This window comes from Martelella sp. K41-7 (genome assembly GCF_055808365.1).
In genome coordinates this window covers 3,258,764-3,720,136 of sequence record NZ_CM147867.1, presented here as the reverse complement: position 1 = coordinate 3,720,136, position 461,373 = coordinate 3,258,764, and the positions used below count along the sequence as shown (strand labels likewise).

General features: G+C 59.6%; 406 protein-coding genes, 5 tRNA genes, 23 pseudogenes and 3 riboswitches (2 of these 437 only partly in view). Of the genes and pseudogenes, 244 read left to right on the top strand and 190 right to left on the bottom strand.

Annotated elements, in window-relative coordinates; genetic code table 11:
- Together AC0L7L_RS17645 and secB are read left to right on the top strand one after the other, a co-directional pair.
- Nucleotides 1-406: the 3' portion of an FxsA family protein gene (locus AC0L7L_RS17645; RefSeq protein ID WP_272213376.1), read on the top strand. 149 nt of this gene lie to the left of the window's left edge; only the last 406 of its 555 coding nucleotides appear in the window; its start codon lies beyond the left edge, outside the window; its stop codon occupies nt 404-406.
- A gap of 136 nt (nt 407-542) precedes the next feature.
- Nucleotides 543-1,025, top strand: a complete 483-nt coding sequence (gene secB / locus AC0L7L_RS17640) for a protein-export chaperone SecB (protein WP_473510403.1) — start codon at nt 543-545, stop codon at nt 1,023-1,025.
- 105 nt (nt 1,026-1,130) lie between these two features.
- Here secB and betA read toward each other — a convergent pair whose 3' ends face one another.
- The 4 genes and pseudogenes from betA to betI form a co-directional block, all read right to left on the bottom strand.
- Nucleotides 1,131-2,795: a choline dehydrogenase gene (betA, locus tag AC0L7L_RS17635; protein ID WP_473510401.1), complete on the bottom strand. Its 1,665-nt coding sequence runs from the start codon at nt 2,793-2,795 to the stop codon at nt 1,131-1,133.
- A 163-nt stretch (nt 2,796-2,958) separates the two neighbouring features.
- Nucleotides 2,959-4,422, bottom strand: coding sequence for a betaine-aldehyde dehydrogenase (gene betB, locus AC0L7L_RS17630; RefSeq protein ID WP_473510399.1), 1,464 nt, complete (start codon nt 4,420-4,422; stop codon nt 2,959-2,961).
- Between the two features lie 50 nt (nt 4,423-4,472).
- A pseudogene (gene betC / locus AC0L7L_RS17625) lies at nt 4,473-5,991 on the bottom strand (choline-sulfatase).
- A complete protein-coding gene (betI, locus tag AC0L7L_RS17620; protein ID WP_272213373.1) occupies nt 5,988-6,578 on the bottom strand; it encodes a transcriptional regulator BetI in 591 nt (196 codons plus the stop codon). Before betI ends, betC begins: the two are co-directional and overlap by 4 nt.
- 193 nt (nt 6,579-6,771) lie before the next feature.
- Between betI and choX the strand changes: the two genes are divergently transcribed.
- The 3 genes from choX (at nt 6,772) to choV (ending at nt 9,721) form a co-directional block, all read left to right on the top strand.
- Entirely contained in the window at nt 6,772-7,710 is a 939-nt protein-coding gene (choX, locus tag AC0L7L_RS17615; protein WP_272213372.1) for a choline ABC transporter substrate-binding protein, read from the top strand.
- A gap of 141 nt (nt 7,711-7,851) precedes the next feature.
- Nucleotides 7,852-8,694 (top strand): choline ABC transporter permease subunit, encoded by an 843-nt coding sequence (gene choW / locus AC0L7L_RS17610; protein WP_272213371.1) that lies wholly within the window; start codon nt 7,852-7,854, stop codon nt 8,692-8,694.
- The gene (gene choV / locus AC0L7L_RS17605) at nt 8,687-9,721 is read left to right on the top strand and encodes a choline ABC transporter ATP-binding protein (protein WP_272213370.1); all 1,035 of its coding nucleotides are present in this window, start codon (nt 8,687-8,689) and stop codon (nt 9,719-9,721) included. The genes choW and choV overlap by 8 nt, the downstream gene beginning before the upstream one ends.
- A gap of 127 nt (nt 9,722-9,848) precedes the next feature.
- Here the strand turns inward: choV and AC0L7L_RS17600 are convergent, their stop codons facing one another.
- The gene (locus tag AC0L7L_RS17600) at nt 9,849-10,796 is read right to left on the bottom strand and encodes a glycosyltransferase family 2 protein (protein ID WP_473510396.1); all 948 of its coding nucleotides are present in this window, start codon (nt 10,794-10,796) and stop codon (nt 9,849-9,851) included.
- A 443-nt stretch (nt 10,797-11,239) separates the two neighbouring features.
- On the opposite strand from AC0L7L_RS17600, the gene AC0L7L_RS17595 reads away from it, so the two are divergent.
- The 26 genes and pseudogenes from AC0L7L_RS17595 (at nt 11,240) to AC0L7L_RS17470 (ending at nt 37,419) form a co-directional block, all read left to right on the top strand.
- Nucleotides 11,240-12,121, top strand: coding sequence for a hypothetical protein (locus AC0L7L_RS17595; protein ID WP_473510394.1), 882 nt, complete (start codon nt 11,240-11,242; stop codon nt 12,119-12,121).
- 311 nt (nt 12,122-12,432) lie between these two features.
- Nucleotides 12,433-13,434: a Gfo/Idh/MocA family protein gene (locus AC0L7L_RS17590; RefSeq protein ID WP_272213366.1), complete on the top strand. Its 1,002-nt coding sequence runs from the start codon at nt 12,433-12,435 to the stop codon at nt 13,432-13,434.
- A 3-nt stretch (nt 13,435-13,437) separates the two neighbouring features.
- The gene (locus AC0L7L_RS17585; RefSeq protein ID WP_473510391.1) at nt 13,438-15,012 is read left to right on the top strand and encodes an acyl CoA:acetate/3-ketoacid CoA transferase; all 1,575 of its coding nucleotides are present in this window, start codon (nt 13,438-13,440) and stop codon (nt 15,010-15,012) included.
- A 16-nt stretch (nt 15,013-15,028) separates the two neighbouring features.
- Nucleotides 15,029-15,796, top strand: coding sequence for an enoyl-CoA hydratase/isomerase family protein (locus AC0L7L_RS17580; RefSeq protein ID WP_473510389.1), 768 nt, complete (start codon nt 15,029-15,031; stop codon nt 15,794-15,796).
- Between the two features lie 2 nt (nt 15,797-15,798).
- The gene (locus AC0L7L_RS17575) at nt 15,799-17,316 is read left to right on the top strand and encodes an aldehyde dehydrogenase family protein (protein ID WP_473510386.1); all 1,518 of its coding nucleotides are present in this window, start codon (nt 15,799-15,801) and stop codon (nt 17,314-17,316) included.
- Nucleotides 17,317-17,422: 106 nt separating this feature from the next.
- Nucleotides 17,423-18,679 (top strand): ABC transporter substrate-binding protein, encoded by a 1,257-nt coding sequence (locus AC0L7L_RS17570; RefSeq protein ID WP_272213361.1) that lies wholly within the window; start codon nt 17,423-17,425, stop codon nt 18,677-18,679.
- A gap of 153 nt (nt 18,680-18,832) precedes the next feature.
- The gene (locus tag AC0L7L_RS17565; protein ID WP_473510384.1) at nt 18,833-19,735 is read left to right on the top strand and encodes a carbohydrate ABC transporter permease; all 903 of its coding nucleotides are present in this window, start codon (nt 18,833-18,835) and stop codon (nt 19,733-19,735) included.
- A complete protein-coding gene (locus tag AC0L7L_RS17560) occupies nt 19,732-20,613 on the top strand; it encodes a carbohydrate ABC transporter permease (RefSeq protein ID WP_272213360.1) in 882 nt (293 codons plus the stop codon). The genes AC0L7L_RS17565 and AC0L7L_RS17560 overlap by 4 nt, the downstream gene beginning before the upstream one ends.
- A 4-nt stretch (nt 20,614-20,617) precedes the next feature.
- The gene (locus AC0L7L_RS17555; protein ID WP_473510381.1) at nt 20,618-21,727 is read left to right on the top strand and encodes an ABC transporter ATP-binding protein; all 1,110 of its coding nucleotides are present in this window, start codon (nt 20,618-20,620) and stop codon (nt 21,725-21,727) included.
- Between the two features lie 3 nt (nt 21,728-21,730).
- Nucleotides 21,731-23,215: a GMC oxidoreductase gene (locus tag AC0L7L_RS17550; protein WP_473510379.1), complete on the top strand. Its 1,485-nt coding sequence runs from the start codon at nt 21,731-21,733 to the stop codon at nt 23,213-23,215.
- Nucleotides 23,212-23,976, top strand: a complete 765-nt coding sequence (locus AC0L7L_RS17545) for a 3-ketoacyl-ACP reductase (protein WP_473510377.1) — start codon at nt 23,212-23,214, stop codon at nt 23,974-23,976. The genes AC0L7L_RS17550 and AC0L7L_RS17545 overlap by 4 nt, the downstream gene beginning before the upstream one ends.
- Nucleotides 23,977-24,129: 153 nt before the next feature.
- A pseudogene (locus AC0L7L_RS17540) lies at nt 24,130-25,759 on the top strand (GMC family oxidoreductase).
- Between the two features lie 12 nt (nt 25,760-25,771).
- A complete protein-coding gene (locus AC0L7L_RS17535) occupies nt 25,772-26,305 on the top strand; it encodes a LacI family DNA-binding transcriptional regulator (RefSeq protein ID WP_272213354.1) in 534 nt (177 codons plus the stop codon).
- Nucleotides 26,229-26,777 (top strand): substrate-binding domain-containing protein, encoded by a 549-nt coding sequence (locus tag AC0L7L_RS17530; protein ID WP_473510375.1) that lies wholly within the window; start codon nt 26,229-26,231, stop codon nt 26,775-26,777. The genes AC0L7L_RS17535 and AC0L7L_RS17530 overlap by 77 nt, the downstream gene beginning before the upstream one ends.
- Before the next feature lie 197 nt (nt 26,778-26,974).
- Nucleotides 26,975-29,032 (top strand): ribonucleoside triphosphate reductase, encoded by a 2,058-nt coding sequence (locus AC0L7L_RS17525; RefSeq protein ID WP_473510373.1) that lies wholly within the window; start codon nt 26,975-26,977, stop codon nt 29,030-29,032.
- Between the two features lie 12 nt (nt 29,033-29,044).
- Nucleotides 29,045-29,251, top strand: coding sequence for an anaerobic ribonucleoside-triphosphate reductase (gene nrdD, locus AC0L7L_RS17520; RefSeq protein WP_272213352.1), 207 nt, complete (start codon nt 29,045-29,047; stop codon nt 29,249-29,251).
- Complete coding sequence (locus tag AC0L7L_RS17515; RefSeq protein ID WP_272213351.1) at nt 29,220-29,894, top strand: anaerobic ribonucleoside-triphosphate reductase activating protein; 675 nt, start codon at nt 29,220-29,222, stop codon at nt 29,892-29,894. Before nrdD ends, AC0L7L_RS17515 begins: the two co-directional genes overlap by 32 nt.
- 162 nt (nt 29,895-30,056) lie before the next feature.
- Complete coding sequence (locus AC0L7L_RS17510) at nt 30,057-30,488, top strand: DUF2852 domain-containing protein (protein WP_272213350.1); 432 nt, start codon at nt 30,057-30,059, stop codon at nt 30,486-30,488.
- 139 nt (nt 30,489-30,627) lie between these two features.
- Nucleotides 30,628-31,377, top strand: coding sequence for a M48 family metallopeptidase (locus tag AC0L7L_RS17505; RefSeq protein ID WP_473510370.1), 750 nt, complete (start codon nt 30,628-30,630; stop codon nt 31,375-31,377).
- 43 nt (nt 31,378-31,420) lie between these two features.
- A complete protein-coding gene (locus AC0L7L_RS17500; RefSeq protein WP_473510368.1) occupies nt 31,421-32,083 on the top strand; it encodes a phosphoribosylanthranilate isomerase in 663 nt (220 codons plus the stop codon).
- 11 nt (nt 32,084-32,094) lie between these two features.
- Nucleotides 32,095-33,315: a tryptophan synthase subunit beta gene (trpB, locus tag AC0L7L_RS17495; protein WP_272213345.1), complete on the top strand. Its 1,221-nt coding sequence runs from the start codon at nt 32,095-32,097 to the stop codon at nt 33,313-33,315.
- A 4-nt stretch (nt 33,316-33,319) separates the two neighbouring features.
- Nucleotides 33,320-33,601 (top strand): hypothetical protein, encoded by a 282-nt coding sequence (locus AC0L7L_RS17490; RefSeq protein ID WP_473510365.1) that lies wholly within the window; start codon nt 33,320-33,322, stop codon nt 33,599-33,601.
- A gap of 38 nt (nt 33,602-33,639) precedes the next feature.
- Nucleotides 33,640-34,101 carry a hypothetical protein gene (locus tag AC0L7L_RS17485; RefSeq protein WP_272213343.1) on the top strand — a complete coding sequence of 154 codons (462 nt, stop codon included), beginning with the start codon at nt 33,640-33,642 and terminating at the stop codon, nt 34,099-34,101.
- On the top strand, nt 34,098-34,937 hold the full coding sequence (gene trpA / locus AC0L7L_RS17480; RefSeq protein ID WP_272213342.1) for a tryptophan synthase subunit alpha: 840 nt from the start codon (nt 34,098-34,100) through the stop codon (nt 34,935-34,937). The genes AC0L7L_RS17485 and trpA overlap by 4 nt, the downstream gene beginning before the upstream one ends.
- Nucleotides 34,938-34,979: 42 nt before the next feature.
- The gene (accD, locus tag AC0L7L_RS17475; protein ID WP_272213341.1) at nt 34,980-35,942 is read left to right on the top strand and encodes an acetyl-CoA carboxylase, carboxyltransferase subunit beta; all 963 of its coding nucleotides are present in this window, start codon (nt 34,980-34,982) and stop codon (nt 35,940-35,942) included.
- 133 nt (nt 35,943-36,075) lie between these two features.
- The gene (locus AC0L7L_RS17470; RefSeq protein WP_473510362.1) at nt 36,076-37,419 is read left to right on the top strand and encodes a bifunctional folylpolyglutamate synthase/dihydrofolate synthase; all 1,344 of its coding nucleotides are present in this window, start codon (nt 36,076-36,078) and stop codon (nt 37,417-37,419) included.
- Between the two features lie 66 nt (nt 37,420-37,485).
- On the opposite strand, the gene ahcY is transcribed toward AC0L7L_RS17470, so the two are convergent.
- Together ahcY and AC0L7L_RS17460 are read right to left on the bottom strand one after the other, a co-directional pair.
- Nucleotides 37,486-38,886: an adenosylhomocysteinase gene (ahcY, locus tag AC0L7L_RS17465; RefSeq protein ID WP_473510360.1), complete on the bottom strand. Its 1,401-nt coding sequence runs from the start codon at nt 38,884-38,886 to the stop codon at nt 37,486-37,488.
- A 150-nt stretch (nt 38,887-39,036) separates the two neighbouring features.
- Nucleotides 39,037-39,852: a transferrin-binding protein-like solute binding protein gene (locus AC0L7L_RS17460; protein WP_473510358.1), complete on the bottom strand. Its 816-nt coding sequence runs from the start codon at nt 39,850-39,852 to the stop codon at nt 39,037-39,039.
- Between the two features lie 188 nt (nt 39,853-40,040).
- On the opposite strand from AC0L7L_RS17460, the gene AC0L7L_RS17455 reads away from it, so the two are divergent.
- Nucleotides 40,041-40,349: a hypothetical protein gene (locus tag AC0L7L_RS17455; RefSeq protein WP_473510356.1), complete on the top strand. Its 309-nt coding sequence runs from the start codon at nt 40,041-40,043 to the stop codon at nt 40,347-40,349.
- Between the two features lie 75 nt (nt 40,350-40,424).
- Here AC0L7L_RS17455 and AC0L7L_RS17450 read toward each other — a convergent pair whose 3' ends face one another.
- The 8 genes from AC0L7L_RS17450 to AC0L7L_RS17415 form a co-directional block, all read right to left on the bottom strand.
- Entirely contained in the window at nt 40,425-41,648 is a 1,224-nt protein-coding gene (locus AC0L7L_RS17450) for a serine hydrolase domain-containing protein (protein WP_272213337.1), read from the bottom strand.
- A 595-nt stretch (nt 41,649-42,243) separates the two neighbouring features.
- Complete coding sequence (locus AC0L7L_RS17445; RefSeq protein WP_473510353.1) at nt 42,244-42,723, bottom strand: PLP-dependent transferase; 480 nt, start codon at nt 42,721-42,723, stop codon at nt 42,244-42,246.
- Nucleotides 42,702-43,400 (bottom strand): trans-sulfuration enzyme family protein, encoded by a 699-nt coding sequence (locus AC0L7L_RS17440; RefSeq protein ID WP_473510351.1) that lies wholly within the window; start codon nt 43,398-43,400, stop codon nt 42,702-42,704. The genes AC0L7L_RS17445 and AC0L7L_RS17440 overlap by 22 nt, the downstream gene beginning before the upstream one ends.
- 131 nt (nt 43,401-43,531) lie before the next feature.
- A complete protein-coding gene (locus tag AC0L7L_RS17435) occupies nt 43,532-44,992 on the bottom strand; it encodes a rhodanese-like domain-containing protein (RefSeq protein ID WP_473510349.1) in 1,461 nt (486 codons plus the stop codon).
- A gap of 13 nt (nt 44,993-45,005) precedes the next feature.
- The gene (locus AC0L7L_RS17430; RefSeq protein ID WP_272213332.1) at nt 45,006-45,611 is read right to left on the bottom strand and encodes a cysteine dioxygenase family protein; all 606 of its coding nucleotides are present in this window, start codon (nt 45,609-45,611) and stop codon (nt 45,006-45,008) included.
- A 40-nt stretch (nt 45,612-45,651) separates the two neighbouring features.
- A complete protein-coding gene (locus tag AC0L7L_RS17425) occupies nt 45,652-47,202 on the bottom strand; it encodes a tripartite tricarboxylate transporter permease (protein WP_473510347.1) in 1,551 nt (516 codons plus the stop codon).
- A gap of 2 nt (nt 47,203-47,204) precedes the next feature.
- Complete coding sequence (locus AC0L7L_RS17420) at nt 47,205-47,690, bottom strand: tripartite tricarboxylate transporter TctB family protein (protein WP_473510344.1); 486 nt, start codon at nt 47,688-47,690, stop codon at nt 47,205-47,207.
- Between the two features lie 160 nt (nt 47,691-47,850).
- Nucleotides 47,851-48,801, bottom strand: a complete 951-nt coding sequence (locus AC0L7L_RS17415; RefSeq protein WP_272213328.1) for a Bug family tripartite tricarboxylate transporter substrate binding protein — start codon at nt 48,799-48,801, stop codon at nt 47,851-47,853.
- A 124-nt stretch (nt 48,802-48,925) separates the two neighbouring features.
- Here AC0L7L_RS17415 and AC0L7L_RS17410 point away from each other — a divergent pair, with 124 nt between their 5' ends.
- Nucleotides 48,926-49,777 carry a LysR family transcriptional regulator gene (locus tag AC0L7L_RS17410; protein WP_272213327.1) on the top strand — a complete coding sequence of 284 codons (852 nt, stop codon included), beginning with the start codon at nt 48,926-48,928 and terminating at the stop codon, nt 49,775-49,777.
- 290 nt (nt 49,778-50,067) lie between these two features.
- On the opposite strand, the gene AC0L7L_RS17405 is transcribed toward AC0L7L_RS17410, so the two are convergent.
- A complete protein-coding gene (locus AC0L7L_RS17405; protein WP_272210312.1) occupies nt 50,068-50,904 on the bottom strand; it encodes an IS5 family transposase in 837 nt (278 codons plus the stop codon).
- 94 nt (nt 50,905-50,998) lie between these two features.
- On the opposite strand from AC0L7L_RS17405, the gene AC0L7L_RS17400 reads away from it, so the two are divergent.
- The 7 genes and pseudogenes from AC0L7L_RS17400 to mprF all read left to right on the top strand — a co-directional run bounded on the left by AC0L7L_RS17400 (nt 50,999) and on the right by mprF (nt 60,262).
- Nucleotides 50,999-53,401: a glucan 1,4-alpha-glucosidase gene (locus AC0L7L_RS17400; RefSeq protein ID WP_473510341.1), complete on the top strand. Its 2,403-nt coding sequence runs from the start codon at nt 50,999-51,001 to the stop codon at nt 53,399-53,401.
- A 31-nt stretch (nt 53,402-53,432) separates the two neighbouring features.
- Nucleotides 53,433-54,434, top strand: a complete 1,002-nt coding sequence (gene gnd, locus AC0L7L_RS17395; protein WP_473510339.1) for a phosphogluconate dehydrogenase (NAD(+)-dependent, decarboxylating) — start codon at nt 53,433-53,435, stop codon at nt 54,432-54,434.
- 19 nt (nt 54,435-54,453) lie between these two features.
- Nucleotides 54,454-55,831: pseudogene (zwf, locus tag AC0L7L_RS17390) on the top strand (glucose-6-phosphate dehydrogenase).
- A gap of 11 nt (nt 55,832-55,842) precedes the next feature.
- Entirely contained in the window at nt 55,843-56,538 is a 696-nt protein-coding gene (locus AC0L7L_RS17385) for an ROK family protein (RefSeq protein ID WP_473510337.1), read from the top strand.
- An 80-nt stretch (nt 56,539-56,618) separates the two neighbouring features.
- Entirely contained in the window at nt 56,619-56,774 is a 156-nt protein-coding gene (locus tag AC0L7L_RS17380; RefSeq protein ID WP_272213321.1) for a DUF3096 domain-containing protein, read from the top strand.
- A gap of 79 nt (nt 56,775-56,853) precedes the next feature.
- A complete protein-coding gene (locus AC0L7L_RS17375) occupies nt 56,854-57,438 on the top strand; it encodes a hypothetical protein (protein WP_272213320.1) in 585 nt (194 codons plus the stop codon).
- 172 nt (nt 57,439-57,610) lie between these two features.
- On the top strand, nt 57,611-60,262 hold the full coding sequence (gene mprF, locus AC0L7L_RS17370) for a bifunctional lysylphosphatidylglycerol flippase/synthetase MprF (RefSeq protein WP_473510334.1): 2,652 nt from the start codon (nt 57,611-57,613) through the stop codon (nt 60,260-60,262).
- A gap of 80 nt (nt 60,263-60,342) precedes the next feature.
- On the opposite strand, the gene AC0L7L_RS17365 is transcribed toward mprF, so the two are convergent.
- From AC0L7L_RS17365 to AC0L7L_RS17340, 6 genes and pseudogenes are all read right to left on the bottom strand, one after another.
- Nucleotides 60,343-61,206 (bottom strand): alpha-amylase family protein, encoded by an 864-nt coding sequence (locus AC0L7L_RS17365; protein WP_272213315.1) that lies wholly within the window; start codon nt 61,204-61,206, stop codon nt 60,343-60,345.
- A gap of 59 nt (nt 61,207-61,265) precedes the next feature.
- Nucleotides 61,266-63,770, bottom strand: coding sequence for an NfrA family protein (locus AC0L7L_RS17360; RefSeq protein ID WP_473510331.1), 2,505 nt, complete (start codon nt 63,768-63,770; stop codon nt 61,266-61,268).
- Entirely contained in the window at nt 63,767-65,950 is a 2,184-nt protein-coding gene (locus tag AC0L7L_RS17355; RefSeq protein WP_272213311.1) for a glycosyl transferase family protein, read from the bottom strand. Before AC0L7L_RS17355 ends, AC0L7L_RS17360 begins: the two co-directional genes overlap by 4 nt.
- Nucleotides 65,951-65,969: 19 nt before the next feature.
- Entirely contained in the window at nt 65,970-68,114 is a 2,145-nt protein-coding gene (locus tag AC0L7L_RS17350; protein ID WP_473510329.1) for a hypothetical protein, read from the bottom strand.
- Between the two features lie 113 nt (nt 68,115-68,227).
- Nucleotides 68,228-69,379: a non-hydrolyzing UDP-N-acetylglucosamine 2-epimerase gene (gene wecB / locus AC0L7L_RS17345; protein WP_473510327.1), complete on the bottom strand. Its 1,152-nt coding sequence runs from the start codon at nt 69,377-69,379 to the stop codon at nt 68,228-68,230.
- 291 nt (nt 69,380-69,670) lie between these two features.
- A pseudogene (locus AC0L7L_RS17340) lies at nt 69,671-69,859 on the bottom strand (IS3 family transposase); the annotation flags it as partial.
- Between the two features lie 219 nt (nt 69,860-70,078).
- Between AC0L7L_RS17340 and AC0L7L_RS17335 the strand changes: the two are divergent.
- A complete protein-coding gene (locus AC0L7L_RS17335) occupies nt 70,079-70,291 on the top strand; it encodes a hypothetical protein (RefSeq protein ID WP_272213307.1) in 213 nt (70 codons plus the stop codon).
- 335 nt (nt 70,292-70,626) lie between these two features.
- Here AC0L7L_RS17335 and AC0L7L_RS17330 read toward each other — a convergent pair whose 3' ends face one another.
- Nucleotides 70,627-71,319: a GntR family transcriptional regulator gene (locus AC0L7L_RS17330; protein ID WP_473510325.1), complete on the bottom strand. Its 693-nt coding sequence runs from the start codon at nt 71,317-71,319 to the stop codon at nt 70,627-70,629.
- Between the two features lie 41 nt (nt 71,320-71,360).
- Nucleotides 71,361-72,101 carry a maleate cis-trans isomerase family protein gene (locus AC0L7L_RS17325; protein WP_272213304.1) on the bottom strand — a complete coding sequence of 247 codons (741 nt, stop codon included), beginning with the start codon at nt 72,099-72,101 and terminating at the stop codon, nt 71,361-71,363.
- Between the two features lie 293 nt (nt 72,102-72,394).
- On the opposite strand from AC0L7L_RS17325, the gene AC0L7L_RS17320 reads away from it, so the two are divergent.
- From AC0L7L_RS17320 to AC0L7L_RS17310, 3 genes are all read left to right on the top strand, one after another.
- Nucleotides 72,395-73,438: a TRAP transporter substrate-binding protein gene (locus tag AC0L7L_RS17320; protein WP_473510323.1), complete on the top strand. Its 1,044-nt coding sequence runs from the start codon at nt 72,395-72,397 to the stop codon at nt 73,436-73,438.
- Between the two features lie 61 nt (nt 73,439-73,499).
- Nucleotides 73,500-75,398 (top strand): TRAP transporter large permease subunit, encoded by a 1,899-nt coding sequence (locus tag AC0L7L_RS17315; RefSeq protein ID WP_473510321.1) that lies wholly within the window; start codon nt 73,500-73,502, stop codon nt 75,396-75,398.
- 1,063 nt (nt 75,399-76,461) lie between these two features.
- A complete protein-coding gene (locus tag AC0L7L_RS17310) occupies nt 76,462-78,858 on the top strand; it encodes an autotransporter outer membrane beta-barrel domain-containing protein (RefSeq protein WP_473510318.1) in 2,397 nt (798 codons plus the stop codon).
- Nucleotides 78,859-79,158: 300 nt separating this feature from the next.
- Here AC0L7L_RS17310 and AC0L7L_RS17305 read toward each other — a convergent pair whose 3' ends face one another.
- Both AC0L7L_RS17305 and AC0L7L_RS17300 read right to left on the bottom strand, forming a co-directional pair.
- The gene (locus AC0L7L_RS17305) at nt 79,159-81,126 is read right to left on the bottom strand and encodes a transglycosylase domain-containing protein (protein WP_473510316.1); all 1,968 of its coding nucleotides are present in this window, start codon (nt 81,124-81,126) and stop codon (nt 79,159-79,161) included.
- Nucleotides 81,127-81,408: 282 nt separating this feature from the next.
- The gene (locus AC0L7L_RS17300) at nt 81,409-82,797 is read right to left on the bottom strand and encodes a M20/M25/M40 family metallo-hydrolase (protein WP_272213298.1); all 1,389 of its coding nucleotides are present in this window, start codon (nt 82,795-82,797) and stop codon (nt 81,409-81,411) included.
- Nucleotides 82,798-83,243: 446 nt separating this feature from the next.
- Here AC0L7L_RS17300 and polA point away from each other — a divergent pair, with 446 nt between their 5' ends.
- Together polA and AC0L7L_RS17290 are read left to right on the top strand one after the other, a co-directional pair.
- A complete protein-coding gene (gene polA, locus AC0L7L_RS17295) occupies nt 83,244-86,195 on the top strand; it encodes a DNA polymerase I (RefSeq protein ID WP_473510313.1) in 2,952 nt (983 codons plus the stop codon).
- 53 nt (nt 86,196-86,248) lie between these two features.
- Entirely contained in the window at nt 86,249-86,581 is a 333-nt protein-coding gene (locus AC0L7L_RS17290; protein ID WP_473513993.1) for a DMT family transporter, read from the top strand.
- A gap of 4 nt (nt 86,582-86,585) precedes the next feature.
- Here AC0L7L_RS17290 and phnN read toward each other — a convergent pair whose 3' ends face one another.
- The 10 genes and pseudogenes from phnN to mepA all read right to left on the bottom strand — a co-directional run bounded on the left by phnN (nt 86,586) and on the right by mepA (nt 95,444).
- A complete protein-coding gene (gene phnN, locus AC0L7L_RS17285; protein WP_272213296.1) occupies nt 86,586-87,149 on the bottom strand; it encodes a phosphonate metabolism protein/1,5-bisphosphokinase (PRPP-forming) PhnN in 564 nt (187 codons plus the stop codon).
- Nucleotides 87,150-87,152: 3 nt separating this feature from the next.
- Entirely contained in the window at nt 87,153-88,295 is a 1,143-nt protein-coding gene (locus AC0L7L_RS17280) for an alpha-D-ribose 1-methylphosphonate 5-triphosphate diphosphatase (RefSeq protein ID WP_272213295.1), read from the bottom strand.
- Nucleotides 88,292-88,996, bottom strand: a complete 705-nt coding sequence (locus AC0L7L_RS17275) for a DUF1045 domain-containing protein (RefSeq protein WP_272213294.1) — start codon at nt 88,994-88,996, stop codon at nt 88,292-88,294. The genes AC0L7L_RS17280 and AC0L7L_RS17275 overlap by 4 nt, the downstream gene beginning before the upstream one ends.
- Nucleotides 88,997-89,127: 131 nt before the next feature.
- Nucleotides 89,128-89,550, bottom strand: a complete 423-nt coding sequence (gene fosX, locus AC0L7L_RS17270; RefSeq protein WP_473513991.1) for a FosX/FosE/FosI family fosfomycin resistance hydrolase — start codon at nt 89,548-89,550, stop codon at nt 89,128-89,130.
- 102 nt (nt 89,551-89,652) lie between these two features.
- Nucleotides 89,653-90,288 (bottom strand): 2,3-bisphosphoglycerate-dependent phosphoglycerate mutase, encoded by a 636-nt coding sequence (locus tag AC0L7L_RS17265; RefSeq protein ID WP_473510310.1) that lies wholly within the window; start codon nt 90,286-90,288, stop codon nt 89,653-89,655.
- A gap of 27 nt (nt 90,289-90,315) precedes the next feature.
- Nucleotides 90,316-91,143: a 4-hydroxy-tetrahydrodipicolinate reductase gene (gene dapB, locus AC0L7L_RS17260; protein WP_272213292.1), complete on the bottom strand. Its 828-nt coding sequence runs from the start codon at nt 91,141-91,143 to the stop codon at nt 90,316-90,318.
- A gap of 196 nt (nt 91,144-91,339) precedes the next feature.
- Nucleotides 91,340-92,200 (bottom strand): SDR family NAD(P)-dependent oxidoreductase, encoded by an 861-nt coding sequence (locus tag AC0L7L_RS17255; RefSeq protein WP_272213291.1) that lies wholly within the window; start codon nt 92,198-92,200, stop codon nt 91,340-91,342.
- Nucleotides 92,201-92,352: 152 nt separating this feature from the next.
- Nucleotides 92,353-92,949, bottom strand: coding sequence for a TetR/AcrR family transcriptional regulator (locus AC0L7L_RS17250; RefSeq protein WP_272213290.1), 597 nt, complete (start codon nt 92,947-92,949; stop codon nt 92,353-92,355).
- Nucleotides 92,950-93,132: 183 nt separating this feature from the next.
- A pseudogene (locus AC0L7L_RS17245) lies at nt 93,133-94,159 on the bottom strand (glucokinase).
- Nucleotides 94,160-94,427: 268 nt separating this feature from the next.
- A complete protein-coding gene (gene mepA, locus AC0L7L_RS17240) occupies nt 94,428-95,444 on the bottom strand; it encodes a penicillin-insensitive murein endopeptidase (protein WP_473510307.1) in 1,017 nt (338 codons plus the stop codon).
- 155 nt (nt 95,445-95,599) lie between these two features.
- Here mepA and AC0L7L_RS17235 point away from each other — a divergent pair, with 155 nt between their 5' ends.
- From AC0L7L_RS17235 to AC0L7L_RS17140, 20 genes and pseudogenes are all read left to right on the top strand, one after another.
- On the top strand, nt 95,600-97,426 hold the full coding sequence (locus tag AC0L7L_RS17235; RefSeq protein WP_473510305.1) for an extracellular solute-binding protein: 1,827 nt from the start codon (nt 95,600-95,602) through the stop codon (nt 97,424-97,426).
- 97 nt (nt 97,427-97,523) lie between these two features.
- Nucleotides 97,524-98,621, top strand: a complete 1,098-nt coding sequence (locus AC0L7L_RS17230; protein WP_473510303.1) for a microcin C ABC transporter permease YejB — start codon at nt 97,524-97,526, stop codon at nt 98,619-98,621.
- A 1-nt stretch (nt 98,622) separates the two neighbouring features.
- Nucleotides 98,623-99,762, top strand: coding sequence for an ABC transporter permease (locus AC0L7L_RS17225; RefSeq protein ID WP_473510301.1), 1,140 nt, complete (start codon nt 98,623-98,625; stop codon nt 99,760-99,762).
- The gene (locus tag AC0L7L_RS17220) at nt 99,759-101,378 is read left to right on the top strand and encodes an ABC transporter ATP-binding protein (RefSeq protein ID WP_272213284.1); all 1,620 of its coding nucleotides are present in this window, start codon (nt 99,759-99,761) and stop codon (nt 101,376-101,378) included. Before AC0L7L_RS17225 ends, AC0L7L_RS17220 begins: the two co-directional genes overlap by 4 nt.
- Nucleotides 101,379-101,426: 48 nt before the next feature.
- Entirely contained in the window at nt 101,427-102,386 is a 960-nt protein-coding gene (locus AC0L7L_RS17215) for a 2-hydroxyacid dehydrogenase (RefSeq protein WP_272213283.1), read from the top strand.
- A gap of 86 nt (nt 102,387-102,472) precedes the next feature.
- Nucleotides 102,473-102,694 carry a hypothetical protein gene (locus AC0L7L_RS17210; RefSeq protein ID WP_272213282.1) on the top strand — a complete coding sequence of 74 codons (222 nt, stop codon included), beginning with the start codon at nt 102,473-102,475 and terminating at the stop codon, nt 102,692-102,694.
- A gap of 24 nt (nt 102,695-102,718) precedes the next feature.
- Entirely contained in the window at nt 102,719-102,949 is a 231-nt protein-coding gene (locus AC0L7L_RS17205) for a hypothetical protein (protein WP_473510298.1), read from the top strand.
- Between the two features lie 144 nt (nt 102,950-103,093).
- Nucleotides 103,094-104,398 carry a nicotinate phosphoribosyltransferase gene (gene pncB / locus AC0L7L_RS17200; protein WP_272213281.1) on the top strand — a complete coding sequence of 435 codons (1,305 nt, stop codon included), beginning with the start codon at nt 103,094-103,096 and terminating at the stop codon, nt 104,396-104,398.
- Nucleotides 104,399-104,487: 89 nt separating this feature from the next.
- Nucleotides 104,488-104,676: riboswitch (cobalamin riboswitch) on the top strand.
- Between the two features lie 164 nt (nt 104,677-104,840).
- A complete protein-coding gene (locus AC0L7L_RS17195) occupies nt 104,841-106,775 on the top strand; it encodes a TonB-dependent receptor plug domain-containing protein (protein WP_473510296.1) in 1,935 nt (644 codons plus the stop codon).
- Nucleotides 106,776-107,660 carry an ABC transporter substrate-binding protein gene (locus AC0L7L_RS17190; protein ID WP_473510294.1) on the top strand — a complete coding sequence of 295 codons (885 nt, stop codon included), beginning with the start codon at nt 106,776-106,778 and terminating at the stop codon, nt 107,658-107,660.
- Complete coding sequence (locus tag AC0L7L_RS17185; RefSeq protein ID WP_473510292.1) at nt 107,653-108,654, top strand: FecCD family ABC transporter permease; 1,002 nt, start codon at nt 107,653-107,655, stop codon at nt 108,652-108,654. The genes AC0L7L_RS17190 and AC0L7L_RS17185 overlap by 8 nt, the downstream gene beginning before the upstream one ends.
- Nucleotides 108,651-109,427, top strand: a complete 777-nt coding sequence (locus AC0L7L_RS17180) for an ABC transporter ATP-binding protein (RefSeq protein WP_473513989.1) — start codon at nt 108,651-108,653, stop codon at nt 109,425-109,427. The genes AC0L7L_RS17185 and AC0L7L_RS17180 overlap by 4 nt, the downstream gene beginning before the upstream one ends.
- 198 nt (nt 109,428-109,625) lie before the next feature.
- Nucleotides 109,626-110,876, top strand: coding sequence for an aspartate kinase (locus AC0L7L_RS17175; protein WP_473510290.1), 1,251 nt, complete (start codon nt 109,626-109,628; stop codon nt 110,874-110,876).
- An 83-nt stretch (nt 110,877-110,959) separates the two neighbouring features.
- A pseudogene (ptsP, locus tag AC0L7L_RS17170) lies at nt 110,960-113,228 on the top strand (phosphoenolpyruvate--protein phosphotransferase).
- A gap of 53 nt (nt 113,229-113,281) precedes the next feature.
- Nucleotides 113,282-114,364 (top strand): peptide chain release factor 1, encoded by a 1,083-nt coding sequence (gene prfA, locus AC0L7L_RS17165; RefSeq protein WP_473510288.1) that lies wholly within the window; start codon nt 113,282-113,284, stop codon nt 114,362-114,364.
- A 13-nt stretch (nt 114,365-114,377) separates the two neighbouring features.
- Nucleotides 114,378-115,241, top strand: a complete 864-nt coding sequence (gene prmC / locus AC0L7L_RS17160) for a peptide chain release factor N(5)-glutamine methyltransferase (RefSeq protein ID WP_473513987.1) — start codon at nt 114,378-114,380, stop codon at nt 115,239-115,241.
- Nucleotides 115,242-115,559: 318 nt separating this feature from the next.
- Entirely contained in the window at nt 115,560-116,348 is a 789-nt protein-coding gene (locus tag AC0L7L_RS17155; RefSeq protein WP_473510286.1) for a DUF4167 domain-containing protein, read from the top strand.
- A 143-nt stretch (nt 116,349-116,491) separates the two neighbouring features.
- The gene (gene cmk / locus AC0L7L_RS17150; RefSeq protein WP_272213271.1) at nt 116,492-117,124 is read left to right on the top strand and encodes a (d)CMP kinase; all 633 of its coding nucleotides are present in this window, start codon (nt 116,492-116,494) and stop codon (nt 117,122-117,124) included.
- 171 nt (nt 117,125-117,295) lie between these two features.
- The gene (gene rpsA, locus AC0L7L_RS17145; protein ID WP_272213270.1) at nt 117,296-118,999 is read left to right on the top strand and encodes a 30S ribosomal protein S1; all 1,704 of its coding nucleotides are present in this window, start codon (nt 117,296-117,298) and stop codon (nt 118,997-118,999) included.
- 136 nt (nt 119,000-119,135) lie between these two features.
- Nucleotides 119,136-119,480, top strand: coding sequence for a DUF6665 family protein (locus AC0L7L_RS17140; RefSeq protein ID WP_272213269.1), 345 nt, complete (start codon nt 119,136-119,138; stop codon nt 119,478-119,480).
- 74 nt (nt 119,481-119,554) lie between these two features.
- On the opposite strand, the gene AC0L7L_RS17135 is transcribed toward AC0L7L_RS17140, so the two are convergent.
- A complete protein-coding gene (locus tag AC0L7L_RS17135) occupies nt 119,555-119,797 on the bottom strand; it encodes a YdcH family protein (protein WP_473510283.1) in 243 nt (80 codons plus the stop codon).
- 202 nt (nt 119,798-119,999) lie between these two features.
- Between AC0L7L_RS17135 and purE the strand changes: the two genes are divergently transcribed.
- The 4 genes from purE to AC0L7L_RS17115 all read left to right on the top strand — a co-directional run bounded on the left by purE (nt 120,000) and on the right by AC0L7L_RS17115 (nt 122,515).
- Complete coding sequence (purE, locus tag AC0L7L_RS17130; protein WP_272213267.1) at nt 120,000-120,503, top strand: 5-(carboxyamino)imidazole ribonucleotide mutase; 504 nt, start codon at nt 120,000-120,002, stop codon at nt 120,501-120,503.
- 4 nt (nt 120,504-120,507) lie between these two features.
- Entirely contained in the window at nt 120,508-121,581 is a 1,074-nt protein-coding gene (locus AC0L7L_RS17125; protein ID WP_473510281.1) for a 5-(carboxyamino)imidazole ribonucleotide synthase, read from the top strand.
- A gap of 127 nt (nt 121,582-121,708) precedes the next feature.
- The gene (gene ykgO, locus AC0L7L_RS17120) at nt 121,709-121,834 is read left to right on the top strand and encodes a type B 50S ribosomal protein L36 (protein WP_018064355.1); all 126 of its coding nucleotides are present in this window, start codon (nt 121,709-121,711) and stop codon (nt 121,832-121,834) included.
- Between the two features lie 81 nt (nt 121,835-121,915).
- Nucleotides 121,916-122,515: a tetratricopeptide repeat protein gene (locus AC0L7L_RS17115; RefSeq protein WP_473510278.1), complete on the top strand. Its 600-nt coding sequence runs from the start codon at nt 121,916-121,918 to the stop codon at nt 122,513-122,515.
- An 81-nt stretch (nt 122,516-122,596) separates the two neighbouring features.
- Here the strand turns inward: AC0L7L_RS17115 and cydX are convergent, their stop codons facing one another.
- The 9 genes and pseudogenes from cydX to AC0L7L_RS17070 all read right to left on the bottom strand — a co-directional run bounded on the left by cydX (nt 122,597) and on the right by AC0L7L_RS17070 (nt 132,402).
- Nucleotides 122,597-122,719: a cytochrome bd-I oxidase subunit CydX gene (gene cydX / locus AC0L7L_RS17110; RefSeq protein ID WP_272213263.1), complete on the bottom strand. Its 123-nt coding sequence runs from the start codon at nt 122,717-122,719 to the stop codon at nt 122,597-122,599.
- A 57-nt stretch (nt 122,720-122,776) separates the two neighbouring features.
- The gene (cydB, locus tag AC0L7L_RS17105; protein WP_272213262.1) at nt 122,777-123,928 is read right to left on the bottom strand and encodes a cytochrome d ubiquinol oxidase subunit II; all 1,152 of its coding nucleotides are present in this window, start codon (nt 123,926-123,928) and stop codon (nt 122,777-122,779) included.
- Between the two features lie 6 nt (nt 123,929-123,934).
- Nucleotides 123,935-125,527 (bottom strand): cytochrome ubiquinol oxidase subunit I, encoded by a 1,593-nt coding sequence (locus AC0L7L_RS17100; protein WP_473510275.1) that lies wholly within the window; start codon nt 125,525-125,527, stop codon nt 123,935-123,937.
- A gap of 90 nt (nt 125,528-125,617) precedes the next feature.
- Nucleotides 125,618-127,318 carry a thiol reductant ABC exporter subunit CydC gene (gene cydC / locus AC0L7L_RS17095; protein WP_272213261.1) on the bottom strand — a complete coding sequence of 567 codons (1,701 nt, stop codon included), beginning with the start codon at nt 127,316-127,318 and terminating at the stop codon, nt 125,618-125,620.
- Nucleotides 127,315-129,102: a thiol reductant ABC exporter subunit CydD gene (gene cydD, locus AC0L7L_RS17090; RefSeq protein WP_473510273.1), complete on the bottom strand. Its 1,788-nt coding sequence runs from the start codon at nt 129,100-129,102 to the stop codon at nt 127,315-127,317. The genes cydC and cydD overlap by 4 nt, the downstream gene beginning before the upstream one ends.
- Nucleotides 129,103-129,105: 3 nt before the next feature.
- Nucleotides 129,106-129,690, bottom strand: coding sequence for a GbsR/MarR family transcriptional regulator (locus AC0L7L_RS17085; RefSeq protein ID WP_272213258.1), 585 nt, complete (start codon nt 129,688-129,690; stop codon nt 129,106-129,108).
- 274 nt (nt 129,691-129,964) lie between these two features.
- Nucleotides 129,965-131,167, bottom strand: coding sequence for an MFS transporter (locus tag AC0L7L_RS17080; protein WP_473510271.1), 1,203 nt, complete (start codon nt 131,165-131,167; stop codon nt 129,965-129,967).
- A gap of 64 nt (nt 131,168-131,231) precedes the next feature.
- Nucleotides 131,232-131,600, bottom strand: a pseudogene (locus AC0L7L_RS17075) (ArsR/SmtB family transcription factor); the annotation flags it as partial.
- A 34-nt stretch (nt 131,601-131,634) separates the two neighbouring features.
- The gene (locus tag AC0L7L_RS17070) at nt 131,635-132,402 is read right to left on the bottom strand and encodes a LamB/YcsF family protein (protein WP_473510268.1); all 768 of its coding nucleotides are present in this window, start codon (nt 132,400-132,402) and stop codon (nt 131,635-131,637) included.
- A gap of 233 nt (nt 132,403-132,635) precedes the next feature.
- Here AC0L7L_RS17070 and pyrC point away from each other — a divergent pair, with 233 nt between their 5' ends.
- Both pyrC and AC0L7L_RS17060 read left to right on the top strand, forming a co-directional pair.
- Nucleotides 132,636-133,685, top strand: a complete 1,050-nt coding sequence (gene pyrC / locus AC0L7L_RS17065; protein WP_473510266.1) for a dihydroorotase — start codon at nt 132,636-132,638, stop codon at nt 133,683-133,685.
- 126 nt (nt 133,686-133,811) lie between these two features.
- Nucleotides 133,812-135,692: a DUF2264 domain-containing protein gene (locus AC0L7L_RS17060; RefSeq protein WP_473510264.1), complete on the top strand. Its 1,881-nt coding sequence runs from the start codon at nt 133,812-133,814 to the stop codon at nt 135,690-135,692.
- A gap of 69 nt (nt 135,693-135,761) precedes the next feature.
- Here the strand turns inward: AC0L7L_RS17060 and AC0L7L_RS17055 are convergent.
- From AC0L7L_RS17055 to AC0L7L_RS17045, 3 genes and pseudogenes are all read right to left on the bottom strand, one after another.
- A pseudogene (locus AC0L7L_RS17055) lies at nt 135,762-136,522 on the bottom strand (FadR/GntR family transcriptional regulator).
- A gap of 160 nt (nt 136,523-136,682) precedes the next feature.
- Entirely contained in the window at nt 136,683-137,477 is a 795-nt protein-coding gene (locus tag AC0L7L_RS17050) for a DUF7402 domain-containing protein (RefSeq protein WP_473510262.1), read from the bottom strand.
- A 12-nt stretch (nt 137,478-137,489) separates the two neighbouring features.
- The gene (locus AC0L7L_RS17045; RefSeq protein WP_473510260.1) at nt 137,490-139,280 is read right to left on the bottom strand and encodes a heparinase II/III domain-containing protein; all 1,791 of its coding nucleotides are present in this window, start codon (nt 139,278-139,280) and stop codon (nt 137,490-137,492) included.
- 304 nt (nt 139,281-139,584) lie between these two features.
- On the opposite strand from AC0L7L_RS17045, the gene AC0L7L_RS17040 reads away from it, so the two are divergent.
- From AC0L7L_RS17040 to galE, 10 genes are all read left to right on the top strand, one after another.
- A complete protein-coding gene (locus AC0L7L_RS17040) occupies nt 139,585-140,526 on the top strand; it encodes a carbohydrate ABC transporter permease (protein WP_473510258.1) in 942 nt (313 codons plus the stop codon).
- Between the two features lie 13 nt (nt 140,527-140,539).
- Nucleotides 140,540-141,376: a carbohydrate ABC transporter permease gene (locus tag AC0L7L_RS17035; protein WP_272213241.1), complete on the top strand. Its 837-nt coding sequence runs from the start codon at nt 140,540-140,542 to the stop codon at nt 141,374-141,376.
- Between the two features lie 9 nt (nt 141,377-141,385).
- The gene (locus AC0L7L_RS17030; protein WP_473513985.1) at nt 141,386-142,555 is read left to right on the top strand and encodes a glycoside hydrolase family 88 protein; all 1,170 of its coding nucleotides are present in this window, start codon (nt 141,386-141,388) and stop codon (nt 142,553-142,555) included.
- A gap of 30 nt (nt 142,556-142,585) precedes the next feature.
- On the top strand, nt 142,586-143,695 hold the full coding sequence (locus AC0L7L_RS17025) for an ABC transporter ATP-binding protein (protein ID WP_473510256.1): 1,110 nt from the start codon (nt 142,586-142,588) through the stop codon (nt 143,693-143,695).
- A 93-nt stretch (nt 143,696-143,788) separates the two neighbouring features.
- On the top strand, nt 143,789-144,523 hold the full coding sequence (locus tag AC0L7L_RS17020; protein WP_272213238.1) for a DUF624 domain-containing protein: 735 nt from the start codon (nt 143,789-143,791) through the stop codon (nt 144,521-144,523).
- Nucleotides 144,524-144,537: 14 nt separating this feature from the next.
- Nucleotides 144,538-145,797, top strand: a complete 1,260-nt coding sequence (locus AC0L7L_RS17015; protein WP_272213237.1) for an ABC transporter substrate-binding protein — start codon at nt 144,538-144,540, stop codon at nt 145,795-145,797.
- A gap of 170 nt (nt 145,798-145,967) precedes the next feature.
- The gene (locus AC0L7L_RS17010; RefSeq protein ID WP_473510253.1) at nt 145,968-147,125 is read left to right on the top strand and encodes a galactokinase; all 1,158 of its coding nucleotides are present in this window, start codon (nt 145,968-145,970) and stop codon (nt 147,123-147,125) included.
- 31 nt (nt 147,126-147,156) lie between these two features.
- Nucleotides 147,157-148,194, top strand: coding sequence for a UDP-glucose--hexose-1-phosphate uridylyltransferase (locus tag AC0L7L_RS17005; protein ID WP_473510251.1), 1,038 nt, complete (start codon nt 147,157-147,159; stop codon nt 148,192-148,194).
- A gap of 83 nt (nt 148,195-148,277) precedes the next feature.
- Nucleotides 148,278-151,310 carry a beta-galactosidase, LacZ type gene (lacZ, locus tag AC0L7L_RS17000; protein WP_473510249.1) on the top strand — a complete coding sequence of 1,011 codons (3,033 nt, stop codon included), beginning with the start codon at nt 148,278-148,280 and terminating at the stop codon, nt 151,308-151,310.
- A 42-nt stretch (nt 151,311-151,352) separates the two neighbouring features.
- Nucleotides 151,353-152,345: a UDP-glucose 4-epimerase GalE gene (gene galE / locus AC0L7L_RS16995; protein ID WP_272213226.1), complete on the top strand. Its 993-nt coding sequence runs from the start codon at nt 151,353-151,355 to the stop codon at nt 152,343-152,345.
- Nucleotides 152,346-152,349: 4 nt separating this feature from the next.
- Here the strand turns inward: galE and AC0L7L_RS16990 are convergent, their stop codons facing one another.
- Complete coding sequence (locus tag AC0L7L_RS16990; RefSeq protein ID WP_272213225.1) at nt 152,350-153,516, bottom strand: pyridoxal phosphate-dependent aminotransferase; 1,167 nt, start codon at nt 153,514-153,516, stop codon at nt 152,350-152,352.
- 163 nt (nt 153,517-153,679) lie between these two features.
- Between AC0L7L_RS16990 and AC0L7L_RS16985 the strand changes: the two are divergent.
- Nucleotides 153,680-157,184, top strand: a pseudogene (locus AC0L7L_RS16985) (PAS domain-containing hybrid sensor histidine kinase/response regulator).
- A gap of 28 nt (nt 157,185-157,212) precedes the next feature.
- On the opposite strand, the gene AC0L7L_RS16980 reads toward AC0L7L_RS16985, so the two are convergent.
- Nucleotides 157,213-158,253: a DUF475 domain-containing protein gene (locus AC0L7L_RS16980; RefSeq protein WP_272213222.1), complete on the bottom strand. Its 1,041-nt coding sequence runs from the start codon at nt 158,251-158,253 to the stop codon at nt 157,213-157,215.
- Between the two features lie 608 nt (nt 158,254-158,861).
- On the opposite strand from AC0L7L_RS16980, the gene AC0L7L_RS16975 reads away from it, so the two are divergent.
- From AC0L7L_RS16975 to istB, 3 genes and pseudogenes are all read left to right on the top strand, one after another.
- Nucleotides 158,862-158,935 (top strand) — tRNA-Gly (locus AC0L7L_RS16975).
- Between the two features lie 206 nt (nt 158,936-159,141).
- Nucleotides 159,142-160,736 (top strand): annotated as a pseudogene (gene istA, locus AC0L7L_RS16970) (IS21 family transposase).
- Nucleotides 160,733-161,491 (top strand): IS21-like element helper ATPase IstB, encoded by a 759-nt coding sequence (gene istB / locus AC0L7L_RS16965; protein WP_272213221.1) that lies wholly within the window; start codon nt 160,733-160,735, stop codon nt 161,489-161,491. Before istA ends, istB begins: the two are co-directional and overlap by 4 nt.
- 330 nt (nt 161,492-161,821) lie before the next feature.
- On the opposite strand, the gene AC0L7L_RS16960 is transcribed toward istB, so the two are convergent.
- A protein-coding gene (locus AC0L7L_RS16960; protein WP_272209663.1) for an IS3 family transposase occupies nt 161,822-162,908 on the bottom strand; the annotation gives its coding sequence in 2 pieces (ribosomal slippage) (nt 161,822-162,653 and nt 162,652-162,908; 1,089 coding nt in all).
- A gap of 631 nt (nt 162,909-163,539) precedes the next feature.
- Between AC0L7L_RS16960 and AC0L7L_RS16955 the strand changes: the two genes are divergently transcribed.
- Genes AC0L7L_RS16955 through AC0L7L_RS16930 form a run of 6 tightly spaced genes read left to right on the top strand, consistent with a single transcriptional unit; the run spans nt 163,540 to nt 170,766 of the window.
- Nucleotides 163,540-165,807, top strand: a complete 2,268-nt coding sequence (locus AC0L7L_RS16955) for an FAD-dependent oxidoreductase (RefSeq protein ID WP_473510246.1) — start codon at nt 163,540-163,542, stop codon at nt 165,805-165,807.
- A 25-nt stretch (nt 165,808-165,832) separates the two neighbouring features.
- Nucleotides 165,833-167,095, top strand: coding sequence for an ABC transporter substrate-binding protein (locus AC0L7L_RS16950; protein WP_473510244.1), 1,263 nt, complete (start codon nt 165,833-165,835; stop codon nt 167,093-167,095).
- A 10-nt stretch (nt 167,096-167,105) separates the two neighbouring features.
- The gene (locus tag AC0L7L_RS16945; protein WP_272213216.1) at nt 167,106-168,038 is read left to right on the top strand and encodes a carbohydrate ABC transporter permease; all 933 of its coding nucleotides are present in this window, start codon (nt 167,106-167,108) and stop codon (nt 168,036-168,038) included.
- A gap of 3 nt (nt 168,039-168,041) precedes the next feature.
- Nucleotides 168,042-168,878, top strand: a complete 837-nt coding sequence (locus tag AC0L7L_RS16940; protein WP_272213215.1) for a carbohydrate ABC transporter permease — start codon at nt 168,042-168,044, stop codon at nt 168,876-168,878.
- Nucleotides 168,875-169,597 (top strand): IclR family transcriptional regulator, encoded by a 723-nt coding sequence (locus AC0L7L_RS16935; RefSeq protein WP_272213214.1) that lies wholly within the window; start codon nt 168,875-168,877, stop codon nt 169,595-169,597. The genes AC0L7L_RS16940 and AC0L7L_RS16935 overlap by 4 nt, the downstream gene beginning before the upstream one ends.
- A gap of 23 nt (nt 169,598-169,620) precedes the next feature.
- Nucleotides 169,621-170,766 carry an ABC transporter ATP-binding protein gene (locus tag AC0L7L_RS16930; RefSeq protein WP_272213213.1) on the top strand — a complete coding sequence of 382 codons (1,146 nt, stop codon included), beginning with the start codon at nt 169,621-169,623 and terminating at the stop codon, nt 170,764-170,766.
- A gap of 90 nt (nt 170,767-170,856) precedes the next feature.
- Here the strand turns inward: AC0L7L_RS16930 and AC0L7L_RS16925 are convergent, their stop codons facing one another.
- Nucleotides 170,857-171,576, bottom strand: coding sequence for a GntR family transcriptional regulator (locus tag AC0L7L_RS16925; RefSeq protein WP_473510240.1), 720 nt, complete (start codon nt 171,574-171,576; stop codon nt 170,857-170,859).
- A 326-nt stretch (nt 171,577-171,902) separates the two neighbouring features.
- On the opposite strand from AC0L7L_RS16925, the gene AC0L7L_RS16920 reads away from it, so the two are divergent.
- From AC0L7L_RS16920 to AC0L7L_RS16840, 17 genes are all read left to right on the top strand, one after another.
- Nucleotides 171,903-173,147 (top strand): ABC transporter substrate-binding protein, encoded by a 1,245-nt coding sequence (locus AC0L7L_RS16920; RefSeq protein WP_272213211.1) that lies wholly within the window; start codon nt 171,903-171,905, stop codon nt 173,145-173,147.
- Nucleotides 173,148-173,228: 81 nt separating this feature from the next.
- Entirely contained in the window at nt 173,229-174,167 is a 939-nt protein-coding gene (locus AC0L7L_RS16915; protein ID WP_473510237.1) for a carbohydrate ABC transporter permease, read from the top strand.
- Between the two features lie 11 nt (nt 174,168-174,178).
- Nucleotides 174,179-175,009 carry a carbohydrate ABC transporter permease gene (locus AC0L7L_RS16910; protein ID WP_272213208.1) on the top strand — a complete coding sequence of 277 codons (831 nt, stop codon included), beginning with the start codon at nt 174,179-174,181 and terminating at the stop codon, nt 175,007-175,009.
- A 39-nt stretch (nt 175,010-175,048) separates the two neighbouring features.
- Nucleotides 175,049-175,975 carry a dihydrodipicolinate synthase family protein gene (locus tag AC0L7L_RS16905; RefSeq protein ID WP_272213207.1) on the top strand — a complete coding sequence of 309 codons (927 nt, stop codon included), beginning with the start codon at nt 175,049-175,051 and terminating at the stop codon, nt 175,973-175,975.
- 53 nt (nt 175,976-176,028) lie between these two features.
- Entirely contained in the window at nt 176,029-177,363 is a 1,335-nt protein-coding gene (locus AC0L7L_RS16900; RefSeq protein ID WP_473510234.1) for a mandelate racemase/muconate lactonizing enzyme family protein, read from the top strand.
- A gap of 162 nt (nt 177,364-177,525) precedes the next feature.
- The gene (locus AC0L7L_RS16895; RefSeq protein ID WP_272213205.1) at nt 177,526-178,587 is read left to right on the top strand and encodes an ABC transporter ATP-binding protein; all 1,062 of its coding nucleotides are present in this window, start codon (nt 177,526-177,528) and stop codon (nt 178,585-178,587) included.
- Nucleotides 178,584-179,558, top strand: coding sequence for a 2-dehydro-3-deoxygalactonokinase (locus AC0L7L_RS16890; protein WP_473510232.1), 975 nt, complete (start codon nt 178,584-178,586; stop codon nt 179,556-179,558). Before AC0L7L_RS16895 ends, AC0L7L_RS16890 begins: the two co-directional genes overlap by 4 nt.
- A 45-nt stretch (nt 179,559-179,603) precedes the next feature.
- Complete coding sequence (locus AC0L7L_RS16885) at nt 179,604-180,395, top strand: TIM barrel protein (RefSeq protein WP_272213203.1); 792 nt, start codon at nt 179,604-179,606, stop codon at nt 180,393-180,395.
- A 242-nt stretch (nt 180,396-180,637) separates the two neighbouring features.
- Nucleotides 180,638-181,786 carry a galactonate dehydratase gene (dgoD, locus tag AC0L7L_RS16880; protein WP_473510230.1) on the top strand — a complete coding sequence of 383 codons (1,149 nt, stop codon included), beginning with the start codon at nt 180,638-180,640 and terminating at the stop codon, nt 181,784-181,786.
- Nucleotides 181,780-182,430 carry a 2-dehydro-3-deoxy-6-phosphogalactonate aldolase gene (locus AC0L7L_RS16875; protein WP_473510228.1) on the top strand — a complete coding sequence of 217 codons (651 nt, stop codon included), beginning with the start codon at nt 181,780-181,782 and terminating at the stop codon, nt 182,428-182,430. Before dgoD ends, AC0L7L_RS16875 begins: the two co-directional genes overlap by 7 nt.
- Nucleotides 182,431-182,569: 139 nt before the next feature.
- Nucleotides 182,570-183,508 (top strand): 2-hydroxyacid dehydrogenase, encoded by a 939-nt coding sequence (locus AC0L7L_RS16870; RefSeq protein WP_473510226.1) that lies wholly within the window; start codon nt 182,570-182,572, stop codon nt 183,506-183,508.
- Nucleotides 183,509-183,698: 190 nt separating this feature from the next.
- Nucleotides 183,699-184,511 carry an IclR family transcriptional regulator gene (locus tag AC0L7L_RS16865; protein WP_272213200.1) on the top strand — a complete coding sequence of 271 codons (813 nt, stop codon included), beginning with the start codon at nt 183,699-183,701 and terminating at the stop codon, nt 184,509-184,511.
- A 5-nt stretch (nt 184,512-184,516) separates the two neighbouring features.
- Nucleotides 184,517-185,500, top strand: a complete 984-nt coding sequence (locus AC0L7L_RS16860; protein ID WP_473510224.1) for a 2-dehydro-3-deoxygalactonokinase — start codon at nt 184,517-184,519, stop codon at nt 185,498-185,500.
- A gap of 150 nt (nt 185,501-185,650) precedes the next feature.
- Nucleotides 185,651-186,061 carry a Bug family tripartite tricarboxylate transporter substrate binding protein gene (locus tag AC0L7L_RS16855; RefSeq protein ID WP_473510222.1) on the top strand — a complete coding sequence of 137 codons (411 nt, stop codon included), beginning with the start codon at nt 185,651-185,653 and terminating at the stop codon, nt 186,059-186,061.
- Nucleotides 186,039-186,611 (top strand): tripartite tricarboxylate transporter substrate binding protein, encoded by a 573-nt coding sequence (locus AC0L7L_RS16850; protein ID WP_473513983.1) that lies wholly within the window; start codon nt 186,039-186,041, stop codon nt 186,609-186,611. The genes AC0L7L_RS16855 and AC0L7L_RS16850 overlap by 23 nt, the downstream gene beginning before the upstream one ends.
- 62 nt (nt 186,612-186,673) lie before the next feature.
- Nucleotides 186,674-187,180: a tripartite tricarboxylate transporter TctB family protein gene (locus tag AC0L7L_RS16845; RefSeq protein ID WP_473510221.1), complete on the top strand. Its 507-nt coding sequence runs from the start codon at nt 186,674-186,676 to the stop codon at nt 187,178-187,180.
- A 26-nt stretch (nt 187,181-187,206) separates the two neighbouring features.
- Nucleotides 187,207-188,721, top strand: coding sequence for a tripartite tricarboxylate transporter permease (locus AC0L7L_RS16840; protein WP_473510219.1), 1,515 nt, complete (start codon nt 187,207-187,209; stop codon nt 188,719-188,721).
- Nucleotides 188,722-188,804: 83 nt separating this feature from the next.
- Here AC0L7L_RS16840 and AC0L7L_RS16835 read toward each other — a convergent pair whose 3' ends face one another.
- From AC0L7L_RS16835 to AC0L7L_RS16800, 8 genes are all read right to left on the bottom strand, one after another.
- On the bottom strand, nt 188,805-189,458 hold the full coding sequence (locus AC0L7L_RS16835) for an ROK family protein (protein ID WP_272213192.1): 654 nt from the start codon (nt 189,456-189,458) through the stop codon (nt 188,805-188,807).
- Nucleotides 189,459-189,825: 367 nt separating this feature from the next.
- Entirely contained in the window at nt 189,826-197,559 is a 7,734-nt protein-coding gene (locus AC0L7L_RS16830) for a GH36-type glycosyl hydrolase domain-containing protein (protein ID WP_473510216.1), read from the bottom strand.
- Nucleotides 197,519-198,319, bottom strand: a complete 801-nt coding sequence (locus AC0L7L_RS16825) for a hypothetical protein (RefSeq protein ID WP_473510214.1) — start codon at nt 198,317-198,319, stop codon at nt 197,519-197,521. Before AC0L7L_RS16825 ends, AC0L7L_RS16830 begins: the two co-directional genes overlap by 41 nt.
- 172 nt (nt 198,320-198,491) lie before the next feature.
- Nucleotides 198,492-198,746 carry a DUF1488 family protein gene (locus AC0L7L_RS16820; protein WP_272213189.1) on the bottom strand — a complete coding sequence of 85 codons (255 nt, stop codon included), beginning with the start codon at nt 198,744-198,746 and terminating at the stop codon, nt 198,492-198,494.
- 322 nt (nt 198,747-199,068) lie between these two features.
- Nucleotides 199,069-199,461: a hypothetical protein gene (locus tag AC0L7L_RS16815; RefSeq protein ID WP_272213188.1), complete on the bottom strand. Its 393-nt coding sequence runs from the start codon at nt 199,459-199,461 to the stop codon at nt 199,069-199,071.
- Between the two features lie 535 nt (nt 199,462-199,996).
- Nucleotides 199,997-200,863 (bottom strand): transglutaminase family protein, encoded by an 867-nt coding sequence (locus AC0L7L_RS16810; protein WP_272213187.1) that lies wholly within the window; start codon nt 200,861-200,863, stop codon nt 199,997-199,999.
- Between the two features lie 129 nt (nt 200,864-200,992).
- Nucleotides 200,993-201,190 (bottom strand): DUF4167 domain-containing protein, encoded by a 198-nt coding sequence (locus AC0L7L_RS16805; RefSeq protein ID WP_272213186.1) that lies wholly within the window; start codon nt 201,188-201,190, stop codon nt 200,993-200,995.
- A 765-nt stretch (nt 201,191-201,955) separates the two neighbouring features.
- Nucleotides 201,956-202,192: a hypothetical protein gene (locus AC0L7L_RS16800; protein WP_272213185.1), complete on the bottom strand. Its 237-nt coding sequence runs from the start codon at nt 202,190-202,192 to the stop codon at nt 201,956-201,958.
- A gap of 160 nt (nt 202,193-202,352) precedes the next feature.
- Here AC0L7L_RS16800 and AC0L7L_RS16795 point away from each other — a divergent pair, with 160 nt between their 5' ends.
- Nucleotides 202,353-203,078: a Crp/Fnr family transcriptional regulator gene (locus AC0L7L_RS16795; RefSeq protein ID WP_272213184.1), complete on the top strand. Its 726-nt coding sequence runs from the start codon at nt 202,353-202,355 to the stop codon at nt 203,076-203,078.
- A gap of 87 nt (nt 203,079-203,165) precedes the next feature.
- On the opposite strand, the gene AC0L7L_RS16790 is transcribed toward AC0L7L_RS16795, so the two are convergent.
- The 13 genes from AC0L7L_RS16790 to AC0L7L_RS16730 all read right to left on the bottom strand — a co-directional run bounded on the left by AC0L7L_RS16790 (nt 203,166) and on the right by AC0L7L_RS16730 (nt 214,064).
- Nucleotides 203,166-204,011 carry a F0F1 ATP synthase subunit gamma gene (locus tag AC0L7L_RS16790; RefSeq protein WP_473510210.1) on the bottom strand — a complete coding sequence of 282 codons (846 nt, stop codon included), beginning with the start codon at nt 204,009-204,011 and terminating at the stop codon, nt 203,166-203,168.
- Nucleotides 204,008-205,585 carry a F0F1 ATP synthase subunit alpha gene (locus tag AC0L7L_RS16785; protein WP_473510208.1) on the bottom strand — a complete coding sequence of 526 codons (1,578 nt, stop codon included), beginning with the start codon at nt 205,583-205,585 and terminating at the stop codon, nt 204,008-204,010. Before AC0L7L_RS16785 ends, AC0L7L_RS16790 begins: the two co-directional genes overlap by 4 nt.
- Nucleotides 205,572-206,312 (bottom strand): F0F1 ATP synthase subunit delta, encoded by a 741-nt coding sequence (locus AC0L7L_RS16780; RefSeq protein WP_473510206.1) that lies wholly within the window; start codon nt 206,310-206,312, stop codon nt 205,572-205,574. The genes AC0L7L_RS16785 and AC0L7L_RS16780 overlap by 14 nt, the downstream gene beginning before the upstream one ends.
- Before the next feature lie 4 nt (nt 206,313-206,316).
- Nucleotides 206,317-206,562: a F0F1 ATP synthase subunit C gene (locus AC0L7L_RS16775; protein WP_272213180.1), complete on the bottom strand. Its 246-nt coding sequence runs from the start codon at nt 206,560-206,562 to the stop codon at nt 206,317-206,319.
- Nucleotides 206,562-207,275 carry a F0F1 ATP synthase subunit A gene (locus AC0L7L_RS16770; protein ID WP_473510204.1) on the bottom strand — a complete coding sequence of 238 codons (714 nt, stop codon included), beginning with the start codon at nt 207,273-207,275 and terminating at the stop codon, nt 206,562-206,564. The genes AC0L7L_RS16775 and AC0L7L_RS16770 overlap by 1 nt, the downstream gene beginning before the upstream one ends.
- On the bottom strand, nt 207,272-207,562 hold the full coding sequence (locus AC0L7L_RS16765; protein WP_473510202.1) for an N-ATPase subunit AtpR: 291 nt from the start codon (nt 207,560-207,562) through the stop codon (nt 207,272-207,274). Before AC0L7L_RS16765 ends, AC0L7L_RS16770 begins: the two co-directional genes overlap by 4 nt.
- Nucleotides 207,559-207,852, bottom strand: a complete 294-nt coding sequence (locus tag AC0L7L_RS16760) for an AtpZ/AtpI family protein (RefSeq protein ID WP_473510200.1) — start codon at nt 207,850-207,852, stop codon at nt 207,559-207,561. Before AC0L7L_RS16760 ends, AC0L7L_RS16765 begins: the two co-directional genes overlap by 4 nt.
- Nucleotides 207,849-208,265 carry a F0F1 ATP synthase subunit epsilon gene (locus AC0L7L_RS16755; RefSeq protein WP_272213176.1) on the bottom strand — a complete coding sequence of 139 codons (417 nt, stop codon included), beginning with the start codon at nt 208,263-208,265 and terminating at the stop codon, nt 207,849-207,851. Before AC0L7L_RS16755 ends, AC0L7L_RS16760 begins: the two co-directional genes overlap by 4 nt.
- Nucleotides 208,262-209,716: a F0F1 ATP synthase subunit beta gene (gene atpD, locus AC0L7L_RS16750; RefSeq protein ID WP_272213175.1), complete on the bottom strand. Its 1,455-nt coding sequence runs from the start codon at nt 209,714-209,716 to the stop codon at nt 208,262-208,264. Before atpD ends, AC0L7L_RS16755 begins: the two co-directional genes overlap by 4 nt.
- 407 nt (nt 209,717-210,123) lie before the next feature.
- On the bottom strand, nt 210,124-212,019 hold the full coding sequence (locus AC0L7L_RS16745) for a glycosyltransferase family 2 protein (RefSeq protein WP_473510197.1): 1,896 nt from the start codon (nt 212,017-212,019) through the stop codon (nt 210,124-210,126).
- Nucleotides 212,020-212,184: 165 nt separating this feature from the next.
- Nucleotides 212,185-212,601 (bottom strand): tellurite resistance TerB family protein, encoded by a 417-nt coding sequence (locus AC0L7L_RS16740; RefSeq protein WP_272213173.1) that lies wholly within the window; start codon nt 212,599-212,601, stop codon nt 212,185-212,187.
- A gap of 35 nt (nt 212,602-212,636) precedes the next feature.
- The gene (locus tag AC0L7L_RS16735; protein ID WP_473510195.1) at nt 212,637-213,314 is read right to left on the bottom strand and encodes a S24 family peptidase; all 678 of its coding nucleotides are present in this window, start codon (nt 213,312-213,314) and stop codon (nt 212,637-212,639) included.
- A gap of 102 nt (nt 213,315-213,416) precedes the next feature.
- Nucleotides 213,417-214,064, bottom strand: coding sequence for a response regulator (locus AC0L7L_RS16730; RefSeq protein WP_272213169.1), 648 nt, complete (start codon nt 214,062-214,064; stop codon nt 213,417-213,419).
- Nucleotides 214,065-214,322: 258 nt separating this feature from the next.
- On the opposite strand from AC0L7L_RS16730, the gene AC0L7L_RS16725 reads away from it, so the two are divergent.
- Nucleotides 214,323-214,670 carry a DUF952 domain-containing protein gene (locus AC0L7L_RS16725; protein WP_272213167.1) on the top strand — a complete coding sequence of 116 codons (348 nt, stop codon included), beginning with the start codon at nt 214,323-214,325 and terminating at the stop codon, nt 214,668-214,670.
- Entirely contained in the window at nt 214,667-215,758 is a 1,092-nt protein-coding gene (locus AC0L7L_RS16720) for a quinone-dependent dihydroorotate dehydrogenase (RefSeq protein WP_473510193.1), read from the top strand. Before AC0L7L_RS16725 ends, AC0L7L_RS16720 begins: the two co-directional genes overlap by 4 nt.
- On the opposite strand, the gene AC0L7L_RS16715 is transcribed toward AC0L7L_RS16720, so the two are convergent.
- Nucleotides 215,748-216,242: a CAP domain-containing protein gene (locus AC0L7L_RS16715; protein WP_473510191.1), complete on the bottom strand. Its 495-nt coding sequence runs from the start codon at nt 216,240-216,242 to the stop codon at nt 215,748-215,750. The two genes, AC0L7L_RS16720 and AC0L7L_RS16715, sit on opposite strands and share 11 nt — an antisense overlap.
- Nucleotides 216,239-216,505 (bottom strand): DUF6460 domain-containing protein, encoded by a 267-nt coding sequence (locus AC0L7L_RS16710; protein WP_272213163.1) that lies wholly within the window; start codon nt 216,503-216,505, stop codon nt 216,239-216,241. The genes AC0L7L_RS16715 and AC0L7L_RS16710 overlap by 4 nt, the downstream gene beginning before the upstream one ends.
- A gap of 162 nt (nt 216,506-216,667) precedes the next feature.
- Between AC0L7L_RS16710 and AC0L7L_RS16705 the strand changes: the two genes are divergently transcribed.
- From AC0L7L_RS16705 to pdeM, 5 genes are all read left to right on the top strand, one after another.
- Nucleotides 216,668-217,603: a class I SAM-dependent DNA methyltransferase gene (locus tag AC0L7L_RS16705; RefSeq protein ID WP_473510189.1), complete on the top strand. Its 936-nt coding sequence runs from the start codon at nt 216,668-216,670 to the stop codon at nt 217,601-217,603.
- Nucleotides 217,604-217,672: 69 nt separating this feature from the next.
- The gene (locus tag AC0L7L_RS16700; RefSeq protein ID WP_272213160.1) at nt 217,673-217,978 is read left to right on the top strand and encodes a helix-turn-helix domain-containing protein; all 306 of its coding nucleotides are present in this window, start codon (nt 217,673-217,675) and stop codon (nt 217,976-217,978) included.
- 131 nt (nt 217,979-218,109) lie between these two features.
- Nucleotides 218,110-218,745: a YitT family protein gene (locus AC0L7L_RS16695; RefSeq protein ID WP_272213159.1), complete on the top strand. Its 636-nt coding sequence runs from the start codon at nt 218,110-218,112 to the stop codon at nt 218,743-218,745.
- A gap of 42 nt (nt 218,746-218,787) precedes the next feature.
- The gene (locus tag AC0L7L_RS16690) at nt 218,788-221,331 is read left to right on the top strand and encodes a ligase-associated DNA damage response DEXH box helicase (RefSeq protein WP_473510186.1); all 2,544 of its coding nucleotides are present in this window, start codon (nt 218,788-218,790) and stop codon (nt 221,329-221,331) included.
- On the top strand, nt 221,328-222,041 hold the full coding sequence (gene pdeM / locus AC0L7L_RS16685) for a ligase-associated DNA damage response endonuclease PdeM (protein WP_272213157.1): 714 nt from the start codon (nt 221,328-221,330) through the stop codon (nt 222,039-222,041). The genes AC0L7L_RS16690 and pdeM overlap by 4 nt, the downstream gene beginning before the upstream one ends.
- Nucleotides 222,042-222,064: 23 nt before the next feature.
- Here the strand turns inward: pdeM and AC0L7L_RS16680 are convergent, their stop codons facing one another.
- From AC0L7L_RS16680 to AC0L7L_RS16660, 5 genes are all read right to left on the bottom strand, one after another.
- Nucleotides 222,065-222,850 carry a TIGR02186 family protein gene (locus tag AC0L7L_RS16680; protein WP_473513981.1) on the bottom strand — a complete coding sequence of 262 codons (786 nt, stop codon included), beginning with the start codon at nt 222,848-222,850 and terminating at the stop codon, nt 222,065-222,067.
- Nucleotides 222,850-223,776 (bottom strand): sulfite exporter TauE/SafE family protein, encoded by a 927-nt coding sequence (locus tag AC0L7L_RS16675; protein WP_473510184.1) that lies wholly within the window; start codon nt 223,774-223,776, stop codon nt 222,850-222,852. Before AC0L7L_RS16675 ends, AC0L7L_RS16680 begins: the two co-directional genes overlap by 1 nt.
- Nucleotides 223,777-223,895: 119 nt before the next feature.
- Entirely contained in the window at nt 223,896-228,248 is a 4,353-nt protein-coding gene (locus tag AC0L7L_RS16670) for a peptidoglycan-binding protein (protein ID WP_473510182.1), read from the bottom strand.
- 198 nt (nt 228,249-228,446) lie between these two features.
- The gene (locus AC0L7L_RS16665; RefSeq protein WP_473510180.1) at nt 228,447-229,184 is read right to left on the bottom strand and encodes a DUF1223 domain-containing protein; all 738 of its coding nucleotides are present in this window, start codon (nt 229,182-229,184) and stop codon (nt 228,447-228,449) included.
- Nucleotides 229,185-229,674: 490 nt separating this feature from the next.
- Nucleotides 229,675-230,760, bottom strand: a complete 1,086-nt coding sequence (locus AC0L7L_RS16660) for a Gfo/Idh/MocA family protein (RefSeq protein WP_272213149.1) — start codon at nt 230,758-230,760, stop codon at nt 229,675-229,677.
- 140 nt (nt 230,761-230,900) lie between these two features.
- Between AC0L7L_RS16660 and AC0L7L_RS16655 the strand changes: the two genes are divergently transcribed.
- Both AC0L7L_RS16655 and AC0L7L_RS16650 read left to right on the top strand, forming a co-directional pair.
- Complete coding sequence (locus AC0L7L_RS16655; RefSeq protein WP_272213148.1) at nt 230,901-231,275, top strand: ArsR/SmtB family transcription factor; 375 nt, start codon at nt 230,901-230,903, stop codon at nt 231,273-231,275.
- On the top strand, nt 231,265-231,795 hold the full coding sequence (locus tag AC0L7L_RS16650; protein WP_473510178.1) for an SRPBCC family protein: 531 nt from the start codon (nt 231,265-231,267) through the stop codon (nt 231,793-231,795). The genes AC0L7L_RS16655 and AC0L7L_RS16650 overlap by 11 nt, the downstream gene beginning before the upstream one ends.
- Nucleotides 231,796-231,904: 109 nt before the next feature.
- On the opposite strand, the gene acnA is transcribed toward AC0L7L_RS16650, so the two are convergent.
- On the bottom strand, nt 231,905-234,598 hold the full coding sequence (gene acnA / locus AC0L7L_RS16645) for an aconitate hydratase AcnA (protein ID WP_473510176.1): 2,694 nt from the start codon (nt 234,596-234,598) through the stop codon (nt 231,905-231,907).
- Between the two features lie 285 nt (nt 234,599-234,883).
- Between acnA and ccmA the strand changes: the two genes are divergently transcribed.
- The 5 genes and pseudogenes from ccmA (at nt 234,884) to AC0L7L_RS16620 (ending at nt 237,729) form a co-directional block, all read left to right on the top strand.
- Nucleotides 234,884-235,543, top strand: coding sequence for a heme ABC exporter ATP-binding protein CcmA (ccmA, locus tag AC0L7L_RS16640; RefSeq protein WP_473513979.1), 660 nt, complete (start codon nt 234,884-234,886; stop codon nt 235,541-235,543).
- Between the two features lie 3 nt (nt 235,544-235,546).
- A pseudogene (gene ccmB, locus AC0L7L_RS16635) lies at nt 235,547-236,205 on the top strand (heme exporter protein CcmB).
- 38 nt (nt 236,206-236,243) lie between these two features.
- On the top strand, nt 236,244-237,011 hold the full coding sequence (locus AC0L7L_RS16630; RefSeq protein ID WP_272213142.1) for a heme ABC transporter permease: 768 nt from the start codon (nt 236,244-236,246) through the stop codon (nt 237,009-237,011).
- Nucleotides 237,008-237,169, top strand: a complete 162-nt coding sequence (ccmD, locus tag AC0L7L_RS16625; protein WP_272213141.1) for a heme exporter protein CcmD — start codon at nt 237,008-237,010, stop codon at nt 237,167-237,169. The genes AC0L7L_RS16630 and ccmD overlap by 4 nt, the downstream gene beginning before the upstream one ends.
- Nucleotides 237,166-237,729, top strand: a complete 564-nt coding sequence (locus AC0L7L_RS16620; RefSeq protein ID WP_272213140.1) for a DsbE family thiol:disulfide interchange protein — start codon at nt 237,166-237,168, stop codon at nt 237,727-237,729. Before ccmD ends, AC0L7L_RS16620 begins: the two co-directional genes overlap by 4 nt.
- 62 nt (nt 237,730-237,791) lie before the next feature.
- Here the strand turns inward: AC0L7L_RS16620 and AC0L7L_RS16615 are convergent, their stop codons facing one another.
- The 4 genes from AC0L7L_RS16615 to dapF all read right to left on the bottom strand — a co-directional run bounded on the left by AC0L7L_RS16615 (nt 237,792) and on the right by dapF (nt 242,204).
- The gene (locus AC0L7L_RS16615) at nt 237,792-238,445 is read right to left on the bottom strand and encodes a septation protein A (RefSeq protein ID WP_272213139.1); all 654 of its coding nucleotides are present in this window, start codon (nt 238,443-238,445) and stop codon (nt 237,792-237,794) included.
- A gap of 99 nt (nt 238,446-238,544) precedes the next feature.
- On the bottom strand, nt 238,545-239,918 hold the full coding sequence (ftsY, locus tag AC0L7L_RS16610; protein WP_473510173.1) for a signal recognition particle-docking protein FtsY: 1,374 nt from the start codon (nt 239,916-239,918) through the stop codon (nt 238,545-238,547).
- A gap of 74 nt (nt 239,919-239,992) precedes the next feature.
- Nucleotides 239,993-241,255, bottom strand: coding sequence for a tRNA (N(6)-L-threonylcarbamoyladenosine(37)-C(2))-methylthiotransferase MtaB (gene mtaB, locus AC0L7L_RS16605; protein WP_473510171.1), 1,263 nt, complete (start codon nt 241,253-241,255; stop codon nt 239,993-239,995).
- Nucleotides 241,256-241,322: 67 nt separating this feature from the next.
- On the bottom strand, nt 241,323-242,204 hold the full coding sequence (gene dapF / locus AC0L7L_RS16600; RefSeq protein ID WP_473513978.1) for a diaminopimelate epimerase: 882 nt from the start codon (nt 242,202-242,204) through the stop codon (nt 241,323-241,325).
- A gap of 373 nt (nt 242,205-242,577) precedes the next feature.
- Here dapF and AC0L7L_RS16595 point away from each other — a divergent pair, with 373 nt between their 5' ends.
- Entirely contained in the window at nt 242,578-243,477 is a 900-nt protein-coding gene (locus AC0L7L_RS16595) for a DMT family transporter (RefSeq protein WP_473510169.1), read from the top strand.
- A 21-nt stretch (nt 243,478-243,498) separates the two neighbouring features.
- Here the strand turns inward: AC0L7L_RS16595 and AC0L7L_RS16590 are convergent, their stop codons facing one another.
- Complete coding sequence (locus AC0L7L_RS16590) at nt 243,499-244,521, bottom strand: MBL fold metallo-hydrolase (protein WP_272213132.1); 1,023 nt, start codon at nt 244,519-244,521, stop codon at nt 243,499-243,501.
- Nucleotides 244,522-244,864: 343 nt separating this feature from the next.
- On the opposite strand from AC0L7L_RS16590, the gene ffh reads away from it, so the two are divergent.
- From ffh to fdhD, 12 genes are all read left to right on the top strand, one after another.
- On the top strand, nt 244,865-246,424 hold the full coding sequence (gene ffh / locus AC0L7L_RS16585) for a signal recognition particle protein (RefSeq protein WP_473510167.1): 1,560 nt from the start codon (nt 244,865-244,867) through the stop codon (nt 246,422-246,424).
- Nucleotides 246,421-246,741, top strand: coding sequence for a chorismate mutase (locus tag AC0L7L_RS16580; protein ID WP_473510165.1), 321 nt, complete (start codon nt 246,421-246,423; stop codon nt 246,739-246,741). Before ffh ends, AC0L7L_RS16580 begins: the two co-directional genes overlap by 4 nt.
- A 43-nt stretch (nt 246,742-246,784) precedes the next feature.
- Complete coding sequence (rpsP, locus tag AC0L7L_RS16575; protein ID WP_473510163.1) at nt 246,785-247,168, top strand: 30S ribosomal protein S16; 384 nt, start codon at nt 246,785-246,787, stop codon at nt 247,166-247,168.
- A gap of 141 nt (nt 247,169-247,309) precedes the next feature.
- A complete protein-coding gene (rimM, locus tag AC0L7L_RS16570) occupies nt 247,310-247,876 on the top strand; it encodes a ribosome maturation factor RimM (protein WP_272213130.1) in 567 nt (188 codons plus the stop codon).
- A gap of 5 nt (nt 247,877-247,881) precedes the next feature.
- Nucleotides 247,882-248,580, top strand: coding sequence for a tRNA (guanosine(37)-N1)-methyltransferase TrmD (gene trmD / locus AC0L7L_RS16565; protein WP_473510161.1), 699 nt, complete (start codon nt 247,882-247,884; stop codon nt 248,578-248,580).
- 291 nt (nt 248,581-248,871) lie between these two features.
- Nucleotides 248,872-249,120, top strand: coding sequence for a GNAT family N-acetyltransferase (locus AC0L7L_RS16560; protein ID WP_272213127.1), 249 nt, complete (start codon nt 248,872-248,874; stop codon nt 249,118-249,120).
- A gap of 171 nt (nt 249,121-249,291) precedes the next feature.
- Nucleotides 249,292-249,756 (top strand): 50S ribosomal protein L19, encoded by a 465-nt coding sequence (rplS, locus tag AC0L7L_RS16555; RefSeq protein ID WP_473510159.1) that lies wholly within the window; start codon nt 249,292-249,294, stop codon nt 249,754-249,756.
- A gap of 174 nt (nt 249,757-249,930) precedes the next feature.
- Nucleotides 249,931-250,122: a hypothetical protein gene (locus AC0L7L_RS16550; protein ID WP_272213126.1), complete on the top strand. Its 192-nt coding sequence runs from the start codon at nt 249,931-249,933 to the stop codon at nt 250,120-250,122.
- 274 nt (nt 250,123-250,396) lie between these two features.
- Nucleotides 250,397-251,806, top strand: coding sequence for a 3-isopropylmalate dehydratase large subunit (leuC, locus tag AC0L7L_RS16545; RefSeq protein WP_473510156.1), 1,410 nt, complete (start codon nt 250,397-250,399; stop codon nt 251,804-251,806).
- Between the two features lie 214 nt (nt 251,807-252,020).
- Nucleotides 252,021-253,073: a 3-carboxy-cis,cis-muconate cycloisomerase gene (locus AC0L7L_RS16540; RefSeq protein WP_272213125.1), complete on the top strand. Its 1,053-nt coding sequence runs from the start codon at nt 252,021-252,023 to the stop codon at nt 253,071-253,073.
- A gap of 180 nt (nt 253,074-253,253) precedes the next feature.
- Complete coding sequence (gene ehuR, locus AC0L7L_RS16535; RefSeq protein WP_473510154.1) at nt 253,254-254,654, top strand: MocR-like ectoine utilization transcription factor EhuR; 1,401 nt, start codon at nt 253,254-253,256, stop codon at nt 254,652-254,654.
- Nucleotides 254,647-255,462 (top strand): formate dehydrogenase accessory sulfurtransferase FdhD, encoded by an 816-nt coding sequence (gene fdhD, locus AC0L7L_RS16530; protein ID WP_272213122.1) that lies wholly within the window; start codon nt 254,647-254,649, stop codon nt 255,460-255,462. Before ehuR ends, fdhD begins: the two co-directional genes overlap by 8 nt.
- A 45-nt stretch (nt 255,463-255,507) precedes the next feature.
- Here fdhD and AC0L7L_RS16525 read toward each other — a convergent pair whose 3' ends face one another.
- A complete protein-coding gene (locus AC0L7L_RS16525; RefSeq protein ID WP_473510152.1) occupies nt 255,508-256,608 on the bottom strand; it encodes a glycerol dehydrogenase in 1,101 nt (366 codons plus the stop codon).
- On the bottom strand, nt 256,605-256,799 hold the full coding sequence (locus tag AC0L7L_RS16520; protein WP_272213120.1) for a hypothetical protein: 195 nt from the start codon (nt 256,797-256,799) through the stop codon (nt 256,605-256,607). Before AC0L7L_RS16520 ends, AC0L7L_RS16525 begins: the two co-directional genes overlap by 4 nt.
- 122 nt (nt 256,800-256,921) lie before the next feature.
- Between AC0L7L_RS16520 and AC0L7L_RS16515 the strand changes: the two genes are divergently transcribed.
- On the top strand, nt 256,922-257,497 hold the full coding sequence (locus AC0L7L_RS16515) for a nucleotidyltransferase family protein (protein ID WP_473510150.1): 576 nt from the start codon (nt 256,922-256,924) through the stop codon (nt 257,495-257,497).
- 6 nt (nt 257,498-257,503) lie between these two features.
- Here AC0L7L_RS16515 and AC0L7L_RS16510 read toward each other — a convergent pair whose 3' ends face one another.
- Nucleotides 257,504-258,355, bottom strand: coding sequence for an IclR family transcriptional regulator (locus AC0L7L_RS16510; RefSeq protein WP_473510148.1), 852 nt, complete (start codon nt 258,353-258,355; stop codon nt 257,504-257,506).
- Nucleotides 258,356-258,430: 75 nt separating this feature from the next.
- Nucleotides 258,431-260,143, bottom strand: coding sequence for a thiamine pyrophosphate-binding protein (locus AC0L7L_RS16505; RefSeq protein WP_272213116.1), 1,713 nt, complete (start codon nt 260,141-260,143; stop codon nt 258,431-258,433).
- A gap of 181 nt (nt 260,144-260,324) precedes the next feature.
- Here AC0L7L_RS16505 and AC0L7L_RS16500 point away from each other — a divergent pair, with 181 nt between their 5' ends.
- Nucleotides 260,325-261,380 carry a lysine-2,3-aminomutase-like protein gene (locus tag AC0L7L_RS16500; protein ID WP_272213115.1) on the top strand — a complete coding sequence of 352 codons (1,056 nt, stop codon included), beginning with the start codon at nt 260,325-260,327 and terminating at the stop codon, nt 261,378-261,380.
- Here AC0L7L_RS16500 and AC0L7L_RS16495 read toward each other — a convergent pair.
- Both AC0L7L_RS16495 and AC0L7L_RS16490 read right to left on the bottom strand, forming a co-directional pair.
- A complete protein-coding gene (locus tag AC0L7L_RS16495) occupies nt 261,362-262,264 on the bottom strand; it encodes an N-acetylglucosamine kinase (protein ID WP_473510146.1) in 903 nt (300 codons plus the stop codon). The genes AC0L7L_RS16500 and AC0L7L_RS16495 overlap by 19 nt on opposite strands.
- Nucleotides 262,265-262,275: 11 nt before the next feature.
- Complete coding sequence (locus tag AC0L7L_RS16490; RefSeq protein ID WP_272213114.1) at nt 262,276-263,343, bottom strand: lipoate--protein ligase family protein; 1,068 nt, start codon at nt 263,341-263,343, stop codon at nt 262,276-262,278.
- A gap of 147 nt (nt 263,344-263,490) precedes the next feature.
- Here AC0L7L_RS16490 and AC0L7L_RS16485 point away from each other — a divergent pair, with 147 nt between their 5' ends.
- A complete protein-coding gene (locus AC0L7L_RS16485) occupies nt 263,491-264,969 on the top strand; it encodes a pyruvate kinase (protein WP_473510144.1) in 1,479 nt (492 codons plus the stop codon).
- 2 nt (nt 264,970-264,971) lie between these two features.
- Here AC0L7L_RS16485 and prpB read toward each other — a convergent pair whose 3' ends face one another.
- The 4 genes from prpB to AC0L7L_RS16465 all read right to left on the bottom strand — a co-directional run bounded on the left by prpB (nt 264,972) and on the right by AC0L7L_RS16465 (nt 270,112).
- On the bottom strand, nt 264,972-265,889 hold the full coding sequence (gene prpB, locus AC0L7L_RS16480; protein ID WP_272213111.1) for a methylisocitrate lyase: 918 nt from the start codon (nt 265,887-265,889) through the stop codon (nt 264,972-264,974).
- A 13-nt stretch (nt 265,890-265,902) separates the two neighbouring features.
- Nucleotides 265,903-267,045: a bifunctional 2-methylcitrate synthase/citrate synthase gene (prpC, locus tag AC0L7L_RS16475; protein WP_272213110.1), complete on the bottom strand. Its 1,143-nt coding sequence runs from the start codon at nt 267,043-267,045 to the stop codon at nt 265,903-265,905.
- Nucleotides 267,046-267,103: 58 nt separating this feature from the next.
- The gene (locus AC0L7L_RS16470) at nt 267,104-268,615 is read right to left on the bottom strand and encodes an MmgE/PrpD family protein (protein ID WP_272213109.1); all 1,512 of its coding nucleotides are present in this window, start codon (nt 268,613-268,615) and stop codon (nt 267,104-267,106) included.
- Nucleotides 268,616-268,780: 165 nt separating this feature from the next.
- The gene (locus AC0L7L_RS16465; RefSeq protein ID WP_473510140.1) at nt 268,781-270,112 is read right to left on the bottom strand and encodes a sugar porter family MFS transporter; all 1,332 of its coding nucleotides are present in this window, start codon (nt 270,110-270,112) and stop codon (nt 268,781-268,783) included.
- Between the two features lie 228 nt (nt 270,113-270,340).
- A riboswitch (TPP riboswitch) is annotated at nt 270,341-270,450 on the top strand.
- A gap of 105 nt (nt 270,451-270,555) precedes the next feature.
- On the opposite strand from AC0L7L_RS16465, the pseudogene AC0L7L_RS16460 reads away from it, so the two are divergent.
- The 3 genes and pseudogenes from AC0L7L_RS16460 (at nt 270,556) to AC0L7L_RS16450 (ending at nt 272,629) form a co-directional block, all read left to right on the top strand.
- Nucleotides 270,556-271,271, top strand: a pseudogene (locus AC0L7L_RS16460) (ABC transporter permease).
- A gap of 31 nt (nt 271,272-271,302) precedes the next feature.
- Nucleotides 271,303-272,243, top strand: a pseudogene (locus AC0L7L_RS16455) (ABC transporter substrate-binding protein).
- 179 nt (nt 272,244-272,422) lie between these two features.
- Nucleotides 272,423-272,629 (top strand): hypothetical protein, encoded by a 207-nt coding sequence (locus AC0L7L_RS16450; protein WP_473510139.1) that lies wholly within the window; start codon nt 272,423-272,425, stop codon nt 272,627-272,629.
- Between the two features lie 46 nt (nt 272,630-272,675).
- On the opposite strand, the gene AC0L7L_RS16445 is transcribed toward AC0L7L_RS16450, so the two are convergent.
- Nucleotides 272,676-274,046, bottom strand: a complete 1,371-nt coding sequence (locus tag AC0L7L_RS16445; protein ID WP_473510137.1) for an aminotransferase — start codon at nt 274,044-274,046, stop codon at nt 272,676-272,678.
- 219 nt (nt 274,047-274,265) lie between these two features.
- Here AC0L7L_RS16445 and AC0L7L_RS16440 point away from each other — a divergent pair, with 219 nt between their 5' ends.
- From AC0L7L_RS16440 to AC0L7L_RS16425, 4 genes are all read left to right on the top strand, one after another.
- The gene (locus AC0L7L_RS16440) at nt 274,266-275,444 is read left to right on the top strand and encodes a M24 family metallopeptidase (protein ID WP_272213100.1); all 1,179 of its coding nucleotides are present in this window, start codon (nt 274,266-274,268) and stop codon (nt 275,442-275,444) included.
- A gap of 7 nt (nt 275,445-275,451) precedes the next feature.
- Nucleotides 275,452-276,609, top strand: coding sequence for an acetylornithine deacetylase (gene argE / locus AC0L7L_RS16435; protein WP_473510135.1), 1,158 nt, complete (start codon nt 275,452-275,454; stop codon nt 276,607-276,609).
- The gene (locus AC0L7L_RS16430; protein ID WP_272213098.1) at nt 276,606-277,274 is read left to right on the top strand and encodes a GntR family transcriptional regulator; all 669 of its coding nucleotides are present in this window, start codon (nt 276,606-276,608) and stop codon (nt 277,272-277,274) included. The genes argE and AC0L7L_RS16430 overlap by 4 nt, the downstream gene beginning before the upstream one ends.
- A gap of 202 nt (nt 277,275-277,476) precedes the next feature.
- Entirely contained in the window at nt 277,477-278,685 is a 1,209-nt protein-coding gene (locus AC0L7L_RS16425; RefSeq protein WP_473513975.1) for a GTP-binding protein, read from the top strand.
- An 11-nt stretch (nt 278,686-278,696) separates the two neighbouring features.
- On the opposite strand, the gene dgcA is transcribed toward AC0L7L_RS16425, so the two are convergent.
- The 4 genes from dgcA to AC0L7L_RS16405 all read right to left on the bottom strand — a co-directional run bounded on the left by dgcA (nt 278,697) and on the right by AC0L7L_RS16405 (nt 283,836).
- Complete coding sequence (gene dgcA, locus AC0L7L_RS16420) at nt 278,697-279,683, bottom strand: N-acetyl-D-Glu racemase DgcA (protein WP_473510133.1); 987 nt, start codon at nt 279,681-279,683, stop codon at nt 278,697-278,699.
- The gene (gene dgcN / locus AC0L7L_RS16415) at nt 279,680-280,681 is read right to left on the bottom strand and encodes an N-acetyltransferase DgcN (RefSeq protein WP_272213094.1); all 1,002 of its coding nucleotides are present in this window, start codon (nt 280,679-280,681) and stop codon (nt 279,680-279,682) included. Before dgcN ends, dgcA begins: the two co-directional genes overlap by 4 nt.
- A 249-nt stretch (nt 280,682-280,930) precedes the next feature.
- A complete protein-coding gene (locus AC0L7L_RS16410) occupies nt 280,931-282,364 on the bottom strand; it encodes a mannose-1-phosphate guanylyltransferase/mannose-6-phosphate isomerase (RefSeq protein ID WP_272213093.1) in 1,434 nt (477 codons plus the stop codon).
- Between the two features lie 53 nt (nt 282,365-282,417).
- The gene (locus AC0L7L_RS16405) at nt 282,418-283,836 is read right to left on the bottom strand and encodes a phosphomannomutase (RefSeq protein WP_473510130.1); all 1,419 of its coding nucleotides are present in this window, start codon (nt 283,834-283,836) and stop codon (nt 282,418-282,420) included.
- Nucleotides 283,837-284,201: 365 nt separating this feature from the next.
- Between AC0L7L_RS16405 and AC0L7L_RS16400 the strand changes: the two genes are divergently transcribed.
- A tRNA-Pro gene (locus tag AC0L7L_RS16400) sits at nt 284,202-284,278 on the top strand.
- Nucleotides 284,279-284,361: 83 nt separating this feature from the next.
- On the opposite strand, the gene AC0L7L_RS16395 is transcribed toward AC0L7L_RS16400, so the two are convergent.
- A complete protein-coding gene (locus AC0L7L_RS16395; RefSeq protein ID WP_473513973.1) occupies nt 284,362-285,057 on the bottom strand; it encodes a ribonuclease HII in 696 nt (231 codons plus the stop codon).
- Between the two features lie 177 nt (nt 285,058-285,234).
- Nucleotides 285,235-286,368 (bottom strand): PA0069 family radical SAM protein, encoded by a 1,134-nt coding sequence (locus AC0L7L_RS16390; protein ID WP_473510128.1) that lies wholly within the window; start codon nt 286,366-286,368, stop codon nt 285,235-285,237.
- A 148-nt stretch (nt 286,369-286,516) separates the two neighbouring features.
- Here AC0L7L_RS16390 and AC0L7L_RS16385 point away from each other — a divergent pair, with 148 nt between their 5' ends.
- Nucleotides 286,517-287,035: a glycosyltransferase family protein gene (locus AC0L7L_RS16385; RefSeq protein ID WP_272213089.1), complete on the top strand. Its 519-nt coding sequence runs from the start codon at nt 286,517-286,519 to the stop codon at nt 287,033-287,035.
- A gap of 11 nt (nt 287,036-287,046) precedes the next feature.
- Here the strand turns inward: AC0L7L_RS16385 and moaB are convergent, their stop codons facing one another.
- The 5 genes and pseudogenes from moaB to AC0L7L_RS16360 form a co-directional block, all read right to left on the bottom strand.
- Entirely contained in the window at nt 287,047-287,577 is a 531-nt protein-coding gene (moaB, locus tag AC0L7L_RS16380; RefSeq protein WP_473510126.1) for a molybdenum cofactor biosynthesis protein B, read from the bottom strand.
- A complete protein-coding gene (locus AC0L7L_RS16375) occupies nt 287,570-288,493 on the bottom strand; it encodes a 4-(cytidine 5'-diphospho)-2-C-methyl-D-erythritol kinase (protein WP_272213087.1) in 924 nt (307 codons plus the stop codon). Before AC0L7L_RS16375 ends, moaB begins: the two co-directional genes overlap by 8 nt.
- Entirely contained in the window at nt 288,490-288,795 is a 306-nt protein-coding gene (locus AC0L7L_RS16370; RefSeq protein ID WP_473513971.1) for a tetratricopeptide repeat protein, read from the bottom strand. Before AC0L7L_RS16370 ends, AC0L7L_RS16375 begins: the two co-directional genes overlap by 4 nt.
- Entirely contained in the window at nt 288,755-290,287 is a 1,533-nt protein-coding gene (locus AC0L7L_RS16365) for a tetratricopeptide repeat protein (protein ID WP_473510123.1), read from the bottom strand. Before AC0L7L_RS16365 ends, AC0L7L_RS16370 begins: the two co-directional genes overlap by 41 nt.
- A gap of 55 nt (nt 290,288-290,342) precedes the next feature.
- Nucleotides 290,343-291,360 (bottom strand): annotated as a pseudogene (locus AC0L7L_RS16360) (polyprenyl synthetase family protein).
- Nucleotides 291,361-291,468: 108 nt separating this feature from the next.
- On the opposite strand from AC0L7L_RS16360, the gene AC0L7L_RS16355 reads away from it, so the two are divergent.
- The 10 genes and pseudogenes from AC0L7L_RS16355 (at nt 291,469) to AC0L7L_RS16310 (ending at nt 301,075) form a co-directional block, all read left to right on the top strand.
- Entirely contained in the window at nt 291,469-291,693 is a 225-nt protein-coding gene (locus tag AC0L7L_RS16355; protein WP_473513969.1) for a putative signal transducing protein, read from the top strand.
- Nucleotides 291,690-292,490: a tRNA1(Val) (adenine(37)-N6)-methyltransferase gene (locus AC0L7L_RS16350; protein ID WP_473510121.1), complete on the top strand. Its 801-nt coding sequence runs from the start codon at nt 291,690-291,692 to the stop codon at nt 292,488-292,490. Before AC0L7L_RS16355 ends, AC0L7L_RS16350 begins: the two co-directional genes overlap by 4 nt.
- A gap of 68 nt (nt 292,491-292,558) precedes the next feature.
- Nucleotides 292,559-293,426, top strand: a pseudogene (locus AC0L7L_RS16345) (S49 family peptidase).
- Between the two features lie 11 nt (nt 293,427-293,437).
- The gene (locus AC0L7L_RS16340) at nt 293,438-293,632 is read left to right on the top strand and encodes a hypothetical protein (RefSeq protein ID WP_272213081.1); all 195 of its coding nucleotides are present in this window, start codon (nt 293,438-293,440) and stop codon (nt 293,630-293,632) included.
- Nucleotides 293,633-293,962: 330 nt separating this feature from the next.
- Nucleotides 293,963-295,456: a sodium/proline symporter PutP gene (gene putP / locus AC0L7L_RS16335; protein WP_272213080.1), complete on the top strand. Its 1,494-nt coding sequence runs from the start codon at nt 293,963-293,965 to the stop codon at nt 295,454-295,456.
- A gap of 158 nt (nt 295,457-295,614) precedes the next feature.
- The gene (locus tag AC0L7L_RS16330; RefSeq protein ID WP_272213079.1) at nt 295,615-296,559 is read left to right on the top strand and encodes a glycine--tRNA ligase subunit alpha; all 945 of its coding nucleotides are present in this window, start codon (nt 295,615-295,617) and stop codon (nt 296,557-296,559) included.
- Nucleotides 296,560-296,611: 52 nt separating this feature from the next.
- Nucleotides 296,612-297,175: a LemA family protein gene (locus AC0L7L_RS16325; RefSeq protein WP_272213078.1), complete on the top strand. Its 564-nt coding sequence runs from the start codon at nt 296,612-296,614 to the stop codon at nt 297,173-297,175.
- A 42-nt stretch (nt 297,176-297,217) separates the two neighbouring features.
- On the top strand, nt 297,218-298,483 hold the full coding sequence (locus AC0L7L_RS16320) for a 3-phosphoshikimate 1-carboxyvinyltransferase (RefSeq protein WP_473510118.1): 1,266 nt from the start codon (nt 297,218-297,220) through the stop codon (nt 298,481-298,483).
- A gap of 11 nt (nt 298,484-298,494) precedes the next feature.
- Nucleotides 298,495-300,441 carry a DUF2207 domain-containing protein gene (locus AC0L7L_RS16315; protein WP_473510117.1) on the top strand — a complete coding sequence of 649 codons (1,947 nt, stop codon included), beginning with the start codon at nt 298,495-298,497 and terminating at the stop codon, nt 300,439-300,441.
- A gap of 73 nt (nt 300,442-300,514) precedes the next feature.
- Entirely contained in the window at nt 300,515-301,075 is a 561-nt protein-coding gene (locus AC0L7L_RS16310; RefSeq protein ID WP_473510115.1) for a hypothetical protein, read from the top strand.
- 60 nt (nt 301,076-301,135) lie between these two features.
- Here the strand turns inward: AC0L7L_RS16310 and AC0L7L_RS16305 are convergent, their stop codons facing one another.
- Nucleotides 301,136-301,717, bottom strand: coding sequence for a hypothetical protein (locus tag AC0L7L_RS16305; RefSeq protein WP_473510113.1), 582 nt, complete (start codon nt 301,715-301,717; stop codon nt 301,136-301,138).
- Nucleotides 301,718-301,893: 176 nt separating this feature from the next.
- On the opposite strand from AC0L7L_RS16305, the gene glyS reads away from it, so the two are divergent.
- Together glyS and AC0L7L_RS16295 are read left to right on the top strand one after the other, a co-directional pair.
- Complete coding sequence (glyS, locus tag AC0L7L_RS16300) at nt 301,894-304,008, top strand: glycine--tRNA ligase subunit beta (protein WP_473510111.1); 2,115 nt, start codon at nt 301,894-301,896, stop codon at nt 304,006-304,008.
- Nucleotides 304,009-304,422: 414 nt separating this feature from the next.
- Nucleotides 304,423-304,983 (top strand): DUF6101 family protein, encoded by a 561-nt coding sequence (locus AC0L7L_RS16295; RefSeq protein WP_473510109.1) that lies wholly within the window; start codon nt 304,423-304,425, stop codon nt 304,981-304,983.
- A gap of 9 nt (nt 304,984-304,992) precedes the next feature.
- Here AC0L7L_RS16295 and ubiA read toward each other — a convergent pair whose 3' ends face one another.
- A complete protein-coding gene (ubiA, locus tag AC0L7L_RS16290; protein WP_473510107.1) occupies nt 304,993-305,946 on the bottom strand; it encodes a 4-hydroxybenzoate octaprenyltransferase in 954 nt (317 codons plus the stop codon).
- A gap of 81 nt (nt 305,947-306,027) precedes the next feature.
- On the bottom strand, nt 306,028-307,290 hold the full coding sequence (locus AC0L7L_RS16285) for a class I SAM-dependent methyltransferase (protein ID WP_473510105.1): 1,263 nt from the start codon (nt 307,288-307,290) through the stop codon (nt 306,028-306,030).
- Nucleotides 307,291-307,505: 215 nt separating this feature from the next.
- Here AC0L7L_RS16285 and AC0L7L_RS16280 point away from each other — a divergent pair, with 215 nt between their 5' ends.
- On the top strand, nt 307,506-308,369 hold the full coding sequence (locus AC0L7L_RS16280) for a hypothetical protein (RefSeq protein WP_473510103.1): 864 nt from the start codon (nt 307,506-307,508) through the stop codon (nt 308,367-308,369).
- Between the two features lie 3 nt (nt 308,370-308,372).
- Here the strand turns inward: AC0L7L_RS16280 and AC0L7L_RS16275 are convergent, their stop codons facing one another.
- The 5 genes from AC0L7L_RS16275 to rplU all read right to left on the bottom strand — a co-directional run bounded on the left by AC0L7L_RS16275 (nt 308,373) and on the right by rplU (nt 312,794).
- A complete protein-coding gene (locus AC0L7L_RS16275) occupies nt 308,373-310,658 on the bottom strand; it encodes a Tex family protein (RefSeq protein WP_473510101.1) in 2,286 nt (761 codons plus the stop codon).
- A 163-nt stretch (nt 310,659-310,821) separates the two neighbouring features.
- Nucleotides 310,822-311,385 (bottom strand): GNAT family N-acetyltransferase, encoded by a 564-nt coding sequence (locus AC0L7L_RS16270; RefSeq protein WP_272213066.1) that lies wholly within the window; start codon nt 311,383-311,385, stop codon nt 310,822-310,824.
- Nucleotides 311,382-312,020, bottom strand: a complete 639-nt coding sequence (locus AC0L7L_RS16265; protein ID WP_473510099.1) for a GNAT family N-acetyltransferase — start codon at nt 312,018-312,020, stop codon at nt 311,382-311,384. Before AC0L7L_RS16265 ends, AC0L7L_RS16270 begins: the two co-directional genes overlap by 4 nt.
- Before the next feature lie 145 nt (nt 312,021-312,165).
- Nucleotides 312,166-312,438 (bottom strand): 50S ribosomal protein L27, encoded by a 273-nt coding sequence (rpmA, locus tag AC0L7L_RS16260; protein ID WP_473510096.1) that lies wholly within the window; start codon nt 312,436-312,438, stop codon nt 312,166-312,168.
- 41 nt (nt 312,439-312,479) lie between these two features.
- Nucleotides 312,480-312,794, bottom strand: coding sequence for a 50S ribosomal protein L21 (gene rplU, locus AC0L7L_RS16255; protein WP_272213064.1), 315 nt, complete (start codon nt 312,792-312,794; stop codon nt 312,480-312,482).
- Nucleotides 312,795-313,103: 309 nt separating this feature from the next.
- On the opposite strand from rplU, the gene AC0L7L_RS16250 reads away from it, so the two are divergent.
- Nucleotides 313,104-313,192, top strand: a tRNA-Ser gene (locus tag AC0L7L_RS16250).
- Nucleotides 313,193-313,357: 165 nt separating this feature from the next.
- Here the strand turns inward: AC0L7L_RS16250 and AC0L7L_RS16245 are convergent.
- Complete coding sequence (locus tag AC0L7L_RS16245) at nt 313,358-313,513, bottom strand: hypothetical protein (protein ID WP_473510095.1); 156 nt, start codon at nt 313,511-313,513, stop codon at nt 313,358-313,360.
- Nucleotides 313,514-313,613: 100 nt separating this feature from the next.
- Nucleotides 313,614-314,315 carry a hypothetical protein gene (locus AC0L7L_RS16240; protein ID WP_473510094.1) on the bottom strand — a complete coding sequence of 234 codons (702 nt, stop codon included), beginning with the start codon at nt 314,313-314,315 and terminating at the stop codon, nt 313,614-313,616.
- Nucleotides 314,316-314,324: 9 nt separating this feature from the next.
- Between AC0L7L_RS16240 and AC0L7L_RS16235 the strand changes: the two genes are divergently transcribed.
- The 4 genes from AC0L7L_RS16235 (at nt 314,325) to AC0L7L_RS16220 (ending at nt 317,341) form a co-directional block, all read left to right on the top strand.
- Nucleotides 314,325-315,230 carry an alpha/beta hydrolase family protein gene (locus AC0L7L_RS16235; RefSeq protein ID WP_473510092.1) on the top strand — a complete coding sequence of 302 codons (906 nt, stop codon included), beginning with the start codon at nt 314,325-314,327 and terminating at the stop codon, nt 315,228-315,230.
- Nucleotides 315,231-315,368: 138 nt separating this feature from the next.
- Entirely contained in the window at nt 315,369-316,175 is an 807-nt protein-coding gene (locus tag AC0L7L_RS16230; RefSeq protein ID WP_473510090.1) for an AraC family transcriptional regulator, read from the top strand.
- 66 nt (nt 316,176-316,241) lie between these two features.
- Entirely contained in the window at nt 316,242-316,643 is a 402-nt protein-coding gene (locus AC0L7L_RS16225) for a DUF2000 domain-containing protein (RefSeq protein ID WP_473510088.1), read from the top strand.
- Nucleotides 316,644-316,840: 197 nt separating this feature from the next.
- Entirely contained in the window at nt 316,841-317,341 is a 501-nt protein-coding gene (locus AC0L7L_RS16220; RefSeq protein WP_272213059.1) for an Lcl C-terminal domain-containing protein, read from the top strand.
- Between the two features lie 85 nt (nt 317,342-317,426).
- On the opposite strand, the gene AC0L7L_RS16215 is transcribed toward AC0L7L_RS16220, so the two are convergent.
- Both AC0L7L_RS16215 and AC0L7L_RS16210 read right to left on the bottom strand, forming a co-directional pair.
- Nucleotides 317,427-317,960, bottom strand: coding sequence for a hypothetical protein (locus tag AC0L7L_RS16215; protein WP_272213058.1), 534 nt, complete (start codon nt 317,958-317,960; stop codon nt 317,427-317,429).
- A gap of 93 nt (nt 317,961-318,053) precedes the next feature.
- Nucleotides 318,054-319,226: an alpha/beta hydrolase family protein gene (locus AC0L7L_RS16210; protein WP_272213057.1), complete on the bottom strand. Its 1,173-nt coding sequence runs from the start codon at nt 319,224-319,226 to the stop codon at nt 318,054-318,056.
- Nucleotides 319,227-319,363: 137 nt separating this feature from the next.
- Between AC0L7L_RS16210 and AC0L7L_RS16205 the strand changes: the two genes are divergently transcribed.
- On the top strand, nt 319,364-320,434 hold the full coding sequence (locus tag AC0L7L_RS16205; protein ID WP_473510085.1) for a helix-turn-helix domain-containing protein: 1,071 nt from the start codon (nt 319,364-319,366) through the stop codon (nt 320,432-320,434).
- Nucleotides 320,435-320,519: 85 nt separating this feature from the next.
- Here the strand turns inward: AC0L7L_RS16205 and AC0L7L_RS16200 are convergent, their stop codons facing one another.
- Nucleotides 320,520-321,188, bottom strand: a complete 669-nt coding sequence (locus AC0L7L_RS16200; RefSeq protein WP_473510083.1) for a hypothetical protein — start codon at nt 321,186-321,188, stop codon at nt 320,520-320,522.
- Nucleotides 321,189-321,713: 525 nt separating this feature from the next.
- Here AC0L7L_RS16200 and AC0L7L_RS16195 point away from each other — a divergent pair.
- Nucleotides 321,714-322,289 (top strand): TetR/AcrR family transcriptional regulator, encoded by a 576-nt coding sequence (locus AC0L7L_RS16195; RefSeq protein ID WP_473510081.1) that lies wholly within the window; start codon nt 321,714-321,716, stop codon nt 322,287-322,289.
- A gap of 211 nt (nt 322,290-322,500) precedes the next feature.
- Here AC0L7L_RS16195 and AC0L7L_RS16190 read toward each other — a convergent pair whose 3' ends face one another.
- The 6 genes and pseudogenes from AC0L7L_RS16190 to AC0L7L_RS16165 form a co-directional block, all read right to left on the bottom strand.
- Complete coding sequence (locus AC0L7L_RS16190; RefSeq protein WP_272213053.1) at nt 322,501-323,616, bottom strand: FAD-dependent oxidoreductase; 1,116 nt, start codon at nt 323,614-323,616, stop codon at nt 322,501-322,503.
- Nucleotides 323,609-324,280: an ATP-binding cassette domain-containing protein gene (locus AC0L7L_RS16185; protein WP_272213052.1), complete on the bottom strand. Its 672-nt coding sequence runs from the start codon at nt 324,278-324,280 to the stop codon at nt 323,609-323,611. Before AC0L7L_RS16185 ends, AC0L7L_RS16190 begins: the two co-directional genes overlap by 8 nt.
- Before the next feature lie 2 nt (nt 324,281-324,282).
- A pseudogene (locus AC0L7L_RS16180) lies at nt 324,283-325,964 on the bottom strand (ABC transporter permease).
- Between the two features lie 45 nt (nt 325,965-326,009).
- Nucleotides 326,010-327,239, bottom strand: a complete 1,230-nt coding sequence (locus AC0L7L_RS16175) for an ABC transporter substrate-binding protein (RefSeq protein ID WP_473510079.1) — start codon at nt 327,237-327,239, stop codon at nt 326,010-326,012.
- 82 nt (nt 327,240-327,321) lie between these two features.
- Nucleotides 327,322-327,567, bottom strand: coding sequence for a zf-HC2 domain-containing protein (locus AC0L7L_RS16170; RefSeq protein WP_272213048.1), 246 nt, complete (start codon nt 327,565-327,567; stop codon nt 327,322-327,324).
- A gap of 110 nt (nt 327,568-327,677) precedes the next feature.
- Nucleotides 327,678-328,445, bottom strand: coding sequence for a TVP38/TMEM64 family protein (locus tag AC0L7L_RS16165; protein ID WP_473510076.1), 768 nt, complete (start codon nt 328,443-328,445; stop codon nt 327,678-327,680).
- A gap of 286 nt (nt 328,446-328,731) precedes the next feature.
- On the opposite strand from AC0L7L_RS16165, the gene AC0L7L_RS16160 reads away from it, so the two are divergent.
- Nucleotides 328,732-329,340, top strand: a complete 609-nt coding sequence (locus AC0L7L_RS16160) for an RNA polymerase sigma factor (protein ID WP_272213045.1) — start codon at nt 328,732-328,734, stop codon at nt 329,338-329,340.
- A 49-nt stretch (nt 329,341-329,389) separates the two neighbouring features.
- Here AC0L7L_RS16160 and AC0L7L_RS16155 read toward each other — a convergent pair whose 3' ends face one another.
- Nucleotides 329,390-330,007, bottom strand: coding sequence for a CDP-alcohol phosphatidyltransferase family protein (locus AC0L7L_RS16155; protein WP_473510074.1), 618 nt, complete (start codon nt 330,005-330,007; stop codon nt 329,390-329,392).
- A complete protein-coding gene (locus AC0L7L_RS16150; RefSeq protein ID WP_334312985.1) occupies nt 330,004-331,515 on the bottom strand; it encodes a dihydrolipoyl dehydrogenase family protein in 1,512 nt (503 codons plus the stop codon). The genes AC0L7L_RS16155 and AC0L7L_RS16150 overlap by 4 nt, the downstream gene beginning before the upstream one ends.
- A 254-nt stretch (nt 331,516-331,769) precedes the next feature.
- Between AC0L7L_RS16150 and AC0L7L_RS16145 the strand changes: the two genes are divergently transcribed.
- Nucleotides 331,770-332,141, top strand: coding sequence for an ArsR/SmtB family transcription factor (locus AC0L7L_RS16145; protein ID WP_272213042.1), 372 nt, complete (start codon nt 331,770-331,772; stop codon nt 332,139-332,141).
- A 96-nt stretch (nt 332,142-332,237) separates the two neighbouring features.
- Here AC0L7L_RS16145 and AC0L7L_RS16140 read toward each other — a convergent pair whose 3' ends face one another.
- Nucleotides 332,238-332,888, bottom strand: a complete 651-nt coding sequence (locus AC0L7L_RS16140) for a TetR/AcrR family transcriptional regulator (protein ID WP_272213041.1) — start codon at nt 332,886-332,888, stop codon at nt 332,238-332,240.
- A gap of 287 nt (nt 332,889-333,175) precedes the next feature.
- On the opposite strand from AC0L7L_RS16140, the gene AC0L7L_RS16135 reads away from it, so the two are divergent.
- From AC0L7L_RS16135 to AC0L7L_RS16100, 8 genes are all read left to right on the top strand, one after another.
- On the top strand, nt 333,176-334,429 hold the full coding sequence (locus AC0L7L_RS16135; protein ID WP_473510070.1) for an ABC transporter substrate-binding protein: 1,254 nt from the start codon (nt 333,176-333,178) through the stop codon (nt 334,427-334,429).
- Between the two features lie 83 nt (nt 334,430-334,512).
- Nucleotides 334,513-335,394 (top strand): branched-chain amino acid ABC transporter permease, encoded by an 882-nt coding sequence (locus AC0L7L_RS16130; RefSeq protein WP_272213039.1) that lies wholly within the window; start codon nt 334,513-334,515, stop codon nt 335,392-335,394.
- Between the two features lie 2 nt (nt 335,395-335,396).
- On the top strand, nt 335,397-336,392 hold the full coding sequence (locus AC0L7L_RS16125; RefSeq protein WP_272213038.1) for a branched-chain amino acid ABC transporter permease: 996 nt from the start codon (nt 335,397-335,399) through the stop codon (nt 336,390-336,392).
- The gene (locus tag AC0L7L_RS16120) at nt 336,376-337,098 is read left to right on the top strand and encodes an ABC transporter ATP-binding protein (protein WP_473510067.1); all 723 of its coding nucleotides are present in this window, start codon (nt 336,376-336,378) and stop codon (nt 337,096-337,098) included. Before AC0L7L_RS16125 ends, AC0L7L_RS16120 begins: the two co-directional genes overlap by 17 nt.
- Nucleotide 337,099: 1 nt before the next feature.
- The gene (locus tag AC0L7L_RS16115; RefSeq protein WP_473513967.1) at nt 337,100-337,804 is read left to right on the top strand and encodes an ABC transporter ATP-binding protein; all 705 of its coding nucleotides are present in this window, start codon (nt 337,100-337,102) and stop codon (nt 337,802-337,804) included.
- A 9-nt stretch (nt 337,805-337,813) separates the two neighbouring features.
- Complete coding sequence (locus AC0L7L_RS16110) at nt 337,814-339,319, top strand: class I adenylate-forming enzyme family protein (protein ID WP_473510065.1); 1,506 nt, start codon at nt 337,814-337,816, stop codon at nt 339,317-339,319.
- A gap of 20 nt (nt 339,320-339,339) precedes the next feature.
- Complete coding sequence (locus tag AC0L7L_RS16105; protein WP_473510063.1) at nt 339,340-340,503, top strand: M24 family metallopeptidase; 1,164 nt, start codon at nt 339,340-339,342, stop codon at nt 340,501-340,503.
- Nucleotides 340,448-341,956: an aldehyde dehydrogenase family protein gene (locus tag AC0L7L_RS16100; RefSeq protein ID WP_473510062.1), complete on the top strand. Its 1,509-nt coding sequence runs from the start codon at nt 340,448-340,450 to the stop codon at nt 341,954-341,956. The genes AC0L7L_RS16105 and AC0L7L_RS16100 overlap by 56 nt, the downstream gene beginning before the upstream one ends.
- A gap of 176 nt (nt 341,957-342,132) precedes the next feature.
- On the opposite strand, the gene AC0L7L_RS16095 is transcribed toward AC0L7L_RS16100, so the two are convergent.
- The 8 genes from AC0L7L_RS16095 to AC0L7L_RS16060 form a co-directional block, all read right to left on the bottom strand.
- Complete coding sequence (locus tag AC0L7L_RS16095) at nt 342,133-342,441, bottom strand: transposase (RefSeq protein WP_473510060.1); 309 nt, start codon at nt 342,439-342,441, stop codon at nt 342,133-342,135.
- Between the two features lie 201 nt (nt 342,442-342,642).
- Nucleotides 342,643-343,209 (bottom strand): inositol monophosphatase family protein, encoded by a 567-nt coding sequence (locus tag AC0L7L_RS16090; RefSeq protein WP_473510058.1) that lies wholly within the window; start codon nt 343,207-343,209, stop codon nt 342,643-342,645.
- Nucleotides 343,116-343,421 (bottom strand): hypothetical protein, encoded by a 306-nt coding sequence (locus AC0L7L_RS16085; RefSeq protein ID WP_272213032.1) that lies wholly within the window; start codon nt 343,419-343,421, stop codon nt 343,116-343,118. The genes AC0L7L_RS16090 and AC0L7L_RS16085 overlap by 94 nt, the downstream gene beginning before the upstream one ends.
- Nucleotides 343,418-344,194: a DeoR/GlpR family DNA-binding transcription regulator gene (locus tag AC0L7L_RS16080; protein WP_473510056.1), complete on the bottom strand. Its 777-nt coding sequence runs from the start codon at nt 344,192-344,194 to the stop codon at nt 343,418-343,420. The genes AC0L7L_RS16085 and AC0L7L_RS16080 overlap by 4 nt, the downstream gene beginning before the upstream one ends.
- 10 nt (nt 344,195-344,204) lie before the next feature.
- Nucleotides 344,205-345,266 (bottom strand): ABC transporter ATP-binding protein, encoded by a 1,062-nt coding sequence (locus tag AC0L7L_RS16075; RefSeq protein WP_272213030.1) that lies wholly within the window; start codon nt 345,264-345,266, stop codon nt 344,205-344,207.
- 22 nt (nt 345,267-345,288) lie between these two features.
- Entirely contained in the window at nt 345,289-346,176 is an 888-nt protein-coding gene (locus AC0L7L_RS16070; protein WP_272213029.1) for a carbohydrate ABC transporter permease, read from the bottom strand.
- Nucleotides 346,176-347,078, bottom strand: coding sequence for a carbohydrate ABC transporter permease (locus tag AC0L7L_RS16065; protein WP_272213028.1), 903 nt, complete (start codon nt 347,076-347,078; stop codon nt 346,176-346,178). The genes AC0L7L_RS16070 and AC0L7L_RS16065 overlap by 1 nt, the downstream gene beginning before the upstream one ends.
- A gap of 70 nt (nt 347,079-347,148) precedes the next feature.
- Nucleotides 347,149-348,456, bottom strand: a complete 1,308-nt coding sequence (locus tag AC0L7L_RS16060; protein WP_473510053.1) for an ABC transporter substrate-binding protein — start codon at nt 348,454-348,456, stop codon at nt 347,149-347,151.
- Between the two features lie 309 nt (nt 348,457-348,765).
- On the opposite strand from AC0L7L_RS16060, the gene AC0L7L_RS16055 reads away from it, so the two are divergent.
- Both AC0L7L_RS16055 and AC0L7L_RS16050 read left to right on the top strand, forming a co-directional pair.
- On the top strand, nt 348,766-349,548 hold the full coding sequence (locus tag AC0L7L_RS16055) for a phosphodiesterase (RefSeq protein ID WP_473510051.1): 783 nt from the start codon (nt 348,766-348,768) through the stop codon (nt 349,546-349,548).
- Between the two features lie 177 nt (nt 349,549-349,725).
- A pseudogene (locus AC0L7L_RS16050) lies at nt 349,726-350,630 on the top strand (ISL3 family transposase); the annotation flags it as partial.
- Nucleotides 350,631-350,901: 271 nt separating this feature from the next.
- Here AC0L7L_RS16050 and AC0L7L_RS16045 read toward each other — a convergent pair.
- The 4 genes from AC0L7L_RS16045 to AC0L7L_RS16030 all read right to left on the bottom strand — a co-directional run bounded on the left by AC0L7L_RS16045 (nt 350,902) and on the right by AC0L7L_RS16030 (nt 355,260).
- Complete coding sequence (locus AC0L7L_RS16045; RefSeq protein WP_272213026.1) at nt 350,902-351,978, bottom strand: ABC transporter ATP-binding protein; 1,077 nt, start codon at nt 351,976-351,978, stop codon at nt 350,902-350,904.
- 22 nt (nt 351,979-352,000) lie between these two features.
- Nucleotides 352,001-352,885: a carbohydrate ABC transporter permease gene (locus AC0L7L_RS16040; RefSeq protein WP_272213025.1), complete on the bottom strand. Its 885-nt coding sequence runs from the start codon at nt 352,883-352,885 to the stop codon at nt 352,001-352,003.
- A complete protein-coding gene (locus AC0L7L_RS16035) occupies nt 352,878-353,810 on the bottom strand; it encodes a carbohydrate ABC transporter permease (protein WP_272213024.1) in 933 nt (310 codons plus the stop codon). Before AC0L7L_RS16035 ends, AC0L7L_RS16040 begins: the two co-directional genes overlap by 8 nt.
- A gap of 157 nt (nt 353,811-353,967) precedes the next feature.
- Nucleotides 353,968-355,260 carry an extracellular solute-binding protein gene (locus AC0L7L_RS16030; RefSeq protein ID WP_272213023.1) on the bottom strand — a complete coding sequence of 431 codons (1,293 nt, stop codon included), beginning with the start codon at nt 355,258-355,260 and terminating at the stop codon, nt 353,968-353,970.
- A gap of 227 nt (nt 355,261-355,487) precedes the next feature.
- Between AC0L7L_RS16030 and AC0L7L_RS16025 the strand changes: the two genes are divergently transcribed.
- From AC0L7L_RS16025 to AC0L7L_RS16005, 5 genes and pseudogenes are all read left to right on the top strand, one after another.
- Nucleotides 355,488-356,687, top strand: a complete 1,200-nt coding sequence (locus AC0L7L_RS16025; protein WP_473510048.1) for an ROK family protein — start codon at nt 355,488-355,490, stop codon at nt 356,685-356,687.
- Nucleotides 356,688-356,728: 41 nt separating this feature from the next.
- Entirely contained in the window at nt 356,729-357,829 is a 1,101-nt protein-coding gene (locus AC0L7L_RS16020; protein ID WP_473510046.1) for a Gfo/Idh/MocA family protein, read from the top strand.
- A 71-nt stretch (nt 357,830-357,900) separates the two neighbouring features.
- The gene (locus AC0L7L_RS16015; protein WP_473510044.1) at nt 357,901-358,542 is read left to right on the top strand and encodes a ThuA domain-containing protein; all 642 of its coding nucleotides are present in this window, start codon (nt 357,901-357,903) and stop codon (nt 358,540-358,542) included.
- A 128-nt stretch (nt 358,543-358,670) separates the two neighbouring features.
- Nucleotides 358,671-359,702, top strand: coding sequence for an aldo/keto reductase (locus AC0L7L_RS16010; protein ID WP_272213020.1), 1,032 nt, complete (start codon nt 358,671-358,673; stop codon nt 359,700-359,702).
- A gap of 261 nt (nt 359,703-359,963) precedes the next feature.
- Nucleotides 359,964-360,107, top strand: a pseudogene (locus tag AC0L7L_RS16005) (IS5/IS1182 family transposase); the annotation flags it as partial.
- A gap of 76 nt (nt 360,108-360,183) precedes the next feature.
- Here the strand turns inward: AC0L7L_RS16005 and AC0L7L_RS16000 are convergent.
- The 3 genes from AC0L7L_RS16000 to AC0L7L_RS15990 form a co-directional block, all read right to left on the bottom strand.
- Nucleotides 360,184-361,587 (bottom strand): DUF6880 family protein, encoded by a 1,404-nt coding sequence (locus AC0L7L_RS16000; protein ID WP_473510041.1) that lies wholly within the window; start codon nt 361,585-361,587, stop codon nt 360,184-360,186.
- Nucleotides 361,588-362,002: 415 nt separating this feature from the next.
- On the bottom strand, nt 362,003-362,863 hold the full coding sequence (locus AC0L7L_RS15995; protein ID WP_473510039.1) for a sensor histidine kinase: 861 nt from the start codon (nt 362,861-362,863) through the stop codon (nt 362,003-362,005).
- 11 nt (nt 362,864-362,874) lie between these two features.
- Complete coding sequence (locus AC0L7L_RS15990) at nt 362,875-363,711, bottom strand: CHASE domain-containing protein (protein ID WP_473510037.1); 837 nt, start codon at nt 363,709-363,711, stop codon at nt 362,875-362,877.
- A 321-nt stretch (nt 363,712-364,032) separates the two neighbouring features.
- Here AC0L7L_RS15990 and AC0L7L_RS15985 point away from each other — a divergent pair, with 321 nt between their 5' ends.
- Nucleotides 364,033-364,233 carry a CsbD family protein gene (locus AC0L7L_RS15985; RefSeq protein WP_272213016.1) on the top strand — a complete coding sequence of 67 codons (201 nt, stop codon included), beginning with the start codon at nt 364,033-364,035 and terminating at the stop codon, nt 364,231-364,233.
- Between the two features lie 157 nt (nt 364,234-364,390).
- Here AC0L7L_RS15985 and AC0L7L_RS15980 read toward each other — a convergent pair whose 3' ends face one another.
- Both AC0L7L_RS15980 and AC0L7L_RS15975 read right to left on the bottom strand, forming a co-directional pair.
- Entirely contained in the window at nt 364,391-364,555 is a 165-nt protein-coding gene (locus tag AC0L7L_RS15980) for a DUF1328 family protein (protein WP_272213015.1), read from the bottom strand.
- Nucleotides 364,556-364,675: 120 nt separating this feature from the next.
- Nucleotides 364,676-365,470 (bottom strand): response regulator, encoded by a 795-nt coding sequence (locus AC0L7L_RS15975; RefSeq protein ID WP_473510034.1) that lies wholly within the window; start codon nt 365,468-365,470, stop codon nt 364,676-364,678.
- A 65-nt stretch (nt 365,471-365,535) separates the two neighbouring features.
- Here AC0L7L_RS15975 and AC0L7L_RS15970 point away from each other — a divergent pair, with 65 nt between their 5' ends.
- The 4 genes from AC0L7L_RS15970 to AC0L7L_RS15955 all read left to right on the top strand — a co-directional run bounded on the left by AC0L7L_RS15970 (nt 365,536) and on the right by AC0L7L_RS15955 (nt 369,433).
- Nucleotides 365,536-365,829, top strand: coding sequence for a NepR family anti-sigma factor (locus tag AC0L7L_RS15970; RefSeq protein ID WP_473510032.1), 294 nt, complete (start codon nt 365,536-365,538; stop codon nt 365,827-365,829).
- Nucleotides 365,826-366,395 (top strand): RNA polymerase sigma factor, encoded by a 570-nt coding sequence (locus AC0L7L_RS15965; RefSeq protein WP_473513965.1) that lies wholly within the window; start codon nt 365,826-365,828, stop codon nt 366,393-366,395. Before AC0L7L_RS15970 ends, AC0L7L_RS15965 begins: the two co-directional genes overlap by 4 nt.
- A gap of 263 nt (nt 366,396-366,658) precedes the next feature.
- Complete coding sequence (locus AC0L7L_RS15960) at nt 366,659-368,164, top strand: sensor histidine kinase (RefSeq protein WP_473510030.1); 1,506 nt, start codon at nt 366,659-366,661, stop codon at nt 368,162-368,164.
- 213 nt (nt 368,165-368,377) lie between these two features.
- On the top strand, nt 368,378-369,433 hold the full coding sequence (locus tag AC0L7L_RS15955; protein WP_473510028.1) for a PRC-barrel domain-containing protein: 1,056 nt from the start codon (nt 368,378-368,380) through the stop codon (nt 369,431-369,433).
- Between the two features lie 76 nt (nt 369,434-369,509).
- Here AC0L7L_RS15955 and AC0L7L_RS15950 read toward each other — a convergent pair.
- Nucleotides 369,510-370,200 (bottom strand): annotated as a pseudogene (locus tag AC0L7L_RS15950) (phosphoribosyltransferase).
- 165 nt (nt 370,201-370,365) lie between these two features.
- Here AC0L7L_RS15950 and AC0L7L_RS15945 point away from each other — a divergent pair.
- From AC0L7L_RS15945 to folD, 7 genes are all read left to right on the top strand, one after another.
- Complete coding sequence (locus tag AC0L7L_RS15945) at nt 370,366-371,343, top strand: magnesium transporter CorA family protein (protein WP_272213005.1); 978 nt, start codon at nt 370,366-370,368, stop codon at nt 371,341-371,343.
- Nucleotides 371,344-371,520: 177 nt separating this feature from the next.
- A complete protein-coding gene (locus AC0L7L_RS15940) occupies nt 371,521-371,865 on the top strand; it encodes an AtpZ/AtpI family protein (protein WP_272213004.1) in 345 nt (114 codons plus the stop codon).
- A 60-nt stretch (nt 371,866-371,925) separates the two neighbouring features.
- On the top strand, nt 371,926-372,678 hold the full coding sequence (locus AC0L7L_RS15935; RefSeq protein ID WP_473510025.1) for a F0F1 ATP synthase subunit A: 753 nt from the start codon (nt 371,926-371,928) through the stop codon (nt 372,676-372,678).
- An 87-nt stretch (nt 372,679-372,765) separates the two neighbouring features.
- A complete protein-coding gene (locus tag AC0L7L_RS15930; RefSeq protein ID WP_272213002.1) occupies nt 372,766-372,993 on the top strand; it encodes a F0F1 ATP synthase subunit C in 228 nt (75 codons plus the stop codon).
- An 81-nt stretch (nt 372,994-373,074) separates the two neighbouring features.
- On the top strand, nt 373,075-373,656 hold the full coding sequence (locus tag AC0L7L_RS15925) for a F0F1 ATP synthase subunit B (protein WP_473510022.1): 582 nt from the start codon (nt 373,075-373,077) through the stop codon (nt 373,654-373,656).
- A gap of 2 nt (nt 373,657-373,658) precedes the next feature.
- Nucleotides 373,659-374,144 carry a F0F1 ATP synthase subunit B gene (locus tag AC0L7L_RS15920; protein WP_272213000.1) on the top strand — a complete coding sequence of 162 codons (486 nt, stop codon included), beginning with the start codon at nt 373,659-373,661 and terminating at the stop codon, nt 374,142-374,144.
- A 113-nt stretch (nt 374,145-374,257) separates the two neighbouring features.
- Entirely contained in the window at nt 374,258-375,157 is a 900-nt protein-coding gene (gene folD, locus AC0L7L_RS15915; protein WP_272212999.1) for a bifunctional methylenetetrahydrofolate dehydrogenase/methenyltetrahydrofolate cyclohydrolase FolD, read from the top strand.
- Between the two features lie 46 nt (nt 375,158-375,203).
- Here folD and AC0L7L_RS15910 read toward each other — a convergent pair whose 3' ends face one another.
- Nucleotides 375,204-375,446, bottom strand: coding sequence for an Lrp/AsnC family transcriptional regulator (locus AC0L7L_RS15910; RefSeq protein WP_272212998.1), 243 nt, complete (start codon nt 375,444-375,446; stop codon nt 375,204-375,206).
- A 319-nt stretch (nt 375,447-375,765) separates the two neighbouring features.
- Here AC0L7L_RS15910 and AC0L7L_RS15905 point away from each other — a divergent pair, with 319 nt between their 5' ends.
- The gene (locus AC0L7L_RS15905; RefSeq protein ID WP_473510018.1) at nt 375,766-377,250 is read left to right on the top strand and encodes an NAD-dependent succinate-semialdehyde dehydrogenase; all 1,485 of its coding nucleotides are present in this window, start codon (nt 375,766-375,768) and stop codon (nt 377,248-377,250) included.
- A 65-nt stretch (nt 377,251-377,315) separates the two neighbouring features.
- Here the strand turns inward: AC0L7L_RS15905 and efp are convergent, their stop codons facing one another.
- Complete coding sequence (gene efp / locus AC0L7L_RS15900; RefSeq protein WP_272212997.1) at nt 377,316-377,885, bottom strand: elongation factor P; 570 nt, start codon at nt 377,883-377,885, stop codon at nt 377,316-377,318.
- A gap of 149 nt (nt 377,886-378,034) precedes the next feature.
- Here efp and epmA point away from each other — a divergent pair, with 149 nt between their 5' ends.
- Nucleotides 378,035-379,099, top strand: a complete 1,065-nt coding sequence (epmA, locus tag AC0L7L_RS15895) for an EF-P lysine aminoacylase EpmA (RefSeq protein WP_473510015.1) — start codon at nt 378,035-378,037, stop codon at nt 379,097-379,099.
- 6 nt (nt 379,100-379,105) lie between these two features.
- Here epmA and AC0L7L_RS15890 read toward each other — a convergent pair whose 3' ends face one another.
- On the bottom strand, nt 379,106-380,215 hold the full coding sequence (locus AC0L7L_RS15890; RefSeq protein WP_473510013.1) for a glycoside hydrolase family 5 protein: 1,110 nt from the start codon (nt 380,213-380,215) through the stop codon (nt 379,106-379,108).
- Between the two features lie 324 nt (nt 380,216-380,539).
- Here AC0L7L_RS15890 and purU point away from each other — a divergent pair, with 324 nt between their 5' ends.
- The 7 genes from purU (at nt 380,540) to AC0L7L_RS15855 (ending at nt 385,394) form a co-directional block, all read left to right on the top strand.
- Nucleotides 380,540-381,424, top strand: a complete 885-nt coding sequence (gene purU, locus AC0L7L_RS15885; RefSeq protein ID WP_473510011.1) for a formyltetrahydrofolate deformylase — start codon at nt 380,540-380,542, stop codon at nt 381,422-381,424.
- A gap of 458 nt (nt 381,425-381,882) precedes the next feature.
- Entirely contained in the window at nt 381,883-382,092 is a 210-nt protein-coding gene (locus AC0L7L_RS15880) for a hypothetical protein (RefSeq protein ID WP_272212994.1), read from the top strand.
- 172 nt (nt 382,093-382,264) lie between these two features.
- Complete coding sequence (locus tag AC0L7L_RS15875; RefSeq protein WP_272212993.1) at nt 382,265-382,600, top strand: ElaB/YgaM/YqjD family protein; 336 nt, start codon at nt 382,265-382,267, stop codon at nt 382,598-382,600.
- Nucleotides 382,601-382,603: 3 nt separating this feature from the next.
- Nucleotides 382,604-383,020 (top strand): hypothetical protein, encoded by a 417-nt coding sequence (locus AC0L7L_RS15870; RefSeq protein WP_272212992.1) that lies wholly within the window; start codon nt 382,604-382,606, stop codon nt 383,018-383,020.
- 111 nt (nt 383,021-383,131) lie between these two features.
- On the top strand, nt 383,132-384,148 hold the full coding sequence (locus AC0L7L_RS15865; RefSeq protein ID WP_272212991.1) for an aldo/keto reductase: 1,017 nt from the start codon (nt 383,132-383,134) through the stop codon (nt 384,146-384,148).
- 24 nt (nt 384,149-384,172) lie between these two features.
- The gene (locus AC0L7L_RS15860; RefSeq protein ID WP_272212990.1) at nt 384,173-384,985 is read left to right on the top strand and encodes an aldo/keto reductase; all 813 of its coding nucleotides are present in this window, start codon (nt 384,173-384,175) and stop codon (nt 384,983-384,985) included.
- Nucleotides 384,986-385,121: 136 nt separating this feature from the next.
- Entirely contained in the window at nt 385,122-385,394 is a 273-nt protein-coding gene (locus AC0L7L_RS15855) for an usg protein (RefSeq protein ID WP_272212989.1), read from the top strand.
- A 15-nt stretch (nt 385,395-385,409) separates the two neighbouring features.
- Here AC0L7L_RS15855 and deoA read toward each other — a convergent pair whose 3' ends face one another.
- From deoA to msrA, 9 genes are all read right to left on the bottom strand, one after another.
- On the bottom strand, nt 385,410-386,726 hold the full coding sequence (gene deoA / locus AC0L7L_RS15850; protein WP_473510006.1) for a thymidine phosphorylase: 1,317 nt from the start codon (nt 386,724-386,726) through the stop codon (nt 385,410-385,412).
- A 7-nt stretch (nt 386,727-386,733) separates the two neighbouring features.
- Nucleotides 386,734-387,507, bottom strand: coding sequence for a deoxyribose-phosphate aldolase (deoC, locus tag AC0L7L_RS15845; RefSeq protein ID WP_473510005.1), 774 nt, complete (start codon nt 387,505-387,507; stop codon nt 386,734-386,736).
- Nucleotides 387,508-387,511: 4 nt separating this feature from the next.
- Nucleotides 387,512-388,306, bottom strand: a complete 795-nt coding sequence (locus AC0L7L_RS15840) for a purine-nucleoside phosphorylase (RefSeq protein ID WP_272212987.1) — start codon at nt 388,304-388,306, stop codon at nt 387,512-387,514.
- The gene (gene cdd, locus AC0L7L_RS15835; RefSeq protein WP_272212986.1) at nt 388,303-388,701 is read right to left on the bottom strand and encodes a cytidine deaminase; all 399 of its coding nucleotides are present in this window, start codon (nt 388,699-388,701) and stop codon (nt 388,303-388,305) included. The genes AC0L7L_RS15840 and cdd overlap by 4 nt, the downstream gene beginning before the upstream one ends.
- 4 nt (nt 388,702-388,705) lie before the next feature.
- Nucleotides 388,706-389,677 carry an ABC transporter permease gene (locus AC0L7L_RS15830; RefSeq protein ID WP_272212985.1) on the bottom strand — a complete coding sequence of 324 codons (972 nt, stop codon included), beginning with the start codon at nt 389,675-389,677 and terminating at the stop codon, nt 388,706-388,708.
- A gap of 3 nt (nt 389,678-389,680) precedes the next feature.
- The gene (locus tag AC0L7L_RS15825) at nt 389,681-390,793 is read right to left on the bottom strand and encodes an ABC transporter permease (RefSeq protein ID WP_272212984.1); all 1,113 of its coding nucleotides are present in this window, start codon (nt 390,791-390,793) and stop codon (nt 389,681-389,683) included.
- Between the two features lie 7 nt (nt 390,794-390,800).
- Nucleotides 390,801-392,312, bottom strand: a complete 1,512-nt coding sequence (locus tag AC0L7L_RS15820) for an ABC transporter ATP-binding protein (RefSeq protein ID WP_473510002.1) — start codon at nt 392,310-392,312, stop codon at nt 390,801-390,803.
- A gap of 136 nt (nt 392,313-392,448) precedes the next feature.
- Nucleotides 392,449-393,438: a BMP family lipoprotein gene (locus AC0L7L_RS15815; RefSeq protein ID WP_473510000.1), complete on the bottom strand. Its 990-nt coding sequence runs from the start codon at nt 393,436-393,438 to the stop codon at nt 392,449-392,451.
- Nucleotides 393,439-393,693: 255 nt separating this feature from the next.
- A complete protein-coding gene (gene msrA / locus AC0L7L_RS15810) occupies nt 393,694-394,344 on the bottom strand; it encodes a peptide-methionine (S)-S-oxide reductase MsrA (RefSeq protein WP_272212982.1) in 651 nt (216 codons plus the stop codon).
- A 320-nt stretch (nt 394,345-394,664) separates the two neighbouring features.
- Here msrA and AC0L7L_RS15805 point away from each other — a divergent pair.
- A tRNA-Ser gene (locus tag AC0L7L_RS15805) sits at nt 394,665-394,754 on the top strand.
- Between the two features lie 160 nt (nt 394,755-394,914).
- On the opposite strand, the gene AC0L7L_RS15800 is transcribed toward AC0L7L_RS15805, so the two are convergent.
- Together AC0L7L_RS15800 and AC0L7L_RS15795 are read right to left on the bottom strand one after the other, a co-directional pair.
- A complete protein-coding gene (locus AC0L7L_RS15800) occupies nt 394,915-395,058 on the bottom strand; it encodes a hypothetical protein (protein ID WP_272212981.1) in 144 nt (47 codons plus the stop codon).
- Nucleotides 395,059-395,106: 48 nt separating this feature from the next.
- Nucleotides 395,107-396,193 (bottom strand): IS3 family transposase gene (locus AC0L7L_RS15795; protein WP_272209663.1). Its coding sequence is split into 2 segments (ribosomal slippage): nt 395,107-395,938 and nt 395,937-396,193, totalling 1,089 coding nucleotides; the frame shifts between segments, so codons are not numbered across the junction.
- Between the two features lie 71 nt (nt 396,194-396,264).
- Between AC0L7L_RS15795 and yut the strand changes: the two genes are divergently transcribed.
- From yut to AC0L7L_RS15780, 3 genes are all read left to right on the top strand, one after another.
- Nucleotides 396,265-397,245: an urea transporter gene (gene yut / locus AC0L7L_RS15790; RefSeq protein ID WP_473509997.1), complete on the top strand. Its 981-nt coding sequence runs from the start codon at nt 396,265-396,267 to the stop codon at nt 397,243-397,245.
- 63 nt (nt 397,246-397,308) lie between these two features.
- The gene (locus tag AC0L7L_RS15785; RefSeq protein WP_473509995.1) at nt 397,309-398,550 is read left to right on the top strand and encodes an ammonium transporter; all 1,242 of its coding nucleotides are present in this window, start codon (nt 397,309-397,311) and stop codon (nt 398,548-398,550) included.
- Between the two features lie 118 nt (nt 398,551-398,668).
- Nucleotides 398,669-399,916 carry an ArsB/NhaD family transporter gene (locus AC0L7L_RS15780; protein ID WP_473509993.1) on the top strand — a complete coding sequence of 416 codons (1,248 nt, stop codon included), beginning with the start codon at nt 398,669-398,671 and terminating at the stop codon, nt 399,914-399,916.
- A gap of 14 nt (nt 399,917-399,930) precedes the next feature.
- Here the strand turns inward: AC0L7L_RS15780 and AC0L7L_RS15775 are convergent, their stop codons facing one another.
- Nucleotides 399,931-400,929, bottom strand: coding sequence for a mechanosensitive ion channel family protein (locus AC0L7L_RS15775; RefSeq protein WP_272212976.1), 999 nt, complete (start codon nt 400,927-400,929; stop codon nt 399,931-399,933).
- 558 nt (nt 400,930-401,487) lie between these two features.
- On the opposite strand from AC0L7L_RS15775, the gene clcA reads away from it, so the two are divergent.
- Nucleotides 401,488-402,837 (top strand): H(+)/Cl(-) exchange transporter ClcA, encoded by a 1,350-nt coding sequence (gene clcA / locus AC0L7L_RS15770; protein ID WP_473509991.1) that lies wholly within the window; start codon nt 401,488-401,490, stop codon nt 402,835-402,837.
- Between the two features lie 33 nt (nt 402,838-402,870).
- On the opposite strand, the gene aspT is transcribed toward clcA, so the two are convergent.
- Nucleotides 402,871-404,559, bottom strand: coding sequence for an aspartate-alanine antiporter (gene aspT, locus AC0L7L_RS15765; RefSeq protein WP_473509989.1), 1,689 nt, complete (start codon nt 404,557-404,559; stop codon nt 402,871-402,873).
- A 302-nt stretch (nt 404,560-404,861) separates the two neighbouring features.
- Between aspT and AC0L7L_RS15760 the strand changes: the two genes are divergently transcribed.
- From AC0L7L_RS15760 to nikR, 6 genes are all read left to right on the top strand, one after another.
- Nucleotides 404,862-406,442: an ABC transporter substrate-binding protein gene (locus AC0L7L_RS15760; RefSeq protein WP_473509987.1), complete on the top strand. Its 1,581-nt coding sequence runs from the start codon at nt 404,862-404,864 to the stop codon at nt 406,440-406,442.
- The gene (locus AC0L7L_RS15755; RefSeq protein ID WP_473509985.1) at nt 406,435-407,454 is read left to right on the top strand and encodes an ABC transporter permease; all 1,020 of its coding nucleotides are present in this window, start codon (nt 406,435-406,437) and stop codon (nt 407,452-407,454) included. Before AC0L7L_RS15760 ends, AC0L7L_RS15755 begins: the two co-directional genes overlap by 8 nt.
- Nucleotides 407,447-408,313, top strand: a complete 867-nt coding sequence (locus AC0L7L_RS15750) for an ABC transporter permease (RefSeq protein WP_272212970.1) — start codon at nt 407,447-407,449, stop codon at nt 408,311-408,313. Before AC0L7L_RS15755 ends, AC0L7L_RS15750 begins: the two co-directional genes overlap by 8 nt.
- Entirely contained in the window at nt 408,310-409,107 is a 798-nt protein-coding gene (locus tag AC0L7L_RS15745) for an ATP-binding cassette domain-containing protein (protein ID WP_272212969.1), read from the top strand. Before AC0L7L_RS15750 ends, AC0L7L_RS15745 begins: the two co-directional genes overlap by 4 nt.
- On the top strand, nt 409,100-409,687 hold the full coding sequence (locus tag AC0L7L_RS15740; protein WP_272212968.1) for an ABC transporter ATP-binding protein: 588 nt from the start codon (nt 409,100-409,102) through the stop codon (nt 409,685-409,687). Before AC0L7L_RS15745 ends, AC0L7L_RS15740 begins: the two co-directional genes overlap by 8 nt.
- A gap of 117 nt (nt 409,688-409,804) precedes the next feature.
- Nucleotides 409,805-410,239 carry a nickel-responsive transcriptional regulator NikR gene (gene nikR, locus AC0L7L_RS15735; RefSeq protein ID WP_473513963.1) on the top strand — a complete coding sequence of 145 codons (435 nt, stop codon included), beginning with the start codon at nt 409,805-409,807 and terminating at the stop codon, nt 410,237-410,239.
- Between the two features lie 91 nt (nt 410,240-410,330).
- Here the strand turns inward: nikR and AC0L7L_RS15730 are convergent, their stop codons facing one another.
- Both AC0L7L_RS15730 and AC0L7L_RS15725 read right to left on the bottom strand, forming a co-directional pair.
- A complete protein-coding gene (locus tag AC0L7L_RS15730; protein ID WP_473509982.1) occupies nt 410,331-412,175 on the bottom strand; it encodes a glycine betaine ABC transporter substrate-binding protein in 1,845 nt (614 codons plus the stop codon).
- Nucleotides 412,172-413,695: a BCCT family transporter gene (locus AC0L7L_RS15725; protein ID WP_272212966.1), complete on the bottom strand. Its 1,524-nt coding sequence runs from the start codon at nt 413,693-413,695 to the stop codon at nt 412,172-412,174. The genes AC0L7L_RS15730 and AC0L7L_RS15725 overlap by 4 nt, the downstream gene beginning before the upstream one ends.
- A 563-nt stretch (nt 413,696-414,258) precedes the next feature.
- On the opposite strand from AC0L7L_RS15725, the pseudogene AC0L7L_RS15720 reads away from it, so the two are divergent.
- The 3 genes and pseudogenes from AC0L7L_RS15720 to AC0L7L_RS15710 form a co-directional block, all read left to right on the top strand.
- Nucleotides 414,259-414,597, top strand: a pseudogene (locus AC0L7L_RS15720) (DDE-type integrase/transposase/recombinase); the annotation flags it as partial.
- 208 nt (nt 414,598-414,805) lie between these two features.
- Nucleotides 414,806-415,033 carry an AbrB/MazE/SpoVT family DNA-binding domain-containing protein gene (locus AC0L7L_RS15715; protein WP_106308240.1) on the top strand — a complete coding sequence of 76 codons (228 nt, stop codon included), beginning with the start codon at nt 414,806-414,808 and terminating at the stop codon, nt 415,031-415,033.
- Between the two features lie 11 nt (nt 415,034-415,044).
- On the top strand, nt 415,045-415,431 hold the full coding sequence (locus AC0L7L_RS15710) for a type II toxin-antitoxin system death-on-curing family toxin (protein ID WP_272214265.1): 387 nt from the start codon (nt 415,045-415,047) through the stop codon (nt 415,429-415,431).
- Nucleotides 415,432-415,498: 67 nt separating this feature from the next.
- Here the strand turns inward: AC0L7L_RS15710 and AC0L7L_RS15705 are convergent, their stop codons facing one another.
- Together AC0L7L_RS15705 and AC0L7L_RS15700 are read right to left on the bottom strand one after the other, a co-directional pair.
- Complete coding sequence (locus tag AC0L7L_RS15705) at nt 415,499-415,840, bottom strand: tyrosine-type recombinase/integrase (RefSeq protein ID WP_473509978.1); 342 nt, start codon at nt 415,838-415,840, stop codon at nt 415,499-415,501.
- Nucleotides 415,841-415,845: 5 nt separating this feature from the next.
- Nucleotides 415,846-416,454, bottom strand: a complete 609-nt coding sequence (locus tag AC0L7L_RS15700; RefSeq protein ID WP_473509976.1) for a tyrosine-type recombinase/integrase — start codon at nt 416,452-416,454, stop codon at nt 415,846-415,848.
- A gap of 267 nt (nt 416,455-416,721) precedes the next feature.
- Here AC0L7L_RS15700 and AC0L7L_RS15695 point away from each other — a divergent pair.
- From AC0L7L_RS15695 to AC0L7L_RS15670, 6 genes and pseudogenes are all read left to right on the top strand, one after another.
- Nucleotides 416,722-417,012: pseudogene (locus AC0L7L_RS15695) on the top strand (IS6 family transposase); the annotation flags it as partial.
- A gap of 161 nt (nt 417,013-417,173) precedes the next feature.
- On the top strand, nt 417,174-417,737 hold the full coding sequence (locus AC0L7L_RS15690) for a phosphatase PAP2 family protein (RefSeq protein WP_272212962.1): 564 nt from the start codon (nt 417,174-417,176) through the stop codon (nt 417,735-417,737).
- 5 nt (nt 417,738-417,742) lie between these two features.
- Nucleotides 417,743-417,991, top strand: coding sequence for a hypothetical protein (locus AC0L7L_RS15685; RefSeq protein WP_473509974.1), 249 nt, complete (start codon nt 417,743-417,745; stop codon nt 417,989-417,991).
- Between the two features lie 26 nt (nt 417,992-418,017).
- Nucleotides 418,018-418,140, top strand: coding sequence for a hypothetical protein (locus AC0L7L_RS15680; RefSeq protein WP_272212960.1), 123 nt, complete (start codon nt 418,018-418,020; stop codon nt 418,138-418,140).
- A gap of 117 nt (nt 418,141-418,257) precedes the next feature.
- On the top strand, nt 418,258-419,289 hold the full coding sequence (locus AC0L7L_RS15675; protein WP_473509972.1) for an aspartate-semialdehyde dehydrogenase: 1,032 nt from the start codon (nt 418,258-418,260) through the stop codon (nt 419,287-419,289).
- A gap of 176 nt (nt 419,290-419,465) precedes the next feature.
- Nucleotides 419,466-419,899: pseudogene (locus tag AC0L7L_RS15670) on the top strand (DNA adenine methylase); the annotation flags it as partial.
- 282 nt (nt 419,900-420,181) lie between these two features.
- Here AC0L7L_RS15670 and AC0L7L_RS15665 read toward each other — a convergent pair.
- A tRNA-Met gene (locus AC0L7L_RS15665) sits at nt 420,182-420,258 on the bottom strand.
- A gap of 341 nt (nt 420,259-420,599) precedes the next feature.
- On the opposite strand from AC0L7L_RS15665, the gene AC0L7L_RS15660 reads away from it, so the two are divergent.
- Nucleotides 420,600-421,037: a metallopeptidase family protein gene (locus AC0L7L_RS15660; RefSeq protein WP_473509969.1), complete on the top strand. Its 438-nt coding sequence runs from the start codon at nt 420,600-420,602 to the stop codon at nt 421,035-421,037.
- A 75-nt stretch (nt 421,038-421,112) separates the two neighbouring features.
- Here the strand turns inward: AC0L7L_RS15660 and AC0L7L_RS15655 are convergent, their stop codons facing one another.
- Together AC0L7L_RS15655 and pdxY are read right to left on the bottom strand one after the other, a co-directional pair.
- Nucleotides 421,113-421,751, bottom strand: a complete 639-nt coding sequence (locus tag AC0L7L_RS15655; protein WP_272212954.1) for a carbonic anhydrase — start codon at nt 421,749-421,751, stop codon at nt 421,113-421,115.
- Between the two features lie 37 nt (nt 421,752-421,788).
- A complete protein-coding gene (pdxY, locus tag AC0L7L_RS15650) occupies nt 421,789-422,670 on the bottom strand; it encodes a pyridoxal kinase (RefSeq protein ID WP_272212953.1) in 882 nt (293 codons plus the stop codon).
- A 223-nt stretch (nt 422,671-422,893) separates the two neighbouring features.
- Between pdxY and AC0L7L_RS15645 the strand changes: the two genes are divergently transcribed.
- Both AC0L7L_RS15645 and AC0L7L_RS15640 read left to right on the top strand, forming a co-directional pair.
- A complete protein-coding gene (locus tag AC0L7L_RS15645) occupies nt 422,894-427,675 on the top strand; it encodes an NAD-glutamate dehydrogenase (RefSeq protein WP_473509966.1) in 4,782 nt (1,593 codons plus the stop codon).
- 137 nt (nt 427,676-427,812) lie between these two features.
- The gene (locus AC0L7L_RS15640; protein WP_473513961.1) at nt 427,813-429,135 is read left to right on the top strand and encodes an MFS transporter; all 1,323 of its coding nucleotides are present in this window, start codon (nt 427,813-427,815) and stop codon (nt 429,133-429,135) included.
- A gap of 19 nt (nt 429,136-429,154) precedes the next feature.
- Here AC0L7L_RS15640 and purH read toward each other — a convergent pair whose 3' ends face one another.
- The 4 genes from purH to htpX all read right to left on the bottom strand — a co-directional run bounded on the left by purH (nt 429,155) and on the right by htpX (nt 435,086).
- A complete protein-coding gene (purH, locus tag AC0L7L_RS15635) occupies nt 429,155-430,771 on the bottom strand; it encodes a bifunctional phosphoribosylaminoimidazolecarboxamide formyltransferase/IMP cyclohydrolase (RefSeq protein WP_272212948.1) in 1,617 nt (538 codons plus the stop codon).
- A gap of 126 nt (nt 430,772-430,897) precedes the next feature.
- Nucleotides 430,898-432,490, bottom strand: coding sequence for a heparinase II/III family protein (locus AC0L7L_RS15630; protein ID WP_473509963.1), 1,593 nt, complete (start codon nt 432,488-432,490; stop codon nt 430,898-430,900).
- Between the two features lie 272 nt (nt 432,491-432,762).
- A complete protein-coding gene (locus AC0L7L_RS15625) occupies nt 432,763-434,142 on the bottom strand; it encodes an RsmB/NOP family class I SAM-dependent RNA methyltransferase (protein ID WP_473513959.1) in 1,380 nt (459 codons plus the stop codon).
- Nucleotides 434,133-435,086, bottom strand: coding sequence for a zinc metalloprotease HtpX (gene htpX, locus AC0L7L_RS15620; protein ID WP_272212945.1), 954 nt, complete (start codon nt 435,084-435,086; stop codon nt 434,133-434,135). The genes AC0L7L_RS15625 and htpX overlap by 10 nt, the downstream gene beginning before the upstream one ends.
- 228 nt (nt 435,087-435,314) lie before the next feature.
- Here htpX and AC0L7L_RS15615 point away from each other — a divergent pair, with 228 nt between their 5' ends.
- From AC0L7L_RS15615 to AC0L7L_RS15605, 3 genes are read left to right on the top strand one after another with little or no spacing between them, the layout of a single operon-like run.
- Nucleotides 435,315-435,530, top strand: a complete 216-nt coding sequence (locus tag AC0L7L_RS15615) for a DUF1674 domain-containing protein (protein ID WP_473513957.1) — start codon at nt 435,315-435,317, stop codon at nt 435,528-435,530.
- A gap of 54 nt (nt 435,531-435,584) precedes the next feature.
- The gene (locus AC0L7L_RS15610) at nt 435,585-436,043 is read left to right on the top strand and encodes a thermonuclease family protein (protein WP_473509960.1); all 459 of its coding nucleotides are present in this window, start codon (nt 435,585-435,587) and stop codon (nt 436,041-436,043) included.
- Nucleotides 436,044-436,085: 42 nt separating this feature from the next.
- Nucleotides 436,086-436,721, top strand: a complete 636-nt coding sequence (locus AC0L7L_RS15605) for a phosphoribosyltransferase family protein (protein ID WP_272212942.1) — start codon at nt 436,086-436,088, stop codon at nt 436,719-436,721.
- 66 nt (nt 436,722-436,787) lie between these two features.
- On the opposite strand, the gene AC0L7L_RS15600 is transcribed toward AC0L7L_RS15605, so the two are convergent.
- From AC0L7L_RS15600 to AC0L7L_RS15585, 4 genes are all read right to left on the bottom strand, one after another.
- Nucleotides 436,788-438,071, bottom strand: coding sequence for a TRAP transporter large permease (locus AC0L7L_RS15600; protein WP_473509956.1), 1,284 nt, complete (start codon nt 438,069-438,071; stop codon nt 436,788-436,790).
- Between the two features lie 4 nt (nt 438,072-438,075).
- On the bottom strand, nt 438,076-438,603 hold the full coding sequence (locus tag AC0L7L_RS15595) for a TRAP transporter small permease (RefSeq protein ID WP_473509954.1): 528 nt from the start codon (nt 438,601-438,603) through the stop codon (nt 438,076-438,078).
- A 222-nt stretch (nt 438,604-438,825) separates the two neighbouring features.
- Complete coding sequence (locus AC0L7L_RS15590; protein WP_272212939.1) at nt 438,826-439,809, bottom strand: C4-dicarboxylate TRAP transporter substrate-binding protein; 984 nt, start codon at nt 439,807-439,809, stop codon at nt 438,826-438,828.
- A 13-nt stretch (nt 439,810-439,822) separates the two neighbouring features.
- Nucleotides 439,823-440,539, bottom strand: coding sequence for a GntR family transcriptional regulator (locus AC0L7L_RS15585; protein ID WP_272212938.1), 717 nt, complete (start codon nt 440,537-440,539; stop codon nt 439,823-439,825).
- A gap of 143 nt (nt 440,540-440,682) precedes the next feature.
- Between AC0L7L_RS15585 and uxuA the strand changes: the two genes are divergently transcribed.
- The 4 genes from uxuA (at nt 440,683) to ribH (ending at nt 445,226) form a co-directional block, all read left to right on the top strand.
- Nucleotides 440,683-441,879, top strand: a complete 1,197-nt coding sequence (gene uxuA / locus AC0L7L_RS15580; RefSeq protein WP_473509951.1) for a mannonate dehydratase — start codon at nt 440,683-440,685, stop codon at nt 441,877-441,879.
- A gap of 347 nt (nt 441,880-442,226) precedes the next feature.
- A riboswitch (FMN riboswitch) is annotated at nt 442,227-442,390 on the top strand.
- 103 nt (nt 442,391-442,493) lie between these two features.
- Nucleotides 442,494-443,525 carry a bifunctional diaminohydroxyphosphoribosylaminopyrimidine deaminase/5-amino-6-(5-phosphoribosylamino)uracil reductase RibD gene (ribD, locus tag AC0L7L_RS15575; protein ID WP_473509949.1) on the top strand — a complete coding sequence of 344 codons (1,032 nt, stop codon included), beginning with the start codon at nt 442,494-442,496 and terminating at the stop codon, nt 443,523-443,525.
- Entirely contained in the window at nt 443,522-444,733 is a 1,212-nt protein-coding gene (gene ribB / locus AC0L7L_RS15570) for a 3,4-dihydroxy-2-butanone-4-phosphate synthase (protein WP_272212935.1), read from the top strand. The genes ribD and ribB overlap by 4 nt, the downstream gene beginning before the upstream one ends.
- 61 nt (nt 444,734-444,794) lie before the next feature.
- Nucleotides 444,795-445,226 carry a 6,7-dimethyl-8-ribityllumazine synthase gene (ribH, locus tag AC0L7L_RS15565; RefSeq protein WP_272212934.1) on the top strand — a complete coding sequence of 144 codons (432 nt, stop codon included), beginning with the start codon at nt 444,795-444,797 and terminating at the stop codon, nt 445,224-445,226.
- A 109-nt stretch (nt 445,227-445,335) separates the two neighbouring features.
- On the opposite strand, the gene AC0L7L_RS15560 is transcribed toward ribH, so the two are convergent.
- The 5 genes and pseudogenes from AC0L7L_RS15560 to AC0L7L_RS15540 form a co-directional block, all read right to left on the bottom strand.
- Nucleotides 445,336-448,659, bottom strand: coding sequence for an error-prone DNA polymerase (locus AC0L7L_RS15560; RefSeq protein ID WP_473509946.1), 3,324 nt, complete (start codon nt 448,657-448,659; stop codon nt 445,336-445,338).
- Between the two features lie 9 nt (nt 448,660-448,668).
- Entirely contained in the window at nt 448,669-448,905 is a 237-nt protein-coding gene (locus AC0L7L_RS15555; RefSeq protein WP_272212931.1) for a hypothetical protein, read from the bottom strand.
- Nucleotides 448,902-450,116 carry a Y-family DNA polymerase gene (locus AC0L7L_RS15550; protein WP_473509944.1) on the bottom strand — a complete coding sequence of 405 codons (1,215 nt, stop codon included), beginning with the start codon at nt 450,114-450,116 and terminating at the stop codon, nt 448,902-448,904. Before AC0L7L_RS15550 ends, AC0L7L_RS15555 begins: the two co-directional genes overlap by 4 nt.
- Entirely contained in the window at nt 450,064-450,645 is a 582-nt protein-coding gene (locus AC0L7L_RS15545; RefSeq protein WP_473509942.1) for an ImuA family protein, read from the bottom strand. The genes AC0L7L_RS15550 and AC0L7L_RS15545 overlap by 53 nt, the downstream gene beginning before the upstream one ends.
- 60 nt (nt 450,646-450,705) lie before the next feature.
- Nucleotides 450,706-451,448: pseudogene (locus AC0L7L_RS15540) on the bottom strand (SDR family oxidoreductase).
- Nucleotides 451,449-451,544: 96 nt separating this feature from the next.
- Here AC0L7L_RS15540 and AC0L7L_RS15535 point away from each other — a divergent pair.
- From AC0L7L_RS15535 to AC0L7L_RS15525, 3 genes are read left to right on the top strand one after another with little or no spacing between them, the layout of a single operon-like run.
- Nucleotides 451,545-452,438 carry an AraC family transcriptional regulator gene (locus tag AC0L7L_RS15535; RefSeq protein ID WP_473509940.1) on the top strand — a complete coding sequence of 298 codons (894 nt, stop codon included), beginning with the start codon at nt 451,545-451,547 and terminating at the stop codon, nt 452,436-452,438.
- Between the two features lie 46 nt (nt 452,439-452,484).
- On the top strand, nt 452,485-453,045 hold the full coding sequence (locus AC0L7L_RS15530) for a bifunctional transcriptional activator/DNA repair enzyme AdaA (RefSeq protein WP_272212924.1): 561 nt from the start codon (nt 452,485-452,487) through the stop codon (nt 453,043-453,045).
- Nucleotides 453,042-453,554, top strand: coding sequence for a methylated-DNA--[protein]-cysteine S-methyltransferase (locus AC0L7L_RS15525; protein WP_272212923.1), 513 nt, complete (start codon nt 453,042-453,044; stop codon nt 453,552-453,554). The genes AC0L7L_RS15530 and AC0L7L_RS15525 overlap by 4 nt, the downstream gene beginning before the upstream one ends.
- Before the next feature lie 11 nt (nt 453,555-453,565).
- Here AC0L7L_RS15525 and AC0L7L_RS15520 read toward each other — a convergent pair whose 3' ends face one another.
- Nucleotides 453,566-454,576: a helix-turn-helix domain-containing protein gene (locus AC0L7L_RS15520; protein ID WP_473509937.1), complete on the bottom strand. Its 1,011-nt coding sequence runs from the start codon at nt 454,574-454,576 to the stop codon at nt 453,566-453,568.
- A gap of 119 nt (nt 454,577-454,695) precedes the next feature.
- On the opposite strand from AC0L7L_RS15520, the gene AC0L7L_RS15515 reads away from it, so the two are divergent.
- Complete coding sequence (locus tag AC0L7L_RS15515) at nt 454,696-455,718, top strand: alpha/beta hydrolase family protein (protein WP_272212920.1); 1,023 nt, start codon at nt 454,696-454,698, stop codon at nt 455,716-455,718.
- Between the two features lie 30 nt (nt 455,719-455,748).
- On the opposite strand, the gene AC0L7L_RS15510 is transcribed toward AC0L7L_RS15515, so the two are convergent.
- From AC0L7L_RS15510 to AC0L7L_RS15495, 4 genes are all read right to left on the bottom strand, one after another.
- A complete protein-coding gene (locus tag AC0L7L_RS15510) occupies nt 455,749-456,582 on the bottom strand; it encodes an ABC transporter permease (protein WP_272212919.1) in 834 nt (277 codons plus the stop codon).
- Entirely contained in the window at nt 456,579-457,289 is a 711-nt protein-coding gene (locus tag AC0L7L_RS15505) for an ABC transporter permease (protein ID WP_272212918.1), read from the bottom strand. The genes AC0L7L_RS15510 and AC0L7L_RS15505 overlap by 4 nt, the downstream gene beginning before the upstream one ends.
- A gap of 181 nt (nt 457,290-457,470) precedes the next feature.
- Nucleotides 457,471-458,247, bottom strand: a complete 777-nt coding sequence (locus tag AC0L7L_RS15500) for a transporter substrate-binding domain-containing protein (RefSeq protein ID WP_272212917.1) — start codon at nt 458,245-458,247, stop codon at nt 457,471-457,473.
- A gap of 68 nt (nt 458,248-458,315) precedes the next feature.
- Nucleotides 458,316-459,113: an ABC transporter ATP-binding protein gene (locus tag AC0L7L_RS15495; RefSeq protein WP_272212916.1), complete on the bottom strand. Its 798-nt coding sequence runs from the start codon at nt 459,111-459,113 to the stop codon at nt 458,316-458,318.
- Nucleotides 459,114-459,297: 184 nt separating this feature from the next.
- On the opposite strand from AC0L7L_RS15495, the gene AC0L7L_RS15490 reads away from it, so the two are divergent.
- The 3 genes in view from AC0L7L_RS15490 to AC0L7L_RS15480 are tightly spaced (at most 6 nt apart) and all read left to right on the top strand, a layout consistent with a single transcriptional unit that may run on beyond the window.
- Nucleotides 459,298-460,146 (top strand): dimethylarginine dimethylaminohydrolase family protein, encoded by an 849-nt coding sequence (locus tag AC0L7L_RS15490; RefSeq protein ID WP_272212915.1) that lies wholly within the window; start codon nt 459,298-459,300, stop codon nt 460,144-460,146.
- Between the two features lies 1 nt (nt 460,147).
- Nucleotides 460,148-460,783 carry a TetR/AcrR family transcriptional regulator gene (locus AC0L7L_RS15485; protein WP_272212914.1) on the top strand — a complete coding sequence of 212 codons (636 nt, stop codon included), beginning with the start codon at nt 460,148-460,150 and terminating at the stop codon, nt 460,781-460,783.
- A 6-nt stretch (nt 460,784-460,789) separates the two neighbouring features.
- A protein-coding gene (locus tag AC0L7L_RS15480; RefSeq protein WP_272212913.1) for a pyridoxal phosphate-dependent aminotransferase crosses the window boundary here: on the top strand, nt 460,790-461,373 show its 5' portion. 613 nt of this gene lie beyond the right edge of the window; only the first 584 of its 1,197 coding nucleotides appear in the window; it begins with the start codon at nt 460,790-460,792; the stop codon falls past the right edge of the window.

The following is a 461,373-nucleotide window of genomic DNA, read 5'->3' as shown; positions in this document are numbered from 1 at the left end:
CGGCGTGATGCAGCGGCTCAACACCGATGTGCGTGACGGTGGCGATCCCGGACGGGAGCTGGTGCATGGCGCGATGATCGTGCTGGCGGGCATCCTGTTGCTGATTCCGGGCTTTGTGACCGACATCCTCGGCTTTCTGCTGTTCATACCGCCGTTCCGGGACTTCGTCTGGCGGCGGATCAGCAAGAATATGGTGGTTGTATCCCAGGGTTCTTCCTTCTTCCGGTCGGGAGCCGGTCCGGGCGGGTCGCGACGGCCGCCGGGCGGCAGGGGCGCAACCGTGGTCGATCTCGATTCCGAAGACTTCTCCTCCGGTTCCCCTGACGCCAATTCGCCTTGGGCCGAGCGCGACCGGCTGGATGATGACCGCTCCGATGACGACAAGCGGAACGACAAGGACCGGTAGCCGTTTCAGTCTCTTCGACATGCGACTGTCGGCGTCTCACCCTGCGCTGCGGGCGTTGCAACACCTGCCAAGGGTTGTGCGCGCGCGCCCTAAGTGCTAACTGGCAATCCAAATTGATCACTCGAAAGGACGCGAAATGGCAGAGGAAAACGGTGCGGAAAAGAAGGAAAGCCCTTCGCTGAGCATTCTCACTCAGTACATCAAGGATCTCTCCTTTGAAAATCCCGGTGCTCCGGCTTCGCTGCAGAAGCGTGATGGCCAGCCGAACATCAACATCAGTGTCAACGTCAACGCCAATCCGCTTGGCGAAGACAATTACGATGTTCTGCTTTCGCTGAAGGCCGAAGCCAAGTCCAAGGACAAGGCTGTGTTCCTGTGCGAACTGGTCTATGGCGGCGTCTTCCGGGTCGCGAACTTCCCCAAGGAACACGTGCTGCCGATGCTGTTCATCGAATGCCCGCGCCTGCTGTTCCCGTTTGCCCGTCAGATCGTGGCCGATGCCACCCGCAATGGCGGCTTCCCGCCGCTTCTGGTGGACCCGATCGATTTTGCGCAGATGTTCCAGAAGCGTATGGCCGAGGAGCAGGCCCGCGCCAAGGTGCAGCAGCCGGCCAACTGAGCCGCACGCTCATTACGTATAAAAAGACCCGGCTTTGCGGCCGGGTTTTTTGTTTCCTGGTGGGCCTGCCCGCTTTAATTCGGGAGCTTTGCATTCGGCGGTGCCTCAGCGGTCGGAGGTTTGCCAGCGCGGATTTGACCACGGAACCGCGTTTTCCGGCGCCAGTGGCTGGTGGCCGAGGATGTGATCGCTGGCCTTTTCGCCAACCATGATAGACGGTGCGTTGAGATTGCCGTTGGTGATGCGTGGAAACACCGAGCTGTCGGCAACCCTGAGGCCCTCGACACCGATCACCCGGCATTCGGGATCGACCACCGCCATCTTGTCATCGGCACGGCCCATCTTCGCGGTGCCGCAAGGATGGTAAGCGCTTTCGGCGTGTTCGCGGATGAAACCGTCGATCTCGTCATCGCTTTCGACATCGCTGCCCGGCTGAATTTCCTTGCCGCGATAGGGATCGAAAGCGGGTTGCGCGAAGATTTCGCGCGTCAGCCGAACGCAATGGCGGAAATCTTCCCAGTCCTTTTCATGGCTCATATAGTTGAACACGATCTTCGGGGCGTCCTTCGGATCATTGCCCGTCAGCGTCACTTCCCCGCGCGAGGGCGAGCGCATCGGCCCGACATGGGCCTGAAAGCCGTGGCCTTCCGCCGGCGCTGTGCCGTCATAGCGCACCGCCATCGGCAGGAAGTGATACTGGATATCGGGATAGTCGACGCCGGGCCGGGAACGCACGAAGGCGGCGCTTTCGAACTGGTTGGACGCGCCGATGCCGTTCTTGAAGAACAGCCACTGCGCGCCCGCCAGCCCTTTACCGAAGATGTTCCAGTGCTTGTAGAGCGTGATCGGCTGGGTGCTCGCCTGCTGGATATAGACCTCCAGATGGTCCTGCAGGTTCTTGCCGACACCGGGGCGATCGGCGACGACGGGAATGTCGTGTTCGGCAAGCTCCGCTGCAGGCCCGATACCGGAGAGAAGCAGAATTTTCGGCGTGTTGATCGAAGAGGCCGCGAGAATGACCTCGCGCCGGGCACGGATGGTCTCGACCACGCCGCCACGCTCCACCTCGACGCCGACCGCGCGGCCATCCTCGATGATCACCTTGCGGGCAAGGCAGCGGATCAGGTCGAGATTTTGTCTTTTCAGCGCTGGTTTGAGATAGGCGTTGGCCGCAGACCAGCGCCGTCCCTTCCACACCGTCTGCTCCATCGGTCCGAAGCCTTCCTGCTTCTCGCCGTTATAATCGCCCGTCGTCTCGAAGCCTGCTTGTTTTCCCGCCTCGACAAAGGCATGGAACAGCGGGTTCTGGCGCGGGCCTCGCGTCACATGCAGCGGGCCGTCCTTGCCGCGCCAGGCCGGGTCGCCGCCATGGCCGCCCTCGTGCCAGTGTTCCATGCGCTTGTAATAGGGCAGCACATCCGCATAACCCCAGCCGGTGGCGCCGCTTTCGGCCCAGTGGTCGTAGTCGCGGGCGTGACCACGGACATAGACCATGCCGTTGATTGATGACGAGCCGCCAATCACCTTGCCGCGCGGGGTTGCCAACCGGCGGTTGCCGAGATGCGGCTCCGGTTCGGAGACAAAACCCCAGTCGTAACGCTTCATGTTCATCGGGTAGGAGAGCGCTGCCGGCATCTGGATGAACGGGCCGATATCGGTTCCGCCGAATTCGAGCACCAGCACGGAGTGCTTTCCGTCTTCCGAGAGGCGCGCGGCCAGTGCCGAGCCTGCCGATCCGGAACCGACGATGACAAAATCTGCTTCAGTCATGGGGTGTCATTCACCTTTTAATCTGTCGGCGAGGCCGGCAATTTTCATTCTCACCCGCCGGGAGATACTCTCCGGCCGGTTGGCCCCACGGGCCTTAATTGTCCTCCTCCAGCGCTTGCCGCACCGTTCCGCCGGGGCAGCGCACCCCGGCGACCGGCGATGCTCAATAGGGACTGTCGACCCTGCCGAGCGCCACCTGAACGGTTTTCGTCTGCGAATAGTATTCCATCGCTGCACGACCGTTTTCGCGGCCGAAGCCGGATTGCTTGACGCCACCGAAGGGGATTTCCACCGGTGTCAGATTATAGGTATTGATCCAGCAGATACCGGCCTGAAGACGGCCTGCAACGCGGTGACCGCGCGCGAGATCACGGGTAAACACGCCGGCGGCCAGCCCGAACGGTGTGCCGTTGGCGCGGTCAATCACCTCGTCCTCACTGTCGAAGGAAAGCACGCTCATCACCGGGCCGAAGATCTCCTCGCGCGCGATCGTCATATCGTCGGTGACATCGGCAAACACGGTGGGCTCGATATAGGCACCGTCGGCAAACGCCGGGCCATCTGGAACACCGCCGCCGGTGACGAGCCGCGCGCCCTCGCTTTTTCCTGAGGCGATATAGGCCAGAACCTTGCCCCGCTGGGCCTCGGAAATCAGCGGCCCAAGATGGGTTTCGGGATCCAGCGGATCGCCCAGGCGGATGGTGGCCGTGCGCTCTGCAAGCCGGGTGAGGAACGCCTCCAGAATGGATTTCTGCACAAAAACCCGTGTGCCGTTTGAGCAGATCTGGCCGGTGGAATAAAAGTTGCCGAGCATGGCGCCGCCGATCGCGTCTTCGATGTCGGCATCCTCGAACACCACCATCGGCGACTTGCCGCCAAGCTCCATGGTGGCGTGGCGCATGCCCGACGCCGCTGCGGCATAGACCTTGCCGCCGGTCGGGACCGAACCGGTCAGCGAAACCTTGGCGGTCTTTTGATGGCTGGCAAGGGCGGCGCCCACGTCTCCGAAGCCCTGGACCACGTTGAAGAGCCCCTTCGGCGCTCCCGCCTCGATAAAAATTTCCGCCAGTTTCAGTGCCGAGAGCGGCGTCATTTCGGACGGCTTGAACACCATGGCATTGCCGCAGGCAAGCGCCGGCGCGGCCTTCCAGGAGGCGATCTGGATCGGATAGTTCCAGGCGCCGATACCGACACAGATGCCGAGCGGTTCACGCAGCGTATAGGCAAAGCCTTCGCCGAGCGGCACGCTCTCGCCGGAAAGGCCGGCGGCCTGCGCGGAAAACCATTCAAGCGCGTCCGCACCCGATGCCGCGTCAGCCACGAGCGTTTCCTGAATGGCCTTGCCTGTGTCCAGCGTTTCGAGTTCCGACAGTGCATCATTGTGCTCACGCATCAGGTCGGATGCCCGGCGCAGCACGCGGGCACGTTCGACCGGAAGGAGGGCAGCCCACTGTTTCTGAGCGCGTTCGGCGGCCGCCATAGCGCGTTCGATGATCGCCGGTGTTGCCGCATGAAGCGTCGCGATCACCTCGCCGGTGGCCGGATAAATGCTTTCAAAGGTCTGGCCGGCCTTGTCCTCGACATAGTCGCCATCGATGAAATGGCTGGCTTTCGGCTGTGCACGCATTGTTGCTCTCCGCTTGGTCCGCATTCGTTGTTTCGGGGTGCGCGAACGCCCTATCTGTCACGGGGCCAGCGCTGGCTGGCTTCGAGAATGTTGAGGTCCATGTGATTGCGCATGAACCGTTCCGAGGCATTTTTGACCGGCTGATAATCCCACGGCTTGTAGTCGCCGTTTCGAAGCGCCTCATAGACGATATGACGGCGCGCCTGGCTTTCGCGGATTTCGGCGTCATAGGCCGCCATGTCCCACATCTGGCGCACCTTTTGCGCAAAACCGGCAACGGTGGCGGCGTGGGCAGGATCTGCAGCAAGGTTGGTAAGCTCGTGCGGATCGGCCTCAAGATCGAAAAGCTGCGGTGGGTCGAGTTCGCAATGATTATACTTGAACCGGCCTTCGCGGATCGAAACCAGCGGCGCCTCGGAGGCTTCGGCCGCATATTCCATGCGCACCGGCATTTTTCGCGCAGCGCCTGCTGCCACGGGGATCAGGCTTTCGCCGTCGGTCCAGGGCGCAATCGTCGCCATGTCGATGCCGGCGAGATCGGCAAGCGTTGCCGCAATATCGACGGTCGAGGCCGGGGTCTTGACCAGGCCCGGTGCCATACCGGGGGCGGCGATCATCAGCGGCACGCGCGACGAGCCCTCATAAAAGCTCATCTTGAACCATAAGCCGCGTTCGCCCAGCATATCGCCATGGTCAGAGAGGAAGACGATCACTGTGTCTTCGGCAAGACCGGTCCCGTCCAGCGCTTCGAGGATTTCGCCGATCTTGTCGTCGATATAGGAGACATTTGCGAAATAGGCGCGCCGCGCCCGGCGGATATCTTCCTTCGCAATATCGAAATTCTGCCAGTCATTGGCATCTAAAATCCGTTTCGAATGGCCGTCCTGCGCATCGTAACCGATCCCGTCGATCTCCGGCTCGAGATGGTCGCAGCCCTCGTAGAGGTCCCAGTATTTCTTCCGGGCCACATAAGGGTCATGCGGATGGGTGAAGGAGACGGTCAGCATGAACGGGCGGTCGTCCTTGCGTCGGCCGAGGTCATAGACCTTGCGCACCGCCTCATAGGCAACCTCGTCGTCATATTCGAGCTGGTTGGTGATCTCGCCGACACCGGCTCCCGTCACCGAACCCATATTGTGATACCACCAGTCGATACGCTCGCCGGGCACTGGCATAGTCGGGGGTCCAGCCGTAATCGGCCGGATAGACATCGGTGGTCAGCCGCTCCTCGAAGCCGTGGAGCTGGTCGGGACCGACGAAGTGCATCTTGCCGGCAAGCGCGGTCTGGTAGCCGGCGCGGCGCAGGTGATGGGCATAGGTCGGGATATCAGGCGAAAACTCGGCGGCATTATCATAAACGCGGGTGCGGCGCGGCAGTTGACCGCTCATGAAAGAGGCGCGCGCCGGCGCGCACAGTGGCGAGCCGGTATAGGCATTTTGAAAACGCGTCGAACGCTGGCTGAGCTTTCTCAGGTTCGGCGTGTGCAGAAAGTCGGCCGGACCGTCGGGAAACAGGGTCCCGGCAAGCTGATCGACCATGAGAACGAGAATGTTCGGCCGCGCGGTCATGAAGACATCTCCTTGGCGAGTGTGAGTTCGAGATATTCCCGGGTCATTTCGATGGCGCCCTGGCGGCTGGTGCCGAAATCCTTCAGCGCCGCGCGCAGGTAAAACCCGTCGATCATTGATCCGAGCCCTTCGGCGATGCGGTTTGCCACCTCCCGGCTGACACGCTGTCTGAGTGCAAAGACAAGATTGGAGCGCAGCCGCGCGTCGTAGATCGCGAGAAGCCGGCTGGCATCGCCCTTGCGCTGGGCCTGAACGTAAAAGGCAAGCCAGGCGGCAACGACGGCGGGATCGAACTGGTCGCGGCCAAAGCTTGCCTCGATCACCGCGAACAGACGTTCCTCCGGTGTGGTCGCCGTCTTGTAGCGGGCCTTGACCGAGGTGCCGAACTCATCAAGGATGCGCCGCATGGCCGCGAACAATATCTTGTCCTTGGAGCCGAAATAATGGTGCGCGAGCGCAGGCGAAACGCCCGCCCGCCGCGCGATCTTGGCGACCGTGACCTCAACCATGCCGACCTTGCCGACTTCCTCGATCGCTGCCCTGACAAGGGCCTCGCGACGAATGGTTTCCATTCCGGTTTTCGGCATCGGCTCAACCCGCTGAAAAAATGCTCAGAGACGTTTAATGGCGAAGAAATATGCAACTCTGCTGGCTTCGCCGTTTACAGGAATTAACATATGTTATATTGATTGACTGATCAATCAAAGAAGCCAACAGTTTTTCGCCGCGCCATTTCAGGCGCAATGGCAATCTTGCAACGGACCCGAAAGGAACGCTGACATGACTGATAACTTCCGAATGATGCTCGCAGCTCTTACCGCCGCCACAACCCTTTCCGTCGGCGCAGCCCAGGCCCAGGAAACGGCCTGCGACAGTGTAAGCTTCTCCGATGTCGGCTGGACGGACATCACCACCACGACGGCAACAGCGAAACATGTGCTTGAAGGCCTCGGTTATGATGTCGACGTCAAGGTTCTCTCGGTTCCGGTGACATTCGCATCGCTGAAGAGCGACGATATCGACGTCTTCCTCGGCAATTGGATGCCGGCCCAGTCCGGCGCGATCACACCCTATACGGATGAGGGCGAAATCGACGTTGTCGCCACCAATCTGGAAGGCACAAAATACACCCTGGCGGTGCCGACCTACACCTATGAAAAGGGTCTGAAGACCTATGGTGATATCGCCAAGTTCGCCGATGAACTTGATGACACGATCTACGGCATTGAGCCGGGCAATGAGGGCAATGCCTATCTCGTCTCGCTGATCGAGGAGAACAAGTTCGGCCTCGAAGGCTTCAAGGTTGCCGAAAGCTCCGAACAGGGCATGCTCGCCATGGTCGGCCGCAAATACCGCAAGGAACAGCCGATCGTGTTCCTCGGCTGGGAACCGCATCCGATGAATGCCACCTATTCGCTGAAATATCTCACCGGCGGTGAAGACTTCTTCGGCGGCGAGGGCATTGTCCGCACCGTGACCCGCAAGGGTTTTGCCGATGAATGCCCGAATGTCGGCAAGCTTCTGGAAAACATGAAGTTCTCGCTGGCCATGGAAAACAAAATCATGGGCCAGATCCTCAATGACGGCGAGAATGAGGGCGATGCCACGGCTGCGTGGATCAAGGCTAATCCAGACGCGCTGGACGCCTGGCTGGACGGTGTGACCACCACGTCCGGCGAGCCGGGCCTGCCGGCGGTCAAGGCCTCGCTCGGCCTTTAAGGACAAAAGGCCCGGACTGGCGAAACGCTTTTCCGGGCCTTTCCTTATCTGCATTGATTGTGATCGAGACGCGGCCGGCAGCACGGCGGCGCGGCCACGGCCCTGTCGTGGCTATCCGGGGGACAAAGAAGGAGCAACCTCTTGCACTGGCTGACAGACTACAAGATCCCGCTGGGACACTGGGCCCAGGACATCTTCGACTGGCTGCAGATCCATGGCGGCTGGTTTTTCGACGGTCTGGCCGAGGTCATGAGCTGGCTCATCGACAGGTTGCTCTGGGTGCTGCAGGCACCCGGCCCGATCGCCGTCGCTATTGTCGTGACCGCGCTTTCCTACTGGCTTCAGCGCAACTGGAAGGTTTCGCTGTTCGTGTTTTTCGGCTTTCTGTTCATCGTCAATCAGGGCTATTGGGAAGAAACCACCGAAAGCCTGGCGCTGGTGATCTCGTCTTGCCTGATCTGCATGGCCGTCGGCGTGCCGATCGGCATCTTCACAGCCCATCGGCCCCGTTTTTATCAGGTGGTGCAACCTGTTCTCGACCTGATGCAGACGCTGCCGCCTTTCGTCTATCTGATCCCGGCGATCATCTTCTTCGGCATCGGCATGGTGCCGGGTCTCCTGGCCACCGTGATCTTCGTGATCCCGGCCTCCATTCGCCTGACCCATCTCGGTATCTCCTCGGTGCCGCAGCCCTTGCTTGAGGCGGCTGATGCCTTTGGCGGAACACCGTGGCAGAAGCTTACCAAGGTCGAGCTGCATCATGCGCTACCGCAGATCATGGCCGGGCTGAACCAGACCATCATGCTGTCGCTGTCGATGGTGGTTGTCGCAGCGCTCGTTGGTGCAGACGGGCTTGGCGTTCCGGTGGTGCGCGCGCTCAATCAGGTCAATCCCGCGCTCGGCTTTGAAAGCGGCTTCGTCATCGTTGTCGTCGCCATCATTCTCGACCGGGTTCTCAAGATCGGAGGGCGTAACAATGGCTGATGCCGTCGTCTTTGAAGATGTGAATATCGTGTTCGGTGACAAGCCGGAAAGCGCCCTTCCGTTGATGGATGCCGGCAAGGACCGCGCGGAAGTTCAGGACGAGACCGGACAGGTGCTCGGCGTGCACAATTGCTCGCTGGCCGTCGGTGAAGGCGAGCTTCTGGTGCTGATGGGGCTTTCGGGGTCGGGGAAATCGACCCTGCTTCGGGCTGTCAATCGCCTCAACCCGGTCTGCCGCGGCCGCGTTCTGGTCAATGACGGCACCCAGATGACTGATGTGACCCAGGCCGACAACAAGACGCTGCGCCATATCCGGCTGTCACGGGTTTCCATGGTGTTCCAGCAGTTTGGGCTGTTGCCGTGGCGCAATGTCCGCGACAATATCGCTCTCGGACTGGAATTTGCGGGCCTGAGCAAACAGGAGCGTCTGAAGAGGGCGGAAGCCCAGCTCGAACTCGTTGGGCTGAAGGACTGGGGCGACCAGCTTGTCGGTGAACTTTCCGGCGGAATGCAGCAGCGCGTCGGTCTTGCCCGCGCCTTTGCCACTGAAGCGCCGATCCTGCTGATGGACGAGCCGTTTTCCGCGCTTGATCCGTTGATCCGCACGCGTCTTCAGGATGAGCTGATTGAATTGCAGCGCAATCTGAAGCGCACCATCATCTTCGTCAGCCACGACCTCGACGAGGCCTTCAAGATCGGCGACCGGATCGCTATCATGGAAGGCGGGCGGATCGTCCAGTGCGGTACGCCGTCCCAGATCGTGCGCAAGCCCGCCGACGCCTATGTCGCCGACTTTGTCGCCAATGTTAACCCGCTGGGTGTTCTGCGCGCCGCCGATGTGATGAGCGACGATCCCGCACCGGAGGATGCCCGTCCTGTCAGCCCTAACATCAAACTGGCGGAAATGATGAATGCCCTTGGTAAGGGCGCGATCCTGCGCGTGGTTGACGACAGCGGCAATACCGTCGGCAGCATCCGGCCTTCCAATGTCGTCACCGCCCTCAATCCGGAAAACAGTCTCAATTAATTGAGATGGGTCTCGGGAAACCTCTGTAAAATCATGCGGCAGCCGGTTGCTGCATGATGAAGTCTGCATAAACGCGTGACGCCCAACACAGATCTCACCGTCAAAACGGTGAATACCGAAACACGGTTCAGTCAGGGTTATTCTTTCTGGCTTTGAATTTTAGCCTCAGTGCATATACGGCCGCTTCAAAGGTGGCCAGGTTGATCCTGTATTGGAAGAATGCCTCAAAAAAACCTTTGGTCAAGAAGGCTTGCTTCTTGTTGACTTTATCAATTCTTCGGTTGAGAAAACGCTTTACAGATTTCTTGAAACCCTCGTCACCATCATAACGATTAATATCAATCAGACGTTGGGTCAGAACTGGTTTCACCTCGCCCATTTTGTCCGCGATTTCTTGTAAATCCATCACGGTTTTTGGCATGATGAACTTGCGTGTCGTGATTCCGCTTCCGACCCTGTAATCCAGCAATTCTTCGTCGATAAAACCGATACGATCCTCGAGATAGGCACGGTAGCCGAATACCAGATCTTCGGGGATAAAGCCCTGGGCTGTTATCAGGCCGTATTTTTCGAACAGGTCGCGGTGCCAGGCGCCTGACGCACCAAGATAAAGCGAACGCGACTTCGATACTAAATATATATTATTCTTCCGGGTGAAAATCGTTTTGGAGTATAATCGTTCGATATCATTGCCTGCCAGGTCTTTGCATTTCGCATGCGAATGTACCAACAGCGCATTTGTTTCCTTGAATTTCTCAACGATTCTGGTTGTTCGCTCCGGGTAGGAAACATCGTCGCCGGGTGCGAACACGATTACCTCGCCGCTTGCCAGCAGAATGGATTGATTCAGATTTCCAACAAAACCAAGGTTTTTCTTGTGTGCGACAAATTTTACTGCGATGTCATCGGGTGCATATCTCAGAATATGTTCAATTAATGAAGCCGTTCCATCTGTCGATGCGTCATCACAGATTAAGATTTCGAGGGGACGATATGTCTGCTTGAATGCCGCATTCAAAGCCTCTTCGATATAATCTTCTTGATTATAGGTTAATATCAGAAATGTGGCTTTCATTCACGGAATATTCCCGGGTTTATCACTATGTAAATTGCTGTATTCTATACATCACTCTGAGTTCTGAATGGCAAGCAATGCAATGTATCACGAGGGACGATAACGCCAAATCCGATTTCCACAGAGCGTTTGTCTATTCCTGATACAGTCAGGTATCCATGCCCAGAAATCGAAAACCGCCTGCAGCAGGCGCTCTCGGTTGTGGAAAAATAGCCTTGCGAGGCCAGCGTGAGTACGGCATAGCATGTGAAAACCCGATTTTTCCGGGCTCGACTGGACCGCAGGTAATGACTAAGAAAATACACTTTCTGTATGAGGGGCCGGTTGACCTTGATGCGGTTAGAAATTGGGACCCTGAAAAGGACCCTATGCGCTTTCCTGACGGAGTCGGCCACGGGTTTTTCCAAAACTTCCTTGCTGTCCGGGGTTTGCATCCGGAAACGGTGATTTCCAAAACAACCGGCAAGGCTGATATCTACGTCGTCTATCAGAAGAAACGGTACAGCTATCGCAATAACCTGGCTGTTTATTGGGAAATGATGCGGCGAAAAAGCCCGCCTCAGATCGTTTCGATTCATTCTGACGCGCCACTCGAGAGCCTGCCGGTATTCTTTGTCAGCCGGTCTGTTGTGCCCAATCTGTTCCGGCTTACCGAAGCGAATGACAGATTTATTCCTCTGTTGCCGCAGAACGGATTGATCAAGTCAAACGGGAACAGAAAAACGGTTGCAGTTTACGGCGGACGAAAAAACCGGCCCGATCATATCATGACGCGGGATTTCATTGCCCGCTGCGAAAAAGCAGGCATCGCATTTCGCTTTTGTGATTTCGACAAAGAAAACCCGAATGAGGCACTCGATTTCAGTAATATTCTGGTTACCCTCTGTCTGCGTAATCCGCAGGAGCGCGAAGTCGGGCGCAAGCCGCCGACAAAGCTGATCAATGCCTGGGCGGCTCATACCATACCGATCATCGACCGGGAGCCCGGATACCTTTCCGTCGGCACGCCTGACAGGGATTGCCTGCTTCTCAGGGCCGACCACCGCTGTAGCCCGCAGGATGCCCAGGAGGAGTTGTTTTCGCTTCTCGTCAAGGTCGTCTCAAACGATCTGAGCCAGCTTCATGCAGAGATCGCCAAGCAGGCAGAACGGTTTACAAAGCCCGCAATCGCGAGTGATCTTTTGACGTTTCTCACAGAAGAAGACGCACCCGAATGGGGCCTCAAGCAGAAAATGGCGATCACGCTTGCTCTGGTGATTTTCCCGATCAAACGCGTCATCCGGAAATGCAACAGGATCGTCAGGCGCGCCGTGAATGATAAGTAGGGCGCGTCGCGTGCTCGGCAGAGATGCGAATGGCCCGAAAAAACGGTTCGCACTCAAAGTCGCTCTTATGGATGTACGGATTCTGGAATATCTCCGTTGCTTCGGATTTTCCCCGGACCGATGCGCAAAGCAGCTGATTTATCCTGTTATCGATGCTTTTTTGGATGATGCCCGATCCGGTGATCGTCGCGGTTCTGGCCGCTTCGACCCGGCCATCTTGGTAAAATCGTAGCTTGACGATTGACGAATGGGAACTGATTCCATAAATATCGGCCAAGGAATTGGAACGTACCAAATCGGGAGGAGATGGTATGAAGTGGGGGCTCATCGGGGCCAGTACGATTGCGTCCGAACACATGATCGGTGCAATCCGGGCGCAGTCTGGTCACACGGTCGAAGCGGTGCTGTCGTCCAATGCCGAACGGGGTCAGGCCTTTGCCGCGCGCAACGCAATCCTGCATGTGTTTACCGATCTTGAAGCCCTTTTGGCGCAACCCGGGATCGACGCCGTTTACATCTCCACCACCAATGAGAAGCATTTTCCCCAAGCGATGGCCGCCATTGCCGCCGGCAAGCACGTTCTGTGCGAAAAACCGCTCGCGCTCAGAGTTGAAGACGCGGCAGCAATGATTGAGGCCGCCCGGGAGGCCGGTGTCGTGTTTGCGACCAATCATCACCTGCGCTGCAGCGGCGCGCATCTGGCCATCCGGCGGTTGATTGCCGAAGGCCGGATCGGCCGCATTTTGTCGATGCGGGTCTTCCATGCCGTCAGTCTGCCGGAACATCTGCGCGGCTGGCGGATCGACGATGCTGCTGCCGGCGGCGGCGTTATTGCGGATATCACGGTCCATGACGCCGATACGGTGCGCTTTCATCTGGGTGAAGACCCGAAGACCGTCGTCGCTCAGGCGGTGTCGTCCGGGCTTGGCCAGGGCGTGGAAGACAGCGTCATGTCGGTCTGGACTATGCCATCCGGGGTCATGGTGCAAAGCCATGAGAGCTTCACCCATCCTTTTGCCGGCTCCGGCATCGAGGTGCACGGCACAAAGGGGTCGGTGTTTGCTCGTAACGTGATGACACAGAACCCGAGCGGCATAATCACGCTCACCGACAAGGACGGCACACTGCAGTTGAACTACGAGCGGCACGAGCTCTACGGCTACGGCCTCCAGGCCTTCAACAGTGCGGTCACAGGCCATGGTGCTCCGGCCGCCGATGGCGTCGATGGCCTGAAATCGTTGGCCGTCGCGCTTGCTGTTGCCCGCTCGGCCCGCGAGGGCCGGGCCGTTGATGTGGACTACAAGGGATACTGAGACATGGAAACCAAAGTCGTCAGCGCGGAAGCCGCCGTCAGCCGGATTTCAGACAACGCCGTTGTTTCGGTGTCTTCCTCCTCCGGGCTCGGTTGCCCGGACAAGGTGCTGGAAGCGCTTGGCGCGCGGTTTGAGGTCACCGGCCATCCCCGGCGCCTGACCACGCTGCATCCGATTGCCGCCGGTGACATGTACGGCATCAAGGGCATCGACCACATCGCCCGGGACGGCCTTCTTGACCGGGTGATTGCCGGTTCATACCCCAGCGGTGCTTCGTCACTGCCGATGCCTGAAATCTGGAAGATGATCGTCGAAAACAGGATCGCGGCCTACAATGTGCCCTCCGGCATCTTGTTCGACATGCATCGGGACGTTGCGGCAAGGCGACCGGGCGTGCTCACACAGGTCGGCCTCGACACCTTCGTCGACCCCGCGCTTCAGGGCTGTGCGATGAACGAAAAGGCGGCTGACGCGCCTATTGTCAGGCGGGTCGCGTTTGCAGGCGATAGCTGGCTGCATTTCGACAATATCGCCCCTGACGTGACGATCCTGCGCGCGACCACGGCCGACGAGCATGGCAATCTCACCTATGAGCACGAAGGCGCCTATCTCGGCGGCCTCGATCAGGCGATTGCCGCACGCAACAATCGCGGCCTCGTGATCGCCCAGGTCAAGCGCCTCACCGCCGCCGGATCGTTGCGCCCGCATGATGTGCGCGTACCGGGCCATCTGGTGGATTGCATCGTTGTCGATCCCGGCCAGTATCAGACCACCGAAACCCTCTACGACCCTGCCATTTCCGGTGAGGTCATCCATCCCCTCGCTGATTTCGAACTGGCGGAATACGGCGTTGAAAAAATCATCGCGCGGCGTGCGGCGATGGAGTTGTCTGCCGGGCAGACCGCCAATCTCGGCTTCGGCATCTGTGCGCTGGTGCCGCGGATCCTGCTGGAAGAAGGCCAGGCCGGCAAGGTCACCTGGGCAATCGAGCAGGGGGCTGTCGGCGGCATGCCGCTCACCGGCTTTGCCTTTGGCTGCGCCTCCAATGCCGATGCCTTCATGCCCTCGCCGAACCAGTTCACCTATTTCCAGGGCGGCGGCTTCGACGTCACCTTCCTGTCTTTTCTGGAAGTCGACCGCAAGGGCAATGTCAATGTCTCCAAACTCGGCAAGAAGCCCTATCTGACAGCCGGCTGCGGTGGTTTCGTCGACATTACCGCCAATGCCCGCAGGATCATGTTCGCCGGGCTGTTCGAGGCCGCTGCCGGACTTAAGCTGACAAGTGAGGGCCTGTTCGTCGAAAAGCCGGGCAAGTTTTCCAAGATGGTCGAGGCGGTCGAGCACGTCACCTTCTCCGGCCGTCGTGCGAAGGAAAACGGCCAGGACGTGCTTTATGTCACCGAACGCTGCGTGATGCGCATTGGCGAGGATGGCCTCGTTGCCACCGAAATCATGCCCGGCATCGATCCGGAACGCGACATCATCGCCGCCTCCGGGGGCCGTGTCACCATCGCTGAAAACGCGACCAGCATGCCGCTTTCTCTGCTGTCGGAACGGCCGATGGGGCTGGCCTTATGAGAAAGGGAGCCACAGCATGAGCGCCATTCACCGCATTCACCACGATGCCATTGCCGAACTGAGGCTTGATAACCCGGCCAAGCTCAATGCGTTCACGCCGGCAATGCTTGACAGTCTCGAGGCCCATCTGGCGGCAATCGAGGCTGATCCGGCAATCCGGTTTGTCATTTTGACAGCGGAAGGCGAGCGCGCCTTTTGTGCCGGCGCCGATATCAATGCCTGGGGCGATCTTTCGCCGGGGGATTTTGCCCGGTTCTGGGTGCGTGACGGCCATCGGCGCTTCGACCGGCTGGCGCGGCTTTCGAAGCCGACCATCGCGGCGCTTTCGGCGCACACATTTGGTGGCGGCCTTGAACTGGCCATTGCCTGCGATATCCGGGTGATGGCACCGAAGGCAACGATCGCGCTGCCCGAGCCCAAGGTCGGCATCGTGCCGGGCTGGTCCGGCACCCAGCGCCTGGCGCGGCTTCTGCCGGAGCCGGTGTTGAAGGAAATGGCACTGTTTGGGCGTCGGATCGATGCCGAGCGTGCCCACGCGCTCGGTTTTGCCGCCGCAGTGGCTGATGACTGCCGCGCTCTGGCCTTCGACATCGCCAAAGATGCGCTCGGTGCTTCCGCCTATTCGACCGAGATCGTCAAATACATGATCCATGCTGGCGCGGGCGAAGACCGCTCCGCCATGGTCGAGACGCTCGGCAGCGGCATGATTGCCGCTTCTTTCGACAAGGCTGAGGGTGTTTCCGCCTTCCGCGAAAAACGCAAACCGTCATTCAAGGGGTGCTAGCCATGACCGACCTCACCATTATCCCCGCTGTCAGCCACGCCGCCGAGCCGGTGTTTCCGGCGCGCCACCTGATCGACGGGCGCTGGCAGGCTTCCGAAACCGGTGAAACCTTCGAGCGCGCGTCGCCCGCCCATGGTCACATTGTCACCAAGGCCGCACGTGGAAGCGTCGCGGAGACGGAAGCGGCGATTGCTGCCGCGCGAAACGCCTTTGACGACGGCCGCTGGTCGCGCATTTCCGGCAAGGAACGCGCCGATACCCTGTTGAAGGTCGCCGATCTTATCGAGCGCGATCTGGAACGTATCGCCATGCGCGACACGCTGGAAAGCGGCAAGCCGATTTCCCAGGCACGGGACGAGATTGCCGGTGCTGCCGATATCTGGCGCTATGCCGCCTCACTGGCGCGCACGCTGTCCGGCGACAGCCACAATTCACTCGGCGATGACATGCTCGGCCTCGTCTTGAAGGAGCCGGTCGGCGTCGCGGCCCTGATCGCGCCGTGGAACTTCCCGTTCCTGATCGTCTCGCAGAAGCTGCCGTTTGCGCTTGCCGCTGGCTGCACGGCGGTGATCAAGCCGTCCGAGATGACCCCGTCCTCGGCGGTCATTCTCGGTGAGCTTCTGATCGAGGCCGGTATTCCCGATGGCGTCGTCAATATCGTGCTCGGCTATGGCGATCCGGTCGGCACCACCATGTGCGAAAGCGCTGATGTCGATATGGTGTCGTTTACCGGGTCAACGGCCGTTGGCAAGGCGATTGTCAGGGCCAGTGCCGGAACGCTGAAGAAGGTTTCGCTCGAACTTGGCGGCAAAAACCCGCAGGTGGTGTTCCCCGATTGCGATCTTGACGAGGCGGCCGACGCCATCGTTTTCGGCGTCTATTTCAACGCCGGCGAATGCTGCAATGCCGGCTCGCGCATCATCGTGCATGAGGATATTGCCGAGGAGTTGACGGAGAAGGTGGTGGCCCTGTCAAGGAACGTGCCCTTCGGCGACCCGCTCGATCCACGCACGAAGGTCGGCGCGATCATTTCTGACGCACATTTCGAAAAAATCGACACTTATGTCGAGGGTGCCAAGGATGCCGGTGCCACGATCCCTTTGGGCGGCGGAGCGCTTGATATCCCGGGCTTGTCAGGCCGGTTCTACACGCCTACAGTCGTGACAAATGTCAGTTCATCCATGGCAGTCGCGCGGGAGGAGGTCTTCGGACCTGTGCTGTCGGTCCTGACTTTTAAAACGATTGAGGAGGCAATCGAACTCGCCAACAGTGCTGCCTACGGGCTGTCTGCCGGGGTTTGGAGCAATGATGTCAGCACCTGCCTGGCATTTGCCCGCCGCGTGCAGGCTGGCACTGTGTGGACCAATACCTGGATGGATGGATTTTCCGAACTGCCTTTCGGCGGTGTCAAGCAATCGGGCCTTGGGCGCGAGCTCGGCCGTTATGGGCTGGAGGAATATCTGGAGGTGAAGACCGTGACCATGCGCATCGGGCGCACACGCGCACCCTGGGTGAAATGAGATCGCTGGCCGCACGATCCGCGGCCTGCGGGAGAGGAAATGACCTTATGGCAGAAACGGGTTGAGGAGCCCGGCTGAAGGTCACAAAACGCAAGAGGAGGAGACTATGCGTTTGAACTTTTCAAGAAGTGCCGCACTGATTGCCATCGTGGCCGCATCGGCATCCGCGACCTCGGTCAAGGCCGAGGATGTGGAGGTCTTGCACTGGTGGACGTCCGGCGGTGAAGCCTCGGCGCTCAACGTCCTGAAGGAAAATCTCGAGGAACAGGGCATCGGCTGGCAGGATATGCCGGTTGCCGGCGGCGGCGGCGAACAGGCCATGACCGTTCTGCGTGCCCGGGTCACCGGTGGCAACCCGCCATCGGCCGTGCAGATGCTCGGCTTCGACATCACCGACTGGGCCAATGAAGGCGCGCTCGCCAACCTCAACGACATCGCGGCGGAAGAAAACTGGGATGCCGTGGTTCCGGCGGCACTCCAGAAATTTTCCAAGCACGACGGCGAATGGGTTGCAGCACCGGTCAACGTCCACTCCACAAACTGGGTCTGGGCCAACAAGTCTATCCTCGATGAACTTGGTATCGAACAGCCAGAAACCTGGGATGAGCTGATCGCCGCCATGGACAAGGTCCAGGCTTCGGGCAAGGTTGCGGTCGCGCATGGTGGACAGGCCTGGCAGGATGCAACGATCTTCGACGCTGTGTTGATGGCAACCGGCGGCCCGGAATTCTATCAGGCATCGATGATCGATCTTGACCCGGAAGCGCTTGGCTCCGACACGATGACGGAAGTCTTCGACCGCATGACCGTGATCCGCGGCTATGTCGATGACAACTTCTCAGGTCGCGACTGGAACCTGGCGTCCGCCATGGTCATCAATAATGATGCCGCCTTCCAGTTCATGGGCGACTGGGCCAAGGGCGAATTTCTGAAGGCGGGGCAGACACCGGGAGAAGACTTCCTGTGCTTCCGCTTCCCCGGCACCCAGGACCAGGTGACGTTCAACTCCGACCAGTTCGCCTTCTTCGAGCAGGGCGACGAGCCGACCGCCGAACAGACAGCGCTGGCCAAGGCGATCCTGTCGCCGGAATTCCAGTCGGCCTTCAACGTGGTCAAGGGCTCGGTTCCCGCGCGAACCGATGTTTCCGACGAGGCCTTTGATGCCTGTGGCAAGCAGGGCATGGCCGATCTCGCGGCAGCATCGGAAAGCGGCAACCTGTTCGGCTCCATGGCCCATGGCCACGCCAATCCGGCATCGGTCAAGAACGCCATGTATGATGTGATCACCGCTCACTTCAACGGTGAGTATGATAGCGAAACGGCAACTCAGGAAATGGTTACTGCCGTGCAGATTGCACAGTAATAGCTGCCATCTTCCGGAGAGGGCTTCGGCCCTCTCCGCTTGGGCCACTTGCCCGGGGGTGACGCAATGTGAGGCCGCGAATATCGCGCGCGCCCGACCCGACACAGCATAATACCGGCGGCACCTGTGTGCCCGCCTTTCCGGAGGATTGGAATGGCTTCGTCTGCAGCAAGACGAGGGACCGCGGGGGATTTTCTGCGCGACGCCCTGCCGAAAATCGTGCTCAGCCCGTCCTTGGCGATGGTGTTGATCTTCGTCTACGGCTTCATCGCCTTCACGCTCTATCTGTCGTTTACCGACAGCCGTATCCTGCCGAGCTATGACCTCGTCGGCTGGAAGAACTACATCAATCTCTTCAGGCTGCGCGCCTGGTCGATCGCGGTCAAGAACGTCGTCATCTTTGGCGGGCTCTATATCGTATTCTGCTGCTTTATTGGCCTGATGCTGGCGATCTTCCTCGACCAGAAGATCCGCGCCGAAGGGTTCATCCGCTCGATCTATCTCTATCCGATGGCGCTGTCCTTCATCGTCACCGGCACGGCCTGGAAATGGTTTCTCGATCCGGGCATCGGGCTTGAGGCGGTTGTGCATTCCTGGGGCTGGACCAGTTTCCAGTTCAACTGGATCAAGTCCAACCAGATGGCGATCTACACCATCGTCATTGCCGCCGTCTGGCAGACCTCTGGCTTCGTCATGGCGATGTTCCTTGCCGGGTTGCGCGGCATTGACGGCGAGGTGCTGAAGGCCGCCCAGATCGATGGCGCCTCCAACTTTTCGCTCTATCGCCGCATCGTCATTCCGCAGCTTCGCCCCGCCTTCATGTCGGCCATCGTGGTGCTCGCCCATATGGCGATCAAATCCTACGACCTCGTGATCGCGCTGACCGGCGGAGGACCCGGACGGGCCACAGAGCTTCCGGCGACCTTCATGTATTCCTACACATTCACCCGCAATCAGATGGGCATTGGTGCTGCTTCCGCCGTGATCATGCTGATGTCGATTGCCGCGATCATGGTACCCTATCTGTGGTCGGAACTGAGGGAGAAGCAGCAATGAGCTCCAACGCTTCGACCCAGGTCGTCTCGACCGGACGTACGGCGCGGTTCCTGATTTATACGGTTCTTCTGCTGTTTTGCCTTTACTACCTGCTGCCGCTTTATGTGATGCTGGTCAATTCGCTCAAACCCTTGCGCGAAATCCAGTCGGGCGGAATGATGAACCTGCCCGACGCGCTGACCTTCGAGCCTTGGAAGAGCGCATGGTCGACGGCACAGATCGGCGTGCAGGCAACCGGTCTCAAACCCTATTTCATGAATTCGATCCAGATGGTGGTGCCGGCGGTGGCGATCTCCACCGTGCTCGGCGCGCTCAACGGCTATGTGCTGACCAAATGGCAGTTCCGCGGTCACAAGATCATCTTCGGCCTGCTTTTGTTTGCCTGCTTCATTCCGTTCCAGATCGTGCTGATCCCGATGGCGCGGATCCTCGGCATCATGGGGATTGCCGGCTCGGTGCCGGGACTGATCTTCGTGCATCTGGTCTATGGTATCGGCTTTTCGACCCTTTATTTCCGCAATTACTACGCCCAGTTCCCCGATGAGTTGGTGCGCGCGGCGATGATTGACGGCGCTGGATTTTTCACCATCTTCCGCCGCATCATGCTGCCGTCATCCGGGCCAATCGCGGTGGTCTGCATCATCTGGCAGTTCACCAATATCTGGAACGACTTCCTGTTCGGTGCATCGTTCTCCGATTTCAACAGCCAGCCGATGACGGTGGCGCTCAACAATCTCGTTCAGTCCTCCACCGGTGTGAAGGAATACAATGTTCATTTCGCCGGCGCGATCATGGCAGCATTGCCGACGCTGCTCGTTTACATCGTCGCCGGACGCTACTTCGTGCGCGGCCTGATGGCCGGTAGCGTGAAAGGGTAAAAGCATGGGTTTTCTCAAGATCGATCACGTCACCAAGAGCTTTGGCGCGCTGACCGTGCTGCATGAGACGAATATCGCCGTCGAGGAAGGCGAGTTTCTCGTGCTTGTCGGTCCGTCCGGCTGCGGCAAGTCGACACTTTTGAACATGATTGCGGGGCTGGAGCCGACCTCTGGCGGTGATATTTCCATCAACGGCCGCTCGATGAACGGCGTGCGGCCCGCTGACCGCAACATCGCCATGGTGTTCCAGTCCTACGCGCTCTATCCGAACATGAATGTTGGCGAGAACATTTCCTTCGGGCTGGAAATGCACGGCGTGCCCAAGCCGGAGCGCGACAAGGCTATCGATCGGGTCGCCGATCTTTTGCAGATCACGCACCTCCTGAAGCGCAAGCCCGGTCAGCTTTCCGGCGGCCAGCGTCAGCGTGTGGCCATGGGCCGGGCGCTGGTGCGCGATCCGGATGTCTTTCTCTTTGACGAACCGCTGTCGAACCTCGATGCCAAGCTGCGTGTCGACATGCGCACCGAGATCAAGAAACTGCACCAGAAACTCGGCACCACGATCGTCTACGTCACCCATGACCAGATCGAGGCGCTGACGCTTTCAACCCGGATTGCAGTGATGTTCGGTGGGCATGTGCAGCAGCTCGGTACGCCCAAGGAGATTTACGACAACCCGGCCAACATCTTCGTTGCCGGCTTCATGGGCTCTCCGTCGATGAACCTGTTTCCGGCAAGGATTGTGGTGGACGACGGCAAGGCGGCGGCCGAATTCGCGCTTACCGATGGTGGGGCCGCACGGTTGCCCTTTCCGGGCGATGCCATGGCACAACATAACGGCCGCGACATCATTCTGGGTATCCGTCCGGAAGCCGTCACCGATGAGCTCGGCGCTGACCGCTCTTCCAATGCCGTGCACACGGTTGACGCCAGGGTCGAGGTTACGGAGCCGGCGGGTTCTGACCTGTTCGTGGTTACCCAGCTTGGCGGCAAGGAGGTCACGGCGCGTTTCCGCGCCGATGTCGAGGTCAAGCCGGGCGATACTTTCCCCTTTGCCGTCAATATGGAAAAGGCGGTGGCCTTCGATCCCGAAACCGAACAGCGCGTTGGTTAAGCCATGAACCGGTCACCCGATGTCGTTATCATCGGCTCCGGCATGGGGGGCGCGACGCTGGCCGCCGCGCTCGCCCCGAGCGGAGCCGAAATCATCATTCTGGAGCGCGGCGAACAGATCCCCGATGATGCCCCGGCGCGCGATCCCGACCGCATCTACAAGAACAGCGCCTTCCGCTCCGAGGAGACCTGGCTGGATGCGGCGGAAAACCGGTTTTCGCCCGGCAACTATTACAATGTCGGCGGTAATTCGAAATTCTACGGTGCGGTGCTGCTGCGCTACCGCAAGCAGGATTTTCAGGCGATGGAACATGAGGGCGGTATCTCGCCCGCATGGCCGTTCCCCTATGAGACCCTTGCGCCCTATTACGCGGCTGCGGAAAAGCTCTACCGGGTGCGGGGCGATGTGACGAGCGATGCCAGCGAGCCACCCCATGAAGATGCCTATCCCTATCCGCCGGTTCCCGACGAGCCGGCGATTGCCGCCGTGCGCCAACGACTTGAAAAGGTCGGCGTTCAGCCGTTCACCCTGCCGCTCGGCGTCGACATCGATACCTGGCTTTCCAACGGTCGCGATGGCTGGGATGGCTATCCCGATATCCGTTCCGGCAAGATGGACGCGGAAACCTGCGGGCTGGCGGCGGCATTGTCTCATGACAATGTGCGGCTGGTGACCGGCGCGCAGGTCACCGGGCTTGATAGAGACCCGGATGGGCGCCGGATTGCCAGCGTCACGTATCGAAAGGGTAGCGAAACCGTGACGCTGACGCCGCGTTTGGTGGCCCTTGCCGCCGGTGCGGTGCAGAGCGCGGCATTGCTGCTCAGAAACGGGCTTGCCAATGCGTCCGGTCAGGTCGGTCGTAATTTCATGAACCACAATGCCTCGGCGCTGATCGCCTATGATCCGCGCTTGGTGAATGACAGCGTCTACCAGAAGACCTTCGGCATCAATGAATGGTATCTGAGCGACGGGCATAACGGACCGCCGCTCGGCAATGTCCAGCTTCTGGGCCGTGTGGTGCCGAAAATCCTGAAGGCCAATGTGCCCGCACTGCCAATGGCCGCCTGCCGCCATATCTCGCGCCACGCCGTCGACTTTTACGCGATTTCAGAAGACCTGCCGGACCCTGAAAGCCGGGTCATGGTGAAGGGCGATGATATCCAGCTGATCTGGCGACGATCCAATATGGCCGCGCACCACAAGCTTGTTGAAAAGATGAAGAAGACGCTGAAGGCTGCCGGCTTCCCGGTCGTTCTCTCGCGGCTCTTCGATGGCCGCGTGCCCTCGCACCAATGCGGCACGGCACATATCGGCAGCGATCCGGCAAAGGCTGTGCTTGATCCCGACTGCCGCAGTTTCGACCATGACAATTTGTTTGTCACCGATGCTTCGGCGCTGCCGACCTCGGCCGCCGTCAACCCGGCGCTGACGGTCGCAGCCCTTGCGATGAAGGCTGCCGATGCGATCAGGAAGGAGCTTGGCGCATGAGCGGAAAGGTTGCGCTGGTCACGGGCGGCCAGCAGGGCATCGGCCTCGGCATTGCCACAGCACTTGCCGAGGCGGGGTTTGCCGTGGCGATCGCCGCCGAGGCCGCTTCCGATGCACCGGCCGTCGTCGCGGCGCTGGCAAGGCTTGGTGATCGCGCACGCTATTTCCGGCACGATATCCGTGACCTCGACGGCATAGCGACGCTTCTCGATGCGGTCGAGGACAGCCTCGGCCTGGTGACCACGCTGGTCTCCAATGCGGGTGTCGGCGCGCCGGTGCGTGGTGACATGCTGGATCTTACACCGGAGAACTTCGATTTTGTGATGTCGGTCAACCTGCGGGGGTCTTTTTTCCTTGCGCAGGAAACCGCACGGCGCATGACCGCGCAAAAACAGGTCTCACTTCCCCGCTCCATCATCTTCATCACCTCCGTCAGCGCGACAATGGTTTCGGTTGAGCGCGCCGAATACTGCATCTCCAAGGCAGGCGCGGCGATGATGGCGCAGCTCTTCGCCACGCGGCTGGCCGCTGACAACATCGGTGTCTTCGATATCCGCCCCGGCATCATCGAGACCGGCATGACGGCGGGCGTGAAGGACAAATACACTGCCCGCATCGAAGACGGCCTGGTGCCCGCCGCTCGCTGGGGTACGCCGGAAGATATTGGCAAGGCCGTCCTGCCGCTCGCTGAAGGGCGCTTCACCTTTGCCACCGGCACGGTGATCGCCGCCGACGGCGGGTTGTCGATCGCGCGGCTGTGAGCATGGGTGGCCGGCATTGAGCCGGCGCTGATCCACCAATCGCACCGCTTGAAGAGGGGATGAGGTGCTCTCTTCACAGAAATTCAGGATACGTCAAAATAGGAATTGGAACGTTCCTAATCTCATGCTAGAACGCCCACGGGAGGAAATTGCATGGCCTATGATTTCATCATTGTCGGCGGTGGTTCGGCGGGTTGCGTTCTGGCGGCAAGGCTGTCGGAAAATCCCGATGTCAACGTGTTGCTGCTGGAGGCAGGTGCGCGCGACAGCCATCCGTTCTACACGCTACCTGCCGGTTTTGCGAAGATGACCAAGGGCATCGGCAGCTGGGGCTGGCACACGGTGCCGCAAAAACATATGAACGGCATGTCGATCCGCTTCACCCAGGCCAAGGTGATCGGCGGCGGCTCGACCATCAACGCCCAGATCTATACCCGCGGTAACCGTCTCGATTATGATGAATGGCGCCAGATGGGCTGCACCGGCTGGGGTTATGACGATGTCCTGCCCTTCTTCAGGAAGGCCGAGGACAATGACACCTATGACAATGAATTTCACGGCAAGGGCGGCCCGCTCGGGGTTTCCAAACCGGCAGCGCCGCTGCCGATCTGCGAGGCCTATTTCAAGGCGGCGCAAGAGCTTGGCATTCCCTTCAACGAAGATATGGCCGGGGCAAAACAGGATGGCGTCGGCTATTACCAGCTCACCCAGAAGAACGCCCGCCGTTCGTCGGCCTCGAAAGCCTATCTCGCCGCGGCGCGCGACCGGGAAAACCTGACCATCCGCACCGGTGTCGAAACCCGCCGCCTGCGTGTTGAAAATGGCCGCGTGACCGGCGTCGAGACGGCCAACGGCGAGGTCCTCACCGCATCATGCGAAGTGCTGCTGTCGGCAGGTGCCATTGGCTCGCCACGGTTGTTGATGCTCTCCGGAATCGGACCCGTAGACCATCTCCGCGATGTCGGCATCGAGGCGGTGTTCGACCATCCGGGTGTCGGCGCTGACCTGCAGGACCATCTCGATCTCTTCACCATTCTCGAATGTGCCGGCGATTTCACCTATGACAAATATGCCAGTGCCCATGTGGTCGGCGGTTGCGGGCCTGCAATATGTCCTGACCCGCAAGGGACCGGTCGCTTCGAGCCTGTTTGAGACCGGCGGGTTCTGGTATGCGGAGGAGGGCGCACGCTCGCCGGATATCCAGTTCCATCTCGGCCTCGGCTCCGGCATCGAGGCAGGCGTGGACAAGATGGAAAATCCGGGCGTGACGCTGAATTCTGCCTATCTGAGGCCCCGTTCGCGCGGCAGCGTGCGGTTGAAATCGGCCAATCCGGCCGATGCGCCGCTGATCGACCCGAATTACTGGGCCGATCCGCATGACCGCGAGATGTCGATCCGCGGGCTGAAGCTGGCGCAGGAAATCATGCACCAGGAGGCACTCGCGCCGTTCATCAAGCGCGAGATGATTCCGGGGCCGGAGGTCAAGACCGACGCCGACTATTTCAACTATGCCTGCCGCCACGCCAAGACCGACCATCACCCGGCCGGCACCTGCCGCATGGGCAGTGATGAGCGCGCCGTGGTCGATCCGGCGTTGAAGTTCAACGGCCTGAAAGGCCTGCGCGTGGTCGATGCCTCGATCATGCCGCAGCTGATTTCCTCCAACACCAATGCAGCGGCCATCATGATCGGTGAAAAGGCCGCCGACATGATCGCTCGCGAATACCGGCTTGGAGGGCTTGCGGAGCAGGGCGAAAACTCTCTATCTGCAACAGCTGACTGAAAAGGGCCGGATATGGCGAGACGACCGACAATCATCGATGTGGCCCGCCATGCAGGGCTTTCCAAATCGACGGTTTCGCTCGTTTTGCAGAATTCACCGCTGGTGAAAAAGGAGACCCGCGCCCGTGTCGAACAATCGATGCAGGCGTTGAACTATGTCTATAACCGCGCTGCGGCCAACCTGCGCGGGGCCGAGGCCGGGCTGATCGGTCTCGTTATCAATGATCTTCGCAATCCGTTCTTCGCCGAGTTTGCAGCCAGCGCCCAGATGACCTTCGCCGAGCACGGTTTTGCCACCGTGATCGCCAATACCGACGAGGATGTCGGGATACAGGATCAGGTGATCGCCTCGATGGTCGAGCACGGGGTTTCGGCGCTGATCATGTCGCCGGCCTATGGCGATGATGGCGCTGTGTTCGAGCGGATCGCGCGCGCAGGCCTGCCGGCGTTGCAGGTGCTGCGCATGGCCAGTGCCGACACCGCACGTTTTCCCTTTGCCTCGCTGGATTACGAGGGGGAGTCTGGAAGCGGCTCGCCATCTCGTTGAAGCGGGTGCTGCAAACATCGCCTTTGTCGGCGGCTTGCCGGACCGGGCCGTGACCCATGAGCGGATGGCTGGATACCGCGCCGTGATCGCCGAGACCGGGGCCGAGGATTTCATCCTGCTGGGCCGCCCGACGCGCGCCTTCGGCCGTGATGCAGCACTGAAGCTTGCGCGCGATCCCCGTAAGCTCGATGCCGTGCTCTGCTTTAACGATCTGGTGGCGCTGGGCATGATGGCAGGCTTTGCGGAGGCCGGGGTCGCTGTCGGCCGCGATATCGCGCTGATCGGTTTCGATGACATCGAGGAATGCGCGCTGGCCTTTCCGAAATTATCCTCCGTCCACTGTGATATCGGCGCCTTTGGCTGCCATGCCGCCGCCACCATGCTGGCCTGGCTGGAAACCGGAGAACGGCCGCCTGAAAAGGCGTTTTCACCGGTGACACTGACGGTGCGCGATACCAGCGGTCGCCATTAGTTTGTTTGCCTGCTCCCGGTGGACGGGAATACGGCAAAATTCTCATGGAAAGTCACCGCGATCTGACGATGTGCAAGGCATCAAGGCGCGAATCGGTTCATCGATAGAGCTGGCCGAAAACACCATATATTGACGCAGTGTCGAAGCGATACACTACATACGGTGCGGCCATGATCTCTAGATGAGGGGAACTGATCATGCCGGAATCGCGTGTCGCGATGGAAAAACTGTCCGCTGCAACAGAAGAAAGACTGCCATCCGTCGTTGTCAAACGAAACGGAACGCGTGTGCCATTTTCGGCGGAAAAGATCGAACGCGCCATCGCCAAGGCAGGCGACGCCACCGAGGCTTTCGGCCTAGGCGAAGCACGCAGGCTGACGGACCAGGTGACCAAGGTCGTGAGCCACAGTGCGCTGAATGACGCAATCGATATCGAGCGCGTGCAGGATATCGTCGAACAGGTGCTGATTTCGGCCAATTTCTTCGAGACCGCGCGCGCCTATATTGTCTACCGTGAGAAACACGCCAAGCTGCGCGAAAGCGGTAAGGTCGCCGTCGATGTGATTTCCTCGATCGACGAATATCTCGACCGCTCCGACTGGCGGGTCAACGCCAATGCCAACCAGGGCTATTCGCTGGGCGGGTTGATCCTCAATGTTTCCGGCAAGGTGGTCGCCAATTACTGGCTTTCCCATGTCTATGCGCCGGAAATCGGCGAAGCCCACCGCGCAGGCGATCTGCATATCCATGACCTCGACATGCTGTCGGGATACTGCGCCGGATGGTCGCTTCGAATGCTTTTGACCGAGGGACTGAATGGCGTGCCCGGCAAGGTCGAGGCCGATCCGCCGAAACACATGTCGTCGGCCGTTGGCCAGATCGTCAATTTCCTCGGCACGCTGCAGAATGAATGGGCTGGTGCACAGGCGTTTTCGTCGTTCGACACCTATATGGCGCCGTTCATCCGCAAGGATAATCTCGCTTACGAAGATGTGCTGCAGTCGATCCAGGAACTGATCTACAATCTGAACGTCCCTTCGCGCTGGGGCACGCAGACACCGTTTACGAACCTGACCTTCGACTGGGTCTGCCCAGATGACCTGAAAGACCAGCATCCGATCATCGGTGGTGAGGAATTGCCGTTTGCCTATGGCGAGCTGCAGGTCGAAATGGACATGATCAACCGTGCTTATATGGAAGTCATGACTAGAGGTGACGCCAAGGGCCGGGTGTTCACCTTCCCGATCCCGACCTACAACATCACACCGGACTTTCCTTGGGAAAGCGAGAATGCCACACGGCTTTTTGAAATGACGGCGAAATACGGCCTGCCCTATTTTCAGAATTTTCTGAATTCGGAACTCTCACCAAACATGGTGCGGTCGATGTGCTGCCGTCTGCAGCTCGACCTGACGGAACTTCTGAAGCGCGGCAACGGGCTTTTCGGCAGTGCCGAACAGACTGGCTCGCTCGGCGTCGTCACCATCAATTGCGCCCGCCTCGGCTTTACCCACAAGGGCGACGAAGCCGGACTTCTGGCGCGTCTGGACGAATTGCTCGACCTTGGCCGCGACAGCCTCGAAATCAAGCGCAAGGTGATCCAGCGGCTGATTGACGAGGGTTTGTTCCCCTATACCAAGCGCTATCTCGGCACGTTGCGCAATCATTTCTCCACGCTCGGCGTCAACGGCGTCAACGAGATGATCCGCAACTTCACCGGCGACCGTGAGGATATCACCACTGAAGAGGGATACGCACTGGCGCTGCGCCTGCTGGATCATGTCCGCGAAAAGATCGTTTCCTACCAGGAAGAAACCGGCCACCTCTATAATCTTGAGGCGACACCGGCTGAAGGCACCGCGCATCGTTTTGCCCGCGAGGACAAAAAGCGCTTCCCCGAGATCATTCAGGCCGGCACCGAGGATCAGGCCTATTACACCAATTCCAGCCAGCTTCCCGCCGGCTTTACCGATGATCCGTTTGAGGCGCTTTCACGACAGGAAGTGCTGCAGAAGAAATATACCGGTGGCACAGTGCTGCATCTCTACATGGGCAGCCGCATGTCTTCCGGCGAGGCCTGCAAGAACCTTGTGCGCCGTTCACTGAGCAATTTCCGCCTGCCCTATATCACCGTTACGCCGACATTCTCCATCTGCCCGACGCATGGTTACATCGAGGGTGAACATGCGTTCTGCCCGAAATGCGATGCCGAAAAGCTGGCGAAGAAACGCGCAACACTCATTGCTGCCGAATGAAAGGAAAGAAACATGTCCCTTATGGAAAATGACATTGCTGCAGACGCCGAAATCACGCTCTCGGACGAAGAGCGCCAGCCCTGCGAAATCTGGACGCGGGTGATGGGCTATCACCGCCCGGTTTCCTCGTTCAACCGCGGCAAGAAGGGCGAATTCACTGAGCGCCGCTATTTCCGGGAAGTGTCGCATGGCCAGGTTACAGCAAATAACGGCCAGTAACCTCAGCGTTGGCGGGCTGGAACCGTTCTCGCTTTGCGACTGGCCCGACAGGATCGTCGCCACGCTCTTCCTTCAGGGATGTCCGTGGCGCTGCCCCTACTGCCATAACCCGTCGCTGCTGGATGCGGCAGCAAAGACGGATTTCAGCTTCGACGCTATTCTCGGTTTTCTTGAAAGCCGGCGCGGTCTTCTGGACGGCGTCGTCTTTTCCGGGGGCGAACCGACCTTGCAAAAGGCATTGTTGCCGGCAATGGAAGCGGTGCGCGCCATGGGCTTCAAAGTCGGCCTGCATTCCGGCGGGGTCTATCCCGAAAGGCTGCGGGATGCGCTTGCCCTGGCTGACTGGATCGGCCTCGACATCAAGGCCCCGACACACGCCTATGACCGGATGACCGGCACGCCGCAAAGTGCAGCCCATGCCTTCGAAAGTCTGGACTATGTGCTTGAAAGCGGAATCGACTATGAGGTCCGCACCACGGTGCATGAACGCCTGCTCTCAGAGGCTGACATCGAAATGCTGCGGCGCCAGCTTGCCGCGCGCGGCGTGACAAACTGGAAACGCCAGACATACCGTACCACCGGCGTCGATACCGAACGGATGAACCGGGCGCTCAAGGATCGTGAAAGTACGATGACCGCCTGATAAAGAGCAGCCGTTGCAAATCCGAACAGGCGCGACCCATTTTTGCCTTGATTGCGAACAATACTCGAAATCGGAACAACAAGTCTTGAAGCCAATAAAGCGCATTTCCATATAGCTTCTAACGGCAGTTTTTATGCCGGTACAAAGCGAGGAAAACTTAAGATGAACGAGACCGCATTGTTGCGTCCGGCGTGGACGCCACTCACGATCGCCCTGATGGTGATCGGCTTTGTCGTCTTCTGGCCGCTGGGCCTTGTCATGCTTGCATACATCATCTGGGGCGACAGGCTGAACATGAACAAGGGTGAGTGGAAACGCTCGGCCGAGCGGGCTTTTGGCTCCTGCAAGCGCAATATGCGCAATGCGGACACCACCATGCATCCGACCGGCAATGCCGCCTTCGATGAGTGGCGCCGCAGCGAAATGGAACGGATTGAGGCAGAGCGTCGCAAGCTTGACGAGATGCACGCCGAATTCGACCGCTATAGTGATGAACTGCGCAAGGCACGCGACCGTGAGGAATTCGACCGGTTCATGCGTGAGCGCGGTGGCAACTTCAATGCTTCCGGATCAAACCCTGCGCCCGGGGCATAACAACCCCGGGGCATAACAACAAAGTGACCTCCGACACTTTCCGGCATTGCCCTTTCCCCCAGGGCGGTGCCGTTTTTTTATGCCCGCTTCTGGTGCGCCGGTGAGAAAAGCGCTACCCCTCTCCAAAACGACCGGAAGAATGAGCGGATACGTGGAAAAGCGCGCGAAAACCACGACGATTGATCTTGGCGGCAGGCTGCTGCCACTCAACCTGAAGACGAACGCGCGCGCCCGCCGGATGACGCTGAAGATCGAGCCAGGCGGCCATGCCATAAGCCTGACCGTGCCGCCCGGCCTTGCCCGCCACGAGGTCGATGGCTTCCTGCGCCGCCATCATGACTGGCTGCTGGAACGCATGACCCGGTTTGAAGGCCGCAGCAACCATATCGCCGACGGCGGCACGGTTTCGGTCTTCGGCATTCCGCACACCATCCGCCACAGCGGCAATCTGCGCGGCGTCACCGAAAGCCGGGATGACGGCGAGGGCCGGGTGTTGCTGGTGTCCGGCCCGGCAGAAAGCATCGGTCGCAGGGTCGCCGATTACCTGAAGAAGGAGGCGCGGCGCGAGATCACCGAACGGGTAAAGTTTCATGCGGCGGCCAGCGGAAAGTCCTATGCGGCGATTTCCTTCAAGGACACGCGCTCGCGCTGGGGGTCGTGCTCTTCGGTCGGCAATCTCAATTTCTCCTGGCGTATCGCCATGGCGCCCTTGTTCGTGGTTGATTATCTCGCCGCCCACGAGGTCGCCCATCTTTCCCAGATGAACCATGGCCCGCACTTCTGGGCGTTGTGCGAGAAACTCTGCCCGCGCACACCGGAGGCGCGGCAATGGCTGAAGACTGAAGGTTCGTTTCTGCATGCGGTCCGCTTCGAGACGCCCGTTCTGTGATGAAGCCTTCGCAGTCCACCCCTGTTTGTGATAGAAAAGACCGATGAAAAGACCGGACATCAAGATCTGCGGGATCAGAGCCAGAGAGACGCTCGACCATGTGATTGCCCGCGGCGCCAGCCATGTTGGCTTCATCTTCTTCGAGAAGAGCCCGCGCCATGTGGATATCGACGTCGCCGCTTCGCTGATCGAGCATGTGCGCGGCCGGGCGAAGACGGTTGCCGTCACCGTCAATGCCGATAATGAGGCGCTTGAGGAAATCGTCTATGGCGCGCGGCCCGATATGCTGCAGCTGCATGGCAAGGAAAGCCCCGACCGGGTGGTGACCGTGAAGGCGCTATACGCGCTGCCGGTGATCAAGGCGTTTTCGGTCCGCAACCCGCAGGACCTTGGCTTCGTGGGCGACTATGAAGATGTCGCCGATCGCATTCTGTTCGATGCCAAGCCGCCTGAAAATGCAGCCCTTCCCGGTGGAAACGGCATCGCCTTTGATTGGCGCTTGCTTGCCGGCTATCAGGCGACTATCCCTTGGTTTCTGTCCGGCGGCCTGAATGCAGATAATGTGGGTGCCGCGCTCAATGAAATCCAAGCGCCGGGCCTGGACGTATCATCGGGTGTGGAAAGCGCGCCCGGCATCAAGGATCCGGCCCGGATCGATGCCTTTTTTGATGCCGTTGAAAAAGCGCTGATGCGCCAGACGGCCTGATGGAGACTGACGTGAACGAGACGCCAAAACCAAACTCCTTCAAATCCGGCCCCGACGAGAGCGGTCTGTTCGGCATTTTCGGCGGACGCTTCGTGGCTGAAACACTTATGCCGCTGATCCTGGACCTGCAGGCGGAGTGGGAAAAGGCCAAGATCGATCCGGCTTTCGAGGCGGAGCTGACGTCGCTCGGCAAGCATTATACCGGCCGCCCGAGCCCGCTCTATTATGCCGAACGGCTCTCCGAGCATCTCGGCGGCGCCAAGATTTACTTCAAGCGCGAGGAGTTGAACCACACCGGCTCGCACAAGATCAACAATTGCCTCGGTCAGATCCTGTTGGCCAAGCGCATGGGCAAGACCCGGATTATCGCGGAGACCGGTGCCGGCCAGCATGGCGTGGCGTCTGCCACCGTTGCCGCCCGCTTCGGTCTGCCCTGCGTGGTCTATATGGGGGCAACCGATGTTGAGCGTCAGGCGCCCAACGTGTTCCGCATGAAGCTTCTCGGTGCCGAGGTGATACCGGTGACGGCCGGCCACGGCACGCTGAAGGACGCGATGAACGAGGCGTTGCGCGACTGGGTCACCAATGTCGATGACACCTATTACCTGATCGGCACGGCTGCAGGCCCGCACCCCTATCCGGAAATGGTCCGCGATTTCCAGTCCGTGATCGGCACGGAAGCGCGCGAACAGATGATGGAGGCCGAAGGCCGGCTTCCCGATCTGGTGATTGCGGCTGTCGGCGGCGGTTCGAATGCCATCGGCATTTTCCACCCCTTCCTCGATGATCCAGATGTCAAGATTGTCGGCGTTGAAGCCGGCGGGCGCGGGCTTGAGGGTGAAGAGCATTGCGCTTCGCTGACGGCGGGCGCACCCGGCGTGCTTCATGGCAACCGCACCTATCTGCTGCAGGATGGCGACGGCCAGATCAAGGAAGGCCATTCGGTCTCCGCCGGGCTTGATTATCCGGGCATCGGGCCGGAGCATTCATGGCTCAATGATATCGGGCGTGTGGATTATGTGCCGATCCTCGACGACGAGGCGCTGGAAGCCTTTCAGCTTATGACCCGGCTTGAGGGCATCATTCCGGCGCTGGAACCCAGCCACGCGATCGCCGAGATCATCAAGCGCGCGCCGAAGATGGGCAAGGACGAGATCATTCTCGCCAACCTCTCCGGTCGCGGCGACAAGGACGTCCACACTGTTAGCAAGATCCTCGGCATGGAGATGTGAGGCGATGACGGTGGCGCGCGCTGCAACCATTGAGGAAATGTCGGACATGGCCGAAGCGCTGTTCGACATTATCGAGGAACAAACCGCAGACGTGCCGGATCTGCGCCGCGCCGTGGTGGAAGCACTCGCACACCAGAACCTTTACAATATCGAGATGGCGGCAGCCCTTTCGGCATTTTCTGAGGGCAGGCCTGCCGATGCCGAACTGGATAGTCTGGTCCTGAACATGAAGGCGGTGCACAAATCGCTGGTAAAGGCGATTTCGGCCTGGAACCAGGCGGAATAGCGTGGATCGACGCCGGGACAGTGCGTGAAAGGGAGGTCATGAAAGCCGAAACGCTGGCTGAACGATATTCCCCGAGGGTTGCAGGTTTTGTGCGCGACGTTCACGCAGATGGCGGTCTGGTCAAGTTGAACGGCATTTCGACGTCGCCGGAACTCGATTTTTCAGACGCCGAGCTTGAAGCAGCGGTTGCCGTTGTGGAGACGGCGAAGACCGACCGGGCGCACCTGAATGCAGGGTTTGCGGTATTGCATCGCGGCGAGGACGGTTTGTGGCTGTTGCTGCACTGGTGGCTTGAGGGCGGTATCGCCTCGCACGCCATGTGGCAGGCTGAACTTGGCGATGGATCGCCACGGTTTTCACCGGTTCCGGCAGGGGTTCTGGCCTGCGTCTGGGAGCTGGGTGTTATTGATTTTGAGCGGAAGGCGTTTATGGATACCGCTTTGTCTGGAGCGCCGCTTACCGACTATTTCGCATCGAGGATGCCACGGAGTACAGTATGACCGAACGTATGGAAAAACGCTTTGCCGCACTGAAGGCCGAGGGCCGGCCGGCGCTGATCACCTATTTCATGGGCGGCGACCCCGATTTCGAAACCTCGCTGGCCATCATGAAGGCGCTGCCGAAGGCGGGCGCCGATGTGATTGAACTCGGCATGCCGTTTTCAGACCCGATGGCTGACGGCCCGGCGATCCAGATGGCAGGGTTGCGCGCGCTCAAGGGCGGTCAGACGCTGGAAAAGACGCTGGAACTGGCTCGCCGGTTCCGTGAAGACGACGCCGATACGCCGATCGTGATGATGGGCTATTACAATCCGATCTATATCTATGGTGTCGAGCGCTTCGTCGAGGTTGCCCTTGACGCTGGCATTGACGGTCTGATCATCGTCGACCTGCCGCCGGAGATGGACAATGAACTCTGCCTGCCGGCGCTTGCGAAAGGGCTCAATTTCATCCGTCTGGCCACACCGACGACCGATGAGAAGCGTCTTCCGGCGGTTTTGAAGAACACATCCGGCTTCGTCTACTACGTCTCGATGAACGGTATTACCGGATCGGCGCTGCCGGATCCTTCGCGTGTTGGGGCTGCGGTGTCGCGCATCAAGGCGCATACCGATCTTCCCGTCTGCGTTGGTTTCGGCGTGAAGACGGCCGAACATGCTCGCCTCATTGGTGCGGCGGCCGATGGCGTCGTGGTCGGCACGGCGGTCGTCAACCAGATCGCCGGCACGCTTGATGCCAATGGCAAGGGCGGCAAGGACACGGTTGACGCGGTTTCGACCTTTGTTCGCGGGCTTTCGAGCGGCGTTCGCGATGCCCGCCTTGCGGCGGCGGAGTAAATCTGGCAAACCGCAGGCAATGCTATTCAGGAGGTTCCTTTGGTGAACTGGATAACCAATTATGTGCGGCCGCGGATCAACTCCATGTTCGGCCGGCGCGAAGTTCCCGAGAATTTGTGGATCAAGTGTCCCGAAACCGGGGCCATGGTGTTTCATACCGATCTGGAAGAAAACAAGTGGGTGATCCCCTCGTCCGGCTTCCACATGAAGATGCCGGCACGCGCTCGCCTTGCCGACCTGTTTGATGAGGGCAAGTTCGAGGACCTGCCGCAGCCGAAGGTGGCGCAGGACCCGCTGAAATTTCGCGATTCCAAGAAATATGCCGACCGCTTGAAGGAAAACCGCACCAAGACTGGCCAGGAAGACACGATTGTCGCCGGTGTCGGCGCGCTTGAGGGCCTGAAGCTGGTTGCCGTGGTTCACGAGTTCAAGTTTCTGGGCGGCTCGCTCGGCATGGCGGCTGGCGAAGCGATCATCCAGGCTTTTGACCGCGCGCTGAAAGAACACTGCCCGCTGGTGATTTTTCCGGCTTCCGGCGGCGCGCGCATGCAGGAAGGCGTGTTGTCGCTGATGCAGATGCCGCGTGTGACCGTGATGGTCGAGTTGATGCGCGAGGCAGGCCTGCCCTATATCGTCGTGCTGACCAACCCGACGACCGGTGGTGTTTCCGCCTCCTATGCGATGCTGGGCGACCTGCACATTGCCGAACCCGGCGCCGAAATCGGCTTTGCCGGGCGTCGCGTGATCGAGCAGACCATTCGCGAGCAGCTTCCCGATGGTTTCCAGACCGCGGAATATCTGCTGGATCACGGAATGGTCGATATGGTGGTCGTTCGTCACGATATTCCCGAAACGCTGGCCCGCATCCTGAAGATCATGACCGGCGCACCGGCAACGGCCAATGCCATGCTGGAGCCGCCGAAGCATCAGGATGCTATCGCTGACGAGACGCCGCATGAAACGCTCGAACGCGACGAGGCACCGGCACCGGCACCGCAGAAATGAAGCGGCAAAAGCCGCTGGCGGTCAGACCCGGCAAGGTGGCGCGGGGAAGCTGTCCCCGGTGCTAGCTACCGGGAACAAGAGTGAAGCAGGGCGCGGCTGAGAGAAGCCCGGCGCCCCGGAAATCGGACCAATCATGGACAAGCATTCCCTCGGCGCTGCCGAGCGTGTGATCGATCACCTGATGCAATTGCATCCCAAGGGCTTCGATCTGTCGCTCGAGCGGATCCGGATCCTTCTCGGAAAGCTCGGCAATCCGCATCTATCGCTGCCGCCGGTGATCCACATCGCCGGTACAAATGGCAAGGGCTCGGCAAGCGCCTTTACCCGGGCGCTGCTGGAAGCCGGGGGCCTTTCTGTTCACGTTCATTCCTCTCCGCATCTGGTGCGCTGGCATGAGCGCTTCCGTATCGGCGGTCCTGGTGGCACCAGCGGCTATGTTGACGACCAATTGCTGGCGGAAACACTGAAACGCGTGGAAGCGGCCAATGCGGGCGCGACTGCCACGGTGTTTGAATTGCTGACAGCGGCGACGTTCGTGCTTTTTGCGGAAATTCCTGCCGATGCAGTGGTGCTGGAGGTTGGTCTTGGCGGGCGTTTCGATGCTACCAACATCATCGACAAACCGGCCGTCAGCGTCATCATGCCGATCTCGCTCGATCATCAGGCCTATCTCGGGGACCGCGTCGAGCTGATTGCCGCTGAAAAGGCCGGGATAATGAAGAAGGGCGTGCCGGTTGTCATTGGCCAGCAGGAAAATGAAGCGGCCGAGGAGGTGTTGATTGCGACCGCCGACAGGCTTGGCTGCCCGCTGCATCTTTACGGCCAGGATTACGGCGCGCATGAGGAACACGGTCGGCTGGTCTATCAGGACGGCGACGGGCTGATGGACCTGCCACTGCCGGCGCTGCCCGGCCGCCACCAGTATGCCAATGCCGCTGCCGCTATCTCGGCGGTGAAGGCCGCAGGTTTCGCTATTGACGAGCGCGCCGTGGAAACGGCCATGCGCAATGTGTTCTGGCCCGCACGCCTGCAACGGCTGACAGAGGGCGATCTGGTAACGGCTGCGCCGGAAGGCAGCGAAATCTGGCTGGATGGCGGGCATAATCCCGGCGCTGGCGAGGTGATTGCCGAAGCGCTCGCCGGTTTCGAAGAGCGCGATCCGCGCCCGCTGTACCTGATCATCGGCATGATCAACACCAAAGACCCATTCGGCTTTTTCGAGCATTTCGCAGGGCTGACAAACTATGTCTATTGCGCGCCGATCAAGGGCACCGAGGCCTTCATCGATCCCGTTGCGCTTGCCTCATCTGCTGCCGATGCCGGTCTGTCTGCAGAACCGGTTTCCTCGATCGGCGAGGCGCTGGCCGCGATTTGTCTGCGGGTGCGCGCCGACCAGCCAGCGCCGCGCATCCTGATCGGTGGATCGCTCTATTTTGCGGGCAATGCGCTTTTTGAAAACGGCACGCCGCCGCTCTGATGCGCCTGAATTTCAAACAGAGCGGCCGCAGTGAAATCGCTTTCGCTGCGGCCGGTTTGTATTTGATCAGTAGCGGTAGTGTTCCGGCTTGAACGGGCCTTCCGGCGTCACGCCGATATAGGCAGCCTGTTCGTCCGACAGAACCGTCAGCTTGGCGCCGAGCTTGTCGAGATGAAGGCGGGCAACCTTCTCATCGAGATGCTTCGGCAGAACATGGACGGTGTTTTCGTATTTGTCGCGATGCAGGAAGATTTCCATCTGTGCCAGAACCTGATTGGTGAACGAGGCTGACATCACGAAGGAGGGGTGACCGGTGGCATTGCCGAGGTTCAGAAGGCGACCTTCGGATAGCAGGATCAACCGCTTGCCGTCAGGAAAGGCGATCATGTCGACCTGCGGCTTGATATTGGTCCATTTGTAATTGCGGAGCGAATTGACCTCGATTTCGTTGTCGAAATGGCCAATATTGCCGACAATCGCCATATCCTTCATCTCGCGCATATGCTCGAGGCGGATAATGTCCTTGTTGCCGGTGGTGGTGACGAAGATATCGGCAGTGGAAACGACGTCTTCCAGAAGCACGACCTCGAAACCGTCCATGGCGGCCTGAAGCGCGCAGATCGGATCGGCTTCCGTCACCTTGACGCGCGCGCCAGCACCGACGAGCGAAGCCGCGCAGCCCTTGCCGACATCGCCATAGCCACAGACGACAGCGACCTTGCCTGCCATCATCACGTCGGTGGCGCGACGGATACCGTCGACCAGCGATTCCTTGCAGCCATACTTGTTGTCGAATTTCGACTTGGTGACCGAGTCATTGACGTTGATGGCCGGGAAGGGGAGCTGGCCGGCGCGTGCAAGCTGATAAAGCCGGTTGACGCCGGTGGTGGTTTCTTCTGTCACACCCAGAAGCGCATCGCGCTGCCTGGTGAAGAAGCCGGGGGTTTCCGCCATGCGCTTCTTGATCTGGGCGAACAGCACTTCCTCTTCTTCAGAACCGGGCTTGGACAGCACATCTTCACCAGCTTCAGCGCGTGCGCCGATCAGGATATACATGGTGGCGTCGCCGCCATCATCGAGGATCAGGTTTGAATGGCCGCCATCGGTCCACTGGAATATCTGGTCGGTATAGGTCCAGTATTCGGCAAGGGTCTCGCCCTTGACCGCATAGACCGGCGTGCCGGTAGCGGCGATCGCGGCGGCGGCATGGTCCTGGGTAGAGAAAATGTTGCACGACGCCCAACGTACATCGGCGCCAAGTGCCTTCAACGTTTCGATCAGCACGCCGGTCTGGATCGTCATATGCAGCGAACCGGAAATCCGCGCGCCCTTCAGCGGTTGGCTTTCGCCGAACTCCTCGCGCGCGGCCATCAGGCCCGGCATTTCGGTTTCGGCGATATCCAGTTCCTTGCGGCCGTAATCGGCCAGCGCGATATCGGCAACGATGAAATCTTCTGTGGCGCTCATTGATAACTCCCGAGGCAAAAGCATGGTGCGGCGTCGGGCCCGGTCATGCGGGCAACGCGCTTTATTCAGTTTGCACCGTTAGTAACAGCCTCGGAAGAAACTGACAAGAAAGACATAAAGAAATCTTTATGTCTTTCTCTCGCCGTTTGCCTACTGGTCGGCCTTAAATCCACCGATGAGGTGGGTTCCTTCCTTCCCGCCCTGACCGTTGATGACATAGGTACCACCCATGGCCTTCGCCGCATCTCCGTAAAATGCCCCGTCAACCTGGGAGGTATTTTGGTCGATAACGCTAGTGTGGTATGCGTACTGACTTCCGTATATTTTGGTAAGAGCGATCTTTCCCGGGTCGGATTTAAATTCGGCTCCGTCGATTGTTCCTCTGAAATCAACAGAGTTCCCGGGTGTAACGCCTATCCTTCCGAAAAGAGTCCCGTGCGCAAAATCGACTTGAGCAGAGAAGGGACCGTCTATCGCTCCGGATGACCCGGCAGCTTGAACCGCAAATCCGGATTGACTTCCGTTATACGAGGCGTACCCCTCAGTCGGCATGTTTTCCGTCAGGCCCTCCGTCGAGCGGAAGGCATAATAGGCGGCATCATTGCCCGGAACATCGTGGGCATCGATGACCGCGACGATCGGATCATCGTCCAGGCTGTAGGTGGTCATATAGGCTGTTGCTTGACCGTTTGATCCGCCATTGCCGCTTCTGGGCGTAAAAGTCCGCTCATCGCCGGCATAGGCGCCTTCAAGAATCTGCACCGTCAGGGTCCCATCGTCATTGCGAGTGAATAGTGCCTTGGAATCCTCTGATTGCCACTGATCAGCGCCTTCATCAAACGTCACGACCGCAGAGTAACCAAGTGCGTTAGGCTCCAGCCCCCCACCGCTGCTGCCGCCTCCGCTGCAGCCTGCAAGCGCTGTCAGCGCCACCGCACCCGCCAGCTTCAGATAAATCGTCGTCATGTCCCTGACCCCCAAAGATCCATGTCAGTCTTAACTACTCGTAAATCATGTTTCGCAACCCTTACGGGCGGGGTCAAGCGAAAGGTGGCGGAAATGTGTCTAAAGCCTGACGAAGCGCAAAACGGGACCGAACATCTAGGTCACGCAACGGACGTGACGATGAGGCAGCAAACCGGGCAGCAAAATCCTTGGCAGACCAGGCGATCAAGGATATCCGCCGTGCCACCGGCAAATCCTATTCGGCTGAAGTGAAAGCGTTGCGCCGGGAGGCTCACGATTTAAAAGAAGGTGCAGCCGAGCAGACACTGGAACTGCGCCTGATCAAAGCCCATGATCTCAAGACTGCAGTCGATCGCCACTTCATCGACATAGCCCCGGACTCAGACGTGCCGGTGCTCAAAGGCGACCGGAACGGAATAATCACCGGATCGCGGTGCGTCCTTGAGACGCACCGCGATCCGACACTTTGGATACGTGTATCGTTCCCGATTTCCTGACCGATGCACGGGTCTTGCAACGCACCAGAGACAGGACCGTCACCCCTTTTGGGTGCTGGCCTGATCACAGGCGCTCTATTGCGCGGCCTTTGCGGCGAGAGCCTCCTTGTAAACCTCGATCAGCATCGGAGTCATCATCTCCTGCCCGCCCGGAGGCTGGGAGTTGGTGGCTCCGGTCACAATCACGTCATGTTCCGGCGAATACAGGAAGGCCGCGCGGTATCCGAGCGTCATCCCGAGATAGAAATATACCGGCTCCATCCCAGGTGCTGTCACCCGCGTCAGACCAAGCGTAAAACCCTGCGGGTCTTCATCTGTCACATCGTCGATAATTTTGCCTGTCACCAGCGAAACCGGCGTCACAAACTCCGCCAACTGCTTCTCGGGCAGTACCTTTCCATGAAAGATAGCACGGATCCATTTCGCCAGATCCTCCGGCGTACTGACGATCCCACCCGCAGGCCCCGCCCAGCTCACCGAATCCGCCTTCACGTCCCGGCCCAGGATTGGAGCCAGCTGGCTGACTTCGCAATCCAGGTCGTAGAGTGTGCAGTCTGGGTTGTTGAAATACCCGGAAGCCATTCGCGACAACACGTCCTCGCCATAGGCATCCGGCTCGTAGTAGGTCTCGGTCAGCTCCGCAGGCTTGAAGAGCATCTCCTCGAGCGCGTTCTTATAGGGCATCCCCGATGCCTTCTCGGCAATCATCCCCGCCAGAACATAATTGGTATTGGAATAGAAAAACCCTTCCGGGATCGGAAGGTCCACGGTTTCGCTGGGGTAGGCCATGGCGATCAGCTCGGGCATGGTGAAATCCCGGTCGGGAGCGTTAACGAAAGCGTCGTTCATCTCCGTCGTCTCGGAATAGGTCGGCAGCCCACTGGTCATATGCAACAATTGCTCAATCGTCACGTCGGACCACGCCGGATATTCCGGCAGCCAGTCGCCCACGGTGTCGTGGATATCGACTTTGCCCTCAGCCTCCAGCGCCAGGATCAACGCACCGGTAAACCCCTTGGTGTTGCTGCCGATCTGGAAGAGCGTGCCTTCGTCCACCGGCACAATGCTATCCTTGCCTATGGTGCCAGAATAGGCGCGATAGTTTGGTCCTTCTGCACCCAGGCTGACATAGGCCGAGATACCGGTTACGGCCTCGGGTGCGCTGCGCTCCGCAATAAAATTGTCCAGCTCGGCTTGCAGGTTCTCCTGCATATCGGCCATCGCCGCCGTAGCCCAGAAAGCACCGGCAACGGCCACTAAACATGCCAGGCTGCCCCGCGAAATAAAGTTCTGACCCATATGTCTCTTCCAGTTTAAATAGCTTATAATTGATCAAATGTTTATATAATCAAGAGACTTTGCAAGTAACCCCAAAAACGACAAATCATGGTACCGGTCGTCAAAACGGAAGTGTTTGGCTGCTGCCGGTTCGATGGACGTGGCGCTCGCAACTGTATTTCTCAAATGATTGCGCGGCCCACTTCTGACGCACTTTGCACAGGGCGTTTACGATTGAAACGTGCGATGACCTTGTACGTATTTCGGTCATCACGAAGACGATCAGCAAAGGCCTTCGAGACTGCGTTTTGATCGCGAGCAACATGGGCAGCGCGTTCGCGTGAGAACAGCGGTAGTGTGAAGCACTGATTGGGCTGGGCGGCGCCCACCGCAGCCGCGCAACCGGCGCTGCGAGTACAGCACCCTACCGCGACATGGCATCAAGCCTGATCGGCAGATGCGCCAAGTCGACGCGCGCCAGACCATATTCTCTCGCGCAGCGCAACGTCCTTACATCTTAGAGCCTTTCCGGGTTTCACGGAAGCGCGAAAAGGCTCTAAGTCTTTGTTTTTAAGAGATTCTAGGTGAACCGGTGTCCACTTCACCTGGAATTGTTTCAGGGTGCAGGCGAAGCGAATGCGGCGTCCAGATCGTCAATCAGGTCGTCAATGTGTTCCAGCCCGGCATGAAACCTGAGGATCGGTGCATTTGCAGGGAGCCCCGCAAGACTTGCCCTGCCACGATCAGGTGAAATCGGCATCACAAGGCTTTCAAAGCCGCCCCAGCTGCTTCCCACATAAAACAGGCGAAGCCGGTCGGCCAGCGCTGTCGTATCGAACGCCGGGATGAACACAACGCTGAACAGACCGTTGGAGCCGGTGCCATCGCGTTCCCAGAGCGCATGGCCGGGATGAGCGTCAAGACCGGGGTGAAGCACACGCATGACCTCGGGTCTGCCCTGAAACCAGTCTGCCAGCCGAAGGGCATTGGTTTCGTGGCGCTCAAGCCGCAGCGAGAGCGTTCGTATCCCCCTGAGCGTTGCGTAGGCCTCATCAGGCGCCAGCGTTTGCCCGGTCAAGATGGCAGCGGAACGCACTTTGGCCGCCGCCGGCCCCTAGCGCTCGCCGCTCCCATCATAACATCGGCATGGCCGCCGAGATATTTTGTACCGGCGATGATCGAGACGTCACATCCAAGAGCGAGAGGCTGATAGAGCCAGCCCGACCCGTAGGTATTGTCCGCCACGACGGTCAGTCCGTGGGTGTGGGCGTTCTCGCAAAGCGCAGGCAGATCCATGACCTCAAAGGTCTGGGAACCCGGTGATTCCACAAAGACGAGTTTGGTGTTTTCCCGCAGATAGGGCGTCAGATCGGTGACACCGGACGGAAACAAGTCGTAGCTGGCACCGAAACTATCGAGCACCTCGTCACAAAAAGTTCTGGTCGCGGCAAAAATCGTATCGACCAGCAGAAAATGGTCGCCGGGCCTCAGCAACGCCATCAGCACCGCCGATATCGCTGCAACGCCTGTGGGATAAAGCCAGGCCCCCTCGCCACCCTCCAGATCGGCGATCGCTTCCATCAATGCATGCGCCGTGGTTGTCCCCCGGCGACCATAAGAGAGAATGCTGTCGTCATTTTCACGCGCGGTCTTGCGCGCCTTGTAGCTTTCAAGTGTGTCGTGCAAGATCGTCGAGGCACGCACGACCGGCGGATTGGCAGGCCCCGGCAGGCCGGGCTGGCCGTAGTGACACAGCTTCGTTTCCCGTTTCATGTCACAAAATCTCCGCTTCCATGGCCGTAAGAGGGTTAAGCGCACCACGCTCCTGCGCGTCAAGCTGGCTTAGAAGGTTTAGCTCCCAGGCAAGATACTGGCGTGCTGCTTCAAGGTTGTCATTGTGACGGTCATGAACGAAGAAAAGGAAATCGATGCAGTCCTTTTCCGAAGGTTCGAAGGGGGTGGTGACGACTGAAAGCCCTCCCTTCTCCCACATGTCCGGACCACCGACGCAGCCCGCCACATTGCTGGCCCCAAATTCGCCAAGGCGCTGTATCACCCCGGCAACCAGTTGCTCTGCACTGGCCGAGAACGATGATGGGCGGGTGGCCGGCATCTTCCCTGGTCAGGCGGGCGCGGGTCACCCAGCGCGCACCTTCGACATGGGCTTTGCGGTACTGCATCCCGCGCGAGGCGTCATAGATCCGGGCACCGGCCTTTTGTGCTGTTGCCACCTCCTCAATGGTCATGGGGCGGAACGGCGGTGACGGCGGCGACGCCGGTTCACCGGTTTCCAATCCCTTTCGGGAATCGGCATCGAGAATAAAAACCTCATGGCCCATACCGGCAAGCCAGATCGCGGTTCCCGCAGCCCGCAGCCCGAAATCGTCGCAAAGCACAATCCGCGCATTGCGGGTCGCCAGATACTCGTCGGTCGCTTGAACCAGCTGTCCTCCGGGTGCATGAACATCCCCCTGAATATGCGCCATGCGATATTCTGTCTCGGTGCGCACATCGAAAACAAAGGTCGTGCGCGCCGGATCAGACCGCATCGTCTCGAGTTCGGCACTGGAGATCACGTTCAGGCCAAACCGGGCAATGAGATCGGCGGCGCGCTGCCTGGCGAGTGTCTCGGACCTTTCACCGAGATCCGGTTGCGGCTTCGGTTCCTCGCCGTGGCGCAGCTCGAAGCCGGCCAGCCGCCACCCCTGGGTGCCGTTGCGAAGGGCATAGACCGGGTTTTTGAGCCCGATATTGCGCAATGACTGGGCGCCGATAATGGAGCGTGTCCGGCCAGCGCAATTAATGACCACCGGTGTGCTTTCATCGGCAACCAGTTCCGGCAGGCGATAAGCCAGTTCCGCATTCGGGCAGGACTTTGCGCCGGGCAACGACATCTTTTTGAATTCGTGGGCCGGGCGGCCATCGAGCATGACCAGCGGAGCGCCCTGCCGTTGCATCTCAAGCAGTTCCTCAGCCGAAACGGACGGCGTGTGGAAGGCTTCCTCCACCAGTTCCCCAAAGCTCTTGGAAACGACATTGACGCCCTTGAAGAGCGTGTAGCCGGCCGCAGCCCACGCAGGCGCGCCACCTTCGAGCACGAGGAGTGCGGTGTATCCCATCTCGGCAAGGCGGCGATGCGCCAGCTCGGCGACACCGTCGCCGTCATCCATCAAAATGCAAAGCGTGTCGCGGCGTGGCACCAGAAGCGGCGCCCTTTCCTCGATGACGCTGTAGGGAAGGTTCACACAGAAAAACGGGTGCCCCTCACCATATTGGCCATGTTCGCGCACATCCAAAAAGGCATACTCGTCCGCTTCTCCGAGCAGCGCCTTCAGCGCCCTCGCGGAGATCATTTCAAAAGGCATTCTCTGTTCCTATTCAGGTGCGCGTCTTCACGCCGACGGCCATGATCTTGTAACTGTTGTTGTCCAGATCGAAGGCCTTGCGTTCGGTCAGGGTTTCAAGCGGCCGGCCGTAGAAATGCAGATGGCGGATAACCGCATCGCCAGGAATTTCCACGCTGTGAATATCGTCCGGCATCAGCGCGACGGAGCGACCGGGAGAAATGTCCACGACCTCACGGACTTCAAGCAGGGCATGGCCCGGCTTGCTGCCGTCATCCTTGCGCTCATAAAGGGTGTTCAGCTCACTGCCTTCCACTGCGGCGACGCAAGCCCAGGTGGTATGATCATGCGGCGGTATCTTCTTTCCGGCGCGCATGACATTGAGATAAAGGGTAATGCCCGACGGACTTTCCGACCCGATCAGATAGCGGGCCTGACGCTCTTCGCCCGCCGGCGGCGCATAGTTCGCGTCGGACCAGAAGGCCGCATTGGCGGCAAGCGCCTGAAGGTCGTTTCGGATGCTGTCGAGCATATTGCGGTCCAGTTCCGCCCCGTCGAGGCGGCCCCGGGTCGTTTCAATGAGCTGACGCACAGCTTCAGCGCGTTCGGCTGAACGTTCTGCAGGGCTTGAAGATGTCATCGAAGATACTCCCTTGGATCGAATTATGGTTGAGCGGCGGTCAGACAGCGGGTGTGATCGCGCGCCGCGCATGCAGGTAGCGGATGCCGTGGACGATGGGTGCCAGCCACATCAGCGCCGCGATCATCAGCATGGCAAGGCTGATCGGATGGGTGACCGGGTCGATGAAGACAAGCCAGTTGCCATGCGAGATCGAAAGCGAATTGGAAAATGCCGCCTCCATCTGCGCCCCCAGAACCAGCCCGAGGATGGCAGGCCCCAGAGGGATATCCGAGACCTTCATAAGATAGGCAACGACACCCGCGCCGACCGCTATCCAGACATTGAAGAGGTTGTTGCCATCGGAATAGGCGCCCAGCAGGCAGAGAAGAATGATGATGCCGACCATGACATTTCTCGGGACGGCAAAAATCGTCCTTGTCACGGTATGGATCACGACAAATGCGGCAGGCGCCATCAACAGATTACATGCCAGAAAGGCCACCATGATCATCCAGGCGATATCGGCATGCTGTGAGAACAGCAGCGGACCGGGAACCAGGCCATGCAGTGCCATGGCACCGATGAACAAAGCCGACGTGGAGTTACCGGGAACGCCGAGCGAAAGCAGCGGCACCATGGAACTTGCCGTGACCGCATTGTTGGCCGCCTCGGGGGCAGCAATGCCCTCAGGCGCGCCCTCGTCCCAGTTCGGCTCGCCGGGGCGGCCTTCAAAATGCTTGCGGAAACGGCGGGCAGCCTGTCCATAGGCGATGTAGATCGCCATCAGCATCCCGGCCCCCGGCAGGACGCCGATGAAATTGCCGATCGCCGCACTGGTCAGCCATGTAGGGATAAGCCGGCGTATCATCTTGCCGCTAAGACGCATCGAGCCGATTTCGGGCAAGGGCTCGCTTTCAATCTGCTCGCGCCGTTCATAAGCATGGTCACGCAGCAGTTCGAACACGGCGGCAACACCAAACAGACCGACCAGTAGAGGCACGAATGGGATGCCCTCGATCAGGTTGAAATTGCCGAACATATAGCGCGGCGTACCGGTTATCTGGCTGTAGCCAATGGTTGCGACCAGCAGACCGATCGTAGCGGACACAAGGCCCTTCAGCACATTGCCTGAGACAAGGCCGACCACACTGGAAAGGCCGAGAACCGTGAGCGCGGCATTTTCGACATAGCCGAAACGAAGCGCCACCTTGGCAAGCGCGGGCGCAAAGATCAGCAGGACGAAGCCACTCAGGACACCGCCGATTACGGATGATGTCATTGCGATGCCCAGTGCCTGCCCGGCCTTGCCCTGACGCGCCATCGCATTGCCGTTTATCGTGGTCAAAAGTGCCGATGCGGTTCCCGGCACCCGGATCATGATGGCGGGAATTGCGCCACCGGCAGCGGCCGCGCAATAGATGCCGACCATCAGTGCAAGTGCCTGTTCGGCTGGAAGGCTGAACGAAAAGGGGATGAACACCGCAAATGCAATATTGTCGTTGACGCCCGGTATAGAGCCCACGACGAGACCGACAAAAACGCCGACCGACAGCATCATCAGAACGGACGGTTGCAGCAGTTGTGAGAAACCAAGAAGGATCTGATCCATGATCAAAAGCCCGGTGCGATGAAGGAAAGGAAGGAGGCCGGTAAATGGACGTTCAGCACCAGAACGAAGATGCCGTAGATGACCAGAGTGATCGCTACGGCAAGACCGAGTGACCGCCCCGGCCGCCGAAGTCCGGCGAGCCGAAAGATCGCCATCAAGAACAACACGGTCGTAATCGCGAAACCCACACCCGCTTTCAGAGCGAGCCCCCACAACACAATCAGAAATGCAGCAAGTGCCACGATGCCGAAATCATGGAATGGCAGCGCCTGACCTTTTCCTGATACCAGCGCCCTCAAGAAGATCATGAGGCCGCAGGATGCCAGGACCAGTGACACGATCAGGGGAAAAGGCCGCGACGCCGTGTCGAACCCGGTTGCCAGCCAAGCGGCACCAGCGCCCAAAAGCGTTAGTACGATCCCCGTCCAAAGATCGGTGTCAGTGCATAAACTGCGGCCGGATGAGAGATTTTTTCCGGATGTCGACATGATAACCTCGAAAAGCTGAAACCGGGTGCCGGATGCGGCCAATAGAGTGGCACGCATCTGAAGGCATGTCTGCATATCGACCGGAGCGCGCGACGGGCCCTCCAGGTTGCCAGACGTTCGGATCAATACCGCCCAAACGTCTGGTACGCAGAGCTTTGTTCTACTTGCCCAGTCCGTTTTCGTCGATGATCGGCACAACCTGGTCGGAATAGGAGGTAATGATCGCCTCGAAATCGGCCGCATCGCGGTAGATCGGGTCGAAACCGGCGTCCTTCATATTCTGCCTGTAGCCTTCATCGTCATAGACATGCTTGAGCAGATCGGAAAGATAGATCACCACCTCGTCCGGCGTGCCGGCAGGCACGGCCCAGCCACGGAAAGTTGCCCAGATCGGAACATTGAGACCGGCTTCTTCAAATGTCGGAACATCGGGGAAGTTCGGGTCGCGTTCGTCAGAGGCAATGGCGAGGATCCGCACGGTACCGGCTTCGGCGTGGCTCATCGCCTCGCCCATCGGCCAGAAGGCGCCATCGGCATGATCACCGGCTACCGCCTGAAGCTGCTCGCCGAACCCCTTGGCAGGAATATAGTTGAATTCGAGACCGGCAGCTGTCGTCAACGCCAGGCCTGCCATATGATGCGAAGTGCCAATGCCGGCGACGGTCATGTTGAGCGGGCTCTTCTTTGTCGCCGCGACGAAGTCATCGATGTTGGCAAAAGGCGAACCGGCCGGGACGGCAATCACTTCGGGGTCGATATTGTACGCTGCTACGGGCTTGAAATCGGTGATCTTGTAGGGCGCGCCCTTGAGCTGGGGATTGGTCACCACGGAGCTGGTCATGGCAAGCACTGTATAGCCATCCGGCTTGGCCTTGGAGACGAAGCTCTGCCCGACAACGCCGCCGCCGCCAGCGCGATTGGCAACGACAACTTCTTTTCCGTCGAGGAATGTGTTGGCGGTTTCGGCGATCAGGCGCGAGGTCACGTCAACGCTGCCACCCGGAGCGAAAGGCACGACAAGCTCGATGTCCTTTGTCGGATAATCCTGCGCGGATGCTGTCGTGGCAATACCGCCGGCGACGAGTACGCCGAGGATGAGAGATTTGAACATGGATTGTTCTCCTGCTGGTTGAGAGATTTTTCTTTTGGTTATTTCTCGACGGTAGGGCAAAAAAAATATTAGGTAAATTTAGAAAAATATGTGAAGTCATTAGTAAATCTAATGTGATTCAGGTGTGGACATCGACTTTCATATCAGCCATTTGCGAACACTGCGGGCCGTTTATGAGACGGGCAGCTTCGAGGGTGCCGCCCGGAAGGTGGGGCGCACGCAATCTGCCGTGACCCAGCAGATGCAGAAGCTGGAGAGCCTCACTGGGGTTCAGCTTTTCCGCCAGGTCGGGCGCAAGCGGGAACTCACGCCCGCGGGGCTGACCCTGGTCAATTATGCCCGAGAAATCCTGTCTTTGTCGCGTTTTGCGATGGCCGCACTGACACAGTCCGATCAGCAGGACGTTGTGCAGCTTGGCGCCCCACAGGAAATAGCGGAGCGGCTTCTCCCCGAGATACTCGCGGAATACAGCAGGGCGTGGCCATCGGTGCGCGCCGTCATCCATGTCGGGCGAAGTCCGGACCTGATGACATTGCTGCAAGACGGCCTGCTCGACATCACGTTGAGCACACGCCGTTCCGGGCTTTTCGGCGGCACGCGTATTGCCAGTATTCCGGCCTGCTGGCTTGCGGCGCCCCATTTCAAACTGGATCGGCAGATGCCGGTGCCGCTCGTTCTCGCCGATGAGCCGAGCATGTTCCGTCAGATCGCGCTCGATGCGCTCGATGTCGATGGTTACTCGTATATCGAACGCGTCACCTCTCCGTCGCTTGCCGGCGTGAGGCTCTCGGTTGCGGCGGGCCTTGGCATAACGGCGCGCACAGAAAGTTCGTTCTTTTCCGCAACCCGGTTGCTGGGGCCTGATGACGGCCTGCCGTCCCTGCCGTTGGTGAATTATTACGCGCATCTGGGCAAACAGGCCGATCAGGATCATGTCCGCTTCCTGTTCGACATGATTCTCGAAAGCCGTAGCTGACACAGGCGCGATTATTTCAGGCCCTGTTGCGGCCCCGCGCTAAAGTGCGGCTTTTCGCGAAAGAAATGTCGGCGCCTCTGCGCTTGAGCATACGAACAATACAAAAAGTTAACCTTCCGGAAACACACAAGACAGTTTGCTCTGCTATCGGTTCTCAACAATAGTTCTCAGGCGGCATCGGGTTGCTGTCCCCAAACCGAATGACCGATGAAACGGCAGTCAAGAAGAACCTTTCTGGTTTTGGGTGCGCAAAACAGACGGCGTCAAACCTTAGAGCCGGATTCAAAAGTTCATGATGGGAAACAATATCGTGCGAGGCGTCTGGTCATCACCCTGATGCTGGCGATGTTGACCCATGCTGTGGCGCTTGCGATGGACTTTTCCCAATCTTTGGCCAACCGACGGCATCGTCCGAACCAGCCGAAGGTGCGCTCCACCACCCATCGGCGGGGCAGAACCTCAAAGCCTTTCGCTATGTCGGAGCGCTTGATGATTTCAAGGTTCCATTGGCCGCATCCGCGCAGCGCTTTTCGCAACTTCTGCCCGGCATAGCCGCCATCTGCGAAGACATGGCGCAACCAGGGGAAACGGTAGCGGATGGCTTTCAGGACATCGGGCGCACCGTCGCGGTCCTGGATATCGGCAGCATGGACAAGCACGAACAGCATCAGCCCGATCGTATCGGTGATGATGTGGCGCTTGCGGCCCTTGATCTTCTTGCCGGCGTCGTAGCCCGAAACCCCGCCGCTTTCGGTGGTCTTGACACTCTGGCTGTCGATGACACCGGCTGTGGGCGAGGCCTCGCGCCCCTCCAGTTCGCGCGTAGCGCAGACGAGCAGATGATTGATGGTCTGCCAAAGGCCGATGTCGCGCCAGCCATAGAAATAGCCTCGCACCGTGGAGACCGGAGGGAAGTCCTTCGGCAGAGCCCGCCATTGACTGCCGCTGCCCGCAATATAAAGGATCGCGTTCACCACTTCCCTCATATTCGTTTTCCGTGGCCGCCCGCCGGGCTTGGCCAGCGGTATCAGTGGAGCAATTACAGCCCACTCACGGTCCGTCAAATCGGTTGGATAGCGAAGGCGATCCCGGTTATGCTGCAGGCGGGTGATATCATTCCAGGGCATGCGATCCTCCACGTTCTTGGCAGAGGTGGTTGAATCACATCCTTCTGATATCACTCAACAACTTTTAAATCGGGCTCTTACGGAGGAAGCAACGATGAGTGACATGATCGATTTTGCTACGGGCGCCCCGGGTATCGGCGCCCGCTGGACGTCGAGCGCAAAGAGCGGGGTTGGCACCGCGCTTTCGAACGCTTCTCCGGTCTGGTTTACGCTGAGCCACGGCATTCTCAACGAGATATACTATCCGCGCGTCGACAGCGCGTGTACGCGCGATTTCGGGTTTGTCGTGACCGGACCTGAAGGCTATTTTTCCGAGGAAAAGCGCGATTGCGAACAGGAAACCGCACCGTTGGAAGGCGGCATTCCGGCATTTTCGATCGTGAATACTGCCATAGACGGCGCCTACCGGATCGAAAAGCAGATCATCAGCGACCCCGCCCGGGCCAGCGTTCTCCAGCGCATTTCGTTTACCGCGCTCAAGGGCAAGGCGGGCGACTATCGGGTGAACGCGCTTCTGGCGCCGCATCTGGTCAATGCCGGAGCATCGAATTCGGCCTGGATCGGCGAGTTCGAGGGCGCGCCGATCCTGTTTGCCAGCGGCCGCTCCCGCTATCTGGCGCTGGCTTCGAGCGCGCCGTGGCGAGCAATGTCCGCCGGTTTCGTCGGGACGTCGGATGGCTGGCAGCAATTGTCCCGGCATGGACGGCTCGTCGAGCAGTACCAGCGCGCCGATGACGGCAACGTCGCCCTCGCCGGCGAGATCGACTTTGCCGACAGCGACGGGACCGTGGTGCTGGCGCTCGGTTTCGGCCAGACCGAACATGAAGCGGCGGCGGCGGCCACGCGGAGCCTGAAGGACGGCTTCGACCATGCTCTGGACAAATATGTCACCGGCTGGCGGAAGTGGCAGGACGGTCTGGCTCCGCTCGATCGCAAGCAGCAAGACGGGATCAACGCCTATCGTGTCTCGACGGCGGTGCTTGCGACCCATCGTGCGTCGGACCGTCCTGGGGCCGCGGTTGCCAGCCTGTCGATCCCCTGGGGGTTTTCCAAGGGCGATGGCGATCTCGGCGGGTACCATCTGGTGTGGCCGCGCGACCTGGTCGAGACGGCTGGCGGCTTTCTGGCTGCCGGTGATGCGAAAGAGGCATTGGCGATCCTCGACTATCTGCGCGAACTGCAGCAGCCCTCCGGTCGCTGGGCGCAAAATTTCTGGCTCGACGGCAAGCCGTACTGGGGTGGCGTCCAGATGGACGAATGCGCCTTCCCGATCCTGCTCGCTGACATGCTGCGCCGGAACGGCCATCTCAACAGCAAGGCCATGCGCCGGTTCTTGCCGATGATACAAAGTGCTGCCGGCTATATCCTCGCCAACGGTCCATCCACCGGAGAAGATCGTTGGGAGGAGGACGGCGGATACAGCCCGTTCACGCTCGCGGTGGAAATCACAGCCCTGCTGGCCGCTGCCGACATGCTAGAGATCGACGGTGAGAAGAAAGCGGCCGATCATCTGCGCGAGACGGCGGATTGCTGGAACGAGCAGATCGAGAAATGGACGTTCGAGGGTGATCCGGAACTGTGCAGGGCGCTGGATATCTCCGGCTATTATGTGCGGATTGCCTCGCCCGGCGCTACGGATACCGCTGGTCCGGCAGGAACCACGCCGATCCGCAACCAGACGTCCGACCACTCGCTTATGGCGAGCGATGCCGTGATCAGTCCAGATGCGCTGGCACTGGTGCGCTTCGGGCTACGCGCGGCGGACGACCCGCGTATCTTGGATACCGTCAAGGCGATCGATCACACTCTGCGCGCGGAACTGCCGCAAGGCGCACTCTGGTATCGATATACAGGCGATGGCTATGGCGAGCATGAGGACGGCCAACCTTTTGATGGTATCGGTCAAGGGCGAGCCTGGCCCTTGCTGGCCGGCGAGCGCGCCCATTACGAGCTTGCCGCTGGCAGGACCGGTGCTGCCGAGGCGTTGCTTTCAACGCTCGAAAAATCCGCCAATGCCGGCGGGTTGCTCCCGGAGCAAAGCTGGGATGGCCCCGATATGCCGGATCGTGAGCTTTATTTCGGCCGCCCCTCGGGTAGCGCGATGCCGCTGGTCTGGGCGCATTCGGAGCATATCAAACTGTTGCGCTCACTCGCCGATGGCGCCGTGTTCGACATGCCGCCGCAGGGCCGGACCCGCTACATCGAGAAGCAGACAGGATCAAAAATACGGATCTGGCGGTTCAACAACAGGTTGACCACAATACCGGCCGGCAAGACGCTGAGGATCGAACTTGCGGATGCGGCAACCATCCACTGGAGTGTCGATGGCTGGGCCACCGTCAAGGACATCAAGACGAAGCCATCGGGGCTCGGGACTCATTTCTCGGATTTGCCGTTGAAGGGCGTGGAACCCGGCCATGCGGTGGTTTTCACTTTCTTCTGGCCCGAAAGCGGACAGTGGGAGAATGTAGATTTCACCGTTCGCGTCGGCGAATAAGGCGAACCAGCACAGGAAACGGAGTTTGGACATGCAGATTGGAATGATGGGGCTCGGGCGGATGGGTGCCAACATGGTGCGGCGTCTCATGAAAGACGGCCATGAATGCGTCGTCTTCGACGTGAACCCCGACAATGTCGCTCAGCTGGTCGCGGAGGGCGCCATCGGCGCCAGCTCCGTCGACGACCTGGTCGCCAAGCTGGAACCGCCCCGCGCTGTGTGGATGATGCTGCCGGCGGCGATCACCCCACGCATTGCGCGCGATCTTTCTGCAAAGCTCGAAAAGGGTGACGCCATCATCAATGGCGGCAACTCCAACTACCGCGATGCGATTGACCTGGCCGCCGAATTCGCGCCCGCCGGCGTAGACTTCATCGATGCCGGTACGTCGGGCGGGGTCTGGGGCCTCGAGCGCGGCTATTCGCTGATGATCGGCGGTCCCGAGGCGGCGGTAAAGCGGCTCGATCCGATCTTCGCCTCGCTTGCGCCGGGACCTGATGCGGATGCCACGCCCGCTGCAGGCGAGGGCACAGCCTCAAAGGGTTACCTGCACTGCGGACCGACCGGGGCGGGCCACTTCGTCAAGATGGTGCATAACGGCATCGAATACGGCGTGATGGCGGCCTATGCCGAAGGGCTGAATGTGCTGAAGGCGGCCAATGCGGGCAAAGGCGATCGCGAGGTCGACGCCGAGACGACACCGCTTTCGAACCCGCAATACTACCAGTTCGACATCGATCTTGCCGCCGTGACCGAGGTCTGGCGCCATGGTTCGGTGATCGGGTCGTGGCTTCTGGACCTGACTGCGGCGGCGTTGAAGGAAAATCCGTCTCTCGAAGGGTTTGATGGTCGGGTGTCGGATTCGGGCGAAGGCCGCTGGACATTGCAGGCGGCGATCGACACCAGTGTGCCGGCGCCAGTGCTGTCATCGGCACTGTTCGACCGGTTCTCCTCACGCGGCGAGGCCGAATTCGCAGGCAAGGTTCTTTCGGCGATGCGCTACGCCTTCGGCGGCCATCTGGAAAAGTCATGACGGTGCGGAGAACAAAACGATGACGGAGCAAAAATCTGACGCGCTGGTCGTGTTTGGTGTGACCGGTGATCTGGCCCACAAGATGATCTTCCCCTCGCTTTACGCCATGGTAAAGCGAGGGGCGCTGACCACGCCGGTGATCGGCGTCGCCTTCGACGACTGGACCCTCGACCAGCTGATTGCCCGCGCCAGAGACGCGGTGGAAACCCATGTCGAGGCGATCGACGAGGCGGTGTTTGCGAAATTCACCGGGCTTCTATCCTATGTTTCCGGCGACTATCGCAGCCAGTCCACCTTCGACACGCTGCGCGAGACGCTCGGCAAGGCCAAAAGCCCGCTCTATTATCTCGCCATCCCGCCATCGCTGTTCGAAACCGTCGCAGGCGGGCTCGACAAGGCGGGGATCGCCAGGGGCGCCCGGCTGATGGTGGAAAAGCCGTTCGGGCGCGATCTTGAATCGGCTGAGGCGCTCAATCAGGTGCTGCATGCGGTGTTCGAGGAAGATGCGATCTTCCGCATCGACCATTTCCTCGGCAAGGAAGCGATCCAGAACCTGCTCTATTTCCGCTTCGCCAATGCCTTTCTGGAGCCGATCTGGAACCGCGACCATATCGACAGTGTCCAGATCACCATGGCCGAGGATTTCGGCGTTGCGGGACGCGGCAAGTTTTATGACGAGGTCGGCTGCATTCGCGACGTGATCCAGAACCATCTGGTCAACGTGCTGCTGCTTTTGGCGATGGAGCCGCCCGTGACCGGTCTCGTCCGACGATCTGGTGGACGAGAAGGTGCAGATTTTGAAGGCCATCCCGCCGCTGACGCACGAAGATGTGGTGCGTGGCCAGTTCGACGGCTATGTCGATGAGCCGGGCGTTGCCGCCGGCTCGACGACGGAGACCTTTGCCGCCGTGCGGTTTCATCTCAATACCTGGCGCTGGAGCGGCGTGCCCTTTTTCATCCGGGCCGGCAAGAACCTCCCCGTTCACGCGACCGAAGTCGTGGTGCGCTTCAAGAGCCCGCCGATTGCGCTTTTCGATACGGTGAAGCATTCCAGTTCCAACTACGTGCGCTTTCGTCTTGGCCCGAATATCGAGATCGGTCTTGGTGCCCGACGCAAATCGCCGGGCGAGGACATGCGCGGCGAGGCGGTGGAGCTTGCCGCCGTTGATGACGGTGTCGGTGATCTGGCGCCCTATGACCGGCTGATCGGCGATGCCATGGCTGGCCGACGCGAACTGTTCACCCGCGAGGATGCGGCCGAACTCGCATGGACGATCTTCGAGCCGATCCTCGACGACAAGTCGCAGCCGGAAAACTACAAGCCCGGCACCTGGGGATCTGAGAAAATGACACGTTTTGCGCCACCCGGCGGCTGGTTCGATCCAGCGCAATCCTGAAGGAGCAAGATATGGACCAGACCAATCAGAAAGGCAGCGAGCGCCGTGTTCTCGCCATCGATATCGGCGGCAGCCACGTCAAGATTCGCTCCAGCGCCGGTGGCCCGGAACGGAAGGCCGATAGCGGAAAGAACATGACCGCAGCCGAGATGGTGGTCGCGGTCAAGGATATGGCAAAAGGCTTCGATTACGATGTCATCGCGATCGGCTATCCGGGACCGGTGGTTCATAACAAGCCGGTCGCAGAGCCGGCGAACCTGGGCGAAGGCTGGGTCGGTTTCAACTACCGTGAGGCATTCGGCTGTCCGGTGCGGATGGTCAATGATGCGCTGCTGCAGGCGCTGGGGTCCTATCAGGGCGACAGCATGCTGTTTCTCGGGCTTGGCACCGGTCTCGGCGCCGCTATGGTCATCGAAAATGTTGCCCAGCCGCTGGAAATCGCCCATCTGCCCTACCGCAAAGGCAAGACCTTCGAGCACTATGTCGGCAAGCAATACCGCAAGAAACACGGCAAGAAGAAGTGGCGGAAACGGGTCCATGACGTCGTCGACAAGCTGACGGCTGCAATGCAGCCCGACTATATCGTCATCGGCGGCGGCGATGTCGACAAGCTGGATGAGCTCCCGCCCAAGTCCCGCCGCGGTGACAACACGCTGGCATTCGACGGCGGCTTCCGCCTTTGGCAGGATGACAGCCTGATTGTCTGACGCATGCAAGCGTGGACATCCGCAAAGCTGCGATCCGCTGCCGTAAAGCAGCGTCCTGAAAAATGAAATCGGAGATTACCATGACGACGACTCTCATGATCCAGCCGCTGATTGCTCTGATTGCCGGACTGGTCATCCTGTTTGTGCCGCGCGTTCTGAATTACGTGGTGGCCGGATACCTGATCCTGGTCGGTTTGATCGGCCTTTACCCACATCTGCTGGGTCCGGCGCTGTAACGCATGCGCCGACCGGCATGTTTGGCCATTGACGAATGAACGCATAAGCCGGACATACACGGCGGACGGGATTGAGAACTTGCCCCTCTACGCAACACTCCGGCGCTTGCGTTTCACGCTGGCGTTTCTGGCGGTCATGCTCATCGCCAATGCCCTGGTCGGTACATTTTCCGGCGAACTGCCGGCGCGCGCGCTGGCAGACTGGGGCATCGGAAAGGATGCTGTGTGGTCCGGAGAAATCTGGCGGTTCGCGACGGCCACTTTTATTTCCCATGACCGGGACATGCTGGTCCGTCAGTTTTTCTTTGCGGCCGCCATTCTCGGCTATACGGAATGGAAATGGGGCAGTGCCTCGACCTTTCACCTGTTCTTCGCCCTCGACTTTGCCGCATCGGGCCTGTTGCTGCTGGGGATCGCCTTGTGGCCGCACACTGCCGGCCTGTCGGCGGCGAATGATGTCGGCATGTCTCTGGGCGGGTTCGGGCTTATAGGGCTTGCCGTGTCCGGCATGCGCTGGCGGTTTCCGCTCTTGGCAGCGTTGCTCCTGATGATCGGACTGAAGATTGCGTTGGCGTTTGATCCGCTTGCCGACATCGGCCACATCATCGCGCTGTGGCTTGGATTTCTGCTGGGATTGGCGCAGCTCAGGATGTCGGCGAGGTAGGACCGGTTGCGACCCGATGCATATGCTCAGGCACGATGAAGCTGCCCAAACGGGAGCACCTCCGGCTACGGATGAAGCGGTCATCGCAAATTGACCATTTGCCAACCGCGCGCTATTTTTCTGAACGGTGAGGCGGCCGGTTGTTCCGGCCGCCCTTTTTGTCGGGTAATCCATGATTTTTCAAGGCGATCAATCCATAGCGGCCAAGCGAGGAGCGATCTCATTTGTCCGGAAGTTCGGACCTCTGCTGGCAACATTCATTCTGTTCGGTCTCGGGGCATTCGCCGTCTACGAGGCATTGCACGGGATATCGATTTCCGACGTCATAGCCCGGATAAAACTGACGCCGACCCATTCATTGCTTCTTGCGGTGCTGGCCACCGCTTGCGGATATGCGGCACTGATCGGTTATGACTGGTCGGCACTGCGCTATGTCGGCAAAGGGGTTCCCCTTCCAACCTTGTCGCTTGGCTCCTTTACCGCCTATGCGCTCAGCAATTCGATCGGGCTTGCCGTCCTGTCAGGCGGCGCCGTTCGGTATCGGTTCTATCGCGGTCTTGGTCTCTCCCTTGCCGACATCACCGTGGTCTCGACCTATTGCGCAATGGCCTTTGGTATCGGCGTCACCGTGATCGGGTTTGCAGCGATTGCCTGGCATCCGGCGGCAATGGAGCACTTCGTTCCATTGTCGGCCGACACGATCAGGGTCGCGGCGCTTGCTGCGTTCGCAGCTGTGACGATTGGCGTTGCCTGGAGTTCGATTGCCCGGCATCCGATCGGTTTTGGCCGTTTCAGATTTGTCATGCCGCCGCCCCGCGATGCGGCGCTTCAGATTCTGTTCTCGCTTCTCGACATCATCTTCGCGGCGGCAACGCTCTATATCCTGTTGCCGTCCGGCGCATCGGCGGTCGTGACCTTCCCGACCTTCGTCGCGGTTTTTGCCGCAGCTGCCGTCGCGGCGGTGCTCAGTCACGTTCCGGGCGGCGTCGGCGTTTTCGAAGCCGTCATCCTTGGCGCATTCGCGACGGTGTCGGATCAGGCGGCAGGCATCGCCGCGGCGCTCCTTGTCTACCGGATCATCTACTACCTTCTGCCGCTCCTGGCAGGCGTCCTCATCCTTGTCGGCGTGGAAATCCGCGAAAGAATGGCGCCGCTTGCAAAGCCGAAAGGAAAGGGACTGAGCGCGCTTTCGGCGCTTTCCTCATTGACCGCTCTGATGCCGTCGGCCGCCGCCGGCTTGACCTTTCTCGCAGGCCTCTTCCTCATTCTGGATGGCATCGTGCCGATCCCGAAGGCCATTCTGGAGGAGCTGCAGCCGGCGGTTCCGGTCGGCCTCTTCGAGTTTTCAAATGTGATCATGGGTGTTACCGGCGGCATTCTCATCGTGCTTGCAAACGGTTTGCGCGCGCGTTCCCGCAGCGCATTCTACATGGCGATTGCCATTCTGGGCCTCGCAGTGATTTCCCTGCTCCTTCAGCGGCTCGATTTCGATCTTGCTTGCGCGCTCGCCTTTCTAGCGGCAGTCCTTTGGGTCTCACGGGATCGTTTCGACCGCAGGACGCCGCTGTCAGCCGGCCAGCACTCCATGACATCGCTTGCCCTCTGGGCCGGGTTTTCCATCTGCGTCATCCTGTTTTTCCTGTTCGCCCATCAGGATGCGGAATATTCCCATTCCCGCTGGTGGCAATTCGCACTCGACGCGAATATGCCACGCGCACTGCGCACCGCCGGCATCAGTGTTTCCGTGTCGCTTGTCGTGCTCCTGTTCCTGGCGCTGAGGCCCGGCGCCGGCGCATCGCCATCAGGCTTTGAAACCGATATTGATCTCGTTCGCTCTGTGATTTCAAAGCAGGATGATCCCGATGCAAACTTTGCTCTGTCGGGAGACAAGCTGTTCCTGTTTTCCGACGATCGGAGTGCCTTTGTCATGTACGGCCGGCATGGCCGCAGCTTCGTGGCTCTGGGGCGACCTTTCGGGCCAAGAGCCTCGATAGCGGAACTGATCGATACGTTCGTTTCAGAAGCGAAGCGGGCTAATTGCCGACCGGCCTTCTATCAGGTCGCGGCAGAAGATCTGGCAACCTTCGTCGATGCCGGTTTCATACCGAGCAAGCTCGGCGAGGAAGCCGTGGTGGATCTCGCCACCTTCGCTCTGGACGGACCGGAGCGGCGCAAGCTCAGGCAGGCACACAACCGTGCGACACGTGATGGCCTCTTGATGGAGATTGCCTCGCCGCCTCATACCGAGGGGCTGATGGCCGAATTAAAGGCGATCTCGGACGAATGGCTCGGCGAGAAACATATGCGGGAAAAGGGGTTTTCCCTTGGCCGTTTCGACGAGGACTATCTCCAGAACTTCCCGCTGGCGCTGGTACGCAAGGAAAGCCGGATTGTCGCCTTCGCCAACATCTTCGAGACATCGACAAGAAAAATCGGGACCATCGATCTGATGCGCCACGCCTCTGACGCTCCCTCGGGCACCATGGATTTCCTTTTTGTCGCGCTGATGCTCGCTCTGAAGCAGGAAGGCTTTCAGCAATTCTCGTTGGGAATGGCGCCGTTGAGCGGACTGGATTTCTCTCGTCACCCGAGGATCTGGGACCATGTGGCTGGCTCCGTTTCCCGGCTTGGCGGCCATTTCTACAATTTCGCGGGCCTGCGCGACTATAAGGACAAGTTCGCGCCCGACTGGCGCTCGCGATATCTCATGACCTGGGGTGGCATTGATCCGCTGCTTGTTGCCAATGATGTGAACGCGCTTGTCAGCGGCGGTCTTCGCGGCGCGATAACGCGCGGCGCAAAAGCCAAAGACGGCGAAGAATGATCTCTCCCTCCTATGCTCAGTACAGAAGGAAGACAGGCGGTCGGGTTTTACTCCGCCCGCGACGAAATTAAGCTGCCAATTCAGTGGAAGAGTTTTACACCGCCGCTCACAGCTGTCGAAGCCGGGCGATACGCGTCAAGCCTTTCCTTGAGCTTTTCAACCAGTTCATCGTTCAGATAATGCGGGCCTTCGAAAAGATAGACCTCATAGCCGTGCATCGCCCTTATCTGCGGCTCCAGTTCATCAGCTGTTGCCGGGCGGAAACGAGCCTGGGCGAGCGGACGGAACGCCTCCGTGATGATGCGCACGCGGGCCCTGCCAAGACGGGCGGAAAGCGCATCGGCGTATTGGCGCGCCACCTCAGGTGAACGCGCTTCGACGCCGACACCGTCCTGGAAGAAAATGCCGATATCATCCGGCAGCCAGCCCGCCAGCCAGTCCGCGAGCACATCACCGCCTATATTGGTGTTGTCATAGACGCTTATCCACAAGGGGCGGGGCAACAATGCCAGCGCTTCGGGCATCACTTCCGGCGCTTCCTGCCAGGTCGGATCGACCTCGACCGGAAAATAGTAACCTTCGATATTGAGCGGCAGGCTTGCCGCAGCGACTTCCGCTGAAGCTTTGGCAAGCTGCATGACATTCGCCCGAGACTTTTTCTCCGAAAAATTGCCGGCGAGACCGAGGATGACATGTTGTGCCCAAGGTTCGGCGCCGATACGCTGCCAATCGGGCATCGGTGCAGCCGACCTGTGGCCGAGGCCCGGCACAAAACCGATACCGTCAATCAGACTCCACTGGACGAGAAGATGGTTTGCGCCGAGGCGCTGCCATTCACCCTCAGGGCGCGCTGTCAATGTATCGAGCTGCCAGACAATACCGGTAACGGGATAGCGCGCCAGCCGGGCTGGCAGAATAAACCGCTGCCTTGCCAACCATGTCATGCCTCCGGCGGCCACCAGGAACAAGATCGCGGGCAAAGCGGAGAGAAAACCGCGCCGGTTCAGAGTATAAGATTGAGGGATCCGAACCATCCTTCTGCCCTGTCGTCTCCGTAAAGCCTTGTCCGGTACTGAAGGTAAAGATCGATATAGGACATCGGCGCCTGGTATTTTGTCTCTCGGAACCAATAGCGCAAGTTCAGTCCCGGTCCTGCGCCTAACGCAAAGGCCTCCGCGTAGGTATCGCCATAGTCCGCCGACACGCCGATAAAGGGCGTGATAATGAACCTGCCTCCATCACCGAAACTGAAACTGCGACCAAAACTGGCATTTGCCGATGCAAAATTCTCGTTGCTTTGAAGATAGCGGCCTGCCTCGGCGTAGTATTGGGCGGCCCACCATTGTTTTGATGCAACCATCAGGTCCGTGTTGATGCCACCGGATATCGCGCCTCGCAGTAGATAGTCATCGCGGCTGTAGCGCCCGATCTTGAAGTAACGCGCAGCCTCGAGCGTGAAATTGGCGTTGGTGAACGGTTTGAGACGAAGGCCGATGGCGCCTTGCGTTGTCGACGTTCCGACCGCGCCGTCAAGAGAATCGGAAAGTGTCGTGAACTGTCGGATGAAAAGGTCGACTGTCCGTCCGTCCCTGTAACCGATGACCGGCGGTCGCCAGTAAAACTCTGCCCCGAGTTGCGCGGTGCGGCCTGCGGAAGAAGGCGGCGTGATGAAACCGTCGGAAATGCCGCTACTGCCGTAAAAAAGGCCGATATTGGCGCCCCAGCGCCGTGACAGGTCGGAAACCGAGCGCCGGAGGGCAAAAAGCTCAGCCGGTGACAATGAAAGCGTGCCGGCATCGGCCTCGTCGATTGCCCGTTTCAGCCAGACAACGGCAACGTCATTTTGATAATTCCTGCGTGCGGCATAGGCGGCGTCAATGTATTGGGCGCCGGTAAGCTGATTTTTTGCATCGGCTTCGCTGAACGCATCATAGGCAAGTGAGCGGTCGCCAACGCGGCCGGCCAGATAGGCGGTTTCCGTAGGACCTAGCGGCGCAAGCACGCCTTCAGCTTCAGCGGTGCGCAACGCCGAACGGGCGGGGCGGTTGCCGTCTTCGGCCAGCACAAGACCCAGCCTGACAACGGCGACATCCGCCCTTTCCCGATCGGTTTTGGCCAGTGCTTCGGCCTGCTGAAGGGCCTCTGTGGCGGCTGGAAAGTCAGCTATTGCGATGAGCGCTTTCCCGCGTGCCAGCCAGACATCGATATCATCGCTGTCGCCCAGCGGGGCAAGCGCCTGACGGGCAAGCTCGGCTTCGTCGGTGGCCAAGGCGGTCGCGGCAAGATTGAGTCGCAGCTGCGTCTCTCCCGCGCTCGGCCCCGGCATGGCCAGCGCTTGTTCGAAGTCCACCTTCGCGCCGATTTGATCGCCCAGAATCTGCTTTAGAACGCCGCGTTCGCTCAACAGGGATCGGTCCGCTCCGAGCCTGGCGATCGCCGCTTCAGCCACGGCAAGCGCTTCCTCCTGCTTTCCGGTGCGATTGAGAATGTCGACCAGCAGAAACTGATAGTCGCGATCGCCCGGCGCGTAACGCGCCGCCTGCTGCGCATAGACCAGAGCCGCGTTCAGATCATTGCGCCTGAGCGCTGCATATGCCTGATCCGCTGCCTTTGTCGCAGGTGCGGCAACAGCCGGTCTGGTCGTCGTTTGCGCAAGCGCGGCTTTGGCATTTTCAACGAGCTGGAGGTAGTCGCTCTTGGAGGGGGCAAGCCGGACTGCCTTCTCCGCTTCAGCAACTGCTTTGCGGTAATCGCCGCGAGCATAGGCACGATAGGCCGCATCCGCAGCCTGATAGGCCGGGTCACTGGTGTTCAGTGGCGCTGTGTCAGGAGATGCTGCCGGAATTGCCTTCGCTTTCGCGGCCATGTCTTCAGCGGCCTCTTCGGTCTCGCTTTCGTCCGCGCGTTCTTGCCTGATAGCATCGGCGCGTTGAGAAAGCTGACCACGAGTTTCGGCATCAAGCGCATTGGCCGGCGCGCCATCGATCGCTGATTGGCCGGTATTCTCATTCGGCATTGCAGGCGCAGCGACCTCTGCCTCCTCCTGAGTAACTGGGGGCTTGTTTTGCGCCGCAAGTTCCTGCCCGATTGCGGCAGCCTGTTCTGAGAGCCGGCGGCGGTCGCCGGTGTAGAGCATAGGATCGTTTGCTGCATCGAGAGCGGCCTTTTCGGCATCTTCATCCCGTCCCGCACGTCTTAGGGCTTCTACAAGTGCGGCCCTCAATTCTCCGGAATCCGGCCTCTGCCGTATCGCTTCATTGAGTGCGTCGATCGCCTCTTGCGTTTCTCCGCGAGACAGCGCCTTGTCTGCTTTGCGCAACAAAAGCAGTGAAGGGCCGGAAAGTGGCAGATAATCGTTCTGGGAGGTGACGGTACCGGCCGCTTGATTGTCGGCCATCGCTGTAAACGGAGCCGCCGCGGACAGGCATAGCGCAACGGCTGAGAGCAGAGATGCGCGACCAATTGGCTTCAACGCGGCGGAACATCTATTTTTCATATAGGTCGTCATGAACGCTCCTCCTGCAGCATTTCCTCGGCATCGGAATTGCCCTCCTGTTTTTCACGCACTGCCTCCATGCGCGCTTGCTGCTCCTTCAGTGCACTTTCCACTGCGTCTTTGAAGACCACATCGCGGGAGACGAGATAGGCGCCGATCAGCCCGTCACGCTCAGGGTGGTAGCCAGAAAGGGCGCTCTGCAGCGCCTCGTTTGAGATCACGCCATTTTCGACCAATATTTCGCCAAGCAGCGGAATATTGCTCTTCATGATGTCCCGCTTGGACAGTTCTCCCTTTCGCGCCGTTGCCGCGAGCAGGCGCAGGCCTCCAGCGATTTCCCGGTCGCGGGCGATGAACTGAAGCGGCTCGTAGCCCAGCCTTTCAGAGATGGCGGACAAAGCTTCCGGGGAAAGCGGGAAAGAAGAAACAAGCGCCAGCCTGTCACTGTCATCTTCGACAATTGCGAGGACGCGATACTCAAAACAGAAATCCGGTTTGAACCGATCGCGCGCAGCCAACACCTCATCTTCGGTCACCGAAATCAGATCGAGACTTGACTGAAATGCCACGGCTTCGGCAAGGACATCTTCCTCGAGCCAGCCTTCATCCAGCAGGATACGGCCAATCGGCACACGACGCGCCTTTTGCATCTCAAGCGAAGTTTCGAGCTGGGAAGCATTGATTGCGTGCCACGAAACAAGAAGCTCGCCAAGTTTTGTCTGACGTTCCACCAGTCCTTCGCCGGTGGGGAAGTCATGCATGGTCTTGTCCCAGACAAGACGGTTGCCGGTGATAAGATGATTAATATACTGCTTCCAGGCGCGCGACATTGCCATGAAATTCACCACATTGGCGACAATCATGCGGGGAATGGCGATAAGCCCGTGCTCCCATCCGAAGGCGCGCGAAGTGAAATAAAATCGCTGCACCACGCGCAGGCAAAGCGCGACGGTATTGAGGAGAAGCACGATGCCGAGCCAGCCATCGATGGACAAGAGCGGCGGGTAGCTTCCCGGCAGAATCCCGATAAGGAATCCGAACTGAAACAGGATATATTGCAACGCCAGAATATAGGCGAGGATGGTCACGAATACGGTGACCATGCTCTTGCGGTCACGCAGCAGGAAGTAGCGGTCGACCAGCGAGCCATACCAGCCGAAATAGGCCCAGCCCTGAAAACAGATGCCGAGTGACCAGCGGGCCTTTTGACGATAGGAGGTTCGAAACGTGTTGGGGAAATACTCCTGGACGCAAAGCGCCATCCGGATCGTCATTTCCTTTTCAGGTCCGAAGCCGAACCATGTTTTGCGCTTGACCTGGTAGTCGACCGGAAAGCGCGCCAGGATGGAGCGCATACCGTGTTCTGAAAGCCTGACGCCGATATCGTAATCTTCAGTCAGCGTCTGGGTGTTGAACGGTTCGTTTTCGTTTTCAGCTGACAGCGTGAGCAGTGCCTTGTGCGAAAAGCAGGTGCCGACGCCGGCTGATGGAACCATGCCGGACAGCGCCTCTCGCACGACGATGTCCTTGCCGTGCCACTCGGCGAATTCATCCATATAGACACCGGCGACAAGGTCGTGCCAGTCACGCTCCAGCGAATTGACAGGGATCTGGATGAGGTCGATGCGCGGAAGAAGATAGTTGAAAAAGCGGAGCTCCAGCGGGTGCAGAACATCCTCACTGTCATGAAGGATGGTGCCCGCAAAAGTGATGTTATACTTTTCCTCGTGGGCGAAAATCGCCTGAACGACCCAGTTCAGGCAGTCCGCCTTGCAGGTTGGCCCATCATGCGGCACCTCGACGCGCACCAGCTGGCGGTAGCGCCGCCGCATGCGTTCGACCTCGTTGATGGTTGCCTGATCGTTGCGATAGGTACCGACGAAGACCGTGTAATTGCGGTAATCGAGTGTGCTCACCATGCCTTCGATCATCGCCGCGATCACATCGCTTTCGAGCCATGCCGGCACCATGATGGCGATATGCTGCTCGGGGCGGCCGAGCAATTGGTCCGGTGTAAGCCGCTTGTAGACCCGTTCCACTGTGAAGCGCCGTTTGATGGCGCGCAGATAGAATACTGCATCAATGAAAAGGTCATCGATGCAGGACACAAGGATGATGACCGCCACGCCTGCTGTCAGATATTCCAGCAAACGGTAGTAGTCAGCGAACAGGAAAGGCCAGTAAAGCGACATGTTTTCTGCCTGACCCCGATCAGCTCTGGTCGTTGCGTTTGCGGCGCTTAGCGGAACGGGCAAAAACCAGGAGCAAAATGAAACCGCCGAGAATGACCGCGGTCAGGATGCCCGGCGCCTGACGGAACCAGAAATCGCGATCGGTTAACATCCGAACGGAGAACCCATGTCCGTCCTGCGTCAGGCGATCAGACTGCTCGATGGTCTCCAGTGGTTTGCCGCTGGTTCTGACCTCGGCCAGCACGCCTTCGCTGCCAATCACCGCGACATCGCCGTGACCGAACCTGAGCGGCTTTTCAATGAGAGGCCCGGGCCCGTCGCTCAGATAGGCAAGGCCCGGCTGTTGGCTGCCGGTCTTGGTCTCGAACACGGCGACGTCGGAAAGACCGGAAGCATCAAAGAGTGTTGTTCCTTTCGCCGTTTCAATCGTGACGCTGCCGCGATCGACCTTTGCGCGGTTGTCGTCGCCAGTAACGTCGACGTCCAGGAGAAGAAAAGGTTTGATGGGTGCGGAAATAACGGCTGCATCGACAACGCTCAAGCTGGCGCGATCGGGCGAAATACCGCTGGAATTTGCAAGGGCAATAGCATTCGGCAGCGTCAAGGATGCATTATCAAGCCAGTTCTTGCGCACGACAACTTGGCTCTCGCCGGAAAGTCTTGCAGCAATCGATGCAAAATCATCTGCCTCCGGGGCTGGTCCGAGTTGCATATAGCTTCCCGGCAGCACCGAAACGGGGAAGGCCTGCGGCACTTCCCGGCATCTGTCGCTGGCGGGCTGGCGCTGGAATCGCACTACGATTGAATTGCGCGGAAGGAGCGCATATGCGGGCACATCGACCGAGATCATCTCCGGCGCGCCATCGGCCACAAGCTGTTTTGCTCCAAGCAGTATGTCGTTGAGGAAAACCGAGGCAACCGGTCTGGTCTCCGTTGCGCCCGGAGCGGCGGAAACGCTGATATAGAGTGCAGTCGGCACTTTTCCTGGTGGAACATCGCTGCTGAGATCTGTCGTCGTAGACCAGTCACCAAGCGCCACAACATCCAGATTTCCGTTGGTATTGACCAGCGATGTCAGCGCCACAATGTCACCATCTGCCATCGGTACGGTTGCGCTTCGCACGACCATATCGCCGGAGACGGCTGTGCGGTGCCACAGCGCGCTGAAGAGACCAGCTGCATCTCTGGCGCCGTCCGGCTCTACCGCGATGACAGGTTGTCCGCCATGAAGGCGCACGCTGAACGATCCGGGCTGAGCCGGCTGGACAAGCGTGTCCCGTGCAGCGACGAGTGACTGAAAAGCATCACGCGCACTAGGTTCGGCAGTGACAACCTGCTGCGCGAGCGCCTTCAGCGCGGTATCTATTTCCAAGGAAAGGCTGCTGCTGACCACAGCCACATCTGCCCGCGCCTGAGGCGCGCCGAGAAGCATGAATGCGCCGGCTTCAGCGGCATTCGAAAGTGTGACGGAGCCTCCGGTTGAAAGGCCTGCGAAAGCCGGGATAGTTTGCAAGGCTTCAGGCACGTCGACGGCTGACGCATCGACTGTATCGCCCGGCCCCGGCAACGCTATCACCGTCACACTCTTGCCGGCCCGCTCCAGTGCCAGGCCAAGTCGCCAGGCGGCGTCATAACTTGCCTGATCAAGCTGATCGCTGGAAACCAGAAGCGTAACGTCCTGAGTCAGTGCCGAAAAGGCTTTGGCGACCGTTGTCAAATCTGCGGTTTTGTAGCTGTATTCCAGGTAGGTATCCGGCTCAACAAAAAGTTGATTGCCGATCGGGCGGGTGTTGTCGCAGTAAAACTTGCCGATCGAAGGCAGCCACTCAATGCCGAGCTTCACAAAACCGTTGTCGCGCGGGGAACCATCAACGCCGATATCGAAGCCGGTTACTCCGCTTTCCTTTTCAGGCGAACGGGCGGCAACGGCATAGCCATCCAGCGAAACAACATATGTCGTCGTGCCACCATCACCCCTGAGATATCGGCCGTCAAAAGAAAGGCTCGGCTTGATGAGGGGAACGCCGGCCGGCACGGGGATATAGATATCACGAGCGATAAAGGAGGAGGTAAGTGCCAGAGGCGTGTCAATGCCAAGCTCGGTGAGTGGAACCTTGCGGGTGACAACATCGGAAGCCGCCAGTGAACGCAATGCATCGCTCACATCACCGGCTTCGGCCGCCTGCAGCCCGGCACATAGAATGACACCTGACAAACCGATGAAAAATCTGAATTTTTGACCCGAGTTTTTTTATTAGTGTTCATATCGTCCGTTTTCTATTGCGGTATCTGAACATTTGGAGTGAAGGGCGAGATCTGACGCCCCGCGATGGCATCGGCGATGCGACTGGCTGCGTGCCCGTCACCATAGGGGTTGATGATGCGGGAAAAACCTGCGTAGTGCGCGTCGTCATCAAGGAGCTTTTCTGTTTCCGCAACAATTGTGTCGGGGTTCGTTCCCACCAGCCGGACTGCGCCGGCAGCCACAGCCTCTGGTCGCTCGGTTACATCGCGCATCACCAGAACTGGTTTTCCAAGTGAGGGGGCCTCCTCCTGGACACCACCGGAATCTGTCAGGATGATATAGGCCCGCTCCATCAGGTAAACGAAATCGAGATAGGCCAACGGTTCTATGAGATGAACGTTGTTTAAATCGCCGAGCAACTCGTGTACGGGCCCGGATACATTCGGATTGAGGTGGACCGGATAGACAATTTCCAGGTCATCACGCTCAGCCAGTCTTGCCAGACCCCTGCATATATTGACGAAACCATCACCGAAACTCTCACGCCGGTGACCGGTGACCAGAAGCAACCGGCGGGAGGGGGCGATGAATGAGAACCGGCTTTCAAGCATGTTGCGCAAGGCTGTATCATCGTGGATACGCCCAACGGTTTCCTTCAGTGCATCGATAACGGTGTTGCCGGTGACAATGACACGGCCGCCAAGATGTTCGCCATGCAGATTACTGGCGCTGGTTGCCGTCGGCGCAAATGCGATTGAGGACACAACGTCGATAACCCGCCGGTTCATTTCTTCCGGCCAGGGTTTGGAAAGGTCATAGGTTCGCAGCCCTGCCTCCACATGCCCGATCTTGATACCCCGGTGAAAAGCAGCCAGGCTCGCCGCCATCGCCGAAGTGGTATCCCCATGGACGAGCACATAATCCGGACGGGCACGGTCGAGAACATCGTCAAGTCCGGTAATAACCCTGCAGGACAGACTGTTCAGCGTCTGGTTCGGGGCCATGACTGCAAGATCGAAATCAGGAACGATACCAAAGAGATCAAGAACCTGATCCAGCATAGCGCGATGCTGTCCGGTGACGCATGTAATCGACGTGATAGCGCTATCGTGAGCGATAGTATTGATAACCGGCGCCATTTTTATGGCCTCAGGCCTGGTTCCGAAAACAGAAAGTACCCTCACACTATGCCCCTGTTTAAAATGCAGCTACGATCGACCACAAATCCCGAAATTCACCTCAACCTCATCCTGAGGTTCTTTGCCATACAGTTAGAATTAAGGCGACCGGGCACGGAAAAATGATTGTTTTACTTCTATCATTTCTAAAACAGACAGGGTTAAATATCGGTTACCGAAGCACGGCCACCAACTGTTCTTTCTGCCATTTTAGCGTTGTTGAGGATTGCATTTTTCACATGCGATCGATGGCAAATCCCACTCGGGCACTCTCGACTTCACACTTTCCCTTGCTGCTCACGGACACCTTGAGCCCATGCTGGCGTTTAGTCCCGGCATTTGATGGTGCGGATTAAGTTTAATCCGTTCTGGCTCTGTTGCCCAAATTTTGCAGATGTATTCGTAGGGCGTAAGGCCACGCAGCGTTTTCAGCCGGCGGCCGTAATTGTAGGCATCAATGAAGTCATGGAGGTGTGCGGTTAACTGGGCTGGCTGCGTTCGGTGGCAACTGATATTCAATGAACAAAGCCGCTTTCAAATAAAGCGGCCAGAAGAAAGACGGATAGAACGAGGAAACTGAACGTGGCCCCTTTGCCTTCGATGAAATCGAAGCCGCACCGAAGACCCGTGAGGCTTTTCTCAAAAGCCTTCCCTATGAAAGCCAGGTCGTGCATGTGCGCTGTTCGGCTGGACCCGGACCGGATCATGGACGTCGACCCGCGCCACTACACTTTTGCGCGCGCCACCCAGCCGCATATCGAAGAAGTCATTCGTGGTGGGCGGACCATCGTGAAGAACCGGAAACTGCCGGGCATTGATCTGGAGGCCGTGCACGAAACGCTGCGCGCCCAAAATATCGCGATTCCATCTGCTCGACTGAACATGTGCGCAGCGCCTTTGAAGCGCTTGAGCCCCTGATTGCTGCGCACTATTGAGGTGGCAGCTGAAGCGCACCGCCTGGCTCGTTGACCACGAAGAACCGGGGCCTTTGCTCGACGCGGCCCGCCATCACAGTCATTTTGCCGAAGGCGGACTGCGTATGTTCGTAAGCATGCTGTAGCGGATCTAGAATTTACTGCCGCTATTGAGATGGCACTTGCGTGTCATCTCCGATAATCGATAGAGGCGCCAATCACACATGGCACCGACCGCGATCTATGCGGGGTTCAATCGCGAAGCATGATCCTGCCTGCGGAACTTCGGCAGCCCTAAAGGCTATCACCCCGATTATGCAGGTTTGAGCAATCAGGCTTTCAACATAAAGCCAGAGACATCGCTTCGGCAGTTCGCTGATTATGGACCTCAAGCCGTTCAGCGAGGTCCAGTGGCGTTCGCGCCTTTAGCGCGATGATGATCCGCTCGTGCTCGGCGAAAGATTCCCGACAGCGTTCTTCATATTCATTGACGATAAAGCGGTATCGCCAGATGCGCTGCTGAACGACATCATAGTTTTGTGCCAGGATGGCGTTCTTGCTCGCACTGGCCAGGTTGTGATGGAACAAGTAGTTCAACTTCGTATATTGCTTGTAATCCCCCTCACGGGCTGCGGTATCCAAGGCAAGATGGATTTCTTCCAGGGCTGCGATTTCCTCATCGGTCGCCCGGTCAGCCGCTGTTAGCCCGATCAGGCGTTCGAGTGCGCCCTTGAACTCGAAAAGTGGTGTGATTTCGGCTGGATCGAGTGGCGCGACAATCGCGCCGCGATTGGGCCTTAGAACCACAAAGCCTTCCGCCGCCAAAACTTTGAGTGCTTCCCTCAGCGGGGTCCGGGATACATTGAATCGGGCGCACAGGTCAGCTTCGGGAATGCGTGTCCCGTCAGCAAGCTCGCCATCGACCAAAATAGTCCTGATACGGGCGACAAGGTTACCATGCAGGCTGGCTTCTCCCGGTGAAAGCTCCAAATGCGCTTGCTGATCCCTCGGTAAGCTGACGTCGTGTCCCATAACCAATTCTCACAATCGCGTTAAATCACGGGTAACCGGAATCATGCAAAAATTTGCCCGAAGCGTTCAAGTCGCTGTGTTGGAATGCCCAGTTCGTGCAGGCATCCCCAAAGTGTAAAGGCGACTGAATCCATAACCGGGATCCCCAACTCTTTTTCCAGGTCGGCAGCAATCATGGGGCCACGCATGTTTGTGCACAGGATCACAATTGCATCCGGCTTCCCATGGGAGACATCACGACACATCTTTGCAATGTCATCTTCACCAACCTCGGAAAATGAGAAATTATCACTACGGTTGCTGTGGGCTTCTGCAACTGTTTCTATTCCGATTTTCCGATAATTATCGATTATTTTTTCCTGAACATCAGCGGTATACGGCGAGACCAACCCCAGCCTGCGCACGCCAAATCTCTCAAGCAGCCGGTTTAGGCTCAAGACTGCACTTGTCGCGCGAACATCAAAGCGCTCCCGCAATATAGTGCATAGTTTTTCGTCTGTTTCGAAACCCAGCCAACTGGCCGACGTTCCGTTCCAGGCGAGAATATCCGGCTTCGCATCCATCAGAAGATCGGCTGCCTGCAGAATAGGCTCCAGAGAAAACTGCCGGTCCGATGCGCCATCGAGGGCGATGCGGCGAACCCTGAACCGCCCGAAATGAATGCTCACGTCCGGGAAAAGCGGCCATGCAAGCGCGCTTGTATAAGGTTCCACCACCGTGTTTGACGAGGGCGTCAACATACCGATGATGGCTGGTGTTGGTTTTTCGTCATTATTTTGCATTCAAAAATTCTCTTCTCAGGCCATTTTTGCATTCACTTACGCAGACGGAAAACGTCGCATCCTCACTAGATCATCTGTCCTGGAAAAAACCTGAAAAGCAATAGTTGAGTCACATAAAGACGATAAAACCTATTTTAAAGCAATACATTGATTGAAAATAAGTCAATTGCCCACCAAATAGGCAATAACGATTTTCGACCATTTTTTCGCCTAAAATTGTGAATCGGCGCTTGGCATTCCAATAATATTTTGCAACAGTCTTGATAGGAATGAATTCAAATAAGGGAAAATGGATGCACACTGTATTTTCGCGAACCATTCTGGCGGCTGGCGCCATCGCACTTGCCGGCCCGGCATTGGCAGAAACACCGCTTCGGATCGCCGGGAACTTCTCTCAAAACAACAACCAGGTCGAAATCGAGCGGTCTTTCTTTGAAGAACTGCCGGCAGCTTCAGGCGTCGATCTGAGCATCAACTACAATCCGATGGACGTTGTCGGCGTCAAAGCACCTGACGCACTGAGAATGCTTCGCGGCGGCACATTCGACATTATGTCTGTTCAGATCGGCATGGCGTCGCGCGACGATCCCTTTTTCGAGGGTATCGACCTGATGGGCGTGGCAACCGACATGGGGTCTCTGCACGAGGTCGTGGATGCCTATCGCGAGGCGTTTGATCAGCGTCTTCAGGAAAAGTTCAACGCCAAGGTGTTGACCCTCTGGCCCTTCGGGCCGCAGGTTTTCTTCTGCAATGAAAAAATCGAGGGCCTGGATGATCTTCAGGGCCTGAAAGTTCGCTCCTTCACACCATCCATGTCTGCGATGCTTGAGAGCTTCGGTGCAACGCCGGTGACCCTGCAATTCTCTGAAGTTTATCCGGCTCTGCAGCGTGGCGTCGCTTCTTGCGGTGTTACCTCGCCGATCTCGGCCAATAGCGGCAACTGGCCCGAAGTCACGTCCTACCTTTTGCCGCTTTCTGTGTCCGGCTCTGTTCAGGGGCATTTCATGAACCTTGATACCTGGAACAGCCTCTCTTCGGATGAGCAGGAAGCTTTGATGGCGCAGTTCACAAAGCTGGAAGACTATATGTGGGATCTGGCCGAGACCGCCAATACTGAGGCAATCGCCTGCAATACCGGCATGGATTCCTGCAAGAACTATAAGAAGTTCGATATGCAGCTGGTCGAAATCACTGAAGAAGACCAGCAGCGCATCAAGGACGTTGCCAGTGAAGTGGTGCTGCCAATCTGGACGGAAACCTGCAACGCTGTAGACCCGACCTGCTCGCAAACCTGGAACGAAACCGCCGGCAAAGCAGCTGGCATCACGATCCAGTAGCAACATAGACGCAAGGGTCGTTGTTCAAGCAGCGACCCTTTAGATTTTTGGATTCCCACCCATGCCTGTCGATGAAAACCCGCTGGCCAAGCACCTTCTGCCCGCTGTCCGCCTTCTGGCGCTGATGGCCGGTTATGCCGTGCTGGGCATATCGCTGATGATCACCCTGGAGGTCATCATGCGCAACGTGTTCAACGTTTCTCTTCAAGGCGCTGACGAATATGGTGGCTACACACTGGCGGTCGTTGCATCATTTGGATTTTCCTTTGCCTTGCTGGAGCGCGCACACACCCGTGTGGAAATCGTGCTTGAGCGCGTCGGGACAGGCACTCAGGCGTTCTTGAACCTTTTTGCGTGCTGGTGTGTGGCGCTGATGGCAATATTCATTGTCTGGCGCGGCTACGGTGCCATGATGGAAAGCATTCAGTACAAATCGCTCTCCGGCACACCTCTGATGACTCCTTTGTGGCGCCCGCAACTGGTCTGGGTTTGCGGCCTCGCCTTTTTCGCCATTTGTTCGTCATGCGTGGCGTTGCATGCGAGCTGGCTAATGCTGCGGGATCGGGCGCGCCTCAATATTTTCTATGGCTGCAAAAGCCTTGAGGACATCATCGAAGAAGAGACCTTTGATAGCTATGACGATCCGAAGGGGGGAATCATGATTGGGGTCTATGAAGCAGGGGTCGGCTTTTTGATCATGCTGGGGCTGATGCTGGCAGGGCTGCCTGTTGCCGTTGCCCTTTTCGGCACCGCTTTTCTGGGCGCTTTCGTTTACCTGGGCTGGCCAACACTGATGGGCTTCGGCAATCAGATGTGGAGCGGCCAGAACGACTTTCTCCTCACCGCCATACCGCTCTTTGTGTTTCTTGGTGAAATACTGGTGCGTTCAGGCGTTGCCGACGCGCTTTATCGGAGCCTTTCTGACTGGATGCGTCGATTGCCGGGTGGTTTGTTGCATTCGAATATTGGTGTCAGCACCATCTTTTCAGCTGTTTCAGGTTCATCTGTGGCAACAGCAGCGACAATCGGAACCGTCGCTTTGCCGATCTTGAAAGAGCGACACTACGATGAGCGCCTCACAACCGGGACAATCGCAGCCGGCGCAACGCTCGGCATCCTGATCCCGCCCTCGATCAACATGATCATCTACGGTTCAATGACCAACACCTCGATTGGGCAACTGTTTGCGGCCGGTCTGGTGCCCGGCTTTTTGCTGACGGCCTGCTTCATGGCACTGATCATCGTTCTTTGCGTACTCAATCCCGGGCTGGCTGGCCCGGCTCTGCCAGCCCGGCCGTTGCGCGATAAGCTGATGAGCCTTTTGGATATTCTGCCACCGCTTGTTATCTTTATCGTGGTTATGGGCAGCATTTATCTCGGCTGGGCCACGCCGACTGAATCAGCCGCCATCGGCGTCGTATGCTCGCTTGTCGTTGCCATTGCCAAACGTCGCCTCACATTCGCACTTCTGCATCAGGCTATGATTTCGACGGTTCGCACATCAGCGATGATCCTGCTGATCATGGTTGGCGCGCTGTTCCTGAACTTTGTGGTCGGGATGCTCGGTATTCCCCAGGCGCTGACCGCCTTCGTTTCGCAATTCGGCGCCACGCCGCTTGAAATTATTCTGCTTCTCGTCGTCTTTTATCTGGTTCTTGGCTGCTTCATGGAAACACTTTCGATGATGATTGCCACCCTGCCGGTCGTATTCCCGTTGATCGCGCATATGGGAATCGATCCGGTGTGGTTCGGCGTGTTCCTTGTCCTGATGATGGAGATTGGCCTGATTACACCGCCGATCGGCATGAACCTTTATATCGTTCAAGGTGTGCGCGAGAGCGGATCGATCATGGATGTTATTCGCGGTGCAACACCCTTCGTTCTATTGATGCTGGGCTTTGTCGGGCTACTGATCGCATGGCCGGAAATGGTGCTTTGGCTGCCTAATATGTTGTTTTGACACCGAAATGACCTGCAGTATGTCAACGCTGGCGGGAAAGTGTACCACTTGGCTGAATCTGGCCGGAGAGAGCTGGCTCGGTTTGTCGGAACCGTTTCGGGCGTTTCGTTAAGTGGAATTCAGCCTCAACTATGCCGCCACCATCATCGGCTGCAAAAACGTAGCCATCTTCGCTCGACTTCTTCCGCCGCTGTCGTTGCCGTCAAACGGTACGTTCTTGCTGGTTATGGACTGAGGGTGGATTGGCGGTTCCAGGAAGTTGGAAACGAGCTCAACGCGGCTATCGATAGCGCAGCACTCAAGGATGGCGCGGGCCCGCGTGGCGATGGCCCGCAAACTGGCGGTCATCCTGTATCGCATGTGGGTTGATGCAACCGACTTCCGCTTTGGAAAGCAGCCTGCCGCACTGGAGGCGTGACCCGCGGCAGATCAAAGGAGCAGGCAACACGGACAAAGCTTTCGCCCGAAAGGGCGGTGCCCGGATCGTTCCGTGGGGACAATGTGCGAGGCGATCTCGTTGAGAGCCCCGAACCTGCCGAACCAAGGTTTGCAAGGTCGTGAAACAGATTGAGACGCTTCGCTCTCCTGACCCCCATCATGCGGCGGCCCCGAACAACGCGTCGGTGCGCCGACCGCGAAGAGAAGCGAGTAGCCCGCGGAACGGTCCCAGAAAAAGTGCAGAGGCACCTTGACCACAACGACCCCAATCAGAGACGACTCTGAGTGTCTGTCCAAAAATTCAACGGAGTCGGAAATTCACAGTGTGTCGATGCAATAAAACCGCGCCGTAAACTGTGGTTTCAGGATCGATCGAGGATGGCGGTCTCCGGAATTCCAGCGTTCTCTCTATTCTTGGACAGACACTAAGGCAAGCCGAGCAGATCCGCCGCCTTGCTATTTCGTGCCGCAATAATTTTTCCAAAATAAAATATATTTATATGAATTGAAAACTATAAATCAAAAATGTAAAATTTTACTTATGAATAAATTGTGATATTATCACGTAATATTGATATATGATATATTTTAGTTCAATCTCTCCTTCAAAGGGAGAGGTGATAAAATGACAATTTTAAATAGAAATGTAAGAAATGGCATGCTGCCATCATTAGCTTTGTTGCGAAACTCCGCATCAGTTGCTGTGATTGCGCTTACGGTCAGCAGTCTGTCTGCAATGAAAGCTCATGCCGAAAATGAATGCGGCCCATCTTCATATCCCATCGTTAATTGCACCGCTAACAGCTACGGAAACATAAGCTATCCGGCAGGTGGACTTGTTGTTCTCGAGAATTCGGACATGACGGTTGACGGCGTTATCACTATCGGCTCAATGGAAAACGAGGTCGAAACAGCAGTCCTAAACACACCTCTATACAAAACAATCACCGGTGAAATCCGCGTATTCTCACCCAAAAACGATGCTGGTATAGGCCTTTATCCTTCGAGCAACAGCGCCACACCGGGCGTTACTGGCATACTCTCCGCGACGGTAGAAGGAGAAGGCAATGCAACAATCAACTTGCTGGAAGGGGCATGGGTCAGCAATCCGAGCTCTGCCGTGGCCGTCAAAGCCCTTCAAAGAGGCACGGGCGACGCAATCGTGCAAATTGAAGGTGCAACCATAGACCAGATAACGCCCGGCATCGCTGTGAATGCAATCAATCGGGGAACGGGCAACTCAAAAATTGTCATGAATTCGGGGACGATCAGCGGGACAGCTGACAATGACCCCAAAACGGAATTTACCGGTCTGGTGGCGCACGGAGTGTCTCCCAATGCAAACGCTGAGATTATCTTTACGGGAGGTACGATAAAGGACACAGATGTCGCCATGACGGCCTATGTCAATGCTTATCCCGGCTCTGCTTCAATCGTCATCAATGAAGATACTGACAAGGCAGACATTCACGGACAAGTTTTGCTGACCGGCACTGAAAGCTATTTCGAACTCAAAGCCGGCGGCCTCTCTATGGCACCGGGTGAAACCTATGATGCTCCGATCAATGTTGAAATTGATGGCAATCAGGCCGACGTCAAGTTGTTGGGAGGAGGTATTGCGACCTATGGTAAAAACGGGCGCGGCGTGGTTCTTTTCAATCAAGGTGGTTACGAGACGATTGCGGCTGTCGAATTGGGTGGAACCGACATCACGATCACCGGAGAGGACGGCGTTGGCCTCTATATGGAGTATATCGCCGATCCTGGGCAGCCATACCAGGTTGATGTCTCCATGTCTGACGGGAACATCCTAAGTTATAGCAATGCCACAGGCGCAACGGCCGTGGGGCTGAATGTCAAGGACCAGGAAGTCGACGCCAGTTTCAACATGAGCGGCGGCACAATCGAGATGTATTCGTCGAACAGCGACGTCATTCAAGCCACGACTTCAGCAGATGGCTTTTATGACTTCCAGTTGACCGCAGGTATAATTCTTGCAGTAGACGGAACAGCAATTAAAATACTTCCAGAGGACGACCTTTCACCAAATGGGCCGATGAAAATTGACGTCACAATCGGCTCGGACATGATCGTCAGCGGTATCAAAGGCGTGTTTCTCAACCAAAATACCGATCCCGGAACGATCACCAGTTTCGAAGTTGCAGGAAGCGCCACTGGCGATATTATCGATGGACCAGGCACGATCAACGTCGTCCTTAACGGGGGGCTGTTAAACGGCGCATTTTACGGCAACGCAGGAAATGACACTGTACAGGTCGATGGCGAGGTTTTCGGAACCGAGCCTGAAGAACTTGCCGATTTCGATGGTGGTGAGACCAATAATGGCAGCCAGTCAGATCAGGACCGTGATGTATTTTCGATCGAAAACCTTGAACGCGGCATCATTGCCACCGACACATTCAAGAACTGGGAAGTTCTCGATATCGACCAGTCTATTCTGGAGTTTGATGGCTCGCTGGTGCTGGATGGAACAACCGGCGATCAAAACGGCAGTGGCCAACTCACCATCAACGAATCCATGGTCTTCGTGTCAACGGGAAATGATAGCACTGTAGCGACGAGCCTTGTTGCCAATATTGCCATGCCCTCCAGCGACACCAAGACTTCATTGCTTGAGGTCGATGGAACCGGCCCGCTGAACATTCAGGGCAATCTTGATATCGGCAATAATTCCCTCGGCATGGCCGACGATGTCATCGGGGATATGATCAACGTTGACGGGGATTTTACCGGTAATGGGGCCACGTTGTTGGTGGACATAGACCTTTCAAACGGTCACAACGACAAGATGTCCATCAACGGTCAGATCAGTGGACATACCACCATCTCTGCCAATCCGTCGGGAACTCCGGGGGGACAAAATATGGCTTCCTGCTGGTGGAAGCTCCGGCGGATTCTCCGCCCGATGCCTTCACAGGCTCGACCACCTACGGAGACACAATATATGAAGTCAGGTTTGTTGCCCCGACCAATGGGGGTGATTCACCAGGTTATTATCTGATGCCGGTAGCTGCAGACTGATCGTGCAACTGGATGTGAGCTTTCAAAAGCTTGTCCAGTCGGAGCGGCTCTGGGAGACTGGCGTTACCACACTTCAGTTTTCCAGGGTTGCTCCGCGGAAAGCGATAATCAACCGGCTCTATCATTTCACGTCAGTCGCGGGCTGTTGGCATCAGCTGTGGCAGCGACATGCTTGCTTCACTCCACTGCCAGAAATGCAGCAAGCAGCATAAATGAGGCCAGACACCACCTAAGGGCGAGAAACAGCCTGTTCAAACAAGCCGAGCCACTTCATATCGTCCTATCCGCCGCCGAGAATTTGCATGATTGTGCGGCGCTTGCGCTCTTCCTGCTGGGCCTCGCCGACATCGGCGGGCGGGGCGGCGTTTCCGTCTTCGCCGAGTCGCCCGAGCAGTTCGACCAGCGTCTTCGGGCTGCCATCATCGGGCGCCGTTGCGCCTCGCGGCTTCGGGTCTATCAGCCGACCGCCGCCGTAGAGCGGTTGCGGCTTGAGGCCATGATGGGCCTCGGCCATGAAATCGTGCCAGATCTTCGCCGGTAACTTGCCGCCGGTGACATTGCGCATCGGCGAATTGTCGTCATTGCCGACCCATACGCCGGTGGTCAGGTTGGCGGTAAAGCCGACAAATAGCGCATCGCGTGAGGATTGCGTCGTGCCGGTTTTGCCAGCCACCTGCCAGCCGGGGATTTGCGCCGCACTGCCCGTGCCTTCGGTCACCACCCGCATCAGCATGCCGTTCATATTGGCGGCGATCTGCGGCGAGAGCACACGGGGCTGGCCAGCATGGTCTGCCTGATAGAGCGTCTGTCCGCCGGTCGACTCGACACGCTCGATGACATAGGGCGCCGCCTTGAAGCCGCCATTCATGAAGGCGGTGTAGGCGCCGGTCAGTTCGATGAGAGAGACTTCCGACGTACCCAGTGCGAGCGAGGCATTGGCGGTGATATCCGAGGTGATGCCGAGCCGGTGGGCGAGGCTGACGACCTGACCGGGGCTTGCCTCCATCACCAGTTGCGCGGCGATCGTATTGACCGAATGGGCCAGCGCCGTTGTCAGTGTCATCGGCCCGGAATAGGTCTTTTCGTAGTTTTCCGGCGTCCAGTTATCGATGGTAATCGGCGCATCATTGCGGACCGAGCTCGGCCGGTCGCCGATTTCCAGTGCGGCCGCATAAACGAATGGCTTGAAAGCCGATCCCGGCTGGCGTTTGGCGGTGACAGCGCGGTTGAACTGGCTTTTTGAATATTCCCGTCCACCGACAAGCGCCCGCACTGCGCCCGTTGCATCCACGGCCACCAGCGCGCCCTGTTCGACACGATCCTTCTCGCCATTGGCAGCGAGCACATCCTGCAGGCTGTCCTCGGCATCGCGCTCAAGGCCGGGGTCGATGGTGGTGTGAACGACGATGTCGGTGGTGATTTTGCCGACAATCGGACCCAGGCGGCCCATGACCATGTCGGCGACATAATGTTCGGCACCCGACCAGTAGCTCGGCGCGCGCGTTGGTTCACGCGCCATCGCGGTCGCCATGTCGCTGTCATCGATCATGTTCTGATCGTGCATGGCGGCAAGCACCACTTGCGCGCGTTCTTCCGCGGCTTCCGGGTCGCGGGCGGGCGAAAGCCGTGACGGCGCCTTCAGCAGGCCGGCCAGGAGGGCCGCTTCGCCGAGCGTCACGTCACGGGCGGATTTGTTGAAATAACGCCGGGATGCGGCTTCCACCCCATAGGCGCCGGAGCCGAAGTAAACGCGGTTCAGATACATCGCAAGGATCTGGTCCTTGGAGTATTTACGCTCCAGCCATAGCGCCATCAGCGCTTCCTGGACCTTGCGCTCCAGAGTTCGGGCGTGGGAGAGTAGCACATTCTTGGCCAGCTGCTGGGTCAGCGTTGAACCGCCCTGCACCATGCTGCCACGGGTGATATTGGTCATCATCGCACGGGTGATGCCGATCGGATCAACCCCGAAGTGAGAATAAAAACGCCGGTCCTCGATGGCGACGACCGCCATTGGGATGAAGGGCGACATTTCATCGATCGAAAGCGCTTCTCCGCCGGTCGCGCCGCGATTGGCGATCAGCGAACCGTCGATGGCGACAATCTTGACGTTGGGCGCACGGTTCGGCACGGCCCATTCATCGACGGGGGGCAGTTTGGCACCGTAATAGATGACAATGCCGGCGACGACGACAGCGCCCCATATGGCGGCGACAAAACCCCAATAGACGACAAAGCGGAAGGACCGCATCAAAAAGCCGCGTCCGGAGGAGCGGGCGCGCCTTGTGTTGCCGCGCGACTTCCGCTTCGCAGGCGTTTTGCGCTTCGCGGCGGAGGGGCCGCGAAGGGACGGATCTGTCCTGTTGCGCTTTTTTTCTTTCCGGCCATGCGGTGGAGCTGCTCACCTTCCGTGTTCGCAATTCAGATTAGCCGCTTGCCGTTAAGGGTCTGTTAAGGCGAGGGCCGGTGCGCTGTCGCTGCGCCAAAGAGCAAAATCAGCATTAACGCAGGCTGAACACCGGCCCTGAGCGCATTATTTGGCAAGTGCGTCGAGAATGCGGATCCAGGAGCGGATGCCCTTGTGGAAAGAGGTCAGCTCGTATTTCTCGTTCGGCGAGTGGATACGGTCATCGTTGAGACCGAAGCCGACGAGCAGCGAATCCATGCCGAGTTTCTTCTGGAAATCGCCGACAATCGGGATCGAGCCGCCCATGCCGATGACAACGGCGGGTTTCGGCCATTCCTCGGAAAGGGCTGCCTGCGCCTTCTTCAAAAACGGCGCGTTGTAGTCCAGTTGGATGGCCGGCGAACCGCCATGGGGATGAAATTCGACGCTGCAGTCTTCCGGAATTTTCGAACTGACGTAATTGTGGAAGCTTTCACGGATTTTCGCCGGATCCTGAGTGCCGACGAGGCGGAAGGACACCTTTGCCGAAGCCCTGGCCGCAATCACGGTCTTGAAGCCTTCGCCGGTGTAACCGCCGGTAATGCCGTTCACCTCCGCCGTCGGACGCGTCCACGTCAGCTCCAGCACCGAGCGACCCTTCTCGCCGGCAGGCTCGGAAAGCCCGATCTCGCCGAGAAAACGCTGATCGGTTTCGCCAAGCTGTTCCCAACTCTTCTTGACGTCTTCCGGCGTCTCTTCGACACCGTTATAAAAGCCCGGCAACGTCACGCGGCCGGTCTCGTCATGAAGACCTGCGAGGATGTCGGCGAGGATATGGATCGGGTTTGCGGCTGCACCACCGAAGAAGCCGGAATGAAGATCGCGGTCGGCGGCGGTGATCACCACCTCGTCCCCGACAAGGCCGCGCAACGTGGCGGCAATCGCCGGCGTCTCGCGATCCCACATGCCGGTATCGCAGACGAGCGCGAAATCGGCCTTGATCAGGTCGCCGTGTTCTTCGATGAAGGCGGGAAGCGAGGGCGAGCCTGATTCTTCCTCGCCTTCGAACATCACGGTGATCTTGACCGGCAGTTCGGCGTTTTCTTCCCGATAGGCACGGCAGGCCTGCAGGAAGGTCATCAACTGGCCCTTGTCATCGCTGGTGCCGCGGCCGGTAATGATCTTGCGGCCGTTGCCGACGTCCTTGATTTCCGGCGCGAAAGGATCGCTCTCCCAAAGCTCCAGAGGGTCGACGGGCTGAACGTCATAATGGCCGTAGAACAGAACATGCGGGGCGCCTTCCGGCGCATTTTCAGATGTGCCGACTACCATAGGATGGCCTTTGGTCTCATAGGCGGTGGCGGAAAAGCCCAGCGTTTTCAACTCACCCACCAGCCAGTCGGCGGCGTCGGCACATTTTTCCCTGTAGGCCGGATCGGTCGAAATCGAGGGAATACGCAGGAGTGCGAACAGCTTGTCGAGGCTGGAAGGCAGGTTGTCGTCAGCACGTTTCAGCAGCGTTTCAAGTTCAGTCATGGGAAAACCTCAGTCGGTGCTTTGCACGAAATAACTCGGCGGACCATAGGCCAAGCCGAGGGGCTTTGGAAACACTCGATTGCAGGATGAGGGGGCCGTCAGGCGGATGTCGGACAATAAAAAAGCCGCCATGGCCTGGAGGGGGAGGCCATGGCGGCTGCTTTTTGGGACAAAGGCCGGAGAGGGGGATGGAGCCTTTGTCCTTTTGTCTGACGAGGCGGGGGACGAGCCTCCATCAGGCATCGGCGCTAACGTGCGCCGTTGAGATGTATTTGTACTTCCAAATGTGTCGATTCAAGGGAAACGACGACGTATTTCGTTACAAATTGGTAATTTGATTAAATTCATGCGTTTTTCTTTCAACCGGCTATGCAGAAGGTTTGGCGAAAGCGTTGAAATCTGGCTTTGCGATGGACCTTTTTTCGGTCCGCGCTATGGCTTTCAGCATGAAAAAAGACGATCACCTCTTCCTCATCGATGGTTCCGGTTTCATTTTCCGGGCCTTTCACGCCCTGCCGCCGCTGACGCGCAAGTCTGATGGTTTGCCGGTTGGCGCCGTATCCGGCTTCTGCAACATGATGTGGAAGCTTTTGACATCGGCGCGCGACACCTCGGTCGGGGTGACGCCAACCCATCTCGCGGTGATCTTCGACTTCTCCTCGCAAACCTTCCGCAAGGAGATCTATCCCGAATACAAGGCCCATCGCCCGCCACCGCCGGAGGATCTGGTGCCGCAGTTCTCGCTGATCCGCGAAGCAACGCGCGCCTTCAACCTGCCCTGCATCGAAATCGAAGGCTATGAGGCCGATGACATCATCGCGACCTATGCCAGGATGGCGGTCGAGGCGGGTGGCGATGCCACCATCATCTCCTCCGACAAGGATCTGATGCAGCTCGTCGGCCCGAATGTCCATATGTATGATGGCATGAAGGATCGCCAGATCGGCGTCGCGGAGGTCATCGCGAAATGGGGTGTGGCGCCTGAAAAGATGATCGACCTGCAGGCGCTGACCGGTGATTCGGTTGACAATGTTCCAGGCGTTCCCGGCATCGGTCCGAAGACGGCGGCAACGCTTCTGGAAGAATTCGGTGATCTCGACAATCTTCTCGCAAATGCCGAAACCATCAAGCAAAACAAGCGCCGCGAAAACATCATCGCAAACAAGGAGCTGGTGCAGGTTTCGCGCCAGCTTGTGACGCTGAAGCGTGATTGCCCGGTGGAGCTGCCGCTCGATGCGCTGGTGCTGGAGGAGCAGGACGGACCGAAGCTTGTCTCGTTCCTTAAGGCGATGGAGTTTAATTCCATGACGCGCCGTGTCGCCGAGGCGACAGGGGCGGAGGCTGCAGAAATCGAACCGATTGCCGTCAATGTGGAATGGGGCAAGACCGCCCACGGTCCCGACCTTGATCCGGGCGAGGCAGCGCCTGCAGAAGACGGGGAAGCTGCTCCCGGTGCCAAGGCATGCGGTCCGGCAGCGCTTGCTTCCGCCCGTGCCGCCCGTTTTGCCACGGCTCCGATTGACCGTTCATCCTACCAGACGATCCGCGATCTTCAGACGCTTGAGGACTGGATTGCGGTGGCGCGCGACCGCGGGCTTTGCGCCTTCGATACCGAAACTACCTCGCTTGATGCGATGCAGGCCGAACTGGTCGGCTTTTCGCTGGCGCTTTATGACGAAGACGAGCCCGATGCCGGCAAGGCCGTACGGGCGGCCTATGTGCCGCTTGCCCACAAGGCCGGTCAGGATGATCTTCTCGGCGGTGGTCTGGCGGAAGGCCAGATCGGTTTTGATAGCGCACTTGCAGCCCTCAAGGCCCTGCTTGAGGACGAGGCTGTGCTCAAGGTCGCCCAGAACCTCAAATATGATTATCTGGTGATGCTGCGCCATGGCGTTACAGTGAAGAATTTCGACGACACCATGCTGCTGTCCTATGCGCTTGATAGCGGCATGGGCAATCACGGCATGGATGCGCTGTCCGATCGGTGGCTTGGTCACCAGCCGATCCCATACAAGGAAGTCGCTGGCTCCGGCCGTAATATGGTGACGTTCGACTTTGTCGATATCGCCAAGGCGACCGCTTATGCGGCGGAAGACGCCGATGTGACGCTGCGGCTCTGGCTGGTGCTCAAACCCCGCCTTGCCGCCGAACATGTCGCCACCGTCTATGAGCGGCTTGAGCGGCCGCTTGTGCCTGTTCTTTCGCGGATGGAAGAGCGTGGCATTTCAGTGGACCGGCAGATCCTGTCGCGGCTTTCGGGCGAACTGGCGCAGAAGGCCGCTGCTCTTGAAGACGAGATCTACGAGCTTGCCGGTGAGACGTTCAACATCGGCTCGCCTAAACAGCTTGGCGACATTTTGTTCGGCAAGATGGGGCTGCCCGGCGGCAAGAAGACCAAGAGCGGGCAATGGTCGACCGCCGTTCAGGTGTTGGACGATCTGGCCGCCCAAGGCATTCCGCTGCCAAGCCGGATCGTCGATTGGCGGCAGATGACCAAGCTGAAGTCGACCTATACCGATGCGCTGCCGGGCTATATCCACCCTGAGACCAAGCGCGTCCACACCTCATATTCGCTGGCCGCAACCACGACCGGCAGGCTCTCGTCGTCGGAACCGAACCTGCAGAATATTCCGGTGCGCACGGTAGAAGGCCGCAAGATCCGCACCGCCTTCATCGCCAACCAAGGCCACAAGCTGCTGTCCGCCGACTACAGCCAGATTGAGCTCAGGGTGCTTGCCCATGTCGCCGATATCGCGCAGTTGAAGCAGGCCTTTGCCGATGGCATCGATATCCACGCGATGACGGCATCGGAAATGTTCGGTGTGCCGGTGGTTGGTATGCCGGGCGAGGTTCGCCGCCGCGCCAAGGCCATTAATTTCGGCATCATCTACGGTATCTCCGCCTTCGGTCTCGCCAACCAGCTTGGAATCGGGCGCTCCGAGGCGAGCGACTATATCAAGCGCTATTTCGAGCGCTTCCCCGGCATTAACGACTATATGGAAGAGACTAAGGCAAAGGCCCGCGACAATGGCTATGTCGAAACGGTCTTCGGCCGGCGTATCCATTATCCGGAAATAAAATCGTCAAATCATCAGGTCAGAAGCTTCAATGAACGCGCGGCCATTAATGCCCCGATACAGGGTTCTGCCGCAGACGTGATCCGCCGCGCGATGATCCGCATCGAGCCGGAGCTCGCCGCTGCCGGTCTGGCAGAGAAGGTGAAAATGCTGCTCCAGGTGCATGACGAACTGATCTTCGAGGTCGAGGATGATGCCGTTGACGGCGCGACGGCGCTGATTGTCGATGTGATGGAAAACGCGGCGATGCCTGCCGTTTCCATGGCTGTGCCGCTGAAGGTCGATGCCCGTGCTGCCCATAACTGGGACGAGGCGCACTGAACCCGGCCGTTCCGGCTCCGTTTTTTAGAAGAGGACATGCAATGAACCCGGCGATGGCTGCCTATGGCGCTCTCGGAATTGCGATCATATGCGAGGTGGTCGGCTCGACGCTTCTGCAAAAATCCTACGGCTTCACCCGGTTGCTGCCGACCATCGGTGTTGCCGTGTTCTACATCATCGCGTTTTTCTGCCTGTCGCAGGCGCTGAAGACCATTCCGCTTGGCGTTGCTTATGCGATCTGGGCCGGGCTGGGTATTGTGTTGACTGCGGCCGTCAGCGTGCTGGTCCTGCGTCAGAACCTCGATATTGCCGCCTGGGTCGGCATTGCCATGATTGTCGGCGGCGTGCTGGTGATGAACCTGTTTTCAAGCGCTGCCGGACATTGAGGGCTTAGCGTTCGGCGAGGCCTTGTCCGATAACCCGCACCAGTGCCTCACCGGCGTCTTCAAGCGCGCCTGAATTGTCGATATTCACAACATCGAAATCGCCGTGAACCTTCATGGTCGAGCGGGCCAGACGTTCCAGAATGTCTTCGCGGGATTCACGCCCGCGCGCCTCAAGCCTTTCGGCGCGGATGTCCGGCCGGGCGGTGACGTTGACGACGGTCATTGCGGCAAAGGCCTTGTCGAACAGCGGCAGAGCCGGGCGCGAGCCGTTGGCAATGGCAATACCGCCTGCTGCCACAAAGGCGCGGTGTTCATCGGGAATGCCGTATTGAAGTCCATGCGCTGCCCAGTGCACGGCAAATCCATTTCTCGCCTGCACGGCGGCAAACGCCTCAGGCGTCATCGGCAGGTGATCTTCCGTGGCGCCGTCCGAGGCCCGCGTGATCACCCGGCGCACGAACCGCACGTTCGGGTGTTGGTGAAAGGCCTTCGCTGCGTAGCCGATCAGACTGTCCTTGCCCGCCCCGCTGGGGCCGACGACCACGATGATCCTGCCGGCTTCATCCATCGCTCAGGCCACACGCTTTCCCGCCCGAAACACGGCGCGCACCACCGGCACGTCATCGGTGTGTTTGACGTGCACGAGGTCGGCGCGAAGGCCTTCGGCAATGCGTCCACGGTCATCAAGACCGGCAGCGCGCGCGGGCGTCGCCGTCACCATCGCGATTGCCTGCGCCAGCGAAACCCCTGCCGCGCCGTCATCGGCAAGGATGAATGGTGCATGCAGCAGGCTGAAGGGCACATAATCCGACGACAGAATGTCGAGAACACCGCCAGCGGCCAGATCGCGCGCGGCGATATTGCCGGAATGCGATTTGCCGCGCACCACATTGGGAGCGCCCATCAGCACCGAAAGTCCGGCTGCATGAGAGGCTTTCGCCGCATCGAAGCTTGTCGGAAACTCTGCAATCCGCACGCCATGGCCAAGCGCCTCATCCACATGGGCGAGCGTCGCGTCGTCATGGCTGGCGATGGCAATGCCGCGCTTCCTGCAATGGTCGGAAATCATCTGTCGGTGCTTGTCGGCATAGGCCTCGGAGGCGGCCTGCCGGCGGGCGATAAAGCGTTCAAAGGCATCATCGTCCAGATCGCGCTTGGGCTTGTAATAGCGCCGGTATTGCTGGAGATCGGCGAACTGGCGCTGGCCCGGCGCATGGTCCATCAGCGAGGCGAGCCGCACATGCGGGTTATCTTCGAACCCGGTAAAATGTTCCATGACATTGGCGGCCGAGACTTCGCAACGCAGATGCAGGAAGTGCTGCGCCCTCAGCCGGTCTTGTTTTTCCGCGTCGATGATCGCGCTTGCCATGTCATGCATTTCGCCAGCCTCGAACCCGTCGCCCTCATCCGCGCCTAGGCGCAGACAGTCGAACACCGTGGTGATGCCCGAGGCGGCGACCTGGGCATCATGGGCCTGGATCGCGGCCGTCTTGTTCCAGCGCACGCCCGGACGCGGTGCATAATGGCCTTCCAGATGGTCGGTATGAAGTTCGACAAGGCCCGGGATCAGCAGATCGCCGCCGAGATCCTCGCCTTGGCTGACATTGCCTTCGGAAATCTCCGCGATCCTTCCATTGCGAACCACAAGTGTGCCGTCAATGGTCCGGTCTTCGGCAATGATCCGGGCATTGGTGAAAACGGTCTCTGTGCTCATGCTTCGGGCTCGTCCGTGCCGGTCAGCGGCTGCCAGCGCCGGATATTGAACGGTGCACCGCGGCGCTCTTCGACGAACAGGCCGAGGCCGGAAATAGCGAGCGGTTTGCCGGTGAAGGGCGCGAAATAATCCTGAACCGCCGTTTCAATGACATGCGCATCGGTACCGGTCACAGGTCCGGTCAGCGTCATATGGAAGCGGAATTCATCAAAGACATAAGGATAGCCCCAATGGATCATGTTGTCGCGTTGGGTCTCGGAGAGCGATTCGGGCTTGCGCCGGGCGATCTCGTCGTTCAGGAGCGGCGCGCGCATCGGCTCGAAATGCGCGACAACATCGGCGGCAAAGGCCTGCAGTGTTTCGTCTTCCACAGCGGGAATGAGCGCATAAAACTTGCCGAGTTGGCCAAGCGTGACCTCGGGGATGGAAAATGGCTTGCGGTTGCGGCAAAAGACATCGAACGTGGCCTCAAGTGCCGAGGGCGAGATGTTCTCTGCCAGCCGGAACGGCGCCTTCATGGTGGCATGAAATCCGTAGCGGGCGGCAGCAGCCGTCACCGCGCTCATGCGACCGGCAGGAAGCGCGATATTATCCGGGTAAGCCCGCTCTTCCCCGGCAAAGGCGTCATAACCCAGCCAATGACTGGCGGCGACGGTCAGCGGATCGTCTGCGGGAGGCGTGAAATAGATGGCGTATCGCAAACCGGTGTCCTTGCACAAAACTCTGTGTGTGAATTCGAACGTGACGGGATTCGCAAGCCTTTGCAAGCGGATCGAACCTTCAAAACAAACAATGCCGGGGCGGGCAGCAGGTTCCCTTCAGGGACCGATTATCATTTCATACCGGCAAGGCCCCCGGAAGCGTAACGCGTCAGCCGTTCAGCCAGCGTTCCGGTATGAAGCTCGAACAGATGGTGGTCATCGTCGTAAAAATACAGCGAGCGGCCTTCGCCTTCAGTGCGCGGCCGTGGTGGCAGAAGGTCAAGGCCGAGAGCCGCGATGCGCGCGCGGTGGCTGTCAAAGTCCTTGTCTGCAATCTTGAAGGCGATGTGGTTGTAGCTGCGTTCCGGAAGCGGATCGCCTTGCATGATCGCCACCCAGATGTTGCCGATCAGGAAGAATTTTTCCGGCGAAAGCGAAAACGTATCCGGCCCGCTTGCATAGACTTCCTCGGCATCGAAAACGCCTTCCAGAATTTGGGTCATGCGTTCCAGATCCGAGACCACAAAGGTCATATGCGAAAGGCCTTCGATCACCGGCATTCTCTCCTCAGGAAATTACATCAGCCCTTCCTGAAAAACAAAAAGGGCGATCCGAAGACCGCCCCGATATTCTTTATGAAATCTCGCCGGAGGTGTTCAGTGCGCGCTAGACATGTCGCCGAGGACTTTCTTGGTGGCGACGGTGGAATCGGCGTTCAGCGTGTAGACGATCGGCACGCCGGTGGCGAGGTTGAGCTTCAGGATCTCTTCCTGGCTCATACCATCGAGCACCATGACAAGCGCGCGCAGGGAATTTCCATGGGCTGCAACCAGCACCTTCTCGCCTCTCAAGACGCGCGGCAGGATTTCCTGCATGTAATACGGCCAGACGCGGGCACCGGTATCTTTCAGGCTTTCGCCGCCGGGCGGGGGCACGTCGTAGGAGCGGCGCCAGATATGGACCTGCTCCTCGCCCCACTTTTCGCGCGCATCATCCTTGTTGAGACCGGCAAGATCACCATAATCGCGCTCGTTGATCGCCTGATCCTTGATGGTTTCGAGATCGCTCTGCCCGACCTGATCGAGGACCAGCTGGCAGGTGTGTTGGGCGCGGGTCAGCGCCGAGGTGAAGGCGATATCGAATTTCATACCCGCTTCGGCGAGCGCCTTGCCGCCGGCGGTGGCTTCCTTGACACCGAGCTCGGTCAGGTCAGGATCCTTCCAGCCGGTGAAAAGGTTCTTCAGATTCCAATCGCTTTGGCCGTGGCGCACAAGAACCAGTGTTCCGCTCATGACAATCTTCCTTCGTCAAATCTTGGGTTAGTGTGTTTTGGAAAGCCCGAGCACGTCGAGCATGGAATAAAGCCCTGGTTTTTCGTTTCTGCCCCAAAGGGCCGCCTGAACGGCGCCGCGGGCGAAAATCGAACGATCGGTCGCCTTGTGGGAAAGGCTGACAGTCTCGCCTTCGCCGGCCAGCAGAACGGAATGTTCGCCGACCACGGAACCGCCGCGCAGCGTGGCAAAGCCGATCGTGCCTTCCTCGCGCGGGCCGGTGTGCCCGTCGCGAACCCTGACGGCATTCTCCTTCAGCGCAATGCCGCGGCCTTCAGCCGCTGCCTCGCCCAAAATAAGGGCCGTACCGGAAGGCGCGTCGACCTTGTGACGGTGGTGCATCTCGAGAACTTCGATATCCCAGCCCTTTGCCGAAAGTGCGGCGGCGGCCTGCTTGACAAGTTCGCCTAGCAGATTGACGCCCAGTGACATGTTTCCGGATTTGATAATACGGGCATGGCGCGCGGCTGCCTTGATCTCGATCTCGTCATCCTCGGAAAAACCTGTAGTGCCGACGACATGGACAATGCGCGCCTGGGCGGCGAGGCCGGCATATTCGACGCTTGCCTTCGGTACGGTGAAATCGAGAACGCCGTCCGCATCGAGAAAGGCCTTCAGCGGGTCGTCGGTAATCGGTATGCCGAGTGTGCCAACGCCGGCAAGCTCTCCGGCATCCCTGCCAAGGAGCGGGCTTTCCGGACGGTCGACAGCGGCATGCAGGACCGCGCCCTCGGTTTCGCTGATCACGCGGACGAGGGTCTGTCCCATCCGTCCGCTGGCGCCCACGACGACGAGTTTCATTGCCGGACTGGTCATGCTTCTTCCTGGTGTTGCTTCGTATCGGTTTTCCGCAGCAGCTGAAGCGCCGCGAAGGCACGCCGACCTTATTGGAAGCGGTACCGGAAGAAAAGGTTGATATTGGCGCACCGGTTCTGAAACCGGATTGATATCAAGGACCAGTGCGTCGCATCAGCTTGTCAGTCTGTTTTTTGCTATTGCATCGCGCCGCGCACTAAATGTGCTTGAGGAAGGAAAGGTCGGCATCCGCGTAATCGGTGGAGCGGCTGATGCTTTCCCACGCTTCGGCTTCCTGCCGGCGGCTGTTTTCTGCTTTCTTCAACAATTCGACGGCGTCGCTGCCGAGCAGCAGATGCTCGGGAACATCGTTTGCATCCGCAAGGTCGAGGATGATCGCGGCGATCTTATCGGGATCGCCCGTCTCGTTGCCGACCACGTGCTCAAGGGCCGCCTGCATCTGCCCCATCGAGGGTTGGTAGGCTTCCATCATTGCGGGTGCATCGCCGCGGGCAATTTGCCCCCATTCGGTACGCATGCCGCCGGGTTCGACCGATATCGTCCTGATGCCGAGGTGGCTGGTTTCTTTTGCAATGATTTCGGAAAAACCACTGACGGCCCATTTTGATGACTGATAGGCAGCCATGCCCGGCCCGGTCATACGCCCGCCGACGGACGAGATGTTGATGATGTGGCCGGATTGCTGTCGCCGCATCACGGGAAGGGCTGCCCGGGTCATGTTGACCACGCCGAAGAAGTTGGTCTCGATCTGCGCGCGGAAATGATCGGGATCGGTCTGTTCGAAAGGGGCGAAATGACCGAAACCGGCGTTGTTGACCAGCACGTCGAGCCTGCCGAAGGTATCGACGGCGAAATCAACTGCGGCCTGCGCGGCGAGCGGATCGGCAACATCGAGCGCGCAACTGGCGATGCGATCGCCGAATCCCTCGACAAGCGGTTGGAGCTGTTCGGGCTTTCGGGCGGTGGCAATCAGAAGGTCACCGGCTTCGAGGGCGGCGCGGGCGATATGAAGGCCGAGCCCTCGGGCGCTTCCTGTGATGAGCCAGACTTTTGACATGATCGTTCTCCTTGTTAATGAGTGAGTAGGCGCTCATTTTTTAGATCGAAATCAGAGACATTTTTGCCTCAGATTGGTTTGGCAGTGCCGAAGCTTATTCCGGACCGAAAGGCCGACTGTCGAAATACGTCATTGCCGTACAACGCATTCCACTAGAGGGTCAGTGACCCTTCCTGCGAAAGACCGGCCATGCCGCCCCAGAACACCGCGAAGCCACGCAGCTTAAGAGTTTCGCGCTGGTTTGGATTGTCGGCGATGGCGTCGAAAGTCGCCTCTGCGATCGCGTTCATGATGATCCCGGCATAGCGGATATTCGCGTCTTCTCCGGCCTGCCGGGCAAGTGCCCGGGCCAGCACGACGGCGGCTTCATCGAACCGGCGTTCGCCCTGAGTGCGGATACTGTCGGGAACCTGGCTGGAGATTTTGAGACGTTTGAGCGTGCGCCACTTGGTCGGGTTCGTCACACCCCAGTCGATCAGCCGGTTCCAGAAATGTTGCATGTCTTCGCGGCCTTCATCGCCGGGGAGCGGGTCCTTCAAAAGGATGTCCGCAAGCTCGCCTTCGAGCTCAAGAAGCAGGGCGCTGAGCAGCGCTTCCTTGGTGGAAAAATAGGTGAACACCGTGCCCTCGGCGACGCCAGCCTTTTTCGCGATCTTGGCGGTGGATGTACCCGTGCCCGCAGCTGCCACGAGTCCGATCGTGGCGTTCATGATGGCGGTGCGTTTTTCTTCACTGGCGGGACGGGCCATTCGGGCTTCCATTATTGATTGAGTAGTCACTCATTTATATGGTTGCGCCAGTCGCGTGCGCAAGAGGCTTCTGCAAAAAAAGCCCGAAAGGACTTGGTGACAGCTTCAGTGGAATGAAAAAAGGCGCGAGGCAGACCCGCGCCTCATCTCGTTGAAGCGACCGCGATGATTGACGATGGTGGCTTAGCCGCGCCAGCGCCGCCCGTCGAGTGCAAGGCCGAAACGCAGCGGTGTGCGGGCATAGGTGGCAAGACCGGCAAGCGCTGCGAGCGGATGGGTGACCACATAGGTCGGGATTGCCTGCAACAGCGCATTGTGCGGCGCCTTGTCTTCGAACGCTGCCCGGAATTCGGGCTTTTTCAACGCGGGCAGGATTTTCTGCGAAATGCCGCCGGCCAGATAGACCCCGCCGCGCGCCATGAACACCATGGCCATGTCACCGGCAATGCGGCCGAGATAGGTCGAAAACAGCGAAAGTGTCTCGACCGCCTGCGGATCGGAACCTTCAAGACCCACATGGCTGACGTCCTTGGGCTCATAGGCCTTCGGCTCGATCCCGTCGGCGGCGCAAATGGCGTTGTAAAGATTGACCATGCCGCGCCCGCAGAGGATCTGCTCGGCCGCGATCCGGCCTTCGATGGTCTTGATATGCGGGAAAATCTGGTAATCGCGATCACTGCGAGGCCCGACATCGATATGGCCGCCTTCGCCGGGCACCGGGATCCAGCGCTCTTCGGCATGAACGAGGCCGGCAACACCGAGGCCCGTTCCCGGGCCGAGCACGACGCGCGAGGCGATCATGGTGTCGGGGCGGTTTGCGATCGGCTCGCGGTATTTATCGGGCATGTTGGCGATCGCCAGCGCCTGTGCCTCGAAATCATTGATGATCACGACATCCTCGAGACCGAGCGCGCTGATCATCTCCTTCGGTTTGATGACCCAGTCGCAATTGGTGAGCGGGATTTCATCGCCGCGAGATCGGACCGGCGACGGCCAGGATGGCGCTGCGCGGCTGCAGCGAGGTCTTGTCCATGACGCCCGCCTGAATGGCGGCATCGACGGTCGGAAAATCCGCCGTGTGCACAATCGGAAATTCCCGCGGCTCGGCATAGGGATCAACAAGCAGCGAAAACCGTGCATTGGTGCCGCCGATATCGCCGATCAGGATGGGAAAGGAGAGGGGGTCCGAAGTGCTGATGGTTTTGGCCATGGTGTTTCCGAAATCTGCCCTGTCCCGGGCGGTGTTGAAGGTTCTCGTCAGTGGCGCAATCTCTGCATCCAGTCCGGCGATTTTGCAACGTCATCGGTCAAATCGAAAGCGTAATCGCAACGCGCGGCAGCCGGAAGCCTTTGCCTGAACCCCGGAATGGAAACGGCATCGGCAAAACGCGCTTTCCTATTACAGCAACCCAAAGCGCTTTGAAAGTCGGTGCTGCTCAAATCTGGTGCCACCTTTCGCCACAGGTGAGTTGCCATTCTCATCCTTGCGGACGCGGTTTGGGCACCGGTCCGATCTCCGGCCAGGGCGCCAGCGGCGGTAGCGGGATCGGTGGGGTCAGCGCCGCCGTCGGCAGTGGCGAGGGGGCGGGCGCTTCCAGCACGCCGGTGCAGGCTTTGGGCAGGTCGGCAAGCGTTGTGTAGCTCGGGCGTGTCGGTTTCGGCGCCGGCTTTTCCGGTTTTTTGGGCGGTGGAGCCGGTTTCGCCGGGGCCCAGGGCTCGTCGGACAGCCACCAGGCGAGATGATCGCCGCAACCGTCATCCTTCATGTTGACCGCATTCTGGGCCTTGCAGCCGGGCGAGCCTTCGCGGCAGAACAGGCGAATGTGGAAATGATAGTGATGCCCGTAATAGGGACGGACCTTGGCGAGGTTGGAGCGGTCGCCCTTCCAGTCTTCGCAGATCGCTTTCTTGATGCCCGGATGGACGAAGATGCGCTGCACTTCCGGGTAGCTCGCCGCCCGCATGATCAGGCGCTCATGGGCGGGGGTGAACTTTTCGGGGTCGACGAACAGTGTGCCGTCATTCTTCAGCACGGATTGAGCGGAAATATCCTCACGTTCGCGCAGCGTCAGGCGCCGGTCGGGCATCGGGTTCAGCCAGATATCGGCATCGAGGCCGACCTGATGGGAGGCGTGGCCGGACAGCATCGGCCCGCCGCGTGGCTGCGAGATATCGCCGACCAGAAGGCCCGGCCAGCCATCATTCTCAGCCGCCTCTTTTGCCAGCCGCTCAATCAGCGCAATCGTGTCGGGATGGCCGAAACGGCGGTTGCGCGAAAGCCGCATCGCCTGCCAGTTCTTCCCGTCGATCGGCAGCGCTTCTGCGCCTGCAATGCAGCCCTTGTTGTAGAAACCGAAGGTTTCAGGTGCACCGCTGCTTGGCGCTGTTTCGGATGCAAACAGGATTTTCGCCGGCGGCGGAAAATCCTGCGCGGTGACCGCCACTGCCAATGTCATCAGTATTGCGATGGTCGAATAGGCCCTGAACCACTGCATCGCATCCTCCCTGAGGTGCTTTTTTTCGCCCGTTCGTCCGGTCGGCCGGAGCGTCACAAGCCTGCCTCACAAAAACGGCACTTGTGCACACGGGTCGATATTTGCTTATTCTTGTTGCATAAGCGAGAAAAGCAAGAACCGGGAAGGCATAAACCATGTGGAAAACAATCTCGGCCGCTGCTTGGGTTGTCGCCGCAGCGGCATTCACCCCCGCGCCGGCGGCGTTCGCGCAGAGCGGCGAAGGCGATGAATGGCAGTATGCTTCAGCGCTGACCGGCACGCCGGAATATGTGCAGGATTTCCCGCATTTCAGCTACGTCAACCCGGATGCGCCCAAGGGCGGCGAACTCAGGTTTTACGCCACCGGCACGTTCGATTCGCTCAACCCCATTCCCTATGGCGGTGCGAAAGCCGCTGGCATCGGTCTGGTGTTTGAAACGCTGATGACCCCTTCAGAAGATGAGATCGACGCCCAGTATGGTCTTCTGGCCGATGGTTTTAAGGTGCCGGAGGATATTTCCTCGGTGACCTACCGCCTCAATCCGGCGGCAACGTTCTCCGATGGCGCGCCGGTAACCGCGGAAGATGTGGTTTTCTCCTTCGAAAGCCTGAAGAATTTCAATGCGCGGTATGCCAATTACTACCGCCATATCGAAAGCGCGGATGTCACGGGCGAGCGTGAGGTGACCTTTTCCTTCGATCAGACAGGCAATCGCGAATTGCCGCAAATCGTTGGCCAGCTATTGGTGTTGCCGAAACACTGGTTCGAGGGCGATACGCCGCGTGATGTCTCGGCCAGTACGCTGGAGAATATCGTTGGCTCCGGGCCCTACGAAGTCGCCGAGGTCAACCCAGGCTCATCGATCACCTATCGGCTGCGCGACGACTATTGGGGCAAGGACCTGTCGGTCAATGTCGGCCGCAACAATTTCGGCTCCGTGAACTATCTGTATTTTTCCGATCTCGATGTAGCCTTCGAGGGCTTTCGCGCAGGGACCTTTGATTTCTGGATCGAAACGCGGGCGAAACGCTGGGCGACCGGCTATAATTTCCCGGCGGTCAAGGATGGCGACGTCAAGCGCGAGGCTGTGCCCAATCCGCTACGCAGCAGGGGCATCATGCAGGCGCTGGTGCCCAACAACCGCCGCGCGCCCTTTGATGACCAGCGCGTGCGCGAAGCGCTGATCTATGCCTTTGATTTCGAGACCATCAACAAGAACCAGCTCAGCAACGCCTATTCGCGTGACAATAGTTTCTGGTTCGGGACAGAGCTTGCTTCAGCCGGCCTGCCGAAGGGCGAGGAATTGCAGATCCTCGACACCGTCCGCGATCTGGTGCCGCTGGCGGTCTTCAACACGGCCAACAAGCTGCCGGTCGGCGGAACCGAGGAAGAAACGCGCGCAAATCTGCAAAAGGCATTTGACCTGCTCAAAGAGGCCGGTTTCGAGCGCCGCGGCAATCAGATGGTCAATACCGAGACCGGCAAGCCTTTCTCCTTCGAGATCCTGCTCGACAATCCATCGCTTCAGGTCGTGGTGCTGCCCTATGTCGAAAACCTGCGCAAGCTCGGCATTGATGCCAGCATTCGCGTGGTCGATACCTCGCAATATCAAAACCGGGTCAATGATTTCGACTATGACATGATCTGGGAGATCTGGGCACAGACGCTCAGCCCCGGCAATGAGCAGTTCAACTATTGGGGTTCGCAGTCTGTCGATCAACCGGGGTCGGAAAACTATGCCGGTATTTCCGATCCGGGCGTTGATGCTTTGATCAAGAAGATCGTGTTTGCCGATGACCGCGACACCTTGGTGGCCGCCACCAAGGCGCTCGATCGCGTGCTGTTGGCCAACGATTTTATCATTCCGCTCTACTATTCCAATGACTATCGCATTGCCTACTGGAACGTGATCACCCATCCGGGTTTTCCGGAATACGGTCTGGATTTTCCGGCTGGTTGGTGGTCTACGGAGGCCGAATGAGCATGCCCTGCGGAGTGCGGGATTCGATCCGGTCCATTGCGGCTGACGGGGCGGATGCTCGCAGACTTCCGCCAGCCAACAGCGAGAGCATTTCCTGATGGGCAGCTATATTTTCCGCCGCCTTCTGCTGATGATTCCGACGTTGATCGGCATCATGACAATTTCCTTCATCATCGTGCAGTTCGCGCCTGGCGGGCCGGTGGAGCAGGTGATTGCCGAACTGAACGGCCAGGGCGGCGGTGCCGAAAGCCGGATTTCCGGCGGCTCGGATGCGGGCATGTCGATGGACGGGTTCGACAGCGCGTCATCGTCAAATTATCGCGGCGCGCAGGGGCTTGACCCTGAGCTGATTGCCGACCTCGAAGCCCAGTTCGGCTTCGACAAACCGCCGCTGACGCGCTTCTTGCTGATGATGCGCGACTATGCGACCTTCGATTTCGGCGAGAGTTTTTTCCGCAATTCTTCCGTCATCGATCTGATCATCGACAAGCTGCCGGTCTCGATCTCACTCGGTATCTGGGTGCTGCTTTTGTCTTATGGCGTGTCCATTCCACTTGGCATCCGCAAGGCGGTGAGGGATGGTTCGCGCTTTGATGTGTGGACCTCGGGCGTGATTGTCGTCGGGTTTGCGGTGCCGGGCTTCCTGCTCGGTATCCTGATGATTATCCTGTTTGCCGGCGGCTCGTTCTTCGACTGGTTTCCGCTGCGCGGCCTGGTCTCGGATAATTTCGCCGAACTGCCCTGGTGGCAGAAACCGCTCGACTATTTCTGGCATCTGACGCTGCCGCTGATCGCGCTTTCGGTCTCGTCTTTCGCCACGACGACGCTTTTGACCAAGAATTCCTTCATCGATGAGATCGGCAAGCAATATGTGGTGACGGCCCGCGCCAAGGGACTTTCCGAACACAAGGTGCTTTATGGTCATGTGTTCCGCAATGCCATGCTGATCGTGATTGCCGGTTTTCCGGGTTCCTTCATTCTCGCCTTTTTTACAGGCTCGCTTCTGATCGAAAACGTGTTCTCGCTCGATGGTCTCGGCCGTCTCGGCTATCTCTCGCTGGTCAACCGCGATTATCCGGTGGTGTTTGCCACGCTCTACATCTTCTCGCTGCTCGGGCTGTTCATCAGTCTCGTCTCCGACCTGATCTACACCTGGATCGATCCGCGCATCGATTTTGAAAAGAGGGATGTGTGACATGAGCGATCTCACATCCGAAGAGATGGTCGCGCGCCCGAAGACCGGCTGGTTGTCGCCGATGAATGCGCGGCGCTGGACGAACTTCAAGGCCAACCGTCGCGGCTACTGGTCGCTGTGGCTTTTTCTGTTTCTGTTCATCATTAGCCTGTTTGCCGAATTCGTCGCTAACGACAAGCCAGTGATCGCGTCCTACAAGGGTGAAATCCTGTTTCCTGTGGTGGTCGATTATCCGGAGGAGAAATTCGGCGGTTTTCTGGCGGTCACTGACTACCGGTCCGGGTTCATTCAAGACGAGATTGCGGAAAATGGCTGGATGATCTGGCCGCCGATCCGCTATTCCTACCGCACCATCAATTCCAATGTGCCCTATTCCGCGCCGACACCGCCGTTCTGGCTGATGAGCAAGGAGGATCGCTGTGCCGGCTATCCTGAAGGCGCTGACGATCCGGGCTGCACGCTGGGCAATATGGACTGGCTCGGAACCGACGATCTTGCCCGAGACGTGCTTGCCCGGGTGATCTATGGCTTCCGCATATCGGTGCTGTTCGGCCTGCTTTTGACCGGATTTTCGGCTGTCATCGGTGTTGCCGCCGGTGCGGTGCAGGGCTATTTCGGCGGCTGGGTCGATCTTTTGATGCAGCGTTTCATCGAAATCTGGTCGTCACTGCCGACGCTTTATATCCTGCTGATCATAGCGGCGATCCTGCCACCCGGATTCTGGGTGCTGCTCGGTGTCATGCTGGTGTTCTCATGGGTCAGTTTCGTCGCCGTGGTGCGGGCTGAATTCCTGCGGGCGCGCAATTTCGAATATGTGCGGGCCGCGCGTGCGCTCGGTGTCGGCAATTTTACCATCATGTTTCGCCACCTCCTGCCCAATGCCATGGTGGCGACGCTGACCTTCGTGCCCTTCATTCTGTCAGGCGCAATCGTGACGCTGACCTCGCTGGATTTCCTGGGCTTCGGCATGCCGCCGGGGTCGCCCTCGCTGGGGGAACTGGTCAATCAGGGCAAGAGCAATCTGCAGGCGCCCTGGCTCGGCATTACCGCCTTCTTCACCCTTTCGATCATGCTATCGCTGCTGGTGTTTGTCGGCGAAGCGGTGCGCGATGCGTTCGACCCGAGGAAGACGTTCCAATGAGTGACACGCCGCTTCTGTCCGTTCGCGATTTGTCCGTCGCCTTCCGCCATGGCGGGGCCGACAATCTCGCCGTCGACCGGATATCCTTTGATATAATGCCGGGCGAGGTGGTGGCGCTGGTTGGTGAATCGGGTTCCGGCAAATCGGCAACGGCGGCGTCCGTGCTGCGGCTTCTGCCCTATCCCGCGGCAAGCCACCCGAGCGGCGAAATTCTGTTTGAGGGCCGTGACTTGCTGAAAGCCGATGACCGGACGCTCCGGCAGGTGCGCGGCGGCGATATCACCCAGATTTTCCAGGAGCCGATGACCTCGCTCAACCCGCTGCATCCGGTGGAAAAGCAGGTGGGTGAAACCCTTGCGCTCCATGCCGGAATGACGGGTGCGGATGCCCGAAAACGCGTGCTTGAACTGTTGCACGAGGTTGGTATCCGCGAGGCTGAACGGCGGCTGGGTGCTTTCCCGCATGAGCTTTCCGGTGGCCAGCGCCAGCGGGTGATGATCGCCATGGCGCTTGCCAACCGGCCGAAACTGCTGATTGCGGATGAACCGACGACTGCGCTCGATGTAACGGTACAGGCGCAGATCCTGAAACTTCTGAAGAGCCTGCAGCGCGACCACGGCATGTCGATGCTGTTCATCACCCACGACCTCGGCATCGTGCGCAAGTTTGCAGACCGGGTTTGTGTCATGACCGAGGGCAGGATCGTCGAGCACGGGCCTGTGGCTGAAATCTTCGATAATCCGCAGCACGCCTATACCAAGCACCTTTTGGCCGCCGAGCCAAAGGGCGAGCCGCCGGCGCATGATCCCAGCCGCGCGGTGATCGTCGAGGCCGACAACGTCAAGGTCTGGTTTCCGGTGAAGGCCGGTCTGCTGCGCAAGACGGTCGATCATGTGAAGGCGGTCAATGGCATCTCGCTCAAACTGCGCGCCGGCGAAACGCTCGGCGTTGTCGGCGAATCGGGCTCGGGCAAGACCACGCTTGGTTTGGCGCTGACACGGATGATCGGATCAAAGGGGCGGATCGCCTTTGTCGGCAAGGATATTGACGCCTATTCCTTCAAACAGATGAAGCCCCTGCGCGAGGCAATGCAGATCGTGTTTCAGGACCCCTATGGCTCGCTGTCGCCGCGCATGTCGGTCGGCGAAATCGTGGCCGAGGGGCTGAAAATCCACGAACCTGGACTTTCCACGGCAGAGCGTGAGGCGCGGGTGGGCGCGGCGCTGGAAGAGGTCGGGCTCGATGCCACGATGCGCTGGCGCTATCCGCATGAGTTTTCCGGCGGTCAGCGCCAGAGGGTCGCGATTGCGCGCGCCATAGTGCTCAAGCCGCGTTTCGTGATGCTCGACGAGCCGACATCGGCGCTCGACATGAGCGTGCAGGCGCAGGTGGTCGATCTTCTGGCCGACCTGCAGAAGAAGCACAATCTCGCCTATCTGTTCATTTCGCATGACCTGAAAGTGGTGCGTGCGCTTGCCAACGAGATCATCGTCATGCGCTTCGGCGAAGTGGTCGAACGCGGCCCGGCGGCTGACGTTTTTGAAAACCCGAAGGCCGATTACACCAAGGCGCTGCTTGCCGCAGCCTTCGATATCGAGCCGGTTGAGGCGGATTGAGCAATTGTCCGCTCGCCTTCAAGTGTCCAGACCATAAAGAAGTCCTGCATGCCCAAAGCCCCCGTCGTCATCGACCTGAAATTCTCCGGCCGCGCCGCCATTGTCGAAGCGCTCGGAGAGGTTTTCCATGACCGGCCGGTGGTCGATCTGGCCGATGCGAAAAACCGGGGCCGGGATCTTTCGGATTGCCGTTATGCCGTGTTGTGGAAGCCGGATGACGACCTGTTCGAGCGCGCACCCAATCTCGAAGTTCTGTTTTCCGGCGGCGCGGGCGTCGATAGTGTGCTGGCGCTGAAAAGCCTGCCGGATGCGCCGCTGGTGCGCTTCGTCGATCCATCTTTGACCCGGCGCATGAGCGAATATGTGGTGCTACAATGCCTGTACCACGCCCGCCGCATTCCCGATTACATTGGCCAGCAGGCCGAAACTCGCTGGCAGCAGCTGCCGCCTGCCGAAGCCCGCGATTTCACCGTCGGCATTATGGGACTTGGCGAACTCGGGCAGGATGCCGCCCGCAAGCTCAAGGTCATCGGCTTCAATGTGATCGGCTGGTCGCGCAGCATGAAAGCGGTCGACGGTGTTGAATGTTTCGACGCTGCGGGGCTTGATGCCTTTCTGGCGAAGACTGACATTCTCGTCGGCCTTCTGCCGCTGACGACGGAAACGACGGGGCTCTTCGACCGCGAACTGTTTGAAAAACTCAGCCGTTCCGGCCCGCTCGGTGGGCCGGTATTCATCAATGCCGGTCGTGGCGGGTCGCAGGTCGAGACCGATATCCTTGCCGCACTGGAAAACGGCGTTCTTTACGCTGCGGCGCTGGATGTGTTCGCGACCGAACCTTTGCCGCAGACGAGCCCGTTGTGGTCGCATGAGCGTGTGCTGGTTACCCCGCATGTTGCCTCCGACACTGATGTGAGCGCGCTGTTTGCGCATGTCGAACGGCAGATCACCCGTTTCGAGGCCGGTGAGCCGCTTCGCCATGTCGTCAACCGGGATGCCGGTTACTGAGCGCGCCGGAACAAAGTGCATCGCCTCCACGTTCTCTCTTTTGAAAGCATCGCCGCAAACCTATCGCGGTGAGCAAGGAGGACGACATGACGACGCATTTCGATCCGAAAGAAGGCCGCCCTGTCAAATATCCGGGCGAGGATGACTACCCGCAGAAAAACCAGGACGACACGCGCATCTCGCCGACCGAAAAGCGCCACCTTAATCGCGGACAGACCGTGATCATGATCCTGATCGCGATCATGGTCGCCGTGGTGCTGATCTGGGGCGGCGCGTCCTGGCTGTTCGGTGCGCCGGGCGCAAGCTGATTTTGACAACCCGGGAGGTAGACAATGGTTGAAAAGAAGAAAACAGGTAGTCGCCCCGAGGACGTCAAGGTTGACGTGACCCCGACCGAAGCTCGGCATTCCGAGCGCGGTCGTCCGGTGCTGGTCATTCTGGCAGTAGGTCTTGTGCTTGCCTTTTTGGTCTGGGCCGCAGTGGAGCTGTTTGCACCGACGGGCGACGATCCGGTGGAAAATACTGTCAACGGGAATGTGGAGCAGGCGGAGCCGTCTCAGTAAAGCTCACTTCGAGCAAAACAATGTCCCACTCTGGACTTCCTATGGTCTTTGCAGCTAAGTCATGTCCCCGGAAGGGCGGCATGGCGGCCTTTTACGCAATTTTGAATGCCGCAATGGCGCTTGAAGGCCGAGGAGCGAACGGCGATGCCGAAGACCGATATTGCAACGCGGGTCTACGACCATAGCTGGAAGCTCGACCCGATCATCCGCAGCCTTCTGGATACCGATTTCTACAAGCTTTTGATGCTGCAGATGATCTGGAAGCTTTATCCGGACGTCAATGCCACCTTCTCGGTGATCAACCGGACGGCCTCGGTGCGCCTCGCCGACGAGATCGATGAGGGTGAACTGCGCGATCAGCTGGATCATGCGCGCGAACTCAAACTGACCAAGAAGGAAATGATCTGGCTCGCCGGGAACTCATTTTACGGCCGCTCGCAGATTTTCGAGCCGGAATTCCTGACCTGGCTCGCCAATTTCCGGCTGCCGGAATATGAACTCACCAAGCGCGACGGCCAGTACCAGCTTGATTTCCACGGGCGTTGGATGGAAACCACGATGTGGGAAATTCCGGCGCTCTGCATCGTCAATGAATTGCGCTCGCGCGCGGCGATGAAAGACATCGGTCTGTTCACCATTGATGTCACCTATGCCCGCGCCAAGGCGAAGATGTGGGCGAAGGTCGAGCGACTGGCAGCCCTTGAGGGCCTGAAAATCTCCGATTTCGGGACACGGCGCCGGCATTCCTTCCTTTGGCAGCGCTGGTGCGTGGAAGCGCTGAAAGAGGGGATCGGTCCGGCCTTTACCGGCACGTCAAATGTGCTTCTGGCCATGGACACGGACCTCGAAGCTGTTGGCACCAATGCCCATGAACTGCCAATGGTGGCCGCAGCCCTTGCCGAAACCGACGAGGCGCTGGCCATCGCGCCCTATAAGGTGATGCAGGACTGGAACAAGCTCTACGGCGGCAATCTGCTGATCGCGCTTCCAGATGCCTATGGCACCACGGCATTCTTGCGCAATGCGCCCGAATGGGTTGCCGACTGGACCGGTTTCCGCCCCGACAGCGCACCGCCGATCGAAGGCGGCGAAAAGATCATCGACTGGTGGAAGAAGATGGGCCGCGATCCGCGCGAAAAGATCCTGATCTTTTCCGACGGGCTCGATGTCGATGCGATCATCGAAGCCTACAAGCATTTCGCGGGGCGGGTGCGCATGAGCTTCGGCTGGGGCACCAATCTCACCAATGATTTCATCGGTTGCTCGCCGCATCGCGTCGGCGGGCTGAAGCCGATTTCGATCGTCTGCAAGGTGTCGGATGCCAATGGCCGCCCGGCGGTCAAGCTTTCCGACAACCCGCAAAAGGCGACCGGTGATCCGAAGGAGGTCGAACGCTATCTGAAGTTCTTCGGCTCCGAGGATATGTATGACCAGCCTGTGCTGGTCTGAAATCCGATCTGTGGCTGAAAAGCAATACCGCTGAATAGTTCGGACAAATCAGAAGATTGGCTTCATTGACACCGTCGTTATCCGCCGCATAGATTGCGCGTGGATCAGGTTCCGTTCGCGAGGACGGATGAAAAGGGAACACGGTGCAAAACCGTGGCTGCCCCCGCAACTGTAGCCGCAGAGCCGTTTCCATGATGTCACTGGGCGAATGCTCGGGAAGACGGAAACAATGGCGATGACGCGGAAGCCAGGAGACCTGCCGGATCCCGTCACCCATGCTGGAACACGGGGTTCTTGTTTTGGCGCGGTCTGCCGTCGCGGTGACATTTCGAAACGATGTTGCCACCGACGGGACAGAACCGCGACCGGGTATCTCCGTGTCCTTTCTTCTCCTCGACGGGCTTTTTCGGCCGGCTTGAAACCGGCCGCCTGAGGATATGGAATGAAAAAATCTCTGCTTGCGGCTTCTGCTGCCATTTTGACCCTGACACCGGCGCATTGGGTGCTGGCCCAGGATGCCACTTCTTTCGAAGAGGGGGTTACCGAGCTTGCGCCGGTTTATGTGACGACGCCGCTCAGGCGTCCTTCAACGATCGTGCAATCGACCTCGACCGTGACAGTGATCACCGAGGCCGATATCGAGAAATCGGCAGCACCCGACCTGCCGTCGCTGCTCAGGAAATATCCGGGCGTGAACGTGTCGACCAATGGTGGTCAGGGCGCTCAGTCCTCGATCACGCTGCGCGGCGCCAGCGCCAGCCAGACGCTCGTGTTGGTGGACGGCATGCGTGTGGCCTCGGCCACGGCCGGCTCTGCCTATCTGTCCAATATTCCGCTTTCTGCCATCGACCGTGTCGAGATCGCCGAGGGCGCGCACTCTGCCCAGTGGGGCGCTGATGCCATCGGCGGCGTTGTCAACATCATCACCAAGGACGGCTCGTCCTGTGTCAATGGTCAGTCGATCTGCACCACTTTGGAAACCGGTGTGACCTGGCCCTGGGGCGGTTTCGGTACCATTGCCACGCGCGGGATCACTGATAATGGCGTGGATTTCAACGTTGGCCTCTCGATCCTCGGAACCGAGGGCTATGACTTCACCACGCCCGAAAATTCGGTCCACGAAGATGGCCGCGACGGCTTTCTGCAGGGCTCGCTTAACTATTCGATCGGCAAGGATTTCAACTGGGGCCGGCTTTATTCCGAAGGTTTTTACGCCCGCTCCAACCCGCATTTCGACAGCGCGCCTTATGCCGACTGGATGACCGGCGACATGGTTTACGGCGCCAATCAGGCGACCCAGACCAATGCCGCTTTCAAGCTCGGTGCCGAGCTTGACCATTCTGATGACTGGTCCTCTGTCTTCGAAGTCTATTCGGCCTTTGATTACCAGAAGAATTTCCGCGACGGGCATCCGGAAGCCGATACCCACTACGATACCAATCGCTATGGTCTTTCGGGATCGACCACCAGGGAAGTGCTGACGGGCGATGCGCTCAACACCTTCACCCTTGGTGGCGAAGCCTATCGCGAGACGGTGGATTCATCCGTCGATTATACCGAAACCTCGCGCAATGTCGGTGCGGTCTACGGCCAGTACGGCCTGGAATACGAGGCGCTCACGCTCAATGCCGGCCTGCGCTACGATGCCGACGAACAGTTCGGCGGGGCTTTGACCTATAATGCCGGGCTCGGCTATGAGCTCGTTGCCGGATTGACGGCACGGGCCTCCTTCTCCACCGGCTTCAACGCGCCCACCTTCAACGATCTCTACTGGGCGTTTGACGGCTCCTATGTCGGCAATCCGAACCTTGATGCCGAAACTTCGAAGAACTGGGAAGCCGGCCTGAACTGGGATTCCGGCTACGGTACTGTCATCGATGTTGTTTACTACGAAAATTATATCGATGACATGATCGCCTATGTCTCCGATCCGGTCACTTTTATCGGTACCATGGAGAACATCGAGAAGGCGAAGATATCCGGTGTGCGTGCGGTCTGGTCGCAGAGCTTGGTCGAAGATCGCTTCGGGCTCGATTTCGGCTTTGAATATCGTCTGCCGAAGGACGAGACGGATGACATCTATATTGCAAACCAAAACCGGCTGAAGCTGACAGCGGCCGCAAGCTGGCAGGCGAGCGAGGCGCTCAACCTCAATGCCGATATCGAATATGTTGGAAGCCGCTGGACCAATAGCGATAGCTACAATCCACAGCTTAGCGATTACACGTTGGTCAATGTTTCGGCGCTCTATGACGTCGATCCGGCAGCACGGGTTAAATTCGCGGTGGATAATCTTTTCGATGAAGAATATGAGAGCGCGTATGGCTACAAGGAGCCGGGAACCACGGTATCGCTTTCCTACCAAAGGACCTTCTGAATGAACTGGTCGGCGCTGACGGCTCGAAACGTTTTATCCGTCAAGACCGTGCGCGCTGGCCTTGTTTTTTCTGTGATTGCTGCCGGGCCGGTGCTGGCCCGGCATGACCTTATCAGCCCCAACCGGGTGGTCTCGATCAATCTGTGTACCGACCAGATGGCAATGCTGCTTGCCGGGGACGATCAGCTCATCTCGGTTTCGGCGCTTGCCGCCGATCCCGCCATATCCGCCATGGCCGAAGATGCGATCGCCTATCCGCTCAACCACGGGCTGGCGGAAGAAGTGTTTCTGATGAAACCGGATCTGGTTCTGGCCGGCAGCTACACCACTCGCGAAACGGTCGACCTTCTGAAACGGCTCGGTATTCCCGTGGCTGAGTTCGCGCCCGAGGCTTCGCTTGAGGATGTGCGCGACAACCTGTTGCGCATGGGGCATCTGCTTGGCCGGGACGATGCGGCAAGGCAGCTCGTCGATGATATGGATGCAAGGCGCGCAGCCCTTCTCGAAGCGCCGGCAAGCGGTAAGACCGCAGCGCTCTACTATGCCAACGGCTACACCTCGGGTGATGGCACACTCGCCGGCGATATCGTCGCCGATGCGGGCCTCGACAATATCGGTGTTTCCGCCGGTGTCGACGGGCTTGGTCGCCTGCCGCTGGAGCGACTGATCATGGCTGCGCCCGAGGTCATCGTCGGCGGTGACAGTGGGTATGACGCTCCGGCATTGGCCGAGGCTCCCTTTGCCCATCCGGCCTTTCGCGCGGTCGCCGAAAACGCGGATTTCATCGACCTTCCCAGCCGTTTGACGATCTGCGGCGGGCCGTTCAGCCTTGATGCGATTGCCCGTGTCAGAGACGGTTTGGCCAGAGGTCGCGGGAATGAGTGAACAGCGACGGTATTTCGTTGTTCTTGCCGGTCTCGGGGCGCTCGTGATCCTGCTGTTTCTGGCGTCACTCACGGTTGGCCCCGCAGGTTTCGGTCTCCGCGCAGCGCTTGCCGGGCTTTTCAGCCGGGATGCCGGCGCGATTGCGCTGATCATGCAGGAGATCAGGCTGCCGCGCGCGCTGCTCGGGCTCACCATTGGGCTAACGCTCGGTCTGTCCGGAGCGGTTCTGCAGGGCTATCTGCGCAACCCACTGGCCGAACCGGGATTGCTCGGTGTCTCGGCCTCCGCATCATTGGGTGCGGTGATTGCGCTCTATACCGGGCTTTCGGCGCTGTTTGCGCTGGCCCTGCCCATCCTTGCACTTGTCTTCGCTTTTGCTTCTGTCGTGCTGGTGCGGTTTCTGGCGGGCGGCGGTGCGCGCAGCCTTTCCATCATCCTTGCCGGTGTTGCCGTCACAAGCTTTGCCGGCGCGATGACCGCGCTGGCGCTCAACCTTTCGCCCAATCCGTTCGCCGCCATGGAAATCATGTTCTGGATGCTTGGCTCGCTTGCCGATCGCTCGATGCTGCAATTCTGGCTGGCCATTCCGTTCATGGCCATTGGCTGGGTGCTGCTGTTGTTCTCCGCGCGCGCACTCGATGCGATGATGCTGGGTCATGATGCGGCGGCCAGTCTCGGGGTTTCGCCGAAAACCACGGAGCGGCTGGTGATCTGGGGGGTTGCGGCAAGCGTCGGCGCGGCAACCGCCGTTTCAGGTACGATCGGCTTTGTCGGGCTTGTGGTGCCGCACCTGCTGCGCCCGCTCGTCGGAGCGGTGCCCTCGAGGTTGCTGCCCGCAAGCGCACTCGGCGGCGCAACGGTGTTGCTTGCGGCAGATGTCGCGGTGCGGTTGATCGCACCGGAACGCGATCTGAAGATTGGGGTGGTGACCGCACTGATCGGCGCGCCATTCTTTTTGTGGCTGATCTACAAGACTCGCCGGGAGCTGATCTGATGCTGTTGAGTGCTGAAAGGATCACGGTCCGTATCGGCGCGCGCACGATTGTCGACGATGTCGGATTTTCGGTTGGCCATGGTGAACTTGTCGGCCTGATCGGGCCGAACGGTGCGGGCAAATCGACGCTGCTGAAGGCCTGCCTCGGCCTGATCCGTGCTTCCGGCGATGTGCACTTGCTCAAGACGCCGCTGGCGCAGATGACACCGCTTGAGCGTGCCCGCGCGGTGGCCTATCTGCCCCAGGATCATGAAATCGCCTGGCCGGTGGCCGTACGTCATGTCGTCGGGCTGGGGCGTCAACCCTGGCGGGAATGCTCCGCCTTCGGCGATTATGCCGGCGGCCAGATCATCGCAAAGGCCATGGCGCGTATGGGGGTAGCCTCGCTTGCCGAGCGCCGCGCCGATACGCTCTCTGGTGGTGAGCGGGCGCGGGTGCTTATTGCCCGGGCACTGGCCCAGGCCACGCCGCTTCTGATTGCCGATGAACCGGTTGCAGGCCTTGATCCCGCCCACCAGATCGCGCTGATGGAGGTGTTCGCCTCGCTCTTGCGTGAGGGCCGCTCTGTGGTCTGCTCTCTGCATGATCTCGGGCTCGCCGCGCGCTGGTGCACGCGGTTGGTGATGCTCAGCGAGGGGGGCATTGTCGCAGACGGGCCGCCGGCCTCGGTGCTGACGCCTGAGAACTTGCGTCGGGTCTATGGCGTGGAGGCATTTTTCGGCCACGCGAATGGCGGACCGGTGGTCATGCCGACGGCCCTTTCTGAAAAATAGCGCGCCCGCGTTGCGCAGCTTCGACAAACTCTCTTCAAGCGCCATTGCGCGCGGGGTCCGATTTCGCTAAGAAACCGCAGCTTTCCGGCTTTGGAGTCCGGTCGCGACCAAAGCTGGCCGCCGACCGGCCCCACAGGAATGCCATGGTGTTGCGTCCGCCATCCGCTTTCGGACGTTTTAGAATTCGAGTGTTGGAAAATGGCCCGCATTGTTATGAAATTCGGCGGCACATCTGTCGCCAATATCGAACGAATCCGCAATGTGGCGCGCCATGTCAAACGCGAGGTCGATGCCGGCCATGAGGTCGCCGTTGTCGTGTCTGCCATGGCCGGCAAGACCAATGAGCTGGTCGGGTGGACCCGCGAAGCCTCGCCGATGCATGATGCGCGCGAATATGATGTGGTCGTCTCTTCAGGCGAGCAGGTAACGTCCGGTCTGCTCTCCATTGTGTTGCAGTCGATGGGCGTCAATGCCCGCTCCTGGCAGGGCTGGCAGTTGCCGATCAAGACCGACAGCACCCATGGCGCTGCCCGGATCGATGGCATTGACGGCTCGGATATCGTCAAGCGCATGGGCGAGGGGCAGGTTGCGGTGTGCGCCGGGTTCCAGGGCATTGGCCCGGATAACCGCATCGCCACGCTCGGGCGTGGTGGTTCCGATACCTCTGCCGTCGCCATCGCTGCTGCAGTTAACGCCGATCGCTGCGATATCTATACCGATGTCGACGGCGTCTACACCACCGATCCGCGCGTCGAGCCGAAGGCCCGGCGCATGAAGAAGGTGGCGTTCGAGGAAATGCTGGAAATGGCCTCGCTCGGCGCCAAGGTGCTGCAGGTGCGCTCCGTCGAGTTGGCCATGGTTCATAAAGTGCGCACATTCGTGCGCTCCAGTTTCGAGGCGCCGGATGCGCCGGGCATGGGCGATTTCGACAATCCGCCCGGAACACTGATTTGCGACGAGGATGAGATTTTGGAACAGGAAGTCGTAACCGGCATCGCGTATGCCAAGGATGAGGCGCAGATCTCGCTGCGCCGTGTGGAAGACCGCCCCGGCGTTGCCGCCGCCATTTTCGGCCCGCTTGCCGAGGCCCATGTCAATGTCGACATGATCGTCCAGAACATTTCCGAGGACGGCACCCATACCGACATGACCTTTACCGTGCCGGCCTCCGACGTGGAAAAGGCCAAGACAGCACTTGCCGCCGGGCATTCCGAGATCGGCTATGACGCGGTTCAAAGCGAGACCGAACTGGCCAAGATTTCGGTGATCGGCATCGGCATGCGTTCGCATTCGGGCGTTGCGGCGTCGGCCTTCAAGGCGCTGTCCGAAAAGGGCATCAACATCAAGGCGATCACCACGTCGGAGATCAAGATCTCGATCCTGATAGACGGTGCCTATGCCGAGCTTGCTGTCAGAACTTTGCATTCCTGCTACGGTCTCGATAAATAAGCCGTAACGGACGGCTCCGGATTTCATGTTTCGGACCGTCCGACTGAAACCGTCAAAGGTTTCTCCACCGGGGACAGACTGCGATGAACCACCAAGCACCGAGCCCGCGTATATTGCTGAAGCGGCTCAGGGAACTGATGGCCGAGCCGCTGGAGCCACAGACCCGCCTTGACCGTATTGTCGGCCAGATCGCCGACAATATGGTCGCCGCCGTGTGTTCGGTCTACGTCTTGAGAGCCGACAGTGTGCTCGAGCTCTATGCGACGCAAGGCCTGAAGCGCGACGCGGTTCACTTGGCGAGCCTTCGCATGGGGCAGGGCCTGGTCGGGACAATTGCGGCCTCCGCGCGCCCCTTGAACCTTTCCGACGCCCAGTCTCACCCCGCTTTTCGCTACCTGCCGGAGACCGGAGAGGAAATCTATCACTCCTTCCTCGGTGTTCCGATTCTGCGCGCCGGGCGCACGCTTGGCGTCCTTGTGGTTCAAAATACCGATGAACACGCGTATAGCGAAGAAGACGTCGAGGCGCTGCAGACGGCGGCAATGCTGCTGGCCGAGCTGATTGCCTCCGGGGATCTCAAGAAAATCACCCGGCCCGGCATGGAGCTCGATCTCACCCGCACGGTTTCGTTCTCAGGCGATGCCTATGGCGAGGGCATCGCGCTCGGGCACGTCGTGCTGCACGAACCGCGAGATCATGATCAGCAACCTCGTTAACGAGGACAGCGATGCCGAGATCGCGCGGCTGCGCGCGGCCATGGAAAAGCTGCGGTTTTCGATCGACGAGCTGTTGCAGCGCAAAGACGTTTCCGCCGAAGGGGAGCATCGCGAGGTCCTGGAAACCTATCGCATGTTTGCACATGATCGTGGCTGGGTGCGGCGTCTGGAAGAAGCGATCACGCTTGGCCTGACTGCCGAGGGTGCGGTTGAAAAGGTTCAGAGCGACACCAAGGCGCGGATGATCCGGCTCACCGATCCTTTCATGCGCGACCGCATGCATGATCTCGATGATCTTGCCAACAGGTTGCTGCGTCAGTTGACCGGCCACACAGTCGACACTGATGGCGAGAGCTTTCCCGAAGACGCTGTCGTCGTGGCCCGTGCGATGGGTGCCGCCGAGCTTCTGGATTATCCGCGTGAAAAACTGCGCGGCCTCGTGCTCGAAGATGGCGCAGCGACCAGCCATGTCATCATTGTAGCGCGGGCGATGGGCATTCCCGTCATCGGCCAGGCGACCGGCGTTGCCGCCCAGGTGGAAAACGGGGATGCGGTCATCGTCGATGGCGACGACGGCGAGGTGCATGTGCGCCCGCTCGATGCGGTCATCACCGCCTATGAGGAAAAGCTGAGGCTGAGAGCGCGCCGGCAGGAACAGTTCCGGGCACTCAGAAATGTCGATCCGGTTTCCGCCGATGGTGTTCGCGTCCGGCTGATGATGAATGCCGGGCTTCTGGTCGACCTGCCGCAGTTTGATGACAGCGGCGCGGAAGGCATTGGCCTGTTTCGCACCGAACTGCAGTTCATGATCGCGTCGCGCATGCCGAAAGCGGCTGAGCAGGAGAGCTTCTACCGGCAGGTTCTGGATCATGCGGGCAATCGTCCCGTCACCTTCCGTACGCTTGATATCGGCTCCGACAAGATGGTCTCCTATTTCCGCTCCCAGGAAGAGGAAAATCCGGCCATGGGCTGGCGGGCGATACGGTTGGCGCTTGACCGGCCTTATCTTCTGCGCATGCAGCTTCGTGCGCTGATGAAGGCCTCGGCGGGCGAGACATTGCGGGTGATGGTGCCGATGGTTTCCGAGGTTGGCGAAATTCGCGAGGCACGGGCGTTGATGGCCAAGGAAGTGCAGCATCTGGGGCGTTTCGGCCACCGGTTGCCGCGCAAGATCGAGCTTGGCGCCATGCTGGAAGTGCCCGCACTTCTCTACGAGATCGATGAACTGATGGCCGAGGTAGATTTCGTCTCGGTTGGCTCCAACGATCTCTACCAGTTCTTCATGGCAATCGACCGTGGCAATGCCCGGGTTTCCGATCGCTACGACACGATCAGCAAACCTTTCCTCAGAATGCTGCGGGATATCATGCGGGCAGGCGAACGCAACAGTGTTCCGGTAACGCTTTGCGGCGAATATGCCAGCAAGCCGATTTCGGCGCTGGCGCTGTTTGCGATCGGCTACCGCTCTGTCTCGATGTCTGCGACGGCGATCGGGCCGGTTAAGGCAATGCTGCTCGGCCTCGACATTTCAGCCGTCAGCGAAGTCGTGAATGCAGCACTCGACGATCCGTCCAATCTGACGCCAGTGCGCGCGCTGCTGGAGCGCTTCGCAAGCGATCACAACATTCCGCTTTAGCGGCGCTGCAAACGAACGGCAACGAAACCCATAACAAGCGGAGATGACCACGCGTGGCGAGGCTACCACAGGAAAAGATGCGGGAACTGGAACGGCGGTTTTCCGAGGTCGAGGCACGCATGTCAGCCGGCCCCGATGCGGAAACCTACGTCAAACTCGCATCGGAATATGCCGAGCTGGACCCGGTCGTCGCCAAGATCCGTGACTATCAGGCCGTCGAAAGCGAGCTTGCCGATCTGAACAGCCTGCTTTCCGATCGCGCCACCGAAAGGGAGATGCGTGAGCTTGCGGAAATGGAAGTGCCGGAGCTGGAAGAGCGTATCGAAGCGTTGACCAGCGAAATCCAGCTTCTGCTTTTGCCGCGCGATGCGGCGGACGAGAAAAGCGCGGTTCTGGAAATTCGCGCCGGAACCGGCGGATCGGAAGCCGCCCTTTTCGCCGGCGATCTGTTTCGCATGTATGAGCGCTACGCCTCTGACAAGGGCTGGAAGGTTGAGGTGTTGTCCGCAAGCGAGGGCGATGCCGGCGGCTACAAGGAAATCATTGCTTCCGTTTCCGGCAAAGGGGTGTTTTCAAGGCTGAAATTTGAATCCGGCGTGCATCGGGTTCAGCGCGTGCCGGAAACCGAAGCCAGCGGGCGCATTCACACCTCCGCCGCGACCGTTGCTGTTTTGCCGGAAGCCGAGGATATCGATATTGAAGTGCGCCAGGACGACATCCGCATCGACACGATGCGCGCCTCGGGGGCGGGTGGCCAGCACGTCAACACAACGGATTCGGCTGTGCGCATCACCCATATCCCGACCGGCATTGTCGTCACCAGCTCGGAAAAATCCCAGCACCAGAACCGGGCCAAGGCGATGCAGGTGTTGCGCGCCAAGCTCTTCGACATGGAACGCCAGCGTGCCGATAGCGAACGCTCCGCCGACCGCAAGAGCCAGGTCGGTTCCGGGGATCGTTCCGAGCGCATCCGCACCTATAATTTTCCGCAAGGGCGGGTCACCGATCACCGCATAAACCTGACGCTGTACAAGCTCGATTCCGTGATTGCCGGCGATCTTGACGAAGTCGTCGACGCGCTGATCTCCGATTATCAGGCCGGTCAACTCGCCCTTCTCGGCGCCCACACAGGATGAGGGCTCAAGCGTGGTGACACTTCACGCGACCTATCGCGAGGCCGTGGCCTCTTTCGAAGCAGCAGGGCTCGAAACGCCCTCAGACGATGCCCGGCATCTTTTGAGCGGTGTGCTCGGCCTTTCTCTCACCGGGATGATCACTGAAGGCACGCGTGCGCTGGATGCCGATGAGCAAGAGACTGTCGCCGCTGCGGTTGCAAGGCGGGTTGCCCGCGAACCGGTCTACCGGATCCTCGGTGCCCGCGAATTCTACGGTCTCGATTTCATGCTGTCCGCCGATACGCTGGAGCCGCGACCGGATACCGAAATCCTGGTCGAGCACTGTCTGCCATGGCTTCGCCAGGCGGTGGAGCGCAAAGGAGCAGCCCGCCTTGTCGATCTTGGTACGGGAACCGGTGCCATTGCGGTCGCGCTTCTCAAGAACTGCGCCAAATCGACAGCGCTGGCGACAGATATTGCAGGCGGAGCCCTTGAAACTGCGCGCGCCAATGCCTTGATCAATGGTGTCGCCGATCGTTTTGATACGGCAAGCGGGCCGTGGTTTTCTGCAGTTCGTGGGCAGTTCGACATGATTGTGTCAAATCCGCCCTATATCGTCTCTGATGACATCGAGGCGCTTGCGCCGGAAGTGCGGGACCATGACCCCGCACTGGCTCTGGACGGGGGCGCTGATGGTCTTGATGCCTATCGGGCAATCGCGGCGGAAGCCGGAAATCATCTTGCCGAAGACGGCGTTGTTGCGCTCGAAATCGGGTTTGATCAGAAGGATATGGTAACCGCGATCTTCTCCGAAGCGGGGCTTATTCGGGTGGAATCACACCGGGATCTGGGCGGAAATGACCGCGTTGTCATTTTTGCAACTGCCCGGAAACGCTGAAAATTGAACCTTGTCCGGCCTTTTTGAAAACAGCTGAAGAAAGGGCTTGGAATTTTAAGGCAAGCACGATAGGTTGCACCCACGCAAAACAGTGACTGAAAGAAACAGCGATTCGTCGCTTGGCAACAGTCCCAAGGTTTCCCGTCCAGTGTTGGTTCATTGTGACATGCCGTTTTTTGCGTGATTCAGGTATTTGAATTCCACGAATGGCAGCCGGTGTTTTGCGCTGCCAGCGGGGCTATGCCGCCGTGTTTCGCCAATGCGGGGACGGCAAATGGCAAGGCTCGACCATTGACAGAAAATTCAGGTGAATACTCCATGAGGCCAGGACAGCAGAATAAGCGCAGCCGGGGGCGCGGCAGCAATAATAATAACTTTAACCGCAAGGGCGCCAACCCGCTGACCCGGACCTATGACAGTACCGGTCCTGATGTGAAAGTGCGGGGCACCGCGCAGCATGTCGCAGAAAAATACATGTCGCTTGCCCGCGACTCTCAGAGTTCTGGCGACCGTGTTATGGCGGAGAATTACCTCCAGCACGCCGAGCATTATATCCGGATCATTGCCGCCGCCCAGTCGCAGATGCAGGAACGTAGCCAGCGTGACGACCGCTCCGACAATAGCGACGACAATGACGACGCTGCGGCAAGCAAGGCCAACAATAATCAGTCGCCGTCCGATGAACGCAACGGGCGCAATGAGCGTAATGAGCGCAGGGAACAGCCCCGCAAGCAGGAACAGCAGGTTGATGGCGACGGGCCGCAGCCGGTGATCGACGGAACGCCCGCCGAGGTTGCTGCCGAGGAGGCCGATGGTCAGCCCGCGCAGAAGTCGCGCCGCCGTTCGCCAGCCGCCAGCCGCCCGCGCCGCACCAAGCGCGCTGCCGGCGCCGAAAATGCTGGCGATGACAGCACTGCCACAGCGGCTGCCGAGAGCGCTGGTGGCGACAGCAATGCCGCACCGGCTGCCGAGAGCGCTGGTGAGGCGGAAGCACCGAAAAAACCGGTGCGCCGCCGTCGCACTCCCAAGTCCGAAGCCGCCGCTGCCGATGCTGCGTCTGGCGAGAAGGACAAGGCGCCGGCGATGGCCGACAGCGCCTCGGAATAACAGAGGCGGATCAAGAAAATCTGGATAGGGCCCGGCCATAGCGGTCGGGCCTTCATCGTTACTGGTCGATGGTGCAGCTGTGCGGTGATATTCGGTTTCGGGGCTGACGCGCGACGGACCGGCAGGTAAACGGGACGACTTCCATGAGCTTTGTGATCGCAATCGATGGACCGGCTGCTGCCGGTAAGGGTACACTGGCGCGCAAGCTTGCCGAACATTTTGGCCTGCCGCACCTCGATACGGGTCTGACCTACCGGGCGACTGCAAAGGCGTTGCTCGATGCGGGAAAGCCGCTTGATGATGAAGCGATTGCGGCACAAACTGCGGCCAGTATCGACCTTGGCAATCTCGATCGCGCGGTTTTGTCCGCTCACGATATCGGTGAGGCCGCTTCGAAGGTTGCGGCGATGCCTTCGGTGCGTGTTGCGCTGGTGGCCGCCCAGCGACGTTTCGCATCCTCGGCGCGCGGCGCGGTGCTTGACGGGCGTGATATCGGTACGGTCGTCTGTCCGGATGCGCCGGTGAAGCTCTATGTCACGGCCGATGCGCAAGTTCGTGCCAAACGCCGGTATGACGAGATCCTGGCCAGAGGTGAGGTCGCGGATTTCGACCGGATTTTGGAAGATGTGCGCCGCCGCGACGCGCGCGATATGGGGCGAAAGGACAGTCCTTTGCGCCCGGCGGACGATGCGCACTTGCTTGATACGTCTAAAATGGGTATAGAGGCCGCGTTTCGGGCTGCTTGTGCTTATGCAGAAAAGCGGCCTGATCTGTAATACATGCGGAGGAGGCTCCGCAATTTATGGTTTTCATTGCATCCATGCGCCGGAATACTCTTTCTGCCCGAAGCCGGGTGAAGAGGGGTGCGATGACAGCCGAAGATCAACACGAACCACCGGCGCTACGCGTGTTCGGCCCTGACAGACCGACACGATCCAGGAGTTTTTATGACTGCACAAACCCCCACGCGCGACGATTTCGCCGCAATGCTCGAAGAATCCTTCGGCGCGAACAATGATCTTGCTGAAGGCTATGTTGCCAAGGGCCTGGTTACGGCCATTGAAAAAGACATGGCCATCATCGATGTCGGCCTCAAGGTCGAAGGTCGCGTTCCGCTTAAGGAATTCGGCGCGCGCGGCAAGGATGGCGAGCTGAAGCCCGGCGACGAAGTCGAAGTCTATGTCGAGCGTATCGAAAATGCTCTGGGCGAAGCGGTTCTTTCGCGCGAGAAGGCTCGCCGCGAAGAATCCTGGGTCAAGCTCGAAGCCAAGTTCGAGGCCGGTGAGCGCGTCGAAGGCCAGATCTTCAACCAGGTCAAGGGTGGCTTCACGGTCGACCTCGACGGTGCGATCGCCTTCCTGCCCCGTTCGCAGGTGGACATCCGTCCGATCCGCGACGTATCTCCGTTGATGCACACGCCGCAGCCGTTCGAAATCCTCAAGATGGACAAGCGCCGCGGCAACATCGTTGTTTCGCGCCGGACCGTTCTTGAAGAAAGCCGTGCGGAACAGCGTTCGGAAATCGTTCAGAACCTCGAAGAAGGTCAGGTCGTTGAAGGTGTTGTCAAGAACATCACCGATTACGGTGCCTTCGTCGATCTCGGCGGTATCGACGGTCTGCTGCATGTCACCGACATGGCATGGCGCCGCGTCAACCACCCGACCGAACTTCTGTCCATCGGCCAGAACGTCAAGGTTCAGATCATCCGCATCAACCAGGAAACGCATCGCATTTCGCTGGGTATGAAGCAGCTTGAAGCTGACCCGTGGGATGGCATCCAGGCCAAGTATCCGGAAGGCAAGAAGATTTCCGGTACGGTTACGAACATCACCGATTACGGTGCGTTCGTCGAGCTGGAGCCGGGCATCGAAGGCCTGATCCACATCTCGGAAATGTCCTGGACCAAGAAGAACGTACATCCCGGCAAGATCCTGTCTACAACACAGGACGTTGAAGTTGTCGTTCTCGAAGTCGACCCCGCAAAGCGTCGTATTTCTCTCGGCCTCAAGCAGACGCTTGAAAATCCGTGGGAAGCTTTCTCCTTCTCGCATCCGTCCGGTACGGAAGTTGAAGGCGAGATCAAGAACAAGACCGAATTCGGCCTGTTCATCGGTCTCGAAGGCGATGTCGACGGCATGGTCCACCTTTCCGATCTCGACTGGAACCGTCCGGGCGAGCAGGTCATCGAAGAGTACAACAAGGGCGATATCGTCAAGGCTGTTGTTCTCGACGTCGACATCGAGAAGGAGCGCATCTCGCTTGGCATCAAGCAGCTTGGCAAGGATTCGCTGACGGAAGCTGCTGCTTCCGGCGATCTGCGCAAGAATGCGATTGTGTCCTGCGAAGTCATCGGCACCAATGACGGTGGCGTTGAAGTCAAGCTCGTCAACCACGAAGACATCACTGCATTCATCCGTCGCTCGGATCTTGCGCGTGACCGTGACGAACAGCGCCCTGAGCGTTTCTCGGCCGGTCAGGTGTTCGACGCTCGTGTCACCAACTTCTCCAAGCGCGACCGCAAGGTCATGCTCTCCATCAAGGCGCTTGAAATCGCCGAGGAGAAAGAAGCTGTTGCACAGTTCGGTTCGTCCGACAGCGGCGCTTCGCTCGGCGACATTCTCGGCGCAGCCCTGAAGGGCCGCGACGAATAGTAAGCTCACCGCTTACACGCACTGAAAAAATGAACCGTCGGGTGGCAACGCCCGGCGGTTTTTCTTTGGCCGTTGAACTTGACGACGGGGGAGCGCTTTCCGATGTTCGGAATGAGACGTGCTCAAGGATAAGGTCATGGCCAGTAAAACACCGATACTTCCCGGAACGAACAGCGTGTCGCTCGACCCCGAGATGGATGCCCTGCAATACGAGATCATGCAGGAGACGGCGCAGGCGCTGGGGCGGATCGGGCGGCGGCTGGAGGAGGCACTGGCGGCGTTGAGACGCCACGATGAGACGCCGGGCTCCAATCAGGATCGTGACGCACTGGTGCAGGAGGCCGCCGACCGCGCCTTCGCGCTGTTCATCCAGCGCGATTATCTGGAGCTCAAGACCGACCACCACCTGACATCGACCTATGACATTCCCCGGGAAGTGATGATCCGCGTCGGCGTGATGAAGAAGACGGAGACAACATAGTCTTTCGACATTTCGCCCGAAAAAAAACGCCCCGGTCTAAGCCGGGGCGTTGCATATCTGGAAAGGGTCTATGATCAGTTCGCTGAGTGCTGAAGACGCTCGATTTCGTCTTTGAGGTATAATTTCTTGCGTTTGAGTTCGATGATTTCCTCGTCATTGCTGGACGGTGCGGACATCACGTTTTGCAATCTTTTTTCCAGCGCGGAATGCTTTTCCTCAAGGGCGGCAAGGTGGGTCTGAACTGTCATTTCACACGTCCTTCCTTTGTCTATCACCGCAGGCTGCGGCTCATCGTCATCAATTTGCAACAAAACCATGCCATGTTTCCGCACGCTTGTCGAAGGCGGAAATGTGATTTTACGGCGGCATTTTCAATGTCTGCGCTATCACCCGTCGACAGCTTGCTTTTCTCCGAAAACGAATGATGCTAAAGGCTTTCCGGATCGGCTTCGGCCGGGTTTGACCGTGGCCGTGCCCCGGTTTCGCCAGAATTGGAACCACGATTGAAACGGAAGGCCGATGAGCCCGATCAAGAACCCACCCGTTGCCATTGTCATGGGGTCCCAGTCAGACTGGGAAACGATGAAGAACACTGCCGATACGCTCGACATTCTCGATGTGGACTATGAGGCGCGGATCGTCTCCGCTCACCGCACGCCGGACCGGCTTTATGAATTTGCCCGTGGTGCGCGTGCTGAAGAGTTTCAGATCATCATTGCCGGTGCCGGCGGTGCGGCGCATCTGCCGGGCATGCTTGCGGCGCTGACGCCGCTGCCGGTCTTCGGCGTCCCCGTTCAGTCACGTGCGCTTTCAGGCCAGGACAGCCTGCTTTCGATCGTGCAGATGCCGGCGGGCGTGCCCGTTGGGACGTTGGCGATTGGCAAGGCGGGTGCGATCAACGCTGCCCTTCTTGCGACGGCCGTGCTGGCGCTGGCGGATCCGGAGCTTGCAGGCAGGCTCGACGATTATCGCGCCCGACAGGCGGCCCATGTTGCAGAATATCCCATCGACAAGGACGAATAGGCCCATGAGAACCATCGGTATCATCGGCGGCGGCCAGCTCGGCCGCATGCTGGCCATGGCCGCCGCCCGGCTTTCGATCCGAACCGTCATTCTGGAGCCTGATCCGTATTGTCCGGCAGCCCAGGTCGCAAACGATCATATCGTGGCTGCCTATGATGATGAGCGCGCACTGGCCGAGCTTGCCAGGCAGTGCAGTGTCATCACCTATGAGTTTGAGAATGTGCCTGAAAAGAGCGCGGCCCTGCTTGCCGCCCAGCGGCCTGTCTATCCGCCGGCCCGCGCGCTTTCGATCTCGCAGGATCGACTGACCGAGAAAGCGTTTCTTAATGAATGCGGTATCCCGACGGCGGGCTTTCACGCCGTCGATATCCGGGCCGATCTTGATGCGGCGCTTGCGCTTTTTGGCGGGCGTGGCGTGCTGAAGACGCGCCGCTTCGGCTATGACGGCAAGGGCCAGTGGGTTTTCAAGGGCGAAGGCGATGACGCCGATGCCGCGTTTGCAGCCCTTGCCGGCGCACCGGCGATCTTCGAGGAGTGGATCGATTTCGAGCGCGAAATCTCGGTGATTGCCGTGCGCGGCATCGATGGCGGCATCGTCTGTTTCGATCCGGCCGAAAACGAGCATCGCGATGGTATTCTCAGGGTTTCGCGTGTGCCTGCGCGCGTCACCGACGACCTGAACGGGAAGGCGAGGATCGCTGCAGAGAAACTTCTCTCCGCTCTTGGATATGTCGGCGTTGCGGGCCTTGAGCTTTTCGTCGCGCGCGACGGGCGCCTGCTTGCCAATGAGTTTGCACCGCGCGTGCACAATTCCGGCCATTGGAGCGAGGCGGCTTGCGTGATCTCGCAGTTCGAGCAGCATATCCGTGCCGTTTGCGGGTTGCCGCTGATTGACCCTGTCCGTCACAGCGACTGCGTGATGCACAATATCATCGGCGACGATATGGATGACATTCCGCGCTGGATGACGACGCCCGGTGCGCTGGTGCATCTCTACGGCAAGGCCGAAACCCGGCCGGGTCGCAAGATGGGCCATGTCACCGTTCTTCAGACTCACGAAAACCTCCGAAACAGTTGACTTTGGGCCAGCCATTCGCTACGAACCGGCCACAGCCAAGCGCGCCCTGTTCCGGCGCGCTTTTGAATGTTGAATCAGACCGCCTTTACTAGTCAGTCGAGCGCGGCACAAACAGCGGATCGAAAACATGAAGATCAAGAATTCGCTCAAGGCGCTCAAGTCCCGTCACCGGGAAAACCGTCTGGTGCGCCGCAAGGGCCGAGTATACATCATCAACAAGCAGAACCCGCGCTTCAAGGCCCGCCAGGGCTGAAGTGTGTCACCGGTCCTTGTCCTTGATCAGGCCGGAGCAATATCTGTTTGAATTTTCGCCATGACGGGATACCATCCCGTCATGCGCTTTTTTATGTCTGCCTTCCTGACCATTCTCTCGCTGTCACCTTTTGCGGTGCAGCCAGCGCTCGCGCAATCAGCCAAGAGGCCGCCGGAACCTGCCGCCGGGATCTCGACCTCTGTTGATCCGCTGGATGCGATGTATCAAAAGCTTGTCCGTGCCCGCGATCCAGACGCGGCGGCTGCCTTTGCCAAGGAAATAGACGACTATCTCGACCGTTCGCCAAGCGCGACGGTGTCCCTGCTGTTCAAATGGTCGGATGAGGCGGCGGCGGACGACCGTACGGCGGCCGCGCTTGATTTCCTGTCGGAGGCAATCGCCCTCAGGCCCGACGAACCTGCAGCCTTCCGCAAACGAGCCGTCATTCACTATGCCCATGGTGACTTCAACAGGGCGATGGATGATATCGGCAATGCGCTTTCATTGGAGCCGCGTGATTTCGGCGGGCTCGGGTTGATGGCGACGATTCTCGACAGGACCGGAAGGCCGGATGCCGCGCTGGAGATCTGGCACCGCTATCTCGATTTCTATCCTGCCGACCGCGATGTCGGATTTTACGTGGATATGACGGAAAACGAACTGGCAGGCGAGCGGCTTTAGAGCTGTCGTCCGAGGACGGAAACACAAAACCCGGGTCTGCCGATCGGCTGACCCGGGTTTTTTGATCGCGGCAGGGGCGTATCAGCCCTGGTTCTGCTGCTGGCGCTCCTTGGCGCGGTCATCCATCATTTCGTACCACATGGCGTTGAGCACTGCGAAAAGTGCGGCCAGCGGCAGACCGAGGATCCATGCGAAATACCACATATATAGCTCCTTTGTTCCGATCGGGACGGGCCTTGCGGAAAGGCCCGTCAATTATGATCAATAGGCGTGACCGCCGCCGTTGATGTCCTTGTCCGTCACCTTGCCCCACATGATATGGTAAACCCATGAGGTGTAGGCGAGGATGATCGGCACGAAGATCAGGGCGCAGATCAGCATGATGAACAGCGTCACGTGGCTGGAGGATGAATCCCAGGCCGTCAGGCTTGCTGCGGGCTGCTCCGAGGACGGCAGAATGAACGGGAACATTGCCACACCCGGCGTTGCGACAACGCCGAACACCGAGATGCCCGAGGACAGCATGGCAAGTGTCGGCTTGCTGCCCTTCAGTCCGATAAAGGCGCCGATCGCCCCGATGAAGCCAAGCGCAGGCGCTAGCATCATCCAGGGATAGCGTCCGTAATTCACGAACCAGGCACCCTGCTCGCGGGCAACGTCGTTCATCAGCGGGTTGGACGGTCCGGAGGCATCGACGGGGCCGATAAAGGCGTAGCCGTCAATACCATAATAGAGCCAGACACCGGCCAGTGCGAACAGCACGATCAGCGCGAGGGCCGAGACCGAACCGTAGGCCCGTGCCCGGTCGTTGATCGGACCTTCCGTCTTGGTCGACAGATAGGCCGCCCCATGCATGACCAGCATGGCGACGCAGACCAGACCGGCCAGCAGTGCGTAGGGGTTCAGCAGGCCGAAGAACGTGCCGTCGTAGAAGATCCGAAGGTCGTCATCGAGCCGGAAGGGAACGCCCTGAAGCACATTGCCGAGTGCCACACCGAAGATCAGCGTCGGCACGAAGCCGCCGATGAACAGCATCCAGTCCCAGGTGGTGCGCCATCTCGCGCTTTCGCGCTTGGAGCGATACTTGAAGCCAACCGGGCGCAGGATGAGTGCGAACAGGATCGCGAACATCGCCAGATAAAAGCCCGAAAACGACACGGCGTAGATCGCCGGCCATGCCGCGAAGATCGCGCCGCCGCCGAGGACGAGCCAGACCTGGTTGCCTTCCCAGACAGGACCAATTGTGTTTACGACGATGCGCCGCTCTGTGTCACCCTTGGCAACGAAGGGCAGAAGTGTTGTCGTGCCAAGGTCGAAGCCGTCCATGATGGCGAAGCCGATCAGCAGGACGCCGAGCAGCAACCACCAGATCACGCGGAGGACTTCGTAGGAAATGAGATCGTGTAGTACCATGATGATTTACTCCGCGGGTGTCATGGTGCCCTGAACGCGGCGGAAGCCGAGGACAGGCATCTCTGGTCCGTTGTCAGGCTGCGGTCCCTTGCGGATCGCGGCGAGCATCAGGCCCATTTCGATGATGAACAGCACCGTATAGAGGGCGACGAAGCCGGTAATGGTCAGAAACAGGGTTCCTGCACCGAGGCTGGAGACGGCAAGTGCCGTCGGCAGAATGCCCTCGATGATCCACGGCTGACGGCCGAGTTCGGCAACGATCCATCCCGCTTCTGCGGCAATCCACGGCAGCGGAATGATCCAGACGGCGACATGCAGCAGCCAGCGATGGCTATCCAGACGACGACGTGTCGACAGGTAGAAGAATGTTGCCATCACCGCGATAAACAGGAAGCCGCAGCCGACCATGATGCGGAACGACCAGAACAGTGTTCCGACTGGCGGAATGAGGCTGTTGGCCGCCTGATCGATCTGTGCCGGTGTGGCCTGGCTCGGATCATCGACAAAGCGCTTCAGAAGATAGGCGTAGCCGAGGTCGTTGCCATACTGTTCGAACGTTGCCTGGTCTGCGGTATCGGGCGTGCCCGTTCCCATGGCCTGGCGTATATTGCCCAGTGCCTCATAGGCCAGAATACCGTTTTCGATACGGGCCTTGCCGCTTTTGACCAGCTCGTTGATGCCTTCGATCGGGGTATCCAGCGAGCGGGTGCCGATCAGGCCCATGACCCAGGGGATGTGGACTGCATAATGCGTCTCGCGGTCCTTCGTGTCCGGGATGCCGAACAGGGTGAAGGAGGCGGGAGCCGGTTCGGTTTCCCACATGGATTCGATCGCCGCCAGCTTCATCTTCTGGTGTTCGGTGGTTAGATAGCCGCTCTCGTCACCGAGTACGACTACCGACAGCGCGGCGGCCAGGCCGAAAGCACAGGCAACCGTCATCGAGCGCTTGGCGAGCTCGACGTGGCGGCCCTTCAGCACGTACCAGGCGCCGACGCCAAGCACAAAGACCGAGGCGGTGACATAACCAGCCGATACCGTATGGACGAATTTGGCCTGGGCAACCGGATTGGTCAGGACCTGGAAGAAGTTCGAGACTTCCATGCGCATCGTGATCGGGTTGAAGGTCGAGCCGACCGGGTTTTGCATCCAGCCATTGGCGATCAGGATCCACAACGCCGAGAGGTTCGAGCCGATGGCAACGCACCAGGTGGTGATCAGGTGGGCAACCCGCGACATGCGGTCCCAGCCGAAGAAGAACAGGCCCACGAAGGTTGCTTCAAGGAAGAAGGCCATCAGACCTTCAATCGCCAGAGGCGCGCCGAAAATGTCACCGACATAATGGCTGTAATAGCTCCAGTTCATGCCGAACTGGAATTCCATCACGAGGCCAGTGGAGACGCCGATGGCAAAGTTGATGCCAAACAGCGTCCCCCAGAATTTTGTCATTTGCCGCCATATTTTGCGGCCAGTCATAACGTAGGTCGTTTCCATGATCGCAACGATCATGGAAAGGCCCAGCGTCAACGGCACAAACAGAAAGTGATATAGTGCCGTCATAGCAAATTGCAGGCGCGATAGCGCCACGATGTCCAGTTCCATTGCGTCTCTCCCGCGTTCAAACCGGGTCTAAGTTTCATCGATTTTGCCGGACCAACGGCAAAACCGCATTTCGTTATTGGAGGACGGGTTTCAGTCCGGCCTCAGTGCGGCGAGCGCGGCGTCAAAGCCGGGTTCGCCCCGTTCTGGGGCGGCGATAATTCGCCCCGAATTGATAACAAGCAGACGGTCTGCGATCTCCGCCTCTCTGCGGATATGCGTCGCGACCAGAAGTGTACGGCCTTCGCCGGCACGCACATTGATCCGTGACAGGACATCCCGTGCGGTTTTGCCGTCGAGGCCCTCGGTGGGCTCGTCAAGCAGAAAAACCGGTGTGTCGCGTAAGAGCAGGCGTGCAAGCGTCAGGCGGCGCGCCTGTCCTCCGGAAAGGCCGATGCCCTGCTCTCCGAGATCGGTATCAAGGCCTTCGGGCAATGCGCGGACGGTTTCACCGAGGCCAGCGGCATCTAGCGCTGCCATCATGGTGTCGTCATCGGCTTTCGGTGCTGCGATCTTTAGGTTTGCGCGCAGCGAATCCTGGAACAATTCGGTGCGTTGGCTGAGGATCGTCGCATCAAGGGCTGCAACACTGCCGGTCTGGGGTGCGATTTCGCCTGCAAAAAGTGACATGATCGAAGATTTTCCGGCGCCGCTGGCGCCGATCAGGGCCACCTTTTCACCGGCTTTGACGGCAAGCGAAAGGCCTTCGACCGCCGCGCGGGCGCGGCCATCGTAGCGCATGGTGACATTGTCGAGTTCGAGTGCGTTGCCGGGTTTCGGTGCTGCGGGCAGAAAACGGCTGGCGGGCTCTGCGTCAAGGCGCGGCGAAAGCCGGCGTGCGGCCAGCAGCGTACGGCCAAGCTCCATCGCACCGCGGCGAAGGCCGGCAAAGGGTTCAAGCGCTGCAAAGGCAATCAGCAGCGCAAGAGCTGCAAGTGGCGCCGTTACCGTGCCTGCTGCAGCAAGCGCTGCGCCGGCCAGAAGCACGCCTGACAGGATCAGGGCCGTCACCACGTCGAAGCCGAATCCGGCATTGGTCTCGATCCGGTTCAACACCAGATCCGAGGCATGCTCGCGGGTGTCTGCCGTTGCAACACGGGCGCGCTGGTCCTGAAGGCCACCGGCGAAGGCGAGTTCGCTCTGGCCGGCGACGAGATCGACAGCACGGGCGCGAAGCGCTTCCTGGGCATGGGCGCGACGGCGCGCGGGCTTTTCTGCAAAGCGTGCTGACAGGACAGGAATGGTAAGACCGGGAATGATGATTGCCGCACCAACGGCAAAGGCGAGTGTCCACGACAGCGCACCGAGCGCGGCAATGGTTATCAGACCGGCGATGACGGCAACGAAACTCGGCACCAGTACGCGCAGGTAAAGCGAATCGAGTGCATCGACATCCGCTGTCAGCCGGAACAGCAGGCGGGCTGGGCGAAGCCCGAGTGCCTTTGCCGCGCCCGGTGCGGCAAAGCCCTTGAACAGGCTGACGCGCAGGCCCGCCAGTACGCGCAGTGTCGCGTCATGGGTTTGCAGTCGCTCGAAGTAACGGGCACCCGTGCGTGACAGCGCCAGAAATCGTATCGCAGCGGACGGCGCGAAGACATCAAAGGCAAGGGCGGTGGCCGTCGTCAACCCAGCGATTGCGGCGGCGGTAACGAACCAGCCGGAGACGCCAAGAAGGGCGATACCGGCCAGAACGGTGGCGGCCGAAAGGGCAGCGCCGGCCAAGAGCCCGCCGCGCCGTTCGCGCCAGAAAAGACGGATGATCGGCCCGAGGTTTGCAAATTTTCCGGCTCTCATCGCACAATCTCCCGGAAATCCTCGTTGAGACAGATGACCCGGTCCATACGTTCGGCAAGACGCGGGTCATGGGTGGCGACGATCAGTGTGCGGCCACTTGCAAGCGTCAGCAGCGCCTCAGTGATATCGCTGGCGGTCCGGTGGTCGAGATGGGCAGTGGGCTCATCGGCGATGATCAGACCTGCCGAACGGTTGGCAGCGGCGCGCGCAAGCGTCAGCCTCAGGGCTTCGCCGCCGGAAAGCCCGGCGCCGTTTTCGCCAATCATGGCATTGCCATGAGCTTCTGCCACATGATCGAGCGCGGCAAGCCTGAGCGCATCGGCCACGGCATCGCGGGAAACGTCGTTGCGATGCAGACGTATATTGCCGGCAATCGATCCGGCGAAAAGATGCGGATTCTGGCCGATCCAGGCCATACGGGTACGTATCTGCGCGGCATTGGCGTCGTCAAGCGTGGTGTCGTCAATCAGGATGCGGCCGTGACGGGTTTCGGCAAGGCCTGCCAGAAGGGCGAGAAGTGTGGACTTGCCGCTGCCCGACGGGCCAAGCAGCGCGACATGTTCGCCGGGTGCAATCGAGAGATTGAAACCCTCGAAAACCGGGTCGCGCGAGCCATGATGGACAAATCCGAGGTCGCGGAATTCGACGCTGACGGGGTGAGCCTTTGTCGAAGCTGCAGCGGGCAGGGCGGCCGCCTGCTCGGAACCGACCATCGGAAGCCCGTCTTCGGCAAGCTTGTCGAGGGCGGAAAGCGCGGCTTCGCCGGAGGCGCGGTCGTGCCAGACCGAGGAGAGCATGCGCAGGGGATCAAAAAAGGCGGGTGCCAGCAGTAGAATAAACAAGCCCTCACTCAGCGTCAGCGTGTCGCCCCAGGCGCCGAAGCCGATCTGGCCGAGCAGATGAAAGCCGATATAGGCGGCGGCCATGGCAACACCGAGCGCGGAGAACAGTTCCAGCACGGCAGAGGTCATGAAGGCGATACGCAGCACAGACATGGTGCGCCGGCGCAGCTTTTCGGCGCGCAGGCGGAGGCGGCGCGAGACCAGATCGACGGCATCATAGGAGCGGATGGTCGACAGACCGCGCAGCCGATCGAGGAGAAAGGCGTTGAGTGTGCCCATATCTGCAAGGTGCTTTTCGCTGGCCGATTGCGCGGTCCAGCCGATCAGCGCCATGAAGACGGGAATGAGTGGTGCGGCGATCAGGAGCACAAGGCCCGCGATCCACGAGAACGGAAAGATCACGGCAAGAATGGCGAGCGGCACGAAGGTGGCCTTGAACCGTGCCGTCTGGAAGCGGGCGAGATAGGGCACGATATGCTCGGCCTGTTCGGCGATCACGCTGGCGGCCTCGCCCGAGGCCACCCGGCTGGTGTCAAGCGGCGAGCGGCGGCTGAGGGCTGCAAGGGCACTCGTGCGTTTTTCGCTGAGGATCGCTCGCGCGGTTCGGTAGGCGAGGCGACTGCCGGTACGTTCGCAAATTGCCTTCACAAGGCCGAGGGCGAGGACGGCGGCAGCGAGCGGCAACACGGCAGAGACGCCCTCGCCACGGGCAATCAGGCCGATGCCATGGGCAAGACAGGCCGCCTGCGGCAGCCACATCAGTTCGGCAAAGGTCTGCAGCCAGGCAGCAACCTTCAACCCGCGCGGCTTGAGGATACGCGCGCGCCGTTCGCTCTTCTTTCTGGAGTGGGCAGGAGGCACGGCAGGGGCGGGCGCGCGGAGGTTTCCATCCGCTGCCTCCACCCTGTTTTCGGCGGCTTTTTCAAAAGTAAGCTCGCTCATGCCTCAATCACCAATCTTCTCGTCCTGATCGCGACCGGTCTTGCGTCCGAGCGATGTCATCCTGTCCGCCGCCTCAAGCAGCCGTGTCACGCGCGCGCCCATGCCGAGCAGCATCAAAAGCCTGTCCGTTTCCAACCCCTTCACATCGTCGTACCAGGACGAGAGCCTTTCGATCAGGTCGTGCATCTGGCCCATCCGCTGCTGGGCGTATTCCTCGTCCGCGTCGCGCGGCGTGCGCGTGGTGACCTCTGCAAGAAGCGCCAGTGTCGGATCGACCTCCCGTTTTTTGCGCTCCTCGGCCAGTGTGCGCAGGATCGTCCAGACATCCTCCGGTGTTGTGTAATAGTCGCGCCGGTCACCCGTTTTGTGCCGCAGCAGTACCAACCCCCAGGATTGCAGTTCTTTCAGACCTGCGGCGACGTTGGAGCGCGACATCTTCAGTTCGTTCACCATGTCGTCAGCGCAAAGCGGTTCGCGCGACGCATAAAGCAGAGCGTAGATCTGTCCGACAGACCGGTTGATGCCCCAGCGGCTGCCCATCTCTCCGAAATGGAGGACAAAATCCTGAACGATGGGCGACATTGCCATTGGCTTTCCTGCTTGGTCTGAATTTTCAGATATTTCTGAAAAATCTGTACAGCGGTTTCTGATATCGTGCAAGATCATCCTCGGAGCGCATCGAAATGCGCAACTGAACCTCCCTCTAATTCAACGGGTTTAGCGGAGAGGCCTCTCGGGCAATTTGATTTATGTCATCTGGATGGAAAAAAGCAGAATACGACCACAAGCTGTATCCCGAAATTTAGGGTGTAGGAGAATTAGCTTTATTCGAGGCTATAAGCTGATGCGATTGAAGGGCCTGTCAGCGATGTGACAGGCCTAAGGCGCGGCTGAAAACAAGCGGCACGAGGACAACCAGAACGGCGGGGAAGACCAGCCAGTTCATCAGGCTCCAGCCATTTTCGATATTGACCAGCGCGCCGGCGAGAAAAGAGGCGGAAGCGACGGTGCCGAAAACCAGGAAGTCGTTCAGTCCCTGCACCTTGCCGCGTTCTTCGGCGGTGTGGCAGTCGGTGATCATCGCCGTGGCGCCGATGAAGCCGAAATTCCAGCCGACACCGAGCAGGATCAGCGCTGCCCAGAAATGGGTGAGGCCGAGACCGGAAAGCGCGATCACCGCGCAGCCCGCGATCAGCACGAGGCCGGTGGCGGCGATACGCTCCTTGCCGAAGCGGGCGATCAGCTTGCCGGTAAAAAAGCTTGGACCGAACATGGCGAGGACGTGCCACTGGATGCCAAGTGTGGCTTGGCCGACGGTGTGGCCGCAGGCGATCATGGCAAGCGGTGTCGCTGTCATGATGAAGGCCATCAGCGCATAGGAGATGACGCCGGTGCCGGCCGCCAGGATAAAACGCGGAGTCCGGGCGATTTCAGACAACGGCCTGCCGCGCGAAAGGTCGACAGCGTCAGCCTTATCGGCGCGCGGAACCTTGAGGCGCGAGACCAGCAGAAGCGTGAGCAGCGCAAGGCCGGAGAGGCTGACGAAGCTTGCGACATAGGGTAGCCCCGGTATCGCGTCGCTGGTCCAGATCACCACCTGCGGACCGATGATGGCTGCGGCAAGGCCGCCAATCATCACGCGCGAAATCGCAACGGCTTTCATGTTGCCCGAAACGGAATCGGCGGCGGCAAAGCGAAAGCTCTGCAGATAGGAGCCGTAAAGCCCGATCAGGATTGTGCCGATGCAGAAGATCAGGAATGCCGAGCCGGCGACACCGGTCGCGGCTACCAGCCCGCCGCAAATACCGATCAGCGCCCCGAAAATGTAGCCGATACGGCGACCGACGCGGCGCATCACCCAGGCGGCCGGCAGCGTGCCTGCGGCAACGCCGAGATTATAGAGGCTGACGGGTAAGGTCGCAAACGCTGGATCGGGCGACAGAAGCTGCCCGACAATGCCGCCAAGCGAGATCACGATCGGCGGCGCAGCGCCGCCAGTGGCCTGCGAAAGGGTGAGGATGCGGATATTGAGGCGGGCTGTATCCGGTCTGTCGTCGGTGGTCATCGGCAGTACAGGAAGCTCCGGGGCCTAAGCCCGTCTGTTGGCGGGCATAATTGCAGAAAAGGTATCAGTCGGCCTGATTGCGGCCTTGGACGCAATAAGCGTCGTAAAGTGTCGTCAGGATCTGCCGGGCCGGTTCGCTTTCGATATGGTACCAGATGGTCTGGCCTTCGCGGCGGCCGGCGATCAGTTTTTCGCGCCTCAAAAGTGCAAGGTGCTGAGAAACGGTGGAATCCCGGATGCCGAGGAAATCCGCGAGTTCGCCGACGGAGCGTTCGCCGTCAACGAGTTGGCAAAGAATGAGGAGCCGGTGGCGATTACCCAGAGCTTTCAAAAGCTCGCAGGCCTCGTCGGCCGATTCGACCATGTTTTCGGATTCAATCTTCATAACTTCGTATATACGTTCTTTTAAATCGAAGTCAAGATAGAATCCTCCGGACCATCGCCGGGCAACCCGTTTCCTTTACAGTCTAGTGAATGAAGTTGGCAATGGCATAACCCTGCTTTTCCAGTCCATTGCGCACGGCCTGGGCAATTTGCAGGGCTTCGGGCGCATCGCCATGCACACAAATCGAACCCATAGGTGTTTCGATGCGCTTGCCTGACAAGGTGATGATCGCACCCTCGCTGACCATTTCCGCAACCCGCGATGCGGCCACATCCGGATCGCGGATCACCGCACCCTTCATGCCGCGCGGCACTAGAACCCCCTCGTCGGTATAGGCTCGGTCGGCGAAAATCTCCGAAACGACGGTCAGTCCCATCTGTTCGGCAATGCGATGTTGCTGCCCGAGTGCGATCGAAAGGCAGATCAGCGAGGAATCGACGGCCTTGATGGCATTGCAGATGGCACGAGCAACGGCCTCGTCATGCTGGGCGAGATTGCCGAGCGCGCCGTGGGGTTTCACATGGGTGATCGGGTGCCCGACATATTGTGACACCGCCTGTGCGGCCCCGATCTGGTAGGCGACCAGCCGCTCCACCTCGCCCACCGAAAACGGGATATGCCGGCGGCCAAAGCCCATCAGGTCCGGAAAGCCGGGATGGGCGCCGACCGCAACATTGCGGTCACGCGCCAGCGCAAAGGTCTTGGCCATGATGTCGGGATCGCCGGCGTGAAAGCCGCAGGCGATATTGGCCGAAGAGACGATCTTCAGCATTGCCGCATCCTCGCCCTTCTCCCAGGCGCCGAAGCTTTCTCCCATGTCGCAATTGATGTCGATCCTATGGCGTGTCATGGCAACGCCTCCCTGTGCTTTTGACGGTTCTTGTCGTCAATGTAGGGGCTCGAGGAATGTGTAAACAATGAGTTTTTTATGGTTAGGCTTGCGTTTTTGTCATGCGTGCTGCGCGCAAGGCGCATATCTGTCCGGTGATTGCCTGCGCAGTCTTTCGGGGCAAGTGGCAGCGAGGCTTTTCTTCCGTGCTGAAATTCTTTATTCCCGAAAGGGCTGACCCATGGAGTGCGATGATGAAGAGCCTGACGATCCGCCGCCCCGACGACTGGCACCTGCATTTGCGCGATGGCGCGATGATGGAAGGCGTGATCGGCGATACCGCCCGGCATTTTGCCCGTGCGATCATCATGCCCAATTTGGTGCCGCCGGTGGTGACCGCAGCCGATGCGCAAGCCTATCGGGAACGGATCATGGCGGCATTGCCCTCGGGCAGCGCCTTTACGCCGCTGATGACGCTTTATCTCACCGAGACAACCGATCCGGACGACGTCGCACGCGCTCATGAAAGCGGGCTGGTCACGGCGGTCAAACTCTATCCCGCAGGCGCCACCACCAATTCGGCCAGCGGCGTGCGCAACTTCGACAACGCCATGCCGGTGCTGGAGAAGATGGCCGAGATCGGTCTCAACCTCTGTGTTCACGGCGAGGTCACGGCGTCCGATGTCGACATTTTCGACCGGGAGGCCGTCTTCATCGAAACCGTTCTTGATCCGCTGCGTTCGCGCCTGCCGGAACTGAAGATCACCATGGAGCATGTGACGACGAAAGACGGTGTCGACTATATTGCCGGGGCCGGGCGCAAACTTGCCGGTTCGATCACCACCCACCACCTGATTATCAACCGCAATGATATTCTGGTCGGCGGCATCCGCCCGCATTATTTCTGCCTGCCGGTCGCCAAACGGGAAGGCCATCGCAAGGCGCTTGTCGCTGCGGCAACCTCCGGCGATCCTCGTTTCTTCCTCGGGACCGATTCCGCACCGCACGCGGACCCGGCCAAGGAATGCGGCTGCGGCTGCGCCGGCATCTATACCGCCCCGAATACAATGAGCTGCCTTGCCCATGTGTTCGAGAATGAAGGCGCGCTCGAAAACCTCGAAGCCTTCTCGTCGCTCAATGGTCCGGCTTGGTACGGGCTTGCGCCCAATGACGAGACGATCACGCTGGTCAGGCGAGAGCATCCGGTCGTCTATCCGGCAAAGCGCGAAACCGGCGCCGGCCCGGTGACGGTTTTCGACCCGAAATTTCCGCTGTATTGGGATGTTGAAGGCCAGAAAGGCTGATCCGGCCCGACGGGCGCAGGAACGTCGTGACTTACATGCTGGTTTCCCTTCCAATTGGTGCTTCATCGCGGTAGATGTGCGGGACTTGCTGGCGCGGGAGCCAGCATTGGAGGAGTTTCTGACGCCATGATTTCCGAACGGTCATTCTCACAATGGGATCGGCAGCCGCTTGTACGCCGGATGGCGGATTGCAACCCGATGGCCGGAAATCCGCTGCAGACCAAAGCGCATCTGCAAACTGCAGTTGCCGATTTTTGCGCACCACTCGTTCCCTGGTATTCGTCCGGCCATGCGCGACTGCGTCTGTCGGCGGGCTCGGCTCATTATGATGACGATGCCGCCGAGATGGAGGCCTTTGTCCGGCCGCTCTGGGGAATCGTTCCGCTGGTTGCCGGTGGTTTTGCGTTTGAGGATATCTGGCGTTTTGCCGAAGGCTTCTCGCACGGCATGGATTCCAACCACGAAGAATTCTGGGGCGAGCCAGAGGATTTCGACCAGAGACTGGTCGAGACCGCCGGCATCGCTCTTGCCCTTCTGGTCGCGCCCGAGACCTTCTGGCGGCCAATGTCCGAGCCGGCCAAGGACAAGGCCGAACGCTGGCTTTTGAAAATCAACGAGCGTGAAGTCCCGGACAATAACTGGCTGTTTTTCCGGGTGCTGGTCAATCTCGGCCTCAGGAATGTCGGACGGCAATGGTCGGAAACGGCCGTGCGCGCCGCACTTGAACGCATCGAGACCTATTATCTGGGCGACGGCTACTATCGCGACGGCAAATGGGGTCACCGTGATTACTACCTGCCGATGGCACTGCATTTCTATGGTTTGATGGTTGCCAAATGCGCCGACGATATCTTTCCCGACTATGCCGAACGTTACCGTGAGCGCGCCCGGCTTTTCGCGCAGGACTTTCAGCACTGGTTTGCCGATGATGGTGCGGCGGTGCCCTTTGGTCGCTCGCTGACCTATCGCTTTGCCGAAGGTGCGTTCTGGGCGGCCTGTGCCTTTGCGGATGAAGAGGTGCTGCCCTGGGGTCGGATAAAAGGCCTGCTTTTGCGGCATCTGCGCTGGTGGTCGAATATGCCGATCACCGACCGGGATGGTGTGCTGACGATCGGTTATGCTTATCCGAACCTGCTGATGTCGGAATCCTACAATGCACCGGGCTCGCCCTATTGGGCGCTGAAGAGTTTCCTTGTGCTCTCGCTGGAGGACGATCATCCTTTTTGGGCGGCTGAGGAAGAGGCGCCGGAAGCGCTGCCCGGCGGTCGCGTCTTGGCAGCTGCTGCCGGATTTGCGCTGCGGCGCGCACCTGGCGATGCGGTGATGTTGACTGGCGGTCAGGATGGCCGCGAACATCGCGCTCACGATGCCAAATATGCCCGTTTCGCCTATTCATCGGCTTTCGGCTTTTCGGTCAAAAGCGATGTGACCCTGCCGGATCGACCCGATCTGAGCGCAGTCGACTGCGGTATTGCTGTGTCGCGTGACGGGCGGAACTATTTTCCCCGCGCCGTGATCACCGAAGAGGGGACCGACCGGGGCATGGTCTGGGGCGTTTTTGAGCCAGGCAACCGGCTCAGGATCGAGAGCTGGCTGGATTTTGCCGGTGAGGGCTGGCATGTGCGCGTGCACCGCATCAGGTCAAAGGACAGGCTGTTTCTGAGCGAAGGCGGTTTTGCCGTGGATCGCACGGGCGAGCGCGATCCGGCTTTTGCCAAGGGCATCTCTTCAGCCGCCGGCCGTGCCTCGATTGCGACCCCGACTCACACAACGGCGATTGTCGATCTTTCAGGCAAGCGGGCTGGCGAGATCATCCGCGCCGCGCCCAATACCAATATCCGTTTTCCAAGAACGCTTTTTCCGCGCCTCTTCGGCGAACTGCCGGCAGGCGAGCATTTTGTCGCTACGGCCGTTTTTGGCGTCGTCGATCATGTGGAAGCTCTGCCGCCGGTTGCAGTGCCGGACAATATCAAGGCGTTGTGTGCTGAAAATGGTCTGAAAATCTAAAGCCCGGCCCTTCAGTTTTGGCGGCCGGTGTGCAGGCTCTTCCGAGGAGCTGTTGTTTCGCTGCCCTGCTCAGACTTCGCTGTCTTTCTGCAGCCGGGCCATGTGTCGCACCCGTTCATCGCGCAACAGGTTGCGATAGCGCCCGAGACTGCCTTTCAAATGTTCGCGCATGGCATCGCGCGCGCCCTGTTCGTCACCATTGGAAATGGCGAAGATGATGCGCTCGTGCTCTTTGATCAGCAGGCTGCGATAGGCGACTTCTCCGCCGCCATCGGTGTCGACGACTTGGCCGGTCTGGGGGATGATCGCTTTGCCCTGCAGCTCGAGAAATGTTGCGAAAAGCGGGTTGTTGGTGGCCTTGGCGATGGCGAGATGAAGCCCGATATCGGCATCGCTCCAGGCTTTACCGTCATTGCGGCCGGCAATACCGGCTGCATGTTTTTCGAAAATCTCTTCTTCCTGCGCGGGGAGCGCCTGAGTGCGGCAAGGCCGGCCGCCTCGATTTCAAGCGGTGTGCGGGCCTCCAGAATTTCCAGTGAGGTGTAGATCCGGTCCTGATCGACCATCGGGTTGGTGCGTTTGAAGGCAAAGGAGATCGGGTCGAGCACGAAAACGCCAGCGCCCTGGCGTGGTTCTACAAGCCCGTCCGATCTGAGTGCCGCCACCGCCTCGCGAACAACCGTGCGGGAAACGCCGTGTTCCTGCGTGAGTTGGGCTTCGCTCGGCAGCTTTTCACCTGGCAGATACGCGCCGTCCAGAATGGATTTCCGCAGCGCTTCGCTGACCTTATAGACCAGAGTTCCGTTGCGGGCGGCGGTTTGCGTTGCCAAAATTCATCCCCTTTGACGTCAGGCTTGTGTTCGGAATGCAACCGGTTACGGTGCTAAGCCGGGTCCGCCGAATAGTCGTTACGCATAAGTCTGGAAAAATTGTATGATAAGTTGTCCAGAAATGCAATACAACGTTGTTTCCACACAAGATGAGTGGTCGTCAGCCTCCGGTTTCGCGCCCCCAGACCTCGATCTGGGTCAGGGCGGGGAATGGTGAGGGGTCATCGGCCTTGATGAGCTTTTCGAGCCGGATCCATTCGGTCTTGCGTTCCGGGAACGCAAGACGCTGGCCGGCCCCGGTTTTTTCAAGCGGAACCTCCATGCTGTGGCCGTCGCTGAAGGCGATGCGGGCCGATGTCCACCAGGCATCATGCGGAAAATCGGCGCGGGTGTAGAGCACCACCGAATGCGCGATGACCACGCGGCCGAAATCGACGGTCATGGTCGCCTCCGGGTCGCAGTTGATGCCCCAGCTTGTATAGGGCCAGAAACCGTGGTCATCGCCTGCAATCTCGCCGTCAATCGCGTTGCGGGCGGCAAAGGCGGCCTCGCCGCGCGTTTCGACGCTGGCGAATGCGTGTGGGAAGGCCGAAGTGCTGCCGCCATGATCTGCCGGATTGAGCGCCAGATTGCGGATGCCGGAAAGCGCGTCTTCGCCGGTGACATGCGCCGAAATCCGGTGACTGTCGCCGAAAAAGGCCGTCGGTGCATAAACGGTCTTTGCGTCATCGAAGGGAACGGGAAAGCTGAAGCTGCGGTCCTTCAGCAAGACAATGGCCGGGGCCAGCGCATTGTCGATGCTGAGTGTCACGAAACGATCGGGCGTGTCGGTCTCGACGGTGATCCGGTCGCCGGCTTCATAGGCCTGTCGGTAAAACAGCGATACGGCCTCGGTGCCGGTCTTGCTGCTGCGCACCTGTCCGGTCTTGTCGACAACGGAAAGCGTGATCTCCATGGGGGTCTCCCGTCAGTTGATTGTCAGCCTGAGCGTTTCGCCGCTCAGGGGGATGAAAATGCGGTAGAGCGTGTCGGGCCAGGCTGCCCGGAGGCGTGAATCGGTGATGGTGATGGCTTCGACCTGAAGCTTTCCGCCGCCGTCCACCGCGATTGCGCCAATGCCTGGAAGCGTGATCCGCCGTTCCGACAAGACCGGTTTTTCGGCAAGCATCAGCGAAAGCGTGGCTGATCGTCCGCCCCGGCATGTGTCTGTGATTTCAATGCCTTTGCCCTTGGTGAAAACCACGGCCCGGCGATAGCTCGTCACGTTTGCTTCTGCCGGATAAGCGCCGGCCAGCTCCATCGTGATCTGTGCTGTATCATCTTCAAGAAATACGACAACGTCGCTGGCGGCAAAGGCCTCGCCATCCTGCTGCATGATGTCGTCAAAGCTGGGCAGGTTGTGGAAGGCGGATTGCATGGTCCAGATTTCGTAGCGGCGTGGGGAGAAGGTCCTGGCGGTATAATTCTCGACCCCGACATCGATCAGGAAGGGCTTGCCGTCCTTGTAGAGCGTGAAACTGCCCGTGTCATTGTGGTTATGGCTGTCGCCATTATCGCCGGCTTTGACGGCAAGCGCCAGGCGTTCATCGCGCGCCACCATCAGGCCGATGCTCGGGAAAAAACGGTCGGCGGCCTTCGGGCGCGGCGCGGCGTGGGCTTCCATTTTCGCAACTGTCATCACGCCCTGCAGGCGGTAGAACAGATTGATTTCGTCCGGCGCGTCAGGTTCGGGTGATGCCTTCCAGTCGGCGGCGGCGAAATCGGTCAGAAGCTTCGAGCCAACGGCTTTTCCGAAAAGGTATTCGCGTGCGCCGCAATAGCCTGCCCGGGCGGAGGAATCGGCGAAATTGAAATAGCGGTCTTCTGTGATGTGCATATGAGCGATGAATTCCGCGATATTGCGGATCTTCTCGTCCTGCCATAATGGAGCGAATGCATCCGGCGCCACTTTCGCGAGGATATTCAAAGCGTTGAACAGGCAGAGACCGGCATGGCGATAATAAAGAACGCCCTCCTCGCAGGCCCCGTCATCACCATAGTCTTTCAGGAAAAAGTCGAGGCTGGCGGCGGCTTTCTCAACCACGCTTCGCCGCGTCTGCCGGTCGAAGGGGCGGGAAAAAACCGCTAGCAGAACATTCTGGGTGCACCAGGCGGTCCAGTTGTTCATCGGCTCGTCGCCCCGGCCCATCCACCAGAAATGCTCCTCGAGATAGGGCCGTATGATGCGGCGGCTGATTTCATGATCGAGCCGGGCGATGATCATCGGCGTGACCGCGTCCATTTGCCTTTCGAAAACGGCTGCGAGGACGGCGAGCTGAGCCCCGGTTTCCGCGGCAAACAGGTCAACCACCGGACGGCGGGGATCGGGCAGTGGCAGCGTTTTTGCATCGCGGATATAGCCATTGTGGGCGGGCAGTTGCCAGCCGCTTTCCTCGGCGATCAGCGTCGCGCCGTCGATGATGCGGTCGAGATAGCGACCGTCGCCGGCAACACATTCGCCGAGCGCCAGCGCGTTCAGCATGCGACGACGCTGCATGTATGGCGTTTCGTAACCGATGCGATCGCCTGTGCGGGAGAAGGCAAGGTAGCCGGTTGCTGTCAGCACCGGCCATTCTGAGGGACAGTTTTCGGCAGCACGGATCAGCCGGTCGGCATAGTCGCTCGGCAGGGATGACCATTTGTCGCGGCTGGCATAGGACCAGGCCGGCGCGAAGTGCGCGAAGGTATCGGGCAGTGCCCGAAGGCGCTCGCGAAACATTTCGTCCTCCCGTATCCGACCGGACCCGTTTGAAAACAGGGTCCAGAGGCAGCATGAACTTGTTCTTTTTCCGTGCATGACAGCGCATCTGATAATGCAGAAGCAGGTGACCTGAGCGCGGGTTTCTCTATGGACTAACATATATGTCAGATAAGTTTTAGCCATAAAAATACATTTTTGACCACTTGTATTATGTATTTTGCGGCGATAGGATCACTCAAAATCACGGACTGTCCGCCATGACGTCCGTAAAAGGCTTTCCGGGACTGCCCGTAAGTGGCGGTCTGTAGGATGGGAGGAAGACGTGGCTGCAACCGGCTTGGATATTGCGACCGGGCAGAAGAGAAAGAAGCGCCGGGTGCTGACCAAGCGTCAGCAGAATCGGCGGGCCAGCCTCGTCGCCTATTCTTTCATCGCGCCGAATTTCCTCGGGTTTGCGGTGTTCACGCTCGGGCCGATCATGTTCGCCTTTGCGCTGGCCTTCATGCACTGGGACGGCTCAAACCCGATCGAGTTTGCCGGCCTGGCCAATTTCTTTGAGCTTTTCCGCGACAGGGCTTTCCAGGCCGCATTCTGGAACACCATCATCTATACGGTTTTCTCCGTGCCGCTGACCATGGCCTGCTCGCTCGGTCTTGCCCTGCTTTTGAACAAGAAGATCTTCGGTCGGGATTTCTTCCGCGCGGCGATGTTCTTTCCCTATGTGGCCTCTTTGGTGGCCGCCGCCGTTGTCTGGAATATGTTGTTCAACCCGGAGATGGGGCCAATCAACATGATCCTCTACACCTTCGGGGTCGATCCGAAGGCGTTGCCCGGCTGGGCGGCCGACAAGGACTGGGCGATGGTCACCATCATCCTGTTCGGTATCTGGAAGCAGGCCGGCTATTTCATGGTGATCTATCTGGCGGGGCTTCAGGGTGTAAACCGCGAGCTTTATGAGGCCGCCGATCTTGACGGTGCCAACTCATGGCAGAAGTTCTGGAACGTTACCCTGCCGCAGCTTGCGCCCACAACTTTCTTCGTTTCGGTGATGCTGACCATCAACTCGTTCAAGGTGTTCGATCAGGTCTACATGATCACGCAAGGCGGGCCGGGAACCTCAACGCTGGTGCTGGTCTATCACATCTATAATGAGGCGTTCATCTCCTGGGATCTCGGTTATTCCAGCATGGTTGCCCTCGTTCTCTTCGTCCTGGTTCTGGCCGTGACCCTGGTTCAGTTCCGCTATTCGCGCAGCCTTGATTGAGGGAGAGGGTGAGATGAGAATTTTCGGTCGCAAGATCAAACTGTCCACCATCGGCCTTTATGCGCTGATCATCGTGATCACGATCATCATGCTGCTGCCGTTTGCCTGGATGCTGTCGGCTTCGCTGAAGTTCAACCGCGAGGTGTTCGAGTTCCCGATCCACTGGATCCCGGACAATCCGCGCTGGGAAAACTATGTGCAGATCTGGACCAAGATCCCGCTCGGCCTGTTCGTGTTCAACACCGCCAAGATCACGATCATGGTGACGCTGCTGCAGCTGTTCACCTCGTCGTTTGCAGCCTATGCCTTCGCCAAGCTGAAGTTCCCCTATCGCGACGTATTGTTCCTCGGCTACATCGCCACCATCGCCATGCCCTGGCAGGTCTACATGGTGCCGCAGTTCATCCTGATGCGGGAATTCGGGCTCTACAATACCCATTGGGCGTTGATCGCGCTTCAGGCCTTCACCGCCTTCGGCGTGTTCCTGATGAAGCAGTTCTACATGTCGATCCCGGATGAACTGTGCGAGGCCGCCCGCGTTGACGGTATGAACGAATATCAGATCTGGTGGAAGATCATGCTGCCGCTGTCGAAGCCTGCGCTGTCGACGCTGACGATCTTCACCTTCGTCTTTGCCTGGAACGACTTTCTCGGTCCGATGATCTACCTGACCAAGACGGACCTGAAGACCATCCAGATCGGCCTCAGAATGTTCATCTCGCAATATTCGGCCGAATACGGGCTGATCATGGCGGCCTCGGTCGTTGCCATCATCCCGGTGCTCATGGTGTTTCTGGCACTCCAGCGCTTCTTCGTCGAAGGCGTCGCCAATGCCGGGATCAAGGGGTAAAGCATGACTATGCATCAAAATGGCTTCACCGTTCAGCCGATCAAGGATGCGGAAATTGCCGATGCGATCGCTGCCGCCGTCGCACAGGTGCGCCACAACCTGCCGGCATTCACCTATCGCCAGCAGAACCATTCCAGTGTCAGCAATTTCTATCCGGCCATCGACAACGACCAGTGGACCTGCGGGTTCTGGCCGGGCGAAATCTGGCTTGCCTTTGAGCTGAGCGGCGACAAGATCTTTCAGCATGCGGCGCAAATCCAGGTGCAGAGTTTTCTGCACCGGATCGAAAACCATATCGAGGTCGATCATCACGATATGGGCTTCCTGTATTCGCCGACCTGCGTTGCCGCCTGGAAACTGGTGGGTGACGAGGACGGCCGCAAGGCGGCAATTCTCGCCGCCGATCAACTGATTGCCCGCTTCCATAAAGTTGGCGGTTTCATTCAGGCCTGGGGCGCAATGGGCGAGCGGGAGAATTACCGCTATATCATCGACTGCCTGTTGAACCTGCCGCTGCTCTATTGGGCAAGCCGCGAGACGGGTGACGAAAAATATCGCGATATCGCCCGCATTCATGCGGCGACGACGCTGGCCAATTCGTTTCGCGAGGACGGTTCGACCTATCATACCTTCTTCATGGATCCCGAAACCGGCGGCCCGGTGAAGGGCGTGACCGTTCAGGGTTACCGCGATGACAGTGACTGGGCGCGCGGGCAGGCGTGGTCTGTCTACGGGCTGGCGCTTTCCTATCGCTACGATCCGAAGCCGGAATATGCGGCGATGTTCAAAAAGGCGCTCGATTTCTTCATGACGCGCCTGCCATCCGACATGGTGCCCTATTGGGACATGATCTTTTCAGATGGCGATGACGAACCGCGCGACAGTTCGTCTGCCGCGATCGTCGCCTGTGGCCTTCTTGAAATGGCCGACATCGTCGGTGGCGAAGAGGCCGTCCAATACCGCGATCTCGCGCGGTGCTTCGTGAAAAGCCTGGCCGATGGCTACGCTGTCAAAGACCCTTCGGTCTCAAACGGTCTCGTGCTTCACGGCACCTATTCGAAAAAGACCCCCTACAACACCTGCACGCCGGAAGGCGTCGATGAGTGTGTCTCCTGGGGCGACTACTACTATCTCGAGGCGTTGACGCGGCTTTCGCGCAACTGGTCCTCATACTGGTAACGCCCGAGGCGGTTTGAAGAGGATACGATTATGTCCGGTATCTCGCTTAGAAAATTGAGAAAAACATACGGCGCGCTGACGGTCGTCCACGATATCGACCTGGAAATCGCCGACAAGGAATTCATCATTCTGGTGGGGCCGTCCGGCTGCGGCAAGTCGACCACGCTGAGGATGATTGCCGGGCTGGAAGAGGTTTCGGGCGGCGAACTCTATATCGGCGACGATCTCGTCAACGATGTGCCGTCGAAGGAACGCGATATCGCCATGGTGTTCCAGAATTATGCGCTCTATCCGCATATGACGGTCTACAAGAACATGGCATTCGGCCTTCAACTGCGAAAGGCGCCGGAAGCCGAGATCGAACAGAAAGTTCGCGAAACGGCGAAAATTCTCGATATCGAGCATCTTCTGAATCGCAAGCCGAAGGCGCTTTCCGGCGGTCAGCGCCAGCGCGTGGCACTCGGCCGCGCCATGGTGCGCAATCCGGAAGTGTTCCTGCTGGATGAACCGCTGTCGAACCTCGATGCAAAGTTGCGCGGATCGATGCGCACGGCAATCACCAAGCTGCATCGCCAGCTCGACAGCACATTCATCTATGTGACCCACGACCAGGTGGAGGCCATGACCATGGCTGACCGCATCGTGGTCATGAAGGATGGCTATATCCAGCAGGTCGACACGCCGCAGATGCTGTACGATCACCCGGTCAACATGTTCGTCGCCGGTTTCATCGGCGCGCCGCAGATGAACATGCTGCCGGTCATCGTCGAGCGAAACGGCGACAACTGGATCGGCCGATTCCATGAGACTGCGTTTCCGCTGGCTCTCGGCGATAAAACGGACAGGCTCGCGCCTTATGAAGGCAAGGAAATCATTCTCGGCCTGCGCCCTGAGAATTTCCACGAGTCACAGCCGCATGACATTGCGCCGGAGGTCACCTGCCCGTTTGCGGCACTTGTTGACCTCGCCGAGCCGATGGGCGCAGAAATCCATCTCAATATGGAAGCGCATGGCCATGACATGATTGCGCGCGTTTCCCCGCGCTGCACGGCAAAAGACGGCGAAACCGTCAATCTGATCGCCGATCTCGTCAATCCGCATCTTTTCGACAAGGAAACGGAGCAATCGATTCTTTATTAGCAATTCCGAGAAAAGTGGAAACCGGTTTTCCGTCCGGAATTGCGCAAAGAGGCAACAGAAAACGGGTTTGAGGGGCGCGGGAGGCGTCTTGATATGAACTGGCTGACCAACTGGATGACGAAGGAAGGACCGGGCATTCTCAAGAATGCGCCGAAGAAGAAAGGGCTTGCCCTTTTTGCCTTTATTCTCGTCCGTGAGGCCTGGGACCTGTTCAGGCTCAACATCCTGATGCTGGTGTTCTCGATCCCCGTGATCACGGCACCTGCGGCCCTTGCCGCCGGCATCAGCGTTACCAATGTGATGATCGATGATGAAAACGTCTGGCTCTGGCGCGATTTCCGGCGTGCGTTTGCCCGCCATTTTGTGAAGGCGACGGTATGGGGGCTGCTTGCCGCACTGGTCCTCGGACTTGCCGGATACGCAGTCTATATTTACGGGCAGCTTGCCCAGCATGCGCTTGTCTATGTGCTGCCGGTCGCCATTGGCGTCTGTGTCATCGCCTTGGTGGCCATGGTCGCGATCTGCCTGTTTTCGGCGATGACGCGGTTTCCGCTTTCCGGCGCAAAATTGCTGCAGGTCGCTCTGCTGGCAGCCATCGCCCGACCGCTGCCGGTTCTGGCCGGTCTTGCCTTCACACTGGCGCTCTGGCTTGTTCACATCGTCTTCTATCCGGTCACCGTGTTCACCCCGGTGGTCTTCAACTTTTCCCTTGGCGCGCTGGCATTGGCATTTTCGGCGCACAAGGCAACCGGTTTCGCGTTTTCCCGCATCAATGGGACGGACAATCCGAACGCGAAAACCACGGCAACGGCGCAAACGCGCGCTTAAACGGAGGAGTGAAAATGAAGAACCTACTCAAGATGACCCTGCTGGCAACGGTCGGCCTGATGCCGCTTGCTGCACAGGCGCAGGACAAGACGACGATCAACTGGGCGCTCTGGGACTGGGATGCAACGGCCTATTACCAGCCGATCATCGACGCCTTCGAGGCCAAATACCCCGACATCACCGTCGAACACACCGACCTCGGCTCGGCCGACTTTTCCACCATGCTGATGACCCAGCTTTCCGGTGGCGGTTCCGACCTTGATGTGGTTCAGGTGAAGGACATTCCGGGCTATGCCAATCTGGTCAAGGCCAACCTTCTGGCCTCGCTCAACGACGATATCGCCGAAAACGGCATCGACACAAAAGCCTATGGCGGCCTGATCGAGGCGCTGACGGTTGACGGCAACGTCTATGCCCTGCCGTTCCGTTCGGACGTCTGGATCCTCTACTATAACAAGGGTCTGTTCGACGAAGCCGGTGTCGAATACCCGACCAACGACATGACCTGGGATGAGTTCGGCGAAAAAGCCCGCGCCCTGACGTCAGGCTTCGGCGCCAGCAAGACCTATGGCGGGTTGTTCCACACATGGCGTTCGACCGTGCAACTGCCCTGCATCATGGACGGCGAGCACACGCTTGACGGCGGCAGCTATGAGTTTCTGACGCCTTGTTACGAGATGGTTCTGGGCCTTCAGGAGGATGGTGCTGTTCCCTCTTATGCCCAGTTGAAGACTTCTGGCACGCATTATTCCGGTCCGTTCTATAACGGTGCGGTTGCCATGCTGCCGATGGGCAGCTGGTTCATCGGCACGCAGATCCAGAAGGTCGAATCCGGCGAATCGCTCGCCACCGAATGGGGCATAGCGCGCTATCCGCATATGGATGGCATTGAAGCCGGCACAACGGCTGCGACAGTCACCTCGATCGGCGTGTCGGCCAATTCCGAACACAAGGATGCCGCCATGAAGTTCGCCAACTTCATCGCCGGTCCCGAAGGCGCCAAGGTGATTGCCGAAACCGGTACGTTCCCGGCGCTGATGACGGATGAGGTTCTGGCTACTATCACCTCCAAGGAGGGGTTCCCGACAGACGAAACCAGCAAGGGCGCGCTGAAGACGGTTCAGAGCTACCTCGAAATGCCGGTCAACCTGAAGGCAGCCGATATCGAGGTTGTTCTCAATCGGGCCCATGACAACATCATGACCGACAATATCTCGGTCAAGGATGGTCTAAAGGAGATGGATGAAGGTGTTCAGCAGGTCCTGAACAAGTAATTCAGCCTTTCGAAATGCGCGCTCCGGTTTTGGTGCCGGGGCGCGCATCATCCATTACGTTTCCTTTTTTGGGCAGTCCTGCTCAAAAAACGCGGTCTTCGTGATAACTCAGGTTGACGATACCGCTCTTTCATCATCACATGCGCGCGTCTTATTTGAGGGAGGGGAACATGTCCGACATCGTTTTACTGCGCGAGGCTTTTGCCGAACGGTTCGATGGGCCCCCGCAGCTTTTCCGCGCGCCCGGGCGGGTGAATCTGATTGGCGAACATACCGATTATAACGACGGTTTCGTTATGCCGGCCGCCCTCGAGTTTGAGGCTCAGGCCGCCGCCGCCGCACGCGAAGACCGCCTCATCCGCATCCATTCGCTGAACAACGGCAAGAGCGCCGAGATCGATCTTTCCGCCGAAACGCATACGCCGCGTGGCGACTGGACGGATTATGCCTTCGGCGTCGCGGTCATGACCGAGGCGGCAGGCAAGCCGCTCAAAGGCGCCGATATTCTGGTGTCATCGACCGTTCCCGTCGGCTCCGGCCTTTCATCGTCGGCAGCGCTTGAAGTGGTTGTCGGTTATGCGCTGCTTTCGCTTTCGGGCCATGATGTGGATACCGTCGAGCTGGCGAAGATCTGCCAGAAGGCGGAGAACGATTATGTCGGCATGCGCTGCGGCATCATGGACCAGTTCATTTCCTGCAACGGCGTGCATGACCACGCACTGATGATCGATTGCCGCTCGCTGGACCGCAAGCCGGTGCCGATCGATCCCAAGGCGCGGATCGTGGTGGCCAATTCCATGGTGCATCATGCGCTCGCCGATGGCGAATACAACAAGCGCCGCCAGTCCTGCGAAGAAGGCGTGCGTCTGCTTAAACCTGCGCTTGGTGATATCACGGCACTGCGTGACGTCAGCTTCGATGCGTTGGAAGAAAACCGCGATTTCCTGCCGGATCTCACCTATCGCCGCTGCCGCCATATCGTGACCGAAAACGAGCGTGTGCTGGCGGCTGCCGATGTGCTGGAGCGTGGCGATCTCGAAGCCTTCGGGCAGTTGATGAACGCCTCCCACGCCTCGATGCGTGATGACTATGAAATCTCCTGCGCCGAGGTCGATACGCTGGTCGCAACCGCACAGCGCCAGCCGGGCGTTTTCGGCGCGCGCATGACCGGCGGCGGTTTCGGCGGCTGCGTGGTCAGCCTTGTTGCCGCCGATGCCGTCGATGGTTTCATCGACGCAGTGCGCGTTGCTTATCGTGAGGCCACGGGCCACACCTCCGATGTTTTTGCCTGCGCACCGCAGGATGGCGCCGGCCCGCTTGCCGGATAAACTGGCCGGATGAACGAGAGGACTTGAACCGATGAACATGTTTTCAGATCACCCGCACCGGCGTTACAATCCGCTTGTCGGTGAATGGGTTCTGGTTTCGCCGCACCGTTCAAAGCGGCCATGGCAGGGCCAGGTCGAGGATGCGGTGGTGCCGGATATGCTGGCCCATGACCCCGAGTGCTATCTCTGCGCCCGCAATACCCGCATCAATGGCGAGATCAACCCGGATTATACCGGTACCTTTGTTTTCGAAAATGATTTTGCCGCGCTCACCGAGGACGCGCCGAAGGAGCGCTTCGAAGACGGGCTGCTGTTGGCCGAGGGCGAAAGCGGTATTTGCCGGGTCATCTGCTTTTCGCCGCGCCATGATCTCACCCTGGCCCGGATGCCGGTGGCCGACATTGCCAAAGTGGTTGATGCCTGGGTTGCACAATACGAGGAACTCGGCATCCATCCCGACATATCCCATGTCCAGATTTTCGAAAATCGCGGTGCGATGATGGGGTGCTCCAACCCCCATCCCCACGGCCAGATCTGGGCGAGCCGCAGCCTGCCGAACGAGCCGGCAAAGGAAACCGAGAACCAGCGCGCCTATTATGAAAAGCACGGGCGCCCGTTGCTGCTGGCCTATCTGGAGCAGGAACTGGCGCTTGGCGAACGCATTCTGTTTGAAAATGATGGCTTCGTCGTTTTGGTGCCCTATTGGGCGGTCTGGCCGTTCGAGACCATGGTGCTGCCGAAGCGCCATATCCGCTCGATGGAGGAAATGACGGAAGGTGAGCGCGACCACCTTGCCGAAGCGCTGTCTAAGGTCACGATACGCTATGACAATCTGTTCAAGACATCCTTCCCTTACTCCATGGGTTTCCACCAGCGCCCGACCGATGGCCACGATCACGATGAATGGGTGATGCATGCACATTTTCTACCGCCGCTGCTACGCTCGGCGACAGTCAGGAAATTCATGGTCGGCTTCGAACTGCTCGGCTCGCCGCAGCGCGACCTGACCCCGGAACAGGCAGCTGACCGGCTGCGTGATCTTCCCGAGACCCACTATCTCGCCGACTGAACGAGCGGCAGAGCCCGAGGATGCCAGACTGGCGGCTCTCGCTGCCGCCGGTGATGCCGCGCGAGAATTGAGAAAGACTGAAAATGCCCTCAGAGCCGAACATTGTCTGGCTTTCCGATCCCGAAATCTTTGCGGTCAACCGTCTCGATCCCGTTTCCGATCACACTGCCTGGCCGAGCGCCGATGCTGCGACCGAGGGCGGGGATAATTCGCTTCGCCAGAACCTGTCGGGTCGTTGGGCGTTCAGTCTGGCGGAGACCGTCAGCGCGCGGCCGGAAGATTTTCATGCGCGCGGTTTTAACTGTTCTGGCTGGGACGAGATCGAAGTGCCCGGCTATATCCAGCTTCAGGGTTTTGCGCCGAACCAGTATGTGAACACGCAATATCCCTGGGACGGTATCGAGGAATTGCGACCGCCCGAAGTGCCGGAAGCCAATCTCGTTGGCTCGTACTTACGCGATTTCACCTTCGAAGAGACAGCCGGAACCGGTCGGGTCGTGCTGACATTCGATGGTGTCGAGACGGCGTTTTTCGTCTGGCTGAACGGCGTTTTCATCGGCTATGGCGAGGACAGTTTCACGCCATCGCGCTTCGATGTCACCGGTGTGATCAAGGATGGCGAAAACCGGCTGGCGGTGCAGGTGTTCCAGCGCTCGTCCGCAAGCTGGATCGAGGATCAGGATTTCTGGCGTCTGACCGGGATTTTCCGCGAGGTCTGGCTGGAAAAACAGCCCACACTCCATCTCGAAGACCTGTTCGTCACCACCGAGCTTTCCGATGATTTCGCGTCGGCAAAGCTCAGGTTGCGGATGAAGCTGGCGCTTGATAATCCCGGCGCCATGGTCGAGGTCGCGCTCAACGGAATTGGCGGTGCGGCGGTGGTTGCACCGCAGCGCTTTGCCGCAGCGCAGGAGATGGACATCGCTTTCGATGTTGCGTCGCCGAGTCTCTGGAGCGCTGAAAATCCCAATCTCTATGATCTTGCCATTACCCTTGTCGATGCAGATGGAAAAATCACGGCGTTCATCCCCGAGCGCGTCGGTTTTCGCCGTTTCGAGATGATCGACAGTATCATGCATCTGAACGGCGCGCGCATCCTCTTCAACGGCATCAACCGGCATGAGTTCAACCCGGTCCGGGGCCGGGCTGTGACCTATGAGGACATGCTCTTCGATGTGAAATTCTTCAAGCGCAACAATATCAACGCGGTGCGCACCAGCCATTATCCCAACCAGTCTGCCTTCTATCGGCTCTGCGATGAATACGGGCTCTATGTCATCGACGAGGCCAATCTGGAAAGCCACGGTTCCTGGCAGAAGGACGGCGCTGTCGAGCCGAGCTGGGTGGTGCCCGGCGACCGGCCGGATTGGCGCGCATGTGTGCTGGACCGCGCCCGCTCCATGCTTGAGCGCGACAAGAACCATGCCTCGATCCTGATCTGGTCCTGTGGCAATGAAAGCTTCGGCGGCAGTGTCATCTTCGACATGTCGAACTGGTTCCGCGACCGCGATCCCTCTCGTCTGGTGCATTATGAGGGCATTTTCCACGACCGGCGTTTCAACGGCACATCCGACATGGAAAGCCGAATGTATGCCCTGCCGCAGGATGTCGAGGACTGGTTGAAGGACGATCCGCAAAAGCCGTTCATTCTCTGCGAATACACCCATGCCATGGGCAATTCCTGCGGTGGCATGCATCTTTACACCGACCTTGCCGACAAATATCCGTTCTATCAGGGTGGTTTCATCTGGGACTATATCGATCAGGCGCTGGCGCTCGGTGATGGGGCGCTTGACCGGCGGCTCGGCCTTGGCGGTGATTTCGATGACCGTCCCTCCGACTATACTTTTTGTACGGATGGCATTGTGACCGCGTGGCGGGAGGAAACGCCCAAGGTTCAGGAAGTCCGCGCGCTTTATCAGCCCTTCGACATCACGCCCGCCCCCGATGCGATCACGATCCGCAACAAGAACCTGTTCGTCTCTGCCGCGGCGTTCTCGCTCAATGTCCATCTGCTGAAAGATGGCCAGCATGTGTTTTCGGCCACGATGGCCCCGGAGGTTGCCGCAGGTGAAACGGTGACGCTGCCGCTCGCGCTGCCGTCGAGGCTTGCGCCCGGCGAATATGCCGTGCAGGCATCGCTCTGCCTGAAACAGCCGTCGCTCTGGGCCGAAGTCGGCCACGAGATCGCCTTCGGGGAACATGTCTTCGGGATCGACGTTGAACCTGACATTGCCGCACCGGTGGGGCTGAAGCTGACGCGCGGCGATCTCCATCTCGGCGTCGAAACGCCGGATTTCTTTGCATTGTTTTCAGAGGCCTTCGGCGGCATGACGTCGTTGAAAACCGGCGGCATCGAATTCATGCATCGACCGCCGCGCCTGACCTTCTGGCGGGCGATGACCGACAATGATCGGGGTCGCAATCATGGTTTCGATCATGCCGTCTGGCAGACGGCAAGCCTCTATTCCAAACGCGGTCCTGTCGCATTCGACCTCGGGGGAGATCAGCCGGTGGTGCGCTACCGTTTCCCGCTGCCCGGCCTGTCCGTGATGCCGGAGGTGACTTATCGGGTCGGGGGCGATGGTCTCATTCATGTTACAGCCGATTTTCCGGGCGGCGAAGACCTGCCGGACTTGCCGATCTTCGGACTGCAGTTCACGCTCGGTTCGGCCTTCGATCGCTTCCGCTATTACGGTCTCGGTCCAGAGGAAAATTATGCCGATCGCGTTTGCGGTGCTCGACTTGGCATTTTCGAGCGCACCGTTGCCGGCAATCTCTCACCCTATTCCGTCCCCCAGGAATGTGGGAACCGGATGGGGACGCGTTTTGCCGAAGTGATCGATGAGAAGGGCAGGGGGCTGCGCTTTACAGCCGAGGGCGTGCCGTTCGAATTCAACGCGCTGCACTATGGCACGATGGAGCTTGAGACGGCAGAACGCCCGGAACACCTGCCGCCGGTGACGAAAACGGTGGTGACGATTGCAGCGCGGCAGATGGGGGTAGGCGGGGATGACAGCTGGGGCTCGCCGGTGCACGAACCTTATCGTGTGCCTTCCAATCAGCCGCTTTCTCTTGCATTCTCTGTCGCGCCTGTTGGCCTGAAGGGCAAGTAACGATTTTAGGGCACGTGTGGGTGCCGAAAGGAGATTGATGAAATGGCAATATTGGTAACCGGAGGCGCTGGCTATGTCGGAAGCCACATGGCGCATGCGCTGGTCGACCGTGGCGAAGAGGTCGTGGTGATCGACGATCTGTCGACCGGTCACTCCGAGCTCATTCCCGAAAAGGCAAAGCTGGTCGAAGGCGATATTGCCGACAGCAAGCTGGTCTCAAAGCTGATTGCGGATGAAAATATCAAAGCAATCGCCCATTTTGCCGGTTCCATCGTGGTCTCGGATTCGGTTTCCGATCCGCTGACCTATTACGAAAACAACACGGTCAAATCGCGCGCACTGATTGAAACCGCCGTCGCTGCCAAGGTCGAGGCCTTCCTGTTTTCTTCCACGGCGGCCGTCTACGGCGAGCCGGGGGTCGATCTTCTCGACGAGGAACAGAACCTGCAGCCGGTCTCGCCTTATGGCTGGTCCAAGCTGATGACCGAGGTGATGTTGCGCGACAGCGCGGCGGCCTACGGGTTGAAATATGCGGCATTGCGCTATTTCAACGTCGCCGGCGCCGATCCTGAAGGGCGCACTGGCGAGACCCGCGAACATGCGACCCACCTGATCGAGATTGCCGCGCAGGCGGCGACCGGACGACGCAACCGTATGCAGATCTTCGGCACGGATTACCCGACGCCTGACGGGACCTGCCTGCGCGACTATATCCACGTCACTGATTTGATCGACGCGCATGTGAAAGCGCTGATGCACCTTTTGAACGGCGGCGAAAACTTCGTCGCCAATTGCGGCTATGGCCACGGGTTTTCGGTGCTTGAGGTGGTTGACGCCATCAAGCGCGTTTCCGGCGTTGATTTCCGCGTGGACCTGGCCGAGCGGCGCCCCGGTGACCCGCCGGCACTGGTGGCTGATTCCGCCCGGGTGCGCGGAATCCTTGGCTGGGAGCCGAAATATGACGATCTCGATACCATCGTCAAACATGCGCTGGCCTGGGAAGATCAGCTCGTGAGCGGCTGCGTCAAACTCTGATCGCTCAAAGCTTGCCGATATAATCCGCCAGCCGTTCGGCGGCATCGGCAAGCTGGCCACCATTGCGCAGGAAACAGGCGCGCAGGAACGGTTCGCCACCCGGCCCGAAGGCGGAGCCAGGGGCGAGCCCGACGCCGGTCTTGTCGACGATGTCGAGCGCGGCCCTGCGGCTGTCGGTCAGGCCGTCTACTTTCAGGAAGGCATAGAGCGCTCCATCGGGCTTCAGCGTTTCCACCCTGTTGGTGGCCAGCAGACGGTCACAGAGGATGTCGCGGCCGGCGCGCGCGCGTTCGAAATTTTCCGCAATCACATGATCGCCGTCGCGGATCGCGGCAAGCGCGCCCTGCTGCATGAACTGAGCAACGCCCGAGGTGGTGTATTGCACAAGGTTTTCGATGGTATCGCCGATTTCCGGCGGTGCCACCAGCCAGCCCACGCGCCAGCCGGTCATCGACCAGTTCTTGGAAAACGAGTTGATGAAGACGATCCGGTCGCCCTCCTCCATGATGTCGAGGAAGGAGGCGGCGCGGCCGCCTGCGAAATGATAAAGCGCGTAGATTTCATCCGCCAGGATCCAGATGCCGTGGCGTCGCGCGATTTCAAGAAGCGCTGAAAGGTCTTCAAGGCTCGCCGTCCAGCCGGTCGGATTGGCCGGCGTGTTGACGAAGATCATCCGTGTTTTCTCGGTGATCGCCGCCTCGACCCGCGCTGGATCGAGGTTCCAGCGCCCATCGGCAAATTCGAGCGGAACACCGACCTGTTTTGCGCCTGAAACGCCCAGTGCGGCGGCAATGTTCGGCCAGGCGGGTGTGAAATAGATCGCCTCGTCGCCGACTTCTGTCATTGCCTCGACCATGATCTTGATCGCGTGCATGCCGGAACCGGTGACATAGATGTGTTCCGGTGACAGGTTCGCGCCGAAATGGCGGGCATAATAGTCGGCGATTGCCGTGCGCAGCGGCGGAATGCCGCGCTGGTGGGTGTAGAAGGTCTCACCATTGTCGAGCGCGGCCTTGGCTGCATCACTGATGAATTGCGGTGTCGGCAGGTCACCTTCGCCAGCCCACAGCGGCAGAAGATTGTTACGGTCGCGACCATAATTGATGATTTCGACGATGCCGCTTTCCGGTGCGTCTGTCGCCCTTCGGCTGAGGCTTTTGTTCAGTGTCATGCGGTTCTCCGTGCTCGCTCTGTTGTAATGCGGAGACCGTGCTTCATTCCATCAAATTCCTGCACGAAATCATTGTTTTTTGTGATGGCATCTGCTGCGACAGTCGCATTTGAAACCGGCAAACGATAGCCTATGGTGAAACCGGTCCGAAGGGAGGCGTTCGATGTTGCCGGGCTGGCTGATATTGTTGGCAGCGCTGCTCTACATCATGCTGTTGTTTGCCGTGGCGAGCTACGGCGACCGGCGGGCAAAGCGCGAGCTTGCGCCACGTTCAGGCCGCAACTTCGTCTATGCGCTGTCGCTGGCGGTCTACTGCACCTCCTGGACCTATTTCGGCGGCGTTGGCCTTGCCGCAACGCGCGGGCTGGAATTTCTCGGCATCTATATCGGCCCGATACTGGTGTTCACCATTGGCATGCCGGTGGTCCGGCGCATCGTCTCGCTGGCCAAATCGGAAAAGCTGACCTCGGCGGCTGATTTTCTCGCCGCCCGTTATGGCAAGAACCCGATGGTCGCAGGACTGGTGGCACTGATCTCGCTTGCCGCCGCCATTCCTTATATCGCATTGCAGTTGAAGGCTGTTTCGGATTCTGTCTCGGTCATGGTCGGCGGTGCGCTGGACCTTTCCTCGGTCGGTGCGGTCTTCGGTGTTGGCCTGCCGCTTGCCGTCACGCTGGCGCTGGCCAGCTTTGCCATCGTGTTCGGTACGCGCCATACGGATGCGACCGAGCATCAGGATGGGCTGATTCTGGCGATTGCCATGGAATCGGTCGTCAAGCTGGTGGCCTTCGGTTCTGTCGGCCTGTTCGTGCTGTTCGTGCTTTTCGACGGTCCGGTCGACCTGCTTTCCGCCGCACGGGAGAATGCCGCGGCGGCGGCGGCTCTCACCTATAAGACGCCGATCAGCCGCTGGGTGCTGCTGACCGTGCTTTCGGCCTTTGCCATCCTGCTTCTGCCGCGCCAGTTTCATGTGACGGTGGTTGAAAACCGCAGCGAGGGCGAACTGAGCCTCGCACGCTTCCTGTTTCCCGCTTATCTGATTGCGATCAACCTTCTGGTGCTTCCGGTCGCCATTGGCGGCGCGATGATGCTCGGTCCGGAGGTTGATCCCGATCTTTACGTGCTGCAATTACCGCTGACGCAAGGCCAGCCGTTGATCTCGCTGGTCACCTTTCTTGGCGGCTTCTCGGCGGCAACGGCGATGGTCATCGTCGCGTCCGTGGCGCTGGCGATCATGCTGTCGAATGATATTGTAAACCCGATCCTGCTGCGGCGACGGATGATTGCCGGCCAGGCCCACCGGCAGGATTTCTATTCGCTGCTTTTGAACATTCGCCGCGCTTCGATTCTGGGAGTCATGCTGCTGGGCTATGGCTATTATCGTCATATCGACAGCGAACGGGGCCTGTTTTCCATCGGCCTTCTGGCATTTGCGGCGATTGCGCAAGTGGCGCCGGCGCTGTTCATCGGGCTCGTCTGGCGCACGGCCAATGCACGCGGTGCGATTATTGGCCTTTCGCTCGGCTTCCTCATCTGGGTTTACCTCCTGTTTGTGCCGAGCCTTGGCGGACCCGATCATTCGGCGATTGCCGGCGAGGTGATGAATTTCATTGTCCCGGGGACGGGTCTGTTCACCGGTCCCGGCTCCGATATTCTGCTGAACGTCACCTGTCTGTCGTTGCTGATCAATGTTGCGGGTCTTGTGCTTGGCTCGCTCAGCCGGCAGGCGCGGCCGCTCGAGCGCATCCAGTCGGGCATTTTCGTCAAGCGCCAGGCTCGCTGGCAGTCGTCGGCGCGCGGCATCGGCACAGGCGTCTCCGTCGGCATGTTGCGTGAAACCCTCAATGGCTATCTCGGCACGGAACGCACCGCACGCTCCTTCGCCACATTCGAGCGCAATGCCGGTCGCCGCATGAGCGATGACGAGCAGGCCGATATGGCGCTGATCCATTTCTCCGAGCAATTGCTCGGCAGCGCCATCGGCCTCGTCCTCGGCGCGGCTTGTGCTGTCGCTGGTGCTGCAGCGCGCGGAAGCAGCCTCGGGTGACGCCGCCTTCCTGCTCGATCAGGCCAGCGAAGCGCTGCAGTATAATCAGGGCTTGTTGCAGACGGCGCTTGCCCAGATTGATCAGGGGATCGCTGTTTTCGATGCCTCGAACCGGCTCACCGTCTGGAACAAACGCTTCCGCGCATTGCTGGACCTGCCGGAAGAGGTTGGGCAGGTTGGCTATCCGTTGATCAACATCATGGGCCGGCTATCGTCGCGCGGGGACCTGACCGGCGATGAGGCGCATGAAGCGCTCAGACGGCTGCGTGCCCATGAAAGTGCCTTTCCGATGGTGCTCGACAGAGGCCGGCGGATCATCGAGGTGCAGTCACGCGCCATGCCCGAGGCCGGTATGGTCGTCACCTTTACCGATATTACGCAGAGGGTGGAGGCCGACCTCGCGCTCAAACAGGCCAATGAAACGCTGGAACAGCGGGTAGCCGCCCGCACCGCGGAACTCACCGAGGTCAACAAGGCGCTGAGGATCGCGCGTGCGGCCGCCGATGAAGCCAATATCGGCAAGACCCGGTTTTTCGCAGCCGCCGGTCATGACATTCTGCAACCGCTCAACGCCGCCCGGCTTTATGCGACGGCGCTGGGCGAGCGCATGCCGGCCGATGGCGAGGATCGCGAATTCTCAGACAAGATCGACTCGGCTTTGCAATCGGTCGAGGATATTCTGGGTGCCGTTCTGGATATTTCGCGGCTTGATGCTGGCGCGATGAAACCGCATTTTGTCGCCGTCAACCTTGGCGATATGCTGAAGCGGGTGGAAACCGACTTCCGGCCGCTTGCCGACGAGCGCGGGCTGAAATTCACGGTCGTCACATCGTCGCTGAAGGTGCGCTCGGATGCGCACGCGCTGAGGCGGCTGGTGCAGAACCTGGTCTCGAACGCAATCAAGTACACGATCACGGGCAAGGTTCTGGTTGGCGTGCGCCGTCAGGGAAATCAGGCCGTGATCGAGGTGCATGATACCGGGATCGGCATTCCAGCCTCCAAGGCTGAAAGCGTCTTCAAGGAATTCACCCGTTTGGACGAGGGGGCGCGCGCTGCCCAGGGGCTTGGCCTTGGTCTTTCGATCGTCGACCGGCTGGCCCGCATGCTCGAGCATCCAGTTGCGCTGGTGTCAGCGCCGGGCGAGGGCACGGTCTTCCGGCTCACGTTGCCGTTGGCCGAAGCCGGCATTGAAACCGCACCTCATGCCGCGAAATCCGCCAGCCGCCCTCCCGGCCAGGCCATAGCGGGTCTCAAGGTTCTCTGCATCGATAACGAGACCACGATTCTGGAGGGCATGCGGGTGTTGCTCGGCGGGTGGGGGGCGGATGTGCATGTCGCCCGCAGTGCCGAGGCTGCAGGCGCGGTCAATGTCGTCCCGGATGTCATCATCGCCGATTATCATCTGGATAATGGCGGAAGCGGTGTGCAGGCGGTCGTCACGCTGCGCGAGCACTACCAGCGGCATATCCCGGCGCTGCTTTTAACCGCCGACCGCACGCAGGATGTGCGTGATCTGGCGGAGGAGGAGGATATCATGGTTCAGCACAAGCCGCTGAAACCTGCACTGCTGCGTGCCTTCCTCAACCAGATTGCGCTTTTTCACAAGGCGGCTGCCGAGTAGAACCGCCGCCTCCCTGTGGCCGTAAAGGCTAAAGTGCCTGCCTTAAACGTTCCAGTTTTCGCCAGCGCAGCGACGACCACAGAGAAAGACCGATCAGTCCGGCGCCGACAAGGCCGGTGATGGCCTCTGGAATATGGAAAAGGGTTTGGACGAACATGATCACCGCCAGAACCAGAATGGCGTAAAACGCGCCGTGCTCAAGAAAGCGGAATTGCGACAGCGCCTTGCGGTCGACCAGCAGGATCGTCAGAGAGCGCACATACATGGCGCCGATGCCGAGCCCGGTGGCGATCACCAGCAGGTTCTTTGTCAGCGCGAAGGCGCCGACCACGCCGTCGAAGGAGAAGCTCGCGTCGAGCACTTCCAGATAGATGAAAGCGCCAAGCCCGCCCTGTGCCGCCGCCTTTGCCTGGCTGGCATCCAGAAACCCGCTCAAGATCTCGACGCCGAGAAAGGTGATAAGGCCGTAAAGCGCCGGATAGAGGAAATCGCCGGATCGTTCCTCCGCCACAAGGCCGGAAAAAACAAGCACGAGAATAAGCGCGATCCCGATCTCGATGCCTTTGATCGAGGCGGAACGCGCCATCGGTTCCTCCAGCCAGGGCAGCCAGTGCACGTCCTTGTCGTGGTCGAAGAAATAGGTCAGTCCGACCATCAGCAGGAAGGTGCCACCGAAGGCGGCGATCGGCAGATGGGCATCGTGCATGATCTCCGCATAGGCGCGCGGCTCTGCAAAGGCGAGGTGGACCGCGGCGATGGGGCCGATTTTCGCGGCAAGTGCCACGATCACCAGCGGAAACACCAGCCGCATGCCGAACACCGCGATCAATATGCCCCAGGTGAGGAAGCGGCGCTGCCACACATGGCTCATCGTCTTCAGCTTGTTGGCATTGACGACCGCGTTATCGAAGGACAGCGAGATCTCGAGAACAGCGAGCACGGCAGTGATGAACAGAAAGGTGAGCGCGCCGCTTATTCCGAAGCTGAAATAGCCGTAAACGGTGCTGCTCACCAGGCCGGCGGCTGTGACGATGAAAGCCCATTTGAAATAGGAAAGTATGGAGTTCATGATCGCGCCTCCTTCGAAAGGCAGACGCGGACGCGGGTGGATACACATGCGCTGTGCGCACGCGATCCGACGAGATGGATCTGAAGCATGATAAACATGTCCGCCGGCTAATTTGCGGGCGGTACCGACATCACGAGAGCGCCGTCAAACTCTCGCCAGAGGGGCCCGGTACCGGGTTCGCCGTCTGCATCCTGCGCGCGCCCTTTGCATACGGGGCAATCCCATGAAGGCGCTTTTGCGGACAGCCGAATTGCCGACTGCCTCAAGATTATGATCGGCGCCCACAGGTTTAGCCACAGCGGGCAGGCCGTCAACCCCCAAGGCAAAAGCGACAGCGCGGAGCGGCCGTTGTTTCGCAGAATAGAGACCCCGAAACCGGTTATAAGCTGGGTTGTGCCTGACGTCCGCGCGGTGTCAGCCAGAGTGTAGACATGCTCGATCTCATCAGCGTGAAGGCTGGTGCGCGCGACCTGCAATGGGTGCGTACCGTCTCATCCGAGCGCTGCGGGCAGTCTCAAGACGGCCGATTGATGTGACGATCGGCTTTTTTCGTCTTGTCCTTTGGCCCTGGCCGGTGGTAATGATCGCCATCCGGCACTTGTCCGTCAGCGGGTATGATGTAATGGTAGCCTGTCAGCTTCCCAAGCTGAACGCGCGGGTTCGATTCCCGCTACCCGCTCCAATAATTTCAAATAGTTAGTCTGAAAACGTTTCACTCGTTATACTGCGTTTCACTTGGCGGCTTTTGGCCGCCGAATGTTCGCTTGAGAACGGCGGTGCAAAAGTCGGCCACGAAAGCGGCGGAATAATCTCGTCCGCGGGCGGAGTAAAATCCGGCCACCTATCTTCCTTCTGCAATGAGCGCAGGAGGGACAGAGGATTTACACCGTGGATCTTTATCTGAAGGTTCGTCTGGCCGTCTCGGAAGGGATGAGCCGGCGTCAGGCAGCCAAACACTTCAACATATCCCGCGACAGCGTAGCGAAGATGCTGTCGTATTCGACGCCACCTGGCTATCAGCGACAATCACCAGTCCGGCGGCCGAAGCTGGACGCGTTCGTTTCGACGATCGACCACTGGTTGGATGAAGACAGACACGTGCCGCGCAAACAGCGCCATACGGCCAAGCGTGTTTTCGACCGGCTTTGTGATGAGTGCGGGTTCACCGGCGGCTATACGATTATCAAGGACTATATCCGGGAGCGGGAACAGCGCCGTCAGGAAGTGTTCGTGCCGCTTTCTCATCCGCCCGGCCATGCGCAGGCGGATTTCGGTGAGGCGACGGTGGTGATCGGCGGTGTCGAGCAGAAAGCCCGGTTTTTCGTGCTCGACCTTCCGCATAGCGACGGCTGCTACGTGCGGGCTTATCCGGCGGCGGTGGCCGAGGCCTGGATTGATGGCCACGTCCATGCGTTCGCCTTCTTCGGGGCCGTGCCGCAATCGATCGTCTATGACAATGATCGCTGCCTTGTGGCGAGGATCCTGCCTGACGGCACGCGTAAGCGGGCAACACTGTTCAGCGGGTTCCTGTCCCACTACCTGATCCGGGATCGCTATGGCCGGCCCGGAAAGGGCAATGACAAGGGTAACGTCGAGGGCCTTGTCGGTTATGCCCGGCGTAACTTCATGGTCCCCATCCCGCAGTTTGCGACCTGGGATGCGTTCAATGCCTTTCTGGAAGAACAGTGCCGGAAGCGCCAATGTGACAGGCTGCGCGGTGAGAGCGAGACGATCGGTGAACGGCTGCAGCGCGATCTGGCTGCCATGCAGTCCTTGCCAGCGTCGCCATTTGACGCCTGCGACCAAGCCAGCGCCAGGGTGACGGCCCAGTCTCTCGTTCGCTACAAAACCCGCGCATCGGCCAGGAGATCGGGAACGATTTCCGTTCGGAACGATGCGCATATTCAAAGTGCCGGATCGTCGCGTGCGCAAAGAGCGCACGGCGATCCGGTGACTATTCCGTGCCTGTCGCCTACGGTCATCAGGACGTTTGGGTTCGAGGCTATGTCGACAAGGTGGTGATTGGTTGCCGCGGCGAGATCATCGCCCGCCATCCCAGGAGCTGGGATCGGGAAGATGTCATCTTCGACCCTGTTCATTACCTGCCGCTGATCGAACAGAAGATCAATGCGCTGGATCAGGCGGCCCCTCTGCAGGGCTGGGCTCTGCCGGAGGAGTTTGCGACACTGTGCCGGCTGATGGAAGGCCGCATGGCAAAGCATGGCCGGCGAGAATACGTGCAGGTTCTTCGACTGCTGGAAAGCTTCGATATGGCTGACCTGCATGCGGCGATCAAGCAAGCCCTGCAACTCGGCGCGATTGGCTTCGACGCCGTCAAACATCTGATTCTTTGCCGGGTGGAGCGCCGGCCGCCGCGACTGGATCTGTCGATCTATCCCTACCTGCCGAGAGCAACCGTCGAGACGACATCGGCGAAGGCGTACATGGGCCTCTTGTCATCGGGGAAGGGAGAAGCGGCATGAGCACCGAAGCACCCGAGATTCTGCTTGCCCACGACCTCAAGACCCTGAAGCTGCCGACCTTCCAGCGGGAGTATCAGAAACTGGCCCGGCTTTGCGCCACCGAGGGCGTCGACCACATCGGGTACCTCAGCCGGCTTGCCGAGCGGGAAATGGTCGAACGGGATCGTCGCAAGGTCGAGCGGCGTATCAAGGCAGCCAAATTCCCGGTCGTCAAAAGCCTCGACAGTTTCGACTTTGCCGCCATCCCGAAGCTCAACAAGATGCAGGTGCTGGAGCTGGCCCGCTGCGAATGGATCGAGCGTCGCGAGAACGTCATCGCTCTCGGCCCCAGCGGAACCGGGAAGACGCACATAGCGCTCGCCCTCGGCCTTTCAGCCTGCCAGAAGGGCCTGTCCGTTGGCTTCACCACAGCCGCCGCCATGGTCAGCGAGATGATGGAGGCCCGTGACGAGCGGCGCCTCTTGCGTTTCCAGAAGCAGATGGCAGGGTACAAGTTGCTGATCATCGACGAACTCGGCTTCGTGCCGCTCTCCAAGACTGGCGCGGAACTGCTGTTCGAGTTGATCTCGCAACGTTATGAGCGGGGCGCCACCCTGATCACCAGCAATTTGCCCTTTGATGAATGGACCGAAATCATGGGATCCGAGCGCCTGACCGGCGCTCTGCTCGACCGCGTCACGCACCATGTCAACATTCTCGAAATGAATGGCGACAGCTATCGTCTCGCCCAAAGCCGTGCCCGAAAGGCCAGCTGAAACCCTTCAGAAAATCGCTACGCAGGTATGAGGCCCCCGCTCGGGCTACGCCCTCCCGCGGGCCTCATACCTGCGCCCGAGGTGGCCGACTTTTGCTCCGCCCCGTGGCCGGTTTTTACGCCGCCGTTGACAGTTAGAAATTAATGGCCGCTAAGCGCAACAGGGCGAGCGCCCTGTCGGACAGCGGATCATCCTCATCGCGCCGAACAGCCAGCCTGACATTCGTCCGTTCGATGGGTTGCTCCAGGTTCCTCAATCGTGGGTGAAAGATGCGCGGAGCTCACATGGGGTGGTAATCCTCCCCTTTTTAACGGGGCTTTTTGGTAGAATTCACGCAGCCATTTTCAGTTTCTGTGCGGGTGTCATTCCGCCGATGCCCATATTGGGTCGCTCGTTGTTATAGCTCCATAACCATTGTGTGGCGAACGCCTGCGCCTCTTCGATACTCTCGATGATGTATTGGTCAAGCCATTCGTGTCGTACTGTCCGGTTGTAGCGTTCGACATAAGCGTTCTGCTGCGGCTTTCCAGGCTGGATGTAATTCAGCGCAATGCCCTGATTTTCAGCCCAGTCCATAAGCCTTCCACTGACATATTCCGGGCCATTGTCAACACGTATTGCCAGCGGTTTGCCGCGCCACTCAATGATCTGGTTCAGGCTACGGATGACACGCTCCGCAGGTAGAGAGAAATCGACCTCAATGCCAAGCCCCTCACGGTTAAAGTCATCCAGAACATTCAAAAGCCGAAACTGCCGGCCATCGGCCAGCCGATCCGCCATAAAGTCCATGGACCAGACCGCGTTCGGCGTTGTCGGGACATTGAGTGTATCCGGTTTTTCCCGTTTCAGCCGCCGGCGTGGCTTGATCCTGAGGTTCAGCTCAAGCGCGCGGTAGATGCGATAAACACGCTTATGATTCCAGCGCCGTCCCTGTACGTTCCGCAGATAGAGAAAACAAAGGCCAAAGCCCCAGTTCTTCTTTGCCTGCGTCAAGCCGGTCAGAAGATCGGCGATCTGTTCATTCTCATCATTGCGTTTGCCTTTGTATCGGTAGCAAGTTTCGCTGACACCGAACGTTCGGCAGGCAAGTGCTATGCTCACCCCACGTATCGCCACGGCTTGCGCGGCCACCTCCCGGCGTAGAGATGGCCGCGTCATTTTTTCCCAAAGCCTCTTTCAGCAGTTCGGTTTGCATGCTCATCTCCGCATACATCTTTTTCAGACGGCGGTTCTCGTCTTCCAGCGCTTTCATCTGGCTGATCATCGACGCATCCATGCCGCCATATTTGGCCCGCCATTTATAAAAACTCGCTGAACTCATCCCGTGCTCCCGGCAAAGTTCAGGCACAGGAACGCCACCTTCTGCCTGACGCAGAATGCCAATAATCTGTGCTTCGCTAAATCTCGTCTTTTTCATCAAAATCTCCTCAGTCATAAAACCCGAGAAAATTCTACTTTTGAAGCCCATTATTTTTCGGGGGGATTACCGGGTCAGCCGCGCGAAACGGCGGCTGATCACCTCAACTTGGGCCGGACCGCTTAACCTATTGGGCGTTCCAGAGCGGTAATACTGTCAAGGCCCTCGGCAACTTGCCCTTTGGGGCCATGCGCTTCGCGAGGGTAATCCGCGATCTCAGGCTTGCATGCCGATGGCGGTGTTCTCGTCTATTGGATTGCTGGCAGTTTCCTCTTTTTGGTGACTTCCAGCGGAGATAGGAGGTCATTCAATGCAGAATCTGGTCTCAAGCTCGATAGGCAGCTCTGAAACACTGCATCTAGGCTTGATGACAACCGTTACCTCGCGATGAACAATATCCTGAAGCGTCATATACGTTATGGCATTACAAAGTCTGATGAACGAGGATCTCGAGCTTTCTAGAGCATATGGATAAGTACTTTGATTTGGCGCTGGATTTGAGGTGTTCGGGCAGCGGTACAGCTCGGATAGAAGCAAGGGCTGCTCGGCGGCATCCGTAGCATGCATTGATTCAGACTTGACATCATGATTTCAATTATAGATATTTCTATTATTGAAATGGGAGAAACGCATGATTGTTGAGAGTGCCAGTGCTCCGCGTGACCTGACGACCGTTGAAATCGAGGCGGATCTGGTCGTTGTGGGAGGCGGTCTTTCCGGTGTTTGCGCCGCAATTTCGGCGGCGCGGGAGGGCTTGGAGGTCGCATTGGTGCAGGACCGGCCGGTTCTGGGCGGCAACGCCTCAAGCGAGGTTCGTCTCTGGATCCTGGGCGCCACCTCCCACGGCGGCAACAACAATCGCTTTGCCCGCGAGGGCGGGATCATCAACGAGCTGCTGCTGGAAAATCAGTTCCGCAATCCGGGCGGCAATCCCGTCATCTTCGACAGCATCGTTCAGGATTGGGTGAGCCGGGAGCAGAACCTGACCGTGCTCGTCAACACCCAGGTTTTTCATGCGGTGACGACGGAGAATCGCGTTCGCGAGATCCATGCCTTTAACTCTCAAAACAGCACCATGTACCGGCTTTTGGGCGCCTTTTTTGCTGATTCGAGCGGTGACGGCATACTCGTTCACATGTCGGGTGCGGCCTATCGCATGGGCGCGGAAAAGGCAGACGAGTTTGATGAACCCATGGCGCCGGGCAATAATTACGGCGAGCTGCTCGGCCATTCGATGTATTTCTACACCAAGGATGTCGGCCATCCCGTCGATTATGTCGCGCCCGATTTCGCGCTGAAAGACGTGCCTAGCCTCATTCCGCGCTACCGCCGGTTCCGCACCACCGAACAGGGTTGCTCGCTGTGGTGGATCGAATGGGGCGGCAGGCTGGACACGATCCATCAGTCGGAAGAGATCAAGGTCGAGCTGCAGAAGATCGTCTATGGCGTCTGGAACTACATCAAGAATTCCGGGGAATTTCCGGAAGCTGCCAATCTGGCGCTCGAATGGGTCGGCACCATTCCGGGCAAGCGCGAAAGCCGGCGGGCGGAAGGCGACTATATACTGAAACAGAAGGACATTGTCCGCCAGATCGTCCATGAAGACGATGTCTGCCATGGCGGTTGGTCAATCGACCTACATCCCGCCGACGGCGTTTATGGCGATGCCGATGGCTGCAATCAGTTTCATGCCAAGGGCGTCTACGGCATTCCCTTTCGCTGCATGTACAGCCGCAATATCGAAAATCTCTTTACCAATGGCAGGCTCCTGTCCGCTTCTCATGTCGCTTTCGGCTCGTCGCGGGTGATGGCCACCTCGTCGACCGTTGGCCAGGCGATCGGCACGGCTGCAGCCCTTTGCGTCAAGGCTGGAATTTTCCCGCGCGATGTGGCGAGGCCGGAATATCTTCCCGCCCTGAAGCGGGCGTTATCTCGTGCCGGCCATTATGTGCCCCATTACGATGCCTTGGCAGACGGCAACTTGGCGCGTGCGGCGGAAATTGCCGTATCCTCGACTTTCGCATTCTCCGGCCTCGCCCATGATCACGGCTACAAGCAGCTGACGGCCAGCTACGCCCAGCTTTTGCCGGGACGCACCGACATCGACAATACGATTCATGTGCCAGTACGCGCGGCGCGGCAGGCGGAGATCAACGTTGAACTGAAGATTGCCGAGAAGCCTGAAAACCATACGCCGGAGACACTGGTCAGCGCGGTTTCGCTGCCGCTTGATGCTGGCGAACAGACGGTCGCGATCCCACTGCCGAAACTTGCGCGGGCACAATATGTCTTTGTCTGTTTTATGGAAAACCCGGATGTCGAGATCGGGCTTTCGAGCGAGTGCATCACCGGTCTTGTCGCGGTCAAGAAAGGCGGCCTCGACAAGGTTTCGACCACGGCTCGACAGGAAGCGCCAAGCGAGCTTGGCGTCGACAACTTCGATTTCTGGGTGCCCGAGCGTCGGCCCGGGGGCGCCAATATCGCCTTTGACGCGGACCATCCCCTGCATGTCTTCGATGCCACCAACCTGACATTCGGACCGCTCAGGCCGACGTCCGCCCCCAATGCCTGGATGGCCGATCGTGAGGACACGGCGCCTGAAGTGAAACTCAGCTTCGAGACGCCGATCCTCGCCCAAAAACTCATTCTCTATCTTGATTGCGATTACGATCATCCGCTGGAAAGCGTGCAATACCGCCACCATGACCGGGTTATGCCGCTTCTTGTTCATGACGCCACGATCAGCGCCAATGGCCGCGTCGTGGCCGAGATCCGAGACAATCGCAATCCTGTCCTTGCTGTCGATCTTTCGGAGGAAAGACAGATCGACAGCCTGAGCCTGCGGCTGGCCAACAGACAGGGCCACGCCGTGTCACTGCTTGGACTGCGTGTAGAATAAACAGATAACTGGAGGAGAAACGATGATGGCTTTCAAAGCGGGCGTTGCAACGCTGGCGCTTTCGGTGAGTGCGTTTGGCGCTCATGCCGCCGATGGCAAGGTGACATTCCTGAACTGGATCACGGCCGAGCCCAGCAATGCGCCGGTCATGACCCAGCTGATCGAAGAAACCGGCGTATCGGTTGATGTGCTGTCGAGCGCCTGGGGGGATATGCAGAAGACGGTCTTTTTGAGGATCCGGACCGGCCAGCCGCTTGATGTTTACCAGGCACAGGAACGCTGGCTACCGACCTTTGCCCAGATGCCCGACGTGGTCGATTTCAACGAACTCTACGGCGAGGAGAAGCTCGCGGCGATGTTCCCGCCGGAAGTGTTGGCCGCGGGTCAGGTCAAAGGCAAGCAGGTTGGTATGCCGTGGAATATCGGCTCGATCAGCCTCGTCTCCAACCGCAACGTGCTGGAGTCGTCCGGGGTTAACGAGCCGCCGGCGACGATCGACGACTTCGTCGTCGATCTTGAAAAGGTCAAGGAGGCCCACCCGAACAGCACACCTTATGCGATGATGACCAAAGGTGACGATCTGGTATCAAGCGATTTCCAGCTCTGGCTCTGGGCCTTTGGCGGCTCGATCTTCGACGAGAACGGCCAGCCGGTCGTCAATTCTGAAGCCACGGTCCAGACCCTGGACTTCATGAAGGATCTGGTCGATCGCGGACTTTCCGCTCTTGATGTCGATCGCGGGGCTGCACGGCGCATGTTCGGACAAGGCGAGAGTGCCTACTATTTCGATGCGCCGGTCGCAAAGGGCTTTGCGGAAGATTTCTCCGGTGAGGGCGAAGCGTTCGTCAAATATGTCTATCCGGTCCCCATGCCGGTGGCCGAGGCCGGCATGACGCCGCATTCCATGGAATGGGGGCATCTTCTGGTGATGCGCGAGACACAAGAAGGCATGGTGGACGGCGGCCTTTCAGCCGAGAGCCCCTCTGCAAAGCTGATTTCGGGCCTGACAATGAATGACGAGATCCAGCTCGAATACTTCCAGAAGCTGGGCGCAATCCCGGTCACCAAGTCGGCGAGGGCGAGCGACATCGTTACCTCCGACCAGTATATTGTCGACTGGAATGTCTCTCTTGGCATGCCGAAGCTCAACGAACTCGCTTCTCTCAAGGATAGCGCCAATTATGTCGCCATTGTTTCGGAGGAGGTTCAATCCGCCGTGCTGGGCAAGAAAGATGCTGCAACGGCTGCGGCCGACATGCAGAGCCGTATCGAAAAACTGATGAACTGAGGACGGTGACATGGACATGGCGACCACGCGCCAGCTGGGGTCGACAAGCCCGGCCCGGCGAAAGCCCGGCTATCTGAGACGTTCAGACAGGCGTTTTGCCTATCTGATCCTCGCCCCGGCGATGATTGCGTTTCTGGTCATGGTGGCCTGGCCCTTTTTGGATGCCATGTCCATGGCCCTCTACCAGTACACGATCTATGATACGGAGCCGATCTTCATTGGTTTCGAGAATTTCAGAACCATCCTCACCGATCCTTACGTGCTTGGATCCTGGGTGACGACGGCGATCTTTGTCGCCGGCACGACGCTTCTGACCATGTTTCTCGGCCTTTCCTGGGCGCTGCTGATGTATCAGGATTTTCGGGGCCGTGCGGTCTTCCGCACCATGACGTTGCTGCCATGGATCCTGCCGTCAACGGTGAGCGCCTTCATCTGGGCCTGGATGCTGAACGGGCGCTACGGCATCGTCAATATGCTGTTGATGGATATCGGGGCCGTCAACGCTCCAATACAGTTTCTCTCCAACGATGTCGGGGCTATGATGGCCGTCATCCTGACGCGAACCTGGATTTCCATTCCGCTGTTCATGTCCTTCTTTCTGGCAGGTCTGCAAAGCATGGACTTCCAGCAAATAGAGGCGGCGCGCATCGATGGCGCCGGTAATCTGAAGATTGTGCGGCGCCTGATCCTGCCGCATCTCAAACCCGTCTTCCTCGTCACCGGTGCGCTTGGCATGATCGGCAATCTGCAGCAGTTCGACATCATTTTCGCGCTGACCGGCGGCGGACCGGTGCGGGCAACCTCGGTCCTGTCGATCGAAGTCTACAAACAGGCCTTCCAGAACTGGAATCTCGGCATGGCGTCTGCCATCGGAGTGCTTTGGGTCTTCACGCTGATGCCGATCGTCATCTTCTATCTTAGAAGCCTGTTCAGGGAGGATTGAGCCATGCTTGAACTGCGCACCTGGCGGGAAAAGGCCGGCTTTATCGTCATTCTCGCCGTCATCGCCTTCTTTCTATTCTTCCCTGTTTACTGGGCGCTGTCGAGCGCCTTCAAGGCCAACGCCGAGCTATACCTTTCAGACCCGACCTTCGTGCCGCACCGGCCTTATCTCGGCCATTTCATCAATGCCATCACGCAGGGTCCGTTGATCCTCCAGCTTGGCAACAGCCTTGTCACGTCTACCGCTTCGGCGCTTTTGAACGCGGTTCTGGCAGCGCTGGCCGGCTACAGCTTCGCCAAATTCGACTATCCGGTGAAACGCCCACTGATGCTGCTGATCCTGTCGGCGCAGATGTTTCCATTTGGCGTTCTGTTGATCAGCATCTACCCAATGTTGCAATCGGTGGGCCTGCTCGACACCCGTATCGGACTGACGGTTTCCTATATCGTCTTCGCGCTGCCGGTCTCGACCTATATGATGTACAGCTATTTCAAGCAGGTGCCGAACGAGCTGATTGAGGCGGCCAAAGTGGATGGCGCTAGCAATATGAAGATCTTCCGGCGCATCGTCATGCCGATCTCGCTGCCTGCCTTCATCACCGTTGCGCTTTATGCTTTCATGTGGTCGTGGAATGATCTGCTCTATTCGATGACGCTGATCACCTCTGATGACAAGCGCACCGTCGGTCCCGGCCTTCTGTTACGCTATATCAACGAAAACAATGCCGATTGGGGCGGGGCCATGGCGGCCTCATTTATCGTCGCCGCGCCGGTTATCCTTGTCTTTTCCGTGCTGCAGAAGCAATTCATCGGCGGCGTGACCTCGGGAGCGGTGAAATGAGCGACAAACCCCAGACATCCCAGCCCAACCAGAGCCTTGTCGATGGTATCCGCTGTTTTCAGGAACTGACGACCAGCGATCATCCGCTTGGCACCAAGGAACTTGCCGAGCGGCTGGGCATCAACATGATCAAGGTGAACCGGCTGCTCAGGACGCTGAAAGCCATCGGCATGGCCGAGCAGAACCAGCAGAAGAAATATCTGCCCGGCCCGGTGGTGCATGTTCTGGCGGCGCAGAGCTTTCATTCCTCCGCGTTGTTTCGCGCTGCGACCCATGTGGCGATCAGCCATGCATACGATGACCGGACGCTGGCGATCGGCATTCTGTGGAAGGATGCGGTGGTCTATATGTATCACTCACTTGCCCATCAGAACCCGGCCGAAGGCCTTGGTGGCTACCATCTCTACCACGCCTCGCAGTCTTCGATCGGCAAGGCGCTTCTGGCCGAGATGGATGACGACGCGCTGGCGCTCTGCATCGCCGACTGGTCGGAGGACGCAAGAGCGGGGCTTGCCGACACCATCGCCGCGATAAGGCGCAACGGCTATGCCTGCCAGCGCGATGCGGCCGGCCGCATCAACAATATCGCCGCCACCTTTTCGGTTGGCGGCGCAAAAGCCGGCATCGCGTTTACCGATATCGCCACCGAAGACAGCGCTCTTGAGAGCTATGTCGGCGAATTGAAGACGCTGATCCGCGAAATTGAAAGCTACGCCTGAAAGGCAGAACCGGGAGGAAAATCATGACCGATGTGAAACTCGATCGCGTGGTCAAGCGCTTCGGAGAACTGGAGACCATCCACGGTGTTAATCTCAATATTGAAGGCGGTTCCTTCGTCGTTTTTGTCGGCCCCTCCGGCTGCGGGAAATCGACGCTCTTGCGGATGATTGCTGGGCTGGAGGAGGTCACCGAAGGTGATGTCTACATTGGCGGCAAATGCGTGACAGAAGCGAAAGCGAGTGCGCGTGGAATTGGCATGGTGTTCCAGTCCTACGCGCTTTATCCGCATATGACGGTGCGGGAAAATATGAGTTTCGGCCTGGAGGTTGCCGGCGAACCGAAGGAGGTGATTGCGGCGCGCGTCAGCGAAGCGGCTGAAATCCTCAAGCTCGGCGAGCTGCTGGACCGCAAGCCGCGCCAGCTTTCCGGCGGCCAGCGTCAGCGTGTTGCCATCGGCCGCACCATTGTGCGCCAGCCCAAGGTGTTCCTGTTTGATGAACCGCTTTCCAATCTCGATGCCGAGTTGCGGGTACAGATGCGCATCGAGATCACCAGGCTGCATGAACGGCTCGGCAACACGATGATCTATGTCACCCACGATCAGGTCGAAGCCATGACCATGGCCGACACGATCGTTGTCCTGCGTGATGGCGCGGTCGAGCAGGTCGGCACCCCGCTTACGCTTTATCACCGGCCGGAAAACCGTTTTGTTGCCGGTTTCATCGGCTCTCCCAAGATGAATTTCCTGCCTGTGCGTGTAAAGTCGGTCGGAAGTGACAGCTTCACAATCACGTTGCCGGATGGTCAGGACATATCGCTCTCCGCGCCTGGCCGGCTGCCTGCAAGCGGCGAAATGCTGGAGCTTGGCATTCGCCCCGAGCATTTCATCGTTGGAAAGGGTGGCGATTTCGAGGTCATGTTGCATTGCGATGTCGTGGAGGAACTTGGCGGTACCACCTATGTCTATGGTGAATATGACGAATGCCAAATCATCGTGGAAGGCGATGGTGATTTGCGGATTCAGCGCGGCAAGGACGGGCTTTTCAGCTTCGATCGAGACCGCTTGCATCTCTTCGATGACAAGGGCAGAGCGGTTATGCTTCAGCGGGACACTGATCCGTCGGCTGGTGGTGGCAACTCAGTTGCGACCGTCGTAACTGCCAACTGAATTCTGTGCGCAAGTGCCTTGGGTTGTGAGCGTAGGTCAGTCCCGGCCAAGGCCCATAAAATCTCGTGTGGCTGCTGGGCTAGCGGAATCTCACTTTCGTTGGCGTTCTTTCTGAAGCTTTTCGAAAGCAGAAAGCACGTCATGAAGCGTTGCCTTGACATGTTCTTCAGCGACCTGCCGCGCTATGGAGGCATCACGTTTGTGGAAGGCGTCAATCATAATGTGGTGTTCGGAGGTGACACGTTCGGCGAAGTCGGCGCTGCGTCCGCTTTGATTCATTAAGCCGAGGCTCAGCCAATAATAGCGGCGCAAGAGCTGGGCGGCTTCGATATTGCCCCCGTAGGAATTGATCAGGTTGTGAAACAGGGTATTGGCGTCATCCATCGCTTGCCAGTCCCGCTCATTCGCCGCCCGATCATGATCAACCTGAATGGATTCCAGCGTCCGGATTGCTGAGAGCGAGGCCTCCTCGGCAAACTGAGCTGCGAGAAACCCTTCCAATGCCTGACCGATCTCATGTGCATAGATTAGGCGGTTTCGATCAATCGCCGAAACCCGGGCACCCTGGTTAGGAACGATCCGGACCAGGCCTTCCCCCTCCAGCTGCTGCAAGGCTTCCCGCACGGGCTGCACACTGACGCCGTACTGCTCTGCCAGAGCCGCCATTGGGAGACGGCTGTCCTGCGGGAGCTCCCCTGCGATAATTGCCTCTCTCAGCTGCTTCGTAACACGCATATAGCTTGTTTCGACCGTTTCGCTATCGCCCGAAAAGCTGAGTTCTGGACCGTTGGTCAAGCGCGAATTTCTCATTTCATCCACCCTGGCGAAATTCCGCGACCGGCCGATCGGCGCAACGCGGTCAGGCTCCCCAATCGGATGCTTTTATCGCACCTGATGGGACAATGCACGAGTTGCATCCTTTACGCCAAGTTTGGTCATCGGCTCAAGGATGATTGCATATGATATTTATTTATTTGATACGATATTGACATGTTTGATACGATAATGCACGTTCCATCGCGAAATCGATGGACGTAAAGCGTGCTTCTGATCGCTTGCTTATCGGTTTCGCGTTTTTGAGGAGCGGGTTGTTGGCGTCGTCAGACGCGGCCCCGAAAAGAATCAGGGAGGAATGAATGCTGAATAAGCTCTTGCTTTCAGCGGTCTTCGGACTCGGTGTTGTGGCCGCTCCGGGACTCGCGACTGCGCAGGTCAATCTTACCTTCGCATCCTGGCAGTTTCAGGAGCCGGGGAATGCGGACTGGTGGAATGCGGTGATTGACGCGTTCGAGGAGGAGAACCCGGATATTTCCATCGAGGAGATCTACATTCCCTTCGCCGACTATCTTCCGCAAATGACGATCCGCTTTGCTTCCGGCCGTGCGCCTGCCGTCATGCAGCTCAACGAGCAGTTGTTCGGCTCGTTTGCCGCCCAGGGCTGGCTGGCGCCGCTTGACGACCGGATTGAAGGCACGGATATCGCGACCGACTGGGCTGCGCCGCAAAAGGCTCTGACATGGGACGGTGCGACCCGCGGTGTTCTCCTGTCCAACAACGCCTACCAGTTCTTCTATAACAAGGACATGCTGGCCGGGGCGGGGCTGCCGGTTCCCGACAGCTGGGAAAGCTTCAAGGAAACCGCAGCTGAAATGACAGATCGCGATGCTGGCATTTTCGGTCTGTCGGCAGTGACCACCGAGCATCCGACCGCCGTGGAAGACGTGCATCGCTACGCCATCTGGGCCGGAGCGAACCTAATCGAGGACGGGCAGTACAATCTGACGTCTCCCGAAGTCATCGACGCGATGAATGCCTATCGTGAAACCGTTGGGCAAAATGCCCCTCTCGGCAACAACTCGTCTGTCGCGCGTCAGCTCTTCATCGACGGCAGGACCTCCATGCTGATCGACGGGCCCTGGGTTTGGTCCTGGCTCGAGCGGGCGACGCCGGAAATGCGTCCGAAGCTTGTCATGGGCCGGCTGCCTTTCGATCCGCAGCTCGCTCCCGGTGGTCTGATCATGAACATCTCAGAGGGGCTTGATGAAGAGGTCGAGGATGCAGCCTGGAAATTCATCGCCTTTGCCAATTCGGAAGAATGGCAGCGCGAGTATCTGCTGACCACCGGTCAACCGCCCGGCCGCGCCGCAAACGTTCTGACACCGGAAGACGAGGAAGCTCATCCCAATCTGGCAATCGCCAGCGCCTCGGCTCTGGACGCTGTGCCGCTGTTTCCCAAGGAACAGCCGATCCAGATGAACTTCACCGAGTATTCCTCGGTCCTGATGGAGGCGGCGCTGCGTCTGCTTTCCACGAAAGATCCGACAGAGGACATCATGGCGGATGCTCAAGGTCAGCTCGAACGGGCGATCCCGCTCAACTGACGCTGACCTTTCGCAGGCCGCCGCATTCTCTCCCGCTGCGGCCTGCGGACTGATATCCAACCTTCAATTCGGGGAAAGCTCATGTCCATGTCGTCGGATGCCGAGCACGCCAGCCATGCCGGAACGCGCTTGAACTTCTATCGCCGGCAGCAAATCCTATCCTACTCCCTTATCCTGCCGGCAGCGCTCGGCGTGCTGACGCTCATTCTCTATCCGCTTTACCAGGTCGTCGACATCTCGCTGCGCGAGGGCCGCGTGATGAATTTCGCGCGCATTCACGATTTGCCTCTGGGCTTCGGAAATTACGTCAGAGTGCTGTCGGATCCGCAGTTCTGGAACAGCGTCTTCGTCTCGGTGGTCTATGTCGGCGGCAGTATCGCGATCGCCTACGCCATCGGGCTTGGGATCGCGCTTCTTTTGAACGAGCGCCTGCCGGGGAACCGGATCCTGCGTACTATCGTGCTTATCCCCTGGGCTGTGCCCGGTATCGTGCTCGGCATCATGTTCCTCTGGATCCTTGATTCTTCCTACGGCGTGTTCAACGCCATGCTGCGTGATCTCGGTATTCTGTCGGCTGACTTCCCGTGGTTCGTCGACCGGCGCACGGCGCTGATCTCGGTCATGGTGCCCACGATCTGGAAATCCTATCCGATGATCACGCTCACCGTGCTCGCAGCGCTGCAGTCGATCCCGCGCGAGCTCTATGAAGCGGCGAATGTCGACGGCGCCACCCATATCCAGAAGTTCCGCTTCATCACCTGGGCGGGTATCCGCGGGCCGTCGATGCTGGTGCTGATGATCAGCGCGCTCGGGATTTTCCGCGACGTCGACATTGTCTTCGGCACCACGGGCGGCGGACCGGCCCATGCGACGGAAACCATGTCGCTCTACGTCTACCGTGAAGCTTTCAATTATTTCCGTATGGGCACGGCCACGGCGGTCGGCACGGTGATGATCATCGTTGCGCTGATGATCGGCGCCATCTTCACCATCTTCGCGCAGCGCTCGAAATTCAAATAGGAGATGCAGTGATGACCTTGAGACGCTTCATCAGTTGGGCCATTCTCGTGCTTGTCGCGATCGTGACGCTGTTTCCGTTCTATTGGATGGTGATGACGGCGATCATGCCGACCGATGCCATCCTGTCGCGCAACCCGTCGCTGTTGCCGGACTTTTCACAGGTCAGCTTTGCAGCCTTCGCGGAAGTCTTCCGTGCTAGGCCATTTCTCAGCTGGACGATCAACAGCCTGATCGTATCAATCGGAAGTTCGGCCATCAGCCTGGTGCTCGCAACGCTCGCTGGTTATTCGCTGTCACGATTTACCAGCCGTCCGCAGCAGGCGCTCGGCGCCAGTCTGCTCATCAGCAAGCTCATTCCGGCGACGCTGATCCTCATTCCGCTGTTCATCATCTACAACAATATCGGGCTATTCGACACCTATATCGGCCTGATCTTCGCCAACATGACCGTCGGTATCCCGCTCGCGACCTGGCTGATGAAGGGCTTTTTCGACCGCATCCCCAGAGAGCTGGAACAGGCCGCGATGATTGACGGCGCCAGCCAGCTTCAGGCGCTGAGGATTGTCATCCTGCCACTGACAAAGCCTGGGCTTGCGGCTTCGGGCGTCTATCTGATCCTCACGAGTTGGTCGGAATTCATCTTCGCGCGCACGCTGATCTCCTCGCCCGAAAAGCAGGTGCTGACTGTCGGTATGCAGTCATTCGTGGGTGAGCAGTCAGTGGACTGGCAATTGCTGATGGCGGCTGGAACGCTCTCCGTCGTGCCGGCCATCATCCTGTTCATCCTGCTCGAACCTTTCCTGGTCAGCGGCATGACCAAGGGTGCGCTTTCGGCCTCGTGAGGCCGCAGCTGGAAACCAACGAAACACAGAGACATTAAGATGGATCGCAATACGTATCGGGGCATCTTCGTCATCGTCACGACGCCCTTTACCGAAGACCTTGCCATTGATGAGGATGGACTGCGTCGAACGCTCAGGTTCTGCCTCGACTGCGGCGTCCAAGGCGTCGTGTCCACCGCTAATGCCAGCGAGGTCGGCTATCTCTCGGATGCCGAGCGCAGGCGGGTGGCCGAAATCGTTGTGAAAGAAGCCAAAGGCAGGGTCCAGACCGTCGTCGGCGTATCGGCCAATCACTGGCGCATGTCGGCAGCCTTCGCCGAGCATGCGACCATGATCGGCGCCGATGCAATCATGGCCATGCCGCCGACCTTTCATCCGGCCACCCGGACGGAAATCAAGGCGCATTACCAGGCAATCAGCGCGGCAAGCGACCTGCCGCTGGTGCTCCAGAACGCGATCGGCCTCGGCGCCACGGTGATGAGCGCCGAACTGCTCGCCGACCTCGTCAACGAACTGCCGAACGCCCGATTCATCAAGGAAGAGACGGCCTACCCTGCGCAGATGACCGGCGACATCAGGGCGCTTGCCGGCGAACGGCTGATCGGTGTCATGGGCGGCCGCGCCGGCAAAACGCTGATGGAGGAACTGCCGCATGGCATCTGCGGCACCATGCCGGCCTGCGAATTCGCGGATGTGCATGTGGCGCTGTGGAACGCTATCGAGGCTGAGGACATGGTGCTCGCCCGGACGATCTTCCGCTGCCTGCTGCCGCTCCTCGATTTCGAGGCGAGCTACGGCATTCCGCTCTGCAAGGAGGTCGAGAAGGCACGCGGCATCATCGCCGGCTCTCACTGGCGCCAAACCGGCTACCGGACGCTCGACGATCATGCCCGTGCGGAAATGCTGACGCTCCTGGACGGTGCCACCGAATACATGAATCCGAAATATCCGCATCGCCCGGCCTGACGGCCGAGACGAAGCAACGATAACACGCATCCCGAACATTCAAGAGGTCAGACATGTCTGCAAATACGAGGGAAAACGAAGAAATCGGCCGCGTCGAGGACGCCGTGAACACCCATTCGCGGCCCACCGACATCAGGATCACCGACATGCGGCTGGCGGTGGTCGCATCGAATTACGACTATCCGATCCTTCGCATTGACACCAATCAGGGCGTCTATGGCATCGGCGAGGTCCGCGACGCTGGCCATGTCGAGAATGCGCTGCAGTTCAAGAGCATGCTGATCGGCCAGAATCCCTGCAATGTCGACATGCTGTTCAATGTGATGAAAAAGTTCGGTAGCTGGGGCCGCGAGGGCGGCGGCGTTTCCGGCATCGAGATCGCGCTTTGGGATCTTATTGGCAAGATCTACGGCGTGCCCTGCTACCAGTTCCTTGGCGGCAAGTACCGCGACCGCGTTCGCCTTTATGGCGACACGCCGACACCGGATAATCCGAGCGTCGAGGATTTTGTCAAGGCCGTCGAGAGCCGCCGTGACATGGGCCTTACCTTCATCAAGTTCGATCTGCGTCCGAGCCTGTTCGAGCGCGACGAGAAGATCCTTATCGGTCATGACGCACCCTATGACTACGACTTCTGGCCGGCCAGCATCTTCAAGGCGCCGGGGGCGGGTCGCGGCGTCAAGTTGACGGAAAAGAGCATCCAGAACGCCGTTGAAGTGGTGGCTGCTGTTCGTAAGGCTGTTGGCCCCGACATTCAGCTCTGCGTCGACCATTTCGGCCAGGGGTACATGATGACCGACGAGGCAATCCGCTTCGGCAAGGCGCTTGAACCCTACGATCTTGTCTGGATCGAGGACCCGGTTCCCTTTTTCGACATGGCCGCGCACAAGCGTGTCGCCGATGCGCTCCTGACCCCGATTGCAGCCGGAGAGGAATTGTTCCTGCGTGCCGGCTTCAAGGAAGCGATCGAAATGCGCGCCTTCGATATCATTCATCCCGATCTCCTCACATCCGGTGGTATGCTCGAGACCAAGCGCATTGCCGACGACGCAGAGGAAGCGGGCATTCCGACAGCCCTGCATTTCGCCGGCTCGCCGATTGCGTTCATGGCCAATGTCCATTGCGCGACGGCGATTTCCAGCTTCCTTGCGCTCGAGCATCACGGGTTGGACCTGCCATTCTGGACATCTCTCGTGACCGGTCTCGACGACGACTACATGGACGGCGGTTTCGTGAAGGTTCCGGAGAAGCCGGGTCTGGGTGTTGATCTGAACTACGAGGCGATCGAGGAAAATCTCAGGACGCCCGGCACCGCCTTCCTGCCGACCGATCAGTGGAACACGCCGAAGCTCGCCTTCTGGCGGCCGGACGATCGCTGGCCGGAATAGGGCCAAGAATGGGGCGGCAGGGGTGCAAGGAGCGCTGCTCCGCTGCCCGGCTGAAAATTAACTCAGGAGCTGTTCCGGTTGAAACGGTTTCGCCGGTGCATTGAAGGACAATGAGCGCCCGGCGGTTTTGACACCGCTCCGCTTATGGGAGGTCGAAAAATCATGGCTTCAATCACGATCGACAAGGTTCGCAAGTCATACGGAGCCCACGAGGTTCTGCATGGCGTGTCCATCGACATTAAGGACGGCGAGTTCGTGACCTTGGTCGGGCCGTCCGGTTGCGGGAAATCGACGCTGTTGCGTATGATTGCCGGCCTGGAATCGATTTCCGGCGGCCAGCTTTTATCCGGCGGCAAGGTCTTGAATGACCTTGCGCCCAAGGAACGCGACATCGCGATGGTGTTCCAGAACTACGCGCTTTATCCGCACATGACAGTGGCCCAGAACATGGGGTTTTCGCTGCGCCTGCGAAAAGCCGGGAAGGCGGAATTCGATGAGAAGGTCAACCGCGCCGCCGACATTCTGGGACTGAACGATTTTCTGGAACGCTATCCTGGGCAACTTTCGGGCGGCCAACGGCAGCGCGTTGCCATGGGGCGTGCGATCGTCCGCGACCCTTCAGTCTTTCTGTTCGATGAACCGCTGTCGAACCTTGATGCCAAACTCCGCGTGCAGATGCGCATCGAGATCAAGGCGCTGCACGAGCGGCTGAAAACCACCACGATCTACGTCACCCATGACCAGGTCGAAGCGATGACCATGGCCGACAAGATCGTCGTCATGCGCGATGGCGTGATCGAGCAGATGGGTTCGCCGCTCGATCTTTATGATGATCCCAATAATCGCTTTGTTGCCGGTTTCCTCGGATCGCCATCGATGAATTTCCTGGAAGCGCGATCGGTGGATCCGGCGTCGGGACGGGTCTCAATAGACGATGAGCTTAGCTTTCCGGCAGCCATGTCGAGGACCCATGCCGGACCGGTGACGGTTGGTATCAGGCCTGAACAGGTACGCATCGAAACGGACGGCCTGCCTGCGCAGGTCGAAGCTGTGGAGCCCATGGGCGCAGATACGCATCTGGTTGTTTCTGTCGCAGGGCAGAGCATGGCGATCGTGCTCCATGAACGCATTAGGGCCGCGATTGGCGAAAAGATCCGGATCAACCTGCCGGAGGATCAGCTTTACTTTTTCGAACCGGCGAACGGGGAGCGTATTCGACCATGACCGACAACGCGATAGGAGAGGCCGCTTCGCTGATCGCACTCGACTGGGGCACGTCTGCCCTTCGTGCCTATCTTATGGATGTTGATGGCGTGGTTCTGGACACGAGATCGAGCGATCGCGGCATTCAGAACCTGGCGCAGCCGGGCCATGCCGGTTTTGAAAAGGCGTTCGCGGAGATCCGCGCAGGCTGGCCGGAGGGTCTCCCGGTGATTGCCGGCGGCATGGTCGGCAGTGCTCAGGGTTGGAAGGAGGCGCCATACATTTCCTGCCCGGTTGACTTTGCCCAGTTGGCGGATGCTTCGGTCCACGTCACAACCGAGACCGGAGACGATGTTTTGATCGCGCCCGGCATGATCTATCGCCCCGACCATGGGCAGCCGGATGTCATGCGGGGGGAGGAGATCCAGATCGCAGGCGCTCTTGCGCAACACCCCAAGTTTGGCGTCAACGCCGAGTTTCTCTTGCCAGGCACACACTCAAAATGGGTCCGGGTTTCGAAAGGCAAGGTTGTCGACTTCACCACCTATATGACCGGTGAGCTGTTTTCGGTGCTTGCGCGCCATTCGATACTGGGGCGTCTGATGTCTGAAACGCCGGCGGAATGGAACGCCGCGGCTGCGGCATTTGCAGAGGGCGTGGCGGCCTCGGCGGCAGAACCGGATCGCCTTCAGCACCTCCTGTTCGGGGTGCGAACGCGCGGGCTGACCGGCGATTTGGCCGGCAATGTCCTCAGAGAATACCTTTCCGGATTGCTGATCGGCAACGAAATGGCGGCAAGTCTGGAGCGGCGGGCAGATGCGGACGCTCCATTGATATTGATTGGTGAGCAAGCGCTTTGCAGACGTTATCAGGACGCCTTGCGGATCCTTGATTGTCCACCCGCCGAATATGTCGACGACGCATCCTCCTCCGGGCTCTATCTGGTTGCCGGCAAAGCAGGACTTCTCAAAGCCGCTTCACTATCCGGCTGAATGCCATACCGATAGCAGCCCGCGCCACACCAAATGAGGACCGTCATGTCGCAACCTGAGTTTTCTGCCTGCCTCGAATGGCTTTTTGCCGAGCCCTCCGATGTTTTTGCCAACCGTATCGCCCACGCGGCAAAAGCGGGTTTCGATGCTTTCGAGTTCTGGCTGTGGTCGAACAAGGACATCGATGCGATCTGCCGAGTGGCCGAAGAACATGACATAGCGGTTGCCGGCTGCGTGGCCGAGCCTCTGATCCCGCTGACCGATCCGGCAAACCACGCGCGATGGTTGGCGGGTCTTGAGCAATCGATGGCGGTTGCTGAACGGTTTGGCGCGCCGGTCCTCATAGCCCAGGCCGGGAATGCGATAGAGGGAGCCGGCCGGCGGGCGCAAGGGGAGGCGCTTATCCTCGCTCTCCGGCAGGCCGCCGACATTCTTTCCGGGTCCGGCGTGCGCCTTGGTCTCGAGCCGCTCAATACGCGTGTCGACCACCCCGGCCATTTCCTCGATTCGACCTCTGAGGCGTTCGCGGTGGTTGAGAAGGTCGGGCGGGCAGAAGTCGGCGTCGTCTATGATCTCTATCACTCTGCTGTCATGGGCGAGCCATTCGAGGAGACGCTTTTTGGACATGTCGACAAGATCGTTCACGTGCATGTCGCGGATCATCCGGGAAGGCACGAACCGGGCAGCGGTAAGGTCGACCTTGTCCGTCGGCTCCGGTGGTTGCTCGACAATCATTACGCAGGACGCGTCGGTTTCGAGTTCAAACCCACGACGACCAGTCACGGGTCTCTGGCTGGCATGCGCGCAGATTTCGCAAGAAGCCTTGCCGCACTCTGACGCCGGCCTCTGGCGATAGGGCGCGTAAGGCGTCGCGCAGATGTTTGGTTCTGACACGAGTTTCATCTGGTAAACGCAATAAATATCTCATTATATGAGATATAAAATCATTATTTGACATACTTCTTGCCTGCGCTTACAACAGCGCCTGCGACCTGATGGCGTCCGGGGTGCAAGGCATGTGTCCTTTGATATCCCGCGCACCGGTCAGGCCGGCATCGTGCGAATAAAAGGACGTGGACATGAAGATCACCGCACTCAAAACCTGGCAGGTGCCCCCGCGCTGGATGTTCCTCAAGATCGAGACAGATGAAGGTATTGTCGGGTGGGGCGAGCCTGTTATCGAAGGCCGTGCCGCCACCGTGCAGGCCGCCATCGAAGAACTCTCCGACTATGTGATCGGCAAGGACCCGCGCAATATCCAGGACATCTGGCAGATGCTTTACCGTGGCGGTTTTTACCGCGGCGGCCCGATCCTGATGAGCGCCATTGCCGGCATCGATCAGGCGCTCTGGGACATCAAGGGCAAGGCGCTCGGCGTGCCTGTGCACCAGTTGCTCGGCGGAGCGGTGCGCGACAAGATGCGCATGTATTGCTGGATTGGCGGTGATCGTCCCGGCGATATCGGCCGTCAGGCGAAGGAAGTCGTCGCCAAGGGTTTTACTGCCTTCAAGATGAACGGCACCCCGGAAATGCAGATCGTTGACAGCCACCGCAAGGTGGACGAAGCGGTCGCTCGTGCCGCTGAGGCTCGCGAAGCCGTCGGTCCCGATGTCGGCATCGCGATTGATTTCCATGGTCGCGTCCATCGCCCGATGGCAAAGACGCTGCTGCGCGAACTGGAGCCGATCCATCCGCTGTTTGTCGAAGAGCCGGTGCTTACCGAGCAGCTCCATTGCCTACCGCAGATCGCCTCCGGACTTTCCTATCCGATTGCCACCGGCGAACGCATGTTCACCCGTTATGATTTCCGCGCCATCATGGAAGCCCGTATGGTCGATATCGTCCAGCCTGACCTCTGCCATTGCGGTGGCATCACCGAGGGTATGAAGATCGCGACGCTGGCGGAAACCTATGATGTCGCGCTTGCGCCGCATTGCCCGCTCGGACCGATCGCGCTTGCCGCCTCGCTGCAGCTCGACTTCATTTCCCCCAATGCCTTCATCCAGGAACAATCGATGGGCATTCATTACAACAAGGGCAATGACGTCCTCGATTATGTGACCGACCCCACGCCGTTGAAGATCGAGAACGGTTATCTACCCGTTCTCGACCAGCCAGGCCTCGGCGTCAGCATCGACGAAGAGAAAATTATCGAACGTTCGCAGGAAGGGCATCGCTGGCGCAACCCGATCTGGCGGCACGAAGATGGGAGCATCGCAGAATGGTAAAAGGTCTCGATATTCTGGACGACGCATTTGCGGCCATGCCGCTGGTCGCCATTCTGCGCGGGGTTACGGTCGAAGAAGTCGATGCTGTCGCCGATGCGGTGATTGCAGCCGGCTTCCGCTTCATCGAAGTGCCACTGAACTCGCCGGATCCGTTCACCTCCATCGTAAGGCTTTCGGCACGGCTGCCGGAAGATGTCCTTGTTGGCGCCGGTACGGTGCTCGATGTTGCCGATGTCGACCGGCTGCATGAGGCCGGCGGTACGCTGATGGTTTCGCCCAATGTCGATCCCGCCGTCATCGGCAAGGCCGTCTCCTACGGAATGGCGACCATGCCCGGTGCGCTGACGCCGACGGAATGCTTCCGGGCGCTGAAGGCCGGTGCGAGCGCAGTGAAGATCTTCCCTGCGGGCCGAATGGGGCCTGACTATCTGCCGGATATCAAGGCCGTGCTTCCCAAGGGCACAAGGCTTCTACCCGTCGGTGGGGTCGACGTCACCAACATGGCGGCCTTCATGGAAAAGGGGGCGGCCGGCTTCGGTTTCGGCTCGACGCTCTACAAGTCCGGAAAGTCCGTCGAGGATATCTTTGCTTCAGCCCAGGCGCTGGTGGCCGAGTATCGCCGGATTACGGGCGCCTCGGGTTAAAGTCCGGCGCATCAAAGCAAGCGCTTCTGCAATGCCACGGCAGGCGGCGAAGCGCTCTCCATCAATATCGTCGCTGGAAACGGGCTCGGAGATGTCTCCCGGTCCGGACGGCGAAGCCTTGCCAAATGAGGAAATCAGAATGTCTATCGATGTGCTTTCCGTCGCGCCGCTGCCGCCCAGGCTCGACCGCCAGATGGAGGAAGCCTACGCCTATCACCGTTACGACGAGGTCGTGGCGCGCGGTGACTTGGAGGCGCTTATTCCCCGCATCCGTGCGCTCGCCGCCAATGGCGAATCGAACGTCACCGCCGACTTTATTGCTCAATTTCCCAATCTCGAAATCCTGTCGGTTTTCGGCGTTGGCTATGACGGCGTCGATGTCGCCGCGGCGCATAAGCATGGGGTTATCGTGACCCACACGCCCGGCGTTTTGACGGATGACGTTTCCGACCATGCCATCGGCCTGATGCTGTCGGTTGCCAGGCGTACGCCCGTTGCCGACCGTTTTGTTCGCAAAGGCAAATGGGTCGATGGCGGCTTCCCGTTTACGAAAAAAGTCAGCGGTTCCCGACTCGGTATTGTCGGCCTCGGACGGATTGGCACAGCCATCGCCAGACGCGCTGAAGCGTTTTCCATGGATATCGCCTATACTGATCGCGCCCCGGTGGACGGCGTGTCCTATCGCTTTCAGGAGACACCGGAAGAGCTGGCGGCCAACGTCGATTTTCTCGTTGCGACCACCTATGGCGGCCCGTCGACCCGTGGTCTCATCGGCGCAAAGGTTCTTTCGGCCCTCGGCCCCGAAGGCTATCTGATCAACGTTGCCCGCGGAACTGTCGTTGACGAAACCGCGCTGATCGCAGCGCTTCGGAATGGAACAATCGCGGGCGCGGGGCTCGATGTATTCGAGAATGAACCGCACGTACCAGAGGCGCTTAAGGCGTTGGATAACGTCGTGCTGACGCCGCATATGGCAAGCGCCACCAACGAAACGCGCAAGGCGATGTCCGATCTCTTTGCTGAAAACCTGGCGGCCCATTTCGCCGGTCGGTCGGTTCCGGCCAGGGTGCCGCAGTAACCGGGCGTCTGGTCGGTTCAAAACGGTTGTCTCAGACAGAATTGCTTGAACCTTATCTTCGCGCCGGGGGGGGGCGAAGGTTGCATTTTCTCTCTTTCCTTTCGCTCTATTGTCTCATATAATGAACAGGTAATATTTTATTTGACACAAATTTTATGTGGCAGTAGGAAAGAAGCAAAGGTACAAACCAATGACGACAACCGAAGACAAAGACCCGATTGATGGCCCGAAAAGCGCTCCTGCCGGCACGCAGACGCTGAGCCGCGGCCTCGCCATTCTCGAATGCGTGGCGGACGGGATTTCCGACGTGAAGGGAATTTCCGCAGCAATCGGGAAGCCCCGCAGCACTGTTCACCGCATGCTCGGGAATCTGGTCGCCGAGGGGTATCTTCATCATGTGCCGTATAGCGGTTATCTGATTGGGCCCAAGCTCATCCGGCTCGGTATGGCGGGGTTGGAACAGCGCCCGCTGGTCGCACTGGCAAAGCCGCATCTCGAAGCGCTGGCGCGCAAGACCAACGACACAGTCCATCTTGCCGAACTTGATGGGGCAACGCTGTTCTATCTCGCCAAGATCCCCGGTCGCCGTGGCCTCGAAATGCGTTCGCGTATCGGAAAGCGCATGCCTGCCGCATCGACCGGTGTCGGCAAGGGGCTGATGCTCGGTCTGCCCAAATCGACCTGGAAGGGCCTCTACGAACAGGCTTGCGCCTTCAGCGCTCAGAGCGACGAGCGACCGCAGTTGGCGCCGTGGAGCGAGTTCGAACAGGGCATGGATGCCTATGTGGCAGACGGCTTCTCACTCGATTTCGAGGAAAACGAACTGGGTATCCGTTGTGTCGGAGCACCGATTCTCGATGTCCGTGGTGAAGCTGTGGCTGGCGTAAGTATCGCGAGTGCCGTGCCGTATATGCCGGAGGAACGTATGCGTTCACTGGGGCCAGTGGTTCGAGCAACGGCAGACGCGATTTCCGCCGAACTTGGCTGGAAACCAAAGGAGTAACAGGAATGGCTGCGCTGATAGCGCTCGATTGGGGTACGTCCAGCCTGAGGGGCTTTCTCATGGATCAGGACGGCAAGGTGCTGGAGACCCGTGCCAGTCGGCATGGAATTCAGAACTTGCCGGCTTCCGGTAGAGAGGGTTTTGAACAGGCCTTCGTCTCTATGTGCGGTGAATGGGTTGAACGGCTTCAGATTCAGGCTGCGGTCGCCTGCGGCATGGTTGGCAGCGCGCAAGGCTGGCGCGAGGCGCCCTATGTGCCATGTCCTGCCGACACACACAGCCTCGCTTCGAAAGCTGTCAGCGTGAAGGCCCCCCTCGGCGTCGAGATCATGATCGCGCCGGGCCTGAGCTATGATCCGGTGAATGGCCGTCCCGATGTCATGCGCGGTGAAGAAATCCAGATCGCCGGTGCGCTCGGCGATGATGCCGATACCGATTCTGAGCGCCTGATCGTGTTGCCCGGCACCCATTCCAAATGGGTGGAAGTGAGGGGCGGCAGCATCGAGGCCTTTCACAGCTACATGACCGGCGAGCTTTTCAGCGCGCTCAGGCGCGCCACGATCCTGGGGCGGCTGATGCCTGACGGTGAAAAGCCTGCCCCGGATGTTGCTGCCGAGGCATTCGCCAAAGGCGTAAAACTGGCGCTGGAAAGCGGTCCCGGCGATCTTGCCCATCAGATATTCTCGGCCCGCACGCTCGGTCTTTTCGGTCGCATCGAGCATGTCGCGCTTGCCGACTATCTCTCCGGCATCGTCATCGGTCACGAGCTTGTCTCTGCCCGCAGCCGATTTGGCACGCGGATAACGGAAAGCGTGTCGTTTCCCGTTATCGGTGATGGTGATCTCTGTGCTCGTTATGTCGAAGGGATCAGGGTTGCCTGCGATTGCGAACCAATCCTTCTCGGAAATACCGCCCCCGCGGGACTTCATCGCTTCGCCGAGGCACTTGGACTGTTTCCATCCACTTCTCTGGCCCACACGTCGGGCTGAAGTGAAGCGAAACCCGGTGAACCGCGCCGGCGATACTGTCGCCTTTTCCGACAATCCGGCGCCGATCGCTTCAACCGCGAAAGCCTTTCTGACTTTCGCAACCCCGCGCCCGTCTGGGCGTATCTAGAAAAGTAACCTTGGGAGGTTCAATTGAAATTTCTTCCTGCATTCGCCGGCGCGCTTCTTGGCGTAGCTTCGCTTGTCACAGCCGCACCTGCGGCAGACTATCCCTCGCGGCCTGTGGAGGTTATTGTGCCGACGGCTGCCGGCGGCGGTACAGATCTGCTGACCCGCGCGTTCGCCGACCATGCCAACAAGGTGTTCCCTAAGGCTCTGGGTGTCGTCAACAAAGCCGGTGGTGGTGGTGCCGTCGGCCTGACCCAGCTGATGGCTGCACGACCCAATGGATACACCATTGCCATGGGCTTTGTTGAAATCACCACGCTGCCGCATCTCGGCCTTGCCGCTTTCAAGGCCGATTCCTTCCAGCCGATCGCACGGCTGAACGCCGAACCGGCGGCCGTCACGGTGCGCGCGGATTCTGCCCTGGCAGTCGCTTGAGGAATTCCTGGCCTCGGCCAAGGAAGAGTCCGGCAAGCTCCGCGTCGGCAATTCCGGCACGGGCGCGATCTACCATCTGGCCGCCGCCGCGTTTGGTGAAGCTGCTGGCGTCGAGTTCAACAACGTGCCCTTTGACGGTGCCAATCCCGCCGTCACGGCTCTGCTTGGCGGGCATATCGAGGCCGTCACGGTCTCGCCTGCGGAAGTCTCGAACTATGTCGATGCCGGGCAGCTGCGTATCCTTGCCGTAATGGATGACCATCGTTCGACACTCTATCCGGACGTCCCGACGCTTGCGGAACTCGGTTATGACGTCAATGTCGGTACATGGCGCGGCCTCTTCGCACCGAAGGGAACGCCGGAAGACGTCGTCAACACGCTGCGTGAACTGGTCAAGACTGTCGTCGAGGAAGAGTCCTTCCAGGAGCAGATGAAGGTCATGAAGATGACATTCGCCTATCTCGACGCACCGGAGTTCGAAGAAGCCATCCAGCGTGACGATGCCTTCTTCGCCGACCTCGTGCCGCGTATTGGCCTCACCCAGAACTGATAAACTGTTTTATGGACCCGGCGCCTTCGCGCCGGGTCTACCAGCAGCCGGGAGGAACGGCAGTGACTGAACCAAACCAACCTACCCCAACACGTCAAACCATAACGCATGGCGAGAGGGTTGCCATTGTCGTTATCGCGATTGTCTTGAGCATCGCCTCTGTTCTCGCCATCCTCGAAACGCGAAACTTCCCACAGATCCGCCTCAGCGCTGATGTCGGCCCTGGACGCTTTCCCGTCATCTTCGCAACCGTGCTGATCGCACTCTGCGTCACCATGGCTATTCAGGCCTTTCGCGCCGAATTGGTAGCGGCTGCGCTTGAAGAGGAGAAGCCGCAATACGCCAATGTTGCGCTCGGCGTGGCGATCACCTGCATCTGCGTGGCGGCGATTAACTTCATCGGCTATCCGATTCCCGCTGCGATCCTACTTTTCTCGCTGATGTGGCTGATGGGGCGCCGCAACGTCTTCGTCAATGCCCTCATCGCGATTGGGTTGACTGCCGTAATCTATGTCGCCTTCGCGCGCGGTTTGATGGTGCCGCTGCCGATGGGCAGCTTCTTCGAATAAGCCGAGCCTGAAGAAGGAAAAACAATATGTATCAGCTCGATATGCTCATGCAGGGCGTTGCCAATCTGGCCGCCAATCCGTTTGCGCTTGTGCTCGCTGTCTGCGGCGTAGCGCTCGGCATCATCATCGGTGCAATGCCTGGCCTGACAGCGGCCATGGGTGTCGCCATCATGCTACCTTTCACTTTCGGAATGGATCCGATCTCCGGTCTCCTGATGATCTGTGGTGTGTTTTTCGGCGCTGTCCATGGCGGGACGGCAACTGCGATCCTGCTGCGTATCCCCGGTACGCCGGCAGCCGCCGCCACAGCACTTGACGGTTATGAACTCACCAAGAAGGGCAAGGCTGGCCTGGCGCTTGGAACCGCAGCCATCTCAGCGTTTATCGGCGGTACAGGCAGTATCATCGTCCTGATCTTTCTCGGGCCGATCATTGCGCGCTTCGCGCTGAATTTCAGCGCGGCGGAATCCTTCGGGCTTGCGGTTTTCGGACTCTCGATCATCTCGGGAATTTCCGGGCGCTCGCCAATCAAGGGATTGATCGCCGGCTTTCTCGGCCTGCTTATTGCAACCGTCGGCATGGATCCAATGGGGGGATTTCCTCGCTTCACCGGCGGCTTTACCGAACTTTACCAGGTGCCTTTCATTCCAGTCATGATCGGGTTGTTTGCGGCTGCCGAGGCATTCTCCACACTGGAGAAAACCGCTGTGAGCCTGAAGACAAAAGCGGCTCTGGGGCGGCTGCTGCCGCCATGGACGGTATATCGGGGGCTATTGCCGACAGTTTTCCGTTCAGCCGGCATGGGTACCATGATCGGTATGATCCCCGGCGCCGGATCGGACATCGCTGCCTATGTAGCCTATAATGAGGCTCGCCGGTTCTCAAAAACACCGGAGAATTACGGAAAGGGTGAGATCACGGCCGTGGCCGCCTGTGAGGCTGGCGCAAACGGCTGTACAGGTGGTGCGCTTCTGACCATGCTGACGCTGGGCATTCCAGGGGATGCCGTGACGGCGATCATGCTCGGTGCCCTTACCCTGCAAGGACTGCAGCCCGGCCCTCTGCTGTTCCAGGAACACGCAAATCTGGTCTTTACTCTCTTTGTCGGCATGCTCTTCTGCTACGCCGTCATGGTGTTTATGTCCTTCGGTGCCATGCGCATTCTCGGTCGCGTGCTCCAGGTTCCGCGCTCCATCCTGACGCCGGCGATACTGGCGCTCTGCATCGTGGGCACCTATGCCCTGAATAATTCGATGTTTGACGTCTACATCATGCTTGCTGCGGGCGTGGTCGGATATTTCATGCAGAAATGGGGGTTCCCTGCCTCGCCGATTGTTCTAGCGTTGATCATGGGACCTATGGCCGAAGCGAACTTTCGCCGGGCGCTCTCGCTTTCAGGCGGCAGCTATGACTTCCTCTACACGCGTCCAATCACCGTTGTACTGCTGACGGCGGCCATATTGACGCTGGCGGTTCCGCTGATCCGTTCCCTGCTTCGGTTTAGGGGGATGACCCCCAATAAGCAGAGTTTGAGCAAATAACTAGGCTTGAATGGGGATGTCCATCAAGGCGAGCCGAATGACCCCGCCCTGCCGGGGTTATTCGGTTTGCTGGATTCTAGTGGCTATTTTTTGTCGAAATCTTCCAAACGCCATTCCTGATATCGCTTCAGCAGGAGTACGGAGCCATCTCTTGTGAACATTTTCTGCTTCAGCAGAATGGCGGCGCCCGTCAGGCACCCGATTTCACTCGTCGACGTGGCTTCGATGATCAGGTTGTTGGTCGCCAGCGGCAGACAGCGTTGATAAACCCGCTCGCGCAGTACCGCGACCAGATATTCCTGTTCTGCGGCCAGCGTGCCGCCGACCCTGATCGTTCTGGGACTGAGAATGCACACGACACCGGCAACCACCTCGCCGATTGCGCGTCCGGCTTCCCGCAGAAGGCCGATCGCTTCCGGAACGTGTTGATCGATCAGGCGGACGACATCGTGCGCATCCTCTGCCTCGAAGCCGTTTGCGCGCAATTCGCGTGCAATCGCCCATCCGGCGGCATGGGCCTCAAGACAGCCAACCTTGCCGCAACGGCAAAGCGGGACCTTTTCCCGGTTGAGCTGGATGTGACCGATATCACCGGACGCGCCTTTGGCACCATGGTAGAGGTGCCCATCGGCAATCAGACCGGAGCCGATGCCCGTGCCGCGAGTTCTACCGTACAGGCATTGTGAATACGAGGAAAACGGATCGGAGCGGGCGACGTTGGACTTGAAACGAAGCATTAATTTTGCTCGTAAATTCGATAGCTTCCCAAGCTGAACGCGCGGGTTCGATTCCCGCTACCCGCTCCAATAATTTCAAAGGCTTAGTCTGAAGATATTTCATGCGGTGGCTTTCGGTAGCCGAGTGTTCGCTCTTGCTTCGGCTCGTTGTCTGGCCTCCTCGAGCCTGTCGCCGCGGCCGTTTTCGAGACGGCTCCGGCGCGTGTATCCATGGGGCAGGCGTTCGACAGCAGTCTGGCATTGCCTTTCACCTTCGCGAACGTCCGAACATAAACATCATCATGGTTTCGTTCGCCCGCACAGGGCCGCTCTGCAATCGTCCGGGGATAGTGACAATGAACACGGCGGGAGGTGGTTCCACATTGGCTTATCCAAGAAGCAGGATATGGTCCACTCCGTCGACAGGTGCGCGCACAGACCCCGCTGAGGGTATATGCACATTGCCATCCAGAACGGCGTTCCAAGCGCCCGAACCCGGTTGCCTTGTGTTATCCACCCGGATGCTGAACCGGGTTTTATCGACTGTCACGACGGCCTCGAAGTCCGGCCATTCAACCGGAATGGAAGGGGCGATAACCAGGAAACTGCCCTCGCGCCGGATTCCGAGAATGCCTTCAATGCCCGCGCGATACATCCAGCCGCCGGAGCCTGTGTACCAGGTCCACCCGCCCCTGCCGACATGCGGTGCGACGGAATAGACGTCGGCAGCAACGACATAGGGTTCGACCTTGTAGCGCTCGGTGTCTGCGGCGGTCAGGGCATGGTTGATCGGGTTCAGAAGTGCGAACAACTCATGCGCCTTGCCGCCGGCGCCGGATTTGGCGAAAGCCATGATCGCCCACATGGCCGCATGGCTGTACTGCCCGCCGTTTTCGCGCAAGCCCGGAGGATAGCCCTTGATATAGCCGGGATCGCGCGGGCCATCGTCGAAGGGCGGCGTGAACAGCAGCGCCAGCTTGTCCTCGCGGCGGATGAGATGCCGTTCAAGCGAGGCCAGGGCGGTGGAAGCGCGCGTCGGATCGCCGGCGCCGGACAGGACGGACCAGGACTGCGCGATGGAATCAATCCGGCACTCCTGATTGTCGCTGGTACCGAGCCATGTGCCGTCATCGAAGGTCGCACGGGCATACCACTCGCCATCCCAGGCATGCGTTTCGATCGCCTCGCGCAGCGCTTCTGCATGGGCGCGCCAGCGATCGCTACGTTGCGGATCGCGGTGTTCGGCGAGCGGAGCACAGAGATCGATGGCGGCCAGCAGCAGCCAGCCGAGCCAGACGCTTTCGCCTTTGCCGTCTTCACCGACACGGTTCATGCCGTCGTTCCAGTCGCCGGTGCCCATCAGTGGCAGGCCATGCGCGCCGGTCAGTTCAATACACTGGTCGAGGCCGCGGGCCATGTGTTCGAAAAGCGAGCCCGTTTCGGCAGCGATCGTTGGATGAAAGAAGGCATCGTGCTGGCCGGGTTCCAGTGGCGGGCCTTCAAGAAAGGGCACGACAACGTCAAGCACGGCCTCGTCACCGGTTGTTTTGACATAGGTTGCGGCCACGAATGCGAGCCAGACCCGGTCATCGGAAATGCGGGTTCTGACCCCCTGGCCGGACTGTGGCAGCCACCAATGCTGGACGTCGCCCTCGGCAAACTGCCGGGAAGCAGCGCGCAAAAGATGGTGCCGGGCCTCTTCGGGCCGGGCAAGGGTCAAGGCCATGCCATCCTGAAGCTGGTCGCGGAAGCCATAGGCGCCGCTCGCCTGATAGAAAGCGGAGCGCGCGCGGATACGGCAGGCGACGGTCTGGTAGAGCAGCCAGCCGTTCAGCATGATATCCATGGCCCGGTCCGGCGTCCTGACCTGAACGGTCTGCAACAGGTCGCTCCAGTGGTCGGTGACGTCCTGCAGGACCGCGTCGAGATCGATTTCGCGATAGAGCGATAGAAGGTTGCGGGCGTCGTCCGCGGTACCGCTCTCGCCAAGGAACGAAACGATTTCGATTGTTTCGCCGGGGTTTATCACGATCGTCCGCTGCAATGCGGCGCAGGGGTCGAGGCCTGCACCGACGGTACCTGAAAGCGGCATGCCCGGGCTGAGTGCCTGCGGCGCGGACAGGTCACCGTGGCGCCCGAGGAATTCGCTCCGATCTGCCGTCCATGACGTCTGTTTGCCGCCGAGATCGGCAAAGGCGATACGACCGGGAAAACCCGCGCTCCATGGATTGCGTGCGAACAGGGCGCCGGTTTCCGGGTCGATCCCGGTGATCAGGAACGGCGCGGTGGTGCTGCGCGCGCCGCCGAGCACAAGCTCGGCATAGCTTGTCACTGTCAAACGGCGTGGCCGGGCGGAGGTGTTGCTGAGCGTCAGGCGCGAAATCTTGATCGGATCGGCAAGGGGTACATATTGAAGAAGATCAGCCGAAATCCCGCTTTCCGCGTGTTCGAACCGGCTATAGCCGAAGCCGTGGCGGGCGACATAAGTGCCGTTGCGCCGGATCGGCTGCGCGGTCGGGCAAAACAGCTCGCCCGTATCCGCGTCTTGGATATAGAGCGTTTCGCTGGCAGGGTCGATGACGGGATCGTTCGACCACGGCGTCAGCTGATTCTCACGGCTGTTTTCGGCCCATGTGTAGCCGTTTCCTTCGGCTGACACCTGAAAGCCGAAACCGGAATTGGCAATCACGTTGATCCAGGGCGCAGGCGTGACCGCGCCCGCCTCGAGAATGGTCACATATTCCCGGCCATCCTTGTCGAAACCGCCAAGTCCGTTGAAGAACTCGAGGTCGGGACGTTGATAAGGCGCCGTATCCGATGCCGGTGTCCGCTTTGGTGTTGATGGGTTTACTGGCACCGGTGGTGATGCCGGCAGTTCCGGATATTGCTCCGCGATCGGGCCGCGCCGGGCATTCAGTTTCACGCGGGCGACCGACTGAAGCTGGGCGTGTGCCTCAGCGCTCATCAGGTCCGCACGAAGCACGAAAACCGAGCCCTGCGCCAGTTCAATTCCAGGGCGCGGCCGCGACTGGCTGCTGCGATGGGCCGCTTCGATGGCGTTCTGCAGATCCTGAGTATAGGAGGAGGCACGTGCATTGATGATGACGAGATCGACGGCCAGACTCTTCATCCGCCAGTATTCATGCGCTCTCAACAGTTGATGAACATGTGCCATATCCTGCGGGTCGTCAATGCTGAGCAGCACGATGGGGAAATCACCGGAGATGCCCAGATGCCACAAGCCGGATTGTGGCCCGGCCCCTTGCGCGATTTCGGTGTCGGATGCGCGGAAACGCGGGTCAGTATAGATGATCGGGGCCGCCAGTCGCTGAAAATCCGCCGCCTCGCCGGATCTGACATCGATGTGGCGGAGCTGAACCTGCGCCTGGGTCCATGCCAGCGTCCGGGCGCGTTCGAATGCGCTGCGGTCGAGATGCCGGTCTATCAGGTCGATGAGCTCTGCCCGGGACGACGCGACGATCGTCCAGTAGGCAATGCGGGCGATCTTGCCGGGTGCAATGGCCACGCGTTGCCGGATCGCAAAAACCGGATCGAGCACCGTGCCGACCGTGTTTGAAAGCGGCGTCTCGGTCTCCATGGCGGCAGCGGTGGCGACCGTGCGGCCGCGCCCGATAAATCTGGCCCTGTCGGTTTCAAATTGCGGATCGGCAGTGATCTTTCCTTCGACCACTGCGAAATGGGCGGCCCATATGCCGGTTTCGCCCGGCGTGCGCGGGCGGCGGGTCGCGATCAGCGCGCCGTATTCGGCGGCGTATTCGGTCTGGACGAACATTTTCGAAAATGCCGGATGCGCGGTGTCCGCGGAAGCCGGGGCGAGAACCAGCTCGGCATAGGAGGTGATCTCGATCTCGCGCGTGCGCCTGCCGCTGTTGGATATGGAAACGCGGCGGACCTCGCAGTCGTCCTCTCCCGAAACCATGACATCCATTGTCGTGGTCAGCCCGCTCTGAACAGATAAGAAACGAGCACGATCCTCATCGAAGACGACAGTGCCGTTTTCGCCGTGTTCACTCAGGGGCCGGGCGCCGGCGGACCAGAAGGCGCCGCTATGGACATCGCGCAGAAAGATGGGTGAACCGTCGCTGTCACGCGTGACGTCTTCGTGCCAGCGTGTGATGGCAAGGCCGCGCCAGCGGCTGTAGCCAGCCCCGTTGGCCGTCAGCATCACCGCATAGCGGCCATTGGAAAGCAGATGCGTCACCGGGGAACCGGCCACAGGCGCTGAAATCCGGCGCGACGTATCAGGGCCGAGTGAGGATTGGACGGGTGAGACAGGCGCTTCCCCGACCCTTTGATGATCAGTCGCCACAGTGCGCGGCGTGCGTTCCTGCAGCAACAGCTCACACGCCATGATCATCGGTTCGCGATGGAAACGCGTGCGCATGATCCCGTCATGGAGCGTGTTGGTGATCGCCACAATCGTCATGCCCTGATGGTGGGCCATACTCGTCCGCACGATTGCGAACTTGTCCTTTTCGGAAAGCCGGTTACGGGTGAAATCCAGCGCTTCGTAAAAACCATAATGGCCAAGCGCGCCCAGAGCGGAAAGTCGGTTGTAGTTTGCGCAGGCGCCGGCCGGATCGACCATCGAGGCAAGACCCGTTGCATAGGGTGCGATCACGGCATTTTCGGAGAGGCCGCGTTTCAGGCCGAGGCCAGGAACGCCGAAATTCGAATACTGGTAGGTCAGCTCCGTGTCGCGGGCGTTGTAGGCGGATTCAGAAATGCCCCATGGCGTGCCGAGTGCGTCCGCATAGGCTTGCTGGCGCCTGACCACCAGTCCGTTGGTCTGCGCGAGCAGGCTGCCTTCGGGGGCACGCATGACAAGGGAGGGCATCAGATATTCAAACATCGAGCCCGACCATGAAATCAGTGCCGAAGCGCCGGAAATCGGCGTTGCCGAGCGCCCGAGAAGGAACCAGTGCCGGGTCTCGATATCGCCCTTGGCGATTGCGAACAGGCTTGCAAGCCGTGCTTCCGATGCGAGAAGGTCGTAACAGTTCGCATCAAGGTTGTTGTCGGCGAGCGAGTAACCGATCGACAGGAGTTTGCGCTCGGGATCGAGAAGGAAAGCGAAGTCCATCGCCATCGCCATCGCCCGCGCTTCGGAAGCAACCACCCCAAGGCGAAGTTCCAGACCGTTATCCTCCAGGCGATCGCGCCTATCCTCGGCAATCCGTTTCTTCAATGCCTCAAGCCAGAAGATGAGGTCGGCACATGCATTCTCCCGGATTCTCGGTACCATCTCCCGCGCTATGGTGGCGGCCTTTTCGGCAAGCCGCATCAGCATGGGTGCAAACGTTTCAAAGGTCTGCGAACCGTTGAGCCGGGCCTCGATGTCGTCAAGCACAGGTGTAAGTTGCTCGTCAGCCTGCTGACCGCTTCCGGCGATTGCGTCCAGCGCCTCCCGAGCGAGTGCCAAGCTGTCTTTCATGCCTGTCCGGACATTCGACACGTCATCTGCCTCAGCCCACGCCTCACAGGCATTGGCGAGGGCGATCAGGTGGCCGGCTAGATTGCCGCTGTCGACCGACGAGACATAGGCGGGATCGAGGACGCGCATGTCATCTGTCGCATACCAGTTGAAAAAGTGGCCTCGGTGTTTTGAGAGTGCCGTCATCGTCTTCAGTGTGGCCTCAAGCCTTTCGACCGTCTCGACCTTTCCGGCCCAGCCGAAATCGTGGGCCGCGACGGCGGAGAGGAGATAGAGCCCGATATTGGTCGGAGATGTCCGTCTGGCGATGACCGGCCTGGGATCCTCCTGAAAGTTGTCGGGCGGCAACATGTTGCTTTGGTGCGTTACGAAGGTCTCGAAGAAGCGCCAGGTTCGGCGGGCGATCAGCCGCAGCTCGTCTGCCTGCTGATCAGAGATGGCGGGGCCAGCCCCTTCTGCCGGGGGCCGGCTGATCCAAAGAGCAATTGCGGGCGCTGAGAGCCATAGAACCGCGAACGGGAGAACGAGCAGGAAGGACGACGGATTCAGCAGACCTGCCGCAAGGGCAATGGCGAGGCCGATCAAAGTGCCTGGCGCCATGCGACGATAGAAGCCGGAAGCATCCAGACGCGGGCTTCCCTGTGACTGGGCGGATGTGGTCCATTCGAGAAGGTGGCGGCGGGTCAGGTAGAGCCGCGCCAGTGTTCTTGCGATAGCATCCGTCATCCGCCACGCCCGATCGGGCAGGAAAACGATATCGAGGCCCGTCCGCAATGCCGCAAGGCGCAGGTCCGCGCCAAGCGTGGCAAGATGGCTGCCGACATGAATGCCGCGGTTTTGTGGTATGACGTTGAAGAGGATTGGGAGAAAGGCGGGGATCGCCATGGCGGCAAGCAGCAGCGCGGTCGCCATCAGCGCAGCGGGCAGCGGCATCAGCCAGGCGAGACCGAAGGCCAGCACCGTCAGCGGTGCTGCCAGCGAGCGCTTGAGGTTGTCAAGCATCATGCCGCGGCCGACGGCGGGAACGGTGCCGTGTTTCCTCTCTTGTCCGGTCAGCCATGGCAGAAGCTGCCAGTCGCCGCGCGTCCAACGGTGCTGGCGCCTGGCGTCGACATCATAACGGGCAGGGAACTCCTCGATGACCTCGACATCGGATGCCAGACCGGCGCGCGCAAAAGCGCCCTCGAAAAGATCGTGGCTGAGCATCGCATTGTCAGCCACGCGGCCGGACAGCGTGCTTTCGAAAGCATCGATATCATAGATGCCCTTACCGGTATAAGCGCCCACACCGAAGAGATCCTGATACACATTCGAGGCCGCTGCCGCATAGGGGTCAATGCCGCCCGGTGCGGAAAAGGCGCGCTGATACAGCGAGCCTTCGTGGCCAACCGGCAGCGAGGGTGTTACGCGCGGCTGCAAAATGCCATATCCATCGACGATCCGCTGTTCCGCTTCGCTGAAGCGCGGGCGGTTGAGCGGATGCGCCATCTTGCCGATGAGACGGTGCGCTGCATCGCGCGGAAGTCGCGTATCGGCATCGAGTGTGATGACATAGCGTACATCTGCGGGCACCTGGATCGGCGATCCCGCGATCGGCGTGAAGCTTGTGTCATCGGCTCCGCGCAGCAGGCGGTTGAGTTCGTGAAGCTTGCCACGCTTGCGTTCCCAGCCCATCCATTTGCCCTCTTTGGCATTGAACAGGCGGCGGCGGTGGAGGAGCAGGAAACGGTTTGTGCCATTGACCGGTTCATGGTGTTTGTTCAATCGGGCGATGGCATCGGACGCCACGGATAGCAACCGTTTGTCTGAATCGATATTCTCCTGATCAGCGTCGCTTCCGTCCGTTACAAGCGCGAAGACGATATCGCCGCCAATGCCGGAGAGATGATGGATTTCAAGGCGTTCGATCTGTTCAAGAATGTCCGCTTCGCTGGTCAGAAGCGTGGGTATGGCGACGAGCGTGCGCAGAGACGGCGGCACGCCCTGCCTGAGCGAGAGACCGGGCAGAATGGTGGCACCAAAACACCAGCTCATCGCCCGGTTTACGACGGCGGTCGCCACCTCGCATGCAGGCAGAAATCCGAGCACCGCGAACATGGCCAGCCAGCCAGCCTCAAGGCCCGTCCGCGACAACAACAATAGTGACAGGGCCATTAGCAGTGCCGTGACGATCAGGCTGGATCCAATATAGCCGGCAATTCCGAGCCGGAGGTTGAGGCGAGCGAGCCAGAGGCGCGCGGGCGGGCGAAAACCGATTGCGCGCTCAAGCGCGGGCCGGCCTTCGGAAATAAGGTGGTAGCCAGGATCGGAGGAGCGTGCGATCTCGATCGCGTCGCTTTGACCCGAAGCTGTTTCACGAGCCGCATCAAGGGCTTGTTCTGTGACCTCCAGCTCGGTCAGCGACGATCCGCGCGCAAGCTGCTCGATCGCCGTTCGGTAGAGATCGCGGGTCGGAAAGTCCATATCCTCGAAAGGGCTGGCCTGGCGCATCCGCGCGTCGACCGGACTGACGCTTTCGAACATTTCCGTCCAGTCGATATCGGAAATCAGCCTTATGCTTGTGATGATGTTGCGCACGGTGACATTTGAGGCACCCTGTCTTTGCTGGGAGTGCTGGACAACCTCGTCAATCGACGAACCTTGCTGTGCCAGTTTTTTTCCAGCCATGCGAGCGCAGGTGTCGTCGAGGGGTCCCGGTTTCGCAGCTGCTTGGCCAGATGCGCGGCAAAGAGCTCGGGAAGGGAGCCTGCGGGCGCGCGGCAATGCTGACAGCGAAGGCGGCCTCTTCGGTCTCCTGATCAAGGAGCTTCTTGCTCAGCGCAGATGCTTCGGCCCGCGCCGCGCCACCTGCGGAGATCTGGTCGGCCAGCCGCCGAAGATTTTCAACGAGCACAAATCGCAACGTGATCGCCACAGCCCATAATTCGCCGATGGTCAGGTGTTGGACCTGTTGATAAGCCATCAGAAAACGTTTCAGCTTGTCACGGTCGAACAGGCTGTCGGTATGCGCGACAAAAGCCCAGGCCAGTTCCAAGACCCTTGGATAGCCGGCAAACGGACCATCTGCCAGTTTTGGCAATTGGCGATAATAACCGGGTGGCAGGTCATCCCTGATTTCCTGGATCTGCTTTTCAACCAGATGATAGTTGTCGAGAAGCCATTCCGCCGCCGGTACCACTTCCCGCCCGTTCTTCAGTTCGGCGATGCTCGCCCGGTATGCAGACAGCAGGACAACGGCATTGTCGCTGAGCCTTTTGTGCAGGGACGTGACGCGGGGTGCTTTGCCTGACACCGGCTGGGCTGCGGCAAGGCTGATCGCGTGCTGTTCCAGCCGTTCGGTGCTGAAAAGCTCCTGTCTGACGGGAGAACGGTCGTTCCAGAGCGGGGAGGCAAAGCGGGCGCCTCTGAAATTGAGGTTGATTTTCAATGCGTGCCTTTCCGGCCCAACGCGAATGGCGTTCATGCGGCGTGCTTATGTTTCGTCGCCAGCGCGCCGCCCGCGTCATCCTATTTCGAAAGCTCAGACTTGACGGAATGATGCGGCTTGGCGACAGCTTCGATAAGCATGTGACTGAACGCGCTTCTGTCGCCCTTGCAGATCAGGCGAAGTCAGCCGCCGTCATTACGTACATGGCCTTGCGGCCCTTGGCGTAGAGTTTGCGGGCGGTGGCGTAGATCGTCGACCGTGCCGCGTCGAAGGCGGCGAGGTAGTTCGCTTCGCCATCTGCAGGATATTTGAGCGCATCTGCCCTGATAAAGAACATTACTTCGAACATGCCGTCATGGCCGGTGAAGCGGATGCGGTGACCGTGTTCGTCGTAGCTGCGGCTTTGATTGGGGAAGTCGAGTGCCATGATCGGATACATCCTTGAAAAGAGGGCAGGTGCGCCGGCTGGCGTCAGCCTTTTGGCTTGCCGCGGGGCTTGATGCCGTTTCCAGCCTCCCTGACCTGAGAGCCGAGAGTGGGTGCCACAGGGGCGGCAACGGTTTTTTCTTTTTGGGCTTTCTGATTTCGCGACTGCTTCGCTTCTGGCTCTTGGCCATTGGGAACTCCATTCAGGAAAAGATTACGCCTCAAACGGCTGACCGGTCGTCTTGGTTGGAGACCCCGGGTAGTGTCTGCGGCAACTGGACCAACCCCGGCCCTTACGTGTGAGGCCGGAGGTAGACGGTCGATCAACTCACCAGCGCGTTGGCACAGGCCGAAGCTGCAGAACGGTTGGCGGTGGTTTCACCCGGCATCGTTGCCCATCCGCCGGCCTCGATGAACTGGCGCTGGTTGTAGGAACTGCCGATGGCCTTCAGGCTGGTCATTTGCTCTGCCGAATCCGGCGCGGACCGGAACCGTTCTAAACAGATGACCGTTGCCAGTTCGGAGCGAGAGAGATCGCCGGCTTCTGCCGCGAGGTCCCTCGACGTGCCGCCGGTGACCCAGCCACCCCAGGTAAAGCCGGCGATCATCGTGACCACCGCGGTCAGGATGCATGCCCATACGAGCGTCGATTTCGCCGGGTGGTAGGCTGCCCATCGCTGGCCGATGGACGGATTTCCGTTTGGTTCTACTGCCATAATGCCGTTTCCTCTCGATTTTGATCGATTTATGTGTTGGACGGCTGCAGTGCCTCGCTGCTGCCCTGACGCAAGTCCGCGCCCATGTCTTGCCATGCGCTCGGAAAAATGCCGCTCTTTCGGATGAAGCAGCGCCATCATCGCTTCAAGCCATGAAGCGAGGGCGGAAATAATATTTACTAAAGGTAATTTAGGTTGGTCGGGTCTAGCCGACAACTAGTAGATATGTATTCATTATTTCGTAAATTATAAGGCCTTTTTGAAAATATTTTTTGTAAAATATATTTATTTGAAATTTGTTTATTAGGGTATTGCTATTTTTTAATTATGAACTCGAAGAGTTGAATATGAAAATTCTGGGTATGTATTTATAATATTTATTTTCGCGCCTCGCTTTCGGGTAAAGCTCGCTGCCGAGAGCCTGCATTGCATGAACCGGGTTCTGTGGGACGATACCACGCGCCGCCTCGGCCCGTTCCGGCAGGCGCGGCGTGATGGCCTGGTGCAAGCCGTGTGACCGGACTGTCGCAACTTTTCAGAGTTCCATGACGTCGACCATAACATTCATCGCCAGGAAGGCATCCGTCGCGCCGATGAAGCCGCCGGAAATCGGCGTGGTCTGGGCGATGTCCCGGGCGACTGCAACGGGTATGAGGTTGGCGCTGCCCATGCTGCGGTTGGTCGGGTCAAAGGAGATCCACCCGGCGCCGGGAAGAAATACATCCACCCATGCATGGGTTGTTCCGCTGTCGCGCGATCCCATCAGTATCTCGGCGGGGTTGTAGAGATAGCCCGACACGATCCGTGCGCCAAATCCCAACAGACGCGCGGCCTCGGCGAACAGTACCGCGAAATCGCGGCAGGTGCCGGATCTGATCCTCAGAGTTTCGACCGGTGTCTGCGTACCTTCCGCGTCCCGGCTCAGATACATATGTTGGTTGGCAATGCCCGCGCTGATATCCTTGAGCATGGACAGCGTGTCGGTCCCGTAGCCGCCGACGAAGCCGCGGACCCAGCGATCAAGCGTTTTGAAGCGATCGGGATATTGCTGATCGCGAAGCGCGCCGAGGTCCTTCCACTCGTTCTGTTCGTACAAGAAGGGATAGTTGATCGCGGAAACGGCGATGTTGAAGACTGGCCAGTTGGCTGCCCTGAGGTCGACGACCGCAGCGCTGTCGATGGCAAGACTTGCCGTCGGACCGGCGAAGCTGGCGGTGGCGACCGAATTTCCGAAAACATCTGTCGACCAGTTCAGCGTGGCCCCCGGAGAGACATCGATGTTGTGGCTGACGAGCAGGAGATCATGGTTTTCGCGCGGACGGATCGTCAGCCTGTGGGGAGCTAGAAGAACCGGATCGCGATAGCTGTAGGTCGTTCGGTGCCTGATGCTGAGTTTGGTCATGTCGCGCTGCGGGCCTCATCCTTTATCGTCATCGGTAGGTTTGCTGGCAGTGCCGCCGGGCAGGGCACTTCATGCGGAAACAAGCGGGCGTGAGGTGATCGTCTGAACGCGGTGGGGCGCTCGTTCGGGTCAACTGGTCTCCGGCTCTTTGACCTCTGCGGCGCTGCGATAGAAATGCTCGGCGTGCTGGTAGTCGTTTTCCGCACCAACGCGGTCTCCTGCGGAGATCTTGAGAGCGGCGAAGGCGAGGTGCTGGCGGTGTTTTTCCATCAGGCACTTTCGCGACGATCCGGAATGCCGGTCTGTCCTTGGTCTGGTATTTTCCATGTACATGCCGAACGCGGGGTTCGCTCCTGATTGGTGAAAATGGGGTTAGTCGATCTGATCGGCGATGATCTTGCGCAGTTCATCTCGGGTGAGAACCTGTCGTCTCGTGGGCCTGGGCGGTGCCGGCCGAATGGCCGGTTGTACCGATGCCGGTGGACTTTTTATAATGGTTTTCATGGGGCCTACACGCAGGAGCACGGGCTCGACTGCGGCCATCGAATGTCACGGATTGAAAGAAAAGATACCCCTGCCGTCAGTCTGACGGGAGGTGGTTATATAGGACGTACGATATAATGCCATTGTGGCTGCATTGCGTTGCGGTGCAATCAATTCGGCAGAACGCGCGTGGTCATTTGATGAGAGCGCGCTCGCAGAGCGCCGCCTGCGTGGCTATCCTTGCATTTTATGGAGACCCGCATGGTGTCGATTTTCGAGCTTACCGCGCTCCTGCTGACGCTTTCGGCTTTCCTTGGCTGGTTGCGCGGTTTTCCGGCCATATGAATGGCTTGTGTTGGGCAAAATTCGCGTCATTGCACTATATCCGGCGGAACGTGCTGTCGCAAATCGCGGGATGCCGGTCATTTGGAGGGCCGGATTGTTGCGGTCTGACACGCGCAGATCGTCTGTGAGCACGTCCAGAAGCTCGTCGTCATTGAACGCTCGTAAACAGAAAAACCTGAAAAGCCCCCGGGGAATACAATTTCGGATGCAGTTTCCGTAAGAATATTCTGCCGACACCCGCAAACAGGGCACGGCTAGGCCCTCTCACGATCTGCGGACCGAATTGCCACCAGCGATGATGCGATTGATCAACGCTGCTGCAGCCTTGTGCATTTCGAGGTTTGCCTTTGTGCCTTCGGCGTTTTCATGTGAGGCCGCAGCATCCTGGAGCACGCCTATGATCTCGCTTTCCGGCAGGACCCGAGCGTCGTTCAGCGCGAGAAGCAGGGACTCGCAAATCGAGAGCGCCGCTACACCTGAATGAATGTCATGATCCGACATGCCGTGCTGACCTCTTCCAAAATTTACACGCTTGCGTTGAAATGCAGGCGGCGTATCAGGCAGTCTTTCAAAAAATCTGCTATGCTGTGCTGATCGACATCAGTCGCCAGTCAGGTTTCGCTGAAAGGATTTCGGCGGGTTTCGAAGATAGGTAGCCATTTTGGAAAATTCCGCGCTCGTCCGTAAGCTTGGTGCATTCGTTGCTCTTTCGGGGGCCGAACTGTCGGTGCTGGAGATGTTGCACAAGCGCCGCCGGGTCTTCGTCGCTGGCCGTGACCTCGTCCATCAAGGGCAGCCCGAACATGCGGCCTATATTCTGGCCTCCGGCTGGGCGTGTTCCTACAAGATCCTGCAGAATGGGCAGCGGCAGATCGTCGATTTTCAGATTCCGGGCGATTTCCTGGGACTGCGTAGCTTGCTGTTGCATGTGTCGGATCACAGCATCGAGCCGGTGACCGACATTGAGGTGACGGAGGTCCTTTCAAGCGACCTTCTGGATGCGTTTGCGCGCACGCACCGTCTGGGTGCGGCTGTGCTCTGGGCCGCGTCGCGAGACGAGGCGATGGTGGTGGAGCATCTGGTGGATGTCGGACGCCGAAACGCGGCCGAACGCATGGCGCATTTCCTGCTGGAACTTGGCGCAAGGCTTTCGCTCGTTGGTCTGGGCAGCAGGGCGGGCTATGCCTGTCCGTTGACGCAGTATCATCTGGGTGATGCTCTTGGGTTGAGTGCTGTCCATGTCAATCGGGTGCTTAGGCAATTGCGTGAAGCCGGAATGGTGACGTTTCGCGATGGGCACGTTGCGTTCCACACCTATGATCGCCTGGCCGACTATGCAGATTTCGATCCGACTTACCTGGATCAGGTCGGGCCGATTCTCGGTTAGCGAAATCCGGGCGTTGCCATCAAGATCAGATGCAATCGAGCCTCATCAGGGCAAACGCGGCTTTATGGTCAGCACACGCTTCGTGTTTTATCTCTCGTCACGTGCCGCAGCGGCACCCGTGCCAAGCTCGATGATCTCCGCCGTAATCGCTTCCTGCCGGACCCGGCGTAGCGTCGCCTCAAACGCTTCCAGTTCGCGTGCAATCTGACTACCTGCTGCGGCCATGGCCTGCAGCCGCGCGTCATTTTCGGCGGCAAAGGCGTGTAGCGCGGTCCGGCACACAAGGGCATGAAAATAGTCTGCACCCAGACTTTCGATCAGGGCGCCGACAGGAAGCTGCATCAGCGGGTTTTCAAACGCGGCTTTCGGAAGCGCGGACAGATCGATCGGGAAAAGGCTGTGCCGCATGACCACCGCCCGCCCGGACACCTGCCCGGTGAAGATGACATCGAGACTGTCGATGCGACCCGCTCCGACTGCGCCGTAGATCGTCCTGGTGATGCTGTCGGCGAGTTTCGGGATGCCGTGTGTGTGTGCTGGCATCGCCGCGTTCCAAGCCGGCACAATGCCGCGGACGGCGGCAATGGAAAGGCCCCGGGTTCCGACCAGAAACAGGGTGCTGGGATCGGGCGTTGCGCCGATACTGTCCAGCACGCGTTCGCTGAAGGCGCCGGCGAACCCCTGTTCGGCGCAGAATACCAGAAGACCGGCGTTTCCCGAAACAGTCCGGGGGCTTCGTGTAGGTATGGCTTCGGCCGCAAGAGCGCTCGCCATAACGGCGGCGATGGTCGCCGCATAGCTGTCGACCGCCTCGACCTGCGTTCGGGCAATATGGGCGCGCGCTGCGGCGATACCTTTCATGGCGTTCACGACCGCCCCCAATTGACCGATACTTTCGATCCGGGCGCTGATATCGGCCAGTCGCTCCGTCATGATGCCGGTGTCTCTGGGGTTGGTGCGTCCATGCCGCCTTTAGACTTGCCATTGTCAGTGCTATCGTCAGACAGGGATGCGGCAAGGCTTGTGACCGCCGCCGTGAGCGTTGCACGCATATCCGCAGTTATCTCGCGTCCTTCGGCGATAGCGCCCAGGATTTCGGTAGCATCCCTGTCGAGTGCTGCGGGCAGTCCGGCGCGAAATGCGGCCACTGCTTTCAGAGACAGGGGATCAAGCAGGCCCGCCTGCACGGCCAGCATCAGCGCAACTTCGTCGGCGAGGCGGAATGGCGCATGCTGGGGCTGGCGAAGGATTGCACGGATCCGTTCTCCGCGTTTGAGCTGGTCGCGAACCCTGCCATCGGGCATGCCACCGAAGCGGGTGAACACCTCCAGCTCCAGAAACTGCGCATAATCGAGCCGCAGCGTACCGGCAGCCGCGCGCAAACTCGGCGCCTGCGTTTTGCCGCCAACACGGCTGACGCTCAGCCCCACATCCATCGCCGGCTTCTGGCCCTGATGGAACAGGCTGGCATCCAGCACGATCTGTCCGTCGGTGATCGAGATCAGGTTGGTTGGGATGTAGGCCGACAGGTTGCCAGAGTCGGTTTCGGCAATCGGCAGGGCGGTCAGCGATCCGCCGCCGCGATCCTTCGACAATTTCGCGGCCCGCTCCAGCAGACGAGCGTGGATATAAAACACATCGCCCGGATAGGCTTCGCGGCCCGGCGATTGCCGGGTCAAGAGCGCGATTTCGCGGTGGGTCGCAGCATGTTTCGACAGATCGTCGATCACGATCAGGGCGTGTTGACCCTTGTCGCGGAAATACTCCGCCATCGTCATCCCGGCATAGGGGGCGATCCACTGCAAGCCGGGCGCTGCGGCCGAGCCGGCCACAAGCACGGTGCAGCGCTCGAAGTTCCCCTGGGCCTTGAGCGCGTCGATCGCGCGGCGCACGCTGGATGTCTTCTGGCCTAAGGCGACATAGATGCAGATCATGTCGCTGTCGCGCTGCGCTATCAGCGCGTCGATAGCAAGGGTTGTCTTGCCTGTTGAATGATCGCCGACGATCAGTTCGCGCTGGCCCCGGCCAAGCGCAAACAGCGTGTCCATGGCAACGATGCCGGTCTGCACCGGTTCGGTCACCAGGTCGCGCTCAATGATCGCGGGGGCAGGGCGTTCGATCGGCAAACGGGTCGTAACCTCGATCGGCCCCTTGCCATCAAGCGGGCGGCCCAGCGGATCGACGATCCGGCCCAGCAACGCTTCACCGACCGGAACCTGCACGACCTCGCCAGAGCCGAATACCGCGTCACCAGCCTCGACATCGGTTGCGGCATCCAGAAGCACGCAGCCGATCAGGTCGGGGCCCAACACCCGGGCGAACCCGACCTGGCCGCCTTCAAAGCGCAGCACCTCGTCCAGCTGCACATTGCGCAGCCCGGAGATCATCGCCACGCCGTCGCCGATTTCCTCGACCTTACCTCTGTGTTCGACCCGTGGCCCGAGCGTGGCACCCCGCAGCGCGCCTTGTGCGTCGGCAAGCCAGTCGGGGGTGTCAGCGGATGGCATCGTTCATCTCCCTAGAGATAGTGGCAAGATCCGCCCGCCAGCTGTTGTGCAGCACGAAATGCGCGCTTCTCAGTTCCAGTCCGGCGATCAGATCGGGATCGGTGACAAATTTCAGTCTAGGCGTCCCGCCCAGCGCGGCGATGACCGCTTTCTTGATTGCAGCCTTTTCTGCCGCGGACAGGGCGGCAGCGGTGATGATCTCTATCTCAGCCGTGGAGGCGACCAGAGCGTCGCGCTCGGATGTCGCCATGCCGTCGATGGCCTTGATCAACAGCGAAAGCCAGGCGTCGCGGACGGCAGATGGCGGCAAACGGCTCAAAAGCTTGCCGGCAATCTCCACCGAAAGCGTTGAGGCTTGCGCGGCGTTGGCTTTGCGAGCGGCCTCGCTATCACGTTTGATGGATGTTTGCGCCGCCGCCAGCACTGTCTCGGCCTTGGCCTGGGCTTCGGCAAGTTTCGCCTTCGTTTCCGCCTCCGCCCTTGACATTGCCTCGGCCAGCAAGGCCTGGCGCTCCGCCGCCAGGCCTGCGCGGTCCTCGCTGACCTTGGCCAGCGCCGCATCGGCCTTGGCCTGCGCCGCCTTTGCTGCGTCTAGCGTTGCCTTTGTCGAGGCCTGTCGCTCGGCAATGGCCGCAGCGACCGGACGCCAGAATAACCGCGACAGCAGCCAGACAAGGATCAGGACATTGACTGCCTGCAGGCCGAGGGTCCACCAATTAATGGTCATGCGATCAGGCCAGCAGCGGGTTTGCAAAGAGCAGCAAAAGCGCGATCACAAGACAGTAGATCGCTGTTGTCTCGATCATCGCGAGACCCACGAAAAGCGTGCGCGAGATTGTGTTGGCCGCCTCGGGTTGGCGCGCTATCGCATCCATCGCGGCTGCGACGGCGCGACCTTCGGCAAGGGCGGGGCCGATTGCGCCAAAGGCTACGGCGAAGGCCGCGCAGATGATGCTGGCAAGTGGGAGGTAGTCCATCAGAGATCCTTTTTCGTTTGGGGCGTGGCCGGTATGGTGTCTTCAGGCTCCGACTGGCCGTCTTCAACCGCAGCCGTGATGAACACCATGGCAAGAACGGCGAAGATGTAGGCCTGGACAAGCCCGGTCAAAAGATCGAGCGCCATCAGCGGGATTGGCACCAGAAGCCCGGCCAGCGAGGCGACAATGCCGATGATGAAAACTCCGCTCATCACGTTGCCGAAGAGGCGAACGAACATGGAAAAGACGCGGGTGACGCTTTCCAGCATGTTCAGCGGGATCATCACCGGATTGGGTGCGGCGAAGGACTTCAGATAGCCGCCCACACCGCCGCCACGCACGCCGAACCAGATCACCGAGAGAAACACGAGGACGGCAAGCGCGGCATCGGTTTCCAGTTGCGCTGTCGGCGGGTCGATCCCCGGCACGAGCGAGGTCCAGTTGGCCACGAGGATGAACAGGAACAATGTGCCGATGAAACCGCGATAGGGGCCGGGTACGGCCCCCGTGGTTTCGCGAATCTGGGTGTCGATCGTGGCGACAATCAATTCCAGCGCGGCTTGCCGCTTCTTTGGAAGCAATGCGAGCCGCCGGGTCAGCAGATAGGCTCCAAGCACCATCACCACCATGATCACCCAGGTGGTAATGACGGCCTGCGTGATCGGAACCGGTCCGATCTGGAACAATGTGACGGATTCGAGCGGGGAGTTCACGGCGATACCCTCCGTGTCCCGCGCAAGATCACTGCCTTGGCGACAAGGACGCCCGCCAGCGCGACCAGAAGCGCCGCCCAGCCCGCCTGAACGGCCAGGTAGAATCCAACGAAAAGCAGTGCCAGACGGCCAAAAGTCAGAGCCAGCGCCAGCACAGGATGCCCCTGGCTGACGATAAGGTCAGCGGTACGGCGCATCGCAAGGAAATAGGCATAGCCCAGCGCAAATCCGCCGAGAAAACCGGCCAGCATGGTGACAGGCAGCGGCAGTGCGGACAGGTCGATCATTGTGCATTCATCCATTTCCAGGCGGTCCAGCCGCCAATGACGAGCCCGATCAGCATGAATGGCGCGCTCCAGAAGATGCCCGTTGAAAGCCGCGCATCGATCCAACGGCCTAAGAACAGGCCCGCAAGCGTCGGCACCACGAAAATCCAGCCCAGCACACCGATCTGTGCCAGACGGCGGCCAACCGACATATCCCCCTCACGCAGCCACCGGTCTCGCCGCTTGCGGCGCAGACGTGTCTCGACGATCAGCGGGTCTTCGTCCGGGTCTGTCGGATGTGCTGGGCTCATTTGAATCTGCCTGCGTTTGCGCCCGGCTGAAGTCGGCTGATCATGCGACGGATGGCGTTCAGTTGCAGGCGAACTGTCTCGACATGTTCCGTCCGCTCCTCGTCTGCGTCCGATTGAAAACGGGCCAGCACCTCGCTATCCAGCGTGGCAAGGTCATCGCCTGCCACCGCCTCGCGCGTGGCGATGTCAATGACCGTCGCCGGCTTGCTGCCTACGGTCATGACCCCGCCGCGCACAGCGCAAAACCGCTCGCTTTCGTCCTTTCGCCAGCTGACGATGGAGATTTTGAGCGCCGTCAGGAATGAGGCGTGGCCGGAAAGGATGCCGAAACTGCCGCTTTCATCCTCGGCGCGCAGACTGTCGATGTCCTCATTCACCACGACCGAAAGGGGCGTCACGATCCTCAGTCTCATGCCGCAGGCTCCTTTTCCGATGCTTTGGCGCTGGCTTCTTTGCTGCGCGCATCCTCAAGCGTGCCAACCATGTAGAGTGAGCTTTCCGACCACTCATCGGCCTCGCCGTTCAGAATGGCGCGGCAACCCGCCAGCGTATCGGCAAGCGCGACACTTGCGCCGGGCGTGCCGGTGAAGGCCTCGGTCACCATGAAGGGTTGGGTCAGGAAACGCTGCAGCCGCCGCGCGCGTTTGACAATCAGCCGGTCGGCGGCACCCAGTTCCTCGACCCCGAGCAGCGAAATGATGTCGGACAGTTCGCGGAACCGTGCCAGCGCCTGACGGACAGCCTCCGCAGTCTGATAATGCGCCTCACCCACCACCAGAGGGTCGAGCAGCATCGAGGATGAAGCCAGCGGGTCGATTGCCGGATAAAATCCTTCCGCAGCCTGCGCGCGCGACAGCACGATGACGCAATCCATATGGCTGGAAATTGTTGTCACCGCCGGGTCGGTGAAATCGTCGGCGGGCACATAGACGGCCTGAATTGCAGTCACCGCAGAACCGGCGACGGAAGCGATGCGCTCTTCGAGTCCCGCAACCTCGGTCGCCAGCGTCGGCTGGTAGCCGACGCGTGAGGGCAGGCGACCCAGAAGGCTCGAGACCTCCGCGCCAGCCTGAACGAAGCGGAACACATTGTCCATCAACAGCAAAACATTCTTGTGCTTCTGGTCGCGGAAATATTCTGACACGGTCAGCGCCGTCAGTGCCGCGCGCCAGCGTGCACCGGGCGGTTCGTTCATCTGACCGTAGACGAGAACGGTGCGCTCCAGCACGCCGGAACCCTGCATCTCGGTCAGGAGTTCGTGGCCCTCGCGCGATCGTTCGCCGATGCCTGCGAAGACAGAGATGCCTTCATATTTCTCGACCATGGCGCGGATCAGCTCCATCACCAGAACGGTCTTGCCGACGCCTGCGCCTCCAAACATCGCAGCCTTCCCGCCTTGCGCCATCGGCGTCAGCAGGTCGATCACCTTGATACCGGTCTCAAATACGTCGGTGGTCCCGGTCTGGGATTTGAGAAGCGGCGGCAGGGCGTGAATCGACCGGCGCGGGGTATCATCGGGCAGCGCGGGTCCGTTGTCCTGCGGATTGCCCACAACGTCCAGAAGGCGCCCGAGGACGGCCTCTCCAACGGGTACGTCGACGGGCCTGCCGGTGGCGCGAACGTCCACGCCACGCGCAAGCCCTGCCGTCGTCTGGAAAGCGACGGCCCGTAGCGTTTGCAGATCAAGATGGCTGTGCACTTCGAGAATGAGCGGCTCCGGCCGGTCCCATTCCACGATCAGGGCAGAATTGATCGGCGGCAGATTACCTTCGGCGAAGACGACATCCACGACCGCCCCTCTGACGGCATGTACGGACCCGTTTGTCGGGTTGGAAACGTTCCGGGTCGCGTCTTGCTTTCGCATGGGCTTCGGATCTTTCGGTATGGGGCCGTTGTTGCTTTGGCTCAGGATACACACCGCGTCGGGTTGTCCGCACTGATCGGTGTTAGTTGAACAGCGCAAGGCCTGAGGTCCCGGCTCTCGACAAAAAGAGGTGGCACCCGCGATACACCTTGGAAAAACACATGCGTCAGTGGCGGCATTGAAGCGACTGGGAATTGGAGGGCAATTGAGTGACCACATAGGCGCAGCCGGGATGTTCGACGTCTTCCCCAAAGCCAAGGCCTGCTGGCTGAAAAAGGCTACGCCGCCGGCTGGTTTCGAAATGCCTTGGCGGCGCTCAACTAAACGCCTGCCTTCCTTCAAAGGCAAACCGCAAACTCCCGATCCCGTATGATTGTGCACTCTGCAGCGTTGCTTGCTCCGCCGGCCTAAATCGCACTCGGAACATGAGCAGTCTTCCGCCACAGGAACGGAGCGTGATAGAGTTCGGCGAGTGCCCTCCAGGCCGCCACGGAAAGCATCAGCCAATAGAGCGGAACATAGAGTGCATCCACACGCATCTGCCGTTTTTCTTCAGGACGCATGCGCGACAGACCGAGCCGCAGAAACACCAGATAGCTGGCCAGAATATTGGCGATGTCCACGCCGGACAGCAATTGATGCAGGGCGGAGGGCTGGTAATCCGGATGAATGATCGTGGCAATTGTCGTGAGCAGAGCTACAAACAGGAGTGGATGCAGCAACGCGGACAGGATAACGCCCGCGCCGTTGACCAGAAAGGCTGTAGTCCCGAGCGTACCCAGTTCACGATGGAGTTTTCGGGGTTCGCGCAATGCGACGAGCAAAGTCTGAAGCCACCCCTTGATCCAGCGTGAGCGCTGGGCCATCCATGCGCGCCCACGTACGGGCGCGTCTTCAAGCGTCTCGCTTGTGATCACGCCGCAGCGATAGCCCAGACGGTGAAGCCTGAGACCGAGATCCGCATCCTCGGTGACATTGTAGGGATCCCATGCGCGGCATTTGCGCAGTACCTCGGTGCGGAAGTGGTTCGATGTGCCGCCAAGCGGAAGCGGGAAATCATGCCGTGCCAGAAAAGGCAGAATGCCCCGGAACAGACCGGCATATTCGCAGGCAAACAAAGCTGTGATCCAGTTTTGGCCGATATTGTCGATCGTCAGCGGCGCCTGCAAGCAAGCCAGTGCTGCGGGCCCGTTTTCGAAGGTGATCCAGGCTTCCCGCAACTGGTCGGGGTGTGGTCGGTCTTCCGCGTCGTAAATGGTGAGGAATTTTCCCCGCGCGCCCGAAAGCGCATAGTCGAGCGCCTTCGGTTTTGTCCGTGGGGCTGCCGGCGGCACGGTGACGAGTTCGAATTGCGGCGGCAAGCACTCTGTCTCAATGGTCGCGATGGTTTCGTGATCGTCTGCCTCGCACACCAGCTTGATATCGAGCTTTGAGGCAGGCCAGTTGAGCTTTTTCAGGTGGCTGACGAGTTGCGGAACCATATTGGCTTCGTGATAGAGCGCAACCATGACCGTGTAGACCGGCGGTGGTGTCTCATCCGCCGTCCGGTCATCGGCGTCAGCGCGGGTGGGTGCGGGTGGGCCCATACGCAACGCCGCCAGACGGACGAGCAGGGTGAGGAAATACAGTGCGGTGAAAAGGATGTGCGTGGCGAGGAGCGTTTCGGCGGGAAACAGCGCCAGGCCGGAGAAGAATGATGCCACGCCGCCGCCGAGCAGAAACCCCTGTTTTCCCCAGAAAACGATACGGGCAGAGAACCGCGGCTCCCAGGCCATCAGGCGGTGAATTGTGGTGATCAGCCTGCGTCTTGCGCCGGCATGCCAGACAGCATGGCGGATCGTGGAGGGCGTGGTGATCACAACGGCCCGGCGAAGCGCTGGCCGGCGGGCCAGGCGCCGGTGAAGCTCGGCCAGGCCCGCAGCGCGCGGCACGACAGCAAATGTGGTGTTGCCATCCCTGTCCTCCAGTCGGAGGCCGCTGGCGGTCACCAGCAGGCGGTCGAGCCTGGGGCGATCAATAACGCAGGTCACGTCGAGTTTAGGAACGAACGGTAGCCCGAGGTAGAAAGCCAGTCGCCGATAGTAGGCCTCAGGGGAGACTGCGCCATTGGCGAGGAGCTCCTGTTCTATGGTTGTAGCGTTGTGTCGGGCGGCGGTTTCTGCGGCGCAGATCGTAGCATCTTCAAAGCCGAGTCGCTTCAGCGTCCGGCGTTCACTGGCAAGCGGATCGGTTTCCGCCCGCGCTAGCGCGCCCGGGTTCTTCGGTCTTGTGCGCATGGTCACGGACAAGTTCGAAGCCTTCAAAGCAACCTCCTTCAATACCACTCATGGGGGTAATTTCGAAGGTTTCTATTAAAGACGTAGTTTTCCGCGAATCACAACATGTAATAGATTTTTTATTTCAGCACACGCAATGGTTATAACTTGTGGTGCAGGTAAACACCATTGTTCACCGCCTTTGCGGCCCTCTTACAGCGCGCGGTAACGTGCGATTGCGCCGCGTTCAATAGCGGCGCAGGTGAGTTTGTCCAACGCAAGCCGGTCCCGCACAAGCTGGAGCAGGCGGATTTCCTCGGGCCTGATCGCCTGATCGACCGACATGATTTCCACGGCAAGCGCATAGGCGGTGTCATAAAGCCTGGCCGGCAGCGTGTCGCGGATGATTTCAAGCGCGATATCCATGCCTTCATCGCCGGACAGGATATCCGCACAGGCATGGGCGACATCGGTCAGGCGGTCCTCGTCAAAACCGTCGAAGACCGGTAGCGAACGGGTAATATGGCCGATGCGCAGCAACTCGACATCGCTCATTGCGCTGTCGACGGCCGAGGCCATGACCATCACATAGATCAGGGCGTCATAATGGGTAAGCGGTGTTCGGGTCATGGGAATGTCTTTCGATTGGATGCGAGGGGTCGCCGCTACTGGCTGGCCCAGATGATGCGGGCGATCCATTCTACGGCGGCAAGGTCGAAGGTAAGATTTTGATGGGCGGGGTTGATCGACATCAGTTCGATCTGACGGCTGGTGCGGCGCACCAGCACCTTGGCCATGACTTCTCCGTCGAGGGTCTTGACGACTACGCGATCACCCTTGCGCGTGTCGGCATTGGCCTCGACGATCAACACATCGCCGTCACGATAAAGCGGCAGCATGCTTTCGCCCTGCACTTCGAGTGCATAGACACTCTGGCTGGTCAGCGCAGGCGCAGGAAAATCGACCTCGTCCCAGCCCTGGCCGACCGGATAGCCGCCATCGTCAAAAAAGCCACCGGTTCCCGCCCGCGCCATGCCAAGCAATGGGATCGTCGAAGCTTGTGGCGGAAATGCCCCCCTCGGCGGACGGCCATCCCCGGAGGCGAATTCATCGCCTTTATCGAGAAAAGCGGAGAGATCGCTGCCGGTCGCATCAAGAACCTTGGCAATGGATTCCATTGAGGGCCAACGCTCGCGTCCGTCCTTGCCAATGCGTTTGGATTTGTTGAAGGCGGTGGGGTCCAGGCCGGCCTTGCGCGCCAGCCCCGAAGGGGTCAGCTTATGGCCGGCGGCCAGTTCGTCAAGCGCACTCCAGATGGCGCTATGGCGAAGCTTGCTGGACATGGTTGTTCACTCCGGCCACTGCGGCGCATCGATAACGGAGAGAATATATCGCAAAGATCACTGTCAGGTAAAGCCGAAACAGGAATAAAATCCTCTGTCCGGTCACGCCACCATCGCCATATTCACCTTGCCAAGCTGAATCACCGCCTGGGTCCGGCTGTCGACATTCAGTTTCAGCAAAATGGCCGAGACATGGGCCTTGACGGTAGCCTCGGAGACGCCGAGTTCATAGGCGATCTGCTTGTTGAGAAGGCCTTCGCACAGCATCCTCAGCACGCGTGACTGCTGCGGCGTCAATGTCTGCAGCCGTTCCAGCATATCGGCAATGTCGGGATCGGTTTCCTCGCCGCCCTCGAAGTCCTCCGGCGTATAGATCTCGCCGGAGAGCACGGTGCGGATGCCATTGCGCAATTCGTCGATGCCGACGGATTTGGAGATGAAGCCGGAGGCGCCGAGCGCTAGCGCCCGGCGGATCGTGTCGTCGTCGTCGCTCGCCGAAATGACCACGATCGGCAGGCTGGAAAACTCCGCCTTCAGTGTTATCAGACCGGAAAGTCCGCTGACCCCCGGCATGGCAAGATCGAGCAGCAGCAGGTCGGCCTCGGGGTGTTCGCGGGCAGCCTGCTGAACTCCCTCGAAATCACCGGCCTCGACCACAGCATAATAGGTGGCCATTCCGCTGATGGCTTGTTTGAGTGCGCTGCGGAAAAGCGGATGATCGTCGGCGATCAGTATTGTCTGTCCGGTCATTCGCTGCCTCCTCCCAAAGGCAATGTCACAACCCTGCCGTTTGTCGCTTGACGGCGACAATACACAGCCATTGCGACCAAAGGGCGAAAATCTTTTCCATGATCGCGCGTTTCAGCTGGATATCAATAGAAAAAACGGATCTGCCATGAAAATCCCGCATTTGCTGTTGCTTTCGCGTGTCGCCCTGTACTTGCCATGGACTTTTGCCGCAGGCTGGTTCAAACCGTGCCGAATGGAAGCCGCCGGGACATGATGCTTATGCCGCAACCAATATTCAAGATCGTCGCGCGCCTTGAATGGCAGGCCGCACGCCTTTCTGGCACTTATGATGGTACCGATGTCGACCGTGCTGACGGCTTTATCCATTTTTCGACAGCGGATCAGGTGGCAGAAACTGCTGCACGGCATTTTTCCGGCAAGCGCGATTTGCTGCTCATTGCCGTCAATGCCGGGATGCTGGGCGATGCGCTGAAATACGAACCTTCGCGCGGCGGTGCGCTGTTTCCCCATCTTTATGGGGTTCTTCCCTTTTCCGCAGTGGTCTGGGAAAAGGAACTGCCTGAAACGGCCGCTGGCGGCCATGACTTTAGCGGACTTCTGGCATGATCAATCTCTTCAAATGCGGCGCGCGCAATGCGGTTTTCATGCTCGACCCGGAGGTGGCGCATGGCTTGACTGTCAAGGGGATCGCTAGCGGGCTGATGCCGCGTGCCCGCCACGCGGTTGACGACCGTCTCGCGGTCACTGCGGCTGGCCTTTCCTTTGCCAATCCGCTGGGGGTTGCCGCCGGTCTCGACAAGAACGGCGAGGCGATCGACGGTCTGGTGAAGCTCGGCTTCGGGCATGTGGAAGTGGGCACCGTGACGCCACGCCCGCAACCCGGCAACCCGAAGCCGCGGCTGTTCAGGCTGGTGAAAGACGAGGCGGTGATCAACCGAATGGGTTTCAACAATGACGGCCATGCAGCGCTCGCCGCCCGGCTTGAAAAGCGCAAGCGGCATGGCGTCATCGGCGTCAATATCGGCGCCAACAAGACCTCGGAAGACCGGATCGCCGATTATGTCGCAGGTATTGATCTGTTCTCGCCGCTTGCCGACTATCTGACCGTCAACATTTCCTCCCCGAACACGCCGGGTCTGCGTGACCTGCAGGCGCGCGAACAGCTTGCAAAGCTGCTCGATGCCGTTGCCGACGCTCGGGAAAAGGCGGCGGTCCGCTTGCCGGTGTTCTTGAAGATCGCGCCCGATCTGACCGAAGCCGGCCTGGACGATATCATCGCCGAGATTGCCGGGAGCACGCTTGACGGGGTGATCGTTGCCAACACGACGCTGTCGCGCAACGGCCTGACGGACGAAAAACAGGCGGGTGAGAGCGGTGGTCTTTCCGGTGCGCCATTGTTCGAGCGCTCGACCGCGCTTTTGGCGCGCATGCGTCAGCGCCTTGGGCCGGACATGGTGATTATCGGCGTTGGCGGCGTTTCGACCGGCGAACGGGCGCTGGAAAAAATCCGCGCCGGTGCCGACCTGGTGCAGATCTATTCCGGTATGGTCTATGAGGGGCCGCAGCTGATGGCCGACAGTTTTGCGGCGATGCTTGCAGCGCTGGAGAAGGACGGTCTGTCATCGATCCGTCAGCTGCGCGATACCGCCGTCAATGAATGGGCCGCGAAGCCTTTCGAATTCGCTACTGGCTGAGGCACATCGACCAGAACGGGGTGTTGCCTGAATTGGGGCTGGCTGCTTTCGCAACCCCGAGATGGGAATAATTTCCAAGCATATTCTTCAAATGCCCGGGTGAATTGACCCAGGCCTGAAACGCCCGCTCGGGCGTTGCCTGATGCATGGCAATGTTTTCGGCGGCCGGCAGAGGCAGGTCATTGCGCTTGAACCGGGCGGCGACCGCTTCACTTCCGGTGATGTGGTTCATCTTGTCGGCAAGCGCCATCCGGCTTGCCTGATCGACTGCCACAGCGGTGCAGGCGCGCGACGCGCTGACCGGTGGAAGCCCACGGGATTGCCGCAGTTCATTGACCCACGGCAGGAAGGTTGCGGTCATCGTCTGCGACGAGACATTGCCTTTTGGCATGCCGCCGCCGAAAAGGCCGACACTGCAGGCAGAAAGTCCGATTGCAATAAGGGCCAGTGTAAAGCCCCGGCGGCCTGTCTTGGATACGGTCAACGGCGATAACTCAGAATGCGGATGATGATAAACACCGGGATGACGATGATGGCGCCAAGCACGAAATAATGGCCGATCTCGCCGAGAGCGGCAAAGCCGCGCTGCCAGAGATTGCCGAAGAAATCGATAACGCCATACCACAGGTCGAGCGGATGGATGCCGACCGCGGAGAAAATGAAGCCGACAATCAGAGAGACGACCAGCAGTCTGACGAGCGTGCCGACAACGGTACCGCCCAGAAACCGGTTCACTTCATTGCTCATTCCGTTCGTCCTTTTTGCTGGGCTCGTCCATAAGGCGATAATGGGGCGCAATCAAGGTGGAGAGCGCTCCTTTGGAAGACAAGAGCTGCCAGATGATTCCGCTTGCTTTTCCGGCGAAAAAGCGACATTGGCGCTCAGTGCAACTGCCTGGTTTCAAACCCCTTGAACAATTTATCCTTTTCTTCCGGCGACCTGCTCGCAGACCGCCGTGCCGATTTTGCGCGGATGCTGGACGAGGCCGGCGAATTTGCTGCGGCTGCAGATCTGATGGTGCAGGCGCTTGAGCTTGTGCCCGGGTGGCCGGCGGGCCTCGCCTTGCTGTCAGCCTATCAGGAACATGCCGGAGATATTGAGCGCGCAATCGAGACGCTTGAAGCGCTCGAAAAGCTGGATGCAGAGGACGTTTTTGCAGCGCCGATGAAACTTGCCGTGCTTGGCGCGGCCCGTATACCGGTCCATCCGCCGGGCCGCTATGTCGAGGCGTTGTTCGATTCCTACGCAGAGCATTTCGACGCGGCATTGACCGAACGGCTTGACTATCGCGCGCCGCAACAACTGGCATCATTGCTGCTGGAGAGCGAAGGCGGCGCCCGCTACGGCCTGGCCGTCGATCTTGGCTGCGGCACAGGACTTTCCGGAGAGGCATTTTACCAGTATGCCGAACGCCTCGAAGGCTTCGACCTTTCGCAAAACATGCTTCAGAAAGCCGAACAGAAAGGCTTTTATGCGGTTCTGGTCCAGGCCGACCTTTTGCTGGCGCCTGAAGAAAGCGGACTTTTTTCGGCGGCACGTCCCTATCGGCGCGCCGACCTTGTGATTGCCGCTGATGTGGCGATGTATCTGGGCGCACTCGAAAGTCTGATGCGCCATGTCACTGCGCTCATCGCACCTGGCGGGCTGTTTCTGTTTTCCGTCGAGGAAGCGGCTCCCGGAAGCGATTTCACCTTGCTGCCGAGCCTGCGTTATGCCCATTCAGCTTCCTATGTGAAGCGGTTGCTGACCGGGGCGGGCCTCAGTCTCAAGGCCGAACGGAAAACCGTGCTGCGCAAGGATGCCGGCGAACCGGTGCCGGGCCTGCTGTTTCTGGCCGGGGTCTGAACGGGAACTTCATCCGGGTTTCCGGCGTTTTGATATACAAAACCCGATGAACCTCACATGGAGGCCGTTATGACTTTGACACCGGAACTCTGCCACGCCGCCCGTATTCTTGCCCATATCGATCGCGAGGCGCTGGCCCATGAAAGTGGAATTCCTGAAGATAAGATCGCCGAATTCGAAAACGGAACAGCTGACTTTGGCGCCACAAGCCAGGATAAGCTGAAAGGCACGCTTGAGGCGCTCGGCGTCATGTTTCTACCGGAGGAAAACGAAGGCGGTATCGGCATTCGCCTGAAATTCACCGAAAGTGAAACCCGCCGTATTCTCAACTGGGAAGGTGAGGGCGGTCGCGTCGACCAGGACGACGTCGTCTGAGGGTTTGACGCGCACATTGTTTTGGTTGATGAAGAAACCGGGATGGCCCTGCTTCGGGCAGGTCGTCCCGGTTTTATCATATCGGGAACGGCTGTTCTTAGCGGTTTCCTTTCTCTTCGGAATGGCGCCAGGTGTCTGAAAACAGGTTTCTCAGAAACATTCTCAATTCCACATCCGAAAACCATTCTGGGCTTGAGGATGTTCAGGGCATTGTCACAGGGGCGGTTCTCGCCTCGCTCGGTGTGCTTGTGCTCAAAGCGGGCGGTTTGCTCACCGGCGGCACGGCGGGCCTTGCCTTTCTGCTGGTGTATTCATCCGGTATCAGCTTCGGTCTCGCCTTTTTCGTGGTCAACCTGCCGTTCTACTATTTCGCTTGGAAGCGGATGGGCGTTGCCTTCACAGTCAAGACCTTCATTGCCGTTGGGCTGATGTCGGCGCTCACCGGCATCATCCCGCGCTTTCTGACAATCGGCGATACCCATCCGTTGGCGGCCGGCCTTTTCGGCGGGGTTCTGGTCGGAACGGCGCTTCTGATCTTTTTCCGCCACAGCGCCAGCCTTGGCGGTTTCGGCATTCTGGCGCTTTACCTGCAGGACCGGTTCGGACTGAAGGCGGGCTATGTCCAACTCGGCCTCGACGGTCTGGTTCTGGTGCTCTCGTTTTTCGTGGCGACCCCGTTCATTATCGCCTGCTCGATTGCCGGCGCCGTGGTCATCAACATTATTCTTGCCTTCAATCATCGCCGCGACCGCTATATCGCGATGTAGAAATACCTTTCCCCGTGTGCCGTTTCCTGCAATCGTAGTTTCATGAACGAAACGGAAACATCCATACTGCCGGAGCGCTTCCGCCGCTGGTTTGCCGCAAATGGCTGGCAGCCGCGCGCCCACCAGCTCGGGCTGCTCGCGCGCGCCGGTTCGGGCGAGGACATGCTGCTGATCGCCCCGACCGGGGCGGGCAAGACGCTCGCCGGTTTTCTGCCGACGCTTGCAAATCTCGACGGCCAAGGCCCGCACCAACCGGGAACGCGCCCGCGCGGGGTACACACGCTCTATATCTCGCCGCTGAAGGCGCTGGCCGTTGATATCGCCCGTAATCTGGAGCGTCCGGTCACCGAAAGCGGCCTTGCCATCACCATGGAAACCCGGACCGGTGACACGCCGCAATCAAAACGCCAGCGTCAGCGGCTGAAACCGCCCGATATCCTGTTGACGACGCCGGAACAGCTGGCGCTGCTTCTGGCGGCCAAGGATGCCGGCCGGTTTTTCGAGGATCTGCAATTCGTGATTTTCGATGAACTGCATTCGCTGGTCACCTCAAAGCGCGGCCATCTGCTGTCGCTGGGGCTGGCAAGGCTGAGACGGTTGCGCCCGGAACTCACCGCCATCGGTCTTTCCGCCACAGTGTCGGACCCGATGGAGTTGCAGCGCTGGCTGGTGGCGCAGACCGGCGAGGTTGACCCGGCGCCGCATGCAGGATTGATCACCGTGAGCGGCGGTGCGCGGCCCGAAATCACCATTTTGCAGGCCTCGCAGCGTATTCCCTGGTCGGGCCATTCGGCACGCTATGCCGCTCCCGATATTTACGCGGAACTGAAACAACGGACGATGACGCTGATCTTCGTCAACACCCGCTCGCAAGCGGAAATCGTGTTTCAGGAGCTCTGGGCCATCAATGACGACAACCTGCCGATCGCGCTGCATCACGGCTCGCTCGATGTCGGTCAGCGCCGCAAGGTGGAAGCGGCGATGGCTGCGGCAAGCCTGCGCGCGGTCGTCGCGACCTCGACGCTTGACCTCGGTATCGACTGGGGGGATATCGACCTTGTGATGCATATCGGCGCGCCCAAGGGCGCAAGTCGGCTGGCGCAACGCATCGGCCGTGCCAACCATCGCATGGATGATCCAAGCCGCGCCATTCTGGTGCCAGCCAACCGGTTCGAGGTGATGGAATGCCAGGCGGCACTCGATGCCAATTATGTCGGTGCACAGGATAGTCCACCCATTGGCGATGGCGCGCTGGATGTGCTGGCCCAGCATGTGCTCGGCATGGCCTGCGCCGAACCGTTCGATGCGGACCTGCTTTATGAAGAGGTGCGTTCGGCGCTGCCCTATCACGGGCTTCACCGCGAGACCTTTGCCCGCATTGTCGATTTCGTTGCCACTGGCGGCTATGCGCTGAGAACCTACGAGCGCTATGCCAAAATCCGCAAGGCCGCAGACGGGCTCTACCGTCTGACCCATCCTGATTTCGCCCGCCAGTACCGGCTGAACCTTGGCACAATCGTAGAAATGCCGATGCTGAAGATCCGGTTGGTGCGCCCGGGACGGCGTAGCGGACCGCTCAGAGGGGGCGCGGTGCTGGGCGAGGTCGAGGAATATTTCATCGAAATGCTGCGGCCGGGTGATACATTTTTGTTCGCCGGCAAGGTGCTGCGTTTCGAGGGCCTGCGGGAAAACGAGTGCGTGGCGTCTGCGGCCTATGACAGTGACCCGAAAATCCCGTCCTATGCTGGCGGAAAATTTCCGCTGTCGACTTTTCTGGCCGATGGGGTCCGCGCCATGCTGGACGATGCCGAACGTCGCAACCTGCTGCCGGCAGCCGTCCGGGAATGGCTGTCGCTACAAGCCGAGCACTCGCATCTGCCGAAGCGCGGCGAGCTTCTGGTGGAAACCTTCCCGCTCGAAAACCGCTTCTACATGGTCGCCTATCCGTTCGAAGGGCGGCTGGCGCACCAGACCCTCGGCATGCTGCTCACCCGCCGGCTTGAACGCGCGGGCGCGCAGCCGACTGGCTTTGTCTCGACGGATTACTCACTCGCGGTCTGGGGACTGAAGGATATCGGCGCAATGCTGGCCTCTGGCGAACTCGACCTCAGAGCACTGTTCGATGAGGATATGCTGGGCGATGATCTCGAAGCCTGGCTCGATGAGAGCTACATGCTCAAGCGCACCTTCCGGGCCTGCGCGACGATTGCCGGTCTGATCGAGCGGCGGTTTCCCGGCAAGGAGAAAACCGGACGCCAGATGACGGTGTCCGCCGACCTTATTTATGACGTGCTCAGAAGCCATGAACCGGATCATGTTCTGTTGCAGGCCACCCGTGCGGATGCGGCCTCCGGCTTGCTGGATCTCGCTCGCCTTGGCACAATGCTCACGCGAATCAAGGGACATCTGACGCATTACCGGCTGGATCGTGTCTCACCGCTCGCCGTGCCGGTGCTTCTGGAAATCGGCCGTGAAAGCGTCGATGGCGGCGCTGGCGAGGCGGTGCTGAAACAGGCCGTCGATGAACTGGCTGCAGCGGTTGAGATGGCGGAAACCGGGAAGACGGAAAAAGAGACCGGCGCATGAGCCTGGAAATACTTTCTTTTCAAAAGGAACACGCGGCGAGGCCCGCAGATCGGTTTGCCGGTCATGCGGTGATTTTCGATTGCTCCGGTGCCGCTTTCTTCCGCGACCTTTCGCTGCTCGTCGTCTCCGACCTGCATCTGGAACGCGGCGCTGCCCATGCGCGGCGCGGCTTCTTCGTGCCGCCCTATGACACCGGTCGCACGCTTGAAGCGCTTTCAGCTGTCATCGCCCGTTATCGCCCGGCCCGCATTGTCTCGCTCGGTGACAACTTTCATGACCGTGTCGGCGCCCGCGAGATGACGGATGAGCATCGCGAGCGGCTATCGGGTTTTGCAGAAGGCTGCGACTGGGTCTGGATCAATGGCAATCACGATCCCGACGGCGTTGCCGGGCTGCCGGGCGCGGTTTTTGATCAATGGTCCTTTGAAGGTCTGACCTTCCGTCATGAGCCTGCAGCGGCAGAGAAGGCCGAAATCTGCGGCCATCTACACCCTTCCGCCACGCTTAACCGTCCGGGCAAATCCGTCCGCCGTCCCTGCTTTGCTGCGGATGAAAACAGGCTGATGCTGCCGGCTTTTGCCACCACGCGCGGCGGCCTCGACCTTCGCCACACAGCATTCTCCGGCCTTTTTGACCGCAACACGCTTATCGCCCATATGCTGGGTCCCGATCGGGTTTATGCGCTGCCGTTTGCAGCGCTGGCTGGATAGGGCACTTGCCGAAAATCCGGGCCTCAGTTCTTCCTGAAAACCACGCTAGCAAACCAGCCCGAAAATAACGCAATGAACACCGCGCCGAGGCCGTAGAACAGCGGATATTCGTGAGCGGCGGTGGTGAGTTGTGCTTCCAGCCCGGTCTTGACCACCCGGAGTGGCAGGTTCTGGGTCGCGATCTGCCGGCCTTCCTTGAACAGGTAGGCCTGAACGGTGTGGGTGCCCTGGGGAATGTTCACAGGCAGCCGCAGACTGGCGCGGAACAGGCTGTTGGAAACGAACTTCACCCCGTCATATTCGGCATCGTAAATGCCGTCGATCGCGTTCAGTCTCAGCATGGCCTCGCGGAAATTGGCAACGTCGCTGGCATCGCCGAAATAGCCGACCGGCGCGATGCGCAGATGCGACACGCCGATGCCTTGCGAATTCAATGCCTGCGGTGTTGTCACGTCCTCAAGTGGCCGCGTGCTCGAAATCGAATAGGAACGCGGCACATGCTCGAATGAAATCGTCTGGCGGTTGACCCAGATCCCGAAGAACCGCTCCTTGCGCCGAACATCGGCTTCGGCCTTGGGACCTTCGAGGATCACCACGATGTCATAGCCGCCCTTCGACAACAGCATCGGATCGGCATCGTTGATTGCGCCGAAGACGGTGAGGTCAGCGCCCGAAAAATCCGAGGTGATGGCGATCTCATTGGTCGACGTGCCGATTTCCAGGGTTTCCTGCTGGATCGCCGGCACCTGCTGCGCTTCAGAGATTGCGGGCATGAAAAGGAGGGCCAGGACTGAAAGGAGCTGTTTCATCATTCCGGCGCTCCCTCGAAGACGACGGAGAACAGATCGGTCGGGGTGACGACCAGACCGAAGGCAAGGCGCACGCCAACGGCGAGGATCAGCAGTGCCAGAAGCGCGCGCAATTGTTCGCCCTTGAGCTTCTGGCCGACGCGCACACCGTATTGGGCGCCGATCACGCTCGACATCATCAAGATGGTGGCAAGCACGATATCGACCGCGTAGTTAGTCACCGCCTGCACCACCGTGGTGTAGGCCGAGACGAAGATGATCTGGAACAGCGATGTGCCGACGACGATATTGGTCGGTATGCGCAACAGGTAGATCATCGCCGGCACCATGATGAAGCCGCCGCCGATACCGAGCGAGGAGGTCAAAACACCGATCGTGCCGCCGAGCACAAATACGGGAATGACACTCAGATACAGCTTTGACTTCTTAAACCGCATCTTGAAGGGCAGACGGTGGATCCAGTTATGCTGGCCCGGTTTGCGCAAGGAGACCGGCTTCTGGTTGGCGCTGCGCCTTATCGCCCGGATGCTTTCCACCAGCATCAGCGCACCGATCGAGCTCAGCAGCACCACATAGAGGATCGAGATCACCAGATCGAGCTGACCAAGTTCGCGCAAGAGCGAAAACAGCCAGACACCGATGGTCGCGCCGACAAGGCCGCCGCTCAAGAGTACGGTGCCGAGCTTCATGTCGAGCGTGCCGCGGCGGAAATGGGTGAGGGTGCCGGAAACGGATGAGGCAACCACCTGACTTGCACCGGTGGCGACCGCGACGACAGGGGGGATCTGATAGAAGATCAACAATGGGGTAATCAGGAAACCGCCGCCGACGCCGAACATCCCCGAAAGGAAGCCGACCGCCGCACCCATGCCGAGAATGACGAAAATATTGACCGACAACTCGGCAATCGGCAGGTAAATCGACACGCGTTTCCCCAATAGCGGCACGGCCGGACGGTTCGCGTCCAGCCTATTGAAAAGCAATTCCTTTTTGCGACTCCGCAGCGCTGCTGTCAAATCAAACGCTTGAGAGCCGTCGATTCTTGTCAGGCGCTGTTGCGCTCAAGCAATGCCTCTACGAGTTGCGGTGTGACCGCGCCGTCGGCTGTAAGGCCGCTCGCCTTCTGAAAAGCCTTGATCGCGGCATCGGTTTTGGCACCGAGAAGACCGTCTGCTGGGCCGGCATCAAATCCATTGTCGTTGAGGATGACCTGGATGTCACGCACGATCGCCTGTTTGTCGACCGTTGCGGCCAAGGCCTCCTGCGGCATCCAGTCTGCGGGAATGACGGCACGGTTTGCTGTCGGTACGGGTTCTTCTGCCTGCCATTCGGCGGCGAGCGTCTTGCCCCGGTTGAGATCGGCGTCGGAAAGCGCCTCAGTGACCTCATTGCGCCGTTTGGCGGCCTCCGCGTCTCCGTTGATCGCTGCAATGGCAAACCATTTGTAGGATTGCACAAGGTCGGCATCCACACCGACGCCACGGGCATGCAGGATGGCGAGGTTGAACTGGCTGTCGGCGATACCGTGGTCGGCGGCCGCCCGGAACCATTTTGCCGCTTCGGCAAAGTCCGGGACGTCGATGCCTGCGCCATTGGCCAGCATCACCGCCAGATTGTGCATTGCACTGACATTGCCGGCCTCGGCGGCCTTGCGGTAGAGGGTGACGGCTTTGTCTGTGTCCTTATCGACGCCTGCGCCCTTTTCATAGAGACTGCCCAGCTGGAAGGCCGCCGGTGCCGAGCCACGATCGGCTGCAAGTTCCAGCCAAAAGGCGGCTTCGGTTGCGTTCTTTTTAAGGCCCCGGCCTTCCTGGTAACGCATGCCGATCTCATAGAGTGCGTTTGCGTCGCCGGCCCGTGCGGCAGCGGCAAGGTCGGCAGGTTTGATTGTATCCGGAATTGCGATGTCGAACGGCGCCAGTTCTTTCGGGCGTTGACCGACGGCGGGTTCGGCCTGTGAACGGGCTGCCGGTTGGCGGTTCTCAGAGGCTTGTTTCACGATGACGGGAGGGGCAACAGCGGGTTCCTGCGCGCTCTCAGAGGTCTTGGCAGGCGCCTGCTGCGCCGCTGAGGGCTCAGCCAGCATGTCGAGTATGTCCCGCGTGGTCACGGTAGAAGACTTGACCGGCTCTTCTGCGGGCGAGACCATGGAGCCGGCAGCCCGTTTTGCGGGTGTGGGGGTGGTCTGTTCCAGACTGGACGGGGCTTCGGGCGCCTGCGGTTTGATACTGCCGGTGATGATTGAGTTGTCCGTATCGATCATCCGAAAGGCGCGGGCTGCGGGCGCGCTGGCGATGTCGATGCCTTCCGCCGCGAAATTTGACTTGACCTCGCTTCTCGCAGCGACCCGCATGGACGGGGCTGTTGCCGTGTTTCGGACTGCCGGTTCAGGGGAGGCGGTTGCAGATTGAGGCCGCTGTGCTGCTGGCGCTCTCAGCGCTGGCGGTGACGTTTCGAATGTCTTGACGGCCTGCAGGATGGTATCACGATCCTTTCCCAGGTCGGTCAGAATCGGGTAGGCCATGATCGCAAGCAGGATCGCGCCTGCAGCAAGGTAGACGGGTTTGCGCGAAAAACGATCGCCCTTCTCACTGTCTCCATCATCGCCGCCACCGCCGGACTTCGGGCCGATAGAGGGCGTCATGTCCTCGGCATTGGCAAGGGCAGAGCGCGCCGCGCGCCGTGCCGCGGCAATCAGGTCGCCTTGCGGTCCGGGGGCTGCGAAGCGCTGGTTGCGCACGCCGGCTGGTTTTCCGGGCTCGCGCTTCTTGACCTCGGCCTTTGCAACCGGACGATCATGCACGGGCAGGACCGGGCCGCGTGGTTCCGGTGCCTGGCCCGCACGCACACGGGACAGAATATCCATCACGTCCTCGCTTGCAGCGTCATGGGCCTCCGGTGTCGGCTCGGCGGGTTTCGAACCGGGGTTTGCGGGCATGGTCGCAAAATGGGTCTCGAAGGACGGCGGTGCCTGGTCTCCCACTCCGGTCGTGCCAATGGCAACGGTCTCTTTGGTGGTCGTCACCGGTCTGGCGTCGTCGTCGCTCGCGCGTTCCGTTTTGTCCGAGGTGAGACCGTCATTGAGGGTATCCAGTCGGCCCGCTATCGTTTTCAGCGTTTCCTTGAGTGACGTCTGGTCGCCGCCGCCGGTATTGCTGTTCTGCAGGTTTTTCAGGTCGGCGGCGAGAGCCTTGATAAGGCCGACATGCTCATCGGCTTCGCCCTTGCGCTGACGTTCGAAGGTTTTGAGCGCCTCTTCGGCCGCATGCTGGGCTGCCTCGATGATGTAATCGTCGTTGCTTGCGGTCAGGTTCTCGATACGGGCGGCGATGCGCTCCTCCAGCTCGGCGAGCGGTAGTTTCGGTTCGGGCCGGCTGACGATGGTCGTTATTTCCGCGATCTGGCGTTCAAGCTTCTGCAGCGCTTGTCCATTGCTATCGCGTTTGCTGTCTTCAAGCCGGCTGGCAAGCGTTGTCAACTGGGCGCTGAGGCGCTGCTCAGATCCGCTCTGCTCGAGTGTGGCGATCTTGTGCGAAAGGCGCTCTTCTGTGCCCGAAAGGTCGAGTGCATCGATGCGTGCGGCAAGGCGCTGCTCAAGTGCCGCGGTATCGACCGCATCGGTTTTTTTGTGCGGGTCAGGTGCTGTGTTGAGGGCCGGCATGGAGGCGATCTGCGAGGACAGCCTGCGTTCTGCGCCAGCAATGTCGATGCGGGAAATTCCATCGCTGATCCGCGATACGGCGGCCTCAAGCGCTGCAGGCGCGATACCGCCAGGGCCTTTATCGATCAGATCGGCCAGCCGTTCCAGTTCGGCGCGAACCGCGTTGCGTTCGTTTTCATCGGCAGCTGCGAGGCTCAGAATATCGAGTTTGGCTGCAAGACGACGCTCGCTGCCCTGAAGGTCGATCCTTCCGATCTTTTCGTTGATCTGCTCGACAGCATTCTCAAGCGCACGCGGTTCCAGGTTGCGGCTATTGCTTTCGACAACGTCCGCAAGCCGGCTGAATTGTTGCTTCAGCTCTTGCCTGTCTGCATCGCTAAATCCGTTTGCGGCGGTGTCGATCTTTGCTGCGATCCTGCGCTCGGCGCTGTCCAGATCGATCCTGCCGATCCTGTCATTGACGCGCTCGATCGCGTCTTCGATCGCGCGCGGATCGATGTTGCGGCCATTGCTTTCGACAAGACCTGCCAGCCTGTTGAGCTGTTCCTTGAGGTCACGCCTGTCTTCGTCGGTAAATCCGTTTGTGGCGGTTTCGATCTTTGCTGTGATCCTGCGTTCGGCGCCGCCCATGTCGATACCGCCGATCTTGTCGGTGATTTCCGACACGGCTTTGCCGAGCGTCTGCCGGTCGATACCCGGACCAAGCCGTTCGACGGAATTCGCGAGCTTTTCGATCCGGGCCTCCAGCTTCAGATGGCCTTCGGCTGTGCTGTGGTTTTCAAGGCGGCGCGCCATCCCGTCGAGATTGTCCAGAAGCTTTGCCTGTTTGGCGCCCTGATCGCGCATCTGCCAGTCGACGGCAGCGACGATGCTGGAGAGCTCGGAAAGCCGGCCTTCCAGTCGCTCGATCGCGGCATCGCGTACCGGCTCGTTCTGTCGCTGCCCAAGGCTTTCGAGGTTGCGGTTGATATCGTCGATACGGCGTTCGATGGCACCGATCTGTCCGTCGATTTTCTTGCCAACAGCGGGAAAACGGGTGCACAGCACTTCCATGGCCTCGGCCAGGCCGGAGAGACGGCTTTCGATATCTTCCAGGCTGCGTGTGCTGTCAGTGTCATCAACCTGTCGGCGAATATCATCGAGGCCGCGGGCAAGTGCCTTCAGCTCCGCATCGAGCCTTGCCGGATCGAAAGGCGCGAGGTGGCGCTCGATGTTTTCGAACCGGTTTTCCAGACGGGTAATGCTCTTGGCATCGGCAAGACCATGCAGCAATGATTGCAGATGGTCGAACTCAGCCATGAGCCTGCTGTCATCATCGGCTGCCGCATTGGTAACCAGCCAGTCCACCGCTTCGGAAATCCGGATCAGTTCGCTGCGCGTTTGCTCATCGATGTCGTGGGTGTCAGTCTGCTGGTCGAGGTGGCTGAGCATGGTATGTAGCCCGGCAAGCTCGTCGCGCAGGCTTTGGGAGAAATCCTCACGTACGCTGGCGCGCAGCTCTTTTAGCGTGCAGCTCATTTCGTGCAGTTCGGTATCGATGCGGGCAGAGACCGGGTTCGGCATTACCCGTTCGCGCGGGGTACGTTCCGGCTGCGGCTCGCGAAACTGGCGTGGCGCGGGGCGTTGTGGCGATGCGGCACGGGCTTGCATCATTTCGCTGAGGCGCGATTCCAGCCCCTCGATGGTGTGGCTGAGCGCGTTGAGGGAGGGTCTGTCACCCTGTGCGTCCTGTGTCATCCGCGTTTGCGCCATGGTTCCTGCCTGCTCCGGTTTGCTGGTGCTGCGGCAGATCGGACGAGGTTGTCCAGGATCGCGTCCGCAAGGCCCGCATCAAAAGTCACGTGCACTAGCTTTCGCTGAACATGGTAAAGAAGTTGTTAATCTTCGCGCTAAACTTACGGCCGGGAAGCCGTAAACACTGGTGTTTTCGGGCTTTCAGTCCGCGGTAATCTGGGATGCGCCGAGGATCGCGCCGGGTTGGCCATTGTTGTCGGTGGCTTGCAGAAGGATCGCGCATCCGTCGCTCTCGGCGGGGTCAAGCATGCGGGCCGGCAGGATGATGCGTGTCGGTTCGCCGTGCCACATGCCGACGGTCTGAACATCAGTGACGATATTGCGGTAGACGACTGTCTTGCCCTTGTTCTCGCCATCCTTGATGGCAACCTTTTCCTCGCCTTTAAAATAGACGACGAGAACATCGGCCTTGCCGGTTCCAGGGCCGATCTCGATCAGAACCTCATCGCCATTCATTGCCGTTTCAACGGAGACATTCAGACCTTTGTCTTCCTGCGCAAGGGTTTCGAGCACCTTGTCGAGTTCGCTGGCGCTGGTCCCGATCATCTGGGTGCGGCCGTTGAGGATCGCCTGTGGCGTGTAGACACCGCTGCGGCCCATCGCTTCTCCATAGGCATATTGTCGTTCGGTGTTATCTCGACTGCTCATCGTGTCGGTCCAGCCGAGATAGTTCCAGTAATCGACATGGTAGCTGAGAACGACGATGTCGCCCTCATCGGCAATTGTCGCGACCGCCTTGTCGGCAGGGGGGCATGAAGAGCAACCCTGCGAGGTGAAAAGCTCGAGTACGCCGCGCGGATTTTCGATTTGTCCGGCATGCGCCGTGGGGAAGGCGAAGACCACCAGTAAGGCGGTCGATATGATCGTCTGCTTCGGCACGGCGGGGACCTTCACCAGTTTGCAAGGGGCACGCTGTCCATCAGACAACGCTTATCAAACACAGCCGCCAATCTAGCCGTTTAGCACTTCAATCGAAAGTCACGATGGGTTGAAAAACACGTGTGTCGTTGGAAGGTCACTGTCTCTCCAACCTAAAAGGCAGCCGCCTCGGAGACGATCGCCAGACCGCACACAGGCAATCTCGGTTGAGCAACGAATAAGTGAGCGGCGTAACCGGAAGTCCCAGAAAGGCGGAGGAAAATGGCACCAGGTCCAGATCCGGTGTCGTTGCGCCTGCATCACTTTGGCAAGCGGCAGGACGACCGTGCCGACAGGATTGCAGAACAGATAAGGAGAGCCGTTTGCGGGAAGGGTGGTCAATGAAGTGCACCAAGGGCATGGTTTTTTCCATGCCCTTGCGGTCTTTCCGGTCTCAATTGTGAAAGGTCTGCAATTTACCGGGCTCAAGCCAATTGCTAGCCGCCCTGCGTCAGGACGCAGACCTGGCCCAGGGTTGAGACTTGGTTGCTACCGGCGCCCTGCCTTCAGCGGCTTTCGCCATCATGTCCGCAAGATAACAATCCTGTGCGGCCTCGGCGAAGCTATATGACGACTGGCCCGTCTCGACGAATGTGTGCATGTTCGCAAGGCAGGTCGCGACAGCGATCTCATCGTCTGTGAGATGAGGGCCGGCAAAAGGATTGCGGTAGATCCAGCGCTCACCAACCATGATGCCAACGTGGCTGTAGCCCTCGAAATTCATGAAATGGCCGGTGTCCTTGCGCAGCAACGGAACCGAGATGGGCGTTCTCTCATCAATCAGATAGTCGGTCCGTTCCGGTGTGATCTCGCCACGCTCGCCACGGACCGTCACGCGTGGTTCGCGGATCCGGCTTCTGTGTTGGCTTTCGGCAAAGTCATAAATGCCAATCCGGTCACCGAAGTCGAACGTGCCGATCATCTGTTCCGAGGGGATGATCTCATAGCGATCAGGCTGCTCATAGCGTCCAGGTCCTTTTACCATGGGCAGCGCTATACGGTTTGCGGAGATCGTTGCGTTCTCGAAGCCAATGCCGAGCAGTTTCCGCATCAGGCTGACGCCGTGATAGGTCTGGATGATCGAAATGTGTGCGTAGCTCGGCGTGCCGATCCGTCCCTCGGCAATCAGGTTGCGCATTGCGGTCAATACGGGGTGAAGGAAATACTGTTCGGCAACCTCGATGCGCGCGCCCTGTTCCACAAGGGCATGAACTTTCAACAATCCGTCATGGTCGGCGGCTGGCGGGGTTTCGGTGAGGATCGGTATATCGGCGGCGGCAAATTCAGAAATCCGGTTGAGCGTTTCTTCGCGGGGCACCGACAAGACTGCAAATGCGGGGTGGGTCGCTTTCAGCAGCGCGTCAGTCGAGTTGAAGACCGGCACATTCCACTGCGTGGAAAATGCAGCGCGTTCATCTGCCGTTCTCGTGGAAACAACGCCAAGCACCTGAAAGCGCTCTGGTAACGCGGCTGCCACCCGCAGGAAAAACTGTGCCCGCCAGCCGGTTCCGACGATCACAAATGGATAGGGTGCCATGGCTTGCGCCTCCTCAATGCCTGATAGAGCACTCCTTAACGCATCGGCCCGAGAAGTGAAATTTCTTCGCCTTGTATAGGGCGAGAAATATATTCAACAAAATGGTTGACTATTGATGCGGCGGGATTATATTCAGCCTTATGGTTGAATATAACGCACAACAACTCGATCAGGTTTTTCACGCACTTGGAGATGCGACGCGTCGACAGATGCTTGCGCGTCTTGCCGGCGGCGAGCACACCGTGAGCGAACTTGCCGAACCCTTTTCAATGTCGCTGGCTGCGGCTTCGAAGCACATCAAGGCCCTGGAAAGGGCAGGGCTCATCCGCCGCGAGGTCGTTGGACGGGTTCACACATGCAGGCTTGAGCCGGGGCCGCTCGCGAGCGCGCATCACTGGTTACGCCATTACGAAAGCTTCTGGGCCGGTCGCCTCGATACATTGGAGACATTGCTGCACGCAGAAGATCAACACGACACGACTGACCCGGAAAAGGAGACGAGCAATGACAGGTAATGCTGATCCATATGCGGCCTTGATCGAACCCGCGACATTAAAGATAGAGCGGCTGCTGCCCGGTCCGGTGGAGCGCGTCTGGGCCTATCTGATCGAAAGCGACAAGCGACGTCAGTGGTTGGCCGCAGGCGATATGGTCCCGCAAGCAGGGACGCCTTTCGAACTCGTATGGCGCAATGATGAATTGGGTGAAGATCCGCAAGACAAAGCTGGTCATACTGGCGAAGTAAACCGCATGGAAAGCCACATTATCGAACTGCATGCGCCCTATCGCCTTGTTTTCGCGTGGGGAGAGCATGGCGAGGTCGCAATCGACCTGGAGCCAAAAGGCGCCAATGTGCTTCTGACGCTGGTCCACACGCGCATTTCCGATCGCAGGAACAAGGTGGATATCAGCGCTGGTTGGCACCGGCATCTCGATATTCTCGTCGCGCGCCTTTCGGGCAAAAAATCCGGACCATTCTGGCCGCAATGGCGGGTGCTGAGAGACGAATACGAACGGCGCGTGCCGCAGGCGTAAGTCTTTTCGATTTAACAACACCAAAAACGCGCCGGACAATTTCTCGTCCGGCGCGTTTTTTATCTTTGACACCCAGGTGCAACCGAGGTGCACCTAAAAAGCGTTTCGCCTATTCAGCCAGATCGCGCAGAACGGTCTGCAGGATGCCGCCATTGTTGACGTAGGTGAGCTCGTCCAGCGTGTCGATGCGGCAGAGGATCGGGATATCCTTCACCGTGCCGTCAGCAAAGGTCACCTTGGCGATCTTCTTCTCACGCGGCTTGATGTCGGCAAGACCATCGATGGAGACGGTTTCCTCACCCTTCAGGCCGAGGCTTTCCCAGCTTGCACCGTCTTCAAAGGTGAAGGGGATAACGCCCATGCCAACCAGGTTGGAGCGGTGGATACGCTCGTAGCTTTCGGCAATCACGGCGCGGACACCGAGAAGGTTGGTGCCCTTGGCCGCCCAGTCACGCGAGGAGCCGTTGCCATATTCGCCACCGGCAAAGATCACCAGCGGAACGCCTTCCTTCTTGTATTCCATGGCCGCATCGAAAATCGACATCTCTTCCTTGGACGGATAGTGGATGGTGTAGCCACCTTCCTTGCCGTTCGGGCCGAGCATATGGTTGCGGATGCGGATATTGGCAAACGTGCCGCGCATCATCACCTCGTGGTTACCACGACGGGTACCGTACTGGTTGAAATCCGCAATACCGACGCCGTTGGCGATCAGGTATTCACCGGCCGGTGACTGAGCCTTGATGGAGCCCGCCGGAGAAATGTGGTCGGTGGTGATCTTGTCGCCGAAGAGACCGAGAACCCGTGCACCTTCGATATCCTTGACGCCAGCCGGTTCCTGGGTCATGCCAACGAAGTAAGGCGGGTTTTGGACGTAGGTCGAGTGGTCGTCCCAGGCATAGGTCTGACCATCGGGGATCTGAACGGCCTGCCAGTTTTCATCGCCTTTGAACACGTCTGCATATTTCGATTCGTAAAGTTCGCGGGTGACGTATTTTTCGATGAACTCCTGAACTTCCTTCGAAGAGGGCCAGATGTCCTTGAGGTAGACCGGATTACCGGCCTGATCTTCACCGATCGGCTCGGTGGTCAGGTCCTTGGTAACGGTGCCCGCCAGAGCATGGGCAACGACCAGCGGCGGGGACGCCAGATAATTGGCCTGAACATCCGGCGAGATCCGGCCTTCAAAGTTGCGGTTGCCCGAAAGAACGCCAGCGGCGATCAGGCCCTTGTCGTTGATGGTCTTGGAGACCGGGGCCGGAAGCGGACCGGAATTGCCGATGCAGGTGGTGCAGCCGAAGCCGACCAGGTTGAAGCCGAGTGCATCCAGATCCTTCTGAAGGCCAGCCTTTTCCAGATATTCGGCAACGACCTGTGATCCGGGTGCCAGTGACGTCTTGACCCACGGCTTGGACTTCAGTCCCTTGGCAACGGCGTTGCGGGCCAGAAGACCGGCAGCAATCAGAACTGACGGGTTGGACGTGTTGGTGCAGGATGTGATGGCGGCAATGGCGACATCGCCATGACCGAGATCGTAATCCGTGCCTTCAACCGGGTAACGCTTGCCATATTCCGAAGCGTCCTTCTTGTACATGTCCGTCAGCGCATCCTTGTAGCCGGATGCGATGTTTTCCAGCGCGATGCGACCTTCCGGACGCTTCGGGCCGGCCATCGACGGCACGACGTCGCCGAGGTCGAGTTCCAACGTGTCGGTGAAGACCAGGTCTTCGCCATCATTGTCGCGGAACATGCCCTGCGCCTTGGAGTAGGCCTCGACCAGCGCAATCCGGTCCTTGGCCCGGCCCGACATGTTGAGGTATCGCAGCGTTTCGCCATCGACGGGGAAGAAGCCGCAAGTGGCGCCGTATTCGGGACCCATATTACCGATGGTGGCGCGGTCGGCGAGTGTCATGCTGTCGAGGCCGTGGCCGTAGAACTCGACGAACTTGGAGACAACGCCCTTTTTACGCAGCATCTGAACGACGGTCAGAACCAGGTCGGTCGCGGTCACGCCTTCCTTCAGCTCGCCGGTCAGCTTGAAGCCGATGACTTCCGGCAACAGCATCGAGACCGGCTGGCCAAGCATCGCGGCTTCGGCTTCGATGCCGCCAACGCCCCAGCCGAGAACGCCGAGGCCGTTGATCATCGTGGTGTGACTATCGGTACCGACGCAGGTGTCGGGATAGGCCACTTCACTCCCGTCCTCTTCCTTGGTCCAGACGGTCTGGCCGAGATATTCGAGGTTCACCTGGTGACAGATACCGGTGCCGGGCGGCACAACGCGGAAGTTCTTGAACGCCTGCTGGCCCCATTTCAGGAAGCGGTAGCGTTCGCCGTTGCGCTTGTACTCAAGCTCGACATTGTTGGCGAAGGCCTGCGGCGTGCCGAATTCGTCGACGATCACCGAGTGGTCGATGACGAGGTCGACGGGCACCAGCGGATTGATCTTTTCCGGGTCGCCACCGAGATTGACGATGCCGTCGCGCATGGCGGCGAGGTCGACAACGGCTGGAACGCCGGTGAAGTCCTGCATCAGCACGCGGGCCGGACGGTAAGCGATTTCAGCGCCAGCCGTACCCTTGTCGTTCAGCCACTTGGCGACAGCAATGATGTCGTCTTTCTTGACCGAACGGCCGTCTTCGTTGCGCAGAAGGTTTTCGAGAAGCACCTTCATGGAGAAAGGAAGCCTGGAAACGCCTTCGAGACCGTTCGCTTCAGCCTTTGGAAGGCTGTAGTAAACATACTCTTTTCCGTCCACATCAAGTGTGGAACGACATTCAAAACTGTCGAGTGATTTAGCCACGGATAAACCCCGCTCATTCTGATTGGCCAAGACTAGCCGTGCGAACGCCTATGTACTTACGACATCAGGATGCGGGTGCGACCATTTCCGCTGTCCGCACGTGGGGCCGGCAAAGACCCCAAGTTCGGCACAAGGATGTGTTTCACGCCGGCCGCCGGCGTGGTTGCGCATTGTATAGATAATTTCTAAGAAAGGTGCCAGATAAACAATGGTTGAAATTTAAGTTTTTTTATCAACCGGCAAGTTTTGCAGTCAACGGCGTCAGTCTGAGGGGAGATTATGGCTTTGCGCATTGAGGCGACAGGGCTATCGATAAGCCGGGGCGACATGCTGATCTTCAGCGATTTGTCGCTTGTCCTCGAAGCCGGCGAGAGCATGGTCTTCACCGGGGCCAACGGCGCCGGCAAGTCAACCGCGTTGCGCGCGCTTCTGGGTCTTGCAGGCGATACCGGCGGCGATGCGATGTTTTTTGCCGGCAACGGCGAAAACGGCGTGCCGCTTTCCTTTGCCGCCCATTATCTCGCCCACCAGAACGCCATGAAACCGGAGATGAGCGCGCGCGAAAATCTTGCCTTCTGGAAGCGGATGATGGGCGATTTTGAGGGCGGTGCGGGCTGTGATGCCGATGATGCGGCCGAAGCTGTCGGGCTTGAGGGCGTGCTCGACCTGCCCTTTGGTTATCTGTCGGCGGGGCAGAAACGCCGCATCGCTTTTGCCCGCCTTCTGGTTGCCTACAGGCCGGTCTGGCTGCTGGACGAGCCGACTGCCGCGCTCGACAGCTTGGCCAGGGAGACGGTCTCGATGCTGATGAATGCACATCTCGCCAAAGGCGGGATCGTGATTGCTGCCACCCACGAACCGCTGGGGCTTTCCGCCGCGCGAAAATACGCATTCACTGGACCGGAGCGCATCAGCGCCGACCCTTTTCTGGCCGAGGATTTTTGAGGCATGGGTGCGCTTTTCCGCCGCGATGTCGTGTTGTCGATCCGGGCCGGTGGCGGTGCGCTGGTTGGGCTGCTGTTCTTTCTTTGCGTTGTTGCCACCGTGCCCTTCGGCGTCGGACCGGACCTTGCGCTTCTGGCGCGGATCGGCCCGGCCATGGTCTGGATCGCCGTGCTTTTATCGACGCTGATCGGGCTGGACCGGCTGTTTCGCACCGAGCGCGATGACGGTTCACTGGATATTCTGAAGATGCAAGATGAGCCGTTGGTGCTGATCGTACTCGTCAAATGCCTGGCGCACTGGACCGCCTATGTGCTGCCGCTTGTCATTCTCTCGCCGGTCATGGGGCTTTTGATGAATGTCGGCCCGCGCGGGCTTGGCGCGGCTTTCCTCACGCTTCTTGCCGGCTCGCCCGCCATCACCTTCATCGGTGCGGCGGGAGCGGCGATTGCGGTTTCGCTGCCGCGCGGCGGGCTGCTGGTGCCGATCCTGATCCTGCCGCTGTCGATCCCGGTGCTGATTTTCGGCGTCGGTGCGAGCTATGCCGCAACCTCGCAGATTGAGGCGTTCATGCCACCCTTCCTGATCCTGGTCGCGCTCACGCTTTTTTTGCGGTTGTCGGGCCGCTCGCTGCAAGCCTGGCCTTGCGTCAGGGCGATGATTGAGCGAAACCCTCTAGGAAAATGGTGAACGGATTGCGGCGATGAACGAGATGAAGCCAAAGACCGGCGTGATAGCGGGGCTTGCGAACCCGACGCGTTTTCTGTCCCTTTCCGGCCGTCTTATGCCGTTCATGATCGCGGTTACGCTGATCCTGTTTGCCGCAGGGCTCTATCTCTCCTTCATATCCGAGGCCGATTACCAGCAGGGCAATACGGTGCGGATCATGTATATCCATGTGCCCGCTGCCTGGCTTTCGATGATGTGCTACATGGTGATGGCGGTGGCCGCACTCGGCACGCTGGTCTGGCGCCACCCATTGGCCGATGTCGCCCACAAGTCCGCAGCCCCCATCGGCGCGGCGTTCACCTTTCTGGCGCTTCTGACCGGCTCGCTCTGGGGCAAGCCGATGTGGGGCGCATGGTGGGTCTGGGATGCGCGATTGACCTCGGTGTTCATCCTGTTCCTGATGTATCTCGGCATCATTGCGCTCAACCGGGCGGTGGACGAGCCGCAGCGCGCAGCCCGGCTATCGGCGATCCTGATTCTCGTCGGCGTTATCAATATCCCGATCATCAAGTTTTCGGTCGACTGGTGGAACACGCTGCATCAGCCGGCCAGCGTGATCCGGCTTGACGGGCCGACGATTGATCCGGTGTTCCTGTGGCCGCTGGCCGTCATGGCGCTAGCCTACACTTTCGCCTTCTTCACAATGCATATTGCCGCCATGCGCAACGAAATCTACCGTCGACGGGTCGCCGCCATGCGCCGGGTCGCCGCCACGCGCGCGGAGAAGGGGATGCAATCATGAGCCACACATTCTTCATCACCACCGCCTACGGCGCGACCGCGCTGGTCTTTGCCGGGCTTGTCGTCTGGCTTGTGCTGGATGGGCGGGCGCGTAAACGCGAGCTTGCCGCACTTGAAAAGGCAGGCGCCAGACGGCGCAGCGCGGGAAAGGCCCCATGAGCGGGGACAGCGACGAAAAACAGGGGTCGGGCAGGCGCCGCGCCTTGATGGCATTCATACCGCTGATCGTTGTCGCCGGCCTGTTCGCGGTGTTCGGCTGGCAGATCCTTTTCGGTCGCGATCCGTCGGAAATCCCCTCGGTTCTGATTGGAAAACCGGCCCCTGAACTCAACCTGCCGCCGCTTGAAGGCAGCAACCGCCCGGCGCTGAGCGATGCCGAGATCGCGGGCAAGTTCACGCTCGTCAATGTGTTTGCGTCCTGGTGCGTGCCCTGCCGGCAGGAGCATCCGTTTTTGATGCAGCTTTCCGAAGATCCAGAAATCAACGTTGTCGGCATCAACTACAAGGACAATCCCGATAACGCGCTCAGGTTTTTGGGAGAGCTCGGCAACCCTTATGACGCAATCGGTGTCGACAAGCGTGGGGTCGCGGCCATCGACTGGGGCGTCTACGGAATTCCAGAAACCTTTGTGGTCGGCCCCGATGGCACGATCATCTTCAAGAAGGTCGGCCCGATCGATCTCGACGTCCTACGCCAAGGAAATCCTGCCGGTTATTAACCGCACGATCGGCCCGGCGTCACGGTTAATGAACTGACGGCGCAAGCGGGCTCATCGTCCTCTCAGCCCTCGTCCTTTTTCTCTTCCCCGAGCGGTTCGGTCGAGTGGCGCATAATCAGCGGCATCTGCGCCAGCGTGAAGGCGATGGTGATCGGCATGGTTGCCCAGACCTTGAAATTGACCCAGGTATCTGCCGAAAAATTGCGCCAGACCACTTCGTTGAGGATCGCCAGAAACACGAAGAACAGACCCCAGCGGAACGTCAGTTTGCGCCAGCCCTCGTCATCCAGTTTGAAGGCCGAGTGAAACACATAGCCGAGCAGCGAACGGCCGAACACCAGCCCGCCGAGAAGCACGGCGGCAAACAGACCGTTTACGATAGTCGGCTTCATCTTGATGAAGGTCTCGTCTTGCAGCCAGATCGACAACGCGCCGAAAACCATCACGACAACGCCAGAGACCAGCGGCATGATCGGTACCTTGCCCATCACGATCCGCGAGGCGATCAGCGAGATCACCGTTGCGGCCATGAACAGCGCTGTCGCCACCAGAAGCGGCGTTCCGAGGGCGGAAAGGGCGGGGAAGGTTCGCATCAGCCATTCGCCGCGCAGATTGGCGAAGAAGAAGATCATCAGCGGTCCGAGCTCGAAAACAAGCTTCAGCACCGGCTCTTCCTTCTGCTCGGTCGTCGGTTTCTTCGGGCTGCTGTCGCTCATGCTCTGTCGCTTCTCATGGGTGGGGTCGTCGGCTCATATCATATGGGGGCGACGTCCCTTCAACCCCAATAACGGCTATTTTGCGGGCAGGCCCGCTGTTCAGGCTTCTTCGTCTTCGGTCGTCCCGGCGATGGCTTCGGCAAACTCCGCCGCTTCGAAGGGTTCCAGATCGTCGATCCCTTCGCCGACGCCGATGAAATAGACCGGCAATTTGTGCTTGGCGGCGATTGCCACCAGAATGCCGCCGCGCGCCGTGCCGTCGAGCTTGGTCATCACAAGACCGGAAACGCCTGCAATATTGCGGAAGATTTCCACCTGATTCAGGGCGTTCTGGCCGGTGGTGGCATCAAGCGTTTGCAGCACGGTATGGGGGGCTTCGGGGTCAAGCTTTCCAAGAACGCGGACGATCTTGGCCAGTTCTTCCATCAGCTCGGCCTTGTTTTGAAGCCGTCCGGCCGTGTCGATGATGACAACATCGGAGCCGTTTTCCTGACCGCGTTTGAAGGCATCATAGGCAAGGCCAGCGGCATCGGCGCCAAGCTTGGTGCCGACGAATTCGGCGCCGGTGCGGTCAGCCCAGATCTTCAGCTGTTCGATCGCTGCCGCACGGAACGTGTCGCCCGCGCCAAGCGTCACCTTCAGGCCCGAGCGTGTCAGCTTGGCGGCAAGCTTGCCGATCGTCGTGGTCTTGCCGGTGCCATTGACGCCGACAACGAGGATGACATGCGGCTTTTTGGAAAGATCGAGCGCCAGCGGTTTTGCCACCGGGCCCAGAACCTTGGTGATTTCACCGGCCATGATCCGGGAAACGTCGGTGCCGGTCACATCGCGGCCATAGCGTTCCGATGACAGCGCGTCGGTGATGCGCATCGCGGTCTCGACGCCGAGATCGGCCTGGATCAGCAGGTCTTCCAGCTCCTCCAGCGCTTCCTCGTCAAGCTTGCGCTTGGTGAACAGCGCTGCGATCTGCCCGGAAAGCTGCTGGGAGGTGCGAAACAGGCCGGCCTTCAGCCGTTGGAACCAGGAAAGCCGCTTGGCCGGCTGCGGCGCCGGGGCTTCCGGCTTTGGGCCGCTGGTGATCTCGAAACCATGGTTTTTGGGCGCAGCAGGTGCGGGTTCGTCCACTTGCGGAGGTTCTTCCGCCGGTGCCTCAGCGGCAGTTTCGTCAACCGCAAGCGGCGCTTCGGGCGCGTTGGCCTCATGGGCGACGGGCGTTTCTTCGGCTTGTTCCGGCTGTTCGTGAGACCGACCGACAACGCCGCCGACAATGCTGTCATCGTCCCAAGGGTCGTTGCTTTCTGCGTCCCTGACCGCTTCGGTGGGCTGTTTGGGTTCTGGCTTTTCCTGCTCAGGCTGCTCCGGTTCCGCTGTTGCAGCTGTTTCGGCCTCTTCTTCAGGCGTTACGGCCTGTTCCTCCTTCGGCGCTTCCTTTTTGCCGAAGGTGAAGACGTTTTTCATGAAGCCGAGGGCCATGGGAATAATTTCCTGTTCTTGCCGTTTGCCGTTCTTTATCCCGTGCCACGGCGTGCCTTGTCAACGCGCCGGGCTCAGGCGTTTGCGAATGCCGCCTGAAGCCGTTTGCCGTCATGGGCGGTAATGTGAGCCGAGACAAAATGGCCGGGTTCAAGCCCCGGTGTTGCCACGGCTGCGAAATTCTCCGTATGGCCGTTTTCGCCGCGCTCTGTCAGCACGCTCTGGGTTGTGCCGACCAGCCCGTCGAGATGGTTTGTCTTCAGGCGTTCGCCGGCATCGCGCAGGCGTCTTGCCCGTTCCTTCACCAGCGCGCGGTCAAGCTGCGGCATGCGGGCGGCCGGCGTGCCGGGGCGTGGGCTGTAGGGGAAGACGTGAAGCATCGCGATTTCCGCTTCCTCGGCCAGCCTCACGGTGTTTTGAAAATGCTCTTCGGTTTCGGTCGGGAAACCGGCGATGAAATCCGCGCCGAAGGCCATATCGGGCCTCAGCCGTCTGGCCTTGCGCATGAAGGCGAGCGCGTCGTCGCCCGAATGTCGCCGCTTCATCCGCTTAAGGATCAGATTGTCGCCATGCTGCAGCGACAGATGCAGATGCGGCATAAAACGCGGCTCATCGGCAATCAGATCGAGAAGGTGCCGGTCGACCTCGATACTGTCGATGGAAGACAGTCTGAGGCGCGCAATCTCCGGCACTTGTTTCAACAGCGTCTTTGCAAGAAGGCCCAGTGTCGGTTCGCCGGGCAGGTCAGCGCCATAAGAGGTGGCGTCGACCCCGGTCAGCACCATTTCGCGATAGCCTTGCGCTGCCAGCTTTCGGGCCTGCTCGACCACCGCACCCATCGGCACGGATCGGGAGTTGCCGCGGCCGTAGGGAATGATGCAGAAGGTGCAGCGGTGGTCGCAGCCGTTTTGCACCTGCAGAAAGGCACGCACATGGCCGTCGATGCTTTCGACCATCTGCGGCGCGGTTTCGGTCACGCTCATGATGTCGTTAACGACGATTTTTTCTTCTGCCGAGACGCCGAAATCCGGCAGGGCGCGATAGCTTTGCGCCGCGAGCTTTTCTGCGTTGCCCAGCACTGCGTCGACCTCGGCCATGTTGGCGAAAGTGTCCTTCTCCGTCTGTGCGGCGCAACCGGTGACGATGATGCGCGCTTCGGGGTTTTCGCGCCGTGCCCGGCGGATCGCCTGGCGCGCCTGACGCACGGCCTCGCCGGTGACCGCGCAGGTGTTCACCAGAACGGCATTGCCAAGGCCGGCCTCTTGCGCCGCCTTGAGCATCACTTCGCTCTCATAGGTGTTCAGCCTGCAGCCGAATGTCAGGGTTTTCAGGGTCATCGTTCTGCCGCATGTTCAATGAAGCCCGCTATATGGCGCAAGATGCCGCCGTTTGAAAGGGCCGTACTCAGTCCTGACGTTCCCACTTCCCCGTTGCCGGATCCACCCGGCCTGACCATTCATATGTCGCAGGCCCGGTCATGACCACGTGGTCGTCATCTTCACGCCAGTCGATCTCAAGCGCGCCGGCCGGCAGATAGACCGTGACCTTGCGACCGGTGCGACCGGTGCGGGCGGCGGAGACAGCGGCGGCGCAGGCCGCTGAGCCACATGCAAGGGTAAGCCCTGCACCGCGCTCAAAAGTCTTCAGCGACAGCGAGGTGGGCGAGGTGACCTGCGCCAGCGAGATGTTGGCGCGCTCGGGAAACAGCGGATGGTGCTCGTAGCGCGGGCCGAAGGCCAGAATGTTGTAGCTGTCGACATCGCGCGGCACGAAAAAGACGGCGTGCGGATTGCCCATGGAGGCCGCTGAAAACCGCTGCAGCGCCGGGTCGGCCTCGTGCGGTTCGGGAAGCGCGATATGCGTGGTGTCCGCCGCAGGGCCTGCAAGCGGGATCTTTTCCCAGTCGAACACCGGGGCGCCCATGTCGACGGAAATCAGCGTATCGGAGAGCCGTTCGGCGAAAAGCGCGCCGGCAATTGTGCGGAAGGCAAAACGGTTCTTGTCGGTCTCGCGGGTGAGATAATCGACCACGCAGCGCGTGCCATTGCCGCAGGCCTGCGCCATAGAACCGTCGGAATTCAGAATGTCGATCCAGCCATCCGGTGCATCCGCGCGGGCGTCGTAAAGTGCCATGATCTGGTCGAATTCGGTGTCGGGATGGGCATTGAGGCGGATGGCGGCCTCCGGTGTCACCGTGTCGGCACGTCCGCGCATGTCAATGACAAGGATCTTGTTGCCAAGTCCGTTCATACGCTCCAAGCGCGCCATGGTGTTGCTGTCGGCCATCATTGATAAGGCTCCGTCATCTGACTGCATCTGCCGACTTTATATGGGCTAAAGGCGCAGTCGTCACCAGCCTGCGGCAATGCCGCGCACCAAAAAACACGTTACCGGGAACGTTTGACGCCCGCGGCGGCCTTTGCCTCGGCCATGATCATGTGTAATGTCGCGAAATTCCTCCCTGACGGCCGTGAACGTTTCGTTCGCATTTTGCGTTTTTGAAATGGGCTGCCGTCCGCCATGGATCGGTCAAGCGCCGCGCCATGGCTCTCGAAAGTTCTGAAACGATGCTATTTCCCTATTTCGCTGCGATGGTGACCGGATTACCGGTCTGCCGGTGCGCCGCCGTTGTTGATCCGTGCCTCAGCGGAGCAGATACATGAAGCTGTCCGGTGCTGTTCTCGCCTTCGGCGCTGTCTCGATCTTTGCGGTCCAGGATGCGATCTCTCGCCATCTTGGCCCGCTCTATTCGCCGTTTTTTATCGCAATGGTGCGTTTCTGGGCCTTTGGCCTGTTCGCGATCATACTGGCGTCGCGTGCCACCGGTGGCTTCAAAAAGGGTGCCGGTACAGCGCATCCGTTGCTGCAGATCTGGCGCTCGTTCCTGCTGGTGGCGCAGATTCTGGTCTCGATCCTGTCATTCACCCTTGTCGGACTTGCCCAGAGCCAGGCGATCTTCATGGCCGCCCCGCTTGTCGTGGCGTTGCTGTCGGTGCCGCTTCTGGGAGAGCGCGTCGGCTGGCGTCGCTGGCTTGCGATCATTGTCGGCCTGTTCGGCGTCCTGATCGTCATCGATCCGTTGGGTGAGGAGTTCAGTCTGGTAACCCTTGTGCCTGTCGGCTGCTGCTTCACCTTTGCGCTTTATTCGCTCTATACGCGCCTTGCCGGTCGATACGATGCGCCGGAGGTCAGCCTGTTTTATACCGGCGTGGTCGGCATGGTACTGACCAGTCTTGTCGGTCCGTTCTTCTGGGAAGAGGTGCCGCTTGCAGACTGGGGTTGGCTTGTCGCTCTCTGCTTTACCGGCATTTCCGGGCATTATCTGCTGATCCGCGCGCTGGTCGTAACCGAAGCGGTCACTGTGCAGACCATCACCTATCTGCAGCTCATCTATGGCTCACTGTTCGGAGTGCTGGTCTTTGGCGAGCGGTTGACGGTGCATATGATCGCCGGCGCGCTTGTCGTCGTCGGGGCGGGCGTCTTCACCATATGGCGTGAGCATGCTCTGAAAAAGCGGCAGGGCGCATCCTCGACGGAGGCCTCGCTGGTTGGCCGCTGACGCCACTGGCAAGATTAATACTCAGCCGACCTCCGGCACGTCGAAGGCCTCACCCGGCTCGAGTGGGCGGAAGCGGTCTTCCCCGATACCGGCATCTGAAAGGGCAGCTTTCAAGAGCTGCACCGGGTCGCTATGGCCTTCGTCGGTCAGTTGGAACGTGCCGAAATGGTGGCCGGCGGCATAGGCGGCGTTGCAGAGCTCGAAGCCTTTGACGGCTTCGACCGGGTCCTGATGCTCATTTTTCATGAAGAAACGCGGCTCATAGGCGCCGATCGGCAGGTTGGCGAGGCGGAAGCTGCCGTATTTCTCGGCCGCCGCGCGGTAGTTGCGCCCCTCGTGAAAGCCGGTGTCGCCAATGTGATAGATGTGTCCTGCCGGAGTTTGCAGCACAAAGGCGGCCCAAAGCGCCATGCGCCGGTCGCTGACACCGCGCGCCGACCAGTGGTGGCAGGGCTCGGCGAACGCCTGGATGCCGCCGGGAAGCGGGGCCTGTCCGCCCCAGTCGAGAACGGTCACATCGGCACCCTCCACCTTCTGGCGGATCACGGTATCATTGCCGAGCGGTGTGATGATCCGCGGCGCGTGATCGGCCTGAAGCCTTTTCAGGCAGTCGTGGCTCAGATGGTCATAATGGTTGTGGGTGATCAGCACCACATCGATCTTCGGCAGGTCCGCAAAGTCGACACCGGGCGGACAGACGCGTTTCGGGCCGAGTGAATCAAAAGGACTGACGCGTTCTGAGAAAACCGGGTCGGTCAGGATGTTGACGCCGGCGACCTGGATCAGCAGGCTGGCATGACCGATCATCGTCACCCGCATTCCGTTTCCCGTCACCCGCGCATCCGGCTTGTGCGGAGCGAAACGGCAGGTGACCTGTTTGGGCCATTGCGTGCGTTTGTGGGCAAACTGCCATTTGATGACCTCGGCAAAGCCGGGCGGGTTCATGCCGTCGGGATTGAAGAACAATGTACCGTCGAAATGGTCGCTTTTCGGGCCGGTATAATAGCGGTTCTTCTTTTGCATGCGCACGCGCGTCGGGATCATGAAATGTCCTTTCGGTTGATCCGGCGCTGGCCGGCCACCTTCTGTTGCTGAAGCGGATCTCAACGGATATATGCGGTGAAGCCGAAAAAGTTCCAGACCTTGAAATGGCGAAAACGCCCGCCACGGCTTGACTCTGCCGCGTATTTGAGGTTTATCGCCGACAAATCTGCTGACAGTGAAGACGTTCAGCCACCGACCGGGGCCCGCAAAGGTATAAAGAGAGCCCGGAGGTCACCATCCGACAGCGCGATGCGCCCTCGGATGGAAATTTGCGTTGCGTCTTGCATTTGTTGGCAGAGCTGCCAACGTTTCGAACGTGTGCGAAACGAAAAGGGAATGGCTAATGTTTGAAAACCTCCAGGACCGCCTTGGTTCCGTCCTCAAGGGACTGACCGGCCGCGGCTCGCTTTCGGAAGCCGATGTTTCGGCTGCGCTGCGCGAAGTCCGCCGCGCGCTGCTGGAAGCCGACGTCGCGCTGGAGGTGGTGCGCGATTTTACAGCCCGCGTGCGTGAAAAGGCCGTTGGTGCTGAAGTTCTGAAATCGATCAAGCCCGGCCAGATGGTCGTCAAGATCGTTCATGACGAATTGGTCGAGATGCTGGGTTCGGAGGGTGTCACCCTCGACCTCAATGCACCGGCTCCGGTCGTCATCATGATGGTCGGCCTGCAGGGTTCGGGTAAAACCACCACCACCGGCAAGATCGCGGCGCGGATGACCAACCGCGACCGCAAGAAAGTGCTGATGGCCTCGCTCGACACCCGCCGCCCGGCGGCGCAGGAGCAGTTGAAGCAGATCGGCGAGCAGACCTCGGTCGACACGCTTCCGGTGATCAAGGGACAGGATCCTGTCGCCATTGCCAAGCGGGCTGTTCAGGCCGCCAAGTTCGGTGGCCATGATGTCGTGATCCTCGATACGGCGGGCCGTACCCATATCGACGAGCCGCTGATGGTCGAGATGGCCGAGATCCGCAAGCAGGCCAATCCGCATGAAATTCTGCTGGTGGCCGACAGCCTTACCGGTCAGGATGCGGTCAATCTCGCCCGCAATTTTGACAGCCGTGTCGGCATTACCGGCCTCGTGCTCACCCGTATGGACGGTGACGGGCGCGGTGGTGCGGCGCTTTCGATGCGCGCCGTCACCGGCAAGCCGATCAAGCTGATCGGTACCGGTGAGAAGATGGATGCGCTCGAGGAGTTTCATCCCAAGCGCATCGCCGACCGTATTCTGGGCATGGGCGACATCGTTTCGCTGGTGGAAAAGGCCTCGGAGACGATCGACGCCGAAAAAGCCCAGGCCATGGCCCAGAAGATGGCCAAGGGCAAGTTCGACCTCGACGACATGGCCGAACAGCTGAAGCAGATGCAGAACATGGGCGGCATGGGTGGCATTATGGGTCTGATGCCGGGCATGGGCGGCATGAAGGACAAGATGGCGGCGGCCGGCATGGACGACAGCGTGTTCAAGCGCCAGCTCGCCATTATCGGCTCGATGACCAAATATGAGCGCACCCACCCGGATGTTTTGAAGAATTCGCGCAAGAAGCGCATTGCCGCAGGGTCCGGTACCTCCTCGGCCGACATCAACAAGCTTTTAAAAATGCATCGCCAGATGTCCGACATGATGAAGGCTATGGGCGGCAAGGGCAAAGGCAAGATGAAGCAGATGATGGGGATGCTCGGCGGCGGCGGTGGCGGGATGCCCCCCGGCATGGGTGGTATGCCCGGTGGAATGGGCGGCATGCCCGACCTTTCCAAGCTCGATGCCAACCAGCTTGCCGAACTTGAGAAGCAGGCCGGCAACCTTGGCGGCCCGGGCGGCATGCCATCGGGTGGACTTCCGGGCCTCGGTGGTCCCAAGCTTCCGGGTCTGGGTGGCGGCTTTGGCAAGGGGAAGAAGAAGTGAGTGATCCCTCGATCAAGGAGCAGCTCGTCCAGTATCGCCAGTCGATCGACAATCTCGATGCTGCACTGGTGCACATTCTGGCCGAACGGTTCCGCTGCACCAAGGCAGTGGGGCACCTGAAAGCCGACCATGACCTGCCGCCAGCCGATCCGGCGCGTGAGGAACAACAGATTTCGCGGTTGAGGGCGCTCGCAAAAAGCGCCGACCTCGATCCCGATTTTGCCGAGACTTTCCTGAACTTCATCATCAAGGAAGTCATTCGGCATCATGAGCAGATCGCCGCACAGCATGGCGGCGCAGAAAAAGCAGAAAAATAGGCCGGTAAGCCGGTCCGAGAAATACCTTTAAGGAGAAAAGAAAATGGCTATCAAGATTCGTCTCGCCCGTGGTGGTTCCAAGAAGCGCCCTTACTACCACATCGTTGCTGCAGACGAGCGCTCCCCGCGCGACGGCCGCTTCGTTGAAAAGCTCGGCCACTGGAACCCGATGCTGCCGAAGGACAACGCCGATCGCGTCGTATTCGATGAAGAGCGCGTGAAGTACTGGCTTTCCACCGGTGCACAGCCGACCGACCGCGTCCTGCGCTTCCTCGCTGAAGCCGGTCTTGCAGAGCGCAAGGTTCGCAGCAACCCGAACAAGGCCAAGCCTGGCAAGAAGGCTGAAGAGCGCGTTGCGGAAAAGAAGCAGAAGGCTGAAGCCGCCGCTGCTGCTGCCGCAGAAGCCTCTGCCGAAGCTTCGGAATAACAAGGACTGCCGCAGGCGGCCCCGCCTTCTTCAGGCGCCGGGCCGCTGTTGGGCATCGGTCAGGGCCGGGCGCATGCGTCCGGCCTTTTCCTTTGTGCCAAAAGGGCCTAGATAGCCATTGATGACAGGGACGAAATGACGATGGCAAAGCTCAAAGATCCGGTATTGATGGCAACTGTCGGTGCGGCGCAGGGCCTGCGCGGCGATGTGCGGGTGCGCTGCTTTACCGCCAACCCGCTGACGGTCGGCGATTACGGCAATCTGCATGCCGCAGACGGGCGGCTGTTCGAAATCCTCGAAGCGCGCCCCGGCAAGAACGGCATGATGGTGATCCGCTTTCGCGGTGTGAATGATCGCAATGCCGCCGAAGCGCTGCGCGGCCTCGAGCTCTTTATCGAACGCGATAACCTGCCCGATGACGAGCTTGAGGACGAGGAGTATTTCTATGCCGATCTCGAAGGCCTCGACGTCTTCGATGGCGCTGGCAACAGCTATGGCGCGATCAGTGCGATCTTTGACTTTGGCGCCGGCGATTTGCTGGAGCTGAAAGGGCCGGGGCGTCGGCCTGTGCTGATCCCGTTCAACGAAAGCGCCGTGCTTGAAATCGATTTCGAGGATCGCCGGGTGGTGATCGATCCGGTGGCCGCCGGGCTGATCGGTGATGGCGACGACGATAAGCCGGACTTTTCCGGTCCCGACGGCCAGTAGCCGCAATGTCTTTCAGGGCGACGGTTCTCACACTTTATCCGGAGATGTTTCCCGGCCATCTCGGCACGTCGCTGGCGGGTCGGGCGGCAGAGCGCGGGCAATGGTCGCTTGATGCGGTCAATATCCGCGATTTTGCCGGGGACCGGCACAGAAGCGTGGACGACACGCCAGCCGGTGGCGGCGCGGGCATGGTGCTGCGCGCCGATATTCTGGGCAAGGCCATCGATGCAGTCTCCGCCGATGATGACCGGCCGCGCCTTTTGATGAGCCCGCGTGGCAAGCCGCTGACGCAGGAACGTGTGCGCGCGCTTGCCGAAGGGCCGGGGGCCGTGATTGTCTGCGGGCGGTTCGAAGGCGTCGACCAGCGTGTCATCGACCGGCGCGGCCTCGAGGAAGTCTCGATCGGCGATTATATCCTCTCCGGCGGGGAACCGGCAGCGCTTGTGTTGCTTGATGCCGTGGTGCGGGTTCTGCCCGGTGTGATGGGCAATGCGCTTTCCGGCACGCATGAGAGCTTCGAGGATGGCCTTCTGGAGCATCCGCATTATACCCGACCGGCCGAATGGGAAGGGGAGACGATCCCCGACGTTCTCACCTCCGGCAATCACGCCGCAATCGCGAAATGGCGGCATCGGCAGGCGCTGCGGCTGACCGCCGCGCGCCGTCCCGACCTTATTGCTGAAAAGGGTGCGCGCGATGACTGAGATGTTGCACCTCGAACCGTTCGGGCCGGAACATTTCGGCATTGTGTCCGGCTGGTTTGACGATGCCAGAGCGACTGCCCTTTGGGGCGGCACACAGCTTGCCTTTCCCTTCAGTTATGATCAGCTGTGCGCAGGGACCGCGGAGATGCTGGGTGCGAAACCCGTATTCGCGGGCTTCATGGTAAAATCAGGGAGTGACCAAGTCGGCCACGGACAGATTGTCTTCGATCATCCGAACGGCATAGCGCGGCTTTGCCGCATCGCCATTGCCCCTGAATTTCGGGGCAGGGGGTGTCGCGGCCGCTGCTGAACCTTCTCGTCTCAAAAGCTTTTGCCGACCGGAATGTGATGCGGGTTGAGCTCAATGTCTATGAGTTCAACACAGCAGCGATCCAGTCCTATCGCGCCTTTGGCTTTACACGGGAGGGCGTGCGCCGTTCGTCCGCTCGTTTCGCCGATGAACGCTGGAATACGGTGATGATGGGCTTACTGCGGGCGGAATGGGTGCATTCCGGCAGCAATGCTGCGCAAAAGGGGTGACATAGGCCAGAAAATCGTCTATAGGCCCGCTCTGACCGGTGTTCCGGTTACCGAAAACAAAAAAACGCGTAACGCTCCCGCCTTGATATGAAGGCAAATCCAGAGGCTTTGACCGAAGGATGATTGTTGAGCGCTCTGGCCGTTAAAGCAAGATATCAAGAGGTTAGACCGATGAACATCATCGAGCAGCTCGAAGCTGAAGAAACTGCGCGCATCACCGAACAGCGCGTACTCCCACCGTTTGAAGCCGGTGACACCATTCGCGTCGACGTCCGCGTGACGGAAGGCACCCGCACCCGTGTGCAGGCCTTTGAAGGCGTTTGCATTGCCCGTTCCGGCGGCGGCATCCACGAGAACTTCACCGTTCGCAAGATTTCCTATGGCGAAGGCGTCGAGCGTGTATTCCCGGTTTATTCGCCCCAGGTCGAAGGCGTTGAAGTGGTCCGTCGTGGTAAGGTTCGCCGTGCGAAGCTTTATTACCTGCGCGACCGTCGCGGCAAGTCGGCCCGTATCGCGGAAAACACATCCGTGCGCTCGCGCCGTCTGAACGACGAGGCCCGCGAAATTGCTGCGGCTGCCCGCGCAGCGGCCAAGGCCGAGAAGGAAGCTGCTGCAGCAGCAGCCAAGAGCGAATAGGCCTTTAATCGCTCCACCTAAAATGTAATGTTTCAGGAAGCCGCCTCCGGGCGGCTTCTCTGCGTTTTGCGGTCTTTGACAAGAAAAAGCCGGAATCGGTTCCCATATGCGTGCTCTTATGAATTGCGAGGCTGCAGCCGTGAGACACTGGCGGCTGTGGCAGACGGAGTGAAAATGTACGCATTACGCGCCATTGTGGCTGGCGCCGGAAACCCGATCATCCTCGGTTCCATTGCCACTCCTGTGCTTGACGATTCTGCGCAGAACCGCAACGTGTTGATTTTCGATGACATGACGCAGCCACGTCAGCGGAACGCCGCCGGACAGGCTCTGGTTCGCCTTCGCGGTTTCTCGATGCGCGGGTGACCCCCATTGAAAGCCAGTTTTGAACCGTTCCCGGAAATGATTGCCCGAAACCGGGAAAGCTGGTAGAGACCGGCCCATGATGATCATTGACACAGAGAGCGCGGTCGTTTCTTTCAGACCCTTCGTTCTGCAGGACAGAAAACGCCTGCCGAGCCGCTTTTTTGCGATGATTTCCGGCGCGCTCAACGCCCGACTTAGCTGACGCTTTTTCATTCAAAGCCGGCTGCGGGTGACCGCGCCTTTTCCTGTTCTTCGATAAATGGGTCACGAAATCATGAGCAAGGCTCGCACAATCTACGACAAAATCTGGGACGATCATCTCGTGGACAGCCAGGATGACGGTACCTGTCTGATCTACATCGACCGTCATCTGGTCCACGAAGTCACCAGCCCGCAGGCCTTTGAGGGCTTGAGGATCGCAGGCCGCACCGTGCATGCACCGCTGAAGACACTGGCCGTGGTCGACCATAACGTTCCGACCACGCCGGACCGCGTCAACGGCATCAAGAACGAGGAAAGCCGCATACAGGTGGCTGCTCTTGCCCAGAATGCCGCAGATTTCGGCGTCGAATATTATTCCGAAAAAGACAAACGCCAGGGCATCGTCCACATCGTTGGCCCCGAACAGGGCTTTACGCTTCCAGGCATGACCATCGTCTGCGGCGACAGCCACACCTCGACGCATGGCGCCTTCGGCGCGCTTGCCCACGGTATCGGTACCTCCGAGGTCGAGCATGTGCTCGCCACCCAAACGCTGATCCAGTCGAAGGCCAGGAACATGCTGGTGCGTGTCGACGGCAAGGCGCCGGAAGGCGTCACCGCTAAGGACATCATCCTGGCGATCATCGGCGAGATCGGCACAGCCGGCGGTACCGGCCACGTCATAGAATTTGCCGGAGAGGCGATCCGTGATCTGTCCATGGAAGGCCGCATGACCGTCTGCAACATGACAATCGAAGGCGGTGCCCGAGCCGGCCTGATCGCGCCGGACGAAAAGACCTTCGCCTATATCAAGGAGCGGCCGCGCGCGCCCAAGGGCGAGGCCTGGGACCAGGCCGTGGAATACTGGAAGTCGCTGACGACCGACGAGGGCGCGGACTATGACCGAGTGGTAACCCTCGATGCCGCCAGCCTGCCGCCGATCGTTTCCTGGGGCTCTTCGCCTGAAGACGTGATCGCGGTCACCGGCGAAGTGCCGAATCCGGACGATATTCCTGACGAGAACAAGCGCACATCCAAATGGCGCGCACTGAAATATATGGGCCTCAACCCCGGCACCAAGATCACTGACATCGAACTCGACCGTGTCTTCATCGGGTCCTGTACCAATGGCCGGATTGAAGATCTGCGCGCCGCAGCTGCCGTCGCCAAGGGTCGCAAGGTTGCCGACCGGGTTAGCGCCATGATCGTGCCGGGCTCGGGTCTCGTAAAGGAACAGGCTGAAGCCGAAGGTCTCGACAAGATCTTCCTCGAAGCGGGCTTCGAATGGCGCGAACCGGGTTGCTCCATGTGCCTGGCGATGAATGACGACCGCCTGAAGCCGGAAGAACGCTGCGCCTCGACCTCGAACCGGAACTTCGAAGGCCGTCAGGGCTATAAGGGCCGGACCCATCTCGTGTCCCCGGCCATGGCCGCCGCAGCCGCGATCGAAGGCCGGTTCGTCGATATTCGCGACTGGAAGTAATCCGCCTTTGAAGGCGCGTTTACGAGGGCGGCCAGTGGCCGCCCTTTCTCGTTCGAAGCCTTGCCGGGAGACGGAAATCAGCCTCCGGCTCTTGCACTCGGCGCATCATTGTCGCAAGGTGAGGCCGTTCGAGGGTATCGGTTTTCCCGGTATCCGTGTCGGCCGGGAGGGCATCCGCCATCCTGCCGCTGTCGGTAGCAAGCGATCATTATCCATGAGCTATTCTGCTTTTGATCATCCTGTTCTTTCAGGCCTGGTTGGCGACGACGAGGTTGCCGCCTTCTTCTCGCTTGATGCGGAAATCAGGGCGATGCTGGCCTTCGAGGCCGCGCTCGCCGAGGCCGAGGCCCGGGCCGGTGTTATTCCGGAAGCGGCGGCTGAACGCATCAGCGAAGTCTGCGCCAGCTTTTCACCCGATATCGCGGCCCTGAAGACAGCGACCGGTCGCGACGGCGTCGTTGTGCCCGATCTCCTGCGTCAGCTCAGGGCCGCGGTCGGGCCGGAGGCCGGCGAATATGTTCACTTCGGCGCAACCAGCCAGGATGTCGTCGATACCTCGCTGATGATGCGGCTTTCGGCGGTTTCCACGCTGCTGATCGACCGCCTCGACCACCTGTTTCAACGCATGGATACACTTGACTCGCGCTTCGGGGAGCGTGCCCTGATGGGCCGCACCCGGATGCAGCCGGCCATGCCGATCACGGTTTCGGACCGTCTGCGCGCCTGGCGCGAGCCGGTGCTTTATCTCCGGCAGTTTCTCCTGCGCCTCGACGGACAGCTGTTTGCCGTCCAGTTCGGCGGTGCGGTCGGCACGCTTCACCGTCTTCCTGAGCACTCCGTGGAGGTTCGGGCGATGCTGGCCGACATTCTCGGCCTGATCGATGCGCCGCAATGGCAAAACCAGCGCAACGTGATCGCCGAGTTCGCCTCGGCGATGTCGCAGATCACCGGCAGCCTCGGCAAGTTCGGGCTGGACATCGCGCTTCTGGCCGAGATGGGCGACGAGATCGAGCTTTCCGGCGGCGGTGAATCCTCCGATATCGAAGGAAAGCGCAATCCGGTGACCGCGGAAGTGCTGGTGTCGCTCTCGCGTTTTAACGCCGCACAGCTCTCGGCCATGCATATGGCGCTGGTGCATGAGCAGGAGCGTTCGGGAGCGGCCTGGACGCTGGAGTGGCTGACATTGCCGCAAATGGTCGCTGCCGCTGCCGCCTCGCTCAAACTGTCCGACTGGCTGTGCACCAAGATCACGCGGCTCGGCACGTGAGCGCCGCGTTCACACAAGCGTAACCAATTGCACTGATTTCCATGTGTTTCGGTTTGCACGGTGGCGCCGCAGGTTTTGATCGAAGGCTTTAGGATTCAATAGGTTGTGGGCGACCTCCGCTTTGGTTCCAAACCCCGGGCAAGCTCTTGTCAATTGATATGATTTGCGACACGATAGGGCATGACCAAATGGCGCCCCAATCCCAGGCTGATCAAGCGACCGGCCTATCTTTCCATTGCAGAGCAGATTGCCGGTGCAATTCGTGACGGCCTTTTGGTCGACGGCATGCGTCTGCCGCCGCAGCGGCAGATGGCCGCCGATCTGAAGATTTCCGTCCAGACCATCAGCCGCGCCTATGAGGAATTGTCCCGCCGGGGACTGGTGGCCGGCGAGGTCGGTCGCGGCTCCTATGTCAAATCGGCGTCGTCGGGACCGGAACGACCATATATGACCGAGGGGGCCTCCGGGGTTGTCGACCTGTCGATCCTGAAGCCGGTTTGTGAAAGCCGCAGTCTTGGCCGCTTTCGCAATGCCTTCGCCGAACTCGGCACCACCATGCCGCCGGATCTTGCCTTTTCGATGATCCCGAATGCGCTGTTCCGGCGTTACCGGATGGCCGGTGTCAACTGGCTTGCCGCCTGTGGGCTGAAGGCGCCGCATCACGGCATCACCGTCACCAACGGTTCCAGCGATGCGATGACGGCGGCCTTCATGAGTGTCGCGCCGCCCGGCTCGGCAATGGCGGCCGAAGACCTGACCCACCCGATGGTGAAACCGCTCTGCGGCTATCTCGGTATCGATCTCGAACCCGTTCCCGCCGATGCCGAAGGTATTTTGCCGTCAGCACTTGAGGCGCTTGCCGCGCGCAAGCGGCTACGGGCGATCTTTCTGCAGCCATCGGCCGCCGGTCCGCGTGGAACGGTGATGAGCGCGCCGCGCAGGCGCGCGGTTGCGGCCATTGCCCGCCGCTATGACCTTGCCGTCATCGAAAATGACGTTCTGGGTCCGTTGGTGGAAAACCGGCCGCCTCCGGTCGCCGCCTTTGCACCGGAACGCACGCTCTATATGACCGATCTTTCCAAGAACACGATCCCGGGGCTTCGCTGCGGATATCTGGTCGCCCCAGACCGCTACGCGGCGACGGTTGCCAATCGCTACCTGGCCGCCAACTGGATTGCGACCCCGGTCATGGCCGAAATTGCCAGCCGCTGGATCGTCGACGGAACAGCGATCGAACTGGTCAACTGGCAGCGTCTTGCGCTGAAACGACGCCGCGCGATCGCCGAAAAGGCGCTGGCCGGCATAGCCTGCACCATGACGCCGGGCGCGCTGCATGCCTGGATCCCGCTGCCCGACGGCACCAATGAGGCTGCCTTTGTCGATCGCGCCCGCCATCGTGGTGTCGCCGTTGCAGCAGGCAGCACATTCCGTTCCGGGCGGGAGGCGTCGGCGCCCGCCATCCGCGTCGGCCTTGCGGCATCGTCTGAAATCGAGCTCTCCGCCTCGCTTGCCGTGATCGCTGCGATGCTGAGGGGCGAGAACAAGATGCGCCGTGAGGCGACAACGGTGGAAAATGGCTGAGGAGCTGCCGTGCGCCGCACTCCCGCAAGGGCCGCTGTTTTCAGTCGGCAGCCGGAACAAGGCCGACGGACCGGATGCCCTCGCCGCCGAAACGGCGGTGGCGATCAGCTATGGCGGCTCGTCCCATGCCGTGCTGATGGCAACGCCCGCGGATCTCGATGATTTCGCTTATGGTTTCAGCCTCACCGAAGGCATCATCGGGCATCCGGACGAGATCACCGCTTTGGAGACAGTTGTTTTCGATACCGGCATCGACTTGCAGATAACACTTGGCGAAGACTGTTCCGCTGTCCTTGCTGCCCGGCGTCGGTCGATGGCGGGGCCGGTCGGTTGCGGGCTTTGCGGACTGGAAAGCATCGATGCAGCCATGCGGCCGGTGCCATCGTTGAACGTCGGTCATTTCAGCATGACTTCCGGTGACATCGATCGGGCGGTATCTTCTCTTGCCGGTCATCAGCCGCTTTTCGGCCGGACCCGCGCTGTGCACGGCGCCGGGTTTTACCGGCCCGATGGCGGCCTTGTGGCGGTGCGCGAGGATGTCGGCCGCCACAACGCGCTGGACAAGCTCATCGGCGCGCTCGCCCTCAGCCGGGAAGAGGTCGCAGGCGGCGCCTTCGTCGTGACCAGCAGGCTTTCGGTTGAAATGGTGCAAAAGGCGGCGATCGCCGGCGCCCCGGTGCTGATCGCGGTCTCGCAGCCAACCGCCCTGGCAGTCGACACAGCGGAAAGAGCCAAGATCACCCTGATTGCCAGCGCACGTGGCGATGGCTTTTCGGTGTTTACCCATGGGGAACGGGTCAGGCGTTGAGAGCCGGGCGCTGGTGCCCGACCCTCTAAAGGCCACAGCCGCTCTTTATGCGGCAAGCCGTTTGGCCTTGCGGTGCCGCCCTTCGGCGTCCGCAGCCCTGATGGCGGCGACGACATCGTCCGGCTTGATCGCGCCGGGCACATTGCCCATCGTGTCGGCCGGGTCGCAGGCAAGCTTGGCCACGGCAAGCAGATCAGCATCGCTGGCATCACCGATGCCGATATCCTCAAGCGTGATTGGCAGCCCGATCGCCTCGCAGAAGCCGAAGACGACATTGACGATTTCGCTTGGGCGTTTGGTCAGCATCAGCAGCGACTGTGTACCGATCGCAACCTTCTCGCCGTGCCAGTAGCCATGCGTGCCTTCAAGCGCGGTCAACCCGTTGTGGATCGCATGTGCGCCGGAAAGGCCGCCGCTTTCAAAGCCAAGGCCGGACAGAAGCGTATTGGCTTCCACGATCCGCTCGAATTCGGGTGTGACGATCTTCTGCTCGGCAGCGGCCTTTGCCGCTGTGCCATCGGCAAGCAGCGTATCGAAACACATGCGGGCAAGGCCATAGGCTGTCATTGAGCCGAGGCGACCGGTCATATTGGCGCTTTCGGTATGGCGGCAATCTTCGGCCTCGAACCAAGTCGAAAGTGCATCGCCCATGCCGGCGACCAGAAGCCGGACCGGCGCACCGACGATCAGCCCGGTGTCAACCAGCACGACATCGGGATTTTTCGGGAGCACCAGATAGCGTTTGAACGCCCCTTCGGCGGTATAGATCACCGAGAGCGCTGAGCAGGGCGCATCGGTGGAGGCAAGCGTCGGGGCGATGACCACAGGCAGGCCGACCGCGTGTGCCACGGCCTTGGCGGTGTCGAGCGTCTTGCCGCCGCCAATGCCGACGATCACCTCGGCGCCTTCCGCCGATACACGACTGGCGATGCGGGCGATCTCCTCGTCCGAGCATTCGCCGTTGAACGCTTCCACGGTAATCTTCGTCTTGTCATCGCCGCTGACGGCATCGCGCACCAGCGCCATCACGCTCTTATCGACAATCGCGAGGGCCGACTTGCCGAGGCGGGCAATTTCTGAACTCAGTTGGCCTATCGCTTCGGCGCCCTGAACATAGCGTCCGGGGAAAATGGTTGTTGTGATCATTGTGAGCCTCCAATCTTTGCTGCAGATAGTCTGCGGGCAGGATGATCGGACGCGCCGATGGCGCTGCCGGTCACATATTCAGGAAAAGCCCGGAATGTGGCATTTTCAAGAGGGTTCTTTGGTAAATTATCCTTTTGTTTCAATTGCTTTTTCCAAGTTGCGGGATGTTGCGCTGATTTGATATCTTTCAAGTTGCAATCGATGGAGTGCTTGAGAAAATCGCAATCCTTCGGCTTCGGTGCTTGCAATCGTCAGGTTTTCAGACAAACTTTTGCTGACAAGGCTTCGGCGTATCCGGGCCATGAGGATATCAATGGACGACCAATGCGCACGGCTTGCAGCCGCTTTGGAGGCAAGCCCGCTGATTTCACCCATTCTGGAGAACTTCGACCGCATCGCCCTGCCGGATTGCTGGCTGGTGGCGGGGGCCCTGGCGCAAACGGTGTGGAATCAGCGCTTCGGCTACGAGGCGAGCCACGGTATTGCCGATATCGATCTCGTCTATTTCGATCCCGGCGACCTTTCCGAACGGGGAGAGATGCGGCAAGCCGCGCGGGTGCGTGCGATGTTCGAGGGCGTTCCCGCCTGGATCGACGTCAAGAACCAGGCGCGTGTGCACCTTTGGTATGGCGAGCGCTTCGGCTACGGCATTGAGCCCTATGACAGCGTTTCGGAGGCGATCACAACATTTCCGACAACCGCAACCTCCGTCGGGGTGAGGCCGGTTGCCGGCGTCTGGCAGTATGACGCACCCTTCGGCTTCTCAGACCTGATGAGGGCCATCGTGCGGGCGAACAAGACTCAGGCCTCGCGTGAGGTCTACGAGAACAAGACCGAGCGCTGGCTGGCGCTCTGGCCGGAATTGTCGGTCATTGGCTGGGATGACTAAGGTTTTCTAGAAATTGCTGCCGGAGAGTGCGGAAATCTCTTGGGCCGCGCGCATCAGCATCGGCAGATGCGTGGCTTTCAGCTTTTCTTCCGGCAGGTTGCGGGCATTGCCGCCGACGCTCAGCGTATAGATGTCGCCGGTCATCGGCGCGTGGAGAACCACGCCGATGGCATTATGACCTTCAGCCCATGCGCCGAAGGATTCCGAATAGCCGGTCTGGGCCATGCGCTCGAGCGCGGCATCAAGCGCTGGCTTTTTTTCGCGTTCCCATGAAGCACCGTGGACGCCCTTCAAAAGGGTGAACGCGGCTTCACGCTCGTCTTCGGGCAGTGCGAACAGGTGGGCCCGGCCCGGTGCGCTTTCGGCAAGTGGAATGCGGGAGCCGACATTGAGGTTGAGTGCGACCGCCGTCGGCCGGCGTACCAGTTCCACGAACATCATCTCCGCGCCGTCACGCACGGAAAGTGCGACCACGCAATCGCCGTTTGCCGCGAGCTGGTCCATGTGCGAACGAACAAGTTCACCGAAGCCGAACCGGCCGATTGCGGCATAGCCAAGCGTCAGCACCTCGTTGGAAACGGCATATTTGCCGTATTCGGGCATGTAGCGCAGATAGCCGAGTTTGGTCAGCGTGCCGAGCAGGCGTGAAACGGTGGTCTTGTGCAGGCCTGTGCGCTCGGCAAGCGCCTGGGTTCCAAGCACCTTGTCCTCGGCGCGGAAGGCGCGCAGAATGGAAAGTCCCCGCGCCAGTGAACTGACGAAGGGGCGTTCTTCGTTGAGGGCGGCGGTGCCGATATCCTGCCGCGGGCGACCTCGCCGTTTGACCGGCTGGCCGCGATTGTCATGTTCCTCGCTCATTGTGCCTGTTTATCCCATCGGATGCCCGTTTGTCATTTGGTTTCAGGCGGCTTGGACGAGATAGGACAAACTATCCTATTTCAGCGCAACATTGTCCGGCAGGTCGTCATAGTCGGAGCAGTCGCGATGGCTTGCCGCCGGATCGACCTTGATGTCGAGCACCACCGGGCCACCGCGGGCGTGGGCGGCGCGCAGCGCATCGCCGATCTGGTCGGCCTCGGTTACCGTTATTCCAGAGCCGCCAAGCCCTTCGGCCACCTTGGCAAAGTCGTGGTCACCGAAATTGACGCCGATTGCCTTGTTGCCGAGGTTGTCGCGGACCATGCCAAGACCGGCATTGTTGGCAACCACATAGACCACGTCAAGGTTCTGCTCTGCGGCTGTCGCGATCGCGTCCATGGTCATCACGAAGCCGCCATCGCCGATTACGCCGGTCACGCGTTTTTCCGGGCAGGTGATCTTGGCGCCGGTGGCGGCCGGCGTCGACCAGCCCATGCCGCCGATGCCGCCGGGCGCGACAAGCTGATGCGGCGAGCGCAACGGCAGCGATGACGTTGCCCAGATCCGGTTGCTGCCGGCATCCAGCGTCAGCAGGTCGTCCGGGGTCAGGAAACCATCGAGGCTACGCATGATATCGGCGTAATGCACGGTGCCCGGCCGGGTCTTGTAATGCGGCAGTTCGCCGTAGCGGTTTTCGGCCTTGAGTGCGGTGATGAAGCTCTTGCGGCTCTCCGCGCGCGCGCGATCCACGCCGGTCTGGTCGAGAAGGAAACCGACAACATCGGCAACATCGGCGGTCACGGCCATATCCACCGGCAGCACCCAGCCCGCCTGTAGCGGATCGATATCGACCTGGATGATCTTCTGTTCGCCCGGCCGCATCATTTTCTCGTCGCGGAAGCGGGTATATTCCGGCCCGAGGCTGCAACCGAGAACCAGGATCAGGTCGGCGGCCTGCACCATCCGGTTTGCGGATTTGGCGGCCCAGTTGCCCATCATGCCGACGGCGACCGGCGTGGTTTCATCGATCGTGCCCTTGCCGTGATAGCTGGAGGCGACGGCGATCCCCTCGCGGTTGGCAAACCGGCTCAGCCTGTCGCCGCAGCGGCTCATATAGATGCCGTTTCCGGCAATGATCACCGGGCGTTCGGCAGTCTTCAGCGCCTCGGCGATGGCCGCCAGCGCGTCGCCGTCCGGCTTCATCGGGGTCGAGCGCAGATAGCCCTCTGTCGGGTAGAGTTTCGCGCGCGGATGGTCGGGAACATCTTCCTTGATGATATTGGTACGCATCACCACGGCGGCCGGGCCCTGACGCGGGGTTACGGCGTGTTTGACGGCAAGCTGGGTGCCGTAGATCGCCTCCTGCGGGGTGGTCGCATAGGTGGCGTATTTGGTCATCGTCTTCATCACGGCAAAGGCATCGCCCGCGCCGTAATCGCCGGTCATGGTCTGGTAGACCCCGTGCTGGGCAAAGCCGTCATAGCAGGACGTATCGGTCAGAACGACCATTGGCGAGGAGGAGAAATAGGCCTCCAGAATGCCGAACGCGCCGGTGGACGAGGCAAACGGGCCCTGGGCCATCAACAGACCGGGCCTGCCGGTGAGCTTGCCCGCCACCTGTGCCATCACCGAGGCCGACTGCTCTGAGCGTGCCAACACCAGTTCGAATTCGTCCTTGCGGTCGAAAAAGGCTGGCAGCGACCAGGTGATGCCGAGGCCCGGCAGGGTGAAGCCGCGGGTGATACCGGCCTCGATAAAGGTTTTGATGACGCCTTCATTGGTTTTCATGACATTCCTCCCATTGTGAGATGCAATCTAGATCATCTATTTAATTCTGCCAAGCGCAATTATGTACTGTTATGTGACTTTATTGATGAGGCTGACTGCCCTTTGATTCACCCGGCGGATAGCGTAGAAGGCGGGACTGAAACCGGCCACGGGCCGGAGCACGGCGGCAGAGCGGGCGGATATGGCGAACAATGGTGCAAAAGCGGTGGTGAATGCGCGCGGGCTGGTTGACCGCGCATTGGTGCGCCCGCAAGACCATGCCGAACTAAAGGCGGTTGAAGAAAACTTCCGCATCCGCATTCCCGCCCATGTGCTGGCTGCCCTTGAGGGCGCCGGCGCAGATGATCCGCTGCGCACGCAATATGTGCCGGATGCCCGCGAACTCGATCATCACGCCGGTGAAAGTGAAGACCCGATTGGCGATCAGGTGTTCGAGCGCGAAAAGGGCATCACCCATCGCTATCCCGACCGGTTGCTGCTGAAGCCCACCCATAGCTGTCAGGTCTATTGCCGCTTCTGTTTCCGCCGGGAAACGGTCGGCAAGCCGGAGGCCGCCCTTGACGGTGCTGAGCTTCAGATCGCGCTCGATTATATTCGCGCCCATGAGGAGATCTTCGAGGTGATTCTGTCGGGCGGCGATCCGCTGGTGCTGTCGGACCGTCGTCTGGGTGCGCTGATGGAAGCGCTTGGCGAAATCCGCCATGTTGGCGTCATCCGCTTCCACACCCGTGCGCCGCTGGTCTCACCGGAACGGATCACCGACGCTCTGATCGCAGCGCTGAAGCGAGCGCGAAAAACCGTGAATATCGTCATCCATGTCAACCATGCCCGCGAGCTGACGGATGCGGTCAAGGCAGGTCTGGCGCGACTGGCCGACAATGGCATCCCGCTATTTTCGCAGACGGTGCTGCTGAAGGATGTCAACGATGATGCAGAGACGCTTGCCACCCTGTTCCGCGCGCTGTTGCTCAACCGGGTCAAGCCCTACTACCTGCATCATCTCGATCATGCCAAGGGCGTCAGTCATTTTGCCGTGCCGATCGTGCGCGGACAGGCGATCATGCGGGCCTTGCGCGGCCGGGTCTCAGGCCTTTGCCTGCCGACCTATGTGCTGGATATTCCCGGCGGCCACGGCAAGGTGCCGATCGGGCCGGCCTATCTGGAGCACGTTGAGGCTTGTGACTATCAGGTCGAGGACTATCAGGGGCAAAGCCACCGCTATTGCGACTGGCGCTGAAACTCCCGGCAGGCCAGCAACGCAGCCCCCTCGGCGACATCGATATCCGGAAAGGTCGCCGGGCCGGAAAGCTCTGTCGCGATGGTCTCGCCGATCAGCGGTGAAAGCTTCAGCACACCGCCGGTAAAGGCCACGGGGCGCTCGCCCGCGCGCGCAATCAGGATATTGCCAAGCCGGGCAAGCTGGCCTCCCGCCTGCCTGAGCAAATTCTGCGAAAACCGGTCGCCGGCTTCGCCCGCCTTCGCCACCGCCACGGAAAGCGTGCCGATCCGCCCCCGGTCGCTGCCATAGATGATGCGCTTCACGTCTGCCCAGTCATCGCTTCCAATCGCCTCAAAAAGGGCTGAGGCCAGACCCGTCATGTCGCCAGCGGTTCCATCCTCGTCCAGCCTGCGATAAAGCGCGCGGATGGCGGCAAGGGCGATCCACCCGCCAGAGCCCGCATCATCGATCATCAATCCGCGTCCGCCGATGCGCAGTCGCGTGCCGTCAGTTCGAAAATGGATGGCGATAGCCCCGGTACCGGCTGACACCAGATGACCTTCGCCCGGTGCAAACAGGGTGCGGAAGGTCAGTTCGATATCGTCGAAAAGCGTCAGGCGCTCCTGCGCTATCCCGGTCTTTGCGGTAATGATCGCTGCGACCTCACCGAAGGCCTCCGGGCCGTAACCCGAAAGCCCGAGTGTCGCGGCATGGACCGGGCCTGGCAGGCTTGCGGCAATCCGGACAAAGGCCGTCTCAAGCCGTATCCTGTCTTCCTGACCCGCCAGAAGCGCGCTTGCGCCGGGCGCCGATCCGCGCCGCACAGGCGTTCCCGCCTGATCGACAACGGCAAAGCGCGAAGCCGTGCCGCCGATATCGCATCCCAGGAAAAAGCCGCCCATATCTTTGTGCCTTACGGGATCGAGGCCAGCCATTCGGGTGTTGCGAATTTCTCTGTCGCAAGCGCCTCGGCCGCCTTGTACTCATCCGGCGTTACCGTGCCTTCGCGGCCGCCGTTCAGATCCACAAAGGTTGCCTTCATCCGGTCGATGACGTTGCGACGGACAAGGCCCGTCTGACTGCGCACGGGATCGACGCGCTTTGCCGCACTTTTCGTGCCCTTGTCGGAGAGTTTTTCACGGCCGATCCGCAGCACCTGCATCATTTTTTCCGCGTCCATGTCATAGGCCATGGTCACGTGATGCAGCACGGTGCCGCCGCCATAACGCTTTTGTGCCGCGCCGCCGATCTTGCCCTTGGAGCTCGAAATGTCGTTGAGCGGCTTGTAGAAAGCATCGACACCCATGTCGTTCAGCGCCTTCAGCACCCAGTTGTCGAGGAAGGCGTAGCTGTCGGCAAAGCTCATGCCGTCGACCAGTTCTCCCGGTGCATAAAGCGAATAGGTGATCGCGGTGCCGGGCTCGACGAACATCGCGCCGCCGCCGGTAACCCTGCGCACGATCTCGACGCCGAGCCGTTCGGTTGCCTCCAGATCGACCTCGTTTCTCAGCGACTGGAAAGCGCCGATGATGATGGCCGGCCGTTCCCACTCCCAGAAACGCAGCGTCGGCGCTCGCCGGCCTTCGGCAACCGCGCGCGCCAGAACATCGTCGATGGCCAGATGCATCGCCGGCGTCTCGCCGCCGGTATCGATGATTTCCCACTCGAAATCGCGCCAGGTCTTGGCAACGCCGAGTGCACGGCGCACGGCGATTGCCACGGATTCGAGGCTGAAGCCGATCAGTGCGGCATCCGGGCGCAACTTCGCCTTCAGTGCTGCGACCATTGTCTCCGCCGAGCTTGCCGTCGGCAGGCCTTCCAGAGCTTTGCAAAGGTCGGCAAGCGCTTCGGGCGGCTCCAGGAAGAAGTCGCCGGCGATTTGCACATCGGCCAGTTTGTCGTCGCGCACTTCGATATCGGCCACCACCAGCTTGCCGCCGGGTACCTTGTATTCGCCATGCATCTTTGAGGGCTCCTGCATGATATTGTCAGATCCGGAACACCGGTTGCCTCATCCATAGACCCGCTGCCTTGCGACGCGCAAGCCAGCCACTTCGATGATTGCTGTCATGGAAAGGTCGTGAAAATCGGTCTATCTGAGGTTTGCGGACAGTAACGGGAGAACGTCATGACTGGCTTCGATCAATTTACCGACATGGACGATGTCTGGGGCCTGACGGAGCGGGTGGAGAGCCTTCGCGCGTTGGTCACAAGCGAGGCGCGTGCCATTTTGCAGAGCTTTGGGCCGGAGGCGGCGTCGCTGCCGGGCATCGTCAATCTCGCCCATTACCTTGCCCTTCGTCATCATGATGTCCGTCCGCTTCAGCGCGCGCTGATGCGCCACGGTCTGTCCTCGCTCGGGCGGCTGGAAAGCCGCGTTCTGCCCACGCTTGATGCCGTGCTCGTCGCCCTTGCAGCGCGGGCGGGTCGCGAAAATGTGGTGCCTTTGCCCTCGGCGGATGATTTCTTTGCCGGCGAGCGACGGCTTGAGCAGGCGACCGATCTGATGTTCGGCCCGCCACCGGCCCATCGCCGCAGCCGCATCATGGTGACGCTCGCCAGTGAAGCGGCAGACGATCCCGCTTTTGTTGCCGATCTTGTCCGTCGCGGCATGGATATCGCCCGCATCAATTGCGCCCATGACGGGCCGGAGGCCTGGCGTGCAATGACAAAGCATGTGCGAGCGGCAGGTGATGCGGCAGGACGGCGGATTGCCGTGCTGATGGATATCGCCGGCCCCAAGATCCGTACCGAAAAGGTCGCTCTCGCCGAAAGCAAGCTGAAGGCCAATGTCGGCGACCGCATCCGCCTGATCGCAACGGGCGAACCGGCCCTGTTCGATGATATTCGTTTCTGTGTCAGTGTCTCGCTGCCGGAAATGGTGACGCGGCTCAAGGTCGGCGACCGGGTGCTTTATGATGACGGCAAGCTGCAGACTGTGGTGACTGAGGTTTCCGATGGCATGGCGGTGATCCGGGTTGAGCGCGCCAGGGCCAAGGGGACAAGGCTGAAGCCGGAAAAGGGGCTGAACCTGCCCGATACGGCGCTCGGGCTTTCGCCGCTGACGGCCAAGGATACCGGCGATATCTCAACCGTGATCGAATGCGCCGACATGGTCGGCTATTCGTTCGTCTCGCGCCCCGACGACCTCGACCTGCTGGATCAGGAACTGGGCGCGGGTGGCAATCCGGGCCTCGGTGTCGTCGCCAAGATCGAGCGCCCGGAAGCGGTCAAGAATCTGCCCGCGCTGATTGCCCGCGCGGTCGGGCGCCGGGATTTCGCCGTGATGATCGCCCGTGGTGACCTTGCTGCCGAGATCGGCTTCGAGCGGCTCGCTGAAATGCAGGAGGAAATCCTCTGGATCTGCGAGGCGGCGGGCGTACCGGTGATCTGGGCGACCCAGGTTCTTGAAAATCTGGTCAAGACCGGCGTGCCCTCTCGCGGCGAAATGACCGATGCGGCGATGGGTGCGCGCGCCGAATGCGTGATGCTGAACAAGGGCGAGGCAGTCGGCGAGGGCGTTTCCACCCTCGACACCCTGCTGGCCCGCATGGACGAGCACATGTTCAAGAAGACGCCAGAGCTCAGGGCACTGAAGAGCTGGTAGAGCTAACACTTGTCCATCGTTGGCAGCACCGTCGAGACGATTGAGGCATCAAGCGCTTCGTAGGCCGCAAGGTCTATGGTTTCGTAAAGCTCCGCGCGCGTCTGCATATCGTCCAGCATCGCCTTGGTGGAGCCGGTTTGCTTCAGCGTTGAAAACAATCTCTCCTGCGCCTTGTTGGCAACCCTGAGCGAGGAAACCGGGAAGATCACCATGCGGTAACCCATCGCCTCGAACTCGGAGGCTGTCATATAGGGCGTGCGGCCGAATTCGGTCATGTTGGCGAGAAGCGGCACGCCCTCCATGCGGGCGGCGAACTCTCGAAACATCTCGACAGTGTTCAGCGCCTCGGGGAAGATTGCGTCGGCACCGGCTTCGATGAACAGCTTTGCCCGGGCCACCGCGCCGTCAATACCCTCGCTCGCCGCCGCATCGGTGCGGGCGATGATGTAGAGATTTTTGCGGGCCTTGGCGGCGGCTGCAATCTTGGCGGCCATGTCGTGCGCGTCCGCCAGTTTCTTGTCATTGAGATGGCCACATTTCTTCGGCAGCAGCTGGTCCTCGATGTGCACGCCCGCAGCGCCCGCATCCTCGAAGGTGCGGACCATATGCATCACATTCAGCGCCTCGCCATAGCCGGTATCGCCGTCGACCAGAAGCGGCAGGCCGCTGGCGCGGGCGATCTGGCGGATGAAGAAGGCGACCTCGTCGACCGTGATCATCCCAAGGTCCGGAAGCCCCATGGAGGCGGTCATCGCAGCGCCCGAGAGATAAAGCGCGTCAAAGCCTTCCTTCTTCGCCTGAAGGGCAGCCATGCCGTTGTGAACGCCGGGCATGGTGACGATACCGCCTGCCTCCACCTGGCGGCGGAGACGAAGGCCAGCGGGCTCTTCGGGAAGATCGGCTGAAATCAGATAGGGCATGGCAATAATCCTGTCAGGTTCGATCAAGCATCGGCACGAAAGGCCGGTTTTCGGGGCCGGTGTAATTGGCGGCGGGGCGGATGATCTTGCCGTCCTCGCGTTGCTCGATGATATGTGCCGCCCAGCCCGCCATGCGGGCAATCACGAACAGCGGCGTAAACATCGCCGTCGGTACGCCCATCATGTGGTATGAAACGGCTGAAAACCAGTCGAGATTGGGAAACATTTTGCGCGCGTCCGCCATGGTCGTCTCGATCTGTTCGGCGATATTGAACATCTTCATCGAACCGGCTTCTTCGGACAGTTCGTGCGCGACCTGCTTAATCACCTTGTTGCGCGGATCGGAGACCGTGTAGACCGGATGGCCGAAGCCGATGATCACCTGTTTTTGCGCGACCCGCTCACGGATGTCGGCATCGGCCTCTCCCGGCGTGTCGTAGCGCTTCTGGATTTCGAAGGCGAACTCGTTGGCACCACCATGTTTTGGCCCGCGCAAGGCCCCGATCGCGCCGCAGACGGCGGAATAGAAATCCGTTCCCGTGCCGGTGATCGAGCGGGCGGTAAAGGTCGAGGCATTGAACTCATGTTCGGCATAGAGAATGAGCGAGGTGTGCATCGCCTGGACATGGCTTTCGCCCGGTGCTTTGCCGTGTAGCAGGTGCAGGAAGTGCCCGCCGATGGATGCGTCATCGGTCTCGACATCGATCCGCCGGCCGTTATGGGAAAAATGATACCAGTAGAGCAGCATCGAGCCGAGCGAGGCCATCAGCCGGTCGGCGATGTCGCGTGCGCCGGGTTTGTTGTGGTCGTCCGTTTCCGGCAGAACGCAACCCAGAACGGATGCGCCGGTGCGCATCACATCCATCGGGTGGGTGGCCGCCGGCAACAGTTCCAGCGCACCGCGCACGGCGGCGGGCAGGCCACGCAGGGCAGAAAGCTTGGCCTTGTAGGCGGCAAGCGTCGCCGCACCCGGCAGCGTGCCATAGATCAGCAGATGGGCGATTTCCTCGAATTCGCAGGTCTCTGCGATATCGAGAATGTCATAGCCGCGATAATGCAGGTCATTGCCGCTCTGGCCGACGGAACAAAGTGCTGTATTACCGGCGACGACGCCGGAAAGCGCCACCGATTTCTTCGGTTTTCTTGCTTCAGTCATGATCTCTCCTCCAGGTCGCGCATCCGCCCCTCCTCAAGGCCGGACGCGCACCACGATCTCATCTCCAGTCGAATATCCCTGTCTTTGCCTGCGCACCGAGCTTGTCCGGCGACACGGCAAAATTCAGTCCGGCAAGCTCATCAGGCGCCAGTGACATCAGCCGCTCCACGGTCGAAAGGAAGCGGTCCTGCTCATCCATGGCAATCACGCCATCGGCCAGCATGCGGAATTTCTTCACATAGTCCGGCCGGGCAAACGGACGGGTTCCGAGCGGGTTTGCATCGGCAATGGCAAGCTGGTCCTCGATGATCGTGCCGTCTTCCATGGTGACGATCACATGGCCACCGAAGGCTTTCTCCGCTGGGTCGTGGCTGTGGTAGCGCCGCGTCCATTCCGGATTTTCCGCCGTGGTGACCTTGTGCCACAGCGCCACCGTTTCGGGTTGTTTGGCGCGCTCGGGCGCATAGGAGCGCTCATGGTGCCAGCCGCCATCTTCCAGTGCGACCGCAAAGATATACATGATCGAGTGGTCGAGCGTTTCGCGGCTCGCATTCGGGTCCATCTTCTGCGGGTCGTTGGCGCCGGTGCCGATCACGTAATGGGTGTGGTGGCTGGTCTCGATCAGGATCGACTTCACCTTCGAAAGGTCGCCGATCTTCGGCCCCATGCGGCGAGCAAGGTCGATCAGCGCCTGGCTTTGATATTCAGCCGAATGCTCCTTGGTATAGGTGTCCATGATCGCGCGCTTGGCTTCGCCCTTTTCCGGCAGCGGCACGGTGTATTCCGCAGTCGGGCCGGAAAGAAGGTAAGCGATGAAGCCGTCTTCGCCCTCCCATGCCGGCGATGGTGCGCCTTCGCCCCGCATCACCCGGTCAACCGCCTCGACCGCCATCTTGCCGGCAAAGGCCGGAGCATAGGCCTTCCAGCTCGAAATCTCGCCCTTGCGCGATTGCCTTGTCGTGGTCGTCACATGCAGCGCCTGCTGAACGGCCTGATAGATGGTCTCGGTATCAAGCCCCAGTGCTGTGCCGATGCCGGCAGCCGCCGATGGTCCCAGATGGGCGATATGGTCGATCTTGTGCTCATGCAGGCAGATGCCCTTGACCAGATCGACCTGAATTTCATAGCCGGTGGCAATGCCGCGTGCGAGCGCCTCGCCGGAAAGCCCGCAATGTTGGGCGACGGCCAGAACCGGTGGAATATTGTCGCCGGGATGGGAATAATCGGCAGCCAGAAACGTGTCGTGATAGTCAAGCTCACGCACGGCCACACCATTGGCCCATGCCGCCCATTCCGGCGAAAACCGCTTGTCGGCGGCAAGGCCGAAGATTGTCGCGCCCGGCGCAAACGGGTGGGCGGTCGCCTGTGTTCTGGCACTGATGGCCGGACGGCGGGCGATGGAGGCGGCGGCCACGGAGGCATTGTCGATGATCCGGTTGCCGATCATCTCCACAACGTCGTCGTCGAGGGCCACGCGATCAGCCGCGACCGTGGCGATCTTCCAGGCAAGCTGGTCTTCCCGTTTCAGGTTTTCCGATGATTTGTGGGTGCGCACCGTGTGGTCGTGCATGAATTCTCCTCCCGCTTCAATGCCACCGCCGTTTTCGCCTGATTGGCGCAAATTGTCCATTACCGGCAATGCAGCCATTAGTCTTAGGCATTTTGGCGGTTGCATGCAAAACGGCCCGCAGGAGGGTCTCCGGCGGGCCGTTCGATCTCTTTCAGGGCGTGCCTGTCAGCCCGCAGCAAAAGTGCGCTGCTCGATTTCCTCAAGCGTGATGCCCTTGGTCTCCGGTGCCACCGCAATCGCATAGAAAACACCGATCACGCAGAAGGTGGTGAAGATCGCGAAGGTTCCGACGATCCCGATGCCTGCGAGAAGCTCAGGAAACAGCAGGGCAACGACGAAGTTGAAGAACCAGTTGGCAATAGACGCCAGCGCCATGCCGCGCGGGCGCAGCCGAAGCGGAAACAGCTCCGCCATGTAGAGCCAGGGCAACGGACCGAGGCTGACGGCGAAAAAGCCGATGAAGGTGAAAATCCCGATCAATGCCAGATAAGGCGTTGCGGCAACGTCCATCATGGTCGCGACGGTGACCAGCGCCATCGAGGCGGAGGTGCCGACGAAGCCAAAAATCAGTAGTTTGCGTCGTCCGATCGATTCCACCAGATACATGGCGACGATGGTCAGCGCCACATTGACGACGCCGATGCCGACCGTTGCCAGAAGCTGTGTCGTGGTGCCGGAAAAGCCCGCGTTCTTGAAGATTTCGGGTGCGTAATAGATGATCGCGTTGATGCCCGAGAGTTGCTGAAGCACGAACACGATCATCGCGAAACTGGTGATCGGCAGGATGCCCTTCTTCAGGAAGGTGTTCCAGGCGGGAGTGGCTTCCTCGTCCTTGGCGCTTTCCTTGATCTCGGTAATGATCTTGTCGACGTCTTCTTCGCTCGCCTCAGGCTGCAGCTTCGTGATGATGTCGCGCGCCTTGTCGGCGTTCGAATTCAGCGTCAGCCAGCGCGGCGTTTCCGGCGACAGCAGGATGCCGACAAGGGCGATGATCGACGGAAACACGCCGACACCGATCATCCAGCGCCAGTCGCCGGTGCCGCCAAAGGCCGCATCCGACATATAGGAAACCATGATGCCGATGGTGATCATCAGTTGGAAGGCCGAGACGATCGTGCCGCGAATACGCGCCGGAGCGACTTCCGCGAGAAACATCGGAGCGGTCATCGCAGATGCGCCGATGCCGACGCCGATCACAAGGCGTGCCAGTGTCAGCACATACTGGTTGAAGGCGAACGCGGAAAACAGCGAGCCGAACAGAAAGATCACTGCGCCGAGAATCAGCATCGGCTTTCGGCCGTAGCGGTCGGTGGTCACCATCGCCAAGATGGTGCCCGCGACAGCGCCGAGCGGCACGGCAGAGGTGATCACGCCCTCCATGAAGGGGGTAATGGTGAAATCCTGTTTGATGAACGGCAAGGCGCCGGAAATCACGCCCTGGTCGAAACCAAAGAGCATGCCGAAAAGCGCCGCCACGATGACGATGGCGATAAGCATTGTTTCCTCCGCATTGTCGGGGCGGCCGGTTTTTCGGCGCGCCGGTCAGTTATCTTCCACTGACCGTTTAGTGTGATTTTATGAACGCTAACTGAAAATCATCCGTATCGCCATTGTTTCCCGACAACTTGAAGGTGAAAAATGGCGGGGAAGTCAATCCAGACACAGATTCGGCAACCATGGATTGTGCCTGCACTCTTGACCATGGCGCTCCGCGCAGGCATAGATAAGCCATCCGAGGGGTGCGATCTTGTGACCAAGATGCTGAGATGGCTTCGTGCCGAACCCTTGAACCTGATCCGGGTCATGCCGGCGTAGGAACGGAGTTTGGTATTGAGCGACACGCCCAGAAAATCTGCCTGTTTTGATACGTCCGCTGCCCGGCCACGCCGGGGAGAGGGGACTTGAAGCAAGGCCTGTCTGCAGTTTTCAAATTTTGTCTGATGGTTTGTGCACTTGTCCTTGTCTGGCAGGCGGTGGTCACGGTGTTTGCGCTGCCGCGCTATATCCTGCCAGCCCCGCTTTCCGTGGCCATAAAGCTGTGGACCGGCCATGCCTATCTGTTTTCTGAAGCGCTCGTCACGCTGCGCGAGATCATTGCAGGTTTTGCCGTCGGTGCGCTGTTCGGTGCCGGTGCTGCCTTTCTGCTGGCGGGCTTTCCCCGCTTGGGTCGGCTGGTCTGGCCCGCGCTGGTGGTGCTGCAGTCCTTTCCCGTTTTCGTCATCGCACCCATGCTGGTGCTCTGGTTTGGCTTCGGCATCACCTCCAAGATCGTGATGACGACGATCATCGTGTTCTTCCCGGTCGCTTCCAATTTCGCCGATGGGCTTGCCCGCACCGACAGCGCCATCGTCAAGGCTGCCCGCCTCGATGGCGCCAGCCACTGGCAACTTCTCGTTCTCATCAGGCTTCCTCTGGCCATGCCGCAGCTTTTTCCGGCCTTCGTATAGCAGCTCCGCTTGCCCCGCTTGGCGCCGTCGTCGGCGAATGGGTCGGCGCTGCCGGTGGTCTCGGCTTCGTTATGGTGCAGGCCAATGCCCGGATGCAGGCCGATACTGTCTTTGCTGCCATGTTCATCCTGGCCGTGGAGGCCGTGCTGTTTCGCAAGGCGGTGGATCTCGCCGCCCCGTTTTTCACCCGCTGGTCGCCAAACCACTAGACGGCCGCACACTTTTTCCACGGAGGAAAGAATGCTCAAGAAACTCGCGCTTGCCGCGGCGCTGACGATGTTGCCCGGCCTTGCCGCCGCCAACGACAAACTCAGTGTCATCCTCGAATGGTATGTGAACCCCGATCACGCACCGATGGTGATCGCGCAACAGCAGGGATACTTCGAAGAGGAAGGCCTCGATGTGGAGCTCGTGCCGCCGGCTGATCCTTCCATGGTTCCGCGCATGGTCGCTTCTGGCCGTGCCGATATCGGCGTTCATTATCAACCGAACCTCTATCTCGACCACGCCGCCGGCGTCGAAATCAAGCGTTTCGGCACGCTGGTGTCCACTCCGCTCAATACGCTGACAGTGATGGCGGACGGGCCGGTAAAGTCGCTGTCTGATTTGAAGGGCAGGAAGATCGGCTTTTCCGTTGCCGGGATCGAGGAAGCTGTCGTCTCCGCCATGCTTGAAAGCTCCGGACTGTCGCGGGATGACATTACACTGGTCAACGTCAATTTCGCGCTCACCCAATCGCTTCTCTCCGGTCAGGTCGACGCCACAATCGGCGCGTTTCGCAATTTCGAGCTGACCCAGATGGCAATTGAAGGTGAGGAGGGACGCGCTTTTTCCCGGAGGAAAACGGCGTTCCGGTCTATGACGAGTTGATCTTTGTGACCCGCGGCGCGCTTCTCGATGATGATCGCCTTCCACGCTTTCTCGACGCGGTTGAACGGGCGACGATCTTCATCACCAATCACCCGCAACAGGCATGGGGGCTTTTTGCAGAGGCCTATCCCGATCTCGATGATGAGCTGAACCGTCAGGCCTTCGCCGATACTGTCGCCCGCTTTGCCAAGAGCCCGGCGGCCTTCGATGCCGGCCGCTACCAGCGCTTCGGGGCCTTCATGGCTGAAAACGGGCTGATCGACACAGCGCCGGCGGTGTCCGAAATATCGGTTTCGCTTCAGCGCGAATAACAAAGCCTCGGCCTCAAATCGCCACAAAAGCAAAATAGAAGATACGTAAATACCGAAAGGCGGCTGGTGGCCGTCTTTCGCGTTTCGGTCTTTTGTATAGTTTTAATGACGGGCGGCGTCAGGCTGCCCCGAGAGATCGATCTCGAGAATGCGCTATCAAGCCTCAGGGAGATCGGAACATGAAGCTCTTCGGCCTTGTGCTGGTGGTGATCGGCCTTGCCACCTTGACCATACGTTTCGGCTTTTATCATTATCGCGATGTCGCCGGCGATATCGAGGGCAGCCTTTTGGCCCCGCTCGCCCATCTCGTGCTCATCGGCGGCATCATGCTTCTGACGCTGCATCTTGTGTTGCGTCTCGTGCAGCATGTGCTGGGGCACCATTGACTGAGCCACCCCGGGACAGGCCCGGGTGTGGCAAAGTCAGGTCGTGTCAGCCGAGAACGGCGGTTACGGCCTTCTTGGTGGCGGCAACGATCTGGTCGGCTTCTTCGCGTGTCAGGCACAGTGGCGGAGCGTAACCCAGAATATCGCCTTCCGGCATGGCGCGGGCGATAACCCCCTCCGACAGCAGCGCGGCGGCGAGCTTGTAGCCGACCTTTTCTTCCGGATCGAAGAAGGTGCGGGTCTCGCGGTCCTTGACAAATTCGACGGCCAGCAGCATGCCTTCGCCGCGCACATCGCCGACATGGGCATGGTTGCCGAGCGCATCCTTCATGGCGGCGCGGAAATAGGCGCCGGTTTCGCCGGCGTTCTTGACCAGGCCCAGCTCATCGATCAGCTTCAGATTGGCAACCCCGGCCGCGGCCCCGATCGGATGTGCGGAATAGGTCCAGCCGTGGCCGATCGGGCCGTTTTCATCGGTGCCCTGTTCCAGAACCTTCCACATTTTCTTCGAAACAATTGAGCCGGAAAGCGGCGCATAGGCCGAGGTCAGCCCCTTGGCGATGGTGATCAGATCGGGCTTCAGGCCGAAATGGGCCGAACCGAACATGGTGCCGAGACGGCCGAAGCCGGTGACGACCTCATCGGCGATCAGCAGGATATCGTGCTTCTCAAGAACGGCGGAAATCGCCTCCCAATAACCCTCCGGCGGCGGCACGAGACCGCCCGTGCCAAGCACCGGCTCACCGATGAAGGCGGCGATCGTATCCGCGCCCTCGCGCTCGATCCGGTGTTCGAGTTCGGCGACGCAATAGGCGACGAAATCGGCCTCGCTCATGGCAAGGTCCTTGCGGCGGAAATAAAAGGGTGCGGTGGTGTGGAACACCCTTTCCAACGGCAGGTCAAACTTTCTCTGGAAGCCGGGGAGGCCGGTGAGCGAACCGGTCATCAGACCTGAGCCATGATAGCCGCGCCAGCGCGAGATGATCTTCTTCTTTTCCGGGCGGCCGAGAATATTGTTGTAGTACCAGACGAGCTTGATGTTGGTTTCGTTGGCATCCGAACCCGACAGGCCGAAATAGACCTTTGACATATGCTCCGGCGCGCGGTCGATCACCATCTTCGCCAGATTGATCGCCGCTTCCGTGCCGTGACCGGCATAGGCGTGATAATAGGCCAGTTCCTTCGCCTGATCGGCAATCGCTTCGATAATGCTTTCCTGTCCGTAGCCGACATTGACGCAATAAAGCCCGCCGAAAGCATCCAGCAGCTTCTTGCCGTCACGATCCTCGATGAACACGCCCTTGGCCGTCTTGACGATGCGGCTCGGGCTTTCGCCACGCGCATGCTGCGCCAGATGGGTCGAGGGGTGGAAGAAATTCTCGCGGTCGAAACGGTCGAGCTGGTCGTTGGTGAGCATCATTGTCCTCGCGGTGCGGGTGTTTGAAAAATGTGTCGTCCGGCTGTTTTTTGACGTTTGAAACCTGTTGCACAGGACATGGAAAACGTGTTGTATACAACAGGGCGACAAGGCAAGAAAGTCAACCCGAAAACGGGCCTAAATTTGTCGATTTTCGTTTCTTTTTACGCTTATTTCCGATCACCTGCGTCTGTTGTGCACAAATAATATGAGGGAACCATGCCAGCGCTGCCTTTTTCCAGATCCGAATATGACCGCCGCCTGGCGTTGACGCGACAGGCAATGGAGGTCGCCGACATAGACGTTCTGGTCGTCACGGCCCCTGCCGGCATGAACTGGCTGACCGGTTATGACGGCTGGTCGTTTTATGTCGATCAGGCCGTTCTGGTGACCCCCACGGGCATGCCGTTCTGGTGGGGTCGGCTGATGGACGCCAACGGCGCGCGCCGCACCTCCTATATCGATGAGGACCATATCATCTACTACGCCGACCGCTATGTGCAGGCCGCCGATTGCCACCCAATGGATGATCTCGCCGACAAGATCAGGGAACTTGGCCATGGGCAAAACCGCATCGCCGTGGAAATGACCGCCTATTACTATTCCGCCGCTGGCCACAAGGCGCTGGTCGCCGGCCTGCCCGAGGCGACGATCATCGATGGTTCCGGCCTTGTCGATTGGCAGCGCGTGGTCAAGTCGGATGAGGAGATCGCCTTCATGCGCAAGGCGGCGCGTATTTCCGACCGGGTGATGTCCCATGCCATGGAAATTGCCGAGCCGGGGATGAAAAAGAACCGTTTTGTCGGTGAGTTGCTGAAGACCGCGATTGAGGGTGCCGACGACGCCTGGGGCGACTATCCCGCGATCATGCCGCTGCTGCCATCGGGCCGCGACGCGTCCGCACCGCATCTGACCTGGAACAGCGAAGAATTCCGCGCAGGCGAGGCGACCTTCATCGAGCAGGCGGGCTGCTATCGCCGTTATCATGCGCCGTTGTCGCGCACCGTGTTCTTCGGCGCCCCGCCGGATTATATGAAGGCAGCGGCCGATGCGGCCGTTGCCGGGCTCAATGCGGGCATAGAGGCTGCCAAGGCCGGCAACCGCGCCGGCGATATAGCCGCTGCCATGGAAAAGGAACTCTGGAAGATCGGCATCGAGCGGCCGAACCGCTGCGGCTATGCCACCGGCCTTGCTTATCCACCGGACTGGGGAGAGCACACCGTGAGCATCCGCACCAGCGATGAAACGCTTTTGAAACCGGGCATGACGCTGCATTTCATGCCGGGCCTGTGGATGGATGACTGGGGTCTCGAAATCACCGAAACCATTCTCATCAAAGAGGATGGCCCGGCCGAAGCGCTCTGCAATATCGAGCGCAAACTGTTCGTGAAAGGCTGAAGAGCAGATGTCCGATCTTTCCGTCTGCCGGGATATTCTGGCCGACCTCGTCGCCTTTCCCACTGTCTCGTCTGAAAGCAACCTGCCGGTGATCGCCTATATCGCCGACAGGCTGGCCGATGTCGGTGCGCGGGTGGAAATCTTCACCGACGAGACCGGCACCAAGGCCAATCTGTTTGCATCGCTCGGGCCTGAGGTTTCCGGCGGGCTGATGCTTTCCGGGCATACCGATGTGGTGCCGGTCGATGCGCAGATGTGGACGAGCGACCCCTTCGAACTTGTCGAACGCGGCGGCCGTTTTTACGGGCGTGGCACCTGCGATATGAAGGGCTTTATCGCCTGCTGCCTTGCCCGGCGCGAAATGCTGGCCGAAGCGGCGCAGGAAAAGCCCATCCATTTCGCCTTCACCCATGACGAGGAGGTCGGCTGCATTGGTGCCCAGGCACTGGTTGCGCATCTGAAAGACCGGGAGGTGCGACCGGGACTTGCGATCGTCGGCGAGCCGACCCTGATGCAGGTGATCGAGGGGCACAAGGGCTGTTGCGAATACACCGTCACCTTTACCGGCCGCTCGGGCCATTCGTCTGCGCCCGATGCCGGGGTCAACGCTGTGGAATATGCAGCGCGTTACATCACCCGGCTGATGGAACTGCGTGACGGGCTGATTGAACGCACCCCTGTCGGCTCGCGCTATGATCCACCCTACGCGACGCTGAACGTCGGCGGGCTGGAAGGCGGCATGTCGCATAATGTGATTGCGCCGCGCGCGGTGCTGAAATGGGAGACCCGACCGGTGGTCGCCGAAGATCTCGGCTATGTGAAACGCGAGATTGCCGATTATTGCCGGACCCGGCTTTTGCCCGAGATGCGCCGGCACACGCCGGAAGCCGGGATAGAGACCGAAGTGATCGGCGAGGCGGCCGCACTTTTCCCGAAGAACGCCAACAGCGCCCGCGACCTCGCCTTCGCGCTGACCGGTGAAAGCCGGGCCGATGTCGTGCCGTTCGGAACGGAAGCGGGCTTTTTTCAGGAAATCGGCATGGATGCTGTCGTCTGCGGTCCCGGCTCGATCGATCAAGCCCACAAGCCCGACGAATTCATCAGTGCCGAACAGCTTGGCCAGTGCCTGGCCATGCTCGACCGGCTCGCGGAGCATTGGGTATGAGCGAAGACGACGTTATCGAGGCGCCGACCGGACGGGACCGTCTGGAGCAGATCCACGACATCATCCGCGAGCGCATCTGCATGCTGGACTATCCGCCCGGCGAGCGGCTTTCTGAGGTGGCTCTGGCGGAAGAATTCGGGATGTCGCGTACCCCGCTGAGGCGCGTTCTGGCGCGGCTTGAAGATGAGGGACTGCTGCAGTCGGTCCATGGTGTCGGCACTATTGTCACCGATGTCGATCTTGATGAGCTGGCCCAGGTCTACCGGCTGCGCATGGAGCTGATGGTGCTGGTGACGTCGCTCGATCCGGTGGTGCTGACGCCGGAGTTGATCGATGAATTCCGGGTGATGAATGCCCGCGCCGAGGCGCTGCGGCAGGCCCCGTCGCCACGCGATTTCGCCCTGCTGGACCGCGACATGTTTCTGCAACTGCTCGAATTGACGGAAAACCGACCGTTGCGGGATGCCAGCGAGCGGCTTTACTTCCGCACCGCACGCATCTGGCTGCAGGCGATTACCGCATCCGATATCGACCTCGAAAACGAGGCTGAAGTCTATTGCCGCGAAACCGCCGACATCCTGACAGCGCTTCGAAACGGCAATCTCGACGCCATCGGCCACATGCGCCGCGCCCATATCTCGATGAGTTTTGCGCGGATGCGGTAAATTGTTTCAGCGGGAAAACGCCGCCCGATGCCAGGTTTGGCGGTATCGGGCAAGAGGCGGAATACATCGCGAAATCGAGGAGGAATGCCGCTTTCCGGTTTGCTTGACGCGAGGTCTTCATTTGAATATGTTATGTTATAACGTTATTTGAAGCTCTTTTGCGCTCCATTGTGATCTCTTCTCGCACTCCAGGAAAAACATGCTGCAGAAAAACGATACCCGACTTCCCGTCACCGTGCTTTCCGGCTTTCTCGGCGCGGGCAAAACGACCTTGCTCAATCACCTTCTCAACAATCGCGAAGGACGGCGGGTCGCCGTGATCGTCAATGACATGAGCGAGGTCAATATTGATGCAGACCTCGTGCGGGAAGGCGGCGCGGACCTGTCACGCACCGAGGAAACCATGGTCGAGATGACCAATGGCTGCATCTGCTGCACACTGCGTGACGATCTGCTGACGGAGGTGCGTCGACTTTCCGAGGAGAAGCGTTTCGACTATCTGCTGATCGAAGGCACCGGCATTGCCGAGCCGCTGCCGGTCGCGGCGACCTTTTCCTGGCGTGACGAGCAGGGCGAGAGCCTCTCCGATCTTGCCCGGCTCGACACAATGGTGACTGTGGTTGATGCGGTGAACCTGATTGGAGAATATGGTGGCCACGAATTGTTGAAGGATCGTGGTGAGGTGGCAGGTGCCGCCGATGAGCGTACGCTGGTTGATCTTCATGTCGAGCAGATCGAATTTGCGGATATCGTCGTCATCAACAAGGTTTCCGACGTGACGCCGGAGCAGCGTCAGAATGTCGTCAAGATCGTGCGGGCGCTGAACGCCGACGCAAGGATCATCGAAGCGGATTTCTGCCGTGTCGATCTCGACCAACTGCTCGATACCGGCCTTTTCAGTGAGGACAAGGCCAGCCAGCATCCACTCTGGGCCAAGGAGCTTTATGGCTTTGCGGATCATATTCCCGAGACCGAGGAATACGGGATCTCGAGTTTTGTCTACCGGGCCCGTGCGCCGTTCGATCCGCTGAAATTCGATGCGTTCACGCGGATGAGTTTTCCCGGCCTCATTCGCGCCAAGGGCCATTTCTGGCTGGCGACGCGGCCGGACTTCGCCGGGGAGTTCTCATTGGCAGGGGCCATCGTGCGAAACGGTCCGCTCGGGCGCTGGTGGAGTGCTGTGCCGCGCAGCCGTTGGCCCAACGCTCCCGAACTGTTGGAAATGATCGACAATTGCTGGGATGAAACCTATGGCGACCGCCGTCAGGAAATCGTCTTCATCGGTGCAGGGATGAACAAGGCGGCAATCCAGGAGGCGCTTGATGACTGCCTCATCGATGCCGGGCCAGTTTTCAACGAACGCGACTTCGAATTCCTCACCGACCCGTTCCCGTCCTGGGCAAGGGGCTGAAGCAGGGGCTTCTACCCCCAAAGCGCCGGATCGGCCGGGTGCATCACGGAGCCTTCGAAGGTAATCGCCGGGTCGCGGTCTTTGGCAAGCAGAAGAGGGCCGTCGAGATCGACGAAGGGGGTGCCGTCTGCGACCAGCATGGCTGGCGCCATGGCAAGCGAGGTGCCGAGCATGCAACCGGTCATGATCTGAAAACCGGCCGCCATCGCTTCCTGTTTCAACAGCAGGGCTTCGGTCAGGCCGCCTGTCTTGTCGATCTTGATGTTGATGGCATCATATTTGCCCCTGAGGCTTTCAAGCGACGGGCGGGCATGGCAGCTTTCATCGGCGCAGACCGGCAGCGGCCGGTCGATCCCGGCAAGCGCTTCGTCGTTTCCGGCGGGAAGCGGTTGTTCGACCAGTGCCACGCCGAGGCGGACAAGCTCGGGAGCCAGTTTCTGATAGGCCTCGACCGTCCAGCCCTCATTGGCGTCAACGATAATCGTGGCATCCGGCGCACCGGCGCGCACGGCTTCGATCCGGACACGGTCGTCATCCGTGCCGAGCTTGACCTTGAGCAGCGGGCGGTGGGCGTTTTCCGCCGCCTGGGCCTTCATCTGCTCCGGAGTGCCAAGCGAGATCGTGTAGGCGGTGGTCAGCGGCGCAGGCTTTGCAAGTCCGGCCAGCTGCCACACCGGCTTCCCCGCGCGCTTGGCCTCAAGATCCCAGAAGGCGCAGTCGAGGGCATTGCGCGCAGCACCCGGCTTCATTCGTTGCTGCAGTGCGATCCGGTCAAGGCCGGCAGAGATTTCACCCTGAAGTGCGAGAATATCGGCAATTACGCCGTCGACGGTTTCGCCGTAACGGGCATAGGGAACAGATTCGCCGCGCCCGGTGTGCGCGCCGTCAGAAAGCGTGACGGTGACGACTCGGATTTCCGTGCGTGATCCGCGCGAGATGGTGAAGCTTCCGGCGACCGGAAACACATCCTCTTGCGCGGCGACGACGACACCGGTCATAGCGCTGCCAGCGCATCGGCGAGCTTTTCGGCGCCGTGGCGGAAGGGATCGACCGTCGGCAGGCCCATGCGCGCCTCGGTTTCACGGCACCACACAAGCGCCTCCTCGTCCGACATTGCCGAGGTGTTGACGGAAATGCCGACGACCTTGCAGTTCGGGTTGACGATGCGGGCGATCTGAAGGGCGAGATCGCGCAGTGTCTCCAGGTTCGGCAGCTGATAGTCCGGCAGGCCGCGCATATGCGGGCGGTTCGGCTCGTGGCAAAGCACCAGCGCATCCGGCTGGCCGCCATGGACCAGCGCCATGGTGACACCGGAATAAGACGCATGGAACAGGCTGCCCTGTCCCTCAATCAGGTCCCAGTGGTCGGCCTCGTTATCAGGTGTCAGGTACTCGACGGAGCCTGCCATGAAATCGGCGATCACCGCATCAAGTGGCACGCCTTCGCCGGTGATCAGAATACCGGTCTGGCCGGTGGCGCGGAAGCTGGCCTTCATGCCCTTTTCGCGCATCGCTTTTTCCACGCAGAGCGCGGTGTACATCTTGCCCACGGAGCAATCCGTGCCGACGGCCAGCATGCGTTTGCCGCTGCGCTTCTTGCCATTGGCAATCGGATACTGCACGCTCGGGATGCGGACGTCATGCAGTGTGCGGCCGAGTTCGCTGGCCTTTGCGGCAAGGTCCGGCTCGTTGCGCAGCAGGTTGTGCAGGCCGGACGCGATGTCGAGGCCGGCTTCCAGCGCTTCGATCAGCACGCTCTTCCACGCCGGAGAAATAATGCCGCCGCGATTGGCGACGCCGATCACCAGTGTCTTGACACCCTTGTCCACAGCCTCGGCAATCGTCAGGTCCGGCAGCTTCATGTCGGCCTTGCAGCCCTCAAGCCGGAACTGTCCGACGGCATATTCCGGCCGCCAGTCCCTGATGCCCTGGGCAACCTTGGCGGCCAGTGGGTCCGGCGCATCGCCGAGAAACAGAAGATAAGGGGTTTCGATCATGTGCCGTGCCCTTCGAAGCTGAAGAAAGGTTGTCGCCCGGTTTCGGGCGTTGTGCCGCAAAGATATAGCGGGCTGGGCCACGCGGTCAAGGGATCGCGCTGAAACATTGCGCCGAATCTCTGTTTTGTCGTCTAAGTTTGCAGGTTTTAATGAGTATATGGTGGATCAGGGCGATAAGCGCCGATTTCGCGCAATAAAACCCGCGCGAGCGTGGCCGGCGCGGGTTTTTGTTGTTCCTGCGACGTGTGATCAGCCGCGGCCGAAATCGTCGACGATGCGAATGATGTCGTCCTCACCGAGATAGGAGCCGGTCTGGACCTCGATCAGCTCCAGCGTGATCTTGCCGGGGTTGGACAGGCGGTGGACGGCGCCGAGCGGAATGTAGACCGACTGGTTTTCCGTCAGCATTCTGACGTCTTCGTCGACGGTGACTTCCGCGGTGCCCTTGACCACAATCCAGTGTTCGGCGCGGTGATGGTGCTTTTGCAGCGACAGCTTCTTGCCGGGCTTGACGAAAATACGCTTGGCCTGAAAACGCTCGCCCTTGATGATCGAGGTATAGCCGCCCCACGGACGGTAGGAGGTCGGGTGCTCTTCGGCGAGCGCCTTGGTTTCCTTGTTCGCCTTCAGCATCTTGACGATGCTGCCGACATTCTGGCTGTCTTCCAGTCTGCCGACATAGACCGCATCCTCGGAGGCGATCACGGCCATGCCGTCCAGGCCTTGCATGGCGACATGCAGGTCGCGGGAGATGACGAGCGAGTTCCTGGTGTCGACCAGGGTTGCGTCGGCAGCGATGACATTGCCGTCGGCATCTTGCTCACCGTCTTTCCAGACCGCGTCCCAGGAGCCGAGATCCGACCAAGAGAACGCGGAGGGCACGACGGCTGCCTCGGCGGTCTTTTCCATGACTGCATAATCGATCGAAATGTCGGGGCATTTCGCGAAGGAGTCTTTGTCGAGACGGGTGAAATCCAGCTCCAGATCGCTTTCGTCCTTGAGGACCGCCTGTTCGGCATGTTGCATGACCTCCGGTGCGTAGGTTTCAAGCTCGCGCACCAGTAAGGCGATCGGAAACATGAAGATGCCGGAGTTCCAGGTATAGTTGCCGGCCGCCAGCATTTCTTCGGCTTTGGCCTGTTCCGGTTTTTCAACAAAGCGGGCGACTTTGCGCGCACCCGACGGTAGTTCTTCACCGGCCTCGATATAGCCGTAGCCGGTGGCAGGTTCTGTCGGCTCGATGCCGAAGGTGACCAGCTTGCCGGATTTGGCGGCTGCGAACGCAGTGTCGATACAGGCGAAATAGTCCGGTCCGGCCTCGATCTCGTGGTCGGAGGCGAACACCTGCATGATGGCGTCGTCGCCGAAATTGTTGCGCACCAGTGCGGCCGCGGCCGCCACTGCGGGCGCGGTATTGCGCGCGATCGGCTCCAGAATGATGCCGGAAAGTTCGATGTCGATCTCGCGGGCCTGTTCGGCTGCGAGAAAGCGGAAATCCTCATTGGTCAGGATGATCGGGGCCTCATAGCGCTCGCTGTCGGACACGCGCTCAAGGGTTTTCTGGTAAAGCGTTTTGGGGCCGAGAAAACGAATGAACTGCTTCGGTGCGGTTGCGCGCGACAGCGGCCAGAGCCGCGTGCCCTTGCCGCCGGCCATGATGACGGGAACGATCTTGCTGGTCATGTTCAGGTTACTCCAATGAATGTATCAAATGGTTTTCGGAAAAAGGATTTGGCTCAGCCGGCCTTGAAGCCTTCGATCAGGGAAAGTCCCTGTTGCAGAAGGCTGCTGGCCGCTTCAGCGTCTTCCGCTTCGACATAGCAGCGCATTTCGGGCGCATTGCCGGACGGGCGGAAATGAATGATGCGGCCATCTTCAAGCGTCACACGCAGGCCGTCAATATCGCTCCTGCTGGCAACATCGCCGATCGGTTCCAGGAAGGCCGTGAGATTTTCATCGCTTTCGCGCAAAAAGGCCATGAGGGCGGCGCTGCGTTCCTGGGCAAAATCCTTGATACGGTCGGCATCAGCCACTGGCAGGCTGTAGGCTTTCGCCAGCTCGGACATCGCCCGCTTGTCCTTTGCCGCAAGGTAAAGCGCTGACAGGATCGGCAGGAAACAGTCGCGTGTCGGCAAAGCGGCGATGGTGTCGTCGGCCGGGTGGAAAGGCGACGCGGTCAGAAGGCCGCCATTGGCCTCGAAGCCCATGACGCCGTCCTTGCCCGCAGAAAGCGCTTCCATCATGCCGGCGATGACGAAGGGGGAGCCGACGCGGGTGCGCACTGTTTCGAAAGAGCCGTTCTTTTCGATGCCGGAATTGGATGTGACCGGTGTGACGACGACCTTGGCTTTCAGGAAGTTGGCGGTCATCAGACCGATCAGGTCACCGCGTAGCGGCGTGCCGGTTTCATCGGCAACCAGCGGCCGGTCGGCGTCGCCGTCGGCGGAAACGAGAGCGTCGAGGCTATGCTCCTTCGCCCAGCCTTGGAGAAGGTTCACGGTCTCTGGGGCCACGGCTTCAGTGTCGACGGGGATGAAGGTTTCCGAAAAACCGAGCGGGATGACATCGGCACCGTAGTGCTCCAGTACCGCGATGAACAGATCACGGGCGACTGTGGAGTGCTGGTAGACACCGATCTTCATGCCGGAAAGGGCGTCCTCCGGCAGGATCGATGTGCAGCGCACACCGAACAGCGCCAGGGCATCGCTCGACATGTCCTCGCCCCCGGCATCGCCGGTTGCAACACTGCCTTTGAGCTTTTCCGCCCACGCGGAGATCGCCTGTTCGTCCTCCTTGGTGATCTCACCGTCGGCGCGGTAGAACTTGATGCCGTTGCGGTCGGCAGGAATGTGGGATCCGGTGATCATGAGCGAGGCGGCGTTGCGTTTTTGTCCGAAAAAGGCAAGTGCCGGTGTCGGCAAGGCGCCGCAGTCAATTGGCGTGAAACCGGAGGCGGCGATAGCACCCATGCAGCTTGCGGCAATGGCTGGACTCGAAGCGCGATAATCCTGGCCGACAAGGATGGGAGCGCCCTTTTCGGCCAGCCCGGTTTCTTCAAGATGGCGGCAGAACGCCGCAGAATAAAGAGAGGATGGTTCGCCCAGAAGATCTACCGACAGGCCACGCAGTCCGCTGGTTCCGAATTTCACACTCATTGAAACTATCTATCCCTTTTTAACACAATGTACCGGCAGGCAACAATCGACCGGCGAACCTTCAAAATCAAAAAAATAACCGTCAGATGACAGACTAAATTAATTAAACTGCAAAACGGTTGCTTTTCATCGAAAACCGCCAGCCGCACGATACAACGACCCCATATCAACACGCAACGGACCAGATTGTTCCGTGTTCATTCCCTTATATGCGTTCTGCCGGCATAGTGGTCGCTGGGCGAATAAGGCCGTCTGCCAAGGTGTCGGCGATGAGCGTAGCGCGGTCACATGACAAAACCATCAAAAAAGTTTCACGCGGCGCTTGCCGAACACTGTAGGCTGTTTTATAGAGCAGCCGCTGGTGACGGAGTGTAGCGCAGCCTGGTAGCGCACCTCGTTCGGGACGAGGGGGTCGCAAGTTCGAATCTTGCCACTCCGACCATCAGAATTTCCCCGAAAATCTCCTCTCTTTCCGTTTTGTCGGTTGATGGCACCGCATTCATCTGCTGATTCTGCCGCCTCTCTTCAGGGGTCGACATCTTGCTGCGGGCTGGTCGATGCGGAGAAGCCGTATTCCCGGATCGGACGGAAACTCCTGCGGTGAAGCGGGCAGGGGCCCGTCTCGCTGATCGCCAGACGGTGGCGGGCGGTGCCGTATCCGGCATGGGCATCGAAGCCATAGGCGGGATAGACCTTGCCGGCGGCGGTCATCATCCGGTCACGCGTCACCTTGGCCACAATCGAGGCGGCGGCAATCGACAGCGAACGGCCGTCTCCCTTGATCACCGCGTCGGAATTGCAGGCAATGCCGGGTGGCCGGTCTCGGCCGTCGGCAAGAACCAGTCCGGGCGCGACCGAGAGGCCGCAGACGGCGCGCCTCATGGCGTCGAGGCTGGCGGCGAGAATGTTGATCCGGTCGATCAGCTGAGGGCCGCTTGAGGCGACCGAGACTGTTGCATCCGCCATGATCAGGTCGAAAAGCTGCTCCCGCTTTTTCGCGGACAGTTTCTTGGAATCGTTAAGGCCTTCGGGGATGCGTCCGGGATCAAGGATCACGGCGGCGGCAACCACGGGGCCTGCCAGTGGGCCACGCCCGGCCTCATCACAACCTGCAATTGGCCATAGACCTTTGGTGCACGCGGCCTGTTCCATTGAAAAGTCGGGGCCTGCCGGTGGAATTTTGAAAAGGGCAGGAGAATCGGCGGGGTCGCTGAATGACATACTGTCATTTGACACCACCCGCCGATCTCCCGCAAGTCTCCTTCAGAGCAATTCTCGCGAACGCTCCTGTGCGGCGGCGAAGGAGACTTCTTCGGCCAGGGCCAGGGAACGGCCAGCCGAAAACGAAACGGAACTGCGATGTCGCCGACTGTCGCAGGCCGTGTTCAATCGATGATATCAGAACAGGTTGAGCTGGGTGCCGGCGCCGTCCGGCGGCACGAACAGATCCTCGCGAAGCGCTCCGCCGCGTCTTGCCAGCCCAAGCCGCTTGGCTGAAAGCTCAAAGCGGCGCGCGATCTGCCAGGCATAGGGGCCGCTGCCCTTCATGCGCTTTGCGAACTCGGCATCGTAGTCCTTGCCGCCGCGCATCGAGCGAATGAGGCTCATTACGTGGCGGTAGCGCTCGGGATGGTGCTCCAGCAGCCAGTCCTTGAACAGCGGCGCAACTTCCAGCGGCAGGCGCAGCAGGATATAGCTCGCCTCGCGTGCGCCAGCGGCCTTTCCGCTGTCGAGGATACGCTCGATCTCATGGTCCGTCAGGGCAGGGATCACAGGGGCGACCGCAATGCCAACGGGAATGCCATGATCTGCAAGCGTGCGGATGGTCTCGAGCCGCCGTGGTGGGGTAGCGGCGCGCGGCTCCATCGCGCGCGCCAGCTTGCGGTCGAGCGTGGTCACCGACATCGTGATCTTGACGAGGTGTTTCTCCGCCATCGCAGACAGGATATCGAGGTCGCGCAGCACCAGTGCCGACTTGGTGGTGATGGACACCGGATGATTGGCCTCGGCAAGCACTTCCAGCAGTTGCCGCATGATCCGCCAGGTCTTTTCTATCGGCTGATAGGGGTCTGTATTGGTTCCGATCGCAATCGTTTTTGCCCTGTAGCCGGTTTTGGCAAGTTCACGGGCAAGCTGGCGCGGGGCATCCGGCTTGGCAAACAGCCGTGTTTCGAAATCCAGCCCCGCCGAAAGCCCCATGAAGCCATGGGTGGGGCGGGCAAAACAATAGATACAGCCCTGCTCGCAGCCGCGATAGGGATTTATCGATCGTTCGAACGGCACATCCGGCGACGTGTTGCGGGTGATGATCGACTTTGCCTTCTCCACCTGAACGTCGGTTTGAAGCGGCGGCAAGGCGTCGTCGATATCCCAGCCATCATCGAAGCGCTCTCGCGTGACCGGCTCGAACCGGCCATCGGGATTGGCGGTTGCTGCCCGGCCACGCCGTCTGTCGCGGACTACCGGCTCGAAATGATGTTCCGGCTGCGGCGTGCCGGCAAATTCGGTTATGAAGGCATCATCCATGATCAAACCTCGTCGGCAGAGTGCGGTGCGCTGATCCAAAAATGCGGATTGTCAGCAGCACCTCCCCCTGAACGTATCGCAACTTGCAGAACAAAACAAGAACATATATCGTTCCCTTTGCAACAGGCTCTTACTTTTGCAATAAGTAGACATCATGCTTAGCGTTGTTATCGAAACCAACAATCACGAGGCGGAACTCGCCTATACGCTGTCGGCTCTGGTTGTCGGTGCGGTCGAAGGGCTTGTCAGCGATGTCATTGTGCTCGATCATGGTGCTGATGATGGCACGGAACGTGTTGCGGAAGCGGCAGGGTGCCGCTATCTACGCGCATGGGATCTGCCTGAGGTGATGCGCAGCGCGCGTGGCGACTGGATTCTTGTGCTGGAGCCGGGAGCAAGGCCGCTTTCGGGCTGGGTTGAGGCGATCTTCGAACATACCGCGTTAGAAACCCGTCCGGCCCGGTTTTCACGTTCGCGCCGGCATCGCCGGACGTTGTGGCAGGTTCTGTTTCGGCGCCAGGGTCCGCTTGAGGTCGGCGTGCTTCTGTCGCGTCAGCTTGCGGTCGAAAAGGCCGAGGCGGGTGGCAAGTCGTCCATCGTTCTCGCGCGCAGGCAGATAACGCGAAAGCTCTCCTGCGAAATCATACCGGCCTGGGCTTCGGTCAGGGTCTGACCGGCCTGACTTTAGGTGCGTTTCAGGTGCTCGTCGAGCCGCGGCATGATCTCCACGAAATTGCAGGGCATCTGGCGGTAATCGAACTGCTTTTCCAGAATGCCGTCCCAGGCATCACGGCAGGCCCCCGGCGAACCGGGCAGCACGAAGATGAAGGTCTGGTTGCACAGGCCTGCAGTCGCGCGCGACTGCACTGTCGACGTCCCGATTTTCTCGAATGAAACGCGGTGAAAAATCGCGGAAAACCCATCCATGCGCTTTTCGAACATCGGCTCGAGCGCCTCCGGGGTCACATCGCGTCCGGTAAAGCCGGTACCGCCGGTTGTCAGCACGACGTCGATTGTCTCGTCAGCGCACCACGCTTTCACGACGTCTGCAATGGCGGCGCGGTCATCGCCGATGATCTGCCGGTCGGCCAGAATGTGACCGGCTTTGGTAATGCGCTCCGACAGTGTGTCGCCGGAGCGGTCGTCGTTGCGTGTGCGTGTATCGGAAACGGTCAGAACGGCGAAGCGGACAGGAATGAAGGGGCGGTCAGGCATGGTCATTGTCTCCATCGGCAAGGGTAGCAGTCTCCGCCACGAACCAGTCCGGCCGAGCATGGGAAAGCCGTTCGGCGGCGTCTTTGGCGCTATCAATATCCGCAAACAGTCCGAAACATGTGGCGCCCGATCCCGACATACGCGCAAGTGAAGCGCCTGCGGATGAAAGCGCATCAAGTACACCGTGGATGACCGGGGCGACCCGGCTTGCGGGCAGCTGCAGGTCATTGCGGCTGTGACGCATGAGGCTGATCCAGTCCTCGGGCATGCCTTCGGGGCTGTCACCGATCGCCAGGGGCGGGTTGTGGCGGTTGTCGAGCGCGGCAAACACAGAAGGGGTTGCGATGGGGTGCAATGGATTGGCGAGAACAAGGCAGAGAGATGGAAATCCTGCTGCTGGCCGGATGATTTCACCGATGCCGCGCGCGATTAGCGGACGGGCGGCAAGGCACATCGGTACATCGGCTCCCAGCGACAGGGCTATTGTCTGCAGGCGTTCGGCGTCAAGGTTCGGCTGCCAGAGGCGGACAAGTCCGCGCAGCGTTGCTGCTGCATCGGCTGAGCCACCGCCAATGCCCGATGCCGGCGGAAGGTTCTTCTCAAGGTGGATATGCACCGGTGCGCAAGCCTTGCCGGTCTTTTCCGCTTCTGCACGCAAACGGTTGCGCGCCTTCAGCACCAGATTGCCGGTTTCCGGATCGTCATGATACGGCAGCTCGCCCGCAAAGCGGCCTGAAAGCGTGAAGCGATCCTGAGCAGACGGCGCGAAGGTCAACCGGTCACCGATATCGGCAAAGGTGACGAGCGAGTCGAGCAGGTGATAGCCGTCACCGCGCTGCCCGGTCACATGCAGGGCAAGGTTGATCTTCGCCGCAGCGTGCTCCGTGTACGAGCCGCCAAGGGGCGCCGCGGTCACGGCAAGGTTTCTCCGTCGCTCCCTGGCGATTGCGCCAGCGGATTGGCGTCGGCCTCATCATTGCTGGGAAGGCCATTGGCGATCTTTTTCCTGATTTCAGGAATGAGATCCTCCTCGGGCTCGGCGGTAATTGCCTTGTTCCACTGATAAATCGCCTCGAGCCGGCGTCCGACCTGCCAGTAGGCGTCGCCCAGATGGTCACTGATCGTGGGCTCAGCCGTATCCAGGGACACGGCCCGTTCCAGTTCACGCAAGGCATCATCATAGCGGCCGAGCCTGTAATAGGCCCAGCCGAGCGAGATCGACGATATAGCCGTCGTCGGGGCGCTGATCGACGGCCTGGTTGATCAGGTCGAGCCCCTCTTCAAGGTTTATGCCCTGATCGATCCAGGAATAGCCGAGATAGTTCAGAACCTGAGGCTGATCGGGGTAAAGCTCCAGCGCGCGCAGGAAATTCGGCTCGGCCTTGTCCCACTGCTTCAGCCGTTCATAGGCGATGCCGCGCCGGTAGAAAACGCTCCAGTCCTCGATAGAGGCAACCGGGCCGATACGGTTTGCCGCGCGGTCGAGCACCTCGGCCATTTCCGCAAACCGTTTCTCGCTGGACAAAACACCCGCAAGCGCCAGATATCCGCGCCGGTCATCGGGTGCATCCTCGATCATCGAGTAGAGCATCTCGATCGCCTCGTCCTGGCGGTCGAGCTGGGCAAGGGCAATGCCCTGTTGCAGTTCGGCCAGTCGATACTGCGTCGCATCTTCAGGAATGCGCGCGAAATAGGACAGTGCCTGCTCAGGCTTGCCATTTGCTGCTTCAACCACGCCGCGCAGGTAAAGCACGTCGGATGATTGCGGATTGAGCTCTTCGGCCAGCGAGAGATAGAGCGTTACAATATCGTCGACCGTGCTCTGGTTGAGGGCCGCGGCGATTTCGAACAGAACGCCGGACGCGCCGGCCAGTGCCGTCTGTGGCAGCCCCTTGACGGGTGCCCCGGCCTCAATCCGCGCGCGGATCGGCGAAAGCACGGCGCTGTTGATGCCGTAGGTTTCGGCAACCGACACCGTGTCCAGCGCTTTGCGGGTGTTGCCGGCCTGCTGTTCGATGGCAGCAAGGCCGATCGCCGTTGCCAGCATCGTGTCGGGGGCCGTCATCCCGCCTTCGCGGTCCCGCAATGCGGCGTTGAAATATGTCCGGGCCTTGGCGTTTTCGCCTGCAAGGGCTGCAATTGCGCCGGCATTGTAATTGGTAAAAATGTTGTACCAGGGTGGCCCTTCGAGCGCGTTGAGTTCGGCAAGGGCTGTGTCCGGCTCGCCTTTGCCGGCCAGCGCCCAGGCCTTGAGCAGCGCGGACGCCAGTTCGTCGAGCGCGCTGCCGCCGAAGGCATCGAACTTGACGACGGCCTCGTCATAGCGCTCCTGAGAAAGGGCCGCGAGCGCAAGTGAAAGCTCACGTAGAGGCACGAGCTGCGGTTCGTCCGTGGTTTTTGCGGCCTGGGCTTCGGCGCTTTGCAAATCACCGTTGAAGATCAGGGCAATGAAGAGCTGGTTATTGGTTCCCGCGTCGTCCGGCTGATATTGCAGGGCACGCCGGAAATAGGCGATTGCACGGTCGAGGTCATTGTTGAAAGCGGCTGACTGACCTGCAAGCAGCGCTCCTGCAAAGCTTTCCGCGGTCACCGCCTCCATGGCCGCATCATGGCCGTCATTCGACTGGGCAAAAGCGGAGGGAGCCAGCATCAGTGTGGTTACCAGGGCCGCGGTTCTCAGGAGTTTTTTCATCGGGATCGTGCGTGTCATCCAGAGCCTTTCGTCGATGGACCGGCCTACCAGACGGGCGCAGCCACCATTGCCGTCAACTGATGCGGGCGATGCAGTAGTCGATCACTTCTTCAAGCGCATGCTTACCGGCGGACACGGGCAGCGACGCGATGGCGGCGCGGGCGGCTTCACCATAGGAAAGTGCCCTGGAAATGGAATCGGAAAGCGCGTTGTGCTTGATGATCAGTTTGCGTGCTTTCTCGAGCGCCGCCTCACCGTTCGACCCGTCTTCAATAGCGCCGCGCCAGAACGCCTTTTCGATTTCGTTGCCGCGCTGGTAGGCGAGGATCACCGGCATCGTCACCTTGCCCTCGCGGAAGTCATCGCCGACATTTTTGCCAAGGTCTTCGCTGGATCCGCCATAATCGAGAACGTCGTCGACGAGCTGGAAGGCCAGTGCCAAGCGCCATACCGTAGTCCCGCAGCGCATTGCGGTCGGCATCCGATGCGCCGGCGATGATCGGACCGACCTCGGCGGCTGCAGCAAAAAGCTCTGCAGTCTTGCCACGAATGACGGCGATGTAATCGGCTTCGGTGGTCTCCATCTTCTTGGCGACGGAAAGCTGCAGCACTTCGCCCTCGGCGATCACGGCGGCGGCGTTGGAGAGCACTTTCAGCGCTTCCATGGAGCCGGTTTCCACCATCATGCGGAAGGCCTGGCCAAGCAGAAAGTCGCCAACCAGCACGCTTGCCTGATTGCCCCATATCATCCGCGCGCTCGATTGGCCGCGCCGCATGTCGCTCTCATCAACGACATCATCGTGCAGCAGGGTAGCGGTGTGCATGAACTCGACGGAGGTCGCCAGATAGATGTGGTGATCGCCGCGATAGCCGAACATGGAAGCGGTCGCCAGTGTCAGCATCGGGCGCAGGCGCTTGCCTCCTGACGAAATCAGATGGTTGGCAACTTCCGGAATCATCTCGACATCGGAGCCGGCCTTTGACAGGATAAGCTGGTTGACGCGCCGCATGTCCGCTGCGGTCAGGTCCACGATAGGCTTGACCGAACCGGATGGCTTGTTCTCTTTTAAGAGTGGTGTGACGGCGCCCAAAGCAGCTCGCTCCTGTTGAAACTTCTCAGCCGACAATAAGGAGCGGTGGTAGGAGCGACAAGGGGCAAATTGTTCCTTTTCAACGAATTTCGGGAGTTTTATGTGGCCCTGACCAATCTCTTGCGCACCAATGATGCTGTGGTTCTGGGGCTTGTGGAGAGCCTTTTGAAAGATGCCGGCATTCACTTTTTTGTGGCCGACCGGTCGATGAGCGTGATGGAGGGATCGCTCGGTCTTTTACCGCGCCGCCTGATGGTGGATGCCGACAGCGAAGTCGAAGCGCGCGCGCTTCTGATGGAGGCTGGACTTGGCAAGGAGCTTGAGCCGGAATGACGGACGCGCCTGCCAGGACCGTCGATGCCTTTCATCGTGGACGCTTTCATCTGGTGCAGCCCTGCGGGCAGGGCCACCGGGCCGGCATGGATGCGATGCTGCTGGCCTCAATGGTGGACGGCTCAGGCCGGTTGAGGGTGGCCGATCTTGGTGCCGGCGCAGGGGCTGCAGGTCTGGCCGTGGCCTCGCGGCTTGGAGAAGCCGAGGTCAGCCTGTTCGAAATGTCTCCGGACATGGCGGACTATGCGCGCCAGACCCTTGGACTTTCCCAAAATGCTGAACTTGCCGGTCGGGTCAGTGTTTACGAGGCCGATGTGACGCTGAAGGGCGCTGCCCGCAATGCCGCGGGGCTTGTCGATGGCCGTTTCGACCATGTGATCATGAATCCACCCTTCAACGAAGCTGCCGACCGCAGAACCCCCGATGCGCTGAAAGGTGTGGCCCATGCCATGCCGGAAGGGCTGTTCGAAAACTGGATCCGCACTGCCGGAGCGATCCTCAGGCCCGGCGGCCAGATGTCGCTGATTGCCCGCCCGCAATCGATCGGCGCCATTATCGCAGCCTGCGGCAACCGCTTCGGCGGGCTCGAGATCACGCCGGTACATGCGCGTCAGGGCGAGGACGCCTTCCGGGTGCTGGCCAGTGCGGTCAAGGGGTCGCGTGCGCGGCTTTCGCTGCGCGCTTCCCTCGTCATGCACGGGCCGGAAGGCCACGCGTTCCTGCCGCATGTCGATGACCTCAACAATGGCCGCGCATCTTATCCGCGCAATGCCGCCAGAAGACCCGCAATTCTTTGAGCTCCGCTCTTGTCTTTACCTCAGTTGCGCATACATGCGGAGAAACGTTTTACCGAGATGAGGACAGGATGAAAAAGCTGATTGCCGGGCTGATCCCGAAAAAGTTCCGCAAGGACAAGACGATCATTCCGGTGGTGAGGCTTTCCGGCGCGATCATGGCCGGCAGTTCGCCAGTGCCGGCGCAGCCTCAACCTTGCCTCCGTCTCTGCCGCGCTGGAAAAGGCGTTTTCGATGAAGACGAGCCCTTGCGTGGCGATTTCGCTGAATTCACCGGGCGGCTCGCCGGTTCAGTCGCGGTTGGTGTTTCAGCGCATCCGCGCGCTTGCCGAGGAAAAGCAGAAGCCGGTGTTAATCTTCGTCGAAGATGTCGCGGCCTCCGGTGGATACATGATCGCGCTGGCCGGTGACGAGATTTTCGTCGATCCGACTTCCATCGTCGGCTCCATCGGCGTTGTTTCCGGCGGGTTTGGTTTTACCGGGTTGATTGACAAGATCGGCGTGGAGCGGCGCGTCTATACTGCCGGCGAAAACAAGGTAATGCTCGACCCTTTCCAGCCTGAAAAGGAAAAGGATATCGCCTTCCTGAAAGACCTGCAGGGCGAGATCCATCAGGTTTTCATCCAGATGGTCAAAGATCGGCGCGGCGCGAAACTTACCGACAATCCTGATCTCTATTCAGGTCTGTTCTGGAGCGGTCTGAAAGGCGTCGAACTCGGTCTTGTGGACGGGATCGGCGATATGCGCTCGACGCTGAAGGGCCGCTATGGCGACAAGGTGGAGCTGAAGCTTGTTTCCACGCCGACCAATCTCTTCGGGCGCGCCAAGTCCGGCGTTATCGCCGGTGGCTTATCGGGCGCAGAAATGGCGACCGGTTTTGCCTCGGGGCTTGCCGAAACGGCCGAAGAACGCGCATTATGGGGACGATACGGATTGTGAGGAGGCCCGAAATGGGACGGTTTATGGTTCTTGCCGCCATCGCGGGCGGCGGCTACATGCTCTATCGCAAGTTCATCAATGACGCCGAGGCCGTGACCGCGCGCGGCGAACAAAAGCGCGCCGAGCAGAAGAACGGCGCGACAGGCACACTGGTCGAGGATCCGTTGACAGGCGAGTATCACGTCAGGAAACCCGATACGCCCTGAGCGTTTTCAGCGCTTCATGCTGAGCGCTGTCGCGTTTGTATGCACTTTCCTTTGCCTTGCAATTGACATTTTTCAACCGACTTGCCGCCGCTTTCATCAAAGTGTTACACTTTGGATGTGGGCGGCGAAACTGACTCGCGCATAAGCTGCGAACCGTTCACGCGGAGTTGTTCCATGCGCCGGTTTTGCCGGGCAGTCCCGTCGTCGCCGACACCTTGGCCATGAGGGCTTTCCGAGCAAGGCAACTCCCCGGAAAACGGAAGGCGCGGCGGCCGCAGGCTCTCGCGATTTCCTCCCAGAGGACAAAAATCGCAAGCGAGGGGAACTGCCATGAGCTTCGGCGTCACTGTCAGCCTGACACTGTATTTCGTCTTGATGATCGCAATTGGCATTTATGCCTGGCGTAAATCCACATCCAATTCCGAAGAATATATGCTCGGCGGGCGTCAGCTTTCGCCGGCCGTTGCCGCCCTTTCTGCCGGCGCCTCCGATATGAGCGGCTGGCTTTTGATGGGCCTGCCCGGGGCGCTGTTCGTCTCCGGCCTGACACAAAGCTGGATCGGCGTCGGTCTGGTGATCGGCGCCTTTTTCAACTGGATCATCGTCGCCCCGAGGCTGCGTGAGCAGACCGAGCGCTATGACAACAGCCTGACCATTCCGGAGTTTCTGTCAAAACGCTTTCCGAGCAAGGCGCTGGCGCTTCGAAGTGTGTCCGCGGTCATCATCGTGGTCTTCTTCGCGGTCTATACGGGCTCGGGTCTTGTCGCTGGCGGAAAACTGTTCGACACGGCCTTTCCCGACCTTATCCACATCGGCAATCTGAGTGCCTATCAGACCGGTATCATCCTGACGATGGGTATCGTGCTGATCTATACGCTGATCGGTGGATTTCTGGCCGTAAGCCTGACCGATTTCGTGCAGGGTTGCATCATGATGCTGGCGCTGGTGATCATGCCGCTCGTGGTGGTCTACAAGGCCGGTGGCGTCGGCGTATCCGAGGCCAGAATGCTGAGTGTCGACCCGAACTTCCTGTCGATGTTCCACGGACTCACGGTGATAGGCTTTCTCTCTGCTGTCGCCTGGGGGCTTGGTTATTTCGGCCAGCCGCACATCATCGTCCGCTTTATGGCGGTGCGTTCGGTGGGGGATGTGCCGAAAGCGCGCAATATCGGCATGGCCTGGATGATCATTTCGCTCGCGGGTGCTGTTGGCCTGGGCATTTTCGGACGCTCCTATGTGGTCGGCAACAATATCGACGTCGCCGATCCCGAGACTATCTTCATCATTCTCGCCAACCAGCTCTTCGTTCCGCTGGTCACCGGCTTCCTGCTGGCCGCCCTTCTGGCGGCGATCATGAGCACGATTTCGAGTCAGCTTCTGGTGGCTTCGTCATCGCTGACGGAGGATTTCTACCGTCTGTTCCTGCGCCGTCATGCCAGCGAGCGGGAGATGGTCAATATCGGCCGCTTCTTCGTTCTGGTCGTCGCCATTGTTGCCGGCATCATCGCGCGTGATCCGGATTCGAAGGTGCTCGGCCTCGTTTCCAATGCCTGGGCCGGTTTCGGCGCGGCCTTTGGTCCGCTGATTATCCTGTCACTGACCTGGCGCGGCATGTCGGGTGCGGGGGCGGTTGCTGGCCTTGTCAGCGGTGCGCTCACCGTCATTATCTGGATTGCGCTCGGCTGGAACCAGAGCTTTATGGGCGGCCCCGGTATCTACGAGATTATCCCGGGCTTCATCGTCGCCTTCATCGCCATCTGGGGTGTTAGCATGGTGACGCCGACCAAGGACGAGTTCCGACCGATAGCACCTGCCGCGGAATAAGCCTTTGCAAAACAGGCCGGGCGGCAGCTTTGCCCGCCCGGTCTTTGCCGTTGGGCTTTAACCGACCCGCTGTGGCCGTGGTGGCGCGGGAAGGGATACTTGACCCCCGGCGCTTTAGTGGCACTCACCGGGCATTCTTCCAGAAGAGACCGAAGGCCATGTCCGAAATACCGCCGCATATGCATCCAACGCGTTCCTTTCAGGGGTTGATCCTGACGCTGCAGGCCTATTGGGCCGACAAGGGGTGCGCCATTCTTCAGCCTTACGACATGGAAGTGGGTGCCGGTACGCTGCATCCCTCCACCACGCTCAGGGCACTCGGTCCCAAGCGCTGGAATGTCGGCTATGTGCAGCCTTCGCGCCGCCCCGCCGACGGCCGCTATGGCGAAAATCCCAACCGTCTCCAGCATTATTACCAGTATCAGGTGCTGCTGAAGCCTTCGCCACCTGATCTGCAGGAACTCTATCTCGGATCGTTGAAGGCCATCGGTCTCGACCCGCTGCTGCACGATATCCGCTTTGTCGAGGATGACTGGGAAAACCCGACGACGGGTTCCTGGGGGCTCGGCTGGGAATGCTGGTGCGACGGCATGGAAGTGTCGCAGTTTACCTATTTTCAGCAGGTCTGCGGCATTGAATGCGCACCCGTTGCCGGCGAACTGACCTACGGGCTTGAACGCATCGCCATGTATGTGCAGGGCGTTGACAGTGTTTATGACCTGAACTTCAACGGTCGTGAAGGCGATGAGAAGGTCACCTATGGCGATGTCTTCCTGCAGACCGAGCAGGAATATTCACGCCACAATTTCGAATATGCCAATACCGAGATGCTGCACCGGCACTTTCTGGATGCCGAAGCCGAATGCAAGGCGCTGCTGGATGCCGGTGCGCCGGGAGAAACGGCCAGCCTGCACAAATGCGTGTTTCCGGCCTATGACCAGTGCATCAAGGCCTCGCATCTCTTCAACCTGCTGGATGCGCGCGGCGTGATCTCGGTCACCGAGCGCCAGAGCTATATCCTCAGGGTCCGCACACTGGCCAAAGCCTGCGGGGAAGCCTATCTTCTGACGGAAGCAGGCGGGTTCCAGACGGAAGCGGCCTGATCTGATCAACGGGTGCGGTTCGCCGCACCGGTCCTGAAGCCGGGAGGCGGGCATGCTGATAACCCTTATCGTCCTGATCGTGATCATCGGCGCCATCGCCGGTTTCGTGATCGCGCTCTACAACGGCTTGGTGCGTGCGCGCCAGACCGCTGAAGAGGCATGGTCCGGCATCGATGTGCAGTTGAAGCGCCGCGCCGATCTCATTCCCAATCTTGTCGAGACCGTCAAGGGCTATGCCAGTCATGAGCGCGGCACGCTGGAAGAGGTCGTTGAAAAGCGCAACAAGGCCCAGTCTGTTGCAACCAATGACGTTGCCGGGCGGGCTCAGGCCGAAGGCGAGCTGACACAGGCGCTTGGCCGGCTGTTTGCGCTTTCGGAAGCCTATCCCGACCTGAAGGCCAACCAGAATTTCGCCGATCTGCAAGCATCGCTGGAAAAGACCGAAAGTGAAATCCAGATGGCGCGGCGTTACTATAACGGCGCCACGCGGGAACTGAATGTCAAGGTCGAGAGCTTTCCGAGCAATATCATCGCTGGCCAGTTCGGCTTTGAAAAGCGCGAGTATTTCGAGATCGAAGAGCCCGCAGACCGGGCGGTTCCGAATGTCTCGTTCTGAGTATCCGACGGCGTAACCGCGCCCAAAGCGAAAGTTCCAAGCATGAACAAGGACAGGCTCACTGTCATTCCACCCGGCCATGCGCTTTCCGGCAAGGTCAGCCCGCCCGGCTCGAAATCGATCACCAACCGGGCGCTGCTGCTTGCAGGCCTTGCGCGCGGCACCAGCCGGCTGACGGGGGCGCTGAAAAGCGATGACACGCGCCATATGGCCAATGCGCTGCGCGCCATGGGCGTTTCGGTGGAGGAGCCGGACGACACAAGTTTCGTCGTCACCGGTACGGGACGGCTTGCGGCCCCCTCCGGCCCGCTCTTCCTCGGCAATGCGGGCACGGCGACGCGTTTTCTGACGGCGGCGGCGGCGAGCGTGGAGGGCACGGTGATCGTCGATGGCGACGAGCATATGCGCAAGCGCCCGATCGGCCCGCTGGTGATCGCATTGCAGAGCCTTGGCATTGCGGCCGAAGCGCCGACCGGCTGCCCGCCGGTGACGATTTCAGGGCAGGGCCATTTCGGTACGGGCCGCGTGGAGATCGATGCCGGGCTTTCCAGCCAGTATGTCTCCGCCCTTTTGATGGCGGCTCCGTTTGCACCGGAAGGTACGAACGCGCCGGTGACCATCGCGTTGACGGGAACGGAAATCGGCGCGCGTGGCTATATCGGGTTGACGCTCGACGCCATGGCAGCCTTCGGCGCGAAGGTCGAGCAGGTTGACGAGGCGACCTGGAAGGTTCTGCCGACCGGATATCGCGCTGCCGATTTTCACATCGAACCCGATGCTTCCGCCGCAACCTATCTCTGGGCTGCGGAAAAGCTCACCGGCGGGACAATCGACATCGGTACGCCGGCGGAAAATTTCACCCAGCCCGATGCCAAGGCCTACGGCGTCATTGCGTCCTTCCCGCATATGCCGGCGGAAATCGATGGCAGCCAGATGCAGGATGCGGTGCCGACGCTTGCAGTGCTCGCCGCCTTCAACGAGATGCCGGTGCGCTTTACCGGCATCGAGAATTTGCGCGTCAAGGAGTGCGATCGCACCCGTGCCCTGTCGCAGGGGCTGAACGCGATCCGCGCGGGATTGGCGGAAGAGGATGGCGACGATCTGATCGTTCATGCCGATCCTTCCATTGCCGGACAGCATCTGCTGGCCGAAATCGATACCTTTGCCGATCACCGCATTGCCATGTGTTTTGCATTGGCAGGCCTGAAGATTTCCGGCATCACCATTCTGGATCCCCTTTGCGTCGGCAAAACCTATCCCGGGTACTGGGATGCGCTGGCCTCACTCGGGGTTGGATACGAAAATTGAGGAGAGGCGTCATGGCGACGGCAAGACGGACCACGCACTTCTTTGCAATACTCTTTGCCACCTTAGTTCTCGCCGCTGCCCCTGTCCTTGCCGCAGAGGTGATCAACAGCTTTACCTCTGACGTTACGGTGGAAAAATCCGGCGTCTATGACGTCACCGAGACAATCGCTGTCCATGCCGAGGGCGACCAGATCCGGCGCGGCATCTATCGCGATTTTCCGCTGACCTTCCGCACCGATCAGGGGCGCACGGGCGAGGTCACCTTCGATCTCAAATCCGCAACGCTCGACGGTCAGCCGGTTGACCATCACACGGAAAGCATTTCCGGCGGCATCCGTATCTATCTGGGCTCGGCCGACGCCACGGTCTCGCCCGGCAATCACACTTATCAGCTCACCTACGAGACTGACCGACAGGTCCGCACTTTCGACGATCACGACGAGATCTACTGGAATGCCACCGGCAATTTCTGGGCCTTTCCGATCGAAGAGGCGACGGCGGTGATCACGCTGCCGGAGGGCGTGACGCCGCAAAAGACCACGTTTTACACCGGGGCCTATGGTTCTCGTGAGCAGAATGCACGCGAGACCACAAACGGCAATGCTGTAACGTTCGAGACCACAAAGCCGCTTGGCCCCAAGGAAGGGCTCTCCGTCGTCATCGCCGTACCGAAAGGTGCAATCGAGGGACCGTCGGGGGCTGAAAGCGCCTCCTGGTTCCTGAGCGATTACCGCAATTACTTCATCGGCCTCGGCGGCATGCTGATTGTCTTTGTGTACTACCTTCTTTCATGGCGGGCTGTGGGGCGCGATCCGCCGGGTGGCGTTGTTGTGCCGCGCTGGGACCCGCCGGAAGGGCTTTCGCCTGCGCTTGTCTCCTATGTTGAAAATCAGGGTTTCGGCTCCAGTCGGTTCGAAGCGATTGCGGCAACGGCGATCGATCTGGCGGTCAAAGGTTTCCTGATCATTGACGAGCCGAAAAAGGGCATGACGCTGAAGCGCACCGACAAGCCGTTCGATGCGGCGCTGCCGCCCGGCCAGAAAGCGCTTTTGAAGGCGGTCGACAATACCGGCGGCGTGTTCATTGTCGACAAGGCCCATGGCAAGACAGTGTCCGCCATGGCAAGCGCGTTCACGTCCGCCATCACGCGTGAGCATCGCGGCGATTATTTCGTCAGCAATATTGCCTATACGCTGGGTGGGGTCGCGCTTTCTGTTCTCTCCGTCATCGCCCTTATCGCTTTCGGTTACATTTCGAATGACGTCGTGCCGGTGCTGTTCGTTTCGGTTATCATGTCGGTCGTCATCGGCGTGTTTGCCGCATCCTTTGCCCGCAGTTTCCGCCGGCGCGGTCGCAGCATCGGTTCGGCGGTCGGGCTGCTGATCGGTATCGGCATCTTCGGCTTTTTCGCGGTTCATGCGCTCGGCGGCATGATCATGACACTGGCGAGTTCCCACCTCATCGGCGAGGACTGGGCCGTGATTGCCGCCGTCGGCGGTATCGTGCTGATGAACCTTCTGTTCTTCTTCCTGATGGGGGCGCCGACGCCTTCGGGCCGCAAGAAGATGGATGAGATTGCCGGCCTGAAACAATATCTGACCCTTGCCGAAGCAAACCGCATGAACATGGCCGGTGCGCCGGAAATGTCGCCGCAGCATTTCGAAACGCTGCTACCCTATGCGGTCGCGCTCGGCGTGGAAAAACCGTGGTCGGCGACCTTCGACAAATGGCTGGTGGCAGCGGTTGCGGCGGGCACGGCCAGCTATTATTCGCCCTACTGGTATTATGGCGACTTCCGCCACCAGAACCTTTCCGACCAGATCGGCAGTTTCTCCTCCTCGATGGCCTCCACCATGTCGTCATCCATGCCGACGCAAAATACCTCCTCCTCCGGTTTTTCAGGCGGCGGCGGTTTTTCCGGCGGTGGCGGCGGTGGCGGCGGTGGTGGTGGCTGGTAGGCAACCCCGTCTCGATTGTGGGCAAACGCGCGTGAGAAAACGCCCGGTATCGGCCCAAAGGAGACGAAAAGGCATGAACAGGGAATTGGACAGGGGGCTGGCCGCGATCATTGCCGTCGTGATTGTGGCACTGTTGACGGTATTCTTTACAAGCCCGAGCTTCTTTCACTGGGCATTCGAGCGGCACCAGAACACCGCCTCCTGGCTGGCACGCCCGCTGCTGGTGCTGCCATATTGCTATTTCGCCTGGCGACGCTCGCTGGCCGGGATCATGCTATCCACACTCGCAATCCTCTCGTCCATGTTCTGGTTTCCCGCGCCTGCAGTGCCGCGGCAGGACGTCATGGGTTTTCTGACCATGGAGAGGCAGGTTCTTTCCAGGGGCTGGACGATCGGGAACGTCGCCGGCGCTCTGGCCGTGATCTCCTATGGCTGGGCACTGGGCGCCGCCTTCTGGTACCGATCATGGAAGCTCGGCCTTGGAGTTGCGGCAGCAGGTGCGCTTCTGAAGTCGCTCTGGAGCATTCTCTTCAGCCCGGAAGCCGGGCAAACGGTGCTGCCTTTCGCTTTTGCGGGCCTGCTCATGCTGGGGATCGCCGTCTATGTCGGTCGCTGGATTGGCCGAAGGCGGTGATGCCTCGGCTTTTCGAGGCTGCGGCGGGTTTTACGGCGGTGGAAGCGGCTGGTGGGCCGCTCAGTCGGCCACACGTATGAAGCGGACGGCCGAAGGCTTTTGCGGATAGGCCTCGTGCCCGGACCAGTCCATTGGCAGGTAGCCGAAGACGACGCTATCGCCATCGCTCCATAGGCTGTCCTTCAGCAGCGTGCCATCTTCGGGAAAGGGAAACGGCGCGCATGTGCGACCGGCAACATTGCGGGAACCGCCTGTTTGCCAGTCGTCAATGCCGCATCCGGCAGTAGTGCTGTTCTTGTTGTAGTAGGCGGTGACGTCGTCAGAAAGAAGGGTATAGTCGAAAGGCCCGGTCTTCTGGACAAAGTCGACCCGTCCCTCGCCCGCGCTGACATCGGTTATCGTCCCCTGATAGGACACCTGAACCGTTGGAATATCGCAATTATTGTGGGCGAAGTTCTGCGCTGTCGCCGAAAGGGTCCGTCCCGTAATAGTGACCTCGGCAATGAAACCGTGACGGCCATCCTTGCCGATCGGCAGGCAGTCACTGCGATAGCGCCCCTCGGGGAGTTCGGAAGCGGCAAGGGCGGCATTGGCAAAAACGCCGGATATCAGGATTGCGGGCAGGACGGTCAGTGTGTTCAAGGTTCGGATTTCCTCTTTTTCGTCTGCCGAGGTTCACCGTGAAATCGGGCTTTTTGCGGTTCAGCCTGCGGTTCTTTTACGGCAGTGAGGCGAAAACCGGTATTGCCGGATGACTTTTTCATGGAGCTTGCTAACACCGCCGCACCGGAACACTGAACACGATAGAAGTCACCCCAATGCCCGATCTTTTGCTTGAACTTCGATCCGAGGAAATTCCTGCCCGCATGCAGCGCCAGGCGGCAGGCGAGTTGAAAAAGCGCGTCACCGATGCGCTGGTGGATGCGGGGCTGACCTATGAGGGCGCGCGCGAATATTTCACGCCGCGGCGCCTGATCCTCGATATCCACGGGCTGACGGCGCGTTCCGCTGATGTGCGCGAGGAGCGCAAGGGCCCGCGCATCGGCGCGCCGGAAAAGGCGCTTTCCGGCTTTCTGCGCGGCGCCGGTCTTGATGATATTTCCCAGGCGCAAGTCCAGTCGGACCCGAAGAAGGGTGATTTTTATGTTGCCATCATCGAAAAGCCCGGCCGCGATGCCGAGGATATCATTCGCGATGTGATGCCCGGCATCATCCGCAATTTCCCTTGGGCCAAATCGATGCGCTGGGGGGCGGCTTCCGCCGAGCCGGGCGCACTGCGCTGGGTGCGGCCGCTGCAGTCAATCGTCTGCACCTTCGGCACGGAAATCGAGGAAACAAAGGTCATCGATTTCGAGATCGATGGCATTGTCGCTTCCAACATTACCTACGGCCATCGTTTTCACGCGCCGGATGCGATCGAAGTCAAGCGCTTTGCCGATTATGCAGCCGGGCTTGAAAAGGCCTGTGTTGTTCTCGATGCGGACCGGCGCAAGGACATCATCCGCGATGACGCCGCCAATCTCGCCTTTGCCAACGGGCTCGACGTGGTCGAGGATGAAGGGCTGCTGGATGAGGTGGCCGGGCTTGTCGAATATCCGCAGGTGCTGCTTGGCGAATTCGAGCAGGCATTTCTTGAAATTCCCGACGAGATCATCCGGCTGACGATCAAGACCAACCAGAAGTGCTTCGTGGTCAGGAAACATGGCGAGGACAGCCTCACCAACAAGTTCATTCTGATTGCCAATATCGCGGCCAGCGATGGCGGCAAGGAGATCTGCTACGGCAATGGCAAGGTTGTCCGTGCGCGCCTGTCCGATGCGCTGCACTTCTGGCATATGGACCAGCGCGACCTGCCGGACCTGAATACGCTTGCAGCCTCGGGCGCCAAATTCGATCTCGACCTGAAAAAGCCGCTCGACCAGCGCATGGCCAAGCTCGATGCATTGGACGTGACGTTTCACGCCAAGCTCGGCAGCCAGGGCGAGCGGGTTCACCGCATCCGGGCGCTGGCGAAGGACCTTGCGCCGGTCGTCGGGGCAGATCCGGCCGCGGTTGACCGCGCCGTGGTGCTGGCCAAAGCGGATCTTCGCACCGAAGCTGTCGGTGAATTTCCCGAGCTGCAGGGCGCTATGGGGCGCAAATATGCGGTGCTTCAGGGCGAGAGCGAGGACGTGGCGGCCGCCATCGAAGAGCATTACAAGCCGCTCGGGCCTTCCGACGTCGTGCCGCGTGGCAAGGTTTCGCTGACCGTGGCGCTTGCTGACAAGCTCGATACGCTGACCGGCTTCTGGTCCATCGACGAAAAGCCGACGGGATCGGGAGACCCCTATGCGCTGCGTCGTGCGGCGCTTGGCGTCATCCGCATCATTCTGGAGCGTGGCGTGCGGCTGCGGCTGCTGTCGGTCTTTGATGATCGCGACCTGCTGTCCTTCTTCCACGACCGTTTCAAGGTGTATCTGCGCGATCAGGGTGCGCGTTACGATCTGATCGACGCGGTGCTATCGCCCGATGCCGACGATCTGGAAACCGTGGCGCGTCGGGTCGAGGCGCTGACCAAATTTCTCGACAGCGATGACGGCAAGAACCTTGTTGCGGGCGAAAAGCGCGCCGGTCAGCTTCTGGCGGCGGAAGAAAAGAAGAAGACCAGAATTGCCGAAAAGGTCGATCCGGCCTTGTTCGAGGCCGATGCCGAACGCGCACTGTACGAGGCCATTCTCGCGGCCTCGAAGACGGCACGGGAAGCGTCCGGGCGTGAAGACTATTTCTCCGCCATGGAGGCGCTTTCGGGCCTGCGCGTGCCGGTCGATACCTTCTTCGAGGATGTTCTGGTCAATGCCGATGACGAGGCCGTGCGTGCCAACCGTCTGGCGCTTCTTACGATGATCCGCGAGGCAACCGGCACCGTTGCGGATTTCTCGAAGATTTCCGGCTAAGCGGCGCTTCGCCGCCTTCGCTCTATTCATCGGCGTCATCTTCGGGCTTGTCCCGAGGATCTAAACATGTTTTTGCACGGAAAAAAGTGGGAGATCGTTGAAAGGGCACCTCTCGAAGGGTGCGCTTTTTTCCCGGCATAGCGTGTCGGATTGACAGCACAATTCCCCGCAAATGCCCATGAGGGCCTACTTTTCAAGCGTCTGCGCATGAGGGGTTAACACATCCTGACCGGCGCGTTCACGCTCTCTCAACCCTGCAAAATCGGATTTTGATAACCATTCATCCGGGTGGGATTTTCTTAACCCTGCTTGTTAAGGCGGCTGGTAAGAACCTCGCCTATGATTGCCCTCAGACGGACGACAAAGTTCGCAGAAATACGCCGGTAACCGGCGACACAGGCAAAGGGTGATCAGATGACGAATTCGCAGGTACAGAGGGGAAATGAGGAACCGGTTCTCAGAATCGATCCCGCTTATTTTCCGCAGAAATTCTCCTATGTCGCCAAGGGCTCTGAAGCCCGCATCGGCGTCAAGCTCGATAGCCGCGGCGCCGTTGTCCGCCGCAATCTGCCCTCGAGCAACCTCCCCTTTTCCATCGCCCTTCCGGGCCGCGCCTTCAAGGGCATTGCCGCCCGCGCTGTTGCCCATGTCGATGGCGGTATCACAGTGACGCTGGAACTGCACCACGCCGATCCGGAACTCTGCATTCCGCTTCTTGTCGCCCATGATTTGAGCGAAATTGTGGCCGACTGGCAGAACTGGGCGCTGCTCTACGATATTCCGATGATGATGGTGGAAGCCGACGGCGTTGCCCGTCCGGTCGATTTCAAACCGCATCAGGCCGTCGCCGCCAATGACGATGCGGGCGCCACCCGCCGCGCTGCCGCACGCAGCATCAAACGTTTGACGGTCCGGCTGCGCGATTGCCCGATCGGGGTGACGATGAAGGTCAACGGCCGCGAAATCGCCGCGTGAAAACAAGGCTTAGCCGAAGAAGATCGTGACGACGAGACCGGCGAAAACCACCATGCCGACATAGTGGTTGGACAGGAATAGTCGCTTGCACTGGTCACCGTCGTCGATGTTCAGCACGGTGATCTGATAAAACAGCATACCACCCGCAACAATCAGGCCGCCAAAAGCCGGCCAGCCAAGACCCGCAAGGCTGTAGGCGGTTGCCAGCAGCAACAGCATGACGCTGTAAAACGCGACAAGCCAGGGTTTGGTCTTGTCCGCGAACAGGCGCGCGGTGGAGCGCACACCGATCAGCGCATCATCTTCCTTGTCCTGGTGGGCATAGATCGTGTCATAGCCGATGGTCCACAGGATCGCGGCGACATAAGCGAGGACGGCGGGCAGCGACAATGTGCCGAAAACAGCAGCCCAGCCCATCAACGCGCCCCAAGAAAACGCAAGTCCCAGAAAAAACTGCGGCCAGTCGGTGAACCGCTTGGCGAAGGGATAGACCGCGACAAACCCAAGGGATGCAAAACCGAGCACGATCGTGAACAGATTGAACGACAGCAGTACGGCAAGACCGGTCAGCGCCTGCAGCAGAATGAAGATTTTCGCCTGACGCCGTGTCACGCGGCCGGAGGGCAGGGGCCTTGAACGGGTGCGCGCCACCTGATTGTCGATGTCGTGGTCGACAAGGTCGTTATAGGTGCAGCCGGCGCCGCGCATGGCGACCGCGCCAAGCCAGAAAAGAAAAAGATGGGCGATGAATTGGCCGGGCCGGAAGGCGTTTGCCTCCGCCGTCACGCCGGCTGCCATCGCCGCGGACCAGAAACACGGCCACATCAGCAATTGCCAGCCGATGGGCCTGTCCCACCTGGCAAGCTGGGCATAAGGCCAGAGCCACCGCGGCAGCAGGCGATAGACGAAATTATCGGACGGTGCATCGAAAACGCGACCGTCATCTTCTGTGGTAGTGCCCATGAACCCTCGACGCATCATGCTGAAAGCCGCTGTTCCGGCCAGAACCCGGCTCCGCTTCTGCGCCCCGAAAGAGCAGAAGCTTCAGTCGAATTCGACCGGTTCGAGAGGAGCTCTTCCAGCTTCGGCGGCCTTCAGCTTCTCCTCGGCCTCGAACATATAACGGCGGTTGTTCGGCGTGGCAAACTGGCTCTTGGAAATCTGCAACTGGAAAACGAACATCTTGTCCCATTCGAACGCCATTTCCGAACCCGCCAGATAAAATTCCCACATGCGGAAGAACTGCTCGTCGTAAAGCTTGATCGCCTCCTCCTTGCGGGCAACGAAACGCTGGCGCCAGGCACGGACCGTGTGGGCATAGTGCATCTGCAGGATTTCGATATCGCGGACCAGTAGGCCGGATTTCTCCACCGCCGGCAGGACTTCGGCCAACGAGGGGATATAGCCGCCGGGGAAGATGTATTTCTCCATGAACGGGTTGTTGAAGCCATGTGCGGAAACATCGCGGCCGATGGAATGCAGCACCATCACGCCGTCATCGTCCAGCAGTTCGAAACATTTTTCGAAGAAGTTTTTGTAACGCCCGATGCCCACATGTTCGAACATGCCCACGGAGACGATCCGGTCGAAGGGCTTGGCCTTCATGGTCCGGTAGTCCTGAAGTTCAAAGCGCACCTGATCGGACAGCCCGCGTTTTGCCACGCGTCTGGTGGCAATGTCGTGCTGTTCGTGCGACAGCGTGATGCCGGTGCAATCGACCCCGCCCATCTCCGCGAGATACATGCTGAGCCCGCCCCAGCCGGAGCCGATTTCAAGCACGCGCTGGCCCTCGTTCAGCCTCAGTTTTCCGGCGATGTGGCGTTTCTTGGCAAGCTGGGCCTCATCCAGCGAAATATCCGGGGGATCGAAATAGGCGCAGGAATATTGCCAATCCTCATCCAGGAACAGGCGGAAGAGCGGCGGGGTCAGGTCGTAGTGATGGGAGACGTTCTTGCGGTTCCGGTTGATAGGCAGGCGGGTCGAAAGCTGGGCCAGCCCGGTACGCCAGAACAACTTCATCAGCATCAGCGGGTTGTAGACCGTTGCCAGCGTATTGCGCCGGACCAGCGAAAGGAAATCATAGATATCGCCTTCCTCGACCAGAAACCGGCCTTGCATATACATCTCGCCAAGTGCGAGCGGCGGGTCTTTTGCAATCAGGTCCTGCGCCTGTCTGTCGGTGAAACGTATGGCCACGGGATCACCTGAGCCGTCACCGAATGTTGTGATCTCTCCTGTTTCCGTCTGGACCCGTAATGTGCCGGTTTTGATGATCTTTTCGATCAGGTTGAACAGCGGTGAAGCCATCACAATCCCCCGAATGCCTGCGAATGTCACATTTTATTCACCGTAGAATATTCGTTTTGGCACAAGAAACAAGACAGTTTGGGCTGCAGCACCAGGGTAGGTATTTCAAGAGGTTAGGTGATGTGCAATTTTTGATTGCGACAAGCCTGGCTCTCTGGAATGTTCTCGCAAGGGACAAATAATCGGAATTGATTCGGCGCTTGGGGGCGTGTGCAATGACTTTTGGAATGAGCCTGCGGGCTGTGTGGGGCGGTTCGTTCAGGCTGCTGTTTTCAAACCTTCTGACGGCGCTGAAAATCGCCTGGCCCTGGGTGCTGCTGGCCTTCTTCGTCAGTCTTTTTTCACCGGGGAAGCCGCAGAGTTACCAGTGGAGCGACCTCACCAACAGCGATGTGTTTTTGTTTGTCGTGGGCTTTGTCGTCTCCGTTTCGGTCTATCTGATTGCCTTTTCCTCGGTTGCCGTCGCCTGGCACCGTCACGGTCTGCTGGGGGAGATGCCGAAGCCATTTCCGATCCGTTTCGCGAGGCGCGAACTACGCTTTCTCGGCCAAAGCATACTTGTCGGGCTGGTGATGACGCTGATCATGGTTCCGGTGGTGATCGTGTTTACGTTGCTTTCCCTCATGCTGAACAACGGTGGCTCGTTCACCGTGATCCTGTTCGCCATCGTCGGTATTGCTGGTTATTTTGGCGTCGTTTCGCTTGCCATGCGCTATTCGCTGGTGCTGCCGGCGACTGCGGTCGACCGTGAATTCGGCGTCGCTGATGCCTATCGTCATGGCGACGGCTTCGGTCTTGCCATGGCGATCACGAACATCGCTATCGCGTTTCTGGTCGTGCTCCTGTCGCTGCTTCTACAATTCGGCCTGGCGGCGCTGGCGTCGCTGTATCTCACTGTGGCGCCAGCTGCGCTGGTGCCTATGGTCGGCGCTTTCGTCACGGTCGCTGCCACATTCTTTGAAACGGTGACGTCGTTCTTTACCATTGTCGCCGGGCTGGCTGTGGTGACCACCGGCTACCGGGTCGCCGGCGAAAGCCGCGGCTACGATGTCTTTGGAGATCGACTAAACACGGACTGAGCGTTACTTCCTGCGCATGGCGTTGGCCAGTGCCGCGCCGAAAGCGCCCTGGCCCTGGCGGTCGTCCTGCTTGTTATCACGTTGCGGCTTGCGGTCGTTGCCGCGCGGTCCTCTGGCTGAGGGTGCGCCTTCATCCTTCTTCATCGAAAGGCCGATGCGCTTGCGTTTCACATCGACATCGACCACGCGCACCTTCACCACATCGCCGGCCTTCACCACCTCATGCGGGTCCTTGACGAAACGATCGGCAAGCTGGGAAACGTGGACAAGCCCGTCCTGATGAACGCCGACGTCGACGAAGGCGCCGAAGGCGGCGACATTGGTGACCGTGCCTTCCAGCATCATGCCGGGCTTCAGATCCGAGATTTCATCAATGCCATCGGCAAAGCTTGCGGTCTTGAATTCCGGGCGCGGGTCGCGGCCGGGCTTTTCAAGCTCCGAGAAAATATCGCGCACCGTCGGCAGTCCGAAACGCTCGTCGACAAATTGGCGTGGATCGACAGCCTTCAGGGCTGCACTGTCGCCCATCAGCGTTCTGAGGTCGCGCCCGCAGGCCGCCACGATCTTCTTGGCAATATTATAGGCTTCCGGATGCACGGCGGAGGCATCGAGCGGCTCCTTGCCGTCACGAATGCGCAGAAAGCCGGCGCATTGCTCAAAGGCGCGTGGCCCGAGGCGGGCGACCTTGAGCAATTCCTTACGGCTCTGAAACGCGCCATTTTCATCGCGGTGGACGACAATCGCCTCGGCAATCGAGGGCCCGAGTCCGGAAACGCGCGCCAGCAGCGGGGCGGAAGCCGTATTGAGATCAACGCCGACGCCATTGACCGCATCTTCGACCACCGCATCGAGCGAGCGCGACAGCTTGATCTGGTCGACATCGTGCTGGTACTGGCCGACGCCGATGGATTTCGGTTCGATCTTCACCAGTTCGGCCAGCGGGTCCTGCAGACGCCGGGCAATCGAGACCGCGCCGCGCAACGAGACATCGAGGCCCGGAAATTCCTTTGCTGCCGTTTCGGATGCCGAATAGACCGAGGCGCCCGCTTCCGAGACAATAACCTTGACCGGCTTGGGGTCGGGGATCTCGGTCAGAATATCGGCGACGAGCTTTTCGGTCTCGCGGCTGGCGGTGCCGTTGCCGATCGCGATCAGCGAGACCTTGTGGCGGGCAATCAGTGCCTTCAGTGCCGCCATCGACCCCTGAATGTCATTGCGCGGCTGGAACGGATAGATCGTGGCGGTGTCGAGCAGCTTGCCGGTGCCATCGACGGCGGCGACCTTCACGCCAGTGCGGATGCCCGGATCGAGCCCCAGCGTCACGCGCGAGCCGGCGGGGGCGGCGAGCAGCAGGTCTTTCAGGTTGCGGGCAAACACCTGGATCGCCTCGTCTTCGGCGCGCTCGCGCATTTCCCGCATCAAGTCGAGCGACAGCGAAGTGGAAAGCTTCACCCGCCAGCACCAGCCTGCCACCTGCATCAGGAATTCATCGGCCTTGCCCTTCGCCCCAATATCGAAGAAACGGGCAATCATCTGCTGGGCCGGTTTGACGGGTGAGGGGGCGTCGCGGTCGGCCTCGATGGCCACCGTCAGAACCTCTTCATTCCAGCCGCGCAGCATGGCGAGCACGCGGTGGCCGGGCGCTGTGGCGAATTTTTCGGAATGATCGAAATAGTCGGAGAATTTCGCGCCCGCTTCTTCCTTGCCTTTGACGACCTTGGCGTAAAGCACGGCATTGTTGCGCATATAGCGGCGCAGGCTGCCCACAAGTCCGGCGTCTTCGGCGAACTGTTCGGAGAGGATATCGCGGGCGCCGTCAAGGGCGGCGCGGATATCGGCGACGGTCTCGTTCACATAAGCTCTGGCAAGCTGTTCCGGGTCGCTGGTGCGGTTCTGATAGATCGCATCCGCCAGCGGCTGCAGCCCGTTCTCGCGGGCAATCATCGCCCTTGTGCGGCGCTTAGGCTTGTAAGGCAGATAAAGGTCCTCAAGCTCGGACTTGGTGGTGACACCGGCGATCTTGCCCGCCAGATCATCCGTCATCTTGCCCTGGTTCTGAATGGAATCGGTAATCGTCGCCCGCCGGGCCTCAAGCTCGCGCAGATAGGTGACGCGCTCGGCCAGAAGCCGCAACTGGGTGTCATCGAGACCACCGGTCGCTTCCTTGCGATAACGCGCCACAAACGGCACGGTGGCGCCGCCGTCAAGCAGCCCAAGTGCTGCGTCGACCTGGTCGGGCCGGGCCTTGATTTCATCGGCGACGATGCGGGCAATGGTCTTGTCACTCATGGGGCAGGTCTGTCCGGTTCATTGTCTCTGTTCGCGGAAGGTAGCGAAGCGGAAAACAATGACAACCTTAATTCTTGTCGGAACCAAGTCCATCCCCATGGATGTGCCCCGGGCGCTGGCAAAGAAAAGGCCGGGTCGCTTTTGCAGGCCCGGCCCTTGTTGTTCAGCCGAAGTGATAGGGCCGGAAGTAATCCGGCTTCAGTGCAGTGGTCACCTCCTGAACCATCGCGCCGCGGCTTGCGGCAAAGATGTCCCTGAGACCCGTGACCTGAAAGCCGAGGCGCTGCTGCACCTTCAGCGATCCTGCGTTTTCGGCGAAGGCGCCGGAATGCAGGGTGATGTCGCCCATATCTTCAAAGAACCGAGCGACAAGGGCGGAGGCGGCCTCGCTCATGAAGCCGCGTCCCCAGTAATATCGCCGCAGCCAATAGCCGAGATGATACCCGCCCTGTCTGAGTTCGATGGTGACAAGACCGATCAGCACCCGGTCTGCCGGTTGGGTGATGGCAAACGCCCATTTCCGGGCGTCGCCATTTCTCTTCGCGTTGAGCCAGTCGGTGGCGTCATCGAGGGTGAACGGGTAGGGCGGCCGCGACAGCATGCGTGTCACCGAAAAATCGGAAAGCACACCGGTAATCGCCTCCGCATCTGCCACACGAAGCGGCCGCAGGTGAAGCCGTTCGGTGTCGATGGCAGTCATCTGTCGCTCTTCAACGTCAAGGCTCATCTCTGGCCTCCCCAGCTTTTCAGCGACATCCAGTTGCGCCGATCGAGCCTGTACCATTCGACCGCGACCGATCCGCCGATCGCCAGCGATTGTACCATGCCGGGGCCCTGGAACTGGAACCCGCATTTGTGCAGGACCCGCCGCGAGCGTTCGTTGACGACCCGGCAGCGCGCATCGATATGGTCGACCTCGTTGCGGGTGCGGAACACCATATCGATCAGCACCTGGGCGGCTTCCGTGGTGTAGCCCTTGCCCCAGTAGGGTTCGCCGAGCCAGTAGCCGATTTCGACGATGCTTTCGTCATCGGGCAGGTTTTCTATGCCGCAGCAACCGATGAATTCGCCGTTTTCCGCTTTCGTGATGGCATACACGCAATTGCCGATCGCGCCCTCTTTGGTTCGCTCCACGAACTTGGCTGCATCGTCTGTCGTATAGGGATGCGGCATGCGCGACACCATGGTCGCGATCTTGTCGTTGTTGGCGAGATGGGCAATGGCGTCAATGTCATCTTCGTGCGGGGCTCTGAGGACGAGCCTTTGCGACAGAAGAACCGGGCAATCCCGCCTTTGGATATCCGGCCTTAGCCGCTCCCTGGAAAGCCGGGATTGGCTCTCCCTTTGTAGATCCCTTTGCATTTTTCAGGTCCTTTCTGTGGGTTGAAACGAAAGAAGGGAAGATGGTGGCGTCCCATCTTCCCTTCTTGTTCAAAACCCAGGTTTGGTAACCTGATATCTGAAAGCCGGGTCGATGTGACGCCGGCTGATTTTTAAGCGGTCCGGCTTATTCCGCTGCTTCTGCGTGTTTCGGTGCCACGGACACATACATGCGGCCATTGGCGCGCGCACGGAATGTCACGTTGCCTTCAATCTTGGCAAAAATGGTGTGATCCTTGCCGATGCCGACATTGTCGCCGGGGTGCCACTTGGTGCCGCGCTGACGAATGATGATGTTGCCCGGAATGACATTTTCGCCACCGAACTTCTTTACGCCAAGGCGCTTGGATTCAGAATCGCGACCGTTACGCGATGAACCGCCAGCTTTTTTATGTGCCATTGGAGTTCTCCTTTAAACCTTCGAAACTTCTGCTTTTAAATTCAGCCGGCGACGATGTCGGTGATCTTGACGATCGTGACGTGCTGACGATGACCGCGCGTACGCTTTGAGTTCTGACGGCGACGCTTCTTGAACGCGATAACCTTGCGGTTACGGGCCTGTTCAATGACTTCCGCCTTGACGAGAGCGCCCTTGACAAAGGGAGCGCCGATTGTGGCATCGGCACCTTCGCCGATAACCAGAACCTCAGTAAACTCAACCGTGGCGCCTGCTTCGGCATCGAGCTTTTCGATACGGAGCGTGTCCTCGGCATTCACGCGGTACTGTTTACCGCCGGTCTTGATGACTGCGAACATTTTTTTACCTTTCATGTTCTAAGTCCGGCTCTATCCTTCTCGACAAGAAGAATGACCGTCTTTTTATCAGTCTGTCTGAAGCAGGGAGTTCAAAGATAAATTCTTGTGAAACCCGGTCTGCCGGTGAAATCTTCCCGCAAGAGAAGATCAAGCGCATGCCACAGGACATACGCGTCCGGCAGCGTGCATACGATGAAGCCATGCGGGAGTCAATAAAACACATGAAAAAAGCTTGAGCTGCGCTCTTGCATGACAGGGTTTTGCCCGCTATGAGACCCCGGCGTTCCAACGCAGACCACGGCACTTTATGGAGAGGTGGCAGAGTGGTCGAATGCACCGCACTCGAAATGCGGCATACGGGCAACCGTATCGGGGGTTCGAATCCCCCCTCTCCGCCAGGATTTTCTTTTAATATCAATATTTTAAGAGGTTGGTGATCTGGCCCTGCTTGGCTTCGCGTACATTTTGGTCAATGACACCACACGGCGGGCCACATACCAGGCACGTTGTAGCGCGCAAAATCGGATGGCGCGGCGCGCAACATCATCTGGCAGCAAATTGCGTTACATTTTGACGGGTCGTTCTTGCAGGCCCTTCTTCCAGTCACCGCCACAGCCGAAAGTCGGCGCATACAGCATTTCTGCGTACCGAAATTTTGTGAATGCGGGTAACTGAAAGCCTTTGTCGGCTTCGCGCCGAATGCTTTCATCATCAGCCACATCACCGTCCAGGTTCGCGCCGCCTTGCCGAGCGCGATCTGCGATCCCGATTGCGTCGGGCCGTCGCGAAGCTTCAGGCCTTCGCGCGACAGCTCCATCTCTATTCTGTTGCAATAGAGGGAGTTCGTCGGCGTGGGCCACAATGAAGAGGCGTCGCCTTATCTGGCTCGCGCCGGTTTCGAGCGCTGAGAACATGCCCGCTTTGACCGCCTAGCCCATTCCGCGAAGGTCGTCCCGCGATTTCGAGCACCTTGCTCTTCATCGCATCCATGCTTTCGACGGTCGTGTCGATCAGGGTCGAGACATTGGCCATTTCCGAGGAAAAATTCGCCGCCATCATGATCGGGGAGACGATGATTGCACCCATGGCGGCCGCGCCAAGCAGGCGTTGGCGCGCGCTTTGAAGCTTCGCTTCCGCGTTCTGAATACCGGCTTCAAGATTATCGACGGAAAAGCGGGTGGCGATTGCGCCGCCGACATTCCGCTTCAACTTGCTCGCGCTTTCCGAAACGCCGCGAAAGAGCAAAGCATCGGTCCCACATATGCAATGTCGCGCAGAGAAACACTCAGCACGTCCAAAACACTTTGTTTGTGCTCCTTTCTGCGATACATGACCTGCCACCCAGTCTTTCTTGCCTGCTGTCAGACTGGTGTTGCACGCCCCCGCTTTCCCGTTCGGTCTTCCGGCGGACTGACTGAACGATTTGGATTGACGACGATGTTCCGCGCCTTTTGCCTTGCCGCCTTCGCCATGCTCTGCACCGGCTTTTTCCTGTCTGAAACGAGGGCCGCGCCGTACCATGCCGGTCTCGTGCGGCTCGTGGTTGAGGAGGATCTCGAAAAGGCCCCTGTCGTCATCTGGTATCCGACCGGCATTCCTGAAGTCTCCTGGCAGGCCGGGCCATTTGAAATCACCGCCAGCCGGGGCGTGGCGGTGGCGAAAGGGCGCTTTCCCGTCCTGCTCCTGTCGCATGGTCATCTGGGCGGCCCTCTCAGCCATCGCGATTTCGCAGCCTATCTTGCCCGGCAGGGCTATATCGTGGTCGCGCCGACGCATTTGGGCGATGCAGCAGGTCACCCGATTGCCAGACAGGACCAAATACTGGTGCGCCGGCCGCGACAGGCAATTGCGGCGCTGGATGCGGCTTTTAAGGATGACCGCTTCGCCGCCCATGCCAACCGCGCCCGTATCGGTATGATTGGCTATTCCGCCGGGGGCTATACCGCCCTCATGCTGGCGGGGGGCAAAGCCGATTTTGCGCTTGCGGCGGCCTATTGCCAGGCGCATGGCGGCGCTGACGCCGGCTCCTGCGGGCCGGAGCAAGACGTCTGGACCCGGATATCAACGACGCTTGCCAGTTGGACGCCGCCGATTAATCCCTATTCCATAAAAGCGCTCGTCCTGCTCGATCCGCTTACGACGATGTTCGGCGCCACAGGTCTCACCGCCGTCAAAATCCCCGTTCTACTTGTTCGCCCGGAGGATGAGGCCTACATGAAGGTCGGCGCCAACGCGCTGGCGCTTGCCGGCAACCTGCCTCATCCGCCACAAGAACTCGTCATGCCCGGACGCCACTTCGTTTTCATCGATCCATGCCCAGAGAAGATCGCGGCGGAGGCCAGCCTGATCTGCGGTGATGAACCCGGTGTCGATCGGGCGTCCGTCCATCGTGAACTGGAGACCGAGATCACGGGCTTCCTGAAGCAGAATTTGTGAAGGGCTGACAGCGAAACAGGTCAGGCAAGCGTCTCCAACGCTGTCCGGCGCGCCAAAAACACGCGTCTGCGCAAAATCTCATCCTCTTCCTCAAGCGACCTCTTTCCATGCCGAGCGCGTCGGCGCTATATCGGGCCCATGCAACGCAACCGCTATCATCATCTCGAGTGGCTTCACGGCATCGATTTTTTCGAGGCAGCCTTCAGCACGCAGACTTTTGCCCGGCACGCGCATGAGGGCTTTGCGATCGGCGCGATTGCCGAGGGCGTGGGCGGTTATCTTTGTCGCGGCGAAAGCATGGTGCTGCCGGTCGGTTCGCTTTCCTTGATGAACCCGGAAGAGCCGCATACCGGCCACGCCGCCGCAGAACGGGTGCGTTACAACATGCTGTACGCTTCCGAGGCGGCGGTACGCGCGGTTCTGGGTGTGCGCAGCCTTCGCGGCTTTGCCGAAATCGCCCCGCGCGACCGTGGGTTCAGGCTGTCGCAGGCGCTGGCCGGGCTCGCTGCATGCCTCAACAGTCCCCGGATGGCCGATCACCGACTGGCGGTCGCAGAAGCTGCCCATGCGGTGCTGGCCGAAGCCTTTACGCAATACGGTCGTGCAGAACTGCGCCGGGCGGGAAACGAGCCCGCCGCGATCCGCGCAATGCTTGATTTTATCGCGGATGGCGTCGCCGCCGGCGAACCGCTGAGCCTGCCCGACATGGCGGCTGCGGTCAGCCTGAACCCGTCCTATCTCATCCGTAGCACCATCCGCGCCACCGGCCTGACGCCGCACGGTCATGTGCTGCGCGCCCGGCTGGGGCACGCCCGCCGCCTGCTGCTTGATGGCACGCCCGCGGTGGAGGCTGCCATTTCCGCGGGTTTTTGCGATCAGGCGCACCTGATCCGCCATTTCCGCCGTCATTACGGCGTGACGCCCGGTGCGCTCATCCGGCATTAAAGGTCAATTTCGTCCAAGACCCGACGCCTCCAGACATGACATGGCGTGGCGCGAAAGGATACCGCCATGTCACTCAAACCCGTGATCATTCTGGATGAAACGCTGCCGACCGGCCTCAAGGCAAATTTCTCGGCCGTTATGGCCATGAGCCTCGGGAAACTGCGTCCCGACCTGGTCGGCGCGGATACGCCCACCGGCGACGGCATCTCCCTTGCCGGAATCACAACCGTCGCCTTGCCGGTTCTCGGCGCTCCGGCGGAGGAGCTGCCGGCGCTCTTCGACAAGGCGGCCGGCCTGCCGATACGGCTGGCCTATATGCGCGCCGCTTTCGAGGCACGCGATTATGCCGACTACACGGCCCGGATCGCCGCCGAACCCCTGGCCGCACACACGCCGCAGGCGCTCCTGATCGCCGGATCGCGCAAGGCCGTGGACCGGATCTGCGGCCGCCTGCCACTGCTGCGTTGATGTCGACCGCCCGAACGTTACCCAACAGGACAGCAAGGCGGGTTTTGCTCTACCGTCGAAGCATCTGAGATCTGGGGGAAACGGATAATTCTTGCAAAATCGCGGCATTCGAGCCGTGTTTCGCCACAAACCGGGCTTATCGGACCTGATCCGATCATTCGACGTGCCATTCAAAGTCAGCGCAAGGAAAAAGCTGCATGCGACCCAGCGTCTTACCGACCCTCTTTCTGTCACTTCTCCTTCCCGTCAACGCCCATGCAGCCTGTAGCAAGGCGGACGGCGCCGGCTTCGTCCTGCAGGGCGACGAGGTGACGAGCCGTGAACACGGTCTGACCTGGAAAAGATGCGCGATCGGCATGCGGTGGGACGCCGCCGCACAGACCTGTTCCGGAGAGGCGCGCGGCCTTGGGCTGAACGAGGCGATTGACTACGCAAGGAAGGAAGGCGGGGGCTGGCGCGTTCCAACCGGGCCGGAACTGGAAACCCTTATCCTCAACACCTGCGAGGGTCCGAAGATCGACCCTGTGGCTTTTCCCAACATTGCGGCCACCGACTTCGGCGATGGCGCGTTGTTCTGGACATCCACGGAAGCGATGCCCGACATGTTCTACTTCTTCGACTTCACCAACGGCTTTTTCGACATGCACAGCCAGGGCTTCCACCTGTCCGTCTTGCTCGTGAAAGACCGGTCTCGCTGAAGCGCCTGTCCATCCATGTGTCGCACCGATACGCCCGCAAGGGCAAGCTGCCGCCCGCCAAAAGCAGACGGCAGCAGCGCCAATTTTATCGCGTGGAATAAGAGATAATGAAGCCGCTTCGATCTGCGGTTTGCCTGAACGGCGTCCGGGTAAACTGAACGAAGACCGTGCTCAAATCCATGCCTTCAATCTCCAGATTTTCGATAGGGCCGGACATGGTTTCCGTGTCGGCCCAGATCTCGCCCCGGTATCCGTTTTCGCTCCCGGGCTGGTCGTAGTTGGTCCCGGCGATACCGAACAGGTTTGAAAGGCTGGCATGCACCTCGTCGTAGGCCTCGACCGTCGCATCGGGCAGGTTCACATCGCAGATCTTTCGACCAAATCTTTCGCCCAGAAAAACCAGGGTCTCGTTGCCGTCAATCTCTCCCTGATAGGCTGAAATCATGAACGGTACTTTCGTTTCCATCTGAAACGCCTCGAAGCCGTGGCTTTCAAGTAGGGCTCCCTCAAACGCGCCAAAGCAAAGCCGGTTTGTCTGATCGAGCAAGCTTTGCCCCGCAAAAGCGTTTGGCGCGGCCAAGGCAAGGCCCACAATCATCAGCGCGAGTTTTGTCTCCATTTTGTTCATTCCTGATTTTGTGTGAAGATGTCACCGCACCGGCCCGCCGGAGCAAGACTTGTCCGGAGGCCGTATGGTTGTCTATTGGGTTTCTCAGCCAAAGCGCCGCAGGATCCAGTCGAACGCCGACGCCTGCCAAAGCGCGGCCGCCCCCACCTGGCAATGTTCTCCGCCGCCCGATTCCTCGCTGAAGATCACATGTTCAACAGACCGGGCATTGACGAGGGCCTTCTCGAAATCCTCAACTTGTGAGACAGGAACAAAATGATCGATTTCGCCTGCGAGAATGAGGACGTCGCCCTTGATCTGCTGCGCGACACCGGCAAGCGTGAAAGCATGTGCCGCGTCGATGAAAGCCTCCGGGCTGTCCTTGCCGAACACCCATTGCCCGTTTTCCAGAGCCCATGAAACGCCCGGCAGTTTTGAATAGACCGGGTGATTGATCATCGGGCGGAATTTCTCGACGACAGCGCCGAGATCATACATCACATCGAAGGCGATGACGCCGTCGATCCGATCATCGAACGCAGCGGCCCTTGGCGCAAGATAGCCACCGAGGCTGATGCCCGTCAAAATAATCCGATCGTATTCCGGATGCTTTTCGAGAAGGTCGTCGATGATCGCACTGGTCGGTTTTTCCCATTCGTGGGTGAAATATATCTGCTGGTCGCGCACCGGTCCGGACTGTCCGGGGCCTTCATAAAGAAGCGTGCTGTATCCCCGTTCATTGGCCGCCTTGCCCATCATGAAATGGAGCTCTTCAAGGGTGCCGTCGAAACCGCCGACGATGACGAGCAACGGGCGCTTCTCTCCGCCTTCGACCGGGAAGAAGATGCTTTTGAGCACACCGTTTTCATAAGGCGTCTCATAACGCTGATAGGCTATGGCCTGATCGGTGAGCCCCTGATCGAAGTTTTCGATCTGGCTTTTCCAGGCGATGGCGCGCCGTGGATCATCGCTGGCCAGGAAAAACTCCGCCGTTCTCCAGTAGGTATGTGCGCGGAAGCGGGCGAGGCCACGGCTCACGCGGTCGCCACAGTCTTCTGCAAGCTTTTCATTGACGCGCGCAATCCGGGCAAACGCGTCATACCATGCATCGGCATCGCCTGCGGGAATGGTCGATATGGCCTGCAGCACTTCCGCGATATCAGCGGCACCGGCGCCTGCGTCACTCAGCACGCGCAAGGCCTGGAAGTGATAGGTCTGGTCTTCGAAAAGATGACGAATGCCGACGGGGCCTACAGTCGTTTTGTTCGGATCTGACATGGTTCTGCCTTTCTATCGGTTGCTCTGCTGGTTGGATTACGCAAATCGACCGATATTTTTTTGATATTTTCCGCCAAATGTTTGATAGTTTCCGTCACCACGAGACAATCGGCATAAAGCGATTTGGAAAGCACGCCATGCGGACATTCGAAGCCAAAACGTCGATCGATATGTTTGACCTGCTGATCGACCTCGCCGAGAAGGAAACGCTGATATCCGCGCCGGAAGCCGGGCGTTTTCGAAGGATTTCCGCCGTGTTGAAACAGGACCATTCCACCGCCTCCCATATGGGTGAAGAGGCGGTGCTGGAATTCGGTACGCTTCTGGTCGATCGCTGGGGCGGGCCGGAGGTTGGCGCGGTCCTGGCCCTGAAGACAGACCTCACCCGGCTCGGGATTCTGGGTCAGCTGATCCTGCAGAGCGAAACGCCGCACGCCGTGTTCTATCAAATGGCACGCTTCAACCGGCTGCTGAACCAGCGCTCAGCCTTTGAACTCTCTATCACTCCCTATCGCCTGACCATGATGCACACGCATGTCAGGGGCGAGCCGAAATTCACCCGTGCCGCACAATTCGGCACGATCTGGGCCCTTGCCAATGTGGCGCTCATTCCCGAACATGTTTTCGGGGCGGCAGTGTTGCCAGTCTCGGCGCATTTTGACTTTCCCGCACCTTCCCATCTTGAGCCGATCAATCGTGTGTTTGGCCCGTCCGTACATTTCGATCAGCCCCACGCTTCGGTGGTCTTTGATCGCGCCCGCCTCAGTGAGGTTCGCAAAGATATCTCGTTTCCTGTTTTCAAGGCGTTGGAAGATGCCGCCGAAAGAGGGCTTGATGATGTGCCCGCTCTGGACAGCCTCGCAGGCCGTGTTCGCCATCATATCGGTGAACGCATGGCCGGCTCGATCGCATCCCAGAGCGATGTGGCGACCCGTATGGGCATCTCGGTTCGTAGCATGCAGAGGAAGCTTTCTGATGAGGGAACCTCCTTTCGCCGGGAGGTTGATACCGTCCGCGCCGAAACCGCCCGCCAGCTTCTCGGCGATCGGACGATTTCCCTTTCCGAGATCGCATTTCGGCTTGGCTATGGCGAACTGGCCGCCTTCAACCACGCTGCCCGGCGCTGGTTTGGAACATCGCCGGGTGCCCTGCGGCGCGGAAAACGAGCGGAGCCCGATGGCGATTTTTCATCCGGGAAGCGCTCCTGACGGCTCCGCATTTCAGGGCGAGGCCACCATCCGGTAACCGCGCCCTGATATCCGCACCGGTGATTTGCGGTGCAAAGGTTAAAAATCAGCGCTTTCCGTCGAGATCGCGTACCTCGCTACCCATCGCTTTCAAGCGCGTCATATAATCTTCTGCCGGCAACAGCTGGGAGGGGAAATATAGCCCTGCGGCAACCGGCTCTCCGGACAAGCCTGCCAGCCGCTCGAGCAGCATTGCGACGCCCATGCCGGTGAGCGGCATCTGGCCGCCGGAATGAACCACGGCCTGAGCGCTCTTGAGCGCCGCGCCGTCATGGGATTTCCCGGAAAGTTCGACAATGATTTCCGTGGACAGTGGTTCACCGCTCCGCCGTGAAGACGATTCCCCGATGGCCAGACGGAACGCGACATTCGGAGCCTTTGTCGCCTCAGCAAGGATCAGGACATCATTGGGCGAAAGCAACTCGCCGGGCATCGTCGTGCCGTCGACTGCTGTCACCTCAGTTTGCACCTCTTCCCCGGTGCGCCAGACATAGGCGCCATTTTCGATCGACAGGGCGGCAGGCATCATTTTGGTCAGGCGTTCCATGTCGGCATAAGTTGCAGGGCCTCCGATGTCGTTCTCGTCGATAATGGCGCTGACGCGCACATCGTCGATCGTGCCGAAGGCCTTCGCCGCTTCCAGGGCCGGGATCGTCGTGGCGCCCACGAGCCATTCGGCGCCGAGCACCACCGGCGTGGAGGATGCACTCAGCATATGGGCCGCGACTTCCGGCGCGAGCTCGTGAATGCCGGACGAGAATGCTGAGATAGGGGATCCCCCGCGATTGCGCGAAGCGAAGGCTGCCGAGACTATCCTCCTTGAAGAACAGCGCCAGCGCGGAGACCGGCTGATCGCCCAGTCCAAGATCCGGTTTCGCTAGGTCGACGGCGACGCCGCGGGCATTGCCGATTTCGGCCGCCGCTTCCTCGGCCCGGGCAAGGTTGCGTCCGCCGATCAGCAGCGGGACGTCCGGGAAGTGCTTGCGCAGATGCTGTGCGGTCTGGCGGCCGACGAAGCCGGCGCCGCCAACGAGAAGAATGGGGTCGTGTAGCATGGGATCTCCTGTGTATCGTGCTACGATATTTCGCTGTATCCCGGCATCCGCGCCGCTGACGTTCGGTAGTGTCGAGCGGGCTGGCCATTGTCGGGGTCACGTGTTACAATCAGTAATATACTACTAGTAAGTTACTAAGTGTAATATAAGCGGATTTTTTCTGCTTTCAACCTCACAGGCGTGTCATGTCGAAAAAAATGCCGAAAGCGGAGCGGCGCGCGCAATTGCTGGAGACGGCGCGGGAAATGGTGCGCGAAAGCGGCACAGATGCCCTGACGCTCGGGAGCCTTGCCGAACGGGCGGGCGTCAGTAAGCCGATCACCTACAACCATTTCGGCACGCGTTCGGGCCTGATGATCGCGCTTTACCGGGAGATCAACGAGCAGCAGGTGCGCGCTACACAGGAGGCGCTGGCCAACGCGCCGGCGAAACTCGTTGAGGTCGCGTGGCTTCTGGCTGAGGCCTATATGGACTGCCATGAAGGCGTCGGCCCCGAATTTCATGCGATTGGAGGCGCGCTAAAGGGTGATCCGGAAATGGAGGCCTATGAGCGCGACATGCTGGATGAGCATATCGCCCATTATGCAAACGTCCTGAAGCCCTTCACCGGCCTGTCCGCACCTGAACTTCAGCGCCGGGCGATCGCCATCCTCGGTGCGGCCAACGCGCTATCAGATGCGATGACCCGCGGACGGGTCAGCAAGACGGATGCCGTCGACGATCTCGCTAGGTTGATCGCGACCACGATTGGGCAGGACTAATTCCGCTTCGACTCGGCGATAGCGCTTTGATTGCAAGGCGGTTCTTGGTGCCGAACGTCCGCTTAGCCCACGTTCTTCCCATAAGCTGCCTGACAGCTCCCGGGTCCATTTTTGTCATTCCAGCGGTGCCAAGCTTTTGTTCGGTATTAGAATTTTTTGTGCGGAAAAATCTCATAGCGACGGGGTCGAAGGTTCGTATCCCTACAAGACTTTAGCACAGCTTTCGATATCGCTGAACAAACCGCGTATCATTCCAGTGCTTCCAGGCCTGCACCCCACGTCCAGAAACCGCGAGACCCCACTTGTCGGCAATGGCGTGTCCGTTGGAAAGCGAGATCAGTGCCAGCCACGCGCGCTGAGGGTAAAAGGGCCGCAAAGTTTCATCTGTCAGGCTGCGACGGATGTTGTCCGCGAGGATCGGGCCCTGGCGAACGGCGAAGACGCCGGCCTTGGGCCGCGGGTCGGGCAGCGATGCGACATCGCCGGCTGCAAAGACATTGCTGTGGGAGACGGAACGCAGCGTGGCATCCACACGGATGAACCCGCCCGCGTCCAGTTCGAGACCGGACTTGCGAAGCCACGACGGAGCGCCGCTCGACGTGGTCCAGACGGCCTCGTCGACCGGAAGTCGCCTGCCATCGCCGGCGACGAGTTCGCCGTTTTCGAATGCGACAACATCGAAACCGGAATAATGTTCGATGCCAGCCTGTTGCAGTGCCGTTTCCACGAATCTTTGTGTCATTTTGCCACGCTCGGGAACAGCTCGAAGCGCGCGGCCTGCAAGCGTGACCTGTACCCGGTCGCGCGCAAACCTCTCATGAAGAGCGAAGGCCATCTCGACTCCCGCCACGCCATGGCCGATAATGGCGAGGCGGAGCGGTCCTTCGTGTTCTTCGGCCAAGGCGTCCAACTGGGCCAGCCGCTTCGCAAAACTCGCGATCGGCTTGACCGGGATGCCGCCTGAAATGCCTGCCGGAAGCGAAGGCGCTGAACCGATATCGATCGAAAGCAGGTCGTAGCCGAGAACCTGTCCATTTGCGAGCGATACGCTCCGGCGCCCGGGATCGATGCCAGTCGCCGATGTTTCCAGAAAGGTCGTGTCTTTGCGCTCACACAGGGCGGCCAGATCGATATGAAAATCTTCAAAGCGATACCGGCCCGCGATATAGCCGGGCAGCATGCCGGAATAGGGCGCATGGCGCGATGGCGAGACAAGCACGATCTTCCGGCCATGACCATGTTCGCCAAGCGAGCGGACGACCTCGACATGAGCATGGCCTCCGCCGAGCAGGACAACCGGTCTATCCGTCTCATTGTTCTCAAGCATAGGGCTGGTCTTTCGGGCCGACGTTATGGATGACACCGCCTGCGGCATCCGCATCGGCCTCATCATGGGTCACGAGAATGACAGGAAGGTCGGCATCGCGCACCTTGGTAAAGACGAGGCCGCGCATCTGGGCACGCAATTCCGTGTCGAGCTTGGAGAAGGGCTCGTCCAGCAGCAACAGCCTCGGGCGTGAGACGAGCACACGCGCAAGCGCGACCCGGGCCTTCTGCCCGCCGGAAAGCGTTGCCGGGTCACGGTTTTCGAAACCGGCAAGATCCATTTCGGCCAGAATACCGGCCGCGAGGTGTCGCCGGGCGTGGCGATCCTTCACGTCGGCGGGGATCGCGAACGCAATATTGGCCCCGACCGACATGTGCGGGAACAGGAGCGGATCCTGAAACAGGATGCCCGCCCGTCGTGCTTCCGGCGGCAGGGCGAGCAGATCAATGCCGTCGACGGAGACTTCTCCTGCGGTTTCGAACACTGGGTCGAGAAAGCCGCCGATGAAAGAGAGCAACGTCGATTTGCCGGAGCCGGAGGGGCCCATCACGGTCAACACCTCGCCAGATGAAATATGCGCTGAAAGATCAATCAGCACGTCGCTGCCGAGACGGATCACGACATTGGAAAGTGAAAGGCCGTTTCGGCTATTTGCGTGTCGCATGGTCAAACCCTCATGTCCCGACGGTTTCGGTGGAGGAGAGCGGGCAGCATCGCGGCCAGTGAAAAGGCGATCAGCGGCAGAATTGTCTGCAGCAGGGCATAGACGCCGATAACGCGGCGATTGTTGCCGGAGGCGAGTGCGACGGCCTCCGTGGTGATGGTCTGGAGCCGTCCCTCGCCGATGAGCAGCGTTGGCAGGTATTGTCCGACCGAAACGGCAAAGCCGACGGCCGATGCCGTCAGGATCGGCCGGATCAGCATGGGCAGTCGGATGGTGACAAGCACGGCCAGGCGGGAACGCCCGAGCGCTGTGGCGATGATCTCATAGCGCCGGTCGAGCGCCCGCCATGGATCTGCGAGCGAGAGAAACACATAAGGCAGGACGAAAACGATATGAACCAGGATCAGCGCGGCGTAGCGATGCTGGCTGCCGCTGCCGATGAAGAGGAGTTGCAGGCCGAACACGAAGGTAATCTGGGGCACGATCAGCGGCAGGTAAAGAATGAAGAGGCTTCGTTCACCGCCGGTCCGTCCCGTCTGGTTCTCCCGTTCAAGGCAGCCGATTGTCAGCATGATGGCGATCAGTGTCGAGAAAAAGCCGGTTACAAGCGTGGTGAACAGCGGATCGATCATCTGTGGCAACGCCCGCACCCAACTGCGTAAGGTAAAGCTCTGCGGCAAAGGGTCTGGGAACTGCCACAGCCCGGCCACGGACCAGATCGCCAGCAGTATGAGACCGGCAAAAACGGCCGAGCCGATGATCCCGATGACGAAGGTCGATAGTCGCCGCAGTCCCGCGTCCCGCGCGAAGCGGCAACCGCGATCCCGCAACAGCCGAAGCAATGCGGCGCAACATCGCTCCAGCGTATACCAGACGACGAGCGCCGCAAGCGTCATCGCCAGCTGGACGACGGCACCGGCGGACGCCAAGAAACGAAAGGTGAGATCGGGGTCGCTCATCCATTGCACGAGACGCGTGGCGAGCGTGCCGGGCAGGTTCGGTCCGAGGATCAGTGCGACGTCCACCACCGATGTGGAATAGGCGATGACGGCATAGACGGCGAAACGGATCTGCCGGTAGAGCGCAGGCCACAGAAGGTAGATGAAGCCGCTGATCCGTCCGTAACCGAAGGAGGCTGCCAGCCTGCGTGCAGGGGCGAGATCGACCTGCGGCAGGGCGGCGAGTGTGACGAGAAACAGGAAGGGCGTTTCCTTGAGTACCAGCCCTGCGATCATCGCAAATCCGAGAGGATCATGCGGGATCAGGATGTCAGGTGGTCGTTCGATGCCGAGAAGGGGGCCGCGAGCCGGACCAGATAGCCTGACGGAGCAATCAGAAATGCAAGCCCGAATGCTGCTGCCGCGTGCGGCACAGCAAGAAGCGGCGAAAGCAGGTGCTGAAGACGCGACAGCGTCGGCGTTCCGGCAAACCCTGCGATAAAAACCAGGGTGATCGTGAGGGAAAGCACCGTGGTAACCAGCCCGGTTGCGAAGCTCAGCAACGTCGCGTCGGTCAGCCCCGGCGTGGCAAACAGGCTGGCGAAGGCATCGAGACGGAAGCTGTGGCCGCCGAGTGCAGGCAGATAACCGAAGGCGGGGAGCAATGTTCCGAGCAATCCGAAAGTGATGGGCAGCACCAGAAGGGCGAGGGTGACCACGACCGCGCTTGCGGCAAGGCGCGCCACCCATCGTCCCGTTTCTGCTTGTGCGCCCTGATTGCCCGACACGGATCAGTTGCCGCTTGCGTAGCGTTTGCGCCACTCTGTCTCGATCCTGTCCATCCAGCTTGCATGCGGCTCGGCGACGACCGGCCCAAGTTGGTCTGGCGGAAGGGTCGCCACGCCGAGATCGAGCGACTGGAAGGCGGCGCGGTCGGCCTCCGGCAGTTTGTCCATGGCAAGAACGGTGGGATCGCCCCAATAGGCCGGATCCTGCTTGCGCAATTGCGCTTCCGTGGACAGCAGAAAATTGGCGGTCAGCAGGGCAGCTTCCCGGGCATTGGCATTATAGGGGATGGCGACGAAATGCGTGTTCCCCAGCGTTCCGCCGGAAAAGGTGAAGGAACGCACGGTATCGGGCAATTCGCCCGCCTCGATGCCGGCAGAGGCTTCCGCCGGGTTGAAGGCGAAGATGATATCCAGTTCGCCGTCAGCCAGCTTCTGCTTCATGTCCGGATAGTTTTGCGGAAAGGCATGGCCCGAGCGCCAGGCAACCGGATGCAATTCGTCGAGATAGGCAAAAAGAGGCTCGATGTCGCGTTCGAAGGTCTTCTCGTCCACCGGTTCGCCAAGCTTCGAGTGATCGTCGATCACCTCGCTCAGGACCTGCTTCAGGAAGGATGAACCGATGAAGTCCGGCGGAGCGGGATAGGAAAAACGGCCAGGGTGTTTTTTCGCCCAGTCGAGAAGTTGAGCGGCATTGTCCGGCAAGGAACCCGCGTCCGTGCGGGCACTGTCGTAAAAGAAGACCATCTTCGCCCCGCCCCAGGGGCTTTCCAGCCCGTCGGTTGGTTCGGTAAAATCCGTGAGGATGGTCGGCTGGTTGTCGACATCCACATAATGCCAGTTGGGCAGCGATGTTGCCCAGCCGGGGGAGAGAAGCAGGTCCTGCTTTTTCATCGAGACGAAGTTCTCGCCATTGATCCAGATGAGATCGACCGAGCCATTCTCATCTTTTCCGGCAGCCTTTTCCGCCACCACCTTGGAAACAGCGCTCGCGGTATCGTCGAGCTTGACCTGAACGACCGTGACATCATGGCGCTCTTGCATCTGCGCGCCCACCCATTCGATATAGGCGTTGATGTTTTCCGAGCCGCCCCAGGCATTGAAGTAAACAGTCTGGCCCGCGGCTGCCTTTTCGATCTCCGGCCAGTCGCTCACGTCGGGTTCAGCTGCTGCGGCATTCAGACAGCCGCTCCCGGTTATGACGCAGGCCGCCAGAAGTTGTTTCGTCAAACGCATGTTGTTTTGTTCTCCCCTGTGCGGATCGGCCGGAGCCGCTTCGCTCAAACACCGTCTTCGATAATTTAAACTGTCCACATCCTCAGACCATGCCGATGGGCCGCGGCCGCCTTCGCGCGAGTGCGGCCTGGATCTCCGGGTCGATGTGCTGCTCTTCCGAACCGCTTGCCATGCGCGTGAGATCACACGTGATCCGCATCTGCGCTACAAAGACGCGGCAACCGCGGCACATGGCGAGGTGCAGCTTGATGTTGAGGCGTTGCCACGGGCCGAGCTCGCCGTCTATGAGAAGGCTGGCGCGTTCGGCGACTTCATTGCATCGCAACATCAGATCAATCCTTGTTGTGGAGCCTATGGAAAGGACTCGCGCGGCCACGATCCGTTACAGCCCGGACTGTTTTTTCTGCCGCCGGTTTCGCTCTTCCGGCCGCCCGCCGTTCAGGAACCGCTCCGGCGTCTGCGGATCTGCCTAACGACCGTCGGAATCAGCGCCACTACGGCCAGCGCAAAAAAAGCGAGTGTTATGTCCCGTGTCACCAGATCGGAAATCTGCGCCTCGCGTCCAGCCTCTTGCGCGGCGACCAGCACGCTGTCGACGCCCTGGCCGAGATAGGCATAGGCAAACGTGCCGGGCAGGATGCCGAAAAAGGTTGCGGCGACAAAGCGCCCGAGGCTGATATCGAACAGGGCGGCGGCGATGTTCACCACGAAGAAGGGAAACACTGGTGCGAGCCGGATGACGAACAGATAACCAAGTGCATTTTCGCGAAAGCCGTCCGCGAGTTTCCTGACCACCCCGTCGACCCGGTGTTGCAAAAAGCTGCCAAAGGCCGAACGCGTTGCCAGAAAGAGGATTGATGCGCCGATCGTGGCGCCGACGGCGACGAGCGCCCCGCCCGCCAGCCAGCCGAAGAGGAACCCGCCGAAGATGGTGAGGATCGACGCCGCCGGAAACGAAAAGGCGACAGCGATAATGTAGACGCTGACGAAAATCAGCGCCGACCAGACCGTATTGGCATCCACATAGGCTCGCAGCGCCTGCCGTTGTTCGGCAAGAAAACCGAGGTTCAGATAGTTCTGCAAGCCGAGGGCATAGCCGAGCGCCAGCCCCAGCACGATAATGCCGACAGGCGCGAAGCGCGACAGCGGTTTTGCTGAAGTTGTGTTGCCTGTTGGCGGGCGAGGTTGGTTATGGTCATCAGACATCTTTGAATATCCAGTCATGGGCGAAGTCACCGGTCGTGGCGGCGGCGGCAAAGCAACCCGACAACGCTCTTGCCCGGAAGGGACAGGAGGCGCGGTTCAGGTGGCGATGGCGCATGAACGTGAGGGCCGTTCATTCGTTTCATATCGCATCGCCCGCACTGGTTTGAATCAAGTTCCCGAGAGGCGGAAGCAGGGTTGCGTCACGATGACTTGATCGGCGCAAATCGCTCTGGACTTCCGGAAGGACAGTTCTGCTAATGGAACGCCAACGGTGGCTGGAGGGATTGTGAGCAATACGGAAAATGACGAGCAGGCTTTGGCGCGGCTGCTGGTTGAGGGGAACCGTGAGGCCTTCGAATGCCTGTTTCGACGGCACAATGCGGCGATGATCCGTTTCTGCACGGGGATGGTCCAGTCCCGTCAGACGGCGGAAGAGGTGGTTCAGGATACATGGGTTTCCGTGCTCAACCGTATCGATCTCTTCGAGGGACGCAGTTCGTTGGCAAGCTGGATATTCACCATCCTCATCAACAAGGCCCGCACCCGCGCAAAGCGCGAGGGGCGTGTCGTCCTGTTTGACGGCCAGGGTGAAGGCGATGGGCTGGAGGATGCCTTTGACGGACGCGGACGTTGGCGCAATTTGCCCGAGCTTTGGGACGATCTGACGCCCGAGCGCCACGTGTCGGGCAGGAGCATTCTGCAGCATGTGGAGGTCGTGATCACGACGCTGCCTCCGGCACAGCGCGCGGTGCTGATCCTGCGCGGTCAACAGGAGCTTGATCCTTCCGAGGTCTGTGCGCTTCTCGACATCAGCGAGGGAAACATGCGCGTTTTGCTGCACCGGGCGCGTGTGACACTGCGCAACGCCCTTGACCGTCTGAACAAGGACATCTGACGGGTACATGGCTGTGTCCGCTCGCGGCTCGGCGCCTTCCTTTGTGCGATCATTTTTCGGCGCTGGAAAAGGCGACCCAACCCTGCCGCCACCGGATCACGGTGGTAAGCGCGCAGAGTGCTGCGAAACCGTAGGCGATCACGGGAAATTTGCCGGGAAACAGGCACATTGCGACGAATACCGCCATTGTCTCGAACCCTTCCGCTAATCCTCCTGCGTAATAGATGCCCTTCGTGGGAAACTCCGGCGCCTTTTTGCCACGCTTGGTGGCCACAGCGGAAAACGCGAGAAAAGACGAGCCGGTCCCGACGAAAGAGACGATCAGCACAGCTGCCGGCAGTGCGTGGACGGCGGGCGCCTGAACCGCAAAGCCCAGTGGGATGAGGGCGTAAAACACCATGTCGAGCGCAATATCGAGGTAGGCTCCGCGATCCGTCGGGCCCTGGATGCGCGCCACGGCGCCGTCCAGCCCGTCCATGAGCCGGTTGCAGAGAACAAGGACGAGCGCCAGCAACCATGCGCCGAAGCACAGGCCGATGAAGGCGCCGAGACCGGCGAGGAACCCGATGAGGCTGATCGCGTCGGCGCGCACGCCGCGCCGCGCCAGAAGCCTGGCAACCGGCTGAAGGACAGCACGCTGCAGCGGCAATATCCGGGCGTCAATCATCCGCGCCTCCAGGTTTGGAATCGTTCGAGCAGCGAAAGGAGGACGCCGTTGAGATGGTTGCGGCGCCACTGGCCTGCGGCCAGCTTGTTTGCTTCGGCGCGTGTCGGATAGATATGGATCGTACCCAGGATTTTTCCCAGACCGTGTCCGTGTTTCATGGCGAAAACAAATTCCGCGAGCAGATCGCCGGCATGGTCGCCAACGATAGTCGCTCCGAGAATCCTGTCCTTGCCCGGAACCGTCAGCACCTTGACGAAGCCACCTGGCGAACTGTCGGCGATTGCGCGGTCGAGATCGTCGTTGCCGAAGCGTGTCACTTCGTGGGGAATGTTCTTTTCCCTCGCCTCGGTCTCTGACAGGCCGACGCGTGCCACCTCCGGATCTGTGAACGTCGCCCAGGGAATGACGCGGTAGTCGGCCCTGAAACGTCTGATGTCGCCAAAGAGCGCGTTGATCGTGGCAAACCAGGCCTGATGCCCGGCGACATGGGTGAACTGATAAGGGCCCGCGACATCACCGGCGGCGAGGATATTCGGGTGAAGCGTTTGCAGATATGCATTGGTCGCGACGACACGGTCCGTCTCGATGCCGAGTTCTTCCAACCCGAAACCTTTCAGCCGCGGCGACCGGCCAGCGGCTACGATCATGTCATCGAATTCGATGCGCTGTCTTTCACCATTGTGTTCGACCTCGATCCATTTACTGCCCGCTTCCAGGCCGCAGGCGACAGCCTTGTGACCCGTCAGCACTGCCACGCCATCTGAACGGAGTGATGTCTCAACGAGCCCGGAGGCGTCCTCATCCTCGCGCATCATCAGGCGCGTCGCCATTTCGATCTGAGTGACCTTTGACCCGAGCCGTGCAAAACTTTGCGCCAGTTCGCAGCCGATCGGCCCGCCACCCAGAACGACCAGCCGTTTTGGTGCCTCGGGGCGATAGCGCAGGCTATCCCAGAGCGTATCCGATGTGAGATAACCGACCTCATCGATACCGGGAATTGGCGGCACAAAGGGGCGTGCGCCTGTGGCGATGATGATCGCGCGGGTCGTCAAGCGTCGGGTTTCGCCGCTGCTCAATGCAATCTCCACCGTCCAGGGGTCGATAAGCTTTCCATGGCCATGCAGGACCTCGACACCCAGTTCGGTATAGCGTTCGATACTGTCGTGCGGTTCGATTTCGGCGATAACCGAATGCACCCGCTCCATGACGGCGGAAAAGGAAATCTCCGGCTTGACCGGTCTGAGTCCATAGCGGTCGGCGTGACGCATCCGATGCGCCGCCTTCGCGCTGCCAATGAGCGCCTTGGATGGCACACAGCCGAAGTTCAGGCAATCGCCACCCATCTTGTTTGCCTCGACGAGAGTCACCTTTGCCTTTGCGCCTGCGGCGATATAGGCCGAGACAAGACCGGCGGAGCCAGCACCGATTACGATGAGATTGCGGTCGAATCGTTTCGGCCGTTTCCACCGCTGTATGTTGGACTTCGGCTTTTTATCTGTCGGTGCCATTCGGTTGCCTCGTGAAATCGCGGCCCGTTGGAGCCTGTTTTACAGAGACTGCCGAGCGCCGGAGCTGTTACGCAAGTCGGAGCAAAAAAATGAAGGACATGTCTGGGCGGAGCAAAGCCGTCCCGATGGTGTTTGGGATCGCCGCAGTGCGCCGACGTCGTTCTGCCTCAGCCGTTCTGGTGTTCAGGCGCGGGATTATCCACCGATCTGAACTCGCGTGGCATCTTGTTTCGTTGATATGATTCAAGGCGCATATGCGCGTGAGAAACAGTCATGCAGGATTTGTTAGAAGCGATATCCGAACCGAACCGGCCCGGCGCGCGGCGCTGGCCCTGAGCTGGAACGATCGGGAGCATTGTGTGTGTGAATTGATGACGCCGCTGGGGGCCACCCAGAGCCGCATGTCGCGCCATCTGAAAGTTCTGCGGGATGCCGAGCTGATCCTCGACCGGCGCGATGCACAATGGGTGCGCTATCGCAAGAATCCGGACATCAACCCCGAATTCGCGTCAGTGACCTGGTGGCTGGCCTATGGTCAACTGATCGACTTCTCCGAGCGGGCCACCACGCTTTTTCCCGTCGACCGTCAAAGCCACACTGGCGAAGCGATAGCCTTTTTCTTCTGAGATGTTCCCAGGGGCTTGTTGCTTCTGACCGGCATCGTGTTTGTCACCGGCGTGTTGTGCAGCTGGTTCAGTCCGGAGAAAACCCGCGCGGGATCTTCAGGTTTCGTTTTCGGGCGCAGCATCCCCTTCGGGCGCCTTGTACACGGCACGGCTCCATATGCTGCTTGCTTCCTTAACAACCTTGTCGAAATCGAAATCGCCGGATTTCGGCTGCCAGTCGAAAGAAAGCCAACTGTAAGATGTAAACTCGACCATAATCACCAGCAGGAACGATGCAATGTCCGGGTCGACGTCATGGCATTTTCCGCCTTCAACGCCGCGTTCGATATGTTCGCGAACGCGGTTGATGAACTTCCCGCGCAGTTCGTTCAGGGTTTCCGCCACTTCGGTATCGAAGGTGGCGACCTGAATGACGCTGCGCATGAAGGCCCGGTGGCGATAAAACATCTCCATATAGGTGCGGTTGGCATTTTCGACGCGTTGCTGCGGCGTGCCCGACTGGCGCGAGGAAGACAGCATGAACATCTCCCCCACAACGGTCGCAAGAATCGCCGAGAACACCTCGTTGCGATTCTTGAAATAGAGATAGAACGCTCCTCTGCTGACTCCAGCTCGTTCAACGATGTCGGCGACTGTCGTGCCGAAGTAGCCTTTCTGCGAGAATACCGTTTCCGCCGCCTGAAGGATGAGGGTCTCGGTGTCATGGCTCGAGCCGCGCTCGGGCTTGGCGTGTGCTGGTTGTTTCAATGGTGTTTCCGCTGTTCAGTTATGGTCGCGCGCTTGCGACGAACACTGACATTTATGTCACCTCGTTTCAATCGCAAATCCGAGCCGTTGTCGGGAAATTTCTCCTTAATATTCCTGCCATTGGCTTGCCGACGCCAGGTTCAGAGGATCGATTTCGATAGGTTCTAATTGACACTGACATCAGTGTCAGTTATTCATTAGTCACTCTTCGATATTTACATTGTTACAAGCGAATTAGCTGCTGACACCAATGTCATATTTTACGAAGAGCAGGAGGAGATTGAAACATGAACGGATTTCGGAAATTACTCGCATCCGGCGCGCTTTCGGCGCTCGGCGTCGTTGCCGGCACTCTGCCAGCGACCGCAGCCGACCCCGTCAAGGTCGGCTACATCATCCCGCTTTCGGGTGGCGCCGCAGCCTCGATCGGCCAGGAGATGAGCAGGGCAACTCACATGGCCGTCGAGCAGATCAATGCCGCCGGCGGCATTGCCTCGCTCGACGGCGCCCCGATCGAGCTTCTCGAAGTTGACTCGCGCGGCGACCCGAAGGTTGCCCTCACCGAGGCCGAAAGACTGATCACCGTCGAGGACGTCTCGGTCATGATCGGCGCCTTTCAGAGCTCGGTCACCTTCCCTGCCACAGCAGTTGCCGAAAAATACGGCGTTCCGTGGATCGTCGATCTGGCAGCCAAGGCCGACATCACCGAGCGCGGCTACAAATATGTGTTCCGCCCCACGCAGGTTCCCTCTTCAGGCAATGCCGACAGCGTCGTCGATTTCGTGACCTGGGCGAACGAGACGACAGGTGATCCGGCGAAAACCGCAGCGATCGTCTATGAAAACACCGATTGGGGCCAGGATCTGGCACAGCGCCTCCGCCAGCGCTTCGATGAAGCCGGGATCGAGATCGTGCTTGATGAATCCTACCCTGCCAATGCGCCGGACCTCAGGCCGCTGGTCCTTAAGGTGAAGGGCCGCAAGCCCGACGTGATTTCGGTCACAGCCTATGCCGCCGACGCCATCCAGCTTCATAAACTGATCGCACAGATGCAGATCGACTCCAAGGTTGTGATCGGCAGCGGCGCCGGCCAGGTCGACCCGACATTCATTCCCTCCGTCGGCAAGGCAGGAACGGAGGGCATTGTCAGCACCAATGGCTGGGCCGGCTACGAATCGACCATCAATACCCCCTTCGCCAAGGATTTCTGGGACGGCTATGTCGCAGCATACGACACCGAACCGTCAGAATTCTCGGTCGTCGCCTATTCTGTCGTCTGGATTCTCAAGGATGCCCTCGAGCGCGCCGGCTCCACTGATCCGGATGCAATTCGCGATGCGCTCGCCCAAACGCGTTTCGAAGGCAATGATATCGCACAGTTGCTCGGCTACGACGTGGTGTTCGACGAGAAGGGGCAAAACACCAAAAAACGCTTCGTTGTCCAACAGATTTCGGAGGGTGCCTACCGGACTGTGTGGCCAGAGCCAGTGGCAGCTCCCGGCTATGAGATGAAGTGGCCCGTCGGCAAGGCCGTCAACTGATCTCATCCGATCTATAGTCAGCATCGCCGCCCTTCAAGCGGAGGGCGGCTCCTGCATCAGACACTCATTTCGAGGGCCGATCGATGTCGACCATATTATTTCAGGCGCTCCTCAACGGAATCGCGAGCGGCGCTGTCTACGGGCTGATCGCACTCGGGCTCAGTCTCCAGTTCGGCGTGATGAAAATCATAAACTTCGCCCATGGCTCGTTTCTGATGATCGCGATGTATATCGCGGTCTGGGCGACAAGGAGCCTGGGGCTGCATCCGCTCGCTGTGATCATTCCTGTCGCAGCCATATTGTTCGCCGCCGGTTATTACATCCAGCGTTTTATGATCGAGCCGATCTACCGTAAGGAAGCGACCCGTGAACCGATCGGCGTGCTGATCTTCACCACTGGCCTCTGGATCTTCCTTGATCACCTGTTCTTGATGATTGCCGGACCGGATTACCAGGTCATGTCCGGCAACTGGTCAAACGAGATCGTTCTGATCGGTGACCTGATCTTCTCGCTGCCGCAGATCGCAGGCTTCGTCATCGCCACATTGGTGACGATCGGCGTGATCATCTATCTCGGCAAGACCCGCAGCGGCCGCATGATCCGCGCGACCGGCCAGGACCGGGAAGCCGCAAGCGTGCTCGGCATCGACAGCACCCATGTCTATCAACTGTCCTTCGCGATCGGGCTCGCGGTCGTCGGCGTCGCCGGCTGCCTGCTGGTGCCGCTTTATCCGGTCAACCCCTTCGTCGGCGACATTTTCGGTCTGCGCGCCTTCATCATCGTTGTACTGGGCGGCATGGGGTCGATCGGCGGCGCGTTCTGGGGCGGAATCATCATCGGCATTCTAGAATCCGTCGGCGCACAGTTCGTGCCCGTATCATTCGCCGAAGCCCTGATTTTCATCGTATTCCTCGCCGTGCTCTACATCCGGCCGGCGGGTCTGTTTGGACTGGAGCGCGAATGACCATGCCATCGAAACTGCTTTTTGGGGGCCTTGGCGCCGTTCTTGTCCTCGGCATCCCTCTCGTCTTTTCCAACCCCTATTCGCTGTCCATCGTCATTCTTGTTCTGCTCTACGCCTATCTCGCCTATGCTTGGAACCTGATCGGCGGGATCGGCGGTCAGCTTTCGCTCGGCCATGCGGCCTGGTTCGGGGTCGGCGCCTACACGTCCACCGTTCTGTTCATCGATTTCGGTCTCACCCCGTGGATCGGCATGCTTGCCGGTGCAATTATTGCCGGTGCGATTGCCGCCGTCATCGGCCTGCCCTGCTTCAGGCTGCGCGGCGCCTATTTCGCCCTGGCGACTATTGCCGCCACAATGGTGCTGCGCATCATCGTGGAAAATACCCACGGCCTGCTCGGCGGTCCGCGCGGACTGGAAGTGACGCTGATGCGCGACGCTCCCCTATTGTTCCAGCACACGCGTAAGGAGTTCTATTACGCCGTGGCGGTCGTTATGGTCGCGGCTGCCTTCCTGATTAATCGTGCAGCGTTGCACTCGCGTTTCGGCGCCTATCTGACGGCGATCCGCAATGACCAGGAGGCCGCTCTCGCGCTTGGGGTCAACGTCGGGCGCTACAAGCTCATGGCCTATGTGCTGAGTGCTGCCATGACCGCGATCGGCGGCACGTTCTACGCCCAGTTCGTGCTGTTCATCAGCCCGGAAAAGGTCTTCGGCGTCGCGCTCAGCGTCCAGATCGCCGTCGTCTGCATCATCGGCGGGCGAGGCACGCTCTGGGGGCCGATGCTCGGCGCCACCCTGCTGCTTCTCGGCGAGGAGGCGGCCCGCCGTTTCACCGGCGGCATCGTCGGCGCGGACATGCTGCTCTACGGTCTGATCCTGATGCTCGTCATTGCCTTTGAACCGCGCGGCCTCGTCGCCATCTTCGGTCGCATCGCCGCGTCACTTTCCCGTTCAAATGCAAAACCCTCCATGGAGAAGAATGATGGCGCTGCTTGAATTTCGCAATGTTGCCAAGACCTTCGGCGGGCTGCCAGCCATCAGGGATATGTCCTTCGAGGTCGGGAATGGCGAGATTGTAGGCTTGATCGGCCCCAATGGCGCCGGCAAGACCACTTTGTTCTCGATCGCATCCGGTTTCCTCCGTGCTACTCGCGGCAGCGTCTATTTCGACGGTAAGTCGATCGACAGGCTTTCCCCGCCGGCCATATGCCGAAAAGGCCTTTGCCGGACATTTCAGATCGTCCGCCCCTTCGGCGACATGACGGTGCTGGAAAACGTCGCAATCGGCGCGTTCCTGCGCCATCCCGGCCATCAAGAGGCCGAGCGACGGGCTATGGCCGTGCTGGAGCAGGTCGGTCTTGTCAGCCGTGCCACCGATCGCGCCCGCACACTTACGCTTGCCGGGCGCAAGCGGCTGGAAGTGGCCAAAGCTCTCGCCACTGAACCACGCATCCTGCTGCTTGACGAGGTGATGGCAGGACTGACCACGGTGGAGACCGGCGCAATGCTCGACCTGCTGCGCAACCTCGCGGCAGACGGGCTCGCCGTGCTGCTGATCGAACATAATATGCATGCTGTGATGAGCGTTTCCGACCGCATCGTCGTGTTGCATCACGGCGTCAAGATCGGCGACGGGTTGCCGGCCGATGTCGCCGCTGACCCGACGGTGATCGCGGCTTATCTGGGAGGAGACGATGACTGACATCCTCGAAATCAAAAAACTCCATTCCGGCTATGGCGATATCCGCATTCTGGAAGATATCTCGCTGTCGGTCGCACCGGGCGAGATCGTCAGCATTCTCGGCGCCAATGGCGCAGGCAAGACCACGCTGATCCGCACGGTCATGGGCACGCTGCCCGCAATGGCCGGGGAGATACGCTTCACGGGCGAGGTCATCTCCGGAAAACCCGCCCACCAGATCGCCCGGCTCGGGATCGCTCAGGTGATGGAGGGCCGTCGGCTCTTCCCGCACATGAATGTTGAGGAAAACCTCTTCGTCGGCGGCGACATCCTGAAAGACAGGAACAGAACCCGCAACAATCTCGAGTGGATCTATTCGCTGTTCCCACGACTGAAGGAAAGGCGGCACCAACTCGCACGCTCCTTCAGCGGCGGCGAACAGCAGATGCTGGCGATCGGCCGTGCGCTGATGACCTCGCCGAAACTGCTGCTGCTCGACGAACCGTCGATCGGGCTCGCACCGGTCATGGTCAAGGATATCTTCGCCAAACTGCCAGCGATCAACCGCGAGGGCGTGACGATCCTGCTCGTCGAACAGGACGTGAAACGATCGCTCAAGCTCGCATCGCGTGGCTACGTCATCGAGCACGGCCGGATCGTGATGGCCGGCAGCAGCGAGCATCTTCTCAACGATGACGGCCTGCGCAAGGCCTATTTGGGACTTTGAGGTAAATCCATGCTGACACTTTCCGACGCGCTTGCCGCCAATGCCGTCAAATGGCCGGACGCCGTCTGCCTTGCCGATGCGCACCGGCAGTTCACGTTTTCAGAGCTGAACGCGCGAACAAGTCGGCTTGCCAATGGCCTTATCTCCATGGGTGTCCGGCCCGGCGATGCTATTGCCGTCTATGCGCGCAATTCGATCGAATACATGGAGATTTTCCATGTCGCTGCCCGGCTCGGCATGCGCCTTGTCACGCTCAACTTCTGGCTCAGAACGACAGAAATGGCCGTGTTGCTGGATCACTCCGAGGCCCGTTTTCTGGTCATCGGCGAAAGTGCCCAGCACGAGATCGTGGCCCATCGGGCACTCTTTTCCAAAGTCGAGCATGTTCTGGTGATCGGAAATCCCGTCATCGATGATGCCTTTTCCTGGGCAAGCCTGATGGAGGCCGGGGACGACGCCGATCCGGCGATAGTGGTCGATCCGCAGGCGCCTTTCTGGATGATGTACACTTCCGGCACAACCGGAAACCCCAAGGGCCTTCACCGCTCCTTCCAGCGCACGGCCATGTGCATATGGGCCGGCATCATCGAGTTCGGCTACACCCGCAACGACCGTATTCTGGCGCTTTCGCCGTTCTTCCACGGGGTGCATTTCATGCCCCTCATGGTGTTGCAGGCCGGCGGCGGCATCTACATTGAACCGGAATTCAAAGCAGCCCGTGTACTCGAGACCATCGAGAGGCAAAAGATCACGGCGACCTTCATGGTGCCGACCATGCTGAACCTGCTGATGCAGGAGCCGCGTTTCGAAGAAACCGACTTTTCCGCATTGCGCTCGGTGGTCACCGGCGGGGCGGCGCTTTCGACCGCGACGAAAACTTGCGTCATGGAAGTTATGGGACCGGTGCTCCATGAGTTCTACGGCGCCAGCGAAAGCGGCTTCATCACCGTGCTGCACCCGGAGGACCAATGGCGCAAGGAGCGCTGCTGCGGTCAGCCCTGTTTCGGCGCCGAAGTCCAGATCCGTGACGAACTGGGCCATCCCCTTCGCTCTGGCGAGATCGGCGAGGTGTTCTCGCGCTGTGAAGGGCGCTTCGATGCCTACTACAAGGACGAGGCCCGCACCGCTGCGGTTCTTGATAATGGCTGGTTCACTGCCGGCGATCTCGGCCGGATGGACGATGAGGGCTTTGTCTACATCGTTGACCGCAAGTCTGACCTGATCATCAGCGGCGGCGAAAACGTCTATCCGCGCGAAATCGAAGACGTGCTCTCGAGCCACCCCGGCATTCTGGAATGCGCGGTGGTGGGCATGCCCGATCCGGTCTGGGGCGAGACGGTCGTGGCTGTCGTCGTGCCCGCCGGCGAGGGGGGAACCAACGCCGAAGAGGTAATCGCCTACTGCTCCGAGCGGCTCGCCGGCTTCAAGCGACCCCGTCGGGTCGAATTCGTTTCCTCTCTCCCGAAAAATGCTTCCGGCAAGATCCTGAAGCGTGAACTGAAGAATAACCTTTAAGCATACCAGGAGTTCAATCAATGCAGGTTCATATCGATTTTCAGAAGCGTCTTGGACGCTTCCAGGCCATGCTGCGCGACGAAGGCGTGGATGTGTTGGTCGGCACTCGGCTGAAAACCATCACCCACCTCTCCGGCGGCTTCGTGCCGTGGCGCAGCGTTGTGATCGTTCCCGCCGAAGGCGAGATCCAGCTCATTACCGTCAACATGGATGCGCCGCGCGTTCTCGCCGAGGGCTGGCTCGAGAATGTCACCGGCTATGGTCGCCATTCGATGATCGAGATGGCCGTGCGCCGTGTCCGCGAACTCGGCCTGCACACCGGCCGGGTCGCGGTCGAGGACGGCTATTCCTGGTATCTGCCTGAGGGCATGATCACCAAGCATGAATACACGACGCTCGAGACCGCCTTGCCCGAAGCCGAACTGACCAATCTGACCACGCCGATCGATCACCTGATGCTGATCAAGGAACCCGAGCAGATTGCGCTGATGCGTCAGGCGACCGCCATTACCGACGCCGCGCAGGAAGCGGTTCGCCGCTCCGCGCGCCCGGGCATGGCCGAAACGGAAATCGCCGGCATTGCCGAGCAGGCAGCCCGCGAACTCGGCAGCGAATTCGCCTGGACATTCACAGGCGGCCAGGAAATCGCCTCCGGCCACCGAACCTGGACCGGCGCCTGCACGCCTTCGACCCGCAAGGTCGTCCAGCGCGGCGAGTTCCTGCTGATCGACCTGCATGCGATGTATGAGATGATGCTCGGCGATGTCTCCCACAACGCGATCATGGGCAATCCGACGGCTGAGCAGCAGCAGTTGATCGATGCCTATGTGGAAAGCTGCCACTACCTGACGGCGGCCCTGAAGCCAGGCCGTACGATCGGTGATGTTGCAAGTGATGTCCGCCGCTTCACGGTTGAGAAGGGCTGGGGAGACATGATCCGCGGTTTCGGCCACGGCATCGGCGCTTTTGGCAATGAGTGGTATCCGTCCTTCACCGACTTCGCGATGGAATATGTCAGCGAACCCGACTATGTGATGCAGCCCGGCTTCATGGAAATCATCGCGCTCACCTGCAACCTGCCGGGCATCGGGGGGCTGCGTTACGAGCGCGCCTGGGTGATCACCGAGGATGGAGCGGAATGCATGTCGAAAACGCCAATCGAGCCCTGGGTCTACGAAGGCTGATCTGACGCTTTCTCGAGAAGGAGGACGAGATGATGAATTACGACAGCTTCTACATTGGCGGCACTTGGGTTCCCCCGAAGGAACTGGCGAATTTGTCATCGCCAATCCCTCGAACCTGAAGCCGGTGGGCAGAGTGCCCGCCGGTATTCCCGCCGACGTTGCCAAGGCCGTCAACGCCGCGCACGGCGCGTTTGCGGAGTGGTCGGCAACCTCCGGCTTCGAGCGAGGTGCCATCCTTGCGCGCGCCGCCGAACTGCTTGAGGGACGCCGCGAAGACATCGCGCAACTGATCACGAACGAAGTCGGCATGCCGATCAAGATGAGCCGGGCGATTCAGGCAGGATTGCCGATTGAGGCCTGGAAGCGCTATGCCGAGCGTGCCAGAACCCATAACTTCGAAACCCGGCTCGCTAATTCGCGCATTCTTGAGGTTCCCGTCGGCGTCGTTGCCTGCATTACGCCCTGGAACTATCCGCTGCATCAGGTAACGGCAAAGGTCGCGGCCGCGCTTGCCGCCGGCTGCACGGTCGTCCTGAAACCCTCTGAGGTGGCGCCGCTCAGCGCCTTCCTGCTTGCCGAGGTGCTTGAGCAGGCCGGTCTGCCCTCCGGCGTGTTCAATCTCATCGTGGGAGATGGTGAAAGCGTCGGCGAGGCGTTGGTGACGAACCCGGAGGTCGACATGATCTCGTTTACCGGCTCCACTGCCGTCGGCAAACGCATCGCCCGGCTTGCGGCCGAAAACCTGACGCGGGTGTCGCTGGAACTCGGGGGCAAGTCCGCTGCCGTCATTCTCGAAGACGGCGACCTGGAGCGCGCCGTCAAGAACACTGTCAATGCCTGCTTTTTGAACGGCGGACAGACCTGCTCGGCGCTGACGCGCCTGCTGGTGCCGGAAAGCCGCTATGAGCAGGCGAAGTCGATCGCTGCAAAGGCGGCGAGCCGCTTTGTCCCCGGTGACCCGGTTGACGATCAGACCCGGCTTGGCCCGCTGGTTTCCGAACGCCAGAAACACATGGTGCTCGACTATATCGGCAAGGGGATAGACAGCGGCGCGGAGCTGGTTGCAGGTGGTCTCGAACCGGTTGACGGCCCCGGTCATTTCGTACGTGCGACAGTGTTCGGAAGGGTCGATCCCGCAAGCGACATCGCCCAGGAGGAAATCTTCGGGCCCGTATTGTCGATCATCTGCTATGGCGATGAGGACGAAGCACTGGCGATTGCCAACGGAACCAGGTATGGGCTGGCTGGCGCGGTCTGGTCGCTGGATGAGGCGAGGGCGCAGGACTTCGCTGTGCGCATGGAAACCGGACAGATCGATATCAACGGCGCCCCCTTCAATCTGGACGCCCCGTTCGGCGGCTTCAGACACTCCGGCTATGGCCGTGAAAACGGCCCCTTTGGACTGTCCGAATTCCTAGAGGAGCGCGCCCTTCAGTTGCCGCAGGATGCCTGATCAAGGCGACAAAGCCGAGTGACGTCGGCCTCCTTGCAAGGCAAAAAAATCCGATCCACGCCACTGTGTGAGGGGCACCCCGCTGGTCCATGGTTTTTCATGGGCCAGTCGGTTTCAGGGCGGTTGAGACGAACCAGCGTTCTTTCGGGCCATATCATGCGCGCCATCTTGTTAGCCTATGCAACAGCCTCCAGCATTCTCGGTGTGCGCGCGACGAGACTTGCCAGCCAGAAATTTTTGCTGCCACCTTTGCGGACAACCCATCGGATCATGCTCATGGCTCCGACGATCGGGAACTTACGAATTTCGCACTGGCCCATCTTGCTTACGGCCCCAAGCCGGACTTTGCCTCCAGCCGACCTCGGTGGCGTGACCCTGCCCGGCGAGGCGGCAAAGTTTCGCCCATTCTCGAATGTTTCAGGTTCCGGTGCAAAGGCAGTAATCGCACCGATCCCGGGCACGGTGCACAGCCGCCGCACGGCCATGTCTATCAGCACTCTTCACGGCAACAAAACGCATGCTGCGGCGGGACGCAGCCTCGGTGTCTCCCCAGTCATTCTTCTGCCGCTTTAAGAACGGCTTTACATAGGCTGCCGGAACCAAACCATGAAATTTTGCGACAAAACCCGAAGACCATGTCACCTCAGATCAAAATACCAGGCTGTTCCGGCAGTGCTTAACGTTTATCATGGACAGATAGAAAGCCGCAGAAGTGCGGCGCGGTGAAGCGCCGGCGTGGCGGCAGCGATCACTTGCCCTTTTGACTGAAGCGTCAGCGGCTTGCCCTGCCAGTCGGTGATGGTGCCGCCAGCACCTGTCACGATTGGCACAAGCGCAAGGTAGTCATAGGGTTCAAGTCCGGCTTCCATAACGAGGTCGATATGCCCCGATGCCAACAGGCCGTAGCTATAGCAGTCGCCACCAAATCTCCTTGATGAGCAGGCACTGCTGAGCGCCTCGAAGGCAGCATATTCATCGTTGTCAAATTGGTCCGGCGACGTGGCAAAGAGGATTGCCTCATCCAGCTGTTCGCACGATCCACTCCGGCATGGCTTGCCATTGATTTGGGTGGGGCTGTCTTTCCGGGCGATCCAGGTTTCGTTGAGGATCGGAATGTCTATCCCGCCGAGGACGGGCGAACCATTGTCCAGTAGGGCAATCAGTGTTCCGAAGATGGGTACGCCGGAAATGAAGCTCTTGGTTCCATCGATTGGATCAAGCACCCAGAGGTAGCGCGCATCGCTTCCAGACACGCCGAATTCCTCTCCGAATATTCCATGTTCGGGAAAAAACCGCTTAGCACGGCTTTCATGGCTTCTTCGATGGCGCGGTCTGCCTGCGTTACCGGGCTTTGGTCGCTTTTGTGATCGACCTCCAGCCCTTGGCGAAAATGCGAACGTGCCAGCTTGCGCGACGCTGCCAGCGCATTGAGCGCGGCGGCTTCAAAACCGTCCAATGTGTTCATTCAGCTTCTCCAGACGGCGCTGTCTCAGACAGCAGCACATGTCCGTATTCGATTTGGTCAAGGACTTCCTGTGGAGCGTGATCGGTCACCAGCACGTCGATATCCGGCCAGCTGCAGACCTGAACGAGTCCCGATTTCGAAAACTTGCTGGAATCCATCAACAGGATGGTTTCATCGGCGCGCGACAGCATGGCGCGCTTGAACTCGACCTCGAAGAGATCGAAATCCTGACAGCCATTGACGGAGCCGGCGACCACCGACATTACGAAATAGCTCGGCGTGAATTCCGACAGGAAGCTGATGGCACCTGCACCGATGATCGTCTTGTCGGCAGAACGCAGTTCCCCGCCCGGTATGATCACGCGATGCTGCTTGCCGGACGTGGCAAGGATCTGGGCAACTTCCAGCGAGATCGTCAGGATTGTCATCGGTTCGCGCCGGGTCAGCTCCCGCGCGAGAAAGCAGGCGGTTGTGGAGTTGTCCAACAGCAGGGTCGCACCCTCGCGGATATGCTTTGCAGCCCGCGCGGCAATGGCGGCCTTCGCTGCCGAAGCCTCGGTCAGACGGCGCTCGAAGGGCGGTTCGGCGCGCGGCATCGACAAGCGCACACCGCCATGAAACTTCTCAACGATGCCTTCGCCGGACAGTACTTTCAGGTCACGCCGGATCGTCTCGTCGGAGACCTCGAATTCTTCGGCGAGAAACGATATCGCAGCGCGCCCCCGCGTTTCCAGCAAGTTCAGGATCTGTTGTTGTCTAACTGAGCGAGTCATTCTACCCCCATCAGGCCTGCGGCCAAATAGCATGGCCGGAAGCGGCATCGAATACTCGCATCCGGGCGAGATCGAAGTCGACACCGACATCATCACCAATTTCCGGTGCTCCCATGACCGGGCTCTTGATGACAACGTGGTGTTCGCCAAGCGCCACCTCGACCAGTGCTTCGGCACCAATCAGTTCTGTCCGTTCCACACGCCCGCGGGCCATTCCGTGCTGGGTGATTGTCATCTCCTCCGGACGCATGCCGATGATGATGTCGTTCGGCAGATCGTTTCCGATCGCGATTTCCTGAATGAATGCATTGTGACCGATCTTGCCGGCAGAGGATTTGCACGGGATCAGCCCCATTTCGGGCGAGCCGATAAAGGTCGCAACGAAGGTGTTGGCGGGCTTCATGTAAAGTTCCATCGGCGCGCCAAGCTGCTGAAGACGGCCCTTCGACATCATCGCAACGCGCGTTCCAAGCGTCATCGCCTCGATCTGATCGTGCGTCACATAGATAACGGTCAGCCCCAGTTCGGCATGGAGACGCTTCAGCTCGGCACGCATGCGGTTGCGCAGCTTTGCGTCGAGATTGGACAGCGGTTCGTCAAACAGAAACACCTTGGGTTTTCGGACAAGCGCCCGGCCGATAGCTACACGCTGCCGCTCGCCGCCCGAAAGCTCCTTCGGTCGCCGGTCGAGCAGATCGGTGATATGCAGGATTTCAGCTGCCTCGTGAATGCGGGTGTTGATTTCCGGCTTTGTCAGTCGCGTCGTCTTCATCAGGCCAAAAGCCATGTTGCGATAGGCCGTCATGTGCGGATAGAGCGCGTAGCTCTGGAACACCATGGCGATGTCGCGTTTCTGCGGCGAAACATCGGTCACGTCGCGCCCATCGATCACCAGTTGGCCCGTGGTAATGTCTTCAAGTCCAGCAATCATCCTGAGCGTGGTCGACTTGCCGCAGCCCGATGGCCCGACCATCACCATGAATTCCTTGTCTTCAATCGTCAGATTGATGTCATGCACAGTCCGGCTCTTGCCATAGGATTTGCTGACATTGTTCAGCTGAACAGTGGCCATGTTTTATCTCCGAATTGCAGCGTCACTTGACGCCGGTATGCATGAAGCTGTCGATGAAGCGCCGCTGGAAGATCACGAAAAGCACCAGAAGCGGCGATACCACAATGGTGGTGCCGGCCATCAGCCGCGGCCAGTCGGCGCCGCTGTCTGCCTTTGCCAGCAGGCCAAGCCCGATCGGCAAGGTGCGGATATCTTCCGAATTGGTAACCAGAAGCGGCCACATGTAATCGTTCCAGTGGGTCACGACCGAGATGATGCCGAAGGCGATCAGCGTCGGCTGCACCAGCGGCAGATAGACATGCCACAGAATCTCGAGGTGATTGCAGCCATCAAGTCGTGCTGCATCGGAGAGTTCGGAAGGAACCTGACGGAAACTCTGGCGCAGCATGAAGGTGCCATAACCGGATGCAACGAAGGGCACGATCATCGCCGGGATGGTATTGACCAGTCCCATTTCCCTTAGCGTCACGAAATTGGTGAGAAAGATCGCATAGATCGGAAACATCACCTGCAGCAGAAACAGCGTGAAGAGGACGTTCTTGCCGGGAAAATTCAGCCGCGCAAAAGCATAAGCCGCAAGCGTGATCGTCACGAGCTGGCCAGCCAGAATTGAGCTGGTGACGATGATCGAGTTCACCAGGTACTTCCCGAAAGGCGCAACCGAAAGCGTGCTCGGATAGTTCGAGAAATTGGGTATCGCGGGAAAGAAGCCGGCAGCTGGGTCGAACACTTCCGCGCTTGTTTTCAGCGAGGTAACCGCAATCCAGATCAGTGGGCAAAGCCAGAGAAACGCGAGTGGCAGCATGATGAGATGCAGCCATTGGCCTTTCAGCGCTCGCCGCCAGCCAGAGCGGCGAGCAGCAGCCGGAGCGGCGGCAATATCGGGCGTCACGGATGTGTCGAGGACCATTACCGTTCTCCGAGGTAGTGGACGCGGCGTCCAAGTGTCAGGGAAACCAGGCCGATAAGTCCAAGTACGAAAATGAGAAGCGCATTCGCCAGAGCCGAAGCGTAGCCGATATCCTGATACTGGAACCCGTTCTGATAGATGTAGAAGGTCAGCACATTGGTGCTGTCGGCGGGGCCGCCCTGGGTCATCACATAGACATAGTCGAAGATCTGATAGCTATGCAGCGTGCCGATGATGATGACGAAATAGAGCGTCGGCGAGATCATCGGGATTGTGATGTGGATGAGCCGGTCCCAGGCGCTTATGCCATCAAGCTTGGCCGCCTCGTGAAGATCCGAGGGCACGAGCTTCAGGGCCGCCAGCAGGATCAGCATGAAATAGCCGGAATATTTCCAGATGCTCATGATCACGATGGCCGGAAGCGCCCATTTGCTGTCATAGAGCCAGTCAAGACGCGGCAGGCCAAGTCCGGTCAACGCCTCGTTGATGGGGCCGTAACCCGGCGCATACAGAAAGACCCAGACCATGCCCGCCGCAACCGAGGGGATCATCACTGGATAGAAGAAAGCAGACCGGTAGATCGCCATGCCGCGCAACTTGCTGTCAAGCGCGACAGCCAGAAGCAGCGCTGCGGCAATCGAAAGCGGAACGGAGGTGAGCGTGTAGAAAGCGGTATTCCCGAGAACCTTCCAGAAAAGCCGGTCGTTGAGAAGTCTCAGATAGTTTTCCGCGCCGAGCCAGTAGATGTCCGGATCGCCGAGCAAGACATCATGCAGGCTGAACCAGATCGAGCGCACGATCGGCCAATAGGTGAATGCCGCAAGGAATACCAGAGAGGGAAGCAGCAGGGCATAGGCAAGCAGCATTTCCTTTCTCTGTGTGCGAACGAGGTTTTGAGACATGTGGCTATCCTGAAAGGGATTAAACAAGGGCGCGGACCACCTGGCCCGCGCCCTTCATTGCCAAAGTTTGTCAGCCGCGCTGCTGGCGACGCATGACGCGGGCAATCTCGCGGTTCACCTCGTCCGTGGCGCTGGCAAGTGCAGCTTCCACTTCGACTTCACCGGCAAGCGTGCGATCGATGGCGCTCTTCAGCACTTCACGTGCCTTGGAATAGGCCGGAACCTGCAGGAAGGCACCGGAATAGGCCGACTGCTCCATGGCAACCTTGGCCTGCGGAACCTCAACCAGATATTCCTGCATTTCAGGCATTTCCCAGGAGGATTTGCGCACGGCAAGGTAACCCGTCGCGCGGCTCCATGCGGCCTGGTTTTCGGTGTTGGTCATCCAGCGCGCGAAGGTATAGGCGGCTTCCTTCTGGGCGTCCGACTGGTTCTTGGCGATCATGATCGGTCCACCGCCCTGCGAAGCGCCCCAGGTCTTCCGCTTCGGCATGAAGGCCACGCCAACCTCGAACGGAGAGGAGGTGCGCAGGTTGGTCAGCGAGCCGGTGGAGTGGTAGAGCATCGCGGTCGAACCGGCCATGAAGTCGTTGGCGGAGCCCTGCCATGTCGAAGCAGGCGCCATGCAGCCGGCATCAACCATGGTTTTCCAGAAGGCGAGCGCCTCGACAGATTCCGGGCGATCCCACAGAACCTTGTCCTGCTCCCACGGAACCAGACCATTCTGACGGCAATAACCTTCAAACATCCAGTCGTGCCAGCCGCCGCCGATGATCAGGCCCCAGCGTTTCAGCTCGTCGCCATCGCGCACCGTCAGAGCTTTGGCTGTTTCGAAAAGCTGGTCCCAGGTCTCCGGCGCTTCGGGAATGCCAGCTTGAGCAAAGGCATCCTTGTTGTAATAGAGGACCGGTGTCGAAGGCTGGAAGGAAAGCCCGTAGAGACGGTCGTTGGATATCGCGGTACCGAGAAAACCGCCGATGAAATCGTCGTAGATATCGTCGGACTTGGCCTGCTCGGTAATGTCCTCGAGTGCATCAAGGCCGAGGAATGTCTGCAGCGAGGAATTGATCGGGAGCCACAGTGAGGGCGGCTCGCCGACACCGAGCGACGTAATAACCTTCTGTTCGGTGTTGTCGTAGCTACCGGCGTAGATCGCCTCGACGACGATCCCGTCATGGGTCGCGTTGAACTCGTCTATCATGCCCGAAATGATTGTGTTGATGTCACCCGAAACACCGACGGGATACATGAACTGAAGCTTCACCGTCTCGGCGGCGTGGGCAGGCATGAGCACGTGCGGCATCATACTGACGAAGGGGGTTGCAAGGCCGCCAGCCAGCAGGCCGCGTCTGGAAATGTTGAATTTTGTGGCTTTCATACTAATTTTTCTCCTGAAATGTGGATTTAATGCAAGCGCTTCGATCTTAATTTCCAACCTGATGGCTTCAGATTTGCCGCTGATCTAACAAATATGCCTCATTTTTATCAGTTTTATGAAGAAAGTGGAGTAAATGACGGCTAAGCAGGCATTGAAGCCGAATTTCGTAGAATGAGTATTTTGAGGTTTTATAATTAGAGATATCACATTTTGGTGTCGGCGTGCGCTTCGGATCGAAGTGACAGCATGCTAGGATCGTCGCGGTTTCGTCGCGCCATATCTCCGCAGTGTTTTGAAAAGGAACGGTTTATGCTGATAGCTCAGATCACCGACAGTCACCTTTTGCTTGGCGACAGAAAGCTTGCCGGGCGCTTCGATACGAAGGCGTCGTTCGACAGACTGATGGCCAACCTTGCAAAGCAGCCCGTTCAGCCCGACATCGTTCTTTTTTCCGGGGACCTTGGTGAGGATGCGACGCTCGAGGAGTATCAATATGTCGGTGAGGCACTCAGCAAACTCGGATTGACCGTCTTGGCTGTGCCGGGAAACCATGATGTCCGCGCGCCAATGCGTGAGGCACTTGCCGATTTTGTCGGAAATACGGACTCAGGCCACCTTTGCTTGTGTGACAGCCGTTTCCCGATCACCATCATTGGTTTGGATACGCTGGTCGAAGGTGCACCGCACGGAGAGCTGTGCCAAGCCCGGCTCAACTGGCTTGAGGACGCACTTGCACGTCAAAGACAAAACGACGTTCTGATTTTCATGCATCATCCGCCGCTGACCACTGGTCTGCGCGATATGGATTCCATGGGGTTGCTTGAAGGGCGGGAGCGCCTTGCACGTCTGGTCGAAGCGCATGGAAAGGTCAGGGGTATTCTGTGCGGGCACATGCATCGGGCGATCATCGGTTCCTGCGGTGGTGCCCCCGTTTTCGTGTCACCCTCGTCATCGCACCAGATCGCCTTCGATCTGCGTGATAACCAGCCATACAGCTTCTCAGGCGAACCGGCACAATTTGCCATGCACCTTGTCGAACCGGGAACGCCGATGCTCTCGCATGTTGTGCCTGTTCTGTCTCAACGCCTCTGAGATGAGTGTGATTTTGAAAAATCGGAAACAAGAGAGATGTGGCTCAAGTGGCTTGCGTTGTCGTTTCTCATTGTCGGCCATGTGCAGGCCTTGGGAAATCCAGCACTGAATCGTAAGGGGGCTTCCTCACTTTGCGTGGTTCATCGGCCGTTAGCGACGCAACATCTATGATCGGACATGCAAAGAAAATCGAAATGGTCGCCCGGCCGGGGCACTAAAGTCATGGGTGTCGCGCTCACTGATGATGACAGATGGGGTGTTTCAGCCGCCGGACCCGCGATCGGCATTTGCCCCGATTGCGAACGGCGAAGCAGACGCCGGCACGGCTGGTCCAATCGCTGCCTGCAGGATTTCCCGGTCCAGGGAAAGCCCGCAACGGTGAAGCTTCTGCTGAGCCGTTGGCGATGCGCTCATCAGAAATGTGAGCGACAAACGTTCACCGACCGGCTGCCGGAGATCGCTTCCCAGTATACGCGCCCGACGACAAGGGTCGCGGAAATTGTCGGTCTGCTTGGTCACAATACGGGCGGTCGGCCTGGCGAGCGCTTGATGCAGAGGCTCGGCATGCCCATCAGCGACGACACAATCGTGAGGCAGTTGAAGCGGGATGCCACGATCGCTCACCGCAGCAGCACCGAGATACGGATGGTCGGCATTGATGATTGGAGTTGGCGACGAGCTGTGGAAGCATCATGGTCGATCTCGAGCGCCGCTCGGTTGTCGATATACTGGACGACCTCAGGGGCGAGCGTGCGGCCAAGTGGCTTCGGAGCCACCCTTCCGTTGAGGTCGTCAGCCGGGACCGCTGCGGCCTGTATGCGCAGGTTGTCCGTGAAGGCGCGCCGCAGGCCCGGCAGGTCGCCGATCGGTTTCATCTGATCCAGAACCTTTGTTCTGCCATCGAAGAACAGATGAGCCTTTCAGGACGTGCTACCGGCAGGGCTATCCCGTCGGAGGACGCAATCGTCGGCGCTGCGGCACTCCGCCTTCGTGCCCGCCTCGCGCATAGGTAATCTCGCCAGGAAATACTTGAGAAGCTCGATGCTTTGCGTGAAGAGGGTCTTTCCTACACCGAGATCGCCGACGGACGGGCTCAGTCGTCGTGGCGCTGCCATGTAAAACCTGTCCCATAGCGCATCCCTCCCAGGTTGAGAAAATATTGCACCATCAAAGTCCGGGATCAAACACATAGCCCGAGCGGATGCTCATGCCTGCGTTGCACATTTTTGAAGGGGCTCCGTCAGCCTTTCTGGCGCGGCTTTGAGCGAGACGATAGCTGTGCCGTTCATCTCAAGGATGTTGGCATGGTGAGTGATGCGGTCGCGCAGACAGCCAGCGTGGCGGCTTTTCATTTCATAGAGCCACGCCGGTCTCCGTATCGAAAATATGAACCCGCTCGGGATCGATCTTCGCTTCGAAGGTCTGGCCGTGATGGATATCGCGTTCACCATCAACAATTGCTGTCACATGCTGTCCGCCAAGCTCGAAGACAACATGGCTCTGCGCTCCGGTTGGCTCCACCAGCAATGCGGTACCCTTGATGACCGCACCATTGCCGATGTCCGGATTGAGGTGTTCCGGTCGCAGGCCAACCGTGACTTTTTGGCCGGGAGTGATTCCATGATGGCTCTTGGAGACCGGTAGCAGCGTGCCATCGGAAAACCGCACCGACGGCACGCCGTCGGCCGCCTCGATCGTGGCCGGCAGCAGGTTCATCGCCGGCGACCCGATGAAGGCGGCGACAAAGAGATTGGCCGGTTTCTTGTAAAGTTCGATCGGCGTGCCTTCCTGCTCGATATATCCCTTGTTCAGCACCACAACGCGGTCGGCAAGTGTCATCGCCTCAATCTGATCATGCGTGACATAGATTGATGTGGTCTCGACCCGCTGATGCAGCGTCTTGATTTCCGAGCGCATCTGGACACGGAGCTTGGCGTCGAGGTTAGACAGCGGCTCATCGAAGAGAAAGACCGCCGGATTGCGGACCACGGCGCGCCCCATGGCAACGCGCTGGCGCTGACCGCCGGAAAGCTGCGAGGGCTTGCGGTCGAGGAGCTCCGTCAGGTCGAGCATGCGCGCCGCCTCCGTGACCCGCTCCTCGATCTCGGCCTTGGGACGTTTTGCGAGGCGCAGATTGAAGCCCATGTTTTCGGCGACCGTCATGTGTGGATAGAGCGCGTAGGACTGGAACACCATCGCGATATTGCGCTCGCGCGGTGTCAGTTCGTTGACGATCTCGCTGCCGATTGAAATATCACCACCGGTGATCTCCTCAAGTCCAGCGATCATGCGCAAAAGCGTGGACTTGCCGCAACCCGACGGACCGACAAGGGCAACGAACTCGCCATCATTGATGTTGAGTGAAACACCATGGATCACCTCGAGAGCGCCGTAGCTCTTTCTGATATTGCTGAGTGTAACGGATGCCATTTTGAAAGAGCTCCCCGGTGGTTTACGACTTGACGGCGCCGGCGGTGAGCCCGGCAATGATGTGTTTCTGGGCGACAAAGAAGGCAATGATCGTCGGCAGGATGGTGAGCGTGATGAAGGCAAGCACCAGTTGCCATTCGGTCGCGAACTCGCCCTTGTAGACCATGATGCCGAGCGGCCAGGGGTAGCGGTTTTCGCTGTTCAGCATGATCAGCGGGATGATGTAGCTGTTCCAGCTCTGCACGAAGGCGATGATGCCGACAGTGGCGATGATCGGCCGCGAGAGCGGCATGGTGACGTGCCAGAAAAAGCCGATATAGCCGCAGCCGTCGACGAAGGCTGCGTCGAACAGTTCCTGCGGAAGGTTCCTGAAATAGTTTCTAAACAGCAGGATGCTCATGCCGAGTCCGAAGGCCACCTGTGGCAGGATCACGCCCCAGTAGGTGTCGAGCAGGCCGAGGTCGCGGATGCGGATGTAAAGTGGCAGGATCGCGGTCGCTGCCGGGAACATCAGCCCGATCAGGAAATAGTTGAGCAGATATTCCGAGCCGAAGAAGCGGATATGGGCGAAGCAGAAGGCAGCGCAGGCCGAAAACACGATGGTGAGAAACACCGTGAACACGGCGATCAGCAGCGAATTTCCCATTTGCAGCCAGTAGCGCTTCGACATCAGAATGTCGGTATAATTGCTCCACTGCCAGTGCTCCGGGAGGCCAAAGGGGCTGCCGCGCAGATCCGGCAGCGTCTTGAAGCCGCCGAGCGCGGTGGTGAGGAGTGGCACGATGACGATGCCGGCAACGATCAGAAGCGAGACATAAAGATAGGTCTGGGTGCTGACATTCAGCTTGCGGCCTTCCCCGCCCGATTGGGCTGCATCGATCGGTGCGCTTTCGGAGATCTCAGTCATTTTTCATGAATATCCGTTTGTAGCTGAAGGCCAGCGTGACGCAGATGATGAACAGGATTACCCCCACGGCGCTGCCGAAACCGACCTGCATGCGGGTGACGCCGAAATTGTAGAGGAAGGTCACCATGGTCTGGGTCGAGTTCGCAGGCCCGCCACCGGTGAGCGGCATGATCATGTCGAAGAGTTGCAGCGAGCCGATGACGGCGAAGAAGACGGAAAGCCTGACGGTTGAGCCCAGCATGGGAAGCGTCACAAGCCTGAATTTCTGCCAGCCGGTCGCCCCGTCGATATCGGCGGCCTCAAGAATGCTCTTGTCGATCGCCTGAAGGCCGGCGATGAACAGCATCATGTGAAAGCCGAAATATTTCCAGACGATCACGGCAAGGATTGCTGGCATGGCAGTATCGGCATTGGCCAGCAGGAAGGGCGGCTGAGCGCCGAAGAAATGGAAAATGCCGGCAACAAGGCCGAAATCACCGTCATAAACGAAGCGCCAGATCATGCCCGCGGCGACGTCAGCGAGCACATAGGGCAGGAAGAAGATCAAGCGAAAGAACAGCGCGCCCTTGATCTTTCTGGTCACCATGGTCGCAAGCCACAGCGCCAGAGGCAGCTGGATCAAGATCGATGTGATGATAATCAGACCGTTGTTGATCAACGCCTTTGTGAAGGCCGAATTCTTGAAGATGAGCTTGTAGTTGCGGAAATCGACCCATTTGCTGGGTTCGCCGTAGCCGTTCCAGTGGAAGAAGGAATACCAGGCCGCCTCGCCCATGGGCAGGATCACCAGCACGGTAAAGATCAGCAGCGCAGGCGGCATAAAGAGGATCACCACCGGCCATTTGGTATGGGCGAGCGAGCGCCGTCGCCTCATTTTCGGCGCCGGCCCGACAGGTGGTGGAAGTATGGAATCTGTCGTCGTCATGCGTGTTTTCCCGTTTGCGTCGGCAAAGTCACCAGGCACGGTCGGGAACATCCGCGCCGTCACCACTCAGAAGATGAGCCGACAGCCTGCATGCCCCGTCTGCCGAAAGCCATCGTGACCCGGGCACCCGCAATGCGCGGGCGCCCGGGGTCGGGACTTACATATTTTCCAGTTCGAATGTGTCCTGGATCTGCTGCGCAGCATCCTCCGGCGAGGTCGATCCGGAAACGATCGCAGCACTCATGTCGTTGACCACGGCACCGACATTCGGGCCCAGATCCTGATCGAGATAGTTCTGGTGCCAGGTTTCCTTGGCGAGCGCTTCGGCGCTGCTCTTCAGAAGCGGATCGGTGATGGAATCGGCAACGCCGATCGTGACCGGAATGACCTTCTGAACCGCCGATATCCTGCGGGCAACATCCGGGCTGGTGTAGTACTCAAGGAACTTCTCGGTTTCGGGCGGCGCATCCTTGGTTACGGCCCAGCCAGTCAGGCCGCCCATATTGTCGGTGACAAGCCCCGGGGCGCCTTCGATGACGGGAAAGGCGAAACGGCCGATATTGTCTTCTGCAAGCCCTTTGCCATCGGTGGAATTGCTGGCCTGGGTCCTGCCCGTGCTTTCAAACGACAGGATCATCGCCGCGCGTCCGTCGCCGAAGGTTGCGAGTGCGTCGTTCCAGGTCGCGCCGAGATAGCCGTTCTGGAATGGTTCAAGTGCGCCAAGTTCGGCAAGTTTCTCGCCGGCATTGACGAAGGGCTCACCCGCAAAGCCGCCATTCTCGCCTGCCTTCGCCGCCATGAAACCATCATGTCCGGCCTCGCGCATGGCAAGGTAACCCCAGTAGAAGTGGATCGGCCATTTGTCGCCACCGCCGCCTGCAATCGGCGTGATCCCGGCTTCCTTCAGGGTCTTCACGGCCCCCATGAAGTCACTCCAGGTGTCGATCGAGGTACCGTCCACACCGGCCTGGTCAAACAATTCCTTGTTATAGAAGAAGGAGACGACACCGTTGAGGACCGGAGCAGCCCAAACCTTGTCGTCAAACGTCATCCCCGCGATTGAGGATGGCTTGAGCGTGTCGAGCCATTCATTGTTGTTAGCGTCAAGTGCCGGAGAAATGTCCCGCAGAACGCCGGTTTCCGACTGGGCCTTCAAAACGCCGCCGCCCCAGGTGTAGAACAGGCTGGGGACCTCGGACGATTGCAGCAATGTCGGAAGTTTGGCCTTGAATGCCTGATTTTCAAGGAACTGCATTTCGATTTTAACACCTGGATTGGCCTGCTCGAACTCATCGGCCACCTGGCGCCAAACTTCGACGACCGGCTCCTGGTTTTCCAGATGCAGCCATTTTATCACCGTCTCGGCAGATGCTGTATTGGCTGCCGCTGTCAGGACGGCAAAGCCCGCAGCAGAGGCACTATAACGAAGCCATTTGGCAGTAATTGACATATTGCACTCCTCCCAAAGCACTTTTTGCAGTATCCGGATTAAATAAATGTCGAGACCTCAGTTTTGTCAACCCGAATTTGTTCGCAAGGAGGCAGGTCGCCTTTAAAATAGGCATCGTGTGCAAAAATAGCTTGCACATGTCTCAAGCGCAGGACTAAAAACGACCACCAATTATTTCGTAACACGGAAAAAATATAACCCGTCCTGAACCTGCCCTATGAGCCCTCATGAAAACCGCTGATCCTGAATTGATGCGTGCAATCAACCGGTTGAGTGTGCTGGACACAATCCGGCGCAACGGGCCGATCTCGCGCATCGAAATCAGTAAGCATACCGAAATGTCGACCAGCACCGTTTCGGCCATCACCGGCTCCCTGATCGATGATGGCCTGATCCTGTCACGTCACGAGGGCGACCTGCGCAATGCCACAGCCCGTGGTCGACCCCGGGTGATGCTCGAGCTCAACCCGGAGGCTTCGCGCGTCGTCGGGGCCAAGATTGCGGCTACGCGGATGACTTTCGTGGTTGTCGATTTCTGCGGCGAGGTCCTTTCCGAATTTTCCCTGCCCGTCCGCATCGACAGAATGCCGATCAACGTCATCGCCGATCTGGTGGAAGATGGCGTGCGTGCCTGCGTGATGGATACCGGGCTAGCGCTCTCCGAAATCGATATGATCTGTCTCGGTCTTCCGGGCGTGGTCGAGCATCGCACCGGCGTCGTGCGGTCCAGCCCGATCTTCAGCGACGAGAATGTGGATTTCGCCGCCGTTATGTCGCCGCGCTTCGGTATCCGGACAATCGTTGAAAGCGATGTCCATGCCGTGACCCTTGCGCATCACTGGTTCGGCAAGGCGCGTCACCTTGAGGACATGGTGCTGATATCGCTCGAGCGGACGCTGGGTCTCGGTGTTCTGCACAATAGCCGCCTTTTCCGGGGCGCCGGCGGGCTCAGCCACAATCTCGGCGATCTTGTGCTCGGCAGCAGCGCCGACGGCATGTCGCGGCTGGCAAGCTTTGCCGGAGAAAGCGCGATCCTCGGCGACGGCCCCCGCGAAGGGCTTTACGCCGATGCGGTGCGGCTTGGCCGGGGCATTTCACACGCCCAGACGCTGATTAAGGCCAAGGACGTTCAAATCATGTCGGCGGCTGAGCGGGCCGGCGATGCTGTCGGCGTGACGGTGGCCAATATCGTGACACTTTTCGCGCCGCCGCGTGTTATCTTGGTAGGCTCCAGCCTTGCGCTTGGCAAACCCTTCATCAACCGGCTGACAGCGGCCTTCAACAGCGCGATCCCGCCGTCGTTGAGTGATGTGAGCGAGCTGATTTTCGATGACGCGGACGATTTTTTCTGGGCGCGGGGTGCGGCGGCCGTCGCACTTTATGAGCTGTATGAATCGCCATGGAGCACAACCGGCCCGGCGCTTTGAACAACGGTCGGAGAGCCAGGCACTTTCGGGAGGAGTGAAAAATGGAAAAAGTAGGGATCGGCATCATTGGATGCGGCAATATTTCGGGTGCCTATCTGAAGGCGATGGCCGGCTTCGACATTCTGGAGGTTCGCGGCATAGCCGATCTCAATCAGGCAGCCGCAGAAGCCAGAGCCGCCGAGTTCAACGTACCGGTCAGCTCGATTGATCAGTTGATGGCCGACCCGAAGGTCGAGATCATCCTCAACCTGACGATCCCGCGCGCCCATGTGGCGGTGGCCATGAGAGCGCTTGAAGCTGGCAAGCATACCTATTCGGAAAAGCCGCTCGGTATCAGTTTCGCCGAGGGAAAGAAACTTGCCGAAGCCGCTGCGAAGGCAGGGCTCAGGATTGGCGCGGCGCCCGATACATTTCTCGGTGGCGGCCACCAGACATCGCGCGCCATCGTTGACAGCGGCGCGCTTGGGCTTGCTATCGGGGGTACGGCGAGTTTCATGCGGCCGGGGCATGAATCCTGGCATCCCAATCCCGATTTCTACTACGATATCGGCGGCGGGCCGATGCTCGACATGGGCCCCTATTACATTACCGATCTCGTCAATCTGTTCGGGCCGGTCAGTAAGGTTGCGGGCTTTGCGACCATGCTGCGCAAGGAACGCGAGATCACAAGCGAACCGCGCCGGGGCGACAAGATTTCGGTGAAGGTCCCCACCCATATCGCAGGCGTGCTTTCTTTTGAAAACGGCGCCGTTGTACAGGTGACGATGAGCTTCGATGTGGCGGGCCACAAGCATCTGCCAATCGAGATTTACGGCACGGAAGGAACGCTGCTTGTTCCCGATCCGAACTTCTTCAAGGGGCCGATCTCGCTTTTGAAAAAGGGCGGTGAGTTCGAGGACTACCCGGTCGATATGCCCTATGCGGACGACAATTACCGTTCGATCGGCCTTGCCGACATGGCCTATGCGATCCGCAGCAACAGGCCGCACCGGGCAAACGGCGATCTGGCGCTGCACGTGCTGGAGGTGATGGAGGCTTTCGATATTGCCGCCGAGACTGGCAAAACGGTCGAGATCACAACAGTGACCGAGCGGCCGGCACCTCTTTCGACGTCGCTCGTTAACGATGTGCTCGGCAAATAGGCCGGACAACGGAAAAAACAGTCAAACCCGGCCGGCTGCGAAGCGCCGGCTGATGCGAGAGGAGAAATGTCATGCGCGAAGCACTTATTGTCTGGGGCGGTTGGAGCGGTCATGAGCCGGAGGAGTGCGCCCACGTTATCCGCGACATGTTGCAGGAGGACGGTTTCAAGGTCTATCTGGAACACTCAACCGAGGCTTTCGCCGACCCGCAGATCAAGGATCTGAGCCTGATCGTCCCGATCATGACCATGTCGAAGATCGAAAATGAAGAGGTCAAGAACCTCTCTTCCGCCATCGAAAGCGGTGTCGGCATTGCCGGCTATCACGGCGGCGCGGGCGATGCCTTCCGCGATTCGGTCGACTACCAGTTCATCATTGGCGGGCAGTGGGTCGCCCATCCCGGCAACATTATCGATTACCGCGTCAATGTGACGAAGCCGGATGATCCGATCATGGAGGGGATTTCCGATTTCCCCTACACTTCAGAGCAATATTACATGCATGTTGACCCTTCGAACGAGGTGCTGGCCACAACCACTTTTGCAGGTGACCACGCCGAATGGATCGACGGTGTCGTCATGCCGGTGGTCTGGAAACGCCGTCACGGCAAGGGCCGGGTGTTCTATTCCTCGCTCGGGCACATTGCGAGCGAGTTCAAGGTTCCGGAGATGGCAAACATCTTCCGCCGCGGTGCCAACTGGGCGGCGCGCTGATCGATGAAAAACAGCGGCGATCCTAAGTCGTAAGACAGGCATTTCTCGGAGCTCAGGTGGTTTTACCCGACCTCCGTGAAACGCGGAGCCGCTCCCGCGGACCTCCGCACAATGAACAGGAGAACATCATGGAATATCGCAGACTCGGAAACAGCGGCACCGTGGTCACCAATCTCTGCCTTGGCACCATGACCTTTGGCGACGAGGCGGACGAGGCGACATCCTTCCGGCTGATGGACGCCTATGTGGAGGCCGGTGGCAATTTCATCGACACCGCCAATGTCTACAGCACCGGGATTTCAGAAGAGATCATCGGGCGCTGGCTGAAACAGAAACCGGGCATCACGAAAGACCTGGTGATTGCCACCAAGGCCCGCTTTCCCATGGGCGAGGGGCCAAACCGCATCGGTTTGTCGCGCAAGAATCTTGTCGAAGCACTCGATGCTTCGCTTGTCCGGCTCGGCGTGGAGCAGGTGGACCTCTACCAGCTTCATGCCTTTGACGCGCTGACGCCGCTTGAAGAGACGTTGCGCTTCCTTGATGATGCCATCTCCAGCGGCAAGATCGCCTATTACGGCTTTTCCAACTTTATCGGCTGGCAGTTGACCAAGGCGGTCTGGATCGCCAAATCGAACGGCTTTGCGGCCCCGGTGACGCTTCAGCCGCAATATAACCTGCTTGCCCGCGGCATCGAACACGAGATCGTACCGGCCTGCCAGGATGCAGGCATGGGACTTCTGCCATGGTCACCGCTTGCCGGCGGCTGGCTTTCCGGCAAATACAAGCGCGACCAGATGCCGACAGGTGCCACCCGGCTTGGCGAAAACCCCGAGCGCGGCATGGAGGCCTATGACAAGCACAATGCCAAGTCGGTGACCTGGGAGGTGCTTGGTGCGCTGGAGGATATTGCGGGCGCTCACAATGCCAGCATGGCGGAGGTGGCGCTGGCATGGCTTGCGGCACAGCCGGCGGTCACTTCCGTCATTGTGGGCGCACGCACGCAAGCGCAACTCGCCGACAATCTCGGCGCGGCAAACATCCGGCTTTCCGGGGCCGAACTGGAGCGCCTCTCAGCGGTTAGCACCCAGCCCGTGCCGGATTATCCCTATGGCCCAGGCGGCGTGAGCCAGCGATTCCGCAAGGTTGAAGGCGGGCGCTGAATTAAACGGCAGGGGGAGCGGTCGCGACCGCGCTAAACCATTATGGTTGCTCACGCTGTCGCGGGTCAGCCGGTGGCTAAAGCTCTGTCTTCTGAAATACGCCAAACAAAAAATGCCCGGGTGAGACTTCGTTTCGGATGTGCGCTTTCTCCGTGTCGTCGAGCTAAGGGATCGGGCTTTTCAGTTCGCCAACCGCCCCCCCGCGCGTCATGCCGAGGCGCGCGGGATTGGGGATCGCAGCAGCCCCTATCAGCTTAAGTCTCGCCATTGTCAGGCGTGATCGACCTTCAAAGGGTCAAAACCACGAAAAGTGGCTGCGTTTGTGGCTTTGATGCGGGTAACAAGAGCAAAGGCCGCAGGCGCCACATCGTTGGGCTCATGGTCCATAGCGTCGACATTCAGAATTCATGTGAGGGTTATGGCCGGAACGCTTCCTTGATCCTGATAGGCCAACGGCGGCGCATTTTTTTCAGAGGCAGAATCAGTACAGCCGCTCCACTGCCGTCCAAAAACCGGACTTCCTGCCATGGTCGCGCTGTAGCTTTGCCAGATAGGTATGATGCGGGGCAGCCGTCCCGAAATCGTCAATGTGCATCGCAAGTGCTTCACACTCGATAAGGTGCCTGGCGGCGTGCTTGTAGCGGCTGGAACGTGCATTCTTGAGGCTGAAGTCGATCATGGCTCTGAGTAGCAAACTCGCTGCCAGCGGGTACTTCTCTTTCAAGGTTTCGCTCGCCGGTGTCAGATACTCATAATGGTTCCCGTCGAACTCGGCATAGCGATCCAGAATGAGCGCATTGGCTTCGCGAAGCGCAGGCCATTCTATCAAGAACAGAAGAGCCTGGTGAACGCCTGGATATTCAGCAATCCAAGCCATTGCCTTTTCCTCGGCCTCAAGGTCATCAAAATCGGGCAGGCGTTTCAAATAGTCGCGGAGATGCTGTTGTTCGAGCGATGATTCAAAGCATTGCCATCTGAATTTTTGCGCATCATCTTCGCGGCCCAGTGCCTCAAGCGCATCTGCGCGTGCCTGTTCCCATTCCAGAACCGGAAAAGACCGGCCTTTCTCCGGGGCAGCCTGATCCAGCCTTGTAAGGGCTTCTCCCGCTCTATTGGCCTCGAGCAGCCTTTCCGCCATCCGTGCCGCGATCATAGGTGACTGCTTGGCCTGTTCGGTCTGCAGCGCGATATAAGCGTCGACATCGCCCTCAGCGTCTGCAATGGCTTCAAGCGCGATACGTGCCGACAGATCATCGTGACGACTATAGACCTCGTCTTCGTAGATCGGTCCGTTCAGACTCATGCCGATGATCCGGCCTTCGCGTCGGGGCTTTTCGGTTCTGGCTTCGTTGAGCCATTGGGTTGCCAGCTCTTTCAGACGAGCCAGTCCGACGGTTTTGAGTGCCGGGATCATCTCTTCGATCAGTGGATCATATTGACCGTAGCCGTTGTCCTGCAACGCCTGAAATACCTTTTCGGCCAATGCTTCCGGGGACACGGTAGATGCTTTTGCGATGCGTCCGGCATCGACACACGCGTCATGAAAGCTCTCAACAAGTGAGCCGCTGCCATCATCTGAGCGTGCGAAAATAGAATCGGACAAGTCGAGAAAACGCCAGATCAGCTCCAGCGCTTCGTCGGGGTCTTGGGGTTCGAGTTTGTCAACGATCGCTGAGCGCTGCATTTCGAGGTCCGCTTTTAGCTTTTTGACCTTTCTCCAGTCGATGAAGCTGCGGGCGCGCTGAATGCTGGTGAGGCGTTTCCGGATCTCTCTGGCCATATCGGCGCTGCTTTGTTCGCCAGCCAGTTCGAGGCGTAGTCGCCGTTTGTCAGCTGCGCTGCCGGTCGATATTTCGATCAGAAGTTCTGCCAGTGCGCTTTGCACCCAGTGCTTCCAGATTCTTCGCATTCAGCGTTGTCTTTTTTGCCATCGTGAACGGCTCCCTTCGCCGCGCGGACGCTATATCGCAAGTGACCTGAGGCCAAGACCCGCGCAAGCCTTGTGCCGGGATAACCCTTGGCATCGCATCAGATGTGCTTACCATCGTGATTTCAGGTGCGGAGATCACGATGGTGACAATAGGGCAACTCAGAGGACGCTGGCAGGCAGAGGCGCGTCGTCTTTCACACATCACCCGCCATGGGCTGCTCAGAGTGTTCGTCGGGCATAGGACGCAGCCAGGTTGACGCCGCCGTTGCCGGCCGCGTCGGATCGGCCCGCTCTATCGGCCGACCGATGATCCAGTCTGAAAAGCTCGGGTTGAAAACCGGCGCTCCTTTTGGCCCCGCCGTTTGGTTTGTCAGCTGCTATGGCGGCGTTTGCGCCGCCAGCGTGAGCGGCGGCCTCCGGTTTCGGCCGGGCTTGGAAAGACGATTTCGACGGTCAGTCCGTTGTCACCGTAGAGGCGCTCGATCGTGCCTTGGAGCTCGCCGATGATGTTGGCGTCAATCAGCCGTGTGCCGAAGCCCTTGCGCTCGGGCGTGGCGACGGCCTTATTGCCGTGCTCACGCCAGATCAGTTTGAGCTTCCGTGCCGGACCGGTGGCTTCATAGGACCATGAAACCTCGAGCGTGCCGTTGCTTTCGGCCATTCCTCCATATTTCAGGGCGTTTGTTGCCAGCTCGTGGAAGGTCAGACTGAAGGCCTGCGTGGCTTTCTCGTCGAGTTCGGCCGACGGTCCGGAGATCTCGTAGTGAGAGCCGGTGTCACCGAAGACCTGTTCGAGCTCCTTGGTCAGCAGCTCTTTCAGGTCAGCCCGCTGCCAGCGCGAGCGCGTCAAAACGTCCTGCGCAGTCGACATGGCCTGAAGGCGGGCGGAATAGGATTCCATGAATTGCTCGAGCCCTTCTGCATGGAAGGCTGTCTGGCGCGCGATCGCCAGGACGCGGGCAATCGAGTTCTTGATCCTGTGCTTCATTTCCTGGAGCATCAGTTCGCGCTCCTGAAGCGATTTCTGGGTGACACGCTGAACTTCCCGTGCGGCGGCCAGGGCTCTGAGCTGCCATTGCGTAGCCAATGCCAGCGCGACGGCCAGAAGCAGGGCAACGGAGCCGACCACGAAGGGGGTGATGTCGAATTGCGCCTGCTTGAAGGCTGCGTTCGGCGTCATTGCCAGAACCCAGGTGCGCCCGGCGATATCCACTTCGCGAGAGAACCTCACCGCACTTTTCGTCAACGCCGTATCAAAGCCTGCGGATTTGAACAACGGCGTGTCCGGTCGCGCCTTGTCGAAAGCTTCGATCTCCACGGGCAGCCCGGGCGTATCTCCGAGAACGGCGGTGTATAGATCTCCGGCGCGGAACGGCGCATATATGAAGCCTGAAAGGGGAGATTGCCATCGGCATCATGGGGCCCCTGATCCATCTTGAACGGCAGGTAAAGCAGGAAACCGGCCTGTTTTGACGCCGTAATTTCCTGCGCCAGCTCGACGGGTCCGCTTGCGCGCGGCGTATCGGTCGCAAACGCATCGGCCATAGCCTCGCGCCGGACCGGCTCGCTGTACATGTCGAAGCCGATAGCGGCCCTGTTGCGCTCGTTGTCGGGCTCCAGCATCACGATCGCCGCGCGATATTCCTGGTCGGTCTCGGGCCAGATCTCGATGCCGCCGCCGTAAGACTGTTCGATCATGTCTTCGGCTCTGGTCTCGTTGCCGGTATAGACCATACGTGCAAACCCGATGCCCTGAATGCCGTCATAGCGGCCTTCGGTATCCAGGCCCTCGACATAGGTCTTGAAGGCTTGCCGGTCGACCCTGCCATCGGTGGCGACGAAGAACGCCTTGGTGGCTTCCAAAAGCGACATGTGCTGGTAGAAACGGCTGGTAAGCTGATCGACCGCATCTCCGGCGATCATCTCGAAGCTGGCCCGGCGTTCCACCTCGGAGGCACGGTAGATCGAAAAAGACATCCCCCAGCCTATAGCGGTGACGACGACAAAGACCAGCGCCGGCAGAAGCCGGTTCAAGGCCCGAAACCTGTCTGTCCCGATCTTGTTGAAAAAATCTTTCATGACGTTCGGCGATTGACCTCGGTCTGGGACGGCGATCGCGCGTCCCGCTTCGTTTCATGGCTAACGACGAAATGTATTTGATCTATTCACGATAACGTACCGCTCGAGCGCCTTGCCGGGGAAGTCGCCGGTGGTGTGTTGCGATGTTCCGCTCCGGGCCGCAGAGACAGACGCTATCGTTCATTTCTGTTTTTTATTTTGTTGTCAATAACAACAGGCAGCGCCGCGAGCCGCCGAAAAACAGTGCGCTGATGTGGAACAGCCGAGGCGATCCGTGCGTTTACCCAAGCGAAACGGAAGCTCAATGAAAGGAGCACTCTTATGAACTGGGATCGTGTTGAAGGAAACTGGAAGCAGTTTACAGGCGAAGCGCAGGCCCAATGGGGCAAGTTGACCAATGACGACCTGGATGTGGTCGCTGGCAATCGCGAAAAACTCGTCGGCAAGATTCAGGAGCGCTACGGCAAGGAGCGTGACGAAGCCGAGCGCGACGTCGATAACTGGATGTCCAAGATAAACTGATCGCAATCGCGCGCAGATGCTCAAAGGCAGCGGTGGAAACGCCGCTGCCTTTTTTGTTGCACGCAGAGGCGCTCTGAACAGGTCATCGTCACCAACAAAAAAAACGGTCCTGACCGCTTTGATCAGAACCGTTTTTATCTGCGCTGCGAGAACTGTCCTACCTGCGGCGTGCGAAGTTGACAATCACCGCGACGGCGAAGAAAAGCAGGAACAGGAAGAACAGGATTTGGGCGATGCCCGCTGATGCGCCTGCGATGCCACCGAAGCCGAGTGCGGCTGCAACGAGTGCAACGACCAGAAACACGACCGCATAATAAAGCATGACATTCTCCTTTGTTTGCTGTGAAAAGAACGTCTCGCCGCTGTGAGGGTTCCTGAAACAAAAGAAAAAGGCGGCCGGAGCCACCTTTTTGAGTTTACCTGCTGTGACCTCTCGAGCCCGTCAGGCGGCCTCTTCTTGCCTCTCCTGGAAGAACAGAGCCTGGCTGATCAATGCTTTGACCATGTCTGGGTTAAAGGGCTTTGTGACCAGAAAGGTGGGTTCGGGGCGCTCACCCGTCAAAAGCCGCTCGGGGAATGCGGTAATGAATATGACCGGAATGGAATCGTTCTCCAGGATGTCATTGACGGCATCGATACCGGAGCTGCCGTCGGCTAGCTGGATATCGGCGAGCACCATGCGCGGCTTCGAGCTTTTGTAGAGCGCCACAGCCTCCGTATGGGTGCGGGCGATGCCGGTCACGCGGTGTCCAAGGCTCTCAACCATCTGCTCGATATCCATCGCGATCAGAGGTTCGTCCTCGATGATCATGATGTCGGTGGCGACCTGACGGGCAATTTCGGCAGAAGCGTCGTCGACGAGACCTGAGATCACATCAGGCTCGACCTCGAGAATGGTCGCGGTTTCCGCATGTGAAAAACTTTCCAGTGAGATCAGCAAAAACGCCTGTCGTGGCTTGGCTGGCAGGGCCATCAGGTTGGCTGCCGCACGTTTCTCCCACGAGTAGGGGGATTCAATATCTTCTATTTCGATGGTTGTGGAACTGAAAAGGCGTGAAAAGAGTTTGTATAGTGAAACCTTGTCGTCCCCGTCTTCCGGGAACAACGAAACGTCTTCGATCAATGTTTCGAGGACGGCGGCTACATAGGCATCGCCTGAGGTTTGCGATCCGGTCACGGCGCGGGCGTAACGTCTCAGATACGGCAAATGGGCAGCGATACGGGTTGAAAGCGACATATTATCTAGTCTCCTGCCTCTTAAGGTCTGTTGGAAGGCTCATTGAGCACTTTCAGTTGATCAGAATGCGCGAAAGAAAAAAAGTTCCCGATCGGGCGGAACTTTTTATTCTAGCCGACGTTTTCGGCTTGAACATTAAACAGGGTACAAACAGGACAGTATTGGTGAAAAGCAACAGCAGCCTGGGAAAAGGGGAAGCCCTGCCTGGCACGGCAAAAAGCCCGGAGGAAGCGATCAGTCGCCGCCTCAAGGCGCTCTACAACGCCGTCGAGCAGGAAGACATCCCGGATCGGTTTCTTGACCTGCTCGAACGTCTCGATGCAGCAGAATCCGCTTCCTCGCAAAAATCTGAAGGATAACCAACGTGGTCAGGGACGACGATACGACGTTCAAACGTGACATGTTGAAAACGGTGCCAGGCCTGCGCGCGTTCGCGGTATCGCTGTGCGGGCATCAGGACCTTGCCGATGATCTCGTACAGGACACGATCATGAAGGCCTGGGCCAAACAGGAGAGTTTTACAGCAGGCACGAATATCAAGGCATGGTTGTTTACGATTCTCAGAAATGAATTCTACAGCCAGATGCGAAAAAGTGGCCGTGAAATCCAGGATTCCGACAATGCTTTCACCGAACGGCTCTCGACCCACCCCGCTCAGTACGGCGCCATGGATTTGAGCGATTTCAGGAAAGCGCTGAACCGGCTTCCCGACGATCAGCGCGAAGCGATTATTCTGGTCGGCGCGTCGGGCTTTTCCTATGAAGAGGCTTCCGAAATCTGCGGTTGCGCCATCGGTACGATCAAAAGCCGTATCGCAAGGGCGCGCGGGAAGCTTCTGGAGTTGCTGGATATTCAGGGCGAGGTCGATTTCGGACCTGATGCAAATTCTGCAGCAGTCGTCGGCAATGCCTTTGTGACGCGCTAGATGTGAGGCGCGCTTTCGTCCCGCCGGGCTTCTGTCCGCAGCGCGATGGGCGCGCCTTTTCACTCAGCCGTCGTCCACAGATAGAGCCTCGAAAACCTGGATCTGCAGCACCCAGATAAATTTCTGGTTTTGATGGAACCGTAGCTACGTTCAAGCGTTCCCTAGCATGACTGAAAGTCCGAACGGGCAATCTCGGTCACTTGGAATCTTTGAAATCAGCCTCCGATGACGGGCTTGCATCATATTGAAGAGCTTGGGACCCAGTGGAACATCTGCCGACCGAAATAGTCGACGCGATCAACGATCAGGACCGTCTGGATACGCTTTCTCAGACAATCATGCGTGCAGCCGAAACAGATGAGGATTTTATCGCGATCGTCGAATCGGCCGCGATGCGTTTTTCGTGTCCTGCCGCGCTCATCGTTATTGCAGATTATGACGAAAACTGGGTGCAGGCGGTTTGCGGCATGGAGCCTCACGAGGTACCAGCGCGCTCGGGCCTCTTCATGTATCCGATTGCACTGAAAAAAGACCCGGCCCTGATCATGAACGATCCAGCCGAGCGGAGCCAGGTCGCGCCATCGGTTCCTGTCTATGAAGGTCGGCCTGTCAAATTCTTCGCGGGTGCGCCCATCAAGGTTCATGGCGTGAACGCCGGCGCGCTTTGCGTGATCGACGGAAAGAATCATCGCGACACCACGCCCGAAGACGCCCAGGCGCTGCGTCGTCTCGCCAATCTTGCGGGCTCTCTCTACGAGTTGAAGGATGCTGCACGCGGCAAGGCTTCGGCAGATCTTGCGCTTTCTCGGGCGCAAAAACGTCATTCCATGGCGATGCGCGCCGGCAATATCGGCGCCTGGAGCTGGGACAGGAAGAGCAATACGGTCGAATGCGACAATGCCCTTCGCGAAATGCTGGGCATGACGGGCGGCGAGCCGGTCACATGCCGCGGCATTCTCAGCGCGATCACTCCGGATACCCGGTTTCCCATGCTGCGGAGGTTCAAGGCCGCGCTGGATCGTGGCGAGGAGTATCAGTACGAGTTCAAGGTGGAGAAAACCGGGAAATGGCTGCTGTCACTCGGCAGCACATACGAGAATATGCTCTGCGACGACGAGGTCGGATCGGTCTTTGGCGTTGTCGTCGATATTTCGACGACCAAGGAATCCGAACAGAAGACGCGGCTGCTCCTGCGCGAACTCAACCACCGGGTCAAGAACACGCTGGCCATCGTCCAGTCGATCGCCGGGCAAACGTTGCGGCGTTCCCGGAGTTCGGCCGAATTCAATATGGCCTTTTCCGGCCGGCTACAGGCGCTATCGGCGGCCCACACGCTGCTGTCAGACGAGCAATGGGGAGCGATTGCGCTTGATGGGCTACTGCGTTCGCAGGTCGCGCCCTTTATCGACGGCAACAGCCGTCAGATCGATATTCATGGGGGCGCTGTCTATCTTGATCCGGATGAGGCGCTGGCGCTTGGTCTGGTCATCCATGAGCTGGCGAGCAATGCCGCAAAATACGGCGCGCTTTCGACACGGGCTGGCGTCATTGATATCACGGTTTCCTGCTGCGATGAGGGCGGCGTCGGGCATCTGGAGCTGGACTGGGTGGAAGTGGGTGGCCCGGCTGTGAACCCGCCTGCAGAGCGCGGATTTGGCTCGGTTTTGATCGAACGCAGCCTCGACAAGGTGATAGGCAGCAAGGTTGTTGTCGACTACGCCGACTCCGGCCTACGGGTGCATATCAAAATGCCGCTGCGCTATTGCTGAAAAAACCAGCAAAACCGAACAAGCGCCTGCCACGCCCGCCCAGCTCCCGCTTGGCGGGCTTTGTTGTCCGTTTTTAGGGAAAATCGCATTCGCGCCGGAACAAGGTTTCGGTCTAGCCGTTTGGTTTATGTGAAGCGAGTGAGAACAGCAAAAATATAAAACAATAATAAATCGTACTCGCAACCGAACAATACAGAAGAGAGGAGTATAAATATGCTTCGCAAGATTCTTTCAACGACCGCTATGGTTGCAGTTATTTCCACAGGCGCCGCATATGCGCAGGATGCGACCAATACAGACACGTTGGACAACAAACCCGCGGCGACCACGGGTATGGAAGCCGGCACAACCCCGGTATTTCCGCAAAAGCAGGCCGCATCTGAAGATGGCAAGAGCTTTTTCGGTGCGACCGAACAGCAGGTTCTCGCAAGCTCGCTGCTTGGCTGGCCCGTATACGGCCGGGATGCCGATGATCAGGGCCGCGAACAGGTTGGCGATATCAACGATATCGTTATGAGCTCCGACGGCAATGCGAATGCGGCCGTGATCGGCGTAGGCGGCTTTCTCGGTATTGGCGAGAAGAACGTGGCTGTTTCCTTTGATCGCCTGAGCTGGCAGCAGGGCGAGCAGGGCAACTGGCTCACGATCGATGCCACAATCGAAGAGCTCGAAAACGCCCCGGCGTTCGAATATGACGATCCGAACCTGATCGAGGGCGGCACGGCCGCTGTCCGGGAAGAAGCCGAGCAGCTGCAGACGGCGACCAATGACGCCGCCAACAATGTGGCCAATGAAACGCAGGACCTGGCCAACACGGCGGGCAACGCCATGAACGAGGCAGGGGAAGCGGCAAATAACGCCTTGGACGACATGGTTGCCGGCGTGAACAGCATGGGCGAAAATGCAGCCGAAACCATGGACGCCGATAATCCGATGCTTGAAGGTATGACCGAGGTCGATATCAGCTCGGTTTCTTTCGACCAGCTTGAGGGCGCGTCCGTCCTGAGCGCCGAGGGTGACAGCGTCGGTGAAGTGTCGAGCGTCATGACCCATGGCGACCAGAGCCAGAACATTCTGGTTGTTGATGTCGGTGGTTTCCTGGGGCTCGGTGAGAAGCCCGTGGCGATCTCTACCGAAACGGCAACGATCATGACCGACGGTGACGCCTATGTCGTCAAGACCCGCTACGACCGGAAAACGCTGGAAAACCAGCCGGAGTTTACCGAGCAGGCGTTGAGCGATAATCCGGACGCCGTTCTTCTGAACTGATAACGCCGGGAGCATTTCGTTGCTGAAAACCCGCGATCTTCGGATCGCGGGTTTTTTCTTGTCTGATTCAAAAGCTTTAGCTGTCGGCGGACTTGTGCCATTTTCCGCCGGCGCCGCGCTGCAGTTCCGGCGTTGCGAAACAGGTATGAATGGTCTCCGAAAGGCCGGTTTCGAAACCCTCGAGCAATGCGCGATGTTTGTTCGTCTGAAGCATGGCCGCGCCGATCGCGACCGGACGAGACACCGCATTTTTCCAATAGCAACAAGCCGGACAGGATCGACCGGCCGGAGGAAATTACGTCATCGACGAGTGCCACCCGCTTTCCCGAAAGAAGCGGCAGCATGCGCGGGTCAATGAACAGGCGCTTTTCCTGGTTCGGCGTCGTCACCGAACTGACCGGCATGGAGAGCGCATCTTCGTACCAGAATTTGCGGGAATTCCCGAGCGGGACGTAGCGGCTGTGGCCCAGCGCCCCGGCAACGCTCGCAGCCAATGTCAGCCCCAGCGTCGGCAGGCCGACAACAAGATCCGGCCGCGCGCGCGCCAGACGGCCGGCAAGATCGGTGGCAAGCGCCGCCGTGACCGCGAATGAAGCCTGATTGATGATCAGCGAGGCAAGTCCCTTGCCGCTGTCGCCAAGCGCGCGGATCGGCAAAAGCAGCTGGCGGCCATCGGCAAGCGTTGCCGGATAGGCCGTGGATAGCGGCTGATGTGGATCGATCGACTGCGGGGGCAGAAGGTCCTGCCAGAATTCATAAGGATGCATGGGTTGTTTCCGGCTCGGAGAAGGCGTGGTTGAGGGGCGCGAAGCGTCACACGGCCGTTGTGAGACATGTGATACGGCGCATCGGCGTAAAAAAACACACTTGCTCTGTGTTTTATGCTTGGGTAGCCAGTAGAGGCAAGTGCGAGGTCAAATGGCGGGGTTCGAATGATCCATCTTTACAGGGTCGGCGGTGTTAAAGCGGCCTTGCCGTCGGGCGGAGCATCCGACCCGCTTGACGAGGATGTTGTCTGGATCGACATGCTCGATCCGACCGAAGCCGACATGCAGCAAATGGAAACGCTTCTCGGCGTCATGCTGCCGACACGCGAGACACTGAAGAACATCGAGCCGTCGAGCCGCTATTACACTGACGGCAACGCCGTCTACATGACAGCGTCGATCGTGATGAATGTGGATTTCGGCCTTGCCCAACTGACCGATGTCGGTTTCATCCTTGCAGGAGGCAGGCTCGTGACCATCCGGCATGCCGAGCCAAAGCCGTTCTTTCTGTTCGCTGCCGACATGAAGCGCCTCGATATCGGTCCGGGGCAGGGCGTGCGCGTTCTGGCGCATCTCCTCGACACCATTGTCGACCGCACGGCGGAAATTCTGGAACTTGCGGTGGCCAAGATCGACAACATATCGATTGCTGTGTTCGGTGAAGGCGTGCGCGGGCGCCGACGGCCGCCTGCCGAGCTTGAAGGGCGGCTGATCGAGATATCGACCTACCACCGGCTTGTCAGCAAGACCCGCGACAGCCTGACAACTCTTGCGCGGCTTTCAACCTACGTTCAGGCCCTCGGGCGCGTGCGTGACGACAAGCCGACGAAGGATCTGTGCCGCATCGTCGCCCACGACATTCAGTCGCTTTCCGAGCATGCGAGCTTTGTGTCCTCCAACATTTCGTTTTTGCTCGATTCCTCGCTTGGTCTGGTCAATCTCGAACAGAACAACATCATGAAACTGTTTTCAGTGGTTTCGGTGGTGTTCGCGCCGCCGATGCTGATTGCCGGTGTCTATGGCATGAACTTCGATCGCATGCCCGAGCTGCATTGGTCCTATGGTTATCCGGCGGCGATTGGCGGCATGTTCCTGACGGGCGTTGTCGCGATCTACTGGCTACGTTCGCGCGGCTGGTTCTAGGCGTGATTGGACACAGCTTGTGTCGTGCAATTACGGTTCTCGCGCAGCTTGACTAGCATAGGGAGGAAAACTATGGTGCGCCCGACTTGACCGGGGGTCCCAAAGGCTTTATCGCATTGCTGAAACATCTGTTGCGGTCGATTGCGACCTTGGCGGGTTTTTGGGGAAGCGAAAGTCATGACTGAAGACGGGCAGGAGGACTTGGACGAGCGCCGTAAGCGGCTTGCCAGTGAACTGGGCACGCTTCGCAAGGGCCAGAATGGTGAAAGCCGGAAAAAGGCAGGGTCGTCTGCCAATGACCGGCGTGAGATGTCGAAGGGCCTGAAGCTTTCGAGCGAATTCATGGCCGCTATCTTCGTCGGTTTCATGCTCGGCTTTCTCCTCGACAAGTTTGCTGGGACCAGCCCCTGGGGATTGATTGGCTTTATTCTCCTCGGTTTCGGTGCCGGGGTCTTGAATGTGTTACGCTCCGTCGGTTATGTGGCTGAGCCGGAAGACCGTCTGAAGAAGGACGGGAAATAAATTTGTTGATGCGCGCATGGCCCAGGATGGTCGCGCGAAAGGTGAGAAGAGAGAGCTCAGGTGTCAAACGATCCGACCCATCAGTTTCAGATTCACAATATCGTACCGATCAATGTCGGCGGACTGGACCTTTCCTTCACCAATGCATCGCTGTTCATGGCGGTCACGGTCGGTATTGCTGCCGGGTTCATGTATCTGGCAACGTCGAAACGCGGCCTGATTCCCTCGCGCACGCAGTCGATCGCCGAGCTGCTTTACGAATTTGTCGCTTCAATGCTGAGGGAGGGCGCCGGCACCAAGGGCATGGTCTTCTTCCCCTTTGTGCTGACATTGTTCCTGTTCCTGCTGACGGCCAACCTGATCGGCATGTTCCCCTATTTCTTCTCGGTGACCAGCCAGATCGTCGTGACCTTCTCACTGGCGTTGATGGTGATGTGCGTGGTTGTCGGCTATGGCGTCTACAAGCACGGTGCCGGGTTCTTCAAAGTGTTCGTGCCGTCCGGTGTTCCGGCAGCTCTGCTGCCGCTGGTGACAATGATCGAGATCGTTTCGTTTCTCTCACGTCCCATCAGCCTGTCGGTTCGTCTGTTCGCAAACATGCTGGCTGGCCACATCACGCTTAAGGTTTTCGCCGGCTTCGTCGTTTCGCTGAGCGCGATCGGTACGATCGGGACCGGCGGCGCGATCCTGCCTCTGGCCATGACCGTCGCTCTGACGGCTCTGGAATTCCTGGTCGCCTTCCTGCAGGCCTATGTGTTTGCAGTTTTGACGTGCATGTATCTCAATGATGCCGTCAATGCGGGCGAACACTAGGAAATAAAGTATTCCGGTCCGGCTGGACAGCACGGACCGGTCTCGGTATTAAGCCGCAACAACCCATTCTTTCGAAGGAGTTCTTTTATGGAAGCGGAAGCAGCAAAGTACATCGGCGCCGGTATCGCATGCCTTGGCATGGGCGCAACCTCTATGGGTCTGGGCCGTATCTTCGGTGACTATCTTACAGGCGCACTGCGTAACCCCTCAGCAGCCGACAGCCAGTTCGGCCGCCTGGTCTTCGGCTTCGCCGTGACCGAAGCGCTCGGCATCTTCTCGCTGCTCGTCGCTCTTCTCCTGCTCTTCGCCGTTTAAATTTAAACGGTCCGACGTTATGGTCACGGCGTCCGTCTTTGGCGTCGTGACCCCTATTGTCGAAGACCCTTGGAGACGAGCATGATTGTGACACCGGCTCTGGCACAGACTTCGGAAGGCGTGGAAGCGCATACCGAAACCACGCTGGCCGAAATGGAGCATCACGAGGCACAGGTGTTCCCGCCTTTTGACTTTGCGACCTTCCCGTCGCAGATTCTCTGGCTGGCCGTTACGTTCGGACTTTTCTATGTCGTGATGAAGCGGGTGATCGTTCCGCGCGTCGGCTCCATTCTGGAAGACCGGCACGACCGGATCGCTCAGGACCTCGATGAAGCCGAAAGGTTGCGCAATGAGGCCGATACCGCGATTGCCGCTTATGAAAAAGAACTTGCCCGGGCGCGCGACGAAGCGCGGTCTATTGCGGCTGCTGCCGCAGAAAAGGCACGTATCGAAGCTGAGGCCGAACGCGCCCAGCTCGAAGGCGAGCTTGGCAAAAAACTGACTGAAGCCAATGCCCGGATCGCAAAGGTCCGTTCCGAAGCGCTGCAGGAAGTCGGCTCCATTGCCGAGGAGACTGCCTCTCAGATCGTGACCCACCTGATTGGCGGGCGCGTTGCCAAGGGCGATGTTGAAGCGGCCGTTTCATCGGTCAAGGAGGCCTGATCATGTCACTTGATGCGACATTCTATGCCTTTATCGGCCTTATCCTGTTCTTCATTGTGGTGGCCTATTTCAAGGTTCCCGGGATCATGCTCCGCTCGCTCGATTCGCGCGCTGATGAGATCCGCGGTGAACTGGCAGAGGCCAAGCGTCTTCGCGAAGAAGCCCAGCATGTTCTGGCCGATTATCAGCGCAAGCGCCGTGAAGCCGAAGACGAAGCCAAGGATATCGTCGCCGCCGCCGAACGCGAGGCGAAGGTGATCAAGGAAGAGGCGCACCGCAAGACTGAAGAATATGTCGAGCGTCGCACCGCGTTTTCCGAACAGAAAATCCGGCAGGCCGAGCACGATGCCATCGAAGCCGTGCGTGGTGCTGCCATCGATGTGGCGGTGGACGCCGCCCGCATCGTTCTGGAAAAGAAGGCAACGCCGACCGTGCAGTCGAAGTTGTTTTCCAAGTCGGTTGATTCGGTCAAGACACGTCTCAATTGACGGGAACGCCAGCATAGCCTTGAGTAGAAATAGCGGCAAGCGTCCTAGCGCTTGCCGCTTTTGTTTGGGTTGTCTGCACAGGTCGGCTGCTGCAGAGTTTCGGGAGTTGCCACATGGCAGAGCGCATTGACGGCAAAACGATTGCCGCCGGGGTTATCGAGAAGGTCAAGGCGGCCACGCAAGAGCTTCAGCGCACCAGGGGCGTGGTGCCCGGTCTGGCGGTCGTGATCGTTGGCGATGATGCTGCAAGCCACACCTACGTGGCGGCCAAGGGCAAACGGGCCAAGGACTGCGGGTTCCATTCAGTGCAGATCACGCTTGAGGCCGACACCGGCCAGGCGGATCTTGAAAAGGTCGTCAGCGAGCTGAACGCCGATCCTGCGATCCACGGCATTCTGGTGCAGCTCCCGCTACCCGGACATCTCGAAGAATTCCCGGTGATCCAGATGATCCGCCCTGAAAAGGATGTCGACGGGCTTTCGATCATAAATGCAGGCAAGCTTGCCGTCGGCGACCTCAAAACCGGACTGATTTCCTGCACGCCGGCGGGTGCGATGATCCTGGTGCGCTCTATCCATGGCGAGGATCTGTCAGGGTTGAATGCCGTGGTCGTCGGGCGTTCGAATCTGTTCGGCAAGCCCATGGGCCGGCTTCTTCTGCAGGCTAACGCCACCGTCACCATGGCGCATTCGCGGACCGCCGATCTCGCTTCAGTGTGCCGGAGTGCCGATATTCTCGTGGCCGCCACAGGGCGAGCGGAAATGGTGAAGGCCGACTGGGTAAAGCCCGGCGCGACCATCATCGATGTCGGCATCACCCGCGTGCCGGCACCTGAGCGCGGCGAAGGCAAGACGCGGCTTCTCGGCGATGTTGATTTTGCTGCCTGTGAGCTGGTGGCCGGCGCCATTTCGCCGGTGCCCGGCGGTGTGGGACCAATGACGATCACGATGCTGATGGCCAATACCGCGATCGCGGCCTATCGGGCGGCGGGTCTTGAAGCGCCTCGGTTCTGATCGACGCTTTGTCGGCTTCGGCCGGTTGTTTCGGCTGCATCTACCGCTAGCTGAAGGCCTTGAAGGTGACGAGGGTGAATGTGTCCTTCACACCGGCAATCGTCTGCAGGTGGCTGGTGACAAAATGGCCAATGTCGGTTTCTGCCGCCAGATAGAATTTCGCGAGGAGATCATAATGACCCGATGTCGAATAGATCTCCGACGTCTCCTCCAGTGTGCGGATCACGGTATCTGCGACATCATAGGCCTGGCCGGCATGGCATTTGAATTGCACGAAAATGGTCTGCATGGTCTATCCTGTCATCGCTCACCCGATGGGCGCCGGATCATGCTGGCATCCTCGGGAATTGGTCGTGATTCCGTCTATCGGAAAATTGGTTTGACGGCAAACGCTTGCGGTTTTGGAAATTTATTATATTGATACAATATTCCGATATAGGTAATTTAAGAGGGCGCCGCCGACGCACGGGAAGGGCTGCTTCAAAGTCGGCCAGGATAATACACAGCGCCTGCAGGGTCCTGAAGGCCGGATATGCCTTTTGACGACCAGATGGGAACAATGACCGCCGGGCTCGGCGTTGAGAACGAACAAACGAGGGAGATCACTGATGGCAATATCGCAAATTCTCACAGACCAACTGAAAGACAAGACGCTGGCGCGGGCTGGCGCCTTCATTGCTGGTGAGTGGAAAGAAGAGACGTCGGAAGGTAAATCCTTCGACGTCACCAATCCGGCGACCGGTGAGGTTATCGCAACCCTGCCGGATTGCGGCCGGCAGGATGTCGACACCGCAATCGCTGCAGCGCACGCTGCGCAGAAAGCTTGGGCAAAGAAGACCGGCAAGGAGCGCGCCACCATTCTGCGCAAGCTCTACGACCTGCTGGTCGCCAATGCTGACGATCTGGCAACCATACTGACCATCGAAATGGGCAAGCCATGGGCTGAGGCGCGCGGCGAGATCCTCTACGGTGCAGCCTATGTCGAATGGTTCGGTGAGGAAGCCAAGCGCGTCTACGGCGACATGATTCCCGGCCACCAGACCGACAAGCGCATCATGGTCATCCGCCAGCCGGTCGGCGTGGTTGGCGCCATCACGCCCTGGAACTTCCCCAATGCGATGCTGGCCCGAAAGATGGCGCCCGCGCTGGCGGCCGGCTGCTCCATCGTTTCCAAACCGGCGCAGATGACACCGCTTTCCGCTCTGGCGCTGGCCTATCTCGCCGAACAGGCGGGGCTGCCCGCGGGTCTGTTCTCGGTGGTCACTGCGACGAGCTCCTCCATGGTCGGCAAGGCCTTCAGCGAGGATGACCGCGTTCGCAAGATCACATTTACCGGATCGACCGAAGTTGGTCGCATTCTGATGCGGCAGGGCGCTGACCAGATCAAGAAGATGGGCCTCGAACTTGGCGGCAATGCGCCGTTCATTGTGTTCGACGATGCCGATCTCGATGCGGCGGTGGAGGGCGCGATCGCATCCAAATACCGCAATGCTGGCCAGACCTGCGTGTGTGCCAACAGGCTTTATGTCCAGTCCGGCGTCTATGACGCATTCGCCGAGAAGCTTGCCCGCCGGGTTGAAGGTTTGCAGGTTGGCGATGGCATGGCCGAGGGCATGGATATCGGTCCGATGGTCGATGAGAGCGCCGTCGAAAAGGTCAAGGACCACATTGCCGATGCCGTATCGAAGGGGGCAGAGATCAGGCTCGGCGGTAAACCGCATGACAAGGGCGGCCTGTTCTTTCAGCCGACGGTTCTGACCGGCGTGACGCCTGACATGAAATGCGCGCGCGAAGAGACCTTCGGCCCCGTGGCGCCGCTGTTCCGCTTCGAGACCGAGGAGGATGTGATCACGATGGCGAACGACACCGAGTTCGGCCTTGCATCCTATTTCTTCGCCGGCGATGTGGCGAAGATCTTCCGGGTTGCCGAAGCGCTGGAATACGGCATTGTCGGCGTCAATACCGGCCTGATCTCCACCGAAGTGGCGCCCTTTGGTGGCGTCAAGCAGTCGGGCACTGGCCGCGAGGGCTCGAAATACGGTCTCGACGACTATACCGAGCTGAAATACATCTGCCTCGGCGGCATCGAATAACAACCGGTAAAAAAAGGCGGGCTCAACGGCCCGCCTTTTGCAATTTTAAGCGTTTTTATGAGCGCTCAGTTTTTGGCGCGCTCAACGTAGGACCCGTCTTCGGTGAGGATCACCACGCGGGTGCCGGCGTCGATATGCGGCGGTACCAAGGTGCGCACGCCGTTCGACAGCATTGCCGGTTTGTAGGAGGAGGACGCCGTCTGCCCCTTGACCACCGGCTCGGTTTCCATGACTTCAAGCGTGACATGGCGCGGCAGTTCCAGCGCGATGGCAATGCCTTCATGGATGGAGAGGATCACCGTCATGGCCTCGGACAGGTAGTTGGCTGCATCGCCGACATCATCCGGGCTCATGGTGAGCTGGTCATAGCTTTCAGGGTTCATAAAGTGAAACCCTTCGGCATCACTGTAGAGAAAGGTATGGTCGACATCCTCGACAAAGGCCCGTTCGACCTGCTCCGTCGTTTTCCAGCGCTCAGACACCTTGGTGCCATCGGCAATGCGGCGCATGTCGATCTGGGTGACGGGTGTACCCTTGCCGGGGTGAAAATTCTGGGCGGTAAGAACGACATAGAGCTTGCCGTCGACATCGACGACATTGCCCTTGCGCAGCGATGAGGCAATGACCTTGACCATGAGACTTCCTTGCTTTGACGGCCGGGACTATCTATAGACCGCGCACCGCAATTCTCCTGAATTCGTGTGAGCGGGACTAACGCAATTTTGCCCGAAATTCCAGTGCCAAACGCCTGATTGCACGCGAGGCGGAGGAAAGGCTGGATAAAATGCCCAACGAGAACGCATCCGCCACGGCAACCCGCTGGTGGTATCCGGGCCGCCATCATGACCGGCGACCGGCCCTGATGGCCCGCAACAGGATCATGGCGTCGATACGCAGCTGGTTTGCCGGCGAGGACTTTGTCGAGGTTGATCTGCCGGCGCTTCAGGTGTCACCCGGCAACGAAACCCATCTTCACGGGTTTTCTACGGCGATGATCGGCAATGATGGTGAAGCGCAGACGATCTATCTGCACACCTCGCCGGAGTTTACAGCCAAGAAGCTGCTGGCTGCCGGGGAAGAGCGGCTGGTGACCTTTTCTCATGTCTATCGCAACCGTGAACGCGGCCCCCTGCATCACCCTGAATTCACCATGGTGGAATGGTATCGCGCCCGAACTCCCTATGAACGGCTGTTTGAGGATTGTGCGGCGATGCTCAAGCTTGCGGCCGAAGCCGCAAGAACCAATGATTTCACTTGGCGTGGCAGCTCTTGCGACCCATTTGCCCCACCCGAGCGTCTCAGCGTTTCCGATGCTTTTGAACGCTATGCCGGTATTGATCTTCTGAAAACCATAGCGCCGGACGCCGTGACCGATCGCGACGGACTTGCCGGGCAGATGAAAGCATCAGGAATTCAATTCGGTGATGACGACAGCTGGTCGGATCTGTTCTCGCGCGTGCTGGTGGAGCGGGTCGAGCCCTGCCTCGGCCATGACCGCGCCACACTCCTCGATGCCTATCCCGCGCCCGAAGCAGCTCTTGCCCGCAAATCGCCAACCGATCCGCGCATCAGCGAACGGTTTGAACTCTATGTCTGCGGTGTGGAGCTGGCCAATGGCTTCGGCGAGTTGACAGATGCTGCGGAGCAGCGTGTTCGTTTCGAGGCCGATATGGCTGAGAAACAGCGCATTTATGGTGAAATCTACCCGGTCGACGAGGATTTCCTGGCAGCGCTTGAAAAGATGCCACCGGCAAGCGGGATCGCTCTCGGTTTTGACCGGCTGGTGATGCTGGCGACCGGCGCGCGCCGTATCGAGGATGTGCTGTGGGCACCGGTTGTCGGGGCGTAGCGCTCGTCAGTTGCTGCCGTTGCAGGCATGGCGGCTCAGATCGTTGTTGGCGAGAACCGGCTGCAGCGTTCGCAACTGAGCGCCGCCGCCATTGCGCAGATCTGGCTGAATGATCATCGGTGCATTCTTTGGCCACCATTCACCGCTTGCCCAATAGGCCCATCCGATCCACGCTTTCTGATCGTTTTGGATGATATCCACCATTTGCTTCAGGCCTCTGAGGCAGCTGATTTGCTCTACCGTACCGAATTCGCCGAGGAACCCCTGGTAATTGTTGGTGTTCAGCCAGTCGGTGAAATCTTTGATCGCATCAACGGCGTCGCCTATCTTGCTACACTCGCCGGCCTTGCCGGAATAATCCCCATCGGCATACTGGTGGACTTCAAACGCGAAATTGTTTAGCGGGTCTACAATGCCGGTCATCACCGAGGCGTTTGACGGGCCGTAAAAGGTCTGATCCCAGCTATGAGCGCCCGTCCAGGCCGTGCCGGGAACGAAAATGAGATTGCCTGCACCGATATTACGTATTGCGGCGATCGCGGCGTTGGCCGCATTCAGCCACTCCGGTGCTTCTATGTCATGCGGTTCGTTCATCAGGCCGAAAATAATGTCGTCGTCGTTGGCAAAGACTGCGGAAAGCCGTTTCCAGAAATCGGCAAACGCTTCGAGCGGCACATTTGGGCTGCCGATCACCTGCCCGCGGTAGCGGGCATAATTGTGAGGGTCGAGAATAACGACCATATTGTTGTCGCGGGCGGCTTTGATGGTTGCCTGCATGCGGGCCAACTCGTTCGGGTCAAACACACCGTTGAGCGAAGGCTGCAGCCGCTCCCAAAGGAAGGGGAGGCGGATGGCGTTGAACTTGTCTGCGGCAAGTTTGTCGATCGTTTCCGTGGACGGATAGATATAGCCCTGTCCGTAAGGTTCACCGGGTTGGCCAAATTCTGCGCCGGCGACATTGATCCCGTGCAGTGTCATCTCACAGCTCTGCGCTGCAATGGCTGTTGATGACAGCGCCAGGGAAAGCGCGGTGGCTGCAATGGCGGCGGCGGAAAGCTGATTTTTGAGTTGTGCGAAAATAGAATTGCACGGCGCGTATCCCCGAGAGCGGCGCATTCATCGATACTCCAATTGTCCACTCCGCCTGCCGCGGGCCGGCCCGTTATGACCGGTTTTTTCTGACTATAGCGCGGCTGGGGCCACTGAAGTCAAGCCGGTCGCGCCTCACACAAACAAACATATCGTGGCGGCATCTCACTTCAATACCCACTCATGAACGCTTTTGGCGGCAATCCGCATCTTTAGGTCGTGCATGTTACAGCGCTGCGTGCTGCCGCATAGTCTGATGGCACGGCTGCGGTTGAAAGCGCATGCACAAGCCTCTATGACCGGTCGGCTGCGATAATATGTCAGCCAGCGTTCAACCAACGGGAAACGACCATGAAAGATTTCGTGCTCACGGTGACATGTCCTTCCACGCGCGGTATCGTCGCGGCGATCTCCGGTTATCTTGCGGCGGAAGGCTGCAACATCATCGACAGCTCTCAGTTCGATGACCTGGAAACCGGCCGTTTTTTCATCAGGATCAGTTTTATTTCCGAAACAGGAACGGGGCTCGATACCTTGCGTGACGGCTTCGAGGCGATCGCGGCGCCGTTCGACATGGATTACATCTTCCATGACGGCACCTACCGGATAAAGACCATGATCATGGTTTCGCGTTTCGGCCATTGCCTTAACGACCTGCTGTACCGCTGGCGCATCGGCGCGCTGCCGATCGATATTGTCGGCGTGGTGTCCAACCACCTCGAATATCAGAAGCTCGTCGTCAATCACGATATCCCGTTTTATCACATTCCGGTCACCAAAGAGACCAAGCCGGCCGCCGAGGCGCGTCTGGCCGAGCTCATCGAGCAGACGGATACCGAACTGGTGGTGCTGGCACGCTACATGCAGGTGCTCTCCGATACGCTGTGCCGCAAGATGGTCGGGCAGGTCATCAATATCCACCATTCCTTCCTGCCGAGCTTCAAGGGGGCCAACCCCTACAAGCAGGCCTATCAGCGCGGTGTCAAATTGATCGGCGCAACCGCGCATTACGTGACGCCAGACCTTGATGAAGGGCCGATCATCGAGCAGGAAACGGTACGCATCACCCATGCGCAGAGCCCGGACGACTATGTCGCCCTCGGGCGCGATGTTGAGGCGCTGGTATTGGCCCGCGCCATTCACGCCCATATTCATCGCCGGGTGTTCATCAATGGTAACCGCACAGTTGTGTTCCCACCATCCGCCGGCTCCTATGCTTCCGAGCGGATGGGGTGATCGGAGTCTTTTCCCGGAATTTTAACAGCCTATGATTGTATTTTGAGGGGTGGTCAATTTTGTTGACCGCCCCTCTTGTCTGTCCGGTTGGCCTCTCTATTTAATGTGTGGCTGCTATCCGGCGGCATGTCCCGGCAGACTTGTTCAGGGAATTAAGTTTTTGTCATTCGCTATGTTTTGACATCTTTTTGAAGAATTTCATCGATATAAACAAAATATAAGCTTGGATTTGGTTGGTCGTTTCGGGTAAAACCTGACCCATCGCAATGGTATCAACCCCTTTGCAACGCGGGAGTGTTCAATGTCTTCAGAGGCGCTGAAAACGAAAAATCCGATCGAAGCCGGACGCATGCGGCGTGCGCTGCGATGCTGTCTTAAGGGTGATGCGGCCTTCAGGGTCACACACACAGGTTGAAACAATTTGGCCGGTCATATTTCGCTGGCCGGAGTTGGAAATCATGAAAAAGCAGATGGTTGAATTCGGTGGCCAGCCGGTCGGGATTGTTGTTCCCGAAAACGGACGGCTCAGATTTGTCGCTGTCAAATTTCACGTCCATGCGTTGGACGGCGGCGTTTACAACACGATGGAAGAACTGCGTCGGGCGATCCGGGATCATATTGCCAACTGGTCGGACGATGATCCGGAACGGGTTGCCGCAGCCGGGTAGGCCTTCAGGTATGCCTGGCTATTGTGCGGGCGTGCCGCGGAGCGTAGGCTTGGAGGCGGTGGTGGCCTTTGACGTGACCCACCACCGCAATTCTTGGCGCAGCGACTGGAACAACAGCGGAAGTGATGCGTTACTAGGTTGATTAGCCGATTTCAATTTTGGGAGATCAAGTATGGCAGTAAGCAAAAGCACCGGTGGTGATACGTCCACTGGCAAGACAACCGAGGCCGATATTCAGGCACAGATCGACCAATTGCGCGGTGATATCGCAGCGCTTACGAAAATGATTGGCGCGCTCGGCAACGAGAAGGCTTCCGAGGCGCGTGAGAAAGCCGAGAAGTTTCGCGATGATGCGACCAAGAAGGGCCACGAGGCCTATGATCGTGCGCGCGAAGAGGCGATGTCCATTGAAGAAGACGTCGAAGATCACATCCGAAGCCGTCCGCTGCAGTCGATACTGATGGCCGCAGGCTTCGGTTTTCTTGCAGCGCTCCTGACGCGGCGATAAGGTATGGATCGGTTCGTATCTCTGGCGGCGGCCATCATGGCGATTGATGGTCGCGTTGTTGCGCGTTCAGCTAGGCGCAACGCCGTTATTGTCGTCATCCTGCTGTTTCTGTTCATGTCGGCCTATGTCAGCGGCGTTATCGCGCTGGCGATCTATCTTGCGGAAATCTTCGGTCCCCTTGGCGCGGCGCTGACCATTGCTATCGCGTCCCTCACACTCGCGGTCTTGGTGCTGGCCTACGCACTTTTGATGAACCGCGCAGAGCAGCGACGTTATCGCGCGGCGAAATATGCCACAGAAGATATGCTGCAGAGCGTTATCGGCGTGGTTCCGATGATGATGCGGGAAAAGCCGATTTCCGGGCTGGCGGCGGTTGCGAGCCTCGCTTTCGTTCTGGCTCGGGCCCGTCAGAAGAAGTAATCCGGCCTCCGGCCGGAGGGCAGTCTCGCTGCCCGTTTGTGTGCTCCGGTTTCAGCGCCGAAGCGTAACTGGCGTGCCTGCGAAAGCGCGTTTTCCCTGGGGGAAGTTTCCATGACAATTTCATCCGAAAATCTGCCTACAAGGCAGCTCGGTACCACCGACATGAGCATCACCCGCGCCGGTTTTGGCGCCTGGGCCATTGGCGGCGGTGGCTGGGCAGCCGGTTGGGGCGCGCAGGACGACAGCGATTCCGTTGCTGCCATCCGCCGGGCGATCGATGCCGGTATCAACTGGATCGATACTGCTTCCGTTTACGGACTGGGCCACTCTGAAGAAGTTGTCGGCAAGGCGATAGCCGGCATCGCCGCATCCGACCGGCCTTACATCTTCACCAAGTGCGGTATGGTCTGGAACGACGATGATCCGATGGAAACGCCTAAGAGGATCGGGCATCCGGATAGCCTCAGGGAGCAGACCGAGGCGTCGCTCAAAAGGCTTGGTGTCGAGACCATCGACCTGATGCAGGTTCACTGGCCGTCGAATGATGTGCCGCTTGCCGAATACTGGGGCGCGTTGTGCGACCTGAAGGCCGCAGGCAAGGTCCGTGCGATTGGCCTTTCCAATCACGATATCGATCAACTTGAGGCGGCCGAGGCGATTGGCCATGTCGATACGCTGCAGCCGCCCTTTTCAGCCATCCGTCGTGATACCGCAGCAGAACTTCTGCCCTGGGCACGGAAAAACAAAACCGGTGTGATCTGCTACAGCCCGATGCAGGCGGGTCTTCTGACGGGCCGCTTCTCGACGGCACGTGCGGCCGAGCTTCCCGAAGACGACTGGCGGCGCAACAGTGCCAATTTCAAAGGCGAAGCCCTTGAGGCTAATCTGGCCCTTGCAGAGGCACTGAAGCCGGTGGCTGAGCGTCATTGCACCAGCCAGGCGGCCGTCGCCATTGCCTGGGTTCTGGCCTGGCCCGGACTGACGGGAGCGATTGTCGGTGCGCGCAAGCCGGAGCAGATCGATGGCTGGATCGCTGCCGCGCGGCTGGAGCTCGACGAGACCGATCTCGATGAAATCGCAGCAGCGATTGAGCAGACCGGCGCAGGCAGCGGACCTGTCCGACCCTGAGCATCGGATATGGGAGACTGAAATATGAAATCCATCAACGGTATTCCCCAGATCGGTTTCGGTACCTGGCGACGACGGGATGACGAGGCCTATCAGACGGTTCTTGCTGCCCTTGAGGCCGGCTATCGCCATATCGATACGGCTCAGGCCTATGGCAACGAGGCCGAAGTTGGCCGCGCGCTTTCCGTCTCGGGCTTGAAACCCGATGATGTCTTTGTGACCACCAAGGTCTGGATCGACAATTACGGCGAAGATGCGTTCCGCCGGAGCGTGGAAGAGAGCCGCGAAAAGCTCGGTCGCGACAAGGTCGATCTTCTTCTGCTGCACTGGCCCGGGCGCGCCGATGGGCCGTCTTTCGAGGACTATATCGGCCGGCTGGCAGAGGTGTATGACGATGGCCTTGCTGCACGGATCGGCGTTTCGAACTTCACCCGTACGCTGATGGACAAGGCCGCCGATCTGCTCGGCGGCCGCAAGATTGCCGCCAATCAGGTCGAATGCCATGTTTTCCACCAGAACCGGCTGGTCGCCGACTACTGCGATAAAAACGGCATTGCCTTTACCGCCTATTCGCCGCTGGCGCAGGGCAAGATCGCCGACGATCCGGTATTGAAGGCGATCGGTGAAGCCCATGACGTCTCCGAGGGCGAAATCGCGCTTGCCTTTCTGATGGCCGAAGGTCATGTCGTGATCCCGACCTCCAGCAAGCCGGAACGGGTCAGATCGAATCTTGCTGCCGCCGAGATTGTGCTCTCGGATGACGAAATCAAACGTCTTAGAGGTCTCGACAAGGGGCTCAGGCTGATCAGTCCGGACTGGGCGCCAGACTGGGACTGAGCCGTTCAAGCTTGGCAGCACTCTTGTTGGTGTGCTGTCAAGTTATTGAAAAAACATAGCAAATATAGAATTTCAGATTGAAGCGATCGCGAAAATACGTCAGCCTTTGCAATTGTCACCGACAATGAGGTGGAACATGCGATTTGCTTCTGAATTCGAAATGCAGCTTGCCGGTTACGGCCTGACAACGGCCCAGATTCTCTACCGTCTCCCCGATTTCGAGGGTGTTTTGCAGAGCTATCTCTGGCAGGACTACGATCTCGCGCCCGATTTTCCGCAGATGAACAAATTCCTCGACTTCTGGAAGCAGAATCTCGAAGGGCCGCTGCACTCTGTCCGTTATGCCCACAAGCGCCTGATCGGTCCCAATGAATGGCGCCAGGTCTCGGGCGAGATCACCATGCACTGAACCTTGGCATAAGGCTCAGAAACGGCCGATCCGTTCGATCACGAGCGGCCGTTCCGCCGGGGCGGCTTCTTCTATGGTGAATGCAGCCAGGAGGGCATGCGCGGCTGTGTCACCATCGTCTTGCGTTGCTGCGTGGACGAAGCCAAGCGGTGCGCCCGCCTCGATCCTGGTGCCGAGCGGATGTAGCCTTGAATATCCGACGCGGTGGTCGATCCGGTCGCCCGGGCGTTTCCGTCCGCCACCAAGTGTGATGACGCTCATGCCGATGGCGCGGGCATCGGCGGAGCAAAGAAAGCCGGAATTCGGCGCCAGAACGGGCCGGATGAGCGGCGCTTTCGCCAGGTATGTTTCTGACTTTTCGACGAAATCGACCGGGCCGCCAAGATCGGCAACCATCCGGGCGAAATGCTCCAGCGCCTTGCCGTCAGTGAGCTTTGCTTTTGCAAGTGCCTCGGCTTCCGCTTGGCTTGCCGCAAGTCCGGCGCCAAAGATCATCTCGGCGGCAAGCGACAGGACGATCTTTTCAAGCCGGCTGCCGGTCTTCTCGCCCTTGAGAAAAGCGAGCGCGTTTTCCACCTCGACGGCATTGCCGACAGCATCGGCCAGTGGCTCGTTCATGTCGGTCACCAATGCGGTGGTTTGAAGCTCGGCACCATTGGCGACCTTGACCAGAAGCCGGGCCAGATCCGTTGCGGCGTTGGCATCTTGCATGAAGGCGCCACCGCCGAACTTGACGTCAAGCACAAGCGACTGAAGCCCGGCGGCGAGCTTTTTCGACAGGATCGAGGAGACGATCAGCGGCATGGATTCGACCGTCGCCGTGACGTCACGGATGGCGTAAAGCCGCTTGTCCGCAGGGGCGAGAGCACCGGATTGCCCGACAATGGCACAACCAGTTCGGGCAATCGTGCGGCGAAGGTGGTTTTCGTCAGGGCTGACATCATAGCCGGGAATTGATTCCAGCTTGTCGAGCGTGCCGCCGGTTGGTCCAAGCCCGCGTCCGGAGATCATCGGCACGGCAAGGCCTGCGCTCGCCACAATTGGTGCCAGCATCAGCGAGACATTATCGCCGATGCCGCCGGTGGAATGTTTGTCGGCCACCGGCCGGTCGATGCGGGGCCACGTCAGAACCGTTCCGCTGTCACGCATGGCAAGGGTCAGCGCAACGGTTTCCGCCTCATTCATGCCACGAAAAAAGACAGCCATGGCAAAGGCGGCCGCCTGGGCTTCAGAGAGTGTCTCGTCAGAAAGCGCGCGGACGAAGCCGGCGATCTCCTCAGCCGAAAGCGCGTTGCCGTCGCGTTTCCTGCGGATGATCTCCTGCGCCAGCATGAGCGGCCTAGTAGCCGCTGCTGGTCGTGCTCGACTGCTTGCCCGCGAGAACGCCCTGGATATCGTCGAGAAGACCGGAAGCGCCGAAGCGGAAGGTCGTCGGCATCACCCAGCCCTCGCCCATCACCGTTTCGGCAAGGCTCAGGTAAAGCTGCGCGTCGCGCACCGAGGAAATGCCACCGGCCGGCTTGAACCCGACTTTGCGGCCTGCCTCGCGGATGACGCCGAGCATGATGTCGGCCGCTTCAAGCGTGGCGTTGACCTTGACCTTGCCGGTCGATGTCTTGATGAAATCCGCGCCTTCGGCAATGGCGACTGTCGCGGCTTTACGGATCAGCGCGGCATCACCCAGCTCGCCGGTCTCCAGAATGACCTTGAGGGTCACCGGTTCGCGGCACAGAAAGCGGATCGCCCGGATCATCTCGCTCACCGCCCATTCATTGCCGGCTTTCAGCTTGTTGTAGGGAATGACGAGGTCGATTTCGTCCGCCCCGTCGCGAATTGCCTGTTCCGTTTCCGCTTCCACAGCACTGATTGACATGTCGCCAGACGGGAAATTGACCACGGTGGCGATCCTGATCATGTGGTCGGTCCCGAGCATCTGCCTGGCAAGACTGACAAAGCGTGGCCAGATGCAGATCGCCGCTGGCGTGCCATATGGCGTGTAGGCGCGGGCAATCAGCGCCTCGATGTCCTTGTCGGTGCAGCCGTCGGAAAGGTTCGTCAGGTCCAGGAGCGAAAGCGAAACCGAGGCGGCTTCGTGCTCTGTATGATGTTTCATGGCCTTACCCCTCGCCAATCATGCGTTTGACAATGGCGGCCAGCTTGCGGCCGCCAATCGGCGCCATCTCCTTGGTTTCCTCATGACCGAGTTCACCCTGGCTCATGCCGGCGCCGAAATTCGTGATGACGGAAGCCGCAGCGACCTTCAGACCCAGAAAGCGCGCCAGAATGACCTCGGGCACAGTGGACATGCCGACAGCGTCGGCGCCCAGTGTCCGGGCCATGCGGATTTCCGCCGGTGTTTCGAAACTCGGACCTGAAAACCACATATAGACGCCTTCGGCAAGCGCTATATCCAAATCATGTGCCGCCCGGCGCATCGCGTCGGCCAGTCCGGGGTCGTAAGCCTGACTCATTCCGGTGAAGCGGCGGTCGGTTGTCTCGCCGATCAATGGGTTCATGCCGGAGTAGTTGATATGGTCGGTGATCAGCATTACCGAGCCCGGCGGGATGTCCTGGCTGAGCGACCCGGCGGCGTTGGTCAAAAACAATTCTTCTATGCCGAGGGCGGCAAGGGTTTCGAGCGGCACGCGCATGGCGGCCGCATCGCCCTTCTCATAATAGTGCACCCGACCGGAGAGCACGATCACCGGCGTCTCGCCGAGTTTACCGATCACGACGGAGCCCTCATGCCCACTGACGGCGCCAACGGGAAAGCCCGGCAGTTCGGAGAAGACGAAATGCTGGGTGTCCGAAAGTGCATCCGTCAGGCCGCCAAGGCCGGAGCCAAGCACCAGCGCGGTGCGGGGTTTGAGGTTGCCAAGGGCTTCCCTCAGCATAGGGACGGCTTCGCTCATCCGATGTCCCCGGTCTGAAACGCATGGGGCAGCAGCTCGGCAACTGTTACCGTCTCGCGCACGCCGCCATCATCGCAGAGGTAAACCTTTGTGTCGGGATCGGAAAACTCGGCAAGCTTCTGCCGGCAGCCGCCGCAGGGCGGGCAAAGTGCCAGCCGCGGCGCATAGACAGCCGCTGCCTTGATCTTCAGTGCGCCGCCCATCACCATTTGGCCGATGGCAACGCCTTCGGCACAAATGCCTTCGGGAAAGGCGAGATTTTCAACATTGGCGCCGGCAAAGACTTCGCCGTTTTCGCTCAGAAGAGCGGCGCCCACCGGAAATTTGGAATAGGGCGCATAGGCTCTCTCGCTTGCCGCACGGGCCTTTTCGAACAGATCATTGGCCGTTGTCATCTGCCTACCGCTCCTTGGTATAGGGAATGCCGCCGGCCTTGGGCGGACGGGCCGTGCCGATGAAGCCGGCCAGCAGGACGCAGGTCAGGATATACGGCAGGGCCTGGAAGAACTGGACCGGCACCTCGCCGACAAGCGGCATCGATTTACCTTGCATGAAGTTCGAAAACGCATCAAGGAAGCCGAACAGCAGGCAGGCAAACATCACCGGTATCGGCTTCCATTTGGCGAATATCAGCGCCGCCAGCGCGATATAGCCCTTGCCCGCCGACATGTTGTTGATGAAGGAAGCGGACTGGGCAATCGCCAGATAGGTACCGGAAAAACCGCAGAGGAAACCGGCGATAATGATGGCGCGGTAGCGCAGCCAGATCACCGAAATACCGGCGGTATCTACCGCGCCGGGATTTTCGCCGACCGCGCGCAGCCGCAAGCCGAACCGTGTCTTGTAGACCACCCACCAGACGATCGGCACGGTGATGAAGGCGAGATAGACAAGGATGTTCTGACCCGAAATCACTTCGGCATAAAACTTGCCGAAAAAGCCCATCTCTCTTGCCGCGTCCGCGCCGGGGAACTCGATTTCGGTAAAGCGCGCGCTGTTTGCAAGCTGCGGGGTACGTCCGCCCTGGCGGAACCAGGCGTTGCCGAGCACCACGGTCAGCCCTGCCGCAACGAAGTTGAGCGCAACGCCGGAAACGATCTGGTTGCCGCGCGCGGTAATTGAGGCATAGCCGTGCACCAGGCTGAAGATGATGGAAACGCCGATGCCGCCCAAAAGGCCGAGCCAGGGCGAACCGGTGTAATAGGCAACCACGGCGGATGCGAAGGCCGAGGCCAGCATCTTGCCTTCAAGCCCGATGTCGAAAATCCCGGAGCGTTCGGAGAAAAGGCCCGCAAGCGCTGTGAAGATGAGCGGGATGGAAAGGCGGATGGTCGAACCGAGCATGCCGACAATGATATCAACCGTGTGCATGGCTCAGGCCTCCGCCAATGACTGTCGTCTGGAGAATATCCTGACGAGGGCGGGGCGGTACAGGAACTCAAGCGCCCCGGCAAACAGGATGACAAGCCCCTGGATCATTACGATCATATCTCGGGTGATCTGTGGCATCATGAACGAAAGCTGGGCACCACCCTGGTAGAGAATGCCGAACAGGATCGCCGCCATCAGGATGCCGAGCGGATGGTTGCGGCCCATCAGCGAAACTGCGATGCCGACAAAACCGGCGCCGCCGACAAACTCCACCTGCAGCCGGTCTGCAGACCCCATCACCACGTTGAGCGCCATCATGCCCGCCAGACCGCCAGACATCAGCATGGTGATGATCACGGTGCGGGCATAGGGAATGCCGGCGTAGGTGGCGGCGGTCTTGCTCATGCCAAGCGCACGAACCGAATAGCCGAATTTGGTGCGCCAGATCAGGAACCAGACGGCGAAACACATGACCAGGCCGATGATGAAGGAGACGTTGAGCGGGGCCGGACCCAGCCGGGAGCCGAACATCGCCATCAGCCAGTCAAGGTTCGGCAGCTGGCCGCCGGCAGCAAAGCCACGGGTTTCCGGCGACATCGCGCCGGCCGGTTTGAGCACGTGGACCAGAAGATAGACCATCAGCGCCGCGCCGATAAAGTTGAACATGATCGTGGTGATCACGATATGGCTGCCCCGCTTGGCCTGCAGCCAGGCGGGGATGAAGGCCCAGGCCGCACCAAAGATAGCTGCGCCCAGAATGGCAAACGGCATGGTCACATACCAGGGCACATACTGGTCGAGCGCGAGCGCCACCAGCGCGCAGCCGAGGCCACCGACATAGGCCTGGCCTTCCGAGCCGATATTGAACAGGCCGGCGTGATAGGCCATCGCCACCGAAAGCCCGGTGAAGATGAAATTGGTGGCGTAAAACAGCGTAAACCCGATACCCATGCCGCTGCCCAGCGCACCGTTGAGCAGTACACTCAGGGCCTCGAATGGATTCTGTCCGATCATCCAGATCACAAATCCGGAGATCAGAAGGGCGGTACCGAGGTTCAGCAGCGGCATCAGGAAGAATGTGACCCAGCCGGGCAGGGGCGCGTTGGCGGCGTTCATATCAACCTCAAGACGCTATGCCGGCCATCATCAGGCCGAGTTGCTGTTCATCTGCATCAGGCTTTGCCTCACCGACATTCTCACCGGCAAACATCACCAGGATACGGTCGGCAAGCGCGCGGATCTCGTCGAGTTCGACGGACACCAGAAGCACGGCCTTGCCGCTGTCGCGCATGTCGATAATGCGCCGGTGGATGAATTCGATTGCGCCGATATCGACGCCGCGTGTCGGCTGGCCGACAAGCAGAATGTCGGGGTCGCGCTCGATCTCGCGCGCCACCACGATCTTCTGCTGGTTTCCGCCCGAGAAATTGGCGGTCTTCAGCGTCGGGTTGGGCGGGCGGATATCGTATTTCTCGATTTTCTCGCGGGCATCATCCAGAATAGCCTGCCGGTCAAGAACGCCATTGCGGCCGTATTTCGGCAGTTGCTGGTAGCCCAGAATATTGTTTTCCCGCTCCTCGAAGGGCAGGATCAGGCCCATATGGTGACGGTCCTCGGGAATATGGGCGACACCGATCTTGCGATAGGTGGCTGGATTGGCGTTGACGATCTTTTTGCCGTGCACATAGATCTCGCCCGAATGCGGCTTGCGGATTCCGGAGAGCGCTTCCAGAAGCTCCGACTGGCCGTTTCCGGCGACCCCGGCAATGCCGACGATCTCGCCGGCGCGGACATCGAAGGAGACGTTCTTGACCATCGGCACGCCGCGGCTGTCGTGCACGGTCAGGTTACGCACGGAAAGAGCAATTTCGCCCGGGTTCGGTGCGCCTTTCTCCACCCGCAGCAACACGCGCCGACCGACCATCAGTTCGGCCAGTTCTTCGACAGTGGTTTTGGCCGTCTTGCGGGTCGCGACCATCTCGCCGCGGCGCATCACGGAAACCTCGTCGGTAATCGCCATGATCTCGCGCAGCTTGTGTGTGATCAGGATGATGGTATGGCCCTGATCGCGCAGCATGCCGAGAATGCGGAACAGATGATCGGCCTCCGCGGGTGTCAGGACCCCGGTGGGCTCGTCGAGTATCAGGATTTCAGCGCCGCGAAACATGGCTTTCAGGATTTCGACGCGCTGCTGTAGGCCCACCGGCAGTTGTTCGATGATGGCGTCGGGATCGACCTCGAGCCCATATTCGCTTTCAAGGCGCTTGAGTTCCTTGCGGGCCTTGCTCTGTCCCTGATTGAGCAGCGCGCCGCCTTCAGCGCCGAGCATGACGTTTTCGAGAACGGTGAAATCCTCCACCAGCATGAAGTGCTGATGAACCATGCCGATGCCGGCGGCAATGGCAGCGTCGCTGTCTGTTATTTCGAGCGTCTTGCCATCGACACGGATTTCGCCGTGGTCGGCCTGGTAGAAACCGTAGAGGATCGACATCAGAGTCGATTTTCCGGCCCCGTTTTCGCCGATAATGCCGTGGATGGAGCCCTTCTCAACCTTCAGATTTATATTCTTATTGGCGTGAACGGCCCCGAAACTCTTGTCGATACCGATAAGCTCGATTGCGGGCGGTGTGCTCAAAAGTTTTAAAACTCCCAAACGAGGATCGCGCGCCGTTTGGCCGACGCTCAAGGGAAACTGCGAGAGGCAGGTGATAGAGATATTGATGAACGGACGGACATGGTTATGAACCCTGCCCGTCCGAACGTTTAGCGGATCAGTAGGGGCAGGTGTTGTCGACGGAGTAGTCGTGCACCTCGATGTCGCCGGAAATGATGCCTTCCTTGGCCTTTTCGACGGCGGCCAGCATATCCTCGGTGATCAGCGGCTTGTTGTATTCGTCATAGGCCCAGCCAACACCGTTGTCGGCAACGCCGAGTCTGTTGACGCCAGCTTCGAAAGTGCCATCCTGGCTGGCCTTGAAGGCATCATAGACGGCGTTGTCAACGCGCTTGACCATCGAGGTCAGAACCGAGCCGGGATGAACGTAGTTCTGGTTGCTATCGACACCGATCGAGAATTTTTCGTCGTCGGCAGCGGCCTGAAGAACGCCGAGGCCGGAAGCACCTGCAGCCGCGTAGATCACGTCTGCACCCTGGTCCATCTGGTTCTTGGTCAGTTCGCCGGCCTTGACCGGGTCATTCCAGGCAGCGCCCGTGGTGCCGACCATGTTGCGCAGGATCGAGACGTCGCTGTTTGCAGCTTTTGCGCCCTGGGCATAGCCGCAGCCGAATTTGTGGATCAGCGGAATATCCATGCCGCCGACAAAACCAACCGTGCCGGTTTCAGACTTCATTGCGGCAAGCAGACCAACGAGATAGGAACCTTGCTCTTCCTTGAAGACGACGGACTGGACGTTCGGGGCCTCGATCACATCATCGACGATGTAGAAGTTGGTGTCGGGAAACTGCGGTGCGATCTTTTCGACAGCCGATTTCCAGGCAAACGAGAGGGCCACGACCGGGTTGAAGCCCATGGAGGCGAAGTTCAGGATGGCCTGCTCGCCCTGCGCGTCGCCGGTCGGCTCGAAGTCACGATATTCGACGCCTGTATCGGCCTTGAACTTTTCTGCGCCGTTATAGGCGGATTCGTTGAAGGACTTGTCGAACTTGCCGCCGGTGCCGTAGACAAGCGCGGGCTTGAAATCGGCCAGTGCGGATGACGACATTGCGGCAACGGCAATGAGGCTCAAAATGGTTTTTTTCATAACGCGGCTCTGTTCCCTGTGAGTGTGCTCGTGAACTCCGTTCAGCGGCAGGCTCGGCCCTCCCTGCTGAAACGCGACCGGCCGCAGGCGACCGGTTTGAAGCATATGGTTGCACGGCTTCGACAAAATTTCATCACAAAATTTACCCTATGGGCAAAATTGGAGCTTCTTCCCCGGATGCCCCCCTTGATCGGCATAAAAAAAGGGAGTGTCGCGACACTCCCTGCTGGATATCCTGAAAGGAATACCGAAAACTCAGCCGATCGGGCAGGAAATCCCTGTGCCCTTCAGGCCGCAATAGCCGGCGGGGTTCTTGGCAAGGTATTGCTGGTGATAGTCCTCGGCCATATAAAAGGCACCGGACTGTGCGATCTCGGTGGTGATCTGGTCGTTCCAGCCGTTATCCTTCAGCGCTTGCTGGAAGTGGTCGCGCAGGGTTTCGGCACGCTTCAGATCGCCTTCGTCGTCGAGGTAGATCGCCGAGCGGTAGGTGGTTCCGATGTCATTGCCCTGGCGCATGCCCTGGGTCGGGTCGTGCGCCTCGAAGAATAGCCGCAACAGGTTTTCGAGGCTGACTTCGGTCCGGTCATAGATGACACGGACCACTTCCGCATGGCCGGTCAGTCCGGTGCAGGTTTCCTCATAGGTCGGGTTTGGCGTAATCCCGCCGGCATAGCCCGCGACCGTCACATATACGCCGGGCGTTTGCCACAACAGCCGCTCGGCACCCCAGAAGCATCCCATGCCGAACTGGACTTCCTTCATGCCGGCCGGATAGGGCGGCGTAAGCGCGCGGCCATTCACATAATGTGTTCCGGCTGTCGAGATAGGATCCGGACGTCCCGGAAGTGCCGTCTCGGCCGACGGCATTTCGATCTTGTCCTTCTTGAGTGTCGAGAGGAACATCGGGTTCTCCTTGAGGCTTTTGCGAGAGTGCGCGGCCCTTTGTCCAGTATGCGGACTGCTGCGCCATTTGTCTCACAAATAGGCATCGAAGCGCTCTACAGCAAGTAGGGCTCCCCTGCCGCCGATATACGGATTTGCTTTGTTGAAGCCGCTATCAGGATAGGTGCCGGCCCTGTCTTTCGTTTCGTCTGCGAGCTCCATTGCGCCCGGCTGCCCGAAACAATTCAGAAATCTGTCAGAATCGGGTTGATCATCGCCGCCGCATCGGTATATATCGCGCCGATCCCGCCCTTCGGTTTTTTCCGAAGCTGGCGCAGGATGGACAGGTGGCCGAGTGGTTGAAGGCGCACGCCTGGAACGCGTGTATACGGGTAACCGTATCGAGGGTTCGAATCCCTCTCTGTCCGCCATTACCTCGTCCCAAGATCATGTTTTTATTCATGGTTTTCTTTCCAGGATTGCTTGAGGTACATTTCAAGGTACATTCTGGCGCAAAAGTCGAGGCCGAGCTTTCTCGTTCTGGTTTTCCGACTCTGCCTTTCCTACCGTAGTCGATGAAGTCGGCGTTCGCTATCGTGGCTGGTTCGTTTCCTTGTCATTAGCCGTTTCTTTCGTACTGACTTCCAGGATGCCGGTATCCTGCGTGATGCTCTCGAGCATTTTCGCCAGACGTTTACCGACCAGTTCGCGATCCTTAATCAGCGCTTTGGCCATCGCTTCCAGGGTAATCCTCCCCTTTTTAACGGGGCTTTTTGGTAGAATTCACGCAGCCATTTTCAGTTTCTGTGCGGGTGTCATTCCGCCGATGCCCATATTGGGTCGCTCGTTGTTATAGCTCCATAACCATTGTGTGGCGAACGCCTGCGCCTCTTCGATACTCTCGATGATGTATTGGTCAAGCCATTCGTGTCGTACTGTCCGGTTGTAGCGTTCGACATAAGCGTTCTGCTGCGGCTTTCCAGGCTGGATGTAATTCAGCGCAATGCCCTGATTTTCAGCCCAGTCCATAAGCCTTCCACTGACATATTCCGGGCCATTGTCAACACGTATTGCCAGCGGTTTGCCGCGCCACTCAATGATCTGGTTCAGGCTACGGATGACACGCTCCGCAGGTAGAGAGAAATCGACCTCAATGCCAAGCCCCTCACGGTTAAAGTCATCCAGAACATTCAAAAGCCGAAACTGCCGGCCATCGGCCAGCCGATCCGCCATAAAGTCCATGGACCAGACCGCGTTCGGCGTTGTCGGGACATTGAGTGTATCCGGTTTTTCCCGTTTCAGCCGCCGGCGTGGCTTGATCCTGAGGTTCAGCTCAAGCGCGCGGTAGATGCGATAAACACGCTTATGATTCCAGCGCCGTCCCTGTACGTTCCGCAGATAGAGAAAACAAAGGCCAAAGCCCCAGTTCTTCTTTGCCTGCGTCAAGCCGGTCAGAAGATCGGCGATCTGTTCATTCTCATCATTGCGTTTGCCTTTGTATCGGTAGCAAGTTTCGCTGACACCGAACGTTCGGCAGGCAAGTGCTATGCTCACCCCACGTATCGCCACGGCTTGCGCGGCCACCTCCCGGCGTAGAGATGGCCGCGTCATTTTTTCCCAAAGCCTCTTTCAGCAGTTCGGTTTGCATGCTCATCTCCGCATACATCTTTTTCAGACGGCGGTTCTCGTCTTCCAGCGCTTTCATCTGGCTGATCATCGACGCATCCATGCCGCCATATTTGGCCCGCCATTTATAAAAACTCGCTGAACTCATCCCGTGCTCCCGGCAAAGTTCAGGCACAGGAACGCCACCTTCTGCCTGACGCAGAATGCCAATAATCTGTGCTTCGCTAAATCTCGTCTTTTTCATCAAAATCTCCTCAGTCATAAAACCCGAGAAAATTCTACTTTTGAAGCCCATTATTTTTCGGGGGGATTACCGTGGCTGAAAAGAGAAAAGATTTTCTGACTCAATGCCTGCGAGGGGCGGGTCAGGTGTTCTTCATGGAGAACGCGCTGACGGGCGGCCTGTTTCTGGCGGCGATCGCCTACGCAAGTTATGCCGGCGGCAACTGGGTAACGCTTGTTGGCGCGATCGTCGGTGTCTGTGTTGCAACGCTGACGGCGCGGCTTCTGGAATGCGACGAGGATTCCATCACCTCCGGCCTGTTCGGCTTCAACGGCATCCTCGTCGGCGTTGCCATACCCACCTTTATCAGTGCTTCACCACAGCTCTGGTTTTATGTCGTCGTCGGCGCTGCCATGAGCACGGTCGTCACGGCGGCGTTGAGTGCGATGATTACCAAGAGCTGGGGGATACCGGCATCGACAGGTCCGTTCGTTCTGACCGGCTGGCTGCTTGTGGCGGGTGCCTACACATTCGGCGCGCTGGATGTTTCAGGCGATAGTCCCAAGCTGGTGTCCGACTATATTTCCGGCGCCGAGAGAATTCCCTCTCATCTGGAGCTCGTTCAGATATTCTTCCGCAATATCGGCCAGGTCTATCTCCTTGGCAACGAAATCAGCGGCGCGATTATACTGCTGGGCATCCTCATTGCCTCACGGGTGGCGGGCATCGCTGCCGTGCTGGGCTCGCTGGTCGCAATGGCTACGGCAATCGCACTCAGGGCTGAACCGCATTCCGTGGTTCAGGGGCTTTACGGATTCAGCGCGGTTCTCACCGCGATGGCGGTTGGCGTGGTGTTTTTGAAACCCTCGCCGCGTGTGGTCGTCTATGCGCTGCTTGCCACAATCGTTACCGTGTTCCTGCAGGGGGCCTATGATGTGCTGACCTCGCCGCTCGGCCTGCCGTCGTTCACGGCACCTTACGTACTGACGATGTATCTGTTCATCGCGCCGAAAAAGTTGCTTGCGCCGCATCCGCACAGCGCGGTCGGAGAGCATCTCGTCGCCGATAAATAAGCTGCGGCACGGTCGGGGCGACCGTGCCGGTTTTCATTTTACGCGCTTTCAAAGGAGAAAGCTATGCACGCGATCAATGCGGGGGATACCGCGTTTGTTTTGATTTGCACGGCGCTGGTCTGCATGATGACCCCGGCGCTGGCGTTGTTTTACGGCGGTCTGGTGAAGCAGCGCGACGTGCTGTCGATCATGATCCAGAATTTCGTCTGTATCGGGATTGTCAGCATCATATGGGTGTTTGGCGGCTTCAGTCTGGCATTCGGGCCGTCGGTCGGCGGCATCATCGGTGATATACGGCCTTATTTCGGCATGTATCATGTCGGCATCTCGCCGAATGAAACTTATGCGCCCAATGTGCCCTTCATCATGGTGTTCGCCTACCAGATGATGTTCGCCATCATCACACCGGCCCTGATGACCGGGGCCTTCGTCGGCCGCATCAAGTTCGGCGCCTATCTGATTTTCGTGGCAGCCTGGACGATCCTGATCTACCTGCCGGCGGCGCACTGGATCTGGGGCGGCGGTTTCTTGGCCAAGATGGGCGTTGTCGATTTTGCCGGCGGCATCGTGATCCACACCTCGGCGGGCTTCTCGGCCCTTGCCGCCGCCCGTTTCCTCGGCAAGCGCAAGGTCGCTGTCGGTGATCCCGAAAGCCAGCCGGCGAGCCTGCCGCTGGTGGCGCTCGGCGCGGGGCTGTTGTGGTTTGGCTGGTTTGGCTTCAATGCGGGCGGCGCCTATGCGGCGGATGCGCTTGCAGCCTACGCGTTCACCAACACCATGCTCGCCGGCGCGATTGCCATGCTGGTCTGGATGCTCTGGGAATGGCGCGAAAGCAAGCGGGTTTCCTTCTCCGGCGTTCTCGTCGGCGCGGTCACCGGCCTTGCCACGATCACGCCCGCCGCCGGATATGTCGAACCGATGGCAGCGTTACTGATCGGCGCAATTGGCGCGACGGTCTGCTACAATGCCAAATATGTTCAGGAATGGCTGAAGATCGATGACACGCTGGAAGTCTGGCGCGCCCATGGCGTCGGCGGTCTCACCGGCGCTATCCTCATCGGATTCATGGCAAGCTCGCATATCAATGCCGTTTCGGCGAGCATGCACCAGCTTTTCGTCCAGGTGCTGGCGGTGGTCGTCGTTGCGGCCTATTCGTGGATCATTACGACGATCCTTCTGAAGGTGTTGTCGGCATTCGGTCACCTCAGGGTTTCTGAGGAACTTCAGGAAGAGGGGCTGGACGAGAAAATGTATGGCGAACGCGCCTTCAATCTCTGGAACATGAAGAACGACATCAACAAGTAGGTTTGTGCGCGGCGGCAGGAAGGTGATTTGACCGTTCTGCCGTCGTATTGCGTCTTCATTCTGTTCAAGGTTTCGGCTGCCTCACCCATATGTTGCAGACGAGTCTGCAAGGGCTGCCATGGATATCACCGTCGCCATCTTTCTGCTGGTCTATCTGGCACTCGCGCTGGGGCACCTGCCCGGCTTCCGTGTCGACCGCACCGGAGCGGCGGTGGTCGGGGCGCTTGCGATGATCGGCTTTGGCCGGATTACCGACAAACAGGCATGGGCCGCGATTGACTATCAAACCGTCGGCCTGCTTTTCGGCCTGATGATCGTTTCCGGCGCCTTCACTGTTTCCGGTTTCTATCAATGGGTGGCCGGAAAAGTCACTTCGCTCAAGGTCTCGCCGCCTGCCTTGCTTGCATTTCTGATCGTGACAGGCGGCCTCCTGTCCGCCGTGCTGACCAATGATGTCGTGGTGGTTGCGATGACGCCGCTTCTGGTCTCGGTTACCATGTCGCGCAGGCTAAACCCGATTCCGTTCCTGCTCGGCTTCTGCTTCGCCACCAACACCGGATCGGTGGCGACGATCATCGGCAGCCCCCAGAACATGATCGCGGCACAGACGCTCGGCCTGTCGTTCACCGGTTTCATGAAGGTCGCGCTGGTGCCGGCCATTCTTTCTCTGCCGATCGTCTGGGCGACGATCTGCCTGCTCTACCGGGGGCGCTGGAGCACTGAAATGGTCGAGCCGGGGGCCGATCCTTCATCATCGGCGAAGGCGGAGACTGTCCGGCACCTCGATGTAAATGAGACAATCAAGGCCGCGATCGTGACGGCTGCCGTTGTCGCGGCCTTTGTCTTTACAGACTGGCCGCGTGAGATGGTTGCCCTTTCAGCCGCCGCTGTCATGCTGGTCAACCGTCAGGTTTCGTCCAAGGAGGTGATAGGCACCGTCGACGGCAATCTTCTGCTGCTTCTGGCCGGCCTGTTTGTTGTCAATGCAGCTCTGGCCCAGACGGGCATGCCGCAAAGGGTGGTGCACGATCTCCAGTCGGCCGGTGTCGATTTCGCCAATCCGTCGATCCTGTTTCTCGTTGCCTCGGCGCTCAGCAATATTGTCGGCAATAATCCGGCGGTCATGCTGCTCGCACCGTTTCTGCCACACACGGCAGATGCCAATGCGCTCGGCGCAGCTCTGGCCCTCGGAACGGGTTTTTCGAGCAACCTGATCATTTTCGGAAGCCTTGCCGGTATTATCGTTGTCGAGCAGGCGGGGGACCGGGGCGTAAAAATCGGTATGCGCGAATTCTGCCGTGCCGGTATCCCCATATCGCTCCTGTGTATGGTTCTGGCGCTCGTCTGGATCGCGTTTCTGACCTGACGGCCTGTTCTGTGTCAGTCCTTCTCGATATAAACCGTCTGAGAGGGAAAGGCGAAGTCAGCACCGTGGGCATGAACGATTTCGACGATTTTCAGATACACGTCCTGCTGAATTGCCAACCACTCGGCCCAGCGGGTCGTCTTGGTGAAGCAATAGACCATGATGTTCAGTGATGAGTCGGCGAAGTCGTTGAAATAGACAAGAAGCGTCTGGTTCAGATCGATATGCTCGCTTTGATGCAGCATGGCACGGATATCGGCAACGACAGCGGCAATCTTGTCGGCGTCCTCATATCGAAGCCCGATCGAGGTATCGATACGCCTGTTGCGCATCTGCCCGGGGTTTTCGACGCTGATCGAGGAAAATACGGAATTGGGCACGAAAAGCGGGCGCTTGTCGAAGGTCGTGATTCTGGTCATCCGCCAGCCGATTTCCTCGACTGTACCTTCAATATTGCGGTCGGGAGACCGGATCCAGTCGCCGAGTTTGAAGGGGCGGTCGAAATAGAGCATTACGCCGGAAAACACATTGCTGAGAACATCCCGCCCGGCAATACCGATGGCGATGCCGCCAAAGCCGCCAAAGGCGAGGAGACCCGAAAAACTCAGACCCAGATGCTCGCCGAACAAAAGCAACAATACGAGCACCATTGCCAGTTTCAGGATACGGGCAATGCTTGTGGCAGAGGTCTTGTCGCTTCCTTTTGTCACCTGATCGGCGGTCAGACGGTTGATCAGCCGAAAAGCCTGCTGCATGGCCGTAAGGCCGATTGCCACAAGCGTGATATCGTCGATGATGTCCGGCTTGATCGCGGTGATTTTCTGCGTGGCCAGGATCTGGTCAACGGTCTTGTTCAGCGTCAGCAGGAAGCCGGTGATCGCGGCGAACAGGACGGCGTGAGCGGAGATGCTGTGGGACCAGGCTTCCCTTTTGCGCATTGCAAAGCCGCAGGCCAGTGCAACGGCGAGAAGGATGGCCAGGAGCCCCACATTCATCCAGTAAGGATACGTCACGTCTTCACACCTTTCCAGAAATCAGCTTTTGAACCTGGTGGAATGAATTTGACATTTGATGCCCGTTTCAGCGCTCTCGTACATCAAATGTCAAATTCTGAAATTCCACTAGAAAACATATACTTGCTAGTGGTTTCTATGCCTCCGGCATTTGCTGATGAGGTCGCCGCGAGGGGAACCAAATGTTGGAATCGGGCCGCTGGGCACTTGTTCTTGCGAGGTACAGTAAGGACGAACAGAGCACGCCGCAATCATGTTCACGAGCCAGCCGGAAATGTATGGACTGGCAGGGCAATATATGCGCACCGGACCCTGTGCCTTTCGTAAGTGCCGCAGGATAATTCTGAAACTGTCAGGTCTGACAGTTGGCCAGACGATGAAAGGCAGCATTTTATGACCGGCAAAAAATGATGCACCCGTTCGTGCCCTGTTCGCCTGCTTCGTGCGTTGCCGGGTCACTCGCCTGGCCTGTTGCAACGAAACCGTTCTGCTGGAAGTCTGGCAGGTCATTGTTAACCTCGAAACGGTCCTGTTTCCGCACAGTCAAGGTAATCATACATGGACAACCCTACCGAAGAACTGGACCGGCTAGGAAACCGCAACGCACAGATGCGCTATATCGCTCTTGCATGCTTGGTCGGCATATTGACCGGAACAGTGGGGTCCGTTTTCCATCTCCTGATTGACCGTCTTCAGACATGGCCTCAGCTTTTGGCCGGGCATCTCGATGGCATAATGCTTGTGGGGGCAGCCGCGCTCATCACGATGGCAACCACAGTGCTGGCCGTGTTTACCGTTCGCCGTTATGCGCCCGAGGCGGGCGGCAGCGGTGTTCAGGAAATCGAAGGCGCGATGCAGGGACTGCGCGTGGTGCATTGGCGCCGTGTCCTGCCGGTCAAGTTCTTCGCCGGTATCGCAGCTGTGGCATCCGGACTGGTCCTTGGCCGAGAAGGACCAACGATCCATATCGGGGCTTCGTTTTCTGCGGCGGCAACGGAGTTTTTCAAGGTCAGCGAGACGGAGCGCCGGGGGATGCTCGGCGCCGGGGCCGCCGCCGGGCTTGCCTGTGCTTTTGATGCGCCGCTGGCTGCCATTCTCTTCGTTGTGGAAGAGACACACCGGCAATTTCCCTATACCTTCCGGACGTATATGGGGATCATTGTCGCTGCCGTTCTCGCCACTGTGATGACACAGGTCATCGGAGGAACGGCGCCGGACTTTTCCATGTCCGTTGCAACCCCTGAACTCTGGCTGCTGCCTGCTTTTGTTCTGCTGGGCGGGCTGCTCGGTGTCCTCGGCGTCGGCCTGAACGCCGGCCTCATGTGGACGAGTGCGCTCGCTGCGCGGATCAACGCCCGCCTCTCCTATCTTTTTCCGGCGCTGGTCGGCCTTGTTGTCGGTGCTCTGTTCATTGTCATGCCCTTGTCGGTGACCGGCGGTGAGCACGTCGTGACTTCGCTTGCCAGCCATGGTGCGGGCCTTAAAATGCTGCTGCTGCTGGCGGTGCTGCGGTATCTGACAATGGTGACAAGCTATTCCACCGGAACACCGGGCGGCATTTTTGCCCCGATGCTTGCGCTTTCGATGTGTGCCGGGCTGGCGTTTGGCGGTGTTCTGGAGGGTGTTCTGCCGCATGGCACGATGGCGCCGCTGGCATTTGGCATGGCTGCGATGGGTGGATTGTTTTCAGCCTCTGTGCGTGCGCCTGTTGTCGGCGTGGCGCTGACGCTCGAACTGACAGGTTCGTATACCATGGTGATGCCGCTGATCGTCACCTGCGTGACGGCCAACATGGCGGCCGAATGGATCGGCGGGCGTCCGATCTACGATCAACTGCTTGAAAAGACGCTGAAACAGGCTGGTATAGATCCCGAAGCCAAAGGCAGGGACAGCGTCGGCCTGGCCTGATGCTGGTGCGGCGGCTCACAGCCGTCGCCGCTTCTATGTCAACATCACGATCACGAGGCCGAAAAGCATCAGAACTGTGCTTGAGACCGCATAGCCCACCGAATATCCGATAACCGGGACCTGACTTTCGGCGCGTTCGGTGATCATGTTCAGGGCGGCGGAAGACTTGCGGGCGCCCGCGCAACAGCCGAACAATAGCGCATCGTCGAACCGAAAGATGAATTTTCCGATGTAGATCGTGAGCAGCATGGGAACGACTGCGGCGGCAACACTCCAAAGCAGGAAGGTAAAGCCGAGTTCCTTCAGGCCTGAAATGATACCGGGTGCCGCCATCAGTCCGACCACGGCGATAAACAGGTTGAGGCCGATGGAATTCAAAAACCATGTCGTCGCTTTCGGCACACGTCCGAAAACGGGATGAACAGAACGCAGCCAACCCAAAAACAGACCCGTGAGAAGCACGCCGCCAGCTGTCGAAAGGGTCAGGGGAGCCGGGCCTATTTTCAGCGTTAAAGCCCCGATCAGTGCACCGATCGCAATAGCAGCTGCGATAAAGGCAATATCAGCCCGCTCGGTCTCCCGGTCAAGATAGCCGAATTCCTTTGCAGCCGCGGAGATGTCGGCCGGCCGACCCAGCACCCTGACCACATCACCCCGGTAGAGCCGCGTATCCGCTAGAACGGGAACCGACACCGACATTGCTCCGCGATGAATTGCCGTGAGGAAAATGCCGCGCGTTTCCGGCATGACAGCAAGCTCCTCCAGTGTTTTGTGCTGGATGTCTCTGGCCGTGATCAGAATGTCTGTGCCTTCGACCGGAACGCCGAGCAGTTCGGAATCGTCCACTTCAGGAAGGAGTTGTCGGACTTCGCTCAAAAGGACATGGCGGGAACCGGCGAAGGCGACAACATCTCCGTCTTCGAGCACTAGGTTTGTTGTCGCCTCGAGTATCGCCTCTCCGCGACGCAGGCGGGCGAGGAACAGGCGGTGGTCGCCAAAGAATATTTCGGCCTGCGCGACGGTCAGGCCTGCCAGTGCGGAATCTTTCTCGATACGGTAGGCGCGTGCTACATATTGGTGCCAGGCCGTGCCGAGCCCGCTTCCGGTGTCGTCTCCGCCTGAACGCTTGATATAATTCTGGCACGCCGCCGCCAGTTTTATATTCAACAGTTTCGGTCCGATCACGCCAAGTGTCATCACTGAACAAAATGTGCCGATCACAAAGCTTATCGAAAAGGCGGCGGGGAGTATCTGGAGAGCATGCGCCTTTGCCGTGGCAGCAATCGACGATTGGTCGATCGCAGTCTCCGAAAGCGGAATGGACGGAGAGGATGTTGCCGATCCGGCAAAAAGGCCGGCGGCAACGCCGGGGTCATATCCTGCCAGTTTTGCCACGGCATAGGCGCTAGCAAGGCTGAGCAGGCAGGTGACGAGTGCAAAAAGGGCTTGTTGCAGTCCGCCCGAAAACAAGCCGCGGACAAATTGCGGGCCTGCGCTGTAGCCGACGGCGAAAAGATACAGCGCAAAGAAAATCATCTTTGTCTCAGAGGAGATCGTTAAACCGATCTGCCCGATGACAAGTGCCGTGAGAAGCGTGGCGGTAACCTCTCCGAGCGAAATGCCCCGGTAGTCGATCTTGCCGAGCGGATATCCGATTGCGAGACAGAGAAAAAGCGGAATTTCGACATTGTCGCGAAGTGTGGAGACTAGCCAGTCGGTCATTTCGGGAGCTCATCCATGGTCTCGGTTCCGACATCCACGCCCGCCGCTATGCTCAGAATATGAGGTCGGGCAGGGTGCAGCCAGTCACTGCGCCGTGGGTGGCGTGGAAATCCGGTGGAGAAGTCGGGTAGGCGCTTTGCCGTCGGATATTAGCCGCCGCCATGCCTCGTGAAAACCGTCAAGTCTGACAGTTGGCAAAAGCCCTGGCGAGCCTTTAAACCAAAAAAAAGTATGATGTTTTTATATTGACGTCATACTTTTGGGTAGTAGCCTGCTTACCAATCACATGTCGGAGAGGGTAGATGATGAACAGGAGAGCAGTCGCAAGGCTCGCGGCGACAGCGGCTCTGGTCGCGGGATCTGTTGTGGCCGGTGGACCGGCATTCGCCAAATCGGAACTGATCCTTGCGATCGGTGGGGAGCCTGACAACGGTTATGATCCGCTGCTCGGCTGGGGGCGCTACGGTCACCCACTGTTCCAGTCCACCCTCCTGAAACGCGATGCCGGCCTGAATACCGTGCCGGATCTCGCCACCGACTGGACGCTTTCCGACGACAGGCTGGTCTGGACAATCACATTGCGCCCCGATGTGGTTTTTTCCAACGGTACGCCGCTGACGTCAGACGATGTAGCCTTCACCTTCAACGAGGCGGCATCGGCGGGCGGGGCGCTTGATCTCACCGTGATGGACAGGGCCGAAGCGACCGGCGACCTCACCGTGGAAATCCATCTGAAACGCCCGTGGGTCACGTTTTCGGAGAATTTTTATTCGCTCGGCATCGTTCCTTCCGACAGTTATGGTCATGGCTATGCCCGCAAACCGGTTGGCTCCGGCCCCTTCGCGCTTGTTTCCTGGACGGAGGGCGAACAGCTTATCGTTGAGGCCAATAGCAAATATTATGGCAAGAAACCCGCTTTCGACCGCCTGACCTTCGTGTTCTCCGGCGAGGATACCAGTCTTGCCGCCGCGCGCACCGGTGACGTCGACATGGTTTCCGTGCCGGCGCTGATGGCCGATGACAGCATTCAGGGCTTTCGCAAGATCGTCGTGCCTTCGGTTGATAATCGCGGCCTGTCCTTCCCGACCCCAGAGCCGGGAGAGGTGAATGACGAGGGGCAGCCTGTGGGAAATGCGGTCACCTCCGATCTCGCCATCCGGCGCGCTGTCAATCTCGGTATTGACCGTGAACAGCTTGTCGAGGTGGCGCTGAACGGTTATGGCCGCCCGGCCTATGGCCCGGCCGACGGTCTGCCCTGGTCAAATCCCGATGCGGCAATCCCTTATGATACCGACGCTGCACGTGCCATGCTGGACGAAGCGGGATGGGCACCGGGAACGGACGGCATTCGTGCTCGCGACGGCGTTCGCGCCGCATTCGATATCTATTTCCCGGCGTCCGACTCCGTGCGTCAGGCTCTTGCCATCGTGGTCGGCGAGCAGTTGAAGGCACTCGGTATCGCCGCCCAGCCAATGGGGGTGACATGGGAGCAGATTGGTCGCGTCGATCATCAGGAACCGGTCATGTTCGGCTGGGGCAGCCACAGCCCGGTGGAAGTCTACAGCCTCTATAGTTCCGCCTGGGGCGGCATCGATTTCTATAATCCCGGGTATTTTTCCGACAGCACTGTCGATCGTCATTTTACGGATGCCCAGCAATCCGAAAGTCTGGAGCGCTCCTATCCGCACTGGCAGGCAGCCGAATGGGACGGCGAGACAGGGTTTTCGGCACGTGGCCTGGCCGGTTGGGCCTGGCTCGTCAATCTTGAACACGTCTATTTCGCGAATGATTGCCTTGATGTGGGCGAAACCCAGATCGAACCACACGGGCATGGCTGGCCGATCACGGCAATGATCGAACAATGGACATGGACGTGTGACTGAACTTCCCCTGCATTCTGTGGCAATCGCACTGACAAGGCGTCTGGGGCGGCTCGTCGCCGTTCTGGTTGTGGTTGCAGCGGTGGCCTTCACGCTCGCGAAGTTGTCTCCGATCGATCCCGTCAATGCTTATCTCGGGATCGATATCGCACGCGTGGGACCGGAGCAGAGGGCATTGATTGCTGCGCGCTGGGGGCTGGATCAGCCACCACTTGCGCAGTTCATCCATTGGGCCGGGAACCTGCTTCGCGGTGATCTCGGCTATTCGATGATTTACAATGCCCCCGTGGCCGAAGTCATTGCCAGCCGGTTCTGGGTGTCGCTGCCGCTTGTCGGGCTGGCCTGGCTTTTTTCCGGTGTGCTCGGCTTTACGCTGGGTGTGATCGCCGGTGCCCGCTCAGGCTCTCTTGTTGATCGCGTCATCAGGCTTTACGCCTATGCTCTGGCATCCGCTCCGACGTTCTGGATCGCGATATTGCTGCTGATCATCTTTGCCGTTCAGCTTGGCTGGGCGCCGGTGTGCTGTGCCGGGCCTCTCGGCGTGGTGCCGGGCGATGTCACCTTTGCCGACCGGCTGCGCCATCTTGCCTTGCCATTGACCGCGCTGACACTTTTCGGCGTTTCGCAGATCGCACTTCATACCCGGGCCAAGATCATCGAAATCCTGCAGCTCGACGCCGCCCTTTATGCCCGCGCGCAAGGGGCGGGAAAATGGGATGTCGTTTTGAGGCACGGCGCCCGCAACGCGGCGCTGCCAGCCATCACCATCCTTTTCGCTTCGCTCGGGGAATTGTTTGGCGGGTCGATCCTGGCGGAGCAGGTTTTCGCCTATCCGGGGCTGGGGCAGGCCGCCGTTTCCGCCGGCATCAAGGGCGATGTTCCGCTGCTTCTCGCCGTTACGCTTTTTCTCACGCTGTTCGTATCGGTCGGCAACATGATCGCCGACATGCTCTATCGTCTGGTCGATCCGCGGATCCGTGATGGTGCGCTTTCGGAAGGAGGCCGACATGGTTGAACTCGAACAACGCCATAGCCTTGAGCCTCTGGTTCTGCCACGCATGGGCAACAGGATCTGGACCCTTGCCGCTGCGCTCAGCGGCATTGTGTTGATACTGCTGATACCGGTGGCATCTGCTCTCATGGGGCAGGCCGGCATCGCGCCGGATTTTGCCGCGCGACTGCTACCGCCCGACTGGGCGCACTGGTTCGGAACCGACCAGATGGGGCACGATCTTCTGGCGCGCACGATCAAGGGGCTTCGGACAAGTCTCCTGGTGGGGCTGCTTGCCTCATGCTGCTCCGTTCTGATCGCCACTGTTCTTGCCCTCGTCGCAACGGCTGGCGGTCGGTGGGCCGATGCGCTCGTGTCGCTTCTGGTGGACGCGACGATCGGGCTTCCGCATCTGGTGCTCCTCATCCTGATCTGTTTTGCGCTGGGCGGCGGGCCTGTCGCGGTAACGGTCGCCGTGGCGCTCACCCACTGGCCGCGGCTGACCCGCATCCTGCGTGCCGAAGTCCTGCAGATCAGACAGGCCGACTATGTCGTCTCCGCACGGCATTTCGGCAAGTCCTGGGTGGCGATCACATTCACGCATATTCTGCCCCAGATCCTGCCGCAAATGCTGGTCGGCCTCGTGCTGATGTTTCCGCACGCCATCCTGCATGAAGCCAGCCTGACCTTTCTGGGCTTCGGCCTCGACCCGACCCGGCCGGCCATCGGTGTGATGCTCTCCGACTCGATGCGTTACCTGACGGCAGGCAAGTGGTGGCTTGGTCTGTTTCCCGGCCTGTGTCTGCTGCTGCTCGTGCTCAGTTTCGATGCCGTGGGCAATGGTGTGCGTCTCATCCTCAACCCCCGGACGTCCCAGACATGACACTGCTTTCCTTCAACGACGTCGATCTCTCATTCAGCCGCTATGATGGACTGCTGACGGCGCGGGAAATACCGATCCTCAAACGCATCAGTTTTTCATTGAAGTGCGGTGAGGTGGTTGCGCTGATCGGCGCGTCCGGCGGCGGCAAGAGCCTGATTGCCCATGCGCTGTTCGGCATCCTGCCGCCCAATGCCCTGATACGGGGCGATATCCGTTTCGACGGGCAGCGCGTCGATGATGGCAGTCGCCCGTCTCTGCTCGGGCGGCGCATGGCACTGGTTCCGCAATCTATCAGTCATCTCGACCCGCTGGCGCGCTGCTTTCAGCAATTGCGCTGGGCGGCGCGGCGCGCGGGATTGCGGGTCAATGATGCCGCGCTTGTGGCGATGCTGACGCATTTCGGGCTGGATGCGCGTGCAGCACAGGCCTTTCCCCATCAGCTTTCCGGTGGCATGGCGCGCCGTATGCTGATGGCCATCGCGACAGTTGGAAACCCGGACCTGATTGTCGCCGACGAGCCGACCAGTGGCCTTGACGACGACAATGCGGCGATCGTTCTTTCAAAGCTCAAGAGTATGGCGGATGCCGGAAAGGGTGTACTGCTGATCACGCATTCTCTGGCGACCGCGCTTGCCTATGCCGACAGTGTCTGTCTTGTCCGGCAAGGTAGGGTGGAGGGCGTGGAACGCGCCGAAGCTTTTGAAGGTTGCGGGCAGGGACTGAGCTCCGATTATGCGCGTGCTCTCTGGCATGCGCTGCCGCAGAACGGCTTCCGGGTGACCGGCGATGCTTGAGGCACAGAATATCTGCTTTCGCTATCGTGCAAAATCACCGGTCCTTGATTCGGTCGACCTGGCCGTTCACCCCGGTGAGATTATCGGACTGACAGGCCCGTCCGGGGCGGGGAAATCGACACTTGGCCGCATCCTTGCCGGTCATTACCAGCCGGCCTCGGGCCGCATTCTCGTCGATGGCATCTTCCACCCGCCAGGCTTCAATCCGGTCCAGTATCTTCATCAGTCACCGGTGTTTGCCGTTGATCCGCGCTGGACTATCGGAAGGATCATCTCGGAGGCTTGGCAGCCCGATGAGACGTTGAGGCAGGCATTCGGCGTTTCGCCCGCATGGTTTGATCGCTATCCCCACGAAATTTCGGGCGGTGAACTGCAACGTGTCGCGCTTTTGAGAGCCTTTGCCCCGCAAACCCGGTATCTCATTGCCGACGAGATCTCCGCGCAACTCGACCCGCTGACTCAGGCGCAGATATGGTCCGTGTTGCTCAAGCAGGCCGAAAGCCGCCGCCTTGGCGTTCTCGTCATCAGCCATGACATGCCGCTTCTGCGCCGGGTTGCGCAGCGCATCGTGACCATTTGAAATGGTGACACAGCGATCACCGGTTGGCGAAGCCGGACAATGCGGTTATCCAGAGAGATTGCCATGTGCGAAAAGGCCGGCGATGTCCTGAACGGCTTGAAGCAAAGGAAATGTGCCATGCAGCGGATAACCGTTACCCTCGATGACGATCTTATGGAGATGCTGGACAAGGTCGTCGGCGAGCGTGGGTATAACAACCGTTCGGAAGCCGTTCGCGATCTGACGCGGGCGGGCCTGCAGCAAACCCTCGTGAACGCGGGCGAGGTTGAAAACAGTATCGGCGTGCTGAGTTACGTCTACGATCACAAGGCGCGTGATCTGGCGCGGCGGCTGACCAACACATTTCATCATGATCACGGGCTGTCGGTCGTCAGCACCCATGTTCATCTCGATCACGACCGCTGCCTCGAAGTCAGCATCTTGCGGGGGCGGCCCGAGGAGGTGAAGCGCCTCGCCGACCACGTGACGACCGAACGCCACGTGGTGCATGGCAGGCTGGTACTCATCCCCTGGGACGGAGATGAGCATCAAGAGGGAGATCCGGCCGGGTGAGCCAGCGTTTCGCGCCGGAGGGTCCGGCTGTCACGATCCCGGCAGTCGGCGGGAAAGGTGTCTGAGCCTTCCCCGTTGCAACGCTTGGGGATCAGCGTCGCTTTTGCCGGGGCTCCGGGCGGGCCAGAAGCCAGCCAGCCCAAACAAGATAAGCCAGAATTACAATCATCAGGATGGCCCGCCCCGGATAGGGGTTGATCCGGTCATCACGGATATTGACCTGTGGTGTGAGTGCCGCGGCCCGGCGCAGATAAGGGTCCACCGCCGCATGCAGTCCGAGATTACGGTTGATGGCTTCGATATTCCTGTCCTGCAGCGGCCTCGGTTCGTCGAAAAACGCATTCGGACCCTGTTGGCCGATCACAAAGCGATCGGATGCGGCAGGACCGAACAGGATGAGCTGCGTCGACAGCGTTCTGATCGGACGGTCAATGCCGGGATAGGTGTCACCGTTGATCTGCGCCTCACGCATGACCGGCAGTACGAGCCGGGCAGGGCTCTGCCACCAGCCATCGGCGTTGACAAGCGTGATGTCATCTGTACTCGCGAGGAGATCAACGAGGTCCACACGGCCGGGAACCGCAAACATCACGGCGCTTTCCGCCGTTCCGCTGCGCAGGGCCTCAGCCGCCGTCTGTGCGCTTTCGTCAGCCAGCGGCAGCACCGTTGCATCAGCCTCGCCCGCCTTGGCGATGACACTTGCCAGCCTGTGCGAGGCCGAGCCTTCAGGACCCGAGGCGATCGTGCGGGCATCAACGGGTGCCACCGGCTGTTCGGAAAGGGTCAAGGCGTGCAGAAAGGTCGAACCTATGGCGGCTACTGCCTCGAAGCGGTCGTCGCGCACCATCCTGCCGCTTTCTGCCGTGAAGCCTGAAACCGCAGGCGAAAGCGCCAGCCGGGCGGCTCCCGCTGCCAATGCCTCGAGCGGCACATTCTCGGGCAACAGATTGACATCGCGGCCACGCATGGATTTGCGCACGGCACGCAGCGTTTCAATACCGGCGTCGGTGCCGAGGGTTTCAGGCGCCATCGCGATGCCGAGAACGGGGGTGCGTTCACGCGGCATCCTGTCAACGAGGCCCAGATCGTAAAGCGCTTGCCGGGCCACACGGTTTACGGGGCGGCCATCCAGACGCACCGCCGCGTTGAGCGATCGCATCATGGCATCGTCGATCCTGCCGGAAAGTTCCTCCAGAATGATTGCGATTTCAGGAGAGCGTTCGAGGGCGACCTCCGATGCGAGCGGCGCAGCCTCGTAGACCGGGAAGAAGCCGGTTGTATCTTCAAGCTGGAAAAGGTCGTAGTCGGCAATCTCTGGATCGGTCGAAAGACCGACGATCACATCGACGCGTCTTTCAACAAGCGCATCATAAAGCCCTTCCCGATCGGCCTCGGTAAAGATGGACACATCATCAAAGACAAGGCCGAAGCGATCCAGAAACGGCTCGAGCCCGTCGCGCGGTCGCTCGGCAAAGGATTGGGTAACGCCCAGCCGCAGGCGATAATCCGGTCTGGCGAGATCGGCTAAGGTTTCCAGATTGTCTGCTGCGGCGACCGCAGAACTTGTCAGCACAACGTAGCCGGTTTCAAAGCCCAGACGGTCGAGCATGACCAGCCCATGTTGAGAAAGTCCGTCAGACACGACTGCAAAGGCTTCATCGGCATCGCCGATGCGCGGCGAACCCATGAAAGCCAGCGCGGTTCCGGTATATTCGGGGTATAGGTCGATGTCGCTGTCTATCAGCGCCTGAAAGACGACACCTGTGGATCCGAGCGCAGGCATGCGTTTGACCTGCATCCCCTGTTCTTCCAGAAGCAGCGCAAACATTTCCGCCAGTATCCGGCTTTCGACCAGATCTTTCGAGCCGATTTTCACCGGTTGTGAGGAGCAGCCGGCAAGGAGGATGACGAGAAGAATGGAAAATAAAGCTCTCATGACGGCACCTCGCCGGTCTTGTTCTCAAGCGTTGGTGTCGACTGGCGTGACGGGTCATGCCGCAGTCGTCTGAGAAAACTGACGATTTGCAGGATCAGTATGGCCGAAAACGGTATAGCGCCGAGGGTCGACATGGCCCGGGCAACATCGACAGAGCCGGCCAGAAGCGTTGCCCCTGTAATCACCGCAACGATGCTGCCCCAGACGATCTTGGCTGTCGCGGGTGGGTTCAGATTGCCGTTGGTCGTCATCATCGAGAGCACAAAAGTGCCGCTGTCGGCAGAGGTGACCAGGAAAATCACGATCAGCAGCAGCGCACCGATACTGAGCACCCATGGGAACGGGAAATAATCGAGGAAAGTAAACAGGGCGGCGGCGACATCCTGCGTGATCACCGAGGCCAGCCCGCCGGGACCATACATCTCGACATAGATCCCCGCGCCGCCGAAGACGGCGAACCAGAATACCGAAAATACGGTCGGAATCAGGATGACACCCATACAGAATTCACGGATTGTCCGGCCGCGTGAAATGCGGGCAATGAACACGCCGACAAACGGCCCCCACGCCAGCCACCAGATCAGATAAGTCAGCGTCCAGTTGGCGGACCATTCGGTGAGACCTTCAAACGGGAACAGTCGGAAAGACATGTTGACGAATTGCGAGATATAAGAGCCGAGCGTGGTGACAAAGGTCTCCATAATGAAGGCTGTCGGTCCGAAAATCAGGATGAACGCCATCAGGGCGAGACCCAGACCCATGTTGATGTCGGAAAGCAGTTTCATGCCCTTTTCGACGCCGGTCAGCGTCGAGATCATGTACATGACGAAAAGACCGACAAGGACCGCGAGGGAAACCGCGGTGATGGCTGGAACATCGAACAGCGCCGTGAGGCCGGAACGCACCTGAAGAGCGCCCATGGCGAGCGAACCGGCGAGCCCGAAAACTACGGCAACAACACCCAGTACATCGGCCGTGGTTGCGGCGATTTCCGAAGTGCGGCCGTGGAACAGGCCACGCAAAGGGGTTGAAATCAGCGGTGGCTTGTCCAGCCGGAAGGTGAAATAGGCAATCACAAGTGCACAAACGCCATAGATCGACCAAGCGTGCAGACCCCAGTGCAGATTGGTAATGACCAGCGCCTGTCTGGCGGCCTCGGCGGAACCTCCGACGCCCACGGGCGGGTTTTCGAAATGGGTAACCGGTTCGGCAACGCCCCAGAACAGAAGGCCCGCTCCCATGCCGCCGGCAAAAAGCATGGCAATCCACGACGCGTAGGAGAACTCGGGCTTTTCATCATCCTTGCCCAAGCGGATTGATCCATAGGGACCGAAGGCGAGAAAGGCGGCGAGGATGACAAAGCTGGAGCACAATGCCAGCCACCACCAGCTTGCCCCCACCATGAAATAGCTGGTGAAACCGAGAACACTGGCCGCCATTTGGTCCGGTGCAACGACACCCCATGCCCCGATCGGCAAACAGAGGAGAAGTGAAATGATGACAACCTTGTTGAACTGCACGACTTATCGGCCCCCGAACTATTTCGCCTTTGCAACTCATTGATGAATCGCAAGTCCTGTCCCCAGCTTGTCCATCATGATAGCAAGCTCATGTCAATTCATGCGCGGTAGGCGTGTATATCTTTTCAATACATGTGGAAACGACCGGTGAACCGGCGGCTAATCTGTGGCAGCGGGTCCGCCATACTGCTTTTCAGCGTTTGTAAAAGAGGTGACATGGAAGCCGAGTTCCGAACCGCTGCGTCACACGCGGCACGGCGTTCGCCAGGTTTGTGGCCGTCTTTCCGGCCTTGAATAGGTAATGGAAGAAGTTTCGCAAGTGTGGCGGCACGGTTTTGTCGCACGGTGCCCTTTGGACCACGCACGATGCAGAAACCGGGCAATGTCAGCGGCTGATATGTTCCCGGGATCATCGATTTCTTCAGGGAAGCGGAAGTCGAGAACTGCCCTGCGAACCGCCAGCTATCGATATCATGCGTTCGCTCAATCCCGGTTGACGGCGCAGTTAGCCTTCATAGGCCGCCCGCAAAGCCTGCCGTGCGGCCTTTTCTGATGATAGAACCAGACTGGTCAGGCAATTTGGTCAGCCCCGCGTCGTGGTGACGGACAAGCGTGGCAGTTATATTAAGCCTATACAGACTATCGCTCCCAATGCCGACCATCGTGCCCATAAAGGTTTGAACAACAGAATTGAAAATTCACACCGTCTTAGCCGAGAACGTGAGAAAATCATGGGGCGGTTTAAATCACCGCGTCAGGCGCAACGGTTCTTGTCTGCCCACGATCAAATCAACACGATTTTCCGTCTCCGCCGTCACAACCTCACCGCTATCTCATACCGACATGCAAGGGCAAAGACTTTCTACCTATGGACCGAATACACCGCAGAAATGATGGCTTGAAAAATCAAGCGAAAGGCCTTCAATTTGTCAGGCCCAAACAACTTGGCAATGCCCGTCAGAGCAGTCCAAGCCCTTTTCCATTGGCCTGCCGTTGATTTATAGAAAATCGATGGCAGAAAACCCTTGACCCTTGCGGCGGACTTCCTTGCCATTGATCGACGAGATGTCATTATCTATATAATAGCCATTATATAGAGAGGTGGCCGCTATGCAGAGTGTGAAGATTACAACGGTTGGCGCATCGTCCGGCGTCATCCTCACCAAGGAAATAATGGCCCATCTGAAGGTCAAGAAGGGCGATACCCTCTATCTGACGGAAACAGCGGATGGCGGCTATCGCCTGACGCCCTATAATCCGGAATTCGTCCGCCAGATGGAACTCGCCGATGAAATCATGCACGACGACCGCGAGGTATTGCGCGCGCTGGCCAAATGACGGGTGCCGCAATGACGAACTGGCGATGGGTGGAACCGGCTGTCATATATGCGGTTCACGACAGGCAATTGTCGGAACATGGCGGCTCCGAGGGCATCCGAAACGCTGACGGGATAGAAAGCGCCTTGGCCCGCCCGCGGAATCTGGCTGCATACGGCACCCCGGACGCGTCAGATCTTGCAGCAGCCTATGCGTTTGGTCTCGCCAAGAACCATGGTTTCATGGATGGCAACAAGCGCACGGCCTGGATCGCGGTGCGTCTTTTCCTTGCTGACAACGGATATCGGCTTCGCTTCCAGCCCGTCGATGCAATTCAATTGATGGAAGGCGTGGCTGGTGGCGTGATTGGTGAAGACGAACTCGCACGCTGGTTCAGGGATCGGCTGGTCGAAGCTTGACGGGAAATCAGGCTATTGCCGGACTTTGGGCGATGCAATTTACTCCGCCCAAAGTCGATGTCTGTTATCAGCTCTGTATTGTGCCGGAGAAGAGACCGATCGGATCTCTTCCGCCAGTGACATAATCGGCCCAATCCTGCATGAGCTCCACCCGTTCCTCGAGCAGGTCCTCACGTTGATAGGCCGCTTCAAGGTCGTCTGGCTCATGCGCCAGAGCAAACTCCATGGTGTCGCGCGTGAAGCGCTTCTGCTGGCGCGCCCACGTTCGGAAACTGGCTCGAAAGCCATGCGCGGTGATGCCGGGTTCGAAGCGGATCGCAAGGTTTCGGATGGCGTTTTCACACAAGGCGCCTGACCGGTTCCTCGGTTTGGCGAACACCAGTTTTTCATGACTGCTGAGCGGGCGCATTTCGATCACCGCCCGAATAGCTTGACGGGACATTGGAACGCGATGGGATCGGTGCATTTCATGAGCCGCTCCGGGGTTGTCCAGACACCGGTATCGAAGTTGAAGAAATCCCATTCTGCGTGTCGGGTCTCCTTCGATCTCTTGGCGGTCAGAAGCAGCAGCATTGTCGCATACCTCAATGTCGGCTCACATGGCACGGTCTGGAGCCAGTCCCAGAATTCCGGCACCCGCTCAGGCGGCAATGATCCATGGTGGCGACGTACGGTTCGCACCGCGCCAAGCGCGATCTTGGGATCGAAATCTGCCGGATTGTCATCCCGGTACCCGCGGATCTTTGCCAAGGCGAAAATCTCCTTGGTCCGGCCAAGCGTGCGGCGAGCCGTCTCGTGTTTCAATCTCCAGATCGGCGCAATGGTGTCGACGATTTCGGGAAGCTTGATTTCGTCGATCGGCTTGCAGCCGATGTCAGGGAACACGTATGTGGCGATCGTATTCCAGTTTTGCGTGACGTGTTTGGCGTTGCGTAAACCGGGCTTCTTCATCTCGAACCAGGTCCTGGCCATCTCCTGGAATGTCGGCGTTGCAGATTTTGGTGGGCCTGCCTTTCCGGTCATGCCAGCCGGCTGAGTTCGCTTTTTCCGCCGTGACGAAACGGGCAATGGCTGTTTTCTGCCGCTGAGCAGTTCCCGCACATCAGCGACTGTCTTGCCGTCGGCAAAGAGGCCCCTGATGATATTTGCCTTCTCTCTGTCCGCCATTGTGGGCTGGAACATGCCGGATTGTACAGGACATTAGAAATTTGGATGGCCAAGCAATTTTTTGAATTTCAGGCGGCGTTGTCAGGTTAACCGGCTTGCAGTTGCCTACATCTCGGGTTGGGTTTGGATTTCGGCGATACAGACACCCGATATCAACGTCACCGTTTTCCGCCACAAATCGTTGCTCACGCAGTTTGGCTTAACCTGCGGTTCAATCTGAGCCTGCGTGAAGTTGAGGAAATGCTGCTTGAGCGTGGGATCGACGTTTCCTATGAGACAATCCGCCGTTGGATCGCCAAGCTCGGACCTCGGATTGCCTGCAATCTGCGGCAACGACAGGCGCGCCCTGGCGATGTTTGGCGTCTGGACGAGGTCGTTGTGAAATGCGCTGGAGAGAAGTTCCGGCTCTGGCGATAGACGCCATTCCGCGTCTCATTATCTATGATATTCCTATTGAATTCGACAGTCTGGCGCGAGATCTCGTCTTTTCGTTGAGTCTGCGATTTTTTTAAACTAGAATGTTTCCAGCGTGAGCCGGGTGCAAGTCGGGCTGAGGGGACATGCGGGGAAGCGTGATGACAGTGCCTTATCGCTGGTTCAGCCAGCGTCGAAAACTGAAAGACCAGAAATGGCCGTGCAACCACTGGCGCGGCTTTCTCGTCGGGACATTGGGAATGGTCGCCGTTGGTTTTGCGATCCTGGACTACCCTGTCGGGATCATGAGCAGAGAGCTCAACCAGGTGGTCCGTCACTACGGATCTCTGGTTACAGATTTCGGCAAATCCGACTGGATCCTGATCGCGAGTTTTCTGGCGGTCATCGTCGGTCTCGGCGCCGCTGGCAGCGGGGATTTGCGCACCCGCGCCAAGGGCGTGTTTCTCGCTCAGGCGTCCAGTTTTATCTTCGCGGCGGTTGCGTTTTCCGGCATTGCCGTTGCGCTGATCAAGAACACCATCGGACGCCCGCGTCCCAGCATGCTCGTGCATGAGATCGGGCCGTTTGCCTTCAGCCCGATGCAGTTCGAAGCCGATTTTGCCAGCTTTCCTTCCGGACATTCGACCACGATTGCAGCACTCTTTACATGCGCTGCTTTTTTATGCCGCGCCATCGGGTGCTGTTCTTCAGCCTTGCCGTGGTGATCGCCATGTCTCGCACAATTGTCGGCGCCCATTATCCGAGCGACGTCATCGCGGGTCTCGCCTTCGGTGCCTGGTGCACCTATTTCGTTGCGATCTATTTCTCGCGCTACCGCATGGTCTTCAGGATCGACGACAATGGCTGGCCGGTGCCGCGCAACAGCATCAAGGCGCTGAAGCCGGAGTTCATGCGTCATCACCATGCACCGCAAGCCAGGGAAACAGACCTTGACTTGCGGCCTCAAAAAGGCCATTAGCCTTCGCGGTTAAAGGACGAAAATTCATGCCGCAGTTCCTGCGTCCCATTTCTGGCGATGTCACCCTGGCGCCCGGCGCCGGCGGCGTGATGCGTGCGTCCGCATTTCTCACCAAAACGGCCAAGAAAACGAAGACAAAATCCGTCTGACGTCTCTGGCCCTGCCGCTCTCTCCCCGGTCTGGCCGGGGACGGGAAGGCGCGCTTCAAGGCCGCTCTTCCGCTCCCGACCACCAAGAGGAGAGAAACGAAAGAGAGCAAAATCATCATGGGTTTCAAGATTGCAGTCGTTGGCGCCACCGGCAATGTCGGGCGCGAAATGCTTTCCATTCTCGAAGAGCGCGGTTTTCCTGCCGATGAGGTCGTCGCGCTCGCCTCCAGCCGCTCCGTCGGCAAGGAAGTCTCCTTTGGCGACAAGACGCTGAAGATCAAGAATCTGGAGAATTACGATTTCTCCGACACCGATATCTGCCTGATGTCGGCCGGCGGGTCGGTCTCCAAGAAGTGGTCGCCGAAGATCGGTGCTCAGGGCTGTGTTGTCATCGACAATTCGTCTGCCTGGCGCTATGACGCCGACGTGCCGCTGATCGTTCCGGAAGTCAATCCGGACGCTGTCACTGGCTTCACCAAGCGTAATATCATCGCCAATCCGAACTGCTCGACCGCCCAGCTCGTCGTGGCCCTGAAGCCGTTGCACGATGCAGCGACCATCAAGCGTGTGGTGGTCTCCACCTACCAGTCGGTCTCCGGTGCCGGCAAGGATGGCATGGACGAGCTGTTCAACCAGACCCGCGCCGTGTTCGTGGCCGATCCGATCGAGAACCGGAAGTTCACCAAGCGTATCGCCTTCAATGTCATCCCCCATATCGATGAGTTCATGGAAGACGGCTATACCAAGGAAGAATGGAAGGTTCTGGCCGAAACCAAAAAGATGCTCGATCCGAAGATCCGTGTGACCTGCACCGCCGTGCGCGTGCCGGTGTTCATCGGCCATGGTGAGTCCGTCAACCTGGAATTCGAAAAGGAAATCACGGCCGAGCAAGCCCGCGATATCCTGCGTGAGGCGCCGGGCTGCCAGGTTATCGACAAGCATGAGGATGGTGGCTACATCACCCCGGTCGAATGTGCCGGTGAAGACGCCACCTATATTTCCCGTATCCGCGAGGATGCCACCGTTGAAAACGGTCTGGCGCTCTGGATCGTGTCCGACAACCTGCGCAAGGGTGCGGCGCTCAATACCGTCCAGATCGCCGAGCTTCTGGTTGAACGCAATCTTCTCAAGGCGCGCGCAACGGCCTGACCGGGTCATTGACTTCGTGAAATTGCCGTACGGCGTCGGGAAACCGGCGCCGTTCGTCATTGTGTGGCCTGCAAGCCTGGCGGTCTTGCTGCTTCCGTAAGCGCATCCTGTCGAAAACCGTGATCCGCAAGATCAACTCGACCCCGCATGACGGCTATGCCGAGCCCTTCGTCGGCATGGGCGGCGTGTTCCTGCGCCGCGATCGCCAGCCGAAGACGGAGGTGATCAACGATATCAGCGGCGATGTCGCCAACTTCTTCCGCATCCTGCAGCGGCACTTTCCGAAGTTCATGGATACGCTCCGCTTCCAGATCGCCGGCAGGCGCGAATTCGAAAGGCGATGAAGACCGATCCCGCCACGCTGACCGATCTCGAACGCGCCGCCCGCTTTCTCTACCTCCAGCGCCTTGCCTTCGGCGGCAAGGTTGCCGGCCGAAACTTCGGCTTCAGCAAGACCACCGGCGCGAGGTTCAACCTGGTCAAACTTGCCTCGACACTGGAGGACATCCACGAGCGGCTTTCCGGCGTCGCCATCGAGTGCCTGCCCTGGCAGGACTTCATCTGCCGCTATGACCGGCCGGGCATGCTGTTCTATCTCGACCCGCCCTATCGTGAAAGGAGCGCATAACTGTCGGATCACGGTGTGTCCGACGTTTTTTGGACTTGGCAGATGCAGGATCGTTATTCATTCGCGCTCATCTATCCTCACCACAATGCAAGCTGTGAGAACTTAGCCCGCGCAAAGATTTCCGTCCAGAAGCCGTTTCATTTCTGTCCAGAAGGCAGCGGTCCGCCACAGCATGGATGAAAATGCCTGAACATCAAGGGAACTCAGTCGCAACATGATGCGACACGGAAATGGACTGACTTGTCTCTAAGTTATTGAAATTTTTGGTAGCGGGAGAGGGACTTGAACCCCCGACACGCGGATTATGATTCCGCTGCTCTAACCACCTGAGCTACCCCGCCAACCGTACCTTCATATGAAAACCGCCGCTTCGAGCAGCTTGAAGGACGTTGTCTCCGGGAAATGCTTCATCGCCCGGGACGGGGCGTTATTAGGGCCTTCGCCAATGTGTGTCAAGCAGGTTCGGCGCAAATTTGCGGGCGCGGGAAAAGGGGCCGGGAGCCTTGAGAAAACAGGGTGGAGCGGACAGCGCGTTTCGCTTGAAGTCCACCGACGTGAGCGCGTCGGCAGAAGCCTGCAAGGCCCGGATCCGTCGCTTGCGGCAGGCATGCGGCAGGGGCGGGTATTCTTTTCTCGAAATGCGCGTCAAAAAGGCCTATATGGGCCGGATCAAGGAGCTGAAATGGCGCGTATGAACAAAAGCGAAGACTGGCAGGGGCGTCATGCACCGAGCCTGGAGGCGATCGAATCCCTGGCAATCGAGGCCTACGCCAAATTGCCAGAGCCTTTTCGCGCGCTGACCGGAGACCTCGTGGTCGAAATCGCGGATTTTCCGAGCGACGATGTTTTCGAGGATATGGCGCTGGAAACGCCGTTTGACCTGCTGGGTCTTTTCGAAGGCCGTGGCGTTTCAGAGCGTTTCACCATGGAAACCGGCGAGATGGTCAACCGGATCACGCTTTATCGCCGGCCGATCCTCGATTACTGGGCCGAAAACGAAGAGACGCTTGGCGATATTGTCACCCATGTGCTGATCCATGAGATCGGCCACCATTTCGGCCTTTCCGATGACGATATGCAGCGGATCGAGGAAAGCGCCGACGAAGACGTGCGCCGCTGAGACCGGTCGCCGTTCGACACGGTCAATCGCTTTGCGTATGTGCCGCTTCGGCAAAGCCGGGTTTTGGCAAAAGCGTCAGTTCGGGCGGCTGAAATCGCCCGATTTGTTGTCCATCACCCACAACTCACCCGACGAGATGTCGAACCAGGCACCGCAGAGCTTCAGCTTGCCCTGCTTTTCTGCGGTCGCGACATTGGGGAATGAGCGCAGATTGGCGATCGAGTTGCGGATCGAGATGCGCTCCAGCGAGGTTTGCCGTTCACCGACGGTCATGTTGGAGTTCGCGTTGATCTGCGTGGCTGCGGGTTTGAGAAGCGTTGTCCACTTGCCGATGAAGTCGCCGGGCGAAAGCGGCTCGACCTCAGGCGAGAGTGCGGCGTGGATGCCGCCGCATCGGCCGTGTCCCAGCACTACGATGTTCTTCACTTTCAGACCTTCAACGGCAAATTCGAGAGCTGCAGATGTGCCGTGATACTGCCCGTCGGGTTCATAGGGCGGAACCATATTGGCGACATTGCGGACCACGAAAAGTTCACCGGGCCGGGCATTGAAGATCATTTCGGGTGCCGCGCGGGAATCGCAGCAGGCAATCACCAGGGTTTGCGGCTTCTGCCCCTCTTCGGCCAGTGTCCGGTAGCGCGCGCTTTCTTCAACATAACGTCCGGACATGAAGCTCTTGTAGCCATCGAGAAGATATTTTGGAAACGCATCCATCAGCTTTGTTCCTCATACTTTTGCGCATCGCCGCGCGTCATTTTCTTTTACGCTGTCGGGCCGGGTGCATCAATTGACGGGTGACAAGTTTTGCAAGGGGCGCACCGAAGCGCGCTGTATTGCGTTCCAGCCGCAGTTCGTCGGCGCCCTCGCGTACGGCGCGCGCCAGAACTTCGTAAACCGCCGCGGTTGATTTCTCCAGCGCCTCGGCGGGCGGCACGGCGGCAAGACGGGCGGCCAGAAACAGCGCCGAAAACAGGTCACCCAGCCCGTTCGGCGGGTTTTCAAGCCGTCCATGCTCGGCAAGTATGGCTTGCCGCTCATCGACATAAAGTGCAGCAACCCCGTCCCGCATCATCGCTTCAGCGGATGTGACCACGACCTCGCGCGGGCCGAGCGCAAGTGCGGCGGCGATGGCGGCACTGTTGTCGGCAATCTCCGTGTTCGTAAGCCAGGACAGTTCGAAGCGGTTCGGCGTGGCGATATCGGCGAGCGGCAGAAGCTCGTCGCGGATCGCGCAGGCGGTTTCGGTCGAAACATAGAGCCCATTCTCGTCACCGCTTACCGGATCGCAGAGATAGATCAGGTCCGGGTTGTCATTCCTGAGCGATCGCACCAGTGCGCCAATGGCACGGGCCTGGGCAGGGCCGGCGATATAACCGCTGATCACGGCGCGGACTTCACCGCGCCAGCGGCTTGTTGCGAGTTCATCGAGCGCTCTGGCAAAACCGTCACTATCCAATTTCAGCCGGGTGGACGGTCCGTGGCCGGGATGATAGGGCATAATGATGGTTGGTACGGACCAGGTCGCAAGGCCAAGCGTTTCAAGCGCAAACACGATCGCCCGGTTGCCGATCGCGCCACGCATGACGTGACTGGAGATGGCGATGACCGCGCCGGCTTTTGTTTCGGTTGTCATTTCAGGTCCCGGTATGTTGTTGGGTCTTGCAACCGAAGCGATAGGAAAAGCGGAAATATTTTGCCATTTGCCTCAATTGCGCTCTAAATCGCTTGTTGGAGGGCGCTGTCAAGTCAGTGTCATGACGGCGACGTTATAGGACGGAAGGCGCAGAACGCAAAGACGGTTGGATATCCAGCCGGGTGCGGTCTTATCCGGAAAGAAAAAACACCCTGGAGGAAACATGGAAAATAAAGCCGATCAGATGCGCAAAAGCCTGATGGCCGCCGCCGAGAAGGCTGCCACTGCAGCGGGTGAGCCTTTCATCAATCCATTTTCCATGTTCGAACGGGCGAGCCCCGAGGACCTCGCGCGGTACGATGCGGCCATGCTCGCAAAGGCTGCTGTTCACGCCGCGCAGGAAGTCGGTGCTTTCGAGGGCGGTGAGGCCCGCGTCAATGTGGGTGCTGTTTCCGGCATCGCACCGTCGGGCATTGCGGCCGATGTGATCGCGATCACCGATCGTAACATGCCGTTCATCTACGATTCAGTGATGGCCGAGATCGGCGAGTTTACAACCGATATCCTGCTTGCCGTTCATCCCATCCTGATCGCAACGCCGGGAAAACCTGTCACCGCCTTCTCGCCTGAAACCGAGCACACGCCGGAAGACCGCATCAGCCATGTTCAGGTGCATGTGGCTGCCCTTTCGTCTGACACCCGTGCACGGCTGAAATCACGGCTGGAATATGTGCTTGGTCATGTGCGGCTTGCCGTCAACGACTGGCCGGCCATGCTCGAAAAGCTCGAGACCGCCATGGGCGAGATCAGTACGCGCGCACCGGATTCCATCAAGGCGGACGCACTGGAGGCCGTGCATTTTCTGGAATGGCTGCGTGACGGCAACTTCACCTTTCTGGGGATGCGGGAACTGGCCTACACCAATGAGGACGGCGCTGGCCGCGTCGAGCACATGGAGGGTTCCAGCATCGGCATTCTCTCCGATCCCGATATGCGGGTTTTGCGGCGCGGGGCGAACCCGGTGGTGTCCACGCCGGAAATCCTTGGCTTTCTGGAAGGACCGGAGCTTCTGCTGGTCACCAAGGCCAACACCACTTCGATCGTCCACCGCCGTTCCTATATGGATTATATCGGCGTCAAACGTTTTGGCGAGGATGGCAGAGCCGTCGGCGAGTTGCGCATTGTCGGCCTGTTCACGTTCACGGCCTATACTCAGTCGGCCAGACGGATCCCCTTGCTGCGCGCAAAACTGGCCGAGGTTTCGCGCCATTTCGGCTTCGAGCCCAAGAGCCATGCCGGACGCATGCTCCAGAACACGCTGGAATCCTATCCGCGTGACGAATTGTTTCAGGTTCCCGTTCACCAGCTCACCGAATTTGCCGAACAGATCATGGATGTCGCCGAGCGGCCGCGCATCCGTGTGCTGAGTCGGATTGACGGCTTCGACCGGTTCGTCTCCGTGCTGGTCTATATTCCGCGTAATCTCTATGATGCGCGTCTGCGGGAAAAGGTCGGAGACTATCTTGCCGAAGCCTATCAGGGGCATGTCTCGGCCTATTATCCGTCGTTTCCCGAAGGCCGGTCGGCACGGGTCCAGTTCATCATCGGCCGCCATAGCGATGAAAAGACGCCCGAAGTGCCGCAGGCCGAACTGGAAGACGCGGTCCGCAAGCTGGCTGCCAACTGGTCCGAGCATTTCCGTTCGCTCGCCGGTCCCGGCGCGCCTGCATTTGAGGCCAGTGAAGCCTACCAGGAGGCTTTTTCGCCGGAGGAGGCCTCTGCCGATCTGCGGCTGGTTTCGTCGGCTGCGGAAACCGGCATCCGGATTGCGTTTTATCGCGCCGGTGAAGGTGATGACGAGTTGCGGCTGAAGATATTTCATGCCGGCGGCCAGCTGGCGCTTTCACGACGGGTGCCGCTTCTGGAAAATCTCGGCTTTACCGTCATATCCGAACGGACGTTCGATCTGGCGCTGAAGAACGGCGATGCTGAACCTGTTGAAGTCATCCTGCACGACATGGAGCTTGTTGTTGATGGCACGGTGGTTTTCGATCTCGATGCCGACAGTGCGCGCCTCGAAGATGCCTTCACCGCTGCCTTCAGCGGCACTGTCGACAATGACAGCTTCAACCGGCTGGTGCTGCTGGCCGGTCTCGAGGTGGGGCAGGTCAATGTGCTGCGCGCCTATGCGCATTATCTGCGCCAGGCCGGTCTCAGCTTCACCGCAGACTATATCGCCCAGTCTCTCTGCCTTTATCCGGTGATCGCAGGTGCGCTGTTCCTGATGTTCCGTACGGCTTTCGATCCCGCACTGACCGACGAAGAGCGTGCCGAAGGACTGAAAAGCGCCCGCGCCACCATTACCGAGGGGCTGGAAGGCGTGCCGAATCTCGATGATGATCGCATCCTGCGGTTGTTCGTCAAGCTTGTGGATGCGACGCTGCGCACCAATTATTTCCAGACTGACGACAACGGCGCGCCACAGCCGAACCTCGCCTTCAAGTTTGCCTCGCGCTCGCTTTCTATCCTGCCCGAACCGCGGCCGTTCCGCGAAATCTTCCTGTATGGCCCCGAAGTCGAAGGTGTCCATCTGCGTTTCGGCAAGGTGGCGCGCGGTGGCCTGCGCTGGTCGGATCGCGGCCAAGACTACCGCACCGAAGTGCTCGGTCTGGTCAAGGCCCAGCAGGTTAAGAATGCGGTGATCGTGCCCGTCGGGGCCAAGGGCGGGTTCTACCCGAAGAAACTGCCTTCCGGCGGCAGCCGCGAGGAGATATTCAACGCCGGCCGTGCGGCCTATAAGAGCTATATCCGCACATTGCTGTCGATTACCGATAATATCGAGGATGGAGTCGTCATTCCGCCGTCGGATACGGTGCGTCTGGATGATGACGATCCCTATTTCGTGGTTGCCGCCGACAAGGGCACGGCGACCTTCTCCGATACCGCCAATGCGCTGGCGCAGGAGGCGGATTTCTGGCTGGATGATGCCTTCGCCTCAGGCGGTTCGGCCGGCTATGACCACAAGAAGATGGGCATTACCGCACGCGGTGCCTGGGAAGCGGTCAAGCGGCACTTCCGGGAAATGAACATCGATATCCAGACCACACCGTTTACCGTGGTTGGCGTTGGCGATATGTCCGGTGACGTGTTCGGCAACGGCATGCTGCTCTCCGAACAGATCAGGCTGGTGGCGGCTTTTGACCACCGCGATATCTTCATCGACCCCGATCCCGACCCGGCAATGGGTTTTGCCGAGCGCAAGCGGCTGTTCGGCCTGCCGCGCTCGAGTTGGCAGGACTACGACCAAAGCCTGCTTTCTGCGGGCGGGATGATCATTTCGCGACGCGAAAAGTCTGTGAAGCTGACGCCGGAAGCGGCCCAGGCGATTGGTCTGGCGGAAGGCGAATACGCACCATTCGACATCATCTCCGCGATCCTGAAGGCAAAGGCCGATCTGCTCTGGTTTGGTGGTATCGGCACCTATATCAAGGCGCGCACCGAAACCAACGGGGAGGTCGGTGACCGGGCCAATGATGCGATCCGGATCAATGCCGAGGAGCTGAGGGTGCAGGTGATCGGCGAAGGCGCCAATCTCGGGGTCACCCAGAAGGGCCGCATTGCCTTCGGCCTCAAGGGCGGACGCTGCAACTCCGATGCGATTGATAATTCCGCCGGTGTCAATTGCTCCGACGTCGAGGTCAACATCAAGATCGCGCTCGCATCTGCCATGCGCGCCGGGCGGCTTTCACGCGAGGACAGGGACGTCCTCCTTGCAGAAATGACCGAGGCAGTGGCCGGCATCGTTCTGGAGAACAATTATCTGCAATCATTGGCGATCTCTCTCAGCAATGAAGCGGGGCTTGCAAGCATGCTGGCGCTGTCGCGGATGATGGAGGTTCTGGAAAAGGACGGCCATCTTGACCGCACCGTTGAAACGCTGCCCGATGAAGAGGTACTGCGCGCGCGCCGACAGTCCGACAAGGGGCTGACCCGCGCGGAAACCGGCGTGCTGCTCTCCTACGGCAAGATCGTGCTGTTCGACCAGTTGCTGGAGAGCGGGCTGCCGGACGATCCTTACATGGAGCCGCTGCTCTACGGCTATTTCCCCGAACGCATGCGTGAAACCTATGCCGAGGATATCGGTGGGCATCGCCTCAGACGTGAGATCATCGCTACGCGGCTGGCCAACGACGTGATCAATCGCGGCGGACCGGAGTTTGTCATCAACGCTTGCGATATGACGGCTGCCACCCCTGCCGAAGTGGTCAAGGCCGGGGTCATCGCCCGCGACGGTTTCGGAATGGAAAAACTCTGGCAATCCGTCCATGCGCTGGACGGCCAGATCGACGGCCGCACGCAGAACGCCATTTATGCGCAATTGCGCTATCTCTTCAGCATCCTGACCCATCTTTTGATCCGCAACGGTCTGGCCGAAGGTGATATCGCGGATGCTGTCGGGCGGCTCAAAAGCGCCTTCGGCACCTTCCATGCCAGCATCGCCGACATGCTGCCCGATGCCCGGGCCGAGTGGCTGTCCGAGCAGGAAACGGGATGGCGGGAGGCCGGCGTGCCGGATGAGCTTGCCGCAGGCCTTGCCCGCCATCTTGCCATGATGTTCGTGCCGGAAGCGCTGCAGATTGCAAGCCGAAGCGGGCAGAGCCTTGAGCGGGCGGCCAGTGCCTATTTCAAGGTGACGAAGCTGTTCCATGTTTCGCCGTTGCTCAGTGTTGCGGCGCGGATGGATCCAACCGATTTTTATGATTCGCTGGCGCTGACGCGTTCGATGGATCAGATTTCGGCAAGCCGTCGCGATCTCGCCGCCAATGCGCTTGTCGGCTATGGTGACGCCGAAAACGCTGTCGAAGCGTGGCGGGAGGTGCATTCGGCCCGTATATTGCAAATTGCCGAGCAGTTGGAACGGCTTGCACGTTCCGGCGACCCGTCGATTGCCAAGACCACGGTCGCGGCCGGGCTCCTGAACGATCTGGCGCGTGATCTGAACTGATATCGTCAGGGTTTGACAAAACCGAAGGAAGCAGCAATCTGCGTCCCTGCTATTAAGGATGGATGCAATTGTCGCTTCTTGAGGAAAAAGCCACGGCGCGCGCTTTGCGTGCGCCCAGGTCCGGCATCTTTGGCTGGATGCTGTTCGATTGGGCAGCCCAACCGTTCTTCACGGTCATCATTACCTTTATTTTCGGCCCTTATTTCGTGTCCGAATTGGGGAGCGATCCGGTTGCAGGCCAGACCGCCTGGGCCCATGCGGCAACCATTGCGGGGGTGCTGGTGGCCCTCGGTGCGCCGTTTGCCGGCGCGCTGTCAGATACGGCCGGGCGCAACAAGCGTTTCATCGGGGGAATGGCAATCCTCCAGGCGGCAAGCCTGGCGCTGCTGTGGTTTGCGGCCCCCGGCAGCGGCTATTTCTGGCCTGCGGTTTTGATCATCACGGCAACGATTGCGGCGGAGCTGTCTGTCGTTTTCAATGATGCCATGCTGCCGCATCTCGTCAAACCCGATCGGATCAATCGGGTTTCCAACGATGCCTGGGGGCTGGGCTATCTTGGCGGCATGGTGTTTCTGATTGTGGTGGTCGTGTTCCTGACCGCCAATCCCGAGACCGGGCTGACGATCCTCGGAAAGGCGCCTTTGTTCGGGCTTGACCCGAAAACGGGGGAAGCCGCAAGGCTGACCGGGCCGCTGGCTGCGTGCTGGTACATCCTTTTCCTGCTGCCCTTCTTTGCGTTCACCCCCGATCGACCGCCGCTGAAACCCACCGGCAGGGCAATTGCGGCGGGTCTTTCTGATCTGAAGATGACGCTTGCGGCACTGAAAGGCCGTCCGGTTCTGATCCGGTTTTTGTTTGCCCGCATGCTGTTCATGGATGGGGTCAACGGGATCCTTATCCTTGGCGGGGCATTTGCCGCCGGCATGTTCGGCTGGGCGACCATGGAAATCGGCATTTTTGGCATTATTTTGAACGTGGCTGCGATCTTCGGCTGTTTCCTGGCTTCGCGCTTCGGGCGTCGTGCCAATGCGAGCACTGTGGTTCTGATCGCGCTTCTGGTGCTGGTGCTGGCAACGCTTGGTGTGGTTTCGACCACGAAAAACGCGACTATTTTCGGGCTGTTGAGCTTCGGCCCGTCCTCGGCGGAGGGGCTGTTTGCCGCCGGGGCGGAAAAGGCGTTTCTGGCCTATGGCGTTCTGATCGGTCTTGCCTTCGGGCCGGTGCAGGCGGGCTCGCGCGCATTTCTGGCCACCCGTGTTTCGCCCGAAGAGGCGGGGCGGTTCTTCGGTCTTTTTTCGCTCACCGGCCGGATGACCAGTTTTCTGGCAACCGGTTCCTTCGCGGCTCTGACCGGCTGGACCGGATCGCCCAATCTAGGCATGGCGAGCCTGCTGGTTTTTCTGGTCGCAGGCCTCGTGCTGTTCGTGCCTGCAATGGCAAGCGAGGAAAGGCGGCAGTGATCGCTGCCGCCCTTATCGCCTAATGGCGGAAGGTGCGGGTGCCGGTGAACACCATGGCGACGCCATTGGCGTTGGCTGCGTCGATGACTTCCTGGTCCCGGATAGAGCCGCCCGGCTGGATTACTGCCGTGGCGCCTGCGGCAACGGCTGAAAGCAGGCCGTCGGCAAACGGGAAGAAGGCTTCGGAGGCCACAGCAGAACCGCGTGTCATCGGCTCCGGCCATCCTGCGGCCTTGGCTGCGTCCTCGGCCTTCAGGGCAGCGATACGGGCGCTGTCGATCCGGCTCATCTGGCCGGCACCAATACCCGCCGTCTGGCCGTCCTTGACGTAGACGATGGCGTTCGACTTGACATGTTTGGCAATCGCGAAGGCCATCTTCAGGTCTTCCAGTTCGCGCTCGCTCGGCGCACGCTCGGTCACCACAGTCAGCTCGATCTCGTCGATCATGGCGTTGTCGCAGCCCTGCACCAGGAAGCCGCCGGCAACGGTCTTGAGGTTGAAACCGCTGGCGCGCGGATCGGGCAGAGCGCCGGTGGTCAGCAGGCGCAGGTTCTTTTTGGCGGCGATGATCGCCTTTGCCTCGTCATCGGCATCGGGGGCGATGATCACTTCGGTGAAGAGCTTGACGATCTCGCTGGCTGTCGCGGCGTTCAGTGTCTGGTTCAGTGCGACAATGCCGCCGAACGCCGATTGGTTGTCGCAGGCAAGCGCCCGGCGATAGGCCTCCAGCAGCGTGTCGGCACGCGCCACGCCACAGGGGTTGGCATGTTTGATGATGGCGCAGGCCGGGGCGATTTCCGGCGAAAACTCCGCGACCAGTTCGAAAGCGGCATCGGTGTCGTTGATGTTGTTGTAGGAGAGCTGCTTGCCCTGATGCTGGGTCGCATTGGCAACGCCCGGCCGCTTGTCGCCGGTGACATAGAAGGCGGCGGACTGGTGCGGGTTCTCGCCGTAGCGCATCTCCTGGCGCAGCGTGCCGCCAAGGGTTCGGTGGCGCGGCGTTTCGATGGCGAGCGCTTCGGCAAACCAACCGGAGATCGCTGCATCATAAGCGGCCGTGCGGGCATAGGCGCGGGCGGCAAGTTGCTGGCGCAGCGCATAGGGCAGGGTGCCGTTGCCGGCCTCCAGTGCCTCGGTGATCGCGCCGTAGTCTTCCGGATCGGTGGCGACTGCGACATAGGCATGGTTCTTGGCCGCAGCGCGGATCATCGCCGGTCCACCGATATCGATGTTTTCGACGGTGGTCGGATAATCGCCGCCGGCTGCGCGCACCGCTTCGAAGGGGTAAAGGTTGATGACGGCAAGGTCGATGCCTTCAATGCCGTGTTCCCGCATGGCCGCCTGATGTTCTTCGTCATCGCGGATGGCGAGCAGGCCGCCATGGACCTTCGGATGCAGCGTCTTTACGCGCCCGTCCATGATTTCCGGAAAACCGGTCACGGTCGAGACGTCGGTGACCAGAAGCCCGGCTTCGGCAAGCGCCTTGTGGGTGCCGCCGGTCGAAAGCAGACGCACGCCGCGCGCGGCAAGGGCGCTGGCGAATTCGACAATGCCGCTCTTGTCAGAGACGGAGAGAAGAGCGGTTCTGATCTCGACGAGATCGGGGGCGGGGATTTTCTTCGAGGCGACGGCCATGACGAGGTCCTTCAGTCAAGCGCGTTTCCAGCGGATGAAGGCTGCAAGCGCAACGGCAAACACATTTTTCTGCAAGGTTGATTGCGGATGGCACGCTCTAGCATGCCTTCGGCAAATGTGAAACCATCAGCTCAGACGGTTCATCCGCCATTGAATGTCGGGGTGTTCGCCGATCGTCCATGAAATTACGATCTGGCGTGAGGCGGTTTGGCCCGCGCTTGCGGCAAAAAACAGATCGTCCTCAATCACCGGTGCAAAACCGGGTGCGCAGAACAGCCAGCTTTCATTATCAGGCGCGGTCAGGAAGATTGTGTCGTCATCCTCCTGCATGGTCCAGATCGCCGGATGCAGATGAAAACGGGCAATGGCAACCGTGCGGTCGTTGTGGGTCGGCATGCCATCCATTTTGCGGCGGAAGCCGTCTGTGCCGGTGATCTCGGCTCCGTCCGGCGAAAGCGTGAGCGTTCGCTGAAGCATCAGCCCGAAGCGGCTGAGATAGCCGTCATGGCGCATGAAAAGGCGGTCGTGGCCATTCTCGTCGGTATTGCGTTCGCTTTCGATGCGGATCATGCCGCCGCAGGCGACAGGGCCGAGAAAATCCGAGCGCGAAAATCGCATGGCTGAATGGTCGTCGATAGTAACGGCCGAGTGCGCGGCGGTCGTGCGCGCCAGCCGGATGGTCGTCTCATTGGCCTGAAGCGGCAGACCGACATTGACGATGAACCGGTTCTTTCCCGCAGACATTTCGAAAGCGGCGGCCCCGGCATGGGCGGTTTTGGAAAGGTGGGCCGAAAGCGGCCGGCCGGTATCGGCGATCAGTGTCGTTTTGCCGGCCTGCAGCCGGTCGAAGCCCGAGTGCGGAAGCGCCCTGAAAACCGAGCCACCGGTTTCATCGTAGCGCAACAGCGCGGATAGCGCGGTACCGGGCACCATTCCTGCGCCATTGAACAGTGCAAGGTCGCCATCGTTGTGACGGAAGAAATTCAGCGCCGCATAGGCACGGTCGATGCTCGGCACCAAGCGTTTCGGCAGTGTCTGGTCGAGATTGATATAGGTCTGGCGCAGCGGCAACATGCGCAGAAGAAGGCTTACCAGCGTGTCGGCGCTGCGGCTGATATGGCCTCCGTCAGGCAGGATCTGCCGTTCAAGCTCTTCATCGAGCCGGCGTGCGGCCTCGCGCTTACGGTGGTCGGAAAGGTCGAGACTGATGGTCGCCATTGCCAGCACGATCGCGGTCTGGAGGCGGATCTCGTCACGTGGAAGGGTGCCGTAACGCCGTCTGAGGACCCGTTCGTGACGCGCAATTTGATCAACAAACCGGCGGTAGAAGGCGGTGTCAGCGCCCTTGAGAACGACGGTGGAGTGAGAAAGCCAGGCGCTGAGTCGCCAGACCGTGATATCGGTCTGCCAAACCGTTCCTCTTACGGCGCGGTGGCGGCGCAGGAAGCTCAGCACGGTTGCGCGGGCAAAGATATGGGCATCCTCGCTGTGCCGGACTCTGAGATGCCTGAGCCAGGAAAACGCCGCCAGCTGCCGCTCGAAGGCGAGGCTCGGCATGTCGAAGGAAAAGGCTGGACGTCCGCCAGTCTCGAGCACCGCGCCGGCAAGCGCGAAACGGCCCGCCAGCAGGTCTTCGCCTTCCAGAGGATCTGCGATCCTGAGATCGGTCGGGGCGACAAGAAGACGGCTGGCGCGACGGCCGGACAAAAACTGCGGCATCGGCGGCCGTGCCGAAAGCAGCATGCAATGTGCGCGCCGAAGCATTTCCCGACTGTATAGGGACGCGTAACGCCAGATTTCCGAAACCGGAAAGTCCAAAGGTGCACCCTGTCTTTTTTGTTTTTATCACGCGCGGAAGGAGTTCCTGCCAACGTGTCGGCCTAGCCGAAGAAGTTGAAGGCTTCCTTAAAGCGTAAAGACATTAGTTCTTTCTTAAGTGCGGGAATGCACGATTACGGAACCTAATTCAAGAACTTGGCGTGAAATTGGTGTCAGCGTTTTCTGAGTGCAACCGCATAGAAACCGTCGAGGCCGGTGGCACCGTCAAGCATATCGGCGGGCGTTGTGCGGATCGCGCCGGAGTGATCCAGGAGATGGCCGAGCGGGCCGATGGTCTCCGGGGCAAATGCCGCCAGTTCCACATCGTGGCGTTCCGCAAGCAGCCGGGCGACATTGGCTTCGCCCTCCAGCGGGTCGAGTGAACAGTTGGAGAAGATCACGATACCACCGGGCCGCACCATGGTCAGCGCGCGCTCAAGCATGGCGTACTGAACCCCGGCCAGCTTTTCGATATCGGCGAAATCCTTGGTCCACAGCACGTCCGGGTGGCGGCGAACGGTGCCGGTGGACGAGCAGGGTGCATCCACCAGCGCGGCGTCGAAAAGTGTCTCGGGCTGGTATTCCATCATGTCGGCGCAAGTGGTGTCTGCCGAAAGCTTCAGCCGTTCTAGGTTCTGGTTGAGGCGTTTCAGCCTGGTTTTCGAGCGTTCCAGTGCGGTCACGTCCGCACCCTGCAGAACAAGCTGCGCGGTCTTGCCGCCGGGAGCGGCGCAAAGATCGATCACGCGTTTTCCGGTCAGGTCGCCAAAAAGGCGGGCGGGGATCGCCGCAGCGGCATCCTGCACCCACCATTCGCCGTCATCGAAACCCGCCATTGCCGTAACCGCCCCGGAGGGCTTGTCGAGGCGGATCGTGCCGGTTGAAAGCACGGTGCCGCCGAGCCGCTCGGCCCAGCCTTCCGGATCGGATTTGACGGAGATATCGATGCTCGGCGGGGTGAGCTGAGCGCGGCCGATGGCGAAGGCCTTTTCCGCGCCATAGATCTCTTCAAGCCGCTCGCGGAACCAGTCGGGGATCGGCGAGGCGGTTGCCAGTTCGGCAAGCGTCTTTTCCTTCCGGCGGGAAAGCCGGCGGAGGACGGCATTGACGAGGCCGGCAAACCGTTTGTTGCGCGGATCGGCATTGGCCTGTTCCACCGCGATATCGACGGCGGAATGATCGGGAATGTCGAGATAGAGGATCTGGGCCGCCGCAATTGTCAGCACATGAGCGAGCGCACGCGCGCCGGAGGGCAGAGGCCGCTCAAGCAGGCGGGTGATGGCGGCATCGAGCATCGGCTTGTGGCGCAGCGATGTCAGCACCAGTGCGCGGCAAAGCGACTGGTCTGCGACGGAAAGGCTGCGGTAGGTGCCATTGCCGTGCTCAATGTCGAACATGCCGTCGAGCGGCGTCTTGCGGTCGACAACGGCCGCGAGAATTTTCGAGGCCGCTGCACGGGGCGCATAGCCCGGCTTTTGCTCGGACGTGGAAACGATATTTTGCGAACGGGCCTTTTTCGCGCCCGTTCGTTTGATGTCATCATTCAAGACCAGGGACCTTTGACAGGCGGATCTCCGCCATTGCTGCGGCCGGTATTGGGCACCGAACGCGATCTGCGGGTCGCCTTAGCAGGCCTTGGTGCTGCCGTCGAGGTCGTGCCCATTTGAGCGGCCTGTTGATTCAGGGCTGCGATACGGTTTTCCGTATTCGGATGGGTGGCAAACAGGCTGTCCATCTTTTCGCCCGACAGCGGATTGATGATGAACATGTGCGCGGTTGCCGGGTTGCGTTCGGCGCGTTCGTTATGGATGACCTTGTTGCCATGCGCGATCTTCTTGAGCGCTGAGGCCAGCCATAGCGGATTGCCGCAAACCTCACCGCCGCGCTTGTCGGCGGAATATTCCCGGGTGCGGCTGACGGCCATCTGCACCATTGCGGCAGCCATCGGCGCCACGATCATGGCGACGAGGACGCCGATAAAACCGAACGAATTGTTGCGGTTGCCGCCGAAGAAAAAGGCGAAATTGCCGAGCATGGAGATCGCACCCGCAAGCGTCGCGGTGATCGTCATGGTCAGCGTGTCGCGGTGCTGCACATGGGCAAGCTCATGGGCCATCACGCCGGCCAGTTCCTCGCGCGACAGCATCTTCAATATGCCTGTTGAGGCGGCAACGGCCGCGTTTTGTGGGCTGCGGCCGGTTGCAAACGCATTTGGCTGGGGGTTGTCGTAAAGATAGACCTTGGGCATCGGCAACCCGGCGCGCTGCGCAAGCTCGCGCACGAGGTTATAGTATTCGGGCGACGTGCTGGCATCGACTTCCTGCGCGCCATACATGCGCAGCACCATCTTGTCGGAGTTCCAGTAGGAAAACACGTTCATGCCTGCGGCGATCATAAGCGCGATCATCATCCCGGCCCGGCCGCCGATCATAAAGCCGATGGCCATGAACAGCGCCGTCATGAAGGCAATCAGCATGGCAGTGCGAACAAGATTCATCTTGACGTCTCCAGAAGCGAAATGGACCTTATACCGGACGCAAAGTCCGACTATATGATGGTTTCAAAATCGGACTATAAGTGGGGCACGACCAATCATATATCAATATTGCAACGCCCGAAGGGATGATGGAAAGTTTTCGAAATGAACGACGCAGACAATACCCCCGACCATGCGCGAAATGACAGTCAGGCGGATGGCGCACCTTCCGCGGCTGAGCTTGCTGCACTGACGTCAGGCTCCGAACTTCCCGCGGCCAATCCAGAGGAAGAACGCCGTGCCGGACTGCCGGAGGCTGCAAAACGCGCACTGGCGGAAGCGGAGGAACGTCGTAACGCTGCTGCTGCTGCAGAACGCCCCGCAAGTGAACTCGGGGGACGCGGTGGACTGGACCCTGCCCGATACGGCGACTGGGAAATCAAGGGTCGCGCGATCGATTTCTGATATAGGTGTATATTCCTATTGAAATCTTCGTTATTGAGGAATAAATTCCTTTATATGAATCGCTTTGCTCTGAAACACCTGACGGTGGTGCTTTTTGCCTGCCTGCTTTTTTTGCCTGTCGCCCGTGCCGAGGATATCTATGCAGGGCCGGTGCGCGCGGAGGTCGTGCGCGTGATCGATGGCGATACGATCGTTGTCCAGGCGCGGCCGTGGCCCGGACAGATTGTCGAGACCTCGGTCAGGATACGCGGGGTCGATACTCCGGAGTTGCGTTCTTCCTGCAATGCCGAGCGGCAGGCGGCGTCAATTGCCAGAGATTATGTCGTTTCGCTGCTCCACGCAGGCGAGACGGTCCAACTCAGGCAGATTGCGGGCGATAAGTATTTCGGCCGCGTGGTGGCCGATGTGATGCTGCCGGACGAGCGGGATCTCAGCTATCTGCTTCTTGAGGGGGGCCTCGCCGTTTCCTATGATGGCGGACGCAAGCAGCCTTTCGTCTGTCCCTCGTCCTGAGGACGCAGAAACGGCTTTTCAATGGGCTTCCCGGGAGTTTTCATGTCCGAACCATACCAACCCGTCGTTACCGACCAGCAGCATGCCGTTTCGGTGGATGGATTTCCGATCACGCTTCCGCTGGTTGCCATCAGGCCCGATCTGGCGATTTCGCTGATGATGGTGATCGACCTCGGGGTCCGTTTCGGAGAGCATTGCGGAAACAAACTCGCCGATGTTCTGGCGCCGCTGAGGCCGGATATCGTCGTGGGGGCTGCGACGCTCGGCATTCCGGTAGCAATCGAGGTGACCCGCGCGCTTGCGCTCGACCGTTATGTCATTTTGCAGAAATCGCCCAAGGTGCATCTCGGGGCCGCGCTCGAGCAGAAAATCACCTCGATCACTTCCAAGGGCGAGCAGCGCCTGTTGCTGGACGATCGTGCCGTTCCGCTTCTCAAAGGCAAGCGCGTGGTGATCGTCGACGACGTTGTGGCATCCGGTTCGAGCCTCAAAGGGTCAGTGGAACTGGTGCGCAAGGCCGGTGGCAATGTGGTCGGTCTTGGGGTGATCCTGACGGAAGCGCGGGAATGGGAGGCTGTGCTCGGAAACGATGCCGCGCTCGTCAAAGGGCTTGCCCATATCCCTCAGTTCAAGCTGGCAGATACCGGGAAATGGGTTGCCCGGCCGGAGACCCTGTAGCGCCTCCAGCGAAAAAGGCCGCACCGTTTCCGGTGCGGCCAGCGGCTTTCCTCACGGACGGAAAATCTATCCGCCATACATGAGGTTCGGGAGGAACAGGACGATACCCGGTACGAACAGCAGCAGGCAGATCAGCGCGAACACGGCGGCGATGAAGGGAAGTGATTCCTTCACATATTCCTCCACCGGCGTGTCGAGCAGACTGCACACCGTGAACATCGCAACACCGACCGGCGGCGTCATCGAGCCGAAGGTGACAATGGTCATCATCAGGATGCCGAAATGGACCGGGTCGACGCCGGCTTTGACAACCACCGGAACCAGGATCGGGGTCAGCAGCAGCACGAGAATGGTGCTTTCGAAGAACAGGCCGGCAATGAACAGGCCGATCAGAATGACGGCAACGATCACGACCGGGTTGGCCAGGCTCTCGAGCATGAAACTGGCGACATCCTGGGGAACCTGCAGGAAGATGATGGCAAAGCCAACCATGCCCGACATCAGGATGATCAGCATGATCAGTCCGATATCCGAGATCGCATGGCCGAAGGCACGCTTGATGGCGTCAAACGTCATCACGCGATGGGCAAAGCAGCCAACCAGGATGGCATAGACGACGGCAAAGGCGCCAACTTCAGACGGTGTGAACAGTCCGCCACGGATCGAGCCGATCAGAAGCACGGGAAAAAGCAGCGCCCACTTTGCCCCCCAGGCGGAAGAGCCCAGTTCGCGCGCCGTCGGCTTCCGCATTTCCTTCATCACATAGCCGCGCTGGCGGGCCACGAGCCATGCGGCCGTCATCAGGAAGACCATCATCAACACGCCGGGGACGATGCCCGCCATGAACAGGCGGCCGATCGAGACCTGCCCGACATAGCCATAAAGGATCAGGCCGATCGAGGGCGGAATGGTCGAGGTAATCAGCGAGGAGATCGCGATCACGGCGGACGAATAGCCCTTGGAATAGCCGTTCGAGATCATCTGCGGGCCAAGCACGCGGGCTTCCATCGCGGCATCGGCTACAGCCGAGCCAGAAACCCCGCCCATCAGCGTCGACAGGATGATCGAGACCTGGGCGAGACCACCGGCCATCCAGCCGACGGCAACCTTGGAGAAGGTGAACAGACGGTCGGTGATGCCGCTCTCGTTCATCAGGTGGCCGGCAAGCACGAAGAAAGGCACCGCCAGCAGCGGAAAGCTCTGCGAGACGGTGGCGATTTTCTGCACGCCGATCGAGACCGGCATGATGTCGGAGGTGAGAAAGAAGGTGAAGCCCGAAATGCCGATGGCAAAGGCGATGGGTGCACCGATAAGCATCAGCGCAAAAAAGACGATACCGATAAGGGCCATGATATTACTCCGCAGCGCCGGTTGGGATGACCGGTTCTTCTTCGGTGGCGGCACGGGTGTAGACCAGCAGCCGGCCACTCTTGGCGCTTCTCCAGGCCTCGACCAGATTGCCGATGATCGAAATCGAAAGCATGACGCAGCCTGCGGGAACGGCAATCGTGACCCAGGCATAGGAGAGCCCGGAATCGCCGAACTGGCGTTCCTTGTTCAGCATGGTCAGGTCATAGCCTTCAACCGCCAGCAGCATCAGGAAGCCGACGAACAGGCCGGCAAGCGCCGTCTCAAGAATGAGGCGGTAGCGATAGGGGAAGGGGCGCACGAGGTAGTCCACCCCGAGATGGCCGCGCTCGCGCATGGCACGTGTTGCGCCGATGAAGCAGAGCCAGATAAACAGCAATTGCGCCAGATCGACCGACCAGATCAGCGGATAGCCGAAAAAGCGCATCGTCGCGGCGATGAACACCAGTACCGTGATCACGGCAAGCAGGGCGGCTCCGACGACGAATTCGATCTTTGCGAGGAAACCGGGCATGGTGGCCCCTCCAGGTATGGGTTGGGGAGCATCTCCGCTTTCAGTCCGCTTTGAAATGCTCTTGAGCGATTGTTTTTCCGCGGTGGATTTCCGTTTCGCGGGTACGCCGGTGCTTTAAAACGTGGATGGGCGGTGCGCATCCGCGCTGTTCCGGCCAATGGGTCGGGGACGACGGACCGCGGCTTTGCGCGCGGCCCGTCAGTTCTGTAAAGGTCGTGACCTTTACTGTGCGGCGATGGCCTGCAGCTGATCACGCAGGTCGCCATAGCCCAGATTGTCATAGACAACGGCCGTGGCTTTCTTGAATGGCGTGATGTCGATTTCCTCGACGGCAACACCATTGTCGATCAGCTGCTGCTGAAGGCTCGCCAGAGCATCCTGCGTACCGTAGGAGGCGATGTCGCCAGCCTTCAGAGCTTCTTCATGCAGAACCGTCTGAAGATTTTCCGGCAGCGAATCGACCCAGGCTGCAGAGGTGATCAGGCCGGTGATCAGGTTGATATGGCCGGTCAGCGTGATGTTGGTGATGACCTCGTCAAGCTTGGCGCCGACAACGGCTGGAAGCTGGGCTTCAGCGCCATCGATCACATTGGAGGAAATCGCCGAATAGACTTCGCCCCAGGGCATCGGCGTCGGCGTCGCGCCCATTGCGTCGATCGTGCCCGTCCAAACCGGAGCGCCGGGGGTGCGCATGCGTACGCCTGAAAGGTCGTCCGGGCCGCCAATCGGTTTCTTGGTCAGCAGGTGACGCTCGCCCTGCCACCAGTTGAAGCTCAAAACATCGAGGCCGGCATCGTCATGCAGCTTTTCGGCCCATTCGTCGAACAGGTCCGAGGTGACAACCTTGCGGATGCCATCATAGCCATTGGCGAGATAGGGTGCGCCGAGCACGCCGAATTCGTTTACGAATACAGCGAGGCGGCCACCGTCAACGACAACGGCAACGGGCGCACCGGCGCGGGCCTGTTCGAGCACGTCCTCGTCGGGACCGAGCTGCGAGTTCGGGAACAGGCGAACTGCGAGCGCACCGTCCGAGGCTTCGGCGACATTGTCGCGGAAGGCTTCGAGACCCTTGTAGAGCGGGTCATTGGTGGCAAGCGCTGTATTGACGTTCAGCGTATAATCGGCGGCAAGTGCCGAGCCGGCGAGAAGGCTGGCCGCAAGACCTGCCAGTGCGATGCTGCCCAGTTTGGTGAAATGTGTCATATCGTCCTCCCATTCAGACGTTGGTGGTTGGGGCCTTTTGCCCCGGGTCTTCGAAAAACTCAGGCTTTTCCTCAAAAATTGCGGGAAGGTCACTGAGGATCTCCCGCAGGTGACCGCGAACGGCAAGTTCGGCGGCCTGCTGATCGCCGGCGCCTATGGCGTCGACAATGGCTCTGTGCTGGGCGGTCAGCTTGACCATCGGAAAGCGCAGCAGGCTCAGATAACGAACCCTGTCCATCTGCACCTTTAGGCCTTCGATCAGCGCCCAGGCCCTTGCCTTGCCGGCGGCATCGGCAAGCGTCTTGTGAAACAGTTCGTCGAGCGCGATGAAGCGGTTGGCATCCGTTGTCGCCGCTTCGCTCTGCTCCTGAAGCTGAAGTCTCAGTTCTTCCACCAGTCCGGGGTCGGGTCTGGCGGCAAGGAGTTTGACGATATCTGCCTCGATGGCCTCGCGGACGAAGCGGGCATCCATCACAGCCGCCTGCGAAATACGGCGCACGAATGTGCCGCGTTGCGGACGGATCTCAAGCAGCCCCTCTTCGGAGAGCTTGATGAAAGCTTCACGCACGGGCTGCCGACTGACGGCAAAGCGCGCAGCCAGTTCCGATTCGGAAAGCCGCGAGCCCGGCGGCAATTCATTGTGGAGGATCAGGTCGCGCAGAATACCGTGCAGCTGCGCGCCGACCGGAGCGCCCGGTGCAATGCTGACGGTGATTGTCTCTGGCAACATGGTTTTACCTCCCGATGTTTTTTATCGTGCACCATACTTCCATACTAGTCAACAATAGAATTTGGTGATAGTGATTTTGCCAGGTTGGGCTTGCCTTTCATCGAGGCTCGCCTGGAATAACGAATTCGCTCAGGGAGAAAAAAATGAGGCAGACTTGGCGCTGGTTCGGGCCTTTGGATCGTGTGTCGATTGATGACATGCTGCAGGCAGGCGTGGAGGGTGTTGTGACCGCGCTTCACCATGTGCCCACAGGCGAGGTCTGGACACCGGAGGAAATCGCGAAGCGGCAGCAGCAACTCGCCGTCATGACCGACGGCGGCCCTTCCGGCCTCAAATGGGACGTGGTCGAAAGCCTGCCCGTATCCGAGGATATCAAGAAGCAAAAGGGTGGCTGGCGTAGCCATATCGAGAACTACAAGCTCAGCCTGGAAAATCTCGCTGCTGCGGGGATCGAAACGATCTGCTATAATTTCATGCCGGTGCTGGACTGGACCCGAACCGATCTTGCGTGGCGCTTGCCGACGGGCGCGACCTGCATGCGCTTCGATTATGCCGATTTTGCCGCCTTCGATATCCATGTTCTGGAACGCAAGGGTGCAGCTGAGGATTTCCCGGAGGCTCTCCGTGAGGAAGCTGCACGCCGTTTCGCCGAAATGGATGATGAGCGCCAGCAATTGCTTGCCAGGAACATCGTTTTCGGGCTGCCGGGCGCAGCCGAGAGCTTTACCCTTGAAGACGTCCGCCTGCATCTGGCCGAATATGCAGCCCTCCCGGCGGAGGGGTTGCGCACCAATTTCACCGCCTTCCTCGAGGAAGTCGCACCCGTTGCCGAAAAGCTTGGCCTCAGGCTCTGCTGCCACCCGGATGATCCGCCCTTCGGTCTGCTCGGGCTGCCGCGTGTGATGTCGACCGAGGCCGACTACAAGGTGATGATGGACGCGGTTGATACGCCCGCAAACGGCATCACACTGTGCTCCGGCTCGCTCGGTGCGCGCCCGGACAACGACCTTCCCGGCATGATGGAGCGCCTTGGTGATCGTGTGCATTTTCTGCATTTGCGCAATGTTCACCGCGAGACGGCTGACATCAAGGGATCGTTCTACGAGTCTGAACATCTCGGTGGCGATACCGACATGGTGGCGCTCGTTGCTGCTGCTCTCTCAGAGGAAAAGCGCCGGCGCGATGCCGGCCGGGCCGACTGGAGCATTCCGTTCCGCCCCGATCACGGCCTTGATATCCTCGATGACCAGAACCGTAAGGCACAGCCGGGCTATCCGGCCATCGGCCGCCTCAAGGGGCTTGCCGAATTGCGTGGTATCGTGGCTGCCCTCAGCCGTTGATTTCCTCCTCCGGCTGCGCGAAGGTCAGCGCCAGCAGGTTTTCGCGCAGCCGGGGCGGGTCATCGTCGACCACCGCGTTGAGCTGGTCATGCGCCAGACCGGCACGGCACGCAAAATAAGATTCAGCCGTTCTTCAGTCAGGCTGATCCGTCGCGCGCGCTTTTCGGAGATGAACGGAATGACGTTTGGTGCCAGGCGCATGCTCGATGGCGGTGTTGACCTTCTGTTTGCCGGAAACCGGCTCGTTGCCTGGTCGCTTATACGCTGACAGGCTGTTCACAAATTGCCGCTTGTCATTTCGAAACCCCGCGCCTAAGTTTGATGGTGTCGGTCGGAGGTCCGGTCGGCGACGTTCTCAGGGCGGGGTGAAATTCCCCACCGGCGGTAATTGCTCTTTGGAGCATCAGCCCGCGAGCGCCTTGATCGAAGGGAACTCCCTGGCGGCCAAGGGTCAGCAGATCCGGTGTAACTCCGGAGCCGACGGTTAGAGTCCGGATGGAAGAGAACAGCGTGCGATGACGCGTGGACTGTATCCCGTTTTTCGGGTGCGGTGCCGTATTTCATTCCGCTTTTTTGCCCTGCATGGCGTCTTTTTCGAATGATGAGGCCAGCGCATGGGCATCCAACCCGCCGCAGACAGTCTGAATTCCGCCATCATGACGGCCGCGCTATCGCGGGCGCTCGCCGGTACCGTGCGGTTTGCAGGCGCAACCGCACCCAACCCGCCGGTGGGCTGTGTGCTTCTCGATGCTGACGGCATGGTGATTGCCGAAGGGTTTCATCGCAAGGCCGGCGCACCGCATGCGGAAGCCGAGGCGATTTTCAAAGCACGCGCGGCCGGGCTTGTCAGCCATATCGATACTGTTGTCGTCACGCTTGAACCCTGCAATCACCACGGCCGCACGCCGCCTTGCGCCGATGCCATTCTCGCAACACCGGCTCGTCGGGTGATTATCGGTGCGCCCGATCCGAACCCGAATGTGGCAGGCGGCGGGGCCGGGCGTCTGGCTGCCGCCGGGCTCTCCGTAATCTTTGCTTCTGAACTTGCGGATCGCCGCGCGCGACAGTTGGCGCAGCAGGCAGCCCGGCTGATCGCGCCCTTTGCCAGGCGGAGCGTCACCGGCCTTCCGTGGGTCACCGTCAAGCAGGCGATCGATGAGAATGGCGGCATGGTGCCGCCTGCGGGCGCCACCACATTTACCTCTTCTTCCTCATTGACGCTGGCCCACCGCCTGCGCCGTCGTGCTGATGCGATTCTTACCGGTTCCGGCACGATCCTCGCCGACAATCCGCAATTCACCGTCAGGCGAGTGCCCGATTTTGCGGGCAAGCAGCGTGTGCTTGCGATTCTCGACCGGCGCAACCGGGTGTCGGCGGGTTATGTCGCGGACGCCGAGACGCGCGGATTTTCGGTTCTGAAATCCGATAGCCTTCTGGATGTGCTGCGCGAGCTGGGAAAGCAGGGCGTCATGGAAGCTCTGATCGAAGCCGGCCCGACATTGACCACCACCGTGCTCGAAAGCGGGCTCTGGGACGAACATGTGTTGATTGAAAAGGGCGATCCCGACCGGGTTCGGTTCTTTCATCGCGACCCTGAATTTGACGCACTGGACGAGGCGGCCTTTCCGCTCGGAGAACAGACATGACAAGAATGGAACGCAACCTGACGGCCTCTTCGGTTGAAAAGGCCCTTGAGACCCTGAAAGCCGGCGGCATGGTGCTGCTGGTCGATGACGAGACCCGTGAAAACGAAGGCGACGTCGTCGTTGCCGCCGATTTTGCGACGCCCCAAGCCGTCAATTTCATGGCGAAACATGCCCGCGGGCTGATCTGCCTGACGCTAACGGGCGAACAGGTTGACCGGCTTGGCCTGCCGCCGATGGTGCCGAACAACCGAGCCCGCCATTCAACGGCGTTTACTGTCTCCATCGAGGCGGCGAAGGGCATTACCACCGGCATTTCGGCTGCGGAACGTGCGCACACCATTGCTGCCGCCGCCAATCCCGATGCAGTGCCGTCCGATATCGTCTCGCCCGGCCACATGTTTCCGCTGCGCGCGGCGGAAGGCGGGGTTCTGGCGCGCGATGGCCATACCGAAGGTGCCGTCGATTTGGCGCGTCTTGCCGGCCTCAACCCGGCGGCCGTCATTTGTGAGGTGATGCGCGACGATGGCGAGATGGCGCGGCGACCCGATCTGGAAGTTTTCGCGGCGACCCACGATATGCCGCTCCTGACGATCCGCGACCTTGCTGAATATCGGATGCGCACCGAAATCCTCGTCGAGGAAGTCGCAAGCGCAGCGCTGCCGACCGCGGTTGCGGGTTTTCAGGCCCACGCCTTCAGAAGCCTTATCGACGGAACCGAACATCTGGCGCTGGTGAAGGGGCCGCTCGGTGATGCACCGCTGGTGCGCGTCCACTCCGAATGCCTGACCGGCGATGTCTTCGGTTCGCTCAGATGCGATTGCGGCGCGCAGTTGCAGCAGGCGATGGCGCTGATCGGCGAGAGCGGCGGTGTGATCGTCTATCTCAAGGGGCAGGAGGGACGCGGCATCGGCCTTGCCAACAAGATCCGTGCCTATGGGCTCCAGGAAAAGGGCCTCGACACCCATGCCGCCAATCTGGCTCTCGATCTGCCAGCGGATGCGCGCGATTATCATGCCGCCGCCCATATTCTGAAAAGCCTCGGCATCTCGCGGCTGCGGCTGCTCTCGAACAACCCGGACAAGCCCGAAGCGCTCGAGCGTGCTGGTCTCTCCATTGAGAAGCGGGTGCCGCTGATTGCGGCGACAAATCCGTTCAACGAACCCTACCTGATGACAAAACGCGAAAAATTCGGCCACACCCTGCCTTAAGCGCTGGGTCGCCGGCATCCGGTCCTGCTGTTTTAATCTTGATCCTGAAAGGAAATTCCCTGTGTCCCACCGTATCGCAATCGTTATCTCCCGCTTCAACGAAAAGGTCACGAGTGGCCTTCTGAAAGGCGCTCGGGCCGAGCTTTCAGAGCGCGGCGCACCGGTTTCGGATGCGGATATTTTCGACGTCCCGGGTGCATTCGAGACACCGCTTGTTGCAAAGAAGCTCGCATTGAGCGGCAAATATGATGGCATCGTCTGCATCGGCGCCGTGATCAAGGGCGATACCGCTCATTTCGAATATATCTCCGAGACCGCCGCCCATGGTTTGATGCAGGTTTCGCTTGAAACCGGCGTTCCAGCCTCCTTTGGCATTCTGACAACCTACACCGCGATCCAGGCCTTCGAACGCTCCGCAGACGACGAGCACAACAAGGGCCGTGAAGCCGCTGCCGCCTGTGTCGAGGCACTGGAGGCGCTGGCCAAGGTTTGAGAGGGTTGATGCGCGAGGCATTGCGGAGGCTGCGACACTGAAGGCTGATACATCACCGTATCGGTTCTGGTGTTGCGGTTTATCTGGCGCTCGGGTGCGCTTTCATCTTTCAATGAAAATCCCGACTCGGGAACAGCCGCTTGGCCTGTTCGCGCGGATGATGCGCCCTTGGCTGGAGTTTCGGGCGTCGGGGCGTATCGTCGGCCTTTGGATCGGTGATGCCGATGGCGTCGTCCATCGGGTGGCCGAGTTCGGAAAGCCGCCAGGAGCAATCCTCGATGGTCTCGGCAATCACATGAACGACGACGCCTTCGCGCTGTAATTTGCCGGTGACCTTCAGCAGACGCCCGCCCATCACCGTGCGGCGGAAGCGCTCATAGACCTTCTTCCACACGACCACGTTGGAAACGCCGGTCTCGTCCTCCAGCGTCAGGAAGATCACGCCCGACGCCGTGCCGGGACGCTGGCGGGTGATGACGAGGCCCGAGACGCTGACGCGCCTTTGCTGGGTCGTCGCAAGGGCCGAATGCAGCGTCAGGCCGGGCATTTTCGGGCGTAACAGCTCCATCGGATGGGCTCTGAGGCTCATACGGGTGGCGACATAATCCTCCACCACCTGCTCGCCGAGGTTCATGGCGGGCAGCATCACCTCTGGTTCGCTGATATGTTCGCCGTCGATCGGATCGTTGAAGAGCGGCAACGGTTTCGGCGCACGGATGGCTTTCACCCGCCACAGGGCATCGCGGCGGGACAGACCAGCATCGGCAAAGGCATCGGCCTCGGCGAGGCGTTCCAGCACCGCCGGCATTAGCCCGGCCCTGAGCCACACGTCTTCCGGCGTTTGATAGCCATTGCCGCGCGCGTTCTCCAGCCATTCGGCGTCTTCCTTCTTCAGCCCCTTGATCTGGCGGAAGCCGAGCCTGAGCGCATAGGCGCCATCGGCGCGCCGTTCCAGCGTGCAGTCCCAGGCGCTGTGATTGACCGAAATCGGCCGCACCTCCACCTGATGCTCGCGGGCGTCGCGGACGATCTGGGCCGGGGCATAAAAGCCCATCGGCTGGGAGTTCAAAAGCGCGCAGGCAAAGGCCGCCGGATAATGGCATTTCAACCAGGCCGAGACATAGGTGAGCATGGCGAAGGCCGCCGCATGGCTTTCGGGAAAGCCGTAATCGGCAAAACCCTTGATCTGTGCAAAGCAGCGTTTGGCGAAATCGGGCTCGTAACCGTTGTCGAGCATGCCATTGACGAATTGCGCCTCGAATTCGCCGATCGTGCCCATCTGCCGGAAGCTTGCCAGCGAACGCCGCAGCCGGTCGGCATCCTCGGCCGAAAACCCGGCGGCGACCACGGCGATCAGCATCGCCTGTTCCTGAAACAGCGGTACACCCTTGGTCTTTTCGAGAACCCCGCGCAATTCCTCCTTTGGGTAGGTGATCTTCTCGTGCCCCAGCCGCCTTCGGATATAGGGCTGTACCATGCCGCCCTGAATCGGGCCGGGGCGCACGATCGCCACCTCGATGACGAGGTCGTAGAATTCGCGCGGTCGCATGCGCGGCAGAAAGTTCATCTGTGCCCGGCTTTCCACCTGGAACACGCCGATGGCATCGGCGGCGCAGAGCATGTCATAGGTCGCCTCATCGTCCTGTGGCACAGCGGCAATGGTGAGCGGGCGGTTGTAGTGACTGGTCAGCAGGTCGAAGCTCTTCTGCAGGCAGGTCAGCATGCCGAGGCTCAAGACATCGACCTTCAATATCTGCAGCGCGTCGATATCGTCCTTGTCCCATTCAATCACGGTGCGGTCTTCCATCGCCGCGTTTTCGATCGGACAGAGTTCATCCAGCCGATCCTCGGTAATGACGAAGCCGCCGACATGCTGCGACAGATGCCGGGGAAAGCCGATGATTTCGCCGATGATGCGCACCGTCTGGGTGAGCCTGCGGTCGGTAAGGTCGAGGCCGACCTCCTTCAGCCGTTCGGGCTCGGCACCCTTGCTGGAAATGCCCCAGATCTGGCCGGAAAGAGCGGCGGTGACATCGTTCGACAACCCCATCACCTTGCCGACCTCGCGGATCGCCGCGCGCGAACGAAAATGGATCACGGTGGCGCAAAGCCCCGCATGCTCGCGCCCATATTTCTCGTAGATGTGCTGGATCACCTCCTCGCGCCGCTCATGCTCGAAATCGACGTCGATATCGGGCGGTTCGCCGCGATGGCGGGAGACGAAGCGCTCGAACACCATGCCGATCATGTCGGGGCTGACATCGGTGATGCCGAGCGCATAGCAGAGGATGGAATTGGCCGCCGAGCCGCGGCCCTGACAGAGGATGCCTTTGCTGCGGGCATAGGCGATGATGTCATGGACGGTGAGGAAATAGGCGGCGAAGCCGAGCTCGTCGACCAACGCCAGCTCCTTTTCGGCAAGTTCCCGATTCCGTGCCGGGACGCCTTCCGGATTGCGGTTCCTGAGCCCTTCCCAGGTGAGGCGGGCAAGGCGGGCCTGCGGCGCCTCGCCATGGGCGACTTCGGCCGGATAGTTGAAGGAAAGTTCGGTCAGCTCGAAGGTGAGGCGGGCGGCGATCTCCAGCGTGCGGCGGATAGCGGCGGGGTGGTCGCGGAAGATATGCGCCATCTCATCCGCCGGTTTCAGTCGCCGCTCTGCATTCGCCAGCGCAAGGTGGCCGATGTCATCAATCGTGATGTGGTGGCGCATGCATGTCAGCACATCGGCCAGCTGGCGACGGCTCGCATGGTGCATCAGCGCATCGCCGACGGCGACCATCGGTGCGCTGGTTTTATGCGACAGAGCGGTGAGGGCGGCAAACCAGGCGGCATCGGAGCCGTCATAACGAGGGGCCGCGCCCGCGAACACGTGGCCCGGAAAGCGGCGCAGCGCCTGGGTGATATGGTCTGTCGCTTCCGCCTTGTTCTCCAGCCCTTGGGGGAGTGCGATGAGGATGGAACCATCGGCCCATTCCAGCAGGTCGCGAAGGTAAAGCAGGCATTCGCCCTTTTGCGCGCGAAGCTTGCCGAGGCTTAAAAGCCGCACGAGTTTCTGATAGGCCGGCTTGTCCTTCGGCAGCGCCACGAAATCGACGGGGCTGTCGGCCAGCACCAGCCGGCAGCCGACGATCAGACGCGGCAGGCGACGGATCGGGGGCAGGGCAATGGTCCTGGCGTCACCTGCCGGCTGGCGCGACGAGGGGTCGATATCGGTCGAAAGTCTGATTGATTGCTCCTCGGCCTGCTTCTCCAGCTTGCGCCTGATTTCCTTCAGCGCCCGGAAGGCGCGTACCACGCCGGCCAGCGAATTGCGGTCGGTAATCGCGATGGCGGCGAGATCCAGCTCGGCGGCGCGGATGACCATCTCCTCCGGGTGCGAGGCACCGGTGAGGAAGGTGAAATTGGTGGTGACGCACAATTCGGCATAATCCATCGCAAGACCTCACGCGAACAGGCCATGGACGAACCAGCCGGGCGCCTTCGGCGTGTGGAACATCCACAGCCTCAGCCCCTGCCGGGTGTCGACCCGCCAGTAATCGCGCAGCCCCGAGCGCCAAGCCTCGTCCGGCCGCCACCATTCCGGCGCGATCCGCTCCGGCCCGCTGCTCGAAGCGGTTTCGAGCCGCAACCGCCGCCAGGAAAAGCGCGACGGCGGGCGGCGGGCGGCATCGCTGGTCACCGGTTCGGGGGGAACATGCGCAAGGGGCGGGGATGGTCCATGCGCCATTCGGCCTCCACCCTTCCATAGGCGCCGGGGATGTCGGTGAAACCGCGTTCGGGGATATGGCTTGCGACGGGCTGGAAGCGGACGATGTTGTCGAGCCCGATGCGGGCGCCGAGCCGGGTCACGAGATCGTCCAGCGCCTCGCCCTCGACCAGCCCGCCTTCGCCGATCTGCTCGGCGGGCAGGTTTTCCACATCGCCGGCCTCAAGCCTGATCCGCTCGATGCCGAAACCGGCCTCGATCTCGCCCACGGGGCGCTCGAAAAGCCTGAGAATGCGGGACGCATCGCGCATCGGGCGGGCAAGGCGGAGCGTCACGCGCTGATCGCTCTGGTCGACCCGCTCGACGGCAAGGGTGATAGCGCGCGCGCCCGCTTCCCTGGTCTTCAGCCGCAGGCAGAGCGTGTCCAGCAGGCGCGAGATCGCGGCCATGACGTCGTCGACAAGGCCGATCGGCTCGGGAAAGGTCATCCGCACGCCGTAATGCGGCGGTTCGGAAAGCGGCGACACTGCCTCGCCCCGCGCGCCGGTGGCCTGCTCGAGTCGCTCGATCAGGGCCATGTCGAAACGGCGGGCAAGGGTGGCGCGCGGCAGGGCCGTCATGTCGGCAATGGTGTTGAGGCCGAGGCGTTTCAGCGCGGTCGCGGTCTTGTCGTCGATGCGCAGTGCGGCGACCGAAAGCGGGCCGAGCGCCGCACTGGTCTTGCCGGCAGGCGCGATGCCGGGGGCGAAATGGGACAGCGCCCAGGCCGCGCCGCGGGTATCGGCGATGCCGATCTTCACGGAAAGCCGGGTGCGGAGAAGCCTCGCCTTCATGTCCTCCAGCATCGCTTCCTCGCCGCCGAAAAGGTGAGCTGCGCCGGTGATATCGAGCACCAGCCCGTCCTCACCATCGAGCCCGGCATGGGGTGTGTAGCGCGTCGCCCAGCGGGCGAGCGTGGTCAGAAAGCGCCGGTCAGCGTCGATATCGGCGGGGCGGGTGATGAGGTCCGGCACATAGGCGCGGGCATCGGCAAGCCCCATGCCGCGCTCCAGCCCCTGCCGCTTGGCATCCCGGTTGAGGTCGTAAATCCGGTCGTGATTGCCCTCGCTCAGCGTGACGGCGAACGGGCCGTCAACCGGGCGGGCCCTCAGAAGCCGTTCGCTCGGCAGTCTTTGAAACCACATGGATACGACGCGCCGCTTCATCCCACCGCACTGCCCAACTGTTATTTGTTCCTGTTTTGTTCTTTATAATGGACCAGTTTTGAAGAGTCGAGTCGGAACTCGAGAACAGCGGTTTGCAGAGCCAGCGCGTGGTCGCCGCCTGATTGCCGGCCCCTTCCGGGTGAAGCGCAAGGCCGATGCTGCGGCCGGCTTCGGCGGCAAGCTGCAGGCGGCGGCCGGGGGTGAGCTCCACCGGCCTGTCCATTTCCATGACGACAAGACCGACGGCGCCGGAGCGCAGGCCTTCTTCGGCGGCGGCGAGCGTTTCCGTCTGGTCGGCGGTGCGTGCCAGGATGATGTCGCGCGGGTCGAAAAACGCCGAAAGCGCCACCGGGTTGATCGCCTCGGCAAACCATGCCGGCTTTATCCAAAGCACGGTGCCGCCGGTCATGCCGGCAAGCGCTGCCGCAAAGAACGCGGCGCCGGGGCCGGAGGCATCATGCACCCGGCCGCGCTGGAGCGGAAATATGGTCGCAAATTCATCCTGCATGAGCGGATGATATAGCGGATCGGATGAGAATGAAAAGGGAACAAAAACGAGAGCGAGCCCTCATGCCTGTTCCATCAGGGCCACCGCATCCGCGCCGGCGGGAAAGCGCAACCGGCCCGATGTGTCGTGCGCGGCCCGCCAGACGGCCTCGGCAACGTCGCTTTCCTTCGTCGTCAGCGGCGGGTTGGCATAACCGGCGAAAACGGGACCCGCATAGTCCGCATACGTTTCGGGGATCAGATCCATGACCGGGATATCGGTATTGGCGGCAAATTGCGTTGTCGGGGCATAGCCGGGTTCCACAAGCTTCGCGCCGATCCCGAAAGCGCCGAGCTCATGGGCGAGCGACCCCGTAAAACCCTCGATCGCCTGCTTGCTGGCGGTGTAGGCGGAAGCGAGCGGCATTGGGGCAAGCGTTACGCTGGAGGTGACGTTGACGATCACGCCGGATTTGCGCGTGCGCATCGCGGGGATCACCGCCTGGGTCATCGCCATCACGCCGAAGGTGTTGGTCTCGAACACCTTGCGGATATGGACCATCGGCGTCGCCTCGAATGCGCCGACGACGCCGATGCCGGCATTGTTGACCAGAACGTCGATCGGGCCGGCGGCGGCGATCGCGGCGGCAATGCTGTCGGCGCTGGTGACATCCAGCGGCAGAAGGCGGATGCGTTGCGAGGCGGGAAAGAGGTCCGGGCGGGGGAGCGCATGGTGGCGATCACGGTCCAGCCCTCGGCATGGAAATGGCGGGCGGTCTCAAGCCCGTAGCCGGATGAACTGCCGGTAATCAGAACGGTTTTCATATCAATCTCCTGTGTGATGTTGACGAAACCGATGTAGCGTGGATAAACTGGATTATCATCAATCAAAAGTCCTATTTTAATTTTAGATAGTCCATTATGTCAGACCCGCTTTCCGATGTTGTCCGGCTTCTCCGGCCGGGCGCCGTGTTTTCAAAGGGCATCAGCGGCGCTGGTCGCTGGGCTGTGCGCTATGCTGAATTCGGCCAGCCGGGTTTCTGCGCGGTGCTCGAGGGGCGCTGCAGGCTGGCCGTCGATGGCGAGGCCCCGGTGGTGCTCGAGGAGGGGGATTTCGTGCTGCTGTCCGCCACGCCGGCCTTCACCATGTCCGGCATGGAGCCGGCGCAGCCGGTGTTCATCGATCCCAAAGCCGATCCCTTGCCTGATGGCGCGGTGCGTTATGGGCGGCAGGAGGGGCCGGCCGATCTCAGGCAGTTCGGCGGCTGGTTCAGCTTCGCGTCGCCCGACGCCGGTCTCCTTGTGGCGCTGCTGCCGCGCATGATCCATATCCGCGGGGTCTCAAGGCTTGCGCAACTCGTCCGCCTCGTGGGCGAGGAGGCCGCGGGGGAGGAGGTCGGCCGCGAACTCATTCTGGAGCGCTATGTCGAGATCCTGCTGATCGAGGCGCTGCGGGCCGTGCCGGCCGAAAGGACGCTGCCCGGCCTGCTCAGGGGCCTTGCCGATCCCCGGATCGCCGTGGCGCTCAGGGCCATGCACGGCGATGTCGGCCGGGCCTGGACCGTGCCGGACCTCGCCCGCGTCGCTGGCATGTCTCGTTCGGCCTTCTTCGATCGTTTCGCCCGCATGCTCGGGACCCGGCCGATGGAATATCTCGCCGGATGGCGCATGAGCCTTGCCAGGGACCTGCTGCGCCACGGCGGCCAAACGCTGGACGAGATCGCCGAGACGATCGGTTACAGCTCAGCAAGCACCTTCAGCACCGCCTTCAGCCGCCATACGGGCAGCCCGCCCGGACGTTTTCGGACCTCATAATCATATCGCGCTCGCCTCGTAAAACCGCTGCTGCTAGACTTCGACCATGTTTGATTTCGACACATGTGAAGCGGCGCGGCAGTCGCGCGATCCGGCGTTCGACGGCAGGTTCTTTACCGCCGTTCGCACGACGATGATCTATTGCCGGCCGGTCTGCCCGGTGAAACAGCCGCTGACCAAGAATGTCAGCTACTACCAGACGGCGGCGGCCTGCGAGCGGGCCGGATACCGGCCATGCCTGCGCTGCCGGCCGGAGAGCGCGCCGTTTTCGCCGGCCTGGAACGGCACGCGCACCACGGTCGAGCGGGCGCTGAAACTCATCGGTGAAGGCGCGCTGGATCATGGATCGGTGGACGATCTTGCGGCAAGGCTCGGCCTCGGTCCGCGACAGCTGTCGCGGCTGTTTGCCGTCCATGTCGGTGCCTCGCCGCTGCAAACGGCGCAGACGATGCGGATCGGCCGGGCAAAGCGCCTGCTGGACGAGACGGCGCTTCCGATTGGCGCAGTGGCGCAGCTATCAGGGTTCGGCAGCACGAGGCGCTTCAATGCTGCGTTTTCCAGGCTTTACGGAAGGCCGCCCTCCGCGATCCGGAGACCAACGCTGTGAGCGGGTTATTCTATACCTACATTGAAAGCCCGGTGGGCGCGTTGCTGGTTGCGGGCGATGGCAACCGGCTGCATTTCATCTCGTTTCCGACCGGCCACAAGGCGTTCGGCCCACGGCCGGACTGGCGTTGCTATGATGCTCCGTTTACCGAGGCGCGACGGCAACTCGATGCCTATTTTGCCGGCGAGCTGAAACAGTTCGATCTTGCCTATCATCTTTCGAACGGCGGTTTTCAGAAACGGGTCTGGGACTATCTGGCGACCATCCCCTATGGCGAAACGACCACCTACGGCACGATCGCCAAGGCGCTCGGCGATCCGAACGCAAGCCGGGCGGTGGGCACCGCCAACGGCAACAACCCTCTGCCGATCCTGCTGCCCTGCCACCGTGTCATCGGCGCAAACGGCGCGCTGACGGGCTTCGGTGGCGGTCTGCCGACCAAGAAATATCTGCTCAAGCTCGAGAATGCGCTGGAGGAACCGCCACAGGCCGATCTGTTCGCAGGGTGAAGCTGAACGCTCTAGGCTTCTTCTTTCAACCAGGCTGTCGGGCTTTTGCCGGTCACGCGGGAAAATTCACGATTGAAATTGGACTTGGTGTTGAAGCCGCTTTCCAGCATGGCCGCTGTCACGTTGTCACCGTCTTTCAGGCGATTGCAGGCATGCATGATGCGATAGCGGTTGATATGGCGTGAGACATTATCGTTGGTAGCGCGATTGACGGCTGCCGAGAGGGTCTTGGCTGGCAGCTTGAGCCTGCGCGCAAGCCGAGAGAGCGTCAGCGCCGGGTCGAGATAGAGTGTCTCTGACGCGAGCAGTGCATCAAGACGTGCCATGATTTCGGTATCCGCCTCTGTGGCTTCGGGCGGTTCGGCGCGCGGCGTTTCCTTTTGATCGCCTTCCCCGAAGGCATTTGGCGAAAGGCTGAGAAGGCCGGCAGCCAGAAGTGCCGCCGCGGTGAAGATGCTGACGATCAGTGGCTTTAGCGCAGGCGCACCTGCAAGAATGACAGTGGCGATCAGAGTATCGCTGATGGCCGAAAGCATGAGACTTGCGGCAATGCCGGCCCACAGCCATTGCGGCTGGCGGCCTGCTTCCAGCCGGGCAAGCGGCAGGGCGTCCCCGCCAGCCTTCAATGCCAGCAGGATCCGTGCGCCATAGGCGAGAAACACCAGCGGAATGACTGCATCCACCGTCACCGGCGCGAACAATACGCAAAACAGGGTGAAGGCGGGGGCGCTCAGGTGGATGAAATCCCGCCCCGATCGTATCGGCTCGATGAAGGAAGAACGGAATGCGAGCCACGCGCAGACGGGTACGAGGCTGGCTGTCACCGGCTGCACCGGCTGAAGAAGGGCAATGCCGTAATATTGCACCAGCGCGACGATCAGCCCCTGAAGCGCGCATGCGGAAAGAAATACGGCGATCGCGAGCGGCCGCCTTTCGCCAGCAAGCATACGCAAAACCATAAAGCCCAGCACCAGTGCGGTGACCATCGGGACCGGTAGAACCAGCATCACATCGTTCCTCATCTGTTGCTTCCGAATAGTGCAAAAACCGGTTTCCGGCGACCTCAAACCGGAAACAGGACGCTGTTTACGCCGGAAAACGAAACAAGAAGCCGTCTCAAACACATCGAAAGGTATTTCCGATGAAACGTCTTCTCCTCTCTTTTCTGTCTGTCCTGACATTCGCTATTCCCGCCCTTGCTGACGAGCCCCAGTTGCCGGGCTACGAGCGCTTGGCCGTTGAAAGCGCCCAACGGCCCGCTCTGCTGGAGGCAACGCTCTGGTACCCTGCAAAGACGAGGAGCTATCGTGGTATTGTTGGCGGTAACGCCGTCTTCAAGGGTACATCCGGTCTGATGGGCGCGCGCATTGCCGATGGCAAATTTCCGCTGTTTCTGTTTTCTCATGGTTCCGGCGGCAATATGGACAACAGCGCCTGGCTGATGGCGGCGCTTGCCGAACGCGGCGCCATGGTGCTGGCGGTCAATCATCCGGGCAGTACGACGGGCGATTCGTCTCCGCGTGCCTCTGCCGTTCTGGACAAGCGCGCCAGCGATCTTTCCGCCGCCCTCGATTTGCTTCTGACGGATCCGGTCTTAGGTCCGCATGTTGACCAGTCGGCCGTGACCGCGATCGGGTTTTCGCTGGGTGGCGGCACGGCACTCAATCTCGCTGGCCTGCAGTTCGACGGTGCCGATTTCGCTGATTATTGCCGGGCGTCCCCGGCCCAACTCGACTGCGTCTTCCTGTCAAAGGGCAATCTCGACCTTGAACATCTGCCTGAGGGCTTTTCGGCAGATGCTCGTGATGAGCGGGTCAGTCGAGCGATCGCCATTGACCCCGGTTTCACCTATGCGGCAACTGAAAACAGTATCGATGCTGTGAAAAGCCCTGTTCTGGTGATCAATCTCGGCGAGAAGAACCTCATGAAGGCAGCCGATGTCTCTGAAACAGGAAGCAATTTGGTCGCGCGTCTGCCGGACGCAGAGCGCGTTGTCATAGCGCCTGCGCATCACTTCACCTTTCTGGCCGAATGCACGCCAGACGGTGCTGCCCTTCTGGCAGAAGAGCAGGACGATCCGGTTTGTGATGACCCTGAGGGCGCCGACCGCGCGAGTGTTCATGCAAGGGTCGTTGACGCCATAACCCGGTTTTCCGGACTGTGAGTGGCTACGGACCGCGTCTTGCGGTCCGGCCTACATCCCGCGCGTCGGGATCTTGTTTTCGTAGTGGCGGAAGATCGTCACCAGAATGCCGGTCAGGCAAAGATACAGAAAGGCGAGGAACAGCAGCGGCTCGTAGGTGAGGTAAGTCGACTGGCGGATGTCACCGACGACCGCGTACAGATCAATGACGGTGATGGTCGCGACCAGCGGTGTGGATTTGAGCTGCACTACGGTTTCGCCTGCAAGCGTTGGCAGCGCCCGGTGGATGGCGCGCGGCAGCCAGATCCGGGTGAGCACCTTCCAGCGGCTCATCCCATAGGCGCGGGCGGCTTCGAGTTCGCCATTGGGAACCCCGGCAAAGGCACCGCGCATCACCTCGCCCTCATACCCCGCATAGGAGAGCGTCAGCGCCAGAAGCCCGTAGGGCCAGGCCTCGCGCAGATAGGGCCATAGAAAGGATTGGCGGATTTCCGGAATGCCGGGAAACAGCGAGCCGAGGCCGAAATAAAGCAGCCACAGCTGCAACAGAAGCGGTGTGCCGCGGATGACCGTGCAGAAAATCCGCGCTGGCCACGAGAGAATGCGCGGTCCGGTGACCTGCACGAGGCCGAGCGGCACGGCAAGCAGGAAGCCAAGCACGGTGGAGGCGACCAGAAGAACGGCGGTGATCCAGAACCCGGCAAGCAGCATACCGGCATATTCCGGCAGCCAGTCCCAGCGCATCTTGACCGCCATCAGCACAACAAGTGCCAGCGCCACGGCCATGATCGCGATCCTGTGGGGGCGCATCAGCGCGGACAATCTCGGCAGCGGCGGCGGTGTTTCAATATCGGCGATATCGTCGGGACTGTCTTGCCTGTTCATGTCCGCCTCCTGACCATGCCGCGGCTGGTGCGGCGCTCAAGGATCTGAAGCAGAACGTTTGAAACCAGCGTTACGGCGAGGTAGAGCACGCCTGCCGCCGAGAAAAACATGAAATATTCATGCGTTACACCGGCGGCCTGTCGGGTTGCCAGCGTCAGCTCGGTGAAGCCGACAACGGCGAGAAGGGCTGTGTCCTTGGTGGTCACCAGCCAGAGATTGGCAAGACCGGGAATGGCATGGGGCAGCATGGCTGGCAGCGTGATCCGCCGCATCACCATCACCGGTGGCATGCCATAGGCGCGGGCGGCCTCGATCTGGCCCGGCGGAATGGCAAGGATTGCCCCGCGCAGTACCTCGGTGGAATAGGCGCCCTGCACCAGCCCGATGACGAGAATACCTGCCAGCATGCCGGAGATGTCGACCGAGGAAAATCCAAGCGCGCCCATCAGATTGTTGAGCGCAGCCGTGCCAGCATAGTACAGCAGCACGATCAGCACCAGTTCGGGAATGGCGCGCACCACGGTGGTGTAGATTTCCAGCAGGTCCTTGATCACCGGCCCGCCATAAAGCTTGCCGGCCGAACCGAGAATGCCGATCATCTGTCCGAGCGCGTAGCCGCCTGCAGCAACCTCAAGCGAGGTGACGAGACCACGAAGAAGTGCGCCGCCCCATCCGGGCGGTGACAAGGCAAGGAGTTCCCAGTTCATCTGTCTTCCATTTTGGCCCGCCGAAATGGCGAGGTGGCTTATCGAGGGGCCGCTGCCTGCTGCCGGAACTGACCCGGAAGCCGTATTGCCAGCGGGGACGCCACCCCGGGACGCTCCGGGGTGGCGATCGGCGGTTCATATCAAACAACAAACGCCCTCACGGGCAGGGCGTGCGCGCCGATCAGTCGCCGTAGATGTCGAAGTCGAAATACTTCTTCGAGATTTCCGCATAGGTGCCGTCTTCGCGCACCGCTGCGATCGCTGCGTTGAACTTCTCCAGCAACGCGGTATCGTCCTTGCGCAGGCCAACGCCGATACCGGGGCCGTAGATTTCGACGTCCTGAGCGACGGTGCCGACCATCTCGCAGCAGGCCTTGCCATTGTCGCTTTCGAGGAACGGCTGAAGCGTCACGAGGTCAGCGATCTCGGCATCGATGCGGCCGGCATAGAGGTCCTGGTTGACCTCGTCCTGGGTCTGATAGGTCTTGATCTTGGCATCAGCAAAATGCTTTTCGGCATAGGCCTGGTTCGTTGTCGAGACCTGAACGCCGAGCACCTTGTCTGAAAGGCTTTCATTGGTCGGCGTGATGTCGGAACCGGCCTCGGTAACGATCGCGCCGGGGGTGCTGTAATATTTGTCGGAAAAGGCGATCTGTTCTTCGCGCTCGGGCGTGATCGACATCGAGGCCATGATGGCGTCGATCTTGCCGGCGGTCAGGGCGGGAATGATGCCGTCCCAGGCAATCGGCGTGATGACGCAGTCAAGCTCTGCCTTGTTGCACAGGGCACCCATCAGGTCGACTTCCCAGCCGGTCCAGTTGCCGGCGGCGTCCGGCACGGTGAACGGCGGATAGGGCTCGGCGGCAACGCCGACCTTGACGGTTTCGGCGGACGCAACGCCGGCCATCAATGTGGCGCAGGCGGCAGCGCCGATCAGTGCGGATGTCAGTTTTCTCATGTTTTCGGTTCCCTCTGTTTTGGGTTCTACCGTCACGGGTGCGCCGTCAAGGTGCTTGCCCGTTCCGGCTATTGCACGGAGCTGATGAATTTTCTAAGCCGTTCGGATTCCGGATTGTCGAAGACAGTTTCGGGCGCGCCCTGTTCCTCCACACGGCCGTCATGCAGGAAGACGATTTCGCTGGCGACCTCGCGGGCAAAGCCCATTTCGTGGGTGACGAGCAGCATGGTGCGGCCTTCTTCAGCAAGATCGCGAATGACGGTTAGCACTTCGCCAACAAGCTCGGGATCGAGCGCGGATGTCGGTTCGTCAAACAGCATGGCTTCAGGCTGGATTGCCAAGGCACGCGCAATCGCGGCGCGCTGTTGTTGGCCACCGGACAGGAAAGCGGGATAAGCGTCGCGTTTTTCATAAAGCCCAACACGGCGCAACAGCGTTTCTGCCTCGGCGATCGCCTCGTCGCGTTTGCGGCCGAGTACATGCACCGGCACTTCGATGACATTTTGCATCAGTGTCATGTGCTGCCAAAGATTGAAGCTCTGGAACACCATGGCAAGGCGGGTGCGGATGCGCTGGATCTGCTTGCGGTTGGACGGCATCAGCCCGCCGTGGCCGTCGGATTTCATGGCGATCTCCTCGCCATGTACGCTGATGCGGCCACGTGTGGGCCATTCCAGCATATTGATACAACGCAAAAGCGTGGATTTGCCCGAGCCCGAGCCGCCGATAATGGCGATGACCTCGCCCTGTCGGGCCTTGAGCGATACGCCTTTCAGCACTTCGATATCTCCAAAGGATTTATGGAGATCTTCAACGGTGACCGCTTCTGCGATGTCGCCGTCCTTCAGATTATTTTCAGCCTTCATTAAAACGCTTTGCAAGTTTCGGTGTGCCGGCGGCCAGGCACTTCTTGTGGTGCGATCATGCCGGCGATCAAAAATCGTTCCTTGGCAACATTACTACACTTGCGAGCTTATTATGCAAGTGTATAACTAGCGAAGATAGTGCATCAGCGTGGAGATAAGTGGAATGAGTTTCGGAGCGCAAACCATGGCGCAGCCCATAAAACGGGTGATCATGCGCCGACCTGGCGAAAGCCTGTTGAAGGCCGATCCGGCCGTCTGGCATTACGGCAAGACCTTTGATGCCGCACGCGCGATCCGCCAATATGAGGATTTCGCCGGTCTGGTCGCCGCATCCGGCGCGGAAATCCTCTGGTATGAGGACAAGGGCGACGGGCTTGCCGATGCAATGTTCACCCATGACCCATCGCTCGTTGCCGACAGCGGCGCCATCCTGCTCAATATGGGCAAGCCGCTGCGCAAGGGCGAAGTCGACGGGCATGAGGCGATCTACCGGGATGCCGGTGTTGCCATTCTCGGAGGCCTGACCGGCGCGGGAACGGTGGAAGGCGGCGATTGCGTGTGGGTCGATGAGCGGACGCTTTGCATTGGCCGCGGCGTGCGCTCCAATGCCGAGGGCATTGACCAGGTGCGCAGGCTGTTGGCGCCGCATGGCATCTCTGTCCTGAGCTTCGATCTGCCGCTTTGGCAGGGAGAAGAGGCCTGCCTTCATCTGATGAGCGTGATTTCGCCGCTGGCCGACAGGCTTGCGCTGGTCTACGCGCCATTGCTGCCCGCGCCGTTCTATCAGCTGCTGAAAGAAAAGGGCTATACGCTGGTGGAAGCGCCGGAAGACGAGTTCATGGCCTCGAACGGGCTCAACCTCAACGTTCTGCCGACAAAGCCGCTCGACGTGATCGCAGTTGCCGGTTTCGACAAGACCAAAGCCGCGATGGAGAAGGCCGGGTGCACCGTCCATACCTTCGAGGCGGATGCGTTGTGCATTGCCTGCGAAGGCGGCCCGACCTGCCTGACACGGCCCATCCTTCGAGGTTGAGATGAGCCGCAAGCCCTTCCGCCGCGCGTCTGATGCTGAACGGCGTGCCGACCTGATCGACGCGATGCTCGATTGCATCGCCGAGGGCGGCATCCAGAACGCGACGGTGAGGGAAGTGGCGGAGCGGGCCGGTGTCTCCGGCGGGCTGATCCGCCATTATTTCGCGACCAAGGAGCAGCTTCTGCACGCGGCTTACCGCCACACCATGGTGGCGATGACCGAGATCTCCGCTGAAGCGGGGATGGCGGACGGAAAAAGTGCGCAGGCAAAGTTTGCAGGTTTCGTCTCGGCCTGCCTGATGCCGCCAATGATCGATGCAAGGCGGCTCTCGCTCTGGGCCGCCTTTATCGCCATGGCCCGGATCGACCCGGCCATGGGGGCGATCCACCGCGAAAGCTATCTGGAATACCGGGGGCTGATCGAGCGTCTTCTGGCCGGTGCCTATGAGGAAGCGGGACGCTCTGTTGCCCCCGTTGTCGTCCGGCGGCTTGCAATCGAAGTCAACGCTGTTCTCGATGGCCTCTGGCTGGAGGGATCGCTTGCCGGCGATTTGTTCGAGGGACAGGAATTATTGAAGGCAGGGCTGCATTCGGTGGGATCGATCACCGGTCTTCGGCTAGATCATATTGAAGGGTAACAGGACATGCACTACGCCACGATTTCCAACCGCCTTGGCGGCCTCGGTTCCGACAAGTGGGCCGTCCACCTGAGCGCGCGCGCCATGAAGGAAGCGGGAACACCGATCCTGGAACTGACCATTGGCGAGCCCGATGTCGGTCCGGATCCCGTGCTTGCCGATGTTGTCGCCAGTGCGCTTGCCGAAGGCCGGATCGGCTATTCCAACGGGCGTGGCGAACCGCCGCTTTTGAACGCGCTGTCGAAACGTTACACGGCACGGACCCGGCGTCAGATCGGGCCTGAAAATATCGTCTGCTTTCCGGGGACCCAGACGGCACTTTTCGCGGTGATGCTGACGCTGGTGGAAAAGGGCGATGCCGTCCTTGTCGGTGACCCGCTTTATGCCACCTATGAAGGCGTGATCCGCTCCACGGGAGCGGAGATGGTGCCGGTGCCGCTGAAGCCTGAACATGGCTTCCACATGCGCGCCGACATTCTCGAACAGGCGATCACGCCAAACGCTCGCGTGCTTCTGCTCAACACGCCGCATAATCCGACCGGTGCCGTGCTGACAGCTGAAGAACTCGCTGCGATCGGAGACGTCTGCCG

Bases quoted from the DNA above. Each gene is read 5' to 3' on its own strand.
- AC0L7L_RS16595 (WP_473510169.1), top strand. From the start codon at position 242,578: ATGAAGCTGTCCGGTGCTGTTCTCGCCTTCGGCGCTGTCTCGATCTTT.
- argE (WP_473510135.1), top strand. From the start codon at position 275,452: ATGTCCGATCTTTCCGTCTGCCGGGATATTCTGGCCGACCTCGTCGCC.
- AC0L7L_RS16320 (WP_473510118.1), top strand. From the start codon at position 297,218: ATGAACAAGGACAGGCTCACTGTCATTCCACCCGGCCATGCGCTTTCC.
- AC0L7L_RS16550 (WP_272213126.1), top strand. From the start codon at position 249,931: ATGTACGCATTACGCGCCATTGTGGCTGGCGCCGGAAACCCGATCATC.
- AC0L7L_RS15530 (WP_272212924.1), top strand. From the start codon at position 452,485: ATGTTTGATTTCGACACATGTGAAGCGGCGCGGCAGTCGCGCGATCCG.
- AC0L7L_RS17565 (WP_473510384.1), top strand. From the start codon at position 18,833: ATGGCTTCGTCTGCAGCAAGACGAGGGACCGCGGGGGATTTTCTGCGC.
- AC0L7L_RS16895 (WP_272213205.1), top strand. From the start codon at position 177,526: ATGGCTTCAATCACGATCGACAAGGTTCGCAAGTCATACGGAGCCCAC.
- AC0L7L_RS15745 (WP_272212969.1), top strand. From the start codon at position 408,310: ATGACACTGCTTTCCTTCAACGACGTCGATCTCTCATTCAGCCGCTAT.
- AC0L7L_RS16875 (WP_473510228.1), top strand. From the start codon at position 181,780: ATGGTAAAAGGTCTCGATATTCTGGACGACGCATTTGCGGCCATGCCG.
- AC0L7L_RS16075 (WP_272213030.1), bottom strand. From the start codon at position 345,266: ATGGCCACTGTTCAGCTGAACAATGTCAGCAAATCCTATGGCAAGAGC.
- AC0L7L_RS17585 (WP_473510391.1), top strand. From the start codon at position 13,438: ATGGAAACCAAAGTCGTCAGCGCGGAAGCCGCCGTCAGCCGGATTTCA.
- AC0L7L_RS16190 (WP_272213053.1), bottom strand. From the start codon at position 323,616: ATGCTTGAGAACAATGAGACGGATAGACCGGTTGTCCTGCTCGGCGGA.
- AC0L7L_RS16890 (WP_473510232.1), top strand. From the start codon at position 178,584: ATGACCGACAACGCGATAGGAGAGGCCGCTTCGCTGATCGCACTCGAC.
- galE (WP_272213226.1), top strand. From the start codon at position 151,353: ATGGCAATATTGGTAACCGGAGGCGCTGGCTATGTCGGAAGCCACATG.
- AC0L7L_RS17505 (WP_473510370.1), top strand. From the start codon at position 30,628: ATGAGCGGATACGTGGAAAAGCGCGCGAAAACCACGACGATTGATCTT.
- lacZ (WP_473510249.1), top strand. From the start codon at position 148,278: ATGCCCTCAGAGCCGAACATTGTCTGGCTTTCCGATCCCGAAATCTTT.
- polA (WP_473510313.1), top strand. From the start codon at position 83,244: ATGAAAAAAGACGATCACCTCTTCCTCATCGATGGTTCCGGTTTCATT.
- AC0L7L_RS17025 (WP_473510256.1), top strand. From the start codon at position 142,586: ATGTCCGGTATCTCGCTTAGAAAATTGAGAAAAACATACGGCGCGCTG.
- AC0L7L_RS16815 (WP_272213188.1), bottom strand. From the start codon at position 199,461: ATGGCAGTAGAACCAAACGGAAATCCGTCCATCGGCCAGCGATGGGCA.
- AC0L7L_RS16515 (WP_473510150.1), top strand. From the start codon at position 256,922: ATGGACGACCAATGCGCACGGCTTGCAGCCGCTTTGGAGGCAAGCCCG.
- atpD (WP_272213175.1), bottom strand. From the start codon at position 209,716: ATGCGAAAGCAAGACGCGACCCGGAACGTTTCCAACCCGACAAACGGG.
- secB (WP_473510403.1), top strand. From the start codon at position 543: ATGGCAGAGGAAAACGGTGCGGAAAAGAAGGAAAGCCCTTCGCTGAGC.
- AC0L7L_RS17535 (WP_272213354.1), top strand. From the start codon at position 25,772: ATGGCGAGACGACCGACAATCATCGATGTGGCCCGCCATGCAGGGCTT.
- AC0L7L_RS17415 (WP_272213328.1), bottom strand. From the start codon at position 48,801: ATGTTCAAATCTCTCATCCTCGGCGTACTCGTCGCCGGCGGTATTGCC.
- clcA (WP_473509991.1), top strand. From the start codon at position 401,488: ATGGACAACCCTACCGAAGAACTGGACCGGCTAGGAAACCGCAACGCA.
- AC0L7L_RS15830 (WP_272212985.1), bottom strand. From the start codon at position 389,677: ATGCACACGGTTGATATCATTGTCGGCATGCTCGGTTCGACCATCCGC.
- AC0L7L_RS16525 (WP_473510152.1), bottom strand. From the start codon at position 256,608: ATGATCACAACAACCATTTTCCCCGGACGCTATGTTCAGGGCGCCGAA.
- AC0L7L_RS17225 (WP_473510301.1), top strand. From the start codon at position 98,623: ATGAGCGATCTCACATCCGAAGAGATGGTCGCGCGCCCGAAGACCGGC.
- AC0L7L_RS17570 (WP_272213361.1), top strand. From the start codon at position 17,423: ATGCGTTTGAACTTTTCAAGAAGTGCCGCACTGATTGCCATCGTGGCC.
- AC0L7L_RS17550 (WP_473510379.1), top strand. From the start codon at position 21,731: ATGAACCGGTCACCCGATGTCGTTATCATCGGCTCCGGCATGGGGGGC.
- ahcY (WP_473510360.1), bottom strand. From the start codon at position 38,886: ATGAGCGCCACAGAAGATTTCATCGTTGCCGATATCGCGCTGGCCGAT.
- AC0L7L_RS17310 (WP_473510318.1), top strand. From the start codon at position 76,462: ATGACAATTTTAAATAGAAATGTAAGAAATGGCATGCTGCCATCATTA.
- AC0L7L_RS15605 (WP_272212942.1), top strand. From the start codon at position 436,086: ATGTCCGAACCATACCAACCCGTCGTTACCGACCAGCAGCATGCCGTT.
- AC0L7L_RS16030 (WP_272213023.1), bottom strand. From the start codon at position 355,260: ATGTCAATTACTGCCAAATGGCTTCGTTATAGTGCCTCTGCTGCGGGC.
- AC0L7L_RS16955 (WP_473510246.1), top strand. From the start codon at position 163,540: ATGATTGTTGAGAGTGCCAGTGCTCCGCGTGACCTGACGACCGTTGAA.
- AC0L7L_RS17330 (WP_473510325.1), bottom strand. From the start codon at position 71,319: ATGGGACACGACGTCAGCTTACCGAGGGATCAGCAAGCGCATTTGGAG.
- AC0L7L_RS17030 (WP_473513985.1), top strand. From the start codon at position 141,386: ATGCATCAAAATGGCTTCACCGTTCAGCCGATCAAGGATGCGGAAATT.
- AC0L7L_RS16145 (WP_272213042.1), top strand. From the start codon at position 331,770: ATGCGCGTGAGAAACAGTCATGCAGGATTTGTTAGAAGCGATATCCGA.
- AC0L7L_RS15490 (WP_272212915.1), top strand. From the start codon at position 459,298: ATGGCGCAGCCCATAAAACGGGTGATCATGCGCCGACCTGGCGAAAGC.
- ccmD (WP_272213141.1), top strand. From the start codon at position 237,008: ATGAGCCACACATTCTTCATCACCACCGCCTACGGCGCGACCGCGCTG.
- ehuR (WP_473510154.1), top strand. From the start codon at position 253,254: ATGACCAAATGGCGCCCCAATCCCAGGCTGATCAAGCGACCGGCCTAT.
- deoC (WP_473510005.1), bottom strand. From the start codon at position 387,507: ATGAAACATCATACAGAGCACGAAGCCGCCTCGGTTTCGCTTTCGCTC.
- AC0L7L_RS17380 (WP_272213321.1), top strand. From the start codon at position 56,619: ATGACGACGACTCTCATGATCCAGCCGCTGATTGCTCTGATTGCCGGA.
- AC0L7L_RS16015 (WP_473510044.1), top strand. From the start codon at position 357,901: ATGCGCGAAGCACTTATTGTCTGGGGCGGTTGGAGCGGTCATGAGCCG.
- AC0L7L_RS17070 (WP_473510268.1), bottom strand. From the start codon at position 132,402: ATGACACGCCATAGGATCGACATCAATTGCGACATGGGAGAAAGCTTC.
- AC0L7L_RS15890 (WP_473510013.1), bottom strand. From the start codon at position 380,215: ATGCGCCGCTCTCGGGGATACGCGCCGTGCAATTCTATTTTCGCACAA.
- AC0L7L_RS15630 (WP_473509963.1), bottom strand. From the start codon at position 432,490: ATGCCGCAGTTTTTGTCCGGCCGTCGCGCCAGCCGTCTTCTTGTCGCC.
- AC0L7L_RS15520 (WP_473509937.1), bottom strand. From the start codon at position 454,576: ATGAGGAACGATGTGATGCTGGTTCTACCGGTCCCGATGGTCACCGCA.
- AC0L7L_RS15495 (WP_272212916.1), bottom strand. From the start codon at position 459,113: ATGAAGGCTGAAAATAATCTGAAGGACGGCGACATCGCAGAAGCGGTC.
- AC0L7L_RS16950 (WP_473510244.1), top strand. From the start codon at position 165,833: ATGGCTTTCAAAGCGGGCGTTGCAACGCTGGCGCTTTCGGTGAGTGCG.
- AC0L7L_RS15685 (WP_473509974.1), top strand. From the start codon at position 417,743: ATGTCTCGCACAATTGTCGGCGCCCATTATCCGAGCGACGTCATCGCG.
- AC0L7L_RS17545 (WP_473510377.1), top strand. From the start codon at position 23,212: ATGAGCGGAAAGGTTGCGCTGGTCACGGGCGGCCAGCAGGGCATCGGC.
- AC0L7L_RS15590 (WP_272212939.1), bottom strand. From the start codon at position 439,809: ATGACACATTTCACCAAACTGGGCAGCATCGCACTGGCAGGTCTTGCG.
- AC0L7L_RS17515 (WP_272213351.1), top strand. From the start codon at position 29,220: ATGGCCAGGTTACAGCAAATAACGGCCAGTAACCTCAGCGTTGGCGGG.
- AC0L7L_RS16105 (WP_473510063.1), top strand. From the start codon at position 339,340: ATGCAGGTTCATATCGATTTTCAGAAGCGTCTTGGACGCTTCCAGGCC.
- AC0L7L_RS16280 (WP_473510103.1), top strand. From the start codon at position 307,506: ATGACTTTTGGAATGAGCCTGCGGGCTGTGTGGGGCGGTTCGTTCAGG.
- AC0L7L_RS17450 (WP_272213337.1), bottom strand. From the start codon at position 41,648: ATGGGTCAGAACTTTATTTCGCGGGGCAGCCTGGCATGTTTAGTGGCC.
- cydC (WP_272213261.1), bottom strand. From the start codon at position 127,318: ATGAGAGCCGGAAAATTTGCAAACCTCGGGCCGATCATCCGTCTTTTC.
- AC0L7L_RS16325 (WP_272213078.1), top strand. From the start codon at position 296,612: ATGCTGATAACCCTTATCGTCCTGATCGTGATCATCGGCGCCATCGCC.
- AC0L7L_RS15585 (WP_272212938.1), bottom strand. From the start codon at position 440,539: ATGTTGCCAGAGACAATCACCGTCAGCATTGCACCGGGCGCTCCGGTC.
- AC0L7L_RS15715 (WP_106308240.1), top strand. From the start codon at position 414,806: ATGCAGAGTGTGAAGATTACAACGGTTGGCGCATCGTCCGGCGTCATC.
- AC0L7L_RS15710 (WP_272214265.1), top strand. From the start codon at position 415,045: ATGACGAACTGGCGATGGGTGGAACCGGCTGTCATATATGCGGTTCAC.
- folD (WP_272212999.1), top strand. From the start codon at position 374,258: ATGGCAGAGCGCATTGACGGCAAAACGATTGCCGCCGGGGTTATCGAG.
- AC0L7L_RS16020 (WP_473510046.1), top strand. From the start codon at position 356,729: ATGGAAAAAGTAGGGATCGGCATCATTGGATGCGGCAATATTTCGGGT.
- AC0L7L_RS17305 (WP_473510316.1), bottom strand. From the start codon at position 81,126: ATGCGGTCCTTCCGCTTTGTCGTCTATTGGGGTTTTGTCGCCGCCATA.
- nikR (WP_473513963.1), top strand. From the start codon at position 409,805: ATGCAGCGGATAACCGTTACCCTCGATGACGATCTTATGGAGATGCTG.
- AC0L7L_RS17460 (WP_473510358.1), bottom strand. From the start codon at position 39,852: ATGACGACGATTTATCTGAAGCTGGCGGGTGCGGTGGCGCTGACAGCG.
- AC0L7L_RS16780 (WP_473510206.1), bottom strand. From the start codon at position 206,312: ATGACCATTAATTGGTGGACCCTCGGCCTGCAGGCAGTCAATGTCCTG.
- AC0L7L_RS16065 (WP_272213028.1), bottom strand. From the start codon at position 347,078: ATGTCTCAAAACCTCGTTCGCACACAGAGAAAGGAAATGCTGCTTGCC.
- AC0L7L_RS17220 (WP_272213284.1), top strand. From the start codon at position 99,759: ATGAGTGACACGCCGCTTCTGTCCGTTCGCGATTTGTCCGTCGCCTTC.
- putP (WP_272213080.1), top strand. From the start codon at position 293,963: ATGAGCTTCGGCGTCACTGTCAGCCTGACACTGTATTTCGTCTTGATG.
- AC0L7L_RS17010 (WP_473510253.1), top strand. From the start codon at position 145,968: ATGTCCGACATCGTTTTACTGCGCGAGGCTTTTGCCGAACGGTTCGAT.
- choX (WP_272213372.1), top strand. From the start codon at position 6,772: ATGACTGATAACTTCCGAATGATGCTCGCAGCTCTTACCGCCGCCACA.
- pyrC (WP_473510266.1), top strand. From the start codon at position 132,636: ATGAAGAGCCTGACGATCCGCCGCCCCGACGACTGGCACCTGCATTTG.
- trpA (WP_272213342.1), top strand. From the start codon at position 34,098: ATGACCGAACGTATGGAAAAACGCTTTGCCGCACTGAAGGCCGAGGGC.
- AC0L7L_RS16085 (WP_272213032.1), bottom strand. From the start codon at position 343,421: ATGAACACATTGGACGGTTTTGAAGCCGCCGCGCTCAATGCGCTGGCA.
- cydX (WP_272213263.1), bottom strand. From the start codon at position 122,719: ATGTGGTATTTCGCATGGATCCTCGGTCTGCCGCTGGCCGCACTTTTC.
- AC0L7L_RS17195 (WP_473510296.1), top strand. From the start codon at position 104,841: ATGAAAAAATCTCTGCTTGCGGCTTCTGCTGCCATTTTGACCCTGACA.
- AC0L7L_RS16315 (WP_473510117.1), top strand. From the start codon at position 298,495: ATGGCGACGGCAAGACGGACCACGCACTTCTTTGCAATACTCTTTGCC.
- AC0L7L_RS17175 (WP_473510290.1), top strand. From the start codon at position 109,626: ATGGCCCGCATTGTTATGAAATTCGGCGGCACATCTGTCGCCAATATC.
- AC0L7L_RS17385 (WP_473510337.1), top strand. From the start codon at position 55,843: ATGGACCAGACCAATCAGAAAGGCAGCGAGCGCCGTGTTCTCGCCATC.
- betI (WP_272213373.1), bottom strand. From the start codon at position 6,578: ATGCCGAAAACCGGAATGGAAACCATTCGTCGCGAGGCCCTTGTCAGG.
- dapF (WP_473513978.1), bottom strand. From the start codon at position 242,204: ATGGCCGACAGCAACACCATGGCGCGCTTGGAGCGTATGAACGGACTT.
- AC0L7L_RS17045 (WP_473510260.1), bottom strand. From the start codon at position 139,280: ATGTTTCGCGAGCGCCTTCGGGCACTGCCCGATACCTTCGCGCACTTC.
- efp (WP_272212997.1), bottom strand. From the start codon at position 377,885: ATGGTCAAGGTCATTGCCTCATCGCTGCGCAAGGGCAATGTCGTCGAT.
- AC0L7L_RS16710 (WP_272213163.1), bottom strand. From the start codon at position 216,505: ATGAGCAATGAAGTGAACCGGTTTCTGGGCGGTACCGTTGTCGGCACG.
- istB (WP_272213221.1), top strand. From the start codon at position 160,733: ATGAGCACCGAAGCACCCGAGATTCTGCTTGCCCACGACCTCAAGACC.
- purH (WP_272212948.1), bottom strand. From the start codon at position 430,771: ATGGCCGTCGCCTCGAAGAAAATCCCCGCCCCCGATCTCGTCGAGATC.
- AC0L7L_RS17490 (WP_473510365.1), top strand. From the start codon at position 33,320: ATGACGGTGGCGCGCGCTGCAACCATTGAGGAAATGTCGGACATGGCC.
- rpsA (WP_272213270.1), top strand. From the start codon at position 117,296: ATGACTGCACAAACCCCCACGCGCGACGATTTCGCCGCAATGCTCGAA.
- AC0L7L_RS17050 (WP_473510262.1), bottom strand. From the start codon at position 137,477: ATGGAGATCACGCTTTCCGTTGTCGACAAGACCGGACAGGTGCGCAGC.
- AC0L7L_RS15870 (WP_272212992.1), top strand. From the start codon at position 382,604: ATGGATCGGTTCGTATCTCTGGCGGCGGCCATCATGGCGATTGATGGT.
- prpC (WP_272213110.1), bottom strand. From the start codon at position 267,045: ATGACTGAAGCAAGAAAACCGAAGAAATCGGTGGCGCTTTCCGGCGTC.
- AC0L7L_RS16120 (WP_473510067.1), top strand. From the start codon at position 336,376: ATGATGGCGCTGCTTGAATTTCGCAATGTTGCCAAGACCTTCGGCGGG.
- AC0L7L_RS15550 (WP_473509944.1), bottom strand. From the start codon at position 450,116: ATGTGGTTTCAAAGACTGCCGAGCGAACGGCTTCTGAGGGCCCGCCCG.
- AC0L7L_RS15955 (WP_473510028.1), top strand. From the start codon at position 368,378: ATGCTTCGCAAGATTCTTTCAACGACCGCTATGGTTGCAGTTATTTCC.
- AC0L7L_RS17080 (WP_473510271.1), bottom strand. From the start codon at position 131,167: ATGACCACCGACGACAGACCGGATACAGCCCGCCTCAATATCCGCATC.
- AC0L7L_RS16620 (WP_272213140.1), top strand. From the start codon at position 237,166: ATGAGCGGGGACAGCGACGAAAAACAGGGGTCGGGCAGGCGCCGCGCC.
- AC0L7L_RS15675 (WP_473509972.1), top strand. From the start codon at position 418,258: ATGGGTTTCAAGATTGCAGTCGTTGGCGCCACCGGCAATGTCGGGCGC.
- AC0L7L_RS16465 (WP_473510140.1), bottom strand. From the start codon at position 270,112: ATGCTTATCGCCATCGTCATCGTGGCGGCGCTTTTCGGCATGCTCTTT.
- AC0L7L_RS17280 (WP_272213295.1), bottom strand. From the start codon at position 88,295: ATGAGCACAGAGACCGTTTTCACCAATGCCCGGATCATTGCCGAAGAC.
- rpmA (WP_473510096.1), bottom strand. From the start codon at position 312,438: ATGGCACATAAAAAAGCTGGCGGTTCATCGCGTAACGGTCGCGATTCT.
- AC0L7L_RS17125 (WP_473510281.1), top strand. From the start codon at position 120,508: ATGAGAACCATCGGTATCATCGGCGGCGGCCAGCTCGGCCGCATGCTG.
- AC0L7L_RS15515 (WP_272212920.1), top strand. From the start codon at position 454,696: ATGAAACGTCTTCTCCTCTCTTTTCTGTCTGTCCTGACATTCGCTATT.
- pdeM (WP_272213157.1), top strand. From the start codon at position 221,328: ATGAGCCTGGAAATACTTTCTTTTCAAAAGGAACACGCGGCGAGGCCC.
- AC0L7L_RS16485 (WP_473510144.1), top strand. From the start codon at position 263,491: ATGACTGGCTTCGATCAATTTACCGACATGGACGATGTCTGGGGCCTG.
- AC0L7L_RS17085 (WP_272213258.1), bottom strand. From the start codon at position 129,690: ATGGCAATGTCGCCCATCGTTCAGGATTTTGTCCTCCATTTCGGAGAG.
- AC0L7L_RS16230 (WP_473510090.1), top strand. From the start codon at position 315,369: ATGCAACGCAACCGCTATCATCATCTCGAGTGGCTTCACGGCATCGAT.
- AC0L7L_RS16905 (WP_272213207.1), top strand. From the start codon at position 175,049: ATGGATCGCAATACGTATCGGGGCATCTTCGTCATCGTCACGACGCCC.
- betA (WP_473510401.1), bottom strand. From the start codon at position 2,795: ATGACTGAAGCAGATTTTGTCATCGTCGGTTCCGGATCGGCAGGCTCG.
- AC0L7L_RS17425 (WP_473510347.1), bottom strand. From the start codon at position 47,202: ATGGATCAGATCCTTCTTGGTTTCTCACAACTGCTGCAACCGTCCGTT.
- uxuA (WP_473509951.1), top strand. From the start codon at position 440,683: ATGAGGCAGACTTGGCGCTGGTTCGGGCCTTTGGATCGTGTGTCGATT.
- AC0L7L_RS16045 (WP_272213026.1), bottom strand. From the start codon at position 351,978: ATGGCATCCGTTACACTCAGCAATATCAGAAAGAGCTACGGCGCTCTC.
- leuC (WP_473510156.1), top strand. From the start codon at position 250,397: ATGAGCAAGGCTCGCACAATCTACGACAAAATCTGGGACGATCATCTC.
- AC0L7L_RS16195 (WP_473510081.1), top strand. From the start codon at position 321,714: ATGTCGAAAAAAATGCCGAAAGCGGAGCGGCGCGCGCAATTGCTGGAG.
- AC0L7L_RS17560 (WP_272213360.1), top strand. From the start codon at position 19,732: ATGAGCTCCAACGCTTCGACCCAGGTCGTCTCGACCGGACGTACGGCG.
- AC0L7L_RS16200 (WP_473510083.1), bottom strand. From the start codon at position 321,188: ATGCTGAGTGCATCCTCCACGCCGGTGGTGCTCGGCGCCGAATGGCTC.
- AC0L7L_RS17015 (WP_272213237.1), top strand. From the start codon at position 144,538: ATGAAGAACCTACTCAAGATGACCCTGCTGGCAACGGTCGGCCTGATG.
- mtaB (WP_473510171.1), bottom strand. From the start codon at position 241,255: ATGACCCTGAAAACCCTGACATTCGGCTGCAGGCTGAACACCTATGAG.
- AC0L7L_RS16990 (WP_272213225.1), bottom strand. From the start codon at position 153,516: ATGACACTGAACAAAAGCCTCAGCCGAAGGGCGACAGACGCACCGGAA.
- AC0L7L_RS17185 (WP_473510292.1), top strand. From the start codon at position 107,653: ATGAGTGAACAGCGACGGTATTTCGTTGTTCTTGCCGGTCTCGGGGCG.
- mprF (WP_473510334.1), top strand. From the start codon at position 57,611: ATGATTTTTCAAGGCGATCAATCCATAGCGGCCAAGCGAGGAGCGATC.
- AC0L7L_RS17325 (WP_272213304.1), bottom strand. From the start codon at position 72,101: ATGCAAAATAATGACGAAAAACCAACACCAGCCATCATCGGTATGTTG.
- AC0L7L_RS16175 (WP_473510079.1), bottom strand. From the start codon at position 327,239: ATGCGTTTGACGAAACAACTTCTGGCGGCCTGCGTCATAACCGGGAGC.
- AC0L7L_RS17440 (WP_473510351.1), bottom strand. From the start codon at position 43,400: ATGAAACGGGAAACGAAGCTGTGTCACTACGGCCAGCCCGGCCTGCCG.
- AC0L7L_RS16110 (WP_473510065.1), top strand. From the start codon at position 337,814: ATGCTGACACTTTCCGACGCGCTTGCCGCCAATGCCGTCAAATGGCCG.
- AC0L7L_RS16700 (WP_272213160.1), top strand. From the start codon at position 217,673: ATGACTTTGACACCGGAACTCTGCCACGCCGCCCGTATTCTTGCCCAT.
- AC0L7L_RS17500 (WP_473510368.1), top strand. From the start codon at position 31,421: ATGAAAAGACCGGACATCAAGATCTGCGGGATCAGAGCCAGAGAGACG.
- AC0L7L_RS16830 (WP_473510216.1), bottom strand. From the start codon at position 197,559: ATGGCTGGAAAAAAACTGGCACAGCAAGGTTCGTCGATTGACGAGGTT.
- AC0L7L_RS16225 (WP_473510088.1), top strand. From the start codon at position 316,242: ATGTCACTCAAACCCGTGATCATTCTGGATGAAACGCTGCCGACCGGC.
- AC0L7L_RS15875 (WP_272212993.1), top strand. From the start codon at position 382,265: ATGGCAGTAAGCAAAAGCACCGGTGGTGATACGTCCACTGGCAAGACA.
- AC0L7L_RS17315 (WP_473510321.1), top strand. From the start codon at position 73,500: ATGCCTGTCGATGAAAACCCGCTGGCCAAGCACCTTCTGCCCGCTGTC.
- AC0L7L_RS16340 (WP_272213081.1), top strand. From the start codon at position 293,438: ATGGGACGGTTTATGGTTCTTGCCGCCATCGCGGGCGGCGGCTACATG.
- AC0L7L_RS16270 (WP_272213066.1), bottom strand. From the start codon at position 311,385: ATGAGCCTTGACGTTGAAGAGCGACAGATGACTGCCATCGACACCGAA.
- AC0L7L_RS16930 (WP_272213213.1), top strand. From the start codon at position 169,621: ATGACCGATGTGAAACTCGATCGCGTGGTCAAGCGCTTCGGAGAACTG.
- AC0L7L_RS16925 (WP_473510240.1), bottom strand. From the start codon at position 171,576: ATGAGAAATTCGCGCTTGACCAACGGTCCAGAACTCAGCTTTTCGGGC.
- AC0L7L_RS15730 (WP_473509982.1), bottom strand. From the start codon at position 412,175: ATGAGAGCTTTATTTTCCATTCTTCTCGTCATCCTCCTTGCCGGCTGC.
- AC0L7L_RS16450 (WP_473510139.1), top strand. From the start codon at position 272,423: ATGAAGCTCTTCGGCCTTGTGCTGGTGGTGATCGGCCTTGCCACCTTG.
- AC0L7L_RS15815 (WP_473510000.1), bottom strand. From the start codon at position 393,438: ATGAAAAAAACCATTTTGAGCCTCATTGCCGTTGCCGCAATGTCGTCA.
- AC0L7L_RS17580 (WP_473510389.1), top strand. From the start codon at position 15,029: ATGAGCGCCATTCACCGCATTCACCACGATGCCATTGCCGAACTGAGG.
- phnN (WP_272213296.1), bottom strand. From the start codon at position 87,149: ATGGATGAAGCCGGCAGGATCATCGTGGTCGTCGGCCCCAGCGGGGCG.
- dgcA (WP_473510133.1), bottom strand. From the start codon at position 279,683: ATGACCGGTGTCGTCGTCGCCGCGCAAGAGGATGTGTTTCCGGTCGCC.
- AC0L7L_RS16655 (WP_272213148.1), top strand. From the start codon at position 230,901: ATGGTTGAATATAACGCACAACAACTCGATCAGGTTTTTCACGCACTT.
- AC0L7L_RS16820 (WP_272213189.1), bottom strand. From the start codon at position 198,746: ATGGCACTCGACTTCCCCAATCAAAGCCGCAGCTACGACGAACACGGT.
- AC0L7L_RS16760 (WP_473510200.1), bottom strand. From the start codon at position 207,852: ATGAGCCCAGCACATCCGACAGACCCGGACGAAGACCCGCTGATCGTC.
- cydB (WP_272213262.1), bottom strand. From the start codon at position 123,928: ATGGTACTACACGATCTCATTTCCTACGAAGTCCTCCGCGTGATCTGG.
- AC0L7L_RS17205 (WP_473510298.1), top strand. From the start codon at position 102,719: ATGGTTGAAAAGAAGAAAACAGGTAGTCGCCCCGAGGACGTCAAGGTT.
- AC0L7L_RS16165 (WP_473510076.1), bottom strand. From the start codon at position 328,445: ATGTCTGATGACCATAACCAACCTCGCCCGCCAACAGGCAACACAACT.
- AC0L7L_RS16680 (WP_473513981.1), bottom strand. From the start codon at position 222,850: ATGAAACAGCTCCTTTCAGTCCTGGCCCTCCTTTTCATGCCCGCAATC.
- AC0L7L_RS16410 (WP_272213093.1), bottom strand. From the start codon at position 282,364: ATGACCAGCAAGATCGTTCCCGTCATCATGGCCGGCGGCAAGGGCACG.
- AC0L7L_RS16310 (WP_473510115.1), top strand. From the start codon at position 300,515: ATGAACAGGGAATTGGACAGGGGGCTGGCCGCGATCATTGCCGTCGTG.
- AC0L7L_RS16385 (WP_272213089.1), top strand. From the start codon at position 286,517: ATGCTTAGCGTTGTTATCGAAACCAACAATCACGAGGCGGAACTCGCC.
- AC0L7L_RS16615 (WP_272213139.1), bottom strand. From the start codon at position 238,445: ATGAGCGACAGCAGCCCGAAGAAACCGACGACCGAGCAGAAGGAAGAG.
- AC0L7L_RS17600 (WP_473510396.1), bottom strand. From the start codon at position 10,796: ATGAAAGCCACATTTCTGATATTAACCTATAATCAAGAAGATTATATC.
- AC0L7L_RS17590 (WP_272213366.1), top strand. From the start codon at position 12,433: ATGAAGTGGGGGCTCATCGGGGCCAGTACGATTGCGTCCGAACACATG.
- AC0L7L_RS15545 (WP_473509942.1), bottom strand. From the start codon at position 450,645: ATGCAGGATGAATTTGCGACCATATTTCCGCTCCAGCGCGGCCGGGTG.
- AC0L7L_RS17555 (WP_473510381.1), top strand. From the start codon at position 20,618: ATGGGTTTTCTCAAGATCGATCACGTCACCAAGAGCTTTGGCGCGCTG.
- AC0L7L_RS16215 (WP_272213058.1), bottom strand. From the start codon at position 317,960: ATGGAGACAAAACTCGCGCTGATGATTGTGGGCCTTGCCTTGGCCGCG.
- AC0L7L_RS16775 (WP_272213180.1), bottom strand. From the start codon at position 206,562: ATGGACTACCTCCCACTTGCCAGCATCATCTGCGCGGCCTTCGCCGTA.
- ubiA (WP_473510107.1), bottom strand. From the start codon at position 305,946: ATGGGCACTACCACAGAAGATGACGGTCGCGTTTTCGATGCACCGTCC.
- AC0L7L_RS17005 (WP_473510251.1), top strand. From the start codon at position 147,157: ATGAACATGTTTTCAGATCACCCGCACCGGCGTTACAATCCGCTTGTC.
- AC0L7L_RS17230 (WP_473510303.1), top strand. From the start codon at position 97,524: ATGGGCAGCTATATTTTCCGCCGCCTTCTGCTGATGATTCCGACGTTG.
- AC0L7L_RS15940 (WP_272213004.1), top strand. From the start codon at position 371,521: ATGACTGAAGACGGGCAGGAGGACTTGGACGAGCGCCGTAAGCGGCTT.
- AC0L7L_RS15970 (WP_473510032.1), top strand. From the start codon at position 365,536: ATGCGCGAAAGAAAAAAAGTTCCCGATCGGGCGGAACTTTTTATTCTA.
- AC0L7L_RS15750 (WP_272212970.1), top strand. From the start codon at position 407,447: ATGGTTGAACTCGAACAACGCCATAGCCTTGAGCCTCTGGTTCTGCCA.
- AC0L7L_RS16295 (WP_473510109.1), top strand. From the start codon at position 304,423: ATGACGAATTCGCAGGTACAGAGGGGAAATGAGGAACCGGTTCTCAGA.
- AC0L7L_RS16470 (WP_272213109.1), bottom strand. From the start codon at position 268,615: ATGCACGACCACACGGTGCGCACCCACAAATCATCGGAAAACCTGAAA.
- AC0L7L_RS17100 (WP_473510275.1), bottom strand. From the start codon at position 125,527: ATGGAACTGGACATCGTGGCGCTATCGCGCCTGCAATTTGCTATGACG.
- AC0L7L_RS17320 (WP_473510323.1), top strand. From the start codon at position 72,395: ATGCACACTGTATTTTCGCGAACCATTCTGGCGGCTGGCGCCATCGCA.
- ykgO (WP_018064355.1), top strand. From the start codon at position 121,709: ATGAAGATCAAGAATTCGCTCAAGGCGCTCAAGTCCCGTCACCGGGAA.
- AC0L7L_RS17525 (WP_473510373.1), top strand. From the start codon at position 26,975: ATGCCGGAATCGCGTGTCGCGATGGAAAAACTGTCCGCTGCAACAGAA.
- AC0L7L_RS17155 (WP_473510286.1), top strand. From the start codon at position 115,560: ATGAGGCCAGGACAGCAGAATAAGCGCAGCCGGGGGCGCGGCAGCAAT.
- AC0L7L_RS16265 (WP_473510099.1), bottom strand. From the start codon at position 312,020: ATGCAAAGGGATCTACAAAGGGAGAGCCAATCCCGGCTTTCCAGGGAG.
- AC0L7L_RS16725 (WP_272213167.1), top strand. From the start codon at position 214,323: ATGCCGCAACCAATATTCAAGATCGTCGCGCGCCTTGAATGGCAGGCC.
- AC0L7L_RS15985 (WP_272213016.1), top strand. From the start codon at position 364,033: ATGAACTGGGATCGTGTTGAAGGAAACTGGAAGCAGTTTACAGGCGAA.
- AC0L7L_RS16350 (WP_473510121.1), top strand. From the start codon at position 291,690: ATGACGGACGCGCCTGCCAGGACCGTCGATGCCTTTCATCGTGGACGC.
- AC0L7L_RS17300 (WP_272213298.1), bottom strand. From the start codon at position 82,797: ATGACTGAACTTGAAACGCTGCTGAAACGTGCTGACGACAACCTGCCT.
- AC0L7L_RS15610 (WP_473509960.1), top strand. From the start codon at position 435,585: ATGAATCGCTTTGCTCTGAAACACCTGACGGTGGTGCTTTTTGCCTGC.
- ftsY (WP_473510173.1), bottom strand. From the start codon at position 239,918: ATGGCCCTCGGCTTCATGAAAAACGTCTTCACCTTCGGCAAAAAGGAA.
- ffh (WP_473510167.1), top strand. From the start codon at position 244,865: ATGTTTGAAAACCTCCAGGACCGCCTTGGTTCCGTCCTCAAGGGACTG.
- AC0L7L_RS16835 (WP_272213192.1), bottom strand. From the start codon at position 189,458: ATGCTTCGTTTCAAGTCCAACGTCGCCCGCTCCGATCCGTTTTCCTCG.
- AC0L7L_RS15705 (WP_473509978.1), bottom strand. From the start codon at position 415,840: ATGCGCCCGCTCAGCAGTCATGAAAAACTGGTGTTCGCCAAACCGAGG.
- AC0L7L_RS15485 (WP_272212914.1), top strand. From the start codon at position 460,148: ATGAGCCGCAAGCCCTTCCGCCGCGCGTCTGATGCTGAACGGCGTGCC.
- AC0L7L_RS16840 (WP_473510219.1), top strand. From the start codon at position 187,207: ATGTATCAGCTCGATATGCTCATGCAGGGCGTTGCCAATCTGGCCGCC.
- AC0L7L_RS17485 (WP_272213343.1), top strand. From the start codon at position 33,640: ATGAAAGCCGAAACGCTGGCTGAACGATATTCCCCGAGGGTTGCAGGT.
- aspT (WP_473509989.1), bottom strand. From the start codon at position 404,559: ATGACCGACTGGCTAGTCTCCACACTTCGCGACAATGTCGAAATTCCG.
- AC0L7L_RS16505 (WP_272213116.1), bottom strand. From the start codon at position 260,143: ATGAAAACCAATGAAGGCGTCATCAAAACCTTTATCGAGGCCGGTATC.
- purU (WP_473510011.1), top strand. From the start codon at position 380,540: ATGAAAGATTTCGTGCTCACGGTGACATGTCCTTCCACGCGCGGTATC.
- AC0L7L_RS17190 (WP_473510294.1), top strand. From the start codon at position 106,776: ATGAACTGGTCGGCGCTGACGGCTCGAAACGTTTTATCCGTCAAGACC.
- AC0L7L_RS15560 (WP_473509946.1), bottom strand. From the start codon at position 448,659: ATGGATTATGCCGAATTGTGCGTCACCACCAATTTCACCTTCCTCACC.
- AC0L7L_RS17265 (WP_473510310.1), bottom strand. From the start codon at position 90,288: ATGAGCGGAACACTGGTTCTTGTGCGCCACGGCCAAAGCGATTGGAAT.
- pdxY (WP_272212953.1), bottom strand. From the start codon at position 422,670: ATGACAACCGAAACAAAAGCCGGCGCGGTCATCGCCATCTCCAGTCAC.
- AC0L7L_RS17115 (WP_473510278.1), top strand. From the start codon at position 121,916: ATGCGCTTTTTTATGTCTGCCTTCCTGACCATTCTCTCGCTGTCACCT.
- AC0L7L_RS16935 (WP_272213214.1), top strand. From the start codon at position 168,875: ATGAGCGACAAACCCCAGACATCCCAGCCCAACCAGAGCCTTGTCGAT.
- cmk (WP_272213271.1), top strand. From the start codon at position 116,492: ATGAGCTTTGTGATCGCAATCGATGGACCGGCTGCTGCCGGTAAGGGT.
- AC0L7L_RS16495 (WP_473510146.1), bottom strand. From the start codon at position 262,264: ATGGGCGGCTTTTTCCTGGGATGCGATATCGGCGGCACGGCTTCGCGC.
- AC0L7L_RS16405 (WP_473510130.1), bottom strand. From the start codon at position 283,836: ATGAGTGTGAAATTCGGAACCAGCGGACTGCGTGGCCTGTCGGTAGAT.
- AC0L7L_RS16220 (WP_272213059.1), top strand. From the start codon at position 316,841: ATGCGACCCAGCGTCTTACCGACCCTCTTTCTGTCACTTCTCCTTCCC.
- AC0L7L_RS15800 (WP_272212981.1), bottom strand. From the start codon at position 395,058: ATGGCCAAAGCGCTGATTAAGGATCGCGAACTGGTCGGTAAACGTCTG.
- AC0L7L_RS16035 (WP_272213024.1), bottom strand. From the start codon at position 353,810: ATGACGACGACAGATTCCATACTTCCACCACCTGTCGGGCCGGCGCCG.
- AC0L7L_RS16490 (WP_272213114.1), bottom strand. From the start codon at position 263,343: ATGCAGGAGCCCTCAAAGATGCATGGCGAATACAAGGTACCCGGCGGC.
- AC0L7L_RS16765 (WP_473510202.1), bottom strand. From the start codon at position 207,562: ATGATCGACCTGTCCGCACTGCCGCTGCCTGTCACCATGCTGGCCGGT.
- betB (WP_473510399.1), bottom strand. From the start codon at position 4,422: ATGCGTGCACAGCCGAAAGCCAGCCATTTCATCGATGGCGACTATGTC.
- AC0L7L_RS15600 (WP_473509956.1), bottom strand. From the start codon at position 438,071: ATGGCCCTTATCGGTATCGTCTTTTTTGCGCTGATGCTTATCGGTGCA.
- AC0L7L_RS15910 (WP_272212998.1), bottom strand. From the start codon at position 375,446: ATGCAGACCATTTTCGTGCAATTCAAATGCCATGCCGGCCAGGCCTAT.
- AC0L7L_RS15535 (WP_473509940.1), top strand. From the start codon at position 451,545: ATGTCAGACCCGCTTTCCGATGTTGTCCGGCTTCTCCGGCCGGGCGCC.
- AC0L7L_RS16910 (WP_272213208.1), top strand. From the start codon at position 174,179: ATGACCTTGAGACGCTTCATCAGTTGGGCCATTCTCGTGCTTGTCGCG.
- AC0L7L_RS16365 (WP_473510123.1), bottom strand. From the start codon at position 290,287: ATGACACGCACGATCCCGATGAAAAAACTCCTGAGAACCGCGGCCCTG.
- AC0L7L_RS16810 (WP_272213187.1), bottom strand. From the start codon at position 200,863: ATGACCAAACTCAGCATCAGGCACCGAACGACCTACAGCTATCGCGAT.
- AC0L7L_RS17355 (WP_272213311.1), bottom strand. From the start codon at position 65,950: ATGTCGCTTTACTGGCCTTTCCTGTTCGCTGACTACTACCGTTTGCTG.
- AC0L7L_RS15640 (WP_473513961.1), top strand. From the start codon at position 427,813: ATGCTGTTCGATTGGGCAGCCCAACCGTTCTTCACGGTCATCATTACC.
- AC0L7L_RS16730 (WP_272213169.1), bottom strand. From the start codon at position 214,064: ATGACCGGACAGACAATACTGATCGCCGACGATCATCCGCTTTTCCGC.
- AC0L7L_RS17020 (WP_272213238.1), top strand. From the start codon at position 143,789: ATGAACTGGCTGACCAACTGGATGACGAAGGAAGGACCGGGCATTCTC.
- AC0L7L_RS16010 (WP_272213020.1), top strand. From the start codon at position 358,671: ATGGAATATCGCAGACTCGGAAACAGCGGCACCGTGGTCACCAATCTC.
- deoA (WP_473510006.1), bottom strand. From the start codon at position 386,726: ATGCTGGCGCAGGAGATCATCCGCAGGAAACGCGACGGCAACGCGCTT.
- AC0L7L_RS16805 (WP_272213186.1), bottom strand. From the start codon at position 201,190: ATGGAAAATACCAGACCAAGGACAGACCGGCATTCCGGATCGTCGCGA.
- AC0L7L_RS16210 (WP_272213057.1), bottom strand. From the start codon at position 319,226: ATGTCAGATCCGAACAAAACGACTGTAGGCCCCGTCGGCATTCGTCAT.
- cydD (WP_473510273.1), bottom strand. From the start codon at position 129,102: ATGAGCGAGCTTACTTTTGAAAAAGCCGCCGAAAACAGGGTGGAGGCA.
- AC0L7L_RS16185 (WP_272213052.1), bottom strand. From the start codon at position 324,280: ATGCGACACGCAAATAGCCGAAACGGCCTTTCACTTTCCAATGTCGTG.
- moaB (WP_473510126.1), bottom strand. From the start codon at position 287,577: ATGCCTGACCGCCCCTTCATTCCTGTCCGCTTCGCCGTTCTGACCGTT.
- AC0L7L_RS16920 (WP_272213211.1), top strand. From the start codon at position 171,903: ATGCTGAATAAGCTCTTGCTTTCAGCGGTCTTCGGACTCGGTGTTGTG.
- AC0L7L_RS16330 (WP_272213079.1), top strand. From the start codon at position 295,615: ATGTCCGAAATACCGCCGCATATGCATCCAACGCGTTCCTTTCAGGGG.
- gnd (WP_473510339.1), top strand. From the start codon at position 53,433: ATGCAGATTGGAATGATGGGGCTCGGGCGGATGGGTGCCAACATGGTG.
- AC0L7L_RS16430 (WP_272213098.1), top strand. From the start codon at position 276,606: ATGAGCGAAGACGACGTTATCGAGGCGCCGACCGGACGGGACCGTCTG.
- AC0L7L_RS16240 (WP_473510094.1), bottom strand. From the start codon at position 314,315: ATGGTACGGCGCGGCCCTCGTTTCAGACAGGAAAAAGCCGGTGCAGAG.
- AC0L7L_RS15920 (WP_272213000.1), top strand. From the start codon at position 373,659: ATGTCACTTGATGCGACATTCTATGCCTTTATCGGCCTTATCCTGTTC.
- AC0L7L_RS16135 (WP_473510070.1), top strand. From the start codon at position 333,176: ATGAACGGATTTCGGAAATTACTCGCATCCGGCGCGCTTTCGGCGCTC.
- AC0L7L_RS16055 (WP_473510051.1), top strand. From the start codon at position 348,766: ATGCTGATAGCTCAGATCACCGACAGTCACCTTTTGCTTGGCGACAGA.
- AC0L7L_RS17400 (WP_473510341.1), top strand. From the start codon at position 50,999: ATGAGTGACATGATCGATTTTGCTACGGGCGCCCCGGGTATCGGCGCC.
- AC0L7L_RS17365 (WP_272213315.1), bottom strand. From the start codon at position 61,206: ATGACATGGTTGGCAAGGCAGCGGTTTATTCTGCCAGCCCGGCTGGCG.
- AC0L7L_RS15780 (WP_473509993.1), top strand. From the start codon at position 398,669: ATGGATATCACCGTCGCCATCTTTCTGCTGGTCTATCTGGCACTCGCG.
- dgoD (WP_473510230.1), top strand. From the start codon at position 180,638: ATGAAGATCACCGCACTCAAAACCTGGCAGGTGCCCCCGCGCTGGATG.
- AC0L7L_RS16735 (WP_473510195.1), bottom strand. From the start codon at position 213,314: ATGTCCAGCAAGCTTCGCCATAGCGCCATCTGGAGTGCGCTTGACGAA.
- AC0L7L_RS16540 (WP_272213125.1), top strand. From the start codon at position 252,021: ATGAGCTATTCTGCTTTTGATCATCCTGTTCTTTCAGGCCTGGTTGGC.
- AC0L7L_RS16170 (WP_272213048.1), bottom strand. From the start codon at position 327,567: ATGTTGCGATGCAATGAAGTCGCCGAACGCGCCAGCCTTCTCATAGAC.
- rplU (WP_272213064.1), bottom strand. From the start codon at position 312,794: ATGTTCGCAGTCATCAAGACCGGCGGTAAACAGTACCGCGTGAATGCC.
- AC0L7L_RS16500 (WP_272213115.1), top strand. From the start codon at position 260,325: ATGGCGAACAATGGTGCAAAAGCGGTGGTGAATGCGCGCGGGCTGGTT.
- AC0L7L_RS17435 (WP_473510349.1), bottom strand. From the start codon at position 44,992: ATGCCTTTTGAAATGATCTCCGCGAGGGCGCTGAAGGCGCTGCTCGGA.
- epmA (WP_473510015.1), top strand. From the start codon at position 378,035: ATGCCCAACGAGAACGCATCCGCCACGGCAACCCGCTGGTGGTATCCG.
- AC0L7L_RS16040 (WP_272213025.1), bottom strand. From the start codon at position 352,885: ATGACTGAGATCTCCGAAAGCGCACCGATCGATGCAGCCCAATCGGGC.
- AC0L7L_RS15975 (WP_473510034.1), bottom strand. From the start codon at position 365,470: ATGTCGCTTTCAACCCGTATCGCTGCCCATTTGCCGTATCTGAGACGT.
- AC0L7L_RS15505 (WP_272212918.1), bottom strand. From the start codon at position 457,289: ATGAACTGGGAACTCCTTGCCTTGTCACCGCCCGGATGGGGCGGCGCA.
- pncB (WP_272213281.1), top strand. From the start codon at position 103,094: ATGCCGAAGACCGATATTGCAACGCGGGTCTACGACCATAGCTGGAAG.
- AC0L7L_RS16060 (WP_473510053.1), bottom strand. From the start codon at position 348,456: ATGAAAGCCACAAAATTCAACATTTCCAGACGCGGCCTGCTGGCTGGC.
- AC0L7L_RS15825 (WP_272212984.1), bottom strand. From the start codon at position 390,793: ATGAACGCCGCCAACGCGCCCCTGCCCGGCTGGGTCACATTCTTCCTG.
- AC0L7L_RS16865 (WP_272213200.1), top strand. From the start codon at position 183,699: ATGACGACAACCGAAGACAAAGACCCGATTGATGGCCCGAAAAGCGCT.
- choV (WP_272213370.1), top strand. From the start codon at position 8,687: ATGGCTGATGCCGTCGTCTTTGAAGATGTGAATATCGTGTTCGGTGAC.
- AC0L7L_RS16510 (WP_473510148.1), bottom strand. From the start codon at position 258,355: ATGAGCGAGGAACATGACAATCGCGGCCAGCCGGTCAAACGGCGAGGT.
- dapB (WP_272213292.1), bottom strand. From the start codon at position 91,143: ATGACCAGTCCGGCAATGAAACTCGTCGTCGTGGGCGCCAGCGGACGG.
- AC0L7L_RS16070 (WP_272213029.1), bottom strand. From the start codon at position 346,176: ATGGTCCTCGACACATCCGTGACGCCCGATATTGCCGCCGCTCCGGCT.
- AC0L7L_RS17250 (WP_272213290.1), bottom strand. From the start codon at position 92,949: ATGGCCCGTCCCGCCAGTGAAGAAAAACGCACCGCCATCATGAACGCC.
- AC0L7L_RS16790 (WP_473510210.1), bottom strand. From the start codon at position 204,011: ATGACGGAGCGACTGGCCGATATCAGCGCCCGGATCGAAAGTATCGGT.
- AC0L7L_RS16080 (WP_473510056.1), bottom strand. From the start codon at position 344,194: ATGACTCGCTCAGTTAGACAACAACAGATCCTGAACTTGCTGGAAACG.
- AC0L7L_RS16915 (WP_473510237.1), top strand. From the start codon at position 173,229: ATGTCCATGTCGTCGGATGCCGAGCACGCCAGCCATGCCGGAACGCGC.
- AC0L7L_RS17335 (WP_272213307.1), top strand. From the start codon at position 70,079: ATGGACGTCGACCCGCGCCACTACACTTTTGCGCGCGCCACCCAGCCG.
- AC0L7L_RS17210 (WP_272213282.1), top strand. From the start codon at position 102,473: ATGACGACGCATTTCGATCCGAAAGAAGGCCGCCCTGTCAAATATCCG.
- AC0L7L_RS16125 (WP_272213038.1), top strand. From the start codon at position 335,397: ATGCCATCGAAACTGCTTTTTGGGGGCCTTGGCGCCGTTCTTGTCCTC.
- AC0L7L_RS16660 (WP_272213149.1), bottom strand. From the start codon at position 230,760: ATGGCACCCTATCCATTTGTGATCGTCGGAACCGGCTGGCGGGCACAG.
- AC0L7L_RS17135 (WP_473510283.1), bottom strand. From the start codon at position 119,797: ATGGTTTTGTTGCAAATTGATGACGATGAGCCGCAGCCTGCGGTGATA.
- trmD (WP_473510161.1), top strand. From the start codon at position 247,882: ATGTCTTTCAGGGCGACGGTTCTCACACTTTATCCGGAGATGTTTCCC.
- AC0L7L_RS17510 (WP_272213350.1), top strand. From the start codon at position 30,057: ATGAACGAGACCGCATTGTTGCGTCCGGCGTGGACGCCACTCACGATC.
- AC0L7L_RS15510 (WP_272212919.1), bottom strand. From the start codon at position 456,582: ATGAACAGGCAAGACAGTCCCGACGATATCGCCGATATTGAAACACCG.
- rplS (WP_473510159.1), top strand. From the start codon at position 249,292: ATGAACATCATCGAGCAGCTCGAAGCTGAAGAAACTGCGCGCATCACC.
- AC0L7L_RS16150 (WP_334312985.1), bottom strand. From the start codon at position 331,515: ATGGCACCGACAGATAAAAAGCCGAAGTCCAACATACAGCGGTGGAAA.
- AC0L7L_RS15905 (WP_473510018.1), top strand. From the start codon at position 375,766: ATGGCAATATCGCAAATTCTCACAGACCAACTGAAAGACAAGACGCTG.
- AC0L7L_RS17420 (WP_473510344.1), bottom strand. From the start codon at position 47,690: ATGTCGACATCCGGAAAAAATCTCTCATCCGGCCGCAGTTTATGCACT.
- AC0L7L_RS17235 (WP_473510305.1), top strand. From the start codon at position 95,600: ATGTGGAAAACAATCTCGGCCGCTGCTTGGGTTGTCGCCGCAGCGGCA.
- AC0L7L_RS15980 (WP_272213015.1), bottom strand. From the start codon at position 364,555: ATGCTTTATTATGCGGTCGTGTTTCTGGTCGTTGCACTCGTTGCAGCC.
- mepA (WP_473510307.1), bottom strand. From the start codon at position 95,444: ATGCAGTGGTTCAGGGCCTATTCGACCATCGCAATACTGATGACATTG.
- purE (WP_272213267.1), top strand. From the start codon at position 120,000: ATGAGCCCGATCAAGAACCCACCCGTTGCCATTGTCATGGGGTCCCAG.
- AC0L7L_RS17405 (WP_272210312.1), bottom strand. From the start codon at position 50,904: ATGCCCTGGAATGATATCACCCGCCTGCAGCATAACCGGGATCGCCTT.
- AC0L7L_RS16740 (WP_272213173.1), bottom strand. From the start codon at position 212,601: ATGACCCGAACACCGCTTACCCATTATGACGCCCTGATCTATGTGATG.
- AC0L7L_RS15700 (WP_473509976.1), bottom strand. From the start codon at position 416,454: ATGACCGGAAAGGCAGGCCCACCAAAATCTGCAACGCCGACATTCCAG.
- AC0L7L_RS15680 (WP_272212960.1), top strand. From the start codon at position 418,018: ATGCCGCAGTTCCTGCGTCCCATTTCTGGCGATGTCACCCTGGCGCCC.
- AC0L7L_RS15925 (WP_473510022.1), top strand. From the start codon at position 373,075: ATGATTGTGACACCGGCTCTGGCACAGACTTCGGAAGGCGTGGAAGCG.
- AC0L7L_RS17575 (WP_473510386.1), top strand. From the start codon at position 15,799: ATGACCGACCTCACCATTATCCCCGCTGTCAGCCACGCCGCCGAGCCG.
- AC0L7L_RS16130 (WP_272213039.1), top strand. From the start codon at position 334,513: ATGTCGACCATATTATTTCAGGCGCTCCTCAACGGAATCGCGAGCGGC.
- AC0L7L_RS16100 (WP_473510062.1), top strand. From the start codon at position 340,448: ATGGAGCGGAATGCATGTCGAAAACGCCAATCGAGCCCTGGGTCTACG.
- dgcN (WP_272213094.1), bottom strand. From the start codon at position 280,681: ATGATCGAAACCCCTTATCTTCTGTTTCTCGGCGATGCGCCGGACCCA.
- AC0L7L_RS17060 (WP_473510264.1), top strand. From the start codon at position 133,812: ATGATTTCCGAACGGTCATTCTCACAATGGGATCGGCAGCCGCTTGTA.
- AC0L7L_RS15860 (WP_272212990.1), top strand. From the start codon at position 384,173: ATGAAATCCATCAACGGTATTCCCCAGATCGGTTTCGGTACCTGGCGA.
- AC0L7L_RS16155 (WP_473510074.1), bottom strand. From the start codon at position 330,007: ATGATTGACGCCCGGATATTGCCGCTGCAGCGTGCTGTCCTTCAGCCG.
- AC0L7L_RS15690 (WP_272212962.1), top strand. From the start codon at position 417,174: ATGACAGTGCCTTATCGCTGGTTCAGCCAGCGTCGAAAACTGAAAGAC.
- AC0L7L_RS15500 (WP_272212917.1), bottom strand. From the start codon at position 458,247: ATGAGAAAACTGACATCCGCACTGATCGGCGCTGCCGCCTGCGCCACA.
- AC0L7L_RS16945 (WP_272213216.1), top strand. From the start codon at position 167,106: ATGGACATGGCGACCACGCGCCAGCTGGGGTCGACAAGCCCGGCCCGG.
- AC0L7L_RS15930 (WP_272213002.1), top strand. From the start codon at position 372,766: ATGGAAGCGGAAGCAGCAAAGTACATCGGCGCCGGTATCGCATGCCTT.
- prpB (WP_272213111.1), bottom strand. From the start codon at position 265,889: ATGCCCTATCTGATTTCAGCCGATCTTCCCGAAGAGCCCGCTGGCCTT.
- AC0L7L_RS16285 (WP_473510105.1), bottom strand. From the start codon at position 307,290: ATGGCTTCACCGCTGTTCAACCTGATCGAAAAGATCATCAAAACCGGC.
- ribD (WP_473509949.1), top strand. From the start codon at position 442,494: ATGGGCATCCAACCCGCCGCAGACAGTCTGAATTCCGCCATCATGACG.
- AC0L7L_RS17470 (WP_473510362.1), top strand. From the start codon at position 36,076: ATGGACAAGCATTCCCTCGGCGCTGCCGAGCGTGTGATCGATCACCTG.
- AC0L7L_RS15945 (WP_272213005.1), top strand. From the start codon at position 370,366: ATGATCCATCTTTACAGGGTCGGCGGTGTTAAAGCGGCCTTGCCGTCG.
- AC0L7L_RS16900 (WP_473510234.1), top strand. From the start codon at position 176,029: ATGTCTGCAAATACGAGGGAAAACGAAGAAATCGGCCGCGTCGAGGAC.
- AC0L7L_RS15990 (WP_473510037.1), bottom strand. From the start codon at position 363,711: ATGAAAGATTTTTTCAACAAGATCGGGACAGACAGGTTTCGGGCCTTG.
- glyS (WP_473510111.1), top strand. From the start codon at position 301,894: ATGCCCGATCTTTTGCTTGAACTTCGATCCGAGGAAATTCCTGCCCGC.
- AC0L7L_RS17140 (WP_272213269.1), top strand. From the start codon at position 119,136: ATGGCCAGTAAAACACCGATACTTCCCGGAACGAACAGCGTGTCGCTC.
- AC0L7L_RS16690 (WP_473510186.1), top strand. From the start codon at position 218,788: ATGAACGAAACGGAAACATCCATACTGCCGGAGCGCTTCCGCCGCTGG.
- AC0L7L_RS17255 (WP_272213291.1), bottom strand. From the start codon at position 92,200: ATGTCAAAAGTCTGGCTCATCACAGGAAGCGCCCGAGGGCTCGGCCTT.
- AC0L7L_RS15865 (WP_272212991.1), top strand. From the start codon at position 383,132: ATGACAATTTCATCCGAAAATCTGCCTACAAGGCAGCTCGGTACCACC.
- AC0L7L_RS15760 (WP_473509987.1), top strand. From the start codon at position 404,862: ATGATGAACAGGAGAGCAGTCGCAAGGCTCGCGGCGACAGCGGCTCTG.
- AC0L7L_RS16940 (WP_272213215.1), top strand. From the start codon at position 168,042: ATGCTTGAACTGCGCACCTGGCGGGAAAAGGCCGGCTTTATCGTCATT.
- nrdD (WP_272213352.1), top strand. From the start codon at position 29,045: ATGTCCCTTATGGAAAATGACATTGCTGCAGACGCCGAAATCACGCTC.
- msrA (WP_272212982.1), bottom strand. From the start codon at position 394,344: ATGTTCCTCTCGACACTCAAGAAGGACAAGATCGAAATGCCGTCGGCC.
- AC0L7L_RS16720 (WP_473510193.1), top strand. From the start codon at position 214,667: ATGATCAATCTCTTCAAATGCGGCGCGCGCAATGCGGTTTTCATGCTC.
- AC0L7L_RS16445 (WP_473510137.1), bottom strand. From the start codon at position 274,046: ATGCTCACCAACGACCAGCTCGACCGTTTCGACCGCGAGAATTTCTTC.
- AC0L7L_RS16755 (WP_272213176.1), bottom strand. From the start codon at position 208,265: ATGAGACTGAGGATCGTGACGCCCCTTTCGGTCGTGGTGAATGAGGAC.
- AC0L7L_RS16095 (WP_473510060.1), bottom strand. From the start codon at position 342,441: ATGGCCGTGCGGCGGCTGTGCACCGTGCCCGGGATCGGTGCGATTACT.
- rpsP (WP_473510163.1), top strand. From the start codon at position 246,785: ATGGCTATCAAGATTCGTCTCGCCCGTGGTGGTTCCAAGAAGCGCCCT.
- AC0L7L_RS16590 (WP_272213132.1), bottom strand. From the start codon at position 244,521: ATGATCCCGACGCGCGTGCGCATGCAAAAGAAGAACCGCTATTATACC.
- AC0L7L_RS16670 (WP_473510182.1), bottom strand. From the start codon at position 228,248: ATGACACAGGACGCACAGGGTGACAGACCCTCCCTCAACGCGCTCAGC.
- AC0L7L_RS15655 (WP_272212954.1), bottom strand. From the start codon at position 421,751: ATGGATGCGTTTCCAAAATATCTTCTCGATGGCTACAAGAGCTTCATG.
- ribB (WP_272212935.1), top strand. From the start codon at position 443,522: ATGACAAGAATGGAACGCAACCTGACGGCCTCTTCGGTTGAAAAGGCC.
- AC0L7L_RS17290 (WP_473513993.1), top strand. From the start codon at position 86,249: ATGGCTGCCTATGGCGCTCTCGGAATTGCGATCATATGCGAGGTGGTC.
- AC0L7L_RS16205 (WP_473510085.1), top strand. From the start codon at position 319,364: ATGCGGACATTCGAAGCCAAAACGTCGATCGATATGTTTGACCTGCTG.
- AC0L7L_RS15740 (WP_272212968.1), top strand. From the start codon at position 409,100: ATGCTTGAGGCACAGAATATCTGCTTTCGCTATCGTGCAAAATCACCG.
- rimM (WP_272213130.1), top strand. From the start codon at position 247,310: ATGGCAAAGCTCAAAGATCCGGTATTGATGGCAACTGTCGGTGCGGCG.
- cdd (WP_272212986.1), bottom strand. From the start codon at position 388,701: ATGACAACGGCCAATGATCTGTTCGAAAAGGCCCGTGCGGCAAGCGAG.
- AC0L7L_RS17035 (WP_272213241.1), top strand. From the start codon at position 140,540: ATGAGAATTTTCGGTCGCAAGATCAAACTGTCCACCATCGGCCTTTAT.
- AC0L7L_RS16440 (WP_272213100.1), top strand. From the start codon at position 274,266: ATGCCAGCGCTGCCTTTTTCCAGATCCGAATATGACCGCCGCCTGGCG.
- AC0L7L_RS17430 (WP_272213332.1), bottom strand. From the start codon at position 45,611: ATGACATCTTCAAGCCCTGCAGAACGTTCAGCCGAACGCGCTGAAGCT.
- AC0L7L_RS16980 (WP_272213222.1), bottom strand. From the start codon at position 158,253: ATGAACTCCATACTTTCCTATTTCAAATGGGCTTTCATCGTCACAGCC.
- AC0L7L_RS17360 (WP_473510331.1), bottom strand. From the start codon at position 63,770: ATGACGACCTATATGAAAAATAGATGTTCCGCCGCGTTGAAGCCAATT.
- AC0L7L_RS15785 (WP_473509995.1), top strand. From the start codon at position 397,309: ATGCACGCGATCAATGCGGGGGATACCGCGTTTGTTTTGATTTGCACG.
- fdhD (WP_272213122.1), top strand. From the start codon at position 254,647: ATGGCTGAGGAGCTGCCGTGCGCCGCACTCCCGCAAGGGCCGCTGTTT.
- AC0L7L_RS16860 (WP_473510224.1), top strand. From the start codon at position 184,517: ATGGCTGCGCTGATAGCGCTCGATTGGGGTACGTCCAGCCTGAGGGGC.
- AC0L7L_RS15660 (WP_473509969.1), top strand. From the start codon at position 420,600: ATGGCGCGTATGAACAAAAGCGAAGACTGGCAGGGGCGTCATGCACCG.
- AC0L7L_RS17215 (WP_272213283.1), top strand. From the start codon at position 101,427: ATGCCCAAAGCCCCCGTCGTCATCGACCTGAAATTCTCCGGCCGCGCC.
- AC0L7L_RS15645 (WP_473509966.1), top strand. From the start codon at position 422,894: ATGGAAAATAAAGCCGATCAGATGCGCAAAAGCCTGATGGCCGCCGCC.
- AC0L7L_RS16885 (WP_272213203.1), top strand. From the start codon at position 179,604: ATGTCGCAACCTGAGTTTTCTGCCTGCCTCGAATGGCTTTTTGCCGAG.
- AC0L7L_RS15880 (WP_272212994.1), top strand. From the start codon at position 381,883: ATGAAAAAGCAGATGGTTGAATTCGGTGGCCAGCCGGTCGGGATTGTT.
- AC0L7L_RS16630 (WP_272213142.1), top strand. From the start codon at position 236,244: ATGAACGAGATGAAGCCAAAGACCGGCGTGATAGCGGGGCTTGCGAAC.
- AC0L7L_RS16870 (WP_473510226.1), top strand. From the start codon at position 182,570: ATGTCTATCGATGTGCTTTCCGTCGCGCCGCTGCCGCCCAGGCTCGAC.
- AC0L7L_RS15855 (WP_272212989.1), top strand. From the start codon at position 385,122: ATGCGATTTGCTTCTGAATTCGAAATGCAGCTTGCCGGTTACGGCCTG.
- AC0L7L_RS16395 (WP_473513973.1), bottom strand. From the start codon at position 285,057: ATGTCATTCAGCGACCCCGCCGATTCTCCTGCCCTTTTCAAAATTCCA.
- AC0L7L_RS15840 (WP_272212987.1), bottom strand. From the start codon at position 388,306: ATGAGCGAAGCCGTCCCTATGCTGAGGGAAGCCCTTGGCAACCTCAAA.
- AC0L7L_RS16785 (WP_473510208.1), bottom strand. From the start codon at position 205,585: ATGCCATCCGCTGACACCCCCGACTGGCTTGCCGACGCACAAGGCGCG.
- AC0L7L_RS16800 (WP_272213185.1), bottom strand. From the start codon at position 202,192: ATGTCGGATCATGACATTCATTCAGGTGTAGCGGCGCTCTCGATTTGC.
- AC0L7L_RS16275 (WP_473510101.1), bottom strand. From the start codon at position 310,658: ATGAGTGACAAGACCATTGCCCGCATCGTCGCCGATGAAATCAAGGCC.
- AC0L7L_RS16650 (WP_473510178.1), top strand. From the start codon at position 231,265: ATGACAGGTAATGCTGATCCATATGCGGCCTTGATCGAACCCGCGACA.
- AC0L7L_RS15595 (WP_473509954.1), bottom strand. From the start codon at position 438,603: ATGCCCGGTTTCCTCGCAAAGATCGAATTCGTCGTCGGAGCCGCCCTG.
- AC0L7L_RS16025 (WP_473510048.1), top strand. From the start codon at position 355,488: ATGAAAACCGCTGATCCTGAATTGATGCGTGCAATCAACCGGTTGAGT.
- htpX (WP_272212945.1), bottom strand. From the start codon at position 435,086: ATGAATCTTGTTCGCACTGCCATGCTGATTGCCTTCATGACGGCGCTG.